406 protein-coding genes, 7 tRNA genes and 8 pseudogenes (2 of these 421 only partly in view) are annotated in these 461,373 nt (G+C 39.5%); 253 read left to right on the forward strand and 168 right to left on the reverse strand.

Going from position 1 to position 461,373, the window contains the following annotated elements; genetic code table 11:
• The 6 genes from ACX3PZ_RS05250 to xseB all read left to right on the forward strand — a co-directional run.
• Window positions 1–37, forward strand: the 3' portion of a protein-coding gene (locus ACX3PZ_RS05250; protein WP_459112099.1) for a glycosyltransferase family 2 protein. The gene continues 1,421 nt to the left of window position 1, outside the view; the window shows 37 of its 1,458 coding nt (coding positions 1,422–1,458); its start codon lies off the left edge, out of view; its stop codon occupies window positions 35–37.
• The gene (locus ACX3PZ_RS05255; protein ID WP_459112100.1) at window positions 24–845 is read left to right on the forward strand and encodes a YaiO family outer membrane beta-barrel protein; all 822 of its coding nucleotides are present in this window, start codon (window positions 24–26) and stop codon (window positions 843–845) included. The genes ACX3PZ_RS05250 and ACX3PZ_RS05255 overlap by 14 nt, the downstream gene beginning before the upstream one ends.
• A gap of 10 nt (window positions 846–855) precedes the next feature.
• On the forward strand, window positions 856–2,982 hold the full coding sequence (locus ACX3PZ_RS05260; RefSeq protein ID WP_459112101.1) for an ATP-binding protein: 2,127 nt from the start codon (window positions 856–858) through the stop codon (window positions 2,980–2,982).
• 99 nt (window positions 2,983–3,081) lie between these two features.
• Window positions 3,082–3,792: an aquaporin Z gene (aqpZ, locus tag ACX3PZ_RS05265; protein WP_459112102.1), complete on the forward strand. Its 711-nt coding sequence runs from the start codon at window positions 3,082–3,084 to the stop codon at window positions 3,790–3,792.
• A 391-nt stretch (window positions 3,793–4,183) separates the two neighbouring features.
• Window positions 4,184–5,575 (forward strand): exodeoxyribonuclease VII large subunit, encoded by a 1,392-nt coding sequence (gene xseA / locus ACX3PZ_RS05270; RefSeq protein WP_459112103.1) that lies wholly within the window; start codon window positions 4,184–4,186, stop codon window positions 5,573–5,575.
• On the forward strand, window positions 5,575–5,769 hold the full coding sequence (gene xseB, locus ACX3PZ_RS05275; protein ID WP_459112104.1) for an exodeoxyribonuclease VII small subunit: 195 nt from the start codon (window positions 5,575–5,577) through the stop codon (window positions 5,767–5,769). The genes xseA and xseB overlap by 1 nt, the downstream gene beginning before the upstream one ends.
• A gap of 210 nt (window positions 5,770–5,979) precedes the next feature.
• Here the strand turns inward: xseB and ACX3PZ_RS05280 are convergent, their stop codons facing one another.
• Window positions 5,980–7,065 carry an alkene reductase gene (locus tag ACX3PZ_RS05280; RefSeq protein WP_459112105.1) on the reverse strand — a complete coding sequence of 362 codons (1,086 nt, stop codon included), beginning with the start codon at window positions 7,063–7,065 and terminating at the stop codon, window positions 5,980–5,982.
• A 431-nt stretch (window positions 7,066–7,496) separates the two neighbouring features.
• On the opposite strand from ACX3PZ_RS05280, the gene ACX3PZ_RS05285 reads away from it, so the two are divergent.
• Window positions 7,497–7,982, forward strand: coding sequence for a toxin-antitoxin system YwqK family antitoxin (locus tag ACX3PZ_RS05285; RefSeq protein ID WP_459112106.1), 486 nt, complete (start codon window positions 7,497–7,499; stop codon window positions 7,980–7,982).
• A 173-nt stretch (window positions 7,983–8,155) separates the two neighbouring features.
• Here ACX3PZ_RS05285 and ACX3PZ_RS05290 read toward each other — a convergent pair whose 3' ends face one another.
• Together ACX3PZ_RS05290 and ACX3PZ_RS05295 are read right to left on the reverse strand one after the other, a co-directional pair.
• A complete protein-coding gene (locus tag ACX3PZ_RS05290; RefSeq protein WP_459112107.1) occupies window positions 8,156–8,416 on the reverse strand; it encodes a hypothetical protein in 261 nt (86 codons plus the stop codon).
• Between the two features lie 300 nt (window positions 8,417–8,716).
• Window positions 8,717–9,025, reverse strand: a complete 309-nt coding sequence (locus ACX3PZ_RS05295; RefSeq protein WP_459112108.1) for a helix-turn-helix domain-containing protein — start codon at window positions 9,023–9,025, stop codon at window positions 8,717–8,719.
• A gap of 414 nt (window positions 9,026–9,439) precedes the next feature.
• On the opposite strand from ACX3PZ_RS05295, the gene ACX3PZ_RS05300 reads away from it, so the two are divergent.
• Complete coding sequence (locus tag ACX3PZ_RS05300; protein ID WP_459112109.1) at window positions 9,440–9,910, forward strand: PH domain-containing protein; 471 nt, start codon at window positions 9,440–9,442, stop codon at window positions 9,908–9,910.
• A 136-nt stretch (window positions 9,911–10,046) separates the two neighbouring features.
• Here the strand turns inward: ACX3PZ_RS05300 and ACX3PZ_RS05305 are convergent, their stop codons facing one another.
• The gene (locus ACX3PZ_RS05305; protein ID WP_459112110.1) at window positions 10,047–10,502 is read right to left on the reverse strand and encodes a helix-turn-helix domain-containing protein; all 456 of its coding nucleotides are present in this window, start codon (window positions 10,500–10,502) and stop codon (window positions 10,047–10,049) included.
• 796 nt (window positions 10,503–11,298) lie between these two features.
• Here ACX3PZ_RS05305 and ACX3PZ_RS05310 point away from each other — a divergent pair.
• Genes ACX3PZ_RS05310 through ACX3PZ_RS05320 form a run of 3 tightly spaced genes read left to right on the forward strand, consistent with a single transcriptional unit; the run spans window position 11,299 to window position 17,154 of the window.
• The gene (locus tag ACX3PZ_RS05310) at window positions 11,299–12,585 is read left to right on the forward strand and encodes a TlpA family protein disulfide reductase (RefSeq protein ID WP_459112111.1); all 1,287 of its coding nucleotides are present in this window, start codon (window positions 11,299–11,301) and stop codon (window positions 12,583–12,585) included.
• A 34-nt stretch (window positions 12,586–12,619) separates the two neighbouring features.
• Window positions 12,620–15,796 (forward strand): SusC/RagA family TonB-linked outer membrane protein, encoded by a 3,177-nt coding sequence (locus ACX3PZ_RS05315; RefSeq protein ID WP_459112112.1) that lies wholly within the window; start codon window positions 12,620–12,622, stop codon window positions 15,794–15,796.
• An 11-nt stretch (window positions 15,797–15,807) separates the two neighbouring features.
• Window positions 15,808–17,154: a RagB/SusD family nutrient uptake outer membrane protein gene (locus ACX3PZ_RS05320; protein ID WP_459112113.1), complete on the forward strand. Its 1,347-nt coding sequence runs from the start codon at window positions 15,808–15,810 to the stop codon at window positions 17,152–17,154.
• Between the two features lie 47 nt (window positions 17,155–17,201).
• Here ACX3PZ_RS05320 and ACX3PZ_RS05325 read toward each other — a convergent pair whose 3' ends face one another.
• From ACX3PZ_RS05325 to ACX3PZ_RS05340, 4 genes are all read right to left on the reverse strand, one after another.
• The gene (locus tag ACX3PZ_RS05325) at window positions 17,202–17,519 is read right to left on the reverse strand and encodes a hypothetical protein (protein WP_459112114.1); all 318 of its coding nucleotides are present in this window, start codon (window positions 17,517–17,519) and stop codon (window positions 17,202–17,204) included.
• A 217-nt stretch (window positions 17,520–17,736) separates the two neighbouring features.
• Complete coding sequence (locus tag ACX3PZ_RS05330) at window positions 17,737–18,306, reverse strand: MauE/DoxX family redox-associated membrane protein (RefSeq protein ID WP_459112115.1); 570 nt, start codon at window positions 18,304–18,306, stop codon at window positions 17,737–17,739.
• A gap of 94 nt (window positions 18,307–18,400) precedes the next feature.
• On the reverse strand, window positions 18,401–18,613 hold the full coding sequence (locus ACX3PZ_RS05335) for a hypothetical protein (protein ID WP_459112116.1): 213 nt from the start codon (window positions 18,611–18,613) through the stop codon (window positions 18,401–18,403).
• Window positions 18,614–18,629: 16 nt separating this feature from the next.
• Window positions 18,630–18,848 (reverse strand): hypothetical protein, encoded by a 219-nt coding sequence (locus tag ACX3PZ_RS05340; RefSeq protein WP_459112117.1) that lies wholly within the window; start codon window positions 18,846–18,848, stop codon window positions 18,630–18,632.
• A 346-nt stretch (window positions 18,849–19,194) separates the two neighbouring features.
• Here ACX3PZ_RS05340 and ACX3PZ_RS05345 point away from each other — a divergent pair, with 346 nt between their 5' ends.
• The 3 genes from ACX3PZ_RS05345 (at window position 19,195) to ACX3PZ_RS05355 (ending at window position 23,623) form a co-directional block, all read left to right on the forward strand.
• On the forward strand, window positions 19,195–19,584 hold the full coding sequence (locus ACX3PZ_RS05345) for a hypothetical protein (protein ID WP_459112118.1): 390 nt from the start codon (window positions 19,195–19,197) through the stop codon (window positions 19,582–19,584).
• Window positions 19,585–19,667: 83 nt separating this feature from the next.
• Window positions 19,668–20,528 carry an RteC domain-containing protein gene (locus ACX3PZ_RS05350; RefSeq protein ID WP_459112119.1) on the forward strand — a complete coding sequence of 287 codons (861 nt, stop codon included), beginning with the start codon at window positions 19,668–19,670 and terminating at the stop codon, window positions 20,526–20,528.
• A gap of 395 nt (window positions 20,529–20,923) precedes the next feature.
• A complete protein-coding gene (locus tag ACX3PZ_RS05355; RefSeq protein WP_459112120.1) occupies window positions 20,924–23,623 on the forward strand; it encodes a S8 family serine peptidase in 2,700 nt (899 codons plus the stop codon).
• On the opposite strand, the gene ACX3PZ_RS05360 is transcribed toward ACX3PZ_RS05355, so the two are convergent.
• Entirely contained in the window at window positions 23,620–24,645 is a 1,026-nt protein-coding gene (locus ACX3PZ_RS05360) for an AAA family ATPase (protein WP_459112121.1), read from the reverse strand. The two genes, ACX3PZ_RS05355 and ACX3PZ_RS05360, sit on opposite strands and share 4 nt — an antisense overlap.
• 785 nt (window positions 24,646–25,430) lie before the next feature.
• Here ACX3PZ_RS05360 and ACX3PZ_RS05365 point away from each other — a divergent pair.
• From ACX3PZ_RS05365 to nagB, 24 genes and pseudogenes are all read left to right on the forward strand, one after another.
• Window positions 25,431–27,368: a polysaccharide biosynthesis protein gene (locus ACX3PZ_RS05365; RefSeq protein ID WP_459112122.1), complete on the forward strand. Its 1,938-nt coding sequence runs from the start codon at window positions 25,431–25,433 to the stop codon at window positions 27,366–27,368.
• Window positions 27,369–27,649: 281 nt separating this feature from the next.
• Window positions 27,650–28,471 (forward strand): polysaccharide biosynthesis/export family protein, encoded by an 822-nt coding sequence (locus tag ACX3PZ_RS05370; protein WP_459112123.1) that lies wholly within the window; start codon window positions 27,650–27,652, stop codon window positions 28,469–28,471.
• Window positions 28,472–28,498: 27 nt separating this feature from the next.
• The gene (locus ACX3PZ_RS05375) at window positions 28,499–30,874 is read left to right on the forward strand and encodes a GumC family protein (protein WP_459112124.1); all 2,376 of its coding nucleotides are present in this window, start codon (window positions 28,499–28,501) and stop codon (window positions 30,872–30,874) included.
• A 391-nt stretch (window positions 30,875–31,265) separates the two neighbouring features.
• Entirely contained in the window at window positions 31,266–32,552 is a 1,287-nt protein-coding gene (locus ACX3PZ_RS05380; RefSeq protein WP_459112125.1) for a nucleotide sugar dehydrogenase, read from the forward strand.
• A 2-nt stretch (window positions 32,553–32,554) separates the two neighbouring features.
• Window positions 32,555–33,601 carry a dTDP-glucose 4,6-dehydratase gene (gene rfbB / locus ACX3PZ_RS05385; protein WP_459112126.1) on the forward strand — a complete coding sequence of 349 codons (1,047 nt, stop codon included), beginning with the start codon at window positions 32,555–32,557 and terminating at the stop codon, window positions 33,599–33,601.
• 35 nt (window positions 33,602–33,636) lie between these two features.
• Window positions 33,637–34,509 carry a glucose-1-phosphate thymidylyltransferase RfbA gene (gene rfbA / locus ACX3PZ_RS05390; protein ID WP_459112127.1) on the forward strand — a complete coding sequence of 291 codons (873 nt, stop codon included), beginning with the start codon at window positions 33,637–33,639 and terminating at the stop codon, window positions 34,507–34,509.
• A complete protein-coding gene (locus tag ACX3PZ_RS05395; protein WP_459112128.1) occupies window positions 34,510–35,955 on the forward strand; it encodes a lipopolysaccharide biosynthesis protein in 1,446 nt (481 codons plus the stop codon).
• On the forward strand, window positions 35,952–37,034 hold the full coding sequence (locus tag ACX3PZ_RS05400; RefSeq protein ID WP_459112129.1) for a DegT/DnrJ/EryC1/StrS family aminotransferase: 1,083 nt from the start codon (window positions 35,952–35,954) through the stop codon (window positions 37,032–37,034). Before ACX3PZ_RS05395 ends, ACX3PZ_RS05400 begins: the two co-directional genes overlap by 4 nt.
• A 7-nt stretch (window positions 37,035–37,041) precedes the next feature.
• The gene (locus ACX3PZ_RS05405; protein ID WP_459112130.1) at window positions 37,042–37,860 is read left to right on the forward strand and encodes an aldolase/citrate lyase family protein; all 819 of its coding nucleotides are present in this window, start codon (window positions 37,042–37,044) and stop codon (window positions 37,858–37,860) included.
• On the forward strand, window positions 37,847–38,308 hold the full coding sequence (locus ACX3PZ_RS05410; RefSeq protein WP_459112131.1) for a MaoC family dehydratase: 462 nt from the start codon (window positions 37,847–37,849) through the stop codon (window positions 38,306–38,308). Before ACX3PZ_RS05405 ends, ACX3PZ_RS05410 begins: the two co-directional genes overlap by 14 nt.
• Window positions 38,305–39,186 (forward strand): HpcH/HpaI aldolase/citrate lyase family protein, encoded by an 882-nt coding sequence (locus ACX3PZ_RS05415; RefSeq protein WP_459112132.1) that lies wholly within the window; start codon window positions 38,305–38,307, stop codon window positions 39,184–39,186. The genes ACX3PZ_RS05410 and ACX3PZ_RS05415 overlap by 4 nt, the downstream gene beginning before the upstream one ends.
• Before the next feature lie 2 nt (window positions 39,187–39,188).
• Window positions 39,189–39,842, forward strand: coding sequence for a NeuD/PglB/VioB family sugar acetyltransferase (locus tag ACX3PZ_RS05420; protein WP_459112133.1), 654 nt, complete (start codon window positions 39,189–39,191; stop codon window positions 39,840–39,842).
• Between the two features lie 4 nt (window positions 39,843–39,846).
• On the forward strand, window positions 39,847–40,737 hold the full coding sequence (locus tag ACX3PZ_RS05425; RefSeq protein WP_459112134.1) for a glycosyltransferase family 2 protein: 891 nt from the start codon (window positions 39,847–39,849) through the stop codon (window positions 40,735–40,737).
• A complete protein-coding gene (locus ACX3PZ_RS05430; protein WP_459112135.1) occupies window positions 40,727–41,944 on the forward strand; it encodes a hypothetical protein in 1,218 nt (405 codons plus the stop codon). The genes ACX3PZ_RS05425 and ACX3PZ_RS05430 overlap by 11 nt, the downstream gene beginning before the upstream one ends.
• A gap of 48 nt (window positions 41,945–41,992) precedes the next feature.
• On the forward strand, window positions 41,993–43,135 hold the full coding sequence (locus tag ACX3PZ_RS05435; protein ID WP_459112136.1) for a glycosyltransferase: 1,143 nt from the start codon (window positions 41,993–41,995) through the stop codon (window positions 43,133–43,135).
• 352 nt (window positions 43,136–43,487) lie between these two features.
• Window positions 43,488–43,646, forward strand: a pseudogene (locus ACX3PZ_RS05440) (DapH/DapD/GlmU-related protein); the annotation flags it as partial.
• Between the two features lie 9 nt (window positions 43,647–43,655).
• Window positions 43,656–45,767 carry a bi-domain-containing oxidoreductase gene (locus ACX3PZ_RS05445; protein WP_459112137.1) on the forward strand — a complete coding sequence of 704 codons (2,112 nt, stop codon included), beginning with the start codon at window positions 43,656–43,658 and terminating at the stop codon, window positions 45,765–45,767.
• A gap of 47 nt (window positions 45,768–45,814) precedes the next feature.
• The gene (wecB, locus tag ACX3PZ_RS05450; RefSeq protein ID WP_459112138.1) at window positions 45,815–46,906 is read left to right on the forward strand and encodes a non-hydrolyzing UDP-N-acetylglucosamine 2-epimerase; all 1,092 of its coding nucleotides are present in this window, start codon (window positions 45,815–45,817) and stop codon (window positions 46,904–46,906) included.
• 481 nt (window positions 46,907–47,387) lie between these two features.
• Entirely contained in the window at window positions 47,388–49,256 is a 1,869-nt protein-coding gene (locus ACX3PZ_RS05455; protein ID WP_459112139.1) for an alginate lyase family protein, read from the forward strand.
• Window positions 49,256–50,488 (forward strand): glycosyltransferase family 4 protein, encoded by a 1,233-nt coding sequence (locus ACX3PZ_RS05460; protein WP_459112140.1) that lies wholly within the window; start codon window positions 49,256–49,258, stop codon window positions 50,486–50,488. The genes ACX3PZ_RS05455 and ACX3PZ_RS05460 overlap by 1 nt, the downstream gene beginning before the upstream one ends.
• A gap of 2 nt (window positions 50,489–50,490) precedes the next feature.
• A complete protein-coding gene (locus ACX3PZ_RS05465; RefSeq protein ID WP_459112141.1) occupies window positions 50,491–51,102 on the forward strand; it encodes a sugar transferase in 612 nt (203 codons plus the stop codon).
• 13 nt (window positions 51,103–51,115) lie between these two features.
• On the forward strand, window positions 51,116–51,721 hold the full coding sequence (locus ACX3PZ_RS05470) for an acetyltransferase (protein ID WP_459112747.1): 606 nt from the start codon (window positions 51,116–51,118) through the stop codon (window positions 51,719–51,721).
• A 30-nt stretch (window positions 51,722–51,751) separates the two neighbouring features.
• On the forward strand, window positions 51,752–52,891 hold the full coding sequence (locus ACX3PZ_RS05475; RefSeq protein ID WP_459112142.1) for a DegT/DnrJ/EryC1/StrS family aminotransferase: 1,140 nt from the start codon (window positions 51,752–51,754) through the stop codon (window positions 52,889–52,891).
• A gap of 79 nt (window positions 52,892–52,970) precedes the next feature.
• Window positions 52,971–53,756 (forward strand): glucosamine-6-phosphate deaminase, encoded by a 786-nt coding sequence (gene nagB / locus ACX3PZ_RS05480; RefSeq protein WP_459112143.1) that lies wholly within the window; start codon window positions 52,971–52,973, stop codon window positions 53,754–53,756.
• A gap of 16 nt (window positions 53,757–53,772) precedes the next feature.
• Here nagB and ACX3PZ_RS05485 read toward each other — a convergent pair whose 3' ends face one another.
• From ACX3PZ_RS05485 to ACX3PZ_RS05500, 4 genes and pseudogenes are all read right to left on the reverse strand, one after another.
• On the reverse strand, window positions 53,773–54,633 hold the full coding sequence (locus ACX3PZ_RS05485; RefSeq protein ID WP_459112144.1) for a hypothetical protein: 861 nt from the start codon (window positions 54,631–54,633) through the stop codon (window positions 53,773–53,775).
• Window position 54,634: 1 nt separating this feature from the next.
• On the reverse strand, window positions 54,635–55,648 hold the full coding sequence (locus ACX3PZ_RS05490; RefSeq protein ID WP_459112145.1) for an AAA family ATPase: 1,014 nt from the start codon (window positions 55,646–55,648) through the stop codon (window positions 54,635–54,637).
• 2 nt (window positions 55,649–55,650) lie between these two features.
• Window positions 55,651–56,940 carry a GmrSD restriction endonuclease domain-containing protein gene (locus tag ACX3PZ_RS05495; RefSeq protein WP_459112146.1) on the reverse strand — a complete coding sequence of 430 codons (1,290 nt, stop codon included), beginning with the start codon at window positions 56,938–56,940 and terminating at the stop codon, window positions 55,651–55,653.
• A gap of 129 nt (window positions 56,941–57,069) precedes the next feature.
• Window positions 57,070–57,272: pseudogene (locus ACX3PZ_RS05500) on the reverse strand (integrase core domain-containing protein); the annotation flags it as partial.
• An 800-nt stretch (window positions 57,273–58,072) separates the two neighbouring features.
• Between ACX3PZ_RS05500 and ACX3PZ_RS05505 the strand changes: the two are divergent.
• From ACX3PZ_RS05505 to ACX3PZ_RS05515, 3 genes are all read left to right on the forward strand, one after another.
• The gene (locus tag ACX3PZ_RS05505) at window positions 58,073–59,026 is read left to right on the forward strand and encodes a HamA C-terminal domain-containing protein (protein ID WP_459112147.1); all 954 of its coding nucleotides are present in this window, start codon (window positions 58,073–58,075) and stop codon (window positions 59,024–59,026) included.
• Window positions 59,023–59,736: a DEAD/DEAH box helicase gene (locus ACX3PZ_RS05510; protein WP_459112148.1), complete on the forward strand. Its 714-nt coding sequence runs from the start codon at window positions 59,023–59,025 to the stop codon at window positions 59,734–59,736. Before ACX3PZ_RS05505 ends, ACX3PZ_RS05510 begins: the two co-directional genes overlap by 4 nt.
• 223 nt (window positions 59,737–59,959) lie before the next feature.
• The gene (locus tag ACX3PZ_RS05515; protein WP_459112149.1) at window positions 59,960–61,543 is read left to right on the forward strand and encodes a helicase-related protein; all 1,584 of its coding nucleotides are present in this window, start codon (window positions 59,960–59,962) and stop codon (window positions 61,541–61,543) included.
• 1,572 nt (window positions 61,544–63,115) lie between these two features.
• On the opposite strand, the gene ACX3PZ_RS05520 is transcribed toward ACX3PZ_RS05515, so the two are convergent.
• From ACX3PZ_RS05520 to ACX3PZ_RS05530, 3 genes are all read right to left on the reverse strand, one after another.
• Complete coding sequence (locus ACX3PZ_RS05520; RefSeq protein ID WP_459112150.1) at window positions 63,116–63,781, reverse strand: response regulator; 666 nt, start codon at window positions 63,779–63,781, stop codon at window positions 63,116–63,118.
• 11 nt (window positions 63,782–63,792) lie between these two features.
• Entirely contained in the window at window positions 63,793–65,460 is a 1,668-nt protein-coding gene (locus ACX3PZ_RS05525) for a tetratricopeptide repeat-containing sensor histidine kinase (protein WP_459112151.1), read from the reverse strand.
• Window positions 65,461–65,858: 398 nt separating this feature from the next.
• Entirely contained in the window at window positions 65,859–67,025 is a 1,167-nt protein-coding gene (locus ACX3PZ_RS05530) for a DUF4236 domain-containing protein (RefSeq protein WP_459112152.1), read from the reverse strand.
• A 663-nt stretch (window positions 67,026–67,688) separates the two neighbouring features.
• Here ACX3PZ_RS05530 and ACX3PZ_RS05535 point away from each other — a divergent pair.
• Complete coding sequence (locus ACX3PZ_RS05535; RefSeq protein WP_459112153.1) at window positions 67,689–68,216, forward strand: SRPBCC family protein; 528 nt, start codon at window positions 67,689–67,691, stop codon at window positions 68,214–68,216.
• Between the two features lie 204 nt (window positions 68,217–68,420).
• Here the strand turns inward: ACX3PZ_RS05535 and ACX3PZ_RS05540 are convergent, their stop codons facing one another.
• From ACX3PZ_RS05540 to ACX3PZ_RS05555, 4 genes are all read right to left on the reverse strand, one after another.
• Entirely contained in the window at window positions 68,421–68,816 is a 396-nt protein-coding gene (locus tag ACX3PZ_RS05540) for an OsmC family protein (RefSeq protein WP_459112154.1), read from the reverse strand.
• An 11-nt stretch (window positions 68,817–68,827) separates the two neighbouring features.
• Window positions 68,828–69,775 carry an aldo/keto reductase gene (locus ACX3PZ_RS05545; protein WP_459112155.1) on the reverse strand — a complete coding sequence of 316 codons (948 nt, stop codon included), beginning with the start codon at window positions 69,773–69,775 and terminating at the stop codon, window positions 68,828–68,830.
• A gap of 301 nt (window positions 69,776–70,076) precedes the next feature.
• Entirely contained in the window at window positions 70,077–70,724 is a 648-nt protein-coding gene (locus ACX3PZ_RS05550; RefSeq protein ID WP_459112156.1) for an NAD(P)-dependent oxidoreductase, read from the reverse strand.
• Window positions 70,725–70,778: 54 nt separating this feature from the next.
• On the reverse strand, window positions 70,779–71,189 hold the full coding sequence (locus tag ACX3PZ_RS05555; protein WP_459112157.1) for an Rrf2 family transcriptional regulator: 411 nt from the start codon (window positions 71,187–71,189) through the stop codon (window positions 70,779–70,781).
• 398 nt (window positions 71,190–71,587) lie between these two features.
• Here ACX3PZ_RS05555 and ACX3PZ_RS05560 point away from each other — a divergent pair, with 398 nt between their 5' ends.
• Window positions 71,588–72,163 (forward strand): DNA-processing protein DprA, encoded by a 576-nt coding sequence (locus tag ACX3PZ_RS05560; protein ID WP_459112158.1) that lies wholly within the window; start codon window positions 71,588–71,590, stop codon window positions 72,161–72,163.
• A gap of 546 nt (window positions 72,164–72,709) precedes the next feature.
• Here ACX3PZ_RS05560 and ACX3PZ_RS05565 read toward each other — a convergent pair.
• Window positions 72,710–73,816 (reverse strand): Fic family protein, encoded by a 1,107-nt coding sequence (locus ACX3PZ_RS05565; RefSeq protein WP_459083530.1) that lies wholly within the window; start codon window positions 73,814–73,816, stop codon window positions 72,710–72,712.
• 525 nt (window positions 73,817–74,341) lie between these two features.
• Between ACX3PZ_RS05565 and rfbB (ACX3PZ_RS05570) the strand changes: the two genes are divergently transcribed.
• The 24 genes from rfbB (ACX3PZ_RS05570) (at window position 74,342) to ACX3PZ_RS05685 (ending at window position 101,063) form a co-directional block, all read left to right on the forward strand.
• The gene (rfbB, locus tag ACX3PZ_RS05570; protein ID WP_459112159.1) at window positions 74,342–75,397 is read left to right on the forward strand and encodes a dTDP-glucose 4,6-dehydratase; all 1,056 of its coding nucleotides are present in this window, start codon (window positions 74,342–74,344) and stop codon (window positions 75,395–75,397) included.
• A gap of 216 nt (window positions 75,398–75,613) precedes the next feature.
• Entirely contained in the window at window positions 75,614–76,474 is an 861-nt protein-coding gene (gene rfbA / locus ACX3PZ_RS05575) for a glucose-1-phosphate thymidylyltransferase RfbA (RefSeq protein ID WP_459112160.1), read from the forward strand.
• 365 nt (window positions 76,475–76,839) lie between these two features.
• The gene (locus ACX3PZ_RS05580) at window positions 76,840–78,369 is read left to right on the forward strand and encodes a relaxase/mobilization nuclease domain-containing protein (protein WP_459112161.1); all 1,530 of its coding nucleotides are present in this window, start codon (window positions 76,840–76,842) and stop codon (window positions 78,367–78,369) included.
• Window positions 78,366–79,040, forward strand: a complete 675-nt coding sequence (locus ACX3PZ_RS05585) for a ParA family protein (protein ID WP_459112162.1) — start codon at window positions 78,366–78,368, stop codon at window positions 79,038–79,040. The genes ACX3PZ_RS05580 and ACX3PZ_RS05585 overlap by 4 nt, the downstream gene beginning before the upstream one ends.
• Before the next feature lie 59 nt (window positions 79,041–79,099).
• Complete coding sequence (locus tag ACX3PZ_RS05590; protein WP_459112163.1) at window positions 79,100–79,990, forward strand: hypothetical protein; 891 nt, start codon at window positions 79,100–79,102, stop codon at window positions 79,988–79,990.
• 185 nt (window positions 79,991–80,175) lie between these two features.
• Window positions 80,176–80,466, forward strand: coding sequence for a DUF4134 domain-containing protein (locus ACX3PZ_RS05595; protein ID WP_459084011.1), 291 nt, complete (start codon window positions 80,176–80,178; stop codon window positions 80,464–80,466).
• A complete protein-coding gene (locus ACX3PZ_RS05600; RefSeq protein ID WP_459112164.1) occupies window positions 80,466–80,747 on the forward strand; it encodes a DUF4133 domain-containing protein in 282 nt (93 codons plus the stop codon). The genes ACX3PZ_RS05595 and ACX3PZ_RS05600 overlap by 1 nt, the downstream gene beginning before the upstream one ends.
• A gap of 103 nt (window positions 80,748–80,850) precedes the next feature.
• A complete protein-coding gene (locus ACX3PZ_RS05605; RefSeq protein ID WP_459112165.1) occupies window positions 80,851–83,802 on the forward strand; it encodes a TraG family conjugative transposon ATPase in 2,952 nt (983 codons plus the stop codon).
• Window positions 83,803–83,844: 42 nt separating this feature from the next.
• A complete protein-coding gene (locus ACX3PZ_RS05610; RefSeq protein ID WP_459112166.1) occupies window positions 83,845–84,594 on the forward strand; it encodes a hypothetical protein in 750 nt (249 codons plus the stop codon).
• Window positions 84,594–85,301: a hypothetical protein gene (locus ACX3PZ_RS05615; RefSeq protein ID WP_459112167.1), complete on the forward strand. Its 708-nt coding sequence runs from the start codon at window positions 84,594–84,596 to the stop codon at window positions 85,299–85,301. Before ACX3PZ_RS05610 ends, ACX3PZ_RS05615 begins: the two co-directional genes overlap by 1 nt.
• Window positions 85,298–85,969 carry a hypothetical protein gene (locus ACX3PZ_RS05620; protein WP_459112168.1) on the forward strand — a complete coding sequence of 224 codons (672 nt, stop codon included), beginning with the start codon at window positions 85,298–85,300 and terminating at the stop codon, window positions 85,967–85,969. The genes ACX3PZ_RS05615 and ACX3PZ_RS05620 overlap by 4 nt, the downstream gene beginning before the upstream one ends.
• 88 nt (window positions 85,970–86,057) lie before the next feature.
• Window positions 86,058–86,921 (forward strand): hypothetical protein, encoded by an 864-nt coding sequence (locus ACX3PZ_RS05625; RefSeq protein WP_459112169.1) that lies wholly within the window; start codon window positions 86,058–86,060, stop codon window positions 86,919–86,921.
• 1 nt (window position 86,922) lies between these two features.
• The gene (locus tag ACX3PZ_RS05630; protein ID WP_459112170.1) at window positions 86,923–88,122 is read left to right on the forward strand and encodes a type IV secretion system protein; all 1,200 of its coding nucleotides are present in this window, start codon (window positions 86,923–86,925) and stop codon (window positions 88,120–88,122) included.
• A 29-nt stretch (window positions 88,123–88,151) separates the two neighbouring features.
• On the forward strand, window positions 88,152–88,766 hold the full coding sequence (gene traK / locus ACX3PZ_RS05635; RefSeq protein WP_459112171.1) for a conjugative transposon protein TraK: 615 nt from the start codon (window positions 88,152–88,154) through the stop codon (window positions 88,764–88,766).
• Window positions 88,756–89,166: a hypothetical protein gene (locus ACX3PZ_RS05640; RefSeq protein WP_459112172.1), complete on the forward strand. Its 411-nt coding sequence runs from the start codon at window positions 88,756–88,758 to the stop codon at window positions 89,164–89,166. The genes traK and ACX3PZ_RS05640 overlap by 11 nt, the downstream gene beginning before the upstream one ends.
• On the forward strand, window positions 89,141–90,421 hold the full coding sequence (gene traM, locus ACX3PZ_RS05645) for a conjugative transposon protein TraM (protein WP_459112173.1): 1,281 nt from the start codon (window positions 89,141–89,143) through the stop codon (window positions 90,419–90,421). Before ACX3PZ_RS05640 ends, traM begins: the two co-directional genes overlap by 26 nt.
• A gap of 12 nt (window positions 90,422–90,433) precedes the next feature.
• Complete coding sequence (locus ACX3PZ_RS05650; protein WP_459112174.1) at window positions 90,434–91,483, forward strand: DUF4138 domain-containing protein; 1,050 nt, start codon at window positions 90,434–90,436, stop codon at window positions 91,481–91,483.
• A 117-nt stretch (window positions 91,484–91,600) separates the two neighbouring features.
• Window positions 91,601–93,688 (forward strand): TraM recognition domain-containing protein, encoded by a 2,088-nt coding sequence (locus tag ACX3PZ_RS05655; protein WP_459112175.1) that lies wholly within the window; start codon window positions 91,601–91,603, stop codon window positions 93,686–93,688.
• A gap of 136 nt (window positions 93,689–93,824) precedes the next feature.
• Window positions 93,825–94,838 carry a M23 family metallopeptidase gene (locus ACX3PZ_RS05660; RefSeq protein WP_459112176.1) on the forward strand — a complete coding sequence of 338 codons (1,014 nt, stop codon included), beginning with the start codon at window positions 93,825–93,827 and terminating at the stop codon, window positions 94,836–94,838.
• A 103-nt stretch (window positions 94,839–94,941) separates the two neighbouring features.
• Complete coding sequence (locus tag ACX3PZ_RS05665; protein WP_459112177.1) at window positions 94,942–95,727, forward strand: hypothetical protein; 786 nt, start codon at window positions 94,942–94,944, stop codon at window positions 95,725–95,727.
• A 36-nt stretch (window positions 95,728–95,763) separates the two neighbouring features.
• On the forward strand, window positions 95,764–97,002 hold the full coding sequence (locus ACX3PZ_RS05670; RefSeq protein WP_459112178.1) for a JAB domain-containing protein: 1,239 nt from the start codon (window positions 95,764–95,766) through the stop codon (window positions 97,000–97,002).
• Between the two features lie 89 nt (window positions 97,003–97,091).
• The gene (locus ACX3PZ_RS05675) at window positions 97,092–97,796 is read left to right on the forward strand and encodes a hypothetical protein (protein WP_459112179.1); all 705 of its coding nucleotides are present in this window, start codon (window positions 97,092–97,094) and stop codon (window positions 97,794–97,796) included.
• Window positions 97,797–97,801: 5 nt separating this feature from the next.
• A complete protein-coding gene (locus ACX3PZ_RS05680; protein ID WP_459112180.1) occupies window positions 97,802–98,767 on the forward strand; it encodes a toprim domain-containing protein in 966 nt (321 codons plus the stop codon).
• A 163-nt stretch (window positions 98,768–98,930) separates the two neighbouring features.
• Window positions 98,931–101,063: a heavy metal translocating P-type ATPase gene (locus ACX3PZ_RS05685; RefSeq protein ID WP_459112181.1), complete on the forward strand. Its 2,133-nt coding sequence runs from the start codon at window positions 98,931–98,933 to the stop codon at window positions 101,061–101,063.
• Between the two features lie 134 nt (window positions 101,064–101,197).
• Here ACX3PZ_RS05685 and ACX3PZ_RS05690 read toward each other — a convergent pair whose 3' ends face one another.
• The gene (locus ACX3PZ_RS05690; protein WP_459112182.1) at window positions 101,198–101,515 is read right to left on the reverse strand and encodes a DUF3853 family protein; all 318 of its coding nucleotides are present in this window, start codon (window positions 101,513–101,515) and stop codon (window positions 101,198–101,200) included.
• Window positions 101,516–101,956: 441 nt separating this feature from the next.
• On the opposite strand from ACX3PZ_RS05690, the gene ACX3PZ_RS05695 reads away from it, so the two are divergent.
• The 6 genes from ACX3PZ_RS05695 to ACX3PZ_RS05720 all read left to right on the forward strand — a co-directional run bounded on the left by ACX3PZ_RS05695 (window position 101,957) and on the right by ACX3PZ_RS05720 (window position 110,255).
• The gene (locus ACX3PZ_RS05695; protein WP_459083555.1) at window positions 101,957–102,337 is read left to right on the forward strand and encodes a septal ring lytic transglycosylase RlpA family protein; all 381 of its coding nucleotides are present in this window, start codon (window positions 101,957–101,959) and stop codon (window positions 102,335–102,337) included.
• Between the two features lie 530 nt (window positions 102,338–102,867).
• Window positions 102,868–103,068 carry a helix-turn-helix transcriptional regulator gene (locus ACX3PZ_RS05700; RefSeq protein ID WP_459112183.1) on the forward strand — a complete coding sequence of 67 codons (201 nt, stop codon included), beginning with the start codon at window positions 102,868–102,870 and terminating at the stop codon, window positions 103,066–103,068.
• 2 nt (window positions 103,069–103,070) lie between these two features.
• Window positions 103,071–104,354, forward strand: a complete 1,284-nt coding sequence (locus tag ACX3PZ_RS05705; RefSeq protein ID WP_459112184.1) for a DNA methyltransferase — start codon at window positions 103,071–103,073, stop codon at window positions 104,352–104,354.
• Window positions 104,351–106,801: an ATP-binding protein gene (locus ACX3PZ_RS05710; RefSeq protein WP_459112185.1), complete on the forward strand. Its 2,451-nt coding sequence runs from the start codon at window positions 104,351–104,353 to the stop codon at window positions 106,799–106,801. Before ACX3PZ_RS05705 ends, ACX3PZ_RS05710 begins: the two co-directional genes overlap by 4 nt.
• A gap of 3 nt (window positions 106,802–106,804) precedes the next feature.
• Complete coding sequence (locus tag ACX3PZ_RS05715; RefSeq protein ID WP_459112186.1) at window positions 106,805–109,024, forward strand: ATP-binding protein; 2,220 nt, start codon at window positions 106,805–106,807, stop codon at window positions 109,022–109,024.
• A gap of 1 nt (window position 109,025) precedes the next feature.
• Window positions 109,026–110,255: a hypothetical protein gene (locus tag ACX3PZ_RS05720; protein WP_459112187.1), complete on the forward strand. Its 1,230-nt coding sequence runs from the start codon at window positions 109,026–109,028 to the stop codon at window positions 110,253–110,255.
• A gap of 696 nt (window positions 110,256–110,951) precedes the next feature.
• Here ACX3PZ_RS05720 and ACX3PZ_RS05725 read toward each other — a convergent pair.
• Together ACX3PZ_RS05725 and ACX3PZ_RS05730 are read right to left on the reverse strand one after the other, a co-directional pair.
• Window positions 110,952–111,413: an AAA family ATPase gene (locus ACX3PZ_RS05725; RefSeq protein WP_459112188.1), complete on the reverse strand. Its 462-nt coding sequence runs from the start codon at window positions 111,411–111,413 to the stop codon at window positions 110,952–110,954.
• A 165-nt stretch (window positions 111,414–111,578) separates the two neighbouring features.
• Window positions 111,579–112,337, reverse strand: a complete 759-nt coding sequence (locus ACX3PZ_RS05730; protein WP_459112189.1) for an exodeoxyribonuclease III — start codon at window positions 112,335–112,337, stop codon at window positions 111,579–111,581.
• Window positions 112,338–112,668: 331 nt separating this feature from the next.
• On the opposite strand from ACX3PZ_RS05730, the gene ACX3PZ_RS05735 reads away from it, so the two are divergent.
• The gene (locus ACX3PZ_RS05735) at window positions 112,669–114,237 is read left to right on the forward strand and encodes a hypothetical protein (RefSeq protein WP_459112190.1); all 1,569 of its coding nucleotides are present in this window, start codon (window positions 112,669–112,671) and stop codon (window positions 114,235–114,237) included.
• Here ACX3PZ_RS05735 and ACX3PZ_RS05740 read toward each other — a convergent pair.
• Window positions 114,219–114,464 (reverse strand): hypothetical protein, encoded by a 246-nt coding sequence (locus ACX3PZ_RS05740; RefSeq protein WP_459112191.1) that lies wholly within the window; start codon window positions 114,462–114,464, stop codon window positions 114,219–114,221. The two genes, ACX3PZ_RS05735 and ACX3PZ_RS05740, sit on opposite strands and share 19 nt — an antisense overlap.
• 152 nt (window positions 114,465–114,616) lie before the next feature.
• On the opposite strand from ACX3PZ_RS05740, the gene ACX3PZ_RS05745 reads away from it, so the two are divergent.
• Both ACX3PZ_RS05745 and ACX3PZ_RS05750 read left to right on the forward strand, forming a co-directional pair.
• Entirely contained in the window at window positions 114,617–115,891 is a 1,275-nt protein-coding gene (locus ACX3PZ_RS05745) for a hypothetical protein (RefSeq protein ID WP_459112192.1), read from the forward strand.
• 590 nt (window positions 115,892–116,481) lie between these two features.
• Entirely contained in the window at window positions 116,482–116,811 is a 330-nt protein-coding gene (locus tag ACX3PZ_RS05750) for a hypothetical protein (protein ID WP_459112193.1), read from the forward strand.
• A 144-nt stretch (window positions 116,812–116,955) separates the two neighbouring features.
• Here ACX3PZ_RS05750 and htpG read toward each other — a convergent pair whose 3' ends face one another.
• The gene (gene htpG / locus ACX3PZ_RS05755; protein WP_459112194.1) at window positions 116,956–118,857 is read right to left on the reverse strand and encodes a molecular chaperone HtpG; all 1,902 of its coding nucleotides are present in this window, start codon (window positions 118,855–118,857) and stop codon (window positions 116,956–116,958) included.
• Window positions 118,858–119,216: 359 nt separating this feature from the next.
• On the opposite strand from htpG, the gene ACX3PZ_RS05760 reads away from it, so the two are divergent.
• From ACX3PZ_RS05760 to ACX3PZ_RS05770, 3 genes are all read left to right on the forward strand, one after another.
• A complete protein-coding gene (locus ACX3PZ_RS05760) occupies window positions 119,217–121,343 on the forward strand; it encodes a TonB-dependent receptor (protein ID WP_459112195.1) in 2,127 nt (708 codons plus the stop codon).
• 11 nt (window positions 121,344–121,354) lie between these two features.
• Complete coding sequence (locus ACX3PZ_RS05765; RefSeq protein ID WP_459112196.1) at window positions 121,355–122,545, forward strand: PepSY-associated TM helix domain-containing protein; 1,191 nt, start codon at window positions 121,355–121,357, stop codon at window positions 122,543–122,545.
• A 341-nt stretch (window positions 122,546–122,886) separates the two neighbouring features.
• Window positions 122,887–124,104: an HD domain-containing protein gene (locus tag ACX3PZ_RS05770; RefSeq protein WP_459083563.1), complete on the forward strand. Its 1,218-nt coding sequence runs from the start codon at window positions 122,887–122,889 to the stop codon at window positions 124,102–124,104.
• Window positions 124,105–124,123: 19 nt separating this feature from the next.
• On the opposite strand, the gene ACX3PZ_RS05775 is transcribed toward ACX3PZ_RS05770, so the two are convergent.
• Complete coding sequence (locus tag ACX3PZ_RS05775; RefSeq protein WP_459112197.1) at window positions 124,124–125,347, reverse strand: hypothetical protein; 1,224 nt, start codon at window positions 125,345–125,347, stop codon at window positions 124,124–124,126.
• 256 nt (window positions 125,348–125,603) lie between these two features.
• On the opposite strand from ACX3PZ_RS05775, the gene ACX3PZ_RS05780 reads away from it, so the two are divergent.
• Window positions 125,604–126,056, forward strand: coding sequence for a hypothetical protein (locus ACX3PZ_RS05780; protein ID WP_459112198.1), 453 nt, complete (start codon window positions 125,604–125,606; stop codon window positions 126,054–126,056).
• Window positions 126,057–126,069: 13 nt separating this feature from the next.
• On the opposite strand, the gene ACX3PZ_RS05785 is transcribed toward ACX3PZ_RS05780, so the two are convergent.
• From ACX3PZ_RS05785 to ACX3PZ_RS05795, 3 genes are read right to left on the reverse strand one after another with little or no spacing between them, the layout of a single operon-like run.
• Entirely contained in the window at window positions 126,070–127,011 is a 942-nt protein-coding gene (locus ACX3PZ_RS05785; protein WP_459112199.1) for a hypothetical protein, read from the reverse strand.
• A 43-nt stretch (window positions 127,012–127,054) separates the two neighbouring features.
• Window positions 127,055–128,494: a pyridoxal phosphate-dependent decarboxylase family protein gene (locus tag ACX3PZ_RS05790; RefSeq protein ID WP_459112200.1), complete on the reverse strand. Its 1,440-nt coding sequence runs from the start codon at window positions 128,492–128,494 to the stop codon at window positions 127,055–127,057.
• A 23-nt stretch (window positions 128,495–128,517) separates the two neighbouring features.
• Window positions 128,518–128,955, reverse strand: coding sequence for a carboxymuconolactone decarboxylase family protein (locus ACX3PZ_RS05795; protein WP_459112201.1), 438 nt, complete (start codon window positions 128,953–128,955; stop codon window positions 128,518–128,520).
• A 257-nt stretch (window positions 128,956–129,212) separates the two neighbouring features.
• On the opposite strand from ACX3PZ_RS05795, the gene ACX3PZ_RS05800 reads away from it, so the two are divergent.
• From ACX3PZ_RS05800 to sucD, 9 genes are all read left to right on the forward strand, one after another.
• Complete coding sequence (locus tag ACX3PZ_RS05800; RefSeq protein WP_459112202.1) at window positions 129,213–130,010, forward strand: META domain-containing protein; 798 nt, start codon at window positions 129,213–129,215, stop codon at window positions 130,008–130,010.
• Between the two features lie 56 nt (window positions 130,011–130,066).
• Complete coding sequence (locus tag ACX3PZ_RS05805; RefSeq protein ID WP_459083570.1) at window positions 130,067–130,213, forward strand: hypothetical protein; 147 nt, start codon at window positions 130,067–130,069, stop codon at window positions 130,211–130,213.
• A 339-nt stretch (window positions 130,214–130,552) separates the two neighbouring features.
• On the forward strand, window positions 130,553–131,308 hold the full coding sequence (locus ACX3PZ_RS05810) for a LuxR C-terminal-related transcriptional regulator (protein WP_459083571.1): 756 nt from the start codon (window positions 130,553–130,555) through the stop codon (window positions 131,306–131,308).
• Window positions 131,309–131,458: 150 nt separating this feature from the next.
• Window positions 131,459–132,493 (forward strand): UDP-3-O-(3-hydroxymyristoyl)glucosamine N-acyltransferase, encoded by a 1,035-nt coding sequence (gene lpxD, locus ACX3PZ_RS05815; protein ID WP_459112203.1) that lies wholly within the window; start codon window positions 131,459–131,461, stop codon window positions 132,491–132,493.
• Window positions 132,486–133,883 (forward strand): bifunctional UDP-3-O-[3-hydroxymyristoyl] N-acetylglucosamine deacetylase/3-hydroxyacyl-ACP dehydratase, encoded by a 1,398-nt coding sequence (locus ACX3PZ_RS05820; protein ID WP_459083573.1) that lies wholly within the window; start codon window positions 132,486–132,488, stop codon window positions 133,881–133,883. Before lpxD ends, ACX3PZ_RS05820 begins: the two co-directional genes overlap by 8 nt.
• A 2-nt stretch (window positions 133,884–133,885) precedes the next feature.
• Window positions 133,886–134,674, forward strand: coding sequence for an acyl-ACP--UDP-N-acetylglucosamine O-acyltransferase (gene lpxA, locus ACX3PZ_RS05825; protein ID WP_459112204.1), 789 nt, complete (start codon window positions 133,886–133,888; stop codon window positions 134,672–134,674).
• Window positions 134,675–134,717: 43 nt separating this feature from the next.
• The gene (gene efp / locus ACX3PZ_RS05830) at window positions 134,718–135,281 is read left to right on the forward strand and encodes an elongation factor P (RefSeq protein ID WP_459083575.1); all 564 of its coding nucleotides are present in this window, start codon (window positions 134,718–134,720) and stop codon (window positions 135,279–135,281) included.
• A gap of 132 nt (window positions 135,282–135,413) precedes the next feature.
• Window positions 135,414–136,316: an LpxD N-terminal domain-containing protein gene (locus ACX3PZ_RS05835; RefSeq protein ID WP_459083576.1), complete on the forward strand. Its 903-nt coding sequence runs from the start codon at window positions 135,414–135,416 to the stop codon at window positions 136,314–136,316.
• Window positions 136,317–136,451: 135 nt separating this feature from the next.
• Window positions 136,452–137,324, forward strand: a complete 873-nt coding sequence (gene sucD / locus ACX3PZ_RS05840; protein WP_459083577.1) for a succinate--CoA ligase subunit alpha — start codon at window positions 136,452–136,454, stop codon at window positions 137,322–137,324.
• 143 nt (window positions 137,325–137,467) lie between these two features.
• Here sucD and ACX3PZ_RS05845 read toward each other — a convergent pair whose 3' ends face one another.
• The 10 genes from ACX3PZ_RS05845 to pyrF all read right to left on the reverse strand — a co-directional run bounded on the left by ACX3PZ_RS05845 (window position 137,468) and on the right by pyrF (window position 149,285).
• A complete protein-coding gene (locus tag ACX3PZ_RS05845) occupies window positions 137,468–138,325 on the reverse strand; it encodes an urea transporter (RefSeq protein ID WP_459112205.1) in 858 nt (285 codons plus the stop codon).
• Window positions 138,326–138,463: 138 nt separating this feature from the next.
• Window positions 138,464–139,783 carry an ABC transporter permease gene (locus ACX3PZ_RS05850; RefSeq protein WP_459112206.1) on the reverse strand — a complete coding sequence of 440 codons (1,320 nt, stop codon included), beginning with the start codon at window positions 139,781–139,783 and terminating at the stop codon, window positions 138,464–138,466.
• 9 nt (window positions 139,784–139,792) lie between these two features.
• The gene (locus tag ACX3PZ_RS05855; RefSeq protein ID WP_459112207.1) at window positions 139,793–140,704 is read right to left on the reverse strand and encodes an ABC transporter ATP-binding protein; all 912 of its coding nucleotides are present in this window, start codon (window positions 140,702–140,704) and stop codon (window positions 139,793–139,795) included.
• A gap of 241 nt (window positions 140,705–140,945) precedes the next feature.
• Window positions 140,946–141,302 carry a bleomycin resistance protein gene (locus ACX3PZ_RS05860; RefSeq protein ID WP_459112208.1) on the reverse strand — a complete coding sequence of 119 codons (357 nt, stop codon included), beginning with the start codon at window positions 141,300–141,302 and terminating at the stop codon, window positions 140,946–140,948.
• 16 nt (window positions 141,303–141,318) lie between these two features.
• Window positions 141,319–142,314, reverse strand: coding sequence for a tRNA dihydrouridine synthase DusB (dusB, locus tag ACX3PZ_RS05865; RefSeq protein WP_459083582.1), 996 nt, complete (start codon window positions 142,312–142,314; stop codon window positions 141,319–141,321).
• A 114-nt stretch (window positions 142,315–142,428) separates the two neighbouring features.
• On the reverse strand, window positions 142,429–145,245 hold the full coding sequence (locus ACX3PZ_RS05870) for an aminopeptidase (RefSeq protein WP_459112209.1): 2,817 nt from the start codon (window positions 145,243–145,245) through the stop codon (window positions 142,429–142,431).
• A 272-nt stretch (window positions 145,246–145,517) separates the two neighbouring features.
• The gene (locus ACX3PZ_RS05875; RefSeq protein WP_459112210.1) at window positions 145,518–146,093 is read right to left on the reverse strand and encodes a YceI family protein; all 576 of its coding nucleotides are present in this window, start codon (window positions 146,091–146,093) and stop codon (window positions 145,518–145,520) included.
• Between the two features lie 98 nt (window positions 146,094–146,191).
• On the reverse strand, window positions 146,192–146,896 hold the full coding sequence (locus ACX3PZ_RS05880) for a DsbA family oxidoreductase (protein WP_459112211.1): 705 nt from the start codon (window positions 146,894–146,896) through the stop codon (window positions 146,192–146,194).
• A 165-nt stretch (window positions 146,897–147,061) separates the two neighbouring features.
• Window positions 147,062–147,751 carry a formylglycine-generating enzyme family protein gene (locus ACX3PZ_RS05885; protein ID WP_459112212.1) on the reverse strand — a complete coding sequence of 230 codons (690 nt, stop codon included), beginning with the start codon at window positions 147,749–147,751 and terminating at the stop codon, window positions 147,062–147,064.
• Window positions 147,752–147,926: 175 nt separating this feature from the next.
• On the reverse strand, window positions 147,927–149,285 hold the full coding sequence (gene pyrF, locus ACX3PZ_RS05890; RefSeq protein ID WP_459112213.1) for an orotidine-5'-phosphate decarboxylase: 1,359 nt from the start codon (window positions 149,283–149,285) through the stop codon (window positions 147,927–147,929).
• A gap of 106 nt (window positions 149,286–149,391) precedes the next feature.
• Between pyrF and ACX3PZ_RS05895 the strand changes: the two genes are divergently transcribed.
• Both ACX3PZ_RS05895 and ACX3PZ_RS05900 read left to right on the forward strand, forming a co-directional pair.
• On the forward strand, window positions 149,392–150,948 hold the full coding sequence (locus ACX3PZ_RS05895) for a serine hydrolase (RefSeq protein ID WP_459112214.1): 1,557 nt from the start codon (window positions 149,392–149,394) through the stop codon (window positions 150,946–150,948).
• 453 nt (window positions 150,949–151,401) lie between these two features.
• Entirely contained in the window at window positions 151,402–151,719 is a 318-nt protein-coding gene (locus tag ACX3PZ_RS05900) for a helix-turn-helix domain-containing protein (RefSeq protein ID WP_459112215.1), read from the forward strand.
• 37 nt (window positions 151,720–151,756) lie between these two features.
• Here ACX3PZ_RS05900 and ACX3PZ_RS05905 read toward each other — a convergent pair whose 3' ends face one another.
• The 4 genes from ACX3PZ_RS05905 to ACX3PZ_RS05920 all read right to left on the reverse strand — a co-directional run bounded on the left by ACX3PZ_RS05905 (window position 151,757) and on the right by ACX3PZ_RS05920 (window position 160,708).
• A complete protein-coding gene (locus tag ACX3PZ_RS05905) occupies window positions 151,757–152,194 on the reverse strand; it encodes a hypothetical protein (RefSeq protein WP_459112216.1) in 438 nt (145 codons plus the stop codon).
• Window positions 152,169–155,615 (reverse strand): DUF6443 domain-containing protein, encoded by a 3,447-nt coding sequence (locus tag ACX3PZ_RS05910; RefSeq protein ID WP_459112217.1) that lies wholly within the window; start codon window positions 155,613–155,615, stop codon window positions 152,169–152,171. The genes ACX3PZ_RS05905 and ACX3PZ_RS05910 overlap by 26 nt, the downstream gene beginning before the upstream one ends.
• A 25-nt stretch (window positions 155,616–155,640) precedes the next feature.
• Window positions 155,641–159,216 (reverse strand): DUF5977 domain-containing protein, encoded by a 3,576-nt coding sequence (locus ACX3PZ_RS05915; protein WP_459112218.1) that lies wholly within the window; start codon window positions 159,214–159,216, stop codon window positions 155,641–155,643.
• Between the two features lie 1,006 nt (window positions 159,217–160,222).
• On the reverse strand, window positions 160,223–160,708 hold the full coding sequence (locus tag ACX3PZ_RS05920) for a SixA phosphatase family protein (RefSeq protein ID WP_459112219.1): 486 nt from the start codon (window positions 160,706–160,708) through the stop codon (window positions 160,223–160,225).
• Window positions 160,709–160,806: 98 nt separating this feature from the next.
• On the opposite strand from ACX3PZ_RS05920, the gene ruvX reads away from it, so the two are divergent.
• The 9 genes from ruvX (at window position 160,807) to ACX3PZ_RS05965 (ending at window position 169,983) form a co-directional block, all read left to right on the forward strand.
• On the forward strand, window positions 160,807–161,223 hold the full coding sequence (ruvX, locus tag ACX3PZ_RS05925) for a Holliday junction resolvase RuvX (RefSeq protein ID WP_459083590.1): 417 nt from the start codon (window positions 160,807–160,809) through the stop codon (window positions 161,221–161,223).
• A complete protein-coding gene (gene def, locus ACX3PZ_RS05930) occupies window positions 161,220–161,795 on the forward strand; it encodes a peptide deformylase (RefSeq protein WP_459112220.1) in 576 nt (191 codons plus the stop codon). The genes ruvX and def overlap by 4 nt, the downstream gene beginning before the upstream one ends.
• 49 nt (window positions 161,796–161,844) lie before the next feature.
• Entirely contained in the window at window positions 161,845–162,402 is a 558-nt protein-coding gene (locus ACX3PZ_RS05935; protein ID WP_459083592.1) for a DUF5606 family protein, read from the forward strand.
• Between the two features lie 113 nt (window positions 162,403–162,515).
• Window positions 162,516–163,298 (forward strand): nucleoside triphosphate pyrophosphohydrolase, encoded by a 783-nt coding sequence (mazG, locus tag ACX3PZ_RS05940; RefSeq protein WP_459112221.1) that lies wholly within the window; start codon window positions 162,516–162,518, stop codon window positions 163,296–163,298.
• A gap of 29 nt (window positions 163,299–163,327) precedes the next feature.
• Window positions 163,328–164,419 carry an FUSC family protein gene (locus ACX3PZ_RS05945; protein WP_459112222.1) on the forward strand — a complete coding sequence of 364 codons (1,092 nt, stop codon included), beginning with the start codon at window positions 163,328–163,330 and terminating at the stop codon, window positions 164,417–164,419.
• Between the two features lie 74 nt (window positions 164,420–164,493).
• Window positions 164,494–165,288 carry a thymidylate synthase gene (locus ACX3PZ_RS05950; RefSeq protein WP_459112223.1) on the forward strand — a complete coding sequence of 265 codons (795 nt, stop codon included), beginning with the start codon at window positions 164,494–164,496 and terminating at the stop codon, window positions 165,286–165,288.
• Between the two features lie 151 nt (window positions 165,289–165,439).
• Window positions 165,440–167,947, forward strand: a complete 2,508-nt coding sequence (locus tag ACX3PZ_RS05955; RefSeq protein WP_459112224.1) for a M1 family metallopeptidase — start codon at window positions 165,440–165,442, stop codon at window positions 167,945–167,947.
• Between the two features lie 270 nt (window positions 167,948–168,217).
• The gene (locus ACX3PZ_RS05960) at window positions 168,218–169,036 is read left to right on the forward strand and encodes an NAD(P)H-binding protein (RefSeq protein WP_459112225.1); all 819 of its coding nucleotides are present in this window, start codon (window positions 168,218–168,220) and stop codon (window positions 169,034–169,036) included.
• A gap of 47 nt (window positions 169,037–169,083) precedes the next feature.
• On the forward strand, window positions 169,084–169,983 hold the full coding sequence (locus tag ACX3PZ_RS05965) for a TIGR01777 family oxidoreductase (RefSeq protein WP_459112226.1): 900 nt from the start codon (window positions 169,084–169,086) through the stop codon (window positions 169,981–169,983).
• Window positions 169,984–170,094: 111 nt separating this feature from the next.
• Here ACX3PZ_RS05965 and ACX3PZ_RS05970 read toward each other — a convergent pair whose 3' ends face one another.
• Complete coding sequence (locus ACX3PZ_RS05970; RefSeq protein ID WP_459112227.1) at window positions 170,095–172,521, reverse strand: TonB-dependent receptor; 2,427 nt, start codon at window positions 172,519–172,521, stop codon at window positions 170,095–170,097.
• Between the two features lie 108 nt (window positions 172,522–172,629).
• On the opposite strand from ACX3PZ_RS05970, the gene ACX3PZ_RS05975 reads away from it, so the two are divergent.
• From ACX3PZ_RS05975 to ACX3PZ_RS06015, 9 genes are all read left to right on the forward strand, one after another.
• Complete coding sequence (locus tag ACX3PZ_RS05975) at window positions 172,630–173,286, forward strand: MarR family winged helix-turn-helix transcriptional regulator (protein WP_459112228.1); 657 nt, start codon at window positions 172,630–172,632, stop codon at window positions 173,284–173,286.
• The gene (locus tag ACX3PZ_RS05980) at window positions 173,283–174,743 is read left to right on the forward strand and encodes a phytoene desaturase family protein (RefSeq protein ID WP_459112229.1); all 1,461 of its coding nucleotides are present in this window, start codon (window positions 173,283–173,285) and stop codon (window positions 174,741–174,743) included. Before ACX3PZ_RS05975 ends, ACX3PZ_RS05980 begins: the two co-directional genes overlap by 4 nt.
• A gap of 11 nt (window positions 174,744–174,754) precedes the next feature.
• Window positions 174,755–175,591 carry a phytoene/squalene synthase family protein gene (locus tag ACX3PZ_RS05985; protein WP_459112230.1) on the forward strand — a complete coding sequence of 279 codons (837 nt, stop codon included), beginning with the start codon at window positions 174,755–174,757 and terminating at the stop codon, window positions 175,589–175,591.
• Window positions 175,591–176,046 (forward strand): hypothetical protein, encoded by a 456-nt coding sequence (locus tag ACX3PZ_RS05990; RefSeq protein WP_459112231.1) that lies wholly within the window; start codon window positions 175,591–175,593, stop codon window positions 176,044–176,046. Before ACX3PZ_RS05985 ends, ACX3PZ_RS05990 begins: the two co-directional genes overlap by 1 nt.
• 2 nt (window positions 176,047–176,048) lie before the next feature.
• Window positions 176,049–176,510, forward strand: a complete 462-nt coding sequence (locus tag ACX3PZ_RS05995) for an SRPBCC family protein (protein ID WP_459083604.1) — start codon at window positions 176,049–176,051, stop codon at window positions 176,508–176,510.
• 8 nt (window positions 176,511–176,518) lie between these two features.
• Window positions 176,519–176,977 (forward strand): sterol desaturase family protein, encoded by a 459-nt coding sequence (locus ACX3PZ_RS06000; RefSeq protein ID WP_459112232.1) that lies wholly within the window; start codon window positions 176,519–176,521, stop codon window positions 176,975–176,977.
• On the forward strand, window positions 176,974–177,678 hold the full coding sequence (locus ACX3PZ_RS06005; RefSeq protein ID WP_459112233.1) for a lycopene cyclase domain-containing protein: 705 nt from the start codon (window positions 176,974–176,976) through the stop codon (window positions 177,676–177,678). Before ACX3PZ_RS06000 ends, ACX3PZ_RS06005 begins: the two co-directional genes overlap by 4 nt.
• Window positions 177,675–178,448 (forward strand): tryptophan-rich sensory protein, encoded by a 774-nt coding sequence (locus tag ACX3PZ_RS06010; protein WP_459112234.1) that lies wholly within the window; start codon window positions 177,675–177,677, stop codon window positions 178,446–178,448. Before ACX3PZ_RS06005 ends, ACX3PZ_RS06010 begins: the two co-directional genes overlap by 4 nt.
• Window positions 178,449–178,735: 287 nt before the next feature.
• Entirely contained in the window at window positions 178,736–180,073 is a 1,338-nt protein-coding gene (locus tag ACX3PZ_RS06015; protein ID WP_459083608.1) for a hydroxymethylglutaryl-CoA synthase family protein, read from the forward strand.
• 165 nt (window positions 180,074–180,238) lie between these two features.
• Here ACX3PZ_RS06015 and ACX3PZ_RS06020 read toward each other — a convergent pair whose 3' ends face one another.
• Together ACX3PZ_RS06020 and ACX3PZ_RS06025 are read right to left on the reverse strand one after the other, a co-directional pair.
• Window positions 180,239–180,850, reverse strand: coding sequence for a YdeI/OmpD-associated family protein (locus ACX3PZ_RS06020; protein ID WP_459083609.1), 612 nt, complete (start codon window positions 180,848–180,850; stop codon window positions 180,239–180,241).
• A gap of 35 nt (window positions 180,851–180,885) precedes the next feature.
• Window positions 180,886–182,115 carry a dicarboxylate/amino acid:cation symporter gene (locus tag ACX3PZ_RS06025; RefSeq protein ID WP_459112235.1) on the reverse strand — a complete coding sequence of 410 codons (1,230 nt, stop codon included), beginning with the start codon at window positions 182,113–182,115 and terminating at the stop codon, window positions 180,886–180,888.
• Between the two features lie 72 nt (window positions 182,116–182,187).
• Here ACX3PZ_RS06025 and ACX3PZ_RS06030 point away from each other — a divergent pair, with 72 nt between their 5' ends.
• From ACX3PZ_RS06030 to ACX3PZ_RS06040, 3 genes are read left to right on the forward strand one after another with little or no spacing between them, the layout of a single operon-like run.
• A complete protein-coding gene (locus ACX3PZ_RS06030) occupies window positions 182,188–183,114 on the forward strand; it encodes a DnaJ C-terminal domain-containing protein (protein WP_459112236.1) in 927 nt (308 codons plus the stop codon).
• 5 nt (window positions 183,115–183,119) lie between these two features.
• A complete protein-coding gene (locus ACX3PZ_RS06035) occupies window positions 183,120–183,404 on the forward strand; it encodes a chaperone modulator CbpM (RefSeq protein WP_459112237.1) in 285 nt (94 codons plus the stop codon).
• Between the two features lie 53 nt (window positions 183,405–183,457).
• Window positions 183,458–184,441 carry a YpdA family putative bacillithiol disulfide reductase gene (locus ACX3PZ_RS06040; RefSeq protein WP_459112238.1) on the forward strand — a complete coding sequence of 328 codons (984 nt, stop codon included), beginning with the start codon at window positions 183,458–183,460 and terminating at the stop codon, window positions 184,439–184,441.
• Here the strand turns inward: ACX3PZ_RS06040 and ACX3PZ_RS06045 are convergent.
• The 4 genes from ACX3PZ_RS06045 to fbp form a co-directional block, all read right to left on the reverse strand.
• Window positions 184,425–186,452: a TonB-dependent receptor gene (locus ACX3PZ_RS06045; RefSeq protein ID WP_459112239.1), complete on the reverse strand. Its 2,028-nt coding sequence runs from the start codon at window positions 186,450–186,452 to the stop codon at window positions 184,425–184,427. The two genes, ACX3PZ_RS06040 and ACX3PZ_RS06045, sit on opposite strands and share 17 nt — an antisense overlap.
• Before the next feature lie 104 nt (window positions 186,453–186,556).
• The gene (locus ACX3PZ_RS06050) at window positions 186,557–188,233 is read right to left on the reverse strand and encodes a glutamine--tRNA ligase/YqeY domain fusion protein (RefSeq protein WP_459083615.1); all 1,677 of its coding nucleotides are present in this window, start codon (window positions 188,231–188,233) and stop codon (window positions 186,557–186,559) included.
• A gap of 475 nt (window positions 188,234–188,708) precedes the next feature.
• Window positions 188,709–189,737, reverse strand: a complete 1,029-nt coding sequence (gene menC / locus ACX3PZ_RS06055) for an o-succinylbenzoate synthase (protein WP_459112240.1) — start codon at window positions 189,735–189,737, stop codon at window positions 188,709–188,711.
• Between the two features lie 17 nt (window positions 189,738–189,754).
• Window positions 189,755–190,774, reverse strand: a complete 1,020-nt coding sequence (fbp, locus tag ACX3PZ_RS06060; protein ID WP_459083617.1) for a class 1 fructose-bisphosphatase — start codon at window positions 190,772–190,774, stop codon at window positions 189,755–189,757.
• 192 nt (window positions 190,775–190,966) lie between these two features.
• On the opposite strand from fbp, the gene ACX3PZ_RS06065 reads away from it, so the two are divergent.
• The 3 genes from ACX3PZ_RS06065 (at window position 190,967) to ACX3PZ_RS06075 (ending at window position 194,236) form a co-directional block, all read left to right on the forward strand.
• The gene (locus tag ACX3PZ_RS06065; RefSeq protein ID WP_459112241.1) at window positions 190,967–192,214 is read left to right on the forward strand and encodes an aspartate kinase; all 1,248 of its coding nucleotides are present in this window, start codon (window positions 190,967–190,969) and stop codon (window positions 192,212–192,214) included.
• A 10-nt stretch (window positions 192,215–192,224) separates the two neighbouring features.
• Window positions 192,225–194,066 carry a lysophospholipid acyltransferase family protein gene (locus ACX3PZ_RS06070; RefSeq protein ID WP_459112242.1) on the forward strand — a complete coding sequence of 614 codons (1,842 nt, stop codon included), beginning with the start codon at window positions 192,225–192,227 and terminating at the stop codon, window positions 194,064–194,066.
• Between the two features lie 97 nt (window positions 194,067–194,163).
• Window positions 194,164–194,236: transfer RNA gene (locus ACX3PZ_RS06075), tRNA-Phe, on the forward strand.
• Between the two features lie 272 nt (window positions 194,237–194,508).
• Here ACX3PZ_RS06075 and ACX3PZ_RS06080 read toward each other — a convergent pair.
• The 8 genes from ACX3PZ_RS06080 to ACX3PZ_RS06115 all read right to left on the reverse strand — a co-directional run bounded on the left by ACX3PZ_RS06080 (window position 194,509) and on the right by ACX3PZ_RS06115 (window position 201,352).
• Complete coding sequence (locus ACX3PZ_RS06080) at window positions 194,509–195,114, reverse strand: hypothetical protein (protein ID WP_459112243.1); 606 nt, start codon at window positions 195,112–195,114, stop codon at window positions 194,509–194,511.
• A gap of 105 nt (window positions 195,115–195,219) precedes the next feature.
• Entirely contained in the window at window positions 195,220–195,528 is a 309-nt protein-coding gene (locus ACX3PZ_RS06085) for a hypothetical protein (protein WP_459112244.1), read from the reverse strand.
• Window positions 195,518–195,775 (reverse strand): hypothetical protein, encoded by a 258-nt coding sequence (locus ACX3PZ_RS06090; RefSeq protein ID WP_459112245.1) that lies wholly within the window; start codon window positions 195,773–195,775, stop codon window positions 195,518–195,520. Before ACX3PZ_RS06090 ends, ACX3PZ_RS06085 begins: the two co-directional genes overlap by 11 nt.
• A gap of 480 nt (window positions 195,776–196,255) precedes the next feature.
• Window positions 196,256–198,556, reverse strand: a complete 2,301-nt coding sequence (locus tag ACX3PZ_RS06095) for a hypothetical protein (RefSeq protein WP_459112246.1) — start codon at window positions 198,554–198,556, stop codon at window positions 196,256–196,258.
• Entirely contained in the window at window positions 198,549–198,851 is a 303-nt protein-coding gene (locus ACX3PZ_RS06100) for a hypothetical protein (protein ID WP_459112247.1), read from the reverse strand. The genes ACX3PZ_RS06095 and ACX3PZ_RS06100 overlap by 8 nt, the downstream gene beginning before the upstream one ends.
• A 4-nt stretch (window positions 198,852–198,855) precedes the next feature.
• Window positions 198,856–199,125 (reverse strand): helix-turn-helix domain-containing protein, encoded by a 270-nt coding sequence (locus ACX3PZ_RS06105; RefSeq protein WP_459112248.1) that lies wholly within the window; start codon window positions 199,123–199,125, stop codon window positions 198,856–198,858.
• A gap of 115 nt (window positions 199,126–199,240) precedes the next feature.
• On the reverse strand, window positions 199,241–199,951 hold the full coding sequence (locus ACX3PZ_RS06110) for a hypothetical protein (RefSeq protein ID WP_459112249.1): 711 nt from the start codon (window positions 199,949–199,951) through the stop codon (window positions 199,241–199,243).
• A gap of 48 nt (window positions 199,952–199,999) precedes the next feature.
• Window positions 200,000–201,352, reverse strand: a complete 1,353-nt coding sequence (locus ACX3PZ_RS06115; RefSeq protein WP_459112250.1) for a tyrosine-type recombinase/integrase — start codon at window positions 201,350–201,352, stop codon at window positions 200,000–200,002.
• A gap of 418 nt (window positions 201,353–201,770) precedes the next feature.
• Between ACX3PZ_RS06115 and ACX3PZ_RS06120 the strand changes: the two genes are divergently transcribed.
• Entirely contained in the window at window positions 201,771–202,088 is a 318-nt protein-coding gene (locus tag ACX3PZ_RS06120; RefSeq protein ID WP_459083620.1) for a hypothetical protein, read from the forward strand.
• 46 nt (window positions 202,089–202,134) lie between these two features.
• On the opposite strand, the gene ACX3PZ_RS06125 is transcribed toward ACX3PZ_RS06120, so the two are convergent.
• From ACX3PZ_RS06125 to ACX3PZ_RS06150, 6 genes are read right to left on the reverse strand one after another with little or no spacing between them, the layout of a single operon-like run.
• Window positions 202,135–202,506, reverse strand: a complete 372-nt coding sequence (locus tag ACX3PZ_RS06125; RefSeq protein WP_459112251.1) for a response regulator — start codon at window positions 202,504–202,506, stop codon at window positions 202,135–202,137.
• The gene (locus tag ACX3PZ_RS06130) at window positions 202,493–203,077 is read right to left on the reverse strand and encodes a chemotaxis protein CheB (RefSeq protein WP_459083622.1); all 585 of its coding nucleotides are present in this window, start codon (window positions 203,075–203,077) and stop codon (window positions 202,493–202,495) included. The genes ACX3PZ_RS06125 and ACX3PZ_RS06130 overlap by 14 nt, the downstream gene beginning before the upstream one ends.
• A 1-nt stretch (window position 203,078) precedes the next feature.
• A complete protein-coding gene (locus tag ACX3PZ_RS06135) occupies window positions 203,079–203,894 on the reverse strand; it encodes a CheR family methyltransferase (RefSeq protein WP_459083623.1) in 816 nt (271 codons plus the stop codon).
• Window positions 203,895–203,905: 11 nt separating this feature from the next.
• Entirely contained in the window at window positions 203,906–204,277 is a 372-nt protein-coding gene (locus tag ACX3PZ_RS06140) for a response regulator (protein ID WP_459083624.1), read from the reverse strand.
• A 13-nt stretch (window positions 204,278–204,290) separates the two neighbouring features.
• Window positions 204,291–207,890, reverse strand: coding sequence for a response regulator (locus ACX3PZ_RS06145; RefSeq protein WP_459112252.1), 3,600 nt, complete (start codon window positions 207,888–207,890; stop codon window positions 204,291–204,293).
• A 7-nt stretch (window positions 207,891–207,897) separates the two neighbouring features.
• Window positions 207,898–209,037 carry a hybrid sensor histidine kinase/response regulator gene (locus ACX3PZ_RS06150; protein ID WP_459112253.1) on the reverse strand — a complete coding sequence of 380 codons (1,140 nt, stop codon included), beginning with the start codon at window positions 209,035–209,037 and terminating at the stop codon, window positions 207,898–207,900.
• Between the two features lie 283 nt (window positions 209,038–209,320).
• Here ACX3PZ_RS06150 and ACX3PZ_RS06155 point away from each other — a divergent pair, with 283 nt between their 5' ends.
• Genes ACX3PZ_RS06155 through ACX3PZ_RS06165 form a run of 3 tightly spaced genes read left to right on the forward strand, consistent with a single transcriptional unit; the run spans window position 209,321 to window position 211,292 of the window.
• The gene (locus tag ACX3PZ_RS06155; protein ID WP_459112254.1) at window positions 209,321–210,496 is read left to right on the forward strand and encodes a thioredoxin family protein; all 1,176 of its coding nucleotides are present in this window, start codon (window positions 209,321–209,323) and stop codon (window positions 210,494–210,496) included.
• Complete coding sequence (locus tag ACX3PZ_RS06160) at window positions 210,496–211,083, forward strand: DUF3575 domain-containing protein (RefSeq protein ID WP_459083628.1); 588 nt, start codon at window positions 210,496–210,498, stop codon at window positions 211,081–211,083. Before ACX3PZ_RS06155 ends, ACX3PZ_RS06160 begins: the two co-directional genes overlap by 1 nt.
• Window positions 211,084–211,085: 2 nt before the next feature.
• Window positions 211,086–211,292: a hypothetical protein gene (locus tag ACX3PZ_RS06165; RefSeq protein WP_459083629.1), complete on the forward strand. Its 207-nt coding sequence runs from the start codon at window positions 211,086–211,088 to the stop codon at window positions 211,290–211,292.
• On the opposite strand, the gene ACX3PZ_RS06170 is transcribed toward ACX3PZ_RS06165, so the two are convergent.
• On the reverse strand, window positions 211,289–212,485 hold the full coding sequence (locus ACX3PZ_RS06170; RefSeq protein ID WP_459083630.1) for an exo-beta-N-acetylmuramidase NamZ family protein: 1,197 nt from the start codon (window positions 212,483–212,485) through the stop codon (window positions 211,289–211,291). The two genes, ACX3PZ_RS06165 and ACX3PZ_RS06170, sit on opposite strands and share 4 nt — an antisense overlap.
• A 4-nt stretch (window positions 212,486–212,489) precedes the next feature.
• Between ACX3PZ_RS06170 and ACX3PZ_RS06175 the strand changes: the two genes are divergently transcribed.
• The 3 genes from ACX3PZ_RS06175 (at window position 212,490) to ACX3PZ_RS06185 (ending at window position 216,227) form a co-directional block, all read left to right on the forward strand.
• Complete coding sequence (locus ACX3PZ_RS06175) at window positions 212,490–213,719, forward strand: ABC transporter permease (protein WP_459083631.1); 1,230 nt, start codon at window positions 212,490–212,492, stop codon at window positions 213,717–213,719.
• A 49-nt stretch (window positions 213,720–213,768) separates the two neighbouring features.
• Window positions 213,769–214,749: a PLP-dependent cysteine synthase family protein gene (locus ACX3PZ_RS06180; protein ID WP_459083632.1), complete on the forward strand. Its 981-nt coding sequence runs from the start codon at window positions 213,769–213,771 to the stop codon at window positions 214,747–214,749.
• A gap of 179 nt (window positions 214,750–214,928) precedes the next feature.
• Window positions 214,929–216,227, forward strand: a complete 1,299-nt coding sequence (locus tag ACX3PZ_RS06185; RefSeq protein WP_459112255.1) for a DEAD/DEAH box helicase — start codon at window positions 214,929–214,931, stop codon at window positions 216,225–216,227.
• A gap of 23 nt (window positions 216,228–216,250) precedes the next feature.
• Here the strand turns inward: ACX3PZ_RS06185 and ACX3PZ_RS06190 are convergent, their stop codons facing one another.
• From ACX3PZ_RS06190 to ACX3PZ_RS06225, 8 genes are all read right to left on the reverse strand, one after another.
• A complete protein-coding gene (locus tag ACX3PZ_RS06190; RefSeq protein ID WP_459112256.1) occupies window positions 216,251–217,345 on the reverse strand; it encodes a YbjQ family protein in 1,095 nt (364 codons plus the stop codon).
• Window positions 217,346–217,449: 104 nt separating this feature from the next.
• Window positions 217,450–217,701: an FUSC family protein gene (locus ACX3PZ_RS06195; RefSeq protein ID WP_459083634.1), complete on the reverse strand. Its 252-nt coding sequence runs from the start codon at window positions 217,699–217,701 to the stop codon at window positions 217,450–217,452.
• An 11-nt stretch (window positions 217,702–217,712) separates the two neighbouring features.
• Window positions 217,713–219,020 carry a glycosyltransferase family protein gene (locus ACX3PZ_RS06200; protein ID WP_459112257.1) on the reverse strand — a complete coding sequence of 436 codons (1,308 nt, stop codon included), beginning with the start codon at window positions 219,018–219,020 and terminating at the stop codon, window positions 217,713–217,715.
• Window position 219,021: 1 nt separating this feature from the next.
• Complete coding sequence (locus ACX3PZ_RS06205) at window positions 219,022–221,577, reverse strand: YfhO family protein (RefSeq protein WP_459112258.1); 2,556 nt, start codon at window positions 221,575–221,577, stop codon at window positions 219,022–219,024.
• Window positions 221,561–221,776, reverse strand: a complete 216-nt coding sequence (locus ACX3PZ_RS06210) for a hypothetical protein (protein ID WP_459083637.1) — start codon at window positions 221,774–221,776, stop codon at window positions 221,561–221,563. Before ACX3PZ_RS06210 ends, ACX3PZ_RS06205 begins: the two co-directional genes overlap by 17 nt.
• Window positions 221,777–221,791: 15 nt before the next feature.
• A complete protein-coding gene (locus ACX3PZ_RS06215) occupies window positions 221,792–222,841 on the reverse strand; it encodes a DUF6263 family protein (RefSeq protein ID WP_459112259.1) in 1,050 nt (349 codons plus the stop codon).
• A gap of 24 nt (window positions 222,842–222,865) precedes the next feature.
• Window positions 222,866–223,651, reverse strand: a complete 786-nt coding sequence (gene rlmB / locus ACX3PZ_RS06220; RefSeq protein ID WP_459083639.1) for a 23S rRNA (guanosine(2251)-2'-O)-methyltransferase RlmB — start codon at window positions 223,649–223,651, stop codon at window positions 222,866–222,868.
• 1 nt (window position 223,652) lies between these two features.
• Window positions 223,653–224,123 (reverse strand): DinB family protein, encoded by a 471-nt coding sequence (locus ACX3PZ_RS06225; RefSeq protein WP_459083640.1) that lies wholly within the window; start codon window positions 224,121–224,123, stop codon window positions 223,653–223,655.
• Between the two features lie 479 nt (window positions 224,124–224,602).
• On the opposite strand from ACX3PZ_RS06225, the gene ACX3PZ_RS06230 reads away from it, so the two are divergent.
• The 9 genes from ACX3PZ_RS06230 (at window position 224,603) to ACX3PZ_RS06270 (ending at window position 232,860) form a co-directional block, all read left to right on the forward strand.
• Window positions 224,603–225,607 carry an AAA family ATPase gene (locus tag ACX3PZ_RS06230; RefSeq protein ID WP_459112260.1) on the forward strand — a complete coding sequence of 335 codons (1,005 nt, stop codon included), beginning with the start codon at window positions 224,603–224,605 and terminating at the stop codon, window positions 225,605–225,607.
• Window positions 225,608–225,656: 49 nt separating this feature from the next.
• Window positions 225,657–226,520 (forward strand): DUF58 domain-containing protein, encoded by an 864-nt coding sequence (locus ACX3PZ_RS06235; protein WP_459083642.1) that lies wholly within the window; start codon window positions 225,657–225,659, stop codon window positions 226,518–226,520.
• A gap of 11 nt (window positions 226,521–226,531) precedes the next feature.
• Window positions 226,532–227,428, forward strand: coding sequence for a BatD family protein (locus ACX3PZ_RS06240; RefSeq protein WP_459112261.1), 897 nt, complete (start codon window positions 226,532–226,534; stop codon window positions 227,426–227,428).
• On the forward strand, window positions 227,421–228,419 hold the full coding sequence (locus tag ACX3PZ_RS06245) for a VWA domain-containing protein (protein WP_459112262.1): 999 nt from the start codon (window positions 227,421–227,423) through the stop codon (window positions 228,417–228,419). The genes ACX3PZ_RS06240 and ACX3PZ_RS06245 overlap by 8 nt, the downstream gene beginning before the upstream one ends.
• Before the next feature lie 11 nt (window positions 228,420–228,430).
• Window positions 228,431–229,438 (forward strand): vWA domain-containing protein, encoded by a 1,008-nt coding sequence (locus tag ACX3PZ_RS06250; protein ID WP_459112263.1) that lies wholly within the window; start codon window positions 228,431–228,433, stop codon window positions 229,436–229,438.
• Window positions 229,439–229,525: 87 nt separating this feature from the next.
• Window positions 229,526–230,254 (forward strand): tetratricopeptide repeat protein, encoded by a 729-nt coding sequence (locus tag ACX3PZ_RS06255; RefSeq protein WP_459112264.1) that lies wholly within the window; start codon window positions 229,526–229,528, stop codon window positions 230,252–230,254.
• The gene (locus ACX3PZ_RS06260) at window positions 230,254–231,993 is read left to right on the forward strand and encodes a BatD family protein (RefSeq protein ID WP_459112265.1); all 1,740 of its coding nucleotides are present in this window, start codon (window positions 230,254–230,256) and stop codon (window positions 231,991–231,993) included. Before ACX3PZ_RS06255 ends, ACX3PZ_RS06260 begins: the two co-directional genes overlap by 1 nt.
• Window positions 231,994–232,038: 45 nt before the next feature.
• Complete coding sequence (locus tag ACX3PZ_RS06265) at window positions 232,039–232,641, forward strand: MarC family protein (protein WP_459112266.1); 603 nt, start codon at window positions 232,039–232,041, stop codon at window positions 232,639–232,641.
• Window positions 232,642–232,653: 12 nt separating this feature from the next.
• A complete protein-coding gene (locus ACX3PZ_RS06270) occupies window positions 232,654–232,860 on the forward strand; it encodes a hypothetical protein (protein ID WP_459112267.1) in 207 nt (68 codons plus the stop codon).
• Here the strand turns inward: ACX3PZ_RS06270 and ACX3PZ_RS06275 are convergent.
• From ACX3PZ_RS06275 to ACX3PZ_RS06295, 5 genes are all read right to left on the reverse strand, one after another.
• Window positions 232,857–233,822: a chorismate-binding protein gene (locus ACX3PZ_RS06275; RefSeq protein ID WP_459112268.1), complete on the reverse strand. Its 966-nt coding sequence runs from the start codon at window positions 233,820–233,822 to the stop codon at window positions 232,857–232,859. The genes ACX3PZ_RS06270 and ACX3PZ_RS06275 overlap by 4 nt on opposite strands.
• Window positions 233,822–234,256 (reverse strand): PaaI family thioesterase, encoded by a 435-nt coding sequence (locus tag ACX3PZ_RS06280; RefSeq protein WP_459112269.1) that lies wholly within the window; start codon window positions 234,254–234,256, stop codon window positions 233,822–233,824. The genes ACX3PZ_RS06275 and ACX3PZ_RS06280 overlap by 1 nt, the downstream gene beginning before the upstream one ends.
• A 3-nt stretch (window positions 234,257–234,259) precedes the next feature.
• A complete protein-coding gene (locus tag ACX3PZ_RS06285) occupies window positions 234,260–234,832 on the reverse strand; it encodes a 1-acyl-sn-glycerol-3-phosphate acyltransferase (RefSeq protein ID WP_459112270.1) in 573 nt (190 codons plus the stop codon).
• 327 nt (window positions 234,833–235,159) lie between these two features.
• On the reverse strand, window positions 235,160–236,899 hold the full coding sequence (locus ACX3PZ_RS06290) for a PspC domain-containing protein (protein ID WP_459112271.1): 1,740 nt from the start codon (window positions 236,897–236,899) through the stop codon (window positions 235,160–235,162).
• Window positions 236,900–236,905: 6 nt separating this feature from the next.
• The gene (locus ACX3PZ_RS06295; RefSeq protein ID WP_459083654.1) at window positions 236,906–237,235 is read right to left on the reverse strand and encodes a PadR family transcriptional regulator; all 330 of its coding nucleotides are present in this window, start codon (window positions 237,233–237,235) and stop codon (window positions 236,906–236,908) included.
• 342 nt (window positions 237,236–237,577) lie between these two features.
• On the opposite strand from ACX3PZ_RS06295, the gene ACX3PZ_RS06300 reads away from it, so the two are divergent.
• On the forward strand, window positions 237,578–238,168 hold the full coding sequence (locus ACX3PZ_RS06300) for an HD domain-containing protein (protein ID WP_459083655.1): 591 nt from the start codon (window positions 237,578–237,580) through the stop codon (window positions 238,166–238,168).
• Window positions 238,169–238,389: 221 nt separating this feature from the next.
• On the opposite strand, the gene ACX3PZ_RS06305 is transcribed toward ACX3PZ_RS06300, so the two are convergent.
• The 4 genes from ACX3PZ_RS06305 to ACX3PZ_RS06320 all read right to left on the reverse strand — a co-directional run bounded on the left by ACX3PZ_RS06305 (window position 238,390) and on the right by ACX3PZ_RS06320 (window position 242,277).
• On the reverse strand, window positions 238,390–238,821 hold the full coding sequence (locus ACX3PZ_RS06305; protein ID WP_459083656.1) for a hypothetical protein: 432 nt from the start codon (window positions 238,819–238,821) through the stop codon (window positions 238,390–238,392).
• A 6-nt stretch (window positions 238,822–238,827) separates the two neighbouring features.
• Complete coding sequence (locus tag ACX3PZ_RS06310) at window positions 238,828–239,295, reverse strand: helix-turn-helix domain-containing protein (protein ID WP_459083657.1); 468 nt, start codon at window positions 239,293–239,295, stop codon at window positions 238,828–238,830.
• Window positions 239,288–239,827 carry a hypothetical protein gene (locus ACX3PZ_RS06315; protein WP_459083658.1) on the reverse strand — a complete coding sequence of 180 codons (540 nt, stop codon included), beginning with the start codon at window positions 239,825–239,827 and terminating at the stop codon, window positions 239,288–239,290. The genes ACX3PZ_RS06310 and ACX3PZ_RS06315 overlap by 8 nt, the downstream gene beginning before the upstream one ends.
• Before the next feature lie 302 nt (window positions 239,828–240,129).
• Entirely contained in the window at window positions 240,130–242,277 is a 2,148-nt protein-coding gene (locus ACX3PZ_RS06320) for an endonuclease MutS2 (protein ID WP_459083659.1), read from the reverse strand.
• A 90-nt stretch (window positions 242,278–242,367) separates the two neighbouring features.
• Here ACX3PZ_RS06320 and ACX3PZ_RS06325 point away from each other — a divergent pair, with 90 nt between their 5' ends.
• The gene (locus tag ACX3PZ_RS06325) at window positions 242,368–243,015 is read left to right on the forward strand and encodes a uracil-DNA glycosylase (RefSeq protein ID WP_459083660.1); all 648 of its coding nucleotides are present in this window, start codon (window positions 242,368–242,370) and stop codon (window positions 243,013–243,015) included.
• Here ACX3PZ_RS06325 and ACX3PZ_RS06330 read toward each other — a convergent pair.
• A complete protein-coding gene (locus tag ACX3PZ_RS06330; RefSeq protein WP_459083661.1) occupies window positions 242,999–243,505 on the reverse strand; it encodes a hypothetical protein in 507 nt (168 codons plus the stop codon). The genes ACX3PZ_RS06325 and ACX3PZ_RS06330 overlap by 17 nt on opposite strands.
• Before the next feature lie 19 nt (window positions 243,506–243,524).
• On the reverse strand, window positions 243,525–244,010 hold the full coding sequence (locus ACX3PZ_RS06335; protein WP_459083662.1) for a DUF456 domain-containing protein: 486 nt from the start codon (window positions 244,008–244,010) through the stop codon (window positions 243,525–243,527).
• Between the two features lie 69 nt (window positions 244,011–244,079).
• On the opposite strand from ACX3PZ_RS06335, the gene ACX3PZ_RS06340 reads away from it, so the two are divergent.
• The 8 genes from ACX3PZ_RS06340 to purE all read left to right on the forward strand — a co-directional run bounded on the left by ACX3PZ_RS06340 (window position 244,080) and on the right by purE (window position 252,823).
• Entirely contained in the window at window positions 244,080–245,333 is a 1,254-nt protein-coding gene (locus ACX3PZ_RS06340; RefSeq protein ID WP_459083663.1) for a mechanosensitive ion channel family protein, read from the forward strand.
• A gap of 53 nt (window positions 245,334–245,386) precedes the next feature.
• A complete protein-coding gene (locus tag ACX3PZ_RS06345) occupies window positions 245,387–246,100 on the forward strand; it encodes a pyridoxine 5'-phosphate synthase (protein WP_459083664.1) in 714 nt (237 codons plus the stop codon).
• Window positions 246,101–246,158: 58 nt separating this feature from the next.
• Window positions 246,159–246,947 (forward strand): alpha/beta fold hydrolase, encoded by a 789-nt coding sequence (locus tag ACX3PZ_RS06350; protein WP_459083665.1) that lies wholly within the window; start codon window positions 246,159–246,161, stop codon window positions 246,945–246,947.
• Between the two features lie 190 nt (window positions 246,948–247,137).
• Window positions 247,138–248,154, forward strand: a complete 1,017-nt coding sequence (locus ACX3PZ_RS06355) for an NAD-dependent epimerase/dehydratase family protein (protein ID WP_459083666.1) — start codon at window positions 247,138–247,140, stop codon at window positions 248,152–248,154.
• Window positions 248,151–249,914 (forward strand): AMP-dependent synthetase/ligase, encoded by a 1,764-nt coding sequence (locus tag ACX3PZ_RS06360; RefSeq protein WP_459083667.1) that lies wholly within the window; start codon window positions 248,151–248,153, stop codon window positions 249,912–249,914. The genes ACX3PZ_RS06355 and ACX3PZ_RS06360 overlap by 4 nt, the downstream gene beginning before the upstream one ends.
• A 43-nt stretch (window positions 249,915–249,957) precedes the next feature.
• Window positions 249,958–251,013, forward strand: a complete 1,056-nt coding sequence (locus ACX3PZ_RS06365; protein WP_459112272.1) for a diphosphomevalonate decarboxylase — start codon at window positions 249,958–249,960, stop codon at window positions 251,011–251,013.
• 57 nt (window positions 251,014–251,070) lie between these two features.
• Complete coding sequence (locus ACX3PZ_RS06370) at window positions 251,071–252,180, forward strand: 5-(carboxyamino)imidazole ribonucleotide synthase (protein WP_459112273.1); 1,110 nt, start codon at window positions 251,071–251,073, stop codon at window positions 252,178–252,180.
• 139 nt (window positions 252,181–252,319) lie between these two features.
• Window positions 252,320–252,823: a 5-(carboxyamino)imidazole ribonucleotide mutase gene (purE, locus tag ACX3PZ_RS06375; RefSeq protein WP_459084012.1), complete on the forward strand. Its 504-nt coding sequence runs from the start codon at window positions 252,320–252,322 to the stop codon at window positions 252,821–252,823.
• On the opposite strand, the gene ACX3PZ_RS06380 is transcribed toward purE, so the two are convergent.
• From ACX3PZ_RS06380 to tyrS, 3 genes are all read right to left on the reverse strand, one after another.
• The gene (locus ACX3PZ_RS06380) at window positions 252,820–253,650 is read right to left on the reverse strand and encodes an alpha/beta hydrolase (protein ID WP_459112274.1); all 831 of its coding nucleotides are present in this window, start codon (window positions 253,648–253,650) and stop codon (window positions 252,820–252,822) included. The two genes, purE and ACX3PZ_RS06380, sit on opposite strands and share 4 nt — an antisense overlap.
• 10 nt (window positions 253,651–253,660) lie before the next feature.
• The gene (locus ACX3PZ_RS06385; RefSeq protein WP_459084013.1) at window positions 253,661–254,302 is read right to left on the reverse strand and encodes an alpha/beta hydrolase; all 642 of its coding nucleotides are present in this window, start codon (window positions 254,300–254,302) and stop codon (window positions 253,661–253,663) included.
• A 126-nt stretch (window positions 254,303–254,428) separates the two neighbouring features.
• Complete coding sequence (gene tyrS / locus ACX3PZ_RS06390; protein ID WP_459112275.1) at window positions 254,429–255,724, reverse strand: tyrosine--tRNA ligase; 1,296 nt, start codon at window positions 255,722–255,724, stop codon at window positions 254,429–254,431.
• Between the two features lie 250 nt (window positions 255,725–255,974).
• Here tyrS and ACX3PZ_RS06395 point away from each other — a divergent pair, with 250 nt between their 5' ends.
• The 3 genes from ACX3PZ_RS06395 to ACX3PZ_RS06405 all read left to right on the forward strand — a co-directional run bounded on the left by ACX3PZ_RS06395 (window position 255,975) and on the right by ACX3PZ_RS06405 (window position 258,378).
• Window positions 255,975–256,517: an RNA polymerase sigma factor gene (locus ACX3PZ_RS06395; RefSeq protein ID WP_459112276.1), complete on the forward strand. Its 543-nt coding sequence runs from the start codon at window positions 255,975–255,977 to the stop codon at window positions 256,515–256,517.
• Window positions 256,518–256,545: 28 nt separating this feature from the next.
• A complete protein-coding gene (gene lipA / locus ACX3PZ_RS06400) occupies window positions 256,546–257,418 on the forward strand; it encodes a lipoyl synthase (RefSeq protein WP_459083673.1) in 873 nt (290 codons plus the stop codon).
• A 111-nt stretch (window positions 257,419–257,529) separates the two neighbouring features.
• Window positions 257,530–258,378, forward strand: a complete 849-nt coding sequence (locus ACX3PZ_RS06405; protein ID WP_459112277.1) for a dienelactone hydrolase family protein — start codon at window positions 257,530–257,532, stop codon at window positions 258,376–258,378.
• Between the two features lie 86 nt (window positions 258,379–258,464).
• On the opposite strand, the gene ACX3PZ_RS06410 is transcribed toward ACX3PZ_RS06405, so the two are convergent.
• A complete protein-coding gene (locus ACX3PZ_RS06410) occupies window positions 258,465–258,941 on the reverse strand; it encodes a Dps family protein (RefSeq protein ID WP_459083675.1) in 477 nt (158 codons plus the stop codon).
• 228 nt (window positions 258,942–259,169) lie between these two features.
• Here ACX3PZ_RS06410 and ACX3PZ_RS06415 point away from each other — a divergent pair, with 228 nt between their 5' ends.
• Complete coding sequence (locus tag ACX3PZ_RS06415; RefSeq protein WP_459112278.1) at window positions 259,170–260,435, forward strand: CinA family nicotinamide mononucleotide deamidase-related protein; 1,266 nt, start codon at window positions 259,170–259,172, stop codon at window positions 260,433–260,435.
• A gap of 93 nt (window positions 260,436–260,528) precedes the next feature.
• Window positions 260,529–262,610 carry a M13 family metallopeptidase gene (locus ACX3PZ_RS06420; RefSeq protein WP_459083677.1) on the forward strand — a complete coding sequence of 694 codons (2,082 nt, stop codon included), beginning with the start codon at window positions 260,529–260,531 and terminating at the stop codon, window positions 262,608–262,610.
• Window positions 262,611–262,777: 167 nt separating this feature from the next.
• Here the strand turns inward: ACX3PZ_RS06420 and ACX3PZ_RS06425 are convergent, their stop codons facing one another.
• The 3 genes from ACX3PZ_RS06425 to ligA all read right to left on the reverse strand — a co-directional run bounded on the left by ACX3PZ_RS06425 (window position 262,778) and on the right by ligA (window position 267,870).
• Window positions 262,778–263,452 carry a YceI family protein gene (locus ACX3PZ_RS06425; RefSeq protein WP_459112279.1) on the reverse strand — a complete coding sequence of 225 codons (675 nt, stop codon included), beginning with the start codon at window positions 263,450–263,452 and terminating at the stop codon, window positions 262,778–262,780.
• A 159-nt stretch (window positions 263,453–263,611) separates the two neighbouring features.
• Window positions 263,612–265,753, reverse strand: a complete 2,142-nt coding sequence (locus ACX3PZ_RS06430) for a S46 family peptidase (protein WP_459112280.1) — start codon at window positions 265,751–265,753, stop codon at window positions 263,612–263,614.
• Window positions 265,754–265,848: 95 nt separating this feature from the next.
• Window positions 265,849–267,870, reverse strand: a complete 2,022-nt coding sequence (gene ligA, locus ACX3PZ_RS06435) for an NAD-dependent DNA ligase LigA (protein ID WP_459112281.1) — start codon at window positions 267,868–267,870, stop codon at window positions 265,849–265,851.
• A 438-nt stretch (window positions 267,871–268,308) separates the two neighbouring features.
• Here ligA and ACX3PZ_RS06440 point away from each other — a divergent pair, with 438 nt between their 5' ends.
• From ACX3PZ_RS06440 to ACX3PZ_RS06460, 5 genes are all read left to right on the forward strand, one after another.
• Window positions 268,309–271,290: a SusC/RagA family TonB-linked outer membrane protein gene (locus tag ACX3PZ_RS06440; RefSeq protein ID WP_459112282.1), complete on the forward strand. Its 2,982-nt coding sequence runs from the start codon at window positions 268,309–268,311 to the stop codon at window positions 271,288–271,290.
• A 15-nt stretch (window positions 271,291–271,305) separates the two neighbouring features.
• The gene (locus ACX3PZ_RS06445; protein WP_459083682.1) at window positions 271,306–272,760 is read left to right on the forward strand and encodes a SusD/RagB family nutrient-binding outer membrane lipoprotein; all 1,455 of its coding nucleotides are present in this window, start codon (window positions 271,306–271,308) and stop codon (window positions 272,758–272,760) included.
• A gap of 2 nt (window positions 272,761–272,762) precedes the next feature.
• Entirely contained in the window at window positions 272,763–273,509 is a 747-nt protein-coding gene (locus tag ACX3PZ_RS06450; protein ID WP_459112283.1) for a glycerophosphodiester phosphodiesterase family protein, read from the forward strand.
• Window positions 273,506–275,092 (forward strand): calcineurin-like phosphoesterase C-terminal domain-containing protein, encoded by a 1,587-nt coding sequence (locus ACX3PZ_RS06455; protein WP_459112284.1) that lies wholly within the window; start codon window positions 273,506–273,508, stop codon window positions 275,090–275,092. Before ACX3PZ_RS06450 ends, ACX3PZ_RS06455 begins: the two co-directional genes overlap by 4 nt.
• Window positions 275,093–275,333: 241 nt before the next feature.
• A complete protein-coding gene (locus ACX3PZ_RS06460; RefSeq protein ID WP_459112285.1) occupies window positions 275,334–277,154 on the forward strand; it encodes a hypothetical protein in 1,821 nt (606 codons plus the stop codon).
• 120 nt (window positions 277,155–277,274) lie between these two features.
• On the opposite strand, the gene ACX3PZ_RS06465 is transcribed toward ACX3PZ_RS06460, so the two are convergent.
• Complete coding sequence (locus ACX3PZ_RS06465) at window positions 277,275–279,350, reverse strand: alpha-ketoacid dehydrogenase subunit alpha/beta (protein WP_459112286.1); 2,076 nt, start codon at window positions 279,348–279,350, stop codon at window positions 277,275–277,277.
• Between the two features lie 239 nt (window positions 279,351–279,589).
• Here ACX3PZ_RS06465 and dnaE point away from each other — a divergent pair, with 239 nt between their 5' ends.
• From dnaE to ACX3PZ_RS06500, 7 genes are all read left to right on the forward strand, one after another.
• A complete protein-coding gene (gene dnaE / locus ACX3PZ_RS06470; protein ID WP_459112287.1) occupies window positions 279,590–284,221 on the forward strand; it encodes a DNA polymerase III subunit alpha in 4,632 nt (1,543 codons plus the stop codon).
• 178 nt (window positions 284,222–284,399) lie between these two features.
• Window positions 284,400–284,999, forward strand: a complete 600-nt coding sequence (locus ACX3PZ_RS06475; protein WP_459083688.1) for a TetR/AcrR family transcriptional regulator — start codon at window positions 284,400–284,402, stop codon at window positions 284,997–284,999.
• A 5-nt stretch (window positions 285,000–285,004) separates the two neighbouring features.
• A complete protein-coding gene (locus ACX3PZ_RS06480) occupies window positions 285,005–286,339 on the forward strand; it encodes a TolC family protein (RefSeq protein WP_459083689.1) in 1,335 nt (444 codons plus the stop codon).
• A gap of 7 nt (window positions 286,340–286,346) precedes the next feature.
• A complete protein-coding gene (locus ACX3PZ_RS06485; RefSeq protein ID WP_459112288.1) occupies window positions 286,347–287,402 on the forward strand; it encodes an efflux RND transporter periplasmic adaptor subunit in 1,056 nt (351 codons plus the stop codon).
• 21 nt (window positions 287,403–287,423) lie between these two features.
• Window positions 287,424–290,573, forward strand: a complete 3,150-nt coding sequence (locus tag ACX3PZ_RS06490) for an efflux RND transporter permease subunit (protein WP_459112289.1) — start codon at window positions 287,424–287,426, stop codon at window positions 290,571–290,573.
• Window positions 290,574–290,818: 245 nt separating this feature from the next.
• A complete protein-coding gene (locus ACX3PZ_RS06495; protein ID WP_459112290.1) occupies window positions 290,819–291,112 on the forward strand; it encodes a transposase in 294 nt (97 codons plus the stop codon).
• 230 nt (window positions 291,113–291,342) lie between these two features.
• Window positions 291,343–291,561: a DDE-type integrase/transposase/recombinase gene (locus tag ACX3PZ_RS06500; protein WP_459112748.1), complete on the forward strand. Its 219-nt coding sequence runs from the start codon at window positions 291,343–291,345 to the stop codon at window positions 291,559–291,561.
• Window positions 291,562–291,695: 134 nt separating this feature from the next.
• Here ACX3PZ_RS06500 and ACX3PZ_RS06505 read toward each other — a convergent pair whose 3' ends face one another.
• From ACX3PZ_RS06505 to ACX3PZ_RS06530, 6 genes and pseudogenes are all read right to left on the reverse strand, one after another.
• On the reverse strand, window positions 291,696–292,604 hold the full coding sequence (locus ACX3PZ_RS06505) for a TIGR01777 family oxidoreductase (RefSeq protein WP_459112291.1): 909 nt from the start codon (window positions 292,602–292,604) through the stop codon (window positions 291,696–291,698).
• 173 nt (window positions 292,605–292,777) lie between these two features.
• Window positions 292,778–292,861, reverse strand: a pseudogene (locus tag ACX3PZ_RS06510) (deoxyribodipyrimidine photo-lyase); the annotation flags it as partial.
• Between the two features lie 3 nt (window positions 292,862–292,864).
• The gene (locus ACX3PZ_RS06515) at window positions 292,865–293,428 is read right to left on the reverse strand and encodes a lipocalin family protein (protein ID WP_459112292.1); all 564 of its coding nucleotides are present in this window, start codon (window positions 293,426–293,428) and stop codon (window positions 292,865–292,867) included.
• Entirely contained in the window at window positions 293,412–294,113 is a 702-nt protein-coding gene (locus ACX3PZ_RS06520; RefSeq protein WP_459112293.1) for a lycopene cyclase domain-containing protein, read from the reverse strand. Before ACX3PZ_RS06520 ends, ACX3PZ_RS06515 begins: the two co-directional genes overlap by 17 nt.
• Window positions 294,110–294,568 carry a sterol desaturase family protein gene (locus ACX3PZ_RS06525; RefSeq protein ID WP_459112294.1) on the reverse strand — a complete coding sequence of 153 codons (459 nt, stop codon included), beginning with the start codon at window positions 294,566–294,568 and terminating at the stop codon, window positions 294,110–294,112. Before ACX3PZ_RS06525 ends, ACX3PZ_RS06520 begins: the two co-directional genes overlap by 4 nt.
• Before the next feature lie 9 nt (window positions 294,569–294,577).
• Window positions 294,578–294,820, reverse strand: a pseudogene (locus tag ACX3PZ_RS06530) (SRPBCC family protein); the annotation flags it as partial.
• Between the two features lie 122 nt (window positions 294,821–294,942).
• Between ACX3PZ_RS06530 and ACX3PZ_RS06535 the strand changes: the two are divergent.
• From ACX3PZ_RS06535 to ACX3PZ_RS06545, 3 genes and pseudogenes are all read left to right on the forward strand, one after another.
• Entirely contained in the window at window positions 294,943–295,137 is a 195-nt protein-coding gene (locus tag ACX3PZ_RS06535; protein ID WP_459112749.1) for a hypothetical protein, read from the forward strand.
• 24 nt (window positions 295,138–295,161) lie between these two features.
• Window positions 295,162–295,517: pseudogene (locus ACX3PZ_RS06540) on the forward strand (endonuclease MutS2); the annotation flags it as partial.
• A gap of 117 nt (window positions 295,518–295,634) precedes the next feature.
• On the forward strand, window positions 295,635–296,171 hold the full coding sequence (locus tag ACX3PZ_RS06545; RefSeq protein WP_459112295.1) for a type 1 glutamine amidotransferase domain-containing protein: 537 nt from the start codon (window positions 295,635–295,637) through the stop codon (window positions 296,169–296,171).
• A 278-nt stretch (window positions 296,172–296,449) separates the two neighbouring features.
• Here the strand turns inward: ACX3PZ_RS06545 and ACX3PZ_RS06550 are convergent.
• Window positions 296,450–296,569, reverse strand: a pseudogene (locus tag ACX3PZ_RS06550) (DNA polymerase IV); the annotation flags it as partial.
• Between the two features lie 61 nt (window positions 296,570–296,630).
• Here ACX3PZ_RS06550 and ACX3PZ_RS06555 point away from each other — a divergent pair.
• The 6 genes from ACX3PZ_RS06555 to ACX3PZ_RS06580 all read left to right on the forward strand — a co-directional run bounded on the left by ACX3PZ_RS06555 (window position 296,631) and on the right by ACX3PZ_RS06580 (window position 302,342).
• Complete coding sequence (locus ACX3PZ_RS06555) at window positions 296,631–297,407, forward strand: XRE family transcriptional regulator (protein WP_459112296.1); 777 nt, start codon at window positions 296,631–296,633, stop codon at window positions 297,405–297,407.
• Window positions 297,408–297,528: 121 nt separating this feature from the next.
• Window positions 297,529–298,074 (forward strand): alpha-ketoglutarate-dependent dioxygenase AlkB family protein, encoded by a 546-nt coding sequence (locus ACX3PZ_RS06560; protein WP_459112297.1) that lies wholly within the window; start codon window positions 297,529–297,531, stop codon window positions 298,072–298,074.
• Window positions 298,075–298,099: 25 nt separating this feature from the next.
• A protein-coding gene (locus ACX3PZ_RS06565; protein ID WP_459112298.1) for an IS3 family transposase occupies window positions 298,100–299,211 on the forward strand; the annotation gives its coding sequence in 2 pieces (ribosomal slippage) (window positions 298,100–298,355 and window positions 298,355–299,211; 1,113 coding nt in all).
• A gap of 185 nt (window positions 299,212–299,396) precedes the next feature.
• A complete protein-coding gene (locus tag ACX3PZ_RS06570) occupies window positions 299,397–300,674 on the forward strand; it encodes an erythromycin esterase family protein (RefSeq protein WP_459112299.1) in 1,278 nt (425 codons plus the stop codon).
• Window positions 300,674–301,576 (forward strand): ABC transporter ATP-binding protein, encoded by a 903-nt coding sequence (locus ACX3PZ_RS06575; protein ID WP_459112300.1) that lies wholly within the window; start codon window positions 300,674–300,676, stop codon window positions 301,574–301,576. The genes ACX3PZ_RS06570 and ACX3PZ_RS06575 overlap by 1 nt, the downstream gene beginning before the upstream one ends.
• The gene (locus tag ACX3PZ_RS06580; protein WP_459112301.1) at window positions 301,569–302,342 is read left to right on the forward strand and encodes an ABC transporter permease; all 774 of its coding nucleotides are present in this window, start codon (window positions 301,569–301,571) and stop codon (window positions 302,340–302,342) included. The genes ACX3PZ_RS06575 and ACX3PZ_RS06580 overlap by 8 nt, the downstream gene beginning before the upstream one ends.
• A 159-nt stretch (window positions 302,343–302,501) precedes the next feature.
• Here the strand turns inward: ACX3PZ_RS06580 and ACX3PZ_RS06585 are convergent, their stop codons facing one another.
• Window positions 302,502–303,158: an ATP-binding cassette domain-containing protein gene (locus ACX3PZ_RS06585; protein ID WP_459112302.1), complete on the reverse strand. Its 657-nt coding sequence runs from the start codon at window positions 303,156–303,158 to the stop codon at window positions 302,502–302,504.
• A gap of 387 nt (window positions 303,159–303,545) precedes the next feature.
• Here ACX3PZ_RS06585 and ACX3PZ_RS06590 point away from each other — a divergent pair, with 387 nt between their 5' ends.
• The 8 genes and pseudogenes from ACX3PZ_RS06590 to ACX3PZ_RS06625 all read left to right on the forward strand — a co-directional run bounded on the left by ACX3PZ_RS06590 (window position 303,546) and on the right by ACX3PZ_RS06625 (window position 313,378).
• The gene (locus tag ACX3PZ_RS06590; RefSeq protein ID WP_459112303.1) at window positions 303,546–303,812 is read left to right on the forward strand and encodes a hypothetical protein; all 267 of its coding nucleotides are present in this window, start codon (window positions 303,546–303,548) and stop codon (window positions 303,810–303,812) included.
• A gap of 70 nt (window positions 303,813–303,882) precedes the next feature.
• Window positions 303,883–305,076, forward strand: a complete 1,194-nt coding sequence (locus tag ACX3PZ_RS06595; protein WP_459112304.1) for a lanthionine synthetase C family protein — start codon at window positions 303,883–303,885, stop codon at window positions 305,074–305,076.
• 5 nt (window positions 305,077–305,081) lie between these two features.
• Window positions 305,082–307,283, forward strand: coding sequence for a lantibiotic dehydratase family protein (locus ACX3PZ_RS06600; protein ID WP_459112305.1), 2,202 nt, complete (start codon window positions 305,082–305,084; stop codon window positions 307,281–307,283).
• Window positions 307,270–308,163 (forward strand): thiopeptide-type bacteriocin biosynthesis protein, encoded by an 894-nt coding sequence (locus ACX3PZ_RS06605; RefSeq protein ID WP_459112306.1) that lies wholly within the window; start codon window positions 307,270–307,272, stop codon window positions 308,161–308,163. Before ACX3PZ_RS06600 ends, ACX3PZ_RS06605 begins: the two co-directional genes overlap by 14 nt.
• Before the next feature lie 189 nt (window positions 308,164–308,352).
• Entirely contained in the window at window positions 308,353–310,557 is a 2,205-nt protein-coding gene (locus ACX3PZ_RS06610) for a peptidase domain-containing ABC transporter (RefSeq protein WP_459112307.1), read from the forward strand.
• Complete coding sequence (locus tag ACX3PZ_RS06615; RefSeq protein ID WP_459112308.1) at window positions 310,547–311,851, forward strand: HlyD family secretion protein; 1,305 nt, start codon at window positions 310,547–310,549, stop codon at window positions 311,849–311,851. The genes ACX3PZ_RS06610 and ACX3PZ_RS06615 overlap by 11 nt, the downstream gene beginning before the upstream one ends.
• A 123-nt stretch (window positions 311,852–311,974) precedes the next feature.
• Window positions 311,975–312,103, forward strand: a pseudogene (locus ACX3PZ_RS06620) (transposase); the annotation flags it as partial.
• A gap of 79 nt (window positions 312,104–312,182) precedes the next feature.
• Window positions 312,183–313,378 (forward strand): IS3 family transposase gene (locus ACX3PZ_RS06625; RefSeq protein WP_459112309.1). Its coding sequence is split into 2 segments (ribosomal slippage): window positions 312,183–312,444 and window positions 312,444–313,378, totalling 1,197 coding nucleotides; the frame shifts between segments, so codons are not numbered across the junction.
• On the opposite strand, the pseudogene ACX3PZ_RS06630 reads toward ACX3PZ_RS06625, so the two are convergent.
• The 11 genes and pseudogenes from ACX3PZ_RS06630 to ACX3PZ_RS06680 all read right to left on the reverse strand — a co-directional run.
• A pseudogene (locus tag ACX3PZ_RS06630) lies at window positions 313,357–314,061 on the reverse strand (IS3 family transposase); the annotation flags it as partial. The gene ACX3PZ_RS06625 and the pseudogene ACX3PZ_RS06630 sit on opposite strands and share 22 nt — an antisense overlap.
• Window positions 314,058–314,351 (reverse strand): transposase, encoded by a 294-nt coding sequence (locus ACX3PZ_RS06635; RefSeq protein ID WP_459112310.1) that lies wholly within the window; start codon window positions 314,349–314,351, stop codon window positions 314,058–314,060. The pseudogene ACX3PZ_RS06630 and the gene ACX3PZ_RS06635, both read right to left, overlap by 4 nt.
• Before the next feature lie 364 nt (window positions 314,352–314,715).
• Window positions 314,716–315,642, reverse strand: a complete 927-nt coding sequence (locus ACX3PZ_RS06640; RefSeq protein ID WP_459112311.1) for a DNA/RNA non-specific endonuclease — start codon at window positions 315,640–315,642, stop codon at window positions 314,716–314,718.
• Window positions 315,643–315,646: 4 nt separating this feature from the next.
• The gene (locus tag ACX3PZ_RS06645) at window positions 315,647–316,678 is read right to left on the reverse strand and encodes a trypsin-like peptidase domain-containing protein (RefSeq protein WP_459112312.1); all 1,032 of its coding nucleotides are present in this window, start codon (window positions 316,676–316,678) and stop codon (window positions 315,647–315,649) included.
• Between the two features lies 1 nt (window position 316,679).
• Window positions 316,680–317,825, reverse strand: coding sequence for a hypothetical protein (locus ACX3PZ_RS06650; protein ID WP_459112313.1), 1,146 nt, complete (start codon window positions 317,823–317,825; stop codon window positions 316,680–316,682).
• Between the two features lie 6 nt (window positions 317,826–317,831).
• Complete coding sequence (locus tag ACX3PZ_RS06655; protein WP_459112314.1) at window positions 317,832–320,369, reverse strand: GAP1-N1 domain-containing protein; 2,538 nt, start codon at window positions 320,367–320,369, stop codon at window positions 317,832–317,834.
• Complete coding sequence (locus ACX3PZ_RS06660) at window positions 320,366–321,196, reverse strand: TRAFAC clade GTPase domain-containing protein (protein WP_459112315.1); 831 nt, start codon at window positions 321,194–321,196, stop codon at window positions 320,366–320,368. Before ACX3PZ_RS06660 ends, ACX3PZ_RS06655 begins: the two co-directional genes overlap by 4 nt.
• Window positions 321,197–322,156 carry a TRAFAC clade GTPase domain-containing protein gene (locus ACX3PZ_RS06665; RefSeq protein ID WP_459112316.1) on the reverse strand — a complete coding sequence of 320 codons (960 nt, stop codon included), beginning with the start codon at window positions 322,154–322,156 and terminating at the stop codon, window positions 321,197–321,199.
• Between the two features lies 1 nt (window position 322,157).
• Window positions 322,158–323,405, reverse strand: a complete 1,248-nt coding sequence (locus ACX3PZ_RS06670; protein ID WP_459112317.1) for a GTPase-associated system all-helical protein GASH — start codon at window positions 323,403–323,405, stop codon at window positions 322,158–322,160.
• A 12-nt stretch (window positions 323,406–323,417) separates the two neighbouring features.
• Complete coding sequence (locus ACX3PZ_RS06675; protein WP_459112318.1) at window positions 323,418–325,775, reverse strand: S8 family peptidase; 2,358 nt, start codon at window positions 325,773–325,775, stop codon at window positions 323,418–323,420.
• A 1-nt stretch (window position 325,776) separates the two neighbouring features.
• On the reverse strand, window positions 325,777–326,868 hold the full coding sequence (locus tag ACX3PZ_RS06680; protein ID WP_459112319.1) for an AAA family ATPase: 1,092 nt from the start codon (window positions 326,866–326,868) through the stop codon (window positions 325,777–325,779).
• A 313-nt stretch (window positions 326,869–327,181) separates the two neighbouring features.
• Between ACX3PZ_RS06680 and ACX3PZ_RS06685 the strand changes: the two genes are divergently transcribed.
• From ACX3PZ_RS06685 to ACX3PZ_RS06695, 3 genes are read left to right on the forward strand one after another with little or no spacing between them, the layout of a single operon-like run.
• Window positions 327,182–327,730 (forward strand): recombinase family protein, encoded by a 549-nt coding sequence (locus ACX3PZ_RS06685; protein WP_459112320.1) that lies wholly within the window; start codon window positions 327,182–327,184, stop codon window positions 327,728–327,730.
• A 38-nt stretch (window positions 327,731–327,768) separates the two neighbouring features.
• The gene (locus tag ACX3PZ_RS06690; RefSeq protein ID WP_459112750.1) at window positions 327,769–328,302 is read left to right on the forward strand and encodes a recombinase family protein; all 534 of its coding nucleotides are present in this window, start codon (window positions 327,769–327,771) and stop codon (window positions 328,300–328,302) included.
• 33 nt (window positions 328,303–328,335) lie between these two features.
• Window positions 328,336–328,836: a hypothetical protein gene (locus ACX3PZ_RS06695; protein ID WP_459112321.1), complete on the forward strand. Its 501-nt coding sequence runs from the start codon at window positions 328,336–328,338 to the stop codon at window positions 328,834–328,836.
• A 172-nt stretch (window positions 328,837–329,008) separates the two neighbouring features.
• Here ACX3PZ_RS06695 and ACX3PZ_RS06700 read toward each other — a convergent pair.
• A tRNA-Arg gene (locus ACX3PZ_RS06700) sits at window positions 329,009–329,082 on the reverse strand.
• A gap of 51 nt (window positions 329,083–329,133) precedes the next feature.
• Between ACX3PZ_RS06700 and ACX3PZ_RS06705 the strand changes: the two genes are divergently transcribed.
• The 3 genes from ACX3PZ_RS06705 to ACX3PZ_RS06715 are packed head-to-tail and all read left to right on the forward strand — an operon-like array spanning window position 329,134 to window position 332,911.
• Window positions 329,134–330,180, forward strand: coding sequence for an ABC transporter substrate-binding protein (locus tag ACX3PZ_RS06705; RefSeq protein WP_459112322.1), 1,047 nt, complete (start codon window positions 329,134–329,136; stop codon window positions 330,178–330,180).
• A 35-nt stretch (window positions 330,181–330,215) separates the two neighbouring features.
• Window positions 330,216–330,860, forward strand: a complete 645-nt coding sequence (gene mtgA / locus ACX3PZ_RS06710) for a monofunctional biosynthetic peptidoglycan transglycosylase (RefSeq protein WP_459112323.1) — start codon at window positions 330,216–330,218, stop codon at window positions 330,858–330,860.
• A gap of 17 nt (window positions 330,861–330,877) precedes the next feature.
• Window positions 330,878–332,911, forward strand: a complete 2,034-nt coding sequence (locus tag ACX3PZ_RS06715; RefSeq protein WP_459112324.1) for a recombinase — start codon at window positions 330,878–330,880, stop codon at window positions 332,909–332,911.
• On the opposite strand, the gene ACX3PZ_RS06720 is transcribed toward ACX3PZ_RS06715, so the two are convergent.
• Genes ACX3PZ_RS06720 through ACX3PZ_RS06730 form a run of 3 tightly spaced genes read right to left on the reverse strand, consistent with a single transcriptional unit; the run spans window position 332,889 to window position 335,113 of the window.
• On the reverse strand, window positions 332,889–333,182 hold the full coding sequence (locus ACX3PZ_RS06720) for a hypothetical protein (protein WP_459112325.1): 294 nt from the start codon (window positions 333,180–333,182) through the stop codon (window positions 332,889–332,891). The two genes, ACX3PZ_RS06715 and ACX3PZ_RS06720, sit on opposite strands and share 23 nt — an antisense overlap.
• Window positions 333,183–333,185: 3 nt before the next feature.
• Complete coding sequence (recF, locus tag ACX3PZ_RS06725; RefSeq protein ID WP_459112326.1) at window positions 333,186–334,313, reverse strand: DNA replication/repair protein RecF; 1,128 nt, start codon at window positions 334,311–334,313, stop codon at window positions 333,186–333,188.
• A gap of 41 nt (window positions 334,314–334,354) precedes the next feature.
• On the reverse strand, window positions 334,355–335,113 hold the full coding sequence (locus ACX3PZ_RS06730) for a UbiA prenyltransferase family protein (protein ID WP_459112327.1): 759 nt from the start codon (window positions 335,111–335,113) through the stop codon (window positions 334,355–334,357).
• Window positions 335,114–335,208: 95 nt separating this feature from the next.
• On the opposite strand from ACX3PZ_RS06730, the gene ACX3PZ_RS06735 reads away from it, so the two are divergent.
• From ACX3PZ_RS06735 to ACX3PZ_RS06755, 5 genes are all read left to right on the forward strand, one after another.
• Window positions 335,209–341,067 carry an alpha-2-macroglobulin family protein gene (locus ACX3PZ_RS06735; RefSeq protein WP_459112328.1) on the forward strand — a complete coding sequence of 1,953 codons (5,859 nt, stop codon included), beginning with the start codon at window positions 335,209–335,211 and terminating at the stop codon, window positions 341,065–341,067.
• Between the two features lie 270 nt (window positions 341,068–341,337).
• Window positions 341,338–341,730 (forward strand): hypothetical protein, encoded by a 393-nt coding sequence (locus ACX3PZ_RS06740; RefSeq protein ID WP_459112329.1) that lies wholly within the window; start codon window positions 341,338–341,340, stop codon window positions 341,728–341,730.
• A 13-nt stretch (window positions 341,731–341,743) separates the two neighbouring features.
• The gene (locus tag ACX3PZ_RS06745; protein WP_459112330.1) at window positions 341,744–342,199 is read left to right on the forward strand and encodes a DUF1569 domain-containing protein; all 456 of its coding nucleotides are present in this window, start codon (window positions 341,744–341,746) and stop codon (window positions 342,197–342,199) included.
• A gap of 54 nt (window positions 342,200–342,253) precedes the next feature.
• Window positions 342,254–342,676, forward strand: a complete 423-nt coding sequence (locus ACX3PZ_RS06750; RefSeq protein WP_459112331.1) for a hypothetical protein — start codon at window positions 342,254–342,256, stop codon at window positions 342,674–342,676.
• Between the two features lie 79 nt (window positions 342,677–342,755).
• Window positions 342,756–343,202 (forward strand): VOC family protein, encoded by a 447-nt coding sequence (locus tag ACX3PZ_RS06755; RefSeq protein WP_459083702.1) that lies wholly within the window; start codon window positions 342,756–342,758, stop codon window positions 343,200–343,202.
• Window positions 343,203–343,242: 40 nt separating this feature from the next.
• Here the strand turns inward: ACX3PZ_RS06755 and ACX3PZ_RS06760 are convergent, their stop codons facing one another.
• A complete protein-coding gene (locus ACX3PZ_RS06760; RefSeq protein WP_459083703.1) occupies window positions 343,243–344,247 on the reverse strand; it encodes a glycosyltransferase family 2 protein in 1,005 nt (334 codons plus the stop codon).
• 6 nt (window positions 344,248–344,253) lie between these two features.
• The gene (locus ACX3PZ_RS06765) at window positions 344,254–345,468 is read right to left on the reverse strand and encodes a THUMP domain-containing class I SAM-dependent RNA methyltransferase (protein WP_459083704.1); all 1,215 of its coding nucleotides are present in this window, start codon (window positions 345,466–345,468) and stop codon (window positions 344,254–344,256) included.
• Window positions 345,469–345,568: 100 nt separating this feature from the next.
• Here ACX3PZ_RS06765 and ACX3PZ_RS06770 point away from each other — a divergent pair, with 100 nt between their 5' ends.
• On the forward strand, window positions 345,569–346,300 hold the full coding sequence (locus tag ACX3PZ_RS06770) for a class I SAM-dependent methyltransferase (RefSeq protein WP_459083705.1): 732 nt from the start codon (window positions 345,569–345,571) through the stop codon (window positions 346,298–346,300).
• On the forward strand, window positions 346,297–346,986 hold the full coding sequence (locus tag ACX3PZ_RS06775; RefSeq protein ID WP_459112332.1) for a ZIP family metal transporter: 690 nt from the start codon (window positions 346,297–346,299) through the stop codon (window positions 346,984–346,986). Before ACX3PZ_RS06770 ends, ACX3PZ_RS06775 begins: the two co-directional genes overlap by 4 nt.
• 159 nt (window positions 346,987–347,145) lie before the next feature.
• On the opposite strand, the gene ACX3PZ_RS06780 is transcribed toward ACX3PZ_RS06775, so the two are convergent.
• From ACX3PZ_RS06780 to ACX3PZ_RS06790, 3 genes are read right to left on the reverse strand one after another with little or no spacing between them, the layout of a single operon-like run.
• On the reverse strand, window positions 347,146–348,543 hold the full coding sequence (locus ACX3PZ_RS06780) for an OmpP1/FadL family transporter (protein WP_459083707.1): 1,398 nt from the start codon (window positions 348,541–348,543) through the stop codon (window positions 347,146–347,148).
• A gap of 14 nt (window positions 348,544–348,557) precedes the next feature.
• Entirely contained in the window at window positions 348,558–348,962 is a 405-nt protein-coding gene (locus ACX3PZ_RS06785; RefSeq protein WP_459083708.1) for a hypothetical protein, read from the reverse strand.
• A 54-nt stretch (window positions 348,963–349,016) separates the two neighbouring features.
• Complete coding sequence (locus ACX3PZ_RS06790; protein ID WP_459083709.1) at window positions 349,017–350,018, reverse strand: prolyl-tRNA synthetase; 1,002 nt, start codon at window positions 350,016–350,018, stop codon at window positions 349,017–349,019.
• A 150-nt stretch (window positions 350,019–350,168) separates the two neighbouring features.
• Between ACX3PZ_RS06790 and proS the strand changes: the two genes are divergently transcribed.
• From proS to dnaJ, 5 genes are all read left to right on the forward strand, one after another.
• Window positions 350,169–351,644, forward strand: coding sequence for a proline--tRNA ligase (proS, locus tag ACX3PZ_RS06795; protein ID WP_459083710.1), 1,476 nt, complete (start codon window positions 350,169–350,171; stop codon window positions 351,642–351,644).
• An 84-nt stretch (window positions 351,645–351,728) separates the two neighbouring features.
• The gene (locus tag ACX3PZ_RS06800) at window positions 351,729–353,006 is read left to right on the forward strand and encodes a DUF937 domain-containing protein (RefSeq protein WP_459112333.1); all 1,278 of its coding nucleotides are present in this window, start codon (window positions 351,729–351,731) and stop codon (window positions 353,004–353,006) included.
• Window positions 353,007–353,175: 169 nt separating this feature from the next.
• Complete coding sequence (locus ACX3PZ_RS06805; protein WP_459083712.1) at window positions 353,176–354,504, forward strand: Nramp family divalent metal transporter; 1,329 nt, start codon at window positions 353,176–353,178, stop codon at window positions 354,502–354,504.
• A gap of 91 nt (window positions 354,505–354,595) precedes the next feature.
• Window positions 354,596–355,144 carry a nucleotide exchange factor GrpE gene (locus ACX3PZ_RS06810; RefSeq protein ID WP_459083713.1) on the forward strand — a complete coding sequence of 183 codons (549 nt, stop codon included), beginning with the start codon at window positions 354,596–354,598 and terminating at the stop codon, window positions 355,142–355,144.
• Between the two features lie 56 nt (window positions 355,145–355,200).
• On the forward strand, window positions 355,201–356,325 hold the full coding sequence (gene dnaJ, locus ACX3PZ_RS06815; protein ID WP_459083714.1) for a molecular chaperone DnaJ: 1,125 nt from the start codon (window positions 355,201–355,203) through the stop codon (window positions 356,323–356,325).
• A gap of 111 nt (window positions 356,326–356,436) precedes the next feature.
• Here dnaJ and clpP read toward each other — a convergent pair whose 3' ends face one another.
• Together clpP and dnaG are read right to left on the reverse strand one after the other, a co-directional pair.
• Window positions 356,437–357,126 carry an ATP-dependent Clp endopeptidase proteolytic subunit ClpP gene (gene clpP / locus ACX3PZ_RS06820; RefSeq protein WP_459083715.1) on the reverse strand — a complete coding sequence of 230 codons (690 nt, stop codon included), beginning with the start codon at window positions 357,124–357,126 and terminating at the stop codon, window positions 356,437–356,439.
• 75 nt (window positions 357,127–357,201) lie between these two features.
• Entirely contained in the window at window positions 357,202–359,121 is a 1,920-nt protein-coding gene (gene dnaG / locus ACX3PZ_RS06825; protein WP_459083716.1) for a DNA primase, read from the reverse strand.
• Between the two features lie 27 nt (window positions 359,122–359,148).
• On the opposite strand from dnaG, the gene ACX3PZ_RS06830 reads away from it, so the two are divergent.
• Complete coding sequence (locus ACX3PZ_RS06830; RefSeq protein WP_459083717.1) at window positions 359,149–359,475, forward strand: hypothetical protein; 327 nt, start codon at window positions 359,149–359,151, stop codon at window positions 359,473–359,475.
• Here the strand turns inward: ACX3PZ_RS06830 and folP are convergent.
• Complete coding sequence (gene folP, locus ACX3PZ_RS06835) at window positions 359,472–360,350, reverse strand: dihydropteroate synthase (protein ID WP_459083718.1); 879 nt, start codon at window positions 360,348–360,350, stop codon at window positions 359,472–359,474. The genes ACX3PZ_RS06830 and folP overlap by 4 nt on opposite strands.
• Window positions 360,351–360,443: 93 nt before the next feature.
• On the opposite strand from folP, the gene ACX3PZ_RS06840 reads away from it, so the two are divergent.
• From ACX3PZ_RS06840 to prmA, 6 genes are all read left to right on the forward strand, one after another.
• Window positions 360,444–360,986: a DUF1599 domain-containing protein gene (locus tag ACX3PZ_RS06840; protein WP_459083719.1), complete on the forward strand. Its 543-nt coding sequence runs from the start codon at window positions 360,444–360,446 to the stop codon at window positions 360,984–360,986.
• Window positions 360,987–360,998: 12 nt separating this feature from the next.
• Entirely contained in the window at window positions 360,999–362,078 is a 1,080-nt protein-coding gene (locus tag ACX3PZ_RS06845) for a BT_3928 family protein (protein ID WP_459112334.1), read from the forward strand.
• A 26-nt stretch (window positions 362,079–362,104) separates the two neighbouring features.
• Window positions 362,105–362,452 (forward strand): tellurite resistance TerB family protein, encoded by a 348-nt coding sequence (locus ACX3PZ_RS06850; RefSeq protein WP_459083721.1) that lies wholly within the window; start codon window positions 362,105–362,107, stop codon window positions 362,450–362,452.
• Between the two features lie 15 nt (window positions 362,453–362,467).
• Entirely contained in the window at window positions 362,468–364,594 is a 2,127-nt protein-coding gene (locus tag ACX3PZ_RS06855; protein WP_459083722.1) for a S9 family peptidase, read from the forward strand.
• A 13-nt stretch (window positions 364,595–364,607) separates the two neighbouring features.
• The gene (tpiA, locus tag ACX3PZ_RS06860) at window positions 364,608–365,366 is read left to right on the forward strand and encodes a triose-phosphate isomerase (protein ID WP_459083723.1); all 759 of its coding nucleotides are present in this window, start codon (window positions 364,608–364,610) and stop codon (window positions 365,364–365,366) included.
• A gap of 73 nt (window positions 365,367–365,439) precedes the next feature.
• Complete coding sequence (prmA, locus tag ACX3PZ_RS06865; RefSeq protein ID WP_459112335.1) at window positions 365,440–366,270, forward strand: 50S ribosomal protein L11 methyltransferase; 831 nt, start codon at window positions 365,440–365,442, stop codon at window positions 366,268–366,270.
• Between the two features lie 56 nt (window positions 366,271–366,326).
• On the opposite strand, the gene ACX3PZ_RS06870 is transcribed toward prmA, so the two are convergent.
• Window positions 366,327–367,628, reverse strand: a complete 1,302-nt coding sequence (locus tag ACX3PZ_RS06870; RefSeq protein WP_459112336.1) for a glycosyltransferase — start codon at window positions 367,626–367,628, stop codon at window positions 366,327–366,329.
• A 168-nt stretch (window positions 367,629–367,796) separates the two neighbouring features.
• Between ACX3PZ_RS06870 and ACX3PZ_RS06875 the strand changes: the two genes are divergently transcribed.
• Window positions 367,797–367,870, forward strand: a tRNA-Arg gene (locus ACX3PZ_RS06875).
• A 120-nt stretch (window positions 367,871–367,990) separates the two neighbouring features.
• Here ACX3PZ_RS06875 and ACX3PZ_RS06880 read toward each other — a convergent pair.
• Both ACX3PZ_RS06880 and ACX3PZ_RS06885 read right to left on the reverse strand, forming a co-directional pair.
• A complete protein-coding gene (locus ACX3PZ_RS06880; RefSeq protein ID WP_459112337.1) occupies window positions 367,991–368,662 on the reverse strand; it encodes a sigma-70 family RNA polymerase sigma factor in 672 nt (223 codons plus the stop codon).
• Window positions 368,659–369,045, reverse strand: a complete 387-nt coding sequence (locus tag ACX3PZ_RS06885; RefSeq protein ID WP_459112338.1) for a hypothetical protein — start codon at window positions 369,043–369,045, stop codon at window positions 368,659–368,661. Before ACX3PZ_RS06885 ends, ACX3PZ_RS06880 begins: the two co-directional genes overlap by 4 nt.
• A gap of 372 nt (window positions 369,046–369,417) precedes the next feature.
• Between ACX3PZ_RS06885 and ACX3PZ_RS06890 the strand changes: the two genes are divergently transcribed.
• From ACX3PZ_RS06890 to ACX3PZ_RS06915, 6 genes are all read left to right on the forward strand, one after another.
• Window positions 369,418–369,876, forward strand: a complete 459-nt coding sequence (locus ACX3PZ_RS06890; RefSeq protein ID WP_459083728.1) for a MarR family winged helix-turn-helix transcriptional regulator — start codon at window positions 369,418–369,420, stop codon at window positions 369,874–369,876.
• Between the two features lie 60 nt (window positions 369,877–369,936).
• Window positions 369,937–371,256: a TolC family protein gene (locus tag ACX3PZ_RS06895; protein ID WP_459112339.1), complete on the forward strand. Its 1,320-nt coding sequence runs from the start codon at window positions 369,937–369,939 to the stop codon at window positions 371,254–371,256.
• Window positions 371,257–371,283: 27 nt separating this feature from the next.
• Window positions 371,284–372,432, forward strand: a complete 1,149-nt coding sequence (locus ACX3PZ_RS06900; protein ID WP_459112340.1) for an HlyD family secretion protein — start codon at window positions 371,284–371,286, stop codon at window positions 372,430–372,432.
• 33 nt (window positions 372,433–372,465) lie between these two features.
• On the forward strand, window positions 372,466–374,010 hold the full coding sequence (locus ACX3PZ_RS06905) for an MFS transporter (protein WP_459112341.1): 1,545 nt from the start codon (window positions 372,466–372,468) through the stop codon (window positions 374,008–374,010).
• A 357-nt stretch (window positions 374,011–374,367) separates the two neighbouring features.
• Entirely contained in the window at window positions 374,368–374,925 is a 558-nt protein-coding gene (locus ACX3PZ_RS06910) for a DUF1579 family protein (protein WP_459112342.1), read from the forward strand.
• 59 nt (window positions 374,926–374,984) lie between these two features.
• The gene (locus ACX3PZ_RS06915) at window positions 374,985–375,425 is read left to right on the forward strand and encodes an SRPBCC domain-containing protein (RefSeq protein ID WP_459112343.1); all 441 of its coding nucleotides are present in this window, start codon (window positions 374,985–374,987) and stop codon (window positions 375,423–375,425) included.
• Between the two features lie 187 nt (window positions 375,426–375,612).
• Here the strand turns inward: ACX3PZ_RS06915 and chrA are convergent, their stop codons facing one another.
• The 4 genes from chrA to ACX3PZ_RS06935 all read right to left on the reverse strand — a co-directional run bounded on the left by chrA (window position 375,613) and on the right by ACX3PZ_RS06935 (window position 379,117).
• The gene (gene chrA, locus ACX3PZ_RS06920; protein WP_459112344.1) at window positions 375,613–376,743 is read right to left on the reverse strand and encodes a chromate efflux transporter; all 1,131 of its coding nucleotides are present in this window, start codon (window positions 376,741–376,743) and stop codon (window positions 375,613–375,615) included.
• On the reverse strand, window positions 376,727–377,050 hold the full coding sequence (locus ACX3PZ_RS06925) for a DoxX family protein (protein ID WP_459112751.1): 324 nt from the start codon (window positions 377,048–377,050) through the stop codon (window positions 376,727–376,729). The genes chrA and ACX3PZ_RS06925 overlap by 17 nt, the downstream gene beginning before the upstream one ends.
• Before the next feature lie 322 nt (window positions 377,051–377,372).
• The gene (locus ACX3PZ_RS06930; protein ID WP_459112345.1) at window positions 377,373–378,176 is read right to left on the reverse strand and encodes a class I SAM-dependent methyltransferase; all 804 of its coding nucleotides are present in this window, start codon (window positions 378,174–378,176) and stop codon (window positions 377,373–377,375) included.
• A 299-nt stretch (window positions 378,177–378,475) separates the two neighbouring features.
• Complete coding sequence (locus ACX3PZ_RS06935; protein WP_459112346.1) at window positions 378,476–379,117, reverse strand: nucleotidyl transferase AbiEii/AbiGii toxin family protein; 642 nt, start codon at window positions 379,115–379,117, stop codon at window positions 378,476–378,478.
• Window positions 379,118–379,203: 86 nt separating this feature from the next.
• Here ACX3PZ_RS06935 and ACX3PZ_RS06940 point away from each other — a divergent pair, with 86 nt between their 5' ends.
• The 3 genes from ACX3PZ_RS06940 (at window position 379,204) to ACX3PZ_RS06950 (ending at window position 381,252) form a co-directional block, all read left to right on the forward strand.
• Entirely contained in the window at window positions 379,204–380,004 is an 801-nt protein-coding gene (locus ACX3PZ_RS06940; RefSeq protein WP_459083739.1) for a Crp/Fnr family transcriptional regulator, read from the forward strand.
• Between the two features lie 64 nt (window positions 380,005–380,068).
• A complete protein-coding gene (locus ACX3PZ_RS06945) occupies window positions 380,069–380,701 on the forward strand; it encodes a DUF998 domain-containing protein (protein ID WP_459083740.1) in 633 nt (210 codons plus the stop codon).
• A 14-nt stretch (window positions 380,702–380,715) separates the two neighbouring features.
• Window positions 380,716–381,252, forward strand: coding sequence for a hypothetical protein (locus ACX3PZ_RS06950; protein WP_459083741.1), 537 nt, complete (start codon window positions 380,716–380,718; stop codon window positions 381,250–381,252).
• A gap of 111 nt (window positions 381,253–381,363) precedes the next feature.
• Here ACX3PZ_RS06950 and ACX3PZ_RS06955 read toward each other — a convergent pair whose 3' ends face one another.
• From ACX3PZ_RS06955 to ACX3PZ_RS06990, 8 genes are all read right to left on the reverse strand, one after another.
• Window positions 381,364–382,821, reverse strand: a complete 1,458-nt coding sequence (locus ACX3PZ_RS06955) for an MBL fold metallo-hydrolase (RefSeq protein ID WP_459083742.1) — start codon at window positions 382,819–382,821, stop codon at window positions 381,364–381,366.
• Between the two features lie 2 nt (window positions 382,822–382,823).
• Entirely contained in the window at window positions 382,824–384,215 is a 1,392-nt protein-coding gene (locus ACX3PZ_RS06960; RefSeq protein ID WP_459083743.1) for an MBL fold metallo-hydrolase, read from the reverse strand.
• A 103-nt stretch (window positions 384,216–384,318) separates the two neighbouring features.
• Window positions 384,319–385,113, reverse strand: coding sequence for a sulfite exporter TauE/SafE family protein (locus tag ACX3PZ_RS06965; protein WP_459083744.1), 795 nt, complete (start codon window positions 385,111–385,113; stop codon window positions 384,319–384,321).
• A gap of 138 nt (window positions 385,114–385,251) precedes the next feature.
• Window positions 385,252–385,665, reverse strand: a complete 414-nt coding sequence (locus ACX3PZ_RS06970; RefSeq protein WP_459083745.1) for a DUF6691 family protein — start codon at window positions 385,663–385,665, stop codon at window positions 385,252–385,254.
• Between the two features lie 6 nt (window positions 385,666–385,671).
• On the reverse strand, window positions 385,672–386,229 hold the full coding sequence (locus ACX3PZ_RS06975; RefSeq protein ID WP_459083746.1) for a YeeE/YedE family protein: 558 nt from the start codon (window positions 386,227–386,229) through the stop codon (window positions 385,672–385,674).
• A gap of 99 nt (window positions 386,230–386,328) precedes the next feature.
• Window positions 386,329–386,961 carry a Crp/Fnr family transcriptional regulator gene (locus ACX3PZ_RS06980; protein WP_459083747.1) on the reverse strand — a complete coding sequence of 211 codons (633 nt, stop codon included), beginning with the start codon at window positions 386,959–386,961 and terminating at the stop codon, window positions 386,329–386,331.
• 175 nt (window positions 386,962–387,136) lie between these two features.
• A tRNA-Pro gene (locus ACX3PZ_RS06985) sits at window positions 387,137–387,211 on the reverse strand.
• 12 nt (window positions 387,212–387,223) lie between these two features.
• Window positions 387,224–387,308 (reverse strand) — tRNA-Ser (locus tag ACX3PZ_RS06990).
• Window positions 387,309–387,445: 137 nt separating this feature from the next.
• Here ACX3PZ_RS06990 and ACX3PZ_RS06995 point away from each other — a divergent pair.
• The 5 genes from ACX3PZ_RS06995 (at window position 387,446) to ACX3PZ_RS07015 (ending at window position 393,646) form a co-directional block, all read left to right on the forward strand.
• Entirely contained in the window at window positions 387,446–388,486 is a 1,041-nt protein-coding gene (locus ACX3PZ_RS06995) for an N-acetylmuramoyl-L-alanine amidase (RefSeq protein ID WP_459083748.1), read from the forward strand.
• 97 nt (window positions 388,487–388,583) lie between these two features.
• Window positions 388,584–389,984: an aspartate ammonia-lyase gene (aspA, locus tag ACX3PZ_RS07000; RefSeq protein ID WP_459083749.1), complete on the forward strand. Its 1,401-nt coding sequence runs from the start codon at window positions 388,584–388,586 to the stop codon at window positions 389,982–389,984.
• A gap of 2 nt (window positions 389,985–389,986) precedes the next feature.
• Entirely contained in the window at window positions 389,987–390,877 is an 891-nt protein-coding gene (locus ACX3PZ_RS07005; protein WP_459084014.1) for a glycosyltransferase family 2 protein, read from the forward strand.
• Between the two features lie 6 nt (window positions 390,878–390,883).
• Window positions 390,884–392,554, forward strand: a complete 1,671-nt coding sequence (locus ACX3PZ_RS07010; RefSeq protein WP_459083750.1) for an amidohydrolase — start codon at window positions 390,884–390,886, stop codon at window positions 392,552–392,554.
• 15 nt (window positions 392,555–392,569) lie between these two features.
• Complete coding sequence (locus tag ACX3PZ_RS07015; RefSeq protein WP_459112347.1) at window positions 392,570–393,646, forward strand: hypothetical protein; 1,077 nt, start codon at window positions 392,570–392,572, stop codon at window positions 393,644–393,646.
• 16 nt (window positions 393,647–393,662) lie between these two features.
• Here the strand turns inward: ACX3PZ_RS07015 and ACX3PZ_RS07020 are convergent, their stop codons facing one another.
• Both ACX3PZ_RS07020 and ACX3PZ_RS07025 read right to left on the reverse strand, forming a co-directional pair.
• Entirely contained in the window at window positions 393,663–395,141 is a 1,479-nt protein-coding gene (locus tag ACX3PZ_RS07020; RefSeq protein ID WP_459083752.1) for a lipopolysaccharide biosynthesis protein, read from the reverse strand.
• Window positions 395,138–395,932 (reverse strand): FkbM family methyltransferase, encoded by a 795-nt coding sequence (locus tag ACX3PZ_RS07025; protein WP_459083753.1) that lies wholly within the window; start codon window positions 395,930–395,932, stop codon window positions 395,138–395,140. The genes ACX3PZ_RS07020 and ACX3PZ_RS07025 overlap by 4 nt, the downstream gene beginning before the upstream one ends.
• Window positions 395,933–396,105: 173 nt before the next feature.
• Here ACX3PZ_RS07025 and ACX3PZ_RS07030 point away from each other — a divergent pair, with 173 nt between their 5' ends.
• From ACX3PZ_RS07030 to ACX3PZ_RS07065, 8 genes are all read left to right on the forward strand, one after another.
• The gene (locus ACX3PZ_RS07030) at window positions 396,106–397,749 is read left to right on the forward strand and encodes an alpha-amylase family glycosyl hydrolase (protein ID WP_459112348.1); all 1,644 of its coding nucleotides are present in this window, start codon (window positions 396,106–396,108) and stop codon (window positions 397,747–397,749) included.
• Window positions 397,750–397,754: 5 nt separating this feature from the next.
• Window positions 397,755–398,303: a TlpA family protein disulfide reductase gene (locus ACX3PZ_RS07035; RefSeq protein ID WP_459083755.1), complete on the forward strand. Its 549-nt coding sequence runs from the start codon at window positions 397,755–397,757 to the stop codon at window positions 398,301–398,303.
• A 277-nt stretch (window positions 398,304–398,580) separates the two neighbouring features.
• Window positions 398,581–400,311 carry a DEAD/DEAH box helicase gene (locus tag ACX3PZ_RS07040; protein ID WP_459112349.1) on the forward strand — a complete coding sequence of 577 codons (1,731 nt, stop codon included), beginning with the start codon at window positions 398,581–398,583 and terminating at the stop codon, window positions 400,309–400,311.
• Window positions 400,312–400,446: 135 nt separating this feature from the next.
• A complete protein-coding gene (locus tag ACX3PZ_RS07045) occupies window positions 400,447–401,085 on the forward strand; it encodes a DUF47 domain-containing protein (protein WP_459083757.1) in 639 nt (212 codons plus the stop codon).
• Between the two features lie 19 nt (window positions 401,086–401,104).
• A complete protein-coding gene (locus tag ACX3PZ_RS07050) occupies window positions 401,105–402,250 on the forward strand; it encodes an inorganic phosphate transporter (RefSeq protein WP_459083758.1) in 1,146 nt (381 codons plus the stop codon).
• 192 nt (window positions 402,251–402,442) lie between these two features.
• Window positions 402,443–403,414, forward strand: coding sequence for a polyprenyl synthetase family protein (locus tag ACX3PZ_RS07055; RefSeq protein WP_459083759.1), 972 nt, complete (start codon window positions 402,443–402,445; stop codon window positions 403,412–403,414).
• A gap of 8 nt (window positions 403,415–403,422) precedes the next feature.
• Window positions 403,423–404,385, forward strand: a complete 963-nt coding sequence (locus ACX3PZ_RS07060) for a GSCFA domain-containing protein (RefSeq protein ID WP_459083760.1) — start codon at window positions 403,423–403,425, stop codon at window positions 404,383–404,385.
• A gap of 24 nt (window positions 404,386–404,409) precedes the next feature.
• Window positions 404,410–405,177 carry a TatD family hydrolase gene (locus tag ACX3PZ_RS07065; RefSeq protein ID WP_459083761.1) on the forward strand — a complete coding sequence of 256 codons (768 nt, stop codon included), beginning with the start codon at window positions 404,410–404,412 and terminating at the stop codon, window positions 405,175–405,177.
• Window positions 405,178–405,245: 68 nt separating this feature from the next.
• Here ACX3PZ_RS07065 and ACX3PZ_RS07070 read toward each other — a convergent pair whose 3' ends face one another.
• From ACX3PZ_RS07070 to hpt, 5 genes are all read right to left on the reverse strand, one after another.
• The gene (locus tag ACX3PZ_RS07070) at window positions 405,246–406,496 is read right to left on the reverse strand and encodes a DEAD/DEAH box helicase (RefSeq protein ID WP_459083762.1); all 1,251 of its coding nucleotides are present in this window, start codon (window positions 406,494–406,496) and stop codon (window positions 405,246–405,248) included.
• 102 nt (window positions 406,497–406,598) lie between these two features.
• Complete coding sequence (locus ACX3PZ_RS07075; protein WP_459112350.1) at window positions 406,599–407,084, reverse strand: DUF6438 domain-containing protein; 486 nt, start codon at window positions 407,082–407,084, stop codon at window positions 406,599–406,601.
• A 133-nt stretch (window positions 407,085–407,217) separates the two neighbouring features.
• Window positions 407,218–408,201, reverse strand: coding sequence for a GTPase ObgE (obgE, locus tag ACX3PZ_RS07080; RefSeq protein ID WP_459083764.1), 984 nt, complete (start codon window positions 408,199–408,201; stop codon window positions 407,218–407,220).
• A 54-nt stretch (window positions 408,202–408,255) separates the two neighbouring features.
• On the reverse strand, window positions 408,256–408,846 hold the full coding sequence (locus tag ACX3PZ_RS07085) for an adenylate kinase (protein ID WP_459083765.1): 591 nt from the start codon (window positions 408,844–408,846) through the stop codon (window positions 408,256–408,258).
• A 24-nt stretch (window positions 408,847–408,870) separates the two neighbouring features.
• Window positions 408,871–409,425, reverse strand: a complete 555-nt coding sequence (gene hpt, locus ACX3PZ_RS07090; protein ID WP_459083766.1) for a hypoxanthine phosphoribosyltransferase — start codon at window positions 409,423–409,425, stop codon at window positions 408,871–408,873.
• 289 nt (window positions 409,426–409,714) lie between these two features.
• Here hpt and ACX3PZ_RS07095 point away from each other — a divergent pair, with 289 nt between their 5' ends.
• From ACX3PZ_RS07095 to ACX3PZ_RS07175, 17 genes are all read left to right on the forward strand, one after another.
• The gene (locus ACX3PZ_RS07095; protein WP_459112351.1) at window positions 409,715–411,001 is read left to right on the forward strand and encodes an adenylosuccinate synthase; all 1,287 of its coding nucleotides are present in this window, start codon (window positions 409,715–409,717) and stop codon (window positions 410,999–411,001) included.
• A 254-nt stretch (window positions 411,002–411,255) separates the two neighbouring features.
• Window positions 411,256–412,101 carry an energy transducer TonB gene (locus ACX3PZ_RS07100; RefSeq protein ID WP_459083768.1) on the forward strand — a complete coding sequence of 282 codons (846 nt, stop codon included), beginning with the start codon at window positions 411,256–411,258 and terminating at the stop codon, window positions 412,099–412,101.
• Window positions 412,102–412,271: 170 nt separating this feature from the next.
• The gene (locus tag ACX3PZ_RS07105) at window positions 412,272–413,069 is read left to right on the forward strand and encodes a ParA family protein (RefSeq protein WP_459083769.1); all 798 of its coding nucleotides are present in this window, start codon (window positions 412,272–412,274) and stop codon (window positions 413,067–413,069) included.
• The gene (locus tag ACX3PZ_RS07110; RefSeq protein WP_459083770.1) at window positions 413,059–413,946 is read left to right on the forward strand and encodes a ParB/RepB/Spo0J family partition protein; all 888 of its coding nucleotides are present in this window, start codon (window positions 413,059–413,061) and stop codon (window positions 413,944–413,946) included. The genes ACX3PZ_RS07105 and ACX3PZ_RS07110 overlap by 11 nt, the downstream gene beginning before the upstream one ends.
• Window positions 413,946–414,563, forward strand: a complete 618-nt coding sequence (locus tag ACX3PZ_RS07115; RefSeq protein ID WP_459083771.1) for a DUF5683 domain-containing protein — start codon at window positions 413,946–413,948, stop codon at window positions 414,561–414,563. The genes ACX3PZ_RS07110 and ACX3PZ_RS07115 overlap by 1 nt, the downstream gene beginning before the upstream one ends.
• A 5-nt stretch (window positions 414,564–414,568) precedes the next feature.
• Window positions 414,569–415,270, forward strand: coding sequence for a 4-hydroxy-tetrahydrodipicolinate reductase (gene dapB / locus ACX3PZ_RS07120; RefSeq protein ID WP_459083772.1), 702 nt, complete (start codon window positions 414,569–414,571; stop codon window positions 415,268–415,270).
• A gap of 61 nt (window positions 415,271–415,331) precedes the next feature.
• Complete coding sequence (gene lepB, locus ACX3PZ_RS07125; RefSeq protein WP_459083773.1) at window positions 415,332–416,996, forward strand: signal peptidase I; 1,665 nt, start codon at window positions 415,332–415,334, stop codon at window positions 416,994–416,996.
• Between the two features lie 75 nt (window positions 416,997–417,071).
• Complete coding sequence (locus ACX3PZ_RS07130) at window positions 417,072–417,689, forward strand: WbqC family protein (RefSeq protein WP_459083774.1); 618 nt, start codon at window positions 417,072–417,074, stop codon at window positions 417,687–417,689.
• A 12-nt stretch (window positions 417,690–417,701) separates the two neighbouring features.
• A complete protein-coding gene (locus ACX3PZ_RS07135; protein ID WP_459083775.1) occupies window positions 417,702–419,438 on the forward strand; it encodes a S8 family serine peptidase in 1,737 nt (578 codons plus the stop codon).
• A 160-nt stretch (window positions 419,439–419,598) separates the two neighbouring features.
• Window positions 419,599–420,075, forward strand: a complete 477-nt coding sequence (locus ACX3PZ_RS07140; RefSeq protein ID WP_459083776.1) for a lipocalin family protein — start codon at window positions 419,599–419,601, stop codon at window positions 420,073–420,075.
• Window positions 420,076–420,106: 31 nt separating this feature from the next.
• Window positions 420,107–420,805, forward strand: a complete 699-nt coding sequence (locus ACX3PZ_RS07145) for an OmpA family protein (protein WP_459083777.1) — start codon at window positions 420,107–420,109, stop codon at window positions 420,803–420,805.
• A 120-nt stretch (window positions 420,806–420,925) separates the two neighbouring features.
• Window positions 420,926–421,819 carry a decaprenyl-phosphate phosphoribosyltransferase gene (locus ACX3PZ_RS07150; RefSeq protein ID WP_459083778.1) on the forward strand — a complete coding sequence of 298 codons (894 nt, stop codon included), beginning with the start codon at window positions 420,926–420,928 and terminating at the stop codon, window positions 421,817–421,819.
• A gap of 30 nt (window positions 421,820–421,849) precedes the next feature.
• Entirely contained in the window at window positions 421,850–422,437 is a 588-nt protein-coding gene (locus ACX3PZ_RS07155) for an HAD family hydrolase (RefSeq protein WP_459083779.1), read from the forward strand.
• Window positions 422,438–422,525: 88 nt separating this feature from the next.
• Window positions 422,526–423,704: a cysteine desulfurase family protein gene (locus ACX3PZ_RS07160; protein WP_459083780.1), complete on the forward strand. Its 1,179-nt coding sequence runs from the start codon at window positions 422,526–422,528 to the stop codon at window positions 423,702–423,704.
• 66 nt (window positions 423,705–423,770) lie between these two features.
• A complete protein-coding gene (trxA, locus tag ACX3PZ_RS07165) occupies window positions 423,771–424,088 on the forward strand; it encodes a thioredoxin (RefSeq protein WP_459083781.1) in 318 nt (105 codons plus the stop codon).
• A 127-nt stretch (window positions 424,089–424,215) separates the two neighbouring features.
• Window positions 424,216–424,289, forward strand: a tRNA-Asp gene (locus tag ACX3PZ_RS07170).
• Between the two features lie 32 nt (window positions 424,290–424,321).
• Window positions 424,322–424,395, forward strand: a tRNA-Asp gene (locus ACX3PZ_RS07175).
• Between the two features lie 246 nt (window positions 424,396–424,641).
• On the opposite strand, the gene ACX3PZ_RS07180 is transcribed toward ACX3PZ_RS07175, so the two are convergent.
• The 10 genes from ACX3PZ_RS07180 to ACX3PZ_RS07225 form a co-directional block, all read right to left on the reverse strand.
• Window positions 424,642–426,249, reverse strand: a complete 1,608-nt coding sequence (locus ACX3PZ_RS07180; RefSeq protein WP_459083782.1) for a Na+/H+ antiporter — start codon at window positions 426,247–426,249, stop codon at window positions 424,642–424,644.
• 309 nt (window positions 426,250–426,558) lie between these two features.
• On the reverse strand, window positions 426,559–427,644 hold the full coding sequence (locus ACX3PZ_RS07185) for an SGNH/GDSL hydrolase family protein (protein WP_459083784.1): 1,086 nt from the start codon (window positions 427,642–427,644) through the stop codon (window positions 426,559–426,561).
• A gap of 269 nt (window positions 427,645–427,913) precedes the next feature.
• The gene (locus ACX3PZ_RS07190; protein WP_459083785.1) at window positions 427,914–428,756 is read right to left on the reverse strand and encodes a hypothetical protein; all 843 of its coding nucleotides are present in this window, start codon (window positions 428,754–428,756) and stop codon (window positions 427,914–427,916) included.
• 193 nt (window positions 428,757–428,949) lie between these two features.
• Window positions 428,950–429,732 (reverse strand): tryptophan synthase subunit alpha, encoded by a 783-nt coding sequence (trpA, locus tag ACX3PZ_RS07195; protein ID WP_459083786.1) that lies wholly within the window; start codon window positions 429,730–429,732, stop codon window positions 428,950–428,952.
• A 29-nt stretch (window positions 429,733–429,761) separates the two neighbouring features.
• A complete protein-coding gene (trpB, locus tag ACX3PZ_RS07200) occupies window positions 429,762–430,943 on the reverse strand; it encodes a tryptophan synthase subunit beta (RefSeq protein WP_459083787.1) in 1,182 nt (393 codons plus the stop codon).
• Window positions 430,930–431,556, reverse strand: coding sequence for a phosphoribosylanthranilate isomerase (locus tag ACX3PZ_RS07205; RefSeq protein ID WP_459112352.1), 627 nt, complete (start codon window positions 431,554–431,556; stop codon window positions 430,930–430,932). The genes trpB and ACX3PZ_RS07205 overlap by 14 nt, the downstream gene beginning before the upstream one ends.
• 1 nt (window position 431,557) lies before the next feature.
• Entirely contained in the window at window positions 431,558–432,331 is a 774-nt protein-coding gene (gene trpC, locus ACX3PZ_RS07210; RefSeq protein WP_459112353.1) for an indole-3-glycerol phosphate synthase TrpC, read from the reverse strand.
• Between the two features lie 8 nt (window positions 432,332–432,339).
• The gene (gene trpD, locus ACX3PZ_RS07215) at window positions 432,340–433,326 is read right to left on the reverse strand and encodes an anthranilate phosphoribosyltransferase (RefSeq protein ID WP_459083790.1); all 987 of its coding nucleotides are present in this window, start codon (window positions 433,324–433,326) and stop codon (window positions 432,340–432,342) included.
• Window positions 433,327–433,361: 35 nt separating this feature from the next.
• Window positions 433,362–433,928, reverse strand: a complete 567-nt coding sequence (locus ACX3PZ_RS07220; protein ID WP_459083791.1) for an anthranilate synthase component II — start codon at window positions 433,926–433,928, stop codon at window positions 433,362–433,364.
• 11 nt (window positions 433,929–433,939) lie between these two features.
• Window positions 433,940–435,361 (reverse strand): anthranilate synthase component I family protein, encoded by a 1,422-nt coding sequence (locus ACX3PZ_RS07225; RefSeq protein ID WP_459112354.1) that lies wholly within the window; start codon window positions 435,359–435,361, stop codon window positions 433,940–433,942.
• A 543-nt stretch (window positions 435,362–435,904) separates the two neighbouring features.
• On the opposite strand from ACX3PZ_RS07225, the gene ACX3PZ_RS07230 reads away from it, so the two are divergent.
• Complete coding sequence (locus ACX3PZ_RS07230) at window positions 435,905–436,102, forward strand: hypothetical protein (RefSeq protein ID WP_459112355.1); 198 nt, start codon at window positions 435,905–435,907, stop codon at window positions 436,100–436,102.
• Window positions 436,103–436,126: 24 nt separating this feature from the next.
• Here the strand turns inward: ACX3PZ_RS07230 and ACX3PZ_RS07235 are convergent, their stop codons facing one another.
• Window positions 436,127–436,987: an SDR family oxidoreductase gene (locus ACX3PZ_RS07235; RefSeq protein ID WP_459112356.1), complete on the reverse strand. Its 861-nt coding sequence runs from the start codon at window positions 436,985–436,987 to the stop codon at window positions 436,127–436,129.
• Window positions 436,988–437,061: 74 nt separating this feature from the next.
• On the reverse strand, window positions 437,062–437,229 hold the full coding sequence (locus ACX3PZ_RS07240; RefSeq protein ID WP_459112357.1) for a phosphatidate cytidylyltransferase: 168 nt from the start codon (window positions 437,227–437,229) through the stop codon (window positions 437,062–437,064).
• 463 nt (window positions 437,230–437,692) lie between these two features.
• On the opposite strand from ACX3PZ_RS07240, the gene ACX3PZ_RS07245 reads away from it, so the two are divergent.
• Together ACX3PZ_RS07245 and ACX3PZ_RS07250 are read left to right on the forward strand one after the other, a co-directional pair.
• On the forward strand, window positions 437,693–437,869 hold the full coding sequence (locus tag ACX3PZ_RS07245; RefSeq protein WP_459083796.1) for a histone H1: 177 nt from the start codon (window positions 437,693–437,695) through the stop codon (window positions 437,867–437,869).
• A 145-nt stretch (window positions 437,870–438,014) separates the two neighbouring features.
• The gene (locus tag ACX3PZ_RS07250) at window positions 438,015–439,250 is read left to right on the forward strand and encodes a YaiO family outer membrane beta-barrel protein (protein ID WP_459083797.1); all 1,236 of its coding nucleotides are present in this window, start codon (window positions 438,015–438,017) and stop codon (window positions 439,248–439,250) included.
• Window positions 439,251–439,256: 6 nt separating this feature from the next.
• Here ACX3PZ_RS07250 and ACX3PZ_RS07255 read toward each other — a convergent pair whose 3' ends face one another.
• The 6 genes from ACX3PZ_RS07255 to ACX3PZ_RS07280 all read right to left on the reverse strand — a co-directional run bounded on the left by ACX3PZ_RS07255 (window position 439,257) and on the right by ACX3PZ_RS07280 (window position 450,533).
• Window positions 439,257–442,670, reverse strand: a complete 3,414-nt coding sequence (locus ACX3PZ_RS07255; protein ID WP_459112358.1) for a sulfatase-like hydrolase/transferase — start codon at window positions 442,668–442,670, stop codon at window positions 439,257–439,259.
• A complete protein-coding gene (locus tag ACX3PZ_RS07260) occupies window positions 442,667–443,734 on the reverse strand; it encodes a HEAT repeat domain-containing protein (protein ID WP_459083799.1) in 1,068 nt (355 codons plus the stop codon). The genes ACX3PZ_RS07255 and ACX3PZ_RS07260 overlap by 4 nt, the downstream gene beginning before the upstream one ends.
• 8 nt (window positions 443,735–443,742) lie before the next feature.
• Complete coding sequence (locus ACX3PZ_RS07265) at window positions 443,743–444,096, reverse strand: response regulator transcription factor (RefSeq protein ID WP_459083800.1); 354 nt, start codon at window positions 444,094–444,096, stop codon at window positions 443,743–443,745.
• 25 nt (window positions 444,097–444,121) lie between these two features.
• The gene (locus tag ACX3PZ_RS07270; RefSeq protein ID WP_459112359.1) at window positions 444,122–448,021 is read right to left on the reverse strand and encodes a PAS domain-containing hybrid sensor histidine kinase/response regulator; all 3,900 of its coding nucleotides are present in this window, start codon (window positions 448,019–448,021) and stop codon (window positions 444,122–444,124) included.
• 143 nt (window positions 448,022–448,164) lie between these two features.
• Window positions 448,165–449,382, reverse strand: coding sequence for a metallophosphoesterase (locus ACX3PZ_RS07275; RefSeq protein WP_459083802.1), 1,218 nt, complete (start codon window positions 449,380–449,382; stop codon window positions 448,165–448,167).
• 83 nt (window positions 449,383–449,465) lie between these two features.
• Window positions 449,466–450,533, reverse strand: coding sequence for a 3-oxoacyl-ACP synthase III family protein (locus tag ACX3PZ_RS07280; protein ID WP_459112360.1), 1,068 nt, complete (start codon window positions 450,531–450,533; stop codon window positions 449,466–449,468).
• Between the two features lie 107 nt (window positions 450,534–450,640).
• Between ACX3PZ_RS07280 and ACX3PZ_RS07285 the strand changes: the two genes are divergently transcribed.
• From ACX3PZ_RS07285 to ACX3PZ_RS07315, 7 genes are all read left to right on the forward strand, one after another.
• Complete coding sequence (locus ACX3PZ_RS07285; protein ID WP_459112361.1) at window positions 450,641–451,210, forward strand: hypothetical protein; 570 nt, start codon at window positions 450,641–450,643, stop codon at window positions 451,208–451,210.
• Window positions 451,211–451,212: 2 nt separating this feature from the next.
• A complete protein-coding gene (ubiE, locus tag ACX3PZ_RS07290) occupies window positions 451,213–451,932 on the forward strand; it encodes a bifunctional demethylmenaquinone methyltransferase/2-methoxy-6-polyprenyl-1,4-benzoquinol methylase UbiE (RefSeq protein ID WP_459083805.1) in 720 nt (239 codons plus the stop codon).
• A 186-nt stretch (window positions 451,933–452,118) separates the two neighbouring features.
• The gene (locus ACX3PZ_RS07295; RefSeq protein WP_459083806.1) at window positions 452,119–452,421 is read left to right on the forward strand and encodes a hypothetical protein; all 303 of its coding nucleotides are present in this window, start codon (window positions 452,119–452,121) and stop codon (window positions 452,419–452,421) included.
• Window positions 452,421–452,708 carry a cell division protein ZapA gene (locus ACX3PZ_RS07300; RefSeq protein WP_459083807.1) on the forward strand — a complete coding sequence of 96 codons (288 nt, stop codon included), beginning with the start codon at window positions 452,421–452,423 and terminating at the stop codon, window positions 452,706–452,708. The genes ACX3PZ_RS07295 and ACX3PZ_RS07300 overlap by 1 nt, the downstream gene beginning before the upstream one ends.
• Before the next feature lie 227 nt (window positions 452,709–452,935).
• The gene (gene rny, locus ACX3PZ_RS07305) at window positions 452,936–454,507 is read left to right on the forward strand and encodes a ribonuclease Y (RefSeq protein ID WP_459112362.1); all 1,572 of its coding nucleotides are present in this window, start codon (window positions 452,936–452,938) and stop codon (window positions 454,505–454,507) included.
• A 122-nt stretch (window positions 454,508–454,629) separates the two neighbouring features.
• Window positions 454,630–454,983, forward strand: a complete 354-nt coding sequence (locus ACX3PZ_RS07310) for an arsenate reductase family protein (RefSeq protein WP_459083809.1) — start codon at window positions 454,630–454,632, stop codon at window positions 454,981–454,983.
• Window positions 454,984–455,155: 172 nt separating this feature from the next.
• Window positions 455,156–455,572 carry an Hsp20/alpha crystallin family protein gene (locus ACX3PZ_RS07315; RefSeq protein ID WP_459083810.1) on the forward strand — a complete coding sequence of 139 codons (417 nt, stop codon included), beginning with the start codon at window positions 455,156–455,158 and terminating at the stop codon, window positions 455,570–455,572.
• Between the two features lie 94 nt (window positions 455,573–455,666).
• Here the strand turns inward: ACX3PZ_RS07315 and gcvT are convergent, their stop codons facing one another.
• Complete coding sequence (gene gcvT, locus ACX3PZ_RS07320; protein WP_459083811.1) at window positions 455,667–456,746, reverse strand: glycine cleavage system aminomethyltransferase GcvT; 1,080 nt, start codon at window positions 456,744–456,746, stop codon at window positions 455,667–455,669.
• Window positions 456,747–456,790: 44 nt separating this feature from the next.
• Entirely contained in the window at window positions 456,791–457,303 is a 513-nt protein-coding gene (idi, locus tag ACX3PZ_RS07325) for an isopentenyl-diphosphate Delta-isomerase (RefSeq protein ID WP_459083812.1), read from the reverse strand.
• 214 nt (window positions 457,304–457,517) lie between these two features.
• On the opposite strand from idi, the gene ACX3PZ_RS07330 reads away from it, so the two are divergent.
• Both ACX3PZ_RS07330 and ACX3PZ_RS07335 read left to right on the forward strand, forming a co-directional pair.
• On the forward strand, window positions 457,518–457,919 hold the full coding sequence (locus ACX3PZ_RS07330; protein ID WP_459083813.1) for an LNS2 domain-containing protein: 402 nt from the start codon (window positions 457,518–457,520) through the stop codon (window positions 457,917–457,919).
• A gap of 6 nt (window positions 457,920–457,925) precedes the next feature.
• The gene (locus ACX3PZ_RS07335) at window positions 457,926–458,888 is read left to right on the forward strand and encodes a D-2-hydroxyacid dehydrogenase (protein WP_459083814.1); all 963 of its coding nucleotides are present in this window, start codon (window positions 457,926–457,928) and stop codon (window positions 458,886–458,888) included.
• Window positions 458,889–459,038: 150 nt separating this feature from the next.
• On the opposite strand, the gene mscL is transcribed toward ACX3PZ_RS07335, so the two are convergent.
• Together mscL and ACX3PZ_RS07345 are read right to left on the reverse strand one after the other, a co-directional pair.
• On the reverse strand, window positions 459,039–459,413 hold the full coding sequence (gene mscL / locus ACX3PZ_RS07340) for a large conductance mechanosensitive channel protein MscL (protein WP_459083815.1): 375 nt from the start codon (window positions 459,411–459,413) through the stop codon (window positions 459,039–459,041).
• 110 nt (window positions 459,414–459,523) lie between these two features.
• Window positions 459,524–460,051: a hypothetical protein gene (locus tag ACX3PZ_RS07345; protein WP_459112363.1), complete on the reverse strand. Its 528-nt coding sequence runs from the start codon at window positions 460,049–460,051 to the stop codon at window positions 459,524–459,526.
• Between the two features lie 49 nt (window positions 460,052–460,100).
• Here ACX3PZ_RS07345 and ACX3PZ_RS07350 point away from each other — a divergent pair, with 49 nt between their 5' ends.
• A protein-coding gene (locus ACX3PZ_RS07350) for an alanine/glycine:cation symporter family protein (RefSeq protein ID WP_459083817.1) crosses the window boundary here: on the forward strand, window positions 460,101–461,373 show its 5' portion. It continues 176 nt past the right edge of the window; the window shows 1,273 of its 1,449 coding nt (coding positions 1–1,273); the start codon lies at window positions 460,101–460,103; its stop codon lies off the right edge, out of view.

The following is a 461,373-nucleotide window of genomic DNA, read 5'->3' on the forward strand; positions in this document are numbered from 1 at the left end:
CACAATAGCCCTTCCAATATCAGATGAAAAAATTTAACAAAACCTACTTTTTGCGAACTTCCATTCGAATTGGGATCTTCCTAATTGTGGGAGCACTTAATGCCCAAAAAGATTCTATTTCGGTCCAAGATTCCGTACGGAATGAAATTGGCGTTACTCGATTGCAAAGTTTTTATGACTCGGGAGCAAACTCGAGTTCTGTAACCTCCCTCGAATATATTCGGAAATTTGAGGATAAAAGTACGGTAATCGGCCGAGTAAAATATGCCGATCGAAATGCCGTAAACGGGCTTCAAGTGGAAGCAGAAACCTATCTAATGCATTCTCCCAAGTATTACTCCTTTGCTTCGGTAAGTGTTGGTGCGAAAGGAGCTTTTCCGGAGTTTAAAGCCGGGTATTCCTTAAACCGAAATTTTAAAAAGGGTTGGGAAGGAGAACTGGGCTATCGATACTTAAGTGCACAGGGATATAATGTCCATTCTGCGGTTTTAGGAGTTGGGAAATATGTAGGAAATTATTGGTTAAATTTGAAAGGTTACCTCATTAAGGACAGTGAGAATTATCATCACTCTTACCGGTTTACCTCCCGTTATTATTTGAATGATGAATTAGATTATTTAACTTTGATTCTTGCCACAGGCACTTCGCCTGACGATCGAAGCCGAAATTTTGATTATTCTAATTTTGGAAGTTTCCTTTCGAAATCCATAGCAGTGGGATATAAGAAGAAATTTAAAGGCAATTTAAGTGCTTCTCTTACAGGAGCATGGAACAATCAGAAGATCAGTGCGACAAATTACTTAAATCAGTTTGATTTGTATATTTCACTGAGCAAAGGTTTTTAGAAATAAACATATGAAATCAAAACCCTTAAATAGTTCGTTTTACAATATTTTAGCCATCGTAGTACTTGTCTTAGCGTTGAGTGCTATTTCCATAATTTCTTTTGTCACCAATCGAAATTCTGATAAGTTAGCAACAGTGGTAACGAATTTATCGAAAAATAAAGTAGAAATTGATAGGATTGATAAAGCCATTCAGCTGCTTTACAAGGCGGAAAACAATTCGAGACTCTATGTGGTGACGCGTGATACAAAGCTGTATTCAGATTATTTAGAGCAGCTTAATCGAGTTTCCACCCTTATTGATTCCCTGCAAAAGGACGAGCACAACCACGAAGGAATAGACGGACTCGTGCAGGATAAGAAAAAAAAGACGGAACTGTATATAAAGGCTAGGCTGCTTGCGGATTCCTTACTTAAGGATCGAAAGATCGTGGAGCAGAAAACGGTTGCTCCACCCATCCAAAAGGCTCCTCCGGTTAAAGTTGAGATCGTGGAAAGTGTGCCCGCTTCAAAAACGGTGGTGGAGGAGTATGTCGTAGAGAAAAAGAGAAACAAACGCCTTTTTGGAAGAATTAAAGAAGCAATTTCAAATAAGCCTCTGGAAAAAGAAGTAAAAAAGGTAACCACTACAAGCAGCGTGAACAAAGAACCGGCAGTTAGTAGTCGCGAGCCAAAGGAAGTGACCACTCCAGTCGTAGCACCCGCAAGTCAATCGTCTCCAATTCGTTATCCGAATTTCGCGAGATTAACGAATCAGGAAAAATCACTACTGATGGCCAACAATGAACTTTTTGAAGGTCTTCAGAATTTACTTGAAGCCCTTAAAGTGGATCAAATCAGAATGCAAGAAATGCGGCAATTGGAGTTAGGTACCAATGCGGCAAACCTAATGAAAGATCTAAAGAGCAATAATCAATACAATCTTGTTCTTAGTCTGCTTTTGACGGGTATTATTCTTGCCATCTTGGTTTTGCTTTACAACAATATGAAAAGGCTGCAAGCGGCTAAATACGAAGCCGAGGTTTTTGCGCAGCAAAAAAGTGATTTTGTGACGACGGTTTCTCATGAAATGAGAACGCCCCTGCATTCCATTCATGCCTTCACGGATGAGCTTTCGAAACGAAATGTCAAGCAAGGAGAAGATTCTGAAATCATTGACGCAATCAAATTATCTTCCAATATGCTGATTTCAGTTGTGAACAATATACTTGACTTCACGAAAATGGAGCAGGGGAAATTTAAATTGAACCAAGTACCCTTCGTTCCTAGCCAAGTCATAAAAGAAGTGATTTTGGGTCTTGCCATTCAAGCCAAGAGAAAGAACCTTACCATCACAAGTAAGGTGGATAGTTCCACCGAATTGAAAATTTATGGTGATGCATTTCAATTCCGACAAGTTTTGATCAATACAATCAACAATGCAATTAAATATACGGAAGAGGGAACCATTACTGTTTTAGCTAATTTTAAAAAGACGGATACCGTTTCTGGAATCTTTGAGCTTTCCGTAATGGATACAGGTATTGGGATTTCTGAGCAGCAATTGCCTTTTATATTTGATGCATATACGACACAAAACGTGAAATCAGAAATTACAGAAGGGCGTACGGGACTGGGGTTAAATATTATTAAGCGAATTGTGGATTACCATAAGGGTGAAATAAAAGTAACCAGTAAGCTAGGCGAAGGTAGCTGCTTTGTTATTAATTTGCCGTATGATATTTATCTCGACGAAAAGGCCATTGCCACCACCAATCAAGGGGAAACCCTCAGTAGTATCCTACTTGTTGAGAACGACCCTCTCAATTTGAAAATATTGAATTTGCTTCTCGTGAATGAAAATTTTAAAGTCACAAATTCCACAGACGGTGCGAAGGCTTTGGAACTCTATAAAAGCAAAAGATTTGATTTGGTGATTACCGATATTTCTTTGCCAGGTTTGACAGGGTTTGAATTTGCCCAACAAATTAGAAAGTTGCCTGAAGCTGAAAAAGCGGAAGTTCCTATTGTAGCGATTTCAGGGTTTGAAAAGCCTCAAGATGGCAGTGATTCAGATTTTAGTTGCTGGCTCACAAAACCCTACGATACAGAGCAGCTCATGTCAATTGTTAAAAAATATCAAAAGAATCAGGGATAGGATGTAGATATTTGAATACATTTGTACAATACTTATTCGGATCGTTTTAGAACTTTCTTTCGAATTTTAACGGAATGTATTAATTGTAAATTTAATAATATGAAAAAGTATTTTGCAGAATTTTTTGGAACCTTTTGGTTGGTTTTTGGTGGATGTGGAAGTGCCGTTTTTGCGGCAGGAGTTCCCGACATAGGAATTGGACTTTTAGGAGTTGCACTCGCTTTTGGTTTGACTGTTTTGACAATGGTTTATGCCGTAGGGCATATTTCTGGAGGGCATTTCAATCCAGCGGTTTCTTTTGGCTTGCTTGCAGGCGGTAGATTTGAAGCGAAACAGTTATTGCCCTATATTGTTTCCCAAGTATTGGGCGCAATTGCAGCCGCAAGTGTTTTGTATTTTATTTTAAGTGGTGCGGATGCGTTTACGGCTGTTGGACCTGGAGCGTTTGCTAGTAATTTTTATGAAATGCCAGGGTATGCGGGGAGGAGTTTCAGTTTAGCCGCGGCCTTTACTGCAGAATTTGTATTAACTTGTTTTTTCGTGATGGTTATTATGGGAGCAACGGATAAGTATGCCAATGGAAAATTTGCAGGTATTGCCATAGGACTAGCGTTAACCTTGATTCATTTGATCTCCATACCCATTACCAACACCTCTGTAAATCCAGCTCGTTCCACCTCTCAGGCGCTCTTTGTACAAGGTGAGGCGTTGGGACAACTGTGGTTGTTCTGGGTGGCTCCCATTGCAGGAGCTGTGGTAGGAGGTTTGATTTATAAATTTCTCCTTCAAAAGGAAAATGAGTTAGGGTAGGTGTAGCTTCGAATTAAAGTAGGTAAACTTAAGCTTAAGAATCTCGCTACTAAGAATTCAGTGCTACATGAAAATCTTTTTAATCAGTGCATAATAGATAAAAAAATCCACCTACATAGGTGGATTTTGCTTTTCAAGTAGGGTGTTGAGTATTGCTGAGGTTTATCTTTCCAGGCGCTTTTTATAAACTGTGAAGGATTTCATGATTGAATTGAAGTGGTATAGTATTTCCTAGCCAGGGTTATTCCCCGTATTGTTTTACGCTTAAGCATACCAGTGCATTTTGATTTAATAGTAGTTTTGTGAGTGCTCAAACAAATTTGAAATAGAACTATGCATTAATTTTCCTAATTTAGTCTTCCTCTATGAAATAGTAAATTAGAGTCTCGATATGTCCGTTTCAATTAACAACCGAAAAGTCTTTACGCTGTCCGAAGTGACAAGCAGCATTCAGAAAACGATTCAAAATCGGTATTCTTCTGAGTTTTGGGTTGTAGCGGAGATAAACAAACTCAATTACTATTCACATTCTGGACACTGCTTTCCAGAACTTGTGGAAAAAGAAGGTTCTAAAATCAAAGCTGAGCTAAGAGGAATTATATGGAATCGAGATTTTGAGTTCATAAGCAGTAAGTTTCTAACCGTACTTAAAACACCCATTCGGGACGGGATAAAAGTTCTTCTTCTTGCCAAAGTGACTTTTCATCCGATTTCAGGAGTGCAGCTTAGTATTTTGGATATTGATCCGACCTATACCCTAGGAGATTTAGAACGAGAGAAGAATGAAAGTATTGAGAAATTAAAAGCGGAAGGGCTATTTGCGACAAACAAAGAAAGGTCCCTATCGCTAGTGCCGCAAAGGATTGCGGTGATATCCGCAGAGTCGAGCAAAGGATACAGTGATTTCGTTCAGATCCTAGACACTAACGAGTGGGGATACAAGTTTTTCCATATGCTCTTTCCCGCCGTATTGCAAGGAGAAAAATCAGTCACTTCTATACTTTTACAGTTGAAGAATTTAAACAAAGTGCTGCATCATTTCGATGCGGTCGCTATCATTAGAGGGGGAGGAGGCGAAGTCGGACTTTCTTCATTTAACAATTATGAACTTTCAAAAGCGATCGCAAAGTTCCCACTGCCTGTAATAACAGGCATAGGGCATTCCACCAACCTGACGGTGGCTGAAATGGTTTCGTATTATAACGCTATTACACCTACGAAAACCGCAGAATTTTTAATTCAAAAATTTCATGAATTCTCTGTGCCGGTTTCTGAAGCTCAGAAAGGGATGGTTCGCTATGCGGCACAACTTCTCAAAGATTCCAAGGAAAATGTATACAATGCAGGCTATATTTTGAAGATCAAAACGGTAGGTGCGGTCCAGCAGGAAAACGAACACCTTAATTCGATTTCATCTCAGCTTTCACAGTATATCCGTTACCAATTCAAAGAGGGCAAAGAGCGTGTGAATCAAAATGAAGAGAAAATCTTTCGTTCGGCTACTTCTTTATTGTCTGAATTTAAAGTTAGGTTGGATCAGATGCATCTCGACCTTAGAAATGCAAATATTCGCTTAATAGAGAATAAACGAAATGACTTATCCACTCAAGAAAAAATTTTAAAGATTGTCGATCCTGAGAATACCCTGCGCCGTGGATTTAGTATAACTCGCTATGGGGGTAAAGCTTTAACAGATCCTTCTGCAATTGAAATAGGAGAACAGATGGAGACGATTCTATACAAAGGAACGATAACCAGTACCGTAATCAAAAAACAAGACTAATGGAGCAGACTATCAATTATACAGATGCTTATAACGAACTTCAGAAGATTGTTTCTGAAATTGAACAAGGGAATATCACAGTAGATCAACTTACTAAAAAGGTAAAGAGAGCGACTGAGCTTATTAAAATTTGCAAAAACAAATTATCGACCACCGAAGAGGACGTTAAGAAGATTCTCGCAGAATTAGAATAGAAATCGTGCGCCGCCTCTAAATCCTATTTCATCTGAAATTTCACCCATAAATCTGCGGGAATATCTAATAGCCCACGTTCTACGTGATGATGGTGTTGTAATCTTACAATCAAGTATCCGCCCTAACAAGTACTTTGGATAGATTCCAAATTATGTACTTCCTAGGGCGGATACTGTATGATATATTTGAACTAAAAGTTCTGATCAATTCTATTTCAAACTAAGCTCCTCTTCTAAGGTAGGGTAATCCGTATAGCCTTTGGCACCTGGTGAGTAAAGCGTGTCAAAGTCTGTAAGAGGGGTGAGTTCTGCACCTTTTTCAATTCTGCTAGTAAAGTCAGGATTTGAAATAAAGGATCGTCCAAAAGCGACTACGTCAGCAAACCCTTCACTTAATGCCTTTTCGCCTGTTTCAGGCGTAAGACCATTGCAAAGAATTACAGTGTTGGAGAAATGAGTTCTTATAATTGAATACAATTCCTTTGGAATGTTCCCGTTGGCACTAAGGTGCATATAAGCTAAGTTTAAGGATTCCATTTCCTGGGTTAGAAGCGTATAGGTTTCGATTACTTCGTTTTGTGGATAAGGAGCTAGATCACTGCTTTGAGAAAAGGGTGAAATCCGAATTCCTACTTTGTCAGCACCAATTGCATCTGCAATCCCTTTTGTGACTTCAACGACAAACCGAATTCGGTTCTGGGCGGATCTTCCATATTCATCCGTTCTTACATTCACATTAGGATTTAGAAACTGTTCAGGCAGATATCCATTCGCTGCATGAATTTCAATTCCATCAAAACCAGCTTCTATTGCATTCTTAGCAGACTGTACGAAATCAGCAACTGTATTTTTCACTTGCTCAGTAGAAAGTGCAATCGGAGTACTGTGCTCTTGCATCCCTGACATTGTGAAGATTTGACCTGCTGCTTTAATGGCGGAGGGTCCTACTACGACACTTCCTTCTGGTAAATTCGATTCGTGGGCAATTCTGCCGGAATGCATTAGTTGAACAAAAATCTTACTGCCGTCTTGATGTACAGCTTCAGTCGTTTTTTTCCATCCGTCGATTTGGTCTTTTGTAAAGATGCCAGGAATGCTAGTATAGCCTAGACCTTCTGGAGAAGGAGAAGTTCCTTCCGTAATGATTAGACCAGCGCCTGCACGCTGCTTATAGTATGTCGCCATTAGCTCATTTGGAATGTTTCCTGTAGCTCGGCTACGGGTCATAGGAGCCATAACGATGTGATTCTTTAGCTGAAAGTCACCTTTTGTAAAAGGAGATAGTAATTTATTCATTAATTATGTGATTTGTTGTCTTTTATGATCTTGCTGTATCCGTACGAATATTCATGTGCTTTTATAGTAGTACGTCATACTCTTTCAATCAAGTATTTGAGTGTTGTACTCTAAATATTTGAATAATCAAAAATACGCATATAAAGGAGGGCGAATGTAATTTTTGGAGTGGCTTATTGAATTACTTAAATAGGAAATCTCAATAAGTAGGGAGGAGAGCTTTACAGAGCTTTCGTGCAATAAAAATGACCACTGTGGTAGGGTTTAAGACAAGTAAAACTCAATCAAAGGAATTTAATTGTTTATATTGTTGAATTATGTACATTAGCTTCTCACTAAATTGCAGTACCGACTTGCTTGGCATACGGTCAGCGGTATTTATTGTTCCTGATACTTTTTCAAACAAATAGAACTTAAAAAGAAAGATTTATATGAAATCACGATTGCTAATTTTTGCTTTTACAATTTTAGTTTCCTCAAATCTATTTTCGCAAAACATTAATTTGGATGAGTATGAAATTTATATAGGAGACACGTTAATTGCGAAATCAGAGTTTCTTGAAAATGGACAATTCTTACCAGCGGCTAAGGCAGAAAGACTTGAATTCAAACCCATAAAAGATGGCCACAAATCAGTTTATTACTTAAACGGAAAGATTCATTCTAAAGGTGAAATAAAGAATTTGACGGGAAATGGAATCTGGACGTACTGGCATTCCAATGGTGAAAAAGCACGTGAGGGAGAATTTGTAAATGGTAAACCAAACGGTACACACGAATATTGGTATGAAACCGGACAGATAAGGGCTATTGGGAATTGGAAAAATGGGATTTATGATGGATTATGGGAAATCTATAGCAAAGATGGAAAGGGAAAGGAAATCCAAAATTATAAGGAGGGAAAACGAATTGAATAGTAACCCCTAGCTAGGCGTGTTTGGAGTAAGAGAGTAGATTCCAGATGCATCCTAACGTTCATAATTCAAGATTTTAAATTACGAGCTTGGTGTTTACATCATTAGTGTGATCCAACGCTATTTTAGCAGAGTTTCACCAACCAAGATAAGTTGAAGAGTAAACTTCTTATTTTCTAGTCTTCATCTTCGTCGTCTCTACGCAAAGTATGCTTTATAAGTTCAATTGGTGAAACTCCTAAAGTAGACGCAATGTTTTTGATAACCCTAATTTTGTCGTTAGCATCTCTTCTTGCCCGTAGGCCAAGTTCTTCTTTTGTCATCTTGCTTTCTTCGTCGGCCCATTTACGAAAACGATCTCCTGTGGCTTGTAGATCTTTGAAATGGTCATCCAAATTATAGTAGCAATTGTGTTTTGGTTCTTCTTCTTCTTCCATGGTATTTTTAATTTAAGTTTTTATTGGAAATTCTGACAATTTCCTATGTAAATATACTTAATTATACAAAAACTTTAGAGGTTGTGAGTGATTATATTTTGATTGAGCAAGAAGCTACAGCTTTGAAAACAAAGCTTTTGCTTATGTGGAGCGAAGTTAAGAGTGGTTAGAAGACTTTTGTGAATTAGCCTAGCAAATGTCAACTATAGTTGATGATGAAAGATGTTAGAGTCAATTGCTCCAATAACATCTAATCAAGAATATTTCTGACAGGAATCTTGAATCCCTATTCGACTGTGCTTAGTCTGGTAGGTTTGTGCCGTATTTTTCCTCGAACTCCTTTAGAAGGTCTCCAAGAGAAATATTTTCTTGCCGGCAAATTTTATAAAGGGTGCTTAATGGGATATCATACCCATTTGTAGATTTAATCTTTGTCATTGTGGAAGAAGAAAGACCGCACAATTTTGCGTATTCATTTTGAGAAATTGTTTTTCCGTTGTCGTCCTTTAAGTCCACGAGAAATTTTGAGGCAATAAATTGGCAAATATACTTCTGAAGGTAGGCTTCTGAGGTATTCGTGTTGTTGAGGTTATTAGTAGTACGGGCCATATATAGACAACTGAATCAAAATAAGATAAAAACTGAAAATTTTCTGTTTGTGATAACAAATGATTCAGATGGTTTTCGTATCTTTGTAAAAGATGCCACACAGGTGGGTTTTGCGACTATTCAGGTAGTAAATGAAGGCTACATTCTAATTAGGTTCTACTAATTGTTGCTGTTCTAATGCTAAGGTTCGCACGGACATAACTTATAGGTGAATAAGCCTACGGATCTCTATTTCTGGTTAGAGATACTTCAATAAAACTTTTACGACGTTGTACTTATGGGGGGAGGCTATTGCATTAAGTGATGTTGGGTTCATTTGATTGTGATATTTGCGGAACCCCGGTACAGCGTAATTAGAAAGTACCGTTCTATAAAGTGTTTTCTGTCATTCTTTAATTGTTTTAAAATTTCATTATGAAAATTGCATCTAATATTCGCGTTAATTCTAGCGCCCCATTAATTCTATACAAGGCGCATTTGCATTGGACATGCTTCCTACCTGCAAGCATTTTAATGGTTATAGGGTCGGTTAGCATTCCATTTGTACTGATCGATATCTACCGTATGGCAATTCATGGAATTACATCAATAATTGCCTGGGGTTTGTTTTACCTCTTTGTGAAAGGATTTAATCTCTTTGTTGAAACCTATTTTACGACCATTACGGTTACGAAAGATTATCTGACCGTTTCTAAGGGATTTCTGTATCGCAGAGAAACAGATCTTCCCATCAGAAAGATTCAAGGCAGTCATTTAACGATTCCTTTAGTAGGACAGTGTCTTAACTACGGCAGATTGTATGTCGCCACTGTTGGTTTTTGGTGTGCTTTACGTGTCGCATATCCAAGGAAACTCCGAAATGTTCTAGTAAGTATTTCAAACTAAGTAGAAAATACATAATAGACGGCTTCGCTCTTTGAAGTTGCACTTTCCAATTCATTAATTCTAAGTATTATACAACTACTCAATTGTTAGACCTGGCTATTTTAGTTAGGTCTAATTTTTTCGTCATGGATATATATTACTTGCTTCCAGTAATGTAAATGTTCTTCCGACCATCTTTGTGATGGATTTGTACTATATTATCCTTTAAGAGATTTCTCATTACACCTGCAATATCTGCTGAAGTAACTTCAGAAGAGTTAATTTGCTTCATCCTAACAAGTTCCGCTTTTATTTCTGATACAGTTTTGCCTGCTTTTAAAAATCCACCTTGAATTATAAGGGTTCTAATTTTACCAGTTAGATGAATTCTTCTGCTGTTCTCTTTTGGCAAACGTACTTTTGGAACTAGTTCTATATCAAACTCTTTAAAGTTCCCAAAATCATACCCCACAGCCTTTGCGTATTCAACGTAATAATCAATATTTGTAGTGTCTCCTTTTTCAATTGAATGGATTGTGTTAATAGTAGCCGTGGTCATTATTGCAAGGTCTTCTAACGTCAAATTAGATTTTAATCTTTCCGCCCTCAACATGGTTCCTAGTTTCTCTCGGTATTCGCGCGACACTAAGCGACTACTTCTGGTACTTTTCATATAAAATATGAGTTAATTTTAATTTAAGTAGATAATAATTTGCATTAAATATTATCTTTTATTATCTTTGTTATTAGATTATAAAATAATTATATGTGACTTTAAATTACAGAGTCTAATTATGAATAATAGTTGAAACTAGATAACGGCCCTTTTTCCTATTAAGACTGCTGTTATACTTCTATCGGACGAGCGATTTATTTCGCTTTTCCGATAATTGCCAACATTGCCCACTTTTGAAAGTGGGGTAGAAACATAATTGCCTATTTAGGCTACTGAATCTACAATTCACCCTTCAAAAAGCAAACCCAGCCCATCAATTTGAGGTTGACGGAACTTACTTTCTGCTAATCTAACTCGCACGTTAAAAGTAGGATGTTTTTTTGAAATACCCAAATCGATCGAAGATTGATTTGCGGGTAGTGTTGGTTTTTTTTCGTATAATGCCATCAGGAGTTCAAACTCCCTGATATCAAGCGTCAAATGGCTTTCGATGCCATCTTGCAACCCATCTTTACATTCATATCTTCATTATATTTTTTTGGGAAGGATTTTCCTTCGCAATGGAGAAGCTATATGCCGACGAGAGGGGAAATCTAACTCCCAAAAAAAGACTTCAGTCAATTGCAAAAAACATACGTTTAAAAATTAAAATGCCCTTTCCCTTGAGTAGAAGCAATACGGGAAAGAGCGTGGTCTTAATAATTGTTTAACCAAAAAAACCAAGAACAAAACTATGAAAAGAAAGTTTTGCAGGGACATTATCGCCCTAGTATTTTTAGTGCTTCTTAGTCTGCAGATTCCTGCACAGCACAAGGCTCTCAAAGTGGGAGATGTACTTCCTGAAGATTTCTGGACTAGAAGCCATCAGATTGTGAATAGTCCTGAGAAATCAATTAATCTATCCGAACATCGAGATAAATTAATTTTGCTTGATTTCTGGAACACGTGGTGCAGTGCATGCCTAATCGCTTTTCCTCATATGGAAAGACTGCAAGAGAAGTTTGGAAATCAGATTTTTATTCAGGCTGTAACCGGGCAGGATCGTCAGCTTCTTGACAAATTCTTTGCTTCAAAAAATGGACAGAGATTTAAGGGTATTAAGTCGGTTACAGAAGATAAGTACTTCAATCAAGTTTTCCCTCATATAGGTGAACCCTTCATTGTGTGGATTATGGATAATAAGGTTATAAATACAACAGACAGTAGACAAGTAACTGCGGATAATATTGCTGAAGTATTGAAAGGGAAGTCAGAAAGTCTTCAGACCATTATACCGATGGATCGAAGTAGACCTTTTATGCTGGATGAGAGTTTCGATAGGCAGCGAAACGTCTCGATGCTCAATTACTCTATATTTTTAAAGGGGCGTGTCCCTGACATTGGGGGTGGTTGGGCTTATCGATATTCTGAGAACAAAGAAATAATTGGTCGACAGTATACGAATTTACCACTAAGTAGTATTATTTCTTCTCTAGTACATCCCATATTCGAATCGTTAAAGGCGAATGGAAGATTTAGCAGCAAAAGAATAGTTCTTAATATAAAAGATAGTACTGAGTATTTTGGGCAAAAGAACCTTGACGGAACCTACAACGGTGATGATTTGTATAGCTACGAGTATATTGCCCCAAAAAGTAAAGTAGATTCGATCGTCTTTGAAATGCTGGAAGGTCTAACTCAACATTCACCGTTTAATGCAAAAATTGAGATCCTACCAACTGATTGTCTAGTTTTAAAGAGAACTACTAAGAAAAATAAGATTACAACGAAAGGAGGAGAATTAATTTCTAGTTCTACACATTTACGTAATGCTCCCCTCTGGCACATGGTTAATTTGATTAACGGGGAACCTTCAATTAGACTTCCAATTATTGATGAAACTAACATTACGGGGAACGTCGATTTACGTGTCTCTAAGATAAGTTCTGTGGAGCAATTGAATCGTGAATTATTGCCCTATGGACTTACTTTAAATCAAGAGCGTCGTCCACTACATATGCTCAATATTTCTGTTAAATAAGATTTAAATCACTTAACCAAATACTAATTAAACTATGAAATATATTTTACTATTTCTGTTGGCTGGTTGTTGGCTGACTTTAAATGCACAGATTTCAATTTCAGGAACTGTGATCGATGGACGGACAGGTGAAGCAGTTGCAGAGGCAGCTGTTAGCGCAGATACTAATGAACAAGTCCATACCGATAAATTTGGAAAATTCAAAATTTCCGTGAACGACACCAAGGGCAGTTTGCTATTTTCGAAAAATGGCTATGAAAATCAAACGACAAGTTTCAATGTTCAAACGAGAGAATACTTAAAAGTCATTTTACACGAAAAAATGCAGGATATTGAAGAGGTGACCCTTTCCACAGGATACCAAAATATACCAAAAGAACGTGCTACTGGATCTTTTTCAACTATAAGTAATGAAATGCTTAGTAAACAAGTTACACTGAATATAGTGGATCGGCTTCCAGCAGTTGCAAATGGTGTTTTTGTTTCGCAGGGAACTTCAAATGGTGAAAGTCAGTTAATGGTACGAGGTTTAAGTACGATTGAAGGTCCAAAAGCACCATTGGTAGTCTTAGATAATTTCCCTTATGAAGGGGATATAGGTTTAATCAATCCAAATTTGGTTAAAGAAATTACCATTCTAAAAGATGCGGCCGCAGCTAGTATATGGGGTGCTAGGGCTGCAAACGGAGTAATTGTAATCACTACAAAGAAAGGTGACTTTAGAAAAGCATTCTCAGCTGACTTCAATACTTCCCTCTCTGTTAGTCAAAAGCCTGCACTTAATTATATTTCCAGTATGAATAGTTCTGATTTTATAGAGGTTGAAAAAGAGCTATTCAGTAGAGGATTTTACGACAATGATATTAACTCGTATAATCATGTTGTATTGTCGCCCGCAGTCGCACTCATGGATAAATATAGGAGTGGATTAATTAGCAATGCGCAGTTTGATCGTGAGATTAATAAATTAAAATCGATCGATTCTCGAGATCAATTTTCAAAATACATTTACAGGCCATCTGAAAACAGGCAATATTCCTTGAATTTAAATGCAGGAAGTCAGAACCTTGCATGGTCTGCTATGCTTGGTTATGATAATAATATTGGAAACTTAGGTGAAAAGTATAGGAGATTGAATTTGGGATTTGAAAATAGTTGGAAGCCAATAAAGGGCCTTACAATTACAACAGGGATTTGGTTGAACAAAGTAAATTCAGAAAGCGGGAAAGATGGAATATCGTCAATTAATATAAAGGGTAGAGGAGTTCCATATATGGAATTAGCAGATAATAGCGGCAGGGCTGTAAGTTTACCAAAGGATTACAATGATGATTATAAATTAGGACTTGGTGAAGGTAAACTGCTTGATTGGAATTATTATCCCTTAACGAATTGGGAGTATGAAAAAACAATGTCTGAATTTTCTGAATTACGTTTGAATTCTGGACTCAAATATAATGTTCTTGATGGACTGGATGCCACTGTTAATTATCAATATCAGAAAAGTAGCGGATTTTCAGAAACCTTATATGATATTCAAAGTTATACCGCTAGAAATTATATTAACCTTTTTTCTACCATTGATGGTACTGGAGCAGTTAAAAATGTAGTACCCAAAGGGGCGATTTTTGCGCAGTCCAATTCAAATACAACAATAACTAATTTAAGAGGACAATTGTCTTATAATCGTAGTTGGAAAAGGCATGCCGTCAATGCGATTTTAGGAGGAGAAGTGCGAAGCGCAGAATCAAGTTACCACAGCACAAGATATTATGGATATAATGCAAATAGTAAAACATTTGTTAATGTGAATTATACAACGCGCTATCCAACTTTAATGGGATCCTATAGCACTTTACAAGATGGTCATTCTATGAATGAAGCACTAACTCGTTTTGTTTCATTCTATAGCAATGCCGCCTACACATTTGATAAAAAGTACACCATATCAGCAAGTGCACGAAGAGATGCAAGTAATTTATTTGGATTAAACATTAATGATCAATGGAATCCCTTCTGGTCTTCCGGTTTTGCGTGGAAAATTTCAAATGAAAACTTCTATAATTTAGATTTTTTACCTGATTTGAAATTAAGAGGTTCTTACGGTTTTAATGGAAATGTTAATCCGGCAATGGTTGCGGTGTCTACCATAAGGTATTTTGGAACGTCCTTATTTACAGGTACGCCCACTGCGCAATTATCAAATTTTTATAATCCTGAACTGCGCTGGGAAAAAGTCCGTATGACTAACCTCGCAATGGATTTTAATGGTTGGAATAATAGGGTTTCCGGTTCTATTGAGTGGTATCAAAAAGTAGCTGAAGGTCTTTTTGGGGATGCGCCAATTGATTACACAACAGGTATAACGAGCCTAACACGTAATGTTGCAGGTATGAAGGGTCAGGGCTGGGATTTCAATATTAATACAAATAATATAAACCGCATATTTTCATGGAGGACCGCATTGAATTTAAGTTTTTATAAAGACGAGATCACCGAATATCATCTTGATAATTTAATGGCTAGAAACTTTGTTTTTTCCTCCGTGCCAATTTCTGGAGTGTCAGGTAAACCTGTCTATTCAATCTTCGCATACAAATGGGCAGGATTAGATCCATTGACGGGCGATCCGCAAGGGCTATTAAATGGGCAGGTTAGCAAAGATTATTTGGAGCTGACAGGTCCCGAGCAAACACTAGATGATCTTGTCTACTTTGGATCTGCAATTCCAACCAAATTTGGTAACATCACAAATACTTTCGAATATAAAGGTTGGGCCTTAGATGTTGGAATTTCCTACAAATTAGGATACTGGTTTAGGAAAGAATCGATTGATTATACTAGGCTATATTCCGAATGGGTAACCAATGCTGATTTTAATAATAGATGGATTAAGCCAGGCGATGAAATTAATACCCATGTGCCATCCGCACAATATGTAACTAACAGTGCAAGAGACGCTTTTTATGCGGGTTCAGAAGTTCTTATAGAAAAGGGTGACCATGTTAGATTACAATATATCAACATGAGTTACAAGTTCAAACCTTTTCATAATAGATTTTCAAATTCTTTAGAGCTCTATGGCAACCTAAACAATATTGGACTACTTTGGAAAGCAACCGATTCTGATCGAGATCCTGATTATAATATGGGCAATTTTACACTTTTACCTCCATTGACTTTCACACTCGGATTGAAAGCTAATTTCTAAAAAAATAAATTATGAGCAAATATTTTAAATTATTTATCATTCTGTGTTTAATGATAAACATCGCAAGTTGTCGAGAATTTTTAGATGAAAAATCAAATTCAAATTTATCTACTATTCAAAATCTTGATGATCTTCAAGCATTAATTGACAATTTTGGTAGTGTAACTAAATTTGCAAGTGGTGTTGAAACCAGTGCAGACGATTTCAATATGACGGAAGCGCAATTTAATGCAATTCAGTACGAAGAAGATAAAAGATTATACTTGTGGATGCCAGATATGGTGGCAAGGCCTTCGTCTTCGGGGAATGAGTGGCAGCATTGTTACCATGCAATCTTAATTGTAAATTCAGTATTGAAAAGTTTGGAGACGGATAAGTTTTCGGGTGAAATGGCCGATAATATTAAAGGGCAGGCACTTGCATTACGCGCTGCCCACTATTTGGATGCTGTTCAAATGTGGTCGCTTGCTTATGACCCAGCGACTGCGACTCAATCCTTGGGAGTGCCTTTGCGATTGGACGCGGATATGAATACGTCATCCAAAAGAGCAAATTTAGAAGAGGTATACACTCAAATAATAAAGGATCTGAAAGAGTCAGTAGGGTACTTACCACAAGATCAGATTTCGCTTGCTAGAGTGTCGAAAACTACAGCGTTAGGATTACTAGCAAGAGCATACTTGTTTATGGGCAATTATGAACAAGCGTTGATTTACTCCAACCAAGCGCTAGCAATCACTAGTTCATTGTTGGATTTTTCAAAGTTGGATGCAAGTTCTACTTATCCAATTAAGGAATTAAATAAGGAAGTTTTGCTACGTGCGTCATTGGATTATAAAGGGTATTTGAAGCCAGCAAGAATTGAGAGAAGCATTTATAATAAATATGTCACAAATGACCTTAGGAAAGATATATATTTTTCCATTAGCTCCGATGGAGATGTGTTTTTTAAAGGGTATTATAATAGTAATAACGGTATCAATGCATCCGTCACGGTTGATGAATTGTACTTAATAAGCGCAGAATCTTATGCAAGGCTGAACAAGACATCAGAAGCGATGAAGGTACTTAATGATTTACTAATCACGAGGTGGAAGCCGGGGACTTTTGTATCCTTTTCAGCTTCAACACCTGAAGAGGCCTTAACGATTATTCTTGAAGAGAGAAGAAAAGAATTGTTGTTAAGAGGACTACGGTGGTCTGACATTAAAAGATATAATAGGGATGGTGCAAACATTACCTTAACAAGGGTTGTAAATGGAAAGACTTATACTTTGCCTCCAAATGACCTCAGGTATGCCATTGCTATCCCCGAAGAAGTTATAGAGTTATCAGGAATCGAGCAGAATCCAAGATGAAAATAAGCTGTCTCGTGCAAAGACGAGACAGCTGTCTTCTTCAGATCTTAGGGCTTCCTTTCATTCGGATGCAAATCTAAAACTTCAGAATTTGTCATGCCTGCAATTTGAGCAGCTAAAGTTGTACCAGCAGGAACAACGATATTGCATGGTCGTTCTCCTTCAATCTCACAACTTGGTGAAGAGGTTACGGCTATCCAATTTCCGGTGTTAGCAAATGCACCAGGCAAGGTGGAGGAACTGTTGTAGGTGTAAATTGTATCTACAGCTTCCTTCTCTGTCATCTGAAATGACATTGTAATTCCTGCTGTTAGCAGGGCGACTACCAACATTGCGTTGGTTCTGAAAAATGAAATAGTTTTCATTGTGATAAAATTTAATGTTTAAAATAAATATTAATAAATTTGGTACTTGACTATTTCTAGTCAATCAATTGCTATGTATGTGGGAGAACAATGGGTTCTCCCCTGTACATTGTAGCCAACTGGAATTCACAGTTGACAGGTTTCAATCATGCTGCAGCATGCAATTAAGAAGTTACGCACCTTCTCAATATCTTTTCTACAGGGTTAGCACTAGATTTCAATCTTGGTCTTGGTCTGTGTCTAAGTGTGAGTCTGAGTCTAATTCTAATTCTGAATCCAAGTCTGAGCCTGAATCTGAATCTGAGTCTGAATCTAATTCTAGTTCATAGTCAGAGTCTAATCTTAAGTATAGGTCTAAATCATCGCTAGTTATAGAGCTCGATATGCTTTTGTAGATACCGTATACTATTATAAGTAGTAGCCCTATGTTAACCCCCAAGTTTGCCTCCCAAGACCACTTCTCATAGAATCCAATACAACTGCAAGGTCGGTTTTCAAAAAATATTAATAGGACTGCATTGTAGAGCGTAAATAAACTCAGAAGAATAAATGTCAACAAAAGTCCGATCTCGTGTGTCCTCGTGAAACTAAGGAGCAGAACCGTTAGAAACAATAGGATTAAAACGGTGTATGCCGTTAGTATTCCAATATCCGCTAGATTTGGGGCATGCAGAATTTGAGCTTTGAAGTTTTCAAAATCGTTGAATTTAGTTATCAGTGTATATGTAAACAAAACCACAAGGAAAACTCTGCAAAGTGTTACTGAAATGGATCTCTTGGTTTTCATGATTAGAATTTTTAACATTAAAATTTATTGTTAAGGTCGGTCAATGGGTATCTGGACAGCACCTAGGCTAGTTGATTTGACCTTCGTTTAATCCTTACCCTTTCTTTCTGAGTTTCCAATAGACGTTTTTTCTCAGATAAGAGGGAGTGAGTTGGTCTTTCGCTAGGACAATTCGAGTCTTAGGTGTACCCATCGTTTCCCAAGTTCCGTCACATGGACACTTCTGTCCAGAATAGGTTAGAATTACAGCGGGATCTTTTTCAAAGAAGAAATCCTTGTAAGAAATCCCATGTTTATGAGTACTCATAGATCTGGGATTTTTTTTAGTTCTCAGTTAGTAGCCAATCTTGTCGGTCTTTTTTCGAGGGAAGTTTGGTTATGTCCTTATTGCCATCCTCAAGAATTAAGTCCTGGGGCTTTAACAGAGCACTTGTCGAATTTTGCACTTTTAAAGTAGCGGGCATAGAATCTCGATCCTGACACGAAAGTAAATTAACAGTTAACCTACTGAAGGCTGCAAATAGAAATGTTTGATTTTTCATAATGGGTTAATTTTTTTAAGATTAGCCCGGCCGGTTGTTTTTTTGTTTGATAGAATTCTTGAGGTAAATGTATGTAATTCAAGCATATGAAAATTCCCTCATAGGGAACGGATCACGATCCGTTCCCTCGCCTACATAATCCGTTCCCTCTTTTTTTTAACGAAATTTCTTCCGAAATCATGAAAACATTACCGCTATGTACACAGGTGTGGTATTTTGGCGGTATTATGTGTCGCATACTAAATAAAGGAAAATAATTGAAAAAAAGTTTTAATTTTATGAATATCGTGCGAATATGCGTAATCCGTTCCCCTTCTTAGTCCTGATTTTGGCCTCAAACTATGCAATGTCGCAAGGTTTTACCAAAAACTATGACTATTATAATAAGCTGTACGGTCATTTATGTGAAAATGACGTAAGAGCACTTGTGCATTTAAATCAGAGCATAAAGGTTGTGAAATTCCAGAAAGATTATCGGCATTTAACCTACGTTTATGAGGACGCGGTGTACTTTATGAAAGATAGCGACGTAAAATTGCACTACGCGGACAGCAGTTTAATAGCAGCGAAGCTTTTGAAAGACCAAAGTTTAATTGCAAAAGTTAATTTAAGCAAGGGAATCGTTTACTATTATAATTTTAGAGATTACAGAAAAGCACTTGACGAATACCCAAGGGCCCACAGTGTAGTTCAAAAAAAATATATTGAACGAATAAAAGAGGAGCCAGACGGCTAAAGAATAAATATTTTCCTCTAAAATAAAAACACATCCAATGAAAAGCAAATTAAAACAAAAAGAAAAACAAACCACCACCCAACATGCAATCATCCCAACTACTGGAAGGGGCTGAGTCTTTATGGCTTGAACTAACCAGCGTACTAGAAGACGTAGACCCTCTGTCGAACAGTTCATCGAATTTAGAAAATTATCAATACAATTTAATGAAAACGGATGAGTACATCCGACGACTTAAATCCCTAGTTCATTTCCATGCATTTAGTAACATGGCCTCAGAGATTCAGTTCTTTAAAAAAATTAAACCGAAATTCATTTCGGAGTTTATTTTTTTATCAAAAATAATTGAACTTGAATCTACCATTCCCAAAGCAGGGAAAGAAAATGTAAAGGAGGTGCTAGAAAAGCAACTTGAAATGTTGGGGCAATTTGCAGTTGAAAATAGAGATTTCATAGCTTATTTCAGAAAAGGAGCAAGCTATTTGGATGATCCTTTTTTCCTTAGGTCTAGTTATGACCTGTATGTAACTCAGTCTCTTTCTTTGCATAGTCACGATGAACGCTTTTCGACATCCCATGATGGACTAGTGGCTCTCATACTCGCAAACGATAAATACGAACTATACCTTAGTCAAAGATTGCAAGGACTAGACGATTTATACATGCAGAATATAAGATCTCAAAAATCGCCGCTAGAGTGGAGCGCTTCAAAGGCAGGTTTAGTAGAAGTGCTCTATGGACTTCAGCAAATGAAGGCCTTTAACCAAGGAGCTGTAGAATTTTCCAAAGTGGTCAAAACCGTTGAAACCTGTTTAAACGTTGATCTTGGAAATTACCATAAGACCCTTGGGGAAATTAGAGATCGGAAAACGGAGAGAACGAAATTTCTAAACCAAATGAGTGATGTTCTGGTAAAGGCCTTTGAGGAGGCGGATGGGAAATAGGCGTAAGGAAGAATCTAATAATTGGTTCCGACCTTGTGTAGTGGTTAGTAAACCATATTTTGGATATGCAAACACAATAGAATTTCAATCTTAAAATAGGGACAGCAACGAAGTCTACGATCAAAGTTTGCGAGTAGATATTTATGGATAAATCTGGAATCATAATTTAATGTGAAGTTAGTTTAAAAAGCAATTTCATTGTTGTAATTCAAAACATTTTGAGATTGAGTCGAATTTTTAATTTCTACTTAAGTGAGTGTATTTCTAAGAATGGTTTAAATTACATAATGTGAAATATGTGATAATGATTGTCACTTATAAAGTTGTTATTCTGCTTTATTGTTAACACTTATTTAATTAATTCGTAACTTCGAAGAAAACTAAAATCAAAATCCATGAGCTTAAACCTACCACATCTTATTCTTAAGAACACAACACGCGTCGCAAATAAGTTTGATAGATCAAGAGCAATTGAGCAAGAAAGCGTTCGTAAAAATCCAGAAGAATATAAGGCCCATAAAGAAAGACTTGGATCATCCTTTAAAATTCTAAAAATTGAATTGGCACATAGGAGAAGCCATAGGACGATATTATTGGATGCAATTGAAGTTGTTGAAATTCGTTTTTTTATCCCTTTTAGTGATGGTGCCAGATTTAATACGCGAACTCGCTTTTTAAGAGATTTTGGTTTAAGCCCTGTTTTTTTTAAAGATTTTAATCGTACTGTTCTATTTGCAATAGTTGATGCCAAGAAATTTGCTACATTTGATACTCTACTAAATCAATATATAAGTAGTGATGATAGTGTTGCCCCACATGATCAGAAGTATGCAATAATGACAATATTGTTTGATGTGAGATATCATACAGCTAAGCAAATTCAAAATTATTGCAACGAGGATTTAGTTTTTGAATTAATTAAGAATAATGAACATTTAGATTCAAAATATAAATCTCAACGAACCGAATTAGAAGATCTGCTTAATATTAGGGTTTTATCAGGAGATATTGAATCTTTCGAATTCGGTGCGTACGATAACCTGCTTCAGTTGAAGGGTGTAAATAAGGAACAGCTATTAGAATTGGTCAATAATTTTGATATTTTGGTGCAAGCTCATTCTGTGCGAAGTTCAAAAATTGGTCCAGATCGATATAATCAACAGAAGTTAACATGGGATCTAAAGATAAGTAGCAGTGCGCATACGACTACAGTTGTAGGTATATTAGACAATGGAGTTAGGCGTATTGAACCAATTCAAGAAATCGTAATAGGTGGATATAGCATCAAGGATGATAAACCTCTGAATCCCAGTAATCCACATGGTACCGTTGTTGCAAGTCTTGCAGCAGTTGGCGAGAGTTTTTTTTCTGGGAAAGAAGAACTGGTTGCAGATGCCGACATTTTTTCAATAAAAATTATAGATGATTTTGAGGGCTATATTGACGTTTTTAAAGTAGTGGAAGCAATAAGAAATGCTCATCATCAAAATAATATTAAGCTTTTTAATCTTTCGGTTTGTGGATTTGGAAAACTGTATAACGAGGCACCTTCATTTTACGCTTATCTTCTAGATAAGCTAACCTATGAAGAGGATATTTTAATTTTTATTGCAGTAGGAAATCTAGGTAGTAATGATATTCATGAAATGCAGTCTAATCCACATAATCTTCATTATTATCCCAACCACTTCTATAATCCAGATGAGTTAACTCATTATCATACTTGCGAGAACTCCAATCTTTGTGTTCCTGCAGAAAGTATGAACAATATTTCTGTGGGTGCCTTAGCAGATAATTTTCGGCCAGAAACTGAGTCTGGGCTCAGTCCCGATAAGAAGCATCCTGCATATTACACTCGTAAAAATCATTATGATTTTAAGCAGAAGCCTAATGGCGGTACATTCAGTCAAAATCATCTAAATGTAAATTTGTTCAAACCTGATATTGTGATGCCTGGTGGTGATAGTTTCAACGACGAATCTAGGATGCAAGTTTTAGGATTTGGCGAATTTGGAGATGATTTCTATTCCTTTGATTCAGGAACGAGTTTAGCGTCACCCTTAGCGGTGAATTTGGCGGTACAGCTTTTGAATTTGTATCCAAATTTAGCTCTGCTTTCTGTCAAAGCTTTGTTGTTAAATAGTGCTAAGAGTATTCCAGAAACGTATTTGGAGAGCGGATTTAATAAGAGAAGAGATGCGATGGCTTTTAAATTATTTGGTGAAAGTTTTAATGAATTAGACTCAAATCAAAGAAGAGATGTCAACAAGAAAATCTTGGGTGTTAAAGACATAAATAGAGCATTGGTAGGATTAGGTATGCCTAATCGCGATAAACTTTTGTATTCAAGTGAAAGTGATGTGTCATTTTTGATAGAAGATTTGATTGAAAATGATTGTCATAAAGTTATTATACTCAACATCCCCCAATATTTACTTAATAGCAGCGTAACGACGTGTTTATCAATTGATGCTACATTATGTTTCAAGGTCAATCCAGCTTGGGGGAACCATACTGATTATAACCCTTTGCACATTTCGTTTAATTTCATCAATGGAATTATCAGTTCAGAAGATGAACTCGCTGAAATTATTTCGAATCGAAGTCACCCTTATTTTCAGAATTTTTGGGATGACGAAATTACAAAGCTTGAACAAAAAAAAGTTTCTGGAAATATATCTAGAACTGATAATAAACGTCTGAGTGAATTGAAATTGAAATTAAGAAATAAATTATTAGGAGTTAAGGCTTCAATACCTAAGTGGTCAGAGGATTTTTTTCCATTAGTAAATAAACCTCTATCTAATAGACAACAAATGAAAATTAATATAACAAAAAATGAAATCAAAAAAATAGGAAATAAACTAGCTATTGTTTTTCGTTGTGCAGTAAAAGACAATTTAGATTTTGATTTAGAGGAGTGGAAAAGTGTTACGCCTGAACATCAATTTTCTTTAGCAGTTCGAATTAAGGATCAGTCACCAGAAAATACGGAAAGTGCTGGTTTATATAGCGAGTTACAGCAGGTAAATACAATGGAAGTTGTACAAAATAACATCGTTGGATTAGAGGGGATAGTCGATGCCCAAATTTAAGGTATAGATAATGCTTCTTTTTCATTAATTAGTAAATCATGCCATACTTCTGTGTCGATAATTGGAATAGATACTTCCGTTTCATTCATAGAAAGTAAACTCTGTTTAATAGCTCCAATTAGGGACTTTTGAATGCTATAGTACGAGAGACCCACGGCTATTTTAATTATTTCACCTAAGGAAATCTTATTGCTAAAGGCGAATTGTTCTTCTTTCAAAATAAGATCAATTAGTTCTTCTATTTGATTTTGGCCAGGTAAATCTAGTGAAATTGATAGATCGAATCGACGTAGCAAGGCTTCATCAACCATATCTTTTTGATTTGTAGCACAAATGACCATACTATCTTGAGGTAAATAGTCAAGTAGCTGCAATATTGTATTAACCACACGTTTCATTTCTCCGTGGTCCTGATTATAGTCACGAACTTTCCCTAGAGAATCAAATTCATCAAAAAAGATAATAGAATTTTCATTCGACGCCTTTTGAAATACTTTTGCTAAATTTTTGCTGGTCTCACCTAATTTTGAAGAAACAATAGCGCCAAGATTAACGACTATCATTGTTTTATCAAGTTCGCCCGCAATTACATAAGAGGCAAGAGTTTTACCACAACCTGAAGGTCCATGTAAAATTAATTTGTTAGAAATCGGAAGTTGATACTTTTTAAGAATAAAACTTCTATGGTGTTCTTCTAGAAAACTTTGTAATTTGTTTTTGTTTTGTGTCGTGCAAATTAAATTAGCTAAAGTATAATCTGATTTTAATTTCTCCAAGATTAATTCATCAGTTTCTCTGTCATTAAGTTGCTGATAATGCGATGGAGAGCCTACTTTAAGCAAAGGTTCTTGTCTTTTTCTTCGGTCACTTTCGCGCAACAGAGTTTCAAGTTGCAAAGCAAAGTTTACTTTTTTACTATTTTTATTGTGCGTGATGAAATCATTCAATGTAGACAATAGCTTTGTCTGATCATTTTCTAGACCAAATCGTGCAATATCTTTGATGTAATCGTGTAGTCCCATTTATCCGCATTTAATGCCAAAGACAAAGGTACAAAAAGTACATTTTAGTCAGGCAATTGTATTTGGTGAAGTTAATTAAAATAGTCCTTGTATTATAAAGTTTCAATGAGAAAAGTATTTTATTGTTGTAAGGTGTTGTTTTTGGCTTTTGTTCGGATACACTAATAGCAAAAATTAAAAATTCACATTAGAGCAAAATTCAGGGCAATAAATAGTGTCCTTCAATTATTAATAGGTTTACCAGCCGGAACTACAAAGTATCTTCTGAACGAGATAGTGAAAATTGCACCTAGCATGCTTACAGGTTCAAAGATTTTAGTTGTGTGATGATATCAAGTTTAGTTTAACTGAACTATTCATTAAGAAAGAATCAACTGAGAAAAGTTGTGCTTTGAATTTGACTTGTAATTCTGCCAAATACGCACCATCCTAAAATACCATGCTATGCATTTAAATTTTTCTTGCATATCATTTTAGATTTCTTAATGTCTCCTATCGTAGTAGAATAATAATTGTATATTTGGCTGTATAAAGGCACGAAATTTGGTAGCTAACGTTAAATTATATTAATTGATTTAACTATTTCTAAACTTGATCCCAAGTTATACCAATTTAATAATTAATATTCGGCTAATAGACAACATAAGCGTATTGAAAATAACTTCTATATTTGCAAAACAAAGGATGCGTACACAATTGAAAGTGATCTCATTCTTTTGGCAAAATTAGAAGTCGTAATTTTAAATACGATAAACTAATTAAGATCTGAAAACACAAATGATAAGATGAAGACAATCCGGGAGCTTCTGAAAAAAATATATGTTGGAGACAACGTTGTAAACTTGACAGAGATTCGCTATTTACCTAGATGGATCATCTTGTTTATTGACGTGCTCATTCTTTTGGTTTCCGTGGTTCTTTCTTACGGAATCCTTTTCACTCTTGGGGTTTCGCCATACAATTCCTTAAGCCTTTTTAGCAAATACCTTCTAATTGTTGGAGTGAACGTATTTTTTATGTTTCTCTTTCGGACCTATTCAGGTATTATTAGGCATTCCACTTTTATAGACTTATTTAAACTTCTTGCAGCGAGTTTTTTTAGTGCGATTACACTAGAACTAACCAATTTGTTTGCATCTGTTTTCGCAGATGTGAAGGTGATACGAACACCAGTTCTGGTGGTGTATTTCGCAGTATCCTTTACACTGCTTTTTGTTTTCAGACTTATTGTAAAGGAAGTTTTTCAATTAGCAAGAGAATTTAAAAGAAGCGCATCGAAAAAAAGAATTCTTGTACTTGGAATTGATGATCAATCTGTTGCAATAGCAAGAGTAATATTAGACAATACGCATTTGCCTTATCACTTGGCTGGATTTTTGACTTCTCGTCAAGATTCAAATCGCGTGAGACTCCTTGGAAAACCCATTTTGACGAAAGACAAAATTGAGAATTCCACCAGGGAAGAACTTAATATTGATGGAGTACTTGTGATCAAAGAGATGATGTCTCGCCAAGAAATGAATGACTGGGTAAATCTCTTCCTCGCTAAGGATATTCAAGTTTACAAAGCTCCTTCTGTTCAGAAATTAAGAGAGAATGATTTGGGGAATACATTTAAGAATCTCCAAATTGAAGATTTACTTAATCGTAGACCAATTAAGATTGAAAGTGAAGAAGTAAAGAGAAGACACCACGGGAAGAATATATTAATTACTGGAGGCGCAGGATCTATTGGTAGTGAAATTGTTCGTCAAGTAGCACAGTTTGATCCAGCCCTTGTTGTGGTTCTGGACCAAGCGGAAACTCCTCTTTATGAAATCGAGCACGAGGTTAAAAAATTGTTCCCACACATTAATTTCAAATTTGTGATGTTAGATGTAGCGAACTATTCAAGACTTCGTTCCGTATTTGAATTGTACAAGTTCTCCATGGTCTATCATGCAGCTGCTTACAAGCATGTACCTCTGGTTGAAGAGAATCCGCACGAAGCTATCTTCACGAATGTTTTAGGAAGCAAGAATTTAGCTTGCCTCGCAAGTGAATTTAAAGTAAACCGTTTTGTAATGGTTTCTACAGACAAGGCAGTGAACCCAACGAATGTGATGGGTGCTACGAAAAGAACGGCTGAACTTTTTGTTCAATCTCTTCAAAATATAGAAGGAAACACCACCAAATTCATTACCACCCGTTTTGGAAATGTACTAGGATCAAACGGTTCCGTAATTCCATTGTTTAAAAGACAAATTGAAGAAGGTGGTCCAGTTACAATAACACACCCTGAAATCACCCGGTATTTTATGACCATTCCTGAAGCCTGTGAACTTGTGCTTCAAGCGGGTACCATGGGGGAAGGAGGAGAGGTCTTTGTATTTGACATGGGAGAGCCTATGAAGATCTTGGATTTGGCCAAGCGAATGATTAAGCTTTCTGGATTTGAAGTAGATCGCGACATCAAAATTATTTACACGGGTTTAAGACCAGGGGAGAAATTATATGAAGAATTATTAAGTGACGATACGAAAACACTTCCAACGCATAATGAGAAAATCATGATATCGAAAGATCCAACTATGATTTATGCAGATATCAATTACATGGTTGAAAAGTTGGTAGCAGTCTCTGAAAGACCAGAGAAAAGAGAAGTAGTGAGAGCTTTAAAACAAATTGTGCCAGAATATATTAGCAATAACTCAGTATACGAAGAATTAGATGCACATCTTTAAGGGAAGGTAGATTAAATGTTAGTATAGATTTGTTTGAAATGAAGCTAGTGGTATATTTATTGTAAGTGTGGGTTCATTGATTTTATAGAAACAAACTGGAAATTAAACGTATTATTAATTATATTTAGCAAAGCAGAATTGAATGAATTTTTAGATTTTGTATTCAGAATTTAAATGGAATTTATATCTTGTGTGAATAGTTCCTTAAATATCGGTCTCTCTGGAGGCCATTAATAGCAGTCCTATAAAATAAAAAGTTACTTTTACAATATCCTTAGACTATGAAAAACTCTTTTTTATTATTTTTCGCCTTACTTATGCTTTCTTCATGTAAATTATTTGAGGGAGCGGGTGCAGATAAAGATGAGAATGCGCTTCATTATATGAAGAACATTGAACAAGTAGCTCTTGAAGAGTCCCGTCGCAATACACAGCCTCACTTGCAAATTGGAGATGAAGTTCAAATCATTGTTTCTGCTTTAGATACCGATGTCGCTAGACCTTTTAATCAAAATTATTCCTCTGGGCAAACTATAAGAGATGGAAGTCAACCAAGTGGAAATCAAATTACAACTAGACCCGCAACGGTGGCACCTACTTATCGAATTGCGGAAGATGGATTTATTGATTTCCCCGTACTTGGCAAAGTTAAAGCGAGTGGAATCACTGTCCATGAACTTGGAGAATTCCTTCGTTCAAAAATCAAAAGATACATTAAGGAGCCTTCAGTAAACATTAAGCTTTCAAATTATAGAGTTTCTGTTTTGGGAGAAGTGAAAAGTCCTGGTAAATTTATAGTTCCGGAAGCGCGTGCTACTTTATTAGAAGCCTTAGGGATGGCAGGAGATTTAACGGTATTTGCGAAACGAGATGATGTTTTAGTGATTCGAAATGAAGGTGGACAAGTTTCTCAGGCAAGGATTGATTTAACGGATGCGAACTTTATAAACTCTCCTTATTATAATTTAGTGCAAGGAGATGTAGTTTATGTACTGCCTAACAAAACACAAGAGCGAATTTCAAAACGTGACCCTAACAATGCGATTTACATTTCAATTGCCTCTATTCTTGTCACTATTTTGGCTCTAGTAATCAGAAAATAAACAATATTCGTTCTAATTATTTCAATGATGGATCAACATACTTATAATGAAGACACGCAAAGTGCTGAATTAAATTTAAAGGAATTATTGAAGCCTTATTTAAGAAGGTGGATATGGTTTGTAGTTTCGGCTGCAATACTATTAATACTCGCTGCTATTTATCTAAGATACTCAACCCCAATTTATAAAACGACCTCAACTGTTTTAATTAAGGATGCAAAAAAGACATCTTCCTTAGAAGAGGGACTATTGCAGGATCTTTCAGGTTTAGGGGGAATGCAGACTGCAAGTGTAGATAATGAGTTGGAGATATTTAAGTCTAAGAAATTAATGCGTGAAGTTGTTACAAAAAACAATTTGCAAACTAAGCTCACAACTGATGCAACGATAAAAAATACAGAGCTATTTAATTCGACTACTCCTTTGTTCGTAAATGTTATTACTGAGAAACCAAAAAGCGTCCAGCCCCTTTTACCCATTACGATTAAAATTAAAGGAGATGTTCTTATTCTTAGTTCAGAGGAGTTAGAGAACGACATCAAAACGACCTACAATAAAACGATAGGGCTACCCTTTGCGAATATAATGATAACCAAAAATCCAAATTTCCAGAACAAAGACAAAATTTCAGATTTAAAGTTATTTTTTGCAACCACAGAGAAGAGAATTGATGAATTACAAAAGTTATTATCCGCGAATTTAGTCGGTAAAAATACTTCAGTTATTGAACTTTCAATAAACTATCCTGAAAGAAATAAAGCTGAGCAAATCATTAACAGCTTAGTTCTCGCATACAATGAAGATGCGATTGCTGATAAAAATTCGGAATCGCAAAAAACGAAAGAGTTCATTGATGAACGAATTAATATTCTCGCGGATGAACTAGGTGATGTGGAATCAGAGAAGGAGAGGTTCCAGGCTTCTAATGGTATAACAGATTTAGCCACTGAAGCAGAGATTAATTTGAAGACAGCGCAAGAAGCGAGGTCCAAGCAGTTAGAAGTAGATGCACAATTAGAACTCACGAATGCTCTAATAAGTCATTTGAATAAACAAAAGGTCGGAATATTGCCTGGTAACATTGGATTGAATAATGCTGAAGTTTCTAGTTCCATTATGACTTATAATCAATTGGTTATGGAGAGAAATCGGCTTTTAGAAACTGCAACAGCGCAACACCCGAGTGTTATTGATTTGAACAAGCAGATTAATTCCATGAGATCATCAGTATTGCAAAGTTTACAAAGCAATCGAAATGGGCTTAATATCGCATCGAGAGAGTACGAACAAGAACAGAATAAAGTTGCGGGGAAAATTTCAAAGATTCCATCCTTGGAAAAGATTTTTAGAGGTATTGAAAGACAACAGCAAATTAAAGAGAGCTTATATTTGCTTTTACTTCAGAAACGAGAAGAAACAGCAATATCTTTGGCAATTACCGCTCCTAAAGCTCGGATTATTGATAAGGCATATAGCACTCCTAATCCAGTTTCCCCGAAAAAGAATATAATATATCTTAGTGCACTTTTAATTGGACTTTTCATTCCGTTTGGAATAATCTATATTTTAGAATTGCTTAACACAAAAGTCAATTCAAAACATGACATTGAAAAATTAACTAAAACTCCAATTTTAGCTGAATTACCTTCTATCGAAAAAGGCCAGTCTGAAGTTATAAAAATAAATGACCTGTCTCCACTTGCCGAGGCTTTTAGAATTTTAAGTACTAATCTTACTTTTATGTTACCTAAGAAGAGCTCAAGCAATGTAATTCTTGTTACGTCTTCAGTGAAAGGAGAAGGTAAGACATTCGTATCTGTGAATTTTGCGATGGTGTTAGCAGCACCCACAAAAAGAGTCGTGATTATTGGAGCTGACGTTCGAAATCCGCAGTTTCAACGTTATGGGGCTTTTGCTAAAAAATTGAATGGATTTACTGAATACTTATACGATGAATCAACGAAGCTAGAATCGATTATTCATACCTCTGAAAATAATAAGCACTTAGATGTTATCTATACAGGTACAATACCGCCGAATCCGACGGAATTATTAAGTAACGGTAGAGTTAATGATTTAATTGATGAATTAAGAAAAACCTATGATTACATCATATTTGATACAGCCCCATTAATGCTTGTTACAGATACTTTCTTGATTTCAGATGTCGCTGATGCTACAATTTATGTTACTAGATCAGGCTATACGGAGAAAGCACTTTTAGATTTTGCAAATAATAATATTGAATCGAAGAAAATTCAGAATGTTGGATTTGTTATTAATGATGTGCCGAAAAGCCATTTTGGTTACGGTAATAAGTATGGATATGGATACGGGTACGGGGAACAAGATTTATCCATAAAAGAAAAATTTCTTAAAATTTTTGCGAGGGAAGAACAATAATTAGAATATTTAAAACTTCAACTTGATTTGTAGCATAAATTATATTAAGCATCATATTCACCTCGCTTACCTGATTCAAACAGTGTGATTTTTGAAAATATTATTCAATAAGATTTTGGTAATAAATAGATATATGGGCAATCGACAGGGATTATTGACATCCGTATAAAGTCATTTGCAAATCAAGATTTAATATAAAGAACGAGGCAATCAAACTAAATGGCTCAGAAAGTATAATTTAATAAATAGTAATTTTATTAGATGTTTTACTCGTAAATGTTCTACAAATTCCTTTGTTTTTGTGATATCTTCTTAAACCTTGCTTAGTTAAGAAGTTGGAATTTAAAAATATTATTAGAATTAATTCAAGAAATAAACTAGTGAGATAAGTATGAAAAAAATTGGAGTAATAGGTCAGGGTTATGTAGGTTTACCTCTGGCCATAGAGTTTTCAAAATATTTTCCAGTAATCGGATTTGATATAGATTCGAAAAGAGTAGCGGAGTTGAATAGGGGACAAGACCATACGTTAGAGGCAGACCTCGATCAATTAAGTGCATCCATCCAAATCGCAAAGGAATCCAAGTTTGAAAAAGGATATGTCGCGACGGGGGACTTAAAACTATTACAAACTGCCAACATTTTCATTGTAACGGTACCGACACCAATTGATGAATATAATGCCCCTAATTTAGGTCCACTTCGAAAAGCATCCGAAATGCTTGGTAAAATTCTGAAATTAGACGATATTGTAATTTATGAATCCACAGTTTTTCCAGGTTGTACTGAAGAGATATGTGTACCTGTCTTAGAGGAATTCTCTAATCTAAAATTCAATCGTGATTTTTATGTAGGCTATTCACCAGAACGTATTAATCCGGGAGACAAAGTAAATACGTTGACTACCATTGTCAAAGTAACATCTGGATCCACTCCACATATTGCGGAGGAAATTGATCAACTTTACAGGACAATTATTAAGGCAGGAACACATAAAGCACCTTCAATTAAAGTGGCAGAAGCATCTAAAGCAATTGAAAATGCACAAAGAGATGTGAATATCTCTTTCGTCAATGAATTGGCATTAATTTTTGATCGTGTTGGAATCGACACAAATGACGTATTAGCAGCAGCTGGTACTAAGTTCAATTTCTTAAAGTATCGACCTGGTTTAGTAGGTGGACACTGTATTTCAGTTGACCCCTATTACTTAGCCCATAAAGCAACCCAGTTAGGATATCATCCAGAAGTAATTTTATCAGGACGCCGAGTCAACGATCGGATGGCCTCTTTTGTAGCGTCTAAGACAGTTAAGTTGATGATTGGTAAAGGTACTCAGATTAATGTAGCAAATGTTTTGATTTTGGGAGTAACATTCAAAGAAAATTGTCCTGATATTAGAAATACGAAAGTGATTGACATTTACAAAGAATTGGTCGAATACGGTGTCAATGTAGATATTTTTGACCCTTGGGCAAGTAAAACTGAAGTTTTCGAAGAATATAATGTGTCAATTATTGAGCAACTTAAAACAGATAAAAAATACGAAGCAATAATTGTTGCGGTAGCGCATGATGAATTTTTAGAATTGGATCTTTCAGAAATTAAAGCAAAAAATGCAATAGTTTTTGATACTAAAGCATGCATGGATAGAAATATTGTTGATAGTAGATTATAGAAATGAAAAAAATTTTAATTACAGGAGGGGCTGGATTCATAGGATCACACGTAGTTCGACGTTTTGTTAAAAACTATCCAAACTATTATATAATAAATCTCGACGCCTTAACTTATGCCGGTAATTTAGAAAATCTGAGAGATATTGAATCCTCAGAAAATTATCAATTTATTAATGGTGACATTACCGACGCTAAAACTATATTGGATATTTTCCAAAAGCACCGACCAGACGGAGTCATCCATCTAGCTGCAGAATCTCATGTTGATCGATCAATTAACAATCCTTTGGATTTTGTTATGACCAATGTAATAGGAACAGTGAATTTATTGAACGCTGCAAAAGAAATTTGGAAAGACGATTATGAAGACAAAAGATTTCATCATGTGTCTACAGATGAGGTGTATGGAGCCCTTGGTGAAACAGGCTTGTTTACCGAGGAAACTAGGTATGATCCACATTCTCCTTATTCGGCGTCGAAAGCATCATCTGATCACTTAGTTCGTGCTTATGCAGATACTTATGGTTTCCCTGTGGTCATAACTAATTGTTCTAATAATTATGGACCCAATCATTTTCCAGAGAAACTAATCCCACTGTGTATTCATAACATAATCCATAATAAAGCCTTGCCTATTTATGGTAATGGAAAATATACTCGTGATTGGTTGTATGTTATTGACCATGCAAGAGCAATTGACCTCGTTTTCCATGATGCTAAAAATGGGACCACATACAATATTGGTGGTTTCAATGAGTGGCAAAATATTGATTTAGTTAAAGAATTATGCCGGCAAATGGATGCTAAATTGGGACGGCCTCCAGGAGCAAGCGAGCAATTAATTACCTTTGTAAAAGATAGGCCAGGTCATGATTTACGGTATGCTATTGATGCAACTAAAATTCAGAAAGAGTTAGGTTGGGAGCCAAGTGTAACATTTGAAGAAGGTTTGGCGAAAACAATAGACTGGTTCCTAACTAATGAAGAATGGTTGAATAATGTTACCAGTGGAGCATATCAAAATTATTATAAAAAACAGTATAAATAGGAGACGTTCTTTCAGATTAACTCAAAACTAAACATATGAAAGGAATAATATTAGCGGGAGGCTCTGGTACAAGATTACACCCTCTGACCATAGCTGTTTCTAAACAACTACTCCCTGTCTATGATAAACCAATGATTTACTATCCATTGTCGGTCTTGATGTTAGCAGGCATCCGTGAGATTCTTATAATATCAACCCCACATGATTTGCCCAATTTCCAAAAGCTTTTTGGAGATGGTGGTCAATTAGGGATTGAATTAAGCTACGCAGAGCAACCTAACCCAGATGGATTAGCACAAGCATTTATTATTGGGGAAGAATTTATAGGAGGTGATGATGTCTGTTTGGTATTAGGTGATAATATATTTTACGGTGCAGGTTTACAGAAGCTATTAACGTCATCAGTAAAAACAGTAAAAGAAGAAGGTAAAGCTATTGTTTTTGGTAATTATGTAAATGACCCACAACGTTACGGAGTAGCTGAATTTGATAAAGAAAATAATGTGATAAGCATTGAAGAAAAGCCGCAACATCCGAAATCTAATTTTGCTGTTGTGGGGCTGTATTTTTATCCAAACTCTGTAATCGAAATTGCTAAAAATGTTAAACCTTCCAATCGAGGAGAATTAGAAATAACTTCTGTAAATCAATACTATCTAGAACAATCCAATTTAAAACTTCAAATATTTAGCAGAGGTTTTGCATGGTTAGATACCGGAACTCATGAGGCTTTAACAGAGGCTACGGAATTTGTAAAAGCTGTTGAAAAGCGAACAGGACTAAAAATTGCTTGTTTAGAAGAAATCGCCATTAATTATAACTGGATCAGTAAAATGGAGGTTTCGGTAAATATTAAAGATCTCAAAGGTGATTATTTTGATTATTTAAAAAAAATAACAAAAGACTAAATGTCCTTACGAAAACAGACATTCTCAGGTTTAATATGGACCGTTTTAGACACTTTTGCTATTAAAGGATTATCATTTGTTGCTACTATTATCCTTGCAAGAATATTAGGCCCTGCAGAGTTTGGGTTAATAGGAATGATTACAGTTTTTATCGCGCTTGGTACCTCTTTAGTTGATAGCGGATTGTCATCTTCGTTAATAAGGACTCAGAAGGCGAACGATAAAGATTATTCGACAGTGTTTTATCTTAACATTGCGACTAGTATTTTTGTATATTTTATTTTATTTTACACAGCACCGTATATTGCCAAATTTTATGATCAGAATATCCTTACTTCTATAATTAGATTGTATTGTTTAAGCTTTATAATTTCTGCTTTTTCTGCCGTTCAAATAGCTATTCTTACACGTGATATGAATTTTAAAAAACTCATGAAGATAAATGTGCCAGGAACTATACTTGGGGTAGGGGTCGGTTTAACATTAGGTTATTTTGGTTACGGAGTGTGGAGCATAGTTTGGATGTATCTTACTACTCAAGTTATTCAGTCTATGATTTTGTGGTTAAGTTCGGAGTGGAAACCTACATTGACATTTGATTGGATAAGAATGAAATATCATTATGGATTTGGGTATAAATTAATGTTATCAGGAGTTTTAAATACTAGTTTTAGTAATTTATATAATATTGTAATAGGAAAATTTTTCCCCGTGCAAGTGCTAGGATATTACGAAAGAGCTTATTCCTTTAATCAATACCCAGTAACAACTTTAATTGGAGTGATTAATAAAGTAACTTATCCTTTGCTGTCTAGTATACAAACAGAGGAAAATCGTATTGAAAAAGTATATCAACAGTTGATCAAATTTTCATTTTTTGTTACAGCCCCTTTAATGATTGGACTGTCAGCAGTTGCAGAGCCCCTATTCTTACTTGTTTTAGGAGAGCAATGGATCCCAGCAGTTCCCTTTTTCCAAATTTTATGTTTGAGCTCGATTCTTTTACCAATACATTCGTTAAATTTAAATATTTTGAAAGTATATGGAAGAAGTGATTTGTTTTTGAAGCTTGAAATATTAAAGAAAATAATAATTACAGTTAGTATTATTATCGCTTTTCAATTTGGGATATATGGATTATTATGGAGTAGTGTAATTACATCCGTTATTGCTTTAATAATTAATACTCATTATAGTGCTCCTTTTATAAAATATTCTACTAAAAAACAACTTTTAGACTTAATTCCAGTGTTAATTATTTGTGGTGTCATGTTTTGTATAATGTCTGGAGCAATGTCTCTGATTAATGATTTTAATTCTATATTTAAAACCTTGCTTACGGGGATATTGGGCGGCTTGGTTTATTTTGGATTAAGTTATTCTACTAAAAATGAGTCTTTAATTTATTTACTAACTTTACTTAAAGATAAAAAAAACAAAATATGATACCGGTAACAAAACCCTTTCTTCCACCGATAGAAGAATATGAGAAATATATTGTTGATATTTGGCAGCGCCAATGGCTGACCAATATGGGTCCATTAGCATCTGATCTGGAGATGAAATTAAAGAAGCATTTAGGTTTGAAACATTTATTGTTTGTAACTAATGGAACTGTAGCTTTGCAAATGGCAATTAAGGCATTGAATTTAAATGGCGAGATTATTACTACACCATTTTCATTTGTCGCGACCACAAGTAGCATTGTTTGGGAAGGGTGTACACCAGTTTTTGTCGATATTGACAATGAGAGTCTTTGTATTGATCCATCTAAAATTGAAGAAGCAATTACAGAAAAAACATCTGCTATCTTAGCAACCCATGTCTACGGTAACCCTTGTGATGTTATTACTATTGAAAAGATAGCTCGAAAATATAACTTAAAAGTAATTTATGATGGTGCCCACGCATTTGGTGTGCAATTAAATGGGAAATCTATATTTGAATATGGAGATATTTCAACTTGCTCGATGCATGCCACTAAATTATATCACAGTACTGAAGGGGGATTCATAGTTACTAGAGATGCGGAATTATTAAAAAAAATGGCGCATATCCGTAATTTTGGGATCTCAGGCTATGATTCATTTTCGGAATTAGGTTTAAACGGCAAAAATTCAGAATTACATGCTGCAATGGGATTAGTTAATTTAAATTATATTACAGCTATTCATAACAAAAGAAAGCTGCTTACAGAATATTATGATGAGAAATTACAAAGCCTTAAAGCCTTAAAGCCAGTTTGGCATAAACAGGCAAATTTGAATTATGCATATTATCCAATTATTTTAGAAAATGAAGAACTATTATTGGAAATTAAAGCAAGCCTAGATAAAAGTGAAATATTTACTCGAAGATATTTTTATCCGTCGTTAGCTTCGTCTTTACCTTATCTTGAATCAAAATCTTTTGCTATAACGGAAGATGTTTCTAAAAGAGTACTGTGCTTACCTCTATACTATGATTTGACTGAGGAAGAAATTGATTTAATTGCCCGTCTAATGCTAAGAACCCAAAATAATTAAAGTAAAAATGGATAGTTACTTTTTTGTTCCAGGTACAAAATTGCATAAAATTGCAGATATTGAAAAATTAGGTATTTCAAAAATTATTATTGATTTAGAAGACGCTGTAAAAGTTTCGGAAAGGGAAGAGATTTTAAAAAACATAAAAACAGACCCACTTTATCAAAGTTTTTATGTTCGAGTTCCATTATATGACGAGACAGAAAAATTAAATACTTCGATTTTAACCAATTTGTATAGTGAGGGTTTTAGAAAATTTGTATTTCCGAAAATTCAAAAAGCCTCTGATTTTGAAAGAATAATTTCGGAAAGAGATTATTTAAATTTACAAGTAATATTGCTTATAGAAAATGCTAGATTCTTTTTTGAAGTAAAAGATGTTTTAATTAAATATGAATTTTGTTTTTCAGGGATTGGAATTGGTAGTCATGATTTTATGGCTGAAATTGGTGGCGTTCACGATTTGAAAAACTTAGAATATGTTCGGCAGAAAATATTGTATTTGGCAAGAATGATAAACATACAAGCAATTGATATTGCGTCAATGGAACTGAGAGCTGAAAGTTTATTAGAAGAAGAAATTAAAGACGGAATCTATAAAGGATATGACGCTAAGTTCTTTATTCACCCATGGCAAATCCAGCTTTTTAAATCAATATCTTTGTATAGTGATGATGAATTAAGTTGGGCTTTAAAGGTTGAAACGGAATATGGCAAAGTAGCAAATCAAGCAGAGTTCAATCCAGTCATAATTGACGGCCAAATTATTGAACGACCACATTTGAGAAAAGCAATGAAAATTATTAGATATTATGAAACCAAGTAATTTAGGGAATTTTTTCGAAGATTTTATGGTGGGTGAAACAATTGCACATTCACTATCTAAAACTATTTTTGAAAGTGACAATAATTTATTCAGTTTGTTAACGATGAATCATCATCCTGTACATCTTAATTTAGAACACTGTGCTAGTCACCAGCATAAACAGATTTTGGTTGTTGGTACATTGGTTTTTAGTTTGGCAGTGGGTATAACCGTTCCTGATATTAGTGGTAAAGCAATAGCTAATTTAGAATATGAGTCGGTAAAACATTTAGGACCGGTTTTTATTAATGATACTATTTATGCAAAAACAGAAGTGCTTGATAAATGGGAAACCTCCGCGAAAAATAGAGGAGTGGTCTATGTAGAAACAGTTGTCTATAATCAGAGAAGTGAGAATGTATTGACTTTTAGAAGAAAAGTTTTAATTCCTAAGAAAGAAGAAATATGAGTGATTACCTAATGCGAAGTTTGCTATTTGTGCCAGCCCATAATCAAAGGTTGATGGATAGTGCCACTAAAGCTGATGCAGATATCTTACTTTTTGATATAGAGGATTCTGTACAACCACCAGAAAATAAACAGAAAGCACGTGAATTAGTTGTCCAAATGGTTACGGATGGTGCTTTTAAGAATAAAATTATTTTTCCAAGAATCAATGACAGAGAAAGCGGGCAATTATTAAAAGATGTTTCTGAACTTACTATAGATGGAATTGCAGGTTTTATGTATCCAAAAGCTAAAAAGGGGGAGGATATTTATTTTTTTGATAAACTGCTCGAGACGATTGAATATGAAAAAGGCATTCCGGTAGGAACATTTAAGATTATTCCGCTTATTGAAACTGCATCTGCAGTACTCAACGCTCAAGAGATATGTAATGCTTCATCGAGAGTTGTGGCCATTGCTTTTGGGTCGGAGGATTTTATTGCTGACTTAGAGGGACAACATGATTTAGAACATGAAAGTTTGTTTGTATCTCGTAATATGATAGCATTAGCTGCTAGAGCTTGTAAAGTAATTCCAATTGACACGGTCCATGTCAGAGTCAAAGATTTAGAAGATTTAGAAAATAATTTGATTTTATCTAAAAAATTAGGTTTTGAAGGCATGTTGTGCTTAAACCCAATCGAACTTCCTTTAGTTCATAGATATTATTCTCCATCATCGCAGGATGTTTATGAAGCTGAAGAAATATTGCGGTTAGATAAGGAAGCAAGACAAAATAATCAAGGAGTAGCTATTATGAATGGTAAATTTGTTGGGCCACCTTTTGTCTTAAAAGCTAATAAAATTTTAGAGAAAAATCGAAAAATCAACCAAAGGTAAAAATGAAAAAATTAATAATTTTAGGAGGTCGAGGAATCGGTATGATTGCCGCTTCTGTTGCAAATGACTTGGGTACTTATGAAGTTTTAGGTTTTCTTAACGATGTTGTTCCTATCGGTGAAAAAGTAGGAATATATAATGGTTATAAGGTTATTGGCGTATCAAGCGATGTAGAAAAATACTTGCATGATGAAAATGTTTATTTCTTTATAGGATATGTTGGAATGAAAAATGAAAAAGAAGTTTTTAATAAAATTACTTCATTAGGAATTCCTTCTCATCGGTTTGCAACACTAATTCACCCTACAGCGATTATTCCCAAAGGATTTTGCTCTATTGGCAACGGCGTATTGATGGCACCACTAGCACAATTGTCACCTGATACTACTGTCGAAGATAATTGTATTCTTCTTGCAAATTCATTTTTAGGTCATGATAGCACAATGAAACGTTTTTCACATATTACCGCAAATAGTGTTGTAGGGGGAAATGTTTTACTAGGAAGAGGTGCTCACGTAGGAACAAATGCTACTATTAGGGAAAACGTATCTATAGGTGACTTTGCTCTGGTAGGTTCAGGTTCTGTTGTATTAAAAGATGTTTCAGAGAATTCAATAGTTGTTGGTAATCCAGCGAAGACTTTAATAGATAGGTAGTAACATGATGCAGCCATTAGTGTCAATATGTTGTTTAGCATTTAATCACGAGAAATACATCCGTGAATGTCTTGACGGCTTTATTAAGCAAAAATGTGATTTTGAATTTGAAATATTAATTCATGATGATGCCTCGACTGATGGAACACAGGAGATAATAAAAGAATATCAATTAAATTATCCGAAAATTGTTAAGCCGATCCTCCAAACTGAAAATACATATTCGAAAGGAATAAGAGCGACAATAGAATATAATTTTCCACGAGCAAAAGGAAAATATATCGCTATGTGTGAAGGAGATGATTATTGGATTGACCCTTTAAAGTTACAGAAACAAGTGGGGTTTTTGGAAGAGAATTCAGACTATAACTTTTCAGTAGGTAAAGTTTTAACAATAGATGAATTTGGACGAAAAAACAAGATTCATGAATTTGCTGATCCCAGTAAACGTAATTCCTATACGTTAGAAGATTATATTACCTACAGATTTTCGCAAACATCTAGTTTTTTATTTAGAAATGATTTTACTTTTCCGAATTTTTTTAAGAAGGCGTTTAGTGTTGATCAAGCATTAGTGATATGTGCAACGAAAGATAAAAATATTTATTTTCATGATGACATATTTTCTCATTACAGAATAAATAGCAGTAGCGTGAGTTTTACAACTTCGCAGAAGGAAAGATATACTAAGATGATTCAGTTTTGGAGAGATGTAAAAATATTCACTGAGAATAAATACCGAATATCTATATTCATGAATCAGCTATTTATTGAGAGCCACATTTTATCTGCAAAATATGATCTATATAAACCTATACACTTTATCATTAAAGGTATTTATATAATGCGGATAAAAACTCTATATAAATGCAAAGAATTGTTTTATGGAATATAAGGCACTGATACCTTTTTTAGTATTTCTATATATATTTAATCTGGCATATAGAAGAAACAATAAAATAAGTATGACTATTGTAGGTCTATACTTAACTTCGGCATTTTGCTCATTTTTCATGGATGTAGAAGTTATGCCGTCACACGATTTTGAACAAGATAGTGTCCTGTATTTTATTTTATACACACTTCTATTGGTGCCATTTTTACTTTTGACCTTACATATTAAGCCGTTTGTTTCTGTTCAACAACTTCCAAAAGGGAAATTATTTAATGCCATAATTGTTATCCTATCCTTTGGAGCTATATTTTCTATTATTTATTTGACGCCTTATGCGATACAATCTTTGTCTGTTCCTGCATATGAGGTGCGGCAGTCAATTACAGAATCGAGTGTATTACCGCCTAATTTATTAACTACAATTGCAGTTGGATTTCCCACTTTTTATTTTGTATATGCATTCATTTTCTATGTGTCACTGATTCAGAAAAAATCACTAATTATACAAAGTTCCATGCTGATAGGTGTTTTGAGTTTTATAGTAAATGTTTTTACCGTCGCAGGTAGAGATGGGGTATTATTTTGTGGGTTGGCGCTCATTATAGGCTATTTTCTTTTTGAACCACTGATTCATCAAAAGACGCAAAAGATGATGAAAAGACTCTTTATTTTAGGATCAGTATTATGCCTACTAATAATAGTTTCGATTACTGGGGAGCGTTTCAGTGATAGTAATGCTGCAGGTTTTAATTTACGAGCATTCAAGGTTGGAATAGTTAGCTACTTAGGCATGCAGCCATACATTTTTAGCGATTGGCTTCAATATAACGACTTCTTTAATTCAGGTTATTCTCATTTTAGATTAATTGTTGAGAATTTTGGAGTTGTCGAACCTGTAAATCCACGTGCTTTTAGAGAACCCTACACATGGATGTTTGGTACTTTTTTAACGGCATTTTATGCTATATCTGGATTTACATCATTATTTATAGTGAGTTTTATATTCTGGGCGTATTTTAAAGTTAATTTAAAATTAATTATTAGAAAAAAGATGCAGCCTTTAGGTATATATTTTTTTCTAAGTTTATTCTTTCATTTTATAATTTCAGGTCTATTTTACTTTAGACTTGGTAATAGTGGTGGAAATTTGTTCATTCTAATGAGTATATTTGCTGCGTTTTATTTTAAAAAAAGCATTAAATTATAAAAATAAATAACTTATAAAACTAGTGTGTAAGGTTAAAAAATAATTTTAATGAATATATTGATAAACTTATTACCCATTAAAAAAGGGGGTGGGCAACAAGTGGCCTTTAATTTTGTATCTCATTTAAAAGAATTTACAGATATATCTGCATTCTATGTAGTTACAAAGGGAACTATTATCCATCAAAAAATTATTGATTTAGGCATCACTAATTTTATCGCGATAGACGATTCGTTATTGGAACGCCTTAAATTTCAGAACTTTCATCTTATAAAATATATAAAAGATTACAAAATTGATTTAATTTACACTTTGTTTGGGCCAGGGCTTCACTGCAAAAATGTTAAATCTGTAACAGGTTGTGCATATTCTAATCTTTTTTTTCCCGAAGTGGATTTTTGGAAAGATCATTCTTTTTTACAAAGGTGTAAATTGAAAATCATTGATAAATATAGACTCGCAAGTACTTTGAAATCAGATGCGATTATTTTCGAAAATGCTGCCATGCAACGTCGTGCCTCAGAACTTTTCAATTATCCTTCAGGTCAAACTGTTTTAATTCTGCCATCAATATCTGAGCATGTGGAAAGTTTAGATGACAAAAGCATTATTACAAGTAGATTAAAAGTAGTAGACAAGCAACAATTCAATATTTTGATGTTAACTGGGTGGCACAAAAATAAGAATATCACACAAGTTCCATTTATTCTATCTGAACTAAAAGTAAGAGGGTTTGAAGATGTCACTTTCGTGATTACTGTTTCTAAGTCCCATCCTGAATCTGTTAAGCTAAATTCGGTTGCTAAATCGTTAGGAGTTGAGAATAATATAATTTATTTTGATGCAGTGAAGCCTTATGAAGTCCCATCGCTTTTCGATGCTATTGATGCAGTGGCTTTACTAAGTTTATTAGAGAGTTTTAGTAATAATATTATTGAAGCTTGGCATTTTAGAAAACCGCTGTTTATTTCTGATGAAAAATGGTCGAGGGGGATTTGTGATAATGCCGCAATATATGTTAAAAGAGATAATCCAATAGATATAGCAGAACATATTATAGAATTTCGCTTAAACAAGGATTTGCAAAAAGAGGTTACTGTAAAATCGCTGGATATCTTAAAAAATTATCCAAACCCGGTAGAAAAAGTTGCTTTACAGGTAGAATTTTTAAAAAGCTTAAATAATGAGTAAAATGATCAAAAATTTTTTGGTTTGTACCTATGAGCTTATCTCCTCAATTATTTTTGGATTGCCAAGACATCAACTTTTTAATGTTATCAAAAGTAATTATATGCGTGTACAGGGGTCGAAAGTAGGAAAGTCTATTACTTATTATCCTGGTATAAAAATCAACCCTTGCTCTAAATTAGTTTTAGGTGATAATGTCGATCTCGCATGGGGAGTAATTATCACTACTGGCGGTGGTGTTGAAATAGGTGAAAGAACTTTGATAGGGTATAGAACATTAATATCATCCGCGAACCATATAATTCCTGCCAATAAAGAAAAAATATTTTATTCTGGGCATATTCCAGAAAAGGTTGTTATTGGACCTGACGTATGGATAGGTGGTAATTGCGTGATTACAGCCGGAGTCAAAATAGGTGAAGGTGCTGTAGTAGCAGCTGGTAGTGTAGTAACCAAAGATGTAGCTCCATTTACTATAGTAGGTGGTGTACCTGCAAAATTAATTAAAGAAAGAAGTTAAGTTATGAAACAAATCATACAATCCTTTAAATCAGGACAGACTATTTTAGAAGAAGTTCCAGCACCACAAGTGGCAAGAGGAGCAGTTTTAATTCAAACCACAAGATCATTAGTTTCGTTAGGTACGGAACGAATGCTGGTTGAATTTGGTAAATCTAATTTAGTTTCAAAAGCACGTCAACAACCTGATAAAGTAAAACAAGTTCTTGATAAAATTAAAACCGAAGGACTAATGCCAACTCTAGAGGCTGTTTTTAATAAATTAGGTGAGCCACTTCCATTAGGTTATTGTAATGTGGGAAAAGTAATTGCAGTTGGTGAGGGTGTTAGCGAATTTAAAGTGGGAGATCGCGTTGCTTCAAATGGTCAGCATGCTGAATTTGTTTCAATTCCTAAAAATTTGGTCGCTCATATTCCTGATAATGTTTCAGATGATGAAGCGGCTTTTACTGTTATTGGTTCTATAGGGCTGCAAGGAATTAGATTATTAGATCCAACCTTAGGAGAAACTGTTGTAGTAACTGGATTGGGTTTAATTGGTCTTTTAACAGCGCAATTACTTATCGCAAACGGGTGTAAAGTTATTGGAGTTGATATTGACGAAAGTAAATTAGCTCTGGCTGAACATTGGGGAATCATTCCTTTTAATCCTCGCAATGGTGATGTCGTTAAATTTGTAGAAGAAAACACCAATAATGTGGGGGCAGACGGTGTTATTATTACTGCTTCTGCTAAAACCGATGAGATCATATCACAAGCTGCAAAGATGTCTCGGAAAAGAGGTCGAATTGTTTTGGTTGGAGTAATTGGGCTAAATTTAAGTAGGGCTGAATTTTATGAAAAAGAACTTTCGTTTCAAGTATCTTGCTCATATGGTCCTGGACGATACGACGAGGATTACGAAAACAGAGGAATAGATTATCCTTTGCCTTTTGTAAGATGGACAGAAAAAAGAAACTTTGAAGCTATTCTTCAATCTATTTCCTCAGGTAAATTACAGGTAAAAGAAATGATTACCGAGATTATCCCTTTAGAAAATTATCTAGATATATATGGTGAAATAGGTGCAAGTAAATCAATTGCTTCAATTCTAAAATATAATGAAACTGATGCTATTCCTCAGAATACAATCCAATTAAAAGAAGCAAATTATTCGGCTCAAAAAGGGGTTATTGGGATTATAGGTTCGGGTAATTTTACAAAAATGACTATGCTACCTGCTCTTAAAGGGAGCGGTGCTTTTTATAAATATATTGCAAGTCGTGGTGGTGTAAGTGGAACTGCGATGGCACAAAAGCATGATTTCTCGCATTCTACAACGAATGTTGATGATGTTTTGAAAGATCCAGAAGTTGATTTGATTATGATTACTACAAGACATAATCTGCATGCATCGATGACTGTGAAATCGTTGGAAGCAGGCAAACATGTGTTTGTGGAAAAACCTTTGGCGTTGAATGCAGAAGAATTAAATTCGATAATCAATGCTCAGCAATCTTCCGGGAAAACCGTAATGGTCGGTTTTAACAGACGATTCTCTCCACATGTAGAAAAAATGAAATCACTTTTAGGTAATTCTCAAATGAACGTGATTGCAACCATGAACGCAGGGAATATTCCGGCAAATGTGTGGGTACATGATATGTTAGTTGGAGGTGGTCGAATCATTGGCGAAGCATGTCACTTTATTGATTTGATTACCTATTTAACAGGTAGTAAAGTTAAATCAGTATGTATGAATGCAATGGGGGAAAATCCAGAAGAGAATACAGACTGCGCGAGTATTTTGCTTAAATACGAAAATGGTTCTACTGGAGTCATTAATTATTTCTCAAATGGTTCGAAATCGTATTCAAAAGAAAGGATAGAAGTATATTCGCAAGAGAGAACGCTTATTATGGATAACTTCAGAACAACAGAAGGTTTTGGATTTAAAAACTTTTCAAAATTAAAAACGAAATTAGATAAAGGACATAAAGCACAATTCCATAAGTTGATTAAACAAATTCAAGAAGGTGGGTCAGAATTAATTCCCTTTGAAGAAATTATTAATACTACCAAAGCTTCTTTTGCAGCGATTGAAAGTATGAAGCAAAATAAATGGATTAATTTATAAAAATTATTTCAGAAAATTTATTGATATAATGTAAATAAAAGAATACTATGTTAGTGACAATCATAGCCGGAGCCCGGCCAAACTTCATGAAAATTGCACCAATAGTACATGCAATTCAAAAATCTAAAAGTTCTGGAAATGACATCGATTTCCGCTTAATTCACACTGGTCAACATTACGATAAAAAAATGTCGGGTGACTTTTTTGAGCAATTGCAAATTCCTGAGCCACACGCTAATTTAGCAGCAGGTGGTGGTAGTCAAGCTGAACAGACGGCGGCTATCATGATAGGCTTCGAAAGAGAATTGATCGAAAATCCTCCTGATTTAGTTTTGGTTGTTGGTGATGTTACTTCTACGATGGCATGTGCAATCACTGCACAAAAACAAAAAATAGAAGTTGCTCATGTTGAAGCAGGTATCCGCTCGGGCGATTGGTCTATGCCAGAAGAAATAAACCGTTTGGCTACTGATGCTGTTACCAATTATTTCTTTACCACTTCTGACATTGCCAATGAAAATCTAAAAAAAAGCGGTGTTGAAGATGATCGAATTTTTTTCGTTGGAAATACGATGATTGATACTCTGCTGAAGCAAAAACCAAACTTTAAGCGACCGGAAATTTGGAATACTTTACGTTTAGAAGAAAAGAATTATATCATAATGACTCTCCATCGCCCAGCGAATGTCGATGAAGAATCGAAATTAAAAGAGTTAATGGATGAGATTGTGGATAACACACAAGATTTGCCTTTAATATTCCCTGTGCATCCACGTACGGCTAAAATACTCAAAGGCTTGGGCGTTTCTCATCCTCGTCTACATATGGTTGAACCACTCAGTTATTTAGAATTTAATTATTTAGTTGAAAAAGCCAAAGCAGTCGTAACAGATTCTGGAGGGATTACAGAAGAAGCATCAATCATGAATGTACCCTGTATGACCTTAAGAGATAATACGGAACGACCTGAAACGATTCATTTGGGAACCAATGATTTATTGGGAACCGATCCAAAAGCAATCGCTCCTGCCATGACCAGACTTTTTGATGGAGGTTGGAAGCAAGCACAGGAAATTCCTATGTGGGACGGTCATTGCGCAGAACGCATTGTTGCCAATTTGCTTAAATTACAAAAATAAATAGGTTCAATTTTTTAGCGTATTTAGAAATAGAATAAAAGCTTCAACCTCGATCTTCTTTTGATATAATAATGATAAATTGTGAGATTAAAGAAAACTGAGAAGTAATTAAGGAAGTTGGGACCGTACTTCTACTTTGCAAATTATTCAATGTGCTTAATTGTCTATTTTCAATTTTATCTTAGTCACATTCAAAATCACTAATGCAAGTGTTTTACGTAAAAATATAGTTTATTTCGGGAAAATTTATAATATTGAAAATTATGTTTCAATCTAAAAGAATTTTCAAAATTAGAGACGACTATGGAAATGGGGGATAGAGAGCTATTTCATACATTAGTAAAGAGAACAATAATAGGAGCTTCTTTTTTAATTTTAATTGATGCAATTATTCGTACAAAAAAAAAAGGACATTCAATTGAAGCAATTCAAATTCTCAAAAACAATTGTGGTTACTTATATTGATTTTAAATGAATTTAAATGAATTTAAAACTGGCAATACAGCTTTTTAATAACATGGGTACACGATATGTTTCATATCGTGTACGTCATGAAATGGAAAAAAGGCTTGGAATGCTTAAGAAAAAGCATCCGCAAAATCTGATCCTGAAGAATTCAATTTCATTAACAAAATGGAAAGCAAGTACTAATACATTTGTAATTGATTCGAAGGAAGATCTACGTGGTCCTAAAACGCCTAGTTTAGAACTGCAGGAAAAAGTTAATCGTATTTTCGAAGGCGAATTGCAGTATTTTAATTCGGAATGGATAAGAATTGGAAAAGATTACGATTGGCTTACTAACCCTTCTAATAATTTCAGATACGATATTGCAAAACATTGGTCTGAAATTCCTGATCTTTCACCCGAGGCTGGAGATATAAAGTTCGTATGGGAGAAGTCCCGCTTTTCTTATCTCCTAACGTTAATTAGATACGATTATCATTTTGAAAAAGATCTCGGTGAGGTTGTTTTTTCTGAAATTGAGTCGTGGATTGATGCAAACCCTATCAATCAAGGCCCCAACTGGCGCTGTAGTCAAGAAATTTCCTTACGCATTTTTAATTGGTGCTATGCTTTATATTATTATAAAAATTCCGTTTCATTTACGGAGAGGCGCTGGGAAAAAATCCAACACGTGATTTATGCCTCACTACATCATGTCTATCATCATATAGATTTCTCAAGAATTGCAGTACGAAACAATCACGCAATTACGGAAACGCTATTCTTAACCTTATCCAATATCTTGTTTCCATTCATACCAGAAACCAAGCAATGGTCCGAGAAAGGACTTAAATGGTTTGAAAAGGAAATTAAATATCAAATTTATGGTGATGGTACCTTTTTACAGTTTTCGATGAATTACCATCGGGTAGTAATACAATTGCTTTCGTTTGGCATTTCAATTTTTAGTAAAAATAATCAAACTTTCAGACCGTTTGTTTATCAAAGAGCTTATAAATCGTTGAATTTTCTGTATCAATGTACCCAAGATGAAAATGGTTGGTTGCCAAATTATGGTTCGAACGATGGAGCCTTATTCTTTCCATTAACGGATATGAATTACCGTGATTATAGACCTCAATTAAATACTCTACATAAAATATTAACAGGTCACTCACTATACAATGATAAGTTAATTAGCGAAGACTATAATTGGGTGCAAGGGAAATTAGCTACAAAAAATTTTGATGTCTTAACCAAACATAAAGGCGTTCAGGAATTTGAAATAGGTGGATATTATTTATGTAGAACCGGTGATTACTTTACTTTTATTCGATGCGGAAATCATAATGATCGACCAGCGCAGGCGGATAATCTGCATATAGATTTATGGTGGAAAGGCGAGAATATATTAAGAGATTCCGGAACTTATAAGTATAATACTAGTATCGATTTGCTTACCTACTTTATGGGCTCTAAGTCTCATAACGTAGTGATGGTTGATGATCATTCTCAAATGTTGAAAGGTGGACGATTTATTTGGTATTATTGGACTCAAAAGAAGTACGCGAGGTGGCGTGAAACAGATTCTCATTTTATCTTTACTGGTGAGATAACGGCATTTAAATTTTTAAATTTAAACGCGACTCACAAAAGAGAAATTCGGATCTCCAAGCTCGGTGGTTCCTGGGATATATGCGACACAATAAACGGCTTGGATGATAAAATAAAATCCCAAATTTGGCATCCTAACAGTTCTTTATTATCGATAAGTTCCGATAGTCATGAATCAATTAATTTTACGTCCTTTAATTCCAACTATTACGGTCATTATTCGAATGAACAATCCGTATATTTCAAATTTGGTAAGTCTATAAACTCAACGATAACCTATAATACATAATGAAAATTCTTTTACTACATCAATATTTTTTAGAAGATGATGATCCTGGGGGTTCACGCTGGAATGAAATGACAAGGACTTGGGTTTCTCAGGGGCATGAAGTTACAGTCATTGGCGGAATGATGCATGCTAATGGGTTAGAAAAAAGAGCAGAATATAAAGGCAAGTACTTCTTGAAAAAGAAACAAGGTGATGTCACGGTATATAGAGCGCATGTTTCAGAATCCTATAATAGTGGTTTTTTAGGTCGATTGTGGGGCTATTTTTCATTTATGTTTTCCTCTTTAGTTGCTGGAATATTTAAAATTTCCGGGAGATTTGATGTTATAATTGTGACTTCCCCACCATTATTTGTTGGAATTTCGGGAGTCCTAATCTCCTTCTTCAGAAGAATACCAATGGTTTTTGAAGTAAGGGATTTATGGCCAGAATCAGCAATAGATACTGGAGTTTTAACAAATAAGTTTATTATCAAAATCGCCTATGCTGTGGAGAAATGGATTTACAGAAATTCAAACTTGATTAATGTATTAACACCAGCATTTTATAAAACGCTCCAAAACGAAAAGGGGATAGTTGAAAAAAAATTAATTATGATCCCAAATGCAGCTGATTTCACATTGTCTGAAGCAGTTTTAAGAGATTTTAGTCGCGAAGAATTTCGTAAGGAAAACAATTTAGAAGGCCGATTTGTGATCACCTACGTTGGCGCACATGGAGTGGCAAACCACTTAGATCAAATTTTAGACGCTGCAGTTCTTTTGCAGGATACTAATGTGTTATTCCAGCTAATTGGACAAGGAATGGAGAAGGCTCGTTTGAAAAAGAAAGCGGAAGAAATGAAGCTTTCAAATGTAAAGTTTGTAGATTCAGTTCCTAAAAAAGAGGTTTTTAAATATATTATAGCATCAGAGATGGGGGCATCTGTATTAAAAAAAGTAGATACTTTTAAAACTGTATATTCAAACAAAACTTTTGATTATTTCTCCTGTAAAACCCCAATATTAATGGCAATAGATGGAGTGTCAAGAGAACTTTTAGAAGATGCGAAAGCAGGTACATACGTTGAACCAGAAAATGCTCATGAATATAATCGAATTATCCGAAATTACATAGCTAATCCAGAAAGGCTCAAAACAGAAGGTGAAAACGGTTATAATTATGCTAAACTTAATTTTGATCGAGAATTTCTTGCGAATAAGTACTTAGAGGAAATTAAGAATTCAATTTAATTATGTATAGGTTTTTTTTAAAAAGAATTATAGATTTCAGCGCAGCAATGATTGGCTTACTTATACTGAGTCCAATATTTATTTTTGTCATGGTTGGTCTGTTCTTTGCGAATAGTGGTAAACCGTTCTTTTTTCAAAGGCGACCTGGAAAGGCTGAAAAGATTTTTAAAATCATTAAGTTTAGGACAATGAATGATAAGAAAGATCGTAATGGAGAGTTACTATCCGATGCAGAACGTTTGACTCCGATTGGTGCTTTTGTAAGAAGAACTTCGTTAGATGAAATTCCACAGCTAATCAATGTCTTGAAAGGCGATATGTCCTTAATAGGACCGAGACCATTGCTTCCGCAATATTTACCTTTATATAATGAGTTCCAGAGAAGAAGACATGACGTCCGTCCAGGAATTACAGGATGGGCGCAAGTTAATGGCCGAAATGCCATATCATGGGAGAAAAAATTTGAACTTGATGTTTGGTATGTAGATCATCTTAATTTTAGAACGGATCTTACTATATTTGTTAGAACATTCTTAAAAGTGTTTAAAAGTGAAGGAATATCCCAGGAAGGACAAGTAACTGCAGAACCATTTAGAGGGAATATTAAGACATAAAAGTATGGTAGAAATTTATTTAATTGGTGCTAGTGGTCATGGAAAAGTAATTGCAGATATTGCGGAGCTTAATGATTTCAAGATAAAGGCGTTTATTGATGAAGACAAGACAAAGAATTCATTCGTGGATTATCCTGTACTACATACGTTCCCACAAAACAAAGTAATTGCAACCATATGTATTGGCAATAATGTAATTAGAAAGAGAATATATGAGGCAAATACCCATATGTCATTTCGGACTTTAATTCATCCCAATTCTACTGTCTCTAATCGTGCAAAAATAGAAGAAGGTACCGTAGTGATGGCAGGGGTTACCGTAAATTCAGAATGCATGATTGGGAAGCATTGCATATTAAATACAAATGCTTCGATTGATCACGATTGCGCAATAGAAGATTTTGCTCATATATCTCCTAATGTAGGATTAGCCGGAAATGTTACAATTGGAGAAGGTACCCATGTTGGTATTGGTGCCAATGTAATTCAAGGCGTTAAGATCGGAAAATGGTGTACAATCGGTGCAGGAGCTGTAATTTTAGGAGATGTACCAGATTATAGTACCGTTGTCGGAAATCCAGGTCGAATAATTAAAAGTATCTTGAAACCCTTCCACTGAATAAAATCAACGAAATAACACAAAACAGATATGAACTCAAAAATATGGCTTTCGTCTCCTCATATGGGAGGCAATGAACTAAAATATATCCATGAAGCATTCGAGGCTAATTGGGTAGCTCCACTAGGTCCTAATGTAAATGGTTTCGAAGAAGATATCGAAAAATATCTAAAAGCGGATATTAAGGTTGCCGCTCTTTCAGCTGGGACCGCAGCATTGCATTTGGCGTTGATTGAGTGTGGTGTTAAGTCGGGAGATGAAGTGATTTGTCAGTCCATGACCTTCTCAGCTTCGGCAAACCCAATTGCTTACCAGGGTGCACTTCCCGTATTTGTCGATTCCGAACCTGAAACCTGGAATATTTGTCCGGTAGCTTTGGAAACCGCGATAAAAGATCGAATCGCAAATGGGAATACACCCAAAGCTATTATAGCGGTACACTTATATGGTATGCCATTTAAGGTTGATGAAGTAATGGCTGTGGCAAACAAGTACAATATTCCAGTGATTGAAGATGCTGCTGAAGCATTGGGGTCCACGTATAAAGGAATTGCTTGTGGAACTTTCGGTAGATTTGGAGTCTTATCCTTTAATGGAAATAAGATCATTACAACATCTGGTGGAGGTGCACTAGTTTGTCATTCTAAAGAAGATAAAGATCAGGCCGTATTTCTTTCAACTCAAGCTAGAGATCAAGCTCCGCACTATCAACACTCTCAAATTGGATACAATTACCGAATGAGTAATATCTCGGCTGGAATAGGAAGAGGTCAAATGGAAGTCTTAGACGATCGAGTAGAGGCTAGAAGACTCATGAATGCATTTTATCAAGATCTACTACAAGATGTTGAAGGTATAACTGTGTTTAATGAACCGAGTGAAGACTATTTTTCAAACCATTGGTTGTCCGCAATTGTCGTAGATGAAGCCACCGCAGGTTTTAATAGAGAAGATCTAAGATTAGCCTTAGAGAAAGAAAATATTGAATCTAGACCGCTTTGGAAACCAATGCACCTGCAACCCGTTTTTCAAAGTTCTCCTTACTATGGTGCTTCAGTAGCAGAAGACCTTTTTATTAATGGCTTATGTCTACCTTCTGGATCCAACTTATCTAACGACGACCGAGAGCGTATTAAGAACGTGTTCAAAAGATTTACCTCTAGAAAATAGATGAAAGAAAGCAAGAAATTCAGTTTGGGCGCGATTTCTTAAATTGCGCCCAAAACTATTTTACATATATACACACTTGATGGAAGATATTCAAACGGCTTCAACGCCTAAAAACATAACGGTTTGTAATTCTCGTGAGGAGGGTTCACTAAAAGTGGCTGAACTAATTGCAAATGAAATAAAAGCAAAGCAAGAAAAAGGCGAAAACATCGTACTAGGACTTGCGACCGGTAATACTCCAAAAGATGTCTACAAGGAATTAATTCGTATGCATAAGGAGGAAGGACTGAGCTTTAAAAACGTAATTAGTTTCAATTTGGATGAGTACCATCCTCTGGCGCCTGAACATCATTTGAGTTATCACCGTTTTATGGATGAGCAATTGTTCAACCATGTGGATATCAATCGAGAGAATATAAATATTCCTACTGGGATTTGCAAAGTTGATGATGTTGAAGAGCATTGCAATAGCTATGAAGCTAAAATAGAAAGCTTAGGCGGAATTGATTTACAACTGTTAGGAATTGGACGTAATGGTCATATTGGTTTTAATGAACCTGGTTCTGAGGCAAATTCAAAAACAAGAAAGATTGAGCTACATGAGGTAACGCGTGGTGATGCCTCAAATGAATTTGAAGGTTTAGAGCATGTGCCACTTCATGCCATTACAATGGGAGTGGAGACCATCACCAAAGCCAAGAAGATTGTTCTCATGGCTTTTGGAAAGGGTAAAGCTGAAATTATGAAGCAAGCAATTTCAGAACCTATGAATTCTAAAGTGCCAGCATCCTACCTGCAGACTCATAGATCAATTGACTATATACTTGATAAAGAAGCAGCTACTTTACTAAGTCAGACCCATTAATTTTTTACATAAAATTTTAATCACTAAGTCTATGTGTAAGATCAAACTCTAGAATCCTAAATACATCACCTATTCTAAATCCAAATACTCTGAATTTTTTATTTACTCTAAATTTATATATTGGTGCATCAGGATGATATTGTGCAAAGTAGTCTTGTTTATGATGTTTTTTGAAATCAAACCCCGTCTTACCTTTCCCTTTTCGTGATTGACTCAATATTTGAGACCACTCACTTTCTATAAACATTTGGAAACTACTATTAAACAGTGCCTCTTCTTTTTTTTGTAAAATTAGCCCGAAACTTTTTTTCTGATTTATTTGCGTAAAATCTAGTTTAGATTTATCATAATAATTTTTACAAAATTTCTCGAAATCAATTATTTTACGATCATACAGTATTTTAATTAATTCTTTCGAATCTGTGAGGTTAGCAATTTTTTCAGATACTGTGTTTTTTTTTATAGTCAGAATATTTTCACAGTAATTAGATGGAGTAAACGATATAAGGAGACTTTTACGTTCGTAACATTCTGCTAATGCAGAATCATTCACAGCAGTTGTATTATATATGTATTTAGAATCATTATCACATTTTTTACTAGTGTCCCAAAAAGGATCACTAATGATTTTTGATAATTCGGACTTTAATTTTCTTATTTCATCTGATTTACTAAGTACGCCATTAGTCATTACCGTATGCAACGACTTACCCGCATAAATTTTACGAGAATAAATATCCGATTTTTTAAGTATGGAGATACAGGTGTTTTTCTGGAGTTGAAAGAATTTAAGTATATCTGTAAGACCTGTTTCTCTGAAATTTTCTGAAGAAGAAAATTGATCATGAAGAGAAAGTTCATTTAGTATTAATTCCATTTTAAACCAGATCTAATAATTCATCCAAGTCATTATCAAATTGATCAAATAAACCATCTTTTAAATTCAATATTCGTCCATCATTATTTAATTTTATTAAATGGTTGTGTGAAATATTATTTTCATCTAATTCAAAGAAATGAATTTTAACTAAATCATTTTGAATTTCTTTTCGATGAATAGATTTACGCACTCCATTAAAAATATGATCAGAATGTGTTTCTACAATTAATTGAATTCCAGCTTTCGCCACAAAACATAAGAATGACGCTAATTCTGATTGTGCTTTCGGATGCAAATGAATTTCCGGATTTTCTATAACAATCGTCTCATTATTGTCCGCGTTTAAACATAAAATAAGAATTCCAACTATGTAACTAATACCTGCACCTATATGATACGGTCTAACATGCTTATTATCTCTATAAGAATAGTTAGCTGTAATAATATTTCCTGAAGTGATATTATCCAAATTAATAGTAACATTAAGAATTTTTTTCAACCAATAGTTAACGTGATAGTCTAGGGTATTACTTTGTTGATCAAAAACTAGATTTGGATTAATAGTATTGCTTGAATTTTGGTATAAATAATCGATTAAAAATTCTGCATTTTCCCCAATAAAGTTCTTTTTGGACGTTATCTTATGATAGAAATCCTTTGGCCCAATTCTATTTGCTGAAATGTAGTTAATTTTATTGTATTCACCATTATTATTAGGATTAATACTGGATTCATTAATACATAAATCATACGTTATATTCTCTTGCTCAATTCCGATTTTTACAGTATCTCTTCTTACGATAAAATTTCTGATTTCATCAAAATAGCCTAAATTAAGCCATTTACTATTAAGTGAAGCTTCTTCACTCATGCAATTATCAATTAATAACAGTGCTTGTATTACAGATGACTTACCTGAAGAATTAGTGCCACAAAGAATATTAAGATTTCTAAGTTCAACCTTAATACTATCAAAACATTTAAAATTATCAATTACAATTTTAGTTATCATTTCTACAGCATTTTTATTAGTTCTATTGATTCGTCAATAATATCAAATCTTCTTTGTACTGATTTATTACTATCGACAGTGTAAGTTAAGCTTCTAACAAAGTTGTAATCTTCATTTCCAGTATCTTTAAACCTTGTATTATTTTTAAGATCGTTATATTCTTTAATAATGAATTTTTCATTATTTTCAAAGTAATCTTCAATCTCCATGAAAAAATACATAAATACTTCAAAAAGAGCCATATTTATTGGTCTTCTAATTTTACCATCTTTTGGTAGTCTAAAACAATCATCACCAAACAATCTAAAAGCATTTTCAACTGCCTTATTAAAAGACCTGAATAAATCATCATAAAAGGAATCTTTGGAACATAAATTATCAAGTTCATGTTTTGAATAACTTTGATTTTTTAGATCTATAATATCAAAACGTTTTTTATTCATAAATTTCATAGACTTAGCTAAGAAATCTTCTAAATCACTTCTATATTCAATTTTACTTTTATTATTCGAGTCAAAATCAATTGAAATATCTTTTTTCCACAAGTAAAATGAGAGTGTTCTTAGAATTAAATATCTATCTTTCATTCTATGTGATGGGATATTGGATGTAACTGATCTAAAAACATCTAATCTACTTAGAGTATTAAGAAATTTTGTGGAACTACCTTGATAGATAGCATTTCTCATTTCTTGATTATTTAATCTTGTTCCACCTCTATTCACTCGATCGAATAAATCATAAGTTAACCTTTCCGGCGTTGGTTCTTTTATAATATGTAGAACTAGATTTACATCTTCAATTTTACCTCTAATATTCGCTTTTAAAAAGTCTTTATGATTGCTTGAAGGATCTTCATTTTCTTTCTCTTCATCAAATTTAAATCCGTTATAATCTTTTAAAATTGATAAGGATGACAAAGCAAATCTATTATCCATAAAATCAAATATTGTTGATAATCTTTGCCTTCCATCAATAAGTATCCAATTTCCTTCTTTATTTTCTTTTATATACAAGATTGGCAATGGAATACCTATAATAATAGACTCAATTAGTTCAGATTTTTGTTTTGGATTCCAAACACCAGCTCTTTGAAATTCTGGGTCAAGTTTAATTATATTACTCTTGTATTTTCTGTAAAGCTGAAATGCAGATAGAGAGTCTCTAGCAATATTTATATTTTTGTATGGATATATATCTTCTTCACTTTCGTCGCTGTGAGTACTTAATGTTTCCTCTCCCTCAAAGTCGTGATTTTGGTCATAAAATAAATCTCTTGTATTTTCTTCCATTAATATTTACTTTCGTTATTTACAATAATTTTAATGCTAAGTTATTCTGTAATCTCACCCAACTTAGGAACACCCAAAAGTAGAGTTTTTTGTTAATATTGACCTCCCCCCCCCGATATATGGAACAATCTAAAGTAGAGAAATTTGTATTTTTTGACTGTTTTCAACGAACTCGTTTGGCGTTAAATTCCCCAGTGAACTATGAGGTCTATAACTGTTGTATTCCTCTTTCCAAGCATCCAGCTTTTGCTGTGCATAAAACTCTCTATAAATGTATTATCCGTAGGCTATCCCGGCCTGGAAAACTCCAATTCTATTTTTCTTTCATAAGCCCACCTGTCCAATGCTTTGCTGATAAACTCTGGTCCATTATCAATCTTAATACACTTCGGATAGGCTTGCTGCTCAAAGGTAACAATTATTTATATTTCAGCAACGTCCTCTCTTAATGGAAATTCCGGAATGAAGAATTTACGGCTATAATTATCCACTAAACTTAAGACCCTGAATTTATTGCCAACAAACAAGGCATCGCTCATAAATTCCATGCTGCAGCACTCGAGTAAACTAGAAGCAATACGATAAGTAGGAACCCGGAAGCGTTCAAATTTTATTCTTTTGTTTCGTTTTTTCTCAGATTCAATTCTTCACAATAGATTCTGCAGACTCTTTTGTGATTGTGCTTCCAGTCTTCTCGTAACTGATGAATAATTATACGATATGCGTTGTAGGGTACATGTATGTAAGAACGTTAAGAGCTTCATTCGCAGCGCTGAATCAGCTCTCCGATCTGGTTCGCAATAATAAACACTGGGCTGCAAAAATAAAACGGCAACTTCTTCGCTGAGAAACCTGGTAATCTGAGAAAAAAGCCGCAGCTTTCAAGTATAAGTTAAAAAAGCAAACGGCAGAATGGCAGTATAGTGTCAAAAATCATTCACCTAACAGATGAATTTGAAAAAAAATATTTTAATAATAAATAAGTAATTATAATACTTTCATTAGAAAACAAAATAATCCTCTGACAGACAGTCATCTTAAATTGTTTATCTTTACCTGAAAGGAAAATTAAGATTAATAATTTGAATTATTGAAAATTCAAAAAAGAGGTTGGGTTTTATTCAGAATAGTTATGAGTAGATTAGATGCAGCATTAGATAGGTTATTCATTCAATCAAGAGGTGAGATCAATTCTCGGATTGAAGAAATAACTTCTTGTATTGATATTTATGAAACACAAGCAAAAGGTTATTGCTATTGTTTGAAAATTGATGCTAATGGAAATCTTCGTCTCAAAGATTTGATAGATTTTATTGACACAAAGATTATTGAATATGCCATTCCTAAAAAAGAGATTGATGAAGCCAAACAATATTTCATTGAAACAAATTCGCCTTCAAAAATAGATGCATTAAAGAAAAAAGCAAAAGGGCTTTTTACTGATTTAGAAAAAACAGGGGAAGGTGGCGAAATTCTGTTATATATTCTTATTCAGGAATTTTTAAAAATACCTCAACTAATAAGTAAAATGTCTTTAAAGACATCGGGGCAATTACACTATCAAGGTGCTGATGGAATACATATAAAATATGACAATGATACAGAGTTTCTAAGTTTGTTTTGGGCAGAAGCTAAAATGTATCAAAATATAAATAATGCAATAACAAATTGTTTTGACAGCCTTAAAGGTTTCCTATTAGATACGCAAGGACACAATTCAACACAAGAAAGGGATATACAATTAATTACTTCAAATATTCAAGCTAATGTAAATGATACAGAGTTAGAAGATATTTTGGTAAGATATTTTGATAAAGATGATGACCTTTCAAACAATGTTGTATATAAAGGAATTTGCTTTATTGGTTTCGATTATGATAAATACCCGATTAAAAGCGATTTATCAAAAAAAACAGAGGATATTAAAAATGCTATTCTTGCTGAACACGAAAAGTGGTATAGTACATTGAGTAATAAAATTAAATCTCATATAAATCTTAATACTAAAGAAATCCACGTTTTTTTAATGCCATTCCCTTCCGTAGCAGAATTTAGAAAACATTATCTTGAAACATTAGGACAATGATTGCTGATAAGATATATAATTTGGAAAGTTTTATCCGGCAATATGATGCTCTACTGATATTGTCGGTATGTGATACAATTCCACAATTAGTTTGGGAACAAGACAGGCAATTATTAATAAGTAGAATTGATTGGAATAATTTATTAAGTATTGCATCTATACTTTGCTATTCTTCTAATAGTCAGCATTTAGACTCTGCGTTACGAATTGCTCAAACCTGCATATTACAAGAAACTTGTACGGAAAATCAAAAAAATGCCTCCGCATTCATATTGGATACATTGACAAATAAACCCTCTATCAAAATGGCGATAGAGAAACAGTATCTTAAAGATGATTATAAAGATAATTACCCCCTAACCCTCAAATTACAACAATACCAATCTGATTTTGAACATACAATTTTAGTTAAAGATAAAGCAATTTCTCTAAATAGGTTTCAGAAAAATGTATATGAAGTTCATAAGCAAAATGAAACTATAAGTATTTCTGCTCCAACTTCCGCAGGTAAATCATTTATTCTTTGCACTATTTTGCTTGAAGAATTATTGGAAGGAAATAAAAACATTGTCTATTTAGTCCCAACAAGAGCGTTAATAAGTCAAGTAGAAAACGATTTGAGAAACCTCATTAAAGAATATGAATTAGACTCAAATGTAAATATAACAACAGTTCCCCCCCCAAGAAGATATAGAGCAAAACAGATCTAATGTCTTTGTTTTCACTCAAGAAAGGTTACATTGGTTTTTAATTGGTAATTATTCGGCACAAATAAATCTACTTATTATTGATGAAGCTCATAAAATAGAAGATGGTAACAGAGGAATACTTCTACAGCAAAAGATTGAGGAAATCGTAAAGCAGAATGCTACAATTAAAGTTTATTTTTCAAGCCCTTTCACGTCCAATCCTGAAATATTGCTTGAAAATGTTATGAATGATAGCCGAAAAGATAAGGTAAACACGCAATTTGTTTCTGTCAATCAAAATTTGATTTATACTTCACAAATTCCTCGAAAACCTAAAGAATGGCAGCTCAATATATGCACTATTGAAAAAACGATAACGATAGGAAAACTGGTGTTATCGGATAGACCCACGAGCGAGTTACATAAGATAGTACACATTACAGAACGTTTTTCAGACGGAAGCGGTAGTTTAATTTATAGTAATGGTGCTGCGGAAGCAGAAAAAATAGCACTGTTACTTTTTGACCTATTAAATGGACAAACGACAGATTCCGATATAAATCAGTTAATTCAGTTAGTTAAAAAAACAGTTCATAAAGAATATGCTCTCGCAAAGGTACTTCAAAAAGGAATTGCCTTTCATTATGGTAATATGCCTTTATTAATAAGACAGGAAATAGAAAGATTATTTTCAGATGGAAAAATTAAATATCTTGTTTGCACAGCCACACTTTTAGAAGGTGTAAATTTACCTGCAAAGTCGATTTTCATTAGAAAACCAACTCGGGGTAGAAATAATCCACTTAATCAAAATGATTTTTGGAATTTAGCAGGAAGAGCAGGAAGATGGGGAAAGGAATTTAGTGGAAATATTGTTTGTATTGAGCCTACGGACTGGGAAATCCAACCCGACCCTAATAAATCTAAACAAGAAATAAAGCGAGCAATAAATGTTATAGAAGAAAATGGCGAAGAACTTTTGACTTTTATTCGCAATAAAGCGCCGCGAAACGAAGCTAATAAGCGACAGGATTTAGAATTTGCTTTTGGTTATTTCTATATAAAGCATATTCTGAATAAAGAAATTCCATTAGAAAGCCCATTTTATAATGATTTGTTAGAGGAATTAACCAAGGTATCTTCGAAGGTGCAGTTGCCAGATTACATTATAAAAAGAAATCCTGGTATTTCACCTCTTGCGCAACAGGCTCTGTTTGATTTTTTTGGAGAAAATCTGGAAAGTATTGAAGAATTAATACCTGTTTATCCGCACGACACCAATGCTTTCGATGAATATACAAAGTTAGTAGGTCGAATTGGAAAAACTATATCAGACTATCCTTTTGTCTTAAATACCTCTCGTTCAGTTTTACTTATAAATTGGATGACAGGAAAGCCTTTATCATATATTATTCGTAAGAGTTACGAGTCATATCAAAACAACCCAACTTATAAGAATACAAAAACGCTTCCTGTTGTAATAAGGGAAGTAATGCAGAACGTTGAAAACTTTGTGAGGTTTAGATTTGCCAAAGATTCGAGTTGTTATATTGATATTCTTAGATACTTCTTGGAATTACATATGCGACAGGATATATTAGAGGATATTCCACAATTAAGTTTATGGTTGGAGTTTGGTGTTTCCCAAAAAACACATCTTTCCTTATTGTCGTTAGGTTTAAGTAGAAATACTGTTATTGAATTGACAACCTATATTGTTAATACTCAAATGTCAAAGGAGGAAAGTTTAAACTGGCTTCGTGAACAAAATTTGGAACATTTGGATTTATCATCAATTTTTATCCAAGATATTAAAAAAGTCTTATAACTACCACTAAGAGTGAAAACTTTGCACTAAGATGGAAATGAGATACAAACGCAGAAGCTCGCTGAAAACAAGAAGCGCTCTCCTACTTGTGCTAACTGTTTAAAACCTACCACAGCGTTTTTTAGATTCTGACGTACATTCTGCCTCATGTATTGATGATGACATGTGGGAGACATTTACTGTTTTCACCTACATAGTTTCGTAGAACAAAGAATTTATAGGTGACCAATATTGTAATGATTAAAGTAGGTCAATTCCCATGTAATTATAATTTCATTAAAGATTAAACTTGAGATTTATAATTTAAGCCTATCTTCATGTCGTTCAACCATAGAGTTTTGCGTTGGTTTTCCGAGCTGAATATAATCAAAGACAATTTCAATCTTGTTGCACTAATTTTTAAATCTTTGTGCAATGAATTCAGGGCCGTTATCTACTCTTATTTTTCAGGTTTACCCACGCCAGTCGTTCATTTTTTCTAGCTTTGAAACTACTTTTACTGAAGGTAAACTGGTATCAATGATAATATTTAAAATTTCTCTGTTAAAATCATCAGTAACATTAAGTCTCGCCCGATTTATCCACTAATCATAAAATATAGCTATTTACGGTTTTCCGTAGTTTTTATTCACTTTTTTATTGCAAATTAGCTATAATAATTAAAAAAGTAAAATTATTATGGCAAAAACAACTCCGTGGCACAGCACTGAAAAAAATGCTAAGGTCCATCACAACAACACAAGTTGTACAGAAGGTAACAACATTGAAAGTCGAAACAGGAAGGCCGGGACAGGTGGAAAACCACTCTGCACGCACTGTTCTAAACTTTCATAAAATTGTTTAATCCGCCTCATAATATAGGCGGATTTGTTTTTAATATGTGAAACTACATGTTGACTTTCTCCCGTAAAACGGTATCAATTAAAAGTAGAGATTTTTTGATCTAATTCTTAATTTAAATAAAGAAAAGTCAGATGAAAAAGAGCAGAGTTACAGATAGCCAGACTGTTTTTCGTTCACCTCGTGATCCTACAAACAAGCTATGTCCCTTGTAGTTGCACGACATGGTATTTTTCACTTATTTTTACTGGCAGTTTACTTTCTTCTACTTGGGGTGGTAGTTTGAAACATCGAATTTCAGTTTGACATGATTCTAATTTGCGCCGATAAAAGAAGTAATAAAAAAGTTTAGCAAAAATAGGGTTATATGTTTGTGTTTTATTTTCTAAAATCAAGTTGTAAGTCATGTAGAATTGCAGTTTTTGCATCTGTTGGATTTGGGGAAATATACTTTTGCCTCTTTTGTCGCAGGCTCACAAGATTGAAATTTCCCAAGGTACAGTCTATTAGAAATATTAGGTAGAAGTTTACAATCTTCGTGATGCACTACGTGATCACCGTTTCGTTGTGCTATTTTGCTAACATAATATTTTTTCATGATAAAGTAATCTTAACGGATTTTACATTTTAAAAGTACTGCCAATTCCTTCAACGTCCTTACGGTTACCCATAAAATAGGTGACTTTCTATAAAATAGAAAGTCACTAGAAATTTATATGTTGAAATGTGTTTTTAAATTACCCCTAAATCTTTGCAAAATGCAATCAGCTGTTCATTGTTGTTCATACTCAATTCCTCTTTGAGACTATTTAATCTTTTTTCCACGCTGCTAAGGCTGTTAGGTTTGATATCATTGGTTGCGAGATAGGTGGGTATGTTCTTCTGCAAAATACCTTGTGAGAGAAGCGAGATTAAAGTAATGTCATAGGAAGTAAATTCATAGCTGTTTAATTTTTTTACTTCCTGATTTATTTCCAAAGCAAGATGGTTTTTACCAGCATAAACCGTATCCATTGCTTTTTTTAATTCTTTCGCATCATTTCTTGCCTTACGAACATATCCGTTAATGCAGCTTTCCTTGAATAGCGTATCAATGATTCCGGATTTATGTTCCGCCGAAAAGAAAATCACTTTTATTGAGGGGAGGATTTCTCGAATTGCGTCGACCATTTCTCTACCATTTTTTAATTTCTGTTCTCTATGATCAGTATCAAAATGGAGATCCGTAATTAGAAGATCGTAAGGGGAATTGTCCCTAATGCTGTTTTTGACTTTTGCAACTGCGTCATCACAATAATGCACATAATCAACTACAGGGATATTCAGATCTTGTAGTGTTTTCTGTAAGGAAAGGTTTTGCATCTCGTGATCTTCCGCAATTAAAACTTTTTTAAACATAGGGTTTTTATTTAGATGGCAGAAAATGAAAAATCTATTTTTAATCCCTTCTCTGTTTCTTCGTCAAAATTAATTACTCCTTCTAGATTAACAATACGGGATTCCACATTTCGGATTCCATTTTTAAAAATAGTTTCTTCTTTTAGTCCAATTCCTGTATCGCTGTAGGTAACGGTAATCCTGTCTTCAATTCTTTCAAATTTTAGCGTGACACGATCGGCATGACTGTGTTTTTTCATGTTAACAAGCAGTTCTCTCAAAATCAGATAGACTTCCCCTCTTTTGAATGGACTGACTCCTTCCCAAATAGAAGCATCATTTCCCGCAATAATAGTTTGTACGTTGTGGGTGTTAAAATATCCTATCAGTTTTCTTATTTTTTCGCTGAAAAACTCATTTGATTCAGGGTGCTCAAAATCTTCATAGGATATATTCCGGGATCTGTCGTAGAGGTACTCCAAATCATCGAGAGTTTCATTTCGGCTAATGTCTAGTCCGTTTTCTAATTTGGTAATCACTTGATATATTCCGTTGGATACCACGTCATGAACCTTTTTGGAGTATTTTAATTCTGTTTTTTTTACTTCCAAATCTTTTTCTTGTTGCAATCTTTTGCGCCTTTTCTTAAAATATACGATGCCAATTATAATTGTACTTACTAGTCCTACTACTAAAATCGCTAGATAAATTAGTTTGTTTTGAGATTCTAGTTTTTCTACTTTCAGAATACTGTTTTCGGCTTTGCTTTTTTCTACTCCGTACCTTATCAAAGCAAACTGGTTTTTAGCTGTGCTTCTTTCCAGTAGAATTTGATCACTTAGAGCATTGTAAGTCTGAAAATTTTCCAGATAATTATTCTTATCCAAAATAATTATTCTCTTTAGGGCATCTAGAACATCCGGGGTGCTTCCAGCCTCGATCGCCGCCTTTTTCATTTGTTTTGCAAATTGTAGCGAGAGTACGGGGTCTTTATTAACGTAGTAATCAGAAAGATTGATATAGCTTGAATTTAAATCGATAGGTGAACTGTTTTTTAATCTAATCTCTAATGCTTCAAGGTAATAGGGAGTAGGATTAAAACTCTTATCACTAGAATACTTGGCGTAAGCCCAATTGTTTAAAGCTCTTGCATAATGGATGCTGTCTTTCACTTTAAGCGCGATCTGCAACTTGAGAACAGCATTTTTATAATCCCCTTTTGTTATTAATACATCTCCAATGTTATTATAATAGACATACTTGTTTTCAGGATCGCGCACATTTTCTAAGGCCAATTGATAAAAGTTCTCTGCGTTTTTGTAGTTTGTAAGTTTAGCAGAGGCGATCGCCAGATTGTTGTAATTGGATGCTAAAAAGCTTTTAGACACTTCGTCGTTTTTCTTTATAAGTAACGTGTCCGCTTCTAACGAAGTTTCAATACTGCCATAATAATCTCCGTTATCACATTGTATAATTGCCATGTTGATTATAGCTTGAGCCGCTTTTGTACTGTCTTTATCTAGTAAATATTCATCCTTTGCAAGGCTGTAATAATAGAAAGCGGAATCTGAAATCTTGTCACCGCGAAATAAATTGGCTTTGTCGTGATTCTTACTATTGACGGCGTTTATACTTACTGGATCGTCCTGTTTACATGAACAGATGGTGAAGATCATTATTGTCAATAAAAATTTGATCATACTTAGTTTTTCATGCAAAATAATGAAAAAAGGCAGATTCGAAAAATCTACCTGTTACTAATTTAATTATTGTAAAAGGGAAAGGGTGGAGTGTAGCCCGTGTTACCCCCAATGAATCCATAAGGCATTTAAGGATTCTCAGCTACTTCATTATCCTCTGTTTCGTATTGAGAAGTCATATTTGTAGTTTGTATTCCTGCACTCGTTAAGGTTCTGTTTTTAACGAGTTTTCAATTAAGCAAGTAATAGGGGGTAAGATTCTCTATAACGTGTACATCACAGGTGCACCTCATAAGGTTCCGAAAATGTGCATCAAAGAGTATGAAATCATTAAATTCAGTTGTAGCTATTTTTCGAACGAATGTCATGAAAATATGAACCGTCTTATGGAAGTTTCTTTAGGCAAGTGCAAACGAATTCTCCTGTTTCAGTTGTGATTTTTGTTGTATGCTTTTGATTGTATTTTGATATTCGTGAAAAGCATCTGCAAACTGCTTTGAATATTCGTAGTGACTGAATTGATATTCTTCGTTTAGTCCAGTATCCGTTTTTAAATTGATTATGCCATATTGATCAACAGGGATTTGAGAGTTTCTTTTAAAACGTTTATCGGGACTTCCGTTCTCGCTTATTTTTGCCCACGTTTTGTCAATTATTTTAGCGTCTGCAGGAATTGAATCTGCTTCAATGAATCTTACAGCCTTGTGAGTAAATTGTATTTCGGTAAGCGCGATCAATGCAAATTCCCTTTGAGAAGAATACATCGCAATGAAATGGGGATAAAAGTAGAAGTCCGAACCGTTTGCATTTTTAAGTAACAAAGGCTCAAAATTAGATTTTATATCTTGGGGTTTTTCAATCCCGAAACTAACTTCTGTCCTTTTTACCACTGCTGAAGCTCCGAAGCGAGTTTCTTTTGTATTCTGAAATTGAGAACCTTTTATGTCCCATATTTTTTCAGAAGTGGAGAGATCTTTAAAGGTAGAAACTAAACGGTCATATATTGCTTTTAACTCAGGGTCGAACTCGATGTCAAGTGCCACATGGCACTTTTCAATTTGTTGGACCAATTGTTTTATCGCGTCTTTTTTTGCATTAATATCGGCCTTGATTTTTCGTGCAATGGATTTTTTGAAAAGTCCAATAAGGGTTAGGTAGGTCAGTCTTAATTTGTAGATAGATCCTGTGAGCGACGCTCTAACTTTTTGCAAGTCTTTTTTTAATTCTATTCTTTGCTCGTGCGCGGCAATAATTGCTTCCTTAATGCCTTGCATGTCCTGACTGGTAATATCTTGTATTTCTGTACTGAAAATAGTGTCTCCAAACTCAGTGGACAGGATGGGTTTAGGATTGAAATCGTTGGAGGATGAATTTCCACTCCTATTAGCAAATCTTCGCCGTTGATATAGACTTGTACCCGGTATGCTTGTGTTTATATCGGTTCCTTTTTTACCAAAAGTCCTATTGGCTCCCCTTATGCCAATAGAAGTGCTAATTCCACTTGTGCTAAAGTTCAAATTAACTCCGGGAATAATTTTGATTCTTTTACGATAATTCCAAGCCATGTATTAGTTTTATTTTTACTTATTCTTTTAATCAAGGTCGGCCGAGGTTTGCAGTATACACTATTTATTGCGTGAGCAACTTGAGGTTCCTATGTACCTCGTTCTTCGACAGAAATTTTAATTTTTTTTATCGCTCTTTAGCACGTTCTGCACCAGTATCAAACGATTCCGATCCGTGGTCTAAAGTGCGATGGTCATTGCAGTCAATTTTCATCAATCTTAGTTGAGTCTAGTGGTCCTTTTTAGATGATGTATAGCTCATTAGGAAAGATTCATGCTTAAAGAAGTAAAAGTAAAACGGTTTGCCTTAAATTCCTTACGGTTTACCTCAATCGAAGAAAAATCGGTGAAGTTATAATTGTTGGGGAAATGTGTTTTGAAAATGAGAATGATCAAGTACGAACTAAAATTAAAGAGTGTTTAGAAAATTAGTAATCTCCATGTGATGGAGTGTTTGGTTGATTTCATTTATCTCACCTTCAACAAGTGGCGAGAAACTATCAACTTTCAGATTGATTATTTTAGGGGTCCATGGCGTAATTTTTGCTCGTAAATTTTTAGTAATCAAGGGTATTGCAGATTTAATCATTGGAGTGAACGTATTATCAAAGTCGAAATTCGATCCGGATTGCCTAAGTTTTTAAATTTTAAATTCGTGTAAATATGAAACCACATAGAACAACCTTCACGCTAGATAAAGAATTTAAATCCGTCGTGATAAAAAGAGTATTTAATGCTTCTCTTGAAAGCCTTTGGAATGCCTTTACAGAGCCTGAACAATTAAATAAATGGTGGGCACCATTGCCTTACCAAGTCGATACGAAATCAAGCGATTTAAGTGTGGGTGGAAGATGGATTTATGCCATGGTTAGCCCTGAGGGGGATAAGCATTGGGGAACTGTCGAGTATCTTACCCTAGATAAGCCAAATCATCTTGTTTGGATAGATTGGTTTAGCGATGAAAATGGCAATCGAATCACAGAGATGCATGATTCGCATTGGGATTTAAGGTTTGAAAACAATGTTCATGATCAGGATTATGTAGAAGGGGAGCTTCGAACCGACCTAACGATCTCTATTACCCATAAAAGGTATGAGGACTTAGAGAAATTATTGGAAATGGGATTTAAAGAAGGGATTACTCAAACTTTAGATCAATTAGATGATCTTTTGACCAGAGGCAGCTTTTAAATGATTTGAATCCAAACCAATCACAATTCCTTTTGGTCTTTCTCTCGCACACTCAATTTTCTGATTTATATAAAAGCCCTATAGCTTGTTAAGATTGCTCAAAGCAGCTATAGGGCATTTGGTTTTTGATCCACGATAAAATGAATTTCCAATCTTTATTGTCTGTCGTGTGGGATGAACTTTGAATTCAAGGCTAATTTCACTTTATGTCAATTGCGTTTCTATTTCAATGGATCCAGTAAGTATCTTATGAATAGGGCAGGCTTCTGCTACACGAAGCAAACGAGTTCGCTGATCCTCTTCTAAATTTCCGAGAAGCTCAATGTTTCGTTTAATCACGGTTTTCTTTTCTGCCGTATTTTCTTCTAGCTCAATCTCGAGTTTTACTTCTTGTAGATCCCACTGTTTTCTTTCTGCATACATGGTTACCGTTGCACTGGTGCAAGCAGCTAATGCAGAAATTAATAGTTCTTTTGGAGAAAACCCAAGATCTTTGCCTCCTTTGTCGATCGGTTCGTCCGCTACAATGGAATTACCAGTAGGGGTTTTGATTTCAACTTTGTACGGCTGGTTTTTTATGGAAGATTCTATTTTTGCCATTTCATTGGGTTTTATTTACTTACCGAATTTAGCAAATCTAAATCACTTTGATCTAGTTTTAAACTCGTACTTGATAGAAGCTCGTTCAATTGATCTACTGATGTGGCGCTGGCAATGGGTCCGCCAATGTTAGGCTGCGCGGATAGCCAAGCTAAGGAAACGCTTGCCGCTGCGGTATTGTGCTTCGCAGCAATTTGATCTAAAGCGTCTAGGATTGCAAATCCTTGCTTAGTCAAATATTTTGCAGCCCCTTGTCCGCGAGAACTTTTCCCTAGGTCCGCTTCGGATCTATATTTCCCGGTAAGGAATCCTGACGCGAGGGCGTAGTAAGGATAAACGACCAGATTATGCTCTTTAACGATAGGCGCATAAGAAGTTTCATAACCCGTTCTTTCTACTAGATTGTAAAGGGGTTGGAGGACTTGGTATTTCGCAAGATTGTGCTTGTCTGAGAATTCTAAAGATTCCTGTAGTCTCTCCGGGGAAATATTGGAAGCGGCAATGTGTTTAACTTTGCCTGATTTGACCAGTTCATCAAAAGCTCTTATGGTTTCTTCTACGGGTGTTTTTTCGTCGTCGTTATGCAGGTAGTATAGGTCTATGTAGTCGGTTTGTAGTCTTTCTAATGATTTTTCAACTCCTTCTAAAATTTGCTTTCTACTAGAATCCGCATCGTGAAGTCCGTTTGGGGCTCCCACCTTGGTCGCAAGGACAATTTGATCGCGGTTACCGCGGGATTTCATCCATTTCCCAAGAATGGTTTCGGATTCGCCTCCTTCACCTCCATTGTGCCAATAGGAGTAGATATCGGCCGTATCAATAAAGTTGTAGCCCGCTGCGACATAAGCATCTAAAATCTCAAATGATTTTTCTTCGTCTACGGTCCATCCGAACACATTTCCTCCTAGGTTGAAAGGGACTACTTCTAAATTGGTTTGTCCTAATTTTATTTTTTGCATTTTTTATTTTTGTTAAATCGTTTCGTGTCTATATTATATTATGGTCCCATCCTACTATCTGCCAAGTAGAGTGGAACTGTTTGCCAGTTTCTAGTTTGAAATCCAAGCCCTTCTCGCTGGAACTATCCAATTGGAGATTCAAATAGGGGGGTGTGCTGTGGCTCTGAATATTGCTACGCAAAGTCCACAGCCCTCTTCTATTTCCTATTCAACGGCTAAGCGAAGTGAATTTTCACGTAGAGTAGGGTTCAACCATTAAAGTGATTGATGATGAATGAGGCTGGATTAGCTTAAGGTGTAATTAATATGCAGCTGTAAAACGCTCTTGATGGTGTTTTGGGGTTTCCACTTCGTCTACTAATACGACAGCCAAATCCTCTGGAGATAATTTTGAAGTTTTATTTTCATCAAAGACAGGATTGTCTTTTCCTAAGCGATACTTTCCGGTTCTTCCCTCGGTAATTCCAGGATGCATTTCGATGGCAGGACTAAAGTAAACCCAGTCGATGTCTTTTTCTTCTTTGAGAGACGTTAGGTAATCCCGCGCTGCAAGGGCACCAGGTTTAATTTCTTGTGGAAAATCCTCTGAATCTACGAGTTGGTCTGTTTCATTGACATACAAACTTCCGGCTCCTCCAATGATGATAAGTCTTTTGACGCCTGCTTTCTTCGCTGCCGACTGAATGGATTTAGAACCTTCTAGGAAATCATTGTAAAGATTTGGGTTGGTCCATCCGGCATTAAAGGCGCTGATGACAACGTCTTGCCCTTCTAAAGTTTGCGCTAAGGAATCTGTATCGTTTACATTTAGAGATACCTTTCGAGCGTTTTCAGTGGATATTTTATCAATGTTTCTAGCAATTGCAGTAACTTCCAGTCCTCTGTCTGCTGCTTCTTGTACTAATTTGGATCCTACGAATCCGCTTGCGCCAATAATGGTTACTTTCATAATAGGTATTTTAATATTGTAACATTTTGTGTTACAATTGGGTTTAAATTTTTTTTAATGAAATTGTTCTACAAAATCAGTTAAAGTTTTTGTTTTTAAATAATTTGAGACGATTGAGTCTGTGTCTTTAAATAGAGTTTCTAATTCTAAATTGATTTCTTTTCCCACAAGGCACTTAGTTGAATCACAATTGTTTTTCTTTCCAAGTACATTTGAGTTCTTTACGCCGTTATAGATGTCTCCTATCGAAATTTCAGTAGTGGCAACCGCTAGCTGCGAACCACCGTCTTTTCCTTTCTTTGAATGAACCCATCCAAATTGTTTTAAGATAGACAGTTCTTTTCTTACGATTACAGGGTTGACGCATATGCTCTCTGCTATCCATTCCGAGGTTAGCCACTCGTCAGGAAATTTGGCGAGTAGGGTCAGAATATGGATATGTGTTGCAAAGCGTGTGTTGTTCATTAGAGTACAAAGATATAAAGAATTTTATAATGTAACACATGTTGTTACATTATAAAATCTATTATAATAATAGTTGTTTTCATGATAAAGTTTTATTGTGGGCCTTCAAAACTTTAAAAAATATGTAGTTCTACGATTTGCTTGAATGCATGTGCGTATGCAGCACAAGAATATTAAGCAGATTGTTCATTTTGCGCTTTGTATTTGTTTTCGTATTTGGTCGGTTTTGTTGTTTTTCAATTTGTACGTGCATAGTAAATACACTATATTTATATTGTCTATTTAAAATCTTGAATACTAATGAAGATCAGTGCTTTTAATGATTACTACCATAAACTGACTCCCATTGAGAAAAAAACAGTCCCAAAGAATTATTTTATCAAGGGGATTTTTCTTTATTGGATAACGGTCGGAGGGTAGCGGTCATAGGTTCCAGGAAAGTATCTGAATTGGGGGTAAGGAGAACTAGGAAGATTGCACGGCTATTGGTGGAAAATGAGATGACAGTGGTCAGTGGTTTGGCCGAAGGAGTTGACTCAATTGCTCATAGAACAGCGATTGAATTTCGTGGAAGAACAATTGGTGTGATTGGGACACCACTGGATAAGTATTTCCCTGCTGAGAATAAAGATCTTCAGCAAGATATTGCGAAAAATCATCTCCTGATTTCTCAATTCCCTGAAGATTATCCCGTAACGCCTAAGAATTTCCCTATCAGAAACCGAACGATGGCACTGATAAGCGATGCGACCATTATCATTGAAGCAAGTGAGAAAAGCGGAACCAAACATCAGGGTTGGGAAGCGTTAAGATTGGGTAGGCAGTTGTTTATAATGGAAAATGTCATTAGCAGTAAAATATCGTGGGCAGAAGAAATGCTAAACTTTGGCGCACAGGTACTGACGAATGATAACTTTGAAATTTTGATTGGAGATATTCCTTACTTAACTACAAAGAAAGAGTATGCCTTTTGAGTTTCTTACTTTTCTAGCCTATTCTCCAAGAGGTTTTCTACAACATCTTTTACTGGTTTCTGGTGCTCCAGTATTGATTAGGTTTTCATTCCTTTTTAAAGGTCCAGAGTCGAAGCCACATAAACCTGTTCTTATCCAAATGAAGCTCGGGTTAGAAGTCCACCTCCATTATACTAGCTCGTTGTCGAAAGCATGCTTGCTTAATTTGATTTTACTTTTTACACGATCTTCTTGTCTGTAAATTGGTCTTTTAATTCTAAGTTTCAGTTTTTCGTTTCTAAATTTCTAACCTTTGTGGATTGGATATTTAAGTTCGATGTTTTGACCAAAAACATAATTGTATCTTTCTGTTTTCTGAAGATCTATGAATGGGTTTTTGAGTAAGTTTCTTTATTTCATGTTTAAATTCCTTAAGTTTTATTTTTGTTGTTTTTACAACATGTCTTTTTAATGTGTTATAATTTTCGAATTTTTGTAACATGTTTCAAAAACATGTTAGTTATTTCAAGTTTTTGCAACATAGAATAATTGCAATATTTCTAATTATTATCGCATATCTTCGGTCAATTTATGTAATTGAGTTGCCTTGTTCAAAAACTTATAAAGTTCAACATTGATATAAAAATTTTCTTTTCCGATTTTTTGCTTAACAACAATATTTAATTCCATTAATTGTTCTAAATACCGAGATGCAGTTTGACGTGTTACACCAAGATCTTCCACTAGAAAATCGATTTTAGTATAAGGATGTTTGAATAGATTATTAATTAAATCTTGAGAATATATCTTAGGTAATTCTGTTCTTACTTTTTCCTTACAAAGCTGCAAAATTCCTTTAATACCTCTGATAATAAAAATGGTTTGAATTGATGTTTTTTCAATTGCATCCAAAATAAATAATATCCAATCTTCCCACTCATTGGTTTCTCGAGTTTGTTGTAACAATCGATAGTAATCTCTTTTATTTTGGTTGATATATCTACTCAGATATAAAATAGGTAACTTCAATAAATCTTCTTTCACCAAATAAAGAATATTAATAATACGACCTGTTCTGCCATTTCCATCATAAAATGGGTGTATGCTTTCAAACTGATGATGGATAATCGCCATTTTCACTAAAGGATCTAAATCTGACAAGGCTTCATTGTTAATAAAGTTTTCTAAATTAATCATGTGCTGCTCTATCTTAGCAAAACTTTGGGGGGGTATATAAATGATTTCTCCTGTTTGATGATTTTTCAATGAAGTACCTGGCAATTTTCTAAATCCTGTTCTGGTCTGTTCCAGTACGGCATGAATATCAATGATATTATTCGATGTCAACAAATTCTTTTCCTTTACAAGTTGAAAGCCATACTTTAAAGAAGATGCATAATTATACACTTCTTTGGCAGCAGCGCTTGTAAATTGTTGAGACAAAGAATCACTACTGAAAAGTTCATCATGTGTTGTGATAATATTTTCTATAGCAGAACTATCTTTCGCCTCCTGCAATGAAAGTGTATTTAAAATAATTTGCTCATTGGGAATTGTTTCTGACACTCCATTTAATTCTGCCAATGCTTTATTAGCAGAAACTAATTTTTTCAAAATAATTTTAGTTTCTACCTCTGTCGCCAAAGGCAAATTGGGGATTATATAATTACTCATTTTCATGCGTTTGATAAAGGATCTAATTTTTTTGAATGCAAACAGGTGCATAACGAAGTTGCGATTCTATAACGTGATGAACTAATTTTAGAACAGCAATTCTAATCTGTTTTAAAATTGGTTCTGAATATTTTAAAAATAGTAATTTTTTTTGAATTAAATATTACTCTAATTAAAACTTAAATTAATATTGGGTTTTATCTAGGAAATGTTTTTTAATTTATACAATATCGTAAGGTATTTCTACTTTGACTACCTGTTTTTTATAAAGTGCTACAATCAGATCGGCCCTTATACTTGTGTTATGTATAATATAAAAACGAAATTAGAACCATGTGATTCTTTGTTAAGGGACAGTAAAACTACAGAGTTTTTTGCAACAATGAATTCATAATTCAGACCGCAAGCCAAAGCTTTTGCGGAAGCTATTCCTGACTACTTTCCCACTTGAAAAACTTATCTTTGCTTAGAACTCTAAATCACTAATTTGGGTTGGTGATTTTTTTAATTCAAAAATAATAAAGAATGAAGTCGATTGTTATTACTGGCGGTGCAGGATTTATAGGTTCACATGTGGTTCGTGAGTTTGTCACTCGTTTACCGGATACTAAAATCATTAATCTAGATGCTCTGACCTACGCTGGAAACTTAGATAATTTAACCGATATAGAATCTCGTGAAAACTATTTTTTCGAAAAAGCAGACATTACGGAGCCAGAGCAAATCCAAAAAGTTTTTGCAAAGTATAAGCCCGATGCAATCATTCACTTAGCTGCAGAGTCCCATGTAGATCGAAGCATAACGGATCCCAATGCCTTTATTAATACAAACGTAGTGGGCACAGCCAATCTTTTAAATGCATGTCGTGAATTATGGACTCTTAATGCGGAGCATTCTCATGGAAACTTCCCCAGTGAACCGCGCACAAATCTGTTCTATCATGTGTCTACAGACGAAGTCTATGGAGCGCTAGGAGAAACTGGACTTTTCACAGAAAAAACATCCTATGATCCCAAATCACCGTACTCTGCAAGCAAAGCCGCATCTGATCATCTCGTCAGAGCCTATGGAAATACTTACGGGCTACCTTTTATAATTTCAAATTGTTCGAATAATTACGGTCCGAACCATTTTCCTGAAAAGCTAATCCCTCTTTTTATTTCAAACATAATTGAAGAAAAACCTCTGCCTGTGTATGGTGATGGAAAATACACCAGAGACTGGCTGTATGTAATAGACCATGCTCGAGCCATCTTTCAAGTGTTTCATAAGGCCAAGACAGGAGAAACTTACAACATTGGAGGTTTCAACGAATGGCAAAATATTGACCTTATTAAAGAACTTATCTCTCAGATGGATCAAAAACTGGGAAGACCCGAAGGGTATTCAACGAAGTTAATAAGTTACGTACAAGATAGACCTGGGCACGACAAACGCTATGCAATTGATGCCACTAAACTAAATGAAGATTTGGGATGGTACCCTTCCGTGACATTTGAAGAAGGGCTTTCAAAAACCATTGATTGGTATCTGGCAAATCCTGAGTGGATAGAGAATCTTAAATCACGAGGACAAATCTAAATCTCCATTGAAAAATTTAATCAAATGACTTGCCTCATAGAAATCAGATTTTTAGTCAATTTTTTACATATGTTAGGCGTTCAGTTTTGATGCAAATTTTCACAAAGTAAAATCTAGCACAGAAAAAGATGCTATTCTTGTTGTCGTATAAAAAGCTAAATTTGTAATAAATAAAATTCATAGAAGAATTTTATTTCAACCCTAACCAAGCCATTGATGAAAGGAATTATACTTGCCGGCGGATCCGGAACTAGACTCTATCCACTTACGATTGCGGTAAGTAAGCAGTTAATGCCTGTATATGACAAACCGATGATTTATTATCCTTTGTCAGTCTTACTCCTTGCTGGGATTCGCGAGATTCTCATTATCACGACGCCGGATGATCAGCAGGCTTTCAAAAAGTTGCTTGGCGATGGAAGTCAAATTGGTTGTCGTTTTGAGTACGTAGTACAGCCTTCGCCGGATGGACTTGCTCAGGCCTTTGTACTAGGGGAAGAGTTTATCGGAAATGATTCCGTAGCCCTTGTCCTTGGGGACAATATTTTCTATGGGTCAGGTCTAGAAGCTCTTTTAGAAAGTAAAACAAATATCCAGGGAGGCTGTGTTTTTGCATATCAAGTTCGAGATCCGCAACGTTATGGTGTCGTTGAATTTGATGAAAATGGAAAAGCGATTAGTATTGAAGAAAAACCCTCCCATCCAAAATCAACCTTTGCGGTACCCGGAATTTATTTCTATGATAATTCTGTCGTACAGTATGCGAAAGATTTAAAGCCTTCGAAACGAGGAGAGCTAGAAATCACCGACATCAATAAGATTTACCTTGAAAAAGGAAATCTTGAGGTAGGAGTGATGAGTCGAGGAACCGCATGGCTTGACACAGGTACCTTTGATTCTCTACACGAAGCTTCAGAATTCGTAAAGGTACTAGAAAAGAGGCAAGGCTTTAAAGTTTGCTGTATCGAAGAGATTGCCTTTCGTAAAGGCTTTATCAATGAGAAGCAGCTTTTAGAAGCTGCTGAAAAATACGGTAAAAGTGGATATGGCGATTACCTTAAGTCTCTGCTAGTATAGGTTTATAGGGGATTTATAAAGAAGAATAATTTATTAATTGAAAGTAATGCGAGATTCGACAAAATCTCGCATTTTTTTATAGTTTTTTTTACCTTTGTTTTCCATTCTTGCCCTATGGTCCTTTATTTTCGTAATCGACTCGCACTTTTCCCTTTCGTTTTCTGTTTTTATTTCGTCCATTTAAGTTCAGCATAGTTTGAATTTACAAAACAATTCGTCCTATATAGTTCAAATGAGTCCTTTATAGTTCGAATTTCTAGCATAAGTACCCAGAACTCATCCGAACTCTCGAAGTTTGATATAGAAGTTTTAGAGATCGTAAATGAAACCATCTCAACTTCTGATCATTAAACTAAAAGGGAGAAATGAGAGTCTTTTTATTAGGTTCAAAGAGTACAGATTTTGCGGTGGTTCGATACCATCGGGACAAACTGGATTATGAGACAGGAGAACTGATGGCCATTCAGAATTTTCCAGAGTCAATCATGGAATCAAAAGAGCCAGCCGAGATTAGAACCTACTTACAAAAGGTAAGTCAAAAAAGTCGCTCAAAGCAGCCCCAGTTTCATGCGGTAGTCACCTCTTTTCAGCAAACCAATTCTAAAAAAGAACTTTCAAAAGCAGCGCAGGCACTCATGAGATTGCATGGGTATGAAAAGCAGCCTTATGTTATAATCTTTCATCGAGACACAGAGCATAATCATGTTCATATCGTCTCCACTCGAATCTCCGTTGAAACAGGTTGCAAGTTAAGAGACTATTATGAAATGGTCGCTCTGAATAACGCTCTAGTAAGGGCTTTGAAGGATGCCCATGGACTTGATTTGCAAGCACAGGCGGAAGCTCTACTGAATTATCGATACTCAACGCGGCAAGATTTAAAGACGCTGCTCGCTTCAAACTACTTTCAACTGTACTATAGCAAAAGAAACGACGATTTTAAAATTGTGTACGGCCTTGGTACTCTTCTTCGCCGAAAGGTTGACGAGATTTCCTTTTCCCAGGAACTACCACTTTCTCGCCTGCAAGCAGTACAAGAGCTCTTTGAAAGCGAGAAATCCAATGCGAGCAATTTCGTATTTGGTGCGATCGAGTTTCGAAAACCTTTTGCCAATAGTAGGAAAGAAGTGCCCAAGAGACCCACTAAGGATTCAAAGGTTCTCTACCTTTCTGAACTTGGGTATCGAATGAAAAGCCTTTATCAGCTGGATTTAATTCTGAAAATGAATCCCGAAACCGGGAGCCTTGAGGGCACATTAATCGATCCAAAGACTTCAAGCGTCTTTGGTCCAGAACATACCGTAGCACTTGTCAATTTTTTCAAATGGACGGATACCTACCTAGAGGCTACAAAGTTTTTTAGTTTCAATGCGTACAATATTGAAGGAGCACTTCAAAAGAAGCTCGTATTGTCGCTAAATTCTGAATCGAATTTAAAAGAGTACATGCTTTTTAAGAAGTTAGAGATGCCTCGCCCTTCCTTACGCGAGACCGCGAGAAAAGAGGTTCTTGAGTACATCCACAATCCCCTTCAATCGGGAGTCCGAATCCTAAAGTTTCCTAGTGATAACAAGCATTACGCATTCCACGAAAGACTGCATCATGTGGAGGCTTTAGAGAGTCTAGTAGAGCCCAAGTTTGTTAATAAATACCTTGAAATGGAGCGCAAGTTTGGAGCGCAAAAGGAAAGTTCTGATTTGATAGTGAAAAAGATAGAGCCGACAAATACAGCTCTGGATGACCATGAACTTGAACCTGATTTTGAATCGGATGACAGGCAAGAACTTGAGGAGAAAGGCCTTGTGAATATTCTGCAAGATATGTTAGTCCCAACGCTGGTTGGGAATACGGATAAAGAAGAGCAAAAGAGAAAACGTAAAAAAAGATCACTATGATACTAAGTGTAGGAAATACAAAAGGAGGCGTTGGAAAAAGTACGCTTGCTATGAGTTTGTGCAACTATCTTTCAAAGAATAAGCGTGAAGTGCAGCTTCTCGATTTAGGGCAAAACTCTGCCGTGATGGGACTCTATCAGGAAGAACTCTCAGACCGAAAACTGCTTCCCTATACGGTCCAGTCGGGAAAAGGGAAGTCGTTAGCGCTTGAAACGGAGTTTCTTCTCAGATTAAAAAACAGTTCCACCATTATGGTTGTGGATTTACCTTCTTCCCTTGAGGAAAAACATCAGAAGGTTCTGAAATTGAGTGATATTCATTTGATTCCCTTTGAATATTCTCTTCTTACAATCAAATCAACCATGCAGTACTTAAACTATTTGAAGCTCATCGGTGGCAATACCAAAAACCTTCTTGTTCGCTGGAAATTGGATTCAAGACGAAACTATAAAAATCAAATGGCTAGCGATCTAATGCTTAGTGAAGCGAGTTCTTTCTTAATGCAGCCGGTCTATGATTTTTCCTCTCTCACGGATATTTCCGTAACGGGCATGAGCAAAGAGCAGCGAAAGCCAGTCTACCGTGTATTTGACGAGCTGCTTGTGTACATCGATGAAATTCAAATGCTTCGAAAAAAGTATGCTGTAGAAGAAGTTTCAATAGTGACGTAGCAAGTCTTTGAATGCCTTTGTTAATCTAACTGTAACCACAAAAAATAACCCATGCCTCTATGTTTACAATCGTGCTGCTCATACTAATGATCTATTTCTTCTATTTCGGCTTCAATATTTATTACGATTTAGTCCATCGTCCGAAACTAGATAGGGATCCCAATTATTTCGTTCAATACGAAATCGATAAACCTGAAAAAAGCCAAAGGGAAGAAGTTCTTCAAAAGGATTTCGCTGGTATACTCAAGCCAAACTCGCCTAGACTTTCGAAGTCTCCCACGGCCCCTCTTTCTAATCCGAGAACTTCTTCCCATTCTTTCACGGGGGAAACGATTACTCCCCCAGTGAGGAATCTGACCCCTTCTAAATTTAGCCGTTTTTCACGGTGGCGTGAGGAAGCAAAGAGGAAAAAAATAGAGCAGGCAGAAGCGAGGATACAAGAAGAGAACAATAGATTTCAGGTCAATGAACCAGCAGCTCTGCTTGACCAACGGACGCGCAAGGAACGATTAGATGCGGTTTCAAGCCGAGTCTTTGAAAATATTAATCGTAAAAGGCAGGGAGCAAAGAAAAAGCAAAGTAGACCAAGTGAAAGCGCCGAATCTCCAAAGCCTTCACAAGTTCATGAAATACCTGAAAATGCAAAGATCCAACCTATAACTGAGGTTCGTTCAAAAGTTGCTAAGAAGGTAAGCCCAAAGGAAAGCAGGAATGCACCCTCCACTCAACCGATATTCGTATCAGAAGCCGATACCTCAATGCGCGAGGATCCTGGTGTAGATTCTCAACTACCTGTCGGAAAAAGTGAAAAGGTGGAAGAGCAAGATACCAAAGCCAGATGGAGACATCTTATGAATTTAGCGGAAACGAGTATTGTCGTGGAGAGGGTGGATGGTATCAAAGTTTATAAATCTACACTGTTCGATTCGGATACGGAAAATGAATCGTGATTAGGACTTCTTCCGCTAAGAATTCAAGCGAATCTCAAGTGTTCTTTTCATACTTGAGAGGCACTCTGTAGCACAAGAATTTTTTAGAAAATCAAAGGACTCAATTTTAACAAAAACGAATATTAATCAAAATTTTTAATCTTATGAAAACAATTTCAATTTCGAACTCGACGTTCATCAAATTAATGGCCTGCGCCATTCTGCTAAGCACAACAGACTTTTTGCTAGCGCAAAGCGGCCCGGGAGCTGCCGCACTAACCTCTGCGAATTCTACCATCCGGTTGTATTGGGATCCTATCAAACTGATCATCCAGGCGATTGGAGCATTGGTCGGTTTAATTGGAGGCATTCGCATCTATAACAAATGGACCAATGGCGATCAGGATATCAATAAAGAAATTCTGGGATGGAGTGGTGCTTGTCTGTTTTTAGTGATCGTTCCTTCTTTTGTCGGATCCTTTTTTGGAATGGTCTAATGGAGTTCGAGATTTTCAGGGGCGTAAAAAAGCCCCTGCTTCTGCTGGGCTTAAAAGACCATTATATTTATTGGGCTTTTGGCCTTGCGGCCACAGGCGCAGGCTTTGCCATCGTTCTTTCTAGCCTAATCGGCCTTATGGGACTATTCCTGGGTCTAGGTTTTTCTGCAGCGGGAATCTTGTTCACTTTTAGAAGGCAGACGAAAATAGGTCTGCATCGCAAAACGAGAAACGAGAATTTTCTTTATGTGCGCGCTTCAAGAATCAATGCTCGTTTCTAGCGATGCTCTCTGGGAATAAAGAAGACAATGCTTCTTTATCAATTCAATTCTTTGGAAAGAGTCTCCGGAATCGAAACAACCTCTCACTTTTTAAATTTCAACCATGACACTCAAAAAAACGATTTTTCAGTCGCCCTATTTAGGGTTTGATTTGGGACTTAAGAACGGATGGGATTATGATGTCCTCATAGACTCCTACGGAATGCCTGTGATCGGTCTCTCGATTCAGAATCTGTCGCCCCAGCATAGTTGCGATCCCGATCTGTATCTGGAGCAGCATCGCGTCTTAAGTCAAATCGTGAGTATTCTTGGAGAAGGCTTTACGCTTCAAAAATTAGATCTTTTTTCAAAAGAAACCTACGTTTCGGAGATAGAACCGCAGCAGCCCTTTTTGAAACAGAAATTTAAAGAGCATTTTGAAGGAAGGATTTTTAGTGGACTAGAAACTCTACTTCTTGTAAGTCCGTATCTCGAGGATTCTAAAAAGAAAAACTTGTTTAAGGTGGCAAATGCAAATTACAAGTTGCTGCGCGAAAAAGCGGAGAGGATCTTTCTGCTTTTAGAATCCAGTCGTTTTGAACCGAAGTTTCTAAAGCAAAAAGAATTTGAGACGAAAATAAACCAAGTGCTCTCCATGAATTTTACAAAGGTGCCAGGTTGGGATACTCTTCTAAGTACCTCTGAGCATCTTCGAATAGGGGAGAGCTACATCAAAGTATTTTCTCTTGTGGATGTGGAAAAAGTAGAGCTCCCGAGCCTCGTGAAACCCTATGGTGAGATGTCCCTAGGCAGCACGATGGGAAGCGGACTCAAGGGAGCTGTAGATAAGCTTTCTTTTTTGCATCATGTAAAGGAATCTCAGTCCCTGGTATACCATCAAATGATTCGGATTCCACCGCAAGAACAAACGCTGAGGTCTCTAGAGAAGAAAAGGAAAAAGCATGAAGGCGTTGCTTCCAGCGCCCCTTCAAACGCGCTGGTCGCACAAGAAATCGAGGAGTTTATCAAAAGCTTAGCGTTTGAATCTGAACTTCTGGTAGAAGCGCACTTTTCTATTGCGGTGCGCTGTGAAGACCCAGAAAAGCTATCGAAAGTGCAGTCTCAGATCGAGCAGCACCTTTTCAACCAAGGGATTTTAATTTCAAAAAATTCGTACAATCAACTGGAATTGTTTCGCTGCGCATTGCCGGGCAATGCGGCGGAATTAAAATCGTACGATTTGTTTTTGACGAGCCGAAGTGCCGCTCTTTGCTTCTTTTTTAATGAGCGCTATCTACAAAGCGAAGATTCTGATTTCTTCCTTGAGTTTACCGATCGGCAAGGAGTGCCGATTAAACTAGACCCATCGGATCTTCCGATGCAAAATGGAAGAATATCCAATCGGAATAAGTTTGTTTTAGGTCCTTCGGGATCCGGAAAATCCTTTCTGATGAACAGCCTAGTTGAGCAGTACTTAAATTACAATTACGATGTGGTGATTGTCGATACTGGAGATTCTTACAAAGGCCTGAGCCTTTACAAGAAGGGAAGATACATTCAGTATACGGAGGCGGATCCGATTACCATGAATCCTTTTTTGATTTCAAAGGAAGAATTAACACTCGAGAAAATCGAGTTTTTGACAAGCTTGGTTTTTCTGGTTTGGAAGGGGAGTGAAAGCACAATGTCCAGCGCTCAAAAATCCATCCTTGATAAACTAGTTCTGTCTTACTATGAACATTACTTTAATTCGGGTATTGAGAGATTTGAATCGCTTACCCCAATGGAACTCGCAGAGTATTTAAAAGACTTTGGAATCGAGGTGGAAACCTTTGCTTTTGACAAAGAGAGTGCGGAAACAAAAGTAGAGTCTAAAAAGTCTTTACAATCAAGGCTTGAAATCCCCTACAGTCAACTGAATGATCCCGCCTCAGAGTATGGCGTAAAACCTCTAAAGCTCGAATCGCGGGACAAGCAAACGAGCCTAAGAGTTCAAAATACTTTAGGAGCCCTTGGGAAAGGAATTGGAAGCAGTAGATTTTCTTCTTCTTCTTCTTCTTCTTCTTTCAAACTGGAACCGATCCGTCCGTTGCTGCTTGAAAAAGTAACTGAATTGCACAAAGAGCTTCGCGTAAGTGAGCTTAGTTTTAATTCTTTCTATGAATTTGCCTCGGTCTTTTTACCGCTTTTCCTAAGGGGAAAGAGGTATGAGATTTCCGAGAGGGAATTCAGCCTAAGTACTTTCTTTCTGGTCTTGAAAGATTTCTATCGTGGGGGAAGGTATGCTCGAACCCTAAACGAAAAAGCAGACCGTGGTCTTTTGACAGAACCTTTTCTCGTGTTTGAAATTGATTCCATTAAGGACAATCCGAAGCTTTTTCCCATCGTCACGCTGATTATCATGGATACGTTTTTACAGAAAATGCGTCTCCGTAAAAACCGAAGAAAAGCCCTCATTATTGAGGAAGCATGGAAAGCCATTGCCTCAGAACTAATGGGAAGCTATATTTTGTATTTGTACAAAACAGTTCGGAAATTTTATGGTGAGGCCATTGTGGTCACGCAAGAATTGGACGATGTGATTTCAAGTCCCATTGTGAAGGATTCGATTTTGAACAACTCGGATACAATCATTCTCTTGGACCAAACAAAATTCCGGGATAATTTTTCAAAAATCGCGTCGCTACTGGCCTTAAATCCGGTGGAGCAGAATAAGATTTTCACTTTGAATCAACTTGACAACAAAGAGAATCGAAGCCGCTTCAAAGAATTCTATATAAAACGAGGCGCGAGTGGAGAAGTGTATGGGAATGAAGTTTCACTTGCTCAGTACATGACCTTTACGACCGAAAAGCCAGAGAAAACCGCTTTTGAAGTGTACCTAAGTTTCTATTCTGATTTTGAATGGGCACTCGAGAATTTCTTATCGGATCTGAAGAATTCAGGCCTATCATTAAGTCAGATGGTTAAGCAAGTGAATGAGCGGGATAGGCCTTTAAGTCAAAGCATCGACTTAAAGCCTAAGAGAGCATTGAATTTCAATTCTTTTACGGACTCCCAAAAAGACCTTAACTAATTCGGTCCTTTTAAAAAGTGCAAACCTGTTAAAGACCTACAAATGAAACCCGCTTATAAGATGAAAGCTGTTTATTCCAATGCAAATCTTGATTCGCTAGGGAAGCCTTGGCTAGCGTGGCTATTTCAAAGATTATTTTCTGCAGTGCTGATCTTAAGTCTATGTTTAGAGCCCGCGAGGCTAAAAGCGCAAGCGACTTACATAGATCCTACCACGACGGCGGCTCTTTTTGTGTACTCGGATGCACTCGAATCTGCACAAAACAAGCTCTTGCAAGAGAAAAGAAATCTTCGCTCTGCTCAAATGGTCGTGGCTGGACAGCTCGCTGTAGTAGGAGAAATTCAAAATACGATTTTATTGGGACTCTCCGAAGTCTCAGGAACGCTACAAAATGGGATTCAGGTGAAAACCCTTTTGGAAGAACTGTCTCAGTGCGCGGCGCAGGCCCGCAGTATCGAGCAATTTGTACAAAGCAGTCCCCAGTACGCTGTGTTTGGAGTGAAAGCTTCTAGCCAAACCTACGCATCGATCTTAGAGATGTCAAGCGATCTTACGGAGCTTCTACGTTCTGGGAATTTAAACCTTGCAAGCGCAGGAGATCGCTATCGACTGCTCTACAGTGTAAGTGAGAAAGTTCGATCGCTTAAACTCTGGCTCATGTCCATTTCCATCCATATGGAAAGAGCCAAACGCGTTGGTTTTCTAAGATCCTTAGAACCCTTTGCAGGGTATATACGAGCGGACAAAGCGATTGTGTCGTCCGTATTAACGAGGTATAAATCCGAGTTCTGATGGGAAATCGGATGGTTTTAAAAGTAGGCTCGTATGGACTCGTCCTTTTTCTTTTGCGCGGAATCCTTAGCTCCAGCGGAGGCAAACCTTCTGAGCCATGGCAAAGGGAGAATGTTTCTTTTCCCATGCTCAATCAGCAGGTTCGATCGCAGCTGGAAGAGCACGAAAGGCAGTCGAGCCTTTTAGAAACGCAAAACCAAAGTGTAGTTCTTGAGCACTCCAATTCACAGCAGTGGAAGGAGTACGAGAAGACAAGCAGCCTTGTTTTAAAAAGGCTCTCCACAGCGGAAAATTGGATGCAAAGCGGCGTTTATGCGATGGCCATCCTAGAAAGAGGAAAACGAATCGAGAGCCTAGAAGAAAATCTCCTTTTGGAATTAAAGCAGGCACCCTATTTAATTCCCGAGGCGTTGAAAGAGAAAGTTCAGTGGACAAAGGATTTTGAGTCTCTACTTCGGTATTTACTGGGGCTTAGTTTGACTCTAGGTGAAATCAATCAAATGGAGCGTGCCGATCGAAAAATCCTTTTTGATTTTGCGCTTGAGGAACTTTCTGAGTTGGAATCAAAGAGTCGTTATCTCCTTTTCACCCTTAGGGAATCAAGGCAGAAAGTAGAAACCCAAAAATCCCAGTTCCGCTATTATTTGCAGCGTGACAAGAGTCTTGTCCAGTCTATTTTAAATCAATTAAAATCTTTGAAATCATGAATCCAAAAACTCTTCCTTTTTTTCTTATTCTAGCCTTAGCTCGCTTAAAAGCGCAAGGGGTCCCCGTCGTGGTCAACGACAAACTGCTTGAGCAAATTTCAAAGAACCAAGTCGTAAGACTGGGTAGCAGTGAGGCCCTTCGCGCGAGTGTGGAAACACAACGAAAAGCCTATGGACAAATTTCCTCGACGATGACGCAGATTATTTCTATTCAGGAATATCTCTACCAACAACTCTATGAGGTGAACTCCCTGATACTCTCTGGGAAGCAGCTTGAATACTTTTATTGGTATTTGGAGCAAATTTCGTCGAAAAGCGCAGAGCTTTTGGTTCTGTCTTCGAAAGCACCTGAGCATGCCGTTTTGCTCTCCGGATACTACACTTCTATTTTGAAGCAAAGCTACCTGCTACAGGAAGAATTGCTCGCAAGTGTTCTTTCGAAAGACCTGGATGTTTTGTTAAATTCATACGATCGGCAACTTTTGCTTGAAAAGCTACTTTCCCGCGCGAGAAGCATTCACGGGTATCTGCTTTACCTGATTTTACGACTTAAATCTGCGCATCCCAAGTCGGCTTTAAGTCAGATTCCGGCACTGGCAGACTACATTAATCTAGACAAGCAGATTGTAAAGAATTTACTCTCAAGATATCGAAGTGAATTTAACTAAAGAAGATCTCTTTAGAGATTTGATTTCCAAATTCGCTTGACTACGCTCTATTTCAACAATTTAATTCCCTCCCCTGATGAATTTCCAAATGACAGTACAGAATCGAAAGTACGTTTCAAAGAAACTTTTGCCCGTCTTATTTCTCGTGTTTTCTTTCCTCTTTGCAGGAAAGCTAGAGGCGCAGAAAAGACTAAACGATCCTTCCATTGTGAATCAACAGAAGCGAATGGTCTATGAAAGCTGGGGGAATTTCAGTCCTTATCCAAAGTACCTTTTGGGAGTGCAAACGAACTTTGCGTATGCAACCGTTTGGGGACTGTGGGCTCCCGCTCGAAACAGATCCTATAAAGAAGGACCTGATTTAAGACCCCTTCGGCTTGGGGGCCCGGAGTCTGAGAGACTCTTGTCTCTCAAAGTACAGGAGAAGGAAACAGAGCTTGTAGCAACAAGCGTAGATTCTCTACACAAACAAAGTTTGCTTGATCTTTCTTACCATACGAGTGTTATTCAATCGAGTGAGCCGCTTTGGCAACTGTATTATAAGGAAAAGTTGGAACCTATTTTAGCTTATCCTCAGGTGCCTACGCATTTCACAGACTGGAATTTAAAGTCCGAAAAGAGCTTTCTAACTCTAGCTAAAAATGGGGGACTAAGTCCTCTAACAGAAGAGCTAGAGCTAATCAAAAGTAAATACAGACTAGCGAGTAGATCGGTCCTTCCAAGAGGGAAACGAATTCTTCTCTATCACGCCTGTTTAATGGATTTAAGAGCGTTTGAAAGGAAGTTGCAGCATGAGGTCTTATTAAGTGAAGTCCATGAGCGTTCCTCCTTTTATCTATCTGAAAGCAGAAGCTTTTCCCCTGCAAACTCTTCTGGTCAATTGGAAGGGTTCTCAAAGAGCGATAAGCAGATTGTAAGGGAACTATTAACCCAATGGAAACAAACCAGTTGAAATGAAAGCATCGTCTATTTTAAAAGGAATTTCCCTCGTTGTGATTTTGTTGCCACAACTACTCTTTGCGCAGGATTCTTCTAACTCTAGCGGTTTGTTAGAATTTCTGATGGGAGACGGAGCGTTTGAGAGTTGGTTTTTTGAGGTCTTTACCCAAATGGACCACGATTTAGAGTCTCGCGCTCTATCTGCAAGTATGCTGGGAAGAACCCTAGGAGGAATCGGTTCGCTTATTTACTTAGGCTACCTAGGGTTTCAGATGCAGGAAGGGGCTAGACCCTGGGAGATTACGCCCATGCTCCGTCCTTTCGTTATTGGACTTATCCTTTTGCACTGGACCGGGTTTTATAAAATGATTCAATATCCACTTGAGCAGCTTGCTGTGCCTTCAAGAGAAGCTTTTTTAGGCCTCGAGCGCGAGGCCAATAAGGTTCGAATTGAAAGATTCACAAAACAAACCCAGCTCCTCGATTTTTTAATTCAGCAGCAGGCCCATGAAAAAGCAAAAGAAAGAGAACTTGCTTTAGGAGAAGACAGTGGCTTCTCCCAACGAATGATTGAAGGGATGAGTGAGCTTTTTCAGCCCATTGAAGAATGGAAAATTCGGATGGACTTTGAGTCTCAAAAATTTACGGCGGATTTGATTGAAGCCATTTGCTTAACGCTCTTAAGAGTGTGTACGTACCTCGTGTTTTTCCTTCAAAAGGTTTGGTCTTACATCTTGATCCTGCTAGGACCCATTGCACTTGGAATCTCGCTTATTCCCGGGTTTGAACACTCGTTTCAGAATTGGGTAAGCAAGTTCATTAATGTCAATTTATACACGTTTGTGGCTTTTACCATCGTAAGTCTGGGGCAGCAGCTCATTATCTCGGGGTACCACCTCGAAATGGAGCGCTACGACCGGCTCTTAGACTCTGGCACCGTGACGGATCTCACGACGCTCTCGTACTACATTTCGAACAATGGACTCATTCACACCGTTTTGTTTCCCTGCGTGGCTTACCTGGTAACCGGTATTGGAATTCTAATGACACCCACCATTGCGGATTCCATTGTCTCCGCGGCAGGTGCGGGCGTTATGAGCAAAGGAAAAGCAGGAGCTGGAAAGCTTTTGAGCGCTTCTAGTGGCGCAGCCCGCCAAATATTTCAAAGTGTAAAATCTTCTTACCGCAGTTCGGGACAATCTAGAAAAGGATAACCCTAAGTCTTACTTAAAAAGTATTTGAGATGATCATAAAAACCATTGAACAAAGGTTCAAACAAAACCGAAATCTAGGGATCCTTGCCCTATGGATATCTCTTTTCATTTCATGCGCCGCGCTTTTGTTTGCGCACCTGCAGGTTCGCGATAGCCGAAAATCCCTGTATGTACTCGATGCAGGCGTGCCCATTTTACTAAACCAAACGAGCGCCCTACTCAATCGAGAAGTGGAGTACAAGTCTCAAGTGGAACTTTTTCATCGCCTCTTCTTTACGCTGCCTCCGGACGATGAGTACATCCAGCAGAACATTGAGAAGTCTCTTTACCTTATTGACGATTCTGGAAAGAAGGAGTACTCAAACTTAAGAGAAAAGGGTTTTTACAATCAACTGATCTCCTCGAGCTCGATGGTGAGTATTCAGGTGGATTCCATTCAAATCGATCTAGAGAAAAGGTATTTTAAATTTTATGGCAAGCAATCGATTCAGCGCAGGACCCGCCGTATGGTAAGGCTCTTGCGCTCCGAAGGCTATTACAAGGACTTAATGCGCACTCCTCAAAATCCGCACGGCATCCTTCTTCTGGATTGGCGCATTACGGACAATTCTGAACTTTCAAACGAAACGCTTTATGGATACTAACAAAAAATTCTTCGCCCAGATGCTTAAGAAACTTTCTCCGCTTCGAGAGCGGCTTAAGAAGCATCCTGAAAAAGTACTTGGCTTTTTATTGCTTGTGCTTTTGTTTGCTCTTGCTATAAATCTTGCGCAGTATAAGTACTTTCTCTCCAAGGAGGAAAAAGAAAGGAGGGATTTTTTGGTTGCAAGGGAAGATACCATGGACCGCTTAGAGTATCGTAATAAAATGAGCCTTAAAAGAGAAAGGCTCCGCCCGGAATTAAGACGAACGATTCAATCGCTCCAGAGTTATTTAACGAAGGAGAAAGAGGGAGAATTAACCCAAGTCGATAGCCTTGAAATGGACCGGCTCTATACCCAATACAAAACCTTACTGCATGCTTACCAATCGGATTCCTTATAAAAAGCCACGCTACGTCATTCCGCTTATTATGCTTCCCTTTCTTTTGTTTTTAGGGTATCAATTTGAACGTTTTTTAGCGCGTGAGGAGCCTGCGCGTAGTGAGCAGGCTGGACTTTCGCTTTCCTTTGGGGAAGCGAGTGACCCCATCCTTTCTAAAAACGAGGCATACGATGCCTTCTTTAAAAATGGAGACGGCTTTTTCGCGCTGGATTCCAGCGAGAAAAAGGCTTCGCTAAAAGAAGGAGAAAGTCCTTTAGATCCTCTTAAGGAAGAGGAAGTGAGTTCAGACCTACCCAAAGACTCGCGTGATTTCATTCGTCTCTTTAATGAGAAGGCACTTGGAAGAGCTCCGAATACGTCTCCAAGGGAAAGACAGAGCACGAATCGCATGGAAGCAGAGAAAGCATCCATTGCAGAGCAAGCAAAGAACCCACTTCTTGGAAGTGCCCCTTTTGGGACTTTGGAGAAAACCCCTACGAGAAGCAGTATAAGTACGGATACGAGATTGAGTAGTGCTTATGGAGAGGATCGGACACCTGCTAAGAACCTTGCAGCGTATGGAGCAGTTGAGAATGCAGAAGAGAAGATGGATCCGATCCGCATTCTGCGCTCTCAAATGCTCGTGATGGATTCGTTAGAGAAATCGAGAGATCCTGAGTTCCAAGCCGAGAATCGGGCTCAGAAAAAACTCTTAGCGCATAAAGAAAAATTGAATGAATTTTTATCCTCGACACTTCGCGTGAGCAAAACCACTCACAGTCCGCATTTTAACGCGGTTTACAAGCAAAGCGAATCCTTTTTTATCAAGGCTGTGATCGATGAAGATCTTTCGGGGTTCCTAGGAAGTCGGATTCGGCTGAGACTCTTGGAAGACATTTTTGTAGGCAATAAAAAGCTGTTCAAGGGTCAGATTCTTTATGCACAAGTCTCAGGGTTTTCCTTTGAACGAGCGAACCTTTCGATCGTCTCTGTTCTTGTCAAAGAAGAAATCCTTCCCATTCATTTAACGCTGTACGATTTGGATGGACAAAAAGGACTCTACGTGCCCGGAAGTGAATTTAGAAACATGATGAAAGAACTAGGTTCGAGCTCCGTCCAAGGCCAAAGCCTCGACTCTGCTGAGCCGTCTTTTTACTCTAGTCTTTTGTCTACTGCTTTTCGAAGCGCCTCTCAAAGCGCTGCAAAACTTTTACGAACCAACAAAGCCAAATTAAAGTACGGTACCCAGGTGCTGCTTTTAGAGGAGGCTCATTAAACTTGATCAACTATGAAAACGCTTTTTACCCTATCCTGTACTCGCGTACCCTTTTCCAAAGCTTCGCAATCTCTCGGAGATCAAATGCCTAGAGTGCTTCAGAAACCCGCATGCTGCTTCTTTATGAGCAGCAGAAATCGAGAAGTGGCAAAGCGAATTTTGCTTGTCTCTAGTCTTCTTCTATGTACGCTAGCCAAATCCCAAAGCACCGAGAAAGAAAAATCGCTTTCTTCTCTTCCCGTTTTGAAAATGAAACCGGGGGTGAACGTGCACATTGTATCTCCGGAACCCATTGAGTTTGTGGACCTCTCTACGTCTTATTTACTAGGAGATCTTCCTACGGAGAACTTAGCTCGGATTAAAGTATTAGATGATTCTTTAGCGGTTTTAGAAAAGCAAACCCGGGGGGAAAGTGGACTTTCTTCTACTTTATCCTCCTCCTTATATTCGGAAAGATCGCCTTACACCTATCAGGAGCTAGATTTAGGCATTGTGACCATTGTAGCCAAATCCTTCATGGCGCAATACCGTGCCGTGTATGGGGGCCAGGGCTCCCACGAAATCCAAAGCAGCATCTATATCTATCCTCAGCATATGCAGCCCCTGGAGTTTAGCCGGAATTCTCTTTCGCCAAGAGAGCTCTTGAATTTTTGCGAGAAAATCCTTTCTCGCAAGGAGCTAAGGCCTCTGGCTCGAAAGAAAGGCTTTGGCTTAACCTTAAATCTAAACGGGCTTTATGTGGTAGGGGATTATGTGTTTTTGGATGTGCTCATTGAAAACAAAACCAATCTGAAATTCCAGATGGAATCCCTTCTCTTTTCGGTAGAAGACAAAAAGATTTACAAAGCAACCAACCATCAATCCATTGCCCTTAGTCCGGTGTATTCTCATCACAGTCAAAAGGAGTTTCGATCCACGTACCGCAATGTCTTTGTCTTTGAGAAGTTTAGTTTTCCGAACTCAAAAACACTTCGGGTTCGCCTTGTGGAAGAGGAGCTTTCGGGACGAAGTCTCACCCTTGAAATTCCCTATTCTGCTCTTTTAAAAGCAGACACGCTCTAAACGAATGAAGTCTTACTTGAAAGTTGGAGCGGACTGCAGGGACGATTCTATTTCGCTGCCTTCTACGCCCTTCTATTCAAATTCCTTCAAAGGGTAACCTTATAAAAAACAAGTGCGATGCAAGAACAAATTCACCAACTTAAACTCTACGGCTTCTTTCAAAAGATGGTCTACGGCCTTGTGGTCATGGAAACGCTGTGCGTGGTCTATCTGGACACAAAAATTCCAATTTTTTCTGACGTACTTCTAGGGCTGTCCTACCTCTATATTTTTTTCCCTCCTTTTTATGCCAAAATTTGGACCCTGATTCTCATTTGCATTGTGGCTGTGGGGACCAAAGCGCGCAAAAAGTCAGATCTTAAGATTTGGAAAGCTATCGTTCGTCCGATCTTCCTTGGGCTTTTCTTTATGGCCGCAAGTCTCTTTATCCTCCTTAGTTTTCAAGGGAAAAAAGGACCTGAACTTTTTTACGGATTTTACCTCATGCATGCTTTTTATGCATTGTTCTCCCTACTAGGAGCACTTTTCGTGCAAGTAGGGGCCGATTCCATTTCAAAATTTGTGCAAGGTAAATTAGGGAAGGACCGGTTTAATACAGAGCAGGAGAGTTTTAAGCAGAACGAAGAGCTTATAGGAAATGCCACTTCCATTAACCTTCCCTACAAATACAGACACGGGTCTAAGATGCGCCCCGGATGGGTGAATTTAGATCCCTTTCGAGGAACCCTCGTGATTGGAACTCCGGGCAGTGGAAAATCCTTTGGCGTGATTGCGCCCGCAATCCGTCAAATGGTAAGCAAAGAATTTTCCCTTTGCCTGTACGATTTTAAGTTCCCAGACCTTGCTCAAATTGCGTTTTACCATCATTTGCAGCAAAAAAAACAAAATCCTGGCTATACCCACTCTTTTCATGTGGTAAATCTAAACGAAGTGGAAAAGAGTAGACGAATCAATCCCTTGCAGAAGAAATACGTTCCCAATCTAGCGATGGCTCAAGAGATGGCTGAGTCCATGGTGTTTTCCCTTCAAAAGGGAGGCTCTGCAAATTCAGGGGGAGCCGATCAGTTCTTTACGCAAAGTGCGGTGAACTTCCTTTCTGCTTGCATTTATTTCTTAGCGAGCCAGAAGCAAGGAAAGTACAGTTCGCTTCCTCATTTGCTTAGCTTTTTGAACAAAAGCTACGAAGAGATTTTTTCCGTTCTTTTTACAGAGCCAGAACTTCATTCCATGCTCGCGCCCTTTAAATCAGCGTACGACAACCGAGCGTTTGATCAATTGGAAGGGCAGGTAGGTACGCTTAGAGTTCTGCTCTCGCGCCTCTCTACAAAAGAGAGCTACTGGGTCTTTTCGGGAGAAGAAGTGAATTTGAAAATAACAGATCAGAACAATCCGAGTGTTTTAGTCCTCGCTTCCAGTCCCGAGACCGAAGGAATTAATTCCGCGCTCTATGCCTCGGTGTTAAACCGAGTACTTCGAGTTATTAACCAAAAAGGAAATCTTCCGGCAGGAATCATTGCGGATGAGTTTCCCACAATCTACATTCATAAGATTGATTCCGTTGTGGCCACGGCGCGAAGCAGTAAAATCGCGGTTATGCTGGGGCTGCAAGAGCTGCCCCAGTTAAAGCAGCTCTACAAAAGAGAAGTGGCCGATACAATCTGCTCGGTCATGGGCAATATTCTTTGTGGATCCGTTCGAGACCGCCATACCCTTGAATGGCTCGAAAGGCTCTTTGGGAAAATCAAACAAAAAAGTTACTCCGAGTCTTACTCGAGTCAAGGAACTAGTTTCTCGAGCAGCGAAAAGATGGACACGATGATTCCGGCGGGAAAAATTGCTTCGCTTCGCACAGGAGAAATGGTGGGAATGATTGCCTCAAGCTTCTATTCTTCGGAAGGAGAATACCGAAGCTCTGCAATGAGCGGAAAGATTGAGCTACTGGAATCCGACTCCCTTTATTTGGCCGAGAGCGAAGTGCAAATGCCGATCTACTATGATTTCAAAGATGAGAAGGGCACTTGTCAAAAAGAAAAAGTCCTACTTCAAAACTTCTCACGCATCCACAAGGAAACGGATGAGCTTGTGAACGACATTCTTCGCTTAGGCGTTTCAAATTCAACAATTAAAGGAGGTTCAAGTTCAACCACTAAAGCAAGTTCAAGTTCAAGTGCGGCTGCTGCGGCTTCCACTGCAAGTTTGAATTGATCCTCAATTGGATCCTCAATATAAACTTGAGCTGGAACTTTTGCTAGAACCTGTCCTTAACTCTAAGCTTAGTAAATCAAGGACCTGGTACTTTTTTTAATCATCAAATCAAATCACCTTTTTTAAACCTAATCTTATGAATCCAATTAGCACTCTTTTTCATTTTCTTCTGTTTTTGTTTCCATTTTTCCTTTTGGTTTATTTATCAAACAACCCGAAGGGCATAGGGCAGAATTCTTCCTTTTATTTAGCTGGGGATTTTCGAAATATGCCTGCTTTTTCAAAGCTTGAAGTGGATACCCTGACCAATCCTTTGTTGAGAGATTCGATTTATTTAAAACCTCCTTCCAAAAAGAAAGCGATGGAGGCTTTCAACCGGTTTAAAGACGGAATGGGAAAAGCGACTCCCGATTCACTTCGGACTCCGGGGAAAGTTCATTTTTCCTTGAAATCCCTTCCGCCCGTGGTGCAGTTCAACGGAGGTCTTAAAACAAGCCTCGATTCTCTGCGTTCCATTTATAAACGCGAGCGAGCGAATAAAAAAGAGTACCGAGAGGAAAAGAGAAAGAGGGATTCTTTGAGTCCTTCTTCAAAACCCTCTAAAAAGGCAAAGGCTTTAAACCCGATCGCAAGGGATAGAATGGATTCCTCCCTTGATGGGAATAGAAGGTCTCTTTCAAAAGAGCCCCTCTCTCCAAGTAAGAAGGCGAGAAGGGATTTCTACTTTCCCCTGGAAGGGAAACTTTCCATCTCTTCTCCTTACGGGAATCGAGTGCACCCACTCTCAGGGGAAGTTAAATTTCATCGAGGGCTGGATTTTCGGGCGTCCTATGAGAGCGTGATTGCGGTCATGGACGGCGTCGTAGAAAAAAGCGGATGGGATTCCAAAGGAGGAGGGTATTATATGACCCTTCAGCACGAAGGGGGGATCTCAACTTCCTATCTACATCTCTCACAGCGGTATTACAGGGAGGGAGAAAAAGTGCTAGCGGGCTATATCATTGCCCGCAGTGGAAACTCAGGCGGGTCCACAGGACCTCACCTTCATTTTATGGTGAGAGAGAACGGAGAGCTGCGCTCTCCTCAGGAGTTCCTTTACAACAAAAGTATGGAATCGGGCGCTTCTTCTAAACTTTACGCTCAAAACTGATGTAGTCGCCTGCTCTAAGGGTTTTGAAGGTTTTGAACGTTTCAAACGTTTTGAAACTTTCAAGTGCGATTAAAAAGAACAATAAATCTAAAATAAGTAAAATATGAATTTAACTACCCAAACGGAGGCCACTTTAATGGAATACGGCCTTTTAAACCCCGATCGCTCCTTTTGCTCCAAACTCTCTTCCCTTGAAATTGAGCAGTTCTTAAAAGGAGAACCGCTATGCGCGACAAGCGGTAGGGAGAGACTTACTTTTCTACTGGATCCCTATTCAAGGAATGTAACGGTTCGAGAAAGTACGCTCGAGAAAAGCCTTTCCTACGTGCAGGAGTCAAGCAGTACCGAGTTTTTACAGCTTGTCAAAGAAACGGCCACTTCCTATGGAGAGAGTTCTCGGTATGAGAAGAAAGCCTATTTAAAAGACGAAGCGAGTGGGGAGCTCATGGAACTGGATTTAGTGAAGCACCTCTCTAGAATCGGAAAGGAAGTATTAGAAAAAGGAGATGTAAAGTCTCAGTCCCGCTATCGAACGGAGCTGTTTCGGATTAAGAATTATTATTTGAAACAAATGAAAAAATACCCCCATAGCGCAAAGGATTTTAAAGCGCAATTAGGCCTGGTTTCCAAAGAGCTTTCTAAAGTTTCGAGAAGTGTTAGGTCTTTAAGTGGAGGCGCTGAGCCAAAAGCCTCAAAAGTGCCTTTTGAAAAAGAACCGGCAAGGTCTTCCTTGGTAGAAGTACAAAATCAGACACAAACTTCTGTGGAAAGAAAAGTAGAAATAGGCGAAAAAGAGTCCCAAGTAGAAACGACTGCAAACTCTCTTCGGGCTCAACAGAAGGAAAAGTTGGAGCTAGAAAAAGAGCCTTATCGAGCTCGCCGTCGTTAACAAGGCCAAAGTATAACCTTAAAATAGTTAAGAATTATGTCCGTGGATTTATTTAATTACCAAGCCCGTTACGGGGAGAATACCAATTTTGGATTTAAAGAAACTTCAAAAACGGAGTATTTAACGAGTTCTTTAGGAAAGAAATTTCCTTACGAACTGTACAGTGCCACTGCGCGCTTTAAGGCTCCCCAACAAAAAGCAAAATCAAAGGCAGGCCTTGAACCTTTAGAGAAAAGCGCAAGTGATTTTGCTCTCATGGAGCGGCAGTTTTCTCGTTACAAAGCGCTTGATTTTATGTCCGGATCGATTTTAACCTCGATTTCGGATGTCGCTTGGCTCTTTCGAGAATTAGAATCGGAGGCCGTGGAGCATACGTTTTTAATCTATCAGTTTAAAGACAGCAGCTACCTCGTGCAGCACCTCTCCAGCGGTGGACTTTCCTCCGCAGTGGTGGACCTACGGCTTTTGGCAGGGCACGTGCATAAACTGAGCCCCGAGTCGATTACCCTCGTGCATAACCATCCCAGTGGACAGCTAATCTCTTCGCGTCAGGATCAGCAAATGTTAAGTCGACTGCGGCTCGCCTTTGAAAACACGAAAGTCGAGGTGAAGGATGGGCTTGTGCTCAATCTTCGATCGGGACAGTATCTAGTGTTTGGAACGAGCAGCGATTCCGATCGAATCTTTGAGCATCAGGATCCCAAACGAAAGGAAAAACAGGTGCCTGTGTATAGTTTTAACAAGCAACTGTTTTGCGTGAATTATCAACCCGATAAAATCACCAACCCGGAACAAACGGCGGCTTATTTGTCGGCTCAAAAGTTTGGCCTCTCGGATCGAACCGAAGCTTTAATTCTCAACAATGCCAACGAAATTATGGGCAAGTTCATTCTCCCTCAAAATAAGCAGTACGAGAAGCTCGTAGAGCTTCTGTCCCGCTACGGCGGTACTTCTGCTATTCTGTATGGCAATTCCCTTAGTGAGAGATTGTTTGAACGCTACAAAACCAAACTGGCCAACCTAGGATTTTCGGCGCTGGATGGAATCCGGCTTGAAAGCGGCAATTATTACTCTCTTTTAAATCATTCCAAAATTACCCTTCGAGAAGAATTGGTACAGAGTTATCATCAAAAGAAGGGAAAAGAACCAGGGGAAATGAGAGGGAAAGAGCAGAAGGGCGAAACCTCCGTGCTAGAGCGGCTCGATGTTGCGAGTGAAAAAGAAATTGCACCTACAGAGCCTTTGCTTCCTCCTCGAAATGGCGTCAAGCGCTAAAGGCTTTTTGTTCAAGTTTATTGCTTTTAAATTGAGCCACTCTACGTTTAAGTTCTTGTTTCCCATTTCTTTTTTCAAAAATGCATCCTATGAAACTTTCCTTTTCTTTATTAATCCTGAGTACGGCTCAAAAGTGGAGTCTAATTTTTCTGCTTCCCCTTTTTCTTTCGTGTACGAAAGAGATTCCACGAGCGGACACGGGAGGCGCAGATCTGCTCTTTAGTGTGTATTTTCAGGCCTCCAAAGGCCTAGAAAATAGCAAGACCTTTCACCGCTCTTCCCTTAGCTTCCTACCCATAGGAGTTTTTGAAATTGCTCCCCGTGAACTTGGGGAAGTAGCGGACATGGAGTATTTTTTAATTAAAGACTCCCTTTATTACGGCTTAGAAGCAGGGGTGAGGATATCTATGGATCCCAAAGCAGGAAAGAGTGTACGTACCAAAACACACGGTGCGCCTTTTTCAAAGGATCCCATTTCCTACTACGGGCGAAGAAGGAATTTAAGCGATACGATTCTATTTAAAAGGCATTACAAACGTTTTGAAATCTCAACGCCTGAGCAGTATTCGAGGTATTATATTTTGAAATCCGATTCATTGCTTCCCTACGCGCTGTATCCGCAAATTGAACAGGAGTACGGAGGAAGACTGGAGAGAATCGATTATTACGATGTAGAGAAGGACATATTTTACTCCATGCAGCTGCTGCGTAGATTGGAAAGAAGTAAGGAGGCGGAGTCCTTTCTAAAAGAGGGGTACTTCTTACCCCAGACCCCCACTTTAACTCAAAATTAAACGACATGAGTCCAAGCAAATACTATTCGTATTCTCAAATTCAGGAGATTCTCTCGGGTGTGACTCTTTTAGATTATGCCTTTTATTTGGTGATGTCCGGAACACTTTCCTATACAGGGCGTTTTGGAACCCATCACTATTTTGAAGCAAAAGGCATTAAAATGGCCATCCAAGGAGAGGTGTATTATGATTTTAAAAAAGACAAAGGGGGAGGCCTTTTAACGGCGGTGATGGATTTAGAGAATTTAAGTTTTCTTTCTGCCGTGGCTTTTTTGGAGGCGGATTTTAGCCTGTCCTCCTCGGAGCTTACCGAAATCCAAACAAAGGCCTCCACAGAAAGAAAAAGGGCGCCTTCGAAAAGTACGTTGAAGCTCCTTTCCTTTGGTTCTGTAAAAGACGTAGCCCTTCGGAGTTATTTTAAATCCAGAGGCATTTCCTCCACGGTCCTTGAGGATTACGGACTGGAAGTTTGCTTTCAGCTGAAAGGAAGAAAAGGCGTGGCCTTCGGCCTTGAAAATTCCAAAGGGGGATACGATCTAAGATCCTCCACTTGGAAATTAAAATCAGGTCCTAGTAGCTATTCCATTGTAGAGCAAAGTGCGAAACGAATGGTCATCTTCGAAGGACTCACGGATTTACTCACCTATGTAGAACTGCAGTACCAGAAAGGATCTCTCATTCGAAGAACACTCGTGGTTCTAAATTCCGTGACGCAATGCAGCCGTTTTTTAGAAGATTTTAGCTCCTTTAGTGGCTATGTGTTTGTATGCTTAGACGGGGATGAGGCAGGGGAAAAAGCAACGCAGAAAATTTTGGAAGGCATGCCCCAGGCAAAGGTTAGGGACGTTCGCAGCGTTTATGGGATTTCAAAAGAAGGATTTAATGATTTGAATGAAGCTTTTGTACAGTCCATTTCTAAGCAGAATGGTGAGGTGCAGCCGAGTAGGAAGAAGAAAATGGACTTAATTTAAATCTGTTTCAAAATTCTCTTGTATCTTTGTTTGCATGTTGCCAAGTGGGAGAACACATTCTTTGTTTTTCCAACTTCGTGTTTTGAGAGTCCTCTTACTCAGTGAAGTAGTGAAGGATTAATGTTCAACAGTCGATTAAGTAGAGCGCCTAAGGCGGAGAAATATGTCAAAATCTTGTTGTGGCCACGAGGCCGAATCTAACTCTTCAAACCTACATACCCATCGCTACGATGCAAAGGGAAGACAGCTATGCTGTCAAAAAGCGGCATCTAACCTAGATTCTATGGAATCTGAGGACTCCTGCTGCAGTTCAACTCCAAGAAAAAAGAAAAGTGCGCCTAGCTGTTGCGCTCACGAGGATGACTCGGGAGGCGAAGACGACTCGGAGAGTCATGAGCATTCCCATGCGAAGGGAGCCACAGAAAGCACTTCTTACTTTTCCCTTTTTAAAATTCCACTTCTTTCATTTGCCTTACTTTTAGTAGGTCTTTTGCTTGACCACTTCCTAAAACCTTCTTGGTTTGTCGGGCCCGTGAGAATTGTCTATTATTTAGCCGCCTATTTGCCTGTGGCGATCCCCGTGCTTAGGGATGCGGTAGAAAGCATACGATACAAAGAATTCTTCTCAGAGTTTTTCTTAATGGGGATTGCGACCCTTGGAGCGATTGCAATTGGGGAGTATCCCGAGGCGGTTGCGGTTATGCTGTTTTACAGTGTTGGGGAAGTTTTTCAAGGCATGGCCGTTCGAAAAGCAAGAGGAAGCATAAAAGAGCTTTTGGACCAAAGACCTGAAGAAGTCACTGTGATAAGGGAGGGAGTTCCCTCTACACTTCGCGCAAAAGATGTTGAAATTGGCGAAGTGATTCGCTTAAAGCCGGGAGAGCAAGTCTCGCTTGATTCTATGCTCCTTTCTACTTCCGCCTCGTTTAATACGGCGGCGCTGACCGGAGAGAGCAAACCGGATACCAAGAGAGAAGGAGAGATTGTTTTAGCCGGAATGGTTAACCTCGGGCAGGTGACAGAAGTGAAAGTGACCACTGCATTCAAGGATTCAAAACTGAGCAAGATTCTAAAACTTGTGCAAGAGGCTACGGCTCATAAAGCTCCTACCGAGCTTTTCATCCGGAAGTTCTCCAAAGTATATACGCCAATTGTCGTGTATCTAGCCATTGGGATTACCATTCTGCCTGCTTTATGGGTCGAGAATTATGTGTTTTCCGAGTGGCTCTACAGAGCCCTCGTCTTTTTGGTGATCTCGTGCCCTTGCGCACTCGTGATCTCGATTCCCCTGGGCTACTTTGGTGGTATTGGAGCCGCAAGTAAAAATGGAATCCTCATAAAAGGATCCAATTTCCTCGATGTATTGGCCGCCGCAAAAAGCGTCGTGATGGACAAAACGGGAACCCTTACAAAAGGAGTCTTTAAAGTCGTACAGGATGAAGTTTTAGCTGCGAGTAAAGAAGAGAAAAAGCACCTACTTACTCTTGTCAATACATTAGAGAGTCATAGCACGCATCCGATTGCAAGTGCAATTAAAGAGTATGCAGGAGCAGTAGATCATAGTCTAGAATTTAAGTCCATTGAGGAAGTTCCAGGACACGGATTAAAAGCGGTCCTTGAAGACAAAACTCTTCTTGTGGGGAATTTTAAACTCTTACGAAAAGAAGAGGTTTCTTTTCCAAGTGAGCATGAAAAGAACGTAGATACCGTCATAGCCATTGCATTTGGCGGAGTATACAAAGGATACCTAACCCTAGCCGATGAGCTGAAAGAGCAGTCGCATGCTGCGATTGCAGAGCTGCATCAACTGGGTTTACGAACTACGCTCCTAAGTGGAGATAAAGAAGCAGTGGCTCAAAAGGTGGCTGCGGAGCTAGGAATCAAAAGCGCCTACGGCGGACTTTTGCCTGAAGACAAAGTGGCTCACGTGAAAACCCTAGGGAAAACAGAAAGTCCTATCCTCTTTGTCGGGGACGGAATGAACGACGCCCCTGTGCTTGCCTTAAGCGATGTAGGGATTGCAATGGGAGGACTTGGCAGCGATGCTGCCATTGAAACGGCAGATGTCGTCATACAAGATGACAATCCCCTTCGCGTGCCTATGGCCATCAAGATTGGAAAGGCCACCAAATCCATCGTATGGCAAAACATTATACTTGCCTTTGGTGTTAAAGCCGTAGTGCTAGCTTTAGGGGCGGGTGGGATTGCTTCTATGTGGGAAGCGGTCTTTGCAGATGTAGGCGTTGCCTTACTTGCAATTCTAAACGCGGTTCGAATTCAGAATAAGAAATTTTAGTCACGCATTTTTTTCAAAGTACGGTCCTCTTTAGCGAAAGATTGCAACGTAGAGTTTGAATCCAAAGAACCTCAAATATAAATGGGTAGCTCGGTGGATACGCCATAACAAGATTAAAATGGAGAAGGCGCAAACTAATTTACTGTTCCTTGGTTTGAAGCAGAAGGTCTTCCTCTTTGTTTTGGAATGTTCACGTTTTTAAGTCGAATGATTCGAAGGGCATGCTCTACGTCTACGACAATAATTTTCCCTTGTTGGCTGATCGCTTCGTCTAGAACGCCAGAGGCTTTAATGTTGTAAGCAGTGGACCTGCCACAACCCAGGACTTTGGCAAGACCTGAATAGCCGTACTCGTATTTTTTCTCTTTCACCATTTCACGGTGAAGTTCAATGTATTCAGCTACGGTCAGTTGCCAAATGTACTTTTCGTAATCTTGTGCGTTGGGTTCCATAAGATCGCAATTTTTAAGGTGAATTTTGATTGCTATAAAAGCATAGAGCGAAACTATAATTTCATTTTCAATTGCGAAAGATGTCCAAAGAACGCACGACCTTCCATGAGACTTGTTTGCTGTAGTGAGTGTGGAGGTTACGCGGAAATCGAAATTTTTGCGAAAAGGTTGGCGTTTGGCAATAGAGGGTCTGTGTGTTGATATACAGGCATATAGCCTACTAAATCAAGCGTATTATTCACTACATTGTTAATTTAGTTAACGTATAGAGCTTAATTTTAACACTTTTTAACAAATCTTGTAAAAGCCTGAATCCACGAGGTTTTACAGAGAATTTAACATAGTGTTAACAAAACATTAAGAAAATTTAACAATGTGAATTTTGAACTTAAAGGTGCGAATATACCTTTGCCGAGTCAAAACCAATAAAAACAATTCAAAATGATGAAAAGAGTAACTCTCGTAATCATAATGATGATTTCAACTCTTGGACTGTATTCATTCGACAAATACAATGCCAATGACAACGATGAGGTGAAAACGAGTTATGCGTCGTATTATCACGACAAGTTCAACGGAAGAAGAACCGCCAGTGGGGAAGTTTTCAGAAATTCTGAGATGACTGCTGCGCACAGAACCCTACCTTTTGGAACCAAAGTAAAGGTGACCAACCTAAGAAATGGAGAAAGTTGCATCGTAACGATCAACGATAGAGGACCCTTTCACGCGAAAAGAGCTTTAGACTTATCCAAAGCAGCCTTCGATGAAATTGGAAACTTAGCCAGAGGTACAATGCCAATTGAATATCAAATTATCGACTAGTCGATACGACATTGAAAAAGTAGAGCCAGCGTTAACGCTGGCTTTTTTATTTTTCTCTGGTTTTCGAAAGTTTAAAATCTACTATTCATATAATTCCGTGGCTCACTAAATTTTAATATTAAGAATTGTGAATATGGAAACGACAAAAAAATCAACATTTAAGTTTCTTTTCTACTTTACAAAAATGTTGTATTTTATTGCTTATTTTAATGATAAGTTTTCTAAAATCAAACCATTAAAAGATACATTAGCACATAGAGGAGATCTATCCAATCAAAATTTTGTTATGCTAACTTCGTATTCATTTTAAAATATGACGAGGATGTTTACAACTCACTTTTAAAAAGCCAAATTTCATATACATATATTTTTCAAAAAATCAAGAGATAATAAACTAAGCTGTAATAACACTTTTATATGATGATTATCTCGAAAATTAAAAAAAATATTGATAATCATTGTGTTATATTGTTTTGAAATTAAAAATATTAATGTTAAATTTGCATATAATGCGAATTAATTTGCGTGAAATGAAAATCAATAGAATAAAAAGCGTTTTGGCCGAAAAATCAAAGACTAATAAATGGTTAGCAAAACAACTTAGCAAAAGCGAGAGTACGGTATCTCGATGGTGCACCAATGAGGTACAACCTTCTATGGATACATTTGTCGAAATCGCACAACTTTTAAATATTGATGTTAAGGAGCTGATTAATTCAACTAAAAATTAACTATGAATATTCCAACGCAAAAAAAAAATAGTTTTGACACGATTCCTGTAAGCGCTGAATGGACATTTAAAAATGTGCGTTCAGCCGAAAACTGGACTCATGGGTATCATAGATATCCCGCGAAATTCCTTCCAAATATTGTAAAGAAAATTATTGAAGAACATACGAAAGTTGGTGATACAGTGGCAGATGTTTTTGCTGGCTGCGGAACTACGTTAGTTGAAGCAAAAGTCCATGGTAGAAAATCGGTTGGAGTTGATATAAATCCAGTTGCACAACTGATTACCAGCGTTAAGACAAATCCAATAGATCCTGTACAGCTTAATCAAACATATAACAAGATTCTAGAAAAGTTCGATGATTTTATTTCGGAAGACTATATTAATGTTGCAATACACGAGAGGATTGATTATTGGTTCTTTCCTGAGAACAAAGGTAAAATTGCTTTTCTTTACGGTGTAATTTTGAACCTTCAAGAAGAGCAAAGAATTAAAGATTTTTTCTTGGTTGCTTTATCTAATATACTTAAGAATTGCTCAAAATGGCTACAGTCAAGTACAAAACCTCAAATTGATCCTGATAAAATCCCAACAGACCCTTTTATAGCTTTTAAAAGACAGGTGAAGTCCATGCTTAGAAAAAATGCTGAATTTTACAACGAACTAGCCAATTTGAATTTTCTAGATACAGAGTGTAATATTTATTTAGAAGACGCAAGAGCAACGGGTATAGATTCAGGATCTGTAAATGCAGTAATTACTTCTCCACCCTACGTTACATCTTATGAATATGCTGATTTACACCAGCTTACAGGGTATTGGTTTGAATACGTGGAAAATCTTCTGGAATTCCGAAAACAGTTTATAGGAACGTTCTATTCATACGGTGAAGTTGTGGAAAATGTTTCAAATCTGGCTAATGAGACTGTGAAAAAAATTTCAGAAAAGCATTTAAGAACTGCAAAAGAAATGTCGAATTATTTTTCGGATATGGCAGCTGTATCAAACGAGATGTTTAGGATTCTAAAGGTAGGAGGCAAAGCATTTATTGTTATTGGTAATACCACGTATAAAAACTTAAAGATCAATTCGGCAGAAATTTTTGTAGAGATGCTTGAGAGTAGTGGTTTTGAAATAGATGAAGTAATTAAAAGATCTATTCCGCACAAATTGATACCAACAATTAGAGATAGTGTATCAGGGAAGTTCACAACGCTTGCGAATACAAACAGTAAGGAAGTTTATCCTGAAGAATATATAATAATTGCAAAAAAGAGCGTACAATGAATATCGAAAATGTTGGAACTGTAATCGATCAAATACCTGTTGAGATAAGTTATAAAATTATTGAGTTGTTTTCAGCAGGGCTTTACTCAAGTCCAAATAAGGCTTTTGAAGAACTTGTGAGCAATTCTTATGATGCTGGGGCTACTAAAGTGTCTGTATATGTTCCTCTTGACAAAACCTTATCTGATTCAATTCTATGGGTAGCAGACAATGGTATGTCAATGGATAAAGATGGGTTAAAACAATTTTGGAAAATAGGCTCTTCTACTAAAAGAGAGAAAGAAAATCAAGAACGCTTACCAATAGGGAAATTTGGCATTGGTAAGTTGGCTACGTATATTTTAACAAGTAAGTTGACGCTGATTTGCAAAGCTACTGATGGAAAGTATTATGCGGTAATGATGAATTATTCAGCTATCAATAAAGATTCAACAGAAACTATATCACTCGATGAAAAAGAATTGACTTTAGACGAAGTTAAAACCACTTTATCTCCTTTAATCAAAAAAGGAGATCAGAATTTAGTTCCGTTCAAATTATGGGGAGATGGATGTGAGGATACATGGACATTTGCAATATTATCAGATCTTAAATCTAAATCCGCAGAAATAAAAGATGGTAGATTAAAATGGGTTCTTAGTAGTGCTTTACCTTTAAACCCTAATTTTAATTTATTCTTCAATGGTACAGAATTACAATCTAGCAAAGACAATATTGAACCTTGGAAAACATGGGTTTTCGGAAAGGATGATGAAGTTGCTACTAAATTCAAATATGAAACAGGGACATATAAAGAAAAACCTTGTGTTCATTTGCCGAACCTAAAAAATATTATTGGACAAATTGATTTATATCGTGACTCTTTGTTAACTGGGAAATCTGCTGATTTAGGAAGAAGCAATGGAATCTTTCTTACGGTTCGAGGACGCTTGGTGAATATAGATGACCCCTTAATTGGGATGGAAGCACTTTCTCACGGTGTTTTTAACCGTATAAGAATCATGGTAAATGCTGACGAACTGGACGATTATATTACTTCTACAAGAGAATCTATTAAATCATCAGCTGCATTAGAAGATTTGCGAGAATATATAAAAAGAAAATTCAATGCTGTGAGGGAATGGTATTTTTCTACTGTTGAGGATGAAGAAAAAAAGAACAGGGCTTCTCATAAAATTGCTTATGCATCTGCAAGTTTATCAAGAAGACCATTAATTGTTGTTGCAAAAAAATTTCTTGATGGAGAATTAAGTGATTTGGTATTAACTGAAATACCTAATGATTTAACTGAAGAAGAAAAAGACGAATTAATTCTAAAGTTAGAATCCGACTTAACAACCGACAAAGGAATAATCCAACAAGTAGATTGGGTAGCATTAAATCCTGAAGATCCAATTGCAAAACTTGAACTAATGACAGGTTTTGCAAAAATTAATCTGATGCATCCTTTTTTCGCTAACTTTCTAGACGAGGTAAAATCTCCTTTACCGTTTCAATTGATTGCATTAACTGAAATTCTAACAGAATGTTTCTTGCTTGATAGTGGTATTAAACAAGATGAAGTTAGAGAAATAATGTTTAAAAGAGATGCAATATTAAGGGAGTTGACATTTAGTGATAAGCCAAATGCTCCATTTGTAGCTTCATTATTGCAGGCTTCTTTAGGAGATTCTACTGGATTAGAAAAATCAGTAACACAAGCTTTTAATACACTTGGATATGAATCTACTACTATTGGAGGACCTGGAAAACCTGATGGAAAAGCGGTTGCTTATTTAGGTCCTTTGCAATCTGCCGAAAATTATTCGGTAACATTTGATGCTAAAAGTACTCTGAAAAATAAAATAAAGGCAACTACTGCTCATATCTCAGGTGTTGACAGGCATAGGGATAATTATAATTCAAATTATGCATGTGTGGTTGCTATTGATTATGAAGGCGCAGACGATCCGAATTCAGCAGTAAATACAGAAGCTAAAAAACATAAAATAAATCTTATACGAGCTCAAGATCTTATGGTGCTTGTATTGGTGTCTAGTCCAAAACAAATTGGATTAAAAGAACTTCGATATTTTTTTGAAAATTGTCATACAGTTATTGAAACCACAGCATGGATTAATGAAATTAAGAATAGAGAGGTAAGTCGGGGACCGATTAAAGAATTATTAGAAGAAGCATTTACACTTATTAAGTCCGATACAGAGCCTGCATTTTTAAGTGCTTTAAGAATGAGTAATGCTGAATTAAAAAAGCATTCAATTGATGACTTGAAATCTTTAGTTCAGAGTCTCGAACGACTTGTACCAAATTACATTAGTATATCACACGATAATATAGTGAGTTTGCAAGTACCTCCTGAAAAAATATTAAATGCATTAAATCAAACTTTTACTACTGATGTTCCTAGTGAGTTTAGAGATATTTATATTAATGCCTTTTCACGATAAATTATGTCAGAAAGAAAAAAATATAGTCAACCATTTAAGCCTTATGCGAGGCTTATGAATATTATTGGTGATCAGTTGATTACCGATAAGAAGGTAGCTGTTATTGAGGTTATAAAAAATAGTTATGATGCTGATGCCGAAAATGTTCAGGTTCGTTTTTTTAATTTGAAAAATTATGGATTAGGTTATTTACCTGAGAATGAACAACCATATATTGAGATAGAAGATGATGGAGATGGGATGACTTTGGAAATTATCGAAAAAGTTTGGCTACGACCTGCAACTCCTAGTAAGTATGAGAAAAAGGTTCGTAAGCAAAACGAAACCAAAAAAGGCAGAATTATTCAAGGAGAAAAAGGTATTGGGAGATTTGCTATTCACAAACTTGGGGAAAAAATTGAGCTGTTTACCAAATCGAAAGGACATAATGAGGTAAAACTAGAAATGGACTTTACGGAATTTAATCCAGAAAAAGTTGATTTGTTTAATCAACCAACAGATATTGACTTTAAACTATTAGAGCAGGTTGATAATACTTGGTATGAAAACACGACTCCTGAGGTAATTAAAAAGGAGAAAGGTACTTTAATCAGAATATCTCATTTAAGAGAGCATTGGAAAGAATTTGATTTTGAAGAGTTGTATAAATCGGTACAAAGATTAATTCCTCCAGTAGATGAAAATGCTAAAAAGTTAGGTATTGATTTTAAGCAGGATTTTAATATTGAGATCTATAAAGGTGATGATATTTATAGTTCTGAAGATGCTACCACATTCAAAGATGTTATTGAAAGAGCTCAATTTAAAATGATTGGGACGGTTTCAGATAAAGGTATTTTATCTTTTGAATATGAATCAAAAGCACCTCAAAGAGCTATTCAAAAAACTATAAATTTATTTGATGTAGAGGATCTTGATAGGAATGGGTATGATTTGTATGCAATTAAAAAAGGATTTAAGAATAGTAAAGAGCTTTCTTGTGGTGAATTTAAGTTTTCATTTTATGCATTTGATTTAAATAAACCTAATAAACTACTTATTACTCAGGCTATTAAATCTTTTGTAAAGGACAATTTTGTTTTTGTACTAAGAGATGGTGTTAGAGTGTATCCTTATGGCGAAAAAGGCATAGACTGGTTGAATCTGGATAAATTACGATCAACAGTTAAGGCTGGTCAGTTTATTAGCTACAATGACCTTACTGGGTTTGTGTATATAAGCCAGAAAGAAAATCCAAAACTAAAAGATGCTTCTAATCGCCAAGGTATTATGAATGTGGATGGTGCTTTAGATGATTTCCAAAATCTAGTCACTGCTGTTACAGAAATATTAAACATTGAAAGTAAAATTGATAAGCAAAAATTAGCGATCAAGAAGAGATCATACGGGGAATCTAATGATGTGGTATCCAGATCTTTTAATAGTCTAAAGACTAGCCTTGAAAAAATCAATGATAGGGAAGTTTTAGAAAAGGCAAATAACTTTCTTAAGACTGTAGAGAATCATAATAACCTTATCAAAGAACGTATGCTCACTGTGGAAGACTTGGCAGGATTAGGAATGGCTGTCGAAAAAGCCTCTCATGATGCTCTGACAATATTATCCAAAATGCGTGGAAATATTAGGGATTTCAAAATAAAGGCTCAAAAGTCTAACTATCGGAATGAGGAACTAATTGATTTATTAAGCGAATTGGATGAAAATCTAAATTTCGTGTATGATGAAATGCAAGTTATCCAACCTCTGTTTAAAAATCAACGCAAAGCCATTCAAAATATTAGTATTTATGAGAGTATAGAAAAAGTTCTGAAATATTTTAGAAGGGATATAAATGGAAAGATCAATATAAGGGTTATTAAGGATAATGACATTAAAGTTAAGACGAACACAGGTCTTATACTTCAAATTCTTATAAACCTTTTGGATAATGCCATCTATTGGGTCAACAGTAATGAAACGAAAGGGAAAGAAATTATATTAAAGTTAAACACAAAAGAAAACACATTGATCATAGCAGATAGTGGCTCTGGAATCAGAGAAGACGTAGCTTCTTTTGTTTTCGATGAATTTTTCTCTCTAAAATCAGATGGTCGTGGGTTGGGATTATATATCGTTAAAGAAATTCTTCTCCGGATTAATGGGGAAATATTTGTGCTTGATCAAGAGAAAGACAAGCTCTTATCAGGAGCCAATTTTATCATCAAATTTAATCAGGAATTGTAGTATGGAAGGAGTTATACTATTTGCAGACGATCATATTTTCGAAGCAGGAAGGACTGAAAATGCTTTATTTCAGAAATTTAATAACGAAAGAAATTTTTCAATTCTCCCAATCAACAATTTAAATAACTTAGAAAAAACTGTTACGTCAATATCTACTTACAAGGCTTTAATTCTTGATTGGAATTTTGAGAGAAATATAGATGGTGATGAAGAGGATGGCTTGGATATTCCTGATGAAACTCCTTTAGAATTTCTAAAGTCTAATAAAGTATATTCGCTCGTCTATGTTTATTCTCGGGCAAATATAAGCCAAGAGATAAAAGATGAATTACAAGCCTTATATCCTGGAAAGATCTTTTTTGAAACAAAAAATGAAGGTAACGAAGCTAATACCGAATATGAAAAGATAATTGCAGGGATTAGTCAATTTGAAAAAAATAATAGACACTTAAATGTTCCTTTTATCTGGAGTCAGGCTATTAATAAATCTTCACAAGAAATTTTTTCAGAATTAGAACTAGCAGACCCAAATTGGATAAAGGAAATTTATACTACGGCACAAAATGACGGAACAGAGCCTAATACAGGAGTAATTGGTGTGTTTCAAAATCTTTTGAGTGAGTCCATCATTCAAAACAAACAGCTTTTAAATGCTATTGATGCAAGTGCAGCGGAAGAGGAAATTGAGGTTCAGGACAAGGAAGAATCTTTAGCTAAGCTATACAATAGAATTTATTATACTAAGCTAAAAGATGACGCTCCTCTAATGACAGGAGATATATTTCAATTTAGTCATGATGAATATGCAATTCTTTTTACTCCTGAATGTGACGTAAATGCTAAAAAGGAAAAAGCATTAGAATTTCTCATCTTTAATAGAAAAAAATTTGATGATTTTCTGGAAAATAAGAAAAAATATAAAAAGGCAGATTTTGAACAGGTAAAAGAAGGAAAATTGAAAGGTATAACGAAAGAGTTTAACAACGGTATTACGAGTCATCATATTCTACCATCTTTTCCTTTTGAGCCAAATAAGCACAATGACTCCGCATTAATTGATTTTGAAACAGCTTTTATTGTTAAGGTTATAGCGGATTTTGAGGGAAAAAGATCGGGATACAAACTCAACTCTCCTTACATTTATCAATTGCGACAAAGATATTTAGCATATATCGGAAGAGTTGGTGTACCTGCAATTCCACAGAGCTTAAAGCTGTATAACTTAAAATAGTTTTTAGCAAATATTTAACCCATATTAATGGTATACTTATGTTTAACCTTAAGAATCTAAAAAAGCAAACTACTCACAATAATCGTTGTGATCGCAGGTTAGCGAAACTTACGGCTATTGGTCAAGAAACATCAAGGATCATCTGTTATTGAAAATGCAATATCCAATATCAAAGCTAATCAGAGGTCATTCATTATCTATGGGGAACCTTAAAGTGGTAAAACAGAAATGATGATTGCGCTAACTGCAAAATTACTGGGTGAAGGATTCAAAATCATTGTCGCTCTTCTAAATGTTAGCGTTTAGCTATTAGGACAAAATTTAGAACGGTTTCAACCTTCTGGCTTATCACCGTCACCTAAAAAATTCAGTGAGATTTTGTCACCTGAGGTAAAAATTGGAGAGCGACAATGGGTTATTTTCTGCAAGAAGAATTCCAGTGATTACAAAAGCTTATTCATAAACTGAATGGCATTGACAATTGCGTTGTAATTGATGATGAAGCAGATTACGCTACGCCCAATTCAAAAATTAATAAGAAAGAAGCAAGGAAAATAAATTGACTGGTAAGTTAATAGGAAAAAAAGTATTTATATCGAAGTAACAGCAACTCCAGCTAGACTGGACTTGAATCGAACACTGGATTGATTTTCCTCCTCATTCAAATCATACTGGACAAGATATTTTTTTCATGTTTCAACAGTCCAAAAGTCTCGTAATTGCGTTAGCGAAGGTGTACTGCTGAACAATTTCTCGCCAGGATAGAGGGAAGAGTTGATGTTCCCATTTGCGACCTGTAAGAGGTTCATTTATTTTCTTGCCTAAATCAAGTGAGGAGGATCCAGTTATAATCAATTGCTTTCCTAGATTGGCATCAATGAGGAGTTTGGCAACTATACCTATGTTTTCAATGCGCTGCGCTTCATCTAGAAAAATCACATCGAAGGGTTCCACTGAACTGAAATGAAAATTAAAATTAGCGTCCGCGAGTTGTAATCGAACTTGAGGGACATCACTGTTTAATTTTAATACATTTTGATCTCTTACAAGCTCTTGGATGAGAGTCGTTTTTCCGACTTGGCGTGGGCCAAGTAGAATTAAGGCTTTTTTGTTATCCCAATCCTCTAGAAGTTGAGTTGTAATTTCTCGTGTGATCATATTATTAAAATACAATTTCTTAAAGATTATTAGGTGTAATATGTGGACTTTTTGTGGCTGTAATCCCAAAAAGTTATAACTTTTTAGGGTTGTAACCACAAAAAGTAATATTTTTTCAATCCTTATGTAGAGTATTGTGGTCTAGTGAATGTAGATTTTGAAGTCCTAAAACTCAACCAGGACAGGGCAGTGATCCGAGTGAAAGGCTTCTTTTAAGATCGCAGCTCTTGTAAGTCGGTCTTTCATGGGGTAGGATACGAAGTTATAATCGAGTCTCCAACCCTTGTTTCTAGCCCTTGAATTTTGTCGGTAGCTCCACCAAGAATAGTGATCCGGTTGGTCATTGAAATGTCGGAAACTATCAATAAGTTCACACTCTTCAATAAACTTGGTCATCCATTCTCTTTCCATAGGAAGGAAGCCTGAGGTGTTTTTAAGGCCTTCGGGATTGTGAATGTCAATTGCCTTGTGGCAAATGTTGAAATCCCCTGAAATAATCAGATTTGGAATCGTTTTACGAAGTTCTTTAATGTAGTCTAAAAAGTCATTACAAAATTCCATCTTGAAATCCAATCGCTCAATGTTAGAAGCAGAAGGGACATAAACAGAGATCACGGAGTAGTCTTCAAAGTCTGCTCTAAGGATTCTACCTTCGTTGTCGTACTTTTCAATTCCGCATCCGTAAATGACCTGTTTAGGTTTTACTTTGGAAGCGATTCCCACGCCGCTATATCCTTTCTTTTGAGCACTGTGCCAATAGTTGTAATAGCCCGCCGTTTCAAATTGAGCGGTGTCAATTTGGTCATTCCCAGCTTTGCTTTCTTGAATGCAAATCACGTCTGGGTCTGCCACTTTTAGCCAGCCCACAAAATCCTTTGTAAATGCGGCGCGAATACCGTTTACGTTGTAGCTTATTAGTCTCATAGTACAATAATACGAATTTTAGGGCGGATTTTATCTGGGTTCAGCATGCTTTTTCTATTGCTACTTTTCCGATTTCCCTTCTGGTGAAGAAGGTTACAGGCACATCTAGTCCCCAACGGATTAGGAGTTTTGTGTCTTTAAGAGTAAGGCTCGCTTGGGGACTAAAAATACCTAGTATTGGGTATTTCTTCGTTTCCTTATTATGCTCAGTTTTGTGCCACTCGGGGACTCTTTGAAAAAACGCTCAGCTTAAGGCTCTTTTTTTAGTTTTCCTAAAGGACTTCTGGCTCCTCCCGAGTCGACACGAAACGAACCTTTAAAAATATACCCTATGAAACTCAGTCCCCCAGTAAAGAAATGGATTCTAGGCTATTCTGGCTTACGCTTCGCCTCTCTTTTTGCTTTTTTACTCTTGTGCTCTGCTTCAGGCCTAAGGGCTCAAATTTCGAGCGGTGATCCCGTCTCTTTTGTTTATCAAACCGGTTATGTGACCAGCATGGAATCCTTTAAAGTTTTGCTTATTAGTTCGCATCTTATAGACTTTAAAGAAGATCAGCTCGGCAGCACTACGGTGGAGACCCAGCACTTTCTGAATTTTGGTAAGCTACTTGAGAGAATCGAGTTCGACGAAGCCGTACCTGGCTGGAACGATTATGACAACCTTGCATTTAACTCCCCCACAGTTGAAGTTATAACCACTGCCTTACATCCTGAAATCAGTAGGCGGTATTCCATTTTGAGCTCCGATACAAAACGTGAGGCGGCGCTCAAAATCAGAACAGGCATCATTGAGGAACACCTTGCTCGCGGGTATAAGGTCTACCAGATTGACTTTGATCCGGCTCGGCTTTCAGATTATAAGTACCTGGCGACGGGTAGCGGCTGGCAGGATGCCACACTCAGACGACACGATGCGCTTTCGCCCCTGTATGTTCCTAGGTATCGCAAAGGCGAGATTCGCTCGATGGTTGAGGATTTAGGCGAACGTTTATCGGTTGTGAGTACCGGCCTTACGGTGGAATCCAAGACATCCTCCGAAGCAGAAAAATCTGAAATTAATTACGTTTTGATCGCTCAGGGTCTTGAACTTGAGGGGGATGCGTTTGTAAGAAGTGAAGGCCCGTTCAGTGAAAATGCGCTCCTTAAATACCAAGAAGCCTATTCTTATGCACCGACCGAGGAATTGCGCCAAAAGATTGCCCAAGTAAGCTCTTTAGCGGTCGCCTCCGAGGGCATTGCGCACGGGGTCGTGGGAATCGAGAACGCGTTAGACAAATGGGATGTTCCCACTTTTTTCGGTTGGCAATTAACCTACGCGGGCGGCATGAAAGTCGAGGCGTCTCCAGGCGTGAAGTCCGAACCTTTTCATGTGGATCTACAACTGGCCAGTTATCGACTTATTGCCTATAATTTCGGGTTCTCTTACAGCAGTTCTCCCTCGTTTCAGTATTCGCTTATGAATCAAAATTCGCAGCCGGTCTCGGCCGCGCCCGCCGAATTTACGCAGCAAAATGTCAATTTATCCTTTGCCCTGGGCGTTGGAATTCCGATAAAATCTCTGGTGCTTTACGGGCTGTATGGCGCCGAATTTCCCATCTTTCAAAATTACACCCTGCTCAGCACTCAGTATAGCGAGGCCTCTGATTTTGCGGATAGCTTTAAGCATCAACTTCGTCCTTACGGCAAGTTCGGGATTCATTTTTCAATTCCTAAAACCGCACTTGCCCTAGGGGTTCAATACAGCATTCGATCCTTCAAAAGTGAAAAAATCCTGGAGCTGGGGAGCGTGAATACGGAAATGAGGGCCGGGTCCTCTACCTATTATTTACATAAGCCCCTGAGCGATTCCTACCGATACAATCTCTTTGGCGTGAGCTTAATTTACAAACTCCATGAATAACAAAATGCCCTGCCTGAAAGCAGGGGATTTTGTTTGGGTTGATAGTCGCGAAGTGGCCTTCTAAATCTTGGTTTCTTGTTTAGATAAAGTAGGTTAGGCCTTTTCCTTTTAGGAGGTTTTGAGAAAGCTTGAACCAAAGCAAGGGCTTTTTTGATTTTGGTTCTTTCGTCCACATCGTCCACTTGGGGCGGATTTTGGGTGTGGAACAATGCTTTTTCTTCACCCATTTTTTTCTTTTTCCGTCTGTTAAGGGATATTAGAAGCAGGTTCTGGCTAGCTTTGCAATTATTGCTTTTTTTTCATAATTTAGAATCCTGCTTTTTCAAATTTTGGTAGTATAGAATTTAAGGAAGCAGAATTACCAGCAATTAAAAAAACTATGCCCGAAAATCTCTCGCAAATCGCTGAGGAGTCCTCTATTTCTGTCTCGAAATCGGAGCTCCTATCGCGAGTTAGAATTAAATATGTAAAACCTCTCGATTCCGTTAAGAGTTTTGATGAGCTAAGTGAACTAACGCAGGTCAGTCCGCAGACTCTTAGACGACTTTTTGGAAAGATCAAGTCTTCCCATAAAACGAATCGCTCTACGCTATCCATGCTTTGTCAATACATTGGGTACAAAGACTGGGACAGCTTCTGTCTTTCCCTTGGATCCACCGAATCTGTCAGCAAAGAGGATAAGGATATCATAGATGCAATGGAAATCTTTTTCAAGAATGGAGAAAAATACCAAGATGGATATCACCAAAACACGACCATCGTAGGCACGTTGAACGAATATACTCATTACATATACAAATCGCTTGACCATTTTAAATATTTTTACGAGAAGTATAGAGACAACCCGTGGGTTGTGGAGTATATCCTGGCGTGGGTTCCGAATTACAATTTATTTGGAACTCCTTATGTGCGGCAAGCGATGGAAGATCTCGTCAGAAGCACAAAGGTCAACCATGTGAAATTGTCTCAGACCAATCTTCTCTGTTTTGGTGCGCTTATGGCAAATGACGATGCAGAATTCTCGCGGCATTTTAAAACGATTTCTTCTATTTACGAGGCTTATCAGGCCGATGGAGATTATATGCCTTACCATGAGATGCGTTATACGACCGTTCAGCTCATGGATGGAAAATCAGATCCGAATTTAATCATAAAAGCCTATTTGAGGAATCTGGAAGGGCAAAATCTTTCGTCAAGCCATAAGCAAGAGCTTTTGGTCTTTTTTGCCAATACGCTTATCTGGCTCAGGCTTTATGAAGAAGGATTTGAACTCCTTCAAGAAGCAAAGTATTTTTACAAACCGTTACAAGAAAAAATCGAGAAATCCTACGTCCATTATTTTGGAATGAACTTCGCGTTTCTAAAAGTGAGTTTTGCCCTGTTGTATAAAGCCTTAGACAAGCCTCTTCCTCCACAATTTGAAATTGAATATACAGATTTTACGGACCAGGCGGATCTCCTTTACCATAGGTATACCAAAGGTCTATACCTGGTGTATCGGATCCTCTTAGCGAAGTCCACTACTCAAAAGAAGTCCCTTATGATCGAGCTTTCCCAGGTGATAGAGAAAACGCATTATACAAGACTTTACAATATACTTCGCGATTTAGATCCTGACTTTTCAAGGTACACAAAGGACCCCCTTTCTTCCTAAATGTTCAACTTAAGCAACCTTGGATTTATTTTTAAACCGTCCAAGTTCTGGTCCTGAAGTTCTAATTCAAGACTTTACCTTGTCCTTCGTTATCTAGAGGGGGATTTTTGAGTGCACGCCGAAGACAACTTTTCTTACTAAATGTTCAACTTGGACAAACTTGGATTTCTTTTTAAAGAATCCAAGTTCTAATTTTGGACATCGAAACACAAATGAGGAAAGAAAACACGAAGCTTTGATTTTACGAATTGCCATCTTTACGCAGATCAACGCTATTTTTAACTTCTAAAATGCGAGGATGGCAATTTACTTTTTTCATTGGAAGTTTCAAGACGGCGTAAGCGACAAGCAAGCAAATAGAATAAACCTTGATAAATTCAATATTTCAAAGGATCATTCCTTTTTCAGCAGGTCCAAAGGGGGAAGAGACTATACTACTCAATAAAACTAATTTCCATTGCAAATTTCCCCCTTTCTTGGACCTTGTAGACTTTTGAGCCGAGTAGGTGAGTGTCAAGTGAATTTCATTTTTTATAAGAGTCCTTGCTACTTCCTGAAAGAAAAATAAAAAAACTAAAAACATCTGAATCATGAAAAATAGAAGCTACGAGTCCCCTTCGTTCCAAAAGAAAGCGAATCCAGAGGTCCAAGTGACCCACAATACTCAGTTAATTGCCCAAAGCAAGTTGGTCCGTAGTAGAGAATTCTATTATAAAGTTCTTATTTACGGAGGATTAGTGATTGAATTTTTAGCTTTACTCTCAATTTTTAATACAGAATCTCTTTTTAGTTCGGTTTGGGCAAGTGCATTTGGATTTCTTGTTTTTGCAATGGGTCTTGTTCTCTTTTGTATATCGCCTGAAGGCTCTCCTCGCTCGCACCGTCGAGAGCTACGCAAACAAGATAATTTTACGGTATAAAAAGCAAGAAGTCTAACTCTTTTTCGTTAGCTCGTATGCACCTAGAGGACTTACTAGCTATTGCCTTAAAAACATTTTTGAATGAAACTAAAAATCCCCCTGAAGAGAAACTTCAGGGGGACTTCTATACTTTGAATCGGTGGTTTATTTACCGACTAAGTCTTTGTAGCTTGTTTGGATAAAGTCCGTGAGGTCTTTTCCTTTCAGGAGATTCTGAGAAAGCTTAGCCAAATCGAGGGCTCTTTTGATTTTGGCGTTTTTGTCCTCTTCGCTGCCTTCTTCAAGAATTTTTCCGGCTAAATCGCTGTTGGTGTTCACCACGAGGTTGTACATCTCAGGGAAGCTTCCCATGCCAAACATACCGCCGCCACCGCCCGTCGCTTGCATGTCTTTCATACGACGGATGAACTCCGGTTGGGTGATTAAAAACGGCGCATCGGTGCTGTCCATATCTTCCAATTGAACCGTGAAGGTTGAATCGTTTATCGTGGATTCGATGCTGGTTTTAAGGGTTTCTTTTTCCGTATCCGTGAGCTTTGAAATTGGCACATCGTCTTTCTTAATTAAGTTGTTGATGTGATCCGCGTCCACTCTTACGAACTGGATCTTGTCTTTTGAGCTTTCCAATTTTTGAATCAGGTGCGGGGCAATTGGAGAATCTAACAGAAGAACTTCGTACCCTTTGTCCTGAGCCGCTTGGATGTAGCTATGCTGCTCACTTGGATTCGATGCGTAAAGCACAATAAAGTTACCGTCCTTGTTTGTCTGCGCTTCTTTGTGCTGCGCCTCAAACTCATTCCATAGGTAGTGTTTTCCATCCACCGACGGGTAAAGGGCGAACTTCTCGGATTTCTCATAGAATTTATCTTCTGAGATCATCCCGTATTCAATCACCACTTTTATATCGTTCCATTTCTGCTCGTAGTCCTCTCGGTTTTCTCCAATTAGAGAAACCATTTTGTCTGCTACTTTTTTCGTGATGTACGACGATATTTTCTTTACCGCTCCGTCTGCTTGCAAATAAGAGCGAGAGACATTCAGCGGAATGTCAGGGGAATCAATTACCCCTCTGAGTAGCATTAAGAAGTCGGGAACAATTCCTTTGACTTCGTCCGTTACAAACACTTGGTTTTGATACAGCTGAATTTTATCCTTTTCAATGTTCACGTTATTCCCTAGTTTCGGGAAGAACAGGATTCCGGTTAAATTAAACGGGTAATCCACGTTTAAGTGAATGTGGAAGAGCGGGTCTTCGAACTGCATCGGGTAGAGTTCCCGGTAGAAGTTCTTGTAGTCTTCTGGCCCTAGTTCTGAGGGAGACTTGGTCCAAGCCGGGCTTGGGTTGTTAATGATGTTATCGACCTCGATGGTTTCAGGTTTCGCATCTTCTGCTGCATCTTCTGGTAAAGGCAAGGTCTCGGACCTCGTTCCAAATTTAATTGGAATCGGCATGAACTTGTTGTACTTCGTAAGAAGCTCTCTGATTTTGCCCTCTTCTAAGAACTCAGTAGAATCCTCGGCAATGTGAAGAATAATCTCAGTACCGCGCGACGTTTTTTCGTCGGTCTCTTCCAGTGTGTACTCCGGACTTCCGTCGCAGATCCATCGTACCGCTTTTTCTTCTTCGCGGTAGGATTTCGTTAGAATCTCCACTTTACTTGCCACCATAAAGGCCGAGTAAAACCCAAGGCCAAAGTGTCCGATAATTCCGGAGTCTTTTGCGCCTTCCTTGTATTTCGCTAGGAATTCTTCCGCTCCCGAAAAAGCAATTTGGTTAATGTATTTTTCAACCTCTTGGCCACTCATCCCAATTCCTTGGTCGATGATGCGAAGGGTTTTGCTTTCTTTGTCAAGTTTAATTTCAATCTGAGGGTTGCCGTAATCCACCTTGGCTTCGCCCAGGCTGATTAAATGCTTTAATTTAAGGGTCGCATCGGTGGCATTGGAGATTAATTCTCTTAGAAAAATCTCATGGTCGCTGTAAAGGAATTTCTTAATCAGCGGAAAAATGTTTTCTACAGATACATTGATATTTCCTGATCTCATAATGGGGTTGTTTTTTAATTGCCACGGAAATCTCAAAAAAAATACCAACGCGCTCAAGGTGACAATTTGTCCTAACTGAGGGAGGCAGCCTATAACTCTACTTGCGGCCAGGAAGTTTTACGAGCCCTGTAAGGCATGGTAAAGAAATTCAATTTTTTTTTTGATCGAGTTGAGGTGAACGCGATTCTAGCCCCTAAAGGCTTTCGTAGTCAGCGATTCCGAGCGCTCTTTTAAATCGATTCGAGCCTTGTGCGATTTCTTATTTAAACTGTGTGTTGTAAGTTTATTTAGAATAGTTAAAAATAACAAAAAATATTTTTTACTTTTGCGGCACTCATTGGAAAAAATTATCCCTTTTTATGAAAAAAACTGTTGTTGCATTAGGACTCTTAGGGGCCGTTTTTTTAAGCGCCCAAGAATCAGACTCTCTTAAAGAAAATCGTATTGACGAAGTGCTTGTGACAGCAAGCCGTAAAGTCGAAAGCATTAAAGAGGTACCGTCCTCGGTGACCATTGTGGGAAAAAAGGACATCCAGCTTCAAATGAGTGTCAATTCCGATGTGACGGCGATCTTGCAGAACACCGTTCCCAGTTTAGCCAACACCACCTATAGAACCAGCAGCACAGGCCAAACCCTTCGAGGGCGTAACGTCCTGGTCTTAATCGACGGCATTCCCCAGTCCACACCACTAAGAAACGGAGGCCGGGATTTAAGAACCATTGACCCTACAGCCCTAGAGCGCATTGAGGTCATCAAGGGAGCGACTTCCATATACGGGAATGGAGCCGACGGGGGGATTATTAATTACATCACTAGAAAAGCCGACCCAAATAAACCCCTAAGCGGAATTACCCAAGTGGGACTTACCGCTCAGCCTTACAGCGGCACTCTAGGGTACCGCGCGAGTCAGTATCTATCGGGACAAAAAAACAAGTTTGATTTTGCCCTCACTTTAGCCTATGAACGCACCGGCTTACTTAAGGATGCGGAGGGGCAGAACATGAGCACCACCTACAGTCCGGCGGAAATGGATAATTACAACGGGATGCTTAAAGTGGGATACGATATCAACTCGGATCAGCGCCTGGAACTAAGTTATATTGGCTACGCTTCAAGGTCTCAGCTGGATTTTGGAAATAAAGTCGGGGTCTTTGGAGAAACCGCTACCATAGGAGATACTTCGGTTTTAAAGGATCCGAGAGAAGTGCCCCAAGGCACCCCAAGAAACCACAATGCTAAATTAAGCTACGTACATAACCAAATCTTTAAAAATACGGCCCTGGATGTGAATTTATACTACCAAGACTTTAGAACTGTGTACGGCTTTAGCAGCGAAAAAACCTTTTTAAACGGAGGGCAGTCCAACATTAAATCCAGAAAGAAAGGCCTTCGATTCAATTTGGATACCCACCTGGTGAGCGGAAAAAATTCAACCGTCGATTTGATATACGGAGCCGATATTCTAAACGACGTCACCGCCCAAAAATTGGAAGACGGTCGCTTCTGGACCCCAAACATGGACATGGTGAATGTGGCCCCTTTTGCCTTGGTAAAATTGGACCTTGGTAAAAAATGGATTCTTAAGGGCGGACTTCGCTATGAGAATGCCAAAGTGGACGTGAGTGATTTTAACACCGTTTCGAGGTACAATAAAGTGACCGATGACTATACAGAGAGCATCTTTGTTCAAGGTGGGGAAATCAATTACAACAGCCTTGTGGGGAACTTCGGGATTCGTTACAACTTAAACGAGGCCGTGCAGTTCTATTCCAGCTGGTCTCAGTCTTTTGTGATCAACGAGCTGGGGCGAATTCTTCGCGAATCCACCAAAAGCATCATCTCCGAGCTGCCTACCGATCCGATTATCGCCAACAACTATGAGTTTGGGGCGACCGGAAGACCGGTGAAGTGGCTGGATTACGAAATGACGGCCTACGTGAGCAGCTCCAAGTTCGGGGCCTCGTATTTTACCACCCCGGAAGGGAAATTTGACATTCTTAGAGCCCCGGAAGTAATCTACGGCGTCGAAGGCTACATTAACCTTTACCCCACATCCTGGCTTAGCCTAGGAACCAACTACAGTTATATTGAAGGACTACTAGACGAAGACAACGACGGAAACTACGAGAAGAAAATTTACAATGCCCGCATCATGGCGCCCCGTATGATTTCCTACATCCAGCTTAGACCTAGTGCCAATTTTAGTGCACAGCTTAGCATGGTCAATAATTTCAAGCAGCAGGCCTCGCAGGCACCTAACGCGAAGGGCTTATACGGGTATGGGGAGGCTCCCGTGCCGGCGTATACGCTCTTTAACTTGGCCAGCTCGTATCGTTATAACCAAAATTGGAAAGTAAGTTTTGGAGTGGAGAACCTATTTAACAAGCTCTACCAACCTAGCATTGCTTGGTGGACCGCGCGCGATGCGGACTTCTCGAACGCGCCAGGAATGCGCGGAACCTTGACCTTAGAATATAAATTTTAATCACGGCTTCTATGGCAAAGAAAAAACGAGCACTCACCGGTCAACTGCACCTTTACCTAGGACTGCTGGTGGGGGTTATTGTGTTTATTTTGTCCCTTAGCGGATCGCTTTATGTCTTTAAAGACGAGGTGCAAAACTCCCTTCGAAGGGAGGCGATTTGGCATCAGAACCCCGAAGCTTTGAAAAAAGCGCCGCTGAAAATTAGCCAGATTATGGAGAGGGTGGGTGAGCAGAAAGGCCCAAAGGAGCCTATCGGATGGATTACCGTGCCCCTCAACAAACAAAAGACGTACTGGTTTCATTTGTATAAAAGAAATCGGGATGGCAATACGTACCTCTCAGAGTTTGAGCTCAATAAATCCGCGTACGTCGATCCTTTTACGGGCAAGATTAAAGCAATTTACGACGAGCGAACGGACTTCTTTTTTATTACCCTAAGACTCCATTATTCCTTACTGCTGGGCGGTAAAATAGGCAGTTGGGTGGCGGGTATTGCCACGCTCATTTTTGTAGTCATGCTCATTACCGGCCTTATCTTGTGGTTTCCGAAAAAGAAAATCAATTGGAAAAAGGCCCTCACGTTTCAGTGGAAAGAGGGGACCTCGTGGAAGCGTAAGAACTACGATCTGCACAATGTACTTGGATTTTACAGCGCCTTTGTGGGCCTCATTCTGGGTATAACCGGTCTTTATTACGCGTTTAAAATCGTACCGACGATTCTGTACTTTGTGTTTTCTGGCGGAGCGAGTGCGCCGGATTATACAGCCGGTCTTGAGTCGCAAACGAAGATCGTCCTTAGCCAAGGCCAGGTTTTGGACCGCATCTCCGAGCAAATCGAAGCGGCTCATCCCACGGCGGCTTCCTACGATCTTATGATTGAGGGCAAAGGCAAGGCAGGAGATCCCCGGCCCTACATCCTGGTGCAGGTAAGGCAATTGGAGTACTCGCTTCACCAGCGACACAAAATGTACTTTGATAAAAACTCCGGCGACTTGCTGCTCCATGTGCCTTATGGGCATTTAGGCTTTGGCGAAAAGGCCGTTCTCGCTAATTTCGATGTGCACACAGGACAGATTTGGGGACTCTTTGGCAAGGTCATCGCCTTTCTAGCAGGACTGGTTTTAGCGAGCCTTCCTGTAACTGGTTTTCTCGTATGGTGGGCGAAAAGAAAAAAGGCCAATCGCAAAGCTCGCTCCTTGTAGAGGCTGAAATAAAAACGGAGAAGATCCCATAGAATCTTCTCCGCACTAAAACCAGTAAAAATAAACTATGAAAAAAAACTACTGGCTTTAGAATTGTGAAAAATAGATGCTTTCTTTTTTTTCTCTCACCTCCCTCTTTTCCTAATCCATGAGATGAGCGTTTATTTTATAATATATTCTGCTACTTCTTAAGTTCAAAAATACGACCAATCTCTCTTAAGTTATGGTTAATTAATCTACGCAAGTAGTTAAATTTGAGTTAATTTTGTAGAGGATCCATTCCAAAGGAATTTCTTTTTTTTGAATACCTTTGTCCACTCTACTTGAAGACCCGTTTTCCAATGCAAAACAAACTTAAAATCATCAACGATCCGGTTCACGGATTTATTAAAATCACTTCACCGCTCATTTTTGATGTACTGGAGCATCCTTATTTTCAAAGACTCAGAAGAATTGGTCAGACGGGTCTTTTGAATTTGGTTTTTCCTGGGGCCACCCATACACGATTTCATCATGCGATCGGAGCGATGCATCTTATGTTTACGGCGCTGGAAACCTTGAAACTAAAAGGAGTAGAGATTTCAAAAAAAGAACAAGAATCTGCGCTCTTAGCGATCCTTTTGCACGATATAGGGCACGGGCCTTTTTCGCATGCACTTGAAAACATGCTCTTTGAGGATTACCATCATGAGAAACTCTCGTTACTTTTAATGCAGGACCTAAACGGGCAGTTCTCAGGGGAACTCACTCTTGCCATCGAAATGTTTCAAGGACGCTACTTCAGAGGCTTTTTTAATGAACTCATTTCCTCTCAACTGGACGTAGACCGCCTGGACTATCTAAGACGCGATAGTTTCTATTCGGGAGTCTCGGAGGGAAGCATCAATACAGAGAGAATCCTCTCCATGCTAAATGTATCAAATGACCAACTGGTCATTGATGCAAAAGGAGTTTACTCCATTGAGAATTATTTAACGGCCCGAATGTTTATGTACTGGCAGGTCTATTACCACAAGACCGCGGCCTTACTTGAGCATCTACTCGTTAGGATTCTTGCTCGGGCAAGAACCCTTACATTAGAAGGAGTTCCGTTAGAAGCGCCAGAGAATCTTCGCTATTTTCTGTACAAACCCAAACATTCTGCTGCCAGCAAAGGGGACATAGAGCGCTTTACGCAACTAGACGATAACGATGTGATTCAAGCCCTTAAATTATGGCAAAATCATGAGGACGTTGTGCTGTCTTATTTCTGCAAGTGTGTATTAGGAAGAAGAATACCCAAAACCATTTTGGCCTCCCAGCCTTTTTCAAGGGAGTTTGCTCAGGAAAAGATTAAACTTACCGATGCGCAGTTTGGCGCCGGACTTGGACAAGAACTGGTGGGAGAGATTTCGAGAAGTTTACTTCCTTACAACTCGGAAAAACAACCCATTCATCTTCTTCGGAAAAACGGACAGAAAGTATCTCTCAGTGAGTTTGAGAACCAGATTCTCACCAGTTCCATGACCAGTGAGAACACAAAGTACATCCTTTATTTTCCTCGAGAGATTCTTTCGTAATAGCTTTATTTTTCGTTCTTTAGAACGAAAGTTGAACGAGTAGATCGGCCCTTTGGGAAGGTCCTACCTTTTCTTTTTCTAGGAAGCTATACGCGGTATGAAGTTTAAGTGCAGAACGAAGGAAGTACTTGCTAATTCCAAGGGTGAAGGCGCTGCTTTTCTGAAGAACTGAATTCTGCATGGAGCTGTACTCGGGTGCAATGGAGGCGTAGCGAAGATCAATTCCAAGTCCTTTTGGAAAACTATAACCCATTTGCAAATTGTACGCTTTTCCTAAGGATAAGTAGGAGTATAATTCCTTCGCTTCGCCCACAAGGTCTTCTCCATTCTCATGCTTTGCAAGGGTCGAGTTTCCAGAAGTACGGGCCTTTGCCAATTCCGTAAAGAAAGAAAAGCCCCGGTATTTGAAAAGTAAATCGGCGTAGATTTTCTCGTAGTTGGGATATACCGCATTTAGGTCCTTGTCGAGCAGTAGAAAATCTCCATGGCCTTCTCCTGATTTGTGGCTTACGCCCTGGTTGTAAGAATAGGCAGCTCCTAAAACAAGTTTTGGACTGGGCTCGTGTTGTAGGTCCCCAATCGTTAAGGACTTTTGGTCTTTGAAAAAGCCAAAAGGATAGAAATCCAGTCGGGCTCCGTATTTAAGTCCTCCGATGTCGTTACTTAGTACATTGCGACCGTCGCCCGAAGTAATCGCGACTTGGGGTACGAGTTTTAATTCTTTTTTTCCAAGAACCATTTCTCCATACACACCAAGCTCTCGTCCGCTTGCACCAAAAGCACTGCTGAGTAGACTTTTGTCCTGAAAGGTGAGTTTAGAGGATTTGAGTATGAGTTCTTTGTTGTTTAAGGGCGTTTGTTTTTGACCTAGAGAAAGCGTGATGTTTTTGGTAGGCTGGTACGCGATCCATGCATCTAAAAAGGCATCCTTGAGTCCAAAATCCAATTGAACCGTCGCACTTAGTTTTTCTTCAGGTGCCTCTGCTTTTAGGGTTAAAAACAAATGACTTAACCGAAATTGCGAGGTGCTAGGCACCTCTTTAAAACTCTCATGGGAATAGAGAGTTTGAAGGTACCCACTTACAGAAATATCAAAAGGTTTTTTGAGGGAAGGCTCGGGGAGTCTTTCTTCTAAAACGGATACTTCTGCCGCTTTTAGGGAAGGTTGTAAAGTGTCAGCCGTTTTTTGCGCAAAGGAAAAAGCGCAAAGAGTGGCAAAGAGTAGACATAGGGAAGTTCTCATAGAATTGGTTTTTTTTAGGCAGGAATGCCGGGGTTAATTGAGCTCGTTTCAAGGTTGTTTTTCTAGTATAAAATTAAGCGTTTTTTAAGGTTCAATCTCTTATTTCACCCGGCTTATTTTCCTGACATTGGTCAGGGAAATTAGGGCTTGGAAAAGGGAGGGAAGAACAGGGGTGCGTCCTTTGTTACGCACTTGAAGAATTAGTTTATATTTGAGAAAGCAAATTCTAATTTTTCACCTATTAAATTCGATAAAGATGGAATCAGGGCAAAAACGTTTTCAGGATCAAAATCTTCAGCTGCAAGAATTTTTGCATCAAGTGGATGTGGAATGTCCCAAGTGTGGGAAAATGGCCACCGCGATTCGGGACGAAGAAAAGAAAATGGCGACCCTTCGATGTTCCCACTGTGGACTTTTGAAAACCAAATCCATGGAGGTGAAAATCATGGGCAAAACCGCCCTCTACAAAGTGGCTGCTCACGAGTACTTCGAGGTGAATTTATGGTACAGAACTCCGTTTAAGGACTATCAGATTGTCGCGTATAATTTAGCTCATCTGCTCTACCTTGAACAGTACATAGGGGCAAAGCTAAGGGAACATAAGGACCGAGAGCATTTTACGCTCCTTGAAAAGCTTCCGAAGTTTTACCATGAAGCAAAACATCGCGATGCGCTTTTAAAGAAAATAGCTCAGCTGAAAAAAAAGTAAATCGAGCCCTGGATTAATCGCAGAAGGACCCCAGGGTTGAAAAGTACTGGGCAATGTATTGCCCTTTGGAAATTTTAAGGGGAGATAAGTCTTTCTTCGTACTTACCATTTCAAAAGGTTCTGAGCTTGATTTTAGCTTTTGAAAATATTGGACCTTAGGCTCCGCGTAGGAAAGGATTCCCTCATCTGATATTTGGATCTTTCCATAAGGAAGCACAATTCTGTGCAAATGGTTGCCCTCACTGTAGAGTAGAATGGCCTCACATTCCTGAGTTTGAATTCTTAAATCCGGAAAACGGTCCTTTTCTTTTTCGAAGGCTAAAGGAAGCTCTTCTTCGAGGTAGTCAAAATTCTCCTGACGTCTAGCTTGATCTTTTGCGGCGTAATAAGGATAGCTCAAAATCGAGTTTCGGTGTTCATGTACGAAAATATCGGGATGCATTGTGGTATAAGCCTTCCACTCTTTTTTCGCTTCATTTTGAGTCATCACGCCTTTTTTGATTTTGGAATTGATAACCAAATCATAAAGTGCCTTTGTCATTTGGGCTTTGTCATTTTCTTGAGCAAATAAAGCAACATATCGGGTTTTTTGAACTTCCTTATCAAAATCTCTCAAAGTGACGCGGGTTGAAACCATTTTTTTTGGGAAATGAAGAAAAAGAGATTCATTTTCCGTACTGATACCAATGACTTTTGAAAAATCCAAATCAGAATTTTGGAATTGGGCAATTTCGCCCTCTACCTTATGGTAGAAAAAGAAATTAAAATTTCCATCGGACTCGGGCTGCAGTGCATCTTTGCGAAACATAAAGGAGGATCCTTCGTCAGAATAAGGAGCGTAATTATACAGCGTTTGATTAATCTTTTGAGTGATTTCTTCTACCGTTTGCGCGCTCGAGTAAAGCGCACAAAGAAGAAATAGAAGGCTCATTCTTAGGGTGTTATTTCGTTTCATGGGGTAAGTTTGTGCGACGAAGATAGAAAATAATGAAATACAATTAAGATTCTTTTTCCAAAACTTTTTGAAGATTTTCTTCAATCATTTGAACCGCTAAGTCGATCGTCTCTTTTTTCGTGCGAAAAGAGAGGATGGCCATTCGGATGACAAACTTCGAAGCAATCTGGGTCGAACTAAGAAAAACTCTGCCGTCGCGATGAATTTCTTCTAGCAATCTGCGGTTTTTTTCCTCGCTTTTGGATTCAAAAGGAAACCAAAAATAACTTACGCTTAAGTCTGGCTCTGGGCCCAGGCAGAATCCTAAGGACTCCAGTTTTTTTCGGAAGTACTTCGTGAGAAGCAGTTTTTCTTCAAGACAGCTAACAAACGGCTCAAGACCGTGCAGCTGTAAGGGAAGCCATACACGAAGTCCTCGGAAATGTTTGGTCAGTTCTGGGGATAGATTGGCAGGGCTTTGCAACAGTTCCATCTGCTGCCCGTCCTGCATGTAATTCGCCGTGTAATAATGCGAGTGAAGAACATCCTTCGCTTCTTTGACAAGCACGGCACCTACGCCGTACGGGAGAAAGAGTCCCTTGTGGGGATCGACAATGAGTGAGTCGGCTCTTTCAATGCCACTAAATTTCTCTTTTTGCGAAGAGAGGATAAACATGCCTCCATAGGCTGCATCGACATGAAACCATAGGTGATTCTGCTGAGCAATATCTGCAAGTTCATTTAAAGGATCGATAGTTCCCGTATCTGTGGTTCCCGCGGTCGCCACGATGAGAAAAGGGCTTAGCCCCTTTTCAAGATCCGCATGTAGGATTTCATTTAATTTACTGGGGATCATTCTGTGCTCTGAATCTAGGGGGACAAACCGAAGGATGGCATCTTCCAATCCTAGGATTCGCAGTGCTTTTTGAGAAGAGTGATGGACCTGTGAACTTAAATAGACCACGCTTTTGGGGATTCTTTCGTTTTTAATTTTATGATGGTCTCTAGCGGCAGTAAAAGCAACGAGAGTGGAAATGGATCCTCCGGAGCATAGGGTTCCCACCGCATGTTTAGGAAAAGAGAACACCGTCTTTAGCCACTCGATCACTTCGTTCTCGAGGGTGGCCGCTCCGGGAGAAGCGTAGTACACACTTGCGTAGGGGTTGGTGATGGCCGCAATAAAATCCGCGAGGGCAGCGCTAAAGAGTCCCCCGCCTGGAATGTAGCCTAAGTGTTTAGGGGAGGCGGCATTGATTCCTGTCTGCGCAACTTCGCGGTGGTAGGTTTTGAGAAGCTCGGAGAGGTTTTTCCTTTCTCCTGTGATTTGTAAGTTTCCAATTTCCTTTTTTTGATATCCTTTCCCTTTCTCAAGGCTGCTTAGGAAAAATTCACTGTACGATTCTATTTCTCGAAAAGACTCCTGCCTTTGAGATTCGTTTGGTTCTAACTGATCGCTAGAAATTCTTAGTTTGTCTAATTCTGCACTGATTTGTTCAAGGTCCATCGGCTATTGGTTTTTAAAGAACTTTAATCTAGTTCGTTTTCAAGCGTGATTCCAAGGCGGTTCCATCCGTTAATCGTGACAATCGCCATAAGGACCGCGGCGAGCTGCTGATCGCTCAAATGCGCTTTGGCCTCCGCGTAAGCTTCGTCTGAAATAGGACCCTTCGAGATGAGAGTCACTTTTTCTGTAAGAGCCAGTACAGCCCTTTCTTTGGGCGTATAGAGTTTGGTTTCTCTCCAAGCATCCAGAAGAAAAATTCTTTGTGGCGTTTCTCCAATTTTTAGGGCGTCTCTAGTGTGCATATTTAGACAATAAGCGCACCCGTTGAGTTGCGAGGCTCTAATCTTTATTAATTCAAATAGGTTTTTGTCAAGTCCACTTTGGCTCAAGTATTTTTCAAGTCCTAACATGGCTTGAAGGGCGGCGGGGTCTGCAGTTGCAAGTTGAATTCGATGGCTCATAGGGTGAATTTAAGGGGTTGAAAATTGTTCCATAGTTTAAAAAAGCTTTTTTTGAGGGGTAAATACTCCCCTTAATCAAAGGGATCTAAAGGTACAGAACTATTTTTATTTTGAGGGAAAAGGCGTAGGTTAATTTTTAGAAGAGAGTGAGCCCGAGGGGAGGAAACGAAAACCACTGGAGAGCCTTTCTCTACGGGAGTGGGCTTAGAGCCTTGGCATAAAAGTTGACTTAAAGAAGGAGTAGAAATAAAAGAATTATGAAATATACAATTTATGGGGCCGCTTTTGCCGCTATGCTTAGTTTTAGCTCTTGCAGTGTGCAGGACTCTTCCCAAACTCAAACCGAAACACAGATGAACGAAACACCTTTAGAAGGAACGAAATGGAGACTTGTGGAGTTGAACGGACAAAAGGTGCCTGATTTGGTGAATGGAAAAATGCCGTTCTTAAAGATTGATGCGCAGAGCGGAAGGTATTCTGCGTGGGCAGGTTGTAACGGAATCGGAGGACAACTTGAGAAGCCTACTTCGGGAAAAATTGAATTTGCACAAGGAATGTCTACGATGATGGCTTGTGAAAATATGCAATATGAAACGGGTTTAAATAAAGTTTTGACCACCGCAGACAATTATACCATCAAAGACGGCGTTCTTTCTTTAAACAAAGCGCGCATGGCCCCACTTGCAAGGTTTGAGGCCGTAAGCGAAGCAGAGCTTGCCAAAGAATTAGAAGGACAGTGGGAAGTCGATTATATTGCGGATCCAAGCGTGGAGTTTTCAGCGCTTTACCCAAATGGGAAACCTACCCTTAGTTTTGATGCAGCGACAGGAAAGGTTCACGGTACCAGTAGTTGTAACAATTACAATACAGAGGCTAAATTAGAAAACGGAGGAATCCAATTTGGAGAAATCATGTCCACAAAAATGGCCTGTGAGGGTCAGGGCGAAGCTGTATTTTTCAACAGTCTGAAGAAAGTGAATAAATATAGCTTGAACGGAAATACCCTTACACTGATTACAGGCGATATTGCCATCATGAGACTTCAGAAAAAATAGAACTTGATAAAAAATACGCGGTCTATTCCTTTTTGATTTTTTGAAAGTTTTATAGAATGGCCTGTGATGGAGTAAAGACGGAAGAAGCTTTTTTTAAAGTCTTACGCTCTGATTTACTCTATGTTCCAACAGAGGATACACTTGTTTTAAAAGACAAAACCGAAAAAGAAATAGCCAAGCTTAAAGCGGTTTATCTTCGATAGGTTCGATATTTTAAAATTTCAAAAATAAACTCCTTAGGGTTTTCTTTCGTACCGGACAAAAATCGGTAGAAAGAAGACCCTTTTTTTTATAAAATTTTAAAGGATACCCCTGTATAGGGACTCGCTACTTCCTAAAAATAGAGGGCTTCTTCCTTTTTTTGATTGCTCTGAGATTTTAAAAACCTTTGTGGTAATGGATGAAATCAATGAATTGGACGATTGCTAAACGATTTGAAAATTGATTGAGAATAATATGGTAAGTATTGTGTATATTTACCACAAACTACCAAAAGGTTTGTTTTGTGTAAAAACAAATCAAAACTAAAAACTCTTTTAACCGTGGACGAAATTAAAAAATTAGCGAAGATTTGGGATTCCATTCCGAATTCGAAAAGTCAGCAAGTCGAATTGTCCGTCAAGAAAATTGTCAAGAAGTATCTGGACTTGTTTCATTTTGGTGATTATTTTTATGTCGTATTTAACACCCAAACCACAGAGATGGAATTTGTGGATCCAGGGGTTGAAAAAGTTTTGGGAATTGCGCCTAAGGAGTTTACCCTAGAATGGATCTTAGGAAACCTTCATTCTGAGGACAGTCCCTATTACTTTCATTACGAAAAAAGTGCGGTCAAGTTTTTCACTTCCCTTGACAAGGAGCACTTTTTCAAATACAAGTTCTCTTATGATTATCGACTCCGTACGGAGGGAGGCATTTACAAGAGAGTCCTACAACAAGTCGTTCCAGTTTATTATTTTCCTCAGGGAGGCGCAAGAACACTGGCCATCTTTACGGATCTTACCCACCTAAATATCACCGGAATTCCTAAGCTTTCCTTTATTGGAATGGAAGAGGCACCCTCGTATTACAATGTACACCTGACAGAGGAGTTTAATGCGCAAGACAGCCTACTGTCGCCTAGGGAAAAGGAGATTTTAGGTTTCGTTATTCAAGGGCATACGAGCCAAAGTATTGCAGATAGACTCTGCCGCAGTGTGCATACCGTGAGAACACACCGCAAAAATATCCTTGAAAAGTCGGGCTGCATTTCGCTTCAAGAATTGATCGCACGCTCCGTACGTGAGGGTTGGATTTAAGTTTGAGAGCTAGAAAAGTCTTTTTTTGCACCCTACTAGACCTAGGAGGAGGAAGCTCAGGGAAGAATAGGGCAGAAAAATAGCTTTAAATCGATAGAATCCATCAAATAAGAATAGAGACTATTTCATATTTTTCTATCTTTGCACGATATGGAATTTACCGCATCCCAAATTGCAGAAATTATAGGTGGTCGAATCATCGGTGATAAGGACACTGTAATTAATGGAGTATCTCCGATCGAAAGGGGAGAAAGAGGGCATTTGTCCTTTGTCGCACAGGAAAAATTTGCACCTTATTTGCAAACAACCGACTGCGCGGTTCTGATTGTTTCAAACAAATTAATTGACGATACAAAAGAGTATCCCTTCACGATTATTGCCGTGGAGGATGCTTACTTGTCGTTTCAAGTTCTGATGAATCTTTACCAAAAGCTTCAAAAAAGAAAAGAAGGGATCGAGGAAGGCTCTAGTATTGACCAAAGCGCTGTGCTGGGTGAAGATGTGTACATCGGAGCCTTTACGTACTTAGCCGAAAAGGTGAAGGTAGGGGACGGTACTCAGATTTTCCCGCATGTCTATGTAGGTCAACACGTGAAAATCGGGAAAAATTGCCAGATTTTTTCTGGGGTCAGAATCTACGATTACTGCGTGATTGGTGACAACACCATCATTCATTCCAATACCGTAATTGGTTCGGACGGGTTCGGCTTTCAGCCGACGAAGGACGGGTATCAAAAAATTCCTCAATTAGGAAATGTGGTGATTGAAAAAAATGTGGAAATTGGAGCGAACTGCACCATTGACCGAGGAACCATTGGATCCACAATCATTGGAGAGGGAACCAAAATTGACAATTTAATTCAAATTGCGCACAACGTAAAAATCGGAAAACATAACGTAATTGCGGCCCAGGCAGGAATTGCAGGCTCCACGACTCTTGGCGATTGGAACATGATCGGAGGACAAGTGGGAGTCGTAGGCCATATACAGATAGGAAATAAAGTAAGTGTTCAGGCCCAGAGCGGGGTGAACTCGAGTACACAGGATGGAGAAGTTCTGTATGGATCTCCGGCCATTTCTGCGAGAGACTTTAGACGTAGCTACGTCCATTTTAAGAATTTACCGCAGCTAGCCAAACGAATCGAAGAGCTAGAGGCGAACTCAAACGATAGGACTGATGACTGACATGCAAAAAACCCTGAAAAGTGAAGTCTCACTCTCAGGTATCGGTTTACATACCGGTAGTGAAGTAAAACTAACCATTAAACCCGCGAAAGAAAATACGGGATTCGTGTTTGTAAGAACCGATCTCGAAGGGCATCCTCAGGTGGAAGCAGACGTAAACTACGTGACTACAACCGAGAGAGGCACAACTCTAGAAAAACTAGGGGTTCGCATTCATACCTGCGAGCATTTGCTAGCCGCCTTAGTAGGCTGCGATGTAGACAACGCGTATTTGGAACTCTCAAGCGCAGAGCCGCCCATCATGGACGGGTCTTCTAAATTTTTTGTAGAAGCGATAGAAGAGGCAGGGATTGAAGAGCAAAAGGTAGCGCGTGAATACTTTGTGGTGAAAGAAGTTCTTAGTTTTACCTGTCCAAGCACAGGCTCTGAACTGACCATTATTCCTTCAGACACTTACGAAATTACCACCATGGTCGATTTTGGGACCAAAGTACTCGGTACTCAAAACGCGACGCTTAAAGATATTTCTGAATTCAAAGAAGAAATCTCGGAAGCCAGAACCTTTAGCTTCCTGCATGAACTTGAAATGCTCATGGACGCAGGTCTTATCAAAGGAGGAGATTTATCCAATGCCATTGTGTATGTGGACAAAGAACTCACAAATGAGACTTCCGATAAACTTAAAAAAGCCTTTGGGAAAGAGGATGTCGCCATCCGTCCCAACGGAATCTTAGACAATCTAACCCTTAAGTACCCGAACGAAGCGGCGCGCCATAAACTTTTGGACGTCATTGGAGATTTAGCCCTTACAGGGGTAAGACTGAAGGGAAAAGTGATTGCAAACAAACCTGGACACTTCGTGAACACTCAGTTTGCTAAAAAACTTAACCGTCAATGGAAGCTCATGAGAAGAAAGAACGTGCCTGATTTTGATTTAACAAAACCTCCTGTTTTTGATATTAACGGGATTATGAAACTCCTTCCGCACCGTCCTCCTTTTTTATTGGTAGACCGCATTATGGAGCTTTCGGATTCGCACGTGGTGGGTGTGAAGAACATCACCATGAATGAACCTTTCTTTGTGGGGCATTTCCCAAAGGAACCGGTGATGCCAGGCGTTCTTCAAATTGAAGCGATGGCGCAGACGGGGGGAATCCTAGTACTGGCAAACGTTCCGGATCCAGAAAACTATTCTACGTACTTTGTCAAAATTGACAAAGTCAAATTCAAACGCAAAGTCATTCCTGGAGATACCCTTATTTTCAAGATTGAACTCATCGAGCCGATTCGTCGCGGCATTGTACATATGCAAGGTTACGGGTATGTCGGCGATTCAGTGGCCGTCGAGGCCGAACTTATGGCCCAGGTGGCACGTAACAAAACAGATTAAGCATGGTACATCAATTAGCTGCGGTCGATAAAAGGGCCAAAATTGGAAAAAATGTCATTGTCGAACCCTTTACGACCATTGCAGGCGATGTTGAAATTGGAGAAGGCACATGGATTGGACCCAATGTCACCATTATGAACGGCGCAAGAATCGGGAAAGATTGTCGAATTTTTCCAGGATCGGTTATTGCGGCGATTCCACAAGATTTAAAATTTGAAGGAGAAGACTCCTACGTCTATATCGGAGATCGAACTACGATCCGAGAATGTGTCACAGTCAATAGAGGAACCAAAGCTCTTGGACATACAAAGCTAGGGACCGATTGCCTTATTATGGCAACCACGCACATTGCGCATGACTGCGTCATTGGAGATCACGTGGTGATTGTCAATGGCTGCGGAATTGCAGGGCACGTGGAAATTGGAGACCACACCGTCATGGGAGGATTGTCTGCGATTCACCAATTTTGCAAAGTGGGAAAACACGTGATGATTGCGGGAGGAACCCTAGTAAGAAAGGACATTCCCCCTTACGTAAAGGTCGCTAGAGAACCGATGAGCTATGCGGGAATTAATTCGGTAGGGCTACGTCGTAGAGGCTATACCAACGATAAGATTTTTGAAATTCAAAAAATCTTCCGTTACATTTTTCAAATGAAAACCAATGTGACTCAGGCGATGAGCCAGATTGAAAAGGAAATGCTTCCTACCGCAGAGCGCGATGAAATCCTTGAATTTGTCCGCAACTCTCCAAGAGGAATTGTAAGAGGATACGGGACTGGGAAAGACTAAAGAACGAAGATTTAGACAACGTAATATACATTCGAAATTATAAATGGCAACAACAGCTGACATTAGAAAAGGTCTTTGCATCGAATTTAGCAATGACATCTACAAGGTAATCGAGTTCTTGCACGTGAAGCCAGGGAAAGGTCCTGCTTTCGTGAGAACCAAACTTAAATCCGTAACCAATGGAAAAGTACTTGACAATACATTTTCAGCGGGACACAAAATTGAAGAAGTAAAGGTAATTACACGCAAGTATCAATATCTTTATGAAGATGACAATGGATTTCACTTCATGAACAATGACGATTTTTCTCAAATCTACATTGACAAAGAAATGATCGACAACGCGCAGTTCATGAAAGCAGGAGAAGAGGTGATGATCATTCTGAGAGAATCAGATGAATCCCCTCTATCGGCTGAACTTCCCCCTTCTGTGATTTTAGAAGTGGTAGAAGCGGATCCAGGTGTGAAAGGAAACACTGCGACCAATGCTCTTAAAAATGCAATCGTAGAAACCGGTGCCCGTATTAACGTGCCCCTTTTCATCGAACCCGGAGATAAAATTAAAGTCTCTACAGAAGACGGTTCTTACCAAGAACGCGTCAAGTAAAAAATACCTAATCAAAGGCCTTTCCTCTTCTAAAGAGCAAAGGCTTTTGGTTTTTTAAGACCTTTACTTTTTTGGCGCTCCTTATTTAAAAGAAAAGGAAAAAGGCGCTACTTTTTGCTATATACGTAAACGATGCGATTTGAATCTGTACAAACCCTAGAAACCATTGCGGAGCTCATAGGAGCCCAAGCAATCGGAGATCCTAAGTTTCCCATTCTGGGAACCAATGAAATTCACCGTGTAATCGAAGGTGAAATTGTTTTTGTAAACCATCCCAAATACTACGACAAAGCTCTAAACTCGAGAGCCAGTGTCGTTTTAATCGATAAAGAAGTCGAGGTGCCTCAGGGCAAAGCGATTCTAGTTTCAAAGGATCCTTTTGGAGACTTTAACCTCATTAATGAGCATTTCTCTACGCTTACTCATTTTCAAGAGAAACCGGGCAATCAAACCATAGGAGAAGATAGTTTTGTGCATAGCTCGGTGGTCATCGGAAACGATGTTCAAATCGGAAAAGGATGTTATATCAGTCCAAATGTGGTCATCGGAGACGCAACCCGAATCGGAGATTATGTTCGAATTGGAGCCGGAACCGTGTTAGGAGGAGATGCCTTTTATTACCGGAAAACGGCGCAAGGTCATGAACGACTAAAATCCGTAGGAAACATCGTGATTGAAGATGGAGTGGAGATCGGAAACTTGTGCACCATTGACCGAGGCGTCACAGACACTACAATTATTGGAACGGGGAGCGTTTTGGACAATCAGATTCAAATAGGGCACGATACGGTGATTGGCAAAAAAGTCCTTATTGCGGCCCAAGTCGGAATTGCAGGTTGCTGCCACATCGAAGACGAGGTGAGTATTTGGGGACAGGTAGGAATGGCCTCAGGCGTTCATGTGGAGAAAGGAACGGTCATTTTAGGGCAAACGGGAGTGAACCAAAGTCTTAAGAAAGGGACCTATTTTGGGCCCCTTGCGACGGAGTTCAAGGACTACCTTCGCAAAGAAGTCAAAGTAAAAAATCTAAAGTAAAAACCCTTTGCTTGCCCTAGATCAAAGGGCATGCACAAACGAAAAGAAAATTACTGAATTTAATTTTTTTTACCTCGGTAAGATTGAGTAAATTTGTAAGCATTAAAACGTTATAATAAAATAAATCAAATAACAATGTCAGTACTAGTAAACAAAGACTCTAAGGTAGTTGTACAAGGATTTACAGGGAACGAAGGAACTTTCCACGCTTCTCAGATGATTGAATACGGAACCCAAGTCGTAGGGGGTGTAACTCCAGGAAAAGGAGGCTCTGAACACTTAGGTAAGCCGGTTTTCAATACCGTTGCAGAATCTGTAGAAAAAGCGGGAGCAAACGTGTCCATTATTTTTGTACCACCCGCATTCGCAGCAGACGCTATTATGGAAGCGGCAGAAGCAGGAATTAAAGTCATTGTATGTATTACAGAAGGAATTCCAGTGGCTGACATGGTAAAAGTAAAATCTTACCTTGCAGACCGCGATGCAAGACTTATCGGTCCTAACTGTCCAGGAATTATTACTTCGGATGAAGCGAAAATCGGAATTATGCCCGGATTCGTTTTCAAAAAAGGAAAAGTAGGAATTGTTTCAAAATCGGGAACTTTAACGTACGAAGCAGCAGACCAAGTCGTAAAAGCAGGATACGGAGTATCGACTGCAATCGGAATTGGGGGAGACCCAATTATCGGAACTACGACGAAAGAAGCTCTTGAACTTTTCATTAACGACCCTGAAACTGAAGCGGTCGTGATGATCGGTGAAATTGGAGGATCGCTTGAAGCAGAAGCAGCTCGTTGGTACAAAGAAAGCGGATCTAAAAAGCCAGTAGTTGGTTTCATCGCAGGTCAAACCGCTCCAAAAGGAAGAACGATGGGTCACGCAGGTGCAATCGTTGGAGGAGATGAAGACACGGCACAAGCGAAGATGGAAATCATGAGAGCAAACGGAATTACCGTAGTAGACTCTCCTGCAGACATCGGAGTGACGGTAGCAAAAATCTTAGGATAATCGAATCCTATTTGAATACATAAAAATGAGCGATCCATTGGGTCGCTCATTTTTTTGGCATTAGGACCCAAGTCAAATCTTTTAAGTAGTCGTTTTAAGGCCATTCCAAAAATAGGGAATGGCGAGATTGGCTTCATTCCATCCTAAGCTAGCGGCGCTAAAGGAGTTGATCTATTTTGGATAGATTTCAGTTTTAGAACCATCCAAGTACTGAGTATAAAAGGAGCGGTTAGCGTAATAATCCCAGCTTTAGCAAGTCCGATATTTAAAAGTACGGATAGAAGTGTCGCAATTGAAATCCAAACAAATGAGCTTCGTTTTGAATCGGCAAGTGCAATCGCACAAAGAATCGCATTGTATCCCATTAAGCCTGCATTAAGACCGGATATAGGTTCTCTTAGGAGCAGCGCAATTAAAGTTCCTAGGATCGCGGCATAGAGTCCATACATAGCGGCCGTTTTTGAGTTTAGTAGAAGACCCAAAAGAAAGAGAATTCCAGTCACGCTGTTTTCTTGAAATAGAACCTGTCCAAAGCTTTTCGCTGTGGCAGCGAAGAGATCGAGCGGCATGTCTAATGGCAGTGGAAAGGCGAGCAGTGGAATCTTAAATAGAAAGAGAAGCACGGCCATTGAAATCCAAGTTACAAGCACAAAAGGTGCGGTATAGGGCGGGATTACTTTCTTCAGGTAAAAGCTTAGCGGCGAGGTAAGCGCAGCGCCAAGGATTAAAACAGAGACGGTGGTTAACGTAAATCCAAAAAAGTACCCAATAGCAATTCCGGTTAAGGCGCCGTTAAATCCATACAGTCCTTCTCGAATATCCTGTTTTGAATATCCTAACAGTTGAGCGGTACCTGTACTTAAAAGGGTTCCTACCACGGCGGCGGCTGCTAATTGAGGAGCACTATAAAGAACGCCCAAAAGAAACAAAAGCCCAGAAAAGCTATTGTTTTGGAACATAATCTGTCCGATTCCTCGCAGAATAGATTTAAGGGTTGTCATAGCACGTCGTAGGATCTAATTAAAAAAAAAAAGGGTCTATTATGCGAGCTAAAATAAGAACTTAATGCGAGTACTTCCGTACTTGTAAAAAATATTTAGTTAAAAGGAAAGACGACTCGCTCGGTAGACGGTTCTAGACTAGCTTCGAATCCATTTCCAGATTTCTTTTAGAGTGGCTTTGTTTCCATACATAAGGACTCCTACTTTATATATCTTTGAAGCTATAAAGACCATTCCCACTGCGGAAATCGCGAGAAGCACAAGCGAGAGAGCAATTTCCCAAAGGGGAACTCCAAACGGGATTCTTGCAATCATGGCCACGGGGGAAGTAAACGGAATCATGGACAGCCAAAAGGAGAGGGGTCCCTCCGGATTGTTCAGAATCGTTACACTTCCGTACATACCAATGGTCAGAGGAAGAATCGCAAAAAGAGTAAACTGCTGGGTCTCGGTTTCGTTATCCACTGCGGATCCAATGGCCGCGTACATGGCGCTGTAGAATATGTATCCTAAAAGGAAGAATAAGATAAAGACGGTAATGATGAGAGGGAAATTTAAACTCAGTAGCGTATGGGAAATTTCACCTGCCAAAAGTTTCAGATCCATTCCTTTGGCGAGTGCTTCGCTCTGCGCTTCTCCCATCGGTAAATTTTCACTCAATGCGCTAAAGCCTGTGTTTAAAATGAGGGCAGCCGTGATGGACATGGTAATCCAGACCACAAACTGCGTTAAGGCTACGAGCGTAACCCCAAAGATCTTCCCTAGCATCAAATCAAAAGGTTTGACCGACGAAATGATGATTTCGACCACACGGTTGTTTTTTTCTTCCAAAACACTTCGCATGACGCGAACTCCGTAGATGATGATAAACATGAAGATCACGTACATAAGGACCATGCTAAGTCCATATTTGACGCCGAAGTTTAAATCGCTGTCCTGTGAATTGTGATCCACCACATTTTGCAGTTTTAAATTGAAACCTTGGTCTAGGTTGTCAATTTGAGCATCACTAAGTCCTAAATCCTTGATCTTTTGTTCGCGAATCACATTTTCCAAATCGTTTTGAATTTTGGATTTGGTGTCCATTCCTATTTTCTTATTCGTGAGAAGAACAGCGTCCTTTTCAAGGTTTTCAAGGGACTCATTACTCACAGCAGGAAGGATCAGAAGACCGTCCATGTCCTCAGCCTCTTTTAAAAGCACTTTCATTTGCGCCTCTGTGCTTGGGTCGAGAAAGAGGTAAGTGACCGTTTCGTTCGATTTTAAATATTCCTGAAATACTCCACTCTTGTCAATTACATTAATCTTGGAGTTGGATTTGTTGGCATTCACCATAACTCCGATTAAAACGCCAAAGGCCACCAAGATAAGTGGGGCGAAAAGGGTCAAAAGGATAAAGGACTTCTTTTTAACTTGGGTTAGGTATTCCCGTTTGGTGATCAGAAGGATGTTCTTCATTGGGCTTATTTAAGAGGGGTCGCTTACAGCGTTAATAAATACTTCGTTCATACTTGGGATTTTCTCATCAAAGGTTCGGATTTTCCCAATGGGTAGCAGCGCTTCAATCAGCGCATTTTGACTGGTTCCTCCTTCGAGTTCAAAAGAATAGAGGTCGTGGTCAAGTCGCAAATTGGAAAGTGGGTGGCTTACCTTAAAAGCCTCCAATTTCTCTATTTCCACGTCGCTTAAAGTGACAGAGAAAATGTTCTTTTTAAACTGTTCGCGAACTTGGAAAATCTTTCCGTCAAGCACTTTCTTTGAATTGTGAATCAGGGCGACAGAGTCGCAGAGTTCCTCTACACTTTCCATTCGGTGAGTGGAGAGAATAATGGTCGTTCCCTCTTCTTTCAAATAAAGGATTTGGTCTTTAATTAAATTGGCGTTTACCGGGTCAAATCCTGAGAAGGGTTCGTCTAGTATGAGGAGTTTGGGTCTATGCAAAACGGTCACGACGAACTGAAGTTTCTGCGCCATTCCTTTCGATAGTTCGGAGAGTTTCTTTTTCCACCACTGTTCCATGCCGAGTTTTTCAAACCAAAACTTAGCCTGGTTTAAGGCATCGGTACGGCTCATCCCCTTTAGTTCTCCAAAATAGAGGAGCTGGTCTCCAAGCGTCATGTTCTTATAGAGCCCTCTTTCTTCAGGCATATAACCAATCTGTGAAATATGATGAGGAGATAATCGTTTTCCCTCAATAAAAATCTCACCCGAATCCGGGGCTAAGATTTGATTGATAATCCGGATGAACGTAGTCTTTCCAGCGCCGTTGGGGCCTAAAAGACCGTAAATGCTGCCTTTAGGCACATCTATACTGAAATCTTGTAGGGCGGTTTTCTTTCCGGCTTGGTATGTTTTCGTAACGTGGGTTGCTTTTAGCATCGAAATACGAGTTTAAAATATGGAATCACAAGATCGCAAAAATACTTCACATACAGAAGTCAAAATGGGGATTTTACGCCCTTCTACCCAATGTTTTGGCTCCGATTTCGAAGGGGGTATGGGTGTGAATTCTTGACTTCTTGTGCTTTATTTCGAGCGTGATTTTATGGGTTTTTATATAGTCCAATAAGTCTTGTAATAAGCGTATTTGTTACAAGACTTTACGCTTGAGTGAGACTTCTTAAACTTTCTGCCCGAAGGTAAGGAGTGTATGATCCGGATCGAGTAGAGACAACTCTTTTACACCCCAAGGTTTGGTTTGCAAAGATCCGCTAGGATGGATTGCAATGTTTCGATCTAAAAAAGATTTGTAAAGCGAATCGATGTCACTTACCCGAAGGTAAATTTGCGCATAATTCTGGAGAGGGTCCAGCGCTTCAAACAAAAAGAAATGAAGTTCCACTTGGTCTTTTTTAAGCATCAAATAGTCGGGATACTCGGCTTCTCCCACAGGCTGAAACCCTAATTCCTTCACATAATATTGGTAGGTGATCTCTCGATCCCGCATCGGTAGTTTCGGATGGACTTCAGTTAGCATAAACGGATTGTTCTTTTTAGTTTGTAAGCTGAAATTCTTTGTAGAAATGGGCCGCTTCAAATATCACTTCGTCCATTTCTTCAAGGGTATAGGCCTCTAAGAATTTTCGACGAAAATCCTTAAAGTGAGGGATTCCTCTGAAGTAGTTGCTATAATGCTGACGCATTTCCACCATACCTGTGCGTTCTCCTTTCCACTCAATGCTCCACTCCGCATGTTGACGAACGGCTTCGAGTCGCTCTGTGATGGTAGGAGGCGTAAGGATTTCACCGGTTTTGAAATAATGCTTGATTTCATTGAAGATCCAAGGATACCCAATGGCTCCTCTTCCAATCATGACCCCATCACAGTTGTATTTTTCTTTGTATTCTTTTGCTTTGGGACCCGAATCAATATCGCCATTCCCAAAAATAGGGATTTCAATATCGTTGTGGTTCTTGATTTGAGAAATGTAATTCCAATCCGCCTCCCCTTTATACATTTGCGAACGCGTTCTTGCATGAATGGTAAGCGCTTTAATTCCCGCATCTTGCAAACGTAAGGCGACTTCTCCAATGTTAATGGAATCAAAGTCCCATCCTAGTCTTGTTTTTACGGTCACGGGCAAATGCGTGGATTTGACTACAGCCTTCGTAAGGCGAACCATCAAATCAATGTCTTTTAAAACTCCTGCACCCGCCCCTTTGGTTACCACTTTTTTTACCGGACATCCAAAATTAATATCCACCAAATCGGGTTCTACGGCCTCTACAATTTTCGCAGAAAGTGCCATGGCTTCTTCGTCTCCTCCAAAAATTTGAATTCCGACAGGCCTTTCGTAATCAAAGATGTCAAGCTTTTTCTTGCTTTTCATGGCATCGCGAATTAAACCCTCCGAGGAAATAAACTCCGAATACATAAGATCTGCCCCGTGCATCTTGCAAAGTCTACGGAAAGGGGGATCGCTTACGTCCTCCATAGGAGCAAGAAGAAGAGGGTAGTCGGGAAGTTGAATCGGGCCTATGTTTACCATGCTGCAAAAATACAAAATATCGACTTAAGTATCAGCAAAAGTGTCTGTACGCAAATTAGGGCAAAAAAAAACAAGCAAGAACAAGGCGCAAACGGATGGTGAGGTGCTCCTGAATTAGTACCAGCCTTTTCGGAAATGGCTCGTAAGTGCGCTTAAGTTCAGAATTAGGGTGAATCGAATTCGCTTCCCGTAATTGTCTAATGAAGGTTCAAAGCCTAGAGAGGATTGAAGAGGGAAGTAAACTTCTAGGAAATCGGGAATGACTTTTAATTTCACTCCAGAATCCCAAATGAACTGCTCACTTTGTCCCTTGTTCTTATACACTCCTGCATCGGCATATAAGTTGAAAAGTTTCCAAATATGGGCATCCACTCCCACACTTGAAATCCACCGGCTGACCGGTTCCCCAACATGGGATTTAAATCCACCTTCGGCCTGTACATACTGCTGAGAGAGAATTCCCTCGGTTGCACTCTGACCAAGGAGGCTGTAATTGAAGGCGTAATTGGACACCCGGGAGACTCCAAAATCAAAAAGATTGTTTCTTGCTTCGTTTTTGAAAAATACCCCACCAAACCAGCGGAAGCTGATTTTTTTGTTTTGAGCATATTCCCAGCGGTAATAAGCTTCTGCGGATAGCTTTTGAAAATCATTCATTAGCTGAAGGCTCGAGCCAAAGGAAATTTCATGAATGATTTTTTTGTCGTTGTATCCGTAGCCCAAACTCCAGAGGCCATAGCGGTCGTATTCTCCTTTTGCGATTAATTCGGGTGTAAGGTCTTTTTCAAAATGGCTGAAAGAGAAATAAAGGGCTCGGCTAATATCGCTTCGTAAGACTTTAGAGAAATTAAGTGTGGAGGCTACGCTGATCTTTTTGTACGCTAAATCGTAATCGTAATGGAAGTAGGAGGCACTGGCTCCAATTTCCAAGTTTTGGAAAAAGGCATCTTGCGGTCGAAAACGATAAGAGAGTCCTCCGGAACCCGCAAACGTGTTGGTTCCTGTACTGAAATAGGGAGAGAGCGCATATTGGAAAGGCTGGTCAAAAAAGGATTTGTTTTTAAACCCAATCCCTAACAGCACTTTGTCGTAAGCGTTAAAGGTTACTTTTGGACTCAAATAAATTTCGTTGTATTCTGGATCTGGAATGTCTGGAAGTAATTTAAATTTAACTCGTTTGGTATTGGAAAAAAGTCCTTTGGTGTAGATGTAATTGTCTCTAAAGTTAGACTCGGGAAAGAGGTATTCGTCATTCACCGAGATTTTCTTTACCTCAGGACGAGGAATTAAATACTGCCCTTCATTTCTTTTGGAGGAGCTGTCGTACCAAAAGGACTTCTTGTTTCCTTCAAAATCTTCTGAGGTAATTTGAATCGGTATTCCATACGAAGAGTTCTTTGTCACTTTCACCAAATAGCCTTCCGGTAGTTTTTCAAATTTTTTCACTTTGAAATTCACCCGGTTGTTCTTATAGATGAAATCTTCAAGAAAAGCCGAAGAGTATCCTGTACGAATCGAGAGTTGATCTAAAAAGTCTTTCGTGCTTAATAGATTGTCTGTGTTTTTGGAAAGATAAGTCCGAGTGAATTCTTCAAATTCGCCTGTGCCCATTTTCTCTGCAATGAAATTAAAGAGGCTACCCGTCTCAAACTGACTGATAGCCATGTCATTAAAGTTGCTAAGCACAGGATAAGGTGTTCCTATTTTTTGATCTAAGTTCTTGGTTAAAATGTAGTGGTAGCCTAAACCGTAGCGCTCCGTAAGCTTAAGTTTAGCGGCCGTCAAGTAGCGAAGCGGATGGATTCCAAAAAGTTGAGCTTCTTGGGGTAGCTTTCCAATGAGTAGAGCATCTTTGTAATTCTCTTTCAAATATTGCATTTCCAGATAGGTCTGGAGTCCATTTTTAAACCAATGGTCTTTGGATTTTTGAGTAATGGCCTCGGCCTGAATGACCTTCTTAGAAATCATGCTGAAATAATCCAAATCGGTCTTTTCCATGTCTGAGAAAAGCTTGTATCGGAATTTCCAGAACTTGATGTCGTCAATTCCAAAGAAATCTTCTTTGGAGTTGAATTTAGGCGAGATAAAAACTTTGGAAGGTACGTGCCCTAATTTCTCGCCAAGAAAGTTTAAATGCACAGGAAGCAAATAACTGAGAGTCGAGAGCTGCTCCTTTTCAATAGGATACCCAAACACGAAGGTCGTTTCACCGTATCGAGAGCTTGATTGAAGCGTCGGCATATCGTTTAGGGAGATTAAGAACTCGGGATCGTCTGCTAGTTTACCAGAAAAGACAAAGGAAGAATCCATTTCTTTTTTAAGGTTACTCTCGATTTGGTATCCTTGGGGAACGGATAAGGAAATCCTCCAGCTTTGCCCGCCGCTTTGGGTTTGTTCCGTGTCGTTAAATTGCCTGGGTTCAGGATCTATGGTTTCAAAAGTATTGGGGACTAAAAAGAAATATTTTAAAGCGAGACTGCTCTGGGAGGTCCCATATCCGGTCATTGCGATAGAGGGAAGCGAAAGCGAATACTTTAATCGAAGTGTAAGGGTTTCTCCAGGAGCTAAAGGACTTGAAAGAGGAATTTTTAAGTTTTCCTTGTTAAGCTCTTTCACAGAAAGAGAATCGTTAATAAGTAGTGAAGTAAGAGACCCTAACTCTTCTTTTTTTGCAAAGTAGAGCTGCTTTTGTCTGTCTTCAATTTTTCGGGTAGAAAGGGAAGTGCCTTCGTTTCTGTAGGCGGCAATCCAGTTCAGGAGTTCAACTTCGGAAATAGGATGGGAGAACTTATTGGTATAGTAGAGTTCTTGTTCTACTTCGAGATCTTTTAAATTCTCGTTTAGGCTCGCGCGAATCACAAGGCTATCGCCCTGTGCAAAACTCCAAAAGGGAAGTAGCAAAATATAGAAAATTAAATGCGCGTGTTTCATCCTGAGTGCAAAGCAGTCTCAAATATAGTTGTTTGCACGGACCTGCAAAACAGAACCTGCAAAATTTAACGCTTTTGTCTTAGCCTGTAAGAAGGCAGTTCCACGCGAGGTACTTTAAACCCTCAAAATCTTTTGATTGTTAGGCTTTTTGTTTTTTTAAAAGGTGGCGTTAGGGGTGGCTGCCTTTTATAGGGTTTTATAATAAACAAAAAAAAAGAGTAGCGACTTTCTAGCCGCTACTCCCCTTAAACAATTTTTAAAAAAAATCGGGTTTATTTTTCGGTAAGTTCGAAGTCTCCTTTGATTACGACAAGATCCGAAACCATCGCTTCTGGGAATTTTGCACCAACACCAAAGTCAGATCTTTTAATGGAACCTATAACTTGGTATCCGTGGGTTGTTTTCTTGTTCATTGCATTCACTGTGGAACCTCTGTAAATAAGAGTTAGTTTTACAGGTTTTGTCACTCCGTGCATGAGCAGGTTTCCATGTAAATTGTAGAAGTTTTTCTTGCCGGTTTCCGTTAAAGAAGTAGAGTTGAACGCCATCGTTGGGTAGGTCGCTACATCAAAAAAGTCGGCACTTTTTAAGTGGTTGTCTCTTGCCTCAATATGGGTGTTGATGGAAGAAGGATCCACTGTAAAGGTTAAGGTGGAATTTGTGAAGTTTTTCTCATCCGCTTGGATGGTAAGATCCGCTTTGTCCATGTTTCCTGTAATGTCATTGATTCCTAAGTGAGTTACGGTAAACTGAATTCTTGAATGGGCCGCATCGCTTACAAGGGTTTTTTGAGCCGTTACACTAAGGGTGAATACCATAATAGCTACAATAGAAAAAATCTTTTTCATAAGGTTTATTTTAATTTATTTTGGTTTGTTATTCAACTCGATCAAAGATCGTTATTTTTTTTAAATTGGAATCTGATAAGTGTCAGATACTGTGTTTTTTACTTGCAGTCCCCGTCTACTTCACAGCTTGGAGAATTTCCTAATATTTCAAGTCCTTTGTCTCCTTCTGAAAACTCCTTGTAGCTTTTTTCTAGCGCTTCTAAAAACATAGATGGCTGCTGTGCGCCAGAGATTCCGTATTTATCGTTTAAGATAAAGAAAGGAACTGCTCTTACCCCGATTTTGCGGGCAAGCATCTCGTCTTCTTTGACTTTGTAGCGAAGTTCATCTGAATTTAAGGCCTCTTTTACTTCCATTTCGGAAAGGCCAATGCTGCTTCCGATTTCGATTAAATCGCTTTCAGAATCAATGTTTTTGCCTTCTATGAATTGCGCTCTAAAAAGGGCTTCTTCCATTTCACTCGCCAAATTCTTTTGTTTCGCCAATTGAATGAGAAGGTGACCTTTTAAGGAGTTTGCAATTTTTTGAGTCGCGAACTCAAAATCAATACCTACTTCTTTTCCTGCGTTTTGTGCATGGCCATGCATTTGCTTAGCCTGTTCTAAAGAAACGCCTTTTGCTTTTGAAAAGTATTCAAAAGAATCTGCGTGTGGATCGGACTGTAAAGAAGGATCTAGTTGGAAGCTGTGCCATTCCACTTCAATGTCTCCTGCGTGCGCAAAGCTTTCGAGTGCTTTTTCGAATTTCTTTTTGCCTACATAGCAAAAAGGACATCGGATGTCACTAAATATATTTACTTTCATTTGTATATGTGTTTTGATTCGGTGAGACAAAGATAACAATAGAAAGCCCTTTCTTCCATTGATGTAAGATAAGAAACAAAATAGGCGGGAATAAAAAGTCAGTGTCTCACAATTTCAAATCCGCTGGGCCCTGCTTTTGGCAATACGCTATTAAGAGCTGAGTGTTCAATCCACGTTTTTTGCAATTCGAAAGCCCATATCGTCAATTTTAAATTTTAGTGGATGACTTCTTCGCCTGGTAGTTGCCATGACACTTCGTTCTTCGTCGCACCAACCACCACCTCTAAAAATCCGATAGGAACCATAAATTTCTGTGTCGTATAAGTCCGAACACCATTCCCAAACGTTGCCTAGCATATCGTAAAGTCCCCACGCATTTGGTTTTTTCTGCCCTACGTTATGAGTCGATTGCTGGGAATTGTCTTTATACCACGCAATCAAATCTAATTTATCATATCGAATTTCCTTTGCCCCCGCTTTACAAGCATATTCCCATTCTGCTTCGGTTGGCAAACGAAACCCATTAGCTGTTGGGTCAAAAGATATTTCTACCTCTTGCTCTCCCAATATGTAGCAAGATTTCAGGCCTGACTTTTCAGACAATAGATTGCAGAAAATTACGGCCTCTTGCCAGGTAACAGTCTCTACAGGTCGTTTGTCGCCTTTAAAAAGGCTTGGCGCTTTGTTGGTAATATGAAAATAAATATCCTGTGTGATCGCAAATTTCGCGAGTAAAAAAGGTTCAATGTTTACAGTCCATTTTTGTTTTGTTCTGTCATCACGCAAATCAATTTCTCCGCCCGGTATCTCTACCATAAGTTCGTTTAAGGTAGTGCTTAAAATTTCCCTATTCATAGTATGATACTAGTTTTGTTGTTTCTAGTGGAGAAGGTCTTTTACTGCTTTCACCTTCATGCCAAAAAACAGAAAAAACGGATGTAAACGGTTCATTTACACCTGTTTTTTCTGTTTCTATTCTTTGGTGTGTTTTTTATGAAAAACTATAGATTACCTGTTGAGTTTTTTAATGCTAAAGGCTTTCCTCATAACTTTTCCAACCTTCGATTTTGTATTCTAAGGCGGATTTTTCTGGGTTCTCGGCTTTGTAAATTCCTCTTCCTACAATGATGAAATCGGTGTGAAGTTGTTTGAATACATGAGCCGGAGTGTTGTACTGCTGACCTTTTCCATCGCCTTTGCTCTGTAGGTTCACGCCTGGCGTGAAAAGTAGAAGTTCATTTGCAAGCTGCGCTTGTGCAACCCCTCCAATTACATTTGGGTGAGAAGCGGCAATTTTAGTGGCTTCTTCTCTGTAGGCTTTGTCCGTAAGTGTTCCTTTTGAAGACATCCCGATAATGGCAATGACGCCCGCACTGTGGAAATAATCTAGGGATGCGTACCCTCCGATTAGCTGAGCGGTCACTAAATCTGCCCAATTGGATATTTTATGCACTCCGTACGCATACTGAAGTTCTTGCGTACTTCCAATGTCTGCGAATTTGCGGTCTTCCATTATTAAGAAATTGTGCTTTGCAGCCAAATCGATTAAAGGAAGGATGGTCTTTTCGTATTCAAAGTCAGTCACGACATCCATATGGGTTTTTAACGCGACAATGTGAGGTCCTACTTTGTTCGCGAACTCGTGAAGCTCCTCGGTAGAAAGTAGATCCGCAGAAGCAATTAAATTGGATTTCTTCTCAAGGGCAATCTCCAGTAGTCTTTGCGCTTTGGAGTGGGTGAGGCACTCGAGTTTGGATTCATAGGAGAGTCTTTTCGGCGCTTCAAAAGAAATGGTATTTCCTTTCAAAAAGTCTTGAATTCTCTCTATTTGCTCCTCGTCTAGTTTTCCTTCTTCTTTTAAAATTTGACAAATCTCCGTAATGGTGAAAAGCGTGTGAACACGGTATCCTTTTTCTTCTAGGAGTTCTTTTCCTCCTTGCTCGCGGTCTAAAACCACGACAATGTCCGATACTTTGAGTCCGGCCTCTTCAATCTCTGGAATGGTTTCCAGAAGCGATTTGCCAGAGGTAATTACATCTTCTACTAAGAGACAATTTTGTCCACGCTCGTACAGACCTTCAATAAGCTGTTTGGTGCCATAAGCCTTGGCTTCTTTTCGTTTGATAATTAAAGGAAGGTAGCTCTCTAAAGACATGGCTGTCGCCATGGGCAATGCAGCGTAAGGCACTCCACAAATTAAATCGAATTCATCCAAAGGGACGATGTCCAGCATACGAGCGGCTAGATTTTTCAGGATTTTTGGATCGGATGCAAGCGGGCGTAGATCTACATAAAAGGGACTTTCAATCCCTGATTTTAGGGTAAAACGGCCAAACTTTACAATTTGGTGCTTGTAGCACTCCAAAAAGAATTCTCTCTTGTCTGTCATTGTGTCAAATAGGTTTGCACAAAGTTAAGTGAAAATCCCTAAAGACCCAAAGGTGCATTTCAGAAATCCCGAGTAGAATTCTTACATTTGAGAAAAATTTGATTCTATGAGAAAGAGCTTTGTCGTAATGCTTACGATCGTGCTGGGTGGGTTTACTCAGGCGCAGATCGCCGAAAAACAGCTAGATCAGCTAGTGGAAAATACCCTAAAGACCTTTGAGGTTCCTGGAATCTCCGTCGGAGTGATTAAAGACGGAAAGGTGATTTATGCCAAAGGTCATGGCGTAGCTTCGCTCACCAGCAAGGCAAAAATGGACGAGAAAACCCTCGTGGGAATTGCGTCCAATTCAAAAGGATTTACAGCCACTGCCCTTGCCATGCTTGTGGACGAAGGGAAACTAAGCTGGGACGATAAAGTGACGAAGTTTATTCCTGAATTTCAAATGTACGATCCCTATGTAAGTAAGCATCTTACCGTGAGAGACCTTTTGACTCATAGAGCCGGTCTAGGCCTCGGACAAGGAGACCTTATGTTTTTTCCGGAAGGAGGAACGATTTCTCTTGAGGAGCTTATTCACAATGTCCGTTATTTAAAACCTGAGAATGAGTTCCGCGATAAATTAGACTATAACAACATAATGTTTATCGTAGCTGGAGAAGTGATCTCAAGAATCTCTTCACAAAGCTGGGCTGAATTTATCGAAAGCCGCATTTTGAAGCCAGTCGGTATGACTTCAAGCCACGGTAGTTATGTGCGCGCTCAGGCGGTGAAAAACAAGATTGATGCGCACGCTCCTGTAGACGGTGTTGTCAAGCAGATTCCACACGATTGGAACGAAACGGCCAATGCGGCGGGCGGTATCATGAGTAATGTGGAGGATATGCTCACTTGGGCTAATTTCCTAATGAAGGGGTTCACAACGAAAGACGGGAAAAAGCTTGTATCCGATCGACAAATCCAACAGCTTTGGCAAATTCAACGTCCCTCGACGATGGCTTTAAGCAATCCTTACGATACAGGAAATTACGGGTACGGCCTTGGATGGTTTATTTCCGATGTGAAAGGCCATAAGCAAGTTCAACACAGCGGGGGACTGATAGGAACGGTGACCCTATTTACGCTCATTCCCGATATGAACCTTGGAATTGTGGTTTTAACCAACCAACAAAGCGGAGCCGCATTTAATACCATTACCAATGCACTGAAAGATTCTTACCTAGGCATTGAGGACCGAAACTGGCTAAAGACGTATTCTGAACGTATGGACAAGGCAGGAAAAACCTACCAAAAACAGAAAGACGATGCCTATGCAAAGGCAGCCGAATTTGGAAAAGCAAAAGAAGGGAAGCTATCCGCTTCAAAGTTTGTGGGGACGTACAACGATCGTTGGTTTGGCGATGTAACCATCTCTCAAAATGGGAAAGGGTATAGACTAGAATGCAAAACTTCTCCTCGCTTAAAAGGAGACTTAATCGCTTATTCTCCAAATACTTTTATTGTGAAGTGGGACGATCGCAGTTATGATGCGGATGCCTATCTAACTTTTGCAATGGACGAGAATGGAAATGCAACGGGCGCTAGCTTAAAACCGATTTCTGACATTACTGACTTTAGTTTTGACTTTGAAGACCTTGATTTACAAAGGGTGAAAGCAAATAAATAAATTCTAAAGACTTGTTTTTTTTTGATTCCAAGTAGGAATGGGCTAAATAAGTAGCCCTATACAAGCAAAACTAGCCTCGCAATTTGCGGGGCTAGTTTTGCTTTTTACTCCTGAGGTCTTTTCACTTTTAAAACTAGATCAAAATGGCTAAAAAACAAAGCCTAATTAAAGTATAACTTTGTCAAAATATTCGATTTATCCGCCCCACGAACTACATATTGCGGACTCTTGTAAGAGTTTGTAATATGTAGTTCGTGGGGCGGATACTTCTCGGACTGCTTCAATGCGAAAACAATTTGGCTTTCTGTAAATCTGATCTTTTTCATCTGATTTTCCTTTGTTTAAGATTAATTATTTTATCGAAAAATCTCTACTTTTAATTGATCCTGTTGTAAACTGTCATTTCCATATTTAATATATGTGTACAGGAAGAATCATCAAAAAAATACGTTGATGCAGAAAGAAGTATCTGCTCATCTTGAAATTGGAAACAGCAATTATAATAAGCTGGAGAATGGACATCGTGATTTATCTGCAGATGAATTACTTAAACTTTCTAAACTTTTCAATCTTACAACGGACCAAATTCTGAATTACGAAAATATTATTCCTGAAGATATAACCATTGAAGATAAACCCGATTTTGAGAAGCTACATTTAATAAATCAACTCGACGAAGACGATAAATTGATGATTTTTAAAATGGTAGATAAAATGCTGACAACAAAAAAATTTAAAGACTTCTTTAATAAAAATGTAGCTGCACTATAAAACAGAAAAACCTCCCACTGATTGGTGGATGGTTTGGTTATTGTTCAATTAATTTACCTTTTTTTAAAAAATAATATTTTTCATATGGTAAATCAATTTTTCTTTCTTTCACAAATTCACCACAATCTTTATGTTCTTTATTTATTATAATGTTCGGGAGTTTTTTTATTCTCTCATTATAAAACAAAAATACATTTTGTTTATTCACTAAAATATGTCCTTTATATCCTAAACAACGATAGGGTTGAGTTCTTATAAATCTCGCTATTGTGTCTTTACTAATAATAGATACTTCTATTAAAATATCTTTTTCATCAGAATATTCACTAGATGAATTTATAAAGTCAATAACAGTATTTTTAATGTTATCATTCAAAACTACGTCTTCATATTTTTGAGATTTAGAGCAACCAAATAATAAAAATATAATTAAAAAGACGGGCATAATCTTATTTTCGAACAACTTTTTCTCCATTATGTTTTATACTAATATTGGGGGATGAAGGTACATAAATATTATAATAAGCTGGTTGTTGATTTGGAAAACTTTTATGCTGTTCAAGATATACTCCTCTGTCTCCATTTGCCTCTCCAATCATCATATCTATAGTAGGGTTTAAGTTATGATTAAATCCTGACGGGTATGCAGGCCAACCATTTTTTGAGTCATATTCTCCTGGGTGACTATGAATTTGTTTAATCAACTTAATATCCTTATTTTCTCCTAATATGATATCTTGAACTTTTCCTGCATCACTAGATATACTGCCTGCATTATAAGAGGTGTATAATAATCCTGCTTTACTTTTTCCTTGGTATATATCAAGTCCCCATTCTATATTTGTATTATCTGCAAAAAATTTAAAAATCTTCTCAGAATGTTTATCAGCTTGTCCTCCTTTAATTACATACCAAGATTCCATATGATCATTACTGCCATTACCCCCCTTGGTATAGTTCCATTTCCTATCATTAATTACAGATTTATCTACAACAATACCTCGTGTTTTAGATTCATTGTATATTGTATGAATTCCCATTTTTTCATCACTATTCGTTTTTCTCCATAAAACAAGTTGACCATTCTTTTTTAATAAATAATCATCTTTAGGAGCTCTTCCATCTGGATCTATAAATCTCACTGGATTATCAAACGCATAAGCGTACGGCGACCAGCTTGGCATTTTCTCTGCTAGTGGATCGACAACACCCCATCTCCCAATATCCGGCATATAGAATCTCGCTCCGTAGTCATACATCCCTGTTTCTTGCAGTTCTTTGCCGTTGTACTTGTACTGATAGCTGGGCGTAGCACTTGAGGTCGAGTTGTATCCTTTGTGCTTTAGCCCAAAGGGATAGTAACTGTTTTCTTCCAGAAGGGTAAGAACGCCTGCGCTGTTTTTATAGTAGCTCACCCGAATGTTTCCTAAGTGATCCACGTACTGGTAAATATACGCGTTTTTTACAAAATCGTAATACCCCTCTGCGGTCTTACTAAACTGCAATAGGGGAGCGGTGGCAGAACCCTCATATTGAAACGCGCCCTGGTACTCAGTGGTCTTAGTTCCGTAGGTCTTTCTTAGTTTGGTGCCATCGGCTAAGTAGGTGTAAGTTGTGAGGGTGTCCCCCACGATTTTCGTGGGAAGGTTTAAAGGGTTGTATTTAATTTGAGTGATGCCTTTGTCGATATGACTTGTCATATTGCCATTGGCATCGTAAGAGATCGTAGCCCCTCCCAAAGGATAGCCTAGAGGACTTCCACTTTGATCGACAACCTTAACGAGGGCATTTCCCGAGTAGGTGTAACTCAGCTGATCGATCTTCTGGGCAGGCGACTGATCCCTCTCTCCGTAGCGAGTAAGAGATTTAATATTCCCATTTAAATCGTAGGTGAGGTGCTCATCGTAGGCCCCTGAGGCTAGATCTGAGGAGCCGGGTTTGGAGTAATAACTCCCCAAAAGCCTATCGCCAGTGTCATAGCGGTAGCTGTAGCGCCTCAGAAGGGGACTAGCACTCTTAGAGTTCCAATCCATCTGGGATATATTGCCGTTGTACTTCGCCAAAGACCCTGTGCCCGCTACGGGGTTTTGATACCGAAGTGTAAAACCAAACAAGTCGGATCCTAGATTCTGGGGGTTGTTTACCTCAGTGAGCCAACCCCGAATGTTGTAGCTGTAGTTTACCTCCTGCAAGGGAGCACTTAGAGTGCCTCCCACCTTTTTACTCGAGAGCCTCTGCGCCTCATCGTAAGTGAAGTGACTTAGAAGCTCCTCTGCTCGCGAGTCTACCTTATGGTAATGGTGGGTGAGGCGATTGGAGGAGTCGTAGAGCTTGCGCTCCTTGAGGGAGGTCTCTGCATCGCTTGCTGTTCGTTTGTGACGCGTGAGGGTCTCTAGGGGAAGTCCTGAGAAACTCAAAAGATGCTCGGTCTTGGTGTAACCTCCTATGGGAGTATAGTGGTGGGTGGCTATGGGCCGAGCCAAACGATCGTAGTAAAAGTAATCCTTACTCCATTCGGAACTAGAGTCATTTATCTCCGTGGCGGTATTTAAATAAGTGGCTGTTAAAAGGCTCTGGGTACTTCGAATCGAAGTGTATCCATTCACAGTATAGGAAGTAGGCACCTGGGGTAAGGTAGGCTGGGTACTGTTTATAATGGTGCTAGGCTGAGAGGGACTCCCCGTAGGATAGGTATCGTAATACTGCACAAGCTGAAGCTTTGAGCCTGATACCAAAAGGGGATAGGCCGCGTTCGTGTAATAGACGTCCATACTGTTTTGGGTAAAGGCCGCTGCGGCTCTAGATTCATGGTTGGAAGCTCTTGTGGATAGCTCAGTCTGCTCCAGGGAGCGACTCGCCCCTGAGACTATTCCCGCGTAGACTACGCGCGAGAAAATATCGTATTTGGTAAACTGCCAGTGGCCGGTCAGTCTCAAATTGGCATCCTGGTAGAGGGTAAGGCGGTCTGCCTGGTCATACACCTGATACTCCCAGCCCTTACCAGGAAGTTTCTTCTCCACCAATCGGCCTTTGCCATCGTAGCGGTATTGAAAAGCAAGCTCATCCAAAAGAGACTGAGAAACTACGCTAGAGGCGGCAAGACCTTTTATCGATTCAGAGGCAAGGGGAGGAAGAACAAAGGCTAATTGATCATATTCGTTATACACATAGTAGGTATCTTGGAAGTTAGGCCCGTCTACCAATCTCTCTACTACCGTTTGACCAAAACCATCACTAAATAGATAACTTAGATTTCCATCCTCATCCACTTGTTTGTCTTTGTAAAGAGCTCCATCCTGATAAAAGCTCGTGGGCTGCTCACTACTAGTACTTACTATTTTAAGTACTGTGCTGGTCGCTCCTGCATTCCAGGTGGTCACGGTACTAAAGCGTTTTACTTGATCGCTCAAAAGTGCGGCCTCATAGTCGTACTCAAGGGTGTTTCCTGAGGCAAGGGACCAAGAGGCACCGGGCGCTGCTTGTTCTAGTACTCGGTTTAGAGGAGAGTTCTCGAGTCTCTTCTCAGCGTATAAAGGCCCATCGCCATAGAGCGCAGTGGCCACAGACTGAGGTACGGTAGAGTAATACGCGCCACTCGTGGTAGACGATTGGGGGAGCCCTAAATAATCCCGAACCTGCCTTCCAAAGGGATCGTACACCACAGGGGTCACGATATCCCTCCCCAGGGGGGAAGCTTTTATAGAAATTATCTGCTTTTCTCTGCCGAGTCCATCGAAGTACGTGACGCTCTGCAGCTGCCTAGCATTGGGCGTCTCCACCGTGACAGGTTCTAGATACTGACGCTCGTAAATGTAATTCTCCGTAGGTGTTAAGGACTGCGCAGAAAGAAGACCACACCATAGTCCTAGAAAGTAAAAAAATCTGTTTGTAATCATGGTGATAGTTATTGAATTTTAAACTTTAATTAGCCGGATAATAAAGGTTATAAGTGAGAGTGGTATTATTTGGAAAGTAATAACCTGTATTTGTTCTCAATAACACTTCTCCAGTTGTTTTAATCGTATAGTAAACCTGTCCATTATAGCCATTATAATCTTGGGTAGGACGACAGGTACTGTTTATAGTTAAAACTTTTACACCCGCAGGCCAAGGCTTGGACGTGGAACTTGAACTTGTATTGAACGAAAAAGATAAATTGTAGTTATTGTTAGAACTATTAACTCCTCCACTACCACTAAACGGAGATGCAAAGGAAAGTGGACAATAAAACGAAATACAAGTGCCATAAATGTTAGCTGTATTTTGACCATTGGTATTAAGGTCATTCTGCGCCATTGCATCCGCATCCGTTTGACTTATAACTGAGGTATACTTTCCCGATGGAACGACATAGTTATAATCCTGTCCAATTGAATTTGAACTACAGTTGTTGCGCTTAAAAACCTGTGAAATAGTTGTGTTTTGATAGGTTATTACAGGAGCTTTATTGGAAAACTTGTATTTAAACTCCTTTTGAAGATTAACATTTGTATTTAGAACTTTCTGGAGTTTATTCATTTCATCGTATTTAAATGTTTCCCTAATGCCTGATGGAGGAGTTCGAGTTGAAATCCCAATCAAGGGATTGTGTGTAAAGGTCGTGACAACCGAGTTACTTAGGGCAGGTCGCTTTCTGAAATCATCTAATGCTTCTATAAGTGCTAATTCAGTGGGATCATCCAAATCCAAATTCGATTTTTGCACAATTGCAGAATTATTAATATCCGTTACTCCAAGTGCTGTTAGAAGTTGACTATAAGTCATTCCCTCTACAAGAGCAATTGGACGGGTTTTATTGTATCCCCAGACAATCGAAAAAGGTATTCCTTCATTATTTCTATATTGCTGTAGATTACCAGTGCTTACATCATATTGCTCCAATTGTAAATAGGTATCTAGGTCATTATTTTCAATATTTAATTTCAAAAGTTTTGTAGGAAGGAAATGTGATGCTTCATATTTATACTGTGAAGAACTAATAAGATTTGAATTTTTGAATAATTCCACTTTCACACGAAGGTCATATATGTTAGGAGGAATGAATTTAGTAATGCCCATATCGAGGGGATAAAAGTATTTTTCAACAAGACGCTTTGAGGTCTTGGTGTTGTAACTTTCTACTTCTTTTAGAAGATTCCGATTGTTATAAGTATAAGTTTTATTGATTTGAAGACTTGCGGCTGAAAGCAATTCGATTAAATTTTCACTTTTCAAATTTCCAAAATACCGAAGAAGGTGATTAGTTGCCTTAAAGGAAGGTCCTTGTATGGAATGGTTAGTATATCTAGATACCGTTTTGTTCACTTCAAGAGAATCTACTAAAACGTACTCATATGAAAATTTTTTCGATCTTATTGGAGTCGATTCATTAACTCTAAACTCATTAAGTTCAATTAACTTTCCTCTTTTTTGGTCATAGTCTTGCAAGTAAGAAGGTGGGAATTTGAACACTTTTATAAAGTTATTGATGGCAGGAGTAAAGCTAATATCCGAAAGGTTCATAATTGCATCTGGATAATCAAAAAAAGAAGTATATTTCTTCTCAATCGTACTTTTTCCTTCAATTTGTTCAGTTATTCGGCTGTAGCCAATTACCCCTGCATTGTCAAATCCAATCCCAGATTGTATTTCACTCTTGATAATCCGATTTGGCGTTGTAAAAAAGTTAATTTGCCCAGAACTAGTTCCGTCGGTTTTGAGATAGTCATAGTTGACTTTTTTGGCAATTTTTGAGTTTTTATCAAAATAACTAAGAGACTTCACTCGTGCACTTCCAAGCATATAGTTTATACCTTCATAGTAAAATTCATCGTTTTCGTAGTCAATTTCTAGAGATCCTGAAGTAGGGAATTGAATAGCCGTTAATAGTCCCAACAATCCGCTGGCGTTAGGTGTACGGTCTATACCGGTGGTTATGGAAAAAGCAGTATGATTTTGAAGTGGAAAGGGAAGAAGTTGGTCTTTGCTAAGATGAGGATAAAAATAAAGTGCCGTATTTGGAAAATAGTTTTCAAATGGGTGAAAACTACTTTTAGAGAATATAATATTAGATGAATTGTTGTTAAAATAACCTAAGAAATCAGTCTTGGATGAATTTCTTGAAGGAAAATTAGTACTAATATATTCATTTCCATATGTGAAATTATAAGTTCCACTTTCTGAATCTGTGATGCTTTCTAGTTTAAGTCTTTTGCATTGGTAATCATCCGAACAATTCATGCTGGAAAAATAGCTGTACGAAAATCGGTAAAACTTGATTGTTTTACCATGAAGGTCTCTAATTTCAATAGTAGTAAGTGCGTCCCCTGGATAATCTACGCGACTTTGTCCATAATGGAATTGAATAGTCCCTTGATCGAACGTGATTTTCTTTATTCGCTTGCTATTTCCAATAACATTTATGTCCAAAGAATTATAAAGTATGCTTCCGCCAAAGTAATAGTTATTGTCACTAGCAGCGCTGCCAGTATGTAATTCCGACATAGGGTACCCTCCAAAGTTGATGTCACCCAGGGAGCGTAAATTTAGATTCTCGTAATTATTTGTAAAATTTTCGTATTCAAAAGTTACTTGTTTAGAATTAATAGGATTAAACATTGAAGTGAGATGCCATGTAACATCGTTGTAAACACTATAAATCTCATCAACCCTTTTAGGTTCCTTAGTCATATTTACACCCTCTACTTGTTCAAACTTGTAAATTGTACCATTATTTTTCACTAGTTCAAATTTGCCTATAGTATAGCTTATCGAACCAGAACCAGAACTATTTACAGAACCTGACCCAACAATATTAAGATTCATACCCGAATACATCCCATAGGAAGATACGGGGCTGAAATCCAATTTGGGTTTAAGTAATTTAGAGTCCAAATTTGAATAGAACTTCGCGACGAAAGGCACGTCAGTTAAAGTGGAATAGGTAAGCGGCGCGCTGGATTTCGTTAAAAAAAATTTATCTTTAAAGTCAGGCGCTGCCACGTAGTAAAAGTCCTGTGCGGCATCTATATTTATATCGTCTGCCCACCAAATTCTGTTATTTAACAAGCTGCTGTAAGGGGTGGCATCCTCTTGCAATGTATGAAATCCCTTGGATAGACGATGCCATGCGTAGGCCTGCTCAGGCTCGTAATTGCTATCAGAGTAGTAATTGTAGGAATCAATAAAATCATCCTGATCATTGACTTTTTGAGTTATATTGCCACCTGCAACAAGTTGCCAACCTAAACCTACATTTGTTGCAATGTCTGAAACTTTATTTCCTTTTGTGTTATATTCTAAAACGATTGGAATATTGATATCTCCAAAGGCAATAGAATATAAGGGTATTGAAACATCAACTTTACCAACAAAATCTAGATCAGGGAAATCGGCGTAACGTACAAGTGCTGCTACTTCTGGAGAGGAGACATTTAACGTCTGTTCTATTAACTGTAATTTTTGCCCAAATAATAAGTTGGTAAGCAACAAAAACAAAAGGAAGTTTATTCGCCGCATGGTAATTCGGTGTTTAGTTAATCGAAATGGTTTATTTTAACTAGAGTAACAAGTCTCAAAGCAGTTGCAGTTCGACTCAATTATTTGTTTTTAAGAAAGTTATAAAGATAATAGATTTTTCATTACAACCAATATTAAGTTGTAGATAACTATTGTTGATCGTTAAATTTCCAATTTAATCATCAAGCCAATACACAATTAAGCGTATCTTATGATATTACTTAGACTTTGTATGGATATTTTTCTGCTTCTATTTTTCTCATTTCAATAGCAATTATTTTTATTCAATTGAAATAAAATAATTCACCTTGAAAGAGCGATTAAGCGAAGAAGTTCACAGTTTTAAGCCTCACGCGACGGAAATTTTGAGTAGTTGTCGTAGAGGTTTGACCCACTAGTGGAGAAGCATCCGAACGATTCTACATACGCCTATGCACTGAATAGCATTGTCCTGAGCCTAAAGTAAACATCTTTAAAAAAGTCGGATGAGTTCTCGTATCACGGACATATTGGCTCCACACTCAACCTTTACATCATTAGGATATACGATACAAGCTCACCAGTCGATAAACCGTTTGTGTTTTCAATCTTACGAGAACCCAAAGAGCTTTCCATCTCCCTCTCCTGGGTTAGCCAATAATGAATCCGGTGAATGCCTACACCTTCAATTAAACAAAAAGCCTTTTACTAAGGCCGCTCTCTTTCCATTTCTTAACTAAGGACAATCCTGCTTCTCGTCTACTCATCTAATTAAAATTTAAAGCAAAGCTAAAACCTCAATTCAGGTCAGAAAACATGTAGTTCGTAGGGCGAATTCCGATTTATGACGATCTTATATAGGGTGGCGAGTGCGGCCAAAAAGTAGAGAACAACCGAAATATACAATTCTCAACTCAAAGTGATTTGCGAGTGATATGGATCTGTTTTTTTTCTTTTTGTTTTCATGAAATATCCAGATCTTGATCATGGGATCAACTTAAGCGCAATGCAAAGCAGGTAACGATTTCTAGTCTAAAATTTCTTTCGGTAGTAGGAAATGAGTGAGGGTCTTTTCTGCCCCTGAGAATTCGGACCAACTTTCGCAGTAGGTTTTCACGATGGCAACCGTGCAGGTGGAAAACTCGCGGGATTCTGAAACTAAGTCTGACAAGAACTCACTGATCGTGGGATTATGAGAAAACAGGGCAATGGAATTAAATTCATCTGACGTGCGCTCTATGGTTTTGTAAAAGTCTTCAAGCAAAGGTTCGTAGAGATCTTCCACTTTCTTAATGGCAGAGTTTCCAAAAGTTTCTGCAAAATAGCGGCAAGTCGTTAAGGCTCTTTTGGCAGGAGAGGACACAAAACTGTCAATCTCAAATCCACTTTCCAAAAGGAACTTAGCCATGCCTCTAGCGTTTTGATGGCCTCTTTCGTTTAGGGGTCTTTGAAAATCCTCGACTTCGTGGGTCCAGTCACTCTTGGCATGTCGAATCAAAAATAATGTTTTCACGGAGTCTTGTTTTTAGGGTTTGGAGAAACTAAAATAGACAAAAAATTAAAATAAGAGGAAGTTCGGGATAGAATTTTTAAAATTTGTAAATTTGCAGCATGGGACAACTCTTAGCCGTGGATTACGGAAAAAAAAGAACCGGACTTGCGGCGACCGATGATTTTCAAATCATTGCCTCGGGATTGGATACCGTAGAAACCGTGAACCTAATTGATTTTTTGACAGCTTACCTTAGTCAAAATACGGTAGAAGCGATGGTGGTTGGACTTCCCACGGATCTTCGTGGAAACCCCTCCGAAGTGGAAGGCGATATTCTTAAATTTATTGCCGAGTTTGAGGCCAAGTTTCCCTTTGTTCCTGTCGAAAGACTGGATGAGCGTTTTACCTCAAAAATGGCTTCTTTTTATATTTCGCAAAGCGGAAAAAGCAAAAAGAAACGCGAGAGCAAGGAGCTGATTGATAAGGTGAGTGCCACATTAATTTTACAGAATTTTTTAGATTTAAGAAAAAGATGATATTACCGATTCGTGCCTTTGGGGATCCTATCCTCAGAAAAGTAGCAAAAGACATTGAGCCTGACTATCCGAATTTAAAGGAATTGATTGAAAACATGTACGAGACCATGGAATCAGCCAATGGGATTGGACTCGCAGCTCCACAAATAGGATTGGATATTCGTTTGTTTGTGATTGATGTTACTCCACTCGCGGAAGATGAAGACTACGCCCACATTAAAGAGGAGCTTATTAAACAAGGCAAAAGAGTCTTTATAAATGCGCAAATCTTAGAAGAGAGCGGAGAGGAGTGGAAATTCAACGAAGGTTGTTTGTCAATTCCGGACTTTCGCGAAGACGTGAAGCGTCAACCGACGATTGTAATCGAATACCAAGATGAAAATTTTGTGAAACATACGGAAACTTTTTCCGATATTCGTGCCCGCGTAATTCAACACGAATACGACCATATTGATGGCGTACTCTTTACCGACCACCTTTCGCCGCTTAAGAAAAAGCTGGTTAAAGGGAAACTTTCTAAGATTTCACAAGGAGAGGTAAGTGTAAATTACAAAATGCGGTTTCCTAAATAAGTGAATCGCCTTATTATTAATTAAGTTTAAATACTAAAGACAATACTTTATGCAGTTAGAAAAAATTATTTCCATCTCTGGAAAACCAGGTCTTTTTAAGCTCGTTTCACAGCTTAAAAATGGGTTTATTATTGAGGATGTAACCACGAAGAAAAAAATGAGCATCGGAAATTCTTCCCAAGTAAGTCTTCTGGATAATATCGCCATGTTTACATTCGATAAAGAAGTTCCTTTGTTTGATGTATTCGAAACGCTTGCAAAAGAAGTGAATTACGAGCCGTCTATTTCCCATAAGTCTTCGGATGCAGAGCTTCGCGAAGTAATGGACAAAGCACTTCCTAATTATGACACGGAGAGAGTGTATGTTTCCGATATCAAGAAATTAGTTCAGTGGTATAACACATTGCACAAAGCAGGGTACATTACGCCAGAGAGCTTTGTGAAAGAGGAAGTAGAAGAGGAGGCTAGTGCTCCGAAAGTAGAAGCCGTTGAAACGACAGCGAAGAAACCAGAGGCTAAAACCAAAAAGCCTTCTACTGCAAAAGCGAAACCTGCCACAAGCAGTTCGAAAGCGCAGGTGAAATCTACCAAGAGAAAACAAGGTTAATTCCTTTACCTTCAAGAAATAAAAAAACTTTGTTACCCCTCGTAACAAAGTTTTTTTAGTTTACCTTTATTCCAACCATTTGGGCTGTAGAGTCCAGAAAAATGCGATTGACTATGCACGTGAAATCAGAAAAACTACAAGCGTTCTCCCAACTATTAGACATCATGGATGATCTTAGGGCGAAATGCCCTTGGGATCAAAAACAAACCCTAGACTCCCTTCGTCCTCTTACCCTAGAGGAGGTCTATGAACTCTCGGATTCAATCCTAAAAGAGGATATGCCCGAGATTAAAAAGGAGTTAGGAGACGTACTTCTTCATCTCGTTTTTTATTCAAAGATTGCTGCTGAAAAAGGACAATTCGACATTGCAGACGTCATTCACTCGCTGAACGAAAAGTTGATTTTCCGCCATCCTCATATTTATGGCGATACAAAAGTGAGCTCAGAAGAGGAAGTCAAACAAAATTGGGAAAAATTAAAACTAAAGGAAGGAAATACTTCCGTTTTGTCCGGTGTAGGGAAATCGGGACCTAGCATCGTGAAAGCCCATCGAATTCAAGAGAAAGTAAAAGGAGTCGGGTTTGAATTTGCCTCAAGCAAAGACGCCTGGGAAAAAGTAAAAGAGGAATTACTCGAATTTGAAGCCGAAACCGACTTAGACTTAAAAGAAAAAGAATTAGGAGACGTGCTGTTTTCCCTTGTCAACTATGCGAGACTTAGTGGGCTGAATGCCGATACTGCCCTAGAGAAAAGCAATCAAAAATTCGTGTCTCGATTTAAGAAGATGGAACTTTTGGCTAGGGAGCAGGGACTTGAGTTCGCAGAACTTGACGAAAAGCAAATGGATGCGCTTTGGGAAAAGGCCAAAGGTTTTGAGACGAGGGCGGAATCCTAAATTTTAGATGATCTATAGAAAAGATCCAAATGAAAAGAAACTTGCAAACGCCTTTGAGAAGCCATTTGGCTTCCATGATTCACATTAGGGAAACCGAAAGGCTTTGGCATTTTCCAGTTTTGGCGGGACTCTGCATTGGGGTCTGTCTTTTTGCAGGTTGGTATTTTGAGAATCAGCCATACGGAAATTTGGCTTCTATTGGAGCGTTAACGATTCTTTATTTTACGCACGCTTCCCTTGAAAAGCGAATGGTTCACTTAATCGTTTGCGCCTTCGGAATGATCGTCGCGTTTTCCACTTCCTTACTTTTCTCCTTTAATCCGTATTGGAGCGTTTTTTCACTGTTTTTGATTGCCGTGTTAACCCACTGGCTTTGCGGATATTTTGATATACCTCCGCCTCGGAATTTCTTTTTTATTATGGTGGCTGCCGTAGCGACCAACCTTACGTTTTCTTTAGAGCTGCTTCCCGTTCGAATTGGGGTCTTTGCTCTTGGAGCGATGGTCTCGGTCTTTCTTGCCTTTGTGTACTCAGTTTTTATTGCGAAAGCCACGGTGCACATTCCAAGAGTAAAACCCAGACGAAACCGCTACACGATTACAGCCGAGAGTTTGATTTTAGGGGTAGCCGTAAGTTTAGCGTTATTACTTGGCTATGCCGTAGATCCTCAAAGTCCTTACTGGATTCCAGTCTCTACTTTAGCCATTTTGCAAGGGCGAAATTTAACCCATACCACCGAAAGAAATACACACCGGGTTCTGGGTACCTTCATCGGGATTGGGCTCACCTGGCTCTTAATACTTTTAAAACCTGAGCCTCTTGCTCTCGTGTTTCTAATTGCTCTTTTGCAAGTCATTATTGAACTCCTTGTCGTTCGCAATTATTTCTTTGCCGTGATCTTTATTACGCCCCTTACCATTCTTTTGGCCGAGACCAGTTTAGGGAGCGGGGTTTCCCACAATGCGCTCATTTGGGCTCGGTTTTTAGATTCGTTAATGGGCGCGTGCATTGGGCTTGCTGCGGGCGCAATTCTCCACCATAAGGGCTTTATGGCGCGTTTTGAGAAGCAACTTCGCCTTTTGAAACTGTACCGAAAATTCCAAGAACATCAAAGGCACTAGACTTTTTTTTAGTAAAATATTAGTTATATATTTACGCTCAGAATACAGCCAACCTCTAGATTTAACACTTAGCCATGCAAAATTACCTTGACCTATTACAGCATATTTTAGACAACGGAACGAACAAAACGGACCGTACAGGGACAGGGACAAAAAGCATTTTTGGCTATCAACTGCGTTACGATCTTTCCAAAGGGTTCCCCTTGGTGACGACGAAAAAAACGCATTTAAAGTCTATCATTTATGAACTGCTATGGTTTTTAAAGGGCGATACGAATGTAAAGTATTTGAACGATAATGGTGTCAGCATTTGGGACGAATGGGCAGACGAGAACGGAGATTTAGGTCCCGTCTACGGCGCGCAATGGAGAAGTTGGGAAGGTTCAGGGGGACAAGTGATTGATCAAATCTCACAGGTCGTGGAGCAGATTAAAACGAATCCGGATTCTCGTCGATTAATTGTCTCTGCTTGGAATACAACGGAAATCTCAAAAATGGCTCTAGCGCCTTGCCATACCATGTTTCAGTTCTATGTCGCCGATAACAAACTCTCTTTGCAACTCTATCAGCGTAGCGCCGATGTTTTTCTAGGCGTGCCTTTTAACATTGCAAGTTACGCTTTGCTACTTCAAATGGTGGCGCAAGTCACAGGCCTTGAAGTAGGAGACTACGTCCATAGTTTTGGGGACGTGCATATTTACAACAACCATTTTGAGCAGGTGGAAAGGCAGCTTTCCAGAACACCAAAAGCCCTTCCCACGATGCGTTTGAATCCGGAGGTGAAGTCCCTATTTGATTTTGATTTTGACGATTTTACGCTTGAGAATTACGATCCTTATCCCGGAATTAAAGCGCCTGTCGCAATCTAAACTTCTACTCTCATTTTGCGGATTTAGCATACGAAGGTTTCCTTTCGTGGTGTTAAGATCCTAGGAATTCTCACTGCAATAGAGGAATCTAACGGGCGGTTTTTGTAACTTTAGGCTTAATTTTGAGACTAGTTACTAAAATCCCAGTTGTATGAAACGTACTTTATTGTCCCTTTCTCTTGTCGGTCTTTTTTTAGGATGCTCCCTTGAGGCGCAAACTTTAAATTCAGGACGCACCCAGCCTTATCAGGCGACCTCCACTAAATATACCAGTCTAAAGCACACCTTATTAAAGGTGAGTTTTGATTATTCCAAAATGGAACTTAACGGGGAGGCAACCCTTACCGCAAGTCCTTATTTTTATCCTAGCGACTCGCTCGTTCTCGATGCGAAGGCCATGGCCATTCACGAAGTGGCTCTAGAGAAAGCAGGCTCAAAAAGCCCTCTAAAGTATACCTATGCAGACGATCTTCTAAAGATTCAGTTAGACAAGCGTTATGCAAAGGATGAAAACTACAAAGTCTATATTAAATACACAGCAAGACCGGAGCAGGTTACCCAAAAGGGAAGCCAGGCCATCACGGATGCCAAAGGTCTATACTTCATCAATCCCTTAGGAGAAGACAAAGATAAGCCGACCCAAGTATGGACCCAAGGAGAAACCCAGAGTTCCTCCGTGTGGTTTCCAACCATTGATAGACCCAACCAAAAAACGACTCAAGAAATTTACATGACCGTGCCGAGAAAGTACATCACGCTTTCGAACGGAGAATTAAAGAGTTCAAAAAACGTGGGTGAAGATCTTCGTACCGACTACTGGGTTATGGACAAGCCGCATGCTCCCTACCTTTTCTTTATGGGAGTAGGGGACTACGCCGTGGTCAAAGACAAATGGCGCCAAATCCCTGTGGATTATTATGTAGAGAAAGAATACGAACCCTACGCAAAGCAAATCTTTGGACACACACCCGAGATGATTGAGTTTTTCTCAAAGCGATTAAACTACGATTATCCTTGGAACAAATATGCGCAGATGAGCGCAAGAGACTACGTGAGTGGGGCGATGGAAAACACGACAGCCGTACTTCACGCCGAGGAAGTTCAACAAAAACCTTCTCAATTGGTGGATGAAAATACGTGGGAGGATACTATCGCTCATGAACTGTTTCATCACTGGTTTGGCGATTTGGTCACTATGGAGAGCTGGAGCAACTTAACGCTGAACGAATCCTTTGCAAACTACTCGCAATACCTGTGGAACGAACACAAATACGGAAAAGACGTAGCAGACTATGGACTCTTTAAAGAACTAGAGGCCTACTTTGGTGATCCTTCCAATATCTCAAAAGATTTGGTTCGCTACAATTACCACAATAGGGAAGATATGTTTGATGCCGTATCCTACAACAAAGGAGGAGGGATTCTGCACATGCTTCGAAATTACCTAGGAGACGATGCCTTTTTCGCAGGACTAAATCAGTATTTGACGACGCATGCATACGGAACGGCAGAAGCAGCGGATTTGCGTCTCGCTTTTGAAAAAGTATCCGGTAAGGATTTGAATTGGTTCTTTACTCAGTGGTATTTTGGAGGAGGTCATCCTAAACTTACCTATACCACTCGCTTTGAACCGGTGAAAAAAGAAATCGTACTCTCCATTGCCCAGACGCAAGGAGGAGGGTATTTTGAATTCCCCATCGCAGTGGACATTGTAGAAGATAACGCCGTAAAAAGAGAAACTGTTTGGGTCAGTGCAAAAGCGAAGAATGAGTTTTCGATTCCAGTTGGCAAAAATCCAAAACTTGTCAATCTAAATTCAGACGGCGTGCTGTTAAGCGAGATTACTGAATCGAAAACCCCTACGCAATATCTACTTCAATACCAAACGGCGAAAGAGTTTTTACCTAAGCAGCATGCCCTTGCAAATGCCGCTTTAAATCTTACGGATGCAAGTGCAATTCAGACGCTTAAGCAGGGACTTAACGATTCAAACTTTAGACTTCGAATTGAGGCGCTTAGTGGACTTGATCTTTCCAGATCGGACCATCAAAAAGCAGCGCTTGCTAAAGTAGAGCAACTGGCAAGTTCCGATGAGAAAACCCTTGTAAGAGGAGCTGCCATTGGTGCGCTTTCTAAAACGGGAAATGCCAAATATCTACCTCTGTATGAAAAAGGAGTTTCAGAGGTATCCAATTCCATCAAAGGGAATTCTCTTGGGGCACTTGCGCAGATCAATCCACAAATGGCGAAACAAAAACTAGAATCTGTGGAATTGGAAGGTTTGTCTTCTGATGTCATGACCGTTTTGATTCCGATTGTGGTGGAGAATAAGATTGAGAAACACCGCGCAGAAATTGCCTCGACCGTTGCTTTTTATCCTTTTCTAAAATTTAGAGACCCTGTAGCAGGCGCGGCGGCTGAAAAAGGATACGAATGGATTATGAGTTCAGACGATTACCTAGCCACTCACAAGATTACCAAAATCTTTACCCAGGTGCATGGACAGTTAGGTGAAAATGCACAGGCGAAAATGCTCTTAGCTCAGACCATTCAAAAGGGACTGGATTTAAAACTAGCGGCTCTAAGAAAGGAACCCTCTAGCAAATCCCTCAATGCACAGGTGGATCTACTGACAAGTGCCTTAAAAGTGTATAAGTAGATAACTTATTTCAAAAATAAATTTGGAAACTCCCTTTTTTGCAAGTCAAAGAGAGGGAGTTTATTTTGTGGTGCGAAGGAAAAACGGGCATTGGGCAGCAGGTTCGGGCCTCGATGCTGATCCGTAATTCGGAGTGCTTAATCCAGCATTGCAGACTGAAAAGTTGAATGAGAATTTAGAATACTTCAAAAAAGGGTTGCCCGGATTTGGAACGGGTATCCTTAGTTTTGCAGGGAAAAGGGTGCCGAGCGTTTATAAAAAGAAATTGAAATGAATACAAATAAATCAATCGCGATTTTGGGCTGTGGCTGGTTGGGGTTCCCATTGGCAAAGGCCCTTTTTAAAATGGGATATGCAGTAAAAGGGAGCGTTAGGAATACAACCGATTTACTTAAACTTGAGCAAGTGGGAATAGAACCCTTTCTATTGGATTTGAAAACGAATTCCGTTGCAGGCGATATTGAAAATTTTCTAAATAATGAGGAAGTTTTACTCATTAGCATTCCACCGAAACTAAGGACGGATACGAATGAAAATTTTGTTGCTAAAATCAAGAATTTAATTCCCTCCATTCAAAATTCTACCGTAAAAAGACTTATTTTTATTAGTTCCACTTCGGTTTATGGGAATAGTCGTCACGATTGGGTTACCGAAGAAACGGTTCCAGGGCCAGAGACGGAATCGGGTAAGCAGCTGTTAGAAGTAGAACAGTTATTGAGAAGCAATGAACACTTTAAAACCACCGTTGTTCGCTTCGGTGGATTGATAGGTCAAGATAGAAATCCACTTCATTTTCTTCGCCCACAAAATGAAATGAAAAATCCAGATAGGCCTATCAATTTTATCCATTTAGAGGATTGTTTGGGTATTCTTATACAAATAATTCAACAAGAAATTGGGGGTGAAATCTTCAATGCCGTAGCACCTTATCATCCTACCAAAGCAGAATATTACGATGCACTAAGTAGAGAAAAGAGATTGGATGTACCTAGTGTAGTCAAAAATTCAGCAGCACAAGGAAAGATAATTACAAGTGAAAAATTAGAAACTGTGTTAAAGTATACATTTGTAAAACCATTTCTGAAATAGTGTTTCACTTTAAAAAATAAGTTAAATAACCTAAAAACAAACACGTAATGAATACCCTATTGATCGCAGGAGGTACTGGCTTTATTGGAAAACATCTAACTCAATATTTATTGCAGAAAGGGCATGTAATTCACGCTTTAACTAGAACTAAAAAAAGTTCTAAAAACGAAAATTTGCATTTTTTTGAGTGGGATATTGAAAAGGGAATAATAGATGAAAAGGCCTTTGAGGGAGTGGATGTCCTTATCAATCTTACGGGTGCTAATATTACTGAAAAACGTTGGACCGCAAAGCGAAAAAAGGAAATTGTCGATAGCCGAGTCGAATCAATTAATTTATTGTTTAAGTATGTACGTCAGCTTGAGAACAAACCTACTGCATTTATTTCTTCCTCCGCTGTAGGCTATTATGGAGCTGTAACCACGGAGCAGGTTTTTACGGAGTTATCCCCTAACGGAACAGATTTTTTAGCCTATGTCTGCAAAGAATGGGAAAATGCGGCTTTTCAATTTAATCAATTAGGGATAAGGACCATTGTTTTGAGAAAAGGGATCATCATTGGTAAAGAGGGTGGCATGTATGCTAAAACGGCATCCTTAGCCAAGTGGAGTATCAATACGGCTCTAGGGTATGGGAAACAATTCATGCCGTGGATAGATTTACGTGACCTAGTTCGTTTGTATGAATTTATTCTAAGCGAGAACGAACTATCGGGAATCTTCAACACCGTGAGTACCCAGCCTATCACCATGAATGAATTCTCAAAATTATTGTTAAAATCGTTTGGAAAAAAGAGTTTTTCACCCAATGCCCCCAAATTTATTATTCAGTTGATGTTTGGCGAAATGGCTGCCATGCTTTTAGAAGGCTCGAAAGTAAGTAATGAGAAAATAATCGATGCGGGATTTGTATTTCAGTATGATACGATGGAAAGCGCTTTGCATTAAATAAAATAAGCATCATCGATTATATCTGTATCAAATACGGGTAAACAGAATTTCTTAATCCACTCGATTTCATGTCCGATTGAATATTCTACTTTCCCTATTCCTACTGAATCAAAACTCCAAAATAAATCCAATAGAGGGTACAATCGTGGCGGACTCCTCATTTAAGATTAGCGGAATGGCATTGCTTCCGTCTGATTTTATGGTTTGGCTATCTGTGGTTTTAAATCCCGAATTATCCTCCAATCTTTCAAAGGTAAACTTAGGTAAATTAGGGGTTTTGTCCATTAAAACATTCTGAAAATCAATAAAGAGATTCAGACTCACTTTTTTGAAATTGTATTTCTTGTCGACCCTTAAATCCAACTGATTAAAAATTCCAAGTCGCTTGCTGTTTAGTTGGGAATAATCATAAATTCCCCTTCCGTTGGTGAGGTACAACGCTGTGGAAGTCGCAAGGTCAAAAGGCGTGTAAGGTTGTCCACCTGCCATTCGGTATTTTACCCCGACATCCCAATTGTTTTTGAATTTGTAACCGAAAGTACTCGATAATACAAAACCATAATCCCAGGTCGAAGATCTAAATTCTCCATCGATTCCAGCAAATTCGGATTTGTAAAGCGTGGCACTGGCCACATAAAATAAATTTTCCACCAATTTTTGTTGTATGTAGGCCTCTAGTCCGTACACCCTGCCTTTTCCCGTGGAAGTATAAGGCTCGCCACCCACTGCAGAATAATCGGTTCCAATATTAGCATAAGAAATTCCATTCGTTAAGGAAACGGGATAATTTCGGTAATCTTTGTAAAAGGCTTCAAAGGTAAGTCGTAAATCGTTTTTAGGAACGTATTCAGTTCCTATCGTATAATGGATTGCATTGGTGTATTTCAGATTTTTATTCGTTAGATTTCCGGAATCATCTTTAAAGCCCAGCATGGTGTAAACTGGAAGTTTATAATAACTGCCAACCGATCCTGAAAGTTTCCATTGGTCGCTCAGAACATACGAAAATGAAATCCTTGGAGATAAGGATTGGATTGGGTTTAAACCCGTTTTCGTGAACGTATTCACATCCGTTCTTATACCTCCTGACACCAATAATTGGTCCTCAAAAAAATATTTTGACACGTGTCCATACAGTCCAAATTTGAAAAATTCAATGGCCGAATTGCTTGTAGAATTTACCGCGGGTGAGATTATAGTTCCTTCTTCATCTCTTTGTTCTTCTTTTATCGTACTAAATACATCCGCATCGTATTTTACATATTGGGCATCGGCACCGTAGCTGTATTTCCATCCGTTTTCAAATTTATTCATGTCAAAACGCAACTTGTTCTCGGTTTCATGGCTACGGAGAGAATATAATTTATTGCCTTCTTTTAGAGCGTTGTTTTCATATCGTTCTGCGCCATTAAAAAACATATTTCTACTTAACGCAAGGTTGAAATAGCCGTTGTTTACTAATCGCTTCAAATTGGCTCCTACCGTGTAGTTCCATTGTTGAATGAGAGGATTCGCTCGATTGATGTATTCATTGTTGGCATCGCTATTTTTGGGAATTGCGAGTTTGAAATTATCAATAGCTCCCAAACCGATAAAATTCACTTCGGTTTTCTTGTCGATCTTGTGATTAATTTTATATTGAAAATCATAATAATCAGGACGAATGGATAAATCGAGTAGTTTGAATAAATACTGCAAATAGGACCTTCTTGCGGATGCCATAAATGTGGTCTTTTTACTTAATGGACCTTCCAGCATAATCGCAAATTCACTGCCCGAAAGTCGGACGTTACCACTCAAACGATCCGGGTTTCCATTTCGTTGGTTGATCACAATAGTGGATGCGAGTGCATTGTCATATTTACTATTAAAGGCGGACGAGGTCAATTGAACATCCTGGATAAAGGAGACATTCAAAATTCCTGTGGCACCACCGCTTGCCCCTTGCGTTTGGAAGTGATTTAAAACAGGGATTTCAATACCATCTAAGAAATACACATTTTCACTCGGACCCCCACCTCTCACAATTATGTCATTTCGATTTGGAGTCGTGCCGCCGGCTACACCGGGCAACACTTGTATCACTTTTGAAACATCAAAATTACCTCCCGGATTTACTTTTATCTCTTCCGATGTTAATCGTTGGGTTGCCAGGGGTGTAATCATATCCGTAGCCCTGACCGATTTACCCGCTTTAATGACTACTTCTTGCAATTCTTGGCTTATTTCATCCAGTTCATATTGAAGTATTTGAGTGCTCCCAGAACCCACATTGATATTGTATACAATCATCGGAATGTATCCAGAAGACGATATTTCGATATTGTACTTGGTTACAGGTAATTTGATACTAAAATCCCCTTTTTCATCCGTAGTCGTGTAAATCGTATCCTTTCCGATGAATTTGAGCGTTGCGCCAACCAGTTCTTCTTGTGTGTTTTTATCCTTTACCACACCCGATACGAAACCTACATTTTGTGCGTTCAAATTAAAGTTCAGTAGAACTGCGAAAACAATAAAAATGATTTTTTCCATGGTAATAAAATTACTTGGTGCAAATGTAAACTATATTTCGTTATTTTAGTCTAAAAAAATACTATTTAAAAAATAATTAGTACATTTACATCCTAAATTTAAGGTGTAATGAATTATCAATTGATAAAAGAGGTTGTTGATTTAGTAGAACAATATGAACAAGGGAATCGTACCAGATCTAATTCTTCTGTGGAAGATTTCATCCATTGGATTGTGACGAATAACACGATAGTAGACAGCAAAGAAGAGCCGGATTGGGAAGGTAAAGAAAAAGGTAGGAGTGCAGATAGCGTTATCAATACACTCCTTATCCATATGAATCGTTATGCGAAAAGTTATTCTAAATCGGCCATTTTTGGATCTAATTTTTCTACACAGGAAGATTTTATTTTCTTAATAAATCTAAAGGCTTTTGGTGAAATGACCAAGATGGAATTGATTAAAAAAAATGTACAAGAAAAACCCTCTGGAATGCAAATTATAAATCGTTTAATAGCGCAAAACTTTGTGGCGCAAAATCGCTCATCCCTTGATAAGAGAAGTAGGGTTATTTCGATAACTCAAGAAGGATTAGAAGCCTTAGATACTCAAATGGATAAGATTAGGCAGGCCACTAAAATAGTAACGGGTGATCTTAATCACATCGAAAAAATGGAATTGATACGACTTCTTAATAAACTAAATGATTTCCATTTACCCATTTATGAGCAAAATATTGACTCAGAGAATTTATTAAAGGAAGTCAGCAAAAATACAGTGAAATGAAAATAGCAATCATAGGGTCCGGTTTTTCGGGATTGTCTGCGGCGGCATACAGTGCAAAGGCGGGTCACGAAGTTCATGTTTTTGAAAAGCACAACCAACCGGGAGGAAGAGCACGACAATTTACTACCCGCGAAGGCTACGTCTTCGATATGGGACCCAGTTGGTATTGGATGCCGGATATTATCGATCGGTTTTTTAAAGATTTTGGATTTAAAACCACTGATTTTTTTGACTTAATCTCTTTAAATCCACAATTTGAGATGGTTTTTTCAGATGAGAACCTGGAGGTACCTGAAAGTTTAGAGGAATTAAAAATTGTGTTTGAAAAGATCGAAAAAGGAGCCTCAATACAACTGGAAAAATTCATGGAATCGGCAAAATTCAAGTACGAAGTAGGAATGCAAGATTTTGTCAATAAACCTTGTCATAATTGGGGTGAATTTATCTCTCCTAAAATAGCGAAAAGTGCTTTAAAATTAGATTTGCTTAGCAACTTTAGAAGTTACGTTTCTCGCTATTTTAAAAATGAAAAATTAAGAACCTTGATGGAGTTTCCTGTAATTTTCCTTGGAGCTTCGCCTAAAAACATACCTGCTTTATACAGTCTAATGAACTACGGCGGGTACGCTTTAGGCACACATTATCCTATGGGAGGCTTTTATCAGTTGGTATTGGCAATGCAACAAGTAGGAGAAAAACAAGGGGTAACTTTTCATTTTAATGCAGCAGTGGAAAAAATTAATGCAGACAAGCACAAAGTGAAATCCTTGACGATTGACGGTAAAGCCTATGAATTCGATGCCGTTATTGCATCCTCTGATTATCACCATACAGAAACACTTTTAGACCCTGTATATAGAAATTATGATGAAAATTATTGGGCGAAAAAAACGTTTGCCCCCTCCAGTTTGATTTATTATTTAGGAGTAAGCGAAAAAATGGACAACCTAAAACACCATACGCTTTTCTTTGAGAACGATCTGGATGAGCATATCGACTGCATTTATGGTGATAAAAAATGGCCTGAAAAACCGTTGTTTTATGTTTGTTGTCCATCGAAAACGGACCCAAACGTCGCGCCCGAAGGAAAAGAGAACTTGTTTTTACTGATGCCTTTGGCTATCGGAATAAACGATGAAGAAGCGATTAGGGAAAAATATCTGCACGAAATGCTTGAAAGAATAGAAAAGCATACGGGAATGGTCGGTATAAAATCAAAAATTGAGTACAAAAAAAGTTATTGTGTTTCTGATTTTATGACCGATTACAACGCCTATGGAGGCAATGCCTACGGACTAGCAAATACACTTAGTCAAACCGCCGTACTAAAACCAAAAATAAGAAACAAAAGATTAAATAACCTGTTCTACACCGGTCAATTAACCGTTCCCGGTCCTGGGGTTCCCCCTTCCATTATTTCCGGGAAAATTGTAGCAAGCGAAGTTCATCAACTTTAAAAACACACCTTATGAAACGACTATTTGACGAACTTTCTTATTCGGTCAGTAAAATGACAACACAAAAATACAGTACGAGTTTTTCGTTAGGTATTTTAGCATTAAAGCCTTCCATTCGTTCTGCAATCTATGCTATATATGGCTATGTGCGGCTAGCGGATGAAATCGTGGACAGTTTCCATGATTATGACAAAGAAAAATTATTAACCCGATTAAAAATAGAAACTGAAAATGCTTTATCCGAAAGGATTTCATTAAATCCAATTTTGCAGTCTTTTCAGGAAACGGTACATAAATACCAAATCGACCCGACGCTTATCCATCAATTTTTGCACAGTATGGAGATGGATTTGCAGAAGATAGATTACAATTCCGAATTGTACAACGAATATATTTTTGGTTCTGCAGAAGTGGTTGGACTCATGTGCTTACAGGTTTTTACCGAGGGAAAGAATGAAAAATATGATGAATTAATGCCTTATGCCATGAAGTTAGGTTCGGCTTTTCAGAAAATTAACTTTTTACGAGACTTAAAGGAGGACTATCAAGTTATGGGTAGAACTTATTTTCCAAATGTAGATATGAAAATATTCGATAATGACGTGAAAAGTCAGATAGAAAAGGAAATTGAACAGGAGTTCAAAGAGGCGTTAATCGGTATTAAAAAATTACCCGTTGTCGCTATTTTTGGAGTTTATTTGGCGTATAAGTATTATTTATCGTTGTTTAAAAAAATAAAATCAAAATCCTCAAAAGATATTTTGAATAATCGTGTGCGAGTGTCTAATCCCGAGAAAGCATTTGTCGCATTCAAAAGTTATGTGCGATTTAAAACAACCTATTTATAATGAATATTTTTATCTACATCGCATCCAGTTTATTTTTTATGTGGAGTGTAAGTCAGTCGAATTTACAAACCTATCGTACGGGGTATAGCAAAGCCGCAACCGATAAGATATTGTGCGAAAGAATGATTAGAGATTTAGAAAAAGAAAAAAACAATTCATCCCTTTATTTGGGGTATTTGGGAGGTTATCAAACCGTTTGGGCAAAACATGTTTTCAGTCCGATGACCAAACTCCAGACCTTTAAAACGGGAAAGAAAAATATAGAAAAGGCCATTGAACAAGACCCTAGCAATATAGAATTGCGATTTATTAGGCTGTCGGTACAAAAAAACGCACCTACTTTTTTAGGGTATCATTCGCACGTCAAAAATGATAAAGAATTTATTGTCAAGAACCGAAGCAAAGTTCAATCTGAAATTTTGAAAAAAAATATTGATTTGTTATTAAAAGATTAGAAATGAAATATCAATTGTATAGAGAACAACAACTAAACTGCCCTATAGAAACGGCATGGTCGTTTTTCTCATCACCACACAATCTCTCTAAAATCACACCCAAAGACATGGGCTTTGTGGTGCACACCAATTTGGGTGATCAACCTATTTTTGTAGGAATGGAAATTGATTATACCGTGTCGCCGATTTTCAAAATTCCGTTGAAATGGAAAACAAAAATTACGCAAGTCGATTTTCAAAAAAGCTTTACCGATTTTCAAGAAAAAGGACCTTATAAATCATGGAATCATCACCACGAATTTGTCCCAAATAAAGAGGGTGTGTTAATGAAAGACACGGTAGATTATGAGCTTCCATTGGGGCTAGTCGGTCAACTAGTACATCCGCTTTTAGTAAGAAAAAAAATTGAAGAGATATTCAATTATCGTTTTGAATTTTTAGAAAATAAGTTTAATCAAAAATAACGCTGGATATGAATTTACTACTGGTCGTGATGGTTTTTATACTTATGGAAGGAGCAACCTGGCTCATTCATAAATATGTGATGCACGGTTTTTTATGGATATTGCACAAAGACCATCATGACCATAGCAATGAAGGAGCTTTGGAGAAAAACGATTATTTCTTTGTCATTTTTGCACTTCCCACGATTGCTTTAATGTATTTTGGATCTTTGAAAGATTTCAATTATTTATTTTATATCGGGTTGGGGATCATGCTTTACGGAATGGCTTATTTTTTTGTGCATGATATTTTTATCCATCAACGTTTAAAGTATTTTACCCGGACAGAAAACCCGTATTTCAAAGCATTGCGTAGAGCACATAAGCAACATCACAAGCACATTGGTAAAGAACAGGGCGAATGCTTTGGGTTTTTGTATGTGCCTCTCATTTATTTCAAAATGTACTTTAAAACCACTAAAAAATGATGAGCTACACTTATATTTTGATTCTTTTTTTTACAGTCATCATTTGTTTTATTGCTTCTTTTGACAAACGATTGCAGTTCAACCAGCATTTTGGAGCATTTCTAAAATCCGCAATTTTAGTCGCTATTCCTTTTATCGCTTGGGACGTATGGTTCACTGCAAAAGGCGTTTGGTGGTTCAATACGAATTATACATTGGGATTTGTGATTGCGGGATTGCCTATAGAAGAATGGCTGTTCTTTATTTGTATTCCGTTTTCTTGCGTATTTACCTATTTCTGTTTCGACAAATTTTTCAAAATTGATGGGTTGTCGGGCTTTAATAATGTAATTGTTTTTGTAGCTATTGTTGTTTGTGCAGTTATTGCTTTACTGCACCACGACAAAATCTACACTTTGGTCACCGCCCTTTCCACTATTCTCACACTCGTTTATTTGCATTTTATCGCCAGAGTAGATTGGATTGGTAAGGCCTCACTTGTATTTACAGTCCTAATGCTGGGTTTCTTTCCAGTGAACGGAATTCTAACGGGAAGTGGAATAGAAACGCCTATAGTCAATTATAATCCAAAAGATTTTTTGGGAATTAGAATACTCACCATTCCGATTGAAGATGCGATTTATGGGTATACACAATTTTTATTGGTACTGTATTTCTTTACTACATTCAAAAAAAGAGAACTTAAAAATCAAACCGCATGAAAAAGAAATTTCAAATAGTAAATGCAGTGGTACTCATAGCAACTCTTGTTATTAATTACCTCTCCAATACAGGTGCTTTTAATGGCGAAACCATGGCAACCATTTCTGCAAAATATCAAAACCTGTTTACGCCAGCAGGATATGCTTTTTCGATTTGGGGACTAATTTATTTGGGGCTTTTGGGCTTTGTGATTTATTTTGGACCCTTAACTAAGCAAACGACGGCCAAAGAAAAAGTGGTTCTAAGTATAGGTTGGTGGTTTGTTATTTCATGCTTTGCCAATAGTTTTTGGGTATTGGCGTGGTTGTATGACTATACATTTTTAACCATCCCCATCATGGTGTTGTTGTTGGTTTCTTTATTTGAAATCATACAAAAAATTCAATCCGAATTTGACACGAAAACTTTGCAGACTGCATTATTTCTTCGCTTGCCATTTTACATTTATTCCGGTTGGATTTCAGTGGCTCTAATTGCCGATATAGCCGCGTATCTCAAAAAAATACAATGGGGAGGCTTTGGGATTTCAGAAACGGTTTGGACCGTAATCATGATTGCAATTGCCTCGCTCCTGCATTTATTTATGATTTGGAAACAAAGGATGTCCGCATTTGCTTTGGTGGCTGTTTGGGCATTTTTGGCTATTGCGGTTGCAAATAAAGATGAAAATATAACGGTCCTTTGGGTAGCAATTTGCATGGTAGTTCTCGTGTTTATAAATGTCCTTTTAAATGAATTTATAAGCAAGAAAAAATCGTTTTCTAAATAAAAGTGTGGCATAATGAACTATTTAATTAAATAGGAAACATTTGAATTGAAGAAAATAGGACACAGAATTCAAGTTGTGCTTTACAATCTCGATTAGGAAACGCAAGCGATAAAAAGAGACCTAGAAATTCACCAATTTCTCAAGGCCCAAAACATTGTTTTAAAAGCCTTTAAAGACCAAGTCATTTTCGATAAAAAAACTATTTGCACTTGAATGTGCATAAATAGTTCCCATTTTGACTGTCATTTGCCTTAAGAATTGTTAATTTCGTAGTAAAATTACCATTTATGCCGTACGGAATTCAAGCTGCAAGCTACTATGTGCCCTCTCTTTATTTGAATATGAAAGACTTAGCGCTTCATCGTGATTTAGACCCCTTAAAACTTGAAAAAGGTTTAGGACTTTATAAAATGGCGTTAGCCGATGTGCATGAGGATGCCGCGAGCTTTGCGGCAGAAGCGCTTTTGAAATTAATTAAAGAGTCGGGCGTGAATCCGAGTGAAATCTCTAGGATTTACTTAGGAACGGAAAGTGCGCTGGATTCCGCAAAACCTACTGCTACTTATGCCATGGGTATGGTAGAAAAGGTTTTAGAGCCTACTTATGGACCTAGAGTCTTCAAGAACTGTGACGTGGTGGACATGACCTTTGCTTGCATTGGAGCCGTGGATGCTTTAGAAAACTGTATGGACTATTGCCGCGCGGATCCCTCGCGAAAAGCAGTGGTGATTGCCTCGGACTATGCTCGGTATGAACTGGGCAGCTCAGGTGAATATACACAAGGCGGCGGCGCTGTTGCGCTTCTCTTATCAAACAATCCCAAACTTTTAACTTTGGAGCCGACCGTGGGTGTGGCCACAAGAAGCGTGTTTGATTTTTTCAAACCTCGCATAAAAATTTCAAAGTCGGATTTGAACGGAGCCTCGGAAACGATGCCTGATACTTTGGAGCTCTTCTCAGAAGAACCCGTTTTTGACGGACAGTATTCCAACTCATGTTATCAAAATCAAATCAAAGAAGCTTACGAACACTTTAAGGAAAAGACAGGAGCGGACAAACCGTATGAAAATTGGCGCTATTTGATTTTTCACCTGCCTTATGCCTTTCACGGAAAAAGGGTTTTTACTGAGATTTATAGCGAGGAGAAAGGTCTCTCCATGGAGACACCGGAAGAGCAAAGAGCCGTGGCGAAATCGCCAGAGTATCTTTCCTTTATTTCAGAAAAGATTGAGCCTTCTCAAAGAGCTTCCTCTGAAATTGGAAACATGTATACCGCTTCTGTATTTATGGCGCTTTTGTCTGCACTGCAGACCAGTCTAGATTCTGGGGAAGAATTGGTAGGAAAGAAGATCGGCTTTTTAGCCTATGGTAGCGGATCCAAAGCGAAGGTCTTCGAAGGGGTGATTTCAAAAGAATGGAAAGAGGTAGTAGGACAATGGAATCTATTTGACACGCTAGCAAAGAGAGAAGCTGTCACTTTTGAAACGTATGAGAAGCTTCACCGCAAACAACTCTCAAGCTCAATTGCAACCAGGCCGCAGGGATTTTCTCTAGAGTCTATTGAATCCGAAAGTCCAACCCTTAGAGGAGCTCGCTATTATCAGTACGTAGAGAGGGAGAAGTAAGTAAAAAGGAAAACAGAAAAGGATCAAACTAGATTCTAGAACCTTTCAATGTATATAACAAAGCCCTTGGTAGAACTGAGGGCTTCTTTTATTATTATTCTAAAGGAAAGAAAGCGGGTTTTGGGCCGAAGAACAAAGCTGAAAATAGCAAAGCCAAGAAGAAAGTTATTTCTTTTTTCTTTGATAGTCTTCGTTGTGTCCTTTTCCTTTTAAGATTTCTGGATAAGCCTTGTTTAGTCGATCCAGTCGGGTCTTTTCCTGTTTCGCGGAGCCAATGTGCATAGCCCAAGTTCGCATTCTCCCGGGTGTAAGAGACTCAAATGCCTCTTTGAACTTAGGGTCCTTTTCGAGAAGGTCTAAAATTTCTTTTGGGTAGGCTTTTGGGGTGAGCGGCTCCTTTTTAGGAGAGAGTCCTTTGTCTTCAGCGATTAGCATGGCTGCAATGGCATTTCTAATTTCTTCTTCTCGATCTAGAACGCTTGATAAATCGGTGCATTTAATTACCCGCGCAATTCTTGAATTTTCTCCTGGTTTTTCTAACAAGTCATCAAATCCTTCTAATACAGCTCCTTTGAAGAAACTTAAAACGCAGTAGGATTTGAATTGTCCAATGATGAAAAGGTTAGTTCCCTTATAGGTATAGCAGGGCTGATACCATTTTTTCTCCTCTCTAAGATCAAACGACAGAAGGATTTCTCTTAGCTCTTTTGCCACTTGCAGAAAAGGGCCTTCTTTTTTAAAGTAGGATTCTAATTCGGGATTGTGCATTGGTTTCATCACGAAAAGGGTATTAAAGGAAGAATACTTGAGCCTTACGAATCGACCGAGGGCTCGTTAAATTTTTCACCCGAAAGCCTTGTGGTGAGCATGGCCGCCACTGTGTCTCCGGTGGAGTTTAAAACGGTCGCTAAGGGATCGACAAGGGTTCCGATAATCATGACCGCAGGAATGGCTTCTTGAGGCAATTGGTATACGGAAATCATAAGCATTTCCCCAATGTAGCCGCCGTTGGGTATGCCTCCCGCCACCATGGAAACGAAAATCGTAATCCCTACGGCTAAGAGTAGGTTCAAAGGATCAAAGAAATCTTCTCCAATAATTAAAAACGCCACATAAATCTTAATAATGGAGGACATGGAAGAACCGTTTTTATGCAAGGTGCTTCCAATTGGAATCACCAAGTTTGCCACCGAATCCGGTACACCGATTTTAGCCGCTGCTTGCAAATTCGCAGGCATGGTCGCAAAAGAACTACAGGTACTTAAGGCGGTAATCGACGGGTAAATATTGTTTTTCCAAAAGAGTTTGATCCCGCTGGTTCCTTTGGCCATAAAGGCATAAAGGGAGAAGAAGACAAAAAAGTAAACGATTCCCGCTGCGTAATACAGTCCTAAAGGGCGCGCATAAAAGCCAAAGAGTTCGGGTCCCACGGTCGCAACTTGGTAAGCGAAATACGCACCAAGTCCAATGGGAGCTAATTTCATGACAATGAGTAAAAGTTCTTTCATGACTTCGTAGCCAGAGGCTACAAAGCGTTGAAAAACGGCTCCATTTTCCCCCGCTTTTCGAATGGCAGAACCCAGCAGAAAGGCAAAGATTAAAAGCGCTAGCATGTGCTGGCGTGAGAAAAGGGCCGTGAATTCTCCTACGGTGAAGAACTCAACAATTCGATCTCCCCAATTTCCTTCCGTAGGAAGAGTGGATGCGTAGTTGGGATCGGTGATGCCTACAGCCTCTGTAGGGAAAAGAGTCACAGCACCTATGGTAAATAAGGCCGCAATGACGATGAAAAGCAAAAAGCTAAAGATCATGGAAAAAAGGATCCTTGAGAACTTTCCACTCTGCGCTACACTAGAGATGGAATTGGCTACCGCAAAAAAGACCAGAGGGACTACACTTACAAAGAGTAAGTTTAGAAAGATATCCCCAACAGGTTTTAAATACACGACGAATTCCGGCCAAAATAGACCCAGAAAACTGCCTAGTAAAATCCCTAAAATTAACAATAGCAGGTTGGAATAGTTCCGAAAGAGTTCGATCACAAGCTTTAAATTTAACCAAAGATAGATTATTTTCTCATTTGAATTTGTACCTTTAAAGAGTAATTGACTCTTATGGCACATACCAATTATTATGAAATTCTAGGCGTAAAGCCTTCCGCAACGGCGGAAGAAATAAAAAAAGCCTACCGAAAACTCGCAAGAAAATACCATCCGGATGTGAATCCAGGGGATAAGCAGGCCGAAGAAAAATTCAAGCAATTGAATGAAGCGAACGAAGTTCTTTCCAATCCCGAGTACCGCAAAAAATACGATAAGTATGGAGAGAATTGGCAGCAGGGCGAGGCCTACGAAAAGGCTCAAAAACAAAGCGGAGGCTATTCTTCCGGCGGAGGTTTTGGAGATTTTGGTGGGTTCTCTCATGAAGGAGGCGGATCAAGAGAAGAGTATTCCGATTTCTTCGAACAGATGTTTGGAGGAGCTGGGGGCGGATTTGACCGCCGTCAAAGAGGCAGCGCTTCTGGAAAATTCAAAGGAAGTGATTTGCATGGAGAAGTTTCTCTTTCCCTTCGACAAGCGGCGAAAGAACACCAGACCACGTTTGAGGTGGGGGGTAAAAAAGTCCGCATCAGAGTCCCTGCAGGCGCATACGATGGACTTCAGATTAAACTGAAAGGCTACGGTTCCCCGGGTCATCAAAACGGTCCCTCGGGAGACCTTTACATTACTTTTACGGTTGAGAAAGATCCGAAGTTTACTTTAGAGGGCCATAATTTGAGACTAAGAATGCCAGTCGATCTATATACGGCAGTTCTAGGAGGGGAGCTACGGGTTCCCACCTTAGAGGGCGAAGTCAATTTGAAAGTCAAACCTCTGACGCAGAACCTCTCTACGGTTCGCCTGAAAGGCAAAGGTTTCCCTGCCTATAAGAAAGAGGGTGTATTTGGAGATCTACTTGTGAGTTTAGAAGTGGTGCTTCCAAAGAGCCTTAGCACGGAGGAAAAAGAACTGTTTGAAAAATTACGAACTTATAAAAAGTAAGGGCAATGAAAAGCGATCGCATATCCAAAGAAGAGCTTATAAAGCTCTACCAAATAGAAGTAGAATTCTTTCAAGAATTAGAATCCTGCGGGCTGATTCAGACCCGCATCGAAAACGAGGTGACCTACCTCCTTTACGAGGAGCTCGGACAATTTGAACGCCTTTTAAATTTTCATTACGATTTGGAAGTAAACGTTCCCGGACTTGAGATTATCACGCGGCTTTTAACGCAGATTGAGTCTCTTCAATCTGAAAACCGAAGACTAATGCAAGGGAGCTCTTATTCGTAAGTAGTGAGTAGGCAGCTTTACATTCTAGAGAGAAAAGAAGTACCTTTGTCCCTATGGAATTACTCGACGTACTTATTGTAGGGGCAGGTCCTATTGGGCTTTGCTGCGCACTGGAATCTGAGGCTCGCGGCCTTTCGTATCAAGTTATTGAGAAAGGAACCACCGTCAACTCACTTTTCCATTATCCCCTCAACATGCAATTTTTCTCCACAGCCGACAAGCTAGAAATTGCAGGGGTGCCCTTCATCTCCACTGGGGCCAAACCCGGACGAAAAGATGCGCTCGAATACTATGGAGGCATCGAGAGAAGCAGAAATTTAAAGGTGAATCACTACGAGAAAGTAGAGACTGTTGTGAAAAAAGAGTCCTATTTTGAAGTTCAAACCTCAAAAGCTACCTATATGGCGCGTCATGTAATTCTTGCCACAGGTTTTTACGACATCCCAAACCGAATGAATGTGAAAGGGGAGGATCTTCCTAAAGTTAGACATTATTACTCGGAACCGTATGGCTATACTCGTCAAAAAGTCGTGGTGGTTGGATCGAGTAACTCGGCCATTGACGTCGCTCTTGAAACCTACCGTAAAGGTGCGGATGTAACCCTAATCGTTCGAGGAAAAGAGATTTCTTCTCGAGTGAAATATTGGGTGAAACCCGATATTGAAAATCGAATTGCAGAAGGAAGTATTAAGGCTTATTTTAATTCTAGCCTCCTTGAGATCAAAGAGAGGAGTGTTCGTTTTAAAAATGAGAAGGGGGAAGAAATAGAAATTCCAAATGATTTCGTGCTCGCTATGACGGGATATTTGCCGGATTTTGAATTTCTAGAATCCGTAGGGGTGCAGCTTACCGGACCCAATTTAAATCCAATCTACGATCCCGAAACCATGGAAACCAATGTGGAGAATCTCTTTTTGGCAGGCGTGGTTTGTGGAGGGAAAGACACGCATCTTTGGTTTATTGAAAACTCCCGTAGTCACGCAAGTCTTATTTTAGACCGTATTGAAAAAAAATCTCTTCTTAAAAAGAGGCTTTGATTCCCAATTGAAATCCTGTAGGCGGAGCGGGATTGTAATAGCGCCCTCCAAAGGCGTTAATATCGTATCCTAGGCTTTGTTTGGTGTTATAAAGATTCGGAAGGCTAAAAAAGACTTCGGCTTCTGAGTGGTCAAGTAGAAAGCGATATTCCAGTCGCAGTTGGCCTAGAAAACTCGCGCTTTCTTCTACCGTGTTTTGGGAGTTTAGGTATTGGGAAGAGCGGTAGTAATTCGAGAAGTGAATTCCAAAATTCTGAAAAAGATCAAGACTTATTAGAGAAGAAAGGCTCGTGGAGGGAACCCCAGGAATTCTTTTGCCCTCAAGCAAGGGATCCAAGTCAGTAGAACTTGATTCAAAAGTAAAATCATAGAAGCTTCCTGAACCATAGAACCGAACATTTTGTAGAATGCCCATCGAAACGGGACGAGTTTCTAGAGAAAATTCAAACCCTTTTTGCTTTTGCCCTCCCTCGTTTAGAAAGTAATCTTCCCCCTGATTGTTTTGCCTCTTTACAATCGCCTCTTTTAAATCGAGTTCAAAGTAAGAAAGATCTACAAACAAAAAGGAACCTAGCGCTTTGCGCAGGCCTATTTCTTTGTTCCAACCAAACTCCGAACGAAGCGAAGAGCGAATCTTTTGATCGGAACTTCGAATCTCTTCTAAAGTGGGCGAAGAGCTTCCTTTGGAGAGTTTAATCCGAAGCGAGAGATCTCTTTCAAATAAATAGAGTGCACTTAGGGAAGGAAGAAGTTCTGTGGAGGGAGATTTTGCACCTTGGCTTTTTTCAGGGTAAAGGGAAGTCCATCCCAAAGAAATCGCATTCCAACTCAAAGCCCCTTCTAAGACCAGCCTTTCTTTGTAAGTCATTTTTTGCGAGGTGAATAGAAAGCCACTTCGAGCGGACAATTCATCAAAATTTTGAGCCTTACCTACCTTACCCTTGAGGTTGTCATAGTTTTGCACGGTGGACTCATTGCTTGCCGCCTCGAGTCCTAACCGGCTCTCATAGGCCCAGTTTTCCCCTCGTTTTTCATACGTGAAATAGGTTCTTGCCGCAAACTGCCTTTCGTAGCGTTTTTCATAGTTGGTGATAAACGGATTTCTTAAATCCGAATATCCCCCTTGAATGAGTGCAAAATGACTCAAGTTCGAGGAGAGTTTTGTACGGTGCGAAATACCCAAAAGAGCACTCTTTGTCATTATGCCTGCGTTTTGCTCTTTTGAGCCGGGAAGAGTGGAGGTGCTGTGTCTAGCCCCTTTTGGGTTTTCTAGAGCTTGGGAAAGGGTGAGTCCCCCTGGAGTTTGATACGAAAGGTCACTTAGTAGCAGCATAAGACCCAGTTCACTTCCTTCTTTGTAGTGAATACGGTCTTTTATAAGAACGCTGGCCCTAGAAAAGCGACTTTGCTCACGGTAATTGTCGGCTCTCGAATACCCCTGAAGAAGGGTGAGAGAATGTTTTCCAAAGGTTTTTGAAAAGGAAAGGTTTTGGGAAAACGCCCCGTAACTTCCTATAGAAAGACCCACGGAGTTCTTCGTTTGCGTATGAAGTACGGCAGTTCCTCCTGTACTCGCTCCAAAATCTCCAGCTTCAGGTCCTTTGTAAAGGGCCATGGACTTTATAAACGCAGGATCTATACTGTTTAAACTACTTGATCCGCTGGCCTCCGTTAGAATGAATTCATCCAAATAAATCTTTACGTTTCGAACGCCAAAGGGACTCCTGAGACTGCTTCCTCGAAGAGCCAGGCGGTAGCTTCCTGGAGAGCGCTGTTCTAAAGAAGCGCCTGGAAGTAAATTGACAGACTCTAATAGCCGATCCGGTGGGTTTAGTCCAAGGAATCTTTCACTGCTAAGGGCAAAAGACTTGGTGGAAGTCATTTGAGAAATGGGTTTTTGGTACGCATCGAGCGTAATTTCTTCCAAGACGCTTAGCGTGTCTTTCTTTTGCGCTAGGACAAGCAGTGGGGATAACGAGACAAGAATTACAATGAAGAATGATTTTACCATAAGGACAAGGACTCAAGCGTACTAAAATACGATATAATTTAGGACTTGGGTGAATAAAAAAGTCTTGCCCGAGGACAAGACTTTGAAGTATGTATTGATTTTAATTATTGCTCGGGTTTGTAGCTGTCTTTAAGCGTGACCGTGCGGTTGAAGACTAAGTTATCTTCTGTCGAACTCCGGTCTTTCGTATAGTACCCAATTCTTTGGAACTGGATTGGGGCTCCGACTTCTACCTCTTTTAGAGCGGGTTCTGCAAATCCTTTTTGAATGTGCACAGAGTCTGGATTTACATAGGCTAAGAAATCTGCATCTTTTTCTGCGTCCGGCTGCTCTACGGTAAAGAGTCTCTCGTATTGACGCACATCGATAGGCTGCGCGTGCGCGGCACTTACCCAGTGAAGAGTTCCTTTTACTTTTCGTAGACTGGCTTCGCTTCCACTTCCAGAGCGACTCTCCTCATCGTACGTACAATAGATTGTGGTTACTTCTCCATTTTCATCCTTATCCACTCTTTCGGCTTTAATAATGTAAGCACTTTTTAGTCGAACTTCTCCTCCTAATTTTAGTCGGAAGAACTTACGGTTGGCTTCTTCTTGGAAGTCTTCTTTTTCAATATAGAGTTCTCTAGAGAAGGGAAGCTTTCTTGTGCCTGCCTCTGAATCTTCAGGATTGTTTTCCGATTCTAGCCATTCTTCTTTCCCTTCTGGATAGTTCTCAATCACTAGTTTGACAGGATCCACCACAGCCATCATACGGGGCGCAATCTTATTTAAGTCTTCGCGAACGAAGAATTCTAAAAGTTGAATGTCAATTAAGTTTTCACGTTTCGCTACACCCACACGCTCTATGAAGTTCTTAATGGCCGTAGGGGTATACCCTTTGCGGCGCAATCCAGATACCGTAGGCATTCTAGGATCGTCCCATCCTTCCACTAAACCTTCACTAACTAGTTTTTGTAGTTTTCGTTTGGAGGTGATCATATAACTCACGTTCATTCTAGCAAATTCTCTTTGCTTGTTTCTCACATTACCCTCGCTATATACCTGGTCTAAATACCAATCGTATAGCGGTCTGTGGTTCTCAAATTCAAGAGAGCAAAGTGAATGGGAGATTTGTTCGATATAATCACTTTCTCCGTGCGCCCAGTCGTACATGGGGTAAATTTTCCAGGTGTCTCCCGTACGGTGGTGAGGGCGTTTCAAAATCCGGTACATAACCGGGTCGCGCATATTCATATTGGGTGAGCTCATGTCAATTTTGGCACGAAGAGACATCGTTCCTTCCTCAAATTCTCCATTTTTCATTCTTTCGAAGAGTTCTAAAGACTCCTGGGTAGGACGGTTTCTGTAAGGACTTTCAACCCCAACTTCTACCGGTGACTTTCTCTGCTCCGTTATGAGTTCAGAGCTTTGTTCGTCCACATACGCCTTTCCTTCTTTAATCATCTGGACAGCCCAGTTGTAGAGCTGAGAAAAATAATCCGAGGCATAGAGTTCTTTGTCCCATTTGAAACCAAGCCACTCTACGTCTGTTTTAATCGAGTCTACGAACTCCTGTTCTTCCTTTTCAGGATTTGTGTCGTCAAAACGTAAATTGACAGGCGCGCCGTATTTTTCTCCTAAACCAAAGTTGATGCAAATTGCTTTGGTGTGACCAATGTGCAAGTATCCGTTCGGTTCTGGGGGAAAACGAAAGCGAAGTGCGTCTTTGCTTAGTCCGTTTTGTAGATCTTGTTCTATGATTTGCTCAATAAAATTGAGTCCTTTTTTTTCTTCTTCCATGATTTAAGAATTTCAGAGGCAAATTTAGTAAAAAAAGCACAGAAATAGGGGTCTTTCTTTGGCGAGTAAAGGGAGTCCCTTTGCTTTGGAAGTCCGCCTCTCTACTCAAAAGTGTAGTGGGGAGGAGATGAATAAGTATATGAAAATTAATAAGTTATAAATCTAGTAAATGGGTAGGGCCAGAGCTGCTTATCCAATGCAAAGCTTGTGTTAAATTTTGAAAAGGGCGTGAGCTTGGCACAAATTTGGTATTTCTAAATCATCATTTATTAACATTTAATATTTTTTCTATGAAGGCGATCAAAAGAAGGTTTGCACATTGGATGCAAGCATTAAAGAAGAGAATTTTTGTAGAAGATGTCATTTAAGTAGGGGATTTTGTCAAGGCGCAAGCTTTTGCTTAAACGACTTCAAAAAGAAAAATCTGACTTTGTTTCAGATTTTTTTTTGTTTTACAACGAAGGGTATTGGGTTTTTACTTTTTTAGGTCTGGCCTTAACTTACTTTTTTTTCTGAGGTTTTCACCTTCTAAAATAAGGGAAGAATCTAAATTATTCTGGTATAGAGAGCCGGTTCCAAGACCTTGAGGTAAGGTAGGATTTTTTGTATAGGTATACTGAGCAATGGCATTGAGCCCCAAATTGCTCTCAAGTGCCGAGGTGATCCACCAACCTATTCCTACGTTTTCTGCAAGAGAGATCCACTCGTCTGTGGCTTTAAATCCTCCCAGTAACGAGGGCTTTAGAATAATGTATTGAGGTTTTATTTTCTCTAATAGGTCTTTTTTATCCTCGAGTTGCACGACTCCAATCAGTTCCTCGTCCAGTGCAATAGGTGTAGGCGTTGCTTTTGCAAGCCTCGCCATTAAGTCCTTCTGATTCGCCTTTATGGGCTGTTCAATGGAATGAATTTCTAACTCAGCCAATTCGTCTAGGACCTTAAGCGCCTGCTCATAAGTAAAGGCTCCGTTTGCATCGACCCTAAGTTCTAGGTCCTTTGCACTAAAGGTTTGTCGTAGAGAAGTGAGTATGGTTTTTTCCTCTTCCCAATGGGTTCCAATTTTTAGTTTCAGGGTTTTATAGCCTGCCTCCAGTTTCTGCTGAATTTGGGATTCCATATAGGCTTTGTCTCCCATCCAGATAAGACCATTAATCACAAGAGAGTCTTTCCCTTCCGTGAAATCGCTTGGAAAATAGAGGTCTTTTCCGAACCTTAAATTAAGCATGGCCTGTTCGTATCCAATTAAGATAGAAGGGAAAGCTCGAAGCTCATTTTCGATTTCACCAGGCGGGAGATTGATGTTTTTTAAGAGCCACTGTAATTTTTCTTCATACAGGGGCGTATCCTCCATACTGAGTCCACGAAAAAGAGCACATTCGCCAAGCCCAACTCCTTTTTCAGATTGAAGGGTTAAAATAAAAGTATCCTTGGTTTTTAAAACGCCGCGCGAAGTGCCGCCAGGCGTAATAAAATCTAAAGTATAAGGGCGGATGGAGGCAATCATGAAAAAGTAGGTTCTAACTATTCTTTTATCGCATCCATTCTCATGAATTCTTCTGCTTTTTCCACCATCGTGATGCTACCACAGTAGAATGGAACCCTTTGGTGTAGTTCTGTAGGGTCGATGTCCATAATGCGTTCAAATCCATTGGATGCTTTTCCTCCCGCTTGTTCTGCAATGAAGGCCATCGGGTTGCACTCGTATAAAAGTCTTAGTTTTCCATTAGGAGCATTCGCATAAGAAGGATAAAGGTAGATTCCTCCTTTGATCATGTTTCGGTGAAAATCCGAAACAAGTGATCCAATATATCTTGAGGTATAAGGGCGATCGCCCTCCATCATTTGGCAATACTTAAGGTAGTTTTTTACTCCTTGAGGAAATTTGATGTAATTTCCTTCGTTGATGGAATAGATTTTTCCCTCTTTTGGGAACTGCATATTGGGATGGGAGAGATAGTAGGTTCCTAAACTAGGGTCTAATGTGAATCCATTTACTCCGTTCCCCGTTGTGTATACAATCATGGTAGAGGAGCCGTATACCACATACCCGGCTGCAATTTGTTCAGATCCTTTTTGAAGGAAATCTTTGAGTTCTACAGGGGTTCCAGGTTCCGTGACACGGCGGTAAATGGAGAAGATGGTTCCAACCGAAACATTGACATCAATGTTGGACGATCCGTCCAAAGGATCGATTAGAACTACATATTTGCTTAAATGACCGTTGGTTCCGCATTTGATTTCAATGTAATCGTCGTTTTCCTCGGAGGCAATTCCACAAACGACTTCACGTTGGGATAAGGCCGTTATGAAAATCTCGTTTGCTAACACATCGAGTTTTTGCTGGTCTTCCCCCTGAATGTTGGTATTCCCCGCAACCCCTATGATATCTGCGATTCCCGCTTTGTTAACCTCTCGGTTTACCACTTTTGAAGCTAAGCGTATGGCGCTTAGAAGTCGAGAAAACTCTCCCGTAGAGTACTGGAAATCATCTTGTTTCTCAATGAGAAATTCACCTAAGGTTTGAAGGGACTGCTCTGCCATTATTGTGTTTTTGGTTAATGCTCAAATTTCGTAAAATTATTTGAATTGCCCCTAGACCCCTGGTTCTTTTTTTTCTTTTGAGGGATTCCCTTGAAATTAGCTTTCCTTCGCCCCACCGAATCAGGTATTTTTTTGCTATTTTTGATTAAAATTTTAGCTCTCGAATTTCTCGATGCTAATTTTAGAAAATGCATGAAGGTATATAAATTTGGAGGCGCCTCGGTAAAGGACGCTCAGAGTGTAAGGAATGTGTCACGAGTACTGGAACTGCAAGGGCAGGACCCAATTCTCGTAGTGGTATCTGCTATGGGGAAAACAACCAACGCGTTAGAAGAGGTCCTACTGGATCTAATGCACGGAAGAGAAACCCAAACCAAAATCAGGCAAATTCAGAAGTTTCATTTGGACATTGCGAATGCTCTTTTTGAGCCTTCTCATTCCATCTTCCAAGAGCTTGATCTCCTTTTTGAATCTCTATCCAACATCAAGCTAGACGAGGACAAAGGAGGATATGATTTTTATTACGATCAGCTCGTGAGTTATGGAGAGCTCATTAGTTCCCTTATCGTGAGTTCCTATCTCCATGAAACAGGCTTTTTTAATCAATGGCTAGATTCTCGTTTGTACATTCGATGCGACAGTACCTTTCGCGAAGGCGAGGTCGATTGGAAATTAACCAAAGAAAGGATAGAGTCGTTGGATAAAAATCAAAATTACGTGACCCAAGGCTTTATCGGCGGCGATGCGAATCAGTTCACTGTCACCTTAGGGCGAGAGGGATCTGATTACTCGGCAGCGATCTTCGCCTACGGACTAGAAGCTCAGTCCATGACGATTTGGAAAGATGTACCGGGCGTGATGACGGGAGATCCACGCAAGTTTAAGGACGTGGAACTATTCTCCTACATCTCTTATGAAGAAGCGATTGAAATGGCCTATTACGGGGCGTCGGTGATTCACCCCAAGACCCTTCAACCTCTAAAGAAAAAAGACATTCCGCTCTTTGTACGATCTTTTTTAAATCCACTCGCACCCGGAACGAAAGTAAGCAGCAGCCCAAAAGCACAGGTGCTTGAGAGTTATATCCTAAAAGAGGATCAAATTTTACTCACCGTATCCACAAGAGATTTCTCATTTATTGCGGAGCATCACCTAAGTGAAATTTTCGCTCTTCTTTACGCATTTCAAATTCGTATCTCTTTAATGCAGACCACGGCGATTTGCCTGGAACTTTGTTTGGAAGATAAGTACAATTCAATCGATAAATTAATGGAATCGCTTGATTCAAAATTTGAAGTGGAAATTCAGGAAAAAGTAAGACTTTTGACCGTTCGAAATTCAACGATCGAATCCACTGCCCATTTTTACGATCACAAAACCGTGCTTCTAGAACAAATGTCGCGAGGAACCCTTCAGATGGTGTTCCAAGGAGAACTTTAAGAATAAAACTATGAGCCTAATTACAAAGAACGATTTAATTAAAGCGGCAGGGCTAAAGCGCCTGGGTCCCGTAAAGGAATTAGCGGCTCGTTCGCTTATGAAGGTGACAAAAATCGACGAGGTTAACGAACTTTACGACAAATTGAAAGACAAGGAAGGAGCTGATTTTTTCGAAAGTTTTGTAAGAGAAAGAGACCTTAAATACGTGGTCTTTGAGGAGGACATTGCTAAAATTCCCAAAACAGGCCCTTTTATTTTGGTCTCCAATCATCCTTTAGGTGCAATCGACGGAATCCTTATGGCAAAAGTAATTTCCGCAGTGCGCCCTGATTTTAAGCTGATGGGAAATTTTTTACTTGATAAAATTAAGCCTCTTGAACCTTATGTCATTGCGGTAAACCCTTTTGAATCTAGAAAAGAACTCTATAGTAGCTCAAGTGGAATGCGCGAGACCCTGCAGCATTTAGAAAATGGAGGCTGCCTTGGCATTTTTCCAGCAGGAGAAGTTTCTAACCGAAACAATCCCACACGTGAAATTAGAGATCGAAAATGGGCAACGCCCGCACTAAAGCTTATTCGCAAAGCTCGCGTACCGGTTGTGCCTATGTACTTTCATGCAAAGAACAGCGCCTTTTTCTACCAAGCGGCTCGTTTGCATCCTGATTTGCAAACCCTACTTCTTCCCTCCGAAATGATGCGAAATCGGGAAAGTCCTATACGCATACGAATTGGTAGACCCGTAAGTATTCGTCAGATGGACGAGGAGGAGACCATAGCAGAGCTAGGAGATTATTTGCAAGATAAAATTTACATTCTTCGAGCCTATTACGAAAGACGTAAATCGCTCATGGAGAAAATGAATCTGCCGGATCTTAAATTAAGTTTTCCCATTGGTAAGGCAGGGAATTTAGTCGCTAATATTATTGATGAAACGCCAGCAGAGGATATCGAGAAGGAAATTCAGGCGCTGAAAGCTCAAGATAAGATGCTATTTCAAAGCGGACAGTATCAGGTTTATTTTGCCACCTATGAAGAGATTCCCTCTGTGATGAGAGAAATTGGAAGACAAAGAGAAATAACCTTTCGGGACGTAGGAGAGGGGAGCAACCTTCCCTTTGATTTAGACGAGTACGATAAGCATTACAATCACCTCTTTTTATGGGACGAGAAGGAAAATAAAATCGCAGGCGCTTACCGGATGGCACTTGGAAAGATTGTTATGCGTAAATACGGCGTGAGTGGCTTTTATACCAGTTCTCTCTTTGATTTTGATCAGGAGCTACATCCATTTTTCCGTAAGGTAATTGAAATGGGTAGAGCCTACATTGCCAAAGAATACCAACAGAAACCAATGCCCCTGTTTATACTGTGGAAGGGCATTATACACGTTTGTCTTCGTAATCCAGATCATAAGTTTTTAATGGGAGGAGTGAGCATTAGCAACAAATTCTCCGATTTTTCAAAATCGCTTATGATTGACTTTATGCGTTCCAATTATTACGATTCTGCAGTCGCGCAATACGTTCACCCAAAACATGAGTTTAAAATTAAGATTCGAGAACGAGACAAAAATCTATTTGTAGAAGAAGTAGAGTCCGACTTAAACAAACTAGACAAGTTAATTGACGACTTAGAACCGGGCATGAGAATGCCTGTACTTATTAAAAAGTACATCAAACAGAATGCAAAAGTAATTGCCTTTAATGTGGACCCAAGTTTCAACGATGCCATTGATGGACTCATGTATATTCGCATAAGTGAAATTCCGGAAAGCACGATAAATCCCGTGTTAGAAGAAATCGCAGAGCAAATGCGAATGGAAAATGAAAAAAATGCATCTGAAAATCAATAGCTTTTCGCTCAATGCCGATAAAAAGCATCTTAAGTCTTGCGTTGTATTGAAAAAGATGCTATTTTTGCACCACTTTAAACAACAGAATTAAAGTGATGGTTTCTTAGCTCAGTTGGTAGAGCAACGGATTGAAAATCCGTGTGTCCCTGGTTCGATTCCTGGAGAAACCACAATAGTAAAATCATAAAGCGTTTAGTTTCAATACTTTACGCTTTTTTTTAATGCCTTTTTTAGCGTTTAGTCCCACATTACTCCCACAAGGGTTGAAAAAAGTATTATTTCAATAGTTCGATTATAGCGTTTTTAGTAGTGGGATTTTACCACTTTATGAAAATAGTTTTTCGAATATTGGAAAGACTTTGAAACCTTAACATTTACTAACAACCTTTAAAAATAAAACCACCCAAATAATTTAAGGTGGCTCTTTAAAAATTCTGCTGATCTATTTTTTAGCGTCTTTTGGAATAAAACTTACTTCGAAGGTGTAAACATATTCAAAAGTTTTATCTTCAATATTAATAGGAATTACGGCCTTAAATGTTTTGCCAACTAAATTAGGATCGTAAGCATAATAAAAAGATATTCCAACAACCGGAGCGTCGATGAGTGGTTTTGTACGCCACCCGCCATAACGCCCCGAAGCATAATAAGCGTTTTGAATAGGTGTAATTAAATCGGTAATATTTGTTCCTTTATAAATTATTGTAGGTGCTTGTTCTTTATCGCGTTCAATGTATCTAACTCCGGAATGAAAAACTTTTTTTGAACCTCCGTCAATATCAATAATTAAAACTTGGTTCCAATCAATTTTGATGTTCTTATCTGTTTTGTTCTCAAGTTTAAAGCCTATTTGAGTAGATGAAGGAATGAACGTAATTACTATTAATGAATCAGAAAATGAATCCAAATCCTTATTGACCGTTCCATTCTTAAAAGGGTTTTCCACCTCCAAAAGATGATAAGTATAATTCCCCCTAATTGGTTTTTCTTTTTTTTGTGCAAAAGAAAATACACTAATTAAAATAAAAAGTAAAAATAGTTTTTTCATATTGTGGTAATTTATTTATCAAATCTACAAAATTTCGAGAAATAAAACAGCCCTATAGGACTGTTCGAAATTAATCAATTGAAATAATTATAAAATCTAATATTTTCAATTTTCTGAATACTCATTTTTTAGCTTCGTTATTATCTCGGCAAACTGCTCTTCTGTTAACTCATCGAGTACATTGCCAAATTCAATGGATTTTAGTGACGGCAATATAAATTTGCTCATCTCGAATAAATACTTAAATCTGTCTTTAGCATCGAGCGTATCAAAGTCTTCTTGCATACGCTCTAAATTGTCTTCTATGAAGCGCAGAAATGTATCTCGAATCTTTTCAGTTGTTTTATTTTTACTGCCTTTCGTGCGCCCTCCAAGTGTGTTACCTTTGGCAAATTGTCCGTTATTACTTCTCATCGTTTTCGTTTTTATCGTTATAGAAATACTTGACACTAAAATCCGCAAGTTTTATTAGTACGGCTGGCTTCTTACCTTGCCCGATATTGATGTTGAGTATCATCGTTCCTTTTTGGATTTCGCTCTCGCATTCTTTTATGGTTAATTGTCTGCCTTTTGCAAGTGCTTCTGGGTGGTCCGAATAGATAATGCACATTTGTCCTTTATTCTGAATCACTCCCTTTATTATTTCTACTCTGTTTTTCATTTTTTGCGGTTTTATTTCCGTTTGTTAATCGGTCCTCATTAAAATTAATTTCAATGGTTTTGGTCGCAGACTTATATTGTCTTGCCGTTAATGTTTTACAATCCAACAAAAAATCAGTTTTTACAAACTCCCCATTCTCATAATAATTGAACTTCACGCCCAAACCTCCATTTTCTTGCAAAATCTCTTTAATAATTTCTTTGCGGTTTCTCATCATTTAATTTCTTTACTATGGTTAGGTGTCATGCTATTACACCCCTATTACACCTTATATTACTCCTAATTACCCCCGAAGTGATTGATAGTCAGTACTAATTACACCCATTACACCTAAAAACCATGTTATAAAATAAAATAATATTTGAGTTGGTGTTACCTTTTTCTTTTTGCACGCGTAACTTTTTTTAAGCCGTAATAGGTGTCATTGGTTCTGAGAATCAGGTAGCTAAGGTATAATATAGGGTGTCATGCCCATTACACCTATGACACCCTTTCCCACATTCTAGTCATCTTTTTATATTTAAAGCGTAATTCCATGTATTCAATGTAGGCATCAATGTGAGTTCTTGCATCGTTAATACTAAATAGGGGCTTGTGTAAGTACTTATAAGTATAACAGTCACCATGCACCTCCAAAAACCTTGTAACGTTAAACGAGCGCTCTCCTTTTAACACTTCCATTATACGCTCCATTTCTTGGATTTTAGCATCATTTGAAAAGTAGGCGAGGAAGTTGTCTTCCCTTTTGTCGTATTCAATAGCTTGGAGGCCGTCTCTTAGGAATATTTGAACGCAATGAAAACCGAAGTTATAAAAGGCGTTCCACTCTTTTTGGCTCCACTCCTCACTAAAAAAGGTAGCACCAAAGTAGTCTCGAGGCGTATTCTCTACATTCCAATAATTACTAAACTTATATTCGCGGAAACGTCTATTCGTTGAGGTAGCTTCTGGATTATACCTAAAGGCCCAATTGGTAGAAATAACAAACTTAGGGGTGTATTCAAACGGAATCTCGTGACCTTCCTTACCTTTCATTTGGCAAAATATACCGTTCGAAATATTGGTATAAAGAGCGTTGTAATTGAAATTACGGGGTACATCGTCAATAATGTAGACGTCTTGGTGCTTCTTTAAGTCTCCATGAATGTGAATATAACTAGGAACGTACTCTTCACCACCTTTGAAGTTATACGGTCTAAAGCATTTAAGAGCATTTTGTAGAATACTCTTACCACGACCACCATTTCTACTCTCACCATCTGCACCTTCATCAGATAAAATGACAGCATAGTTTTTAGCTTGGTCCTTGTGGTTGCTAATTAAATACCCAAACATTGAAAAGAAGGCGTTCTTAACCTCATCGTTATCATTTCCAGCCGTACACGCAAGCGTTAAAAACTCTTCAAATTGACTTGGTTTACTGGCCTTAGGAATGAGTTTTATTTCATGTTCTTGCATTGGGTGCTTATGGAAAAAGCCTTCAATGTCAGAATACGGAACGAGTTTAATTTCATCTGCTGTGATTCGCACCACTCCGTTACGAAATGGAAGGTCCACTCTGTTTTTTGTGTCTCTATGGTAGGTTAATTGAACAACATCTAGTAACAATAATGAATCTTTTATCTTTGTGCTGTTTTCCTTCGCTATGGTGTTTTCTAAATCTTCGGTATCTAATTCATTTATACTACTTTGAAGGAACGGGATTAGGTCTGTTTTATGTCTAAATAGCTCTAGAATCTTATCCGTACCTCTCACTATCGTAACCTCGTCTTGGCCCTCTATTGCAATTCGGAAAAAACCTTCTTGTTTTAGAAATTCCTTATAATCATAAGATGAAGTAACGCCCCATTCATTGTAGAACGTCACTAGACCATGTTTAAGTTCTGGCGCGTTAAACTCTTTAATTTTAAACTTAACGTCTCCAAACTCTACCTTTTGGCAATTATCGGACGCCAGCGTAATAACTCCATCATGAAGACGAACAAACCTTTCCACATTATTCTCGGCTACAAACTGCTCAATATAATATTTCTCATGCTTGGCCATGTCCTCGAACATTTGACCTTTAGCCATGAATCGCTCTTCTGTTATCACTTCATTAACTCTACTGCCATAAATAGGCTTTAATTGCTCCCGTACGTCCTCTATTTTCGCTCCTTTTACTTCATGTTGCATATTGAGTAACATATTAAATTTACGCTTGTCAATGCGCTCGTATACGTTGAAAGGCTCCATCTTAAGCTCTTGGAACATAAAGGTAGGATAGGCTTGTGCTATGTCGTATTCTTTAATATTAAAAGGAAGCTCCGCCCTTAAAACGCTTGGAATGCTAGTTAGTGGATTGTACTCTCTACTCCCCTCAATTTTGACGTTAAACATCTCGTCATATTCAGACACATAACAACCCGCAAATTTTAGAACCATGAAGAGAACGTACTTCTTATAAAGGTCTTCTTTAAATGGATTATAACCCTTGACCTCGTCAATCTTTTTATAATAGGCCATTAGCTTATCTACATCATGGCGGTAATACTTTAGGTCAAGTTTTTTACCATGTCGGTATGCATTCACGTATTTGAAGTAATCATTATTACGCAATGGTTTTCGAGTGACGAATTTAAAGTACATCACCATAGCATCATCTAGGGCCGTTCTAAATTTACCCGTTTGCCCGATTGCATCGTAAATGCTATACTGCTGTTTCTTACTCTTAGAATCTATTCTCGCTCGCTCGATGAATTCAGATTTCCACTTTTCTACAAATGTTTCTTCTTTAGTCATTTTGCTGATTATTTAAAGATTGTAGAAAAATATCTCGGTTGGTGGTGTAGAATCCAGCACGATGTTTTGTTATTGGACAAAGGCCCGTCTTAACTAAATAAATAGAATTGGTCTTTCTTAGTTGAGCCACTCGTCTGCAAATACTCGCTCGTTCAATTCCCGTCTTCCTTGCCACTTGTAACATGGTTAAGGGTTGCTTCTGAAGGCTTAGGACTACCCTTTGTAATTGCGCCTTGTATTTCGTATCTTTACCCTGCTTTGAGTTAATAGGGCTTTGGTTTGTTTGTAGTGCCATTGCTCTATTTTTTTGTTATGTTGTTAGAAATTTCCTCAAGTATTTCAGACCTTTTTAGCATTACACGATTGCCTATTTTATAGGTTTTAATCCTGCCTTGTTTTGCCCAATTCCAAATCGTAACATCAGTAACGTTTAGTAATTCACACGCTTCTTTTCGTGTTATAAGTTCTTCCGGTTCTCGTTTACGTGCGAGTAGGTTTTTTATTTCCTGCATTTCAGTAAACATTTTCTCAATTGTTCCACTTGGTAACGTTTCAAAAATTGTTTGCATAGATTAAAATTTTATTTGTTTTGTCTGTTGCAAAATTGCCTTTAAAAGTGTACCCTATTGGAAACAAAAACGTCCCAATTAAGGGACGATTTATTGAATTGAAATTTATATTTTATTACTTTTTACTCATCTTAATTTGATTGTATAAGCTTTCTTTTTTGGTGGTGGTGCAACTATTAAATGTTTTAAGTTTTCCTAAAATAACATCGTAATTTTCTAAATTATTTCTAAATAATGATTCACCTACATTTGATTGCAAAAATCCATCTTTTTCCATTACTCTGAATATAAATGAATAATCGGAATGACTTTTTTTATCTTTATGCAGTTCGTGCCATTCTTTAAATATTTGCTCACCTTTTTCGGTAGTGAAAACGTGATGGGGTGGCATAGTTCCGCCTTCATTGTTCTTTGCTCGGTCAAAAGCTCTATTGATATTAAATAACACCGATTCCAACGCTTTCAAAGTTATTTCTGTTTTGTAATTCTCGTTTTCAATATCAATTGATGATTCAGAATTTAATATAATATCGACTTTAGATTTTAGCCTTTCAATTTCTTTTTTGGCTTGTTCTGGAGTGTCATAAGGTCTAGGACTTAATTCATTTAATTTAATCTCTTCTTCTAATTTCTTTATTTTTTCTTCACGCTTATTCACAATCGCTGTGAATAGTTCTTTAATGCCTTTGTTTAAACCGCTGAAAAATTCAATAAGAGAGTATTTTTCTTCTTTTGCGTTTTCGTATTCTCTATAAAAATAAAGGTGTAAATGGCTTCTCGTGTTCTCGTCTAAAACCCCATTAACTATAATTTTTTTGTAATCCATTTTTTTTCCTTTGAGTTATTTAGAATTATTATAAATAATATCTTTGATTTATACAATTTTTAAAGGTGCGACTAAATTTATTTTAGAAAGTTTACCGTTATAGTAATCATTCATAAGTCGGGCGTTTTCTTCTGGTGAGGTGCGGACGTATTCGATAAATTGGGATTCTGTTTTATGACCCGTTAGGCTCATCAGTACGATAAGTGGTAATGCTTTTGATTTATACATATTGGTAGCAAATGACCGTCTGCAGGAATGCGAAGAGATAAGCTCCCATTTCTCATAAATTCCCTTTATTTTTCGCTGTTTATCTTCACCATTAATTTTTACAGTCATTAACTTACTGCCTTCAACTTCGTTATTTATTTCTGCAAGTTGCACCACCTCCTTTACATATTCGTTAAATTTTTGGTCGCTTATCGTCTTGGGGAACGCTCCGTTCCGTTTATCTAAAATGGCCCTCAATTGGGGGTGCATTCCGATACCTACCTTTTTATTTGTCTTCTGGGTTGTGATGGTAATAACCTCATCTTTAATATTTGTAATGTCAAGCCTTTTGAAGTCTGAAATGCGCAAACCCGTCCAAAGACCGATTATAAAAATATCACGAACATTATTAAGACGTGGATTCGTCGATAAGTCCAGATTAAAGATTTTGTTTATTTCTGCTTCATTCAAATAGACTGCACTTGCATCTTCTGAAACGGAAGTGAATTTGTTTTTCTTTTGAAAATCTAAAGCAATGGGTAATTTCCTTTCATCTGATTCAATCAAACCAAGAAAGGTTTTTAGCACAGTAATATATTTGCCCGACGTGTTTTCATTGAGGTTGTCAACTTCACGTAAATAGTGTAAAAATGGCTTATAAAACTTTTGATAAGTAATGTCTTCAAATCTAAAATGAGTGGCTTCATGGCTCTCAAATTCCTTTATTTTGGACAAAGTGCTTTTGTAGGTTTTTACGGTTGCAGGAGATAACGGCTTTTTAGTCTTGGCGTGTAGTAGATTCTTTTTGTCATCTAAAAACTTCGTAATCCAATCAGTTAGAAAATATTCGTCTGATGAGGTTTCTGTTTTGTCAATTCGCTTGGTGAAATTCTTAATAGTGTCTTTTAACCAATTATTCTCAATTGTCAAAGATTTTGAAAAGTCCTCATTGTATTTTGCAATAAGGTATATTTTTAAGTCTGCGAGATAATTATTTATTTGCTCCTTGCTTTCAATGCCAGAATGATGAGATTGAGAAACATTTCTAATTTCCTCTTTGTCTGGATTCCAAAGTTTTAGAGTAGTTTGCTTTTCAGTCCATGCGACTTTATCGAATCTTCTGCCGTCTCGCAACCGAACGAATATTTTTTTCAAATCGTTATCGGTGTCTTTTATGAAGTACTTAATTTTCATATTGCTTTGCTTGGGTTAAACAAAGATACAAAAAGTCCCACCAAAGTCCCACATTTATTTAATATTAATTACTTTCCTTTAATATGCTTTAATCTAGTAATCTCTAAAATCCTTTATTAATAGGCGTTTTTGGTGTTAAGTGGGTTTAGTGGTATTAATAGGGTTCGACTTCTGGAGAAACCACTAAAAGCGTTTGGTATTACTACTAAACGCTTTTTTTGTGTCTTTTTTTATTGAAAACTTTATTAAGAGAAAAATCAAATTTTTCTTTCGGTAGTACCGAAGGACTAGGGATGAATTGTGAATTAATCTTTTCAATTTCGCTGCAGTAACCCATTCTTTATTCGTGCAAATGCCAAAACTCAACGAGTAGTGAAAGGGGTAAGGTACACGAAAAAGATTTAGAAAATTAACTCTTATGAAAGCAGAAAGCCACCTAGCCGCGTTCTTTTATTTTATTGCACGATCGAAAAAATTAACCCCCACCCACATAAGCATCTATTTGTGCTTATGCCACCAGTGGAGCGCGCAAAATTACACAGAGTCTTTTCAGATTTCTAGAAGGGAAATCATGAGCAAAAGTAGGATTCAGTCGAATTCCACGTACCATCGATGCATTCAAGATTTGCAAGCTATGGATCTGATTCTATATTTCCCCTCGTACCATCCAAAGCAGGGGAGTCTCGTGTATGTAAAACCTTTAGGGGAAATTCCGGGTAGAGAGAAAAGTATTTAACCCTTGCAAAGAAAAGTGTCTTCCTATGGGAAGAATGGAAGTAAATCTACTTTTCTTTTTTTAAAGCTTGCAAGGTTAGATTTTCAAAATCTTCAATATCAAAGGGCTTTTCTAAGTAATGATCCGCACCTGCCATTCTCGCAAGCGATTCTATGTTGGTGTTGGCGGTAAAATAAACCACGGGAATATGGGAGAATTTCTCCGACGCTTTAATCATTTGTGTCGCCTGCACTCCGCTAATATCAGGTAACCAATTGTCCATGAAAATAAGATCTGGCGTAAACTGCTCCAATTGAGAAAGTAGATCGGTTGTGGTGGGAGAAAATTTCACCTCACAACCTAAGTCTTGTAAAATCTCAACGCATAATTCAAGGATTTCTTCGTTGTCGTCAAATAAAAATACTTTAGATTTTGCCATAAGAATCGTCGTTTAAAGAATTAAGTAAGGGGGCGATTTGTTCTGGTTTTAAAACATGATCAATGGGAGCATGATCAATTGCATTTTGCGGCATGAAAGAAACCTGCGCAGATTCAGGATCTTGTACGAGGGTGAGTCCTCCTCTTTCTTTTACTTTTTGAAGACCACTCGTTCCGTCTGAATTTGCTCCAGAAAGGAGTAGTGCTACTAGGCCTTCTTCAAAGGTATCGGCGGCGGACTCAAAACTTACATCGATGGAAGGACGAGAAAAGTTGACCTTTTCAGAGGCATCTAAAGAAAGTGTTCTGTCTTTTTCCATGAGGAGATGATAGCCTGGAGGCGCAATGTAAAGCGTAGAGGCCTCTAAGGTCTCCTTTTCTTCCGCTTCTTTTACTTTTAATTGAGTCTTGGAAGCGAGCAGTTCAGTGAGCATTTCTTCTTTGCCTGCTTTTCGGTGCACCACAAGAATTATTGGAAACAAAAGGGAGGCACTGAGACTCGGCAGAAATTTAAAGAGTATGTTTAAACTTCCGGCTGAACCACCAATCACTAAGGCTTTGCAAGTTCTCATTTTATCTTAATTTTCTCCATATTTTGGCCCCAGGCATTCTTTCGTAGTTTTTCGTTATCGGGGAAAAGTCGAGGCTTTCTTTCGTCCCTAAAGCAATGTAACCAAAAGTTTCTAAACTCTGGTCAAAAAGAGTAAACACACCGTTTTGCAGTTCTCGATCGAAATAAATAATCACATTGCGACAAAGAATGAGTTGAAATTCGTTGAACGAATGGTCTGTGACTAAATTATGGGTCGAGAAGATAATTTTGCTTTTTAATTCGCTCGAGAGTTTTCCTAAAGAGTAATTGGCTGAATAATAATCAGAGAATTGCTCCGTACCCCCAGAGGCGAGGTAGTTCTCCGTATAAAGCTTCAATTTGTTCAATGGAATCATGGCTTGAGAAGCGGTCTCAAGAACGGCCGAATTTAAATCCGTCGCATAAATTAAACTCTTATCAAGTAATTTGAGTTCCTTTAATAGAATGGCCACAGAGTAGGCTTCTTCGCCCGTACTGCAACCTGCAATCCAAATGCGGATAAACGGATAGGTTCGTAGTTTAGGTAGAATTTCTTCACGAAGATTTTTGTAAAATTCAGGATCACGGAACATTTCGGTTACGTTGATTGTAATCTCTTCTAGAAAACGTTTGAAATAAGATTTGTCGGTTCGGATTCGATACCGGTACTCTGCGAAACTGACAAATTTATCGAGAGCAAATAGGCGAACGATCCGACGCTTGAGAGAGGCTCTCGAATAGCCCGTAAAGTCGTAGCCATACAATTCAAGAATGTCGGATAGTAAAAGTTCAATATGCTCGTCTTCAAAAGATTCCAAAACAGATGTTTTTATAAGTAGGTTTGTAATACGGCTAAGAGTTGATCCATAGCCACAGGTTTGGAAAGGTAGCCGTCCGCTCCCGCCTCAAGGCATTTTTCCTTGTCTCCAGTCATCGCTTGGGCGGTCACTGCAATGACGGGTATGTTCTGAAGGACAGGATTTTTCTTGATTTCTGTAAGAGCTTGGTATCCATCCATCTCAGGCATCATCATGTCGAGTAAAACCAGTCCAATGCTCGGGTCTGTCTTTAAAAGCTCTAAGCCTTTTCTCGCACTTTGCGCTGAAATACTTACATACCCCTTCGCTTTTAGAACCGCACTAAGGGCGTAAATGTTTTTGCTGTCGTCGTCTATGACTAGAATTTTTTTTGTCGGGTTCATGGATTGTTTTTTTTTAGGTTCTATCGTAAAGCCAAACTCTCAATAGCGAAATGAGTTGATCAATGTCGACCGGTTTAGAAATGTAATCCGAAGCTCCAGCGGCAATGCATTTTTCACGGTCTCCCATCATCGCTTTGGACGTGACAGCAAGGATAGGTAGCGTTTTGTGCGAAGGGTTGGTTCGGATTTGACCGATGGTTTCGTATCCGTCCATTTCCGGCATCATCATGTCCATTAGGACAATGTCAATTTGAGAATTCTCATCCAGGGTTTTAAGAGCTTCTTTGCCGTCTAAGGCAGGCAGTACATTCATCCCGTGAAGCTCTAAGGCTTTAGTGAGGGAGAAAATGTTACGCACGTCGTCGTCCGCTATAAGTACGGTTTTGTCCTTAAGAATATTTCTAAGCGTGCTTTGGGTATCGGCAGAAGATTGTTTTTTGTCCTTTTTGTTTTTCTCTTCTACCAAATGCAAAAACAGTCCCGCTTCGTCCAAAATACGCTGGTAAGAATGGGCGGTTTTCACGACGATAGAGTCCGCGTATTTTTTGATCCGCGTTTCTTCTCCTTTGGATAGGTTTTTTCCTGTAAACACGATGATAGGCAGCTTCTCGAGTCCCTCTTGCTCTTTGATGGTCTCAAGGGTTTCATAAGCCAATCGGTCTGGAACGCCCATGTCGAGAATGACGCAGTCTACTTTATGGCTTGTGAGGGAATCAATACTTTCATCGACGTTGGTTGCGATCGCGTTGGAAATAGAGTTCGTGCTTAAGAAATAACTAAGTGCCTTGGCATGCTGCGGATTTTCTTCCACAATGAGAACCTTTTTTGGAGAGCGACTGATCGCTTTTTCTAAGGTGTTGAAAATAACTTGCATTTGCTCTAAGGCAAATGGCTTGTTAATGAAATCCACTGCGCCCCTTAAAAGGCTCTCATGCTTAAATTTCATTGAAGACATGATGTGTACAGGGATCGGTTTGGTTTTTGGATTCGATTTAAGTACTTCCATTACTTGCCATCCGTCCATTATTGGCAATTGAATGTCTAATAAAATGGCGAGAGGATTGTAGTGTTCGGCGAGCTCGATTCCTTGGTCACCTCTGACGGATACAAGTCCTTTGTATCCTTTTTTGCGGGCGTAATCCAGAAGGATTTTTGCAAACGAAGTGTCGTCCTCAATGATCAAAATAATTTTATCGTCTTTTTGGATCGTATCGCGGTCATCCTCGACAGCTTTGGGAATGCTAGAAGATAGGTAGCGCTGCTGTCCCTCCTCTGCAGGTTCTTTAGGAGCGAGTACTGTAGGAATTGCCTCAAAAGTCTCTGTCACTTGCTCCTGGCGAACCTCGGATACTTCTGTGGCATTGATTGGAATAATAAGAGTAAAAGTGCTTCCTTTTCCTTCCTTGCTAGAGAGGGTAATCTCTCCCCCTAAAAGTTTAGAAAGCTCACGGCTAATGGAGAGGCCTAGACCGGTTCCTCCGTATTTACGCTGCGTAGATCCGTCCGCCTGTTGGAAGGCTTCAAAGACCATTTGAATTTTGTTTTTTGCAATTCCAATGCCTGTATCCGACACTTTGAAATGCACCTGGCCTTGGTCCTTGTCACTGGAGATGTCAAGCGTTACTGTGCCCTCGGAGGTGAATTTTAACGCATTGGAAAGGAGGTTTCGAAGGATTTGTTCCACACGCAATCTGTCCGTGTAAAGAGTTTCTATTTCTAAATCCTTTGTTTTGATTTCAAGCTTTAAGTTCTTTTCTTTGGCGATTTCTCCAAAGAGCATTTGCATGCTATGGGTAATCTCTTTAACGTGCACCGTATGGAGTTCTAAGTTCATCTTTCCCGATTCAATTTTCGAGAGATCTAAAATCTCATCGATTAAGGTAAGGAGTCCTTGTCCGGAACTATGAATTACACTGGCGTATTCCACGTATTGCTCTTCCAATTCCTCTGTTTCGGTCATCAGTTTGGATAAAAGAAGAATTGAGTTGAGTGGGGTGCGCAGTTCGTGCGACATGTTAGCCAGGAATTCTGATTTGTATCGTGTGCTCTGTTCTAAGGCAATTGACTTTTGTTGAATGTCTAGGTTTCTCTGTTCAATCAGTTCATTCTGCTCCTCTAGTAAGCTCGTGCGCTCTTCTAGTTCTTGGTTAGATTGCAAAAGTTCTTCTTGTTGAACGCGAAGTTCTTCCTCGGAGGCTAGTAATTTTTGAGACTGCGCTTCCAGTTCTGAATTAATATTCTCCAGTTCCGATTGCTGGCTCATGAGTTCCTCACTCTGCGCCTGGGTTTCTTCTAAAAGTTCTTGAAGTCTAATGCGATTCTGCGTATCAAAAATAGAAAGACCGATGGTACCTGCTGCACTGCGCAAAAACTCAAGTTCGGTTTCACAGTAAGTATGGGTCGAGGCAATCTCCAACACACCTAGGGGCATGTTGTGACGAGAAAGGGGAAGAATTAATAAATTGGTAGGCAAAGTTTTTCCACTCGAATACGTAACGGAGGGGGAATTCTCATTAAACTCCTGCACAAGAATTTCATTTCTCGATTGGAAGGCCTGACCTAAAAGTCCTTCTCCTATCGCGATTCTTCTCTGCATTGCACTAGAATCCAGGGCAAAACTTCCTTTTAAATGAAGTTGATGGTCCTCTTCTTCGAGAAGGTAAATGGCTCCTAAGAAACTTTTTGTTTTGCTCGTTAGGAACTCCAAGATTTCGTTACTAAGAGTCTCTAAGCTTTTCTCTCCCAACATTCGTTCACTCAGTTGAGCACTCGCAGAGCTTAACCACTGTTTGTCCTCTAAGAGTTTGAAGGACGAATCCAAAGAGTCGGACATTCGATTTAAAGAGATTGCCACTGTGCCTAGGGTATTCTGCATGTTTTGGTCCCATTTGATATTGTAATCGCCCGAAGAAATCTGTTCTGCGACCTTTCCAATGGCTAGAAGACGGTTTTCGCTCTCTTCGTTTTTCTTTTCTACTTCTTGACTGAGAGAAAGGGTTTTTTTATAGCTTTCGTTTATTTTCCGAAAGAAATAGAAAGTAATTAGAAAGGCGAGCAGGGCAGAGGCCACGATTAATAGAGGTGTATACGAGGCAAAACTATCCATTCGATTGGTGCGCTTTTGAAGCAGGGCTTGCTCCTCTTGCTGCATGCGTACAACGGCCGATCGAATGTTATCCATTTGGGTTTTTCCCTCCATCAATTCTAGGGTTGAAGTGCCGCCGTGTACCTCTCGTAAGGCTATGTTTTGATCTAGTAATTTCACGCGAGCCTGGATGCTTTCGCTTAAAAACTGAAAATTGGCCCTTTGTTTATCGCTATCACTTAACTCTAAGCGAACTTCTTCTACGGCCGTGCTAATTTTTTTCTTCCCTTCCTCAAAGGAGGGTAAGAATTGAGTATCGCGCGTAAGAAGGTATCCTCTTTGAGCCGTCTCCACATCTTTCACTAAAGAGAAAAGGGTGGAAATGTCTTGAATGGTCTCGTTGCTCTTTTTTACTTGCGTAGAACTCTTAATTAGATTGGTAATGCTAATATAAGAGGCCACGGAACTGGCAAGGAGAACCAAAAGTGCAAGTCCGAGACCGTAAAGTAAATTGGATTTAAAATTCATGCTTGGTTTATTGAGTTGCCCCTTCATGAGGGATTGGGGTTAGTTGTAGAGGAAGGCTAAAGAAAAATTCAGAGCCAAACCCGGGTTTGGAATGCACTCCTACAGTACCTTCGTGGCGGTGAATGATTTCTTTGCAAATATAGAGTCCGATTCCAAGACCTTGGAAGCGTTCAGAGGATTCCTCAATTCGGTAAAATTTATCAAAGACTTTTCGGCGATTTTCTTCACTCATCCCAATGCCTTTGTCGCGGACCGAGAAAAAGACTTGGTTGTCTTTCTCGTAGGTTTTGATAATAACCTCGGTTTCGCCCGGAGAGTATTTAATTGCATTGGTCAAGAAATTAATGACCACCTGTTCAATTCGGTTTTCATCGCCATAGATTAGTTCACTATAATGAACTTCGTGCTGAAATTCGATGGAGGGATTTGAGGGTTGCATCACCTCTAAGACCCGATCTACCAAACTACTCATCGAGAAGTAGTTTTGGTTAAGGCGCATCTTGCCACTTTCAATATTAGAAATGTCAAGAAGATCCGCAATGAGTAGGTTTAGCTTTTCAATTTGATTTTGAACTTTGCTCAGCCTTACTTTTGTGGTTTCAATATCGCCTTTCAGAAGGCTTCGCTCCATGAGTTGAATATAGCCCTTGACGCTCGTCATCGGAGTTTTTAACTCGTGACTTGCGATGCTAATAAACTCGTCTTTTTTTCGTTCTGCATCTTTTCGAGTTTCTATTTCTGCGCGAAGGGTGTCTTGCATTAAATTGAGCGCCCTGTTTTGTTCGTAAATGCGGTAAAAGGTTTTTACTTTTAATAGCAGAATATTCATATCCACCGGTTTGGTGATGTAATCCAGTCCACCGGAGGAGTATCCACGCGTGATCAAACTTAGATTAGCACTGGCCGCAGACAGGAAAATAATGGCGGTTTCTTTGGCTCTTGAAAAGCCTGAAATGGCCTCTGCTACTTCAAATCCATCCATTTCTGGCATTTGAACATCCAGAATAATTAATACATAGGATTGGTTTAATATTTTTCGGAGTGCCTCTTTACCAGAAGACGCGGTATCGACTGTGAAATTGTTTTTTTCGAGTACTTTTTTCAGTGAAATGATGTTCTGTGGAGAGTCGTCAACAATTAGAATCATGAGCTCAAAACGATTATCGGTTTTTAGATGCTTGCAATATAGCAATTTTGAGAGGTTTGAGGTCTTATATAATTTCCATTTTTAAGCTCTTTTTTTCTTTCCGCTTTTAAGAAGAAAGCATTGAATTGTCGTATTTTCTCAATAGGAGCAATTAAAGCACTCTGTAATCGTCTAATTTTGTTTTCATTACGGAATTATCTTAAATTTTACATAAAATCAGAGAAAGCGAAGGGTTGTATTGAAGCGTTTTTCTGTATATTTACCCTATCATTAGACTGAGAATATGAATAGAATAGTGGCCCTTTTGGTGTTTTTTGTGAGCGTGCTAGGGTATGCGAAGGGAGGAATTGAGTTTAATGATTCTCCGTTTTCGGATCTTTTAGTGGAGGCGGGCAAACAAGATAAACTCATTTTTATCGATGCGTACGCCGTTTGGTGTGGACCTTGTAAACTCATGGAGAAAAACGTGTTTCCGGACGAGACCGTGGGAGATTTTTACAATTCCAATTTCATCAACACCCATATTGACATGGAAAAAGGCGAGGGGAAAGATCTCGCACTGACCTATGGGGTGAATACCTTTCCGCATTATTTATTTTTAGATGCCCAGGGCGAGGTGCTAGTAAGAGGCTATGGATATTTAAATAAGGAAGCATTAATTGGACTAGGCCAAAAGGCGCTAGACCAGAAAAAACAGGGCAGTGTCAAGAATCGCTTTGAAAAGGGAGAAACGGATCTCGCTTTTTTAATGGAGGCAAGCAAGAAGTATCTTAGCTCAGAGCCTCAGTTCGCGAAAAAAGTGGTCAACCGTTATTTTGAAATCAAACCGATGGGACCCTATAGCCATGAAGAAGTGGCGCTGCTTCTTTCGTCTATTGAATCTACAAAAGATAAAACGTTCGAAGTCTTTTCTAAGAACAAAAAGAATATTTTAGAGCTTTTGCCACGCGATATTTACGATTCGTATGAGCAAAGAATACGGCTTAACACCCTAGCCAAGTCGGCTATGGATATAGAGAAAGGGATTTTAGACGAATCTCTTTTTTTGAATGGAGCAATTAAACTTTTAGGACCTGAAAAAGGGAATTTGGAGCTCCACCGATTGGCTATGAATTTTTACCCCTCTGTGGGCGATTTTGAAAAATATGAGAATGCCGCGATTTCCTATCTTCAAAAGGGAGAGTCGATTGAGAGTTCTGTATTAGACGAGGCATGCTATTTGTTTTGGAAACACATTCAAGATCCACAGGCCCTTTCTAAGGCTGTCCTTTGGGCGGAGCAGTCCGTCGAAAGAGAAGCTCGTATGGAAAACACCTATCTTCTTGCGCTTTTGCACCAGAAATTAGGAAATACAGAGCTTGCGAGCAGCAGCGCAAATCTGGCCCTTGCCCTTGTGAAGAAAGAAGGAAGAGATCCTTCTCTGGTGCAAGAACTAATTAGTGAGCTTGAAAACAGTTAATGAAACCCATTTTTTTTCTTACGAGCCTTGTTTGGCTTGGAACCACTCATTTTTCTGCGCAGCAGCAAGCAGAAGATCACAAACTCTTTTTGAAAGGCAACGCCCTTCTTGCTCCCGCGCTCATCTTAAATGCAGGAGCTGAATACCAGCTCTCCCGCAAACAAACCCTTCAAGCGGACATCCTGGTATCCCCTTGGAAATCCTTTGTAGGAAACCATATGCAAGTCTACATGGGACATATTGAGGGAAGACATTATTTTAAATCCGCAATGGACGGATTTTATTTAGGACTAAACGCAGGGTTTGGTCTATACGATTTAACGAAGTGGAATTACATCGGAACGGAAAAATTTCAAAGAGGATTTAATTTCATGGTCGGAGCAACCCTTGGATATCAGTGGCAGATTCATGAGAAGTGGAATCTAGATGCTTTTATCGGAGGGGGAACCAGTCAAGGAATGTACCACGGGTATGAGCAAGTTCCACCCGACAAATGGATTCGTTACGACCAAGCGGAAGGTTGGAATAAAAGTGGAGAATGGCTTCCGTACCGCGGAGGGCTTATGGTCTCTTATAAACTGAACTAATTATGAAACTATTCGGAAAAGCACACATTGTATTTTCAATCATTACTTTTGCCCTAATTTTTGGGATGAACTATATTGGCAGCGATGCAGAGGACAGGCTTTCTCGCGCACTATTAAATGGCGCCGCAGGCGTGATTGGACTGTCTATTGGTATGTTTATCCTTTACAAAAACAAGGACGATAAAAACAAACCTGAGCCGTTCGATTAGTTCGGGTAAATGATGTATTTGCTGCGAATGGCCTCAAAAGAAATGAGTCCCTTCTCCCACGATTCTCGAATCTCTGATTCGGACTTGCCTTCTACGATTTGTTTGCGTAGAGCATCCGTTCCTGCCAGTTTATCAAAAAATAGATTCTTCAAAAAGAAATTTTGATTTGGATTCTTGTATGCCTGATAGGCTTTTAGAAGATACGAAAGATCTAATTTGCGTAAATCCGTAGGCTCAAGCGACAGATTTTCTCCATAACTTTTTTTCCCGTTTAAGAAAGGGTCGCTTGCTCCGGGCATCGGTTTTGGCGTAAAGCTATAAGGAAGTGAGGGCGTCCAAGGACTGCCATAGACTTCAAACGGGAGATTCGTTCCCCGACCTACAGAAACCTGCGTGCCCTCAAAAAAGCATAACGAGGGATAAAGGTTAATCGCCTGGTCCGTCGGTAAGTTCGGAGAGGGTTTTACCCGCATCGGATACCGCTCTTTTTTATGGTATCCTAGCATCGGAATGAGCGTATAGGAAGGCTTTACTTTGTTTTTAAGCCATCCCTCTTCAATGGTCATTTTTCCATATTCTCCAATGGTAAGTCCATAGACTACGGGCACAGGATGAAGACCTACAAAACTTGAAAATTTAGATTCTAAAATAGGTCCGTCGGTATATCCATCGTGCGGATTCGGACGATCTAAGACGATGACTTCTATCTTTTGTTCGGCCGCAGCTTCTAGAACGTACGCGAGTGTGGAGATGTATGTGTAGAAACGAACTCCTACATCTTGAATGTCAAACAAGATAAGATCGACGCCTGCTAGCTGAGCGGCAGATGGTTTTTTATTGCTTCCATAGAGCGAAAGAACGGAGAGTCCCGTTTTTGTATCCACTCCATTTTTAACCACGGCGCCTGCATCCGCTGTTCCTCTAAAGCCGTGTTCGGGCGCAAAAATGTGTTTGATTTTGATGTTTTGAGAGACCAAGTAATCCACAAGATGCTGCCCATCCTCTAAGAGTCCCGTTTGGTTGGTGACCACGGCCACCGATTTGCCCTCTAACAGCGGCAAATAGAGCTCAGGTCGGTCTGCGCCCGCCTTAAAGCATTCCTTTGAGGAGGTCTGCGCGGATAACCCAGCGATTGCTGCGTAAAAAATTAGGCTTGTAAGAAGTAAAGTTTTAATTTTGAGGCTAAAATTCATCGGGTTGAAGTTTCCTTTCTATTTCTCGCAGAAAATTGCGTTTTCCAAAGATAGCAAAAATAATCTCTCACAGATTATCATTTTCATTGGCCGACTCTCCGTCGCCCTTGGAATTATTGTTTCTTTAATCACCGTTTCCACAGGAATTGGATCTAAAAATGCGATCAAAAATAGGATGGCGGATTTTGCCGGTGCCATTGAGATCAAAAGTGAAAACAGCAGCACGTCCTACAATTCCGCTATTTTAAATACTTCATCGGTTCGTTTAAAAGAACTAGAAGCGAGCCCACACGTAGTCAAGGTTCAAAAATTTGTGACGGTGAGTGGGATCATGCGAACCGAGACGAACTTTGCAGGGATTATCTTCAAAGGCATTGGAAAGGATTTTGACCATGAGCGCTTCAAACAATTTGTGACGAAGGGGAGAACTCCTATCGTGACGGAAGAAGGCTATACGAATGAGGTTGTGCTTTCTGAAAAGTTAGCGAAAGACTTGCAGAAATCGGTAGGGGATAGCATTGTGGCCATTTTTTCTAAAGTAGACCAGAACCCTCTATACCGAAAATTTGAAATCTCTGGACTTTACAAGACGGACATCAAAATGATTGACGATTTGTTTGTGCTCGGAGGGATCAACCACGCGAGAAGAATTCAAGACTTGAGTTCGACGGATGTCGGGGGATACGAGGTTTTCTTAGACAACAACAACGATTTAGAAGAGGTGTTTCCTGCGGTTGCTGCGCTTGTGGGTGAGGGGAATCGGGCAGATAAAGTGACCTCTAAGTATCCACAAATCGTGGATTGGATCAATATCTTTGATGTGAATATCGCCCTGATTATTACCATCATGCTTACCGTGGTGGTCATCAACATTATCATGGTCTTACTCATCCTAATTATTGAAAGGACTCAGTCGATTGGACTTTTGAAAACCCTAGGAGCGAGCAATGGACAGGTACGGATGATTTTTATTAACTATACGCTGCTTATCATGATTCCGGGGCTTGTGGTGGGAAATGCCATTGGAATTGGATTCTTACTGCTTCAAAAATACTTCGGCATTATCTCTCTGAATCCTGAGAATTACTACGTAAGTCAAGTACCGGTGGATTTGAATCCCTTTTATATTGTAGGGATTTCGGTAGGGATACTTCTAATTTCTGCGGTCTCACTGGTTTTACCTAGTGTCCTTATTTCAAAGATTTCTCCTGTGCGTTCTATCAAATATACCTAAGGGGAAAATTGTATCTTTGCACCACTTAAATACCAGTAGAAAAGACGCTATGAACTATGCAAATACGATTCTCGAAACCATCGGGAATACCCCACTTGTAAAATTGAATAAAGTGCTAGGACCTGATTTTCCAGCCCTAGTCCTTGCCAAAGTGGAAACGTTTAATCCTGGGAATTCTGTCAAAGACCGTATGGCCTTAAAGATGATAGAGGACGCAGAAAAAGACGGACGTTTAAAAAAAGGAGGGACCATTATTGAAGGGACCTCAGGGAATACGGGAATGGGACTTGCCCTTGCCGCGATTGTGAAAGGATACAAATGTATTTTTGTCACCAACTCCAAACAATCCAAAGAAAAGTGCGATATCCTTAGAGCTCTGGGAGCGGAGGTCATCGTATGTCCTACGGATGTGAAACCGACAGATCCGCGTTCGTACTATTCTGTTTCCAAGCGCTTAGCTGAGGAAACAAAAGACGGATGGTACGTGAACCAGTACGACAACTTATCCAATCGTCAGGCCCATTACGAGTCTACCGCTCCTGAGATTTGGGAGCAAACGGAGGGGAAGCTTACCCATTTTATGGCAGGAGCAGGAACCGGAGGAACCGTAACCGGATGTGGACAGTTCTTCAAGGAAAAGAACCCAAGTATAAACGTGATTGGAGTGGATACCTATGGATCTATACTTAAAGAATACCATGAAACTGGCGAAATCAACTTAGAGAACGCGTACAGTTACATAACAGAAGGAATTGGAGAGGATATTATTCCTGAAAATTACGACATGAGTGTAATTGACCATTTCGAAAAAGTGACCGACAAAGACGGCGCGATCTACGCGAGAAAACTGGCAAAAGAGGAAGGGATTTTCTGTGGATATTCTGCAGGAAGTGCCATCGCGGCCCTGGTTCAGATGAAAGACACCTTTAAGAAAGACGATGTGATTGTCGTCCTACTTCATGACCACGGTTCTCGTTATGTAGGAAAAATCTATAACGACGAGTGGATGGAAGAAATGGGATGGTTGTAAACCCTTCTCTATCTGCCGCGCTTTACGTGCGCAGTCAAAGAAAAGAGTCCGTCTCACCCAAGGTGAGACGGACTTCTTATTTTAGGGCCAAAAGGAGGGATCTAGGGGAGTTGCCACAATTCACGAGATTAGAATAGTCTTAAGAGCAAAACTGTCGCTATCTTTGTCGAAAATTAGATATGTCTGTACGCCTCTCCGATTTGGGAATAAACGAGTCCCTACAAAAAGCTTTAGCGGATCTTGAAATCACGGTTGCCACCGAGATTCAAGAGAGTGTGATTCCTGTAATTCTAGATCAAAAGAAGGATCTTGTCGCACTTGCGAAAACAGGAACGGGGAAAACCGCTGCGTTTGGAGTTCCTCTTTTGCAACTCGTGGATGCACAGCAATCGGGGGTACAAACTCTAATTCTAGCACCCACAAGAGAACTAAGTCAGCAGATTTATAACAACCTAATTTCTTTCTCTACCTACTCTTCGGAAGTTTCCACCGTCTTAATCACAGGGGGAAGTACACTTAAATCGCAAATCGAGGCCCTGAAAGCCTCCCCTCAAATTCTGGTGGCGACGCCCGGTCGGTTCTTAGATTTACTTAAAAGAGAAGCCTTTGATGTGAACGGATTAAAGCATCTTGTACTAGACGAAGCGGACGAAATGTTCCAAGTCTTAAAAGAGGATTTGATGGAGATTTTAAAAGCGCTTCCCAAAGAGCGTCGCACGTATTTGTTTAGTGCCACGATGCCTGGAGAATTAAAAGAGATTGTCCACAATTACCTAAACAAAAATGCCGTTTCAGTTCAGTCTGAATCAGATCTATTGCCGCACGAAGGAATCGATCATCAGTATCTGGTCGTAGACCCTATTGAAAAACTGGATGTGCTGCTGCACTTTCTAAATTCTCAAAAAGGAGGAAGAGGGATTATCTTTTGCAAAACCAAAGCGGCTGTAAACAAATTGGCCAAGAACTTAGCCATCCGTAAAATCCCCTCTGGGGCTCTTCATGGAAGCTTAACCCAAGCCATTCGAGATCGCATCATGGAACAATTTCGAGAAGGGCATATTGACATACTCGTGGCCACGGATTTAGTGGCTCGAGGAATTGATGTAAAGGAGCTTGCCTACGTGGTGAATTACCATTTGCCTGATACGAAAGAGGCCTATGTGCACCGAAGCGGTCGGACAGGGAGGGCCGGTGCCAAAGGATTGTCTATGACGATCCTTCAAGAGGAAGAGGTTAAAGAAATTGCCGCGTTTGAAAAAGAACTTGGAATTCATTTTGAGCCGGCAGGGAAAGTAGGTGCAAAAGACCTAGAATGGAACAATACTCTGGTTTGGGCAAAAAAAGTCTTCAAAACCAAACCCAACCGTGAAATTCCAGAAGAGGTTAAACTTCAAATCAAATCCACTTTTCATCACCTAACCAAGGAAGAACTCATTGAGAAAGTGATTGCCAATTATTTAATTGAACACAGCAAGTAGAAAAAGTTCGCTAGGTTTAAACTTTAATTTAGATACTCAGAAATTAAATTTATTTTCAAATCAAGATCTTTGGATATCACTTCGGGGTTCATTTCAGAATATTTAAAACCGTAGATGTCTTGATGGCAGCCCGTACAATGTGTGTGTAAACTATTAGTTTTTCCGCATTCGCAAAGCCATACTTCTACTTCTTTTGAAGATAATAATTGCTTTTTCATTCGATGAACCCCTCTTTCGGTAAAGTTCTCCACTATATAATCTCGAAGAAATTGGAGCTCCTTTAAATCCTCTTTATTGTAATAGGGTTTGTCATATGTTGCAAGTTTAAGCCCACGTTTTTGGATTTGAAAGCTCTCATTTTTTAACAATTCGAGTATTAGCGAAAAATCATAAAGCTGTATATTTTTTATGATTGCATCCAGTTTTGCTACTACCAGGTCGTTTTGCTCCCTAATCCCCTGGTACAACAATGCTTTTTTATGAATTTCTGGTAGAGTTTCTACATATATTCTAAAGGCGGAATAAAAATTTTGTGACACTTCAGGATCAAAAGACTCCCGTTTAATTGCATAATTTAGTTTTTGCAGCAGAAATGGGAAAATCTCATGAATTTGATTGTTATTGATTTCGTTCCATACGTCAGTGTTGAGCTCAAGATCACCTATTGATACTTTGTCGATGATTTCTTTTTTAGTCCTCATTTTATTGATTTGACCAATGTCAATAAACTCAAATTTCTCGTTCGCGTTAGTTGAAATGTTTTTGTCTGAAACTTCATCTTCAAGTATGATAGCCGTCCCTACGGCAGTTAGCATAAACATCGATTTTCCTTTTCCGGAAATTTCGTCCATATCTATTTTCAAACCTACGATACAATTTGCACCTATTTCAGAAGCAGCATATTTCAATCGATCAATTGCCTCTATATAGAGTGACTGGAGCTGTTTTTGATAGGTGTTTGAGCGGCCACCAAAAAAATCAGAAAAGCTACCCATCCAGTCACTGATGAAATTAGTTCCTGCTACAACATGCGCGGATATTGGCTTGACGTATTTTTTGATTCTAATTCCTTCAATTGTGGAAGTTGTGACGACCAAGACATCATTTGGATTTATCATGTTTTAAGTTTTATTTAGTGATTGTTTTCCGATGTGTTACCTCCCAGTTAAAAGGAGTAAGAGAATAGCAATTCTCAGCCTATTCCACATGTAACTAATGTATGTTACAATACGTTTCGATTCTTAAGTTCTTGGTCAATCGCTTTTTTGCCCGCTGCCTTTTTTGTAAACATGGGAATGAAAAGAAGTGGAAAGAACGTAAGAATGCTCAGTCCATTGTTATAGGTACTGTAGATCGCGATGCCGATCAAAACGCCGACCATGACCGCGTTCGTTAAGAGGGCCGTTTTAATTTTTGCTCGCTCTGAAATGAGCTCCTGAGTGCTTTTTTCGGATAGTTTTTCGTTAGGGGTCATAGAGGTTGAGTTTAAGGAATTAAACGTTCAAGGGCACTGACAAGAGACTTTGTTAAAGAGCGTCTTGTAAATTTTTCAATGGAAGCCGAGCCTTGTTTTTTTTCGCCGGACTCAAAAAGGTCCATTTCTTTTTTCAAAAATTCTTTAAGCGCGCTCGATTCGTCATACGCAAAATGAGACCCGCTTTTCGTTTCTTCTAGAATCTTCTGTACATCTGCAGAGGGAGGTCCAAAGGACAAAATTCGTTTTTCAGAGGCCAAGTACTCAAAAAGTTTTCCTGGGATAATGCCTTTAGAGGCACTTGAAGGAAAATTGGTGATCAGAAGTAAGGAAGCTTTTTGCATTTGAGCTAAGGCCTCTTCATGGGAGAGATAGCCTAGTTCCTTTAGGTGAGGGGACAGCGGGGAGCTTTGAAGACTTTCTAGAAGTTTGGGGTCGATTCGACCCACAAAACGAAGCTCAAGCTTCTCTTTCCATGCTTTTTCGCTTTCTACAAGCTCAATTAAAACATCCCAAAGCAGCTGGGGATTTCTTAATTGTTCTAAAACGCCAATATAACTGAGGCTGAACTTTGAATCGGACTTAGGGCTATCGTTTGAGATAGCAGGCAAATCGCTTGGGTCAAATCCATTGGTGATGCAAATCGCATTAGCACCTAAGGATTTAAACTGCTCTGCGTCAGAGTAACTGGTTGCCAAAGTGAGATCCGCGGTTTGCAGTACTTCTTTTTCTAGTGCGTGATGCCTGCGATCCGCCCACTTGGAGAGTTTTAAATGCTTGTAGTAGGATATTTCTGTCCACGGATCTCGAAAATCCGCAATCCATTTTAGGGAGGGATCCTCTTTTTTGAGTCCAAGACCAATTAGGTGCATAGAATGGGGTGGACCCGAAGTAATCACCGTATCAATGCTGTTCTTCTTCAAATAGGTTTTTAGAAAACGAAGCGAAGGCTTCACCCAAAACTTTCGGGCATCCGGGATAAAGAAATTCCCTCGAACCCAGATGGAAAGTCTTCCTTTTAGGCTCTGGTTCTCTACCTTATCAAACTGACCGGCTTTGTATTTTTGGTTGCTTGAACTAAGGAGTTCAGCCAATTGATAGGGTTCCCAAATTTTGGTTTGTACCAGCGTGAGTTCCTTAGGAACCTGCTTCTCTAGCGATGGATCTAAAAGAGGGTAACTGGGGTTTTCAGGCGTATAGACATAGGGCTCATACCCAAACTCAGGCAAGTATTTTGTGAATTTTAGCCATCGCTGTACGCCGGGACCCCCTGCGGGAGGCCAATAATACGTGATGATTAAAACTTTTTTTTTGTTCATTTTACGCTCCCTCTAGCTCCTTAACCTCCTTGTTGGTAGGTTTTGTAGGCTTCTTTTTTCGTTCGATATAGAATCCAAGTCCGGCAAGAAGTACAAAAAGACCCGTACTCAAAAGAGAATAAAGTTTTCCTTTTTGAATGACCTCTGGCTGAAAGACCATTTTTACTTCATGACTTCCTTCGGGCAGATAGATTCCTCGTAAAAGATAATTTACTTTTATGTACTCCACAGGTTTTTGATCGACATAGGCTTTCCATCCATACGGATAGTACATTTCTGATATCACGGCCAATTGAGGCGTTTTGGATTTGGATGCAAATGCAATCTCATTGGCTTTGTAGTCTGTGAGGGTAAAGCTTGCAGTGGAATCCGCGGCAAGAGGTTTTCCTTCGAGATAAGATTGGTCTGCTGCATTAATGACCGCTACTTTTTTGCTGTCTACCTGACCGATCGCTTCAAATTCCTCATTGGCTGTTTTCGTGAAGAGAACTTCTGAGACTAGCCAGCCCGGACCGTTTGCGTCTGGATTCAGGGCCACTTGTGGATCTGCGGTCGAGCCGTAGATGAGGTATTTCGCATTTAAGAGATTCAGTACTTTGGGAGTTTGTACAGAATCCCCTCTTAAGAAATACCGATCGATGAGGTCATCGTACCTTCTTAATTTCGCAGCGGAATAGCCTCCAATGGAAGATTTAAAGTACGACGTATTGGTCTCACCAAAAGTTCCTAAAGTTTGGTTGTAGATCCGATAATGACTCGTGTCTGTCGTGGTTATTTCTTCTAAAGCCCTATTCACCGGGATTTGGCCTAAAAGTCCTTGAATGTACGAATTGTCCTTCGCTTTTTCCTGTAAGAATTCAGAGTCTTCGGTTAAAAAAGGCTGCTCTGCAAAGGCTTTTTCAACGAAATTGGTGTCGTTTAAATAGCGTTTGTTTACGCTCCAAAGATCCACTAAACTAAGAAGACCAATTGCGATTAAAACGACGTTTTGAGATAGCTTTTGTCTTAGACTCAAAAAGAGTAGAGCAAAGACAAGTGCGACATAGCCCAAAGTTTTTAGCGTGTCTTGGACAAAAACCGAATGACGGTTTTCTGTCAAATAGTCTAATAAATAAGGGGGAAGATAGGTCTTTTCACTAGGCGTATAGAAACCTAAAAGCGATTTTCCGCCTAGAAGAAGTAAAACTAAAAACAGACCCACCGCTGCACTGACCCGGATAAGTGTTTTCTGCTTTTTTTCCTTGGAGATTTCCGAGCTTTGATAGAACTGATACAGTCCTAAAATGGCCACCAAAGGCAGCAGAAGTTCTACCACCACTAAAATGGAGGAAGGCGCTCTAAATTTGTTGTACAAAGGAATGTACTCAATGAAAAAGTCGGTGAGTAGGGAGAAGTTATGCCCCCATGCGAGTAGAATCGTTAGGATACTGGCTCCTAAGATCCAGTATCGGTACTTTTTTCGAACAAAGAAAAATCCTAGTATAGCAAGGAAAACAACCACCGCACCCTGGTAAGCAGGTCCCGAGGTTCCCGGCTGCTCGCCCCAGTAAGTTAAACTTCGAAGGCCTTGAGAGATTCGATCCCACTGCGCCTGACTCTGTACGTTCTCTTGCACCAAAGTCTGGAATCCTTCCATGATCTTGTCAGATCCTTCTTCGCTACTCGCGCCGCCCATTAGGCGTGGAATGAAGAGGTTTAAAGTTTCGAGCTTTCCATAGCTCCACATCGTAATGGATTCTTTGTCAAGACCGGATTTCGTACTCGATTGGGTAGGGTTGTCTAGAATCTGTTTTCCACGGGTTGTTTCCTTTACAAATTCGGCATTCGCAAGTAATCTTTGTGAATTCATTCCGACGCCTAGAACAAACGCGAGCGCCAGAATTCCGGAACTCACTAAAAAGTGACGAAGTCTCGTTTTGTCTTTTATCGCTCTGTAGAGTTCCGATAGAAAAAGAAGTCCAAGGGCAATAAAGAGATAGTAGGTCATTTGAGGGTGGTTCGCTGCAATTTGCAGTCCCATGAAAAGCGTGGTGAGAACAAACCCGAGTAGGTATTTCTTTCGAATGTAAACCAGGAGAATTCCTGCTAGCAAAGGCGCAAAATAGGCGAGGGTATGGACTTTTCCATTGTGCCCGGCCGCAATAATGATGTAAAAATAGGTGGAAAGACCAAAAAAGGTTGCCCCTAAAAGGGCGTACTTCCAGCTTTTGGTCACCACATAGCCAAGCAAAAAGAACCCCGCCATGAGTAGGAAAATATAATTGGCAGGCCTTGGCAAAATCTGCAGCGCATAATCTACTTGCTTAATTAAATCGCCTCGAAATTGAGCTCCCGATTGGTAAGTAGGCATACCCCCAAACATGGCATCGCTCCAATAGGTTTCCTGTCCGTGGGCCGCGCGGTAATCCAAAAGTTCACTTGCGCCTCCTTTGTAATGCACGATGTCGGGCTGAATGACACTCTTACCCGTAAGAACAGGAGAGAGGTACAAGAGGGAGATGGCAAGTAAAATCCCTAAGGAAAGAACTATGAATAGGAGATTAGTCTTTTTGGCCATTTGCTTTGTCGTTTAACTCTTCATACTCTACCGTTTCAGCGTCCCATTTTAAATTGGACTTCAATTTTTCTTTAGGACTTTGTGTACTCTTTTTTGGACTAGGAAATTGATAGAATTTGTTGAAAAAGAGTCTCTTTAAAATATTCCACACAAAGAAAATGATGATCGTAGAGAGTATCGTAAGAAGGATGAATTTCATGAGAAGTAAAAATCTTTATTTTTCAGGGTTGACAATGACAGTGGAAGTCGACTCGCTTTTCATGGTTTCGCTTTGTTTTCCATCGGAAAGCGTTTGGCTTTGCGTGGTTTTCACGCTCACGTTTTGGTTTTTAATCCAACCTGTGGCCTGATCCAGCTTCACACTTCCGCTTTGAGTCAGCTCAGAGGAGATCGTATGGGTCACTCCCTCGTTTGTTTTCTTGTCTGATTTTTTCGGAATGCCGCCGGTTACTTTAATGGTAACGATTCCATTTTCTACTTTTTCAAGCGTGTAATTCGTCGTTAGTTTTACAGAACCGTCCGGTGCTGCATTTTCGGTCTCACTCCATTTTTGTCCAATTTTCGCTCCGGCTTTTGGGAGAACCATTAGGTTTTTGGTAAACTGCTCCTTAATGGTATTTTCGTTGAAGCTATCCTTGAAGCTTTGAAGGAAACCTTCTTTTTGCGCAGCTTCTTTGATTTGAGAAGTGGCGGCTGTTGTGATTTTCTTATAGATTGGGTCAAATCCAGTAATGGATAGAACTTCTCCTTTGGAATCCATTTTCATTTGAAGTTTGTTCCCCGTAAGTGCACGGTTCATATGCCACATCATCTTTAATTGAGGGTCCTCAGGTTCTTTTCCTTTGGTGTCCACCGTCTGCGTTTTTCCTGCGGCCGTTTGGGAATTGGTTTTTCCAACTAAATTAATCGTGATGTCATAGACTCCGTCTTTCAAATCATTCACCGTAAAGCTCATCTCGTCCGTAGAATTGCTGGATGCCCTTTGGGTCTTGCCGTCCGGTCCCACGACCGATTGAAGGTTTCTTTGGTAGGTGGTAAGAGGATAGGTTTCTCCAATCGCTAATTTGAAGTTTTGGGTATAGACCCCCTCCTTCTGAGCAATGGCAGGTCCTGCACTCTCAGCCCCTAACACCGCAGTGGAATCGGATGTAGACGCATTGGGAGCAAGGCTATCTGTTTTTGAAGTAGTCGTTGAACTTGTGTTTTCTTTTTTGCAAGCGGTCACACTTAGTAGGGCAAAAAGAACAATGGTATATTTTTTCATAAATTAAGTCGAATGTGGTGAATCTTACGATTCGAGTTTAAGGGAAAGAGATTTTTGACGAATGGCCTCGTACAGGATCGCACCCGTGGCTACCGATACGTTTAGAGATTGGGTTTTTCCTTCAATAGGAAGTTTGATTTTTTCGTCTGCATGGTGTAGCACTTCTTTTGAAATTCCGCTCTCTTCGTTCCCCATCACAAGGGCGCAAGGTTCATTGAAGTCTACATCGTAGGCTAGTTTTTGAGCTTTCTCTGTCGCAGCATACACAAGCACTCCGTTTTGTTGAAGATAGTCCACGGTGTGGGCTAGGTTTTTCTCTTTGCATATTTTAATGTTGAAAAGGGCTCCGGCCGAAGTCTTAATCGAATCCGAGGAGATCGGTGCGCCTCCTTTTTCTGGGACAATCACGGCATCAATGCCTACGCACTCTGCCGTACGGCAGATCGCACCAAAGTTTCTTACGTCCGTGAGTCGATCTAAAATAAGAAGGAAAGGAGTTTTCCCTTCCTCGAGCATTCCGGGTAAAATGTCTTCAATGCTGTAAATAGGGACCTGAGCGATAAAAGCCACAACCCCTTGGTGGGTTTTTCTAGTGAGTCGGTTTAGTTTTTCGACTGGTACATAATTGGGACGAATTTTGTGCTTTGCGAGTAAGGCTTTAAGTTCCTGTACATTCGCTCCAACCAGTTGGTTTTGAACAAAAATCTTGTCAATGTTTTTGCCACTTTCAATGGCTTCCATCACGGGATGGATTCCAAAGACCATGTCGTCTTTCTTATCGATACCTTCGCTTGAGTTAAAATCTTTCATATTAATGGGTTTCGCCTAAAATGGCGCGTTTTTGTGCAAGGGCATAGCCGTAGTGTAGTCCCTCGTGCAGGTTGTTAAACTGAATGGCCTCTTCAATGGAACTAAGGGAGATCCCAAAACTTGTGGGATAATTCGAATAGTCTGTAAAGAGCTTCGCATCGTAATCTTTTGCTAAAATCTTGGAAGTCTCCGTGAGCAAGAACCCGAGGTCTTCTATTTCTGAAGTGGAGACGTCTAGGTTGGGAAGTGTTCCTTTTTTGTAGGTTTCCACCCAGTATTTATCAATTCGAAACGAATTGCCACTTAGGTAATAATGAAGAAGTTGTTGGGTCGCTACGCAGTGCGCAATGTTCCAATATAGGTTGTTATTGAATCCATCGGGAATGAGCATAAGCTCCTCGTACGGAGTGGAATCTAGGATTTCCTTTAAGTTCTTTCTGACCGTTTTATGGGTCTGAAATTGATAGGTCATAAGACTTGGTTTTAAGCCTCAAAAGTACTTTAATTAATTGTAAATCACAAGTAGAGGCGCTACATTTAAGTTCCCCTTAGGCATGCGAATAGAGGAGGCAAAGGCCCCCTTTTCCCTTAGAAGATTTTTGTGGAAGTACTTGCCCTACTAAGCCTCTATTCATGCTAACTTAGTTTGTGTCCTGTTATCCACGCAGATAAAAACATCCTTCTTTCCTTTATTTTAGAGGGTTACAGGTACCGTGGGCTTTGGTTTTTCAGAGTTAGGAGCGGGGAGGCAAATATAAATTCAAAGACAAAATTTGAGTTTCAAAGCCAAAAATCTTGTAAATTGCACTTAGAAAGCAAAAGAAAGAGGGTTCTATAGCCCAATTCCGGCGCTTTTACATTTAACAAATTTTAACGCGAAATTGGCACTAATTGTGTTGACTTTTGCTTGTATTTATCGCAATTTTACCCACGCAATATTAAATTCAATTTATGTCAGAAATAAAGCAGGCTGAAGAGCTTCAGATTCTTACGCATAAGCTTACCGAAACCAACGCTCATTTTACACGTTTAAAACAGGAAATTAACAAAGCCATAGTCGGGCAGTCCTATATGATAGACCGACTGCTCATTGGGCTTCTGGGAAGCGGACACGTTTTATTAGAGGGAGTTCCCGGCCTAGCCAAAACCTTAGCCATCAAATCTTTGGCCCAGGCGGTGCATGGCGATTTTTCAAGAATCCAATTTACACCGGACCTTCTTCCAGCGGACGTGATTGGAACCCAAATTTACAACATTAAGGAGAACGATTTTTTAATCAAGCGAGGTCCTATTTTTGCAAACTTTGTCCTTGCGGATGAGATTAACAGAGCGCCCTCGAAAGTGCAGTCTGCACTTTTAGAAGCGATGCAAGAAAGGCAGGTGACCATTGGCGATGAAACCATGGCTCTACCCAGACCCTTTCTCGTTCTTGCGACGCAAAACCCGATCGACCAAGAAGGAACCTATACGCTTCCCGAAGCACAAAGTGACCGATTCATGCTTAAATGTACGATCGACTATCCGGACTTTGAAGACGAAAGAGAAGTGATGAGACGTGTGGCTACGGGGACTCCTGAGACCATTAATGCAGTCCTTAGCTTAGATCAGATTCTAGAAGCAAGAACCATCGTGAATCAGATCTACTTAGATGAAAAAATTGAAAAGTATATTCTGGATATGGTGTTTGCCACAAGGTATCCTGAAAAATACGGACTGAGTGAACTCTCCGATTTTCTTACGTTTGGAGCTTCTCCAAGAGCTTCCATTAATTTAGCCATTGCCAGTCGCGCGCATGCCTTCTTGCAAAACCGCGCCTTTGTGATTCCGGAAGATGTGAAAGCCGTCGCAATGGATGTTCTAAGACATAGAATTGGCCTTAGCTTTGAGGCCCAGGCGGAAGAATTAACTACGGAGGCTTTAATTGAAAAGATTCTAGCGAAAATTCAAGCGCCGTAAAAAGAGAAACTCTCTGTTACGAAAGGAAGAAGAGAAAGGAACGAATTCTATGGACATTAAAGAGCTTGTAAAGAAAGTCAAACAGATTGAGATACGCACCCGGCACAAAAGCCAGGCTGCGCTTATGGGGCAGTACCATAGTTCCTTTAAAGGACAAGGGATGGTCTTTTCTGAGATTAGACCCTACGAGCCTGGCGATGAGATTCGGAGAATTGATTGGAACAAAACGGCACGATTTAAAGAGCCTTATGTAAAGGTAATGCAGGAGGAAAGAGAGCTCAGCGTCATTCTCATGGTGGACGTGTCTTCCTCGATGGATTTTGGAACCCACAGCGCTTTAAAAAGAGAATACATGGCTGAAATCTGCGCGAGTATCGGATTTTCAGCGGCAGGCAATCAGGACAAAGTCGGACTGATCCTCTATGCCGACAAAGTTTATAAAGTGATTCCTCCGAGTAAAGGCAGAAAGCATGTGCTTTCGATTCTTTCTTTGATTCTTTCTTTTGAGCCCGTCCGCGCCAAAAGCAATCACGCCGATGCACTTTCGTATCTTATGAAAGTGTTCAAAAAGAAATCCTTTGTCTTTATGATATCGGATTTTCAAGAAGAAATTGAGCAAAGAACCCTTGGGGTAGCGGCAAGAAGCCACAGTTTGCTCGCCTTTCGGGTCAACGATCGAAGCGATTTAGAACTTCCGAATTTAGGCTACTTAGCTTTTGAAGATTCCGAAACAGGAGAAGTCAAATGGGTCAATACTTCGAGCAAACGCTGGCGCTATAATTTCGCCGAAGCGAGAAGAACCAAAGCCCGAAAATTAAAAGAAATTTTGGAAAAACACAGTGCAGGACTTATTGAATTAAACACGGGAGCACCGTATACGCGTGCCCTGCACCAGTATTTTTTAAACCGATAAACGTAAGGAGATTGAAAAAACTTATCTATCTGCTTTTTGGGCTTTGGAGCCTAGGTGTAAGTAGTCAAACGCTTTTTTCTGTACTAGAAAAGAAAACCATTGCACTCGCGGAGCCTAATACCTACAAGATCCGAATTGAAAATTTAAACGGACAAAACGTACAGCTTGCCCCTCGAGGGGAGTTGCTGCCGTTTCACTTCGAAGAGATTAAAGACAGTATTTCTTTGCAAGGAGATCATTACGAGCGCCTCATTACCTTTACGGTTTTTGAGGAAGGTACCTTTACGCTTCCTGCCTTTGAGGTGAAAGTGGGAGAGAAAGTTTTAAAAACCATTCCTTACACATTAGAAGTCGTGAACACAGCGCAAAAGGGCGATCAAATTAATGACATCATGAAAAACAGGGAGGTAAAACTCAATATGAAAGACTATTGGGACCTCTATAAGTTTTACTTACTAGGACTGCTCGCCTTACTCGCAATTGTCTTTTTAATCTACCAATTCATAAAGTACGGAAAACGACAAAAAGACTCTCCAAAAGTAGCGACCAACCAAACATTAAAGGCCCTCGCACAGCTTAAGAAGAAACAGTACATTGAAGAAGGAAATTACCGACTTTTCTATGTGGAGTTAATCGACATTTCAAGAGCCTTTCTGACGCGTCAATACCGTATTCCTGCGGACGTTCTGTTAACGGAAGATTTACTGGATCTTATTCATATGAACCAAACGGTTTCGCAGCCGAGCGAAGCAGTTCTAAAAGAAGTATTCACAAGAGGAGATCTCGTGAAATTTGCAAAAATTTTCCCAGACCAGGAGGCCATGACGAAGGATTACGACTCGATGGTACAGATGGTCAAAGAATCGAGCAAGGATTTAGAATTTGAAAATTTGAGAAAGGATGTTTGATTTGAATTTTCAATGGGAAAGCCCCTGGATGCTTCTGCTCTTTCTTTTCTTTGTTCCCCTTGTGATTCGAGATTTTTCAAAGAAAAAAAAACAGAAGCTTCGCGTAAGTTCCTTAGAAGATATGGACGCTTCGAGAGGCTATGGTCTTGTGTTAAAGTTTTTAAAACTTTCTAAATACTTGATTTTAAGTCTTCTTTTCCTAGCCATGGCTAGGCCAAGGACTTTTAGTATTTCAGAGCTTCAGGACGATACGAAAGGAATGGACATTATGCTCACGGTGGATGCCTCTCTAAGTATGCTTTCTAAAGACCTAGAACCCGATCGACTCTCTGCGCTTCAAAAGATTGCAAGTCAGTTTGCGAAGGACAGGCCCACCGACCGAATTGGTCTTGTGACATACAGTGGGGAAGCCTTAACCAAAGTACCGGTAACCTCAGACCATCAAATTGTGCTGGATGAAATCGAGCAAATTGATCCGATGGAACTAGAGCCTGGGACCGCAATTGGAGACGGACTGTCCGTCGCGGCCACGCATTTAAGACATTCCAAAGCCAAAACGAAGATTATTATTTTGATGACCGACGGGGTCAATACGATTGAGAATTCCATCTCGCCACTTGTCGCAGCGGATTTGGCTCAAAGTTTGGGAATTAAGGTTTATACCATTGGGATCGGAACCAACGGCTACGCCTTAATGCCGACGAATTTAGATATCTTTGGAGACCTCGTTTTTACCGAAGTTGAGGTGAAGATTGATGAACCCACCCTTTTGGACATTGCAAGAAAAACGGGAGGGAAGTACTTTAGAGCGACCTCAAACGATGCGCTTCAAAATGTGTATGCGCAGATTAACCAACTTGAAAAATCCGAGGTGAAAACCTCGAAAATGTATAACTATACCGAGTATTTTCGCTATTTGCTCTTGGGGGCACTGCTGATTTTACTCGTAGATGCCCTGTTGAGATGGGTGCTTTTTAAAACTATACTCTAATTAGACCGCTCATGGACGTAAGCTTAGGCCAACCTCTTTATCTGCTTCTACTCCTACTTGTCCCTTTTTTAGGGGTGCTTATCGTCGCGTTTTTGCGATGGAGACGGGAATCTCGTGAGGCCTTTGCAGAACCAAGGTTTAGAGAGCAGTTGTTTTTCAAAAGCAGTCCAATGGCAAGAGTTCTTCCTCTTTTCTATCTCGTAGCGGTTGTATTTTTAGTCTTTGCAATTGTCGATGTTTTAGGAGCAAGCGAGAAAATCAAATCCGAGCAGAAAATGAACAACGTTCTATTTTTACTCGATGTGTCCAGTTCTATGAATGCGGAAGACATAGAGCCCAGTAGGCTCACGATGGCAAAAAACATATTAATTAACACCCTGCAAGGTTTAGAAAACGATCGAGTCGGAATTGTTGTTTTTGCCGCAGAGGGTCGCTCCATCCTTCCTTTAACGACAGACTTTACCGCGGTGCAGTCCTACGTTCAAGGAATTGAGACGACTATTTTGCAAAGGCAAGGAACGGATTTTTTAAAGCCGATTCAGGAGGCGGCTAAGAAATTTAAATCGGTTCCAAAAGGATCCAGACAGGTCGTTTTGATCTCGGATGGAGAGGACAATGAAGAGCAGCAAAAAGCAGCTTTGTCCCTCGCGAAAAAAGAAGGCATTCGCATTCTTAGCGTGGGAATTGGAACTGCGGAGGGAGCTCCTGTTCCTGAATATTTATACGGTCAACTTCTAGGGTATAAAATGGGTCTTGATGGTCAGCCTGTGGTCACAAAACGGGAGGAAAAGGCTCTTGTAGCCCTGGCAGAGGGAACCAAAGGCAGCTATGTAAATGGAAATTCCCTTGACAATGCCTCCAGAGAAATTCTGCACGAGCTTAAGCGGGCTTCAAGCGATTCGAATCTCTATGTGGATTCGCAAAATGCGACGCATTATTACCAATATTTCTTAGCCGTATCGCTCTTTTTCTGGCTCCTGATCTTTCTTTTCAATCCGAAAAGAGGTTTTCACTTCTAAGGCGCCACCCAAAGCGGCTGTTTTAACCAAAATTTAACGGTTTTCTCCTCAGATATTCAGATTAAAAGAAATAATTTTGTAGCATCAATGGTCAAAAAAAATTATTTTCTATTTCTCTTTGTTTTGCTTGGTTTTTACACTGTAAAAGCTCAGTCAAGTTATAAGCTGTTCATGCACGAGGGGAATCAGTATTTTGAAAAAGGGAAATTCGCGGAATCAAGATCCAAATTCTCAGGTGCAGTCGAAAAAAGCCCTAACGATTTTGCGGCGCATTACAATCTGGGAAATTCCCTTTATAAAGAAAAGAAATTTGCAGAGGCTAGGGCAGAATATGAAAAAGCCCTATCTTTCGCTAAGACAAAAGAGGAAGGATTTGTTGCGCAGTACAATTTGGGGAATTCCCTTATGAAGCTTGACGATTCTAAAGGGGCCGCTGCGGCCTACAAAAAGGCGTTAAAGCTAGATCCTTACCAAGAAGAAGCAAGGCGAAATTACGAGATTGCCATGCTAAAAGAGAAAGAAAAAGAATCTCAGGATGCCGGCGGGGGCGGTGGTGGCAACCAGGGCAATAACAAAAGCAAAGACGCCCAAAAGGACCCCAACGGAAAACCAAGTGAAGGCACTGGAGGAGAAGGAGGAGAAGGTAAAGGAGAGGACGGTGAGAACCAAGGGAATGCACCAAAAGGAAGTCAGATGCCAAAAGACGAGCAAAATGCACTACTGAACCGAGTGGAAGGCCGGGAATCAGAGACGGCAAGAAAAATATTAAATAAAAATACATATTCGATGCCAAGGAGCAACGAGAAAGATTGGTGATGAAGACTAGGTTCTTATTTTTTCTGGTACTTTTAGTCTCGAGTTTGAGTGATGCTCAGGTGAGTCTACTGGCAGATACCGATAAGAAAGTTCTTAACGGTAAGGAAAAATTCACACTCTATGTGATTCAGGAACTCAACGGAAACGACCTGATTCAAGAAACGCCCCTGCGTACACCCGATTTGTCTAAATTTCATGTTTTAGGCCAGGGTTCGGTACGACAGACCTATGGAGACCCTTCCACGAGTACCGTAATCAACCAACTTATTTACGAATTCTTATTAGAGCCTAAAGGCAGTGGAAAGTTCAAAATTGGATCTTTTCTTGTGACCGTAAACGGCCAGATTTACATGACCGATCCCTTTGAGGTGACGGTTAGAGAAGGAGATTTTAACGCGCGCGCTGCGCAGGAGTCTTCCCTTTCCAAAATCTCGATCGAAATGGAGATTGAGGATAAGCAAATCTATCCGGGTGAACCTACTATGGCGATTGTTCGAGCCTATAGCAAAGACTTTAATCAACTGCGACGGGTAGGGAAAGTAAAGTTCCCTAAAAGCGATCATATGCGTTTTAAGCCTGTTGCGTTTGACAAATCCGAAATACAGCAAAAAACGGGAGTATCTTCTCAAGTCATTGGAATGGCGCTCGTGATACCAAAGGAACCAGGTTCCTTTGCAGTTCCCCCGGTCACTGTGAACGTAATGGAGGGAGGGAATCGAACGCACGAACTGCGAAGCAGCAGTGTGAGGCTCCATGTCAAAGATTTGCCTTCTGCGCCTCCCAAAGGGTACAAAGGAGCGGTAGGGGATTATAAACTTACGCTCGTTCCTAGCTTAAAGCAGGAACCTTTGCAAGTAGGAAAAGCGATTCCCTTTGAATTACGCCTTACCGGCGCTGGGAATTTAAGTCGCACGATGCTTCCTCATTTGTCGGTTACGGGCGAGAGCTCGATGTTTAGACCTGAGGTTACTACTCGCATTTTAGGGGGCAAAAGAGGACTTGACGGCTATGTAAGCGCCAAATATCTTTTGATCCCAAAAGTGGCAGGACGCTTTCAAGTGGCTAGTATGCCGTTTGTTTACTTTAATCCAAAAGACGGGCAGTTTCATAGTCTAGACCCGAGTCCTGTCGTCGTAAACGTTTTGACCGAGGAAGAAATCAAAGGGAGTCGGTCTGCAATTGAGAAAGTAAATGAGTATACCAACAGTGTGCTCGAAACCGTCAACACTCCTATTGTACAGACCACTCAATTTAAGATAGAAGAAAAAGACAAATTTAATTGGAAAGCGCTGCTTTCCAATTACACGCTTATAGCCGTGTTCTTAGCCGTTATTTTACTTTTCTATTCTCTCTTTAGAAGGCTCATGAAAAGCGATCCCAAAACAGGAAGGGTTGATTTAGGCTCGGTCCATGAAACGGAACAGAAGATCCGAAGGGAAATGGAAATGAACTTTGATAGTCTCTTTAGTGAGCTATCCACAGATGCAAACAATGGAAATCGAGATGCTTTTTTTGAAGGACTTGAAGAATTGGATGCAAAAGCGCAGCAGAAAATAGCCGAAACAAACCCGAAAGGATTAAAATCGCAATTTGAAGTCCAATTTGGGGCTATGGCCGCAGAGGAGTATCGCGATTTTAGACAGAAAGTGAAGATCGAAAAGTATGCCCCTGCGCACGCCGCTGAGCCACTAGAAGGGCTTTATCAGCAGGCAGAAAGAATTTATACGAAAATTGTATAATTATTATTTATTATTCATATTTTTGCGAAATTAATAATTTGAGTTATGGAAGTATTTAGCCATTTTTCTTTCAAAGAAATTTTTACTTGTTCAATGATTCTTTTTGCCGTGATTGACATCATCGGCTCAATTCCGATTATTGTGAGTTTGAAACAAAAGTTTGGAGCCATTGAATCGGGGAAAGCTTCCATTGTGGCAGGACTTATTATGATCTCTTTCCTTTTCGTGGGGAATAAGATCCTTGGCTTTATTGGGGTGGATGTGAATTCCTTCGCCATTGCCGGTGCTTTCGTTATCTTTATTATTGCCCTTGAAATGATTTTGGGCGTTCAAATTCAGCGTCACGAAGAGGCAAAGGCCGCTTCCATTGTGCCGATTGCCTTTCCTTTGATTGCAGGAGCGGGAACCTTAACCACTACACTTTCCTTGAAAGCGCAATACCATGACATCAATATTATCTTTGGAATCTTACTCAATACCTTGTTTGTTTACCTTGTGCTCCGCTCCGCAAGTTTGATTGAAAGAAAGCTAGGACGCTCTACACTTAAGGTAATTGAAAAAGTATTCGGAATTATCCTTTTAGCGATCTCTATTAAATTATTTACGAGTAACTTTGCAGAACTTATTCAATCGTATATTCATTTTTAAACTATAGCAGATATGCAAAGGCTTTATAAAATCTTTTTAGTACTCTTTTTACTTTTTGTAGGTGTAAACCTTTACGGTTTAGATTGGGACAAAGGACTTCTTCATGAAGAGAACACGAAGTTTGTGGTTTCTTTAGTTGCTGGAATTATTGGACTTCTTTTGGTATTTGTTTTAAGTACTTGGTCTAAGCTTCCTGCAAAGAAAGAGGCTTCTAATTAAAAGATTATTTCGAGCTGATTTCCGATCGCCTGAGCTTTTAGCTCCGTTTCTTGAAATTCTTTTTCGACGCTGCTCTTCGCAGTAATTCCTCCGCCCACAAAAAGATGGGCTGAGCGAGTAAATAGTTTTGCGCAGCGAAGCGTCACAAAGAAATAGAGTTTATTTCCCACATTTAACTTACTGTAGCCCCCATAGAATTCTCTTGGGTAAGGTTCGAGCTTTTCTAGAAGTTGCCTGCACAAGTCTTTGGGCGTCCCTAGAACGGCCGGAGTCGGATGAAGGTCTTTAATCAATGCGTCGAGATTTTCTGGGTCTACTTGAGAGGAAAAATCAGTTCGCAAATGTTTGATCGAGCCCGAGGGATGGGAATAGGTCTCTGAGGTCTTAATCTCTGTCGAGTATTTGGAAAGGACCGATTCCATGTATCGCGTGACCGCAAACTGCTCCTCCTTCTCCTTTACTTCCCATTCTTCATCTAAAGGAAGGGTACCTGCCAAACTCATCGTTTTAAATTGGCCTGTTATAAGATCGTATTCTCCGAGTAATTCGGAGAACGCGCCAATCCAGCTCTCAGTTCCGTTCGTAAATACATAGGAAAAGGCCTTGGGATACGCTTTTGTTAGATTGAGAAAACTCTTAGAAAGCGAGAGTTCTTTATAAGCGATCATCTTTCGTCTCGAAAGCACAAGCTTGTCGAGCTGGTGCTCGTTAATTAATTCGATTGCCTCTTCTAATTTTTGATTGTACTGCTCCCTCGTTTGAGGGGTAAGCTCCGAGTTTTCTGTAAGCTGTGAGGAGGTAAATTCAGAGTCTAGAATTTCCTTTTCACTTACTTTTTCAAGGGTTCCTTCAAAGCTAAGGGTTTTCTTTTCGTCAAAAGAGATGAACTGAAGGGAGTCCTTTGAAGTCTCTCCCTGAATTGTATAGAAGTCCGAAGAAAAAGGAAGCTTGAAATAAAGCATTACTTTAGTTTAGAAAGTGGAATAATATTGTTTGTCATGGTGGTGTGGTTGATCAACTTTCCGCGCTCATCGCGAATCTCAATTTGAGAAACATGCATTGTATTTCCTTTGCGGATAAACGTCGCTTTTCCGGTGATGAGGCCTTGCTTTATGCTGCGAAGATGGTTTGAGTTGATGTTGGTTCCTACAGGGGCAAACAGCTCTCGGTCTACGTGTAGAACTGAAAGGGTAGAGCCAAGGGTTTCGGCTAAAGCCACACTTGCTCCCCCGTGCAAGATGCCGTAGGGTTGATGAACTCTAGGTTCCACGGGCATGGTGGCAGAAAGACTCTCCTGATCAATGTCCGTAAATTGAATACCAAGGGTCACCGCCATGGATTCTTTTCCCCAGGAGTTCAGCGACTTTAAACGTTCTTCTTTTTCTTTTATATCCATGGTCTAAGAAATGTTTGGGTTCCAGTTTTCTGGTATTTTTGGAGTAATGTCGTTTTTTACAATATAGTCATTTATCGCGTCGAGAACTTCTTCATAGGTCATTTTCTCTAATTCCTCGTACGGGATTTGATAGGCTAGGAAGACGGTTTTCTTTTTGTAGCATCCTCCTGCAATCACAATGGGAACTTTGGCTTTCATAGCCATGTGGTAAAATCCTTTTCTCCATTTTGGAACCCAGCTTCGGGTTCCTTCAGGCGTAATAACAAGGCTGAAATTGTCCTTCTTAAATTCCTCGGCTACGAAATTGACTAGATCGTTTTTCTGACTGCGGTCAATGCCTACGCCTCCAATCCATTTGACCAGTGGGCCGTACCACGCTTTGGTATGCTGGTCTTTAATTATAATTTTTAGGGGTTTTCCTAGCTTCCAATAGGAGAGGCATCCCAGAACAAATTCTGAGTTGTGCGTATGGGGTGCTACCACGAGTACACAACGATCGAGGTTGTCTTTATCGCCGTGCAATACCACTTTCCATCCCACGAGTTTTAGGGCTAGGCTTCCGATTAATTTTTTCATAAGACTTTTTAGGTTGAAACAAAAAAGTATAACCAACGTAATTGGTTATACTTTACAAATATATTGAAAATTGAGTCGCTTAAAACAAATTGGTGATGAAATCAATGACTTTGATTACAATCTCAAGAACTAACTGTACCATAAGATGCTTTTTTAAAGGGTTGGTTTCTAGATTTTAAATACCGCTGTGTAAAGATAAGACAATCGAATCGAATTGAGCATTACATCCAGGAATTTATTTTACTTCTAATGCACTAAGAGTGAGGCGCCCCGAGTCTATTTTTTCTCTAAGCTCTACCCTTTGGCAGCAGTTTTACAAATTTACAATTAATTTGTCTTAATTGTGATTTCTTTTTTTCCACTTTGAATATGGATATTCTTTAGGCTTCCCAAATCTATGTCCATGGAATCCAAGATACGATCCGCTTCTTTTTGTGAGTATTTTTTGTTGTCAATAATCACACTGTCACCCATTTTGGAGTCGTAAGAAATTCGTTTTCCATCCACGGTCATTTCAAAAGATTTCGAGATGCGTACGCCCGGATTGTCCTGATCAGACTTGATTGTCACGCCATTGACATCCTGGTCCTCGTCGTCGTCATCGATGCCGTTTCCATCCAAATCCCCATTGATACGCATTTGGTACTCACCCGCTTGGTTAAATACTTTTGTATCCATCGGTACCACGAGTTCGTATCTCACATTGTAATCGCGGAAACGGTGGTCGTAAGAATATTGAAGGAAGTTCGGAAGATAAAGTGTGTTTCCTGTGACCTGTACTGGAACTTTTAAGTCTAGTGGTACGTTGTATCCTTCCGCTTCTTTTTTGATAATTAAGTAAGGCTCTGTAATACCCGCTTGTCGAGTGATGTCCACGTCAGGATGATCCTCTTCGAACACGCGGTTCTTATCTGAGAATAGATCGTTGTCGTACGCTCGGAAGTTCTGAGGGATCTCTACTTTGTTGATGTTGACATAAATCGAATCGCTTGTCGTGGGAATCGCTAAATTCTCCGTGTCCTCGTTGTGTCCTTTGTAGATCATGTTTTTCTTCGCTACGTTGATGCCAAAGAATGCACCTATACCGATTAAGGCTACGAACAAGGCGAGTAGAACATACCCCACATTTTTCATCTGCGTTTTTGGAGAAAGAAGCTTGAGAGCAAAATAACCAAAAAGAAGGGCAGGAATTAGGGTTCCGAGTACGGCCATGGCTTTCACCGACCATCCTAAGGAATCTCCGTCAAAAAGAAAGTCGAGTTCGTTAAATCCGCTAAACGTAGTGGATCCCATGAAGCCGAATACAGCAAAGGTTCCAATGATGCACGAGATGCTCATCAGTAGGAAAAGACCCCCAAGTACGTAGCGCGCTACATTCCAAAGTCCGTTGGTTGCCGAAGAAATATACGGCTTGTTCTCGTTGTAAATTTCTCCTACTCTTTGAGTGGATTCGTTTGCAAATTGAACAATCTTGTTAGATTCTTCCTTTAGGTTGTCAAAGTTTACGGGCATTCCTTTCATTTTTAAATGGTCCGATGCGGTTTTGGCCACAGGGAGAACCACCCAAAGAATGATATAGATAAGGGCAATCACAGAGGTAGAAATGGCTGCAGTAAAGATACCTAAGACCGCAAATCCTAGCCAAATAGCTCGCATCACGGTGATGTCAAGACCTGTATAATGCGCTAGTCCAGCGCAAACCCCCGCAATTTTTTGTCTTTCCGGATCTCTAAAGAGTTGTCTTTGTCCTGTATAGGTAGAACCTTTTTTCGAAGTTTTTTCTTTCGTTTCGGAATAGTATGCTTCTTCTTGTTCCTCGATTTGTTCGGGACGTCCAATCTGGGCAATGACTTTCTCTACGTCGTCTGCGTTAATTACCTCACGAGCGCCGAGAATATCTTTGAAAATTTCGACCATACGAATTTCGATATCGTGCATGACTTCCTCAGCTTCCTGCGGATCTAGAGAGCTCTTTAGAGCCTGTAGGTAGTCGCTTAGTTTGATGTAGGCGTGCTCTTCGATTACGAATGAGAAGCCTGCAAGTCCTATGGATAGTGTTTTGTTCATGATATTCTAAATTTTGCTAGTGATTTGGTTCACTGAGTTTGTGAGTTCGTTCCAGGTATTTTGTAGTTCTTCCAAAAACAGAATGCCTTTGTCTGTGATTTGGTAGTATTTTCGGGGAGGGCCTCCAGTGGATTCTTCCCATCGGTAGGAGAGAAATTCTCCATTTTTCAGCCGAGTGAGTAGAGGGTACAGAGTGCCTTCCACTACGTCTAGTTTTCCGCCTTTAAGTTCTTCCATCAAATCGGAAACATACATTTCTCGACTGCGGATCAGACTTAAGATGCAGAACTCCAGAATGCCTTTGCGCATTTGCGCTTTTGTGTTTTCTGTATTCATTTTTAGTACGTAAGCATTGGTTAATTTATTGTAAAGGCCACGACTCAATTGTAAGCGCTAAGAAGTTATACCTTTAACTTTATGATGCAAAGATATGTAATTATATTAGTATTATGCAATACAAAGTAGTGAAATAATTTATCAAATAAATGTAAAGTACTGGTAATCACTTGTATTATTTTCTAGAAGCGAAAATTGAAATGGAGGGAATTGGGAGAAAAGTGCGATTTTTTCTCATTTTTGGGTTGCTGTGAAGCAATTTTGTAAAGTGGACTGTATTACTTGGTAAATATATAGTGTAGTTTTTAAGGTGATTCAATCAAAAATTCCGAATATTGTACTATGGGACTTCAAAATGAACTTAAGTTCATCCTCGCGATGGACGCATTGAAAAGTGTGGAACGTAGGAATTACAATCTAGACGAATCTCGTCGAGAAAACACAGCGGAGCATAGTTGGCAAATTGTGGTGCTTGCCCAAATTCTGTATCCCTATGCCAAAAACAAAGAATCGATTTCACTTTTGCGTGTACTGCGTATGCTCTCCATTCATGACATCGTAGAGATTAAAGCGGGGGATACGTTTTTGTTTGACAACGAGGCAATGACTGGAAAATACGAGCGAGAACTAGAGGCGGCCAAGAGTCTATTTGGGATCTTAGAGAATCCCATAGGAGAGGAGTTTCTCGAACTATGGATGGAGTTTGAAGCGGAAGATACGCCTGATGCCATTTTTGCCTGCGCCGTAGATCGGATTATGCCTTTTCTTTTAAACTGCGCGACGAGCGCAAAGAGTTGGACAGAAGCGGGGGTCAAGGCAAGTCAAGTAGAAAGCATCGTAGGCGAGGCTGTTAGACGTGCCTCTGTAGAAATGGGTGAACTTTTTGAAAACCTTTTTGAGGAGTCCATTTCCAAGGGTAAACTTCTTTCTTAGATTCGTTCGAGTCGATTGGAATCAATCGTAGTCTTCAAATGCCCAAAATTCACAATTGCTTTACCTGTTTTTTGAAAATGAAAAGTGAGCAGTTCAACTCATCGAAAGAAGAAATAGTTTGACCTATTAATCACTTCCTCACCTGATAACTTATCCAATACTGGTTTCTGTTGAATAATAAAGTTAATTCAGAATTAGACAATTTGAATTGAAATTTTCGTCTAGTTCTTTATTTCAATAATCTCATCTTCTGGAATCATTTCTACAACATTAATTAAAGGTAAAAGAAATCGATTATAAAATGTGTTTTCCGATTTACTAAATAAAACTCCTCTGGTATTACCCACAGAGATTGTTGCTAAGTGTGCGAGAAAACCTTTAGGGAGTGTTATCATGTTTTCCGTTTTAAATTTAGCCCAATCATTAGGCTTTACTTTAAAATGATTGTCTGTCTGTAGTTTTAATAATTTCTTTGAATCATGTGAAATATATTCAATAATAACTTGACAAGTAATCATGTTATGGGGGTCTGAAATACTGAAACGCAAAGCTGTATTGACCTTAATTCTCTTTACGTCGTCATACGAAGGCTCTAATATCGCAAATTCTGGATTTTCAATTTTAATAAGTTGAAAATCAATATTTTGTTTCATTTTCATTTACATTTCAAATGCAGGTTGATAACTTTCGTATTCGTTACTCTTGGTGCCAAATAATGGAATTATTTTGCATTTTGTTGGAACCTCTAACTCTTTTTTGGCTGAAGGTAAAGTAGTACTTCGTTTTATCACGATTTCGTTAATATATGATTTTGTGGTCATTTCTAATTCTTGCTCATAACTATAAAGAATAGGCATATCTAAAGTTTTCTGCAACGCAACTATTATTTCCCAACCAAACTTTTCTTTCCCTTTTAAAAGCTTATTTACGTATTGTGGTGTTACATTTAACATTGAAGCTAAGTCTCTCTGGGTTAGTTTTAGATCGTCTAATTTTAACATTATTCTAACTGCTAACCGTTGAGATTCTTTTAACCACTCGCGGTTTTTAATTCTCTCTTTTGCTAATTTAACTGCTTGTGTTTCTCTACCTGCAGTTTTAAGGAAATATTTTTCTTTACTAGTCATATTGTTGTTGTTCAGAAAGATAATCGAAGAATGAATCTTCGTCTGTAATGGAGTTGTCTCTTAAGAAATCCTGAAGTGACCTTAGCTTAATTTCTTGTTTTTCAGTTAATATATGTCCGCTGTTTTCTTGTGACAATTTTATTGCACTTCCTGCTATTATAATAATGCTACCTAATTGTATGCCATATAATCTTAAAACCTGATATTTTGCTTTTTTATGGGGTAGAATTTCGTAAACACTTACACCTTTATAAAATGACTCAAAATTATTTATTGTACTCCCTTCAGCCGCTGCATTAACAAGACTGTTGTCAAAAGCATCTGTGTTTTTCTTTATAAATTCTACAAACTCAAATAAATTATGAACTGGAAAATACTCGTTATTTTCGATTAGTTTGATATTGTCTTCATAGAACTTTTTTAAATATTCTACATCTGTCCATTCATCTAATGCTCTGTTATATTCATCTAATGATTGATTAGGAAAGGTAATAGCAAATAAATCTGCCGCAAAGATACTAACTATTTCCATATAATCAACCTATAGGTTTATTTTTTTATTTGAAATTTTATTGTTTTAAGATCATATTGAGGAAAGTGATTAGTATGAATAATGCTATTTGTTCTAAATAGTTTCTATATTTTCTCCTCTTTCGTATCGGGTAATTGAAAAAATCACTAGATCGTAAATATCAGTGCTAATATACCTAATTTTCTGATATTTATTTGCCTGTAAATGAAAATTTTTGTAGCTAATGATGGTGATTTTATTTATTAGCGGCCTAATAATTAGTGCCTTCTTGAGGAGTCCATATCCAATGGTAAACTTCTTTCTTAGATTCGTTCGAGTCGATCGGAATCAATCGTAGTCTTCAAATGCCCAAAATTCACAATTGCTTTTTTCTTATCGAGCTTCTCAATGGTACCCACACTAGAAGAACCAATGATTCGGACCTTTTGCCCTGGTTTTAACCACAGGTTTCTTTCGTCCTGACTGCGCTTTTCGATTTTCTCGTTGGTTTCTACGATTTTCTCCTGAATGTCTTTGTTTTTAAGCTGTTGGGTGACTTTACGCTTAATCACTTGAAGGCGTTTCGTTTCGTCTTTGTCGGATTCAGTGGATTTGAATTTTTCTTGTTCTAAGAGTTTGACAAAATCTTTTACCACTTCTTTTCTAGCCTTGCCCTTTGTGTAGCTCTTTATGAACTCTTCTATGCGGGAACCAAACTGAAGTTTTCGGTGCTCAGTATCGTATAGTTTCTGAAAATTGTAGAGCTTTTGCTGCATCTGCTCATTTAGCTTTTGCAGGTTTTCTTTTTTAGCCTCACTGGATTCCTTCGTTTGAGCCAGATTGGATTTGAGTTTCTCGACTTCAAACTTTTCTTGTTGAAGTTTGACGATGGTCTTATCGAGGTTCACCACATCTTTTTCTACTTTTTTTCGGGCCGAATTTAAGATGAATCGTGGAATTTTATTTTTCTCTGCAACTTCAAACGTGAAAGAGCTGCCGGCCTGACCTACTTCCAATTTATAGAGAGGAGTAAAAGTTCTCTCATCAAAAAGCATCGCCGCATTTTGGGCGTCCGGTAAGCTTTCAACTAAGAGTTTAATGTTTGTATAGTGCGTCGTTATAATGGCGAAACTTCTCTTTTGATAAAAGAATTCAAGGAAACTCTCTGCCAGAGCACCTCCTAGTTCAGGGTCGGATCCGGTTCCAAATTCATCAATGAGCAAAAGGGTGTTTTGATCGGCCTCCTTTATGATTCCTGCCATCTTTTTAAGACGAGAGGAGTAGGTCGAGAGGTGGTTTTCAATGGACTGGTTGTCTCCAATATCCGAGGCCATCTTTTCAAAAAAGAACATCTCACTTTTAGGATGCACTGGAACCATGATTCCACTTTGAATCATGAGTTGCAAAAGGCCCACGGTCTTAAGCGTAATGGATTTTCCACCGGCGTTCGGTCCCGAAATACAAAGGATCCGGTTTTGTTCCGTTAAAGTAAGAGACTGCGGAAAAATGGTTTCTCCTTTTTTCTTATTCTTTAAATATAGCAGTGGATGGAAGGCGTCTTTTAAACGAAGCGTTCGGTGAGCGTTTAATTTCGGGAGCACCGAATTTGTCAATTCTGCAAATCTTGCCTTTGCCTGCGTAAGATCTAAGTCAAAAGCATAGGCTTGGTACTGGGCAAGAACCTCCTCAAAGGGAGCTAGTTCCGCGGTTAAGGCGCGAAGGATACGGTCAATTTCTTTTTTCTCTTCGTCTTTGGCTTCGCGAAGACGAAATTGGTGTTTTTGAACACTTTCGGGTTGGATGTAAGATATAGAGCCGGTTTTGGAAACCCCAAGGGTGGGTCCGGGGACTCTTTTTTTGAATCCAGATTTGACCGCGAGTACCCTTTGGTCGTCGATAATTGTTTCCCGGATATCGTCCAGAAGGTCCTGTCCTCCGTAGGTGACAAGTGCGCGATTGAAATTCTCTTGAATTGCTTTTTGTGCATGCTGAATTTCGGTTCGAAGTTCCTTTAAAGCGGGGGAGGCTTCTTGTTTGACTTCCCCAAATCGGTTAAAAACTCGATCGATTTTGTCTACGATTTCTTTTTGGTAATCGAGTTTTTCCACTTCTTCTAAAAGGAGGGGGAAAGTGAGAGAAACACTAGGGAAGAATTTCTTTAGCCGCCCAATTTGTTCGGTTAGGGTTTTAATTCGGATGAACCCTGCGTTTTCCAAACGAAAGTTCTCAATCTTGATATGCTTTAAATCCTGTTCCAGGTTTGGATACTCTGAAAAAGGAATGGCGTTTTGACTCTGAAAACTGGTCAGGTATTCAGAGGTCTTCTTTAGAGCTCTTTGTGCCTCTTCAAAAGGCAAAGGCAAAAGCTCCATGATTTGCTCCGCCACATAAGGAGAATACGCAAAGGGCGCAATCTGAGAAAGCAGTTCTGGAAATTCCAGTTCGATTAAATCGTCGGTTTTTATTTGCACAGTGCAAAAATAGCAAAACTTACGGTTTTTCCTTTTTTTAGTTTCCGCCTTGTGCTTATCTTTGAAACTCGAAACCTCGCTTATTGCCTTATGAACAGTTGGAACACGCTTTTAGAGTCCTTAGAATCGGATGCTCAGTACCAAGAACTTCGAAGTGCTCTTGATTTAGAGTATGAGAAAGCCACCGTTTATCCTAAGAAAGAGCACCTGTTTCGGGCGCTTGAAATCACACCGTTTGAAGAAGTAAAAGTGGTGATTGTAGGGCAAGATCCTTACCATGGAGTAGGACAAGCCAACGGGCTTAGTTTTTCTGTGGATGAAAACGTAAAACTTCCGCCTTCGCTTCGCAATATATTTAAGGAACTTCAGTCGGATCTTGGGATAGAGAGGGTTTCTGGAGATTTGCAGCCGTGGGCAAGACAAGGTGTTCTTCTGTTAAACTCCGTTCTGAGTGTTCGTGAGGGAAGTCCAGGCTCGCATCAGTTTTTAGGATGGGAGAAGTACACCGATCAATTTCTTTCCCATTTAAGTAAGAACAAAGACCGCGTTATTTTCGTGCTCTGGGGCGCACAGGCCCAAAAGAAATTGCCCCTTATTGATTCCACCAAGCACTTGGTCCTTCAAAGTGCCCACCCTTCGCCACTCTCAGCCTATCGAGGCTTTTTTGGAAGCAAAGTTTTTTCAAAGATCAATGCGGATTTAGAGGCTAGGGGGCTTGCTCCTATGGATTGGTTATAGGCGTCGGGTACACCTTAATTTTTGCAGAATAAGGAAGCGCATTTTTTTCCAGTTGAGTTTTGGGATAAGGATTTACCTCGACAAGCTCAAAGGTATAGCCCTCGAATTCAAGTTTGGAGAGGGCTTTGGCTCCAATGGAGAGGATTCGCCAATCGTTTTTCGTATCATTTACCGCTATGTTAACTGCGATTTGTACATTTCCGGCCCAAACACAGTTGACATCTAAGGGACATCTACTGTCTCCTACGACTTTTGCGAATTCAAGGAAAACGACATCTTCCCTGTTTCCTTCCGTAGAGAATTTAAGAGTGCCCGACTTCGCTAGTTCTAAAGTGAGCGTTTGGCTTTGGGGCGTATCTTTTTGAGTGGTGCTTGGAGATGGGGTTTCTGCTTTTTTTCTAGATTGGCAGCTTGCTAAAAATAAAGTGAGAGCGAGCACAAATAGGACAAAAGTAAAACTGCGGCTAATTGAATTTTTAATGGCATTCATCTCTAAGGGGTTTTTAAAATTAAAAGAGATCGTACACAACTACAAATAACATGGCGAGCGCTACCACAAAATTAAATCCTGTTCCGTAAAAGAAGCCTATTAAAGCGCCTTTCATGGATCGAACCGCTTTCTTGGTGTCGGTTCGATCGTGCAAAAGCTCGCCGACGAAGACGCCTAAAAACATACCAATTAAAAAACCAAAAGGAACCGGTATAAACAAGAGTCCCACAAAAGTACCAATCACGGAGCCAATGGAGCCCCATCGCGTTCCACCGTATTTTCGGGTGGTCCTAGCCGGAATTACATAATTTAGGATCACTGCAACCACGGTCAGAAAGGAAAAGATCCAAACAAAAGTCATGGAAAGACTTGCGTCGGTTCCGAATTTATAAATTAACAGTCCGCAAAGACTTAGAAGCAGTCCCGGAAGTACCGGTAGAAAGGTTCCTAGTAGGCCTACCACAAGCAAAACAAGGCTAATAAGTACGATAATTCCGTAGTCCATATTCTCAAATTATCGTTAAATTTACAGAATTGCAAGGAATTCACAAGCGATTTCGTTAATTTTGTACTCGTGGAGCAAGAATTAAATAAAACCCTCGATTTACTGCAGCTAATCAGCGACAAGATTCATTATTTTGTGAAAGATTACATCTATGATGGATGGATGCTTCAGGTGCTGGCCAAGTTTCTGTTTTTAGGACTTTTGGTCTTTGTGTTAGATTTCCTATTAAAGCATGTCGTTAGCTTTGTGTTTCGTCAATTTTCGAACGAAAAGGTCTATCCTTTAATAAAAGCGATTTCTCAATCGAGGATCACCTATTCCCTTGCTCACCTGATCACTCTTTCCTTTGCGCAGATGGCTTTGTATTCCGTTTTCTGGAGACATAAGTACAGTCACCAATACCTAGAGAGAATCATAGGTCTAGTGATTGTGGTGGTCATTGCCAATTTAGCGGCCCGATTCTTAAAAGCAATTCAATATTATTACACCTATAAGGGTGATTATTACCGCATTGTAGCGATTAATGCTATTTCTCAAACCTTAAAAACGGTAGGGATTTTTATCTTTACTCTGCTGGCAATAAGTGTCATCTTTGGAATTAAAGCCACGACCATTCTAACCAGTCTAGGTGCGATTACGGCGGTACTTGTTCTCGTGTTCCGAGATACGATCCTTGGGTTTATGACCGGGATTCATGTCGCGACCTCGAAAAGCTTAAAGGTGGGAGACTGGATCGGGATTCCCAAATACAACCTAGAGGGGATCATTGAGGACATTAATATTATTACGACCAAAATTGCAAACTTCGACAAAACGATTTCTACTATTCCTACCTATGATTTGCTTTCCACGGAAATTCGGAACAATCAGATCATGGCGGAAGGGAACAAGCGAAGAATAAAGCGCTCCATTATCTTTAACATTAATTCTTTTAAATTTATTGATCAAGAGCTTTTAGGCCAGCTCAAGAAAGTGAATTTATTATCTCACTATCTTGAGAATGTTTCCCTCGAAATTGAAAAAGAAAAGCAAGCGCATCCGAACCCAGCAGAAGCCATTAACGGAAGACAACTTACCAATATTGGCGTCTTTCGAAAATATGCTCTGGAGTATTTGAAGCAAGATCCGGATATTGATCCCGACGAAATGATCCTCGTGCGTCAGCTAGAGAACACGCCGCAGGGACTTCCTCTAGAGGTCTATTGTTTTGCAAACAAAGCAGGACTTACCGATTTTGAAACCATACAAGCCGATATTTTTGACCATTTGCTAACGGCAGCAAAACTTTTCGAACTAGAAATTTCGCAGGTAAGTTACTACTAGATTCCAGAGGAATTTAATGGGATTAATTCACTGCGTTCAATGCATAGAGAATCATGACAAAATTAAGTGTTAACATTAACAAAATAGCGACCATTCGCAATGCAAGAGGGGCCGATACCCCGAGCGTTACCGAGGCTGCGAAAAAAATTCAATCATTTGGAGCCCAGGGGATTACGATTCATCCAAGACCAGACGAAAGGCACATTACCCGCAAAGATGTTTATGACCTAAAGCCCCTGGTGTATACGGAGTTTAATATTGAGGGCAATCCCGAATCCTTTTTTATCGACATGGTAAAGAAGGTGAAACCTGAGCAAGTAACCCTGGTTCCCGATTTGCCCGATGCAATCACCTCCAATCAAGGGTGGGACTGCGTGACGCACAAAGACTTTTTAACAGAAGTCATTGCCGAGTTTAAAAAGGCAGGAATTCGGACTTCCATCTTTTTGGATCCAAATCCAGACATGGTCGAGGCCGCTTTTTCCACGGGGACCGATCGAATTGAACTTTACACAGAAGCGTACGCTTCTGGGTATGCCCAAAATAGAGAAAAGGCACTAGCGCCTTACATCGAGACTGCTCTACGAGCTCAGGAATTTGGTCTTGGAATCAATGCGGGGCACGATCTTTCGCTAGAGAATCTTCAGTACTTTAAGCAGAATCTTCCGGGACTTCTGGAAGTCTCGATTGGACATGCTTTGATTTCAGAAGCGCTTTATATGGGACTTGAAAACACCATACAAGCCTACCTGAAAAGACTCTCTTAATTCCTTTTTTTTTTTCACTTTAAATAGGCCTTGCGACTTGCAGGGGTAAATTAGAACAATGGAAATTCTTAATTCAAAAATATACGGCAGTCAGCTTGAGACAACTCCTGTACTTGTTTTTCATGGTCTTTTTGGCATGCTAGACAATTGGGGAAGTTTTGGAAAAGCTCTAGGGGAGTATTTCCCTGTGCATTTGATCGATCTTCGTAACCATGGCAAGAGCTTTCACTCTGCGGAAATTAGCCATGATTTAATGGCAGAGGACATTCGTACGTACATGGAGAGCCATCAAATGGAGAAAGTCATTTTGCTTGGACATTCCTTAGGGGGAAAAGCCGTGATGCAGTTCTCTATTCTTTATCCTGAGCTTGTGGAGAAACTCATTGTAGTGGATATGGGACCTAAAGCCTATCCGCCTCACCACCAAGCGATTTTAAAAGCGCTCAACAGTGTGGATTTTCAACCGGGACTTTCGCGGCAAGACGTCGATTCGATCCTCGTAAACCACGGACTGGAAAAGTCCGTCATTCAGTTTTTGGCAAAGAATTTAACTTGGAAAGAGCCCGGACTACTTTCCTGGCGATTTAATTTGAAAGTCTTAACGGAGAAATACCATGATCTCGTAGGCAATCCCATTCGATACGGCGTTTTTGAGGGTCCTACCTTGTTTGTCAAAGGAGAAAAATCCAATTATCTTCTTCCACAAGATTCCTTTCAAATTAAGCAGCAATTCCCAAATTCAAAAGTAGTCGAAGTCCCGAAAGCAGGGCATTGGGTGCAAAGTGAAAATCCGGTGGATTTCAATAAAGAAGTCTTTGAATTTCTTTCGGTCCCTTCGGTATCTTAGCCCTACTTATTTCGCTTAATCCGTCTCTCCTTTACGAGAAGGGAAGACAGCAAACAGAGGGCAGAGAAGGGAAACGAAAACCTTGTTTTGTATTGGTTTTTAGCTCGAAGGTAAGAATGGCTAAAGTACGCTGCTTCGGGGTTTTTTAATTATCTTTGCCAAGAACGCAAAATTTAAAATTTTACGCCCCATGATTGCAGTTACCGGCGCCACAGGTCTACTAGGTCGAGTCCTCGTGTTTGATCTTATTCGCGAAGCACAAGAGGTTCGTGCTCTTTGCCGCGCCTCAAGTGACCTAAGGGCCGTTAAAGATGCTTTTTTCTTATACCACGGGGGAACGCAAAAGCTCTGGGAGCAAATTGAGTGGGTAGAGGTGGATTTTAAGGACCTCGATACCCTGGAAAAAGCTCTTGTAGGCGTAAAAAGTGTTTACCACTGCATGGGAGAAGTTTCTTTTGATCCCAGGAAAGAAGAAAAGATTTATCAGACCAACGCAGAGGGAATCCAAAACCTTCTTTATGCGATCGAAAATTCACAGGTAGAGTCTCTTTTACACGTGAGCTCCATTGCGGTTTTAGACGGGCATAATGCAGAGGGAGAAGTGGACGAAACGTGTGATTTTAATCCCAAACTTACCCATTCTTCGTACGCAATTTCAAAACACATGGCAGAGTTGGAAGTCATGCGCGCTTCAGCAGAAGGCTTAAGAGTAATTGTGGTGAATCCAGGAATCATTCTCGGTTCCGGAAACTGGAAGCAAAGCAGCGGAGAGCTTTATTCTCGTTATAAAGACTTGCCTTTTGCTCCTCCAGGCATTTCCAGTTATGTCGATGTAAGGGACGTCTCTAAAGCGTCTCGCCTCTTAATGAACTCAGAGCCGAAGAATGAGCGCTATATACTTGTTTCAGAAAGCAAACCCAATCTGTGGGTTGCGAATCATATACGGGCAGCCTTCCAAAAAAAAGAGGCCAAAGTTTTACCTGCCTTTGTTTTAAAACTAGGCGTAGGACTTCAGTTCCTATTAGGGTGGCTTGTTCCATCGCTACGAATGCTCAATTCCGTAAATGTAAAAGCCCTTTGTTCGAGCAGCAAAGTGAGCAGCGAACAGTTTAAGAACGAATTTAATTTTGAGTTCATACCGGTAGAAGAAAGCCTTAATTACCATCTTGATCATTATATAAACAAAGACAAATCCTCACTTTTATGAATGTAACTGAATTTCTAAAAGCAAACACCCAGAAATATCCCACGCGTCCGGCGATTGGCTTTAAAAAAGACGAGGAGTGGAAGGAGCTTTCTTGGATGGATTTTTCTCGTATCGTGTACAAAACGGCCAACGCCTTAAAAGAGTTTGGAATTAAAAACGGAGATCATGTCGGAATTTATTCCGACAATTCTGCAGAATGGATTGTTTTTGATTTAGCTACAATGGCCTTAGGGGCCGTGAGCGTTCCGCTTTATTCGACCGCGAATGCAGAGCAGGTTTCTTACATCCTGCAGGAAGCCAAGGTTCGCGTCCTACTTGTCGGAAACCAAGAGCAGTATGATCTGGCTTTTGATTTAATGGAAAATGGCCTAGAAATCGAACAGCTTATTTTGGCCAAGAAGAGAATTTGGACGAAGAAAACCAAAAGTGTTTACCTAGACGAGTTCATTAAAAAGGCGAGCGAAACCTTAGAGATTGAGCCAAAAGAGCACGAAGATCTAGCGACCCTTATTTATACCTCTGGAACCACAGGAGAACCGAAAGGAGTGATGCTCACCCACGGAAATTTCACAAAGGCCATCGCGGCGCATTTTGAGTTTTTTAAATTTCAATCCTTTGAAAAGGAGCATTCGCTTGCATTTCTGCCTTTAACGCATGTCTTCGAAAGAAGCTGGACTTTGCTTTGCCTTACAGGGGCTGCCAAAGTAAGTTTCTTAGAAAATACCAAATTGATAGCCTCTGCGCTTACGGAGGTAAAGCCCACCCTTATGTGCGCGGTTCCACGCTTCTATCAGAAAATCTATGCAGGCGTTCACGGGATGGTGGAGAAATCCTCACCTGTAAAGAAAAAGCTCTTTGCTTGGGCACTTAAAGCGGGTACGGAGCGCGCTGAGATTTTACGATTGGAAGGAAAGCCTTCGCTTTCTCTTCGTGTAAAGTATGCAATTGCGAACGGTTTAGTGTTTCAAAAGATTAAAAATAAAATGGGAGGAAACCTATGGTTTATGCCTTGCGGCGGAGCGTCCATTTCTCCTGAAGTGACAAAGTTTTTTGCGGCCCTAGGCATTCCTATGACCGTAGGGTATGGACTTACCGAAACCACAGCGACCCTTACCGCTTTTCCTCGTACTCGCTATGAGCACGGCTCTTGTGGAATCCCCCTGAATGGAACCGAAATCAAAATAGGTCCAGAGGATGAAATTCTTGTGAAAGGTCCCGGAATTATGAAAGGATATTACAAGAAACCGGAGGAGACCGATCATGTTTTTACTTCCGACGGTTGGTTTCGAACCGGCGATGCAGGGAAAATAGATTCAAAAGGGAATCTTTACATTACCGATCGTATCAAGGACTTAATGAAAACCTCCAACGGGAAGTACTTAGCTCCCCAATTGATTGAAAATATACTTTTGAATGACGAGGATATCTCTCAAGTGATGCTCATTGCAGAAGGTCGACCGTTTGCAAGTGCTATTGTTGTTCCTAATTTTGAAGTGATTGAATCTAAACTTACAAGTTTAAATATAACCCCAGGAGATTGGGAAGAAGTCACCAAGAATTCTAGATTGCACGAGTATTACAGCGAAAGAATTGGCGAGTTGCAAAAGGGATTGCAAGGTCATGAAAAAATCAAGAAATTCATTTTGCTTCCAAAAGAATTTGAAATTGAGTCGGGTGAGATTACCCCGACTTTAAAAGTCAAAAGAAAAGTGGTGCTCGAGAAGTACCATACAGAAATTGAGAAATTGTACAAAGCTTAAGTCCTTCCAGAAAGAGACAAGTTTGAATCAAATAGAAAAAGAAATGCATACCGAATTTTTGGCCTTGTTTGAGGCAAAGGTTTTTTCAACAAGTGTAAAACAAATGGCTCCCAGCAATATTGCCCTTGTGAAATATTGGGGGAAATACGCAGGGCAAATTCCAGCGAATCCAAGCATTAGCTACACGCTTAAGAATTGCAACACCCAAACGGAAATGAGTTTTGATACGGAGAAGCCTTTTGGGGTGGAGCTCTATCTAGCAGGGGAAAAGAACCCGGCATTTTCAAAGAAAATTGAAACTTATTTTAAAACCATTCAGGCTTATTTGCCTTGGATCACAAAAGGGTTCTACGAAATCCACACAGAAAACTCCTTTCCTCATAGTTCGGGAATTGCGTCTTCTGCCTCTGGATTTGCAGCCTTAGCTAAATGTCTGATGGCTCTAGATGAGAAGTTTGGATCTACCCTTTCCCAAGAACAGAGTCTCCAAAAGGCTAGTTTCTTAGCCAGACTCGGAAGTGGAAGTGCCGCTCGAAGTCTGCACGAAGGACTTGTGGTTTGGGGAGAAATCCCAGAAATGGAAAAAAGCTCCTCTCTTTACGGACTTCCTTATCCTTCTAGCGAAGTTCATCCCCTCTTTAGATCCTTTAACGATTGGGTTCTATTAATTCACGAAGGTGAGAAAAGTGTAAGTTCTACAGTCGGACATTCCCTTATGAACGACCATCCTTATGCAGAGCGTCGCTTTGAAGAAGCAAGAGAGAACTTAAGTGAACTCTTAAGAATATTAAAAGCAGGGGATCTACAGGCTTTCATTAAACTTGTGGAGCATGAGGCTCTTACTCTTCATGCGCTCATGATGATGAGTAATCCGGCTTATCTTTTAATGAAGTCGGGAACTCTTGAGGTGATTAATGAAATTTGGAATTTCAGAAAAGAAACGGGACATCCCCTTTTTTTCACTTTAGATGCAGGAGCGAATGTCCATTTGCTTTTCCCACAGAACGAATCTAGAGAGGCCATCACCACCTTTATTGAAACCAGGTTAAAGCCACTCACCCAAAAAGGAGGCATTGTAAAAGACGAAATGGTTTTTTAACCCTTTCAAAAAAGAAGATTAATAGAAAATTAGAGACAACCGTAAATTCATAGAGGAATGAAAATAGGATTATTAGGCGGAGGCCAGCTCGGACGAATGCTCATTCAAGAAGCTTTAAAATACGACGATCAGTGGTTCACGCTCGATCCCGCTAAGGATGCACCTTGCCACACGATTTCTGATTTTACGCAGGGCGATTTTAATAACTATCAAACGGTTCTAGACTTTGGAGAGGGGAAAGACGTGGTGTCCATTGAGATTGAGCATGTGAACGTCGAAGCGCTCTTTGAACTGGAAAAAACAGGAGTCGAGGTAATCCCTAGACCTAGAATCATTCAGATTATCCAACAAAAAATTCTGCAAAAAGAGTTTTACAAGGAGAAGGGAATTCCGTCTCCTAAATTTCAAGCTGTGCAGTCTAAAACAGAAATCGATTTTGAATTCCCTTTCGTACAAAAGCTCAATACAGGCGGGTACGATGGCAAGGGCGTTCAAGTGATTCGTTCAGAGGAAGATTTAGAAAAACTATGGGATGCCCCCTCTGTGATTGAATCCCTGGTCGATATTGAAAAAGAACTTTCCGTCATTGTAGCTCGCAATCAAAAGGGAGAAGTGGCGGTTTTCCCTGTCACGGAAATGCTTGCAGATCCCGTTCTAAACTTACTTGATTTTAATCTTTGTCCAAGCGACATTTCTTTGGATGCAGCCTCCCAAATTGAAATGATTGCAAAGCAATTCCTTCAAGCTGCAGAATCTCCCGGCTTATTTGCTATTGAACTCTTTTTAGATAAAAAGGGGAAAGTTTGGGTAAATGAAACTGCGCCAAGGCTTCATAACTCAGGGCACCAAACGCAAGAGGGGAATTTTAATTCCCAGTTTGAGCAGATGTATCGAGTGCTTAAAAATCTTCCGTTAGCCAGTACCAAGGAAAAAGGCTATTCCGGCATGTTAAATTTAGTAGGAGAGGCAGGGTATTCAGGACCTGTTCTCTACGAAGGACTAGACAATCTCCTTTCTAGACCCAATACGTATGTTCACCTTTATGGCAAGACAGAGACGAAACCAGGTCGTAAAATGGGACACGTGAACGTGGTTGCGGAAAATAGAGAAGAGTTAATCCAGGAGCTCTTAGAGCTGAAGAAAGTAGTACGAGTGATTTCGAAATAGGACTCCGTTTTTTTTGGTAGGTCCATCGGGGTTTTGCTGATTTTAATTTACAAGCTATTTAAATGGCCACTTCCGCGCATTCGTTTGGTAGCCTAATTTTTTTATATTTTCATTATCTTTGAAAACTAAACAAGTAGATATGGTAGGAATCATCATGGGTTCGCAGAGCGATCTTAGAATTATGCAAGGTGCAGCAGACATATTAAAAACCCTTGAGGTCCCTTATGAATTGACCGTTGTGTCGGCGCATCGTACCCCTAAAAGAATGTTTGATTACGCCTCAAGAGCGAAAGAAAGAGGACTTCGTGTGATTATTGCAGGAGCAGGGGGCGCTGCCCATTTGCCAGGAATGGTCGCGAGTGAAACCACATTGCCAGTAATTGGGGTGCCTATTCATTCAAGCAATTCAATTGACGGATGGGACTCCATCCTTTCCATTCTTCAAATGCCAGCTGGGATTCCAGTAGCCACCGTCGGATTGGACGGCGCAGTGAATGCAGGTCTTTTGGCTGCAAAAATTATCGGCAGTTTTGATGAGGCTATCTCGAATAGACTTTCAGAGTATCAAAAAGGACTAGAGACCAAAGTACTTGGAACTGTGCAGGCGCTTAAAGAGCAGCATCCGAACGGATACGACCTTTAGTGTAACCACTTATAAGCTCCTGGAAACTCACGATTCCAGTACGCTTCGTTGTGTTTCCCATCAGGGTGAACTTTGTAATACATGTTTTTCGTTTTTACTCCTCTATCTTTTAGTAAAGTAATCACCTTTGAGGTGTCTTTTCCCATGTCAAAGGATTCCTTTTCCCCTTCAATGAAATAGTATCGCTGTTTCCTCAGCGAGTGATCCGATTCTTTTATATAGGTCATTAAAGGTTCACGATTGAACCAAAATGCGGAACTAAAAGCGAGGATGTTTCCAAAAGTATCGGGGTATTTCACACCGCCGTAAACCGATATTAGTGCACCTAAAGAACTTCCACCAAGGGTCGTATTCTTGCGTGAAGCTTTAGTACGGTAATGAGAATCAATATAAGGTTTTAAAGTCTCCACGACAAAGGCGAGATATTCATCTCCGCTTCCTCCTGCTTTGTACTCTTCGTTTTTAAAAGGAGAGAGTTCATCCATCCGTTTTTCTCCTCCGTTGTCTATCCCTACGACAATACTCTCAGCATATCCTTCTTTCGAAAGGGTATTAAGCGTCTCGTCTACTCCCCATTCCCCTGCATAGGATGTGGCCTTGTCAAAAAGGTTTTGTCCATCGTGCAAGTATAGAACTGGAAACTTTTTATTCGATGAGGTATACGAAGGAGGTAGATAGATCCAAATTCTTCGTTCTCGATTTAATTGAGGAATTTTAAAGTTCTCAGAGAGAATATGAACGTTTTTTTCTCTTGTAGAACTTGAATGCTCTTGCGCTGTGGCCGTGCCAAGCATTCCAATCGCCATGAGAAGGGGTAAAAATTTCATCTTTTTGGTTTTACGATTCAAAAAACTCCATTAAATCTTTGTAGTTCTTTTGGTTTACGCCGTGTCCACTTACATATTCACGGAAAGTGAAATAGCATCCAAAATCATAAAGCATTTCTGCTCCTTTTGAGCCCCATTCTAAAGGAATTGTGACATCGTCAGTTCCATGAGATACGAAAAAGCGAAGGTGTTCCAAACGCTTTTTTTCTTTGACTCTTTGGGTCAGAAGTCTATTTTCGGGATAAGCAGAAAGCAAAGCTACTTTTGAGAATTGCTCTGGATAAGTAAGGGAGAGGGCATAACTTAGAATTCCCCCTTGACTAAACCCGCACAAATGCGATGGGGTCGTATTGTCAAGCTTATAGCGTTCTCGAATTTCTTTAATCGAGTTCATCACGGCATTGAGAGAATCGGTTGCCTCAGGAACATCCACCAGACGTTCCAGATCCATGAAGTCAATCGAATACCATGCGTAGCCCTCAATGGGGGCGTTTAACGGCGCTCTAAAGCTTACAATGATCCAGTCCGAGGGTAAGTCCGGTGTAAAAGCAAAAAGGTCCTCCTCGTGGCTTCCATAGCCGTGGAGTAAAAATAATATGGGGGTAGCGGGAGTGATTGTTTCAGGTTCCCTTACTAAGTGATCTAATACCATAGCCCAAAGGTAAAGATTTTCTTTAAAAAGAGAGAGAATCATTGTCCCTTACATTTGGCTACGAAGTTAAAAAGCCGAATTTTTTACGATTCGGCTTAGTTTGTATATTTCTTGTGAAAAGACTAGTTAGATTGCTTTAAGAATGAAGTAATTCTTTTTCCCTTTCTGTAGCAAAAGGAATTTCCCATCGATTAAATCGCTTTCCGTGCATTGAAACTCGGCATCCACTTTCACTTTGTTGACCGAAATACTTTGTCCTTTTAGTTCTCTTTGTGCTTCGCTTTTGGATTTTAAAAAGCCACTCAACTCCGATAAAACATCGGTTAAGTTACTATCAAAAAGATCTGCTTTTGAAACTTCTTTTTGAGGAACCCCTTCAAAAACTTCCAAAAAAGTTTCTTCTTCAAGTTCAACTAAGTCAGAGGCCGTGGAACGTCCAAAGAGAATCTCAGAGGCTTTAACCGCCTTCTCGTATTCTTGCTCTCCGTGCACCCACGTGGTGACTTCCTTCGCCAAGGTCTTTTGAAGTTTGCGCTCGTGCGGGGCTTCTTTATGAAGGGTAATTAAATCCGTAATGGTCTGTTGATCTAAAAACGTGTAGAACTTAATAAAGCGCTCACTATCCTGATCGCTTGAATTTAACCAAAATTGGTAAAATTTATACGGGGAGGTTCTTTTTTTATCGAGCCAGTAATTTTCACCGCTTTCTGATTTTCCAAATTTAGTTCCGTCCGCTTTGGTAATGAGGGGCACCGTTAAGGCGAAGGCTTCTCCTTGCACTTTTCTACGGATTAGTTCGGATCCTGTGGTGATGTTTCCCCACTGGTCGGAACCGCCCATTTGTAGTTTTACATTCTTCTCTTTGTATAAGTGCAGGAAATCATATCCTTGCAATAGTTGGTAAGTGAATTCAGTAAAACTCATTCCGTCAGCACCGTCTTGGCCTGAAAAACGCTTTTTTACAGAGTCTTTCGCCATCATGTAATTAACCGTTAAATGCTTTCCGATGTCTTTAACGAAATCTAGAAAGGTAACTTCCTTCATCCAGTCATAGTTGTTCACCAATTCTGCACGATTCTCTCCTGAACCTTCAAAGTCTAGGAAACGAGAAAGCTGGCCTTTCAAACATTCTACATAGTGATTAAGGGTCGCCTCGTCCAAAAGGTTCCTTTCCGAGGATTTCCCAGAAGGGTCACCAATCATACCTGTCGCTCCACCCACAAGTGCGATGGGCTTGTGGCCATGCTGCTGGAAATGAGCAAGAACTTTAATGGGAATAAGACTCCCTATGTGCAAAGAATCGGCCGTGGGGTCAAACCCGATATAGGCAGAGGTCATCTCTTTATTGAGTTGATCTTCGGTTCCTGGCATCATGTCGGCGTAAAGGCCGCGCCATTTTAATTCTTCGATAAAAGGATTCATTATTCTAAATTTATAACGTGCAAAATTAGTAAATACTTCCTAGAGCGCCTAATTAAACCTAACATGCTTTTAGCCACTTTCCTTTAAAGGTTCCATTCTTTGCCTAGGAGTGAGCAGCCCCCTTATCTCTAGTTTCATTAAGTTCCTCACTCTTATTTTGAAGTGGAATTTTTGTGGGTTTCTTCAATTCTAAGGACTTGCTGTGGAAGGTTCGATTTACACTTTATTTTTTCGTAAATTTGTCTTTTAAATGACGAAATCAAAGCTCCTTTTGCTCATTCAAAAAGCGCGTGAAAAAGACCAAAAAGCGCAGACTCAACTCATTAATTTGTATTGGGTAGCGGTCTTCTCTTATGTCTTAAAGAAAGTTGGGGATAAGAACGATGCAGATGAAATCACCGTGAAGGTGTTTTCGAAAGTCTTAGGCAAACTCGATTATTTTGATCCGCAGTTTGAATTTAAAACGTGGGTTTTGACCATTGCACAGAACACGACGATTGATTTTTGGAGAAAAAAGAGTCGGGAGACGAAAGACTTGCATACCAATTTAGAAGAAGTGCATAATGAATTTGCACAATCTCCCGAGGAACTCATGATTAGTCTAGAAGAGCAGTCGGAGATTAGGCAGATTCTCTCCACCATGGATAAAAGCTATCAGCAAATTATAACGCTTCGCTTTTACGAAGAGAAGAGCATTAAAGAGATTGCCGAGGAATTAGGACTCTCGGTTTCGAATACAAAGGTTCGAATTATGCGAGCCAAAAAGGTCCTAGCGGAATTATTAAAGAAATAAAAAAGCAGGCGAAAGCGTGCAGACTATTATGGAAGAGCAATTAATGACCCCAAATACAACGATACAAAAACCGAAATGGATTCGGGTGAAACTCCCAACCGGTAAAAACTACCGGGAACTTCGTTCCTTAGTGGATAAATACAAACTTAATACGATTTGCCAAAGTGGGAGCTGTCCTAACATGGGTGAATGTTGGGGAGAGGGGACGGCCACGTTCATGATCCTTGGAAATATTTGTACGCGTAGTTGTGGTTTTTGCGGCGTTAAGACTGGGAAGCCACTCGATGTCAACTGGGATGAACCTGAGAAAGTAGCACGATCTATTAAGCTTATGAAAATTAAGCATGCAGTTCTTACCTCTGTAGACCGTGATGACTTGAAAGACATGGGATCCATTCTATGGGCAGAAACCGTGAATGCGGTGAGAAGAATTTCCCCGGGAACCACAATGGAGACGTTAATCCCAGACTTCCAAGGCGTTCATAAACATATCGATCGCATGCTTGAGGTGGCACCCGAGGTGATTTCCCATAACATGGAAACTGTAAAACGATTAACAAGAGAAGTACGGATTCAGGCGAAGTATGAACGTAGCCTTGATGTGCTTCGTTACTTGAAAGACTCAGGTCAAAGAAGAACCAAGACGGGTCTAATGTTAGGACTTGGAGAAGAGAAAGACGAAGTCCTAAGAACCATCGAAGACATTCGCGAAGCGAAAGTAGATGTGATCACGATAGGACAATATTTACAACCTAGTAAAAACCATTTGCCCGTAAAGCGATTTGTAAGTCCTGAAGAATTTGAAGAGTACCGCGAATTTGCTTTAGGGTTAGGGTTCCGACACGTGGAGAGCTCTCCTTTGGTAAGAAGTTCTTACCACGCCGAAAGACACTTATTGTAATTACTAAGTACGACAGAAAATATATAGAGAGCGACCTTTTGGGTCGCTTTCTTTTTTATAAAGCTTTAGAATATTTTTTTTAACTTTAAAAACACCAAAAAATAAAAAAATATGAAATTAACATTCTTCAGCGCGCTTTTGTTTGCCAGTATTGCGCTCGTGTCCTGTCAGAAAAAGACAGATTCTAAAGTATTGGAACCCGAGGTGAGTTCGGATTCTGTTACCGTTGAACAGGCTCAACTTCATACCAAAGTCCTAGAGTATGATGCCAATGGAATTAGTCATAAAGGCTATGTGGCGTACGATTCTACGCGCGCAGGATCGCTCCCGATTGTACTGGTAATTCCGGAATGGTGGGGCTTAAATGACTATGCGAAAGGCAGGGCCGATCAATTAGCCAATTTAGGGTATTACGCAGTGGCGCTAGACTATTACGGCAATGGAAAGGCAGTTGAAAACCCTGAAGAGGCGCAAAAAGAAGCGACTGTGTTCTACCAAGATCCCTCGAAAGGGCAGGCTATCTATCAGGCCGTGAAAGCCACTTTAGCGAAAGATTCGAAGGCGGATGGAAGTAAAATAGCCGTGATGGGTTACTGTTTTGGAGGAGCGCAAGCGCTGAATCTCGGTCGCCAAAACCAGGAGTTAAAAGGAGTGGTAAGTTTCCATGGAAATCTTCAAACGGGCGTCAAACCGACAAATTCAAAAGTGAAATACCTCGTGCTGAATGGGGAGGCGGATAATTTTGTACCGGCGGAAGAAATCGCCGCTTTTAAGAAAGAAATGGATTCTGCGAAGATTGATTATAAGTTTGTGAACTACCCAGGCGCAGTGCACGCCTTTACCAATCCTGCTTCAACAGAAGTAGGGAAGAAGTTTGATATGAACATTGCCTACAACAAAGAGGCAGATGAGAAATCTTGGGAAGAAATGAAAGCCTTTTTCTCCTCCATTTTCCAATAGAAAGGAAATACTTTTACTGCAATAAAATTAGGCCCGCTTCAAAATTGAAGCGGGCCTAATTGCTTAAGTAAAATGAAATAAATGATTTATTCTCTAAAGTACTGACGTAGTTTCCACGCCATCGTCTCGTGATCTGTCATAAGACCCGTTAAGAAGTCGGCAGTCCCTGCATCCCCATATTTGGTGTCGGCACTATCCACATATTTACGTAGGGCTTTTACAATCTTTTCATGATCACCCACAAGCTCTTTTAACATCATTTGATTCGTTGGAATTTTGCCTGGTGTTTCCTTAATCTGAGAATTTGCAATAAATTCACTCATTGTACCGTCCGCAATTCCTCCAAGGGTGCTAATGCGTTCTGCCACTTGATCAATGGCGACTTCTAATGCGGTGTACTGCGCTTCGAAAAGCTCATGCAATTCTAAGAAATCAGGACCGTTTAAGTTCCAATGGAATTTTCTCAATTTAATATATAGGACGTTCCCGTCCGCAAGAACTTTGTTAAGAAGTTCATGTAAAGATTTTAAATTTTTGGCTGAAATGCCTAAGTCTACTTTCATAATTGTGTTTTTGTATGACAAAGATAAATAGGATGTTTGGCTATAGCTTTATAAAATTTAGCACGATGTTTATAGAGTTTTCTATGTGGGGGTCTCTTGTTTGATGAATTTATTTTTTTTTAAAGAAAAAGGAATAAACCTACTAGTGCATTTCAAATTATTAATAACGACATCAATTTAATTCCAGATCGCGATCGATTTCTCAGTCAAAATTCCGACCTTTCCTTAATGAAAGCAGTGATTATTGCCGTGGGTGGAGAAATTCTTTCTGGCGACACCCTAGATACCAATTCGAATTTTATAGCCACGGAATTGAAAAAGATTGGAGTTGCTCTGGAAGCTATTCTTACGGTAAAGGACGAACTTGCCGAAATCGTATCGGCATTAGGTCGCGCATTTGAAAGGGCGGATCTCGTTTTAACCACGGGTGGACTCGGGCCTACCAAGGACGATCAAACGCTATTGGCCATTGGGCGTTATTTCGGAGTAAGTTCTGCCATTGATCCGGCAACCTATGAGCATTTGAAGTCTATCCTTGAAAAGAGAAACAGGTCCTACCTTCTCGATTTGAATAAGAACCAAGCGCTCGTACTAGAGGGAGCAAAAGTCTTTCAGAACGAACATGGAACCGCCCCCTGTCAAATGATGGAAAAAGAGGGGAAGATTGCGATTTGTATGCCCGGCGTTCCCTACGAAGTGAAACCCCTAGTGAAGGATCAGATTATTCCCTACCTGTCTTCTCGATTTTCCTTGCCTTTTTTTGTGACGAGGACCGTTTCTGTCTCCGGTATCCCAGAGAGCGAACTTTCTAATCTTATTGAAGAGTGGGAGCTTTCGCTACCCCAGCATTTGAGTCTTTCGTACCTACCGGTGGAAGGTCGAATCAAATTGCAATTGAGTGGATCTGGCAACAATCTAGAATTGTTGAAAAAGGAGCTTACCGATACGTTTGAACCGATCCGATCTCTTTTAGCGCCCTTTGTATTTTCGTGGGATGGAAGTAGTATTGAGGCTGTACTTCACACTTTGCTCCAGAAAGAGAAGTTGACTTTAAGTGTAGCCGAGAGCTGCACTGGAGGAACCATTTCTAGTTGCCTTGTAAGTGTTCCCGGAATATCCGCCCATTATCTTGGGGGAATCGTGCCCTACGATACAAGTCAGAAAGTAAAGCTATTGGGTGTTCGTGAAAAGACAATCCAGGAGTTCGGTGTCGTCTCTTCTGAAGTGGCAAAGGAAATGAGTTTGTGCTGTCAAAAATTCTTCGGGAGTGAGCTAGCCATTGCCACGACAGGGGCAGCAGGGCCCTCATCAGATGCTTACAACACGCCGGTGGGTGAAGTCTATTATTCGATCCGTGTACATGACTTTGAAGTGACCAGACGACTTTACTTGCCTCATTTGGACCGCAAGGATTTTATGAATTTTGTTTCCTTGAGAGCGCTACATGAACTCGCTGAAATCCTAGTAAAACGACGAATGGACTGGCTCGCTTAAGGCCAAAACCTTTAACATTAATCAAATAATTTAACTAAATTGTAACGTTTAATTCTTACTTACAACCTATATACTATTAAATCAAAGTTATACATGAAAAAAGTTACTATTGGTTTGCTTGCTTTTTCAGGAATGGTTTTACTCAATTCTTGTGCTACAAAAGCTCCTGCAGCCGACACCCAAACTGAGGCGAGTGCATCCGCCACATCCGATGCAGAGGAACATGGAATCAACCTTGAGTACATGGATACTTCGGTAAAACCTACCGAGGATTTCTTTACGTACGTGAACGGAAATTGGTACAAGAACACGGAGATTCCTTCGGACAAAGTATCTTGGGGTTCGTTCAACGAACTTAGAGACGAAACGGACAATGCGTCGCTTGAAATTTTAAATAAAATCCTAACCGATTCTTTTGCAAAAGGATCTGAAGGTCAAAAAATTCAGGCTCTTTACGGGAGCTTTATCGACTGGGATACCCGTAACGCTCTTGGTCTTTCTCCCATCAAAGCAGATCTTGCAAAAATTGATGCAATTTCAAATTTAAAGCAGTTCCAGTCTTATTTAAATGAAGCCACCAAAACGGGAGACAATCCTTTCTACGGATGGAGAGTCGGGGCCGATCTTAAAAACTCTGTAATGAATGCAGTGTACTTAGGAGGTCCAGCCTTAGGCCTTGGAAAAGACTATTACCAAAAGAAAAGCGAAGCGAATACAGCCACTCTTGCAAAATACACAGAGTTTGCAGGGAAACTTTTTGAAACGCTAGGGTCTACGAATCCAGCGAAGTCGGCTTCTGAAGTGGTCGCTTTTGAAAACCAATTGGCAAATTACCTACTTACCAATGAAGAGGGTAGAGATGCGAACTTACGTTACAATCCAAAGACCAATGCAGAGCTTAAGAGTCTTGTGAAAAATGTAGATCTTCCTACCTATTTAAAAACAGTAGGAGTGAATACAGACCGCGTGATCGTGGGTGAACTTGAGTATTACCAAAATATGGATAAGTTCATTACAGAGAAGAACCTACCTCTCTTAAAAGAGTACATGAAAATGCACCTGCTAAGAGGAAACATGGGGAACCTAGATCAAAAAATGGACGATCTGAATTTTGATTTCTACTCAAAATACCTTCAAGGACAGAAAGAACAAAGACCGATGGAAAAAAGAGGTCTTTCTCTAATCAACGGTATTTTAGGAGAAGCCTTCGGAAAACTATATGTAGAGAAATATTTCCCAGCAGAAGCAAAATCGCAAATGGTAACCTATGTGGATTACATCCGCAAAGCGTTTGATAAGCGCATTGGAGACCTAGACTGGATGAGCGCGGATACGAAAGTGAAAGCAAAAGAAAAACTCTCTAAATTCACGGTTAAGATTGCGTATCCAGATACTTGGAAAGACTATTCAAAACTTCAAATGGCTTCGCCTAAAGACGGAGGATCCCTTTATGGAAACCTTGTGAATTTATCGAAGTGGAATTACGACAAAAACCTAGCGAAAATAGGGAAGGCGGTAGACAAAACAGAATGGGGAATGTCTCCTCAAACGGTGAATGCATACTACAGCTCTTCTAACAATGAAATCGTATTCCCTGCAGCCATCCTTCAACCTCCTTTCTTTAATTTCAAAGCAGATCCTGCAGTGAATTTTGGTGGAATTGGTGCCGTAATCGGACACGAGATTTCTCACGGATTTGACGACGGGGGATCCAGATTTGACGGAGACGGAAACCTTAAGAACTGGTGGACGGAATCCGATCGTACGAATTTTGATAAGAAAGTAGGGGAATTAGCCGCTCAGTACGATGCTTACGAACCTGTAAAAGGAAGTTTCGTAAACGGTAAATTCACGAGTGGAGAAAATATCGGGGATTTAGGGGGCGTTTCTGTGGCATACGAAGCTTTACAGATGTACCTAAAAGACCACGGCAATCCAGGGAAGATCAGTGGATTCACGCAAGATCAACGTTTCTTTATGAGTTGGGCTACGGTTTGGAGAACCAAATCTACGGATCAATACATGCAGAATCAAGTAAAAACAGATCCACACTCTCCAGGATACTATAGAGCGTTCGCACCTCTACTTAACGTAGATGCGTTCCACGAAGCATTTGGTACAAAACCAGGAGACAATCTATACAAAGCGCCAGAAGATCGTATTCGTATCTGGTAAGCGAAACAGTCGGCTCAGGCTTATTTAGGTTTTGAACAGACCCAAGTAAAGGACCCTTGCAATTCGCAAGGGTCTTTTTTTTCTTGTGCGATCGCATGAATGGGAACCTAAAAAAAACCGTCTCAATTCGTAAATTGAGACGGTTAGTAAGTTTTTTTTCGCTGCGATTATTTCGTGGCAACCAAGTTTAGATCTAAATCTACTTCTTGAGAAATCATCCAATCTTTTGGATCTCCTTCGGTTCCGTACGTTAGACCCCAATCTTGACGGTTGATCGTGAATTTAGAAGTTAAAGAAACGGTGCTATCGCTCACGTCTACTTTCGCTGGGAAGCTAACGTTCACTGTTTTTCCTTTGATGGTAAGGTTCCCGCTAACCAGTTTGTTGGCTCCTTCTACTTTGCTTACTGTTTCCGCAGGCAAAGCTTCTACTTTCGTAATGTCAAAAGTAACGGTTGGGTTTTTTTCAATGTCGAAGAAATCGGCACTCTTTAAGTGGTTGTCAAGATCCACAGAAGTTTTTCCGTCGGAAATGCTTGAGTCAACTGCTTTTGGATCTGTTGTTAAAGTTCCCATATCGGATACTAAGTTTCCAGAAATAAGTTCTCCGTCTTGTACAGATAAAGTTCCTGTGGTCTCTGTAGTTCCAAATCTTGGGTTAAGACCACCTGCGTGGTAAGCGGTCCAGTTTACTTTACTGCTGTCTGCAGCGACTGTGTAGATGTCTTCAGCGTGTGCGGCTACGGATTGAGCTTCACCTGTAGTAGCTTGGTCAGCTTTCGATTCTTTACAAGATGCAAGGGCTAGAACGGATACTAGCGCAACAAGGGATAGTTTTTTCATTTTGATAAATTGTTTATTATTTTGAGTGCAAATGTACACCAAGCCAGGCTGTGGGAAATTGACCTATGGTAAGAAAGTGCATTTTTTATAAAGATAAAATGAAGAATGCCCTTTGAATCAGTCGTTCGAAGGGCATTCCGCTATAAAGTCTTTCGAGGACTATTTTACAATTTTCATTTCGTTGATTAGCCATTTGGCATCCGCGTACTTGTCTACAATAAAGAGAATGTACTTCGCATCGACCATAATGTTTCTACTAAAACGAGGGTCGTAGTTGATATCACTCATGGTTCCTTCCCACTGACGGTCGAAATTGAGACCAATTAGGTTTCCTTCTGCATCTAAGGTTGGACTTCCGGAGTTACCCCCAGTCGTATGGTTGGTCGCTGTGAAATTCACAGGAACTTCTCCATTCGCATTCGCATACGGTCCGTAGTTTTTGTCGTTGTAGAGCGTGATTAGCTTTTCAGGTACATCAAATTCATAATCTCCTGGAATGTATTTTTCCATCACTCCAGAAAGATGGGTTTGATATCCGTAGTAAAGGGCGTCTTTCGGGTTAGAACCGGCTACTTTTCCGTACGTAACACGAAGGGTAGAGTTCGCGTCCGGGAAGAATTTACGGTCTTTGTCCGTGGCCATTTGTTGCGCCATGTACGTTTTTTGAAGTGCATCGATCTCGTCTTGGTACTTCGTGTATTGGTTCTGCGTCGTTTTGCTGTAGGTGTCTCTAAGGGTCGCAAAGAGTTTTACCATCGGATCTTTCTCAAGGGCAGTCGCAAGCGATTTAGGATCGGAAAGGACTTTCTCAAGATCCGTGTAGGCGGTTGCGCCGTTAAGAGAGGCTCTACCGCTCACGATGGAGTTTTTAGAAAAAGACTCGATCGTCGCTAAATTGCGGGCTTCATCCTTGAAGGCAGCAAATCCAGAAGGTAAAAATTTAGCATCCATTTTGTTTGCGTAAAGAGCAAGCACTTTTGCCGTTACTTTTGCATCCAACTCCGCATCGTAATTCTTATACGTACTACTAAGTCTATTTGCGAAATTAGCTTTGGTTTGCTCATTGAGCTTGCCACTTTCTGCTAAAGCTAAGTATTGAAGATAGCTACTGGCTAGGCTTAGCGTCTCAGAGTTACGAATGACTTCGCTATAGTACGCGCGGTTGAGAGCGTAAGGCGCTTGTTCCGTGTAAAGAACATTGAATCGATCGATCGTGGTTTTGATCGCAGGATTTTTCGCAATAAGCGTTTGTTCGTATGCCTGTTTTTTTCCTACTGCATTGGATTTGGTTAATCCTTCGACTTCGCCGCTCCATTTTTTCCAATAATTCGCTACGCTAGCAAATTTCGAAGCATACTTAATCTTCGTTGCTTGGTCTGCGCGCATTTGAGCGTCTAAGGTTTTGATCGCAACGTCTCTTACTGCAATCATGGCCGGATCAATCTCCGTTCTGATTTTTTCCACTGCGATGGAAGGAAGATACTCCGTTGTACGACCTGGGAATCCAAATACGAACGTGAAGTCTCCTTCTTTTTTATCCTTTAGTGAAATGGGAAGGAAGTGCTTCGGTACAAAAGGAACGTTGTCCTCGCTGTATTCTGCAGGCTCATTGTTTTTATTGGCATAAATCCTAAAGAGAGAGAAATCTCCCGTATGTCTTGGGAAAACCCAGTTGTCTGTGTCAGATCCAAATTTTCCAATCGAACTTGGGGGTGCCCCTACAAGACGAATGTCTCTATAGGTATCAATAATATACGCGTAGTATTTGTTTCCGTAATACGCGGCTCTCACCAAAACTTTTTGGTAAGGCTTAATTTTAAAAGAACTTTCAACGGCCTTTGTATTCTTGGCAAGTAAGGCTTCTAACGCTTTTCCTTCTAGTTTTTCTGTGCCTTTAAGCACCTCAGTAGTCACTTCCTTAATGTCGTTAATGAAGTCTACAGTCACCCCAGGGTTAGCGAGTTCTTCCCCCATGTTTCCAGCCCAAAATCCATCTGCTAAATAATCGTGCTCTACGCTAGAATGCTTTTGAATCTGCCCGTATCCACAGTGATGGTTGGTCAGTAAAAGGCCTTGTGGAGAAATAATTTCGGCCGTACAGCCTCCGTTAAACTGTACTACAGCATCTTTAATAGAGGGTTTGTTTGGGTCGAAAATATCTTTTGCACTGATTTTCATGCCCATTTCTTTCATTTCTTGCTCGTTGATTTCGGTCGGGATCCACATGCCCCCGTACTGTTGGGCAAATGCCATCGCTGCCGGAATCAAAAGGGCAGAGAGAATAAAATTACGTTTGATCATAATGGTGATTTATTTTATATAATTGAAAGGCTAAAACTACTAAAATTTAGCGAGATGAGAAAAAAAAGAGGCCTCTAAATTGAGGTTGAAACGGCCTAAGAAGTAGCACTTTCGCTAGGTTCAATCAAATCTAGAAATTGCTGCTCGTCTAAAATTTGAACCGTTTTTAAATCCATTGCTTTTTTTAGTTTGCTTCCCGCTTTCTCGCCGACTACCAAATAGTTTAGTTTACTTGACACGGAAGAGACATTTTTCCCTCCATGGTCCTCAACCATTTTTTCTGCTTGTTCTCTCGAGAATAAGGAGAGTTTGCCCGTGAAGAGAAACGATTGATCTTTGAGGGCGCTACTTAGCTGGGTTTTTTCTTCTCCCGTGCTCTCAAGCTGCACTCCATAGAGTTTTAGTCGTTCAAGGATTCTTTGGTTCTCTGGATTCTCAAAATACGCGACTAAACTTTGCACAATCTTTTCTCCGATGTCGGCCACTTGCAAAAGATCCTCTGGAGAGGCCTCTTTTAATGCATCAATAGAAGGGAATTCTCTTGCCAATTTCTTGGCCACGGTTTCTCCCACATGTTTGATACCGAGTCCAAAGAGTACTTTCTCGAAGGGAGCCGTTTTGGATTTTTCAATGGCATCTAAAATGTTTTGAGCCGATTTCTCCGCCATTCTTTCGAGTGGAAGGAGCATTTCCTTTGTAAGGACATAAAAATCTGCTGGGTTTTCGATAAGCTTGGCCGTGTAGAGCTGCTCAATGGTTTCGCTTCCTAAATTTTCAATGTCGAGCGCCTTTCTCGAGACATAATGAATCATTTTCCCTTCCACTTGAGGGGGACAGTGAAGCTCGTTTGGACAGTAGTGAATTGCTTGGTCCTCAATTTTCTCAAGCGGCGTGCCGCATTCAGGACAGTGCGTGATGTACTGAATGGGCTGACTGTCAGTAGATCGTTTATCCAGATTGATCCCTACAATCTTGGGTATGATTTCTCCCCCTTTTTCGACAAAAACATAGTCCTTCTCGTGAAGATCCAGTTTTCGAATGATGTCTTCGTTGTGAAGGGAGGCTCTTTTTACAACCGTTCCGTTTAATAGGACGGGAGCTAAATTTGCCACGGGCGTAACCGCCCCTGTGCGGCCTACTTGGTAGGTCACTTTTTCTAATTTCGTTTCTTGCGCTGTGGAAGGAAACTTATAAGCAATCGCCCAACGGGGAGATTTTGCTGTGAAACCTAGTTCTTGTTGCTGCAAAAGGCTGTTGATCTTGATTACAATCCCGTCGATTTCAAAAGGAAGATTGTCTTTTTCTTCTTGCCAATAGGAGATGAACGCCCAAACCTCCTCAAGGGTTTTGCATGTTTTCGTGTGCGAAGAGGTTTTAAAGCCCCAAGAATTGGCTTTTTCTAAAAGTTCGGAGTGACTCTCTGCAATCGGATCTGTAGTAACAATCTGATACATGAGAGCCGAGAGTCGACGCCTACGCACCTCTGAGCTGTCTTGCAACTTTAAACTTCCTGAGGCTGAGTTTCGTGGGTTCATAAAGGGATCTAGTCCTTCCTCTATGCGTTGGGAGTTAATCCGGGCAAATTGGTCTTTGCCAAGAAAGATTTCTCCCCGTATGTAGAAGCGCTCTGGATACTCCCCTCGCAAAGAGAGGGGGATGTCCGATATGGTTTTGACATTCGCTGTGATTTCATCTCCTTGAAAACCATCCCCACGAGTGGTTGCAGATTTTAATTTTCCATTCTCATAATAGAGAGAAATTGAGGCTCCGTCGTATTTTAGTTCTGCCACAAATTCTAATGGCTCCTCAAGGGTTTTGCTAGCTCGCTTTGCCCAATCCTCTAAATCCTTCTCGTTATAAGAGTTGTCCAGAGAATACATTCGATATTCATGGCTCACAGTCGGAAACGATTTGTTGATGCTTCCTCCCACACGATGGGTAGGGGAAGAGGGATCGTCAAACTCAGGGTACTGAAGCTCTAAAGACTGCAGCGTTTTTAATTTTTGATCAAACTCAAAATCCGAGATTCGAGGCGAATCCAAGATATAGTAATTATAATTGTACTCGTGCAGTTCTTTTCTTAGAGACTCGATTGTGGCTTTAATGGAATCGGACATGGTTTTGATCGAAGAGGGTTAAAATCCTAGTATACGCTATTCTTAAACTTAAGTTCTTTTGGACTTGCCAAAAGATTGTTTTTAGGTCCGCTTGGCCCTATGCAATATTACTGATTTTCGTTCAGATTCCCTTTTGTCTTCTTCGCTTTTTTTAGAAGATTCTATTATAAGGTCTTTCCTTCAATGAAAGCTTTTTTTCTAGAATTAATGAACTTTCTTCTGTGTACCATGCATTGCATAAGAAAATTAGGAGACATAATCGAAGAATAAGGGTATTAACTTTTGTTAACGCTTCTAGGGATCGGCTTTTCAGGCGTTTAGGGTAGGACGAAACATTGGGTTCATTTTCACGTGATATATTGTTAAAAAAACGTTAAGAGCGAGGTAACACCCTTGTAGAGCAATGCTGCTACTTTTGCCACTTAATAAATATGTACAGTGAAAAGACAAATTGTAACTCTACTAATCCTCGCACTAAGCGGTTCGATTTCTGTGGAAATTGCTGCCCAAAGCCGAGTCGATACAGTGAAAGAAAAACAAATCGAAGAAGTGGTTGTCACCGCTCTTGGGATTAAAAGACAAGACAAGTCTCTTGGGTATGTGGCGGAAACCGTCGGATCTGAGACCTTCGAAGAAACCCAGAACAACAACTGGGCGCAGTCCATGGAAGGGAAAGTAGCCGGTTTGAAAATTCAAACTACTGGAGCTGGACCTTTGGGATCTTCTCGTATCACGCTTCGTGGGGAAAAGTCCATGAGTATGGACAATAACTACGCGCTTATTGTAGTGGATGGAATTCCCCTTAGTGATGGACCGAGAGTAAATTCCGGATCGGGAACTTCTGCTTACGGTGCCGGTTCTGGAGGCGACCTTCCAATTGATTTTGGGAACGGACTCAATTCCATTAACCCAGACGATATTGAAAGTGTAACGGTTCTAAAAGGAGCTTCAGCAGCTGCACTCTACGGATCGCGTGCTGCGAACGGTGCTTTAATGATTACCACGAAATCCGGGAAAGGAAAGAATGGGAAAATCAGAGTGACCCTGAATTCAAGCGCTTCTTTTGATACCGTTCTAAAATGGCCAGATTACCAACACGAATACGGACAAGGAACCCTTGCAAAGGATAAAAACGGAAATTTCTATTATTCCTACGGGGCGTCTCCAGACGGAGTTAGCACAGGAGGAACTTCCAGTGCCTTTGGACCTAAGTTTGACGGACAGATGTATTACCAGTATGATCCTACTGTAGAGGGACAAAGTCTTTCTCCTCAACTGTGGAGACCGTATAAAAACAACGTAAAAGATTTCTGGGAAACGGGATCTACTTATTCCAATAGCATCTCCATTGAGAACTCCAATGAGAAGACAAGCTATAGAACTTCCCTTACGTATTTATCGAACGAGTGGATGATGCCGAACACAGGTTTTGACCGGTTCAATTTTGCAGGATCCTTTTCCCATAAGTTGAATGACCGCTTAAAAATAAGCACCAAGCTTTCCTTTAACAGAACCAAAAGTGACAATTTACCTGCTACGGGGTATAACAACCAATCGATCTCTTACTTCATGATCTTCCAAAATCCAAACGTGGATTTGGCTTGGTACAAGCCCGTATGGAAGAAAGGGCAAGAAAATCTAGATCAGATTCACCCATTCTCCTCTTATATAGACAACCCGTATCTAATCGCTTACCACATGCTAAACGGAGTGGACAAGCGCTCCATTGGTGCGAATGTAAGTTTAGACTATCAACTAAATGATCAGTTTAGCTTTATGCTACGTTCGGGAGTGGATTATTTGAATGAAGAAAGAACCACGCAAAGACCTTACAGCAGTGCAAACTACCGCCAAGGATTCTACCGTGAACAACTGATCACGAACCAAGAATACAATACGGACGCCCTGGTTACCTACAAGAATCAGTTCGGTAAACTAGATGTGTCTGCTTCCGTGGGAGGAAGTATTCGTTACAACGAATATTTGATGAACGATTACCGTGCAGAAGGACTAAAGGTAGCAGGAGATTACAGTTTATCCAATGCAATTACGCTGAACACAAGACTTCCAAAGCCTTATGATGAGCGCGTAAACAGTGCCTACGGACTCTTAACTCTAGGGTACGATCAGAAAGTATTCGTGGACGTAACCGGAAGAAATGACTGGAGTTCTACACTAATTAAGTCGAACCGTTCTTTCTTTTATCCTTCCGTAAGTACGAGTTTTATCCTTTCTGATATCTTTAATGTTCGTAGTTCTGGGTTTAATTTCTGGAAACTTCGCGCCTCATGGGCGAAGGTGGGAATCGACGGGTCTCCTTACCAGCTAACTAAGTATTACAACTTAGGTGATTTTCCAGGAAGTATTCATACGCCAAATGTGTATCCGAATCCTAACTTGAAGCCAGAGAACAATACAAACATTGAAGCGGGGATGGATTTTGGTTTCTTCAAAAACCGTTTGAACTATAGTGTTACACTCTATGAAAACTTAACAGACAATCAAATCCTATCGATTCCTGCACTTTATGAATCCGGGTATTCTCACCGAATTATTAACGGAGGAAAAATTCGCAACAGGGGTGTGGAAATGAGCCTCGATGCAACGCCCATTCGAAGCAAAAATTTCACTTGGAATGTGAACGCGAACTGGTCCTTAAACCGAAACGAAATCCTTTCCCTTCCTCCCGAGTTTAATGGAGAGCCGTACACAATGTCGACTGTGGCGGGAGTTCTTTATTTTAATGCCGTCGTAGGAGGATCGCTAGGCGATTTCTATGGGTACAAGCTTATGAGAACGCCCGACGGGCAAGTGATTTATGGGGAGAATGGACTTCCCGCAAGGCCAGCCACCATAGAGAAAGTAGCCAACGCATTTCCAGAATGGAGAGCCGGACTTCAAAATGAGTTCAAATACAAAAACTTTAGCCTAAGTTTCTCTTTTGATGGACAGTTAGGTGGAAATGCATACTCTCAAACGCATCACAAGATGTCTGAGCAAGGAAAACTCATGCATACCCTGAAAGGCCGTGATGCATTGGATGGGATGATCATTGGAGAAGGAGTCGTGCAAAATGCAGACGGTTCTTACAGCCCGAATACGAAGAAAGTAACGCTTAATTCTTACTACGGGGATTACTACCGTCGTGCGAACATCGAGACCAACACGTTTGATACTTCGTTTATCAAACTTCGGGACGCTCGAATCTCGTACTCGCTTCCTAAAACGCTCACCGAGCCGATGGGAGTAGAGAATTTAACGCTCGCTCTTTTCGGTAAAAATCTATGGATGTGGACCGATTTCCCAATGTTTGATCCGGAAGTGGCGGCGCTTGACAACAGCACCATTACTCCAGGGGTTGAAATTGGACAGCTTCCTTCTTCAAGAACCGTAGGCATTCAATTGAATGTAAAATTCTAAAGCTTTAATACAACAATGAAAAATACAGCAATCAAATTAAGTTTCGTCCTTCTCTCTTTCGCCTTTCTAAGCAGCTGCGATAGAAACATGGATGAGATTAATACCGACACGAGTAAAATTATTAACCCAACGGCGGGAAGTTTTCTAGCGCCACTCCAATACGAAATGGCCTCTTACGGGTACAACCGTGCGGATGACTTTACCTTCCAACTTATGCAAGTAGCGCTTCCTTTTCCAAACGAAGGAAATACACCAAGTCGCTACTATTTCACAGAAAATTCTGGTGGTGGGTATTGGAACACAAGTTACAAATGGCTTAAGCAGGCAAAAGAGATGGAATCTTTTGCAGCGGCCGAAAACAATGCAAACTATGTAGCCATTGCCAAGGTACTTCAGGCGTGGATGTATTCCAACCTAACCGATACCTTTGGAGATGTTCCCTTTTCAGAAGCACTTCGTTTGGAAGAGGGAATCATGACCCCTAAGTTTGATTCTCAGAAAGACATTTATGTCGCTCTTTTAGACGATTTGAAAGAGGCGAACCTTCTTTTTGATACGAGCAAATCCCTAGGGGAACTAGACCTCTTCTACCACGGCGAGCAGTCTGCAGCAGGCGTGCTTAAATGGAAGAAATTCGGAAACTCGCTTTCGATTCGCCTTCTCAATAGAATTCAGAAAAGAAACGGGGAACTTAATGTGAATGAGCGTATCCGTACGATTGTAAACAATCCAGCAGACTATCCACTTTTTGAATCGAATGACGATTCTGCTGCCATGTTACTTTCTGGAGTTTCTCCTTTTATGCCCCCGATTCCAAGACCTCAAGACTTTACTTCGTACCGTGCAGCGGGAGAATTTTTTGTGGAGACCTTAGAGAAAAACGGTGACCCAAGACTTTCTCAGTTTTTCACATCGGCTAGAAAGCTTAGTGACAATACGGTGATTGGATTTAAAGGAGCTCCCTCGGGTTATGCGCCAGGGACGGCCTTAGACTACCAACCGTCCAATATGAATCAGAATCTTGCCAAAGCTCCTTTGAAAGTGCTGGTGTATCCTTACAGTGAGCTTCAATTCACCCTAAGTGAACTTGCTCTTAAGAATATTATTTCGGGAGATGCGAAAGCCTACTATGAAAAGGGTGTAAGCTCGGCCTTACAGCAATGGAATGCTGAGGTTCCTGAAGGTTATTTTGACAATCCTGTAGTGGCTTATAACGGAACTTTAGAGCAGATTATGACCCAGAAGTACATCGCACTTTTCTTTGTGGACCATCAGCAGTGGTTTGAACACCGTAGAACGGGTTTCCCAACACTACCAAACAATGGAGGTCTACTCAACGGAGGGAAGATGCCCCAGCGTTTAATGTACCCAACCAATCCAAAAGTCATGAACCCTGCAAACTATCAGGCGGCCGTTCAGAGCATGGGCGGAGATGATATTAACACCTTAATGTGGTGGAACAAACCTTAAGAATGAAAAAATACATTATCAGCTTTCTTCTAATGGCCGGCTGGTGCCAGGCGCAAACCGGAATTGTAGCGCACCGCGGCCATTGGAAAGCAAGCGAAACCTCGCAGAATTCCATCTCCTCGCTTAAAGCGGCTCAGTCGCTAAACGTGTACGGATCTGAATTTGATGTGCAAAGAACTTTGGACGGAGTCCTTGTCATTAACCACGATGCGGACATTCAGGGTCATGAAATTTCAAAAACTTTGTACAAAGACCTTAAGAATCTGAGGTTAAGCAATGGGGAAAAGCTTCCTACACTTAGGCAGTATCTAAAAGTAGGGAAGAAGGATCCCAAGGTAAGACTTGTGATTGAAATCAAACCGACTGCAGATTCTATGCTAGAGAAAATCGTAGCTCAAGAGGTTCTCGCGGAGGTAAATAAAGTAGGCGTGGCTGGGCAAAGCGAGTACATCTCTTTCTCTCTTGGCATTTGCAAAGCGCTAAAGGAACTAGACCCATCCGTTGAGGTTCAGTATCTAAAAGGAGATCTTTCGCCTAAGGCGCTAAAAGAAGAAGGGATTGACGGTTTTGACTATCCGTACGCGGTGCTTTTAGCCAACCCCACTTGGGTGGCGAAGGCCAAAGCTTTAGGGCTTAGCACCAATTCCTGGACCGTGAACTCCCTTTCTGTCTTCACTCAATTGAAATCCATGGGGATCGATCTTGTGACAAGTGACATTCCAGAACAATTAATTTTATCAAATCAATGAAAACAAGTTTTATTTTACCCCTGCTGCTACTAGGCACCGCCGTTATCGCACAGAGTTCCGTATCGGGATATGTGTTTGCGGATGCGAACGGAAACGAGCGGAAAGACCGCAAGGAAAAAGGGATTGAAGGCGTTTCTGTCTCCAACGGGCAACACGTTAGTGTAACCGATGCGACGGGTCGTTATTCCCTTCCGCTGACCGGCGACAATACCCTTTTTGTAATTAAACCCTCCGGGTTTCAAACCAAAGTAGGAAAGGATCAACTTCCTAAATTTTACTACCATTTCAAACCTGAGGGTTCCCCAACAAACTTTAAGTATGCGGGGGTGAGCCCGACAGGAAAGCTTCCAAAATCAGTCGATTTTCCGCTTTATAAATCGGAGGAAGAGAAAGAGTTTACTGTTTTGGTTTTTGGAGATCCTCAGCCTTACAATCTGAAAGAAGTGGACTACTTCAGACGAGGGATTATTGACGAGGTGAAAGGAGCGAAAAAGAATGCTCGTTTTGGGATCACTTTAGGCGATTTAGTAGGAGACGATCTTTCTCTCCATCAACCTTATATTGACGCGGTAAAGGAGCTCGAACTGCCTTGGTACAATGTCATGGGCAATCACGATATGAATTACGAGGCGTCAGACGATACAAAAGCCGACGAAACCTTTGAGAAAAATTTTGGTCCTGCCAATTATGCCTTCAACTACGCAAATGCCCATTTTGTTATTTTAGACAATATTCTTTATCCGGATCCAAGAGACCAAAAAGGGTACTGGGGAGGACTAAGAGAGGAGCAATTGCAGTTTTTTGAAAACGATCTAAAACACGTGGATCCAAATACTCTGATTGTGGTTTCTTACCACATTCAAATGAAGGCGGAGAGAGCAGGAGACGAGCATTTTAGATTGTCAGACAGAGAAAGAATCTTTAAAGCTCTAAAGCCTTTCAAGAATGTGCTTTTAATGTCTGCTCACACCCACAAACAAACTCAGATCTACTACGGTAAGGAAGAGGGCTGGGATGGAGAAGGAATGCTTCATGAGATTAACATGGGAACCACCTCAGGGGATTGGTATTCCGGAACGGTGGATTCAATAGGAGTTCCGATGTCCATCATGAGAGACGGAACGTACCGCGGGTATTCCTACCTCACCATTAAAGACAACAAATACGAAGTTCAGTACAAGGCGGCAGGGCATCCTGAATCCTTCCTCATTAAACTTCATGCCCCGAAAGTGGTTACGAAAACAAGAAGTTCCGCAAAATTCTATGCTAATTTCTTTACAGGATCGGCCTTGGATAAGGTAGAATATAGCATTGACGGAGGGGAGTGGAAACCGATGAACTTCACGAAAGAAATAGATCCTTCCTTTATGCTGACTACTTTTAAGTGGGATGAAAGGTCTGAACTTGAAGAGGGAAGAAGACCTTCCAATCCCGAGCCTTCCAACCACCTTTGGAGCATTGGAGTTCCAAAAGGTCTAAGCGTGGGAACGCACAGTTTTGAAGTGAGAGCGACAGACCGTTATGGGAAAACCGCTACGGAGAAGACCACCTTTAAGGTCGATGAGATTAAGCTAGTACCTTAAATTTTCAATTTTTTAATTTTCGGCCTTCAGAATGCGTTTGTGTTCTGGAGGCTTTTTTTGTTTCTTTTCGGTTTGGAATAGACTAGAGGCTGTCGTTCTAGATAAAAGGAGGCAAGGGGCTTATCTAGGATGCAATCGGTACGCATGATAAATGTTATGTTTGCCATACAAATCAGGTACGCAGAAACAAGTATCTTTATGCGTTTAAAAATTAATACAAACCGAACTCTATTTACATTTTATGACAGCGATTTCGAAAACACATCATTTTCACATACCCGTTATGGGCCTTGCCTTTACCATTGACAGTCCGCTTCGCGTGGCGCAGTACGGAATAGATTCTGTAATATCCATTATGGACGACGATTTAATTGAGAAGGTTCGAGGCTTTTACAGTGAAAAATTTAAGCAGCCTTACGAGTCGATTTCTACGAAAATCGAGGATTATAGAGCCAAACGAATTACGTCGTATTTGAATTTTTTAGATCAGCATATTGCCACTAAATTCGAACATTTTAAAGAAGATTTAGCCTCGAATCAGAAAGAGCTTGAGTCCTTCTTGCAAACTCTTCCAAGCAGTTCGACTTTAAAATCGAAACTTGAGGAGGTGATCCACGAGAAAAAGCTGGATTTTCAAGGTCTAAAAGAGATCTTAAATAGATACTTGTATCCAGGTTCAATCGATGTGAATATCATGACCAAGGTGGATAAAGACAATTTTAAGGATTCTGAACCTTTGAGTGGAGAGTATAACGATGCGCATGCCGCTCTTCGCGGCTTTGCCCTTAGCACCACGCGTAGTTCTGTGATTTTTTCCGCAGGAATGAATCCACGTCTCTACAGTTATATGGAGAATTTTGACGTGTTTTATCCAAATCTCGAGGGAGATTTCCAGAAGAAGATTGTGCTTAAAGTGAGTGATTTTCGCTCTGCTATGGTGCAAGGGCAATTCTTAGCCAAGAAAGGGCTTTGGGTTTCTGAATACCGAATTGAATCGGGACTCAACTGTGGAGGGCACGCCTTTGCCACGCAAGGACTTCTCATGGGACCTATTCTTGAAGAATTCAGATCCAAGAAAAGGGAACTTATCGAATCTGCCTTTGCTCTTTTGGCCCCTGCCTTAGAACAAAAAGGGAAGACCGTTCCTACGGTTTTGCCTTCTCTTGCCATTACGGTGCAAGGGGGAGTTGGAACCGGCACTGAGCACGCTTTTTTAAGAGATCATTACCAGGTCGATAGTGTGGGTTGGGGATCTCCCTTTCTTTTAGTTCCCGAGGCGACCTCAGTGGATAAAGAAACGCGCGAACTTCTTGCAAAAGCGAAAGAAGAGGATTTGTACTTAAGTGACATTTCTCCTTTAGGGGTTCCCTTCAATACAATTAGAGGCACGAGCAATGAGTATTTTAAGAACAAAAGAATTCAGGAGAATAAAGCGGGAAGCTCTTGCCCGAAAAAATACTTAGCCTTGAGTAAAGCCTATGGAGAAACCGAGGGAATTTGCACGGCCTCTAAAAAATACCAAGACCGCCGACTAGAGGAATTGGAGGAGAAAAAAGCGCAATTGGATGTGAGGGAGTACCAAGAAGAAAGAGAAAGCATTACCGAGAAAGCCTGCCTCTGTGTAGGGCTCGCAAACTCTGCTCAGTTGGAATTAGGGATTCCCGTAAAAGGTCAAAAGCAAGGGGTTGTGGTTTGTCCTGGACCGAACATCGCTTATTTTTCGAAAGAAGTTAGTTTGAAGGAAATGATGCGTCATATTTATGGAGGTCCTTCTGTGGAAAACCATGAGAACAGACCCCATGTCTTTATAAAAGAATTGGACGAGTACCTAAAGTATTTCCGATCCGAAATTGAGAAAACGAAAGTAGTGAGTCCTGCCCTTGAAAAGAAATGGAAGGCTTTTAAAGAGAATCTTCTTAGTGGAATCGACTACTACAAATCTTTGTTTGAAAAGACCCCTTATTTCTCTTCCCTTAAAGAGAAACTCTTTGTGGAATTAGAACAGAGTAAAACGCAAATCGAATCGATCCGCTTTAGTAAAACGGCTCCTGTAGAATCTTAAAGCAAGAGCCTACTAGAATCCTAAAAATCCTAATTTTTACCCCTTAAAACAGGACTAAAAATTAGGATATTTTTTGTAAAAATACGGCAACAGCCGACTTTCCATACCTTGTCGATGCACTTAACGAGAAAGCATTTCTCTTATTTTTGCTTCTACTTTTTCGGCCGTAGGGAGCATTTCCTTTTCGAGTACGACATTGATAGGAACCGCGGGAGTGTCTTTTGCGCCTAAGGTTTCCACGGGCAAATCCAGTTGGAAGAAACAGTGGTGGGCGATTCGACTACTAAAGGCCTGAGCAAAGGAATTGGTCACTGCCTCCTCCGTGAGCACAAGGCATTTTCCGTGAACAGAAACTCTTTCAAAGACAAGGTCTTCGTCTAAGGGAACAAGCGTTCGAAGGTCAATGATTTCAATCCGATTTTCAAAGGCTTTTGCCGCTTGCTTGGCCCAATACACGCCCATTCCGTAGGTGACTACCACAAGGGTGCGTCCTTTATCGATTTGCTCTTGGTCTGCCAAAAGAATCTGGTTCGCCTTTCCAAAGGGCAAAATGTAGTCGGAATCAGGTTCAATGGTTTTTGCTTCTTCTGTTCCTGGAACTTTAGACCAGTAAAGTCCTTTGTGCTCTAGCATGAGAACCGGGTTAGGGTCGTAAAATGCAGCCTTTAGGAGTCCTTTAAAATCGGCCGCGTTGCTAGGGTAGGCAATCTTGATTCCTTTGATGGTGGCTAAAATGCTTTCAATGCTTCCACTGTGGTAGGGGCCTCCTCCTCCGTACGCGCCGATAGGGACACGGATGAGTGCAGAGATAGGAAATTTACCCATCGAGAGATAAGAAGATTTTGAAATTTCCGTGATGAGCTGATTAATACCTGGGTAAAGGTAGTCTGCAAATTGGACTTCCACAATCGGTTTTAGTCCCACGGCGCTCATTCCTACCGTGGAGCCTATAATATAGGCCTCTTGAATGGCGGTGTTGAAAACGCGCTCGTCTCCAAATTTATTTCCTAAGGTCACGGCTTCTCTAAAGACTCCACCAATTCGTTTGCCTACGTCCTGTCCATAGAGTAAGGCTTCCGGATGTGCGTACATGATTTCTTGGATGGCATGAATCGCCGCATCCACCATGACAATCTTTTCCTTGGTTCCTTCGGGAACTCTTATTCCTTTTTCTTCCAAAATGGGCGTGGGGGCAAAGACATGGTCCATCACGCTTTCTGGGTCTGGATCTGGCGCTTGGAGAGCTTTTTCAAAACTAAGTTTCGTTTCTTTTTTTGCCTCTTGCTCGATTCCCTGTAAAGTAGACTCTAAGATGCCGTATTCTAGAAGATCGTTTCTTAGCAAAACGCCTGGATCCTTTTTTCGGTGCTCTGAAAGGTCCTCTTCATCCCGGTAAAACTCTCGTCTTACGCCCGAAGTATGGTGGCCAATAAGAACCGTTTTTGCGCAAACCACGACGGGTTTATGCTGATCACGCACAATGGAAAATGCTTTTTCCATGCCCTGATAGGCCTCTACGAAATTAGTTCCATCAATGCGTAAGCGCTCAAGACCGGTAAATCCACTTGTGAATTCATAGGCATCTGCGGTGCGGGCTTCTTTGCCCGTGACGGAGATCCCCCAATCGTTATCCTGAACTAAAAACAAAATGGGAAGTTGGTGCAAAGCAGCGAACTGAAAGGCTTCGGAGACTTCTCCTTCTGTGACTGAATTGTCCCCTAGAGAGCAAACGACGATGGGATCTTTCTCAAAGGCTTTTAGCTTCTGGGTTTTTATGTACTTAAGTCCTTGCGCAACTCCTGTGGTGGGAATCGCCTGCATGCCTGTGGCAGAACTTTGATGAATCATTTTAGGCATTTCCTTGTCCCGGCTCGAAGGATGAGAATAGTAAGATCTTCCTCCAGAAAAAGGATCGTCCATTTTAGCGAGTAATTGAAGCATGAGCTCGTAGGGAGTAAATCCCATCCCTAGCAAAAGGCTCTCGTCTCGGTAGTAAGGAGAAACCCAATCGTCTTGGGTAAGAAGATAAGCGGTCGCGAGCTGCACTGCCTCATGGCCTCGAGACGTAGAATGCACATAGGGACAGAGGGCTCTGTTCTCCTCGTAATGATCGGCCATGGATTTAGCCATCATCATATGTTCGTACGCTTTTAAAAGAATCTGTTTTGAAATAGGAGCGGAAGTCTTGGTTTTCATAGGAGTTAAATATAATACTTTTGTCGTATATTGAAATGCTCTCTGCTACTGGCTGTACTAAACGCATGGCTTTTAGAGCGTCGCGCGTCTAGAGACGGGAATTTCACTTGAAAATTCCAATCAGAAGAGAAATATTCCTTTCCCCAAAAGGGCAGGTGAGCAGCGAAAATAAAAGAAGTTTATATACAATTTGAATCTCAGAAAAAAAGGCTCTAATTTTACCAAAAATAGTTAGCAAAATGTATTTAGTATTTGATACAGAAACCACCGGGCTTGCGAAAAGCATGCAAGCGCCCTACAGTGACACGGAGAACTGGCCGCGCATGGTGCAGATCAGTTGGCAGTTGCACGATACAGACGGTACGCTAATTGAAAACAAAGACTATATCATTCGTCCGGAGGGATTCGATATTCCCTACAAAGCGGCGGAGGTGCATAAAATCACCACCGAAATTGCGCAAAAAGAAGGACAGGATTTAAAAGAAATACTGCTCGAATTTAAGGAAGTCTTATCTAGGACTAAGGTCATGGTAGGGCATAATTTAGAGTTTGACCTTGGGGTTTTAGGCTCTGAGTTTTATAGAAAAACCCTTCCCTTTGAAATTGAAGAATTGCAAGTAGCCGATACCATGCACTTTGGAACCGACTTTTGTAAACTCTCTTGGGGACGTGCAGGCTACAAACCTCCTAGACTTGGAGAGCTTTACCAGATTCTCTTTCAAGAGGATTTTGATCAGGCGCACAACTCGGCGGCGGACGTAAATGCGACGGCCAGAGCCTTTTTCGAGCTTTTGCGTTTAAACGCGGTGCCACTAGCAAGCGTAGGGATTTCTGAGCAGCAATACACTTCTTTTAAAGCGAAAAATCCTACGCAAATTCAGTCCTTTGAGATTGTGGTCAAAAAGCAGCCGGGTATTGAGTCTCCTACAGTCGGTAAGACGAAAAAACCTACGGTAGAGATCGAACTCGGATCTTATTTCAATTTTCATAACCACAGTATATACTCTTCTTTACAAGGCTCAAGTAGCCTTACGGACTTAATTGACGAGGCCTTTGAAAATGAGTTTCCCGCGGTAGGTCTCGTGGATCTTGGCAACATGATGGGCGCCTTTAAATTCAATGCGGAACTTCAAAATAGAAACAGTGCTCTTGAAAAAGAGTACAGAGCTTATACGGAAAGAGAGAAGGAGGCAAAAGAGAAAGGAGAAGAGTGGAACGAAGTGCCCCCAAAGAAGCCCATTGTAGGAATCATTGGGTGTGAGTTCTATTTGTCGGACCGACCGGAGCAAAAGCAGTTTACCAAAGACAATCCCGACAAACGATCGCGAGTGGTTTTGCTTGCGAAGAATAGGAACGGGTATAAGAATTTAGTAAAACTCTCTTCCCTTGGCTATGTGAATGGTTTTTATTTTGGGGTTCCTCGAATCTCAAGACAGATGGTAAAAGAATATAAGGAGGACTTAATTGCCCTTTCGGCTGGCCTTCAGGGCGACATCCCTCAAACCATTTTGGAACTAGGAACGCAGAAAGGGGAGGAGCTCACCCTGTGGTGGAAGGAAACCTTTGGTGAGGATTTCTATCTTCAAATTCAAAGCCATGGAGTGCAAGAAGAGAACCATGTAAATTCTGTTTTGGTAGAATTGAGCGAAAAGCATTCGATTCCGCTACTTGCTCAAAACGAAACCTATTATTCTGAGGCTACGGACGCGAAGATTCAAGAAATCCTTAGCTGTATAAAAGACGGAGAGAAGTTAAGTACGGAGGTCGGACGAGGCTTTGGGAAACGAAAAGCGCTTCCTTCCAAAGAGTACTACCTTAAAAACAGACAGGAGTTAAAGAAATCCTTTGCCCAGTTTCCCACCGCGTTCTCCGCGTACGAGGATCTGGTCAAAAAATTTGAACCTTATAGTTTGAAGCGCGATGTGCTTCTTCCCGAATTTGCGATTCCAGAAGAATTTCGAAGTCCACTGGATTTAGAGGACGGAGGGAAACGAGGAGAGAATGCGTATCTCCGACACCTTACGATTGAAGGAGCCAAAGCGCGTTATAAGGAAATTACGCCTGAGATTCAGGAGCGTTTGGATTTTGAACTGGAGGTAATTGCCAATACGGGGTATCCTGGATACTTCTTAATTGTGCAAGACTTTTGTAACGAAGCCAGAAAGATGGGCGTATGGGTTGGACCGGGTAGGGGATCGGCAGCCGGTTCTGCCGTGGCATACTGCACGGGGATTACCAATGTGGATCCGATTAAATACGATTTGCTATTTGAGCGATTTTTGAATCCAGAAAGGGTGTCCATGCCCGATATTGACATTGACTTTGATGACGAAGGAAGAGACCGAATTATTAAGTGGGTGATTGAAAAGTATGGGAAAACCAATGTAGCTCAAATTATCACGTATTCTGTTTTAGGAGGGAAATCCGCGATTAAAGACGCAGGTAGGGTCCTTGAATTCTCTATTGGAGAAACCAACGAACTCGCCAAATTAATTCCTCCCTCTCCGGGGATGAACTTTCAAAAAGCCTTTGCGAAATACGACAAACTGCCCCCAGAGGATCAAATGCTTGTCGATGAAATGAAGAGAATCCTAGGGGACTCGAAAGATCCCCGTCATGCCGTGCTTTCCGCGGCTCAGAAATTAGAAGGAGCCATTCGAAATACAGGGATTCATGCTTGCGGGGTCATCATTACGCCCGAAGACATCTCCAATTTAGTCCCTATTTCCATTGCGGCGAAAGACTCTGAAATCTTAGTTTCTCAGTTTGACAACTCGGTGGCGGAGAATGCGGGACTTCTCAAGATGGACTTTTTAGGACTTCGTACCTTGACGATACTGAAGGATGCTCTTAAATTAATTAAAAAGAACCACGGGGTGGATATCGACATAGATACCCTTCCACTTGACGATACCAAAACGTATGAACTCTTCCAAAAAGGACACACGGTAGGGATTTTCCAGTACGAGAGTCCGGGAATGCAAAAATACATGCGGGAGCTAAAACCGACCGTTTTTGCGGATTTAATTGCGATGAACGCTCTGTATCGTCCAGGTCCTATTAAATACATTCCAAGTTTCATTAACCGAAAACATGGAGAAGAAGAAATCGTATACGACCTTCCTGAGGCGGAAGAATACCTAAAGGAAACCTATGGAATTACCGTTTACCAGGAACAGGTAATGCTCCTTTCTCAAAAGCTTGCAGGCTTTACGAAAGGGGAGGCAGATACCCTTAGAAAGGCCATGGGGAAGAAGCTAAAAAGCGTTCTCGATGAACTCTATCCTAAATTCATGGAAGGAGGAAAAGAGAAAGGACACGACGAAAAAGCCCTCAATAAAATATGGAAAGACTGGGAGGCCTTTGCCGAGTATGCCTTTAACAAATCCCACTCGACTTGTTACGCACTTATTGCCTACCATACGGCTTATCTAAAAGCGAACTATCCTGCGGAGTACATGGCAAGTGTCATGACCCACAATTTAAATAACACGAAGCAGATTACTCTTTTCATGGAGGACTGCCGTAGCATTGGTGTCGATGTACTTGGACCCGATGTGAACGAATCCCATTACGAGTTTGCGGTCAATGACAAAGGGCAAATCCGTTTTGGCTTAGGAGCCATTAAAGGAATTGGAGAAGGGCCAAGTGAGGCCATTGTTCAGGCTAGGGAAGCAGGTCGCTTTGAAACGGTCTATGATTTTTTTGAACGCATTCCGTCTCGAGAAATGAACAAAAGGGTAGCGGAAAGTTTGGTGATTGCAGGCGCCTTTGACGAACTAGACTCTTACCATAGAGCGCAGTATTTTGAAATCGATACGATGGGCAAAACCACCCTTGAGAGGCTTCTTCGATACGGACAGAGTTTTCAAGAGGGCAAGAATGAAATTCAAAATTCACTCTTTGCTGATTTTGCGGACGAGGTACAAATCGAAACGCCAAAGATTTTACCGGCGCCCGAATGGCAGAGCATGCACAAGCTAAACAAAGAAAAAGAAATTATTGGGTTCTACTTGTCTTCACACCCTTTAGATGAATTCAAGTTTCAATTTGAATTCTTGCAAGGACAACTCTCAAAACAAAGCGTTTTGCAGGATCCAAGTGAGCAGGCAGAACTTGAAAAAGCACCTCTCGTGTCGATGGATGCGGATATAGTCCTTGAGGAGGGTATAGATTTAGACCTAGAAGCAGACGATATGGATGCTATGGTGGGACTGGAACAAACGGTTATTGAACCCAGGGGCGCCCTTGGATTTTTGAACTTGGATCAGATTGATCCGTTCCGCGACCAGCAGTATGGACCGGAACAAATCCGACTCTATGAAGAAATCAAAGACTACAAAGAGAAGCAAAGATTTCGGGAGAATGCAAAAGAATACATGGTCTCTGGACTTATTACGGAATACACCGTGCGCGATGCGAGAAACAGCGGAGAGAAAATTGCTTTTCTAACCCTAGAAGACTACAGCGGTAGTTATTCGTTCCGATTGGGTGACCGAGATTATCTCCGACTTCGAGACCGGCTCGATTTGCAACGCTTCGTCATTTTAAAAATCAAGTACTCCATCGCAAAAGACTCACGCGTTTTTGTCAACGTTTCCGAAGTTTTTGATTTGAAGGAAGCGTTTGAAAAGTTTGCAAGAAGTCTTTCCCTTGTGCTGGATGTAGTTCATGTACGAAGGGAAGATTTTGAATTCTTGAAACGGGTTCTAGCTGAGTTTCCAGGCGACCAAAAGTTGAATTTCTATATCAAAGACTCGCGAGATCAGTCCCATATGGAACTGCCTTCTTTAAAAGCGCAAATCGAGGTAAATCCAACGCTCCTTTCTAGTTTAAAAGGAGACAATCGCTATTCGTTTTACTTAAATTAACCTTACGTTCATGCATTTTTAAAATACTTCCTTTTTGAAAGGAAGTATTTTTGCATGGGCGATAGCAGTGAAAACAGGCATCGGAAAAGAGGGATGAAAAATAATTGAAAAAAACTAGGAAACTTTTTTGGTTTATTAGTTTTCTCTAGCGTATCTTTGCCACTTGAAATTTACAAGAATGGCCTCGAATGAAGAATTTTTAGAAACCGCCTCGAAGCTCTTTATGGAGAACGGAGCCAAAACTCTGACCATGGATGAGGTCGCGAGAGAATTTTCGATTTCAAAGAAGACGCTCTACCAATTGTACAAAAATAAAGAAGCGTTATTAGAAGATGTACTTAACTATCAACTTCAAAAAGTGATAGAAAAAATGGAACTGTTAGATTCCAAAGTGGAAAATGCAGTGGCGCGCATGTTTTGCCGAGATGAAGAAATTGATCAGGCGGTTCGCACCAACAATTCCATGCTGATTCGTCAATTGATCCGCTATTACCCCAATATTTTTTACTCGCACATGAAGCGTTTCGGAAACCGATTCGCGACAGTGCTTATTCGCAATATTCATAGGGGGAGAGAGCAGGGACTTTACCGAAAGGATTTTGACGAGAAAATTTATGCCAAGTTGTTTTTGCAACTCGTGATGTCCTACGATGCATCTCCCTTCTTTGACGAGGAAGAGAAGGAACGTACGGATTTTATGGAGGAAGTAATCCTTATGTACATGCAATCGATTACGAGCGAAGAGGGCAAGAGAGAATTAGAAAAAGTTAACAAATAAAATCGATGAATAAACTATTAATGGCAGTCGCCCTTATGGCAAGTGGAATTGCTTTTGGACAAAACACGCAGGTGCTGACTCTGTCTGAGGCGATTAATTTTGCACTCGAGCACAAGGCCGAGGCGCAAAAAGCAAGACTGGATGTGCTCAAAGGTCAGGCTCAAATTGCAGAGGTGAAAGCGGGCGCTTATCCTCATGTGAATTTTACGAGCTCAACTTCTTACAATCCTTTGCTTCAAGAAACGGTTCTCCCTGGGGAAATGTTTGGGGCTCCCGGACAACAAGTGAAAGTAGCCTTTGGACAAAAATGGACTTCTAGTAACATGGTTCAGCTATCGCAAGTTCTGTTTAACCAGTCGGTGTTTACAGGGCTGAAAGCAGCCAAGTCCACCACAGAGTTTTACCAAATTAATGCAGAGCTTACGGAGGAACAGATCATTGAAAAAGTAGCTACAGCTTATTTTCAAGTATACCAATCCGAAGAAATGCTCCACAATGCGGAAAACAACCTGGAAATTACAAATCAAACCATTCAAATTATTAAAGGTCTATACGATGCAGGACTTGCCCGTAAGATCGATTACGATCGTGTGGTCGTGGCTCGTAACAATGTGAGTTCCGGTGTGAAACAGCTAGAAAACAGTGTGGACTTGGCCGAGAATGCACTTAAGTTCATGATCGGAATGCCGATGGAATCGGAGATCACGCTACCAGAAGGAAGTTTTGAACCGGGAATGCTCTCTCAAGCGGATTATGAAGTAGACCAGCGCACGGAAGTGAAATTAATGAACAAGCAACTTGAACTTCTCGATTGGCAAAAGAAAGCCTCAGAAGCGGAGTACTATCCTACCGTATCGCTTTCAGCGAACTATGGCTTTCTAGGACAAGGTGAGAAAATGCCTTGGTGGAATGGACAGAAGCAGGGCGTTTTTTGGTCTGACATGGCTTCCATTGGACTTAATATTCAAGTGCCTATTTTTAATGGATTTGCCACGAAATCAAAAATAGAACTCAATAAAATAGAAATTCAAAAGGCAGAGGCAGACCTTGTAGAAACCAAATTAGGTCTCGACCTTGCTTATAAGAATGCTCGCACCTCTCTTGAAAACAATTTAACGCTTATCGCTTCGCAAGAAGAGAACGTTCAATTGGCGCAAGATGTTCTTTCCAACACGCGTAGCAACTACCAGTACGGACTTGCAACCCTAAACGATATATTGGATGCAGAAAGGGATTTAACGGACGCAAAAGACCATTTAACTCAAGCCAAACTAGATTATAAACTCGCTGAAATCAACCTGTTAAAATCACAGGGGAAACTAAGAACTTTAAATTATTAATTCGATCATGAAAAAAAATACAATTATCACCCTGGTTTCCCTTATCGTAGTTGGGGTACTTGCGTTTTTCATTTTGCAACGCAACAAATCAAAAAACGAGGCCGAAGTGGCGATCGTAGCGCAAAAAAATAAGGATGTAGCCGTTCGAACGACTCTTGTAAAATCCGAATTGATTGAAGGAGCTTTTCAAGTGAACGGGAACTTTGTACCGAACCGCGAGGTAACAATCGCTTCTGAGATCACAGGACAGTTAGCTTCCCTATATGTAAAAGAAGGAAGTTACGTGAAAGCAGGACAAAGCATTGGTCGTCTCGTAGGAGATAAGCTAAATGTTAACGTATCCAATGCACAGGCCAATTTAGCCAACGCACAACAGGCACTTAGCCGATACGAACAGGCTTACAAAACCGGAGGGGTAACCGCCCTTCAATTAGACCAAGCGAGACTTCAAGTCACAAACGCAAGAGCGCAAGTGCAGTCTGCGAACTTGGTTTCAGGCGATACAAACATTGTTTCAAAAATAAGCGGGATTGTCAATCAAAAATTCGTGGAAATTGGAACCATTCTAAGTCCAGGAACACCGATCGTTGAAATCGTAGACATTTCTTCTGTGAAACTACGTGTGGATGTAGACCAGTCTTTAGTGAGCAACCTGAAAGTAGGGGACTTAATTAAAGTAAAAGTGGATGTAAGCGATGCAGAACTAGAAGGAAGAATTACTTTTATTGCACCCTCAGCATCTGGCGCTTTAAAATTCCCTGTCGAAATTGCGGTTAAAAATGCATACAATCAACTAAGAGCAGGAATGTACGGAACGGCCATGTTCAATCGCGTATCCGATGGGAAAACGCTTTTAATTCCTAGATCAGCTTTTGTAGGATCCGTTAGTGACAACCAAGTGTTTGTGGTTAAAAATGGAGTGGCTTATTTAACAAAAATTCAAAGTGGAGCTAATTTAGGCGACAATGTAGAAGTGGTAAGTGGCCTGAAAGAAGGCGAAATGGTGGTGACCAGCGGTCAGATTAACCTAAGCGACAAAACAAAAGTAAGCCTACTTAAATAACGATTGTAATACAAGAATAGAATGAAATTAGCAGAAGTATCGATCAAGCGACCAAGTTTGGTCATCGTGATGCTTGCCTTACTGATTATTGGGGGACTCTTTAGTTACTCTCAGCTGAATTATGAGCTGATCCCTAAATTTGAAGTGAAGGTAGTCACAGTGGCTACGGTCTATCCAGGAGCCTCGCCCGCCGAGGTAGAAAATACGGTTTCGCGTAAAATTGAAGACGCGATCTCCGCCCTAGAAGGAATTAAGAAGATTCAATCCAAGTCTTACGAAAGTTTATCCGTCGTTATTATTGAATTTAATAACGATGCCGATGTCGACTTCGCCTTAAACGAAGCGCAGCGGAAAATTAATGCCATTCGATCGGATTTACCTGAGGACATTGATGAGCCTTCGCTCTCCCAGTTCTCGTTATCCGATATGCCGATTGTGCGTATGGGGGTAACCGCCAACCTAACCGAAAACGAACTCTACGACTTAATTGACGAGCGTATCCAGCCGGAAATCTCCAGAATTACAGGGGTATCAAAGGTGGATATTGTCGGAGGTCAAGAAAGAGAGATACGAATCAACTTAGATCAAAACAAACTACAGGGGTATGGTCTTACCATTCCTCAAGTAGAGCAAATCATTGCGGCTTCGAATTTGGACTTCCCAACGGGAAGTTTAAAGACGAGAGAAAATTCCACTTTGATTCGTTTGGCAGGTAAAATTACCTCTGTAGATCAGCTAAGGAATTTAACCATTGCCTCTGTCGGAGGTCAAAATATTAAGCTTTTGGATGTGGCCGAGGTACAGGATACACAGAAAGAAGCGGACAAACTAGCCCGAATCAATCGCCAAAGTACCATTATGCTTCAAGTGCAAAAGCAGACGGATGCCAATGCGGTGGAAGTGAGTTCCCTAGTGAGAGAGAAAATCGCACAAATTGAAGCGCAGTATAAAGATACGGGCGTGAAGATTGACATTGCGGACGATACCTCCTTATTTACCCTTGAAGCAGCGAACGCGGTAATCAAAGACTTACTGATCGCGATTTGCCTTGTGGCTTTCGTGATGCTTTTCTTCCTTCATAGTTTTAGAAACGCTTTGATTGTAATGGTTGCGATTCCAACCTCGCTTATTGCCACCTTTATTGGACTCAATCTACTTGATTATAGTTTGAACTTGATGAGTTTACTAGGTCTCTCCCTTGTGGTGGGGATTCTAGTGGATGACGCGATCGTAGTGATTGAAAACATTCACCGTCACATGGAGATGGGGAAAAACAAAGTACGTGCGTCGTATGACGGAGCGAAAGAAATTGGATTTACCGTAACTGCAATTACCCTTGTAATTGTGGTGGTGTTCTTACCGATTGCCCTTTCTTCTGGTCTTGTAACGGACATTATTAAGCAGTTTACGGTGACCGTGATTATTGCGACTTTGCTTTCCTTACTTATTTCCTTTACAGTGGTGCCATGGCTCTTCTCTCGTTATGGGAAATTAGAGACCATTAGCAACAAAACTTGGTTTGGGAAAATCATTACGAAGTTTGAAGAGGGACTGAGCTGGTTTACCCGCAAAATGGAATCCATCCTTCGATGGAGTTTAGTTCATAAACTTAGAACTTTTGGAGTTGTAATTGTTCTTTTTGTAAGTTCTATTCTGCTTTTAGCCTTTGGTTACATTGGAACGGATTTCTTCCCAGCCAATGACAAAGGGGAATTCTTAGTTCAATTCGAGATGCCGAAAGACACCTCACTTGAAGAAACCAATTTCATGACTCAAAAGGCGGAGAACTATGTGGCTCAAAAGCCCGAAGTGGAAAGTATGATTACTTCCGTAGGACTGGTGAGTGGAGATATGGGAGCGATGCAATCGACCAATTACAAATCGGAGATTAGCATTGTTCTAAAAGAAGATACAGAGGAAGCGACCAAGGTTTATTCTGCCAAACTAAAAAGAGAACTTGAAAAAGAAGTCGTTGGAGTAAAAATCACCACAGTTCCTGTAGGATTTATGGGGGCTGAAATGGCACCGCTTCAAATGACGGTCACAGGTCCTGAGCTTGAAACTGTAATGCAGTACGCCAAAATGGCGGAAGCGAAGTTAAAAGCGATCGACGGTTCTTCTGAGGTAGAACTCTCTGTAGAGGAAGGAAATCCAGAAATCTCTATTAATGTCGATCGTGATAAAATGACCGCTTTAGGACTTAACGTGGCGAGCGTCGGAACGACCCTAAGAACTGGATTTAGTGGAAATACAGACAATAAGTTCCGTACCGGAAACAGCGAGTATGACATTAACATCATCCTAGATGAAACCAACAGAAAAAGCATAGACGACGTGAAAAACGTAACGTTTATAAATAACCAGGGCCAACAGATCCAATTGGCGCAGTTTGCAGACATCGTTTACAGTTCCGGTCCTGCGCTTCTAGAGCGTTTTAACAGAACTCCTTCCGTAACTGTGCAAGCGCAGGTTGTAGGTCGTACGACTGGAGCGGTCGCTGCAGATTGGGAAGCCTCTCTTGCAGAAGAAAAAGCACCTGCAGGCGTCACTTGGGTTTGGGGTGGAAACATGGAAAATCAAAGTGATGGGTTTGGAACGCTAGGCGTTGCCCTAATGGCAGCGGTGCTACTCGTATACATGATTATGGTCGTTCTCTACGATGACTTTATCAAACCGTTTATCGTTTTATTCTCGATCCCGCTATCCTTCATTGGAGCGCTTTGGGCTCTTGCCTTAACGAATCAGAGTTTGAATATTTTCACCATCTTAGGGATTATCATGCTGATTGGTCTGGTGGCCAAGAACGCCATCTTACTGGTGGACTTCATTAACCACCGACTCGATGCAGGAGAGAATATTGAAAACGCGATTGTCCAAGCGAATCACGCGAGACTTCGTCCGATTCTAATGACAACCATTGCAATGGTCTTTGGTATGCTTCCTATTGCCATGGCAACGGGCGCAGCAGCCTCAATGAATAATGGACTTGCGATTGTTATTATCGGGGGACTAATCTCTTCGTTATTCCTAACGTTAATTATTGTTCCTGTGGTTTATTACATTATTGTAAGACTCGAGAACCGTTTTTCAAAACACGAAAAAGTGGATTACGGATCTGAGATGACTGCAGACTATAAGCATCTTCATCCAGAGGATGAACTAGAATTTTAATTCTTATGCCGAATTAAATCTCGGAGAAACGATAGTGCAAGGGTCTACTTTTTAAGTGGACCCTTGTTATTTGTAAATGATATTGATTAGATGCGGAAGATCCTGCTTTCCTTACGTAGGATTTTCTACTTTTACACGATGGATCTGACGTTAAGAACAGAAAGAAGAGTGGAGTATAATACCCCGACAAATTCAGAGCACTTGACTAATTGAAAAAAGAGTTGAAAATTAATCAAGTGAAAATTATGAAAAAGAAGCACAAGAAAATTCGATCCTCGTTCAAGGCGCAAGTTGTCGTTGAGGCATTGAAAGAGCGACCTGCACTGTCGGAACTTGCCGTTAAGTTTGGTTTGCACCCTATTCAGATATTGCAATGGAAGCAGAAATTTTTAGAGAACTCAGCGCTTGTTTTTGAGCAGAAAACCAAATCAGCAACCTCTGATAATGATGTGGATGTGGAAAAGCTGTATTCCAAAATCGGGAGTTACAGATGGAGATGGACTTTTAAAAAAAAAAGTTTAGCCAGGTTAGGCCTATGATTGATTCAAAACTTTTAATTGACAAGAACCACGCTCCGAACATCCGTAAACAATGTGAGATACTGGAAATAAACCGTTCCGGACTCTATTATGAACGCAAAGGAGAATTACAGGAGAATCTGGAAATCATGAAAATCGTTGACAGGCATATCCTGGAGGAACATACTGCTGGGGTCTAACCCATGAAAGGCAAGGGTATTACTGCCGGATATGAGCGTGTAAGGCCACTGATGAGGTTGGGCCACATCAAACCCATCTATCCCCGCAGGCATTTAACAGAATGGAAAAAGAACGGATATAATCACCCTTATTTGCTGAGGGATCTGAATATAACTCGTAGCAACCAAGTGTGGGAGGTTGATATTACGTACATACCCATGGCCACAGGATTTATGTATTTAACGGCGATTATAGATGTTTACAGCCGCTATATCGCTGCCGGGGTATAAATATATTGTGGGGTTCAGGGCTTGAATCCTACGTCAAGCAAAAACAAGGTTAGGCGTTATCATTAGGTGAGTCTATTACCCTTGAATCCAGACCCATCGGCTCTGTCGTCGGAGTGTAATTCACCATCGCCTTTCTACAAAAAAAAAGTCTTATCAATCGAGCTATCCTCAAATTTAAAGCCGGCCTTTTTTATTCTTTCATTGGCCACCTTAGAACCATTTAATAACATGACAGACATTTCTCCAAAAAATAATTTTATCAGAAATGCAGGTGCATTGGGCAAAAAGGTTTTCTTACCAAATGCTTGTAGAAGTGCTTTTGATAAATCATTCATCGTGATGTGCTCGGACGAAACAGCATTAAAAACCCCACTTATTCCATTTGTTTTCAAGATAAACTGATACAACCTGACTAAATCTCGAATTCCAATCCAAGGTAAATATTGTTTGCCATTTCCTAAAGATGTATTGATGCCTACTTTCGCCAAAGGCGCTAATTTTTGATACATGCCACCATCTTTCCCTAGGACAACACCCTGTCTTAAAATCACGGTCGCAATACCCAAACTTTCGAATTGCAATGCTGATTTTTCCCACTGCTCGCAGACAGAAGCTAAAAAATCGTTACCATTATTGGATGTTTCTGTGAATATCTCCTCTGTAGTAACTGCGCCATAATAACCTACGGCAGACGAAGAAATGAAAGTATTTATGCTATGATTTCTTGTTTTAACATAGGTGTAAAGTAAATCTATTGACTTTGTTCGGCTCTCAATGATTTCGATTTTTCTTTTATTAGTCCAAGGTTTTTCGCCAATGTTCGCTCCTGTTAGATTGATGATTTTTGTAACACTTTCAAAGGCTTTTTCGTCAATATAGCTTCTATCGACGTCCCATTGAAAAAAATGAATGTTTTCAGTGTTAATGTTGCTGCTTCTTCTTCTTCGAGTTAAAACATTAACAATATAGCCGCAATTTATCAGGTGCCTTATCAATGCTTTTCCGACAAAACCTGTTCCTCCGGCAATTAGTATCGTTTTCATTTGTTAATTTTTGAATGTAACTCTGGATAAGCTCGTTTCAACCAAATCGTATAAGGAGACGGATTGTTTTTTTTGAATACGATAGAATTTCATCTATATGCATCCATTTATAATCTTTCACCTCATCTTTATTTAAAACAGGATCTTGATTTGAAAAACCTATGACGACACAGCAACATCGGAAATTCAGATGCAAGTGCCTGATATAACCCCACATTGTCATCCAAACGCAAGTCTCTACGAAACCAAAAACGCAGACCTTACTTTTCACTCAGGAATGGATTGTCGTTCCTGTCGTGTTTTACCCAAATGAGTTTAGATGTATCGTAGCCTATTTCTTCTGCAATTTTCAAGTAGTTGGATTTAACTTCTTCAGAAATATTTTTTGTTTTTGATAAGATCCACAAATAATCCAAGTCTTTTCCTGCAATTAAGGCGTATTGGTAATTTTCATCCAGTGCCACTACATTGTAACCGGCATAAAAGGGACCGAAGAAGCTTACTTTTAATTCTGCAATATCTTTACTTCCTCTAAACTTTGCTAATCCATCCGCTTTTTTCCATTCTGCTTTTTTGTAATTATAACCACTGTTCAACACAGTGATGTTGCCTTTTTTGTTCAGGCTGTATTGAGCGGAGACATTGTCCAAGTTCTTTTCAAAACGAAAATCGAAACGGGCAATTTCATACCATGTCCCCAAATAACGACTGATATCAAAGTTTTTGACCGCCTCAGCATTTTTTGGAATGGAGGCACAGGAATTTAAAAGAGCAACGAAGCCTATGGAACAAGCTACTATTAAAATTTTATTTGTTGTTTTCATCGCGTGTATGTTTAAATTTTTTAAAAAAGTAAAGCACTAAAAGAAACTGTGTGTATCCGTAAACCGCATCTTCGATTGGTATCGTTAGTATTCGTATACCTAGGAAATCTCCGGAATTGTAATTTACTATTGGTATTTCTAATCCTGTGCCGGTCAGCACACCATTTACTGGAAAGAAACCTAACAATAATATCGTAAATACCAGCGATGCTTTGCCAATCCAATCTGCCCGAGCAATGAAATGCAGGTAAATTAAAGTTGCTGAAGTGGTGATAGCTGTTACCAATGTATAAATTTTATCGTAATGCAACAAAGCGATAACCATACAGACAATCAAACTGACAAAAACGATCAGATTATTAAAACTGGATAGCCATCCTAGCTTGAAAAATTCATCAAAACAAAAATAGGTAAATATGCATGAAAACGGAATGAAAATAAAGAAAAGCCATTCTTCAAGAGGCAATCCCGCTATCACTATTCCAAGCGTGTAGTCTGTGTTGAACCACCACACACCTTTTGCCGTAAACCATACATCCCAAGAAATAAATGGAATGGCAACTAGAAAGGCGGATTTTATATACGCACCAAAATATCGATTAAAGCGAATTCGACTATCAAAAGATGCAATGAAACAAATAATAACCGTAAAAAATAATATCAGTAAATAAGTATATGCTATCATTTTTTAGAAGAATTATAATACATTTTAAAATACTTGAATGGCACATATAAGAAGCCAAAACATTCACCATTTTCTTTGCCAATATGCTTGTGATGTTGTTTATGTGCTCTGCGAAGTGCTAAAAAATAGATGTTTTTCGTGCTGGTCAATAATTTAATCCGTTGGTGGATAAAGACATCGTGTACGAAAAAATAGGCCATTCCATAGAACATAATGCCCAGTCCTATAAAAAACATATAATTGAAATTTTCGAGCGAACCGAAATACATTAAAGCAATTGTTGGTAAAGCAAATATGACAAAGAAATAGTCGTTTTTTTCAAGAACTCCGTCATTGCTATGATCGTGATGGTCTTTGTGTAAACCCCAAAGAAAGCCGTGCATAATATATTTGTGGATAATCCACGTTGCTCCTTCCATCCCCATAAATGATCCGAATACAATTAAAAAATTCATAGTTGTTTTTTACTTGTTAAATAGCTTTTCTAAAACGCTGTAGCGGAAATCAAAAATGTCCGCTAATTTCTTTTTCACAAAGAGCCGATGTACCATCTTCCCCAAAAAACCGAAAGGCAATTCATAATCTACGGTATCTTTCATTAGTACACCGTCTTTATTGGGGATGAATTCGTGAAAATGGTTCCAGTATTTGTAAGGTCCTTTCTCCTGGAAATCAGTAAAGCTTTTATTGGGTTCCACATGTGTAATTCTCGATACCAAACTGTTCCCAATAAAAAAGTGATTCCCGAACACGATTCGGATAAAAACTTAAATTTATTTCGCCAAACATCTACTAGTTCAATACGGAATGCGCCCAGTTTATCGCCTTAATCAACAAATACCAACCCGATGTCTTTCTCACCATGGAAAGTAATTCCAATTGCGAAAAAGCACTTCAGAAAATGGAAAACGAATATCCCTACTCCCAAAAAGTAACGCTGGAAAACACCTACGGAATGCATTTCTACTCGAAACTTTCGATTAAAACAGCAAAAACCCACTTCTTTGGAAGAAAAAACATCTAAGGAACGCGATGGCGACCTGTTAAGCATGGCAAATCGCGCAAAAATGTCGTGAAAGATTTCGTGAAGATTCTCGAGCAGGAAAAACTCCGCCAACTCGGGTCTGATAAAGATAAGACGAAGAAACTTCAGGTAATCAAGCGAAAAATCACACAACAATGCAAAAGGAAAACGTACAGGAAAAAATCTCTGAAACCCACGAGAAATTAGAAGATAAGCGGATATAAGAATGCGCAGTTTGGCTAAAGGTGGGCCAACCCGTAAGGATCTCCGGTAGCACAAACGTGGGAACGATCGAAAAAATTGATAAAAACCAAAAGGTGACGATGAATTACGGATTGTTCAAGACTCAAATTTCGGTAGATGAGCTCGAGAGAATTTAATTTAAATGGGCTTAAAAGATTAAATCTTAAACTTTTATAATTTTTAATAATTCTTCATAAAACCAAATATGTCGGCCGGATATTTGCCTATGTTTTCACAATTAAAAATCAAGAATTATGTCAACATTAGAAAATAAAAAGATTGCAGTATTATCTGCGGATGGATATGAGCAAAGTGAATTGGAACACCCTGTGGAAGCTTTAAAAAATGCAGGTGCAAACGTAGAAATAATCTCACTTAAAAGCGGTGAAATAAAAGGGATGGTACACTTCGAATGGAGCAATTCGGTAAAAGTTGATAAAACTGTTTCCGAAGCAAAAGCTTCCGATTACGACGCGTTACTTTTACCAGGTGGCGTTTTTAATCCCGATGCAGTGCGCGTTGACGAAAATGCGTTAAAATTTGTGAAAGATTTTTTCAACGAAAATAAACCAGTGGCAGCCATTTGCCACGGACCGCAAACATTGATCAACGCTGACGTGGTTTCTGGTAAGAAAATGACTTCAGTACAAGCTATTTCCAAAGATTTGAAAAATGCCGGTGCGAATTGGGTCGACGAACAAGTAGTGACAGACGGAAATCTTACGACAAGCAGAACTCCAGATGATTTACCTGTCTTTAGCGAAAGGATTGTGCAGGAATTCGCAAAATAAAATATAAAGCAAAGCTTTGTCAAAGTATTTTTTGGCAAAGCTTTTTTTTTAAGGTGATGGTCTCGAAAGTGGAAGAGAAATCCTTGCAATTGCCTGTATTTACTCCGTCAGCATACTTTTTCATTGCTACTGCTAGGGATTCAACCTTTTGTGAATCTACTGCAACTCTATAATACTTCATGAAAATGATTTCTGGACAACAGTCTGGAACCGCAGACATCTTTGATTGGTTAATTTTTAAGCAAAGATCACAAGGTTGTCAGCAGTTGATAAAAAAAAACCACGCCCCGGTCTCCACCACCTATGATATCGGGCTCTTTCTCCAATACAGAGTTTTTAAGCCGCTCACAGGAAACAAAGAACGTATCCAAATCCATATGTGCAATTGCTCTTTCCATGTTGCAAAATTAGTTTCTTTTTGAAACTAATTTTGTATTTTTGTTGTCTAAAATTGTAACAATGTCAAAGTTCTCTGATAACATCGTGTTTTTGAGGGGAAAGAAAAATATGACTCAGCAAGAACTGGCAGATCTATTATTTCTTACCCGATCCAGATATGTTGCCTATGAATATGGTAGAACAGAGCCTCCTATTGAAATATTGGTTAGAATTTCAAAATTCTATACCATCAGCATCGACCTATTGTTGACAGTGGATGTCAGAAAATTTTCTGTCGATAAAGTAATGGAGCTCCCTGACAAACGAATCGTTTTGCCTATAAAGGTTGATCAAGATGGAAATAATCAAATTGAGATTATTCCCCAAAAAGCTTCAATGGGCTACCTGAATGGCTACGGAGATCCTGAATACATAGAAAATCTGGAGACCATATCATTGCCTTTTTTAAAAGGAGGTAAGTTTAGGGCATTTCCAGCTGACGGAGATTCAATGCCCCCCTATAAGAACGGAACCTATATCGTGGGTAAATATGTAGAAAATCTGTCGGACTTGAAAACGGACAGAACATATGTTTTCATTACCACTAATGATGGTATCAGTTACAAAAGATTTCAGTTTCATCAAGCAGATGGTATATGGGTTAAGGCTGACAATCAATTTTATGAGCCTTATAAAATTCCATTGATTGAAATTAAAGAAATCTGGGAATTTGCCTGTAGTATTAATACCAAAGAATATGAGCCTGATGAATTTGCAGAACATCATATTCAAAACTTTATCACAGAAATTAAAACTGATATTAAACAGATCAAAGAAAAGATGAGAGATAGGAACTGAACCTATTTTAAGTAAATACATAATAAAAAACTTCCCCGAATGGAAGTAAAAACACAAATGATGAAAAAAATCCCGTAGTAACGGGATATTGCGAAGATCGATATTTTAATATAAAGATATAATGACCCAGCTGAGTTTATTTGAGGCCGACGAATTCTATGAGTTTCCTGAAGATCTTTTGGAGTACAAAGAAAATTTCCTGAGCAGGGAAGAAGCCGACCTGCTTAAAAACAAATTATTGGATGCTGCTCCCTGGGAACAGCGCACCCAGAAAATGTACGATAAGATGGTGCTTACTCCACGGTTGACTGCATGGTATGGAGATTCAAAATATAACGATTCCGATGAAGATAAAAAGCCAACTAATCCATGGACTCCTGAATTGTTTTCATTAAAACAAAGAATTGAGAAGGAATTCGGCTGCAAGTTCAATGCTGTTTTGCTAAACCTATATCGTGATCACAATGATTCCGTTGCCTGGCATCGGGACAAAGAAAGCTGTTATGGTAAACGACCTGTTATTGCCTCAATAAGTCTTGGCCAAACCAGGAGTTTTGATTTCAGAAAAAAAGACCACCATCAGAGTAAATATAGTCTGCCATTACCTCATGTGACCTTCTCCCACAAAACCGTAACACCTAAAAGTAGAGATTTTTCGATAAAGTAATTAACTTTAATACAAGAAAAATCAAATGAAAAAAAGCAGATTTACAGAAAGTCAGATTGTCTTCGCCTTGAAGCAATCCGAGACGGGAGTAAAAGTGGAAGAAGTATGTCGCAAAATGGGTATCAGCGAGGCAACTTTTTACAATTGGAAAAAAAAATTCGGAGGCTTGGGCATAACGGAACTTCGCCGCTTGCGCCAGCTGGAAGAAGAGAACAGCCAACTCAAAAAGCTGGTAGCGGACCTAAGTTTAGATAAGCAGATTCTTCAGGATGTTCTGAAAAAAAAGTTCTAAAGCCGGTTCAGAGGCGTGAACTGGCGAAAGGGATACAGCAGGATTACCGGGTTTCTCAGCGAAGAAGCTGTCGTTTGTTGTTTTTACAGCCTAGTGTTTATTATTACCATCCACATCGGAGAGATGATAAGGCTCTGAGGATGCGACTCATAGAATTTTCCAACATTCGTGTTCGGTATGGCGTGCAGCGTTTACATATTCTTCTGAGACGGGAAGGATGGAAGGACAATCATAAAAGGATCTACAGAATCTATTGTGAGGAAGGTTTGAACCTAAGGAGAAAACGGAACAAAAGAATAAAATCTGCACGCTCCCGGGTTCCTACCAATGGCATTGCTTCTAGTTTACATGAGTGCTGGAGCATGGATTTTATGAGCGATGCCCTGTTTGACGGCAAGAAATTCAGGGTCTTAACTTTAGTGGATAATTATAGCCGTAAATCCTTGGTGCTTCATTCCGGAATTTCCATTAAAGGAGAAGATGTTGCTGAAATATTAAAAAATGTTACCTTTGAGCAGCAAGCCTATCCCAAGCGGATTAAGATTGATAACGGACCGGAGTTTATCAGTAAAGCATTGGACAGATGGGCTTATGAAAGGAAAATAGAACTGGAATTCTCCAGGCCGGGAAAGCCAACAGATAATGCATTTATAGAGAGTTTTAACGGATCATTAAGAGATGAATGCCTCAATGTGAATTGGTTCTTATCGCTGGAAGATGCACAGCAAAAGCTAGATGTCTGGAAAGAGGATTATAACAGTTACAGACCCCATAGCTCATTGGGGAATTTAACGCCAAACGAGTTCATTGAAAACAGTCAAAACATGCAAATTTCTCTATTTTAGATTGTTCCATATATCGGGGGGAGGTCAATCAAGAAAAAATTCTACTTTTGAAGCGTACTGAAAATGGGAAGCTTACAACACTTTTATCACATTTTTGTTTTGGTAAAAATTAATAATTATTTCATTTTGTAAAACTTTAATCAAAAACAGCACTAAAAAATCTAATTAATATATAAATTTAACTGATGAAGAAAATATTTTACACTTTCATTATTTTTATTATTGTAGCTTTTAGCCTGAACAAAATGGTTTACGAAGAAGTTTCCCCAAAAGATAAGCAAGATTTATTTTCTGAAGTTCTACGTTACAAACACCCCATCAAAAGTGTTTCAATGGAGTATATGGATAATAGTGACCTAAAGGTATTCGACACTGTATTAAAAGACAATAGAGTTTTAATGTTAGGAGAAAACACGCACTCTGATGGAGTAACTTTCAAGTTCAAAAGTAGACTTATCAAGTATCTTCATGAGAATTTAAATTATGATATAGTTCTCTATGAAGCAGGTAGATATGATACATGGATAATGAATGAAGAAATGAATCAACATAGAATGAGAATTCCTTCAGATTCTATTGGAGGTCTCGGTCTTTTTGAGTTTTGGTGGGCTAATAGGGAAATGAAGCCTCTTATTGAATATTATCAAAAAACTAAAATATCAGAAAAGCCTATTGAGTTGGGAGGTTTTGATTTTCAATTTTCTGGAGTTACACTTTCAGGAAGACGTGCAAAACTTCTGAAAGATTTTCTTAAAAAAAATAATATAAATATTAATAATTTTCCTGTTTTCAGTAAAAACATTAAAGAGCTTGAATATTTTGTATTTAAAAGCTACGCAAATAAGATTCTCAAAGAAAATTATAAAAATGAGCTTCTCTTGGAAATAAATAAGATTGAAAAAATAATATTAAAATTAGAAAAAACACCAGAAAATATATTATATGCACTATACTTTAATGACTTGAAAAATAATTTTCAGAAATCATGGAATTACAAGGAAGGATCCATGTCTAGTATGCATTATAGGGATTCAATAATGGCAAAAAATCTTATTTATCAAATAGACGACATCTATAAAAATAAAAAAATCATCATATGGTGTGCCAATATTCATACCTTTACTGCAAGGTATGATAAAGATTACCTTCCATTAGGAGCTTATATCAAAGATAAATACGGCAAAGCTTCTTATATGTTGAACTTTTCCACATATGCTAAAAAGAGTAATAAAGGGAATCTAACTGATAAACCAGGAAAACATGCAATAGAAAATATATTTCACAAAACAAAAACTCCTTACTTTTTTATTAATCTCCGTGATATTACTGAAAGTTCTCCTTTGAAGAAGGAATTTGTATCCACTATCAATCAAGGAGTTGATCAGAGAAGGTTTTGGAGTCGTTTTCTTGATGGAATTTTTTTTATAGATACAAATACACAACTAACACCAAACAAGAAGTAATGGAAAGTATAATAACCAAAAATCTAAGTTACTCAATAGGTTCTAAAACCATTTTAAATAATGTAAGTTTGAATGTTCCAGAAGGTAGTATTTATGGTTACTTAGGAAGAAACGGCGCAGGAAAATCTACTACGATTAAACTTCTTTTGGGACTTTTGGAAGAAACTGGTGATCAAATTTTAGTTCAAAATAAAAGTTTGAAGCAAAACAGGACAGAAATTCTTTTTTCAACGGGAAATCTTATAGAATCTCCTTGTTTTTATACCAAACTAACAGTTTTTGAGAATTTAAAATATCTTGATATTATTTATGAAAAAGGCACCAAAAGGATTGACGAGATTCTGGAAATAGTAGGTCTAGCTAAAGAAAAAAAGAAAAAAGCAAGTGACCTTTCTATGGGGATGAAACAACGTTTAGGAATTGCTATGGCCATATTTCATGATCCAGAGTTGCTAATTTTAGACGAACCTTTAAATGGACTCGATCCTCAAGGTATATTTGAAATGAGAAGTCTTTTTCAGAAACTGAATGAACAGGGGAAAACTATTTTTATTTCGAGCCATATTCTTAGCGAATTAGATAAAATAACAACTCACATTGGAATTATTGAAGATGGAAAAATAGCTTTTCAAGGGACAAAAAATGAACTTTTAGGAAAAGTTGAAAAGAATGTTATTTTAAAGGTAAGTAATGGTGAAAAGGCAACTTCCGCTTTACAAGGAATCTTTAACATACTTCAAACGGATTTGAATAAAATTTCAGTAAAAATTACTAATGACAAAGAATTCAATACGCTAATAAAAACCATAATTACAAATGAGATTGATATTTATGATATAGAGTCATATAACACAAATCTTGAGCAAATCTTTATTAAATTAATTTCTAATATCCATGACTAATACTTTCTATAAAGCTTTTTCTTCAGAACAGTATAAACTTTCTAAAAATAAAGAAATTTTCGGAATTCTGCTAATTCCCACGCTGGTTATTTTTGCGATTACATTCTATATTGCTTACGACTCAATTAGATCGGGAATTACAGAAAGTACTATCAATCCGTGGAAATTTATATTGGGAAGGTCTGTATTTCTTTTTTTATATATGCTGTATCCAATTTTAGTTTCACTTTTTGTCCATGCTTGTTGTGATGTAGAATATCGGAATAGTAACTATAGAATTTTATTTACTGTTCCTATTTCTAAGTCTAAAATATTTATTTCTAAGGTTTTGTTTATCTTATTAATAGTTTTATTCTCTACATTGCTTTCATATGCGGCATTTTTAGGGTCAGGTTATATTTTAGGAATTACTTTTCCCAATATGGGGTTTCAGAATTATGATTACAGAGAAGTGATATTTTATATTTTCTTAAAATTCCATATTATGCTTTCAGCTATTGCTATGATGCAACTTGCATTAAGTCTATTTTTCAAAAATTTTATTTATCCTATAGGTTTCAGCATGTTTATGCTTCTTTTTTCCGGGGTAGTGAGTGAGAAAAATTTTTCGGATTTTTTAGTATACACGGGAGGCTATAAATCTTATTTAAATTTTATGAGTGAAAATACCCTATTTGAAAGACTAGATTACTGTAATATAGTTGCTATATTTATTTTTGCTTTGGGAAGTTTTTATATTTTTACGAAAAAGAAACAGTTTGTATGATCTTAATTACCTCGAATGGATTAAATTCTTGTGATTTTTTTAAATTTAGATAGTAAATAATAAGTTTCTTCGAAGAAATCCATATAGACACTACCTTAGGGATTATATATTCAAATAATTAGAAAATTTACAGAAAAATTGAAAAAATAAAAGCAAATATTATAAATAATTATTTCTTAAATATTTATAAAATATTAAATCATATTGTTCTTTAACCTCCTTAATTGAGCCATTATATAATAAAATAACCCTTGTAGAGATATCTAAAATTTCTCTATAATTATGATCAGTTATTATAATTCCTTTGTACATAGATTCTGATATTATGTTGCTTTTAAGCTCATTTATATGAATGGGGTCAATGTTTTTAAAAGGTTCATCAAGTAAAATATATTCAGCATTTGAGTGTACAATAAGTAATGTTTCAATAATTCTTTTTTGCCCTCCTGATAATTCGTTAGGTTTGCTATTTATAAACGGTTTTATTAAAGGATTGTTTAACAGAAATGTTGATTTTTCGTTACTACAAAAACTATGAATAATTTTTTTTATCTTGATATGAGAAGGAAGAAAAGAAAATTGTGGAAGGTATTTTATTATACCATTATTATCAAAAACAGTTTTTATTATTTTATTGTTGACCTTAATAAATTTCTGGTCAGCAGGAAGAGAACCAAAAATTATTTTTAATAGTGTAGATTTTCCCATACCATTGGAGCCCAGTAATCCAATAATTTCTCCTTTACTACATGAAAGGAAAATATCATGTAGTATAGTTTTATCATCAAAAGTTTTAATTATGCTATCAACTTTCATAGAAAATAATTCTTAAATGAGAAATAAAATAGTAAATATAATGTTAATTCCAAAAGTGATTAACCATAAAAAAACTTTACTGAATCCTAAATTATAATAAAAGTAATATTCATTAGGATATATTAACTCATAAAAAATATAATGGAATATTATTGAAAAGAGAGTATAAGAGAGAGCTGATGACCTATAAGAAAATCCAAATATAATACTTACTAAAATAGATATACATAAAGTTGGTATTAAAATTTTAGAATAGAAAAACAAATAATTTATAATTTTATTCAGCACAATATTAATTATTAATTGATAACAAAGTAACAAAATATATTTGTTCAATATGAAAAAAAATATATATTTGTTAGACAAAACAATTTAAATTTCAAAATCATGAAAAAGAAAAAAATTTTAAAGTTTTCAAAAGAAACAGTAACAAAATTAGACAAAAATTCTAAAAAGCTTATTAACGGTGGAGCCGCTGGTATGGAACAAGCAATAGATGCAGGTTTTTCAGCTGGTTGTACTGATGGATGTGGTATAACAAAAACTCATTTGAATTGCACAGAAGCTACGTGTACTGCTGATTGTGGTTCTGCTATTAATTGCGCTCCAACATCGAGGTCTTTAGACGGTCTTACTTGTACTTTTGTTGGGTAATTAAAGTACTTTTACATTAAGAATAGGAGGCTGTTTTTTCAGCCTCTTTTTAATTGGATATTTCTTGACTATGAGCTTAATCATTACAAAAGAGAAACAAAAAGAATTAGAAAATTTATTATACTTTATAGCTGAAGGAATTATAAATAAAAAAGATAACCCAAATATAGGTTTACTATCTGGTGCAATGGGAGAGACCCTATTTTTATATGAATATTCTCAAATAAATAAGAATTATGAAAAATATGTCACTAAAAAAATAGATTATATATTTGAGTCTATAGAAAACGGAAATGTCTTTCATACGTATTGTAATGGATTACCTGGAATTTGTTTGGCTATTGATTATATTCAGTCTAAAAGCCATTTTGATTACAAGCGTTTTGATTTTGTAGATAATCAAATTGATGAATGGCTTATTGAACAATTTAATATTTGTATTAATGAAGGAAATTATGATTTCTTACATGGAGCAATTGGAATAGGATATTATTTTTTGGAGAAATTCAAAAGTGGTCATCTCAAATCAAAAAAAACCTTAAATGTTTTATTAAAATTCATTAATAATTCTGCAATTAATGAAAATGATTTTGTTAAGTGGAAAACTCATAATAAGGTTCTGAACATTTCTTTATCTCATGGTATGACAAGCATTGTGCTCTTTTTATTAGATCTATACAAATTAGATGTGAAATTTGATTATAATATTGAACAAATTATCAAAGGAGCAATAAATTTTATTTTAGCACAGGAAATTGATTGGAAGATGTATGGATCTTACTATCCTTTTACGTCTATCGAACAGCAAAAAGATAAAATTCATGGAAGTAGGCTATCTTGGTGCTATGGAGATCTTGGCATTGCAATCATGCTACGTAAGGCTTCTAAAATTTTTAATCAAACTATATGGGAAGAGAAATCTAAAGAAATATTTGAATATTCTACTACAAGAAAAAGCATTAGTGAGACTACAATAGTAGATGCAGGAATATGTCATGGAAGTTCTGGTGTTGCATTAATTTTTTATAATGAGTTTTTAAAAACAAATAATGCACATTATGCAGTAGCTGCTCAATTTTGGCTTAATAAAACACTAACGTTTTATAAAGAAGATTCAGAAAATTTTTCAAAAGTTTGTTACAACACTATTACAGGAAATTATGAACCCAACCCTAGTATTCTCGATGGTACTTCTGGAGTAGGATTAGCCTTAATATCATTTATTAATAATAAACTTGATTGGTCAAGATTTTTAACAATATGAAAAATATGAAAAAAAAATATTCAGTATCTGATAATTTTATAATAAGATACCCTTTTTTTTCTTTTAAATACAACGACGGATGGGATATTAATGACATACACGAGTGTGACAAGTTTAATTCCCCCTTATTTATAGCTTCTCCTACACTTTTAGATGAGTTTAAAAAGCTTAAAGAAGGAAAAATAAAAGATGTAAAATCAATTGATAAAATTAATATTTCTTTATATAAATACTGGAGTAGAATAAAATCTAGACCTACTCCTTTTGGCTTATTTTCAGGTGTTTCTTTAGGAGAAATCCATAATCATACTGATTTAGTTTTTAGTGAAAAATCCATAGCTAAAATTAGAATGGATATGAAATATCTATTTGATATTTTTACTTATCTTAAAGATATTCCTGAAATAAAAAATCAAGTAATTTTCTATCCCAATGACAGTATTTACTCTTTTAATAGTAAATATCGCTTTATAGAGAAAAAATATTCTAATGATTCTATTAAGTACGAAATTTCTGCTACTGACAAAAGCTCTTCTTTAAAAAAACTTTTATTATTGGCAAAAACAGGAATTAATTATAAAGGAATTGTGGATTTTCTTGTTTCAGAGGGATATAATGAAGATGAAAATTTGCATGAATATATTAATAATATCATTGATTCTCAAATTTTAATAAGTGAACTTGAACCAACATTAATAGGTGATGATTATTTGGAAAGAATTTTAAAAATTATAGAAGAGAGAAATATAAGTCACGATATTTTCAATAAACTTAAAGATTTAAAATTTGAATTAAAAATACTGAATGAAAAAAATAATGTTATAGAGATTAGTGACATATTAAGAATAGAAAAAATTGTTAAAAACATCAAAATTCCTTTTGACAATAAATATCTTATACAGATTGATTCTACAAAGCAATTTCAATCTTCATATCTCAATAAAGATTATACTAATGAATTATTAGATGCTATTACTTTTTTATCAAAAATAGGATCAATAAAAAATGAAAATCAGGACTTAGAAGATTTCAAATCCATTTACCAAGAAAAATATGAAAGTGAAGAAATTCCTTTACTACAAGCACTAGATCCTGAAATTGGAATAGGATATCCTGTTAGCAAAAATGTAGGAAAAGAATATAGTAATTCATTAATCAAAAATTTTCTTCTTGTAAATAATAGTGTGAAAAAAGGACACAAAAGATGGGATCTAATACAGGATATTTTAATAGAAAAGATAATTACGGCTAAAGAAAACAAAGATAATGAAATTGTAATTTCAAAAGAGGACTTTCCTTTCTTTGATATGGTTATATCTGATATGTCTCCTGTAATTTACTCAATTTTTGAAGCAATAAATGATACTCAAAATAACGCATTGATTTATTTAAAATTTGTAGGTAATGGTTCTGGTGCTAAATTAATGAGCAGATTTTCACGTCTTGACAAGGGCATAGAAGAATATGTAAAAAAGTTAATGAAAATAGAGCAGGAGAAAAGTAATATTGAATTTGTAGAATTGTCTCATTTATCTGAATCTCCAAGAGTCGGAAATATTTCTATAAGACCAAGGCTTACTAATTACGAAATAACTTGTTTGTCAAATTCAAATTTAGATCAAAAATTTATTATTCCTATATCTGATATTCTTTTATCAATAAGAAGAAATAAAATTATTCTAAGATCGAAAAAACTAAAAAAAGAAATTTTCCCTACTCTTACAACTGCACATAACTTTAGAGATTCTTCTTTTCCAGTATATAGATTTTTATGTGATTTACAATATCAAAACCTTCAATCAAATGGATTAATGCTAAATATTAACCTCAATCTTAATTATATTCCTAGAATCAGATATAAAAACACAATTTTACGATTAGCAAGTTGGGAAGTAACAAAAAGCGAGCTTACAGATATTTTTGAAAAAAAACTATATGATGCTTCAAAAATGGAAATCATCAGAAAATGGATTGAAAAAAGAAATATTCCGCAATATATTTTGGTTTCAGAAGATGATAATGAAATGTTCATTGATTTCTACAATATAAATAGTATCAATGTATTTTTGTCACTACTAAAGAAAAGAAATAAACTTAAAATAGTTGAATTTTTATATAATGATAAAACTGCTATTTTAAGAGATAGTTTTGGAAATCCTTATAGAAATCAAATAATTATACCTCTATTTAGAAATGATGAAGAATAGAAAATATGCACCAGGATCAGAATGGCTTTATTTTAAAATTTACACAGGCTATAAAACAGCAGATAAGCTTTTGTTGAATAAAATTTATCCTTTAATTATTGATTTAAAGAGGAAAAAATATATTGATCAATTCTTTTTTATAAGATATTCAGATCCTCATTATCATTTAAGAGTTAGATTGCATATCTCTGAGCACAAAAATTTGGGTGAGGTCATTGTTTTATTTAATAAAAATTTATATAAATTATTGAATAATAATACTGTATGGAAAATTCAAATTGACACATATAATCAAGAGATTGAGAGGTACAATGTTCACTTAATCGAACATATAGAAAATTTTTTTCATATTGATAGTGATTACATTATTAAAATTTTGAAAGCAATAAATATTAAATTTAATAATGATGAAGATATAAAATGGATTATTGGTTTAAAACTTATAGATAGTTCACTTTCTTTATTTTATTCAGGGGAAGAGGACAAAATGAATGTTATTAGTGCAATGAGTGAATCCTTTAAAAATGAGTTTGGGTTTAATATGTATAATTCTAAACAATTTAATAGTAAATATCGAGAGAATAAGCATACAATAGAAGCTGTAATGTCTGGTGTAAATATAATTGATGATTATAATTATACAAATTTATACAATCTTTGTAAAAGAAGGCATAAAGACTTAATAGCATCTACATTATTAATTAAACAGACACAATTAAAAAAACAACTATCACAGGATATAATAATTGATCTTATACATATGACAATTAATAGATTAATTCCTGCTGAAAATAGATTGCACGAATTAATATTATATGACTTTGTAAAAAGATATTATTTAAGTGTAATAGCAAAGAAAAGAAACAAAAAATATAAATAACATATATTTAAAATTATTTTATTTTTAGATTTTTAACAGGTCTCATTTTTATTAGTTATAGAAAAAATTGTTAGTTAAAAATAACAAGTACAAGAGAAATGTCAAAACCCATTAAAGTCAGAAGCCCTTTAGACGGTCTTGGTATATTATAATAAATGAATTAATAATGAATATCTTTTAATTTTTAAAATGAATTTAAGGCATTTTCCCTTTTATAAACAACCCGATGCTAAGGATTGTGGTCCAACTTGTTTGAGAATCATAAGCAAATACTATGGGAAAAATATATCTTTACAACAAATTCGTAGTCTTTCTGAAACTACTAGAGAAGGTAGCTCATTACTTGGTCTAAGTAATGCAGCAGAAAATTTAGGCTTTTCGACGTTAGGTGTTAAATTAGACTTTAATACTCTAAAAGAAGTCCCTTTTCCATGTGTTGTACATTGGAATAAACAACATTTTGTAGTTGTTTATGATATAATAGAAAAAAAAACTGATTGCAAAATAAAAATAAGTGATCCAAGTTATGGACTCATTACGTATAATGATGAAGAATTTATTAAACAATGGATAGGTAATAATGCCGATCAAAATACAGAAGAAGGAATAGCATTAATTTTAGAGACTACACCAGCTTTTTATCAAAAGGAATATGATGAAGAAGAAAGTAAAGCGAGTCTCAAATTTCTTTCTAAATATTTATTCAAATACAAATCACTAATCCTTCAGTTAGCTGTTGGTTTATTGGCGGGAAGTTTATTATCTCTTATTCTTCCATTTCTTACTCAAAGCATTGTAGATGTTGGTATACAAAATCAGGATTTAAACTTTATTTATTTGGTATTAATTGCACAAATAATGCTTTTTTTGGGAAGAATGGGAATAGAAATTATTCGAAGTTGGATTTTATTGCACCTTTCTTCTAGAATTAATATTTCTATTATTTCTGATTTCTTTATTAAATTAATGAAACTTCCTATCAGTTTTTTTGATACAAGAATGACGGGTGATATTATGCAGAGAATTAATGATCATCATAGAATTGAACAGCTTCTTACCAATTCTTCGCTCAACACTTTATTTTCTTTGGTGAATTTTATTATTTTCAGCATTGTTTTGTTGTTTTATGATTATAGGTTATTTATAGTTTATTTGGTTGGAGCAATTCTATATGTAACATGGATTACCTTTTTTCTTAATAAAAGAAAAGAATTAGATTATAAAAGATTTTCTCAAGTTTCCCAAGAACAAAGCAAAGTAATTGAACTTATTAACGGAATGCAGGAAATTAAAATGCATAATGCCGAAAAACAAAAACGTTGGAGTTGGGAATTTCTGCAAGTAAAACTATTTAAATTAAGAATTAAATCACTTTCATTAGAACAATGGCAATCGGTTGGGGGAAGCTTCATTAACCAAATTAAGGATATTTTTATGAGTTTTCTTTCAGCAAAATTGGTATTAGATGGGAATCTGACTTTAGGGATGATGCTTTCAGTCCAATATATCATTGGACAGTTAAATAGTCCTTTAATGCAGTTAATTGATTTTATAAAGCAATACCAAGATGCATCTATCTCTTTGGAAAGACTTGCAGAAATACATGATAGAGAAAATGAAGAAAATCATGAAGAACAATATGTTAATGATATTCCTCAAAAAGATATAGAGATAAAGAATGTTTCTTTTAAATATATCGGTACTGAACAATTTGTTTTTGAAGATTTAAATCTTATGATTCCTTATCAAAAGATCACAGCTATAGTAGGAGCCAGTGGAAGTGGCAAAACTACCCTACTAAAATTACTAATGAAATTTTATGAGCCTAATAATGGAGAAATAAAATTAGGAAGCACCAATCTTAAAAATATTTCTCCAAGATTCTGGAGAGAGCATTGTGGTGTTGTTATGCAAGATGGCTATGTTTTTAATGATACCATTGCAGAGAATATTGCAGTTGGAGAAGATTATATTGACAAAAACAAATTAAGAAAATCGGTAGAAATTGCTAACATCAAAGATTTTATTGAAGAGTTGCCTTTAAGTTATAACACTAAAATAGGTAATGAAGGAATCGGAGTAAGTGGCGGACAAAAACAAAGGCTTTTCATTGCTCGAGCAGTATACAAATCTCCAGAGTATATCTTTTTTGACGAAGCAACATCTGCTTTAGATGCCAATAATGAAAGAATCATTATGGAAAACTTGGGACAATTCTTTAAAGGGAAAACAGCTATAGTGATTGCTCATCGTCTTTCAACCGTAAAACATGCAGATAAAATTATTGTATTGGATAAAGGAAAAGTAGTAGAAGAAGGAACTCATAAAGAGTTGGTAACATTAAAAGGAGAATATTATAGACTTGTTAAAAATCAGTTGGAACTTGGAAGCTAAAAAAGACATATTAGACAATATAGAACTTCGTTCAGAAAGTGTTCAAGACATTCTTACGAGACCACCACATTGGATGGTTCGTTGGGGGAATACAATTATATTTATCATTTTACTAATGATATTGCTGATGAGTTATTTCATTAAATATCCAGAATTTGTACCAGCTCCAATTATAGTAACCTCCCAAAATCCGCCTGAAAAGCTATTGTCAAGGACAAATTCTAAAATTGAAAAAATATTTATTAAAGATCATCAAGAAGTTAAAAAAGGTGATGTTTTAATGATTTTACAATCAACAGCCAACTACAGTGATGTATTAAAACTCAAAAAAATTGTTGATTCTATTTCGCCTAATCAAATTTTGAATTTTCCATTAAGTGAAACTTCAAAATATAAATTGGGAGATTTACAAAGTGATTACAATTCTTTTGCAAAAGCTTTTCAGGACGAAAGATTGTTTTCAAGACTAAAACCTTATGCTCCAGAAGATATTGCAACTAGCCAAAGCCTATCAGAAAGTAGAGGAAGAATAGCCACATTACAACAACAATTGAATTTAGAAAATGCTAAATTTGACTTAACCAAGAAAAATTATGAACGTTTTCAACAACTCTTTAATCAAGGAGTAATTGCTAAGATGGAATTGGAAAATGAAAGAATAAGATATCTTCAAGCCCAACAAAATGTTAAAAGTATAATGCTTTCAATTTCTCAATTAGAGGAGTCTCTTAATAATTTAAATAAAACTAAAAGTGGTGTCGCAATAAATTCTGAAAAGGATAAAATCAATTATTCTTCTCAAACTCTACAACTTTTTGAACAATTGAGAAAATCTTTGAAGCAATGGGAACAAAACTATTTGATTATTTCTTCAACAAATGGAACGGTGAGTTTTCAGCAATTTTTGGGAGAAAACCAATTTGTAAAAACAGATGAAGCAATACTATCTATTTTACCAACAAATAAAGAAGCTCTAGTAGGCAGAATGTCTATTCCATCAATAAATTCTGGAAAAGTAATTTCAGGACAAAATGTATTAATAAAACTCGATAACTATCGCTACCAAGAATTTGGTATTGTAGAGGGTAGAGTTCAAAACATCTCTCTTACTCCAGATGATAATGGGAATTATTATGTTGATGTTATTTTACCTAAAGGATTGAGAACTTCTTATAATAAAACTCTTACTTTTGACAAAGAACTAAAAGGGAATGCCGAAATTGTAACCCAAGATTTAAGATTAATTGAGCGTTTCTTCTATCAAATTAGAAAATTATTGGGGTATCAATCATAATATGAATTACTAATCTTTAAAAATCAAATCAGCTCATGGTGTTGACCTTCTCCCGAAAAACAGTATCAATTAAAAGTAGAGATTTTTCGAAAAGTATTTAATTTTAAATAAAGAAAAAATCTTATGAAAAAGAGCAGATTTACAGAGAGTCAGATTGTATTTGCATTAAAACAATCGGAGACGGGCGTGAAAGTGGAAGAAGTTTGTCGTAAAATGGGCATCAGTGAAGCTACTTTTTACAATTGGAAGAAGATGTGTTGTTGTAAGCTCCCCCGAAAACAGTACGGTTTAAAAGTATAAAATTAATTAACTTTAAATCGTAATTAAGACAATGAAAAAGAGCACATTTAGTCCTGCAAAGATTGCAGGTGTTTTAAAAGAGTTTGCTTCGGGCCGTAGTGCCGAGGAGCTGGCAAGGGAGAATAGCATCAGTACAGCTACCTTATATAAGTGGCGCCAAAGGTACAATGGCATGGAAGCCAGTGAACTCAAGCGAGTAAAAGAGTTAGAAGAAGAAAACGCAAGGCTAAAGCGTATGTACGCTAACCTCGCAATGGAGCTTGACGTGGCTAAATATATTATTGAAAAAAAGCTTTAAAGCCTTGTCAGAAACGGGAGATTGTCGTGGAGATTCATGAGCTCCGTCCGAAGGATTCTGGCAAGGCTTTACGAGTACTTAAACTAAGCAGAAGCAGTTTTCATTACCGTTCGCTGAAAGATGATTCTACGGTGATAATGGAGCTTGAACAGCTTACGCAGAGCCATCCTAGAGAGGGTTTTTGGAAGTATTATTACCGTCTGCGCAACCGTGGCAAAAAAATCAATCATAAGCGGTTACACAGGGTTTATAAGGAAATGAAGCTTCCTTTGCGACGCAAGGTAAAGAAACGGCTCCCTGCCAGAGTAAAATCACCTTTGGAGGTGCCGCAAACATTTACTCACACGTGGAGTATTGATTTTATGAGCGACGTACTGGCAAGTGGAAGAAAGTTCCGCAGTTTTAATGTGATTGATGATTACAACCGAGAAATCCTTCACATTGAGGCAGATTACAGTTTGAAAAGTTCGCGGGTGATCTGGATACTGAACCATCTGGTGAACCGCTTTGGAAAGCCTAAGAAAGTACGCATGGACAATGGACCGGAGTTTATAGCAAATATCGCTGAAGTGTGGAGCAGGGTAAATGAGGTCGACTTTGCTTATATTCAGCCTGGGAAACCTACACAGAATGCCTACATCGAACGCTTCAACAAAACTTACAGGAATCAAATCCTGGATGCATATATTTTTGAAAGTTTGGATGAAGTAAGAAGTGTTACCGAGGAATGGGTAAGGGATTACAATTATGAACGCCCCCATGACTCATTGGGTGGTTTATCACCTGTGATGTGGAAAAATGGACAGCAAGCCAAAGCTAAAGCCAGCACTTTTCCTGCCCACTTTTCCACATCCGACAACAACAACAGTGAAAATTCAAGAAAAAATTCTACTTTTGAAGCGTACTGTTTTCGGGGGAGCTTACACTGATACTTTATAGTTCGCCAAAATCGTTCGATATAAATGTTGTCCAGCGCGCGTCCTTTGCCATCCATACTTATTTGGATATGCTGGTCTTTGAGATACTCAACGTACTCTCTGCAGGTAAACTGGCTGCCCTGATCACTGTTCAGGATCGATGGTTTACCATGGTCCCGGATCGCATCTTTTACTACCCTTAGAGAGGAATCGGCATCGAGCGAGTTACTCAGTCCCCAGCCAACGATATAGCGGCTGTAAACATCGATAATTGCTGTTAGATACATAAATCCCTTTGCCATGGGAATGTAAGTAATGTCAATCTCCCAAACCTGATTTTTCTCCGTTATAGCGAGATTCCGAAGCAAATAGGGGTAAATATATTCGTTCTTTTTCCATTGCGTTAAATGCCTGCGGGGATAGATTGGTTTGATGCTAGCCAATCTCATCAGCCGTCTTACACGCTCATAACCAATGTGGATTCCCCTGTCCTCCAGCATGGATTGCATGGTCAGGACTCCGGCAGTGGGTTCTTCCAGGATATGCTTGTCCATGATCTCCATGATTTCCAGATTCACCTGCGGTTCGCCTTTGGGCTCATAGTAAAATCCAGAACGGTTTATTTCTAGAACCTCACATTGTTTACGGATACTCAGAGCATGTTTGCGGTCAATTAAAAGCTTGGAATCAATCATAGACCTAACTTGGATAAACTTTTTTTTAAAAAGTCTTTCTCCATCTGTAATTCCCCTATCTTGCAATACAGCTTATCCACATCCACATCGTTACCAGAGGTCGATGATTTGGTTTTCTGCTCAAATACAAGCGAGGAGTTCTCCAAAAACTCCTGCTTCCATTGCGAGATCTGATTGGGATGCAAATCAAACTTAACGGCCAGTTCTGAGAGTGTTTGCCGCTCTTTCAGTGCCTCAATGGCAACCTGTGCCTTGAAAGAGGAATCGAATTTTCTTCTGCTTCTTTTCATAATTTTCACTTGATTAAAATTAAACTTTTTTTTCAATTAGTCAAGTGGTCCAAATTTGCGGGGGTATTATAGACCTTTCTGGACAGCATCGGCCTGGCAAAGGAAAAGTTGTTAGAAGCACTAAAGGAAGACCAGATTGCGGCTTATCCCTCCTCAAGCCACTCACGGGAGGGTGAGCCGCAATCTGTGTCTGGTGATTTAGAAGAAAGCTGGCTATCTTTGGAAAACTCATCTGACACTTTTTAAAACCACTAACTGTCAGATCAAGTAGTGGCTATTACACCTAAAGGTGGGTAGCTGTCTGTGGTTAGTTAGTGCTAAAAATTGATCCTGCTATTATTACAGTAGGTAAATAATTCAATTTTTATAAAGTTAAATTCTCTATGCTAAACCCTAATTTATATTCTAACGAATCAATTTCCAAATCAGGATCAATATCAATTTCTTTTAATACTAACCTACTATTTCTTGTGTCTGTATATGAATCAATTGCTGTTGGAATTTCCAAACCAGTCATTTCTTCAATAAGAGATATGTTAACCTGATAAGTGTCTGAATCTTTAAATTGCATAAAAAGCTGATCATCTGATTCTAATTCTTCGATAATATGGTTTTCCTTAAGCAGTTTATTCTGGCTCATCATAAATCCAACCCTGTAAAGATTCCCATCTTCTTTTTGAAAAACAACGACTTTCCAAAACAGAGACGGGATTTGTATTTGTTTACCATTTATAGGTGTCACAAAATATGGATTTGAACTTGATAAAACCGGACCTGTAAAAACACAAATTCGTAATTCACTTTGCCTCGTTTCGGTATGGAGTATGTAATCCTCTAAACTTCGCCATATATCTCTATTTAAATCTTTATGCTGTGGAACCGCATTCGTATAATAAAATGTTGAGTTAGCAGCATTTAACGCTATTCCAAGAGTTTCTCCCCATTGGACGTCTTCTCGCTTAGTCATATGGCCTTTGTCAAAATCACTTTTGGGGGCACTGTAGAGCTCTTTACCCAATTGAAACTCTTTGGATAACCTTTTGTCTTTTCGCCAATTATCCTTTCTTGGAACTTTCTTAAATTCAATTCCATCAACATTTGTTGCTGTATAGAATGGAAATTTGTGAGATGCAGATTGCTGTAAACTGTAATTAATATATTTTATCACATCATTCCCCTCATCGTCGAATGCTAGATCAGCTGATTGTTCCTGACTGAGCTTGGATAAAGGTACTGTTTGGTTTGAAATGAATTTTTCATCATACCCCTGAAATAGCTTTTCACTTATCATAAATTCAGTTTTTATAGTTGTCTTTTACAAATTGAATAATTTTATTAATGAAAATACCTTCATTACGTGATTTGATTCCTTCAGGGAGTACTGGCTCTCCCGGTTTATTCCCACCAGCACTATGATGTAATGCCACCACTTCCCAATCAGAATTAAAAACAGGTGATCCTGAGGACCCTTTTAATGTATCGGTAAGGTACTGAACAACTCTTTCACTAGTATTTGTTACGATGTTATGGTAAAGCGAAATTTGCTTCATTTCTCCTCCGGGATGTTGAATAATATTTACGAAATCGTTCTGTGCTATTTCAATTTCTTTCAGTTCAATATAACCGTATGATTCCAATTCATTGTGGTCATCTATAAGATTAAAAATAGTTGTATCATATTCATTCACAGGAGAACAATACCAAGCCCGATTTTCGTCAATCCTGAAACTCTTGGATGCAATACTATTACCATCTATATCCAATTCATAGTCAAAAATCACCTTTGTTTTATCAATATCCTTACGGTCATTGATAACATGGTAATTTGTTATAAAGAATAAAACATTAATCCCTTTTACCTTAAACAAAAAGCCCGTACCAACATTAACCCGATTACTGCCAATCTTAATTTCTACTTTTCCAACAGCCTTACTTTTTTGAACGCCCCTTGCTAAAAAGTTAACAGGAAGTAAAGTACTACGCCCCATTGTCAAAACTTCTAGTGTTTCTTTTGAAACATCTTGCCACTTGGAAATTTTATCAATGTCCGGGCTTAAAGAATAGTCAATTTCTTTTGTAGCTAAGGCTGATTTCAAAAATGGATTATCAGGATACGTATTTAGTACAGACTTTACCAACTCATCTACCTTGCTATTCTTATCAGCTTCGCTTAGAACATTACTCCAAACGTCCATAGCGTTACCACTTGTATCAATAAATTGTGGTTTCAAACCGGATGCTTTTACATACTTTGTGATTCCGTCCTTGTTAGGAACCAAGTCACTTAAAGCATCATTTAATTGGGTAAGTTTTTTTGTCCAGGCCATTTCACTTAAATATTTGTGGGTAATCTACTGTTAATCTATCAACAAGGTTTTCTACCATTTCTTTTTTTATACACAAATCAATAAGTTGGGAGGACATATTAACCGCCGAATCTTCCACCAATAGAGAGACATTCACGCCAATTTTTTTTGCCAAAGTTCTAACTGATACACTGGATTGATAATATTGTGGAAGCTTTATCATTAACTGTTCTACCGACTGCTCCTTGAAATATGCTCCGCGAATTCTCTCGTATAGTAAGTTTAGTTTTGCCTTTTCAGACGCTTGCGTTAATTCTGTTGGAGATAAGTAACGAGATGAAAAAATTGGATTTACTATATTGGGATTTAAAAGATATTCACCGTTTCGTCCTTCTTTCTTTGCATATTCTTTAAAGAAATGTTCAATTTCACTATCAACATTTTGGACTTTACTATCTGCTGTTACATATACAAAGTCATAAAAAAGACTATCTTGATATTCGTATTCCATTAAAGAAAAAGGATGATAAACGACAGGATAGTTTCTTTCTAATATCTGAATTTTATCAATGGAATCAATTACCAAATACCCTCTGGGTACATCTTTGGTTGAAGCGAATTTTGATGCCCAGTGCATATCCATTGGTTGCCATTTAGCATCTCTAATCATAACACAATCTCCTTGCTTAATTTTCAAATGATCATAAACTTCAGGGAAGCATAACAAAGGAATTCCAGCTGATGCATTGCAGCCAGTACTAATTGATAATAATACTTTTCCTTCATCAGTCGGTGGTAATAATAATGTACCTACACCTCCCATCACTTTTTTAGATTTCCCTGGAGGATAAAACTCTATCCATTGCTTACTTTTGAAGGCAATATCTTCTTTCTTATGCAGCCTTATTTGTTCTGATGATGGGGTCCAATAAAGTCCCGGAATACGAGCAACCCAATTGGAAACTACAAAATTGTATAAGTCAATTTTTTGGTTCCAATATTTAGTGGGATCAGGAATTATGTTTCTCCAAAACTCTTCATCATTAGAGAACCAAAAGTTTTCATCATTCGTAATATCCTCATTTATAGAGTTTATCTCTTCAGCTAAAGCATAATTCTCCATCGTTTCAATGAGTTTTGTTCCTTTGTATAATTCTTTTAAACTCATAATTGGTTATGTTTTTATGAAGCTTTTTCGTAAATCATACATGATTTTAAACCTCTGGTTATTCCCATATTGTTTCTTTACTTCTTTAAGTAAATCGTTCATTGTTATTTCTTTGAAATGACCTTTACGCAACTTATAAAGCACATCACTCCAAATTTCACTTGATGTTCCTTTTGTAAGTAACTCTGATTCTTTTCCTCCGGCTTTTTTCCAAATGGTTGTTAATGATGTTCCATTTGGGTACAGCTCAACGATTAATTCTTCTGCACTTTGCCACCACTGATCTTCTGTAATATCAACAGAAGACAAAGTTTCTGCTAAGAGCAATAGTCCTTTAGTTATAAAGTCTAAAAGATGGTGACATTCTGCTAATGTATACTTCCAATTATTATGTTTAGAAGCTTTAGCGTTAATGGCATAAGCAGAGCTGGAAAAGCGTTTTCTTGCTATCAGTTTCCCTAATTGAGTTGCGTCAATAGCACTAATTTGTCCTGAAAAATTATTTAGATAATCCCGAAGATTATAGTCACTTAGTTGAGGGAATTTTTCAAAGATCGGAATTACAGATTTGATATTATTTCTATTGAAATACAAGAAATCAGCGATACCCTTTCTACTTATATGATCTGACAAAACGGTATCGTTCGGTATCTCAATGGTTGAATTTTTACTGAGTTGTTCAAGTAAGGTAGCGGACGTTTTAACCAAAAAATTGTCTTTTATTGATACTGGCAGCTTTTCCCATAAATTAGCGCGTTTAGGATACGTAAGTAGATTTCCAAATTCTGAGCGGGAAATTTTATCAATAAGTCTTTCAGAAACCACATTGCCACCAATAAGATGGTCAAACAATTTATGTATTTCTTTTTCAGGCTCTTTTAATCCTGCATCTATCTGATTTCCATTTTCAATAGTCTCGGCCCAAATTAGCTGCCAATTGGCATTTAAGACATCCATTTTCTTCAGATGCTTAGGTGCAGTACGGCAGATTTTACCAGCAATTTTAACCATTCGAAATTCACCAGTGTTAACAGCATAATCAATAATTGAGTTATCATCTTTTCCTGCTATTATCACCTCAATAGCTTCAAAATAATTTTCGTCCCGATCAATTTTGAATAGTTCTGTTAGAGCATTGCCTAATTCAAATTGTCTATCCAATAGATGGGCGTATAACCTTAGCCAATTATTGCTAATCGAGAATCCTTGTAATTCTTCAATAAGTTCTTCTGAAATTTTCTTAGGTAATTTTTCAATAAAATAGCTTTCAGCATTTTTGGATTTGTCAATAAAAGATTTAATTATGGACAGAATTGTTGGTGATTCCATTAACCAAGCGTAGACAGTAGCAATCTTGGAAGCTTGAAGGGTTCCTAGATAGGATTCAAGTTCTTGTGTTATTACTTTATCCCACCAATTCAGATTACTCTTTTTTACCTGCTCAAAAAATGAGGTATAGCCAACTGATTTATTTTCAATTGAGAAAATACGTTTTTTCATCCAGCCTATTAATGCTGTTGATAAAGTTTTTTTTGAGTTCTTGAAGCTCTCCGTTTTGAAATGTCTTAATATATTCAGGTCAGAAAAGTTTGCCGATTCTGCTAATTGGACAATCTTATTTAATAATCGTTGCTTAAAATCTGTCCCTTGTTTGTCCGAAGGCGCATATTGTGCAACAATATGTGAGAGAGTATTTAGCTTTTTAAGATCTTTTACGCTGTCTACTTGTTCAAAAGTATCAATACCTTTCGCTATTAAGGCAATATCTTCTCGTGAAAGAACCTTTGCTTCAATCGTTTTCTCGAAATTGCTGATACGTTGTTGAACGGAGGCATCACCAATTAACAATTGTTCTATTAACTCAGTAGGTTCGTGGTTATCGTTCTTTCCAATGATAAAGAAGTCCGATCTGACAAACTTGCTTTGAACACTTTCAGGTACAGCAATTAGACTTATGTGATTCGTTTCTTTATGATCATTATTGAATGCAATACCAAACTGAAAATTTTGTCGTTCAATAACGGTTAGACGTTTCCACAGCTCTATAACCGCTGTGTCGAAGCCTTCCTGCCCAATCCAGATTAATGTATTCTTATAGCTGTTTATGTTAATATAGCCATTAATGAGTTTGTTGAATTTTCCTCGAATCGCATCAGGTATACTGGTGATATTACTTGAGGACATTTCTATTGAAATCGTCTCCAGAAGTGTATTCTTATTTATTTCTTGGGGTAATAGACTTATAATCTGTTCTATGTTATCTCTTCCTACTATTTCTTTTTTCGGTATCATCAGAACATGAGAAAACTTCCTGCCTCTTCGTACATCAGGAGATGTATCCTCAAAGGTTTTCATAATCAGGAAGAAGTCTCCTTCTGAAAATCCACGAATGGCAGGATTCCAATTAATTCCACTGGTTTGATCTTGTAAGTCCGTTCTAAAAGCAATACTCTTAGCAATATTAACATCCGGCAAGGTGGTTTTTATTAAACCCCATGCTTTATTCACTTCTCCGCAAATGGATTGATGTATTATTACTTTCACAATAATGCTTGTTCTATTAGTTCTGTAATGTCATTTGTTTGAGCGCCATCAGGCAATACTAAATATCCAAATTCTTCGGGTCCTTCAATCTGATATTTTTCTTTGTTCTCTGGTGTAGTCAGAGAAAACCCTTGAGCAGAAAGACCAATTATGTTCAGATAACTTTCATCCCAGTTAGACTCCAAGAAGTTTAATAAGAGAGGTAACTTAGATTTCAATACATCATAAGGCTTTTCTTCTGTATTCATTTCATCCCAGCAGGTTAAGACAATAGTCAGCTTCGGCTTATCATTTACCCTATGATAGTCTGTTCCTTTAGCATGTAAAAGGATTTGTAATAATTCGATAAAAAAGCTTTGATCCGATATTTTATACTCGGTTTCAGACAATGCCTCTTCGGAACTTTTTTGATGCTGTTCAGAATAGGTAACATCACTGATATCTAAAGGCTTGTTTACATTATTTATTCTGATAAACAAAATCCAGCTATCACTCTCCTGTATAGAAGTTGTCCATTCCTTATTTAACTCCCGATTCTCAACAATACTTAAAACCTGTTCTCCTCCATATTCGGGACATTTTAAATCAACTTGCTTTTCAGCTATTTGAATAGGCAAGTAAAACTTTACACTTTTTTCGGATGGAGTTGTCTGAGGTTCTTCTCCGGATGCTAATGCTTCTCTTGCTCCGGAAATAGGAGATAAATCATCCACTGATTTATAAAGCTTCAGCTTACTCTTATTTTTCTGCAATTTTGAGTAAAACTGTGAAAGGAATACCGTCTTGGATGAATGAGGTTTCCCGATAAGTAATATAGATGTGCTCATTTATATTCTTTTATAATTTAAGAAAATATCATTTCCCATATTATCATTCTCAATCGGAATCTCCGACTTTTGCAAACTAAACACTTTGCAAAGTAGCCAATCCAATACAGCTATATTGTTGTCATGAACTAATACATCAGGATCATCCGAGGAAAAATTACTGATGTCTATCTCTTCATAGTTTTCGAAGAGCTCTTTCAACTCTCCGTGTAACTTTTCTCGAATTGTCGGGTGTACGTCTTCTTTTTTATCACTTTTTGACCAAACGGCAATCACAGGCCTGTTCCTTAAATCGTGCTTTAGCATTTGCGCCAGATCTATAATATCCGTCCTTGCTGAAACCATTCTATTAATCAGATCTTCACAATCAATAAAGAGAATAAAAGCATTTGAATGTTCATAAACCCACCTTGCATTTTCTGCATTTGCATCATTTCTATTTTTTGACCAAATAGAAAAAACCTCACCAGATGCGTCAGATATTAAAATGTCTTTTAATTTTTTTGCCTGATTTCGTAATGCCAAATGCAATAAGCGGATGTATTGGGCGGGAGTAGGATCAGGAAATGTGACACCTTCCTGTTGAACCCTTAATTTTTGATATAATTCATCCCAAGCATTTATTGTTTTCGTACCACAAAAGTCAAATTCTTTAAGTTTTATACCTCTAAGAAGTAATGTAAAAAGCATAGCTAGATATGTTGTCTTCCCCGCATCAGCTTTTCCTATTATACCAATGATCACTGGTGTATTTCTATACGTTACTTTGGGTAGTTCCTCTATAGCAAAAGCATCTCCTGTCCATGGCAAATCAGATTTTTTCTCTTTTTTTGGAACAGGTTTGGTTTTGGGATGCAAGGCATTTGACTTCATCCAAAATTCGCAATCAATATATTTTTCTTTTCCTTCATGACAACTGATCGGCGCAGCACATTCAGGATTTGAACACTTCCCTGTCATACTATTTTGTGTTTAGAATTTTTACTAATTGAAAGTCATGGAATAACCAATTTGTCAATTCATTTGGAGATAGTTTTATATTTAGTGGTACCCCTATAAGCTCTTCAAATTGAGTGAACTGATGTTTACTCCATATAAGCCCGTTGATGAAGTTTAGCAATGTTGATTTGCCTGTCAATGCGTCCCCCTCGGGCAATATAGCTTTTAACTTCTCTGAATGCTCCAGAAGGGTTTTAAGAAAGTCTTCAAGCGTTAGTTCTTCCTTTGTACTTCCTTTTAGTCCGTTATAAGTTTCTTTCAGAAAATAATCAACGCTTTTCGGGTAAATCACAGGAATGAAGGATGAGTAATCATAAGCCAATACTATTTCCAAGATATTTTTATCCAGCTCATCATAACTTTTATCTGTAGAAGATGAGTATCCTGCCTCTTTCCACCACAATAGTTCTGATCTTAACTGTAATGATTTACTTCTATTTGAAACTTCCGTTTGTACTTGTTCTAATGCTTTAGTTAAACTGCTTTGAATTGCATTTTTATTCTCATTTACAACCATAACAATGGCTTTCAAAGATGAGTCAATAGCATTTTTAATCCCTTTGGTCGCCCTTGGTACAAATTGATGACTCCAACTTTGTCCTGAATTTGGCCAAACTGAATTTGGAGAATCGAAATTTGCAACTCCATCAGAATTTGATGGACCAGAAGCATCTTCTAAATACTTTTTCAAATTATCATCGTTGATCAAATACTTCGTTATGTCCTTTAACTCAATTTCAATTTTTGATAGTGTATTATTATTTGACAACGCCCACTCTTTATTAGCTTTTTGATTAATATCATTACCCAATTTTGTAAGAAATTCCAATATGATTTCTTTTTCTTTCCCAATCAGTTTATGATACTGCACAATGTTTCTGCTCGCAAACCAAATAAGTAGCGAGTGGTTAACATCATCGCTTATGCTGCTTAAAGCTTCCAATATAACCGCCCTAATATATGTTAGAGGCGTGTCTTTCGCATTGGTAGCAAAAGTGCTCCAGTTCTTTATTATAATCTCCTTGACTTCCGCTATGTCAGCATTGTCAACAGATATATCAGGGTCAATTGCTGATAGTGTATATGATACTATTTTAGCTTTACTTTTCACCAATTTTTTAGCGATATCGTTGGCAGACTTTTTTAATTTTTTGAAATCTCCATCATCTGTTAATGAAAGGAGATTAGCGTTTAAGTAATTTTGTAACATAAAATACCCTTTTTAATTATTCAAATTATTGTTTGTATCAATTCGGACTTCTTCTCTAATCTTAATATTAGAATGCAAAAAGTTTCTTGTCTCCAGGAGTTGTGAGACTTCGTTATATACAGGATGCTTCCTTTTGTTATCCCTAATGGTTATGATTAGTGTGAAGTCTTGATTTAAAACCTCTCCGTCTTGTAATGCTAAGGTTTCAGCGAAATCCCTGTAAGCACCTATTATTTTAACGTACCACTTTCGATTGGATTCAAGATTATATGCTTTATTAGAAGGAGTCATCTCGTCCAGGTTAACAGCGTATTTTTTGACAGGCTGATATTTGTTTCCATAATTTAACAGCACTCTTTCTCGCGCATATTCGCTTTTTACGTCTTTTCTAAAATTACTCTTATAATTGGAATCTCTGAGGATATTTTGAGCATCTTCGGGTCCGAATTCATTTAAAATATTTGTTTTCTCAATATCTCGGTCTTTAATATTCTGATAAGTACCCAATTTAATTTCGAGGTTCGACTGACAATACTCTGCACCTTGTTTTTCTCTTAATACAGGTTGAGCCACAAGCGTCACTTTTATTTCCCCATAAAAATACCCGTCCTCATCAACCAAGGATTCAGGAAAAGGGAACTCCAATATTTCAATAAATTCTCCCTTTACGATGTTTTCCTGTAAAATGAGCGTAATCTCATGAGGATCATTATAAATAATGTTCTCGGCTGAGTCAGGAAGACCAAATCCCATTTGGTGTATTCTTTCGGTTACCGGAAGCGTTAACCCTTCTGGATACTTAGCCGAATGAATAGCCAAAGCTTTTAAAAGGGTGGGATTAAAACTTTCGCTTATCTTTAGATGAAGCTCGGAGAGTAAGGCCGTGACTCTTGGTGTCGCAAAACTTGTTCCTATATACTGTATGATTCTTCCATCAGGTGCAATTGCATTAACACCGTTTTGTATGAGTCTTGTGCCGTTCATTCCCGCATTTCCACCGTAACTAACTAAATCGGGCTTAATACTTTTCGCTGGCCCAGGGCCAATTCTTGTAAAGGGAGAAGGATGATTAACTTCTGCAATATCATTCTCGCCTTTAACGTGAGCAATGGAGCCCACTACTAAGCAACGAATTGAATCTGCGGACTTCGTAACTTTTCCTTTAGGTCTTCCTTGAATAAAGTTTTTACAATTTCCGGATGACTTACAAATGATGACATCATAAACTTCCTGAATATTGTCTAACGCTATTCCAAAATCCGAAAAGTCATTAGGGTCTGCATCTATATCAGTTCCTAATGATAGATTCCATATTTTAATATTTCTATTATTCTTAATCGCTTCCCGGACATTCTCAACCAATTCATCTTCATACACTGTTTCTTTATTATTGTCAGGAAAAACAGTAGCATCAAAAAGCTTGCATCCATTACTTCCTGAAAGTAATCTTTTTTGGAGCTTGTCACCATAGACTATTATGCTTGATACAGCTGTTCCATGGGTTGGATTGATAAGATCATCAGGATAAGAGGAAAATTTTTCAGGTAATAACCAAGGCTTTAGATATTTGTTTGAAGAAATACCTGAATCCAATACACCTATTACAGGATAATTTACTCCTTCAATAGGAGTCATAATTTCTAATTCATCTTTGGCCGATAGCGTATCATCAAGTATTACTTTGTATTTTGGCATAAAAGTAATAGCTTCAATTGCTTCAAATTCAGAAAGCTGGTCAATAATCGCCTTCGAACCATTCAATACTTTAAAGATGATCAAGCCCGGCGAATATTTGGTTTCCTTTATCTCCAGATTGAGACTGTTGCAAAAATTATGAAAGGCAATTTTTACAGCGTTGTTTAGCTCGTAATTGAGATAATCAATCAATAATACCTTCAAAACATCATATTCCTCAATATCAGTAATGTAAGGCTTATAAACTTCAATAGACTGGATTGCAGATATTGATTTGGCATTCTTGGTATAATCCAGAAAGTTTTGTTTGATCTGTTGTCCCTCTTCAATACTGTCAACTTTCACTAACAGGCTATTAGAATCTATAAAGCCAATAATATTATTTTTTGACAGCCTGCCATTGAAAACTTTCTGTATCTCTTTTCTGTGGCTTTTGGCTATGGCATTGTCATCAATATCCACTTTTAAAGCAGCAGGAATAAAGTCTCGTTCTTCAGGCCTGGTATTGAAGTCAGAAAAAACTTCTTCAAGGGGTTCCATTAGCCTCATAGCCCGCTCTTCAAGCTCACTTCCGCTGAGTTGCCATTTCGGTGGGGTGTTTGACCCACTGCCTTCAGTTTTTCTTTCATCAATTCTCCTTTTCTGGAAAATCTTAATTGGCAAATTCTTTTCCATTTTATTCCTCGTTTAAAGCGTTTCTTACTTGTCGCAAAGAGATGTTCATATAGGTTGAAATCTGCTTCTGAGATATGTTGTTTTCATTCAGGAATCTGATCAAATCCTCTTGCTTGAAGTGATTATTGGTCCTGTATTTTAAATACTGGGCAAATAGTTCTTCATAGCTAAGAACGTCTTTTTTGATTATAGCGTTATAATATGCATTGTTCAGTACTTTAATGACTTCAGAATGTGAATAACCATGCAAATATTTAGACAAAGCCTCTATTTTCTTGTCATCATATTCTATTTTGTCCTCAATTTTTTTGAAGTAGATTTTTATTAAGTTTTCTACCTCATCATAATTAGGAACTGTTAGATTAATTACTTTTTCAAAACGTCTCCAAATAGCGCTGTCTAATAGCTGTTCGTGGTTGGTCGCAGCTATAAGAATCCCTCCAGTTTCACTAAATTCATCAATGTTTTGCAATAGGCTATTAATTACCCTTTTTAGTTCTCCGGTTTCATGGCTATCATCTCGTGCTTTTGCAATAGCGTCAAATTCATCTAAGAAAAGTATACAAGGTTTACTTTTAGCGTAATCAAACAGTTTTCTGATATTTTTAGCAGTACTACCTAATAGTGATGAAATGAGAGAATCAAATCGAGCAACAACAAGTGGCATATCTAGCTCTTTCGCTATATATTTAGCTATTGAAGTTTTTCCACAGCCTGGAGGGCCGTACAGCAACAAAGACATATTTATATCCAAGCCTTTTTCTTTGATAATCTCTTTTGAATTGGCCAAAGAAATAAAATCTAAAACCGATTGATGAGTAGCATCTGAAAAAACAATATCCACATTATTGTTCTTAGGAAAAATTACATCAGCAATATTTAACCTTGTTTCGTTGTCCACCGGAGCTTCAAACAATTGGTCTTTATACACAGGAAGTCCGCTGCCCCCTTGAATTACTTTTATTATTCTTTCGGCTAATTTATCTGAACCATCCTCTTTCAATTTTTTTGCTAAATGTCTAGAATAGTTGAGCACTTTCTGTGGATTATTTGTTAACCCTCCTTCTATTATCTTAATGATCTCCGTATACATTATTTTAATGTTTGTGATACAAAAATAACAAAAATCGTTTTATAAAAAACATATATTGTAATATAATTTGTAAAATTCGTACAATTTATTTTTAAAAACGTGTCTGTTATGAGTTTGGAGCTAAGTGAACGGACTACCGAAGTAGCTTATCAAACTAATACTTAAACAGGGTTACAATATATTGGCGTGCTTTCTAGAGAATCCTTTGGGATATTTCTATCCAATTTGAAATTATTCTATTGTACTGATTTCCAGATTCTTGAAAATCTACAAGAAATGCTAACCTTTAAAACCAAACAAATACATAGTTCAAATGAAAACAGCTTATTTATACGTCCGTGTCAGCACGGACGAGCAAAAAAGAAAAGGATATTCTTTGCCGGAACAGGAAGATCGACTACTAAAATATTGCCGGTACAACAATATAGAAGTCAAGGGTGTTTATCGTGAAGACTTCTCCGCCAAGAATTTCAACCGACCTGAATGGAAAAAACTATTTTTAACTGTCAAAAGTAAACCAAAAGAGGACAAAAACATATTATTCATAAAATGGGACAGGTTTAGCCGAAATGTTGAATATGCCTATGAGATGATAGATATGCTTCGAAAATACAGAACGACAGCTATGGCGATTGACCAATCCATAGACTTTTCCGTACCAGAAAGTACGGTCATGCTTGCCGTTTATCTATCTGTACCGGAAGCGGAAAACAGTAGACGGGCTATGAACAAGGCAATCGGCATCCGCCGGGCAAAACAGATGGGCAGGTATCCGAGTAGAGCTCCTTTGGGATTTATCAATCAGACAACATTAGACGGCAAGAAAATCATTACCCCAAGCAACCCGAGGCAGGTATCATAAGGTGGGTCTTTATCCAACTTGCCAAGAATATTCATAAGATTGAGGAAGTCCGAAAGATGGCGGACAGTAGAGGATTGAAATGTTCCCATTCATACTTTTTCCGACTTATCCGCAATCCTGCATACTGTGGTCTTATCCCGATTAAATCTGAATCAGAGGAACATTACATGGTACAAGGAATCCATGAGCCGTTGATTTCCGAAGCACTGTTTTATGAGGTTCAGAAGAAAATCAACACAAAGAGAAAGATTACTTGCCAAAAGTACGATTTGAAGGCAACGTTTTATCTAAGCGGAATCTTAGTGTGTCCTCTCTGTAACAGAAAACTCTGTGGAAGTTTTTCCCGAGGTTCAACAAAAAGATACCCGTACTACCATTGCCAAAAAAGATGCAAGACAAGAATCAATGCGCTCTTACTGAACGAGTGCTATGAACGTAAACTTAGGCAACTGGCGCTTTCACACGGAGCGATGGATTTATTCAAGAATATCTTGGAAAATTGGAATACAGGCACACAAAAAGCTATCTATTTACAGCATCGAAATATAGTTGTTAGAAAACTAATTGAATAAGAATCGACGCTCTCCCAAGCCCGAAAGTTATTTGTGGCTAATGTGCTAAAATCCGATGATTACAGTGAGATAAAAAGAGAATGCCATGTCAATACCAAATGTCTGAAAAGGGAACTAAACGACATCAATGTTAAATTAGAGAACATCGGTAAACAAGCCCTGTTGGGTAGCCGTTCTTTTGTCCATATTCTTAAAAGGTTTCCAAGCTTGGACGCAGCGGACAAAAAGCATCTTGTCAGCCTTATTGCTTCGCATAATGTTAATTTCCAAACAGGGGATATGTCTTTGAAACTGCACGGAGGATTATCAAAAATCTTATCGACAAAAACGACAATCAAAAAAGCAATGAATATGAATTTTACGGATAAAAAGGTTTCACTTAGACGGGCAATTACGATATTAGCAAAAAATGGTATTGAAGTCGATGATGATGAAGCAATGGTCATAGTGGACTTCCTTTACCTCATGGCAAAAAACCACATAAAAGAGAAAGTAGAAAAGACACCTAAACCCCAAGGAGAAATCGAACTTTAGAAAAAACAGGGTTGCGATGTCTTTAATCAAGTTTTTTAGACAATATCACACATAGTCTTAAAGATTTCAGCTACGAAAATCGAACTATAATTGACCGAACTATAACAGTTTGGGTCACAGATTTTTATTCGCATAAAAAAAGGAGGCAACAATTACTTGGTGTCTCCTTAAGTGAACGCGGAAGGAGTCGAACCCTCAACCTTCAGAGCCGTAATCTGACGCTCTATCCAATTGAGCTACGCGTCCATTATCGTTTTACGGTTTGCAAATATAGGACTTTTTTATTTTCTTTGAAAGATGAAAACTAAATTTTTTTTATTTCTTTTTCTTGGCCTATTGCTTAGTTGTAAGGGAAAGAAGCAAACGCTTGCTAAGGAATCCATTCCGATTTCAGAAAGTGTTTCGTATCAGTGGCAGAACGATAAGCTCCTTCTAAAGACCGCAAAATCAGAAACGAGCTGGAGTTCAGCAGATTTGCCTTTAAAACGAGCGGTCGTTCTCAATGCCAGTTTGATTGGCTATTTTTTAGAATTAGGAATTGAATCAAATTTGGTGGGTGTTTCTAGTCCTGAATATATTTATTCCAGTAAAATTAAGAATTTAATCAAATCAGGGCAAATTCAGAATGTAGGGAGCGAACAGAAGTATGATTTAGAAAAAATCTTAGCTTTAAAACCTCAGGTGATCTTTACTAATTACATCGCAAATTTTGAGAATACCTATGATATTCTAAAGAAGAATGGGATTCAAATGGTATTCTTAGATGAATACTTAGAGACAGACCCTTTAAGTAAAGCTAAATACCTTCAAGTCTTTGGAGCTTTGTTCGGCGTGGAGCAAAAGGCACTTGAAACCTATATAGAGATTGAATCCAGGTACAATTCACTCAAAGCGGAGGCTCAGAAGGTCGCAGAAAAGCCGCTTGTGATCACCAATGAACTTTACGGGAATCAGTGGTTCATGCCTGGGGGTAAAACCCAATTTGCGAATTTTATGAAAGATTCGGGGGCTAAATACCTACTTGAGGATAATTCGGAAGAGAGAGCAATCCCTTTGAGCTTTGAGCAGGTTCTTGTGGAAGCTAAAGAGGCAAGACTGTGGGTGAATGCAGGAAATTACACTAGGAAGTCTCAGATGCTCGCATTGCATCCCAATTACGTTCAACTGGACGTTTTTCAGAAGGGGAAAATTTATGGAATTTCAGGAAAAACATTGGGGAAAGCCAATGATTACTTTGAATCGGGTGTGGTCAGGGCCGATTTGGTTCTTAAGGATTATATCAAAATAGTGCACCCAGAATTAATACCTGCAGATTCCCTCGTTTATTTTAAAGAACTACAGTAGATGCCAAGTTCGAAATCGCTATTTTTGCAGCACCTATGTGGAAGTTTATAAAAAGAATTGTTTTTTTAGTCGTCGTGCTATCCCTACTGGGGCTTTTAGCGGGTCGTTTTTTCAATCCGCCTATCACCTTTACTCAAATGGGAGGGATGGTTAAATATGGAAAATTGCAAAGAGATTACATCCCTTTGCAGGACATGGGAGTTCAAATTCAAAAGGCAGTCATTGCCGCCGAAGATCAAAAGTTCTTTCAGCACAATGGGTTTGATTTTAAGGCCATTGAAAAAGCCTTAAAGCATAACGAACAGGGCAAGAAACTTCGAGGAGGCAGTACCATCTCACAACAAACGGCAAAAAATGTGTTTTTGTGGCAATCCAGAAGCTGGATCCGAAAAGGGTTTGAGGCGTTCTTTACCTTTGCGATGGAAGCACTTTGGCCTAAGGAAGTCATTCTAGAGAGATACCTGAACTCCATTGAGATGGGGCAGGGAGTCTTCGGGATTGAGGCGGCTTCGCAGTATTATTTTGGCAAGAATGCGAAAAGTTTAAGCAAAAGCGAGGCGGCATGGATTGCAGCCATTCTTCCTAGTCCGCAGAAATACGATCCCAACAATCCTTCTTCTTACTTAAGGAAAAGGCACAGTTGGATCCTTAAACAGATGACGCACGTGCGTTTACCTTAATCTACAAAAAGATATTCATGGCATTATTTCTTTCAAATAAACCGGCTTTTGGAAGCGTTCTTAAAAAATACTTTAGTTTTAAGAACGAAACGACCTCACTTGAGCCTTTGTTTGAAGTGTTTCATAGCGTCAAAAAAGAAGACTTTTCCGTGGTGCTCGATTTCTTCATCCACAGTGAAGACATTGCACGAAACTTCGGATCTTATTTAGAAGGCCTCTTTAAAGACAAGCCTTTTAACCTTTCCCTAACCGAGGCTAATATTCTTTCTGAAAATGCGTTCTTTCCGGAACTTCGGAAAAGAACTTTAGATTTTATTTTGCCTCCTGTAGGAAATGAAAATTCGATTTGGTATCTCGTGGACTTTATCTCGACAAGACCAGGGAGCGATCTCAACTATTTGAAAAGCATTCCTTCGGAGCAATTGGACGCCTTTTTCAAGTTGTTAGGAATTGACAATTTAATCACCCGCAAAAAGGTGAAAAGAGAAATGCTTTTCTCTGCCAATATTTTGGCTTGGAGAGCGGTGGGGAACGCTTTAGAAGCGGGTGTAATGAACATGGTTCCCGAATACATGAATTACGACAATCCCTTTTTGGCCCTTCAAGACGAGATGGACCTTCTCAAAATGGAGATGACGAAGAATCCTGATTTTCAGTTTTCCTCCAAAGACCCCGAATACAAGCAGATTAATATCTACCTAGGACAATGTCTCCAGTTCATCGATACCGCGTTTAAGAACTCTTCCAAATACGGAATCACCAGCCGAATTAACCAATCCTTATTAAAGATCCGTCAGCAGATCAATCGAATCTCAGATATTTTTTCACTTTGGGCGATTGATGGACCTGAGGACGTGGTGAAAAACTCCAAAGAATTAATCTTTAAGATTATGGAGTATAAGTCGCATAAGAACAATATATCAGAGCTCTTTGACGACGCGACTCGGCTGCAATCCCACTTGATTACGAACCACACCGCTGAGACAGGTGCGCATTACATTACTTCCACGAGAAAGGAGTACATGAAGATGTTCTACAAAGCAAGTGGAGGTGGAATCATTGTAGGAGCGCTCTGCGTTTTAAAACTCCTTTATGGCTATGCGCCGGGCAGTGAGTTTTCTCACGCCTTTATGTATGCCATGAATTATGCGATGGGCTTTATCATGATTTATCTGATGGGCTTTACCCTCGCTACAAAACAGCCAGCCATGACCGCAGCGACGATGGCCAAGGTGCTTTCGGATGAGAAAAATACCACGACCAACTATAAAGAATTTGCGCATTTAATATCGAAGTTATTCCGAAGTCAGTTCATTGCCTTCATTGGAAACGTGGCGTTAGCCTTCCCAGTGGCACTCGTCATTATTTATGGGCTGGATGTCCTGTTTAATCAAAACTTTGCAACCGACAAGGCGGGCGTCTTTTTAAATGACCTCGATCCTTTTGAGTCTAAAGCCCTTTTCCATGCGAGCATCGCAGGGTTTTATCTTTTTGTCTCTGGGATTATTTCAGGGAGTATTGGAAATAGCTCCGTCTACTATCAAATTCCTGCGCGTATTGATAAGAATCCACTAATCAATTCCCTGTTAGGGAAACGATTTGCAAGCGGGCTATCCGACTATTATCAAAAGAACTGGGCTGGAATTATTTCGAACTTTTGGTTTGGGGTGTTCTTAGGGATCACGGGGCCTGTTGGGAAGTTCTTAGGGCTGGATTTAGACATTCGACACATTACCTTTGCCGCCGGAAACTTCGCCATTGGACTCTATGGAAAGGACTTTCTGGTGAGTAACTATACCTTTTGGATTAGTTTTATCACGGTCTTTTTAATTGGATTCTTTAACTTTTTAGTGAGTTTTGGTTTCTCGATGGCGCTTGCCTTCCGCTCAAGAAAAATTACGTTTGGAGGTGTTCGATTGATTTTAAAAGAAATTGGAAGGTATTTCCTTTCCAATCCACTTCGTTTCTTTCTTCCAATTCGATCTCTTGAACTCGATACAAAAGCCAAGGAGCTTGTGGAAAAGACCTCTACAAAATCTGAAGAGAAGTAACTTTCGCCTCTCCAAGTTCGTCTTGGAATTTTTTTAGAAAGAAGGATTTTCGCATTCGGAAATCATTTTTCAATAGGGGAGAGAGGATTCTGATTTCAAGGGTGGTTCCTTGCAAGCGTACGCTTTGTATTTCTGCGAACAGAGATTTATCCAAATAGCCTTCTAAAAGTTCTCTTGCTTTTTCACTCGTTAATTGCTGCTGAAATCCATTCTTTTTCGCAAAGATTTCCATGAGCTCAGAGGCCTTGAATTCTCGTTTTTTCTTGCGCATGATCTATTTCTTTTCCGAGTTCTCTTGGGAGGAGATTTCAAAGATTTTACTGTCCTCGTGAATCCTTTTTACAATTTCTTCCGTTCTTTGTTTGTCCGTATCCGTGATAAACATCTGACCGAATTTTTCGCGGTTGATAAGGGCAATTAGATTGCTTACCCGGTGGGAGTCTAGTTTGTCAAATATATCGTCTAGAAGCAGGATGGGCGTCTTCTTGGTGAGTTCTACGAGTCGCTTGATTTGAGCGAGCTTTAGGGCTATTAGAAAGGATTTTTGTTGCCCTTGAGACCCTGTTTTCTTTAATAGGGTACCGTTCATTTCAAAAAGAAGATCGTCCTTGTGGATACCACTTGAGGTGTAGGTAAGTTGGCGGTCTTTACTCAGGTTGGATTCTAATAGAGTTTGGAAATCGACGGAGTTTAATTCCGACTGAAAGCGAACACTAATGGATTCTTTGCCTGCCGAGAGGGTGGAGTAAAACTGCTGAATCAGGGGATTTAAACTCTCAATAAACTTTTTTCTTTTTTCAAATATAGGCACGCCAAATTCAAGCAAAGGAGCCGTGTAAATCTCCAAAGAATCTAAATCAAAACTTCGGTTCTTTTGAAAGTATTTTAAAAGCGCATTTCGCTGCTTCAGGGTTTTCTGATACTGGATGAGCTCAAAGAGATATTCAGGATCCGTTTGGGAAATCATTTGGTCTAAAAACCGTCTTCTGCTTTCTCCGGAATCGGTAATTAAGTTCGAATCGTAAGGAGAGATTAAAACCGTAGGAAGATAGCCAATGTGGTCAGCTAATCGAGGGTAGATTTTCTCATTCTTCTTCAGGTTCTTTTTGCCCTCTAAGGGCATTTGAAGCTGAAGTGTGCTGTATTTTTGAGTTCCTTCTTCAAGGGTAGACTCCTCTTGGATCTCTGCCTTCAGGCTGAAAAAATCCATTCCTTGCGTGATGCTTGAAGAGTCTGTATTTAATAAAAAGCTTTTGCCTACCGAAAGGTAGTGCAAAGCATCTAAGAGATTGGTTTTTCCACATCCGTTGTTCCCTACAAAACAATTGATTTGAGAGGAAAATTCAAAATCTCGGTTCAGATGATTTTTAAATTGGGCAATGTGGAGCTGAGAAACAACCAAAAGATAAGCGAATTAAAAAGGATTAGTAAAAATTACAGAGTTCAAAAATACTCCATTAATATGAGAAATAAAAACGGGAGACCTGAGCAGAGTTCCACCCAAAACGAAAAATAGCTGTCTTTTCTGTTAGGGCTGCAGTAGTAGATAAGGACTCCAGCAATGACGCCCGAAACAAAGAAACAAAAAGCGTATGAGAAACTAAGGAAATAGGAGGCGCAAAGAGAACTTAGAAAAAGAAGCAGGTAAGCAAAATTTTTTGTGTTTTGAATTCCTATTAATTTTGGGAGGGTTAAGACCTGGTCTTTCGGGAGATCCCGAATGTCAAAAGGAAGGACTAAGGCAGTAATGTAAAGCCAACTCATGAAAAAGATAGGCCAGTGAATTGGTTCTGAAAACAGCCATGCATTCACAAGGGCCCAGACAAGTCCTACGTAAAAAATCTTGAGTAGAGGGACTTTTCGGACGGTATCGTCAAGGAAAGTAGAGTTGTATAAAAGTCCCAAAAGCACAATGATTAGCCACTTTAATAGGCGTATTTCATTATGGTTCAAAATAATAAAGAGGGCCGAAACCAAAAATGTCACTATATTTAAGACGAGAATCTTCGAGAGCATTTTCTTCTGTCCTTGGTATTTTGTGTAGAGATATCCACTCAAATAAGTAACAAAGATCAGCACGACGCTCGGAAGTCGGAACGCGTTTTGCTCTACCATAAAAAAGACGGCAAATAGCGTTCCCATAAGGGACACAAAGATTTGAGAGTCGATTAGATAGGTTTTAAGGCGAGACGATCCGTTCATAAAAAACAAAGTTACGCTTTTAACCTTTTGCTTCTTTAATAATATAAGATATAAGTACCCCCGCGTATTTGCGCGATAAGAAAAAAACAACTGAGATGAAAAACGCCTTTATTCTGCTGGCTCTATTTTTAATTGTACCGGTAGGTCTTTTAAAATCGCAATCGTATTATGAAATGAATTGGAAAACTGTAGAGAATAACAAAAAGCAGGGACTCTTTAAGAGCAATCTTCCCCTTTTAAAAGACATTGAGGCAAAAGCCATCCAGGAGAATAAGACGGATGAGTTAATTCGATCTCTCAAAGAGCAGTTTGCTATTTTGAATCTTACAAGCGACGATGAGAACAATCGGATCGCTTCCGAATTCTTTTCTAGCCTAGAGAAGGTTTCTCCTCAATTGAAGGGAGAGGCAAAAAGTATGTTTGAGGTTCTCAAAAGTGAATTTTTGTATGAATACTACCTTCGAAACCGCTGGAAGATTCAAGCGAGAACAAACGTTCTCAATGCGGATTACAGTCAAATTGAGACTTGGAGCTCTCTTGATTTTAAAACCGAGATTGGCAAAAGTCTAGAGATGCTCGCTAAGAATAAGTCTCAGCTTGAGTCTGTGAAAATGGCCCCTTATCAAAAATTGTTTGGTAGTGAGTCCGACATTCAGTACGTGGAGACACTTTGGGTTTATTTCCGATTGCAGCAAATTGCTTATTTGAAGGACTCGAGTCTTTTCACCAAAAATGAACTTACTCAAAATCGAGTAGAAATTCTAGCCCTTTACAAGGAATTAATAGACTCTACGAAAGGAAACAGCAAGCTCTTTTTAGAGCATCAAAAACTTCTTTTTGATTGTGAGGCGGTGGCTTGTGAAAACAAAGTCGAGAGGCTTACTACGCTTTATACGAGCACTGCAGGGGATTTCGATTACAAAGTAAAACTCATCGAAGACCTTGTGGAGGAGCTTATCTCCCAAAACAAACTTCAAAAGGCAACAGAATGGACACAGGTTGCGATCTCTACGTACCCAAGCTCTCCTTTTTTAGAAGCTGTAAGACTTCAAAAGCGCCGGATAGAGCAGCCGGTGGTCCAGGTAGTTTTTCCTACACAAGTGGATGCAAACCAACCAATCCATTTGGTGGCAGAGCATAAGAATGCGTCTAAGTTCAGTCTCAAACTTTACGAGGCCACGGGCGATAAAGAAGGCTTTTTAAAAATTGTTCAATCCTCTTACCAAAAGGATCTCTACCAAACGATCAAAAAGAGCTTAGTGAAGGAGACGAGTTTTACGCTTCCTAAATCGGATGATTTTCAGATGCATAAAACCGCTTTTTCGCTTGACGGACTTGCACCCGGTCTCTACATAGGGGAGTACCAAGTGGATTCTGAGATCGATCTGTTTTACTTTTTAGTCTCTGAAGACCGTGTGCTTGTGCAAAAAAACGAAGTAACAAAGGGTACCAAAGACCGCTTTCAACTCCAGAATAGATGGACGGGTAAGGCGATTGGAAACTCTGAAATTCAATTGTTAGAATATGTTCGGGGAGCAAGTTTCAAGCCGTATAAAGTCGATACGAATGGAAATGGAGAGTTTGTTTTTCCTACTTCCACAAATGAAAATGTCTACAGGTACTACCTACTGGAAAGTAGCCATGGAAAAGGGTTTTCGCTATTAAATCGCTACGGTGAGAATGACTATCGCTCGATGGAACAGAAAGAAGGTCCTTCTTTCCGTACGCAGCTCTTTATGGACCGAGCGATTTACCGTCCCGGACAAGTGGTGTATTTTAAAGGAATTGTAAGTGAGTCCCGAGCGGAGACGGGAAGTGAGGCCGTCGCTCCGGGCATTACCCAAAGCGTAGAACTTGTGGACTCAAACGGAGTCACGGTAAGTACAAAAGATTTTGTAAGTGGAGAATTTGGTAGTTACCATGGGAGTTTTACCTTGCCCACTACGGTTTTACCGGGCATGTTTTACTTGAGAACGAAAGGAGGGCAAAACGCTTCGAATGCAGCCTATCGAGGCCTTGAAATCTCTAAATCCTTCCGTGTAGAAGAATACAAACGTCCTAATTTTGAGGTGGTTTTTGAGCCGCTTAAGGGGGAGTATAGATATGGACAAAGCCTTACCCTGAAAGGGAAAGCGGAATCCTACAGCGGGGTGCCGATGGCAAACACTCCCGTTACGTATGAGATCAAAAAAGAGAACATCCGTTGGATGTATTTCCGCTGGTTCCCTCAAACGCCTTCCAATGAGAATTCTATTTTAGGAGAGACTAAGACCAATGAAAAAGGAGAATTTGAAATTAAAATGACGCTTGAAAAAGATCCCAATTTAAAAGGGCTACAAGTCGATCGATACGAGGTGAGTGCAAGCGTACTTGACCTCAATGGAGAGAGCATTTCTTCTCAGCAGGCCTTCAAAGTGGCCTCCGTCTCTCATTACCTAAATGCAGAGGGGAAAGATTCTTATTTGTCAGATGAGCCTACGGAGTTTTCGGTGCAAGTCAAAAACTACAGCGATCAGGATTTAGAGAGGTCTTACTTAGCTAAATTAGAAATGCTAGAAGGTCCTTTGAGGCTTTACCGGGATCAGTACAAACCTTATGTTCAAGACCTCCCTACTTTAAGCTATGAAGATTTTGCAAAGAAATTCCCATTTGATCGCTATAGCGAAGAGGAATTAGAAAAAGAATCCCACGTTAAGAAAGTGGTGTTTGATGGCAAGACTTCGCAGGGGAAAACCCTTTCGCTCGGGAAATTAACCCCAGGGATCTATGAGCTTACCCTTTACAATAAGGAAGGAGCCGATACCATACAGGCCAAGAGACGTTTTGAAGTCTTTAACCCGAAAGGCCTTAGTAACGATCAAACTCCTTTTGCAGCCTTAATTGCTGAAAAAGATTCACTTCAGAGAGGGGAGAGCGCAGCGGTCTATGCCTACTCGGCTATTCCAGGAGCCATCGCTCGTTTCTTTATCCAGAATGGAGATGGAAGTACGCTATTAGAAGAAAAACCTTTCCGGGGTGGTGTCGCAAAATTAGAGGTGAGCGCACCTAAAGATCCAAAGTCTGAACTTCTTCTCGTACAGTTGCAAGTTTCAAGTTTAGGAGAGGTGCAAACGAAAAGTGTTGAATTTAAAATTGTGCAGCCTTCTCGGGATTTAATCCTAGAAACGACGGTTTTTAGAGACAAGCTAGAACCGGGACAAACTGAAAAATGGAGCGTAAAGGTGAAGGGGAAAGGAAAAGAAAGAATTAATGCAGAGCTGCTCGCTACGATGTACGACAAGAGTCTGGATGTATTTGCTGCCAATTTGATTCGTTGGAATCCGATCGGGTTTGCGGGCTCGTATTTCACTCGCTATGACCATTCGGAGAACTTTACGCATGTCCAATATTCCAAACGGATTCCTTACAAAAGAACGAAGTACGTGCAACTTCCTACCTTTTCTTGGATGGATTCAAACCTTAGATACGCAGGACAAATGGTCATTCGAGGGACTTCTAGTATGCGAGCCGATTCCATGCAGAGGCAAGTGGCAAAATTGGAAACGCAAATTGAAAGTGTGATGGCTCCTGCAGACTCGCAATTGTATCAAGAGCAAAGCGACGATTATGATGAGACACTGGTCGAGGAGCCCAAAGTTCCGCTTAGGGAGAACCTAAACGAAACGGCCTTTTTCTTTCCAGAACTAAGAACGGACTCTGAGGGGAATGTGCATTTTGAGTTCACTTCTCCTGAAGCGCTAACGCAATGGAGACTTCAATTCTTAGCCCATACGAAAGATTTGCAAATTGGAATGTTGGAAAAAGAAGTGGTGACTCAAAAGAAACTCTCTCTCACCGTAAATTATCCTCGATTCTTAAGAGAAGGGGATCAATTGGAACTAAAGACTCGAATTTCGAGTCTAGTGGATACGCCCTTAAAAGGAAATGCAAACCTTGCGATTCTGGACGCGTCCACCCTAGAAGATATAACCGATCAATTCGGACTTGCAAGTACTTCGAAAAGCTTTGATCTAAGCGGAAATTCAAGTGCGCTTGTGGAGTACAGTCTTAAGGTGCCGAAAGGAGTGAGTGCAATTTTAGTACGCAGTACGGCGAAGTCCGGAGCGTTTTCGGACGGAGAGCAAAAGCCTATTGCCATTCTTCCAAATCGCAAACTCGTGACCGAGTCTCGCGCTATCTTTGTAAGGGAGAATGAAAGAAAGACCTTCCAAATTGAAAACTTACTTAAGGGGAATTCGAGTACGATGGAGCCGGTACGAGCTTCTCTAGAGCTCTCTTCCAATCCGATTTGGGAAGTTCTTTTCGCACTTCCGAGCTTGATGCAAGACACTCAAAAATCAGCAGACTCTGAGTTCAACAAGTGGGTAGCGGAGGTGATTGCTCAAGAAGTGCTAAAACAGAACCCAAGAATGGAGCAAGTGTTTTTAGCCTACCAGTCCAAAGATCTTTTGGAGTCGAATTTAGAGAAGAACCAAGAACTAAAAGAACTTCTGTTAAAAGAAACGCCTTGGGTTTTAGAAAGTGAGAATCAAAAAGAGCAAATGGTGAGTCTTGCGAGACTTTTTGACCGCAGCACAATGAAAGCCTCAACTACGGCAAATTGGGCGGCACTACAGAGACTTCAAAATCCGGACGGTGGCTTTAGCTGGCAGCCGGGAGCTCCAAGTTCTTACTATACCTCTCTTTACCTTTTGAAGAATTTGGGTCGCTTAAATCAGTGGATGGGCAAAGACTTAAATTCGTACAGTTCGAATTTAGATTCCCTTGTAAAAAAGCTTGTGAGTTATGTAGATCGGGAAGTGCAAAGTTTGGACGGGAAAGTAGAAACCCTTCTTACGACCAATTCGGTTTTAAATTATCTAGACGCTCGTCATTATTGGGAAACCTCGTATCCTTTAAAAGGAATGGGACTTACTTTAAAAACTCAGTTTATCAAAAAGGCTCCTAGTTTTAAACCCTCGGACTATACCTTCTACGGACTGCATAGAGCAGCAATGCTTCTAAATGAGTACAAACTTACAAGTACTGCGAAAAAGCTCCTTACGTACCTAAAAGAAACCTCCGTGGATTCAGTAGCGCAGGGAATGTACTGGAAAGAGAATGCAGGCAATTGGGGCTGGTTCTCCTCTAGTATAGCCAATCATGCCGGTGCGCTGGAAGCCTTCAATGCTTTAGCTCCTGCAGACCAAAAAACACTAGAAGAACTAAAGATTTGGCTCTTAACACAAAAAGAAGTCAGTCATTGGGATACCTCAAGAGCGACCGCAGAGGTTATTTACCTTCTTTTAAACTCTGGAAAATCCTGGACAGGAGTAGAAAGTGATAAGACCGAAGTTCTTTGGGGAGGCCAAAGCGTGAAAGAAGATTTAGTGGTGGAAGCGCCTGGGTACCTAAAGTCACAAATAAGTTCAAAAGAGATTTCGAAAGAAAAAGGACAAGTAGAGGTCTTTAAAAAAGGTCCTGGAATTGCGCAAGGAGGACTCTACTATCAATACTATGAAGATCTTGATAAAATCGGATCTGCTTCAAGTGTAATTTCCATTGACAAGGAATACTACAGAGTTCGTTCCACAACCAATGGCGAGGTGCTTGAGAAAATATCCGCTTTGACTCCTTTGAAAATTGGAGATCGAGTGAAAGTACGGATCGTAGTTAATTTTGATCGTCCGATGGAGTATTTGCATCTCCGCGACCAAAGAGCGGCCGGCTTAGAACCGTCCGATACGCTGTCGTCCTACGTCTATAGCGGCGGACTTGGGTATTACAAAGCGGTAAGAGATGCCTCCGTGGATTTCTATTTTGAACGAGTATCCAAAGGAAAGCATGTGCTCGAATATGAACTTCGCGCAAATGCTTCAGGAAGCTTTAGCGCAGGCCATGCGAGCATTCAAAATTACTACGCGCCACAAATGAGCGCCCATACGAAAGGAGAACGACTTGAAGTAAAGGAGTAAAAAAAGGCTTCTCACGAAGTGGAGCAGATTAGAATAATTAAAAAATAAGATGCATGGAATTTTAATATCTTTGTTTTTAAACTTATTTTTATGATCCAGTGGAAAGTGATTTGTCTAGCCGCCTTAGGTTTTACGGCCGCTCTTAGCGCTCAGGAAAAACCGAGCGAGCAATTTTGGAAGTAAATTCAAAAGCATTGTGGCAAGGCCTATGAAGGCACCGTTACGAAAGGAGCGAAAGAGGGGGATGGCTTTACAGGCCAAGTTCTCCTTATGCAAGTTTTAGACTGCAAAGACAGCGTGATTAAAATTCCTTTCTATGTAGGAGAAGATCAGTCCCGAACTTGGGTGATAAGCAAAAGCCCAGAGGGTCTTTTGAAACTTAAGCATGACCATAGACTCGAAAACGGAACTCCAGACAAAGTCACCCAGTATGGAGGAGAAAGTAGCAATTATGGATTTAAGACACAGCAAATCTTTCCAGCGGACTTAGAGACCGCGAATTTGATTTCGTACGCTTCTGGAAATGTGTGGTGGATCGATTTAGACGAGAAAAGCTTTTCCTATAATTTAAGACGAATCGGACAAGACCGGGTCTTTAGCGTTCGTTTCGATTTAACTAAGCCCGTGGAAACTTCCAAAAAGCCTTGGGGCTGGGAGCAGTAACAAAAAAAGAATCGTGGAGAGTCTATTTGAAGTAAAATCGGCGGAGCTGTATTTAGAGCGTCTAAAGCATCTAAGCAAAGAAAATAGGCCCCTGTGGGGGAAAATGAGTAGCTCTCAGATGCTAGCCCATTTGAACGCAAGCTTTGAATTTGTCTTTGAACCTCATAAGAAAAAGAGACCTGGACTCTTAAAAAGGCAGTTTCTTCGTCTTTTGGTAAAGCCCATGGTCGTGAGTGCGAAGCCCTTTAAGAAAAGCTTACCGACTGCCTTGGATTTAAAACAGAAAGAAGAGAAAGATTTTGAGACTGAATATCGACGTCTTCGCGGCTATATAACGAAGACGGGGCAAATGGGAACTGAGGCTTTTGAAGGAAAAATGCACTTGGTTTTTGGAAAGCTTTCAGCAAAAGAGTGGAATCATTTGATTGGCAAGCATCTCGATCATCATTTTCGGCAGTTTGGCGTTTGATGTAGTAAGAATCAAGTAGAAAAATAGGAGATCGAGGCTAAATAAAATAAGAATATGAAAAAAGCAATCGCCGTTTTGGCAGGACTTATATCCGGAGGAATTTTAATGACCTTTGTGCAAAATTTAGGACATGTATTGTATCCGCAGCCTAAGAGCATGGACCCCTACAATATGATTGAACTTTCTCAGTACATCAAAAATGCGCCGTTTATGGCCCTGTTTTTCGTGATTCTATCCTACGCAGCGGCTGCGCTCTTGGCAGGATGGGTTTCTACCCTGATTGCCTGGGACAGAAAAAGAGTGTATGCCCTTATTTGCGGAGTGCTCTTTTTGATTCAAGCCCTGTTTATGATGGCGAGCCTTCCGACTCCCATTTGGTTTTGGATCCTAGGCATTGGCGTTTGGGCACTGGTGGAGGTGGGATATCGATTGGCTTTGTACACAATGGATAAGAAGGCACTTTCTCGACTACGATAGAGGGAATATGTCCTTTCTACTGGAATAAGAATCAAAAGAGCAAGAGTTGCTTTAAATAGGAATCTTAAAACACGAAATTATGACAAGCGTAAATGTGTATTTAAACTTCGATGGCGAATGCCACGAGGCCTTTTTATTTTACCAATCCGTCTTTGGAGGTGAGTTTAGCCAACTAGGACGCTTTTCCGATGTGCCAGCCTCGGAAAACATGCCCCCTTTTTCAAAAGAGGATGAAAACCGAATCATGCACGTCTCTCTTCCAATTTCAAAGGAAACGATCTTGCTTGGAAGCGATACCTTTCCGGGTAGCGAAAAGCTCACGAAAGGAAATAATTTTTCCATTGCGATTGCAGCCGTTTCAAAAGAGGATGCCGATCGCTATTTTAATGCCTTAAAAGAAGGAGGAGAAGTGCAAATGGCTTTAGAACCCACATTTTGGGGTGCTTATTTCGGGATGCTTACGGACCGATTTGGCATCCAGTGGATGGTGAATTATGACGATCCTGCCCTTATGCAAACCCCCTAAACTCTTTGGAAGTTGCGGCACGATCCATAAGCTACCGTTTTTATTTGTGATAAAAATGCCTAGGAAATACTTTTCTTGGGTCCTGTTTCAGTACGTTTAGTCGAAACCAAGATTCTAAAAATCCCCATCCATAAGAAAACATCTGAATGTAGGTGGCAATGACCGATAGACCTGCAATGCTTATGTTTTTGGTTTTGATTAAAGCATGGAAAAAAACAAGGAAGGTATAGAAACCATAGAACAAAAGAAGCATCGGATTCGAGAACCCGTAATAGGCTACTACGCCGAGTACATACCCAATTAAAAACAGAGAGGGAAAGGCAAAGGTGGCTTTCACAAACTGAGGATGTCTTTGGTTTAAAATGGGCCGAGCTACGCCAAATTGGTTGACTTGTTTAGAAAATTTACCAAAATCGGTTCTTCTTTTATGATACACGGCAATGTTGTCAAAAAAGGCGGTCGTGTATCCGTTCTCCCATAGGGTCATCGAGAGATCGGGATCTTCGCCCACACGCAGATCGGAAAATCCACCTACGTCTTTAAATGCCTCTCTTCGAACTCCCATGTTAAAGCTTCGAGGTTGAAATTTCCCCACTCCTTTTTTATGTCCCCGAATGCCCCCTGTGGTGAAGAGGGAAGTCATGGAGTAAGAGATGGCTTTTTGCATTAAATTAAATCCTCGGTGGGCTTTGTCTGCCCCTCCAAAAGCATCGCACGGAATCTCTGCAAGGCTTTTTCTCACATTCTCGATATAATCCTTTTCCACAATGACATCGCTGTCTAAGAAAATAAGATACTCTCCTTTGGCTCTTGCAGCTCCATAGTTACGACTTAGTCCAGGGCCTGTGTTTTCTTTTCGGTAAAACTCGATTGGTAATCGATCCTGAAACAGTTCGATCGTAGGAAGAAGGGCGATTTTGGATCCGTCGTCCACAACAATCACCTCGAAATCTTTGTCCGTTTGAAATCCAAGGGAGTTCAAAAGTTCAAAAAGTTCATCTTTTCGATTGTATATGGCGATAATGAGGCTAAGGGTAGGAGTCAAGATGGTTTAGTTTTCTGAGGTATTGTGAGTATCCGTTGTATCCGTTGAGTCTAGAGAAGCGACTTTGCTTTGTCCGCCTCTTTTCTTGGTGCCCTCATACATTTCGTATTGCAAAAAGCGAGTTTCTAATTTGCCATTAAAAAGTTTGACTTTGCGCGAAGGACGAAGTCCTATCTTTTTCACAGCTTCTAGATCAGAGGAAATTAACCAAGCTAGGGTGTTGGGGTAGGACGTTTTAAACGTATCCCCAATTTTTTTGTAGAAGTCCGAATCCGTGATTTCAATGCGTTCGTCGTACGGAGGATTAAACACAATGAGCAGTGGGAATAACTCTTTTTTGCTTTCAAAGAAATCTTGGTCTCGAACTTCAATTACGTCCTGAAGTTCGGCTGCCGCTAAGTTTTTTTCTGCCGCATGAAGCATCTTGGAATCAATATCGTATCCCACTATTTTTCCGTCCAAAGGAGTCATTCGGTTAAGGCGGTGTTCTTTAATGGATTTGAAAAGTTCGGCATCGTAATTCGGCCAGTTTTGGAACGCAAAACTTTTACGGTAGAGCTGAGCAGGCATGTTCATACCGATCATCGCGGCTTCAATTAATAGGGTTCCAGATCCGCACATAGGGTCTAGGAAGTTTCCTTTTCCATCCCATCCTGCAATTTGAAGCATTCCGGCAGCTAAGACTTCGTTTAGAGGAGCCTCTCCTCCGTCTTGCCTGTAGCCTCTTTTGAAAAGAGCATCGCCCGAGGAATCCAGTGAGACCGTGACAAATTCACGGTCAATATGCAAATTGAATTTAATATCGGGATTTTTTGCATCGACGCTAGGACGCATCTCAAAGTGATCGCGGAAGTAATCCACGATGGCATCTTTCATCTTAAGGGTAATAAACTGCGAGTGTGAAAACGTCTCGGAGTAAACCGTCGAATCAATGGCAAAAGTTTGTCCCGCTTTTAAGTATTTGTCCCAAGGAAAACGATAAAGCTTATCGTAAAACTTTTGTTCGTTATAAGCTTGAAATTCAAATAGGGGCACAATAATTTTCAGGGCCGTTCTTAGGGAATAGTTGATCTTGTACAAGAAGCCAAGATCCCCCTCACAGTTCACCGCTCGGTTTTTTATTTGCACATTTTTGCCTCCCAGTTTTTTCACTTCTTCTGCAAGAAGTTCTTCGAGTCCAAAAAAGGTTTTGATTTGTATTTGTAAATCGTCTGAAGTCATAGGGTTGTTTTAGAGTGACTAAGGATTTAATATCACTGCGTAATGTTTTCTCGCGCGATTAAATCGGTCTTAATTTGGCAAATTTAGCTATTTTTGCACAATGGAGTGGTTTAAAACATGGTTCAATTCGCCATACTATCATATACTATATAAAAACAGGGATTATAACGAGGCTGAAGCCTTTCTAAAATTGCTTTTACAAGATCTTCAATTGCCTTCTGAGGCTCATATTATTGATCTTGCTTGTGGAAAAGGACGACATAGTGTTTTTTTAAGTCGGTTAGGCTTTAAAGTACTAGGACTTGATCTATCGGAAGAGAGTATTTTAGCGGACAAAGCCTACGAACATAAAGATTTAGATTTCCAGGTGCACGACATGAGGGATCCGATTGATTCGGAGCCGGTCGATGCGGTCTTTAACCTTTTTACAAGTTTTGGCTATTTTAGTGATCCTAAGGACGACGAAAAAGTCTTTGAGTCCGTCTCGAAGGTCCTAAAGCCGGGAGGTTATTTTGTACTTGATTTCTTAAACAAAGGGCAAGTGATTGAATCTCTCGTCCCCAAAAGTGAAGAAAAAAGGGACGAACTTGTTTTTCATATTGAAAAGCGCATCGAACAAGGTGCCGTCATTAAAGAGATCCGCTTTGAGCATGAAAAGAAGCCTTATTTTTTCTTTGAAAAAGTACAGCTGCACTCTTTAGAGTATATAGAGTCTCTCGCACAGAAATTTGGACTCGTAAGAGAGAAAACTTATGGGGATTACGCATTAAGTACGTACCATGAGACTAAATCTCCTCGCTGTCTAAGCGTATTTAGAAAAACTACTTTATGATTATACTGCTTCTAATTTTAAGCGTTATTGTAGGCGTACTGCTGGGAAAGTATTTAGGGCAAAAGCAAAAAGTGGCCAAGAGTCTCTTGGTCTTATCTGCAGGCTTTTTAATTACCATCTGCCTGAACGAAGTCTTTCCCATCGTGTATGAAAGGATCGATCACAACATCGGTATATGGGTCATTGCAGGGGTGCTTCTTCAAATGTTCCTTGAGAATTTGACCAAAGGGTTTGAGCACGGGCATATGCATCATCATTCGGCGGATGCGATTTTGCCTTTAGCTCTCATTGTGGGTCTATTTATCCATGCCTTTATTGAAGGAATTCCACTAGCGAATGAAACGGAGTGGAACACCCCGTATTTGCAAGGGATTTTAATTCATAACCTTCCCATTTCTTTTATTCTTGGCTCGTTTTTGTTCCAACATAAAAAGTTCTCAGCTTCTTCTTGGTTTATCATTGCGCTCTTTGCCATTGCCTCTCCCTTAGGCATGCTTCTAGGTCGTTATTTTGATCCGAATCTAGAGCCTTATTTCCTTGCCGTGGTGGGAGGAATCTTCCTTCATATCTCTTCAGTCATTATCTTTGAGAGTAACAAGAACCACAATGTGGATTGGTCTAAGATTGTCCTGGTCGTTCTCGGAATTGCGTTCGCCTTGCTAGGCCACCAATTTCATCATCATTAATTACAACAGGCATTTGGGAAGCGAAGTGCTATCGAGTGCGGGCTCGAGTCCCCTCTTGAAAGTACATACGATCTAAAGCCAAAGAGAGCGGATTAGAGAAAATAAAAAAGGATTCGCATGTTTTGCGAATCCTTTTTGTTGTGAGGATAGGGAGGTTATTTAAAATTTCCAACCTAATGTGAGGGTCACTAGCGATCTTTTTGAATCTACATTGCTAACCAAAGCGTAGTCGTTTGCAAAATAAGCACTAGGTGAAAAATACTGTGTTTGAGCTGCCTCAGAACCTCTTAAGAAAGGCATGTTGTACTCCGAGCTAATGTGGTTGTATGCGGCATCTATATAGAAGGACTTGAAGTCGTACCCAATCCCTGCGGCAAGCGTTTGTTTTGCGCCCGCATAGAGATCCTCGTAAGAAGCCTCTTGATTTTGTCCCTCCGCATTTAGAATTCCTAAGGTCATGTTATCGATTGGACTCGAGGCATAGCCGTATCCTGCTCTTAGACGAAGTCCTTCGTAACGATATTCTCCCCCAATTTTAACTTCAGAACTGTTTTTGTAGTGATCTGAGTAAAACGCGTCCATTTCGCTTTGTGCAGCAGAACCCATTTTTCCAAAGCTAGGTTTGGATAGTCCCAGACTGTAATCCACGTTTAGAGCAAAGTTCTTACTTGGAACATAAGCCGCACTTAAAGTCGCTTTCGCTGGGCTCGAAATGCTTCGAGACTCTCCGTATTCACCGTCCTGGGTACTGTCTAAACCGTAGTAACTGTACGTACGCTCCATGCTCCACCAAGTAGGCGTTTCAATGGCTGCACCCAATCGAAACTCAGGGCTTACTTTTCCAATGACCCCAATGGAGGCAGAAAATCCGCTCGCATCTTCAAAATAAGGCGTGTATTGTTTTGCAAAGACTTCGGTTTCTCCATCGCTACGGTACTTCATCGCAGCCGTGTCCCATTGAGACAAAGACGCACTGTGAAGGTTGATGGCCCCCCCGACATAGATTCTATGGTCGTAGTTTCCACCCACTGCGATCGACATTTTGCTTTTGTCCCCAAGGCGGTTAAAGGCATGAGCACTGTAGGAGAGTTGATCTCCATCGGCAAGGTCGAAAGTCACAAGACTGTTTCCGGGAGCTTCCGAATAATCTTCAACAGATTCTCTGGAGAAGCTAATTCCTAGGTTAACGAATTTCCACGCGGAACTCATTCCTGTAGGGAAAGCCACAATGGCCCCTACGTGGCCTAAATCGGTGTTGTTTAGCTTGTAGTCTAAACTATTGCCGTGGAGTGAGGTCGTATTTTGAGTTTTATCAATACTTAAAGTAGCTGAAAGATCACTTGCAATGGCAACTCCAATCCCTGCTGGGTTGGTTGCGATGACAGAGGCATCTCCTCCAAGAGCTCCCATGGATCCTGCCATGGAATTGAATTTAGAAGAACCAAGCGTGCTTGGGCTACTATAGAGATCAAGTGAATTTCGAAGGACAGACGTATCCTGCGCTTGCAAATAGAAAGCCGCAGAAATTGTAAGAAGTGTGAATGACTTTTTAAACATTTATTATTGGATTGTTATTTTTGTTTAACAGGGCCGTTGTATCCCGAATTTTTGCTAGCCTCAATCACGGCCTTTGGAAGTTGTTTGCCCTCATCAGAGAATTCTCGTCCCCCGATTTCTTTAAACGCGGTAGCAGAGCTTAAATTTTGAGCAGAACGTTTTTCCACACTATGTGATTTTCCGCGGTTACGTAAACTTGCATGGTTTACCTTCGTAGACTCCCTATGGTTTGTACGGTATTTAGGCCCTTTTGCTTTATTTGCTTTTAGACTAATCGAAGTGTCAGTCGAGACAGAACTAGAAGTCGTTGCAGTGGAGGTTCCATTTTTAGAGGCGTGTGTTTTTTCTTGCTTGCTTTGTGCTTGAAGCATCACCACGCTTGCAGAAATGGCTAAAATAGTAAGTGATTTGGTAATCATAACGTTTTAATTTTGAGGTTAAACTTGCTCTAAATTACGAATTTTTTTTAAACTTTATCTGAAACCGCCGCGAGTTCCTGAAGTACGGTTTCCCCCTGAGGAGCTTGAAGATCCAGAGGAACGGAAGCCTCCGTCGTTTCTAAAGCCACCTGAATTGGAATTTCTAAATCCACTGTCGGGTGTACGGTATTGAGTTCGGTTTTCGACACGCGGCTCTATTCGCTGCGGCTGCCGTGTTCTCGAATTCGTGTTCATCCGGTTGGAGTTGTTTAGAGTTCCTCGGCGAAGCGTAGAGCTCGACGTGTTTGGACTCGTAGATCGGAAAGTTCCTGAATTCCGGAATCCTGCATTGTTATTCATGCTATTGGTTTGCGGATTTCTATAATTTCCGTCCTGTCCGCTATTTCTTCTCGGTGCACGGTAAGTGTTGTAAGTTCCACTGTAGTAACCATTGTAATAGTTTCCGTATCCGTAGTAGTTTCCGTATCCACCATACCCATAGTAAGGTCCGTATCCGTAAAGGGAATTGTACCCATAGTAAGGAGAATATCCGTATCCCCATGGATCGTAAGGCATGTACCCCCATCCCCAAGGACGGTAGTTAAAGTAAGGAGAGTATCCCCAACCAAAACTAAAGGAAAAACGACTTGGCCAATACCCGGAGTAGAGTCCGTATCCGTAGCCATAAGGATAGTCCCAACCGCTACCGCTATACTGCGTAATGGATCCCGTGTACGATCCCCAATCGGAGTCCGTAGCTTCGAGCGTGTTCCAGTTGTCGTTTTGATAACGGGCCTTCGCATCCTGAACGTTTTTTTCGCTCTTTTCAAGGGTTGAAGGTTCGTCGTACTCATAATATTCGCCTACTTGGTTGTATTCTCCACCTACTTGGGCCACCGGCAAGGTGTCCGTGCTAGGATCGTAGTAAACGCCATCGGTTTCACTGTAGCCCCCTGGGTAGGCTCCACAAGAAATCGCAAACAGTGCGACTCCTACAAGTAGGCTAATTTGTGAAAAAGGCCGTTTTGGCAGGTTTTTATGTATATTTTTTTTCATGATAGAGTGAAAGATTTTAATTTAATTTATATTTGCATATTGGCTAAAAACGGAATTAAACAAAAGGTTTTTAGTCTTTTCAAATTTACGCTTTTTATTTAGATTGAAACGAAGCACAAAAGTTAAAAGAACGGACAAAATAAGAGTATTATGGCAAAATTAACGTCGAGAGAGGAGGATTACAGCAAATGGTACAACGAACTTGTAGTGAAAGCGGATCTTGCAGAAAACTCGGGAGTGAGAGGAAGTATGGTAATTAAACCGTACGGGTATGCAATTTGGGAGAAAATGCGGGACGAACTGGATCGCAAATTCAAAGAAACAGGTCACCAAAATGCCTATTTCCCTCTGTTTGTGCCGAAAAGTCTTTTTGAAGCCGAAGAAAAAAATGCGGAAGGATTTGCTAAAGAATGCGCTGTAGTGACCCACTACCGTTTAAAAACCGATCCTAACAATCCCCAAAAACTAATTGTGGATCCCGATGCGAAATTAGAAGAGGAACTTATTGTGAGACCCACTTCGGAAGCCATCATCTGGAATACCTATAAATCGTGGATCCAGTCTTACAGAGACCTTCCTATTTTAATTAACCAATGGGCGAATGTCGTTCGTTGGGAAATGAGAACCCGACTCTTTTTAAGAACCGCGGAGTTCTTGTGGCAAGAGGGGCATACGGCTCACGCCACTGAGCCCGAAGCAGTAGAAGAGTCCGAAAAAATGCTAGAGGTGTACGCGAAATTTGCAGAAGACTTTATGGCTATGCCTGTGGTTCGCGGAATTAAATCGCCTTCAGAGCGTTTTGCGGGTGCGGTTGAAACCTACTGTATCGAAGCGATGATGCAAGACGGGAAAGCCCTTCAGGCAGGAACTTCTCATTTCTTAGGTCAAAATTTTGCCAAAGCCTTTGATGTGAAATTCACGAACAAAGAAGGGAAGTTGGAACATGCTTGGGCGACGTCTTGGGGGGTTTCCACTCGTTTAATTGGAGCGTTAATTATGGCGCATTCCGACGATCAAGGACTTGTCCTTCCTCCCACTTTGGCGCCAATTCAAGTGGTCATTGTGCCTATCTTTAAAGGACAAGAACAATTAGAGCAAGTGAGCGAAGTGGCGAAATCACTTCAAGAAAAACTTCGCGCGAAAGGAATCTCGGTTAAGTTTGACGATGACGATCAAAACAAGCCGGGTTGGAAATTTGCGGAATACGAACTGAAAGGAGTGCCGATTCGGATTGCTCTTGGCGCGAGAGACCTTGCAAACGGGACTCTTGAAATTGCAAGAAGAGACAACCTCACCAAAGAATCCAGACCGATTGAAGGAGTGGAGGACTATATCGAATCCTTATTAGAAACCATCCAAAAAGATATCTATACCAAGGCATTAAACTTTAAAGAGGAGCATACCACGAAGGTGGACACGTTTGAAGAGTTTAAGGAGGTTCTAGAAACCAAGGGAGGATTTATTTCTGCCCATTGGGATGGAACCGAGGAGGAAGAGGAACAGATTAAGCAATTAACCAAAGCGACCATTCGCTGTATTCCTTTAGACAGTGCTCCAGAAGAGGGAGTTTCTCTGCTTACAGGAAAGCCTTCCACGCGCCGTGTGCTATTTGCTAAAGCTTATTAAATAATAGTTAAAATACTTTAACATTTAGGCCTTTGGATTGGTATTTGCTTAATGAATGATAGTTAACATTAAAAATAAACTATTATGGCATTAAACATTATTGAACTAATTAAAGGGCAATTAGGTCCTGCCTTAGTCTCGCAAGCTGCCACGCAGCTGGGCGAAAGCGAATCTGGAATTTCAAAAGCAATCTCGGGTTTAATTCCTTCTGTTATTGGAGGATTGGCAAACCATGCGGACGATTCGAGCGTACTTGATTCCATTACCGGAGCTTCAAGCGAAGGTCTTCTTGGCAATTTGTTAGGAGGATCCACTGGAAATTCTCTTGTGAGTTCTGTGCTACAAAAAATCTTTGGAGAAAAAGTAGGAGGTCTTATTAATTCCATTGCAGGTTTTGCAGGTATTAGTAACGGTTCGGCAAGTTCGCTACTGAATATGGTGACGGGAGCCTCCTTAGGATCTATTGGAAAATACGCAGCCGATCAAAATCTGGATGCGAGCGGAATTTCTTCTTTATTAAAAGACCAAAAAGGAATTGTTTCCTCTTTGCTTCCTGCGGGTCTTTCCCTTGCGTCTCTTGGACTAGGCGATTCCATTGTTCCGGATCCTAGCACCCCTGTGAATCCTGTGCCCCCGATATCACCCGTGGATACAACGACTCCAAAAGTCGATGTGCATAGAGCAGGAGCTACGCATGTGAAAGCAGAGCCGAAAAAAGAATCCAGTTCCGTTTTAAAATGGTTACTTCCTTTGCTGCTACTACTAGCTGCAGGGTATTTCCTTTTCAAACAATGCGATAACAAGCAGACTCAAACCACGATGACCGAGACGGATTCCCTTATGGTAGATGAAGATACCATGACTCTTGTGACGGACTCTTTAGCGACTACGCCTATGGATAGAGAAGCAACAAGCGTCATGCTTCCAGACGGAAAAACTCTGAATGCGTACAAAGGAGGAATTGAAGACCAAGTGGTTCAGTTTTTAAATTCATCGGACTACGCTTCGCTTAGCGATGACGATTTAAAAGACCGTTGGTTTAATTTTGACAACTTGAATTTTGAATTTGGAACGACGACTTTAACTCCGGAATCTCAAATGCAGTTAGACAACTTAAAAGCAATCCTTGCAGCGTATCCGGCTTCCAAAATTAAGATTGGTGCGTATACCGATAAAAAAGGAGACGATGCTTTGAATAAAAAGCTTTCTCAGGATCGTGCGAATGCTGTGAAAGCAGCTCTTGCTTCTGCGCAAGTGGTAGAAGCGGAAGGATACGGGGAGGAATTTGCCGTCGTGTCTGAATCCGCAACGGATCAGGAAAGAGAATCGGATCGTAAAACGGCGATTCGTTTTGTAAAGTAACTTTAATAGGCCCTAGGGCACACTATATTCATCGATTCCGAAAATCTTACTTGATTTTCGGAATCGTTTTGTTTAAGAAGACTGGGTGCACACACGAATTTATTTTAGAAAGGACTTGTTTATTAGATGACAATTCTTATTTTTGTTAGATTATTCTAACAAATTAAAAATGTCTAACAATTCCTCCGGATGGAGACGTTCTCGAAACCAAAATTCCTTGTCCGAATCGTTTGCTTCTGTGTCCATTCCAAAGGATGCCGGGTTTTGGCGCAAGCTACTTGCCTTCATGGGTCCAGGACTCATGATTGCCGTCGGATATATGGATCCCGGGAATTGGGCAACGGACATTGCAGGAGGCGCCCAGTTTGGGTATACGCTGCTTTCGGTTATTTTAATTTCAAATCTATTTGCCATTGTTTTGCAGCATCTTTCTTTAAAATTGGGGATTGCAGCAGAGCGTGATTTAGCGCAGGCTTGTCGGGATCATTATTCCCCTGGGGTGAATTTTGTGCTTTGGCTTTTTTGTGAGATTGCAATTGCGGCCATGGATCTGGCCGAAGTGATTGGAACGGCCATTGCTCTGAATTTACTTTTTGGAATCCCTCTTACGTGGGGAGTGGCCATTACCATTGTGGATGTCTTTGTGATTTTGCTTTTGCAATCGCGTGGATTTAGAAGGCTAGAGAGTCTCGTAGGAGGACTTATTTTTATTATTTTGATTTGTTTTGCCTATCAGATTGTTGTTTCTCAGCCTGAGATCTATCCGATTTTAAGTGGACTCGTTCCCCAGAAAGAAGTGGTTACAAATCCCTCTATGCTTTACATTGCGATCGGGATATTAGGCGCAACGGTCATGCCCCACAATCTCTATTTGCATAGTAGTATTGTACAAACCAGGGCCTACGAACGCTCTGTACCCGGAAAGAAGGAAGCGATTAAGTTTGCCACCATTGACAGCACGTTATCCCTTGGGCTTGCTTTCTTAATCAACGCAGCCATCCTTATTGTGGCCGCCGCTACGTTTCATACAACCGGAAATCATGACATTGCCGACATTCACGATGCTCATCGAATGCTAGAACCCCTTTTAGGAACCTCTCTTGCCAGCATAGCCTTTGCCATTGCACTGCTTGCCTCTGGGCAAAATTCAACGCTCACAGGAACTTTGGCCGGGCAAATTGTAATGGAAGGTTTTTTAGATCTAAAACTAAAACCTTGGCTTCGTCGCTTAATTACGAGACTTATTGCCGTCATACCCGCTTTTGTAGTGACAATCTTGTACGGAGAAAAGGGAACGACAGAGCTGCTTATCTTTAGCCAGGTGATTCTCTCTATGCAACTTAGTTTTGCTGTGGTTCCGCTCGTACTCTTTACAAGCTCAAAGAAAAAAATGGGAAGTTTTGTGAACTCCTCTCTAATGAAAGTCATCGTTTGGATCATTACGGTTATTATTGTGGTGTTAAATCTCTATTTACTCTACACGGAAATTCTTACCTAATCTGTCGAGAGGGCACAATAAATCGGACAAAATTTCCATTTCTTGGTTTTGGCAGTGAATTTGAGTGGACACTCGTAGTTAATTTTATATTATGTCAGAAAACAACGATAAGCAAGAAGAAATTTTAAGCGATGCGCAGGAGGCTACGAATGAGTCTGAAACTTTAAACACAGAGGCACAGATTCCCGTAGAGGAAAAAGAATCGACCGAAGCTCTTTTATTGCAGGAGAAGGACCGTTATGTCCGCCTGTTTGCCGAATTCGAAAACTATAAGAAAAGAACGGCTAAAGAAAAAATGGAGTTTTTCCAGTTTGCAAACCAAGATCTTATGAGCTCCATGCTGGGCGTGTTGGACGATTTTGAAAGAGCCCTAAAGGAAATCGCGAAGACGGAGCAAAAAGAGGATTTAAAAGGAGTCGAACTCATTTACCAAAAATTGAAATCGAAACTTACAGAAAAGGGTCTGAAAACCATTGAAGTAAATCCAGGCGATACGTTCAATGTGGATTTCCACGAAGCGATTACCCAAATTCCAGCTCCTTCCGAGGATTTGAAAGGAAAGATTGTGGATGTCGTGGAAACAGGCTATACCCTGTACGACAAAGTGATTCGTTTTGCGAAAGTAGTCACTGGAAACTAACTTTTTACCTAAAATCCTTTACGTGCCTTTAAAGGCCTTTTCCCATTTAAATTATTATGTCAAAACGAGATTATTACGAAGTTCTGGGCATCTCCAAAAGTGCGAGTCCCGAGGAAATTAAAAAAGCCTACCGTAAAATGGCCATTCAGTTCCATCCGGACAAGAACCCAGGAGACAAACAGGCCGAAGAAAACTTTAAAGAAGCAGCAGAAGCGTACGAAGTACTTAGCGATCCGCAGAAGAAAGCACGCTACGACCAGTACGGCCATGCCGGAATGAGCGGCGCCGGAGGTGGATTCGGTGGCGGTGGATTCGGCGGAGGTATGAGTATGGAGGATATCTTCTCTCAATTCGGCGATATTTTTGGGGGAGGATTCTCTGGATTTGGAGGCGGCGGCTCCGGGCGCGCGCAGCAATCAAGAGGCTCCAATCTTCGTGTACGTTTGAAGCTTAATTTGCAGGAGATGGTGGAGGGAACTCAAAAAACCATCAAAGTCAAAAAAATGAAGGCCGCTCCGGGAGCGACTGCTAAAACCTGTCCTACCTGTCATGGGTCAGGAGCGCAAGTAAAAGTCATGAATACCATGTTTGGTCAAATGCAAACGCAGACCACTTGTGGAACGTGTGGAGGACTTGGGAAAGTAGCCGATAAAATTCCAGCAGGAGCAAACGAGCACGGACTTATTCGTGAGGACGAAGAAGTAACGATCAACATTCCCGCAGGAGCAAGAGAAGGAATTCAACTCAATGTAAGAGGCAAAGGAAACGATGCTCCTTTTGGAGGAACGCCAGGGGACCTTTTGGTCGTGGTGGAAGAAGAGGTGGACAAAACGATCAAAAGGGAAGGGGATAACCTTCACCAAGAATTGTATATATCTTTTGCAGAAGCAGCATTAGGAACTTCAAAAGAAGTTTCTACTGTGGGAGGACTTGTCAAAATTAAAGTAGATCCAGGAACCCAAAGCGGCAAGATTTTAAGACTTGCTGGAAAAGGACTGCCGAGCATTGACAGTTACGGAAAAGGCGACATGTTCGTACACATTAATGTATGGACGCCTCAGAACTTAACCCCAGGACAAAAAGACTTTTTCGAGCAACAACTCGAAAGTGGAGAAATGGTGGCAGAGCCTTCTGGAAAGGAAAAGTCATTTTTTGACAAAGTAAAAGACCTATTTAGTTGAAGAGCGATTAAATCCTGGTTTGACAGGTTTTTTTCTTGAAACTATAAAAAGCAAATCGGGCTATCCAAATGGATAGCCCGATTCTTTGCTTGAAAGTCGCGTCTTTCTCGCTTATTTTTTAGGTTCTGCCTTACGCTCTAGTACTTCGTCAACCATTCCGTATTCTTTCGCCTCGCTAGAGGTCATCCAGTAATCACGGTCAGAAGATTTCTCAACCCATTCGTAGGTTTGTCCTGAGTGCGAAGAAATAATCTCATAGAGTTCTTTCTTCAATTTAAGCATTTCACGAAGGTTGATTTCCATGTCGGAAGCCACTCCTTGAGCACCCCCCGAAGGCTGGTGAATCATCACACGTGAGTGCTTAAGAGCTGAACGTTTGCCTTCTTGTCCTGCCACGAGAAGAACCGCGCCCATACTGGCTGCAATTCCGGTACAGATGGTGGCCACGTCCGGTTTAATGATTTGCATGGTGTCGTAAATCCCTAGACCTGCATACACGCTTCCTCCAGGAGAATTGATGTAAATTTGAATGTCTTTGTTAGGATCCGAACTTTCTAAGAATAACAACTGAGCCGTGACTATATTGGCTACTTGGTCGTCAATTCCTGTTCCTAAAAAGATGATGCGGTCCATCATAAGTCTTGAGAATACATCCATCTGAGCCACATTTAAGCGTCTTTCCTCCATAATATAAGGAGTAAGGTTTGTAGGGCCGTAATGATTCATGTACTGGTCTGTCGCAAGTCCACTGTTTCCTAGGTGTTTGACAGAAAAATCTCTAAAATCGTCTTTAATATTCATATGTAAGTTCTTTCTATGGGTTCTTATCTTCTCTACTGTTCAAAATGTGTTCCTAACTAAAAATTAGCCATTATGTCACATGATTCGGTGTAGCTCCTGGTCCATTTGGATTTTAAGCTGGTTGAGTCGAATGATCTTCGTGTAAATTTTATCCGCGTCTTCGCCCGTTTCTAGTTCTTTTTTTAGTTCCTCGATTAAATGCAGCACGTAGGTTCTCTTGTGACGAATTAAAACCTGCTCCACAATTTGGGGCACGAGTTCGTATTCTTGGTCAAAGTAAATGTTGTGCTTTCCCCAATCGCTGTTTTCGTACGGGGTTAAAAGAGCATCGGCTGCCTTTTGATTCAGTTCTTGGTCCATCAGGGTAAGGAAAAAGCCTCCGGTTCGAATTTGCGCATTTTCAAGACCCTCGAGGATGGCATTAAAAATCTTCGTGTTTAAACTAGAGCGCATTTCATAGCCGTCTTGTTGAAAATGAGACACAATTTCTTCCAGCACTGTAATCTCATATTCGTTCTGCTCCTGATCCTTTCGAGTAAGAACTTTTTCTCCGTATTTGAATAGAAGCTCAAAAAGCTTTTCTTCCAAAAGGAGCATAGGATCGATCGATTGGAAATCAGGCTGAGAGATTTCAAGGGTGGGTACCGGGCGCGCTTCTCTGGGTCTGGGTTTCTCGTTTTTTACAACCTGCTTTTGAAGACTAAGTTCATTAAAGAGGTTTTGAGGGGAGAGCGAAAACCGATCTGCCACTTCTTTTAGATAGATTTCTTGCTGTAGCGGGTTCTCAACATAGCCGATCGAGCGAACAATGTCCGTGATGGACTCCGCCTTTTTAATGGGATCGGTGCCAATGTCCTTTAAGAGGACTTCTGCTTTAAAGTTTATGAAATCCTGTGCCTCGTTTTGAATAAAGCTCTCGACGTACTCTCTTTCATGCGCTTTGGCAAACGAGTCCGGATCGTGCCCATCGGGGAAAAGTAGGATTCGGATGTTCATGCCTTGGGCTAGGAGAAGATCAATGCTTCTAAAACTCGCACGAATCCCTGCGGCATCCCCGTCAAATAAGATGGTGACGTTTTGAGTGAGTCGTTTGATGAGCTTAATTTGAGCCGTAGTGAGGGCGGTTCCCGAACTGGAAACCACATGTTCGATGCCGGCTTGATGCAGGGCAATGACATCCATATAGCCCTCCACGAGAAGACAAAGATTCTGCTTGGAAATGGCCTGCTTGCTTTGGTTAAGCCCGTAGAGCACATCACTTTTATGGTAAATCCCCGTTTCTGGTGAGTTGAGGTATTTGGCCGTTTTTATGTGGTTCTTTAGAATACGGGCTCCAAAACCTAGTACACGTCCTGAGAAACTATGGATTGGAAAAATCACGCGGTCCCGAAATCGATCGACTCCTGTAGGCGCATTGGAAGGAAAGACGGAAAGTCCTGAGCTTTCCAATAGCTCCTTGGAATAGCCTTTGTCTAAAGCATACTCTGTAAACTCATCTTTCTTTTCAGGTGAGTAACCCAATTGAAATTTTTCAATTAATTCTTTTTTGATCTGCCTTTCTTTGAAGTAGGCCAGTCCAATGCTTTGCCCTTCCTCGGTTTCAAAAAGCTGGTCTTTGAAAAAGTCCGCCGCAATTTCATGAATTTTATAGAGAAGTTCTTTCTCGTCTTGCGCCGCTAATTCTTCAGGTGTTTTTTGGACCAACGTTTCTTCGATCTGAATTCCGTATTTCTTGGCTGCAAAGCGAAGGGCTTCGGGGTAGGTGAAGTTTTCAATTTCCATTAAAAAGGAAATGGCGCTTCCTCCTTTTCCTGTAGAAAAGTCTTTCCAAATTTGTTTGGAAGGAGAAACCACAAAAGATGCGGTCTTCTCGTCCTTGAAAGGACTAAGACCCTTAAGGTTGGATCCGGCGCGCTTAAGCACGACGTATTCGCCTATGATTTCTTCCACCCGAATGGCCGAAAAAATAGCATCAATTGTTTTTTGCGAGATCATTTTGTAAAAATAAGTAAATGTCTTTAAATGCGCATCAAAGCCGGCGCGAAATTAGATGCTTGTTTTGGCTTTGGGGAATCTAGGCAAAAATTAAGAGGGTTTGTTTATCTTTGCGGCATGAAAACGGTACAGATTCAAGCGAATGATTTTTTTGAACTTTTAAAATCCAGAGACACTTCCATGTGGAGTGTTTTCGCCCAAATGATTGACGGCGAGGCAAAGGAACTTGTCTTTTTAAATGAAAATAAGGAAGTTCTGTTCTCTTATCAGCTTCCTACCACCAAAGAGCAACTGGACCTCGACCAGAAGCAGTTTGCTCAGGAATACGCAAAAAAACTATCGGAGAGAAATTAAGGCTTCTGCGAGTTTTGCTCCGTAAGAAATGCAGAAAGTGTCTTTTTGGCACTCCCCACATCGTGCACACGCAGAATTTTTGCTCCTTGTCTTAAAACACGTAAATGCAGCTCTTGCGTTTTTTCATCTACTTCTAAATCGAGAGGCATTTTGTTTAACGGTTTATAAATAAAAGATTTTCGAGAAATTCCAATGAGTAGCGGGTAGTTTCCAAACCCTAGAATACCCACCTCTCCAATCAACCTTTCTTGATCGTCTTGGGTTTTTCCAAATCCAAAACCCGGATCTAGAATAAGATCCTTAACCCCCATCTGTGTTAAAAGTCTAGCCTTGTTTAGTAAGAACTGGTTTACGGTCGTGGTGATTTGCGGATCCGGATGCTTTTCATGCATGGACTCGTAAGTGGGATTTACATGCATTAAAATATACGGCACTTGTAAATCCGCTACGGTCTCAAATAACGTAGAATCGTACTGGCCCGCTGAAATGTCATTCGCGATATCCATTCCTTGGTCAAAAGAGTAGCGAAGTGTGTCCGACCAAAAAGAATCCACGGAAATGAGCACCTCAGGATATTCTTTTTTTAGAATGGAAATAAGAGTTCCAAGTCTTTCTATTTCCTGCGCTGCAGACAAAAAAGTTGCGCCCGGTCTCGTGGACTGGGGACCTAAATCCAAAATATCCGCTCCTTGTGAGACCAATAGTTCTGCCTGCGCTAGGGCCGCCTTTTGGGTCTGGAATTTACCGGAATCAGAAAAAGAATCCGGGGTCACATTTAAGATTCCCATGAGCTTAGGCGTTTCAAGGGAGATGAGACGTCCGTGGCAATTCAGAGAGAAGCTACTTTGAGAAGGGCAGGATTGGATTTTTGTCATAACGCAAAAATAGCAAAAATAGACAGACAAAAGGGGCCTACACTCTTCCATAGGTTTCTCAAAATTCAGTATCTTTGAACCTTAAGCTTATCTATGATCAAGACCTCAAATGAATTTGACATTGCCCTTAAGCAGTGTCGGGATGTATTTCACTCTAAAATGAAGGATTACGGCACCGCCTGGCGAGTGCTGAGACCGAGTTCCATTACAGACCAGATTTACATTAAGATAAACCGCATCCGTACGCTCCAACTAACCGATGAAAAAAAGGTAGACGAGAGCGAGATCGACGGATTCATTGCGATTGTCAATTATAGTATTATTGGACTGATCCAACTTCAAAAAGGAATATCCGATGAACTGGCTGCGGAGCCCGACGAAGTGAGCGAATTATACGATCAATTTGCAGCAAGCGCCAAATCGCTAATGGAAAATAAGAACCACGATTATGGAGAAGCTTGGAGAGATATGCGAATTTCGTCCATGACGGATCTTATCTACCAAAAAGTTCTACGCACGAAACAAATCGAAGACAATGGCGGCAAAACCCACGTATCTGAAGGGCTAGATGCCAATTATTACGATATGCTTAATTATGCTGTGTTTTGTCTCATTAAACTTTCTCCTTCCCATTAAAACGAAAACTCTATGTTTCTAAAATCTTTTCTTAGAATTCTGATTGCCCTTATCTTCCTGGTTTCGGGTTTTGTTAAAGCCGTGGACCCGGTAGGATTCTCCTTCAAACTTGAAGAATATTTTTCTCCGGCCGTCTTTAATTTGCCGTTTTTCGAGTCGTACGCCTTGGTGCTTTCCATTTTGGTGGTGGCGCTAGAACTGCTTCTGGGTCTAGCTCTTCTGATCGGGCTTCGCTTAAGACAGACGCTACTCATTTTAATTGCACTCTGCGTCTTTTTTGCCTTTCTTACATTCTATTCCGCTTATTTTAATGTGGTAACCGATTGTGGCTGCTTTGGAGATGCGCTCAAATTAGAGCCTTGGCAAAGTTTCTGGAAGGATATAATTCTGCTTGCGGGTCTGCTTGTGCTTTGGAAAGGCTATTCTAAACAGCATTCTACAAAAGGAAGCGAAAAATGGAAATGGATTGCGATGGGTGCGGGCCTTCTATGCACCGTCTTTATTGTTTGCATTGGAATTAAAAGCGAACCTTTAATTGATTTTAGAGATTATAAAGTGGGTACGGATCTTAAGGCCGAGAAACGGAAGCTAACAGAGAGCCCTGCGCAATATCAAACTGTGTATGCTTTAAAGAACACGAAAACAGGAGAAGAAAAAGAAGTTTCTCAGGACGCTTACATCGCAGATGCGGCCTATTGGAGCGAGGGCTCCGTATGGGAAATCCAAAAAGACGCGACAAGGCAAGAGCTTGTCAAAAAAGGCTATGAGTCTGAGGTGCTTAAATTTAGAATTGAAAACAAAAAAGGAGAGGATATTACCCCTTCCATTTTAGAGGCAGAACATGTGGTGCTTTTGTTTTCTTATGCTCCACAGGATTTATCACCACAAACCTTGAAAAAGGCGCAAGACTTAGTTCGGGGTCATCCTTTAGTGTATGGCGTTTCCACTTCTCTTCAGACCTTTTCCGATCTTGAAAATACAACCATGGACCCTACAGCCATGAAAACCATCGCACGTAGCAACCCGTTTGTCCTTGTGCTACACAAAGGAAAAATTGTGGTGAAAAAACCAATTGATGAATATCCGAACTAAGCCCGAATCTAAAAATAAATAACACTATGCAAAAATCAAATAAATCCATCGCCGGATACCATCTTTTAATGATTTTGTCCTCGGTCGATAATGAATTCTCTCCAGAGGAGGGACTTAAAATTCAGGAATATCTTGCGGAAGAATTTCCATTTCGAATCAACCTTGACAATGAGATCGATGCCATTGCTCGCCTTAAACCTGAGGAGTGGAAAGATCATTTTGAGTTTCATGCTCGCTGTTTTCTAGAGGACTCCGTGCTGCAAGAGAGAAAAGGATTTTTGCAATTTGCAAAGAATTTAATTAAGGCCGATGAGCAGGTGAGTCCTGATGAGCATCGTTTCTACTTATTATTAAAAGCGCTCTGGAACGCTTAACTTAAATCTTAAACTATGAAAAAACCATTAATTTTCTCCGGAATAATTCTTTGTGCTATGACAAATGCTCAACAATGGCCGGCTATTTCGCCCCCAATCGCAGAGACTCAATCTCATGTAAGAACCATCCATGGGGATACTGTAGAGGATCCTTATTATTGGATGATTGATTATTTTAAGAAAGGTAAAGACTCTCAAAAAGTGGTAGACTATCTGACTGCAGAAAACACCTATTGGGAGGCGATGATGAAGGACACAGAGCCTCTTCGTGAATCCCTATATAAGGAGATGCGCGCCAAGATTAAAGAGCAGGACGAGTCTGTACCTGTTTTTAAAAATGGATATTATTACTATACGCGCACCGATCAAGGTAAGCAGTACTTTAAATACGCAAGAAAGAAAGGTTCTTTGGAGGCCAAAGAAGAACTCCTTCTTGACGTAGACAAAATGGCGGAAGGCAAAGCCTATTATTCCGCCTCTGGATTTTCCATCTCACCGGACAATTCAAAAATGATCTTTGGGGTAGACGACGTGTCTAGAAGACAATACGAACTCTACATTAAGGATTTAAAAACCGGAGAAATTAAAAGCTTAGGAATTAAAAATACCACAGGTCGTGCCACTTGGGCAAACGACAACCAAACGATCTTTTACACGGCGAAGAACCCAGAGACTCTCTTGTCCGAAAAAATCATGCGTCACACGCTTGGAACGCCTTCTAGCAAGGACCAGGTTGTGTATCTAGAAAAGGACAATACAAACTATATTGGACAGTATAAGAGTAAAAACGAAAAGTACATCTTAATTAGTTCCTCTGCGACGACTTCGTCTGAAGTTTGGTATCTAGATGCAGACAAACCACTGGAGCCTTTTAAAGTCTTTCAACCCAGATTAGAAGATGTTTTGTACGACGTGACTGCCCTTGAGGATCGTTTTTTAATTACGACCAATAAGGATGCGCTTAATTTCAAAATAATGGAAACGCCTTTGAATGCAACCGGCGTTTCGAATTGGAAAGATTACATTGGACATAGAGACGAGGTCTTGATTGAAGGGATTGATGAGTTTAAGAACTATCTGATCGTGCAAGAACGTCAAAATGGACTTACGCAGCTCATTATTCACAACCGCAAAACAGGGAAGAAAGAAGCGCTTAAGTTTGATGAACCTGCCTATACCTTGAGTGCTTCCTCCAATCCAGAATACAATACAGATCAGTTCCGCTTTGGCTTTACTTCTATGGTGACTCCTTCGTCTCAATTTGAACAAAATTTAGCCACGGGGAAACGAGTGCTACTAAAACAGCAAGAAGTTCTAGGAGGCTATGATAAATCGAATTATGTGACCGAAAGAATCTTTGCACCGTCTCGCGACGGCGTAATGATTCCTATGTCGATTGTGTATAAAAAAGGAATGAAGAAGGACGGTCAGAATCCACTTCTTCTTTATGCCTATGGGTCGTACGGGAATTCCATGAACGCTTCTTTCTCCACCACGAGACTTTCACTTTTAGATAGAGGATTCGTGTACGTTCTTACGCACATTCGCGGAGGACAAGAAATGGGAAGACAGTGGTATGAGGACGGAAAAATGATGAAGAAAATCAACACCTTCACGGATTTTATCGACTCGGCTAAACATCTTGTGAAAGAGAAGTATACTTCTCCTAAGCACATGTATGCTCAGGGAGGCTCTGCTGGTGGACTGTTAGTAGGAGCTGTGGTGAACATGGAGCCCGAACTCTTTAATGGAGTTATTGCTCAGGTTCCTTTTGTTGACGTAGTGAATACCATGCTGGATGAATCGATTCCGTTAACCACGAACGAATACGACGAATGGGGAAATCCAAACGACAAAGCGGCATACGAGTATATGAAATCCTACTCTCCGTACGAAAACGTAGAGAAGAAAAAATATCCGAATTTGCTTGTGACCACAGGACTTCACGATTCCCAGGTGCAATACTTTGAACCTGCAAAATGGACCGCAAGACTACGCGCACTAAAAACAGATAAGAATGTTCTTCTTCTAAAAACCGATATGGCCTACGGTCATGGAGGCGCTTCCGGTCGTTTTGATTACTTGAAAGACCTAGCCTTAGTGTATGCGTTTATGTTTAAATTAGAAGGAATTACAAAATAAAACAAAGGGATTTATGAGAAAAAAGATTGTCGCAGGAAACTGGAAAATGAATAAAGATTACGTGGGAGCGCAGCAGCTTCTTACGCAATTGCTAAGTTATACCTCGAACCATACGCTTCCCTGTGAAGTCCATATCGCCCCGCCATCGCTTTATGCAATGATGGCTAAGGATGTCTTAGACCATGGCAAAGTGAAGGTTCTGACTCAGGATGTAAGTGAACATCAAGAGGGCGCCTACACAGGGGAAGTTTCTGTTGAAATGCTAAAATCTGTAGGAGTAGAAGGCTCATTGGTAGGGCATTCTGAGCGTCGTCAGTACCATGGAGAAACCGATTCTCACTGCGCGGTAAAAGTGAAAAAGCTTTTAGACGCAGGTCTTTTGCCTATCTACTGCAACGGAGAAACCCTTGAGCAGAGAAAAGCAGGTCAGCATCTTGAGGTGGTGAAGAATCAAACGCAGGTCGCTCTATTTGGACTCTCTGCCGAGGAGGTTCAAAAAGTAGTGATTGCGTATGAACCGGTTTGGGCCATTGGAACGGGAGAAACCGCTAGCCCTGAACAGGCACAAGAAATCCATGCTCACATTCGTCAAATCCTAGCGAGTAAATACGGGGAAGAGGTCGCTCAATCGATCTCTATTCTCTACGGTGGATCCGTGAAACCGGACAATGCAAAAGAGATTTTTTCTCAACCGGACATTGACGGAGGACTCATTGGAGGTGCAGCCCTTAAAATCGATGATTTTTCAAAAATAATTGAAGCCTTTGCTTAAAGGTAAAGAAAACCCCCTTTTTAAAATCCATAAGGTCTGAGAAATCAGGCCTTATTTTTATTATCTTTGCCCCATGGAAACGTACTTAGAATTTGACTTCAAAATAGCCCCTTTAAAGCCTTGGGATGAAATCCTAATGGCTCATTTGATCGAACTGAACTTTGATAGTTTTACCGAGAATGACGAGGGAATTTTAGCGTATGTTACTAAGGATTTATGGGAGGAAGAGGAACTCAATGCTCATTTTTTGCTCTCAAGTCCTGAGGTTTCCATTACGTATACGTACCGTGAAATGCCCAATATCAATTGGAACGAAGAATGGGAAAAGAACTTTGAGCCCATTGAAATTGCGGACCAAGTTTTAATCCGCGCAGAGTTTCACGCTTCGAAACCTGGAATGCATGAAATCGTAATCCAACCCAAAATGTCCTTTGGAACTGGACATCACCCAACAACCCATTTAATGATACAGCAGATGCTTACGCTCGATTTTAAGGGCAAAAGCGTTTTAGACATGGGATGTGGAACTTCTGTTCTTGCTATTTTTGCCAAGCAGCAGGGTGCGAAAAGAGTTGTGGCCATCGACATTGATGAGTGGTCTGTGGAAAATTCAAAAGAAAATGCTGCGCGTAATGGCGTGGAGTTAGAAATTTCTCAAGGCACAGCCGATAATTTAGGAAGTGAATCCTTTGATGTTATTTTAGCCAACATCAACCGCAATATTTTAATCTCTGACATTCCAGCGTATGTGAAGGTCCTAAATAAAGGTGGAATCCTTCTTCTTTCCGGTCTTTGCTTCTTTGATGTTTCGGACATTATGGAAGTCTGTGAACAGTCTGGCCTTACCTTGCTTGAGAAAGAGCAGCGTGAAGAGTGGATGACGCTTCGCTTAGAGAAAAAATAAAAATTCGGATTAGAAATCAGATTAAAAGACGCTTAGTGCGTCTTTTTTCTTGTCTTTTAATTCTTTTCCAAGTGTTTGTTTTTCTCTTCAATCCAGCGGCTAAGGTATTTGGTGCTTTGCATCGTGTGGTGCTGAAGTAGGCGAGACAAATAGTTCTTTTCACGATGAGAAGTTAGGTTCTCGAGTTGTTGTTGAACTCTAGTGGCAAAGGAAGATTGAAAAATGTCCCTTTCAAACTTTGAGCTAAGGATTTTGTCACCTGTTTGCTGCGAAGTCGTCCATACCGCGCTGTTCGTATAGAGTAAAATCGATTGAGTAACGAAGTCCTTTGGTGAGTCTGTAATAAACCCATTCCATTCCCCGTCTTTTTGAATTCCCTCGGCTCCGATTGGAGAAGTGACACTGGGAAGTCCATGGCTCATGGCATCGAGTAGTTTCCCCTTAAGTCCGGCCCCGTATGGAATCGGCGCTGCTAAAACGCGCGCTTTAAAAAGCACCTCTTTTAGGTTCTCTGCTCTACCTTTAAGTAGAAATCCCTGCGTTTCATCGTGTAAAGGCTTTAGTTTGTCTGTAGGGTAAGCTCCATAAATGAGGAGGCTTGCCTCAGGGATTTGTTTTTTGATTTCAGGCCATGCTTTCTTTAACTCGAGAACTGTGTGGTAGTTGGGTGGGTGTAAAAAATTCCCGATGGAAATGAAATCTTGTCTTTCGTGAAACCCAGGGGAGTTTGCCTCTTTTTGTGCAAACAAAGGCAAGTAGAAGAGCAGGCTAGGGTCTACTTGAAATTGGCTAGTCAGAAGCTCAAATTCGACTTTAGAAATGACCAGCGAAAGATCGCATCGTAAAATTGAGGCCATTTCTCGAAAAAACACATCGCTTTGCAAATCAGAATCGCTCAGGCTCTCTTGTTTGAGAAAAGCCTTTTCTCTTGCTTTTCGTAGAAAGTGCAAGTCCTCGGTATCCAACAGGGTTAATGCGTTAGGCACAAACTTATGGACTCGCCAACCAAACTGCTCTTCAACCATAAAGCGATCAAACAGAACCACGCTCGGATTTAATTCTTGCAACAGCTCGTCAAAAGCGGAGTCGTTGATTTTGACTTGAATTTCCTGAATTCCCAAGGCCTTTAAATCTTGGCTGTACTCGCTTTTTGCGGCGGTGTACAGAAAGGAGATTTTGTAATTTTCCTCTTGAAAAAGTCCTATGAGTTGAAGCATGCGTTTTCCAGCTGCCGTAGAATTAGGTTCTGGTAGGAGGGCGGCGAGGATCACAAGGTGCTTCATGGCCCAAAAATAGGAAAATTTAGTGGGGCGAGTTCTTTCCTTCAGGGAATTTACGTGAGTGATTAATATTTTCATACCGTAATTACGATATTTTATATTGTACGTTGTACATTCTCAAAGGATTAAACTTTTAAGATCGCTGAATTTGTAAAATTATCTCTAAAGCGTTTGTGTAGTTAGAAAAAATACTTAAATTTGCACCACTAAATCAGGGAAATCATTTCCTTCTTTAGTGAAATTTAAGGGTGCGTAGCTCAGCTGGATAGAGCATCTGCCTTCTAAGCAGACGGTCCTAGGTTCGAATCCTAGCGCGCTCACAACACTAAAACGCAACATACTGGAGTACAGTTTGTTGCGTTTTTCATTTAGGACCAACTGTATTGAAATTGTATACGATCGGATTTGATAAACCAAGTTGACAATTAAAATTGAAATTGCTATATGGGATTTATCGAAGAAGATTCGATTCCTATTTCCTCCATGACACGCCTTACGATTCCATCGCAATAAATAAGGTTAAATTCATAAAGGTCTAGTGGGGAATACGCCTTCTCAAATTGCTTTCGAAGCATCGATTTAGCTCGGCTAAGGCGAGTTTTTACATTGCTTGGGCTTATATGCAGGATTTCGGAAGTTTCCTCCACATTGAATCCATTGATTTCGCGAAGAGAAAAGACCATGCGATATTCCTGTGGGATTTTCTCAAGGGAAGATTCAATCAAGAATCCCAGCTCTCGGTTGTTGATTTGTTTGTTAGTGTCTAGATCCATCGTTTCGAACATAGGTTGCATTTTGTCGGTGATTTGGACCCCTGAGTGTTCGTATCGGAAGCTGGCTTTTTCTTTTTTATGGTAACAGTTGTTAAGCATAATACGAATTAGCCAAGTCTTAAAATTAGATCGCTCCTCAAAATGAGCGAGGTTTCGATACGCATCGACAAAGGTATCCTGCATTAAATCCTCAGTGTCTTCATGTCCAAAGTTATAGCTCCGTCCTACCTTATAGAGATAGGGGTTAAAGCGCCGGACTATGAGTTCATACAGTTTGGTTTCGCCCTGAAGAACCCGAGAGATAATTTGAGTGTCTGTCAATTGGTCGAGTGGTCTCATTCGTTGGAAACTATTTTAGAGAGTTGAGCCATGCAAAATGCACTTATAGCCATCACTAAATCTCGAACCGCAACATCTAAATAAGAAAAACGTAAGAGTAGTGTAAGGGCAATGAGCGCAAGCCAAGCTGCAACAATACTTCCACCAAGGTACGGTTTTTTTAGGACGATCAGACCGGCGACGATTTCAATGACGCCGACAATCATCATAAACGTGGAATCGGAAAAAGGAAGTAGGTCCGCAAGCGTCGGATTTAGGTACTGGGACCAGTCGGTTAAAAAGTTTGTGAATTTGTCTAGTCCTGCGACAATTGGTACGACTACGAAAACATATTTTAATACATTTTGGATTTGTTTCAATTGAAGAGTTTGAGTAGTTTCCATTTTGTTGAATTTTTTGGTTTATACTCTATTAGAGTGAATCAAAATGGAAAGGGTTACAATTAATATTTTTGTGGGTGAACAAATGGTTTTCGGATCTCTATCTCCTCACGTGCATGGATGCACTGGATCTTTAAAGAGATTTGAATATGAAAGGAAGGACTTTCCCTTTTAGGGCAGAGTTCGCACTGCTTCCTAGTATTTTTTGGAGTCTAATCCAGAATCTTCTTCCGGTAGTTTTCTCCCCATTCTTTGAGAGGATGATTGATGGGTTTTAACTTTCAGAAGAACTTTGAGGATTTCGCAGTAAAGAAGAATAAAATTATATTTGCAATTAATAGTTTGATGTCGAACTATTTTTTATATCTTTGCAAAATGAAATTTGGTTACAGAGAAGATTTAAGAGTAATTGTTTCCCTGATGGACACAGTTCGAGAAATTCGCAAAGTGGTTCGTTCTCATTTTGCACACAAGATGAAAGAGCAAAACATCGACATCACGATAGAAATGCTTGAGGTCTTAAGTATTCTTTGGCGTAAAGAGGGCATTAACCAACAAGAAATTGTCGAAAAAACGAATCGCAACAAGGCGAGTATTACGTCCTTAATCGACAATATGACTACGCGTGGACTCGTTCGCAGAGATTCAGACCCTTTAGACCGTAGAAGCAATTTGATTTACTTGACCAAGGAGGGAGTTCAGTACCAAGAAAAGTTAAAGCCCCTTCTGGAGGAGATCTACGAATCTTTTCAATCCGATATTGATTACGATCAACTTGTAGAAACCAATCGCGTTCTAGAGAAAATTTACCAAAAAATACTTGAAAAAGAATAGACTTTTTCTTTTTTTAATAGTTCGAACTCAAACAGTATAATAACAAACGAATTTAAATAAATGAACAGTAAACTCAAATGGACAGCCGTGGGAATTGGCTTTTTAACCAGTATAGGATTCCAAGCACAAGTCTCAAGCGAGCGCGTGGTGAGCATCGAGGAGTTGTTTGAATTAACAAAGGAAAATCACCCTAATTTAGCCGTCTCCAAAGCAGACATTCAAATCGCAAAGCAAGCGATAGAAGTTGCCAAAATGGCAAAACTTCCTAGTGCAAATGCAAGTCTGCAGGCCTACTATTTAGCAGATGCCCACTTAATTGACAGAGATTTTTCAAATAGTACTCGAATTGAGATGCCTCATTTCGGCAATACCTTCTCTGTGGACGCAAGTCAATTGATTTGGAAAGACGGAGTGATTCGAAACAGTATAAAAAGCAAAGAATTGCAAGCGCAGTTAAGTGAACTTTCTTACGAGTCGAACGAGCAAAACATTAAGCTTTTGGTACTTGGGTATTATCTAGATTTATACAAGCTAGTGAATCAAAAATCCGTATATGAGCAGAACATTCTTCTTGCTCAGCAGCGTTTAGACAATATAAATACCTTCTACAAAGAAGGAATGGTCACAAGAAACGATGCCATTCGAGGGGAACTTCAACTTTCCAATTTGAAACTTGCATTAGAAGTGGTGGAAAACAATCGTCAAATCTTGAACAAACAACTAACCACTGCCCTTGGTCTTTCCGATTCGGTCGAAATTTTGCCAGATGAATCGATGCTGCAGAGACTTCCGCAGGCACTTAATTTAACTTCTTATCGAGAATCTATTTCTAGCCATCCGGTGGTCTTAATGAACGAGAAGAGGAAGGAAATCTTCGAAACTTCGGAAGAAATAGCCAAAGCGGAGAGGATGCCCTCTTTGTCCGCCTTCATGGGGAACAAACTTTCACGTCCTGTGACCACAAGTTCACCGGCTCTTGACATGTATACCAACGGATGGAGCGCAGGACTCTCTTTGGATTTCTCAATTGATGCTTTGTACAAAACGCCAAAGAAAATGAAGCAGATCCAGTTTGAAAAGGGAAAAGTAGAGGCGCAGAGCGTAGAGGCTACTAAAATGATTGATGTGGCTATACATGCGGCCTTTATCAAATACAAAGAATCCCTAAGTCAAAATACGACTCTGAAAACGAACCAAAAGTTAGCGGAAGAAAATTACAGAATTATGAACAGCAAGTATAACAACCAATTGGCTATACTTCTCGATTTAATTGATGCTAGTAATGCAAAGTTAGATGCGGAATTGCAATTTGCAAATTCTGAGATCAGCATGATCTACGCGTATTATAAACTACAGAAAGAGAGTGGAACTCTAAATTAATTATTGACCTTATAGAATGAACTGAATATGTCTCAAGAAACTGAAAATACAAACCCGAATATCTCTTCAGAAATGAATTCAAAGCCAAAAGTGCACGTCAAGAAAAAAAGCAAAAAGAAAAGTAACCTCGTGAATATCCTAGTCTTTATTTTGATCTTAGGTGGCCTTGTTTTTGTCGCGAAATCTTATTACAGAACCGGTAGCGATCGTTTTACGAATGCGGCTCAAGTGGAATCTTATATTAATCCAATCAATACAAGGGTATCGGCCTACATTAAGGAGATCCGATTTGAGGAACATCAATTTGTAAAAAAGGGCGATACACTTCTGATCTTAGATGACCGAGAAATTCAAACCCAAGTAGGGCAGGCGAATGCAGCGTATATGGCGGCCATAGCCTCTCGAAATTCCACTACAACCTCTGTGAGAACTGCCATAAACAACGTGGGCACCGTAGGGGCCAATGTGCAAGCGGCAAAGGCCTCGATTGATGTCGCGAAAGCAAGACTATGGAATGCAGAGCAGAATTTCAACCGATACAAAAACCTATTGATGGACGAGGCTGTGACCCAACAGCAGTACGATCAAATGAAAACCGATTATACCGCTCAAAAAGCGCAATTGGAGTCACAAATCTCGCAATACCAGTCTGTAATCAACAGCAAGACCACAAGTGAGCTGTCTGTAAATGAAGTGCAGTCTAGACTTGGGATGAACGATGCAGAAATTATACGGACCAAGAATGCACTTGAAATGGCCAAACTAAACCTTTCTTATACGGTAATTACGGCTCCGCACGATGGGATTATGGGAAGAAGAATCGTAAACATAGGTCAACTTTTGTCCCCAAGTCAACAGGTGGCCACCATCGTGGACAGCAATCACATTTGGGTTACCGCAAATTACAGGGAAAAACAAATGCAAAACGTCACAGTAGGCGGCCTTGCAAGTTTGAAAATAGATGCTCTTGGAGGAAAGGAGTTTGAGGGAGTCGTCAAAGCGATTTCAGGAGCTACGGGTGCAAAATATTCCGCTGTGCCCTTAGACAACTCCACTGGAAATTTTGTAAAAGTCCAGCAAAGAATTCCTATTCGAATCGAATTTACAAAGAACAATGAAAAAGAAGATTTAAGTAAACTACGCGCGGGTATGAACGTAGAAGTCACCCTTAATTAATGAATAAAATTCCATTTAACTACAATCATTTCTATGTATAACAAAGGTCCTTTTGCCAGTTGGGTTCCCAAACCGTTCATGCTGATTTTGATTCTAGTCATTATGTTTCCTTTGATGACTGTAAGTGGAGTCTATAGCAGCACCGTTAGCAATGTGTCAGGTGCACTCGCTACGTACACGGAATATATTTCCTTCGCCAACAATGCAGGTGCTATTGGAATGGGTGTCTCGTTGTTAATTCTACTGAGGGTAAAAATGCGTTTTCGTAGCAGGGAAATTATAACAGGCTGTGCGCTTATTTTGGCCGTATTGTCCTACATATGTGGAACGACGCAGGATCCGATGGTGATGGTAGTGGGTAATTTTCTTATCGGATTCTTCAAAATGTTTCCCATGATGGAAATGGTACTACCCGTCATGATGATCATTACCCCCACAGCCGACCGCGGGAAGTTTTATGCTGTGTTTTATCCTCTTTCCATTGGATTTGGGCAATTGGCAGCTTATTATTTTGCCATCCTTGTTTTTAATGGAACCTATCAAACTCCCTACTTCTTAATGTCAGGGATTATGCTAATAATCGCCCTTTTGTCGCAGATTTTTCAGCATAACCAAAGGTTTAGTTTTAAAATGCCCTTGCATCAAATCGATTGGCTTTCGATTCTTTTGTTGTCCGGTTCCTTTATGAGTTTAAATTATTTTCTTGTATTTTTAAAACAGCAGGGTTGGTTTGTTTCGCAAAGTATCTTTGCTTCGCTTGTTGTAGGCATTTTGCTTTTTGTTTTACTGATCTATAGGCAAACCTTTTTGAGACGAAAATTAATTGATTTTTCGGTGTTCAAGAAAAGAAATGTGATCCATGCCACCTTATTGCTCTTGTTCATGGGGATCTACTTGGCGAGTACTTCCCTATATGTACAGTATACAATTGGAGTTTTAGGGTACGACAATACGATTAATGCGCATTCCAATTTATGGATGATCCCTGGTATTGTCATTGCCGGTATTTTAGCCTATTTTGGGTTTAAGAATAAGTGGAATATGAAGTATTACATTGCCTTTGGATTTATTTGTTTTGCTCTGTATACAATGATTTTGTATTTCCTTATTCAACCCCAGATGGACTTGCATTACCTAGAGTATGCCATGGTTTTAAAAGGGCTTGCGATGGGCGTTTTGTTTATTGGGATCTGGTTTTATGCCTCCCTCAATCTTCAGGTTGATCAAATGCTAGGGATGATGGCCGTCTTGATAGCCGTGCGTAGCTTTTTAGGTGTAGCAATTGGAAGCGCCCTTTTAGGCTGGGCAGGGTATCAAGCACAGTGGCAAAGTATGTATGATTTGAGTAATTCTTTTGATATGGGAGCGGTGGCTAACGGAATGTCGGTCTACAAGGATCTAAATCTAAATGCACTTATGGCTTCTTCTAAAATTGTTCTCGGCTCGCTTATTTGGCTACTGATTCCCATTCTAATTCTAGTCCTGACGCATTCGTATGGAAACTTTAATTTTAGAAGGGTAATCTTACTTAGAAAAGTGGTTCGAGGCAGCTCTATCAAAGGGTATCGACTCAAATGATAAACACGACTATCCATACGATACTTTTTCGACCTAATTTTTCGATCGTAGCCGAAATGCGTTTATTTACGCCTTGTCTTTGGCGTGCACCCTTGGTGCCAATATTCATAGGAACTGGTTTTTGAATTTCTTTAGGAAACTATAGAAAGGCAAAATTTTAAAAAACTCTCCGTATTTGCTCTGCCCTAGAGTTTTGATTTTCGGCAGTGGCAGCTGCGTGGTTGAAAGGGTGAGGGGAGTGGCAAATTAAATTAATATCCTTTGGAAACGTATATTTGATTATCTTTACTTTAGGATTTGATTGTGAGTTCTTTACCATCCTACCTCTGCAATCCAATAATAAAAAAAGATAACCCTATGAAATGTGTATTTTCCGCAATGCTGTTATTCCTTTTGTGTACGTTCACAAAAGCGCAAGACCAAGATCCTTTGACGGAGTATATGAACCCATCTGCGGTGCACTCGCTACTTTCGAAGTACACGGGCTTATTCAAAATGCAAATATCAATTTCCATGGGAGAGGGGGAGAAGCCCCTGGTTGTTTTTGTGAATTCAGAAAATAGAATGCTGCTAGGGAATCGATTCTTAGAAATGAAACAACTGGGCAATATGTTGGGAAGTGATTACCAATCGATCAGCACGCTTGGATTCAACAATAGCGACAAAAATTTTACATTGACCACTATTTCAAATTTGCTAACTGGAACCTTAAGTCTAGTAGGTCCCTGGGATGAGAAGATGAAAGTGGCAACAGTAAGAGGGAAAATGATGGATCCAATGACGAAAAAAATCCTTCCGGTGAAACAGGTTATTACTTTTGTTGACGCCGATACCCTTCTAATTGAAAATTTCGATAAACACGTCGACAAACCGGAACAGTTAACCATTTGGTACAAATTAACTAGAATCCGTTAACTCGTAATGGGAAACTTAGACCGTTGAGGAAATTACCGAAAACCTAAAGAAAGTTGATTATGGAACTATCAGCCAAAGCCACAATTCAAATTCAAAAACCCATTGATGTGGTTTTTGAGGGGATTGTTAATCCTGAAAATATGACAAAATATTTCCTTTCGGAAAGCAGCGGCCGCATGGAGAGCGGAAAGGAACTGATTTGGAAATTTCCTGAATTTCCAGATGAATTTCCGGTAAAAGAGATTAAGATAGAACCCAATCGCTCCGTTTCGTTTGTTTGGGACCCACAAACCGTTGTACTTATTTTGTTAGAAGAACAGCCTGATAAATCCACGGTGGTTAAAGTGACCGAAAAAGGCAAGGATTACAGCGAGGCCAATTTAAAATGGGTTATCGAGAACACCGAAGGTTGGGCCAATTTCCTAGCCTGTATGAAAGCCTATCTAGAGTATGGGATTGGGCTTCGAAAAGGAGCCTTTGAGTATATAAGAAAAGGATAATAAGTAGAACAAAGAACTAGGGGATACACCGTATTTTGCCTTTCTAGATTGGGAATGAGCTCCTAAAAAGCGAAATTCAAAGGCGGCTAGTCATTATTTTGCATTTTAGGAAAGGAAGAGACATAAGGAACATCTGAAACCCAAACCCGGGGTAAACATACTTCACGCTAGGGTCGCTTCCATACGATTAAAGTTGATATAATAGATAACCAAGCACTGCACCCCCAAAGACAATAAATGCACTGTTGATGGTTTTGAATTTAAAAACGATAATCGTACTTATTAGTGCTATACTGATCGTCTTCCAATCGGTAATGGTTTCTTTACCCATTGTAAAACAAATAGCAATAATAAGAGCAACAGATGCTATGTTTACAGCATCCAGTGAAGCGGACAGTGCTTTCGAGTTTCGCATTTTTTTCATCAAAGGGTTAAGCAATGCCACCAATAGGAACGAGGGAAGAAAAATGGCAATCGTGGAAATAACAGCTCCAGAGAGTCCATTGATTTGATAACCAATAAAAGTTACGGATGAAAAAACAGGCCCTGGTGTGAATTGTCCAACCGCAATAGCATCCATTAATTGCGGTCGGGTAAGTAAGCCTTGTGCTACCAGTTCGGTATCTAGAAAGGCAAATAAAACGTACCCACTTCCGTAGAGAATTGCACCTATTTTTAAAAATATCCAAAACAATTTGATATTTGTTTCGGACAGCAATTGATTGTATTCAATTTGAAAAAAAAGAACTGGAATTAAACTTGGTAGTGACTTGCTTTTTTGATTCTGAATATAAAACATACCCCATGCGACCAGGCCGGCCCCAAACAATAAATAGATTTCATTGATTCCCAGCAAAGAAAAAATTAGAACTGCGATGCCTATAAATACCAAAAAGAAAGACTTACTCGATTTTTTGGCTAATGGAAAAACTGCACCGATAATGATGGCAATAATTGCAGGTTTGATTCCATAAATAAACGGTTGTACTTCGGGTAATTGTCCATATTGTTTGTACAGCCAGGCAAATATACCGGTAATGAAGACCGCCGGCATAATAAAGCACAATCCTGCAACGAGTAGTCCTTTCCAGCCCGCTTTATCGTATCCGATGTGTATCGCCATTTCCGTGCTATTGGGTCCGGGTATGAGATTGGTAGCTCCCAATAAATCTAAAAAATGCTGTTCGCTCATCCACTTTCTTTTGACGACAACCTCCTGCTGCATCATCGCGATATGAGCTGCAGGTCCTCCGAATCCAATGATTCCCAGCTTGAGAAAAAATCGGGCTATTTCTTTTATACTAATTTCTCGTTTCATTCCTCATTAAATTTTCATCGATAGACCAATGACCACCCCCTTTTATTAAGAGAAAAACACAACCTAAAAGCATGGCCCAATCTGTACGGCTTGCATGAAGAAATCCCCAAAAGCCCTCATTTGCAAATACATCAACTTTGGTGGTTGCAAACGCAACGAGCATTATGAGGATTAATGGAATACTAGCCACACGGGTTAGTAGACCCACTAAAAGTAAAATCCCACAGAGGATCTCGAAAAAACCGACCAAATTTCCCAACAACTCAGGGGATGGAAGTCCGATTTTTCTCAAAGCGGCCAGCCCCACGAATGGCCGGAAATAAAAATTTTTGGATTCCTTCGGAAAGGAAAACAGCTCCCACAATCAAGCGGATTATAATGGTGGTTTTTGATAGATCGGTATTAATGACTTTTTTGAACATGGTAAGTAATTTCTTTTATCTTATAGACATAGTACGATCTCGAGCATTGCAACCCGTTTAACCAAAGTAGAGGGTGCGAACTTTTCAGATGCTATTTCAAGCTTACAATTTGGGTCAATGTGAATAGTCATACGATGGCTGAATTTGTAGTAGGATTTGGTTATGCATTTTGTCTTTCGAATGTCGATTTAAAGTGACGATGAATTGTTATGTTTTTTTGGTTGCTCGTATAGAATATACCATAGGTATTTTATCGTGCAAATGTTCTATTCTGAATTTATTAGGTTCGAACTCGGTTGTTTTGTTGAAGCAATTGTAGGGCGAGTAATCATATTCGTCCAGTGAATTAATTTCAAGGCCATTATTGATTAAATTGTTTAATACCTCACTTAATCCGTGATTCCAGGACACCGTGGACAGAGTGATATCCGCCTCTTTGTCTGCATACGTACCATTTTCTGTTTCTATAATGGCTCCGGAATTAAAATATCGGTATCCAATTTTCTCAAAGTTGTAATCAAACATCCAAACCACAGGATGAAATTCTACGAAGACAAATTGTCCGTTTGGTTTCAAAAAAGTAGAAATTATATTTGCCCATTTGTGAAGATCTGGAAGCCAACCAATGGTACCATAACTGGTAAATACCACATCGAATTTTTCGTCTAAATGGTTGGGCAGGTCATAAATGTCGCAACAAATGAACTTGGCATTTGAATGGGCTTCTTTTGCTATTTGTTTAGCTCTTTCAATCGCTTTGTCTGATAAGTCCACACCTGTCACCTCCGCACCAAGCCTCGTTAACGAAATGGAGTCCATTCCGAAATGGCATTGCAAATGCAAAATTGTTTTTCCTTGAATATCCCCAAGCAGGTCTAATTCAATTTCATTTAAAGAAGTTTTGCCTTTAAGAAATTCCTCAAGGCCGTAAAATTCCGAATTTATATGCGAGTCCGTTCTTTGGTTCCAGGATTGTCGGTTTATTTCGATATAGTTGGATTCTGAGTTCATTACAATATGCTTTTTTTGCCGTCTCACTTTTTGAATAATGAAATATGAAGTAGTGAATTTAGCATTATTTTGTGAATTACAATGTTAATTCTAATTTGAGCCAAGTCTTCACTAAAGCGGTATCTTCGAAGTAAATCTTTTTAAGAGCTTTTCCGCTTTTGAATCCTTCCGTGAGGAAATCAATTATTAACAAGTTCTGTTGTGGTGTCCGTATCTCGTGACTGTTTCTCGATACAGAATCTAAATAAGTCGTTATTGATAGTGGATTACGTAGGGTAAGATGTAAAAAAGTAGTACGCTTATTCTTTTATTTTTAGTTCTTTAGTCAAATCCAAAAAATATTGTTTAGACCAAATGTCCAGCACTCTTGGATTTGGAATGAATCGCTCAACATCCTTTTTCGCAACCTCGAAATTAAGACTTTCAATCCTCGATCTCAACAACCTAGTAAATTCTGTTTGGGAAATCGTTTCTTTTACCCAATCACCACTATCTATTGCTCTTAATAAAAAATGCTGAAGATTAAGGCTTACTCCCTTTCTGATATACCATTCCAAATCATACCAGTCACGACCTTTAATATTATTTCCCCATTTTCTGAAAAGTAATGCGTGTATTTTACCCGCAAATAAATCTTCTAGCACAAAACATTTCATTGAACTTACTGAAAAAACCCTTTCTGGAATTAATCCATAAAATGACAATGCCGATTCCACCGAAACATAACTTGGTGCATAGAGAGTATTGGCAATACTAAAATTTTCTGGTAATACATCACTATTCCAAACGTACAATCCTTTTTTTAAAGGAATCAATTTTTGCTCTTGTATCAATGAATGAATTTTGTCGTTGGGTCTTTTATACTCGTGCAAAATACTTAGCAACACCTGATGTGGAATCGGATGTGCTGCATTTTTTTGTATTAAAACTTCAACATTCACGATACAAATGTAAAAATGAAAATAGATAATCGGAAATAAATCGATTATCTATTTATAATTTAACAGAGAATTGTTATAAATTGCTTATGATATTTTCAGGTGATTGTCCAACCGATTTGGACCACCGCTCATCTACGATAGTGGTTCTACATAGGTTAGGTGGTTACGGTAGTTATCTATTTTTCCTGATTGGAACTTTGAGTTACCCGAAATTAGTTAAAAATTCCAATTATTGGAAAAGCAGCAATTTAATTTTATTGATCTTTGTGTGGAAATACACGTGGGCAACAAGCAAAAAAACAACAACAGACATTATCGAAAATTTAATAAACCATATTGCCAATTTTATTCCAATCTCAACCGAACTAAAATGCCGACTTGAAACAATTGGGGAAATTAGAAATCTTTCTAAAGGCCATTTTCTTCACAAACCGGATAGAACTTGCCGAAGCACTTATTTTATCACCAGCGGTCTAATAAGAACGTACTACCTTAAAGGAGAGAAAGAAATCACAGATAATTTTTCCGCGGAAAACGAATGGATAACTTCAATTTATAGCTTTCTTCAAAACATTCCAGACTTTTTCCATATTCAAACCTTGGAAGCAACGGAACTCATTGAAATTACTTTAACCGACCTTGAAGAGTGCTTCAAAGATTTCCCCGAGATGGAAAGATTTGGACGAATGCTCATTTCCCAGTATTTTTTGCAGCAGTCGGAGCGCATCATTTCTCTTCAGTTTAATTCTGCGATCGAACGGTACCAATTCTTTGAACGAACTCAAAAAAACAAGCTACAAAGAGTACCCTTAGGAATGCTTGCCTCTCATTTAGGAATGACACAAGAAACTCTAAGCAGGGTAAGAGGCACAAAGGGTGTTTTTTGATTTAGGTCAAATTTTGCGAATAGATAAGACATTATCTTTGTCTCAAATAGTCTACCATCAATATATGAAAAACAAACATTACGCAATTGCTGGCCTTTTAGCTCCTATTTTACTTTGTACAACGTATTTCATAATGGCCAATCAAAGGGTGGAATACAGCTTTTTATATAAACAAATTAGTGAATTGGGATCTCTTGATGCGCCAAATAAATGGCTTTGGAATATATTTGGATACATCATTCCAGGAATTCTTATTTCTATATATTCCATAGGATTGTATAAATCAATGGCCTCAAAAGAATCGTCCAGACTGCCTTTAATCGGCATATTTCTAACGGGTTTCTTTATGGCATTTTCAGGTGTTTTCCCAGCCGATATGGACCACCGCTCATCTACGATAACGGTTCTACATAAGGTGGGTAGCTACGGTAGTTATCTGTTTTTCCTGATTGGAACTTTTAGTTACCCGAAATTAATTAAACATTCCAATTATTGGAAAAGCAGCAATTTAATTTTATTGATCTTTGTGTGGATGACGATTGTTGCTGGGTTTTGGTATTACATATTTCCTAGCATTCCTGCTGTAGGCCAACGGATTACTTTTTTCTTTGTATTTGCTTGGATTGCCTATACAGCAATTAAGCTTTATAAGCTTCCGACCGAATGCCCAGTAACTCTTATGGAAAATGAAAAATAAATGTTTGAATTAAAATGAATTTCACCAGAAGAGATAAGATTGAAATATTTGAAAATGCAATAAGTTGGATAATTGTTTTTGCAATGTTCGTATATGGCGGAGCAAAAATCATACAATTTAATGGTGCATCTGCAATAAACAAAAGTGTTTCGGAATTGAGTGGAATGGAATTAATGTGGGCATTTTATGGTTACTCTAAATCATTCGCAATAACTCTCGGTATTTTCGAAATTGTTGGAGGAATTCTTATTTTGATAAAGAAAACGAGAGTGATCGGCTCTTTATTTACTTCCACGATATTGATAAATGTTATTTTACAAGACATTTATTTTGGAGTTCATCTAGGAGCATTGAGAGCTGCTATTATCTATCAATTATTGATATTAATTATTTTGTGGCTGAACAGAAATAAACTTATTCGAAGTATCAAAACGTTATTGGAATCTAATAAAATTCAACAAACGAAAATGAAGTATATCGTCAAAATAGTAATGGCTTTAGCCTTATTTGCCGCATTGCGAATATTGGAATATTACATAACTATATTTTAAATCGTTCCTATTTTCAGGGAAGATTACAACCCCTCTTTTAAGGCTGTATCGTTATTTGAAAATATTCCTTTAACTATTGATCGCATAATAATTACTATTAGAATGACACTGCTATTCGAGAACAAGTTTATTCCCCAACTTTTTCCATTCATTGATACCTCCATCGTAAACCGTAATGTCTGTAAAACCTAAACTTTCAAAAAGTGAATAACCAATAGCGGCACGAGCTCCACTTTGACAATGAATAATGATCGGTTGATTTTTATCTAGTTTTGACGCCTTATCGTTTATTTCAAGCAAAGGCAAATTCGCTATACCAGTAATATGTCCTTCAGCGTATTCTTTAGCTGTACGAATATCCCAAGCCTGTATGCCTTTTCTCTTCACAGTTTTTGTCAAGTCCTCAGGTTTAATGTATTGAATTGACTTCAAGTTCTCAGACGAAATATCGTTCACCACGCCTAACACATTGTCAAACCCTACACGCATCAACTTATGCGCTAATGTTTTTTCGTTACCTTTTTCTGCTATAAATACGACTTGGTCCTTATGATTTACTAATTGTGCAAACCAATTGTTAAATCCTTTATTCAACTCAATATGTATCGTATTCGGATGAAATCCTTTTCCTACTTCTTTGCGAACACGAGTATCAATTACTTTTACTCCTTTACCAATCAGACTTTTTATTTCCGAAGCATCAAGTACTGCATATCGGTCCTCTGCGAACTTATAGGATGTCCCATCACGATTCCACTCTTTCATCAACTTGAAATAGGGAGGAGGAACCACTTGATCCGCCAATATGTATTTTATAAATTCGGATTCTTTACCTGAATATTGTAAAGCAGGATTAGTCAATTTTTCAGCCTTCAATGTAGAAAATGGAATGTTGCTTAACGTCTTTCCGCAGAATGAACCTGCACCATGACCAGGCCATATTTCCATATCATCAGGTAGCTTTCTGAACTTTTCGATACTTTGATAAAGCGCTGCGGCAGAAGCGGTAGAATTTGCTTCCCCCTCTTCGTATTTCTCTAATAAATCAGGTCTACCCACATCGCCCACAAAAAGAAAGTCACCCGTAAAAGCCTTTATTGGATTAATCATATCCTTATTTGAATACAACAAAAAGCTAATGCTTTCTGGCGTATGACCCGGAGTATGTCGCACTTGGAGAAAATATTCTCCAAATGCCAACTTATCTCCTTGTTTCAATGGTAGATAATCAAATTTATATTGCCATTCCGCAGATCCCTCTTGAGATAAGGCTAATGTGGATGCAGTCAATTTTGCTAATTCACGTGCGCCACTTAAATAATCGGCATGAATATGTGTTTCGGTAACGAATTTCAATTTAGCGTCATACGCACTCAATGTATCGATGAACTCTTGAACATCTTTACGCGGATCGATCACAATCGCTTCCTTTGATTGGTTATCAATCAAGATGTAACCGCTTTGCGAAAGACCTTCTTCATGTAGGCGCTTTAGGATAAGATCTTGAGCTTGAAGGTTAAAACCTATCAGGGTCAAAATCAAACTCATTCTGAAAATTAAATTTCTCATAATTATTGTTTTAAAGGCTTATTAGTAATCGTCCATTCTTTCATGCCTCCTGCATAATTTCTTACCGACTCGAAACCATATTTTTTCAAAATTGAATAGGCGATGGTTGAACGGTCTCCTGCCTGACAGTAAATCACGATGTCTTTAGATTTATCTAACTTGTCCAAGTTCGACACGAGCGTTCCTACAAATGCATGTGTCGCACCTTCGATTTGTCCAGCAGCGAATTCTTTCTCATTACGTACATCTACGACTTGTACATTATCCTCTTGAATAGCGGCCTCAAATTGATCCATTTCGATGACGTTAGCGGTTTGCAATTCAATGCCTAAATCTAGAACTGAATCCATAAAACCATAGATATTATCCAAACCTATGCGCATCAATTTGCGTGTGATGTCTTCCCTCTCTGATTCCTCTGCAACAAGCACAAAGGGAACATCGTAGCTAAGCACCCAGCCCATCCAATTGGCAAATGTATTGTTTCCTTGGATATTTAACGAATTAGGCAAATAACCTTTCGCAAATTCAACTTTATTACATGTATCTATCACCAACATACCATCTTGATATACTTTCAAAAACTCGTCTTTTGATAATTTTTTATGTTGAGGTACAGCCGTCAATAAAGGTCTATCCACTTTATTCAACTTTTTCATCATCGCAAAATACTTTGGTGCTTCGGGTTGACCCTCTAATAAATCTTTTGTAAAAAATTCTTCATTATCACCATATTGCAGTGCCCAGTTTCTGATTTTTTCGTACCCTACAGTAGTACTTGGTACAGCTCCTAAAGCTTTACCACATGCGGAACCTGCTCCGTGACCTGGCCATACTTGTACGTGATCTGCCAAACTCATAAAGCGTTGGATTGACTCAAACAATTGCTTAGCACCTTTCTCTTGCGTACCTATCATACCCGCTGCTTTTTCTAACAAATCGGGTCTACCTACATCCCCTACAAACACAAAATCTCCTGTGAATAGCATTATGGCTTCTGGTGTCGCTGGATGGTCTGTCAACAAGAAACTAATACTTTCTGGTGTGTGACCTGGAGTGTGCAATACTTCCAATGTCAAATTACCTAACGTAATCACATTTCCGTGTTTCAATCCTGTGTGTGCAAACTCATATTGCCAATCAGCACCGCCTTCATCTGATAATAATAATTCGGCTCCTGTTAATGCAGCCAACTCGCGCGCCCCACTTAAGAAGTCTGCATGAATATGTGTTTCGGTTAATTTAGTAATTTTTAAGTTGTTTTCGGCAGCGATTTCTAAGTAAGTATCTACATCGCGTTTTGGGTCAATGACAATAGCTTCGCCTTTTGCTTGACAACCAATAATATAACTTCCTTGCGCTAATGTCTTGTCGTATACGTGTTGAAAAAACATACTATTTAAATTTTAATTGTTTACTATTTAATTGCTTATGGATACAAATTTAGATAAAGTGCGTGTGCCTATCCGCAACTTTTGTTACACAAGGAATACGATGTTAAAACCAGATTTCTTTGAAAAAGATATAGATACCCATCAGCAGTACAAATGTGCCAAAAGCAGGTTTTAACTTATCACTATTAATAATTTTTGTGAGGTAAGAACCTATAAATATTCCGACTATAGACAACGAAGTCAATGTGAATAAAAACGTCCAATCCAATGATTCATTTCCCAATTCGCCGGTAAATCCTATTAATGATTTTGCCGCAATAATGACTAGCGAAGTGCCTACCGCTTCTTTCATCGGAAGCTTAGAAAATAAGACCAAAGCTGGAATAATTAAGAAACCTCCACCAGCACCTACGAGTCCTGTTAATACACCGACGAATGAACCTTCTAACAAAATCATCGGGTAATTGAACTTTTGTGGTTGCAGTTCCTCTGTCGTATCAGACTTTTTGCCTTTTAGCATCGTATAAGCCGCCACGACCATCAATATCGCAAAAAGAATCATGAGGAAAATATCTTTGGTCACTTCAAATTCAGCCAGTGTTAACAAATTATTTGGAATTGCTGGCAAGATATATTTACGTGTGAAGAAGACAGCAATAATAGACGGTATTCCAAAAACGACAGCCGTCTTTATATTTACCAATCCTTTTCTGAAATAGGTAATAGACCCCACAACACTAGTCACACCTACAATAAATAGCGAATAGGCTGTAGCAGTAACAGGTAATACAGCGAATATATAGACCAAAACAGGTACGGTAAGAATGCTTCCTCCGCTACCTATCAAACCCAATAATACTCCAATCAAAATGGATGCTAAATATCCAATTGTTTCCATGACTTTTTCAATTTGTTGGTGCAAAGGTCAGCAAGTGAAAGAAAGCCTACAGTTACATTTGTTACACAGAAACGAGAAATTATTGCAACAAAAAAGCGAGAATCTCTTCTCGCTTTTCTAATAAAATATATCCTGCTTTTAATGAGGAAGTTTATCCTTTAACAAACCATATATCCATGTTCCCAACAAAGCACTCGCCAATACAACTAACATCGGTAAATAACCTGCTCCAGTGAGAACAAAAATAGGTCCTGGGCATGCGCCTGCCAAAGCCCATCCTAATCCAAATATCGTACCTCCTACTAAATAGCGAGCGATCGATTTGTCCTTATCTGCAATTGCAATTGCCTTATTATCTATATCCTTTACTTTTTTTCTTTTAATGATTTGAACCAAAATTACACCGGTCGCCAAGGCTGTTCCCATTAGACCAAACATGTGAAAAGATTGGAAATTAAACATTTCGTAGATTCTGAACCAAGAGGCGGCTTCAGACTTGAACATCAGTATCCCGAAGAATACACCTACTAGTAAAAAAACTATATTTCTCATATTAGATTAGAATAAAAGTGGGAAAATAAAGTGAATCATGATAATACCCCCAACAAAGAAACCGATTGTCGCGATCAAAGAAGGTAATTGCAAATTACTAATGCCTGATATTGAGTGACCTGAAGTACAACCTCCCGCATAACGCGCACCAAAACCGACAAGAAGACCACCCACGATTAATAACACTAACACTTTAGGGTCACTAAAAGCTTCATTGCCAAAAAACTCAGTAGGGACATAATCTTTCCCTGCACTGTGAATACCCATTGCTTCGAGCTGTGTGATAGTTTTAGGATTCAAATCAGGAGATTGGCCTGCGCCTAAATAATTAGAAGCGATAAATCCTCCAATCATAGCACCTACTACCATCAGGAGATTCCATTTTTGGCTACGCCAATCGAATTTAAAGTATGACGCTGTTTTGCTCGCTCCGCACATCGTACACATCGTACGCAAGTTGGACGACATCCCAAAGTTCTTACCTAAATAAAGCAATACAAACATCGTGATTGCTATAAGTGGCCCACTTACATACCAAGGCCATGGTGACAATATCATATCCATAATCATTTAATTTGCTGCAAATGTCTTGAAGTATTTTCATCCTATCAGTTACATTTGTTACATAAGAAAAGGCTCAACGTTATTTGTAAAGCCTTCTATTTATTTGACGAGTATCTCAATACTATTCCGGTTGAGCTTGATTCGACCTTCTGTTTCCAACGCTTTTAGTAATCTTGAGACCACTACGCGCGAAGTATTCAATTCTTCCGCTATATCTTGATGGGTTTTGTAGACAATTGTACTATTTTCAATTTTGCTTTTTTCGAAAAGGTAATTCAACACACGCTCATTCATATCCATAAACGCGATCGTATCTACAGCATTTAGTAATTCATTGAAACGGTTATTGTAACTTTCAAAAACAAAAACCATCCAACTTTTGTATTTCCCGATCCATTCCGACATCTTCTGAACAGGAAACATTAAAATAACGCCTGGCACCTCACCTATAGCACGGATCTCACTCTGTTTCTCACGCAAACAGCAGGTCATAGACATCGCACAAGTATCCCCACGCTCTAAGTAATAAAGTAATAGTTCTCCACTGTCGTAATCTTCACGCATCACTTTCACTGCACCAGACAATAAGAGTGGCATCATCTTAATATACTGATTGTAATCAATCAACACGTCACCTTCCTTAAATTCAACAGCTTTTGATACTTGAACGATTTCAGCTAATAATTCTTGTTCAAAAATACCACCATATGTTTGGTAAAATAATTTTTCCATAGCATTTATAACTTGTGTCTGACAAATATAAATATATCAGATCTAAGCTTGAGTACCCTAGGTTACACAAGCAAATAATTAATGGATTAGAAGCTGAAAATTTTAATGAAAACACCTTTTCTATCCGAGATACGTCCGAAAATAAAAAAAGCCACTGATAAATCAGTGGCTTTTGTCGGGGTGGCAGGATTCGAACCTGCGACCTCCTGGTCCCAAACCAGGCGCGATGACCGGGCTACGCTACACCCCGAGTTTCCGGTTGCGGAGGGTGTGGGATTCGAACCCACGCGACACTTGCGCGTCGACAGTTTAGCAAACTGCTCCGTTAACCACTCCGGCAACCCTCCTTGCAATCTTCGTTTTTAAAGAACTGCTTTTCTCTAATTGCGAGTGCAAATATAACAAGGATTTTCATATTAACCAAAAAAAATCGCTTAATTTTTTTTGTATTTTTGGAATCTGAAATCACTTAAAAACACTTATTATGCGTAAAACATTAGGTGTCATTGGATTAAGCTTTTTAGTTTTTTCCTGTGCGCCACAAGCACCGACGAAAAAAAAGCCGGAATTACCGAAAACGACTACTGCGACTGCGACGAGCAAGACTCCGCCGGCAGAAAAAAAGCCAATTCCACAACCTGCAAAACCAAGTGTAGAGCACCAAGGGAAATATGATTTTTTCAAAGTAAATATTGCCGACGCAGCAAACAATGATAATACGATTAGTCATGGGTCGATTGTGACGGCAGAACCCAAAGGGTATAGTGTGACAAAAGCGTATTTTCCTTCCCTCGGGCAAAACTATCGACAACGTTATCTTATTCTTCACTACACAGCGCTAGATGACGATCGTTCGGTTCGCGTCCTAACGACCCAAAGTGTAAGTGCGCATTATTTGGTAGGGGATCAAAATGACAAAGAAATCTATCAGTTGGTGGACGAGAACAAGCGAGCCTATCATGCCGGTGTTAGTTCTTGGCGCAAAATTGAAAATTTAAATGATTCCTCTATTGGTATTGAAATTGTGAATCCGGGATACACGACAGACTCTGTAGGTCAAAGGGTTTTTTACCCTTACCCCGAATGGCAGTTCAAAAAAGTAGCGGCTTTAGTGAAAGATCTAGTGGATCGTTATCAAATTCTGCCCACGAATGTTTTAGGACATTCCGACATTGCACCTACAAGAAAACAGGATCCAGGTCCTTTGTTTCCTTGGGAAAGGCTTTACAAGGAATATGGCATAGGGATGTGGTATGATGAGCCGACCAAGCAGCGATTTATGAACGCTCCGGAATCGCAGAACTTTGAATCCCTACTTTTAGATTCCACTTTTATCTTCAAATACCAGACCTACTTGAATGAGTTCGGTTATGGACTACTTCGATCAGGCTCTGTGGATCAGGCCACACAAAAAACGATCGAAGCGTTTCAGTACCGTTTTAGACCGCAAAATGCAAGTGGAGTAATGGACCTAGAAACATGGGCCATTTTACAGGCATTGCTTGAAAAATATCCGACTAAATAATTCTCTTTGAATTAGATACTTTACGCGCGCTCGAATAGGGCGCGTTTTTTTGTTCAATCTATCAAAAACTCTTAACTTTCCCTCAAATATTTTTTTGATGGCACAATTTAGAAAAGAAAGCGATTTGTTAGGGGAACTGGATGTTCCGATGGAAGCGTATTATGGCGTTCAGACGCAAAGAGCAATTGAAAACTTTCACATTTCGGGTCAGAAATTATCGAGTTATCCTCGTTTTATTCGCGCCCTCGCGTTCGTGAAAAAAGCAGCAGCAAAGACCAATTATGAACTTGGACTTCTAAATCAGGAGCTTTACTCGAAGATTTCGGAGGCCTGCGACGAAGTAGCAGACGGAAAGTACAATTCTCAATTCCCAATTGATATGATTCAAGGGGGAGCAGGAACGTCTGTCAATATGAACGCAAACGAAGTAATCTCCAACATTGTACTAGAGAAATTAGGAAAGCCGAGAGGAAGTTATGAGTTTTGTTCTCCGAACGACCATGTGAATCTTTCACAATCGACCAACGATGCGTATCCTACCTCCATCAAACTTGCCCTTCTGCAACAGAATGAACTTTTAATTTCTACACTTAAAAAAGCAATCTTGGCCTTTCGTGCTAAGGGGGTGGAGTTTCACGATGTAATTAAAATGGGAAGAACCCAACTTCAAGATGCCGTACCGATGACCCTTGGTCAAGAATTTGAAGCGTTCGCAGCCACCTTAGAAGAAGATATTACAAAATTAAATGCCAATGCAAAGCTCTTTTTAGAGGTAAACATGGGAGCTACCGCCATTGGAACCGGAATCAACGCACCGGCAGGATATGCGAACCTCTGCGCTAGAAATTTAGCTAGCATTTCTGGATATCCTATTGTTTCCGCAAAGAATTTAGTAGAAGCTACTCCGGACACAGGAGCCTACGTCATTTACTCTTCGGCTATGAAGCGTTTGGCCGTAAAGCTTTCTAAAATATGCAACGATTTACGTCTTTTGTCCTCGGGTCCTAGAGCGGGTCTCTTCGAGATTAACCTGCCTGCAATGCAGCCTGGTTCTTCCATTATGCCCGGCAAAGTAAATCCTGTGATTCCTGAAGTCGTAAACCAAGTTTGCTACAAAGTGATTGGGAACGATTTGACCGTTACGTTTGCGGCGGAAGCAGGACAACTCCAACTCAATGTGATGGAACCTGTTTTGTGCCATGCGATCATGGAAAACATTTACTTCCTTAACAATGCTTTAGAAGCCCTAACCGATAAATGCATTGTAGGGATTACAGCAAACAAGGATATCTGCTTAAACATGGTGAAACACAGCATAGGAATTGTTACAGCTCTCAACCCCTATATAGGATATAAGACTTCAACGAAAATTGCAAAAGAAGCGTTAGAGACAGGAAAAAGCGTATACAATCTAGTGCTTGAACATGGAATTCTATCGCAGGAAAAACTAGATGAAATTTTAGACCCTAAAAATATGCTCGCTCCTCAAAAACTATGAGTTTGAAAATTCTTATCGTGATGCCTACCCACAACGAAGAGCAGTCCCTTGGGTTTGCGCTAGAATCGTTACGAAGGCAAACGTATAAGGAGTTCAAATTGGTGGTGGTCAATGACGGATCCACCGATCAGAGTGCACAGATTGCGAAAGACTTTAGTGAAAAAGATTCTCGTTTCCGGCTTTTAAACTTGCCTTCTTCGGAGCATCAGCCTGGAGCCAAGGTGGTTCGAACCTTTAACAAAGGACTTTCTACAGAAAACTTGAGTGAGTTTGATGTGGTTTGTAAGTTTGATGCGGACATTGTCTTCCCTGAAAATTATCTGGCTCGTTTGGAGAACGTGTATAAGAGTTCGCCTCAGGCAGGTATGGTCTCGGGTATTGTGAAAATCCCCAGGGGACCATTTGAGCCGAAGGATGCCTTTGAGTTTCCACCCGAGAGTGCGGACTGGGAATTTGAGGCGATTAGTTCGAAGGACCATGTCAGAGGCCCTATAAAATCATATCGCGTGGCTTGTTTTAAAGCGATGGATGGACTTCGAGAAACATTGGGGTGGGACAACATTGACCGAATGCTGGCTCAAAAGGAAGGCTTTGAGGTGCTCACACTGAAGGATTTATGGGTGAAGCATTTAAGACCAACCGCGGAGCGATATAAAAATCAAAAAGCAACCAAGCTCGGTGTCTATTTTTACAACATAGGACTTAGTTTGCCATTGGTTCTTATATCTGCAGCCAAAGCCTCAAGGCATCAGGGTGGGGTCGTTGCCTTTTATCTGACTTTGAAAAGTTTCTTAAGTCAATCCGGAACTAAAAAACTCACCTCCGAAGAAATTAGCTACATTCGAAAGCTTCGGTGGAAAGAAGTCTTTTCTAAATTGAAATTTAAAAAATGATATACTATGCCTAAACTTCTACTTCCGCTTTTAAGCTTACTTTTCCTTTTAGGGTGCAAAACAAGGCAAAAAAATTCCGCTGATTACATTCTGCACAATGCGAAAATCTACACCGTGGATGCGGAGTTTTCGATGGGTCAGGCCATGGCCGTGAAAGACGGAAAGATCCTAGAAGTCGGTACAAACCAAGATATTTTATCCAAATACAAAGCCTCTCAAAGTTATGATGCTCTGGGGAAAACGGTTTTGCCCGGTCTTATTGATGCACATGCCCATTTTTACGGATTTGGGAGCATGCTCCAAAATGCAGATTTAGCCGGACTTGACTCATGGGAGGCCGTTTTAGACGTGTTGCAAGATTTTTCTAAATCGCACAGCGAAGGATGGCTGGTGGGCCGTGGTTGGGACCAAAATCGATGGACTAAAAAAGAGTTTCCAAGCAAAGAAAAACTAGATCAAATGTTTCCAGATCGTCCTGTCTACTTAACTAGGGTGGACGGTCATGCGGCCATTGTGAATCAAAAAGCACTTGATATTGCAGGGTATAATCTTAGCACAAAAATGAGTGGAGGTGATCTCTTGAAAAAAGACGGTAAACTCACTGGGGTTTTAATTGACAATGCAAAAGATCAAATGGCTACGCATATGCCTAAGCCAACCAAGGCTCAGGTTCAGCAAATCCTGAGACAAGCGCAGGAGTATAGTTTTAAGGAAGGGTTAACCACTGTCGTGGATGCAGGTTTAGACTTTCCGTTGGTGGAAGAAATTGAGGCCATGCAAAAGTCGGAGGATTTAAAAATCAATTTGCATGTCATGCTGTCGGATTCTGAGGCCAATTTTCAATGGCTAAAATCCCGAGGTATTATTAAAACCGATCGGCTTTTTGTCAATGGAATGAAGTTTTATGCGGACGGAGCCCTAGGTTCCCGCGGGGCCTGTTTGTTACACCCCTACAGTGATGAGGCATCTAACACTGGATTTTTACTTTCTGATGTGGCTCATTTTAAAAAAATGGCTTCCCTTTTATTTGAAGAAGGGTTTCAAATGAATACCCACGCGATTGGCGATTCTGCAAACCGCGTGATATTAGAAGTGTACGCGAATGAATTAAAAGGCAAAAACGACCGTCGCTGGCGAATCGAACATGCGCAGGTGATTTCTCCCGAGGATTTTTCCACTTTTGCAAAGTATTCCATCGTGCCTTCCGTTCAACCCACGCACGCAACATCGGATATGCCATGGGCAGAATCGCGTTTAGGCAAAGAACGCCTTTCGCATGCGTATGCGAACAAACAGCTTTTAAATCAAAACGGATGGCTCGTGCTTGGAACTGATTTTCCAGTAGAGGACATTAGTCCTATGAAGACTTTTTACGCCGCGGTGGTTCGAAAAGATGCAAAAGGCTTCCCTTCTGAAGGATTTCAGATGCAAAATGCGCTAAGTCGAGTAGAGGCCTTAAAAGGAATGACCCTATGGGCAGCAAAAGGCAGTTTTCAAGAAAATGAAAAAGGCAGTCTAGAGAAAGGGAAGTGGGCCGATTTCATCGTCCTGGATCAAGATATATTGAAGATAGAGCCTTCAAAGATTTTAGAAACGAAAGTTCTAAAAACCTACGTGAAAGGAGAACTCGTGATGGATTACGAGTCTTTGAAATCGAGCCTCAAGGCTGGGAACTAACTCTTTTAGAATTGCATGTTGAGAGTGGCTTATATTGAATTGGATACGCACGCTGAAATTGCTAGAAATTTCAGGGAGCTTTCGAGGGATTTTACTGCCCTACAAGTCGATTTTTATTTTTCACCCCGCATCCTTTCCGAACTTCAAATCTCAGCAACTGGAAATGTTCACAAGAGCGACTCCACCATTATTTTGGAGCAGTTGCAGGCTCAGTCATACGACTTGGTCCTAATTGGAACCGCACATCGTTATTTCTCTCTCTCTTTAGAGATTCAAAAGAGATTTAACACCTATGTAATTACACACAATCTAAATTTTCCCAAGCGCAGTCGTTCCTTTTTGCTCAAGGCTGTTTTTAAAAGCCAAACCGTCTATAGGCTCAAACTATTACTAAAAGAAGGACTTCTTTCGGCTCCAAAGGTTTTTGCAGATTCTTCTCGTCTTTTGGTGCTAGATGGCGATTTGCATAAGGGAGCTGCAAAAGTTTTACCCCTTTTTTATACCAAGAGCACGCGAAAGAAAGCTGCAAATGAATTTCAATTGGTAATACCAGGAGAGGTCTCTCAGAAAAGAAGGGATTACCGCGAAGTCCTAAAAAAGTTGAAAGAGTACGGCGAGAAGGCATCCCCGCTTGAGAGCTCTAGGGAGGCTTTAAAACGGGTGCATGTGGTTTTCTTAGGAAGAGCAAGCGGAAAGGAACTTAGATGGCTCGAGGAGCTGAAGTATAAGCATTATGCCTCTTTAGACATTGAATTCTTCACCCACAAAGTTTCCAGTAGTCATTTTGACGAAGTTCTCAGCAGGGCAGATCTTATTTGGTGCCCTTTGCATAAGAAAACCCGGTTTTTTGGAGGCGTTGAAATCTACGGGACCACCAAAATGACGGGCGCTATTGGAGATGCTATTAAATTTTCTACTTCTCTTTTGCTTCCCACGTTTTACAAAAGCTCTTGCCCTTTGGTTCAGGCTTCAAAAGTAAATACGATTGCTTCCTTACTAGATAGAGATTCCCTTGGGGACCTTAGCTATGAGAGGTATCAAAAGGCAGAAGTATCCAATGCCTTAGAAAGGCTCCTTCTGCAATTGAAATAAAGCCGAAAAGAGCTTGTTAGAATTTTAAAAGACTTTTAAGAAAACTCCACTTTAGATACTTGTCTAAAGGGTATATTCCCATGAAATGATTACCCACTCCAATGACAAGTAGTACCACCAAAGGTTTATAGACGAGATTTAGTAGCGGATAGCTGCTTTCCGGAAGAATGATAGAAAGGGTGATTCCCAGAGTGCATAAAATGGACGTGTACACCATTTCTATGGAAATAGGAAACACTTTGAATTTCCAATAATTGAACGCAATTTTAATGCAGTTAAAGAGCGTGAGTGAGATTGCGGTAGCAAGGGCGATTCCCACGATTCCTAAGTTCGTTGTGCGTAAAAATAAGAAATTGAGTGATACGCTCATGACGGCTAATAAAAGCATCACCACGATGGTAAATCGGTAGTATTTCGAGAGCGAAATAATATGGCCGTTGAACCCTGTAGCTAAGTCAAAAATCATTGCGGAGCCTAAGATCCAAATGACGGGGGAGGCTTCTCTAAGTGCCTCTCCACTCGCAATGAAATGAGTGAGGTAAGGGAACCCCACCAAAATGCAAGAGAAAAGAACAGATCCTAAAAAAAAGAGGGTAAGGGAAGTTCTTTTGTGAAAGCGGTTGAGCTCTTCAAAATTATTTTCTTCTATGGTTCGGTTGATGATCGGAGCCGAGATATTGAAAAGTCCCATTTGAGGAATAAGGATAAAGGAGAGAACCGAGAGGATAATACTGTAGGCCCCGTTCTCGCTAAAGGTGAGGAATTCACCAATCATAAAGTTATCCACCCGAAAGGCAATGTAATTGCCAATGTTTCCAAGAAAACCAAACAAACTATAGTTTAAGACTTTTTTGTAAAATCCGTCCTTTTGCATGTAAGAAGTGGAGAAGTCAGGTTTTAATTTCTCTAGGGAATTGGCGTACAGAACATAGCCGATGAGTGCCAGGGTGAACATACCAAATAAGAATCCAAAGGAGCCTTGTGTACTCACACCTAGAAACACAAAAAGACAAAACGTGCCTAGATTCGCCAGTTTTGGAAATAGATTTTCAAAAATATTAGGAACTACGATTCGTTTGTAATTCGAGATGTATTTATTGAATACGGCGCTAAACGCTAAAATGAGAATTAGGGGAAGGATTAAATATTTAAGTTGGAAGAGCTCCGAGTCTTTAAACTGAGGAAAGAGATAGAAAAACAGGAAGAATGCCCCTATAAACAGTAGGAAATTCAGAGCCACTGCGACCAGGGTTAGACTTAGAAAATTTTGGTGTTTTCCGTCTTTTTTGGTTTTTAGAAAATACTTGACATTCGAGAAGGAAAGTCCAAACACCACGATGGGAAGCAACATTTCTGCCGCCGGTAAAACATACCGCAGTTTCCCATAGAATACCATGTCCTGAGGAAACACAAAAAGTGCTGAGAGCGTGCCCAGCAAAAAACCAAAATACCCAATTAAAGAGTACTTAAACCCTTGTCGCGATACTACACTCATTTTTCGGGGACAAAGATAATGTTATTAATGTAGGGAGTCCTAGAATTTGGACCTTCCTTTCCTTGAGATTCGTAAAAACCTTTCTCTAGCGGAATAAGTTCAAGGCTGCTTGGATCCACGTAAAACGGCTTGTACTGCCAGGAACAGACCTCAAGAATGAGTGGCCAAATGGGGGACTCGTGGTGCCTTTGCTCAATCTCAACCAAAAGAGTCGGTTTAAAACGTTTGATCGTTTTTTGTGCCCCTTTTAGGGTTTTTTCTTCACTGCCCTCCACATCGATTTTGATAAAATCTAGCCTCTCGAAATGCTCCATAGGAGCCCAATCGTCTAGGCGCATGACTTTCACCCTTTGGTAAACTCCTGCCTCTTCACCTTCTTCTTTTAAGTGGGTTTGTAGGGTGCCCCTGGATTTCACTTTGCTGCCACGAATCACAGGAACTTTAAATTCTGCCATTTGGTTTTGATCTGAAAGTGCAAGCGGAAAAATTGGAAGCGTAGGGAATAGTCTCTTTAAACGTTTGTAGAGAAAGCGGTTCGGTTCAAATCCGTATAAATTATCCGATTTCAGGGTTTTTTCGAGGGTGTATAAGTAGGCTCCGACGTTGGAACCAATGTCGAGAAAAACATCTTGTTTTTGCACCTTGCTTTTTAACCAATAGAGTTCGGGTTCTACCTTGCTCTCTAAACGGTTAGATGCGTCTAGATGTTTAAGTTTCTTAAAAAATCGCTCTTTGTAAATCGAGGGAGCGATGTAAGAAAGGGTTTCGGCCAATTGACTGTATAGAGACATAAATAGGCTAGTTCTTTCAAACAAAGATAGCATTTTTGGTTAAAAGATGTTAAATAAACCGTATCTCTAAACCGATTCACTTTGGGCTTCTTAATAAGCATAAAAATCACTAAATTACCCTCTTGAAATGGAAAGGTTAGCTTTCCTATGTTGGATAGAAATTCTATTTTCCTATGACTTTAAAAAAGATTCTAATCTCCTTTGTAGCGCTACTTAGCTTTAGTTCTTGTAGTGTGAATTCATCGGTGTCCTCCAAGGGGGATTCCTTTAATTGGCAAGCCGCCAATCTCTATTTTGTGCTTCCAGACCGCTTCTCCAATGGGGATCTTACCAACGACAAATCCTTTGGGCGCACGGAATCTACCGCTGCATACCGCGGATTTGAAGGAGGGGATCTAAGAGGAATGATTCAAAAATTAGATCAAGGGTATTTTACAAACTTAGGGATTAATGCCATTTGGCTTACGCCGCTTGTGGAACAGATTCATGGTGCGGTGGATGAAGGCACAGGTCTTACGTACCCTTACCACGGGTATTGGGCAAAAGATTGGACTTCGCTTGATCCCAATTTTGGATCGAAGGCAGATTTGAAAGAATTTGTCGAGAAAGCGCACAAGAGAGGAATTCGAATTGTTTTGGATGCGGTGATTAACCATACAGGACCCGTGACTTCTACCGATCCGGTTTTTCCAACTAGTTGGGTGAGAACGGAGCCGATTTGCACGTATGAGAATTACCACTCTACCGTTTCGTGTACGCTCGTGGAGAATCTTCCGGACCTTCTAACGGAAAGCACTCTTCCGGTGGAGCTTCCTTCGAGTCTAGTTGAAAAATGGAAGAAGGAGAATCGCTACGAAAAAGAAGTAGCAGAACTAGACGCGTTCTTTGAGAAAACTGGGTATCCGCGTGCGCCGAAGTATTACGTAATGAAATGGCTTAGCGATTACATCAAAGAGTTTGGAATCGACGGGTACCGGGTGGATACGGTGAAGCATACGGAAGAAGGAGTTTGGAAAGACTTTGAAAAGGTGGCCAAGAGCGCTTTCTTAGAATACAAAGCGGCGAACCCCACAAAGGTGCTGGATCAAAAGGATTTCTTCCTCGTAGGGGAAGTGTATGGGTATGGGATTTCTCAAGAAAAACAGTACGATTTTTCGGATCGCAAAGTGAATTACTTTGACAACGGATTTGATGCGCTCATTAATTTTGATTTTAAATCGGATGCAAATAAAGAGTATGAGGATCTCTTTGAGTATTACGATCAGAAGCTATCCGGTCCTTTGAAAGGGAAAACCGTGATGAATTACGTAACCTCACATGATGACAGTACGCCTTTCGACAAAGAGAGAAACAGAGGGTTTGAGTCTGCAACCAAACTTCTGCTCACTCCCGGGATCGCTCAAATTTACTATGGAGATGAGTCGGGTAGGAGTTTAATTCTAGAAGGCGCCGTAGGAGATGCCACCCTTCGCGGCCCCATGAATTGGGAAGAGATTCAAAGCAGTCCATCTACGCAGGAACTTTTAGCGCATTACCAAAAATTAGGTAAGTTTCGCGCCCAGCACCCTGCGATTGGAGCTGGCAAACACCAAATGCTTTCAAAAAGTCCGTACTATTTTTCAAGAGTGCTTGATAAGGACAAAGTCATTGTCGGTCTTTCTCTTTCGCCTGGAAGAAAACAGGTGGATGTGAAAGGGGTCTTTGCGGAAGGAGCTGCGCTGACAGATGCGTATTCAGGTGCAAGTGCAAAAGTGAAAAACGGACAGGTAAGCTTTAACTCTCCGGAAGAAATAGTCCTACTCGAACTTAAAAAATAAATGAAATGATATCAATAAAAACGTGCTCTAAACAAATTCTACTCTTGAGTTTTGTCCTTGTTTTTTCCTTAGGTTATGCTCAAAGAGCCCCTGAATCTCCAAAAACCTCCTTTTCGAAAGAGGCCTTAGCTGAAAGTTTGACCGCGAAAAGCGGAACGAAAACCAGCGTGGGGGCTGTGCTTGAAAAGTACAAAGGAAAAGTCCTTGTAATTGACTTTTGGGCAAGTTGGTGCAAAGACTGCATTTTGGCGCTTCCCAAAACCCAAGAAATCAAACAAAAATATCCCCAAGTGGATTTTGTCTATTTTTCCTTAGACCGCTCCTACGAGCAGTGGAACCGAGGACTCGCAAAATACAATATGGAATCGTGGGATCATTACTGGTTTGACCAGGGGTGGAAAAATCCATTTAACGTATACATTGAACTAAACTGGGTTCCTCGTTTTATGGTGGTAGATCAAACTTCAGACATTGCACTTTACTATGCAATCTCACCCGAAGATCCAAACTTTTTGGAGGTTTTGGAGCGATTATCTGTGGCAAATGGAAATTAAAAAGAAGGATTTTCAATACTTTTTTGACTCAAATTCAGGGCGTTAAAGTCAATATAAAAGCTCGGATTAGCAAATCCTTAAAAAAAAGTGAAGATTACGAACTGGGCTCTAGTGCACTATAAGGGGTTTTCTCTTAGAGAAAGGAAGGGGCTAAAGATCGCAATTGCAAGGGACTGAGAGAGGTAGGCGTAGAGCGGCGAGTTTCTGTTCCGTAAATTACTTATTAGCTGTTATTCAATTATTTGTTGTACTTTTGCAAAAATTTTTAAATTACTGAATGAATTTATTTTCCGAGTCCAATTTAAGTCCTGATTTAATAAAGGCAATTGGCGAACTGGGCTACGAAGCCCCGACAGAAATCCAAAAACAGACTATTCCTTTCATCTTATCAGATACACGCGATTTAATCGCTCTAGCGCAGACGGGAACAGGCAAAACAGCAGCGTTTTCGCTTCCGATTTTGGATATGATTGACGATACGAGTCGTAAAATCCAATTTTTGGTTCTTTGCCCGACACGCGAACTATGTCTTCAAATTACGAAAGACATAAAAAATTACTCCAAGTACATGAAAAACCTCAAAACCACAGCGGTTTATGGAGGTAGCAGTATTGTGGATCAAATGCGCTCACTTCGAGACAAACCGCAAATCATTGTGGGAACTCCCGGGAGAGTGATTGACTTAATTAACCGTAAAGCCCTTGATTTTTCAGAAATTCAATGGATGGTGCTTGACGAAGCAGACGAAATGCTTTCGATGGGTTTCAAAGACGATTTAGAAACGATCTTAAGAGAAACCCCTGACACCAAGCTAACGTACCTTTTCTCTGCCACCATGAGTAAAGAAGTGGAACGTATTTCAAGAAATTACTTGACCCAACCTCATCGCATTGCGGTAGGATCTATCAACGAGGTTAAGAAAAACATTACGCACGAATATTATGTCGTAGGGTACCGTCAAAAGAAAGAGGCTCTTAAGAGACTTATTGACGCAAATCCTAACCAATATTCAATTATTTTCTGCCGTACTCGTATGGAAACGCAGGAAGTGGCTGACTTTTTAATGCAGAACGGCTACGCCGCAGATGCATTGCACGGTGACCTTTCCCAAGCCCAAAGAGATACGGTGATGAAGAAGTTTCGTTTGAAAAACATTGACATTCTTGTAGCCACAGACGTAGCGGCGAGAGGACTTGATGTGAACTCACTTACGCACGTAATTCATTTTTCGTTACCGGACGATCCTGAAGTTTTTGTTCACCGTAGTGGTAGAACCGGAAGAGCAGGGAAAAACGGAATTTCGATGGCTTTAACCAAACCAGACGAAACACGTAAATTGAAGCAAATCAAGTCGGTGACGAAAATTGATATTCAAGAAAAGCAAGTTCCGACTAGCGACGTGATTATCAAGTCTCAAGTGGAAGGAGTCTTTGAGAGACTTTTCACAGAGCACGAAGAATTTTTCACATTTGATGATTCTTTAATTCCAGACTTGTCTGAATTTACCAAAGAGCAACTTGTTCACCAACTTTTACAATTTCAACTAAGAGATTTGGCTTTATTCTATCAGGATAAGAAAGATCTTAAAAGCGAAAGGTTGTCTGACGAGAGAGACGCTCCATCCTCAAGAAGAGACCGTCGTAGAGACGATCGCGACAGAGGCGATAGAGGCGGTAGAGACGATCGTAGAAGAGACGACTTTAGAGGTTCGGATCGACCTAGTAGAGATAGAGACGGGGGTCGCGGTGGAAAACGTCGTAGCAATGCAAACATGACCCGTTTTTTCTTTAATTTAGGAAAAAAGGACAACCTAAGAAAGATGGACTTACTGGATATTATCAATAAGGCGACACAGAAATCTCGCAAGAGACCGGATGTGGGAGACATTGAAATCCTAGAAAAATTCTCTTTCTTTGAAGTAGACAAAGATTTCCAACAAGAGATACTAAGCAATTTAGGATCGATGAAGTTTAAAGGAAAAGACATGAGAGCCGAAGTGGCTGGATAAATTAAGAAATGCCGGAACGTAAGTTCCGGTATTTTTTTGGCTTATTTTTTAATGTTAACAAAAATTAATATTAAATTTTAAATCTGCTCTTGACTTATACCGATATTTGCACCCTGAAAAATAATCACAATTACAATGGGAATAGGTAACATATTTAAAGCATTCCAACCAAAGGACAAAGTGTTCTTTGTCTTGTTTGAAAAGGTCGCAGATCAATTGGTTCAAATGTCAAAAGAATTCCACGAGGGACTCCTTGAGTTCGATACAAACGACGATACGCTCCTAAGAAAAATGAGTGATTATGAGCATCAAATGGATGATCTCACCCATGAAATTTTCGTACAACTAGGGGAGAATTTTATTACTCCTTTTGACCGTGAAGACATCAACCTACTCGCTTCCGGACTCGACGACATTGCAGATTACATTTACGCTTCTGCAAAGTATATCTTCTTATACAAAACCCCTGAGATTAAAGAATTTAGCGAGCTATCGCTTCTGATTCACAAATCTTGTATTGAAATTAAAACCGCTATTGTGAATCTGAATCGATTCAAAGACCCGGCGGCTGTAAAAGAATCTTGCATTAAGATTAATTCTTTCGAAAACATTGCGGACGACGTACTTAGTCAAGCATTAGTTAAATTATTTGAGAACGGTGATCCTATCACGATCATTAAAGCAAAAGACGTTTTAGAGTATCTAGAAGTGGTTACTGACAAGGCGGAAGATGTGGCGAATACCATCGAGAACATCGTGATCAAATACGCTTAATTTACCCTAGATCAATTCCATGGACTTTCCAGTACTTTTAATTATCATCATTGCGCTTGCTCTGATATTCGACTTCATTAACGGGTTTCACGATGCGGCCAATTCCATTGCCACCATTGTATCCACCAAAGTTTTAACACCCTTTCAGGCTGTTCTTTGGGCTGCGGTATGGAACTTTGCGGCCTTCTTTCTTGCCGCGTACGTCATTGGAGAATTTAAAATTGGGAATACGATTGCCAAAACCGTGAATGAAAATTTCATTAACCTTGAAGTGATCTTTTCCGGTTTAATTGCCGCGATTTTTTGGAACTTACTTACCTGGTGGTTTGGGATTCCTTCCTCGTCTTCGCACACGCTCATTGGAGGGTTTCTAGGGGCTGCTTTAATGCATGCCTTTTCTCTGGACTATGCGCAGGTACAACTGACAAGCCCGGATTTATCCTTCTTTGAAACCTTTAGGCAGGCCATTATGCAGCTTATGACGCAGGACGTGGTTATGTACGGCAAAGTGATCCCGATCTTTTTGTTTATTTTCCTTGCCCCAATTATTGGGATGATTATCTCGATAATCATCACACTTATTATTGTCAACTTAGCCAAGAATGCAAAACCGCACAAGGCGGAGAAACAGTTTAAGAACTGGCAATTGGTTTCTTCTGCACTTTTCAGTGTGGGACATGGACTAAACGATGCGCAAAAGGTCATGGGGATTATTGGAGCCGCAATCATCTTTTACCACGTAAATATGATTGGAGGGGACGATGTATATGCCGTGATGGACTCCTCAGAAAGATTTAATTTTTTTGCTCAGCATTACCTTTGGGTTCCCCTGGTATCTTTTCTAGCCATTGGGCTTGGAACGATGAGTGGTGGATGGAAAATTATTAAAACAATGGGAACTCGTATTACCAAGGTAACTCCTCTAGAAGGAGTGGCTGCGGAGAGTGCAGGAGCCATTACACTATTCTTAACGGACCATTTAGGGATTCCCGTATCTACAACCCATACCATTACAGGATCTATCATTGGGGTGGGACTTACAAAAAGGGTGTCGGCCGTACGTTGGGGCATTACCATTAGCCTTCTTTGGGCTTGGGTAATTACCATTCCGGTTAGTGCTCTGATTGCAGGAGTAACGTATTATTTAGTTACTTTATTCACGTAAAGAAGTACACAAATTTATATCGATAGCGAGCCCAGAAGGCTCGCTATTTTTTGTAGGTAGAGAAGAGAAGAAGTCTAGAATTCTACAGCCTTTGAGATCCGGTTGGAACTTTCTATTTTTTTCAAAAGGAATCAAATGGTTTGTTTTTTTACCCGCTGAATTAGTCTTATTTTTGTGTCTTATTAGAAATCTATGGAATTTATACAAGAATATCAGAATGTCGTGGCAAGTGCGATTGAAAAATTCAAGTTCACGCAGGAGCCTCAGGAGCTTTACGATCCCATCAACTATATTATTTCGCACGGAGGAAAACGCCTAAGACCAGTGATGGTTCTGATGGGAAATGATCTTTTTGATGGAGAGCTAGACAAAGCAATCAAACCTGCATTAGCCATTGAGTTTTTCCATAATTTCTCTCTTATTCATGACGATATTATGGACGAAGCTCCTCTACGTAGAGGGAAGCCTACGATTCATACGCTGCATGGAATAAACATTGGGATTCTATCGGGAGATGCTCTTCTTATTAAATCCTATCAGTTTTTTGAGGACTTAGAACCTGAGCTTTTTAAAAAATGCACGATGATTTTTTCACAAACCGCGGCCATTCTTTGTGAAGGTCAGCAAATGGATGTGAATTTTGAAACCAGGGCAGATGTAACCTATGAAGATTACCTTCAAATGATTACGAGCAAGACCGGTGTTTTAAGCGCCGCATCCTTTAAAATAGGAGCTCTGATTGCAGGGGCGAGTGATAAGGAGGCAGAGAACCTTTACCAATTTGGAAAGCATATTGGAATTGCCTTCCAAATCATGGACGACTACCTCGATGTCTTCGGCGATATGGAACAGTTCGGAAAACGCCAAGCAGGCGATATCTTTGAAAATAAGAAGACCGTTTTGTACCTTCTTGCCATGGAGCATGCAAACGCAGAAGAACGCGAGGAACTAGAATACTGGTATTCCAAAAAAACAGAAAATATTGATAAACTACATGGAGTTCTAAAAATCTTCCGTCGTACAAAGGTGGACGAGAAAGTGCTTCGTTTGATTCAAAAGCATAACGAACTGGGCCAACAATTCTTGGGGGAAATTAATCTCTCTGAGGAAAAGAAAAAGCCTTTCATTGAACTTGCCAATTATTTACTTAAACGCGAATCTTAATTTTTCCCATGCAGTTCCGTACGCCTGTTCCGATTCCAGAATCTAGCATCAAGTTAGAAGTAGAAGACCCTGTGTTTTCCATCGGTTCTTGTTTTTCAAGTGAGATCTCTAGTCTTTTGAACAAAGGCCAAATTCAGACCTGCCACAATCCTTTTGGGACTCTATTTAATCCCTTTTCGATTGCCAAGGCCGTGAGGGCGGCGCACGATTCCAAAGTATATACCGACGAGGATTTAATTCAGTACCAAGACAAAGTCATCTCCTTAGACCACCATTCAAAATACAACAGTGGATTTGTGCACAAAACCTTGGAAAAAATCAATGCAGATATTGAGGTTTCCAATCGGTTTTTGCAGTCCGCGAAGTGGATTATCGTGACCTTTGGAAGCGCCTATGTCCACGAGTTTTTGCCGCGTCCTCAAATTGTGGCCAACTGCCATAAATTGCCGGCAACGTATTTTAAGAAACGCCTATTAAGCTCAGAGGAAATAAAATCTGCCATGCAGCAAACGGTGGAGGATTTGATGGATATTTGCCCCTCCGGCGTTCACATCCTTTTTACCCTTTCTCCAGTGCGTCATACGAAAGAGGGCATCGTAGAGAACCAACGAAGCAAGGCTCTTTTGCTAAGTGCAATGCACGAAATAGTGGAGCAGTATGAGGAAGTGACGTATTTGCCTGTCTATGAACTGATGTTGGACGAACTACGAGACTATCGTTTTTACAAAGAGGACATGCTGCATCCCAGTGCGCAGGCCGTAAATTATATTTTTGAAAAGTTTGGCAATGCTTACTTTTCAGAGGCCACGATGGAGTTTATTGAAGAGAACTTCAAAATAATGCGCTCTTTGCAACATCGCCCCTCCCAGGAGCAGGATCCTAAATACCTTGAATTTAGGGAAGCCTTAAAACGAAAAATTCAGACGCAAAGAGAAAAAGTGAACCATCCTATTTTTTTGGACGATCTCTAGGAATAAGGAATTAGCTTAGAAACGATGATAGATACCCATACCCATTTGTATTCAGAGGCCTTTGAGCAAGATCGCGATCAGGTCATAAAGAGAGCTCAAGAAGTCGGTGTAGAGAAATTCTATTTGCCTGCCATTGATTCGAGCACACACGAGTCTATGTTGGCTCTAGAAAAGAGGTATCCAGATAGCATTTACGCGATGATGGGACTTCATCCTTGCAGTGTAAAGCCAGAAACCTACGAAACTGAATTAAAGCAGGTAAGAGCCTATTTGGAGAAGAGAGCGTTTTGTGCGATTGGAGAAATTGGAATTGACCTCTATTGGGACAAGGAAACCCTTGAAATCCAAACTCATGCTTTTGAACTGCAAATTGACTGGGCAATCGAGCTCGATATCCCTATTGTGATTCATGCTAGAGAAAGTTTTGATGAGGTCTTTGAGGTGTTAGAGAGAAAACGTCATCCTAAATTAAGAGGGATTTTCCACTGCTTCACGGGTAGCTACGAGCAGGCACTGCAGGCAATTGACCTTGGTTTTTTGCTTGGAATTGGAGGCGTGGTTACTTTTAAAAATGGAGGAATATATAAATTCTTAGGGGAGATTTCCCTTAAGCATATCGTTCTTGAGACCGATTCCCCCTACTTAGCACCGGTTCCCTACAGGGGAAAGCGAAATGAGTCCTCCTACTTATCTCTTGTCGCAGGGAAATTAGTAGACGTATACCAAGTGGATTTTGATCAAATTAAAAAGCAGACTACTAAAAATGCAGAAATTCTTTTTGTCAAATCGTAAGAGTAGACAAAAAGGAAATAAAAAAAAGACCGCTGATTTTTTGCGGTCTTTTTGTTTGTGCTCAAAGATTATCTATTTCTAGTGAATCCCTTGTTCTTAGGTTTTTTATATCCAAGGTCTTTTTTGGCTTGAGGCCTCGGTTTTGGCGTAAAAGGTTTGTTATTGCTGTCTCTTTTTTCAGCCACCAAATTGTCCACGTGGTAAGGATGGTCTCTTTCTACCGGAATTTTCATTCCTATGAGTTTTTCCGTGTTCTTTAGGTTGAGAAGGTCAAGTCCGTCTACAAAAGAAATGGAACTACCGGAAGAGCCTGCCCGACCGGTTCTACCAATACGGTGAACGTAAGTTTCCGATACGTCAGAGAGTTCAAAATTGATTACATATTTAAGTTCATCAATGTCAATACCTCTTGCCGCAATGTCCGTAGCCACCAAAACTCTTGTGGTTTTGTTTTTGAAATTGCTTAGGGCATTTTGACGTGCATTTTGAGATTTATTCCCGTGAATGGCCTGAGCGCTAATGCCAGATTGATGAAGTTTCTTTGCAATTTTATCTGCTCCGTGCTTTGTTCTGGCAAAGATAAGGACCTGGTCAAGTTTTGGATCCTCCAAAAGGTGAGTAAGGAGGTTAAGTTTGTTGTCCTTGTCCACGAAATAAACCGCTTGGGAAATGGTCTGAGCCGTAGAGGAAACCGCTTGCACTTCTGCTCTTACAGGATTATTAAGCATGGTTTTCGCCAAGTTCTGAATTTCTTCGGGGAACGTAGCGGAAAAGAAAAGAGTTTGTCTTTTTTGAGGAAGCATTTTTACAAGACGCTTCACGTCATGCACGAAGCCCATGTCGAGCATTCGGTCGGCTTCGTCGAGCACAAAGATTTCAATATGCTTTAGGCTAATAAGCCCTTGAGAAATAAGATCGATTAGACGACCGGGTGTAGCCACAAGAATGTCCACTCCTCTTTTTAAGGCGGTTTGTTGAGCGCCTTGCTTCACTCCTCCAAATATCACGAGGTTCTTAAGCCTTAAGTTCGCCCCGTATTCGTTAAAGTTTTCTTCGATCTGAATCGCGAGTTCACGCGTAGGGGTTAAGATAAGGGCTTTGATTTGACCCGGTTTCGAGGGCTTTTCATTTAAGAGCTGAAGAATTGGAATCGCAAAAGCGGCCGTTTTCCCAGTTCCCGTTTGCGCCGTTCCTAAAAGGTCTCTCCCTTGCAAAATGGAAGGAATCGCTTTTTCTTGGATCGGAGTGGGCTGGGTGTATCCCTTTTTTTCGAGCGCTTTAAGTATGGGGTCGATAAGGTGTAAATCGGTAAATTTCAATGAGTAGTATTTTAAATTAAGATAAATCCTTTCTCCTAAAGAAAGGACTATTTTTGAGGGTGCAAAGGTAGTTTATTTTTTTTTGTCCTACGAAAGACTTCCTTAGTCTACTTTTACCCAGTTTTCCGAGAGTCTAAGACCTTCGATAGTCTCATAAAATGCTCTTAGCTCTGGTGTTCCTCTTTTGCCGTAGTCGTCCCACTGCACTGCTTTTTCAGCTGAAAGCCAGATTTTCACTTTTGCTGTGGGAAGATCCGTGACTTGTCTGTTGCCGTAGTGGTCTTCCAAAGAATTTACATTCAGCTTTGCAAGCGCTTGCTGAACGGCCTTAAACGAGGCCTCGGTTAGAGTGGTTTTAAAGGTTCCTTCCGGTCCCGCATTGGGGTCGTAATCTTTGGTTTGAGGATTTGAAAACGTAAAACGCTCCGCTTTAATCACGGCGCTTCGGTCCGGATTAATCGTGATTTCAAAGATAGGACAAAAGCCAAAGCATGCGGTCGCTTCGTACTGAAGGGTTTGGAAAGATTTATTTTGCGTCGTACAACTTGCAAGAAGAAGTAGGCCAGCGAAAAAGGAAAGTAGTTTCATAATCTATTTTTCTTTCTCACGTTCAATAATTGTACCCAATTGCACTCTTAGCCTCTTTTTCTTCTCCTATTTAAAAATGAAAAAGAGGGATGGGTGGATTTTAAAAGAAATAGGGGAGGTTTTAGGTTCCTTTTTAGCCGTGAAGCTTCTTCCAAAGGACATCCTTAAGTTCCATAAGGCCCTGTTCGCTGACTCCGGAGAAAAACAAAAGAGGAACTGTCTCTGGGAATTCTTTTCGGATTTCTGTTTTCAATTCCTCATCGAGCAAGTCGGCTTTGGAGATGGAAACGACAAAGTCTTTTTCTAGCAATTCCGGATTGTACTTAGAGAGTTCATTTTTGAGAACTTGGTATTCTTCAAAATGATCGGGAGAATCGGCTGGAATTAAAAAGAGCAAAATGGAATTTCTTTCAATGTGTCTTAAAAATCGGTGGCCAAGTCCTTTTCCTTCGGCAGCCCCTTCAATAATTCCAGGAATGTCTGCCATTACAAAAGATTTGTAATTTCTATACTCTACGATTCCTAAGTTAGGCGTTAGGGTGGTAAAGGCATAATTGGCAATCTTCGGTTTTGCAGCGGACACGGCCGCAAGCAAAGTGGATTTTCCTGCATTCGGGAATCCCACAAGACCTACGTCTGCTAGGACTTTTAATTCAAAAACAACATGGCCTTCTTCGCCGGGTAGACCAGGCTGTGCGTAGCGCGGGGTCTGGTTGGTGGACGACTTGAAGTGCTCGTTACCAAGACCTCCTTTTCCTCCTTTCATAAGGATGATTTCCTGTCCGTTCTCCATGATTTCTCCGAGAACTTCTCCTTCTTCATTTTTGGCTACGGTTCCCAGGGGAACCTCGATGTAAATATCCTCACCGTCTGCACCGGTTAATTGGCTTTTGGCTCCATTGACTCCTCGCTGCGCCTTAATATGTCGCGTATAACGTAAGGGCAAAAGGGTCCACTCTTGGGAATTGCCACGCATGATGACATGCCCGCCACGTCCTCCGTCACCGCCGTCTGGACCTCCTTTGGGAATGTATTTTTCCCTTCTAAGGTGTGCGGATCCAGCACCCCCGTGACCACTTTTACAGTGAATTTTTACGTAATCTACAAAATTTGACATATAGGTCTTTTAGCTTGAGGAAAAGGATGGTTTTTAGTGAAAAACCAAACTTTTTTAGTCCTGCTGTGTTTTAATTTTTCTTACTTCGCGGTAAAGCGCTTCTGCAATTTGTGGAATTTCTCCCACGCCATTGATCTCCACGTACTTTCCTTGTTTTTTATAAAGTTCCGCTACTTCCGCGGTCTTTGTATAATATTCTTTGATGCGATTGCGAATGATTTCTTCATTGCTATCGTCGGTTCTTCCGCTCGTTTTCCCTCTGTTGATAAGACGTTCCACTAGGATTTCATCTTCTACAATAAGCGAAAGGCATAAATCAATCTTTGCATTTAATTCGGTTTTAACAATCTCTTCCAGGGCAAGGGTTTGTTCTGCCGTTCTTGGGAATCCATCAAAAATAAAGCCAGCCGCATCGGTCGGTTTTTGTACCTCGCTTATGAGCATATCAATAGTCACTTGGTCTGGAACAAGCTCTCCTTTGTCCATGTAGGACTTGGCTAATGTTCCAAGTGGAGTGCTATTTTTAATGTTGAATCGAAATAAATCCCCTGTAGAGATCTGCTTGAGATTAAAAGTTTCGATTAAATTTTGTGCTTGTGTGCCTTTTCCACTTCCTGGAGGGCCAAAAAGTACGATGTTGATCATATCTTATAGTAGTTGTATGGCGGATTAGTGATTGATTCGTCCTTCTGCAAGTTGATACAAATCGGGAAGGTTACGACCGAGTTCATCGTAATCCAGTCCGTACCCTAAAACGAATTTGTTTGGAATTTCTTTTGCCACATAGTCGATTTTAAAATCCTTTTTAAAGACATCCGGTTTTAAAAGCAAAGTGGCCACCTTTAAAGATTTAGGTCTTTGGGTATTTTTGAAATATTCAAAAAGACTTTCAATCGTTCCGCCTGTATCCACTATGTCTTCCATAAGGATAATGTGACGGCCTTCGACTTCTTTCGTGAGATCCATCTTTTTGTATACGATTCCCGTAGATTGGGTTCCGGAATAAGAACTTACTTGCAGGAATGCAATTTCACAAGGGCCTGGATAGTGCTTCAAAAAATCGGCGAAGAACATAATTACCCCGTTTAATACCCCGATAAACACAGGGGTTTCGTCTTTGTACTCCTCATAAACTTCAAGGGCGAGGGCTTTAATGAGTTCTTGAATTTCGTCGTTCTTTAAATAAGGGACGAATTCTTTGTCGTGAATCTGGACTCTGTTCATAGTGAATTTCAAAATGCAAATTTACGAATTTTTAAGGAAGTGGCCCTAAAGGAATCAAATCTGCATTTTAGTAGCCTCGGGGCTCGTCTGTCGCTCTTTTTATGGGACCGCTCAATTTTTCAAAAATTAGGTTTGGGCTCTAAACTTAGCCAAGAAAGGGAGAATATGGATCTTCCAGGAGCGCATTTGAAAAAGCAGGCCAATTTGAGGGTAAAATCTTAACTCAATTGTTTGTACAGCTTTTATATTAGAAGTAAATTTGTCCGAATCTAATAAAAAGTAATAGTTTATGTCTACTTATGTGGTTGTAGGTCTTCAATATGGAGACGAAGGAAAAGGGAAAATCACTGACGTGCTTTCCGCTAAATCGGATTATGTTGTGCGCTACCAAGGCGGTGATAACGCAGGTCATACGGTGTATGTAGGAGAGGAAAAATTTGTACTCCATTTGCTGCCTTCTGGTGTTTTGCAATGCAGAGGGAAATGTATTATTGCCAACGGCGTGGTAGTGAACCCGAAATCGTTCCTAAGAGAAATCGAACAAATTGAAAGCAAAGGAATGCGTACGGACCATGTGTTCATCAGTAGAAGAGCGCATGTGATTATGCCTTATCACATTATGTTAGATACCTATAGAGAGGAAGAATTCGGAGGAACTGAAATTGGAACGACCAAAAAAGGAATCGGACCTTGCTACGAGGATAAAATTGCTCGTGTGGGTATTCGTATGGTCGATCTACTAAACCCGGAAGTGCTTAGAGAGAAAATTGAAAAAAACCTTCGAGTTAAAAATTCTCTTTTTGAAAAGTATTTTGAAAAGCCGACGATGGATATAGAAGAAATTTACCAAGAGTTTTTAGAACTTGGGAAAAAACTTCAAGACCGTATCGTGGATACCGAAGTGGAACTCAACGATGCGATCAAAGCAGGGAAAAACGTGCTTTTCGAAGGCGCTCAGGCTTTAATGTTAGACATTGATTTTGGTACCTATCCGTATGTGACCTCTTCTTCCCCTTCCACTGGTGGAGTCTGCTCTGGAGCTGGAGTACCTCCCACGGCACTTGAAAATTTAATTGGAGTTTCCAAGGCGTACACGACTCGAGTAGGAAACGGACCTTTCCCTTCTGAGCTGCACGATGAGCTAGGAGAGAAGATGAGAAAAGTCGGAAATGAATTTGGGGCGACTACGGGAAGACCAAGAAGAACCGGATGGCTCGACCTCGTTTCCTTGAAGCATGCTTGCATGATCAATGGGATCAACAATTTGGTGATTACCAAACTGGATGTATTGTCCGGGATTAAGCCACTTAAAATCGTGACACATTACAAAACAGAGGATGGGAAAATCATTGATTATTTCACATCTTCTACCACGAAATTAGATCTGTACGAACCGATTTACGAAGAGCTTGAAGGATGGGACGAGGACATCTCCCATGCGAGAACCTACGAGGAACTGCCTTTGAATGCGAAAAAATACATAGAATACATCGAATCGTATTTAGGGATTAATGTGTATTTGGTGTCTGTAGGACCCGAAAGAAGCCAGAACATTATTAGAAAAGAACTTTTCTAATTTTCTATACTAAATACCCTCTCTAACCGGCCTTTTCCTTGGAAAGGGCCGGTTTGTTTTGTACGTACTTGGGAGAATTTCGTGTGAAATTTATCTTCAGATTGAAATTTTATACTGATTTTGGATTTATTGTGCGCTTGTTTCATGAATTTGGCAAGCTTGTTGAATATATTTCTACGAATTAGTCTATGGGGTGTAAAATATTACTTTTTACATAACGGGGATTAAAAGTATAAACCTTAAATCCAAACACAATGAAAAAATTTACTCAATTCAAAATGAGCCATTCACTAGACGAAGTGCTCTTTGAAAACCGAAACAAGGAGTACGGAGCTTACCTCCTAAGGCAGCAAGCGGACTCGGTTTTAGCCAAATCCCTATTTGTAGGGGTTAGTCTTTTTGCCGTGGCTACTTTGCTTCCCATTCTCCTATCGACTAGTTTAGGGAACAATCGCCCTGAGCAAATCCCAGCTGAGGATCCGGTTTGGATTTTAAGGGAACCGCTTAGTCCAAAGCCGGCTGAGGCGCAAAAAACTTTGCCTGTGCAAAGTACAAAGCCCTTAGAGACGCCCAAGCAAATCGTTCCAAGTGTTCCCATTCCTACAAGAACACCCGAGGTGAGTAAGGAGGCTACGCCGGTAACTCCTTCTCCCGTTATTACGGGAGCTGATACGGGTCCAAGCATTCCTTCTTCAGCCGTGGGCGTTGGGACAAACGCGGGACCTACGCAAGGACCAGGGAAAGTGGAGTCAACTCCCACGGCTCCCACGCAAGAGATCGATCCGAATGCCATATACGGTTCCGTGGACATTGCGGCGGATTTCAAATCGGGAATTGAATCGTTTCGTTCTCAAGTACTGCAGCGTTTTGACAGTTCAGGATTTACAAACGAAGCGGACGTGTTAAAAACGACTGTAAGTTTTGTCGTGGAAAAGGACGGAACTCTTTCCTCCATTAAAGCAAGCGGTCCAAGCGCTGAATTTAACAAAGAAGCCGAAAGAACCGTGGCCTCGATCAAAGGGAAATGGAAACCTGCGAAAGTGGACGGAAATTGGGTTCGTAGTTCGTTCCGATTTCCAATTTCAATGCGTATCGAATAAAGAGAAGCCCAAAGCAGAGAGAAAAAGGAATTATCCACGTCCAATTTTGGATTGTGGATAATTTTTTTAGAGTTTAATTCGCTTGTTGTTAGGGTGTTGACTTGTTTCACGTGGGGACGAATTAGGCGCACGATAAAAAAATTGTATTTTTGAAGAATAAATTAAATCAGATGGCAAAAATCATTGGGGTAGCCAATCAAAAAGGGGGCGTGGGAAAGACCACGACGGCGGTAAATTTAGCAGCCGCACTAGGGGTGCTAGAAAAACGCATTCTATTAATAGATGCAGATCCTCAGGCCAATGCCACCTCTGGACTCGGGGTAGAGCAGGTGCAGTATTCCACCTACAATTTACTTGAACATAGTGTCGAGGTGGATCTGTGCATTCAAAAAACGAGTTCTCCTAATGTGGATATTATCCCTTCTCATATAGACCTAGTGGCAGCGGAAATTGAGCTTGTGGACAAAGTCAATAGAGAATACATGCTTAAAAACGCGCTGGAGAGCGTAAGAGATAGGTACGATTATGTAATCATTGATTGTGCGCCTAGTTTAGGACTGATCACTGTCAATGCATTAACCGCAGCCGATTCCGTGATTATTCCGATTCAATGCGAATACTTTGCCCTAGAGGGTCTTGGAAAGCTTCTTAATACCATTAAGAATGTACAAAAGATTCACAACGGAGAATTGGACATTGAAGGTCTTCTACTTACCATGTTTGATTCGCGTCTTCGCCTTTCCAACCAAGTGGTTGAGGAGGTGAATTCTCATTTCCCAGAAATGGTTTTTGACACGATTATTTCTAGAAACGTGCGCCTGAGTGAAGCGCCAAGTTTCGGAGAAAGCATCCTCATGTACGATGCAGAGAGCAAGGGAGCGATCCAATACATCCAATTGGCTGAGGAAGTGATTTTGAAAAATGAAACCAGTAGTCCATCCTTAAAAAAACAAAAAGTTGAAAGATAAAAAACGTGCCATGGGCAGAGGGCTTGGGGCGATCCTAAGTTCAGAGTCCAAAGTTTCCATTAATTCTGCTACGGACAAAGGAGCGGAAGTTCTGTTGGGTCAAATTGTAGAGGTTCCTATTGAAGATATTTATCCCAATGCCTCGCAGCCTAGAACTTATTTTGATGAAAAAGCATTAGAAGATTTAGCGCAGTCTATTCAAGCGCTGGGTGTAATTCAGCCCATCACGGTAAGAAAGGACGGTGAGCGCTTCGAAATTATATCGGGAGAAAGAAGATACCGCGCTTCCAAAAAAGCAAAGTTAAAATCTATTCCCGCCTACATTCGACTGGTCAACGACCAAGAGCTTTTAGAAATGGCGCTGGTTGAAAACATTCAAAGAGAGGATTTAGATTCGATTGAAATTGCCCTTACCTACCAAAGGCTTTTGGATGAGATTGGCATGACCCAAGAAAATTTAAGTCAAAGGGTCGGAAAGGAAAGAAGTACCATTACCAATTCCATTCGACTTTTAAGACTGACCCCGGCGGTACAAAACGCAATTCGAGGCGGTGAGATTTCAGCAGGACACGGAAGAGCCATATTAAGCATTGAGTCGCCCGAGCTGCAGAGAGAACTTTTTGAAACCATCGTAAAAGAAGGGTTAAACGTAAGACAAAGTGAAGTCCTCGCAAACAGCCTTAAATCTCCTTCTACCAAAGTGCAGAAACCCATCAAGGTGCTTTCTAACGAACTCAAAAAAGCGCAAAAGCGACTTAGTGATGTTTTGGATGTGAAAGTAGAGATAAAAACCGTGGGCAATGGAAAGAAAGGGAAGATTGTTTTAGATTTCAAGGACCAAGAGGAGCTCGATACCATTCTGGCTCATTTTAAATAATGAAGAGTGTAGTTCTACTTTTAGCGATTTGCTTAGGAGCCAGCTTTTCTGCGCAGGTGCAAAGGCAGGATACCCTTTTGATTTCTAAAGACACCGCTACAATTCGGGAACAAAAATCTCAAGACGCCGTATTAGAGGAAATTCAGGAGGCAAATGAGGCGCCACGCCCTACATTTAATCCGACCAAAGCGGGACTTTATTCCGCTGTACTCCCAGGTCTAGGGCAGTATTACAACCGGAAATATTGGAAGATCCCTATTGTTTGGGCTGGGATAGGAACGGGAATAGGAGTTTCCATTTACAACGACAATATGTACAAGCGGTATCGCGATGCGTACGTGGCGGAATTAAATGGACTTCCTCATGAGTTTTCGGACATTGAAGGCATTACAAAAGAGGCTTTAGGAAGAACTCAAGACCGTATGAAAAGGCAGAGAGATTATTCCATGGCCATCACAGGACTCGTGTATATTTTGAATATCATGGATGCCGTCGTAGATGCGCACCTCTACGACCAAAGACACGATCCGGATCTCGCGATCAAACCGACTGTGATTTACGATCCTTTCGGGCTTAACAATGCAAAAGCGGGACTTAGTTTTAATTATAATTTTTAGAAAAGATGAAAATAGCACTTGTAGGCTATGGCAAAATGGGAAAGATCATTGATGAAATTGCAACGGCAAGAGGTCATGAGATTTGTGCGAGGCTAACGCAGACCCCAACGAAAGAAACGCTAAATGCTGCAGAGGTTGTCATTGAGTTTTCTCAGCCAGAAGTGGCCTTTGAGAATATCAAGACCGCTTTAGAACTTGGCATTCCGGTGGTGAGTGGAACCACGGGTTGGCTTGATCAGAAGCCTAAAGCAGAACAAATCGCCTTAGAACATGACAGTGCTTTTCTTTACGGCTCTAATTTTAGCCTTGGCGTAAACTTATTTTTTGCCCTAAATGAGAAATTGGCTCAACTCATGAAAGGGGTCGATTCCTATACGGTACAGCTAGAAGAAATTCACCACACCCACAAGAAAGACTCCCCGAGTGGAACCGCTATTTCTTTAGCAGAGGGCATCATGGAAAACCATCCTTTGTACGAGAGTTGGAAATTGGAACAGACCCGTGGATCCGAAATAGGTATTTTCGCTTTAAGAGAAGACGAGGTGCCCGGAACCCACAGTGTTCGCTACCAAAGTGAACAGGACGAAATTGAAATCAAGCACACCGCCTTTGACCGTTCAGGCTTTGCCTTAGGGGCCGTAGTGGCCGCGGAGTGGATTCAAAATAAGAAAGGGGTTTTTTCCATGAAAGACGTACTCTCGCTTTAAAGTGTAACAAATACCAAAAGGATTTAACTAATTTGAAAAGCCCAAGGGCATACAAAAGACTATGGACTATTTTCTGATCTACGCGTTATACGTACTTATTCTTTCTCTTCTTATGGGAGTTTCTTCCTGGAAACTTTTCCAAAAATTGGGATACAAACCCATTTTTGCGTTTGTCCCTTTTTATAATTATTATCTGATTTTAAAGGAGTCTAAACATTCTACTTGGTGGTGCCTACTTTCGTATTTGCCTATTGTAGGTCCCATTATGATGTCTGTGTTTCATCTTTATTTAGTGGGCCTTTTTGGAAAACGAAGCTTCGGACAACGAATTTTATGTGTCGTTCTTCCTTTTGTGTATTTAGCGCTTGTCAATTATTCAAAAGATTCGCAAAAAGAGAAACCCGAGTTTCTTCTTCCAGGCGAAGAGCCAAGCAATCAGAAAAAAGAAACGTTTTTAGGATCCGTGACCTTTGCCGTCGTGTTTGCCACTATAATTCACGTGTTTATTACGCAGCCGTTTGGGATTCCAACCGGTTCCATGGAGCGTACAATGCTCGTGGGAGACTTTTTGTTTGTCAACAAACTGAATTACGGATTCCGTATGCCCATGCGACCTGTAGCCATTCCGTTCTTGCAAGGAACCATTATGGATACGGGAGAGAAAGGCAATCCGATTGACGATCCTAAATCGTACGTAGAGGCTATTGATCTTCCTTACCTTCGTTTACCAGGTTGGGAAAAGCCAAAGAAAAATGACATCGTCGTTTTCAATTATCCTGACGACTCTGTGCACGTTGCAATTGATCGGAAGGATCCTTATGTGAAACGTCTAGTGGCAGGTCCTGGGGACACGATGGAATTTCGTGCAGGCCGCTTATATATCAACGGGAAACCAGAAGTTCGAATGGGGGATGCGCAGGTGCAACATGCTTACACTCTATATACGAGCTCACAGCTAAACATTCCGGCGCTGTACGACCAATACGGATTCTTGCCTGTGGTTGAGCAGCAATTGCAGGGAGGCTTTTATTATCGTTTCCAAGGTCTAACCGAATCTCTTGCAAAGGAACTTAAGCAAATGCCACAAGTGGTCAAAATGGACGAAATCGTGGAACCTAAAGGAGAGCACGAAATTAGTTATTATCCGGATATGCCACGATCGATGGAGGCGGGTGAACTGGTGCCTAGTTCGAAAGTGAATTATTCAAACACGATATTCCCTTTTGGTAAGCTTTGGAATGTAGATTGGTACGGTCCACTCAAAATTCCTTACAAAGGTGAAGTTTTGAATTTGACAGCAGAGAATATTGTAGAGTACCGAAAGCTTATCGTAAAACACGAGGGCAATACCTTAGAAGAAAAAGACGGGAAATTTATCATCAACGGAAAACCTGAGTCCACCTACACGGTGAAATACGATTACTACATGATGATTGGTGACAATCGCGATGCCTCTTTAGATGCTCGTTTTTTCGGGTATGTACCTGAGACCCATATTGTGGGAAAACCGATGTTTACCTGGCTTAGTGTCGAAGGACTGTTTGCAGATCAGAGCTCTTCTTACCAAGCCAATGGCAAGAAGATTCGTTGGGATCGAATGTTTAAAGCGAGCAACACGGGAGAGCTGCATAAAACCTCCTACGCATGGGTAGCCGCCCTGCTTTTAGTCCTTTTCTTCGGTTGGGATTATTTCGTGAAACTCTTTCGAAAGAAAAAAGAAGACTAACCCCTAGGTTCTTAATAAACCAAGTGAGAAAAGAGCCCTAAAGGGTAATTTTCTCACTTTTTTACGTATAGATAGATGATGAATAGCCACTCCCTAATGCCCGTATTTTATTTGCCGCCGATTTCTTGGTTTCATTCTTTTTTGAAACCGGAATCTTTGGTCCTTCTAGAAGCATTTGAGAATTTCCCGAAACAGACCTTTAGAAATCGCGCACATATCTACGGTGCCAACGGAAAACTACCCTTAATTATTCCGATTCGCCATACAGGTGCGCGGGTTTATCGCGATATTGAAATCTCGTACGCAGAAGACTGGCAAGCCCTGCACTGGAAGTCGATTAAAACGGCCTACCAGAGTTCCGCTTATTTTGAGTTTTACGAAGACCGCTTACAGACTTTGTACGAAAAGAAGGAACCCAGCCTTCTGCTTTTTAATTTAAGAGCCTTAGAACTGATTCTAGAACTCTTAAAAGAAGAGAAACCGCTTGAACTCTCAAAGCACTATGAGAAAAGCATCCTAGGTAAGGATCTGCGTTCGGAGTTTAGTGCAAAAAAGCCTTCTCGCTTTGAAAATAGACCCTATTATCAGACCTTTAGTGATAAATTAGGGTATTTAAATGATCTCTCGGTACTAGATTTGCTTTGTAATCTCGGACCTGAGAGTTCCCTTTATATTAAAACGACTAATGAATAGTAAAATAAAAGAATGAAAAGAATAATTATAGCAGCTAGTTTTCTAGCCGGACTTAGTTTTGTCTCTGCACAGTCTGATTCCCTTCAGGCTGCCCAGCAGGAAAAAGAACTAAAAACTTGGTACCATATGGACTTTGCAAGCTCCCAAGTTTACGGAGTGAATTCCCAAAATGCGTACACCTATTTAGAATCAAAAGGACTTAAGCCCACTTCTGTGGTCGTAGGCGTTCTTGATAGCGGAGTTGAGGTGGATCATCCTGGCCTTTTAAAGAACCTTTGGACCAATTCTGGAGAGATCGCTGGAAACGGGATCGACGATGATAAAAATGGATACATCGACGATGTGCATGGATGGAATTTCTTAGGCAATAAAACCGGCGACGTCGATGTCGACAACATGGAGGTAACGCGCATGGTTAAAAAGTACAAACCTATTTTTGAAGGAGAAAACTCCAGTGAAAACAAGGCAAACCAAGCCAAAATGCCAGAGGAATTTGCCGCCTATCTTAAGAGCAAAACCATCTTTAACGAAAAATCAATCACCGCGCAGCAAGGCTATGCGAATTACGCTCGGATTCAAGCGCTAATTCCTTCTGCAATTAAGCTTTTAGACGGGAAGAAATTAACGCCCGAAGTTCTAGCTGCAATCGTGCCTTCGTCTCAAGAAGAGGCCATGGCAAAGCAACTGCTTCTTGGAGCCTCGCAAGATCCCCTTTTAGCAGGGAAATCTGGAGAGGAAGTACAGAGCGTTCTTTCCGCACAAATTAAAGAAGCGGTAGATTACTACGGTCCTCAAGCCAAGAAGCAATACAATCTTGATTTTGATCCAAGAAAAGAGCTTGTGGGAGATGATTATGAGAATTACAATCAGCGCGTGTATGGAAACAACCATTACGAAGGACCGGATGCCGAGCACGGTACGCATGTAGCCGGAATTATTGCAGGACTTCCCCAAGGGCAAGAGGCTCAGTATGGAGTGGCTTACAAAGTCGCTAAAATCATGAGCGTAAGAACGGTTCCAAATGGAGACGAAAGAGATAAAGATGTAGCGAATGCCATTCGCTACGCAGTGGACAACGGAGCCAAGATTCTCAATATGAGTTTTGGAAAACCAGTCTCACCCGGCAAAGAGCATGTTTGGGAAGCTTTCCAATATGCGCAAGACAAAGGAGTTCTTTTGGTCAAAGCTGCAGGAAATGAAAACGAAGACATTCAGGTGCATACGTACTATCCCACGAATTTTAAAAAAGCAACTGATTCTACGGCCTTTGTAGACAATATGATTGTGGTGGGAGCAAGTACCAATTCAAGCGATGCGCTTAGAGCAGGTTTCTCTAACTACAATGCCAAAATGGTGGATGTGTTTGCACCGGGAGAACAAATTTACTCGACCGTACCTGATGGAAAATACGAATATTTGCAAGGGACCTCTATGGCCTCGCCCGTGGTAGCCGGCGCCGCTGCGGTTTTGCTAGCTTATATGCCCGAGTTAACCCCTGCACAAGTAATAGAATCGCTTGTAAAAACAGTCAATGTTTCCAAAGGAAATGCGATGCTTCCAAATGGTGAAACAAACAAATTTGATAGCATTTCTAGAGCCGGCGGGGTAATTGATGTCGCCAAAGCAGCGGAATATGCCTTCACGAAATTTTACAAAGGGAATTCTGCAGACTCGAAGAATCTACGCAGAAAAGCGGGCGTTCAAAAAAGCCCAACGATGAAAAAGCACCCCATGAAAAGTAAATCTTAGAGATTTTTTTTTAAGACCCTACTAGCGGCTTTCCTTCAACAGAAAGTCGCTTTTTTCGTTTTGAAATCTTTTCAAGTGGAAATTTTGAAACATTTTAATTGGGGATTGTGTGCGTCTTGGCACAGTTTTGAATGTATCTTTACCAAGTAATACAAACATTATGAAAAACCTTATTATAGCAGGAATTGTAGGCGCGGCACTGAGTGTCTCTTGTTCTACAGCGAAAGTGGCACAAGACAACCGCAAAGAATTTTTACAATTAAAAGGAGACTGGCAAATTACCAGTGTAAACTATGACAAATCGCTTCAAGTACGTCCGTTTGACGACGGTGCGGATGCGCAGTGCTTTGTAGGTAGTACCTGGCATTTGGTACCGAATAATTATTCGGGTACCTATAGCCTAAACGGAGGTGAGAATTGTCCAACCTTTACACAGCCGATTAAGTTCGAAGTGGTAGGAGGATCTACTTTCCAGTTCAAAAAAATCAACGAAGGTGAAAAAGCAAAAACCGTAACCGAAGGCTATCAATTAAGTTTAGTGGACCAAGGAGAAAATGCTTTCACACTTGAGCAAAATGTACCTTTTGAAGGCAACTTAGTGAAAGTTGTATACCAATTTCAGAAAGTATCCAATTAAAAAATAGAAATAAATCAAACTATCTTAGATTATGAAAGTACTAAATAAAACCAGTGTAGGAGCGTTATTGTTTTCTACAGCGCTAATGCTAAGCAGCTGTGAGGCTGTTAAGAATTCCAATAACCAACAAAGAGGCACGGCCATCGGAGCGGCGGCAGGTGCAGTTCTTGGAGGTGTCCTAGGAAACAACATCGGAAAAGGAGGTAGAGCTCCTCAAGGGGCAGTGCTCGGAGGTGTTATAGGAGGCGTGGTCGGAAACGTGATTGGAAACAAAATGGACAAGCAAGCCAAAGAAATTGAACAAACTTTGCCTGGCGCTGAAGTAGAGCGTGTAGGAGACGGTATTCGTGTGTCGATGCCAGAAAGTATTGTTAATTTTGGATTTGACTCTTCCAATTTAACTTCTGCTGCAAAAATGAACCTTGACAAACTATCTCAAGTTCTTAAGAACAATCCGGATACGAACATTAATGTCTATGGTCATACCGACAGCAAAGGAACGGATGATTACAATCAGAAACTTTCTGAGCGTAGAGCGAACTCTGTGAAATCGTATCTAGTTTCCACTGGAGTTGCCTCGAATCGTCTATTCCCAATGGGAATGGGAGAACAAGAGCCTATTGCAACGAACGATACCGATGCAGGTAGAGCGCAGAACCGTCGTGTGGAATTTGCAATTACTGCAAACGAAGACATGATTTTGGACGCGCAGAAAGAAGCTGCACAATAGTCCAAAAGGATATTGAATATACATACGACCGCCTCTTAGAGGCGGTCGTTTTGTGATTTTAGAGGTGGTGAAAAAACATTAAGGTAAAAATTCCTATTTTTGCCTTGATTTCTGCTAACCATGACGAACATTTTCAGGCTCCTACGAGTGGAGCAGTGGGTGAAGAACCTTTTTGTTTTTTTGCCTCTTTTCTTTTCCGGAAATATTTTTGATTTAAGGCTCGTGCTTTATAGCGTGTTTGCTTTTGTTCTTTTTTCCCTTGCCGCGAGTAGTGTCTATATTGTAAACGATTATTCTGATATTGAATCGGATCGCAGACATCCGGTGAAAAGGCATCGCCCGCTTGCCAGCGGTGCGATTTCTAAATCAAAAGCAAGAGGGATTTTAATTGCTTTAATTGCCCTTGTTTTGCTGCTGTTAGTGAGCGCTTATTTCTTTTTAGGAACTGAATTCCATTTGTGGGAAGTGGTGGGAGTGATTGCTTTTTATTGGGTGATGAATATAGCCTATACCTTTACTCTCAAGCATGTAGCCATTGTCGATGTCTGTCTCGTATCTCTAGGTTTTGTTCTGAGAATTCTAGTAGGAGGGTATGCGACAGGAATCCCTATTTCACAATGGGCCATTCTATTGACCTTTATTTTAGCACTCGTTCTCGCTTTTGGAAAGCGCAGAGGGGAATTAATCAATGCTCAAATTTCAGGGACTACAAGGCGTTCCTTAGACGGGTATAACGTACAATTTGCAGACATTGCGCTCTCCATTTCTGTTACCCTTGCCATTGTAAGTTATCTTATGTTTACCGTGACCCCCGAGGTGCAGCAGAAATTTGGATCTCGAGTTTTTTATACAGTAATTTTTGTGGTGTTTGCTCTTTTGCGTTATTTGCAACAAACCTTAGTTTACAACAAAACAGAATCTCCTACACGGGTGATTTACAAGGATCGATTCATTCAACTTACCGTTCTGCTTTGGATTGTTTCCTTCATGTTACTAATCTATTATAAGCTCTAATTGGATTTTATTAGCCCTTAATTGCATTTGATGAAAAAACTTTACTGCTTTGATTTTGATGGAACCCTCACGAAGAAGGACACTCTTTTTCTTTTTCTTAGGTCTTACAACTCCTCTCGTTATTTTTGGGCATATCTAAAGCATTTGCCTCTGTTTTTCTTATTGAAAATCAAACTTTTGGAAGCTCAGCCTGTGAAAAGAAGCTTTGTGAACGCTGTCTTAAAAGGGGAGAAGAAGCAGAAGCTCGAACAAGCTGCAAATGCATTTTTTGAAGAGGTATACCCGAGTTTAATCCGAGATGCTGCCCTTGAATTTATCGAGTCTATTCCCAGGGAATCTGTGGATTCTGTTCTCGTGACCGCGAGTTTGGATTTATGGGCACAGCCCTTTGCAAAACATTGGAATATGGAACTGCTTTCCACGGAAATGTTGTATGAAAACGGAGTCTACTTAGGAGAGTTTAAAACTAAAAACTGCAACGGAAAGGAGAAAGTAAACCGGCTCGAAAATTTCCTAGAGAATCGAAAATACGATAAGGTGATTGCGTTTGGAGATTCTTTGGGGGATCAAGCGATGTTTCGGTTTGCATCTGAGAGTCATTTCAAATTTTTTCATTAATTTGCAGGAGTTAAAAACGCCTAATACTCTACTACTTAGGTAGGGTTTAGAAATTAGATACACGAATTAGAACCACCAGAAATAGGCAATGAAAACGAAAGTTTACTTAGACAATGCAGCGACCACGCCGCTTGATGAACGAGTCATTGAAACCATGGTAAGTGCCATGAGAGAACAATACGGAAACCCTTCTTCAACTCACAGTGTAGGACAGGAAGCTAAATCTTTAATTGAGGGTGTGCGTCGTAAGGTGGCGCAGTACCTCAAAGTACTCCCGGGTGAAATTATTTTCACTTCTTGTGGGACCGAATCCAATAATTTAATTATTCAATCCTGTGTGGCTCATTTGGGCGTCACCCGAATCATTTCTTCGCCGATGGAGCACAAATGTGTGGCAGAAGCCATTCGCGATGCGAAAATTCGTCATGGAGTAGAGGTAGTTTACTTAAGACCTGACTCTAACGGCGAGATTAGTGTGGAGTCCGTAGAAAATGCTTTAAAAGGTTCTGATAAAAAGACGCTCGTTTCTCTTATGCATGCCAATAATGAAATTGGTAATTTGCTTGATCTACAAGCGGTAGGGGAAGTATGCAAAAAATACGATGCCTATTTTCATTCGGATACAGTTCAAACAGTAGGGCACTTAGATTTAGATTTTTCGAAAATGAATATCGATTTTGCCTCTTGCAGTGCACATAAGTTTCACGGACCGAAAGGAGCTGGCTTTGCTTACGTGAAAAAGACTTCGCGTTTGCGTCCGATGATTCTTGGAGGAACCCAAGAGAGGGAACTGCGCGCAGGAACTGAAAATGTAATAGGAATTGTGGGTTTAGGGAAAGCCCTAGATCTTTGTATGGAGAACTTAGAGGATTACTCGAGTCATATGACCATGATTAAGAGTTACGCCGTAGAAAAGCTTAAAAAGGCTATTCCCGGTGTGAAATTCAATGGGTATTCGGCCGATTCAGACAAAAGCCTTTATACAGTGCTCAGTCTACTCTTGCCATTCAAAAATCCTTTGATTGGTTTAGAGTTAGATATGAAAGGAATTGCAGTCTCTCAAGGAAGCGCATGTTCTTCAGGTGCTTCTAAACCTTCTATGGTTATGATGATGCTGCTCGACGATGAGGAATTAGAGTCCACAACGCCCCTTAGAGTGTCTTTCAGTCACCTAACTACTCAGGACGAGATCGATTATTTTGTAGAGGCTCTACAGGGTGTTTTTGAGCATTCGAAAATAGAAAAAACGAATGTAGAACATAGATGATTCTATAGGGACTATATCAATAGATTTAGTACTTTTGTAGAACTAATTAAGAAATAAATAGAAGTTATGGCATTAGAAATTACAGACAGTTCATTTAAAGAAGCTGTATTAGACTCCGATAAACCTGTGTTGGTCGATTTTTGGGCGGTATGGTGCGGTCCATGTAGAGTACTAGGACCTATCATCGAAGAAGTAGCTGCAGAATTCGAAGGAAAGGCTGTGGTTGGAAAGGTAGATGTAGACAATAATCAGCAGGTTTCTGTGGATTATGGGATCCGTAACATTCCTACCGTACTAATCTTCAAAAATGGAGAAGTCGTAGACAAAATAGTAGGAGTAGCTCCAAAAGAGCTAATTGCAGAAAAGCTTTCTGCTCACTTATAGAAATTAACCTCCTTGAAAATGAATGCCTTCCAAAACGGAAGGCATTTTTTTCAGAAATAGTTTGTAAAGTACGGTAAAAGTTGTATTTTTGCACTCACCAAAAAGAAAGAAGTTCTTTGTTTTTTTTGATCCGGTAGTTCAGCTGGTTAGAATGCCGCCCTGTCACGGCGGAGGTCGCGGGTTCGAATCCCGTCCGGATCGCATAAAGTTTATCAATTACTTTTCAAAAAATTGATCCGGTAGTTCAGCTGGTTAGAATGCCGCCCTGTCACGGCGGAGGTCGCGGGTTCGAATCCCGTCCGGATCGCAACTACAATTCACAGTAGTACAAAAAGCTTTAAAACGTATGTTTTAAAGCTTTTTTTGTTTTATCTGTCATGAAATGTACAAGATCTCTAATTTAATTTTCTGTTTAAAAAAAGCCAAAATTAATTCTACGCGAGAAGCTGCTATTAGGAATTACGGATGAAATCAACATTTTGATATTGTTATGTTTCATCCAAAGGATAAAGAATAAAATGTTTTAGTTTATAATGAGTTGCAGCATTCATAATTAATGTCCTGTTCCCGTAATTTTCAATTCATTCAAATCTAATTGCAATTCGGCTTTTCTGATTTCTTCATCACTAAAAAACTTTTCTTTACGTAGTAGAAATAGCTCTGTTCGTTGCAATGCATAGGTGTCTAGTAAAATTTTGTGATAGGCGTCTATTTCTCTTTGCTGAGATTCTTTACATTCTAATGAGTGTAATTGTAGCCCCATGTTACTCATGTCGGTTTCTAAATTGGATTTGTAAAATTTCACTAATTCATTTTCTGATAGGTAATCAGCGTATCGTTCGTTCAACAATTTTAATGCAAGATTATTCAATCTTAATTGTATACCAACTTGTTGTTCTTCTTCGGGAATTAAGTTGTCTATCTCTTTTAGTTTTATGAATTTTAAAACAAATGGTAAGGTCAAACCTTGAAAAACCAAGGTAACAAAGATGACTACAAATGTAATGAAGACGATCAGATTGCGTTGCGGGAAAGTCGTACCGTCTGTCATCAGCAGTGGGATAGACAGTGCTGTTGCTAAGGATACTACCCCTCGCATTCCTGCCCAGCTAATAATTAGCGGACCTTTCCAACCAGGCGATGGATCCTTTCTGACTTTGACACTCAACCACCGGGGAACATGTGCCGCAGGATATACCCAAAGAAAGCGCAATACTATTACGATGGCACTTACAATTAATCCATATTTGATTCCATCAGCAATCGAATAGTCGCCCAGCCCGTCGATGATTTCAGGTAATTCCAGACCAATCAAAACAAACACCAATGCATTCATCACAAAAATCAATGTTGTCCACACGCCAAGCATATTCATTTTGGTGCTTCCTGTTTTGAAAATTTCGTGTGCACGATATGACATAAATAAGCCGCCACTCACCACTGCCATCACACCTGAGAAATGAAATTGTTCTGCCGCCAAAAACAAAATATAGGGTGTCATTACCGTAAGTGCTGCATCAATAGCAGGTGTTGTAGGTAAAAAGCGATGAATAACATACATGATATGTGCCCCTACAAGTCCAACTACAATCCCCATTCCGGCCACTAAGAAAAATTGTCCTACAGCTTCTTGCATTGAAAATGTCCCGGTAAGAATGGCTAATAAAGCAAATTTGAAAACAATCAAAGAGGAAGCATCGTTTACCAAACTTTCACCTTCCAAAATCGTCATCACTCTTTTAGGAACATTCATTCCTTTTAAAACTGTGGCTGCCGCTACGGCATCAGGTGGTGAAACAATGCCACCCAATAAAAAGCCCAATGCCAATGTAAAGCCAGGAATAAGAGATGATGTAGCATAAGCTACCACCATAGAGGTGAAAAATACCAAACCGAAAGCTAATAAACTAATCGGGCGTTTCCATTTCCAAAAGTCGTTCCACGAAGTGTACCAAGCCGCTTCGTATAATAGCGGTGGCAAGAAGATTAAAAATATCAGCTCAGGGTCAAGGTGCAATTGAGGAATATTGGGAATGAAACTGATTCCTAAACCTGCTATAACTAGGAAAATAGGATACGCAATTTTGATACGTTGTGCCAACATTACCAAAAGGAATATAACAAACAATAAACTAAGTATCAATAGTAAAGTGTGGTGCATAAGCTATATTAATTTTATTCTGAAGTTTTTTCACAAAAACAGGCGTACATCAATCCTCCATAAACTGATTTTAATTCCCCCATTTTTGGTGTATTGTTCATATTCAACGATAATAAACCTTGTTACAATCTTAAAGTTTTTTTCTAATTTTTTAATTAAGTTTTCTTTGTCTTTCACAAAATGTAAGGCGTTTGCCATAAGGATACCCTCTACCGTTATTAAGGACAAATCATCTGTAACAAAATCGGCTTTTTGGAAAGTGGTGTTTACTCGATTCCCCAATTCTACTTTAAGTGTATCCGCAAAGCGCTAATCTTCAAGCAATTTTTTAAATAAGGGATATAATTCCCGGGCCATCGTTTGGTCTTCTTCGATTGCTGGATGATTGCCGCACCCTTTGAGCGTCATGGGTTGGTATTCGAATACTGTTATGGGTTTGTGGCTTGTATCGTTTTCGAAGTTCTTTTTGACCTTATCCAAAGCATTCCTTAGAACGGTATTCTGCTCTCCAGAAATCATTGGACTAGTTAAAAGAACGATTCGCGTGTTAGGATATCGCTTGTAAAGCATATGGATGAATTCGGTATAGGACTTTACAAATTTATCTTGGCTAAAGGGAGGTCTGAATTTTTGACCGTCTCCCCCGGAGAGGTCGTTTGTGCCTAAGGCAATGGAAACAAGGTGAGGTTGGAATTCAGAATTAAATGGGGTTTGGTTTTCGCGGATTAGGTATAGGTTGTTGTAGACGTCCGGCATAATGGCTTCGTTCAAATGCTCGTCGTTCCAATTCCGATAGATTCCAATCCCAGATACTGAACTTAATAAAAAGTCGGCATCGAGTTTTCTAGCCAAAATTGGACCGTAAGAAAAATAGGCGTTATGTTGATCGAACCATTCCCCTTGACCACAAGGAATCGTTAAGTCGTTCCCCATTCCAGAAGTAATGGAATTTCCAATGAATTCAATTCTTTTCTTTGGTGAAATCGTCATTTCGCGAGATAGGTTTGGGGTCTTGGAGGCGTCAAATAAGAGGGCACCTTTGTTGGCTTCGGTGGCTTTGTAAAGCTTAACTGAATGATTTCCCGCTTGATCGGCCTTAATGACGAAATCTTTAGGCGCTCCCGCTTCAACGCGGAATCGTCCTTTGTAGATTCCATCGAGTTCTAAGTTGACGTAATCGTGACTGTGGTACGAACCAAGCTGCACAGTGGTCTCTTTGCCGCTAAATTCAAATTCAGCAATAGAAGCGGGACCTATAAGATTCGCTTTGTAGGGAGTAAATAGCTCGGTTCGCCCGTGAAAGTTAATGGGTAACTCGGGGTTGGACTTTGGTACGGCCTTACAACTGCATAGGATGGCAAGACCAAGGAAGAGTAATAATTTTAGATGTTTCACCGGATGTAATTTTCTAGGGTAAAATTACCTTAAAAAATTTAGTTATTTCGCAATCTATCCCTAAAAATTAACCTTCATTAGTTCCTTTATAGTAGAAAGTATCAAAGGAATGAAGATTAGAACCGTCCTTGCATACGCGTATAATCTTCCGGTATCGATTGTCTATTAACAGTATTAAAGTACAATTTAAAAATAGAGTTGCAGCGTTATAAAGCACAACCATACTATAGCCAAAATAGAGTTCTCGAAAAACGATTTAAAATGCAATATTAGAAACTTGCCAATTTAAAATTGCTGATTCCGATTTTAGCATCGTTGCTTAGTTCAGTTCCAGTGCTAATGTAAAAGTATTTTTTTTCGGAATCATGTAGGAACATTTCCGTGTCTAAAACCTTTACTTTATCAAGGTAAACAGCCATCATTTTACCTTTGACTTCAATGGAAACATGCATAGTTCCCACTGCATATTGCGCTAAAGGAAATTCGATCGTATTATAAATTTTTGTATCGCTACTCGAATTGGTGATTTCTTTGTTCCAATAGTGGACTGAAGTTGAAGTGATAGCATTGTCATTATAGGCATCACTTATGTATGCGTTTATGGCGTTGTCGTGCGCGAAGCCAAATTTGAGTTCTTGCAAATCTTTGGCCCCGGTATTACTGCTAGTAGCAATGTCAAATTCTAGGGTGAAGTTGTCAGGTAGTGGGGTATTGCTTTTCAACTTGTAACTAGTGAATTCTTTTAGTAGCAACCAATTTCCACTATGGTCTGGTAAACTAGAGACGCTACCACTACCACTCGTTTTCCAATTTAGTGCCATACGTCCCGATGGATCCTTCGAAAAATCATCTTCAAAAATTATCGTGGTTGCCGTTTTAAAATGGAAATTTTTATCCGCATTTGCGAAAATATCGGATGAGCTGCGCTCTGCCTTACGGCTAGCGGAACCCACTTGTTCCGTAGTTTTGCTCTTTCCCTCGAGGACTTTGTCTACTGTATTCTCTACTTTAGAACTAACCGCGCTTTTTATGCGATTGAATATTTGCGCATTGGCATGTGGAGCAGCGAAAAGAAGAACTGCAGTACTAAGGGCAGGAAGGAATTTTTTCATAATAGGATATTTAGGCATTAATGATGGAAATGGGATCGAATTCGTTTTTTTTGAAACAAGTATTGTTCCAAAAATTCAACAGGGAGTTCCTTCTTTCAAACTTTGTGAAAATCGGATTCTAAAATTATACGCAATAAGAAAGTGCTTCCCTTTTTTCAATTAACTTCCAATTGAAAGTAGAACAAAAGGTTCTTTACGCCTTAATACCGTGAACAAATCGCTTGGCCTTCTCTTCCCAATTGTCCTTTTCAAGTAGGATTTTAACAAGTGCAGTCCCAATAATTCCTCCTTGAGAAAATCGGGTCGCTTTTTGAAAGTCCTCTTGGGATTGGATTCCAAACCCAATCATCACGGGATTCTTCAATTCTAAACTCGCAAGGGTTTTCAAATAGGATTCGTTTGTTATGTTTTTAGTTGAATTTCCTGTAGTGGAAGAACTTGAAACCGCATACAAAAAGCCAGAACTAAGCGAATCCAAATATTGGATTCGCTCCACTGGCGTTTCAGGAGTGACAAGAAATGTGAATTCCAAACCGTACTTCTCTATCAAGGGTCGGTACGTTTTTTCAAATTCGAATGCGGGTAGGTCTGGAATGATGAGTCCTGTGACTCCAGATTCTTCGCACGCCTTACAAAAGCGTTCGAAACCAAAACTTAAAACAGGGTTGATATAGCCCATTAATACGATGGGGATATGAATTTGCTCTTTTACAGATTTTAATTGATCTAGTAGAATTTGAATGGTCATTCCGTTTTTTAAGGCAAGTTCATGCGCTTTTTGTATCACCGGTCCGTCTGCGACAGGATCAGAATAGGGCATTCCTATTTCGACTCGGTCCGCACCTGAGTCTTGAAGTAGTTTTAGAATTTGCGTAGTATCTTGTAATTGCGGAATTCCAGCTGTAAAGTAGAGATTCAGTTGTTTCGTTGGGGAAGGATCCTCCTTGCTGCTTAAATTTTTATTCGTTGTATTCATGGGTTTCTAATTGTAGTTGCGATTGATTTTTAAAGGTGGTTAAGAAAAGTTTCCATGTCTTTGTCCCCACGTCCGGAAAGACAAATGACAACGGTATCGGTTTTCTTAAATTCTATTTTTTCTAAAACCGCCAAGGCATGCGCACTCTCTAGGGCAGGAATAATGCCTTCGAGTTTTGTGAGTTCAAAGGCGGCCTTAAGTGCCTCTTGATCCTTGATGCCATAAAACTGTGCACGCTTTTCTTTAAAAAGATGGGCATGAAAAGGTCCGATTCCAGGATAATCGAGACCTGCGGAAATAGAGTAGGGTTCGATCACTTGTCCATCGCTAGTTTGCATTACGAGACTTTTACTTCCATGGAGTACCCCTAAGGTTCCTAAGGCTGTTGTGGCTGCTGACTTCCCCGAATCGGTACCTAATCCCCCTGCCTCTACGGCAATTAAATTAACTTCTTTGTCGTCTACGAAGTGATAGAACGCTCCGGCTGCATTGCTTCCACCTCCCACGCACGCAATCACATAATCGGGTGATTCAGCTCCGGTTTTTTGCAAAAGTTGAGACTTTATTTCTTTAGAGATGATGCTTTGAAATCGAGTCACGAGATCGGGGAAGGGATGAGGTCCTACCACACTCCCAATGATGTAGTGCGTGGTGGTCGGGTGGTTTATCCAATCCCGAAGCGCTTCATTTACGGCATCTTTCAAGGTTTTTGAACCCGAAGTAGCGGGCGTCACGCTTGCGCCGAGCATTTTCATTCGAGCGACATTAGGGGCCTGTCTCTGCATGTCCACTTCTCCCATGTACACGATGCATTCTAATCCCAGTAAGGCGCAAGCAGTAGCCGTCGCCACGCCGTGCTGTCCGGCACCGGTTTCTGCGATAATTCGTTTTTTACCCAGTTTTTTTGCAAGCAAAGCTTGCCCTAGTGCATTGTTGATTTTATGCGCCCCCGTGTGGTTTAGATCTTCACGCTTAAGATAGATTTGTGTCTGGTACTTTTCACTTAGATTTTTAGCGAAATAAAGGGGAGTTGCTCTACCTACATAGTCCCTTAATAATTCTTGGTACTCGTCTTGGAATTCTTTAGACTCCATGATTTCTAAGTATCGGTTCTTTAGTTCCTCTACATTGGGGTAAAGCATCTCGGGAATGAAAGCGCCTCCAAATTCACCGTAGTAGCCTTCAGCGTCTGGGTTTTTATAAGTTTTCATAGAATTTTTTAATTTTATCAAGGTCTTTGAACCCTGGTTTTGTTTCAAATTTTGAATTGATGTCTAGTGCAAAAGGGCTTAAATTTAGCATCTGTAACTCACTTAGATTCTCTGGCGAAATTCCTCCGCTTAAAAAATAGGGTTTTGGAATCGTAACCTCGTTTAGAACCTGCCAATTAAAGCGTTTTCCTGTTCCGCCAAAGTGTTTTGAATCCGTATCGAAAAGAAAGTACTCCACGAGTGGCGCAAGCTCACGCAAATGGGCTTGCAAAAAGGTTTCATTTCCTGAGATTCGAAAAGCCTTCATAATTTGAGTTCTGGTACCTAGTTCTTCTGAGAGCTCCCTTATATAGGCTATAGTTTCGTCACCATGGAGCTGAACGAAGTTCAACTTGGCCGTATTTGCAACCTGAGTGACCCTTTTTACAGATTCATTTACAAACACACCTACTTTTGCAGGATGATTTACTTTTGCAATCTCCTGTAAGGTTAAGTGGTTTAAAACATAACGGGGCGAATGCTCATAGAAGATAAACCCAAGGAAATCTACATTTATTTCTTCCAACTGGTGGATTTGAGTTATTTGCGTAAGACCACAGACTTTCAGTTTCATTTCAAATTGGATTTACAAATTCTTGAAAGGCAAGACCCGGACTCACGTGCTTCATGAAGTATTCTCCCATCAAAAAGCCGTCAAATCCTTTCTCTTTTAAAAAGAGAAAGTCCTCGCGGCTGCTTATTCCACTTTCCGCAATGGACAATATTCCCTTTGGTAAACTATCTTTAAGCCTTAAAGAATGCTCAAGGTTTACTTTGAAATCGCTTAAGTTGCGGTTGTTGATCCCTACTAGATCGATGTCTTTGGTAAAATGATTCAGTTCTTCTTCGGTATGAATTTCGAGAAGCACCTCTAAACCCAGTTCATGAGAAAGTGCCGTGAATTCATCCACTTGGCTTGGAGAGAGGCAGGCCGCAATTAGAAGGATTAAATCAGCACCCAAGGCTTTGGTTTCAAAAATCTGATAAGGATCTAGAATGAAATCTTTCCTAAGAATGGGAATCTGAATCGAAGCACGCACCCTTTGGATGTCTTCAAAGCTTCCTCCAAAGAATTCTTTGTCTGTTAAAACGGAAATAGCACTTGCTCCATAGGCTTCGTACTGGGGGGCAATGTCTAAGACCTTCGCATGTTCATTGATAAGTCCTTTGCTTGGTGATTTTCTTTTGAATTCCGCAATAATTCCAGATTTAGATTTGAGTGTTTTTTTAAGGGAGATCTTGTCGCGTGAGAAAAAAGGGGAATTCCTCAGCTCTTGAAGAGTCGTACTTTTTTTTGAGTCCGCGATTTCTGTTTTCTTTTGTTCTACGATTTTTTCTAATAGGTTCATGGTAGGATTTAGTTTACAAGATTCTTAAAACTCTGAAGCGCTTTACCCCCTACTAAACTTTCTTTTGCAAGATCCAGGCAGGTTTCGTAGTCGCCATATTTGAGTGTGTTTTTTAGAGCCATGGCTGCATTGGATAACACCACTGCATTTTGCTCATAACTTCCTTTTCCCTCTAGAATGCCTTTAAAGATATCGGCCGCCTGTCTTTTGCTGTTGCCTCCAAAAAGGGCCTCCGGTGCTAGGGTTGTAAAGGAAAGTTCCTCTGGACTTAAAATAGACTCTCCCGAGTTGTCAAAAAATTTCGTGTCCGCGGTGAGAGAGATTTCATCGTATCCATCGAGGGCATGAACCAATAGAAAGTTTTGCTTTTTCTTCTGCAACAAGTACTGATACAAACGTGCGATTTCTAAACTGTATACACCAATCAGGGTATGTTTAGGCTGCGCAGGATTGACCAGAGGACCCAGCACATTAAAAAAGGTTCTTAGTCCAAGTCCTTTTCTTAAGGGAGCTACTTTTTTAAGTGCAGGATGAAACAGGGGGGCGTGGATAAAGCAAATGTTTGCTCTGTTTAAATCTTGATTTAGCCCTTGGGAATCGCTTTTGAATTTATAGCCTAGTTCTTCTAGAACATTTGAAGACCCCGAAACCGTGGAAACTCCGTAGTTCCCATGTTTGGCAACTTTTTGTCCCGTGCCTGCCACGACAAAACTAGCAAGAGTAGAAATGTTAAAGGTGTTTTTTCCATCCCCACCTGTTCCGACAATGTCCACTAAATCCTCGGATTCGAGTTCGATTTCCGTGGAAAGGATCAGTAGGGCCTCACGGAACCCTTCCAATTCTTCTAGTGTGATGGTTCGCATTAAAAAGATCGTAACAAAGGCTGTGACTTCATTTTCATTGAATTTGTTAAGGGAAATTTCCAGTAGTATCGATTTGGCTTCCGCTCGCGAGAGTGTATTGTGATTTAATAAGTATTGAAGTATTTGTTTCATGGGTAGGGGACTTAGGTTGATGGTTAGTTTTAAGCCTATTTGGTAATGAAGTTCTCTAGGATTTTTCTTCCCTCAGGCGTTAAAATGCTCTCAGGATGGTATTGAACGGCGTGGAGATCATAAGTCTTGTGTTTTAAACTCATTGGAATTCCGTTTTTGTCCACACTTGTGATTTCAAGTTCCTCTGGTAAATCCTTTGGATTGACAGCCCAAGAATGGTAACGTCCCACCTGAATCGACTTAGGTAGACCCTTTAGAAGATCGTGCTCTTTGACTTGGATGGCCTCCGTAGAAACACCGTGGAAAATTTCCTTAAGATTATATAAACTGCCGCCAAATGCCTCGGCGATAGCCTGCTGGCCTAAACAAACTCCAAGAATGGATTTTGTACTGGAGTAGGTTTTGATCACCTCGAGCAAATTCCCGGCATCTTTCGGTAGTCCGGGCCCTGGAGATAGAATGATTTTATCGTATTTCTCAACGTCCTGCAAAGGAATTTGGTCGTTTCTAAAGACTTCCACCTTCTCAAGGGTGAGTTGTTCAAGGATCTGAACCAGATTGTAGGTAAAGCTGTCGTAATTGTCTATTACTAGTATTCTCATGTCTATCTCTTTTAAACTAATTTTTCCGCCTTGTTAAGTGCCTTCTTTAAGGCTCCTAATTTGCTGTTGACTTCTTGAAGTTCATCCTGGGCACTGGATTTTGCTACGATTCCAGCTCCTGCCTGATAAATAAGGGTGTTGTTTTGACTCAAAAAGCTTCGAATCATAATGGCCTGATTGCAACTGCCATCAAATCCAATGAACCCAATGCAGCCACCATAGAAGCTTCGCGCTGTTTTTTCGTACCGATCAATCAGTTGCATGGCTCTGTATTTAGGAGCACCGCTTAGTGTTCCTTGCGGGAACGTGGTGGCAATCATTTCGTAGGGGTTTTGATCCTTTGAAAGTTCCGCGGTGACTTCAGAGACCATGTGAATTACATGCGAAAAGAACTGGATTTCTTTGAGTTTTGTGACGGTGGTGTTTTTTCCAAGAATGCTTAAATCGTTTCGGGCTAAATCCACAAGCATGGTGTGTTCTGCATTCTCCTTGGTGTCTTGAAGTAGTCGCTCTGCAGCTTCTAGATCCTCTTTCATCGTTCCTGTTCTTTTGAAGGTACCTGCAATCGGGTGAATGGTTGCCTTGTGGTTTTTGATGATGAGTTGACTTTCCGGACTCGATCCCATGAGTTTGTAATCCCCGTAATCAAAGTAAAATAGATAGGGAGAGGGATTGATGCTTCTCAAGGCCCGGTACACATTGAATTCATCTCCCTGAAATTTTTGTGTAAATCGTCTGCTTAAGACCAATTGGAATACGTCGCCTTGATAACAGTGGTTTTTGGCGGTTTCGACCAGGGACATAAATTCTTCATCGCTTAAATTGGACTCTTCGTGACCGCTTTTCTTAAACGGAAAAACCGGCGCATTTTTTTGTTGGATTAAATTTTCGAGTAGGGACAATTCCGATTTTAACCCTTTTATTTTGTTCTCAATTAAGAACATTTCATCCGTGTGATGGTTAATCGCAATTACGTATTGGTACAAACGATAACGTAGAAGCGGAACTCCACTTGGCTCCTCTCTTTCCCTAAAGCAAATCGATTCAAAGAAAGGGATCGCATCGTAGGAGGTATACCCAAAGAACCCCTGGGCAGATTTTCCAATTTCCAGATTGGGCTCTTCACAGTGAAAGACCTTTGAAAAGGAGTGGAGAATCTCCGTAAGAGATTCATTCTCGATGGGTAGGGTCTGAGGGCTTTCTAGTGGAAATTTCACATGGGCAGTCTGATGGTTTTTAATTTCAATTCCGGCAATGGCGTTCACAGCAAGAAAAGAATAATTATTCTCTGCGTTTTGGTTTCCCGCACTTTCCAAAAGGATCGTGTCTCGAAATTGATCGCGAAGACGGAGATAGATTCCAATAGGGGTGTAAAGGTCTGATAATTGGGTTTTTACGTGGGTTTGAAGTTTTATTGTTTGAGTGAATTTCATTGGATTTCGGGGAGTTTAGACATAAAAAAAAGACTTTAACATTACGTCAAAGTCTTCTTAGTATTTTGGATTAACTATAGTTTTTACACAAAAGAATAAGGCTCAAGACTTTGAAAGTTTTGAGGCCACCACCAATTTGTATTTTTGTTGCTTTTCATTGGAGCAAATATAGAGAGGAATTTCGAATCACCAAGAAAAAATGAATAAAAAATTTGAAGACCATCCGATTTTGGAAGAAAAACAGAGAATTATCTCCGTATTATTTATGTTGTATATTGTTGAACATAAACAAGATAGAATTTGCGAAGGAATTTAATCGAGGGGTTTTGATTTTTTTTATATCAAGGGATGGCAGATCCTATTTGTCAGCACTTGCAGGCGCTTTTGAGAAATTCCAATAGGAATCTACTTGACGGCAAGGCCAGGATTGCACTAAAATTCCCGTTTTGCGTGAGGCTTTAAATTGTATTAATATTTTCTCTCATTCTATAATAGGAAGGTAGTGGAATCTATTGAACTTCGTAGCAATTCAATTTTAATGTTATGGAACCAATGAACAAACCAACACAAAAAAGTAAAAACAAGCCGCCGGCCGGGTATTTAATTGCCCTTGCGATTATTGTAGGACTTATTGTTTTCTACTTTGTCCTTAGTGCAATATTTCCAGAGCTGTTTGAAGATTTAAGCCAAGGAAAAGAAGTTGCACTACTTAAAAGCCAAGTTTTCTTTTCTTCAATATAGTCTCTAGGTAGCGCTTTACCAGAATTACCCGTTTACAATTTCCCCTCCGTTGGGATGAAGTACCTGTCCCGTAAGGTATGAGGCTGCATCTGAGCCTAAGAATAAGAAACAATTGGCCACTTCGCTCGGTTCTCCTGCTCTTTCCATCGGGGTGTCGCTCCCAAATTCAGAGATTTCCTTTTTCGAAAAGGTAGAAGCAATGAGGGGAGTCCAAATAGGACCAGGGGCTACTGCATTGACGCGAATGCCTTTGCTTACTAAATTAGCAGAAAGGCTGCGGGTAAATGATAAAACGGCACCTTTGGTCGCCGCATAATCGATTAAATGGTCGCTTCCCCGATACGCTGTAACCGAGGTCGTATTGATAATAGAGCTTCCTTTTTTCATAAAGGGGAGGGCATATTTTGTAATCCAAAACACGGAGAAAACATTAGAATGAAAGGTTTTAAGTAACTGCTCAGTTGAAATGTCTTCCAGACTATTTGCTTCCCAGTGATTGCCTGCATTGTTAATTAGAATGTCTATTTTCCCAAACGTTTCTATTGTTTTTGAAATCACCTTTTCGCAATGTACCTCGCGTCCTAAATCCCCTTTGATTAGGATGCATTTGCGATTTAATTTTTTAATTTCTTTTTGAGTTTTTTTTGCATCGTGAGTCTCTGACAGATACGCAATTGCAATGTCTGCTCCCTCCTGAGCGAATAATAGGGCCGTGGCTTTGCCAATTCCGCTGTCGGCTCCTGTGATTAGAGCTACCTTGCCTTTTAGCCTATCTTGCCAGTTCTCCAAGGGTTTGGTTTTAGCCTTAGGTTTCAATTTACTTTCTTTTCCAGGCTTCGGCTGCTTTTGAAGGGGACGTATTTTATGGCTTTCTTTCTTTTGCATTCTCTTAGAGTTTTAAATTAAACAAATTTTACTAGGGGTTATAGTAAAAAAGTAGGCTAAACCTACTTTTTTACTTATTTGTTACCTCCACGGGTAAAGAGCCAGAAGAGTAGGGCAATGACTCCTATGACCACAAGAATTCCCCACCACATTCCTGCCTTGAAAACGGTTTCTACAGCAGCGCAGCTACTTAGGGAGATAAAAAGTAGGGCAAAGAGCGTAAAGAGTTTTAAATTTTTCATCGTGCTACGTATTGGTTGGACTACAAATTTAGAATTCATACGATGAATTATCTTACAGAGTGATAATGAAAAGGTTACAAAATTTCAAGTGCGACTCTTAGTCAGGCGGGAGCATGCTATTGAAAAGAGAAAGGTAGGGATTGTAATTTGTGGATACTTTGCCACAGTTAAAATCAGGGAGTCTACAAAATATACGAAACTAGTATAATTTTTATAGTGGAAAATAGCGGAACTTTATTTCTAGAAGCTACTAATTTGCTAAGAATTACTGAGTATCAAATGTACGATTTGGAATTGATTTTTAAAACTGTGTTTTGCTTTAGCCCTCGTATTTCAACTTAATTGAATCTGTATTTTTAAACGTGAATGCCGATGGACTATAAGTTTTTATCATGGAGATAGTGCGTTGGTCAGAAATTATTTTATATTTGCAAGTCTAATTAACCTTTAAATTAAACCCATTATGAAAGAACTGATTGCAAAAATCAACGAAGAATTTGAGGCTTTTACAAAAGAGGCTGAACTACAAGCTGAGAAAGGAAACAAAGCAGCTGGAACCAGAGCTAGAAAATCAGCATTGGAACTTAGCAAATTGTTCAAAGATTTTAGAAAAGTTTCTGTAGAAGAATCTAAGAAATAATTCTAGATTTGGATAAATTAAATTAAAGACTTCTGAGGATTTTCAGAGGTCTTTTTTGTTTTTAGTATTTCAAGGATTCGATTTAATTCAATTCATTTCAAAAGCCAAAAAGTTCTCTATATTTGCATAAGTAACACTAGAACGTATGCGTAATTTTTCTTGCTTAATTTTGTTTATATGCTTTTATTCTCAGGCTTATGCTCAAGAAAAAGTCAATTCAGATGAACTGTTTGGACAGGCTCGCTCAGCCGCTTTTGAAGACAAAAATTATCCACTGGCCATCGAAAAAAGTAAACAGGCCTTAGAGCTTTCACCTAACTACACCGACATTCGAGTGTTTCTAGGTCGACTTTATACATGGAGTGAAGATTTAACTTCTGCAAGAGAGCTGTTTTCTCAAATGAGAAAGGAAGATTTGAATGATGCAGATTTTTATTTAGCGTATAGTTCGTTAGAATACTGGAATGACAATTCCCTATTTGCCTTAGAGCTTCTTGAAGAGGGTTTAATTAAAAATCCAGCCCATTCCGATTTGATATTACTGCAGGCGAAAATTTTATATTCTGAAGATCGTTACGAGGAAGCTAGCAAAGTGCTGGAAGAAGAACTTGCACGAAACTCGCAAAATGCTTTGGCGCGTGAACTTCTAGAAAAAGTCTCGAACTACAATACAAAAAATGCCCTTGGTTTATCCTACAGTTATTCTCATTTCGATAAACAATTTGAAGAGGATTGGCATACGGTCTCATTAAGTTATAAGCGCGCAACTCCGATTGGATCCGTAATTTTCAAATTGAACCACGCCAATAAGTTTGGCAATAACGGACTTCAAGCAGAAGTAGAAGCCTATCCTCGTATTAACGATTTGTTTTATCTTTATTTAGGAGTTGGCTACTCAGGTGATGTAGGAATTTTTCCAAAATTTAGAACGGGAGCTTCACTCTATGCCAACTTACCTAAGAGCTTTGAAGCGGAAGTAGGATACCGTCATTTGCAGTTCGACTCCACGGTATGGATGTTTACAGGATCTGTAGGGAAATACTACAAGAACTATTGGTTCAATCTACGAACTTATTTAACTCCAAGCACGGAGAGAATCTCACAATCTTACACGGGGACCGTGCGCTACTATTTAAAAAGCACCCATGATTACATAGGTTTTCAAATCGGAACCGGTATCAGTCCAGACGATACAAGAACGATACTTTTAGGAGATAGCGTTTACCGTCTGAAAACATTTAAACTAGGGCTCGATTACAATTTTACATTAAGTGAAAAAGATAGGTTTTCTGTTTCCACTATGTATTTTAATCAGGAATACCGTCCTGGGGTAAAAGGAAATCAAGTGGATGTATCCTTAGGATATAGCCGACTTTTCTAAAAGACCTTATTTCGTTTTTTGAAAGAAATTCTCCACTACTTTTGCGGGTAGAAGCTCAACTCCCTCTCGGAATTGTTGGTTTCGCTGTTTGTAATTCCTAAAGCTTTGCAAGATTTTTTCTTTTTCTGTTCCCTGAATTTCCGAGCTAGGCTCTAATTCTTTTAGTCGGTACACTTGATCGCGATGAACATAGTGGTTTTTATACAGGTAATCTTGCAGTAAGAATTTACTTTGCATCATCCCAACACCAGAGTGTAGCGGATTGTATTCCCCGGTCAGACCATCACCCAACCAAGTCACAGTAGAGGGGGTGGACAGTCCATAGCTTGTTTTATAATAAGCAAGTAAGGTAGGCGCTAGATCAAAATGACTCACAGGATTCAAGAAGCGTTTGCCCATTTTGATTAGAGGAGAGTAAATTAAAAGAGGAACTCTAAAACGATCTAAGGTAGTTTGTAGATCAATTTCCGGCATGCTGTGATCGCCCGTTATCACAAAAATGGTGTTTTTGTAATCAGGTCGTTTTTCATACTCTTTCATAAAATCTTGCAGGGCCTGATCGAAATTGAGTACCGTTATAAGTTCTTTCTTATGATGAATGGAGCGTTCTTTTTGTTCCAAGGTCAAAGCACCCCCGCTGATTCGCTGCTCAAAGCGGGTTTCAAAAAAGGCTTGATTACGGATTAAAAAGGGGTTGTGAGTGGATAAAGTGAGTACCGTGTTAAAATAAGGTGGCGGCGCCACTTTTTGCTCCCTAAGCAATTTCTTAAACACGGCTTGGTCTTCATACCCCCAACTTTCTCCCCCTAGGCTTGAAGGAAGTTTTTCTGCAGGATTTGTGAAGAGACTTTGGTCCACAATCCGATCAATTCCACTTGCTTCAAGATAAGGCTTCATACCATCAAACTCCGCATTGCCACCATGGAAAAATCCAGTTTCAAATCCGTTCGCACCCAGTACGTTCACTAAATTGAAATGGGCTCGAAATGGAGCTTCTAAAAAGCCATTTTCTCCAAAGGGAAGGGATCCTAGTAAAGTAGGAAGGGCTGCAAAAGTCCGCCCAGAAGAACTAACAGTGTTAGGCCAATAGAGTCCCTTCTTTGTTAGGGATGAAAAATACGGTGTGAAATCCCCTAAATATCCTTCAGGAGAACTGTAAGCTTGTCCTAGACCTTCTACGACAATTAGCACTAAATTGGGTGGCGTACTGCTTTTTTCAAAGTAATGAGACAGGAAATCCGAAGTGTTTTCTTTACGCCAAAAGGGATATCGTTTGTCAAGAAGGGTTTGTGTGTTGAGTTCTAATTCGGGTTCAAACCAAGCCGTAAGTTCGGGATGACGAGTTAAGTAGTCGTTCCAATTTGTAAAGGCGAAGTATTGCCATTTGCTACTCGATTTGCTCTGGTCAAACTCACTTTCGGGGCTGCCCAATGACAGTTTCGGTAGTGCAACGCTTAATAATCCTAGGCCTATCAACATAATTCCGATGGACGCAGATTTTGTACTTTTTAGCGAAAACTTCCTAAAGAGGTCGATTAGCATTGCTAAAATTAAGATTGCACCTAAAACATAAGGGATGGACAATTTGCCTGAAGATAGGGCCACTATTTCTAACTCTTGTATTGAATAGTACCTAAGGTCAGCGCCTAATAGATTGTGTGATTCTAAAAAATAAGCGACTAAGATCCATTGCAAAACTACCAATACGACCGAACTAGCGATTAGTAAAATTCTCGAGAAGCGATCGGAATACATTTGAATTAAAAAGAAAACCAAAGCGCCCAGAGATAGAAACGAGAGAATAAACTGTGTGTTGGAGAGCCACAGATTGACTGCGAGATGGGGTGCCTCTTTACTTGGTTCAATGTATTGGTACCACGCCCATTCTCCTAATATTCCTATTTGAAATAAAAGAAAAAGAAGTATGCCTGTGGGCGCCCACTGTTTTACATTAAATTTGAATTTTTCCCAAAGCAGAGTCCATGCACTTGTTTTTCCCGAACTAGGGCTAAAGCCTTGGCGTTTCATTTCCCCCCATTGGTGCCGTTTTTTGAAATAATCGACAAATCCTTGAACCCCGGCCTTCACCACAATAGGATGAAAATAGATCGGTTCGACAAGGGCCGTGACGAAAAGTCGGGTGAGGTCCTTTCGTTTTGTATAGACCTGCTCGCTCAAAAGATCCACTAGGATGGCAAAAACCGAGAAAAGTATTCCCAATGCAGTGACCAGTGCAAGTAGAATAAAAAAGATGAACCAATTAATGAGTCCAAGAATTAGAAAAAGGGTAAAAACAAGGTAACCTGTAAATTCGACGAGTGGACCCAGAAATTCGAACGTTAGCCAGTAGGGTAAACTTATTGTCCCTAGTTTGCGGTATTTCAGATTGAACATTAATCCACGATGTTTCCATAAGGTTTCCATCGTTCCTCTCATCCAACGATTTCTTTGACGAGCCAAAATTTCCTTTGTTTCTGGTGCTTCAGTCCAGCACAGAGGATCTGGAATGGTGATCACTTCGTAGGGTTCCTTCTTTTCCTCCATGTATTTTCGCATGCGAACTACCAATTCCATGTCTTCACCTACGGTTTTGGGATCGTATCCTCCACATGCCACTACAATTTGACGCTCAAAAGCACCAAAAGCACCCGATATTAGAATGAGTCCGGAAGCTCTTGACCATGCCATTCTTCCTAAAACAAACGCACGAATATACTCAAGCACCTGGTTTCTAGCTAGCCAGCTTGTAGGCATCCTAACTTCAACCACCTTTCCATCGACAATTTTGCAATTGTTTACCAATCGAATAACCCCACCGCAGGCAATAACACGTTTGCTAGTTGCTTGCAAAAAGGGTTTGGCGAGTTTGAGTAATGCGTCTTGCTCTAAAATACAGTCGACATCTATACACACCAGATAGTCGCCACTTGAGAGATTAATCCCCACATTTAGTGCATCAGCTTTTCCACCGTTCTCTTTATCCACTACGATTAGTTTGCTAAAGGCCGCATTCGTACTTTTGTAGACCGCTTTAATGGGTTGAGTTTCAATTTGAGTGTCGACAAAAAAACGCACTTCTTTTAGTTGGTAGGCCGCAATCAGTTTCTCGATTGAATCGTCTTTACTTCCATCGTTTACAATGATGATTTCGAGGTTGGAATAATAAAGTGAAAGTAGGGAACGTACGTTCTCCACGATCGTCATCCCTTCGTTGTAGGCTGGGGCAACCAGGCTGAATTTGGGCGCTTGAGATGTGCGGGCAATGATTGAATAATCGGTGAGTGTATTTTCTTTGCGATAGCGCAGTACAGCCCCTAGGGCATACAAAGCGATCCAAGTGTAGACGGCAATTACGCTAATGGCATATATAAAAAACAGCCACGTTACAATAGAAAAAACAGTTGACAGAAATGCGATCATAAAGCTAAATCTAAGGCATGGTAGGCTATTTTTTTCTCAATGGACTCTGGGCTTACTTCCTGCGTAAAACCTATTAGGAATTCTTTCTCCCCAAGTGCCATCAAGGATTTGGCAGCCTGAAGCTGTAATTTAGTATTTGAATTCGATGTAAATTGCTCTTTTAAGAATTGAATAACCAGAACATCGTTTAAAGTAGCCATTTCAGAAAGAATTGTCTGTTGCACCTGCGGATCTACGGTAGGGAATTCTTGAATTAAAGTAGATACCGTCGTTTCATTTTCTAAAAATACAAGCGTTTGTACCACTTCGCACTGCACTTCGTAATTGGAATGATGTAGTAACGCGAGGGCGTGGTTGTATAGGGAAAGTGTCTGATATCGTCGCATGAGGACTAAAGAAAAGATCACAACCGTGGGTTGATCGTTCTGCAGCCAATTGATGAGTTTGGATTCATCCGTGAGCTTGACATCATTTAATTCAAAGGAGAGTCGTATGCGGTGCCACTTGGAAATATTCCATTGAATATCACTTAGAAACTCGAGTCCATCAAATCCTTTGAAATGGATTAAGGCCAGTTGTGCCTCATGTCGTACTGTTTCACTTTTATGGAACGCTAGTTTTTGCATTCGAATAAGTGCGGATTCTACGTTCATCGAACGAAGTTCATTAATGCCTTGCGAGATTTTATAGTCTTTTGAACTATACGTTTTTTGGAGGGCTTCTTTTTCTAATCCGTAGTCCTTGAAAAGCTCAAGTATTTGTGACTCTGCAGACCCTGAGAATTTTTTTTGCGCTTGCACCAATCGGTGCAATAGAAGTTCTCGAAAGTCTTTACTACTTAGGAGGGAATCGAATTCGAGAGATTCTTCCGCTTGCATTTCCTCTATATATTCTAATACAGCAGTGGTGATTTTCGAGTCAATCAGCGCGAGCCATTTAACCTCCTTGTTTTTTCGTCGGTATTCCCTCAAGCTCACGGTAATCACCATGGCAATTAGCACCAATACCAAAACGAGTATAGTGAAAAAAGTAACAACGTAATAGTAAACGTTTCCTTCAATCATACTTATATCTATTTCTGGAATCTTTTGACTCGCAATAGCAACTCATTTGGACTAAAAGGTTTAATAATAAAATCGGATGCACCTAACGAAAATGCATTCAAAACCACATCTTCTTGACCCAAGGCGGAGAGCATAATAACGGGAACGGTTTTGCCCATTTCTTGTAGTGCAGTCAGAATTTCTAATCCCGAAGCAAAAGGCATCATAATATCACTAATAATTAAATCCAGATCAAGGATTCTAATCATTTCAATGGCTTCTTTCCCATTGCTACTTACATAGACCTCCCAGCCTTCTCTTTTGAGGCGGTGTTCGACGGTCTTTTGTATTAATTCGTCATCCTCGGCAATCAATATTCGCATAACTGCATTTTTTAATCGTTCAGTACTATTTTGGATTTTGCATTTGAACCACCGCAATTAGGGTTTGCTCAATTTCATGCACTAAATCTTGTATCAAATTCTCATCATATAAACCTGTGCTAAATTCGGCATCGTATCGGTGGGCAAGGGCAGCCAACCGTGCAAGGCCAGCTGTTCCAGCTGTTCCTTTCAATTTATGAAGGAGGGGGCCGAAAGTTTCTATGATAGGATCTTTCATTTTCAGTTCCTCAAGTGCTTTGTTCAACTCTTTGACCACTAAAGTAAGGAAAATATCACGAAATTCCGGATCGTCAGCTACTTGAAGTTCTAATTTCTTCATATCCACAAAAGGGAGTTTTTCCGTTGAATCTTTAATCTCGGAATCGGTAGGAATCACAGCATTTAAGTAAGTTTGAATGCAATTTTCTAGTTCCGCGTTGCGAAGTGGTTTTGGCAGAAATTCATTCATCCCTGCCTCAAGGCATTTTTGTTTTTCCCTGACCGTATTTCCCGCTGTGATCCCGATAATGGGTGTTTGGCCGTTACGCTCACCCTTTCGGATTTGAATTGTAGCCTCTATGCCGTCCATTACGGGCATTTGCACATCCATTAGAATGATATCAAATTTTTGCTCCTCACAAAGCTCCACAGCAAGCAAACCATTGACGGCCTCTTTGATTTCGGCAGTAGGATAAAGCGCGCGGGTATAATTCTGGGCTAAAATCATATTAACCGGATTGTCATCGACAATCAAGATGCGAACCGCTATGCTATCGGGTATAGGATCAGACTCTATGGGCTGCCTTATTTGTGTTTCTGCTTCTATTTCTGTTTGTGTTGCTTTCCGAAGTGTGGAATAGAGTTCTTCGGATTTTATGGGTTTTAACAAAAATAGGAAGTCACGGTCTTTTTGAAGTTTTGTTAGAATGTGGTGTTCTTCTGAAGACGTTTGCAGAACGACAACAGGCATTTCTTTATTTTGCGAGGCATACCACTCTTTTATTTTCTCGATGGTTTCCACTCCGGAAAGTATGGGCATGTGGTAATCCATTAGAATTACGTCAAACTCTGCTCCTTCCATGATGATTTGCAAGGCTTCCATGCCGTGACTGGCTTGCACAGAGCTGATGTTTTTAAAGGAAAGCATATGCTGGAGAATGATACGATTGTTTTCATTATCATCTACAATTAAAGCGGACTTAAGTTCAATGAATTCCGGCTGCTCGTGTTGGGCTATGTAGGGAACCTTTAGATCAAAACAGAAGGTTGATCCTTCCCCTAAGGTACTTTCGAGCGAAAGATGACTGTCCATATAGCCCAAAATGTTATTGGATATGGTTAGGCCAAGGCCGGTACCGCCGTACCTTTTACTTACAGAACTGTCCTCCTGAGTAAAGGCATCAAAAATTCGTTGTTGCTTTTCAATGGGGATTCCAATTCCTGAATCGCGTACTGAAAATCGGATGGTGAGATGCGTATCGTCTATTTCTTTTTGCTCAAGTTTGAGCTCGATTTCTCCTTCTTCCGTGAATTTAAGGGCATTTCCAAGCAAATTGATCAAAACTTGTTTTGTTCGTGCTACGTCGAGGAATACCGTGTGTGGAAGCGTGGGCTCGATATTAAGAAGTAGTTCAAGGTTTTTCTTTTGCGCTTGATAAAGAATGATGTTAATAACCTGGCTCGTAAGAGATTGAAGTTCGAATTTTTCGATGAACAACTCCATTTTTCCAGATTCTATTTTTGAAAAATCCAATATATCATTTATCAAATTCAATAAGGTCTCTCCTGATTCGTTAATGTATTTTAGATACTGAGATTGAATCTCATTTAGCGGCGTTTGGAGTAGTAAGTCGGAGAATCCGATCACCCCGTTGAGTGGGGTTCGTATTTCATGACTCATATTGGCCAAGAACTCCGATTTGGCTTTACTTGCTCGTTCTGCCAATACCTTGGACTCTTTCAGTTCTTCGCTCGTTTTCACTGAATCTGTATTGTTTTGTGCCGAAATCATGACCCCCGCAATTTCCTTATTTTGATACATCCAAGGTGTCACAATCAGACCGAAGGTTTGTGCGTTTGATTTGCCCTCGAGTTGAACCCGTACATTTTCCTCCTTATAAGTGATTCCTTTCGTGGCATCAAGATAAATCTTTTTTCGCTCCTGAGGGATGTTGGGGTAAATCTCCAGAAGATTTTTTCCAATTAGTTCGTGGGATCCTAATCCAAATTCCTGACCCCATCGTTCCGTGGCTATTAGATAATTTAACTCTTTATCCAACATGACGATGGCCACAGGTGCGTGTCGAATAAAAGAAGAGAGCATTGCCTGTTTTTCTTCGAGTTCAGTTACAATCTGTTTTTCTTTACTTATGTCTTGAATAACACCGAAAATTCCCACGCTTTGTCCTTCTTCAATAACAGCCCTTCCTTTAAGTCGAACCCAAATGCGGGAGCCGTCCTCACGAACAAGATTCACTTCTGCATCGTAATTTTCGTGCTGTTCTATGGCACGTTTCACTAATTCTTCTACTTCTTCACGCTGATTCATAGGGTAGAATTCTAGCGCTTGCTCCAAAGTAGGGTTGTAGTTTTGGCTTACGCCATGTATTTCTTTTGTAATCTCAGACCAGCTTAGCTTTTGGGATTTGATGTCTAATTGCCAAGACCCAACTCGCGCAATTTCATTGGTCTGCATAAGCATTTCTTTCGTAAGTCGAAGATCTTTCTCGAGCGCCATGTGTTCGGTCATATTAACCGCCATACAAAGAACAAATGCATTGCCCCTGTCATCATGCTCTAAAATATTTTGATACAACCACGTGATGTGCTCTCCCTCTTTAGAAACAAGTACCATCTGGCCTGTGTCTTCTTTAAGGTTCTTTATGCGTTCTAAGTAGGGAGCAATACGGGCATGATTTTCTTTTGGAAATAAGTCTCTTAGATTTAATTTACGAACTTCTGAAGATTCATAATTTAAAATTTCTCGACCTTTTCGGTTGACCTCCAGGATATTGCCTTCTAGATCGTGCATGCTTATAAGTCCCATCGCATGTTCAAACAAATCATCGAATCGTTTGGCTGAAATAGACGATTTCTTTTTTTCTTCACTAATTTGCGTGAGATCTTTTCCAAAACAAAAGTATTCTTGCTGCTCAATATTTTCAGTAATGTCCCATTCGTAGGTTAAAACCTTTCCTTCAATAACGGGCTGGGCCGTAAACTGAAAATCGCTCTTTTGTGCACTGAATTCTTTGCAGAACTTTTCCCGATTTTGAATTTGGAGAAGATCGAGTAGATCCCTATTTAATTCCTTCTTGTCGGCTTTATAGAAAATGGATTCAAAACATGGATTCGAATTTTTTATGCGAAAATTCTTATCGACAACCACGACCGCATTTTTTGTCACGTTGAGGATGGTTCGAAAATAATGGCTTTGAATTTTGTTGTGTTCTTGAGTCGCGAGATCACTCACGATGCTTGCCATTTCCGCAAGAGTTATTTGGACGTTTTCTGCTTGGACTTGGGATTCAGTGCCCGCTAGCATAAGCCATCCGATGGTGCGGCGGTTGAAATCGTGAATTTCTGAAATTAAGATGCCTTGAATTTCTTTAAATATGGGACCTTTTTCGTGCTCATTGTGCTTTATTTGAACTCTGGTGAAGCCTTCCTCTATGGAGTTTTTTGTAAGAATAAGCATCCCATTTAATAGAATATCCCAATCCTCAATCGAAAGTCCGGTGCTTTGCAAAGTGCGCGTTGTATTTCCCATATCGAGTACAATGGCACATGCAGAAATGTCCGTTAGACTAGCAGTGGCCTTACAGATGGTTTCTAAGCGCGGATCGGCGCAGAGATTGGTAAGGTCTAGAGGACTTGGGTCAGAGTTGTTGTTTCCAACCAAAGAGGGTTTGAAATTGGCATCCATTGGGATAATGTGGGGTTCTAATTTGCACTATTAAGCTCTACACAGCACAAGCATAGAGAAGATAAAATTAGTTAAATTAATCGACTCTTTTGCAAGAATTTGAAGCATATTTGTAAATCGGTGCTTTCCTAGACTATCCAGATTTACTTCGCGCTACTTAGCTCTATCAGGGTTATTTCTGGATTAATTCCCACTCTACCCGGATATCCTATCACACCAAATCCTCGGTTGACATATAAGTATTTGCTGCCTACTTGGTATAGGTCAGCCCATTTTTTGTAACGATACTGGACAGGCGACCATTTGAGGTTTTTTAAATCGAGGCCAAACTGCATACCGTGGGTGTGGCCCGAAAGGGTTAGCTGTACATTCGAAGGATGGGATTGTACTACATGGTCAAAGTGCGTAGGGTCGTGACTCATTAGAACCTTGAAACTTTCCCTAGGAACTCCTTTTGCAGCCAAGTCTAAATCGCCTAATTGCGGAAAGGGTTTTTCTCCCCAATTTTCAACGCCCAAGAGGTAAAGGGAAGAAGCGCCTCTTTTGATTTCTCGGTTTTCATTTCGCAAAAGGGTTAATCCTGCTTCTTTCTGGTCCTGGATTAGACGCGCAAGATTTTCTAGTTCTTCTTCCTTGCTGTTCCACTGATGGTACTGTCCGTAGTCGTGATTTCCTAATACGGAATACAGACCATCCGTAGATCGAAGGGTTTGAAAAAGAGCTTTGAAAGGTTCAAATTCGCTGGCTAAATTGTTGACAGCGTCTCCGGTGAAGAGAATTAAATCGGGCTTTTGAGCATTAATGAGTTCAAAAGCGGGTCTTAATTTCTCAGGATTTAAAAAGCTTCCCGAATGGAGATCGGAGATTTGCACAATGCGATAGCCTTCAAATTCTTTTGGTAAATTTTTAAATTTCAATTTTACTTTTCGGACCCGGTGTCGATACTTTCCATTAATGACTCCATCTAGAAAGAGGATGCTAAGGGCAGCCGCACTGGCGATTCCTATATAACTAAGGAGTTTTCGTCTTTCGGGATAGAAGACCTCAGCCGTGGGGTGTAGTGAGCGATAAGAAAATTCTCCGAGTCGCAGTACATCGTCAATAAGCAGATACACTGCAATTAATAGTTTTGGGAGTAGCATGGCTATAAAGAGGGTCACTATTATTTGAAGTTGCAGCGTACTTAGGCTCTTTTGAGAAAATAGGAAATATTGGTAAAATAAATAAAGGTATATACTGAGCGATATTCCAATGTACAGACCTCGGACTAACGAACTATTCGTCACAGTTCGGACCGCTTGATAGAGATAGATCTCTAAAATAAAGAAAAGTATGGTAAAAAGTAAAAAAAATCGCTGCATGGGCTTACGTATATAAAATCGAAAAACACAGACTAGTGATGAAAGTCTGTGTTTGTATGTGATAAGTCTTCAAAAGAACGAGCTTAAGGCAATTTGTAGACAATTGCATTGATGTTCATTCCGGCTCCTACGGAGGCGAAAAGTAGATAAGAATTTTCTTTTAGTTCATGCCCCTTGAAGTTTCCTTTTCGAATTAAATCGAGCATGGTAGGAACCGTGGCGACGGAAGAATTTCCGAATTCTTGAATGGTCATAGGAGCGACATTTTCTTCGTATTTAGAATGACCGTATAGCTTGAACAGCCTTGCAATAATGGCATGATCCATTTTGGCATTGGCCTGGTGAAGAAGAATTTTGTCAATATCTTCAATGCTTAATCCGGCCTGGTCAATGGTGTTTTTCATGGCGGCAGGCACTTGGGTAAGTGCAAACTCGTAGATTTTACGACCGCGCATGCGGATGTATTTTTTGTTTTGGTCAGCCTCTGGGTTAAGACTGTGAGAGTTCTCTAAATACTGCAGTTCCTCTCCGTTAAAACAAAGTGTATTGGTGTTGATTATTCCTACGGTTTCGTCCTCGGTGGCAGTCACTACTACGGCGCCCGCACCATCCGCAAAAATCATTTTGTTGCGATCGTAAGGATCGGTGACGCGGCTAAGCGTCTCAGATCCGACCACAAGAATGTTTTTGGCTTTTCCAGATTTAATTAGGATATCCGCTAAATTTAAGGCCTCAATCCATCCTGGACATCCGAAAATCATATCGTAATTGATGCATTTGGGATTTTGGATTCCTAATTTGTTCTTTATAATGGCGGAAAGCGAAGGCATAAAGCTTTGCTGACCATGCAGATCAACGTCTCCAAAGTTCGTAGCACTAATGATGTAATCGAGGGATTCTTTGTCGATTTTCGAATCGTCAATGGCAATCTGGGCAGCCCTTGCGGCTATGTCTGAATTTAGCTCGTCGTCTTCTATATAGCGCCTTCTTTCAATTTCAGTAATCTCAACGAATTTAGAAATAATCTCCTCGTTGGGTTTGGTAATGGGCTCATAATTATCGTCGTAAAAGGCAGAGTCTTTAAAGTGACTGCCGTCAATCACGCGACTAGGAAGGTAACTTCCTGTACCTACGATTAGGGTGTTTGGCATAAGGCTATACGGTTAGTTAATTCTCAATGGTGCAAAGTTAAGAATTAATACGCAATCCGAGTGAGAATCAAAATTATTATTAAATTTGCAGTGCGCTAAGCTTCGATATGAAAAAAAACCCTGCTCTTTACGGACTCATTTTTGCCCTAGCTTCCTTTGCGGTGGCTTTTGGAATTTATTTTTTCTTTTTGGCAAAAACCAACACCTACCTGGTTGACAACCCTACGCCCGACACCTTTTATTTTAAAATTAATGGGTCCGAGGAAAAGATTCTTACCTCCGGACAGTTTTTGAATGTCGATCTTAAGCAAGGAACCAACCGAATTGAGGTGAAAAATCACGAAAAGAAGCTTATGTACGATTCTACCTTTACGGTAAACAAAGTGCGTGGATTGGTCAATATTACGCATAGCGATTATTACATCCATCGTCAATACTATGGCTATAACTTGAATAAAGATTCTCTCATCGCAACGCTTCCTCAAACGCAAATTGATGGAAAACAGTTTTACGGCGGCGCTAAAAAATTTAGTTCCCTGTACAGCGAAGATTTCTACTACAATATTGATGAAGACTACGACGAGGTTATTAAAAATATAGACAAAGTGGAAAGCCGCGTGAAAATCTTCCGAAAACAAGATTTCTTAAATTACTATAAGAACTATTACAATTTTTAATTTTGAAAAACGTTACCCCCTACCACTCTAAAGAGAGTAAGAAAAACCAAGTGGAGGACATGTTTGATAACATTGCTCCCAAATACGACCTTTTGAACCATGTTTTGTCAATGAAAATTGATGTTTTATGGCGCGAAAAGTTAGTCAAGTGGATGCGTCAGGATCAGCCCAAGGAGGTACTCGATGTGGCCACTGGAACAGGGGATTTAGCCATTGCGGTCCACAAAGGCACGAAAGCGCGAATCGTAGGCATGGACCTTTCTCAACAAATGCTTAATGTAGGGATTGAAAAAATCAAAAAACTAGGGTTGGATTCGCAGATTTCCATGCAGAAAGGAGATGCAGAAGACTTAGACTTTGAGGACAATCGTTTTGATGCACTTAGTGTGGCTTTTGGTGTTCGTAATTTCGAGAATTTACCTAAGGGTCTCTCCGAAATGCGACGTGTTATTAAACCGGGAAGCAGTGCTTACATACTTGAATTCTCGAAAGTAGAAGGGATTTTAGGTCCGATCTACATGTTTTATTTCAAAAACATTCTTCCACTAATCGGCCGACTTGTCTCTAAAGACAACCGTGCGTATACCTACCTTCCGGATTCCGTGAATGCATTTCCCTACGGAGAGAAAATGAAAACGGTTCTTCTTGAAGCGGGGTATTCTAAAGTAGAATATAAGACACTTTCGCTAGGAATTGCAACGATTTACAAAGCGACAAAATAGCCCTGAGGAGTGCTATTTAAACAGGCGAATTTTTAATTCGTAAGGCCTTGATTTGATATGGCTTATAGGGGGAAATCTCAAGGTTTCCTCCTTATTGTTTTAAATCCGATTAAAATAGCCTGCACATTATGACTAATTCCTATTAATTTTTTATATTTTTGCAATAGTTAGAATTGATACCTGAAAATGCTCAAAGATTTAGAAAGCAATTTTTCGCTGTTGGAAAAAAAGATTCTGATGCTCAAAAAAGACTATCAGACCCTAAGTGAACACCATGTGACACTTTCTAAAGAGTATGAGGATTTGAAGCTGCGTTTCGAATCGGAACGAAAAGTAAATCAGGAATTAGCAGAAGAATATAAAAAGATAAAACTTCATTCCGCAATCTCAGGCAACCCCGAACACAATCGTTTGATGAAAAATCATATCAATCGCCTTGTGAAAGAAGTGGACCAGTGTATTGCACAACTTCAAAATAGCGGTTTATAATGGAAGTAAGACGAATTACGATCAATATTGCCGGGAGAACTTACCCCCTAAATGTGCCTTCTTCTGAGGAGGAAACACTGCGACGGGTAGGAAAACAGATTGAGACGATGATTAAAGATTTTGAAGCCAGTTTTGATGTGCGTGATAAGCAAGATGCTCTTGCCATGTGCGCATTAAAGATGGGAACCAACGCCGAAGTTTTTCAACAGAGTAACGAAAGAAATATAGCAAGTTCGACACAGAAAGTAAAAGATATGTGCGATTTGCTTGACGAAAAGGAAATGTAGATTTTTCATTTCCAAATAGACTGCCTACAATAGTTCTAACACATTTAAGGTAAACTCAACGCTAAATAAATACCGGGCGAATGTTTACGGAATGGCGCGCCGCCCCCTGGGGCGGATTACAGACCGTAAAAAACAGTCCAAATCGTGTTGATTAGGAGTTTACTCTCAATCCGTGGACTATTGTAGGTTTTTTTTGGTTTTAAGAACATTATAATTTTAAATATACTATGGATATACTAACATTAGGAATTGGCCTAGTTTGTCTGGTGATAGGAGCGGTTGTGGGAATGTTATTCTCAAAAAGCGCCTTAAACTCGAAAGCTAAGTTCATTATAGAGGATGCAAGGAAAAATGCAGAGAATCTTCTCGAGAAGGCAAAGGTGCAGGCGGAGTCCGTGAAGAAAGAAAAGCAACTTCAAGCCAAAGAAAAATTTCTAGAACTTAAGTCTCAACACGACCAAGACATTCAGGGTCGCGAAAAGAAGATGCAAGAGGTTGAAAAGAGAATCAAGGACAAAGAAGGAAAGCTAAACGACGATTTACACAAAACGGGTAAATTAGAGAAAGACCTAGACCGTCAAATCAATGACTACGCGAAAAAAACCGAAGTCCTTGATCGCAAGCAACAAGAGCTAGATGCCATCACTGCGCAAAAAGTAGAGATCTTAGAGAGAATCTCTGGCTTTAGTGCAGAAGATGCAAAAACAGAACTTGTAGAGGCCTTGAAAGCGGAAGCGAAGACCAAAGCGCGTGCACACGTGCAAGGAATTATGGAGGAGGCGCAGTTAAATGCGAAAAACGAAGCGAGAAAGATTGTGATTCAAACCATTCAAAGGATTGGTACAGAGCAGGCTATTGAAAACTCGGTGTCTGTATTCAACATTGAATCGGATGAAATTAAAGGACGTATCATCGGTAGAGAAGGGCGTAACATTAGAGCTTTAGAAGCAGCCACAGGAGTGGAGATCATTGTAGACGATACCCCAGAGGCGATTCTACTTTCTTGTTTCGATCCTGTACGTAGAGAAGTCGCAAAATTGTCTTTACATCGACTCGTGACGGACGGAAGAATTCACCCGGCCAGAATTGAGGAGGTTGTAGAGAAAACCAAAAAACAAATTGAAGAAGAAATTATTGAGATTGGTAAGCGTACCATTATGGAGCTTGGAATCCATGGTCTTCATCCTGAACTTGTGAAAATAATAGGACGTATGAAGTATCGTTCTTCTTACGGTCAGAACCTTCTTCAGCACTCGCGTGAAGTAGCCAATATTGCAGCCACGATGGCGGCGGAGTTAGGATTGAATGTGAAACTAGCGAAACGAGCCGGTTTGCTGCATGACATCGGGAAAGTTCCAGAACAAGAATCCGAACTTCCTCACGCACTACTAGGAATGCAATGGGCGGAGAAATACGGAGAGAATGCAGAGGTTGTAAACGCAATTGGAGCTCACCACGATGAGATCGAGATGGTCTCTCTTCTTTCCCCAATCATTCAGGTAGCCGATGCGATCTCAGGGGCAAGACCAGGGGCAAGACGTCAGGTACTAGAATCTTATATCCAACGATTAAAGGATCTAGAAGCGGCCGCACTTAGTTTTGATGGCGTTTCTAGCGCCTATGCAATTCAAGCGGGTCGGGAACTTAGAGTGATGGTAGAAAGTGGAAAAGTAAACGACGAGGTTGCTTCGCAGCTTTCTTACGATATCTCAGAGAAAATTCAAAACGAACTGACCTATCCAGGCCAGGTGCGTGTCACGGTGATTCGGGAAACCCGAGCGGTGAACATTGCAAGATAAAGTTTTAAAGAAATAAATTACAGATGGCCACTTGATCTTAAGATTAAGTGGCTTTTTTGTAGGTTTTCTTAAGGCAAAGAAAGGAGCTTTCTTTTTGCAAAACGTTATCGTATCTTTGAACTATGAAGACCGTCTATTATTTAAAAACGTGTAGTACAAACAAGCGCATTATGTCAGCGCTAGATTTGAAGGATTGGAAGCTTAGAGAAATTAAGTCCGATCCGATCACCAAGCAAGAATTAGAAGAACTTAAAAAGAAAGCGGGATCCTATGAGGCTTTGTTTAGTCGGAAATCCACTCAAATTAAAGCTCGAGGGATCGATCTTAGTACTTTAAAAGAAAAGGACTTTAAAGAGCTTCTACTGGACCACTATAGCTTTTTAAAGCGTCCCGTGTTTGATTCGGACTCACAGTTATTTGTAGGGACAGACAAGGGCAATTTAGAAGCTTTAAATGCTTATTTTGATAAAGAGTAAGTTTCAGCCCAGTCTAGTTTAGGTCAAAATGGCCGACTTAAAAAGAGTATGGTTTGTATTTTAAGACAAAACGGCATTAAAATAATGTAAAAACGGCGATTTTGCCTCCAAATGCGAAAGGGTCTTTTATTTGTGTGTATTGGGAGAGAAACAACCCATAAAACAAAATAAAATGTCAAACATTACAAAACCGCATTTTTTATTCGACGATTTTTTCACCAAAGATTGGTTTGAGAACGAACGTAACGTGAAGAGAACTTCTTCAATGCCGAAAGTAAATATTTTGGAAAGCGATACTCAGTACACCATTCAATTGGCTGCACCCGGTCTTAAGAAAGAAGATTTTAAACTTGATTTTAAGCAGGGACAGTTGTCCATTGCAAGAGAAGTGGAAGAAACTGAAAACTTGAGTGCAGAGCGTTACACACTCCAAGAGTTTACATACGCATCCTTTAAGCGCAATTTTACCCTTCCGAAATCAACCACGAAAGAGGATATCCAGGCTTCTTATGAAAATGGGATTCTAACCATTGCCATTGAAAAGAAACAGCCTGCAAAAATTGAGGCTTCGCAAATCGAAATTAAATAAAGCCAAATCATTTTTCATATTAAATTAAATCAATAATTGAAAAGCTCGGATCTCTTTAAAGGGATCCGAGCTTTGTTTGGTATGGGTAGTGCCTTTAAACGAAAGGAGTTTTAACTACTTTTGCGCTTACCGATTTGTTTCGAATCTGAATGAAGATTTCAGAATCGATTTTGGAATGAGCAATCTCTACGTATGCCAGTCCGATTCCTACTTTTTTCATAGGAGACATCGTACCTGAGGTTACTTTGCCAATGGTATTTCCATCCTTGTCAACCACAGGATAGTCATGTCGTGGGATGGCTTTTTCTTGCATTTCAAAACCCACGAGTTTGCGAGTGATTCCATTTGCTTTAAGTGCTGCAATTTTGTCTTTTGCCACGAAATCTCCTTTGTCTAGTTTTGTAATCCAACCTAGACCGGCTTCTAGAGGGGAGGTGGTATCGTCAATGTCGTTTCCGTAAAGACAAAAACCTTTTTCTAGTCTTAGGGTATCTCTCGCACCAAGACCGCAAGGTAGGATTCCAAATTCGCTTCCGGCTTCGCTTAAAGCGGTCCATAGAGCAACTGCGTCTTTGTTTTGGAAATAAAGTTCATATCCACCGCTTCCGGTGTATCCTGTATTGGAAATAATGACGTCTTTCACGCCGGCTACTTCTCCCTGTGTAAAACTATAGTAAGGTAGCGTAGAGAGATCTACTCCTGTTACCTTCTGCAACGTCTCTTTTGCTTTAGGACCTTGGATGGCGATGAGTGCCATCTGATCTGAAGCATTGGTAAGAGTAGCTTCAAACTGATTGTGTGATTGAATGTGTTCAAAGTCTTTTTCAATATTGGAAGCGTTCACTACCACAAAGTACTTTTCGTCGTTCATTTTATAGACAATAAGGTCGTCTATAATTCCACCTTCTGCATTCGGAAGACAGGTGTACTGCGCTTTTCCGTTTTCAATAAGCTCGAGGTTGTTCGTGGTTACTTTTTGAAGTAGGTCTTTCGCCTCTTTCCCTTCCACGAAAAATTGACCCATGTGAGAAACATCAAACAGTCCCACACTTTCTCTTACAGCAAAGTGTTCTTGGGTAAGACCCGAATATTGCACGGGCATTTCAAATCCAGCAAAGGGAACCATCTTCGCACCAAGCGAAACATGGGTGTCAAATAGGGGAGTTCTTTTCATTTTTAGTATTTGATTTTAGATATTTTCTTTAGAATGCTGCTTTTTTACGCAAGATGTTCCTTGTATTCGTTTAGAATGATTTTAAACCAAGGCGTAAAGTGATCGGGATGATCCTGAAGCTCCTTGTCTAAATCTTCCAAACTTACATAACGAACAGAGTCTACTTCTTCTTTATTTAACTTAAATTCACCCTCGTAAGTGCCGAAGAAGACATGGTCCAATTCATGCTCAGTGAGATCACCCCCTACGTTCGCTTTGTATAAGAAGTGAAATTTGGGTTCAATAGGAACCTCAATTCCTAGTTCCTCCACCAATCTTCTTTTGGCCGCCTCTTCATAGGTTTCTCCTACGCGAGGGTGCGAGCAGCAAGCATTGGTCCATTGACCAGGCGAATGGTATTTGGTAAGCGCTCTTTTTTGAAGCAGCATCCGGTTTTGATCGTCAAATAAAAACACAGAAAATGCACGATGCAAAATGCCCTGCTGATGAGCTTTTAATTTTTCCATCTGACCAATAACCTCATCCTCTGGAGTGATGAGTACAACGAATTCTTCCATACCGCACAAATTTACACAAATTTTTCTGCTTGCCCTAGTTTGAAAGAAGGCAAAGAGGCATAAGTGAGAGACAAATAAATGAAATAATACCCTTCAGAAATGAGATTTATAGGTTCATTTAGAGGGGTAGGGAAAACTTATTGGAATTGAGGGGCGATGGATTTTCTCGCCCCGTGTGATTTTTGTAATTTTGCCCCCTTAAACCCTGGTTGTTATGAATCTCAATTTTAAAGCGGATGTAAGCCCAAGTCTAAGGGAGGGAGTAAAAAATTATTTGATTGATATTGACGGTACCATTACCGAGGATATACCAAACGAACAGCCAGAAAGAATGACCACGTGCGAGCCTTTTCCCGATGCGGTGGAGCAGATTAACCGTTGGTTCGAAGAGGGGCATCAAATATGCTTTTTTACCTCTCGAACGGAGGATCAAAAAGAAATTACAAAAGAGTGGCTCGATCGCCATGGGTTTAAATACCATTCCATCCTTTGTGGAAAGCCTCGAGGAGGCAATTACCATTGGGTGGACAACCATATTGTTCGCGCGACGCGCTACGAAGGCAAATTCACGGATTTTGTCGAAAAAGAAGTAAAAATTCAAGTATTTAAAGACTAGAAATTAATGAAGATATTAGCAAACGACGGCCTTGATCCGTCTGGGGTTCAGGCCTTACAGGCCAAAGGATTTACAGTCCTAACCCAAAAAGTAGAACAAGATAAGCTGATAGAATATATCAACGATAACGATATTAAAGTACTTCTGGTGCGAAGTGCCACCAAAGTAAGACAACCGCTGATTGATCAGTGCGAGGGTTTGGAGATCATTGGACGAGGGGGAGTTGGAATGGACAATATCGATGTGGATTATGCGCGTTCCAAGAACATTCATGTGATTAATACGCCCTCGGCCTCGTCCGCCTCTGTGGCAGAACTTGTATTTGCACACCTGTTTTCGGGTGCGCGTTTCCTCGAAGATAGCAACCGTCAAATGCCTGTGTATGGAGATACGAAATTTGCGGAGCTAAAGAAAGCGTATGCGAAAGGGATCGAACTAAGAGGAAAAACCATTGGAATTATCGGCATGGGCCGAATTGGACAAGAAGTAGCTAAGATTGCACTAGGAATGGGTATGCGCGTGGTTGCAGCCGACAACAATGTGGGCCGCGCATCGATCAAAGTGAAGTTCTACAACAATCAATACATTAACGTGGACATTGAAACCGAACCTTTAGAATCGGTTCTTGAACATTCGGATTTCATTACCTTCCATGTACCTTCTCAAAAAGAAGGATATATGATTGGAGCAAATGAATTTGCCAAAATGAAGACCGGAGTGGCCATTGTCAATTGTTCTAGAGGGGGAATTATTGATGAGAACGCCTTAATCGAAGCTTTGAATACAGGAAAGGTCCTGTTTGCAGGATTGGATGTATTTGAAAACGAACCTACACCTTCTAAAGAAATTCTAACCCATCCGAAGATTTCTTTAACGCCCCATACAGGTGCCTCTACCTTGGAAGCGCAAGATCGAATCGGTCTTTCTTTGGCAGAACAAATCTGGAGCATCTTGCAAACGGAAGGGTAGTCAACGTTCGTCTTTTTGCATTCCAAGAGTGATTTCTCTGGGTTGTGATTCCTTTTGAGGAAGTACAGAGCAAAAAATACAGCTTATGTTAAAATATCGAAACCGCCTATATTTAGGCGGTTTCGATATTTTTACTTGGTTGATTCTAGATTAAGCTTTTTGTCTTAATAGATCTCTAATCTCGATCAGCAGTTCTTCTTGCGTTGGACCAGCAGGAGCAGCCGCTTCTTCTGGTTTTTGCAGTTTGTTTGCCCCTTTGATGATCCAGAAAAGAACCAGTGCTATACATAAGAAGCTGATGACAGCCGATAGGAAGTTCCCATAGGTTACACCATTCCAACTAAGCGATGCAATGTTTTCCGCTCCTGCTGCCTTGAGTGCAGGGTTAAGAAGTAGTGGCGTGATTACGTCATCCACTAAGGAAGAAACTATCTTTCCAAATGCAGCTCCAATGATCACCGCAACGGCCAAATCAATCACATTACCCTTGAATGCAAAAGCTTTAAATTCTTGTACAAATCCCATAGTTTATTTCTTTTTTAATTGTGTTACATCTACAAAAGTAAAAAAATAAATGATTTATTAACTATCTGTTTTCATTTCTTTTGAAAAATTCATAACAGCTAGAGTCTGATTTAAGGATTCCAAAGCAGGAAATTGAGTACCTGATCCCGTTGGCGAGGAGAAGAATCAATCAAATCGTTAAACGTTTGGTAGGGGTATGGAAAGGTGAGATGAAATTGATCTCTTTTCAGGGCGTCTGTAATCTTGGCCACAGGACTAAACACGGAATTAGGCATTTTCTTCCACACGTTTACCACCTGCTCTGAATAGGTCTTAACCTGCGATTCGGTTAAAGTGGATTTATTTAGTAAAACCTGAGCAATATGCGGATACATTCGAAAAGCCTTTTGTTTGGCGAGATCGGGTGTTTTTTGGAGGTTTAGTTCTTTAAGATACGCTGTTTTTAATCCTTGGAGCTCTTTTTGGAGTTCCACAGAAAGAGGAATGCTTTTGCGAAGGGGCAAATAATCAGTCGTAAGTAGAGCTTCCCATTGTTGCAAATAGGAATTTCTAAGGTTTTCACTGTTAGTAGTTTGAGCCTCCATTGGGAAGGGGATTAAAAAGAAAAGTCCGAAGAAAAATAGAGTCAATGTTCGCATTGGATAAAAATAGAATTTTTTTTTGTATTTTTTCGCCGTTTTTTAATTTATGATATACACTCTACTTACGCCCACCTTTTTTGAAAAGGCAATTGTCTGGACCAACGATGTAATTTGGTCTTACGCTTTCATTCTATTATGCATTGGCACAGGACTTTATTTTAGCATTCGAACTGGATTTGTTCAAGTTCGATTTTTGCGAGATATGATTGGTCAATTGTTTAAGGAAAATTCGAACGAAAAAGGAGTCTCTCCTTTTCAAGCTTTTTCCATCGCCATTGCAGGTCGAGTCGGAACCGGAAACATTGCAGGGGTCGCGACAGCGATTGCAATGGGAGGTCCGGGCGCCGTGTTTTGGATGTGGATGATTGCGTTTTTAGGCAGTGCAACCGCCTTTGTGGAAGCAGTTCTAGGACAAATCTATAAAGAAGAAAAAAATGGACACTATCGAGGGGGACCTGCCTTTTATATTGAAAAGGGAATCGGTAAGAAATGGTATGCTGTACTTTTTGCCATCAGTACCATCTTTGCGTGCGCATTTTTTCTTCCCGGGGTTCAATCCAATAGTATTGCAGAGAGTATGTCCAGCGCCTTTGGCGTTGATAAATTTTGGGTCGGGCTTGCGGTCGTTTTTGGACTCGTATTAATTGTGATTGGAGATGTGAAACGTATTGGAAAGTTTGCAGAAATTACGGTGCCTTTTATGGCAGGGGCCTATATCTTAATGGCTGTGGTCATCATTGGATTAAATTTTGAAAGAATTCCAGAAGTTTTTAACCTTATTTTCAGTTCTGCTTTTGGAACTGAGGCTACCTTTGGAGGGATTGTAGGATCCGCCGTGGTTTGGGGAGTGAAGAGAGGGCTGTATTCCAATGAAGCAGGGCAAGGGACCGCACCGCACGCGGCTGCGAGCGCTGCCACCTCCCATCCTGCCAAACAAGGAATCCTTCAAGCATTTTCCGTTTACATCGATACTTTATTTGTCTGTACGGCTACTGCCTTTATTATCCTCTTTTCGGGGCTATACAACGTAGGAGATGGAGCAGGTGGGTTTTTAGTAAATAACCTTCCAGGCGTGGAAGAAGGACCGCTCTTTACGCAGGCTGCGATTTCTTCTTATTTCCCAAAGATAGGGCATGCTTTTGTGGCGATTGCTCTACTGTTTTTTGCATTCACTACTGTGCTTGCCTATTACTTTATCGCAGAGTCCAATCTCTATTATCTTCGAAAAAAGAAAATGAGCAAAGTGCTCTTATGGGGTCTTAGAATCTTATTCTTTGGTAGTGTTCTTTATGGAGCGGTAACCAGCGGGGGTACCGCCT

The organism is Chryseobacterium sp. A321 (assembly GCF_054489265.1).

Bases quoted from the DNA above. Each gene is read 5' to 3' on its own strand.
- ACX3PZ_RS05255 (WP_459112100.1), top strand. From the start codon at position 24: ATGAAAAAATTTAACAAAACCTACTTTTTGCGAACTTCCATTCGAATT.
- ACX3PZ_RS05260 (WP_459112101.1), top strand. From the start codon at position 856: ATGAAATCAAAACCCTTAAATAGTTCGTTTTACAATATTTTAGCCATC.
- aqpZ (WP_459112102.1), top strand. From the start codon at position 3,082: ATGAAAAAGTATTTTGCAGAATTTTTTGGAACCTTTTGGTTGGTTTTT.
- xseA (WP_459112103.1), top strand. From the start codon at position 4,184: ATGTCCGTTTCAATTAACAACCGAAAAGTCTTTACGCTGTCCGAAGTG.
- xseB (WP_459112104.1), top strand. From the start codon at position 5,575: ATGGAGCAGACTATCAATTATACAGATGCTTATAACGAACTTCAGAAG.
- ACX3PZ_RS05280 (WP_459112105.1), bottom strand. From the start codon at position 7,065: ATGAATAAATTACTATCTCCTTTTACAAAAGGTGACTTTCAGCTAAAG.
- ACX3PZ_RS05285 (WP_459112106.1), top strand. From the start codon at position 7,497: ATGAAATCACGATTGCTAATTTTTGCTTTTACAATTTTAGTTTCCTCA.
- ACX3PZ_RS05290 (WP_459112107.1), bottom strand. From the start codon at position 8,416: ATGGAAGAAGAAGAAGAACCAAAACACAATTGCTACTATAATTTGGAT.
- ACX3PZ_RS05295 (WP_459112108.1), bottom strand. From the start codon at position 9,025: ATGGCCCGTACTACTAATAACCTCAACAACACGAATACCTCAGAAGCC.
- ACX3PZ_RS05300 (WP_459112109.1), top strand. From the start codon at position 9,440: ATGAAAATTGCATCTAATATTCGCGTTAATTCTAGCGCCCCATTAATT.
- ACX3PZ_RS05305 (WP_459112110.1), bottom strand. From the start codon at position 10,502: ATGTTGAGGGCGGAAAGATTAAAATCTAATTTGACGTTAGAAGACCTT.
- ACX3PZ_RS05310 (WP_459112111.1), top strand. From the start codon at position 11,299: ATGAAAAGAAAGTTTTGCAGGGACATTATCGCCCTAGTATTTTTAGTG.
- ACX3PZ_RS05315 (WP_459112112.1), top strand. From the start codon at position 12,620: ATGAAATATATTTTACTATTTCTGTTGGCTGGTTGTTGGCTGACTTTA.
- ACX3PZ_RS05320 (WP_459112113.1), top strand. From the start codon at position 15,808: ATGAGCAAATATTTTAAATTATTTATCATTCTGTGTTTAATGATAAAC.
- ACX3PZ_RS05325 (WP_459112114.1), bottom strand. From the start codon at position 17,519: ATGAAAACTATTTCATTTTTCAGAACCAACGCAATGTTGGTAGTCGCC.
- ACX3PZ_RS05330 (WP_459112115.1), bottom strand. From the start codon at position 18,306: ATGAAAACCAAGAGATCCATTTCAGTAACACTTTGCAGAGTTTTCCTT.
- ACX3PZ_RS05335 (WP_459112116.1), bottom strand. From the start codon at position 18,613: ATGAGTACTCATAAACATGGGATTTCTTACAAGGATTTCTTCTTTGAA.
- ACX3PZ_RS05340 (WP_459112117.1), bottom strand. From the start codon at position 18,848: ATGAAAAATCAAACATTTCTATTTGCAGCCTTCAGTAGGTTAACTGTT.
- ACX3PZ_RS05345 (WP_459112118.1), top strand. From the start codon at position 19,195: ATGTCGCAAGGTTTTACCAAAAACTATGACTATTATAATAAGCTGTAC.
- ACX3PZ_RS05350 (WP_459112119.1), top strand. From the start codon at position 19,668: ATGCAATCATCCCAACTACTGGAAGGGGCTGAGTCTTTATGGCTTGAA.
- ACX3PZ_RS05355 (WP_459112120.1), top strand. From the start codon at position 20,924: ATGAGCTTAAACCTACCACATCTTATTCTTAAGAACACAACACGCGTC.
- ACX3PZ_RS05360 (WP_459112121.1), bottom strand. From the start codon at position 24,645: ATGGGACTACACGATTACATCAAAGATATTGCACGATTTGGTCTAGAA.
- ACX3PZ_RS05365 (WP_459112122.1), top strand. From the start codon at position 25,431: ATGAAGACAATCCGGGAGCTTCTGAAAAAAATATATGTTGGAGACAAC.
- ACX3PZ_RS05370 (WP_459112123.1), top strand. From the start codon at position 27,650: ATGAAAAACTCTTTTTTATTATTTTTCGCCTTACTTATGCTTTCTTCA.
- ACX3PZ_RS05375 (WP_459112124.1), top strand. From the start codon at position 28,499: ATGGATCAACATACTTATAATGAAGACACGCAAAGTGCTGAATTAAAT.
- ACX3PZ_RS05380 (WP_459112125.1), top strand. From the start codon at position 31,266: ATGAAAAAAATTGGAGTAATAGGTCAGGGTTATGTAGGTTTACCTCTG.
- rfbB (WP_459112126.1), top strand. From the start codon at position 32,555: ATGAAAAAAATTTTAATTACAGGAGGGGCTGGATTCATAGGATCACAC.
- rfbA (WP_459112127.1), top strand. From the start codon at position 33,637: ATGAAAGGAATAATATTAGCGGGAGGCTCTGGTACAAGATTACACCCT.
- ACX3PZ_RS05395 (WP_459112128.1), top strand. From the start codon at position 34,510: ATGTCCTTACGAAAACAGACATTCTCAGGTTTAATATGGACCGTTTTA.
- ACX3PZ_RS05400 (WP_459112129.1), top strand. From the start codon at position 35,952: ATGATACCGGTAACAAAACCCTTTCTTCCACCGATAGAAGAATATGAG.
- ACX3PZ_RS05405 (WP_459112130.1), top strand. From the start codon at position 37,042: ATGGATAGTTACTTTTTTGTTCCAGGTACAAAATTGCATAAAATTGCA.
- ACX3PZ_RS05410 (WP_459112131.1), top strand. From the start codon at position 37,847: ATGAAACCAAGTAATTTAGGGAATTTTTTCGAAGATTTTATGGTGGGT.
- ACX3PZ_RS05415 (WP_459112132.1), top strand. From the start codon at position 38,305: ATGAGTGATTACCTAATGCGAAGTTTGCTATTTGTGCCAGCCCATAAT.
- ACX3PZ_RS05420 (WP_459112133.1), top strand. From the start codon at position 39,189: ATGAAAAAATTAATAATTTTAGGAGGTCGAGGAATCGGTATGATTGCC.
- ACX3PZ_RS05425 (WP_459112134.1), top strand. From the start codon at position 39,847: ATGATGCAGCCATTAGTGTCAATATGTTGTTTAGCATTTAATCACGAG.
- ACX3PZ_RS05430 (WP_459112135.1), top strand. From the start codon at position 40,727: ATGGAATATAAGGCACTGATACCTTTTTTAGTATTTCTATATATATTT.
- ACX3PZ_RS05435 (WP_459112136.1), top strand. From the start codon at position 41,993: ATGAATATATTGATAAACTTATTACCCATTAAAAAAGGGGGTGGGCAA.
- ACX3PZ_RS05445 (WP_459112137.1), top strand. From the start codon at position 43,656: ATGAAACAAATCATACAATCCTTTAAATCAGGACAGACTATTTTAGAA.
- wecB (WP_459112138.1), top strand. From the start codon at position 45,815: ATGTTAGTGACAATCATAGCCGGAGCCCGGCCAAACTTCATGAAAATT.
- ACX3PZ_RS05455 (WP_459112139.1), top strand. From the start codon at position 47,388: ATGAATTTAAAACTGGCAATACAGCTTTTTAATAACATGGGTACACGA.
- ACX3PZ_RS05460 (WP_459112140.1), top strand. From the start codon at position 49,256: ATGAAAATTCTTTTACTACATCAATATTTTTTAGAAGATGATGATCCT.
- ACX3PZ_RS05465 (WP_459112141.1), top strand. From the start codon at position 50,491: ATGTATAGGTTTTTTTTAAAAAGAATTATAGATTTCAGCGCAGCAATG.
- ACX3PZ_RS05475 (WP_459112142.1), top strand. From the start codon at position 51,752: ATGAACTCAAAAATATGGCTTTCGTCTCCTCATATGGGAGGCAATGAA.
- nagB (WP_459112143.1), top strand. From the start codon at position 52,971: ATGGAAGATATTCAAACGGCTTCAACGCCTAAAAACATAACGGTTTGT.
- ACX3PZ_RS05485 (WP_459112144.1), bottom strand. From the start codon at position 54,633: ATGGAATTAATACTAAATGAACTTTCTCTTCATGATCAATTTTCTTCT.
- ACX3PZ_RS05490 (WP_459112145.1), bottom strand. From the start codon at position 55,648: ATGATAACTAAAATTGTAATTGATAATTTTAAATGTTTTGATAGTATT.
- ACX3PZ_RS05495 (WP_459112146.1), bottom strand. From the start codon at position 56,940: ATGGAAGAAAATACAAGAGATTTATTTTATGACCAAAATCACGACTTT.
- ACX3PZ_RS05505 (WP_459112147.1), top strand. From the start codon at position 58,073: ATGAGTAGATTAGATGCAGCATTAGATAGGTTATTCATTCAATCAAGA.
- ACX3PZ_RS05510 (WP_459112148.1), top strand. From the start codon at position 59,023: ATGATTGCTGATAAGATATATAATTTGGAAAGTTTTATCCGGCAATAT.
- ACX3PZ_RS05515 (WP_459112149.1), top strand. From the start codon at position 59,960: ATGAATGATAGCCGAAAAGATAAGGTAAACACGCAATTTGTTTCTGTC.
- ACX3PZ_RS05520 (WP_459112150.1), bottom strand. From the start codon at position 63,781: ATGTTTAAAAAAGTTTTAATTGCGGAAGATCACGAGATGCAAAACCTT.
- ACX3PZ_RS05525 (WP_459112151.1), bottom strand. From the start codon at position 65,460: ATGATCAAATTTTTATTGACAATAATGATCTTCACCATCTGTTCATGT.
- ACX3PZ_RS05530 (WP_459112152.1), bottom strand. From the start codon at position 67,025: ATGGCTTGGAATTATCGTAAAAGAATCAAAATTATTCCCGGAGTTAAT.
- ACX3PZ_RS05535 (WP_459112153.1), top strand. From the start codon at position 67,689: ATGAAACCACATAGAACAACCTTCACGCTAGATAAAGAATTTAAATCC.
- ACX3PZ_RS05540 (WP_459112154.1), bottom strand. From the start codon at position 68,816: ATGGCAAAAATAGAATCTTCCATAAAAAACCAGCCGTACAAAGTTGAA.
- ACX3PZ_RS05545 (WP_459112155.1), bottom strand. From the start codon at position 69,775: ATGCAAAAAATAAAATTAGGACAAACCAATTTAGAAGTAGTCCCTTTC.
- ACX3PZ_RS05550 (WP_459112156.1), bottom strand. From the start codon at position 70,724: ATGAAAGTAACCATTATTGGCGCAAGCGGATTCGTAGGATCCAAATTA.
- ACX3PZ_RS05555 (WP_459112157.1), bottom strand. From the start codon at position 71,189: ATGAACAACACACGCTTTGCAACACATATCCATATTCTGACCCTACTC.
- ACX3PZ_RS05565 (WP_459083530.1), bottom strand. From the start codon at position 73,816: ATGAGTAATTATATAATCCCCAATTTGCCTTTGGCGACAGAGGTAGAA.
- rfbB (WP_459112159.1), top strand. From the start codon at position 74,342: ATGAAGTCGATTGTTATTACTGGCGGTGCAGGATTTATAGGTTCACAT.
- rfbA (WP_459112160.1), top strand. From the start codon at position 75,614: ATGAAAGGAATTATACTTGCCGGCGGATCCGGAACTAGACTCTATCCA.
- ACX3PZ_RS05580 (WP_459112161.1), top strand. From the start codon at position 76,840: ATGAGAGTCTTTTTATTAGGTTCAAAGAGTACAGATTTTGCGGTGGTT.
- ACX3PZ_RS05585 (WP_459112162.1), top strand. From the start codon at position 78,366: ATGATACTAAGTGTAGGAAATACAAAAGGAGGCGTTGGAAAAAGTACG.
- ACX3PZ_RS05590 (WP_459112163.1), top strand. From the start codon at position 79,100: ATGTTTACAATCGTGCTGCTCATACTAATGATCTATTTCTTCTATTTC.
- ACX3PZ_RS05595 (WP_459084011.1), top strand. From the start codon at position 80,176: ATGGCCTGCGCCATTCTGCTAAGCACAACAGACTTTTTGCTAGCGCAA.
- ACX3PZ_RS05600 (WP_459112164.1), top strand. From the start codon at position 80,466: ATGGAGTTCGAGATTTTCAGGGGCGTAAAAAAGCCCCTGCTTCTGCTG.
- ACX3PZ_RS05605 (WP_459112165.1), top strand. From the start codon at position 80,851: ATGACACTCAAAAAAACGATTTTTCAGTCGCCCTATTTAGGGTTTGAT.
- ACX3PZ_RS05610 (WP_459112166.1), top strand. From the start codon at position 83,845: ATGAAACCCGCTTATAAGATGAAAGCTGTTTATTCCAATGCAAATCTT.
- ACX3PZ_RS05615 (WP_459112167.1), top strand. From the start codon at position 84,594: ATGGGAAATCGGATGGTTTTAAAAGTAGGCTCGTATGGACTCGTCCTT.
- ACX3PZ_RS05620 (WP_459112168.1), top strand. From the start codon at position 85,298: ATGAATCCAAAAACTCTTCCTTTTTTTCTTATTCTAGCCTTAGCTCGC.
- ACX3PZ_RS05625 (WP_459112169.1), top strand. From the start codon at position 86,058: ATGACAGTACAGAATCGAAAGTACGTTTCAAAGAAACTTTTGCCCGTC.
- ACX3PZ_RS05630 (WP_459112170.1), top strand. From the start codon at position 86,923: ATGAAAGCATCGTCTATTTTAAAAGGAATTTCCCTCGTTGTGATTTTG.
- traK (WP_459112171.1), top strand. From the start codon at position 88,152: ATGATCATAAAAACCATTGAACAAAGGTTCAAACAAAACCGAAATCTA.
- ACX3PZ_RS05640 (WP_459112172.1), top strand. From the start codon at position 88,756: ATGGATACTAACAAAAAATTCTTCGCCCAGATGCTTAAGAAACTTTCT.
- traM (WP_459112173.1), top strand. From the start codon at position 89,141: ATGCTTACCAATCGGATTCCTTATAAAAAGCCACGCTACGTCATTCCG.
- ACX3PZ_RS05650 (WP_459112174.1), top strand. From the start codon at position 90,434: ATGAAAACGCTTTTTACCCTATCCTGTACTCGCGTACCCTTTTCCAAA.
- ACX3PZ_RS05655 (WP_459112175.1), top strand. From the start codon at position 91,601: ATGCAAGAACAAATTCACCAACTTAAACTCTACGGCTTCTTTCAAAAG.
- ACX3PZ_RS05660 (WP_459112176.1), top strand. From the start codon at position 93,825: ATGAATCCAATTAGCACTCTTTTTCATTTTCTTCTGTTTTTGTTTCCA.
- ACX3PZ_RS05665 (WP_459112177.1), top strand. From the start codon at position 94,942: ATGAATTTAACTACCCAAACGGAGGCCACTTTAATGGAATACGGCCTT.
- ACX3PZ_RS05670 (WP_459112178.1), top strand. From the start codon at position 95,764: ATGTCCGTGGATTTATTTAATTACCAAGCCCGTTACGGGGAGAATACC.
- ACX3PZ_RS05675 (WP_459112179.1), top strand. From the start codon at position 97,092: ATGAAACTTTCCTTTTCTTTATTAATCCTGAGTACGGCTCAAAAGTGG.
- ACX3PZ_RS05680 (WP_459112180.1), top strand. From the start codon at position 97,802: ATGAGTCCAAGCAAATACTATTCGTATTCTCAAATTCAGGAGATTCTC.
- ACX3PZ_RS05685 (WP_459112181.1), top strand. From the start codon at position 98,931: ATGTCAAAATCTTGTTGTGGCCACGAGGCCGAATCTAACTCTTCAAAC.
- ACX3PZ_RS05690 (WP_459112182.1), bottom strand. From the start codon at position 101,515: ATGGAACCCAACGCACAAGATTACGAAAAGTACATTTGGCAACTGACC.
- ACX3PZ_RS05695 (WP_459083555.1), top strand. From the start codon at position 101,957: ATGATGAAAAGAGTAACTCTCGTAATCATAATGATGATTTCAACTCTT.
- ACX3PZ_RS05700 (WP_459112183.1), top strand. From the start codon at position 102,868: ATGAAAATCAATAGAATAAAAAGCGTTTTGGCCGAAAAATCAAAGACT.
- ACX3PZ_RS05705 (WP_459112184.1), top strand. From the start codon at position 103,071: ATGAATATTCCAACGCAAAAAAAAAATAGTTTTGACACGATTCCTGTA.
- ACX3PZ_RS05710 (WP_459112185.1), top strand. From the start codon at position 104,351: ATGAATATCGAAAATGTTGGAACTGTAATCGATCAAATACCTGTTGAG.
- ACX3PZ_RS05715 (WP_459112186.1), top strand. From the start codon at position 106,805: ATGTCAGAAAGAAAAAAATATAGTCAACCATTTAAGCCTTATGCGAGG.
- ACX3PZ_RS05720 (WP_459112187.1), top strand. From the start codon at position 109,026: ATGGAAGGAGTTATACTATTTGCAGACGATCATATTTTCGAAGCAGGA.
- ACX3PZ_RS05725 (WP_459112188.1), bottom strand. From the start codon at position 111,413: ATGATCACACGAGAAATTACAACTCAACTTCTAGAGGATTGGGATAAC.
- ACX3PZ_RS05730 (WP_459112189.1), bottom strand. From the start codon at position 112,337: ATGAGACTAATAAGCTACAACGTAAACGGTATTCGCGCCGCATTTACA.
- ACX3PZ_RS05735 (WP_459112190.1), top strand. From the start codon at position 112,669: ATGAAACTCAGTCCCCCAGTAAAGAAATGGATTCTAGGCTATTCTGGC.
- ACX3PZ_RS05740 (WP_459112191.1), bottom strand. From the start codon at position 114,464: ATGGGTGAAGAAAAAGCATTGTTCCACACCCAAAATCCGCCCCAAGTG.
- ACX3PZ_RS05745 (WP_459112192.1), top strand. From the start codon at position 114,617: ATGCCCGAAAATCTCTCGCAAATCGCTGAGGAGTCCTCTATTTCTGTC.
- ACX3PZ_RS05750 (WP_459112193.1), top strand. From the start codon at position 116,482: ATGAAAAATAGAAGCTACGAGTCCCCTTCGTTCCAAAAGAAAGCGAAT.
- htpG (WP_459112194.1), bottom strand. From the start codon at position 118,857: ATGAGATCAGGAAATATCAATGTATCTGTAGAAAACATTTTTCCGCTG.
- ACX3PZ_RS05760 (WP_459112195.1), top strand. From the start codon at position 119,217: ATGAAAAAAACTGTTGTTGCATTAGGACTCTTAGGGGCCGTTTTTTTA.
- ACX3PZ_RS05765 (WP_459112196.1), top strand. From the start codon at position 121,355: ATGGCAAAGAAAAAACGAGCACTCACCGGTCAACTGCACCTTTACCTA.
- ACX3PZ_RS05770 (WP_459083563.1), top strand. From the start codon at position 122,887: ATGCAAAACAAACTTAAAATCATCAACGATCCGGTTCACGGATTTATT.
- ACX3PZ_RS05775 (WP_459112197.1), bottom strand. From the start codon at position 125,347: ATGAGAACTTCCCTATGTCTACTCTTTGCCACTCTTTGCGCTTTTTCC.
- ACX3PZ_RS05780 (WP_459112198.1), top strand. From the start codon at position 125,604: ATGGAATCAGGGCAAAAACGTTTTCAGGATCAAAATCTTCAGCTGCAA.
- ACX3PZ_RS05785 (WP_459112199.1), bottom strand. From the start codon at position 127,011: ATGAAACGAAATAACACCCTAAGAATGAGCCTTCTATTTCTTCTTTGT.
- ACX3PZ_RS05790 (WP_459112200.1), bottom strand. From the start codon at position 128,494: ATGGACCTTGAACAAATCAGTGCAGAATTAGACAAACTAAGAATTTCT.
- ACX3PZ_RS05795 (WP_459112201.1), bottom strand. From the start codon at position 128,955: ATGAGCCATCGAATTCAACTTGCAACTGCAGACCCCGCCGCCCTTCAA.
- ACX3PZ_RS05800 (WP_459112202.1), top strand. From the start codon at position 129,213: ATGAAATATACAATTTATGGGGCCGCTTTTGCCGCTATGCTTAGTTTT.
- ACX3PZ_RS05805 (WP_459083570.1), top strand. From the start codon at position 130,067: ATGGCCTGTGATGGAGTAAAGACGGAAGAAGCTTTTTTTAAAGTCTTA.
- lpxD (WP_459112203.1), top strand. From the start codon at position 131,459: ATGGAATTTACCGCATCCCAAATTGCAGAAATTATAGGTGGTCGAATC.
- ACX3PZ_RS05820 (WP_459083573.1), top strand. From the start codon at position 132,486: ATGACTGACATGCAAAAAACCCTGAAAAGTGAAGTCTCACTCTCAGGT.
- lpxA (WP_459112204.1), top strand. From the start codon at position 133,886: ATGGTACATCAATTAGCTGCGGTCGATAAAAGGGCCAAAATTGGAAAA.
- efp (WP_459083575.1), top strand. From the start codon at position 134,718: ATGGCAACAACAGCTGACATTAGAAAAGGTCTTTGCATCGAATTTAGC.
- ACX3PZ_RS05835 (WP_459083576.1), top strand. From the start codon at position 135,414: ATGCGATTTGAATCTGTACAAACCCTAGAAACCATTGCGGAGCTCATA.
- sucD (WP_459083577.1), top strand. From the start codon at position 136,452: ATGTCAGTACTAGTAAACAAAGACTCTAAGGTAGTTGTACAAGGATTT.
- ACX3PZ_RS05845 (WP_459112205.1), bottom strand. From the start codon at position 138,325: ATGACAACCCTTAAATCTATTCTGCGAGGAATCGGACAGATTATGTTC.
- ACX3PZ_RS05850 (WP_459112206.1), bottom strand. From the start codon at position 139,783: ATGAAGAACATCCTTCTGATCACCAAACGGGAATACCTAACCCAAGTT.
- ACX3PZ_RS05855 (WP_459112207.1), bottom strand. From the start codon at position 140,704: ATGCTAAAAGCAACCCACGTTACGAAAACATACCAAGCCGGAAAGAAA.
- ACX3PZ_RS05860 (WP_459112208.1), bottom strand. From the start codon at position 141,302: ATGCTAACTGAAGTCCATCCGAAACTACCGATGCGGGATCGAGAGATC.
- dusB (WP_459083582.1), bottom strand. From the start codon at position 142,314: ATGGTAAACATAGGCCCGATTCAACTTCCCGACTACCCTCTTCTTCTT.
- ACX3PZ_RS05870 (WP_459112209.1), bottom strand. From the start codon at position 145,245: ATGAAACACGCGCATTTAATTTTCTATATTTTGCTACTTCCCTTTTGG.
- ACX3PZ_RS05875 (WP_459112210.1), bottom strand. From the start codon at position 146,093: ATGAAAAAGATTTTTTCTATTGTAGCTATTATGGTATTCACCCTTAGT.
- ACX3PZ_RS05880 (WP_459112211.1), bottom strand. From the start codon at position 146,896: ATGAAAGTAAATATATTTAGTGACATCCGATGTCCTTTTTGCTATGTA.
- ACX3PZ_RS05885 (WP_459112212.1), bottom strand. From the start codon at position 147,751: ATGAATAGGGAAATTTTAAGCACTACCTTAAACGAACTTATGGTAGAG.
- pyrF (WP_459112213.1), bottom strand. From the start codon at position 149,285: ATGACAGACAAGAGAGAATTCTTTTTGGAGTGCTACAAGCACCAAATT.
- ACX3PZ_RS05895 (WP_459112214.1), top strand. From the start codon at position 149,392: ATGAGAAAGAGCTTTGTCGTAATGCTTACGATCGTGCTGGGTGGGTTT.
- ACX3PZ_RS05900 (WP_459112215.1), top strand. From the start codon at position 151,402: ATGCAGAAAGAAGTATCTGCTCATCTTGAAATTGGAAACAGCAATTAT.
- ACX3PZ_RS05905 (WP_459112216.1), bottom strand. From the start codon at position 152,194: ATGGAGAAAAAGTTGTTCGAAAATAAGATTATGCCCGTCTTTTTAATT.
- ACX3PZ_RS05910 (WP_459112217.1), bottom strand. From the start codon at position 155,615: ATGATTACAAACAGATTTTTTTACTTTCTAGGACTATGGTGTGGTCTT.
- ACX3PZ_RS05915 (WP_459112218.1), bottom strand. From the start codon at position 159,216: ATGCGGCGAATAAACTTCCTTTTGTTTTTGTTGCTTACCAACTTATTA.
- ruvX (WP_459083590.1), top strand. From the start codon at position 160,807: ATGGGACAACTCTTAGCCGTGGATTACGGAAAAAAAAGAACCGGACTT.
- def (WP_459112220.1), top strand. From the start codon at position 161,220: ATGATATTACCGATTCGTGCCTTTGGGGATCCTATCCTCAGAAAAGTA.
- ACX3PZ_RS05935 (WP_459083592.1), top strand. From the start codon at position 161,845: ATGCAGTTAGAAAAAATTATTTCCATCTCTGGAAAACCAGGTCTTTTT.
- mazG (WP_459112221.1), top strand. From the start codon at position 162,516: ATGCACGTGAAATCAGAAAAACTACAAGCGTTCTCCCAACTATTAGAC.
- ACX3PZ_RS05945 (WP_459112222.1), top strand. From the start codon at position 163,328: ATGAAAAGAAACTTGCAAACGCCTTTGAGAAGCCATTTGGCTTCCATG.
- ACX3PZ_RS05950 (WP_459112223.1), top strand. From the start codon at position 164,494: ATGCAAAATTACCTTGACCTATTACAGCATATTTTAGACAACGGAACG.
- ACX3PZ_RS05955 (WP_459112224.1), top strand. From the start codon at position 165,440: ATGAAACGTACTTTATTGTCCCTTTCTCTTGTCGGTCTTTTTTTAGGA.
- ACX3PZ_RS05960 (WP_459112225.1), top strand. From the start codon at position 168,218: ATGAATACAAATAAATCAATCGCGATTTTGGGCTGTGGCTGGTTGGGG.
- ACX3PZ_RS05965 (WP_459112226.1), top strand. From the start codon at position 169,084: ATGAATACCCTATTGATCGCAGGAGGTACTGGCTTTATTGGAAAACAT.
- ACX3PZ_RS05970 (WP_459112227.1), bottom strand. From the start codon at position 172,521: ATGGAAAAAATCATTTTTATTGTTTTCGCAGTTCTACTGAACTTTAAT.
- ACX3PZ_RS05975 (WP_459112228.1), top strand. From the start codon at position 172,630: ATGAATTATCAATTGATAAAAGAGGTTGTTGATTTAGTAGAACAATAT.
- ACX3PZ_RS05980 (WP_459112229.1), top strand. From the start codon at position 173,283: ATGAAAATAGCAATCATAGGGTCCGGTTTTTCGGGATTGTCTGCGGCG.
- ACX3PZ_RS05985 (WP_459112230.1), top strand. From the start codon at position 174,755: ATGAAACGACTATTTGACGAACTTTCTTATTCGGTCAGTAAAATGACA.
- ACX3PZ_RS05990 (WP_459112231.1), top strand. From the start codon at position 175,591: ATGAATATTTTTATCTACATCGCATCCAGTTTATTTTTTATGTGGAGT.
- ACX3PZ_RS05995 (WP_459083604.1), top strand. From the start codon at position 176,049: ATGAAATATCAATTGTATAGAGAACAACAACTAAACTGCCCTATAGAA.
- ACX3PZ_RS06000 (WP_459112232.1), top strand. From the start codon at position 176,519: ATGAATTTACTACTGGTCGTGATGGTTTTTATACTTATGGAAGGAGCA.
- ACX3PZ_RS06005 (WP_459112233.1), top strand. From the start codon at position 176,974: ATGATGAGCTACACTTATATTTTGATTCTTTTTTTTACAGTCATCATT.
- ACX3PZ_RS06010 (WP_459112234.1), top strand. From the start codon at position 177,675: ATGAAAAAGAAATTTCAAATAGTAAATGCAGTGGTACTCATAGCAACT.
- ACX3PZ_RS06015 (WP_459083608.1), top strand. From the start codon at position 178,736: ATGCCGTACGGAATTCAAGCTGCAAGCTACTATGTGCCCTCTCTTTAT.
- ACX3PZ_RS06020 (WP_459083609.1), bottom strand. From the start codon at position 180,850: ATGAAACCAATGCACAATCCCGAATTAGAATCCTACTTTAAAAAAGAA.
- ACX3PZ_RS06030 (WP_459112236.1), top strand. From the start codon at position 182,188: ATGGCACATACCAATTATTATGAAATTCTAGGCGTAAAGCCTTCCGCA.
- ACX3PZ_RS06035 (WP_459112237.1), top strand. From the start codon at position 183,120: ATGAAAAGCGATCGCATATCCAAAGAAGAGCTTATAAAGCTCTACCAA.
- ACX3PZ_RS06040 (WP_459112238.1), top strand. From the start codon at position 183,458: ATGGAATTACTCGACGTACTTATTGTAGGGGCAGGTCCTATTGGGCTT.
- ACX3PZ_RS06045 (WP_459112239.1), bottom strand. From the start codon at position 186,452: ATGGTAAAATCATTCTTCATTGTAATTCTTGTCTCGTTATCCCCACTG.
- ACX3PZ_RS06050 (WP_459083615.1), bottom strand. From the start codon at position 188,233: ATGGAAGAAGAAAAAAAAGGACTCAATTTTATTGAGCAAATCATAGAA.
- menC (WP_459112240.1), bottom strand. From the start codon at position 189,737: ATGATTGCCTCCATCCGCCCTTATACTTTAGATTTTATTACGCCTGGC.
- fbp (WP_459083617.1), bottom strand. From the start codon at position 190,774: ATGGCAGAGCAGTCCCTTCAAACCTTAGGTGAATTTCTCATTGAGAAA.
- ACX3PZ_RS06065 (WP_459112241.1), top strand. From the start codon at position 190,967: ATGAAGGTATATAAATTTGGAGGCGCCTCGGTAAAGGACGCTCAGAGT.
- ACX3PZ_RS06070 (WP_459112242.1), top strand. From the start codon at position 192,225: ATGAGCCTAATTACAAAGAACGATTTAATTAAAGCGGCAGGGCTAAAG.
- ACX3PZ_RS06080 (WP_459112243.1), bottom strand. From the start codon at position 195,114: ATGAAAAAACTATTTTTACTTTTTATTTTAATTAGTGTATTTTCTTTT.
- ACX3PZ_RS06085 (WP_459112244.1), bottom strand. From the start codon at position 195,528: ATGAGAAGTAATAACGGACAATTTGCCAAAGGTAACACACTTGGAGGG.
- ACX3PZ_RS06090 (WP_459112245.1), bottom strand. From the start codon at position 195,775: ATGAAAAACAGAGTAGAAATAATAAAGGGAGTGATTCAGAATAAAGGA.
- ACX3PZ_RS06095 (WP_459112246.1), bottom strand. From the start codon at position 198,556: ATGACTAAAGAAGAAACATTTGTAGAAAAGTGGAAATCTGAATTCATC.
- ACX3PZ_RS06100 (WP_459112247.1), bottom strand. From the start codon at position 198,851: ATGGCACTACAAACAAACCAAAGCCCTATTAACTCAAAGCAGGGTAAA.
- ACX3PZ_RS06105 (WP_459112248.1), bottom strand. From the start codon at position 199,125: ATGCAAACAATTTTTGAAACGTTACCAAGTGGAACAATTGAGAAAATG.
- ACX3PZ_RS06110 (WP_459112249.1), bottom strand. From the start codon at position 199,951: ATGGATTACAAAAAAATTATAGTTAATGGGGTTTTAGACGAGAACACG.
- ACX3PZ_RS06115 (WP_459112250.1), bottom strand. From the start codon at position 201,352: ATGAAAATTAAGTACTTCATAAAAGACACCGATAACGATTTGAAAAAA.
- ACX3PZ_RS06120 (WP_459083620.1), top strand. From the start codon at position 201,771: ATGAAAGCAGAAAGCCACCTAGCCGCGTTCTTTTATTTTATTGCACGA.
- ACX3PZ_RS06125 (WP_459112251.1), bottom strand. From the start codon at position 202,506: ATGGCAAAATCTAAAGTATTTTTATTTGACGACAACGAAGAAATCCTT.
- ACX3PZ_RS06130 (WP_459083622.1), bottom strand. From the start codon at position 203,077: ATGAGAACTTGCAAAGCCTTAGTGATTGGTGGTTCAGCCGGAAGTTTA.
- ACX3PZ_RS06140 (WP_459083624.1), bottom strand. From the start codon at position 204,277: ATGAACCCGACAAAAAAAATTCTAGTCATAGACGACGACAGCAAAAAC.
- ACX3PZ_RS06145 (WP_459112252.1), bottom strand. From the start codon at position 207,890: ATGAATTTTAAATCCAATTTACTTTACGGTCTCGGACTTGCACTTTTG.
- ACX3PZ_RS06150 (WP_459112253.1), bottom strand. From the start codon at position 209,037: ATGATTCTAATTGTTGACGACTCTCCACAGAACATCATTTCACTGAAA.
- ACX3PZ_RS06155 (WP_459112254.1), top strand. From the start codon at position 209,321: ATGAATAGAATAGTGGCCCTTTTGGTGTTTTTTGTGAGCGTGCTAGGG.
- ACX3PZ_RS06160 (WP_459083628.1), top strand. From the start codon at position 210,496: ATGAAACCCATTTTTTTTCTTACGAGCCTTGTTTGGCTTGGAACCACT.
- ACX3PZ_RS06165 (WP_459083629.1), top strand. From the start codon at position 211,086: ATGAAACTATTCGGAAAAGCACACATTGTATTTTCAATCATTACTTTT.
- ACX3PZ_RS06170 (WP_459083630.1), bottom strand. From the start codon at position 212,485: ATGAATTTTAGCCTCAAAATTAAAACTTTACTTCTTACAAGCCTAATT.
- ACX3PZ_RS06180 (WP_459083632.1), top strand. From the start codon at position 213,769: ATGAACTATGCAAATACGATTCTCGAAACCATCGGGAATACCCCACTT.
- ACX3PZ_RS06185 (WP_459112255.1), top strand. From the start codon at position 214,929: ATGTCTGTACGCCTCTCCGATTTGGGAATAAACGAGTCCCTACAAAAA.
- ACX3PZ_RS06190 (WP_459112256.1), bottom strand. From the start codon at position 217,345: ATGATAAATCCAAATGATGTCTTGGTCGTCACAACTTCCACAATTGAA.
- ACX3PZ_RS06195 (WP_459083634.1), bottom strand. From the start codon at position 217,701: ATGACCCCTAACGAAAAACTATCCGAAAAAAGCACTCAGGAGCTCATT.
- ACX3PZ_RS06200 (WP_459112257.1), bottom strand. From the start codon at position 219,020: ATGAACAAAAAAAAAGTTTTAATCATCACGTATTATTGGCCTCCCGCA.
- ACX3PZ_RS06205 (WP_459112258.1), bottom strand. From the start codon at position 221,577: ATGGCCAAAAAGACTAATCTCCTATTCATAGTTCTTTCCTTAGGGATT.
- ACX3PZ_RS06210 (WP_459083637.1), bottom strand. From the start codon at position 221,776: ATGAAATTCATCCTTCTTACGATACTCTCTACGATCATCATTTTCTTT.
- ACX3PZ_RS06215 (WP_459112259.1), bottom strand. From the start codon at position 222,841: ATGAAAAAATATACCATTGTTCTTTTTGCCCTACTAAGTGTGACCGCT.
- rlmB (WP_459083639.1), bottom strand. From the start codon at position 223,651: ATGAAAGATTTTAACTCAAGCGAAGGTATCGATAAGAAAGACGACATG.
- ACX3PZ_RS06225 (WP_459083640.1), bottom strand. From the start codon at position 224,123: ATGACCTATCAATTTCAGACCCATAAAACGGTCAGAAAGAACTTAAAG.
- ACX3PZ_RS06230 (WP_459112260.1), top strand. From the start codon at position 224,603: ATGTCAGAAATAAAGCAGGCTGAAGAGCTTCAGATTCTTACGCATAAG.
- ACX3PZ_RS06235 (WP_459083642.1), top strand. From the start codon at position 225,657: ATGGACATTAAAGAGCTTGTAAAGAAAGTCAAACAGATTGAGATACGC.
- ACX3PZ_RS06245 (WP_459112262.1), top strand. From the start codon at position 227,421: ATGTTTGATTTGAATTTTCAATGGGAAAGCCCCTGGATGCTTCTGCTC.
- ACX3PZ_RS06250 (WP_459112263.1), top strand. From the start codon at position 228,431: ATGGACGTAAGCTTAGGCCAACCTCTTTATCTGCTTCTACTCCTACTT.
- ACX3PZ_RS06255 (WP_459112264.1), top strand. From the start codon at position 229,526: ATGGTCAAAAAAAATTATTTTCTATTTCTCTTTGTTTTGCTTGGTTTT.
- ACX3PZ_RS06260 (WP_459112265.1), top strand. From the start codon at position 230,254: ATGAAGACTAGGTTCTTATTTTTTCTGGTACTTTTAGTCTCGAGTTTG.
- ACX3PZ_RS06265 (WP_459112266.1), top strand. From the start codon at position 232,039: ATGGAAGTATTTAGCCATTTTTCTTTCAAAGAAATTTTTACTTGTTCA.
- ACX3PZ_RS06270 (WP_459112267.1), top strand. From the start codon at position 232,654: ATGCAAAGGCTTTATAAAATCTTTTTAGTACTCTTTTTACTTTTTGTA.
- ACX3PZ_RS06275 (WP_459112268.1), bottom strand. From the start codon at position 233,822: ATGCTTTATTTCAAGCTTCCTTTTTCTTCGGACTTCTATACAATTCAG.
- ACX3PZ_RS06280 (WP_459112269.1), bottom strand. From the start codon at position 234,256: ATGGATATAAAAGAAAAAGAAGAACGTTTAAAGTCGCTGAACTCCTGG.
- ACX3PZ_RS06285 (WP_459112270.1), bottom strand. From the start codon at position 234,832: ATGAAAAAATTAATCGGAAGCCTAGCCCTAAAACTCGTGGGATGGAAA.
- ACX3PZ_RS06290 (WP_459112271.1), bottom strand. From the start codon at position 236,899: ATGAACAAAACACTATCCATAGGACTTGCAGGCTTCTCATTCGTAATC.
- ACX3PZ_RS06295 (WP_459083654.1), bottom strand. From the start codon at position 237,235: ATGAATACAGAAAACACAAAAGCGCAAATGCGCAAAGGCATTCTGGAG.
- ACX3PZ_RS06300 (WP_459083655.1), top strand. From the start codon at position 237,578: ATGGGACTTCAAAATGAACTTAAGTTCATCCTCGCGATGGACGCATTG.
- ACX3PZ_RS06305 (WP_459083656.1), bottom strand. From the start codon at position 238,821: ATGAAACAAAATATTGATTTTCAACTTATTAAAATTGAAAATCCAGAA.
- ACX3PZ_RS06310 (WP_459083657.1), bottom strand. From the start codon at position 239,295: ATGACTAGTAAAGAAAAATATTTCCTTAAAACTGCAGGTAGAGAAACA.
- ACX3PZ_RS06315 (WP_459083658.1), bottom strand. From the start codon at position 239,827: ATGGAAATAGTTAGTATCTTTGCGGCAGATTTATTTGCTATTACCTTT.
- ACX3PZ_RS06325 (WP_459083660.1), top strand. From the start codon at position 242,368: ATGAACAGTTGGAACACGCTTTTAGAGTCCTTAGAATCGGATGCTCAG.
- ACX3PZ_RS06330 (WP_459083661.1), bottom strand. From the start codon at position 243,505: ATGAATGCCATTAAAAATTCAATTAGCCGCAGTTTTACTTTTGTCCTA.
- ACX3PZ_RS06335 (WP_459083662.1), bottom strand. From the start codon at position 244,010: ATGGACTACGGAATTATCGTACTTATTAGCCTTGTTTTGCTTGTGGTA.
- ACX3PZ_RS06345 (WP_459083664.1), top strand. From the start codon at position 245,387: ATGACAAAATTAAGTGTTAACATTAACAAAATAGCGACCATTCGCAAT.
- ACX3PZ_RS06350 (WP_459083665.1), top strand. From the start codon at position 246,159: ATGGAAATTCTTAATTCAAAAATATACGGCAGTCAGCTTGAGACAACT.
- ACX3PZ_RS06355 (WP_459083666.1), top strand. From the start codon at position 247,138: ATGATTGCAGTTACCGGCGCCACAGGTCTACTAGGTCGAGTCCTCGTG.
- ACX3PZ_RS06360 (WP_459083667.1), top strand. From the start codon at position 248,151: ATGAATGTAACTGAATTTCTAAAAGCAAACACCCAGAAATATCCCACG.
- ACX3PZ_RS06365 (WP_459112272.1), top strand. From the start codon at position 249,958: ATGCATACCGAATTTTTGGCCTTGTTTGAGGCAAAGGTTTTTTCAACA.
- ACX3PZ_RS06370 (WP_459112273.1), top strand. From the start codon at position 251,071: ATGAAAATAGGATTATTAGGCGGAGGCCAGCTCGGACGAATGCTCATT.
- purE (WP_459084012.1), top strand. From the start codon at position 252,320: ATGGTAGGAATCATCATGGGTTCGCAGAGCGATCTTAGAATTATGCAA.
- ACX3PZ_RS06380 (WP_459112274.1), bottom strand. From the start codon at position 253,650: ATGAAATTTTTACCCCTTCTCATGGCGATTGGAATGCTTGGCACGGCC.
- ACX3PZ_RS06385 (WP_459084013.1), bottom strand. From the start codon at position 254,302: ATGGTATTAGATCACTTAGTAAGGGAACCTGAAACAATCACTCCCGCT.
- tyrS (WP_459112275.1), bottom strand. From the start codon at position 255,724: ATGAATCCTTTTATCGAAGAATTAAAATGGCGCGGCCTTTACGCCGAC.
- ACX3PZ_RS06395 (WP_459112276.1), top strand. From the start codon at position 255,975: ATGACGAAATCAAAGCTCCTTTTGCTCATTCAAAAAGCGCGTGAAAAA.
- lipA (WP_459083673.1), top strand. From the start codon at position 256,546: ATGGAAGAGCAATTAATGACCCCAAATACAACGATACAAAAACCGAAA.
- ACX3PZ_RS06405 (WP_459112277.1), top strand. From the start codon at position 257,530: ATGAAATTAACATTCTTCAGCGCGCTTTTGTTTGCCAGTATTGCGCTC.
- ACX3PZ_RS06410 (WP_459083675.1), bottom strand. From the start codon at position 258,941: ATGAAAGTAGACTTAGGCATTTCAGCCAAAAATTTAAAATCTTTACAT.
- ACX3PZ_RS06415 (WP_459112278.1), top strand. From the start codon at position 259,170: ATGAAAGCAGTGATTATTGCCGTGGGTGGAGAAATTCTTTCTGGCGAC.
- ACX3PZ_RS06420 (WP_459083677.1), top strand. From the start codon at position 260,529: ATGAAAAAAGTTACTATTGGTTTGCTTGCTTTTTCAGGAATGGTTTTA.
- ACX3PZ_RS06425 (WP_459112279.1), bottom strand. From the start codon at position 263,452: ATGAAAAAACTATCCCTTGTTGCGCTAGTATCCGTTCTAGCCCTTGCA.
- ACX3PZ_RS06430 (WP_459112280.1), bottom strand. From the start codon at position 265,753: ATGATCAAACGTAATTTTATTCTCTCTGCCCTTTTGATTCCGGCAGCG.
- ligA (WP_459112281.1), bottom strand. From the start codon at position 267,870: ATGTCCGATTCCATTAAAGCCACAATCGAGTCTCTAAGAAAAGAACTG.
- ACX3PZ_RS06445 (WP_459083682.1), top strand. From the start codon at position 271,306: ATGAAAAATACAGCAATCAAATTAAGTTTCGTCCTTCTCTCTTTCGCC.
- ACX3PZ_RS06450 (WP_459112283.1), top strand. From the start codon at position 272,763: ATGAAAAAATACATTATCAGCTTTCTTCTAATGGCCGGCTGGTGCCAG.
- ACX3PZ_RS06455 (WP_459112284.1), top strand. From the start codon at position 273,506: ATGAAAACAAGTTTTATTTTACCCCTGCTGCTACTAGGCACCGCCGTT.
- ACX3PZ_RS06460 (WP_459112285.1), top strand. From the start codon at position 275,334: ATGACAGCGATTTCGAAAACACATCATTTTCACATACCCGTTATGGGC.
- ACX3PZ_RS06465 (WP_459112286.1), bottom strand. From the start codon at position 279,350: ATGAAAACCAAGACTTCCGCTCCTATTTCAAAACAGATTCTTTTAAAA.
- dnaE (WP_459112287.1), top strand. From the start codon at position 279,590: ATGTATTTAGTATTTGATACAGAAACCACCGGGCTTGCGAAAAGCATG.
- ACX3PZ_RS06475 (WP_459083688.1), top strand. From the start codon at position 284,400: ATGGCCTCGAATGAAGAATTTTTAGAAACCGCCTCGAAGCTCTTTATG.
- ACX3PZ_RS06480 (WP_459083689.1), top strand. From the start codon at position 285,005: ATGAATAAACTATTAATGGCAGTCGCCCTTATGGCAAGTGGAATTGCT.
- ACX3PZ_RS06485 (WP_459112288.1), top strand. From the start codon at position 286,347: ATGAAAAAAAATACAATTATCACCCTGGTTTCCCTTATCGTAGTTGGG.
- ACX3PZ_RS06490 (WP_459112289.1), top strand. From the start codon at position 287,424: ATGAAATTAGCAGAAGTATCGATCAAGCGACCAAGTTTGGTCATCGTG.
- ACX3PZ_RS06495 (WP_459112290.1), top strand. From the start codon at position 290,819: ATGAAAAAGAAGCACAAGAAAATTCGATCCTCGTTCAAGGCGCAAGTT.
- ACX3PZ_RS06500 (WP_459112748.1), top strand. From the start codon at position 291,343: ATGAGGTTGGGCCACATCAAACCCATCTATCCCCGCAGGCATTTAACA.
- ACX3PZ_RS06505 (WP_459112291.1), bottom strand. From the start codon at position 292,604: ATGAAAACGATACTAATTGCCGGAGGAACAGGTTTTGTCGGAAAAGCA.
- ACX3PZ_RS06515 (WP_459112292.1), bottom strand. From the start codon at position 293,428: ATGAAAACAACAAATAAAATTTTAATAGTAGCTTGTTCCATAGGCTTC.
- ACX3PZ_RS06520 (WP_459112293.1), bottom strand. From the start codon at position 294,113: ATGATAGCATATACTTATTTACTGATATTATTTTTTACGGTTATTATT.
- ACX3PZ_RS06525 (WP_459112294.1), bottom strand. From the start codon at position 294,568: ATGAATTTTTTAATTGTATTCGGATCATTTATGGGGATGGAAGGAGCA.
- ACX3PZ_RS06545 (WP_459112295.1), top strand. From the start codon at position 295,635: ATGTCAACATTAGAAAATAAAAAGATTGCAGTATTATCTGCGGATGGA.
- ACX3PZ_RS06555 (WP_459112296.1), top strand. From the start codon at position 296,631: ATGTCAAAGTTCTCTGATAACATCGTGTTTTTGAGGGGAAAGAAAAAT.
- ACX3PZ_RS06560 (WP_459112297.1), top strand. From the start codon at position 297,529: ATGACCCAGCTGAGTTTATTTGAGGCCGACGAATTCTATGAGTTTCCT.
- ACX3PZ_RS06570 (WP_459112299.1), top strand. From the start codon at position 299,397: ATGAAGAAAATATTTTACACTTTCATTATTTTTATTATTGTAGCTTTT.
- ACX3PZ_RS06575 (WP_459112300.1), top strand. From the start codon at position 300,674: ATGGAAAGTATAATAACCAAAAATCTAAGTTACTCAATAGGTTCTAAA.
- ACX3PZ_RS06580 (WP_459112301.1), top strand. From the start codon at position 301,569: ATGACTAATACTTTCTATAAAGCTTTTTCTTCAGAACAGTATAAACTT.
- ACX3PZ_RS06585 (WP_459112302.1), bottom strand. From the start codon at position 303,158: ATGAAAGTTGATAGCATAATTAAAACTTTTGATGATAAAACTATACTA.
- ACX3PZ_RS06590 (WP_459112303.1), top strand. From the start codon at position 303,546: ATGAAAAAGAAAAAAATTTTAAAGTTTTCAAAAGAAACAGTAACAAAA.
- ACX3PZ_RS06595 (WP_459112304.1), top strand. From the start codon at position 303,883: ATGAGCTTAATCATTACAAAAGAGAAACAAAAAGAATTAGAAAATTTA.
- ACX3PZ_RS06600 (WP_459112305.1), top strand. From the start codon at position 305,082: ATGAAAAAAAAATATTCAGTATCTGATAATTTTATAATAAGATACCCT.
- ACX3PZ_RS06605 (WP_459112306.1), top strand. From the start codon at position 307,270: ATGATGAAGAATAGAAAATATGCACCAGGATCAGAATGGCTTTATTTT.
- ACX3PZ_RS06610 (WP_459112307.1), top strand. From the start codon at position 308,353: ATGAATTTAAGGCATTTTCCCTTTTATAAACAACCCGATGCTAAGGAT.
- ACX3PZ_RS06635 (WP_459112310.1), bottom strand. From the start codon at position 314,351: ATGAAAAGAAGCAGAAGAAAATTCGATTCCTCTTTCAAGGCACAGGTT.
- ACX3PZ_RS06640 (WP_459112311.1), bottom strand. From the start codon at position 315,642: ATGATAAGTGAAAAGCTATTTCAGGGGTATGATGAAAAATTCATTTCA.
- ACX3PZ_RS06645 (WP_459112312.1), bottom strand. From the start codon at position 316,678: ATGGCCTGGACAAAAAAACTTACCCAATTAAATGATGCTTTAAGTGAC.
- ACX3PZ_RS06650 (WP_459112313.1), bottom strand. From the start codon at position 317,825: ATGAGTTTAAAAGAATTATACAAAGGAACAAAACTCATTGAAACGATG.
- ACX3PZ_RS06660 (WP_459112315.1), bottom strand. From the start codon at position 321,196: ATGAGCACATCTATATTACTTATCGGGAAACCTCATTCATCCAAGACG.
- ACX3PZ_RS06665 (WP_459112316.1), bottom strand. From the start codon at position 322,156: ATGACAGGGAAGTGTTCAAATCCTGAATGTGCTGCGCCGATCAGTTGT.
- ACX3PZ_RS06670 (WP_459112317.1), bottom strand. From the start codon at position 323,405: ATGTTACAAAATTACTTAAACGCTAATCTCCTTTCATTAACAGATGAT.
- ACX3PZ_RS06675 (WP_459112318.1), bottom strand. From the start codon at position 325,775: ATGGAAAAGAATTTGCCAATTAAGATTTTCCAGAAAAGGAGAATTGAT.
- ACX3PZ_RS06680 (WP_459112319.1), bottom strand. From the start codon at position 326,868: ATGTATACGGAGATCATTAAGATAATAGAAGGAGGGTTAACAAATAAT.
- ACX3PZ_RS06685 (WP_459112320.1), top strand. From the start codon at position 327,182: ATGAAAACAGCTTATTTATACGTCCGTGTCAGCACGGACGAGCAAAAA.
- ACX3PZ_RS06705 (WP_459112322.1), top strand. From the start codon at position 329,134: ATGAAAACTAAATTTTTTTTATTTCTTTTTCTTGGCCTATTGCTTAGT.
- mtgA (WP_459112323.1), top strand. From the start codon at position 330,216: ATGTGGAAGTTTATAAAAAGAATTGTTTTTTTAGTCGTCGTGCTATCC.
- ACX3PZ_RS06715 (WP_459112324.1), top strand. From the start codon at position 330,878: ATGGCATTATTTCTTTCAAATAAACCGGCTTTTGGAAGCGTTCTTAAA.
- ACX3PZ_RS06720 (WP_459112325.1), bottom strand. From the start codon at position 333,182: ATGCGCAAGAAAAAACGAGAATTCAAGGCCTCTGAGCTCATGGAAATC.
- ACX3PZ_RS06730 (WP_459112327.1), bottom strand. From the start codon at position 335,113: ATGAACGGATCGTCTCGCCTTAAAACCTATCTAATCGACTCTCAAATC.
- ACX3PZ_RS06735 (WP_459112328.1), top strand. From the start codon at position 335,209: ATGAAAAACGCCTTTATTCTGCTGGCTCTATTTTTAATTGTACCGGTA.
- ACX3PZ_RS06740 (WP_459112329.1), top strand. From the start codon at position 341,338: ATGCAAGTTTTAGACTGCAAAGACAGCGTGATTAAAATTCCTTTCTAT.
- ACX3PZ_RS06750 (WP_459112331.1), top strand. From the start codon at position 342,254: ATGAAAAAAGCAATCGCCGTTTTGGCAGGACTTATATCCGGAGGAATT.
- ACX3PZ_RS06755 (WP_459083702.1), top strand. From the start codon at position 342,756: ATGACAAGCGTAAATGTGTATTTAAACTTCGATGGCGAATGCCACGAG.
- ACX3PZ_RS06765 (WP_459083704.1), bottom strand. From the start codon at position 345,468: ATGACTTCAGACGATTTACAAATACAAATCAAAACCTTTTTTGGACTC.
- ACX3PZ_RS06770 (WP_459083705.1), top strand. From the start codon at position 345,569: ATGGAGTGGTTTAAAACATGGTTCAATTCGCCATACTATCATATACTA.
- ACX3PZ_RS06775 (WP_459112332.1), top strand. From the start codon at position 346,297: ATGATTATACTGCTTCTAATTTTAAGCGTTATTGTAGGCGTACTGCTG.
- ACX3PZ_RS06780 (WP_459083707.1), bottom strand. From the start codon at position 348,543: ATGTTTAAAAAGTCATTCACACTTCTTACAATTTCTGCGGCTTTCTAT.
- ACX3PZ_RS06785 (WP_459083708.1), bottom strand. From the start codon at position 348,962: ATGATTACCAAATCACTTACTATTTTAGCCATTTCTGCAAGCGTGGTG.
- ACX3PZ_RS06790 (WP_459083709.1), bottom strand. From the start codon at position 350,018: ATGAAAAAAAATATACATAAAAACCTGCCAAAACGGCCTTTTTCACAA.
- proS (WP_459083710.1), top strand. From the start codon at position 350,169: ATGGCAAAATTAACGTCGAGAGAGGAGGATTACAGCAAATGGTACAAC.
- ACX3PZ_RS06800 (WP_459112333.1), top strand. From the start codon at position 351,729: ATGGCATTAAACATTATTGAACTAATTAAAGGGCAATTAGGTCCTGCC.
- ACX3PZ_RS06805 (WP_459083712.1), top strand. From the start codon at position 353,176: ATGTCTAACAATTCCTCCGGATGGAGACGTTCTCGAAACCAAAATTCC.
- ACX3PZ_RS06810 (WP_459083713.1), top strand. From the start codon at position 354,596: ATGTCAGAAAACAACGATAAGCAAGAAGAAATTTTAAGCGATGCGCAG.
- dnaJ (WP_459083714.1), top strand. From the start codon at position 355,201: ATGTCAAAACGAGATTATTACGAAGTTCTGGGCATCTCCAAAAGTGCG.
- clpP (WP_459083715.1), bottom strand. From the start codon at position 357,126: ATGAATATTAAAGACGATTTTAGAGATTTTTCTGTCAAACACCTAGGA.
- dnaG (WP_459083716.1), bottom strand. From the start codon at position 359,121: ATGATCTCGCAAAAAACAATTGATGCTATTTTTTCGGCCATTCGGGTG.
- ACX3PZ_RS06830 (WP_459083717.1), top strand. From the start codon at position 359,149: ATGCGCATCAAAGCCGGCGCGAAATTAGATGCTTGTTTTGGCTTTGGG.
- folP (WP_459083718.1), bottom strand. From the start codon at position 360,350: ATGACAAAAATCCAATCCTGCCCTTCTCAAAGTAGCTTCTCTCTGAAT.
- ACX3PZ_RS06840 (WP_459083719.1), top strand. From the start codon at position 360,444: ATGATCAAGACCTCAAATGAATTTGACATTGCCCTTAAGCAGTGTCGG.
- ACX3PZ_RS06845 (WP_459112334.1), top strand. From the start codon at position 360,999: ATGTTTCTAAAATCTTTTCTTAGAATTCTGATTGCCCTTATCTTCCTG.
- ACX3PZ_RS06850 (WP_459083721.1), top strand. From the start codon at position 362,105: ATGCAAAAATCAAATAAATCCATCGCCGGATACCATCTTTTAATGATT.
- ACX3PZ_RS06855 (WP_459083722.1), top strand. From the start codon at position 362,468: ATGAAAAAACCATTAATTTTCTCCGGAATAATTCTTTGTGCTATGACA.
- tpiA (WP_459083723.1), top strand. From the start codon at position 364,608: ATGAGAAAAAAGATTGTCGCAGGAAACTGGAAAATGAATAAAGATTAC.
- prmA (WP_459112335.1), top strand. From the start codon at position 365,440: ATGGAAACGTACTTAGAATTTGACTTCAAAATAGCCCCTTTAAAGCCT.
- ACX3PZ_RS06870 (WP_459112336.1), bottom strand. From the start codon at position 367,628: ATGAAAATATTAATCACTCACGTAAATTCCCTGAAGGAAAGAACTCGC.
- ACX3PZ_RS06880 (WP_459112337.1), bottom strand. From the start codon at position 368,662: ATGAGACCACTCGACCAATTGACAGACACTCAAATTATCTCTCGGGTT.
- ACX3PZ_RS06885 (WP_459112338.1), bottom strand. From the start codon at position 369,045: ATGGAAACTACTCAAACTCTTCAATTGAAACAAATCCAAAATGTATTA.
- ACX3PZ_RS06890 (WP_459083728.1), top strand. From the start codon at position 369,418: ATGAAATTTGGTTACAGAGAAGATTTAAGAGTAATTGTTTCCCTGATG.
- ACX3PZ_RS06895 (WP_459112339.1), top strand. From the start codon at position 369,937: ATGAACAGTAAACTCAAATGGACAGCCGTGGGAATTGGCTTTTTAACC.
- ACX3PZ_RS06900 (WP_459112340.1), top strand. From the start codon at position 371,284: ATGTCTCAAGAAACTGAAAATACAAACCCGAATATCTCTTCAGAAATG.
- ACX3PZ_RS06905 (WP_459112341.1), top strand. From the start codon at position 372,466: ATGTATAACAAAGGTCCTTTTGCCAGTTGGGTTCCCAAACCGTTCATG.
- ACX3PZ_RS06910 (WP_459112342.1), top strand. From the start codon at position 374,368: ATGAAATGTGTATTTTCCGCAATGCTGTTATTCCTTTTGTGTACGTTC.
- ACX3PZ_RS06915 (WP_459112343.1), top strand. From the start codon at position 374,985: ATGGAACTATCAGCCAAAGCCACAATTCAAATTCAAAAACCCATTGAT.
- chrA (WP_459112344.1), bottom strand. From the start codon at position 376,743: ATGAAACGAGAAATTAGTATAAAAGAAATAGCCCGATTTTTTCTCAAG.
- ACX3PZ_RS06930 (WP_459112345.1), bottom strand. From the start codon at position 378,176: ATGAACTCAGAATCCAACTATATCGAAATAAACCGACAATCCTGGAAC.
- ACX3PZ_RS06940 (WP_459083739.1), top strand. From the start codon at position 379,204: ATGATATTTTCAGGTGATTGTCCAACCGATTTGGACCACCGCTCATCT.
- ACX3PZ_RS06945 (WP_459083740.1), top strand. From the start codon at position 380,069: ATGAAAAACAAACATTACGCAATTGCTGGCCTTTTAGCTCCTATTTTA.
- ACX3PZ_RS06950 (WP_459083741.1), top strand. From the start codon at position 380,716: ATGAATTTCACCAGAAGAGATAAGATTGAAATATTTGAAAATGCAATA.
- ACX3PZ_RS06955 (WP_459083742.1), bottom strand. From the start codon at position 382,821: ATGAGAAATTTAATTTTCAGAATGAGTTTGATTTTGACCCTGATAGGT.
- ACX3PZ_RS06960 (WP_459083743.1), bottom strand. From the start codon at position 384,215: ATGTTTTTTCAACACGTATACGACAAGACATTAGCGCAAGGAAGTTAT.
- ACX3PZ_RS06965 (WP_459083744.1), bottom strand. From the start codon at position 385,113: ATGGAAACAATTGGATATTTAGCATCCATTTTGATTGGAGTATTATTG.
- ACX3PZ_RS06970 (WP_459083745.1), bottom strand. From the start codon at position 385,665: ATGAGAAATATAGTTTTTTTACTAGTAGGTGTATTCTTCGGGATACTG.
- ACX3PZ_RS06975 (WP_459083746.1), bottom strand. From the start codon at position 386,229: ATGGATATGATATTGTCACCATGGCCTTGGTATGTAAGTGGGCCACTT.
- ACX3PZ_RS06980 (WP_459083747.1), bottom strand. From the start codon at position 386,961: ATGGAAAAATTATTTTACCAAACATATGGTGGTATTTTTGAACAAGAA.
- ACX3PZ_RS06995 (WP_459083748.1), top strand. From the start codon at position 387,446: ATGCGTAAAACATTAGGTGTCATTGGATTAAGCTTTTTAGTTTTTTCC.
- aspA (WP_459083749.1), top strand. From the start codon at position 388,584: ATGGCACAATTTAGAAAAGAAAGCGATTTGTTAGGGGAACTGGATGTT.
- ACX3PZ_RS07010 (WP_459083750.1), top strand. From the start codon at position 390,884: ATGCCTAAACTTCTACTTCCGCTTTTAAGCTTACTTTTCCTTTTAGGG.
- ACX3PZ_RS07015 (WP_459112347.1), top strand. From the start codon at position 392,570: ATGTTGAGAGTGGCTTATATTGAATTGGATACGCACGCTGAAATTGCT.
- ACX3PZ_RS07020 (WP_459083752.1), bottom strand. From the start codon at position 395,141: ATGAGTGTAGTATCGCGACAAGGGTTTAAGTACTCTTTAATTGGGTAT.
- ACX3PZ_RS07025 (WP_459083753.1), bottom strand. From the start codon at position 395,932: ATGTCTCTATACAGTCAATTGGCCGAAACCCTTTCTTACATCGCTCCC.
- ACX3PZ_RS07030 (WP_459112348.1), top strand. From the start codon at position 396,106: ATGACTTTAAAAAAGATTCTAATCTCCTTTGTAGCGCTACTTAGCTTT.
- ACX3PZ_RS07035 (WP_459083755.1), top strand. From the start codon at position 397,755: ATGATATCAATAAAAACGTGCTCTAAACAAATTCTACTCTTGAGTTTT.
- ACX3PZ_RS07040 (WP_459112349.1), top strand. From the start codon at position 398,581: ATGAATTTATTTTCCGAGTCCAATTTAAGTCCTGATTTAATAAAGGCA.
- ACX3PZ_RS07045 (WP_459083757.1), top strand. From the start codon at position 400,447: ATGGGAATAGGTAACATATTTAAAGCATTCCAACCAAAGGACAAAGTG.
- ACX3PZ_RS07050 (WP_459083758.1), top strand. From the start codon at position 401,105: ATGGACTTTCCAGTACTTTTAATTATCATCATTGCGCTTGCTCTGATA.
- ACX3PZ_RS07055 (WP_459083759.1), top strand. From the start codon at position 402,443: ATGGAATTTATACAAGAATATCAGAATGTCGTGGCAAGTGCGATTGAA.
- ACX3PZ_RS07060 (WP_459083760.1), top strand. From the start codon at position 403,423: ATGCAGTTCCGTACGCCTGTTCCGATTCCAGAATCTAGCATCAAGTTA.
- ACX3PZ_RS07065 (WP_459083761.1), top strand. From the start codon at position 404,410: ATGATAGATACCCATACCCATTTGTATTCAGAGGCCTTTGAGCAAGAT.
- ACX3PZ_RS07075 (WP_459112350.1), bottom strand. From the start codon at position 407,084: ATGAAACTACTTTCCTTTTTCGCTGGCCTACTTCTTCTTGCAAGTTGT.
- obgE (WP_459083764.1), bottom strand. From the start codon at position 408,201: ATGTCAAATTTTGTAGATTACGTAAAAATTCACTGTAAAAGTGGTCAC.
- ACX3PZ_RS07085 (WP_459083765.1), bottom strand. From the start codon at position 408,846: ATGATCAACATCGTACTTTTTGGCCCTCCAGGAAGTGGAAAAGGCACA.
- hpt (WP_459083766.1), bottom strand. From the start codon at position 409,425: ATGAACAGAGTCCAGATTCACGACAAAGAATTCGTCCCTTATTTAAAG.
- ACX3PZ_RS07095 (WP_459112351.1), top strand. From the start codon at position 409,715: ATGTCTACTTATGTGGTTGTAGGTCTTCAATATGGAGACGAAGGAAAA.
- ACX3PZ_RS07100 (WP_459083768.1), top strand. From the start codon at position 411,256: ATGAAAAAATTTACTCAATTCAAAATGAGCCATTCACTAGACGAAGTG.
- ACX3PZ_RS07105 (WP_459083769.1), top strand. From the start codon at position 412,272: ATGGCAAAAATCATTGGGGTAGCCAATCAAAAAGGGGGCGTGGGAAAG.
- ACX3PZ_RS07115 (WP_459083771.1), top strand. From the start codon at position 413,946: ATGAAGAGTGTAGTTCTACTTTTAGCGATTTGCTTAGGAGCCAGCTTT.
- dapB (WP_459083772.1), top strand. From the start codon at position 414,569: ATGAAAATAGCACTTGTAGGCTATGGCAAAATGGGAAAGATCATTGAT.
- lepB (WP_459083773.1), top strand. From the start codon at position 415,332: ATGGACTATTTTCTGATCTACGCGTTATACGTACTTATTCTTTCTCTT.
- ACX3PZ_RS07130 (WP_459083774.1), top strand. From the start codon at position 417,072: ATGATGAATAGCCACTCCCTAATGCCCGTATTTTATTTGCCGCCGATT.
- ACX3PZ_RS07135 (WP_459083775.1), top strand. From the start codon at position 417,702: ATGAAAAGAATAATTATAGCAGCTAGTTTTCTAGCCGGACTTAGTTTT.
- ACX3PZ_RS07140 (WP_459083776.1), top strand. From the start codon at position 419,599: ATGAAAAACCTTATTATAGCAGGAATTGTAGGCGCGGCACTGAGTGTC.
- ACX3PZ_RS07145 (WP_459083777.1), top strand. From the start codon at position 420,107: ATGAAAGTACTAAATAAAACCAGTGTAGGAGCGTTATTGTTTTCTACA.
- ACX3PZ_RS07150 (WP_459083778.1), top strand. From the start codon at position 420,926: ATGACGAACATTTTCAGGCTCCTACGAGTGGAGCAGTGGGTGAAGAAC.
- ACX3PZ_RS07155 (WP_459083779.1), top strand. From the start codon at position 421,850: ATGAAAAAACTTTACTGCTTTGATTTTGATGGAACCCTCACGAAGAAG.
- ACX3PZ_RS07160 (WP_459083780.1), top strand. From the start codon at position 422,526: ATGAAAACGAAAGTTTACTTAGACAATGCAGCGACCACGCCGCTTGAT.
- trxA (WP_459083781.1), top strand. From the start codon at position 423,771: ATGGCATTAGAAATTACAGACAGTTCATTTAAAGAAGCTGTATTAGAC.
- ACX3PZ_RS07180 (WP_459083782.1), bottom strand. From the start codon at position 426,249: ATGCACCACACTTTACTATTGATACTTAGTTTATTGTTTGTTATATTC.
- ACX3PZ_RS07190 (WP_459083785.1), bottom strand. From the start codon at position 428,756: ATGAAAAAATTCCTTCCTGCCCTTAGTACTGCAGTTCTTCTTTTCGCT.
- trpA (WP_459083786.1), bottom strand. From the start codon at position 429,732: ATGAATACAACGAATAAAAATTTAAGCAGCAAGGAGGATCCTTCCCCA.
- trpB (WP_459083787.1), bottom strand. From the start codon at position 430,943: ATGAAAACTTATAAAAACCCAGACGCTGAAGGCTACTACGGTGAATTT.
- ACX3PZ_RS07205 (WP_459112352.1), bottom strand. From the start codon at position 431,556: ATGAAACTGAAAGTCTGTGGTCTTACGCAAATAACTCAAATCCACCAG.
- trpC (WP_459112353.1), bottom strand. From the start codon at position 432,331: ATGAACCTATTAGAAAAAATCGTAGAACAAAAGAAAACAGAAATCGCG.
- trpD (WP_459083790.1), bottom strand. From the start codon at position 433,326: ATGAAACAAATACTTCAATACTTATTAAATCACAATACACTCTCGCGA.
- ACX3PZ_RS07220 (WP_459083791.1), bottom strand. From the start codon at position 433,928: ATGAGAATACTAGTAATAGACAATTACGACAGCTTTACCTACAATCTG.
- ACX3PZ_RS07225 (WP_459112354.1), bottom strand. From the start codon at position 435,361: ATGAAATTCACTCAAACAATAAAACTTCAAACCCACGTAAAAACCCAA.
- ACX3PZ_RS07230 (WP_459112355.1), top strand. From the start codon at position 435,905: ATGGAACCAATGAACAAACCAACACAAAAAAGTAAAAACAAGCCGCCG.
- ACX3PZ_RS07235 (WP_459112356.1), bottom strand. From the start codon at position 436,987: ATGCAAAAGAAAGAAAGCCATAAAATACGTCCCCTTCAAAAGCAGCCG.
- ACX3PZ_RS07240 (WP_459112357.1), bottom strand. From the start codon at position 437,229: ATGAAAAATTTAAAACTCTTTACGCTCTTTGCCCTACTTTTTATCTCC.
- ACX3PZ_RS07245 (WP_459083796.1), top strand. From the start codon at position 437,693: ATGAAAGAACTGATTGCAAAAATCAACGAAGAATTTGAGGCTTTTACA.
- ACX3PZ_RS07250 (WP_459083797.1), top strand. From the start codon at position 438,015: ATGCGTAATTTTTCTTGCTTAATTTTGTTTATATGCTTTTATTCTCAG.
- ACX3PZ_RS07255 (WP_459112358.1), bottom strand. From the start codon at position 442,670: ATGATCGCATTTCTGTCAACTGTTTTTTCTATTGTAACGTGGCTGTTT.
- ACX3PZ_RS07260 (WP_459083799.1), bottom strand. From the start codon at position 443,734: ATGATTGAAGGAAACGTTTACTATTACGTTGTTACTTTTTTCACTATA.
- ACX3PZ_RS07265 (WP_459083800.1), bottom strand. From the start codon at position 444,096: ATGCGAATATTGATTGCCGAGGATGACGAATTAATACAAAAGACCGTC.
- ACX3PZ_RS07270 (WP_459112359.1), bottom strand. From the start codon at position 448,021: ATGGATGCCAATTTCAAACCCTCTTTGGTTGGAAACAACAACTCTGAC.
- ACX3PZ_RS07275 (WP_459083802.1), bottom strand. From the start codon at position 449,382: ATGCAGCGATTTTTTTTACTTTTTACCATACTTTTCTTTATTTTAGAG.
- ACX3PZ_RS07280 (WP_459112360.1), bottom strand. From the start codon at position 450,533: ATGCCAAACACCCTAATCGTAGGTACAGGAAGTTACCTTCCTAGTCGC.
- ACX3PZ_RS07285 (WP_459112361.1), top strand. From the start codon at position 450,641: ATGAAAAAAAACCCTGCTCTTTACGGACTCATTTTTGCCCTAGCTTCC.
- ACX3PZ_RS07295 (WP_459083806.1), top strand. From the start codon at position 452,119: ATGCTCAAAGATTTAGAAAGCAATTTTTCGCTGTTGGAAAAAAAGATT.
- ACX3PZ_RS07300 (WP_459083807.1), top strand. From the start codon at position 452,421: ATGGAAGTAAGACGAATTACGATCAATATTGCCGGGAGAACTTACCCC.
- rny (WP_459112362.1), top strand. From the start codon at position 452,936: ATGGATATACTAACATTAGGAATTGGCCTAGTTTGTCTGGTGATAGGA.
- ACX3PZ_RS07310 (WP_459083809.1), top strand. From the start codon at position 454,630: ATGAAGACCGTCTATTATTTAAAAACGTGTAGTACAAACAAGCGCATT.
- ACX3PZ_RS07315 (WP_459083810.1), top strand. From the start codon at position 455,156: ATGTCAAACATTACAAAACCGCATTTTTTATTCGACGATTTTTTCACC.
- gcvT (WP_459083811.1), bottom strand. From the start codon at position 456,746: ATGAAAAGAACTCCCCTATTTGACACCCATGTTTCGCTTGGTGCGAAG.
- idi (WP_459083812.1), bottom strand. From the start codon at position 457,303: ATGGAAGAATTCGTTGTACTCATCACTCCAGAGGATGAGGTTATTGGT.
- ACX3PZ_RS07330 (WP_459083813.1), top strand. From the start codon at position 457,518: ATGAATCTCAATTTTAAAGCGGATGTAAGCCCAAGTCTAAGGGAGGGA.
- ACX3PZ_RS07335 (WP_459083814.1), top strand. From the start codon at position 457,926: ATGAAGATATTAGCAAACGACGGCCTTGATCCGTCTGGGGTTCAGGCC.
- mscL (WP_459083815.1), bottom strand. From the start codon at position 459,413: ATGGGATTTGTACAAGAATTTAAAGCTTTTGCATTCAAGGGTAATGTG.
- ACX3PZ_RS07345 (WP_459112363.1), bottom strand. From the start codon at position 460,051: ATGCGAACATTGACTCTATTTTTCTTCGGACTTTTCTTTTTAATCCCC.